Below are 461,373 nucleotides of genomic sequence, written 5' to 3'. Positions count from 1 at the left end.
AATGAATTGGATGACATCATGCTTAGAATTGAAGCAGATAAAGAATACTCTGAAAACTTTGGGCTCATCCTCCTCGAAATAATTGACAAAACTAACGGAGATAAAAAACCAAAACTGCTATCAATCTTATTTTCGGCATTTGGAAATAAAATGATAAGTCTAGATGAATTTTTCAAATTCTCAAACATCATCAACTTAGCCCATATTTCAGATCTAAAGAAACTCACGACAAAAAAAATAATTAGCTCTGAACAAGCATCTGCTGTTCTTGGATTAGGAATTATTCAATTAATATCAATGAGCGGAAAAGTCCAATTTGGAGGTATGACTGGTGGTCTTCATTACTCTTTAAATGAAACTGGAAAAAAATTTATCAGTATTATCGAAAATCATATTTGAATAACATATTCAAGCTCAATCGAGTAAAATATAGTTTTTTAAAAAAGTTTTGCCACCAAATTTGCCACCCTAAAAAGACAAAACCCCTGACAATCAATGGATTATCAGGGGTCTGTGTACCCAGGGCCGGAATCGAACCGGCACGGCCGTGAAGCCACTAGAGTTTGAGTCTAGCGCGTCTACCAGTTCCGCCACCTGGGCATTTGAGCCAACTTTTTATTGCTAAAAAGTTGCGATCTGGTATCCTCTCTTTCAAAAGGGATGCAAACATATCTAAAGATTTTCAAGAAATCAATACGTGAAGGACAATCAATCCAATTTTATTTTTTGAATATACGAATGTGCGACAGGAGGTGCTTCGAATAATCGCTTAGTTTCTGGCCAAACCTGACCAAATAGCGCTGAATTTCGGTATTGATTTAGATCTTCTTCCCGTTCCCAAATGCTATAGGTGGAAAACACATTCATAGAATGAGCATCAGCAAGTAACTGTAAGTGTTGACAACCAGGAAACGACCTGATTTTCTCTTTGCTGCTATCAAATATTTTTAAAAACTGCGCTACAGCTTCCTCCTTAAAAGTCATTCTTACTATCCTTATGATCATGTGTCTAAAGTAAAGTCGATAAATACTTGATCTCCTATCATCAGACCAAGGAGTTCAGAGCCCCTGCCCTGATTGATACCAATTTGCAGTCGACCCATTGAGTTGAATAGTACAAAACACTCACCAGAAGTCACGTCGGAATAATGGTTATGCAATTGCAAAACCTTCTCCCTTCTAAAATTGATTACGTAAGGGAAATTATCATTGATCTTCCAGATGGCATCAAAGTCTGTCTTCATGATATTGGTAATCAAATTGCCATAGTGATCAATTCGAATCACATTACCCGCAATTTGCTTCTTGGTGGCTTTTGCTCTTGAAGGCATCAACCTTTCTATATCTTCTAATCGCTTACCAAAATCCTGAATATTCTTTCCACTAGCCACTTTTCCCGCCAATGGCCCAAACAAAGTCTTAGCTATGAAAGGCGATCTCACAGGCTTAACCCCATTGATATCTACCACAGCTGCCGGTCGTTCTTCACTCAACAAAGAAATCAAACCAGAATCCTCGCCAATGAATATATGATTTTCCAACTTCACCGCAACATTTTTGACTATCCTCTTGGTCGTATTTGAAACCGCAAAAAGATGCACTGTCCCTTCCGGAAAGTCTCTAAAAACAGCATCCAGCACATAGGCTGCATGCCCTACGTCTCCGACAGAAATTTGATGAGAAATGTCTACAATGTTGATGTTAGGGTTTTCTTTCAAGATGCTTGCCTTCACTGCAGCCACGTAATGATCGGATTGCCCGAAATCAGAAAGAAATGTAACGATGGCCATACAAGCTATTGAAAAATCTGTTTATTTTGTCTAGCAAAAATATAATTTGACCGCAAATTAGATACTTCATTTGGTAGAAAAAATTATTACCCTAGAGAACATTCCACTCACTGAATTTTTGGGTGTTGAAAACCAAAACATCAATGATATAGCTTCGGCCTTTCCTAAGTCGAAAATAGTATCACGCGGCAACGAAATTAGGATTCAGGGTACTTCACCTGAGATCATACAGATCAATGCCATTTTAAATTCTCTGGTCGAACATTATCACAAATTCGGCACAATCACTAACGACCAAATCAAAACTTACCTCAATCAAGAGGAAGACAAATTTGTGGATTCCGATGCCGATGTATTAGTCTATGGGACCAAAGGCTTTAAAATTGCTCCCAAATCAAAAAACCAAAAGAAACTCGTAGAGGCGGTTCGTAAAAAGGACCTCGTATTTGCTATAGGACCTGCAGGAACAGGCAAGACCTATATATCTGTGGCTTTGGCAGTAAAGGCCCTCAAAGACAGAGATGTCAAAAAAATCATAATTACCCGTCCGGCGGTAGAAGCAGGAGAAAATTTAGGTTTCCTTCCCGGTGACCTTAAAGAGAAAATTGACCCCTATTTGCGTCCAATCTATGACGCACTGCACGATATGGTACCTGGTGAAAAGCTTCGGTATTATATGGAAAATGGAGTGATTGAAATAGCCCCTCTTGCCTATATGCGAGGTCGAACATTGAATGACGCATTCATTTTATTGGATGAAGCTCAAAACACTACGCCTATGCAAATCAAAATGTTTTTGACACGTATGGGACCCAACTCCAAAGTGATTGTAACTGGAGATATGTCACAAATAGATCTCCCTACCAAACAAAAGTCAGGGTTGGCTGAATCACTAAAAATCCTGAAAAATATCAAGGACATTGGTTTTATCGAACTGGATGGCAAAGATGTCATCCGTCATAAGCTGGTCCGTTCGATTATAGAAGCCTACGACAAAGAAGAAAATGCAGGGTAGCAACCTTCATTTTCTAATAATTAAGTAGATTTAGGCAGCAGCATTTCAAGTAATGATTTGAAATGTCTTTTTGGACCAACCATCCCTTCTTTCGAATTACTTTTGCACTCATACTAGGAGTCATAGCCGCACGCTTTGGTTTCTCTCCTTCTGAAAATATTTGTCTTTGGCTAGTATTAATCCTTTTTATAGCCGCATTTTTAGGAAAAATTCTTTTCAAAAAGTCATCCAATCTCATTTGGGGCAACCTACTATTGATCTCAATCTTTCTGCTAGGAACCTTACGATATGAACAGGTAGATTTGTTCGATTCAAAAGCCACAAGCTATACCCAATGGCCCCAATGTCAAGCTTATATAGGGACCGTTACTTCCTACCCTAAGAACAAAGAGAAATATCATATTTACCAAGTGGATCTAGATCTGGGGTTGACTGATACTATTTATTTAAAGTCGCCAGCTAGGCTTTTACTCTATGAGAAAAAAGACAGTATCCCCTCTCAGAACTTGAATTACGGAGATAAAATACTCATTACCGGGTCTCCTTCATTGATGTTAAATGCGAAGAATCCCTATGAATTTGATTTCAGTAAATATATGGCTGATCAGCACATTCATTTTCAGCATTTTGTCTCATCGAGCCAAATTAAGTTATTAAAAAAGGACCAGGGTAATCAGTTGATGTACGCAGTCTATAGGGTGAGATCTCATTTTGAAAAAACTATTAAATCACAAATTAGGGGAACAAATGAACAAGCCATAGTATTAGCTCTACTTCTGGGAATCAAAGACCAGTTAGACCCTGAAACCAAAGAAGCCTATGCTGCCGCAGGAGCTATGCATGTACTGGCCGTGTCTGGTCTTCATGTTTCGATCATCTATTTCTTGCTCACCTGGCTTTTTAGAGGATTGCCCCCGGGTGACCTCAAACGCTTTCTTATACCCACAATCAGTATAGCTACACTCTGGCTATACGCTCTATTGACTGGCTTTTCTCCATCCATCTTGCGGGCGGTCTCTATGTTTAGCATTATCATATTCGCTCAAATTTTAAACCGAAGAGGCCAAATATTTAATTCCTTAGCATTTGCTGCCTTTGTTTTACTCTGGCTGGATCCTTATTACTTATTCAATATTGGCTTTCAGCTTTCCTTTCTGGCAGTAGCGGGGATTGTATACATATACCCAAAAATCTATTCTCTTTGGGATATTGATAATTGGGTGGGAGACTACTTCTGGAAATTAATCTGTGTATCGATTGCTGCACAAGTATCCACATTTCCGCTTAGTTTATTTTATTTCAACCAATTTCCAACATACTTTTTATTAGCCAACCTGGTAGTCATCCCTGCTGCCTTTGCCGTTATGATTCTCGGTATTTCGACCTTAGTGTTAAGTCCTATCATTACTTGGATAGCTTGGCTACTTGAAAAAGTAGTTTTATTCATGAGTTGGACCGTTCGTCAAGTAGAGCTACTTGATGGAAGTGTTATAGATTGGATATATATTTCAGAATTCCAGACCATTTTGATTTATATCTTCATCATGGCATTTTTTGCTATGATGAAGTATAGAAAAGCAACCTACGCATGGGTTATTTGTATAGTTGTAGTAGCCTTTAGTCTTGATAGAGTTTCATCCATACTACACCAATTCAAAGCGAAGCAACTGATCTTCTATTCGACGACCAGCCACGTACCATTAATTGATCGAATTCAAAGCTTTGAAGCTGGTTTGATGTCACCTGATTCTTTATCTGATTTTCGCAAGCAAGTAAATCACGTTGCACCCTTCCGAATACATCGTCTTCTACCAAAACCGCAGTCTCCCCAAATCATAAACATGCAGTTAAGTGACTTTGCCAAAATGGAAGTATTTGAAGGAAAAAAGCTTTTGTTTTTTTCGCAACCATTTAATGAAGAAGAGATAAAGTTTCGTCTCCGAGCAGACATAGTCATTATCTCAAATCAGTCCATTCAATCCCTAGCGAATCTAGATGAAAATGTAGACTTTCAAGAAGTAATTCTAGACAACACTAACGGTTACAATTACTCCAATAAATTTGAAGCCGAAGCAAAAGAAATGGGAGTTAATCTTTACAATCTACGAAATCAAGCGCACCTGATATCACTTTCAAGGAATGAGAAACTTCTGAATTTGTTTTTTTAATGATTCTTTATCTGCACAAAGATCAGGGTCTGCATAGATCTTCAGCATGAGTTCAAATAAAACATCTTCTTCGTAGCCAAGCTTGGCAGACATTTTCGCACAAAACTTAATCTCTTCGTTGTACAGCTTCCCATCGATTTTCATCAATTGGACAATCGAGTAAATCAAATCATATTTTTCATCATCTGTCAGGGTCGACAAATCTCCGATGGGCAGTTCTTCCTCAAAAGAAGATGCAATCTCCTCCTCAGTCATGCCATTAGCCTTCCCCACCTCATTGATGAGATCGACTTCCTCCTGCACGACGATGCCATCTACCTTAGCAAGTTGAACAAGAATATTGAGATGTGATTTTGACATGACCAGCTGGTTTTGATTTTAACAAATATAAGAAATCAGAGGAAAAGGCCTATATTATCTTCGAATGAACTATCTATCCCATTTATATCTTTCTTTTGACAACGAACCAATCACTATTGGAAATTTTATTGCAGACTTCGTTAAGGGTAAAAAATATTTGGAGTACCCTGAAGACGTGCAACAGGGTATTCTTATTCATCGTGAAATTGATAGTTATGCCGATAATCACCCGATCTTCTTAGAAGGGAAAAGAAGGTTGGCTGTTGAATACCGTCATTATGCAGGGGTAATAATGGATGTCTATTATGATCACTTCTTATCAAAAAACTGGTCAGATTATTCGCAAGAAGACTTGAAAACATTCTGTCAAAGACATTACAAACTACTTCGAAACAACCAATCACTCCTTCCAGAAAGGTGCAGCTATCTACTCGGCTATATGGAAACTGGAGACTGGCTGTATAATTATCAATTCTTAGAAGGCATTCAATTCGCTTTGAGCGGAATGGCCCGACGAACTTCATTTAAATCAGGCATGGAAAAAGCTGTCAAAAATCTCACCGATGATTACGACAGATTTGAAAAGGAATTTCAGGCTTTTTTTGAAGAAATATTGGCCCATATCCATAATTTTACCGATCAAATAAAAAATAAATGATCGTTTCAAAACCAAAAATAGGCACACTATTTTCTGTCGGATTATTCATATTCATTGCCTTTGGCCTTTTCATTTATGGCATCGTACAGATTCAGTCTGCTACTGATCGACTCTGGTGGTTTATTTTAATTTACACCTCTGGCCCCATAGGTTTGCTGGTGCTGTTGAAAATTCTTTTTTCCCTTAAAACAATCAAGGTGTCAAAAGAAAAATTTGAAGCAAGGTTCCCTTTCAAATTTAAAAAAATCTCATTCACTGGAAAAGACATAGATCACTGGTTTCACACCTCCATTAAAACTTATGGAGGACTATACGAGGAGCTTACTATCAAATTATTATCAGGCAAACAATTAGTGATGAGTAAGCAAGAAAACACTGAGTACGATAAAACACTCAATTATCTCAAGAAGAAATTTAAGAAATTAGAAAAATGATCAGATTAGCCCTATTTGTCGGAGTTGGTGGAATGCTGGGAAGCATACTAAGGTTTCTAATATCGCAATGGGCGCTCAAATACACCCCTACCATTGCTCCTTCAGGAACACTGCTGGTCAATGTAATTGGGCCTTTTCTATTGGGTCTTTTGTTACACTATTCTGGCAAAATGGACAGATCCTATTTTGTCTTATTAACTTCCGGTTTCTGTGGTGGGTTCACCACTTTTTCCACTTTTAGTGTGGAAAATGTTGATTTGCTTGTTACCAACAACATCAGCTCTGCTTTTATCTATATGGGACTTAGTCTTATTCTAGGCCTTGGAGCCGCAGGATTGGGCTGGTATCTTGGAAAGCTCTATTTAGCCTAAAAATTATGATGAATACCATAAATAAATACTTAGCCGTTTCATTCGCCTTTCTACTTCTAATCACTAGTTGTAGTTCAGAACGAGAACCCTATATTCCATTTACTCCAGCTGAAGATTCTGCTTTTGTGTATAAAAATTACACGAAAAAAGAAGTGTACATACCGATGCGAGATGGCACTAAACTATTTACAGCCATATACACACCAAAAGACTCTTCCGAACAATATCCGATCATCATGTATCGCACGCCCTATGCGATTCAACCATATGGTGAAAACAATTACAAAATCGACCTCGGGCCTAATATGCGCATGACTAGGGACAAATACATTTTTGTATATCAAGACGTTCGGGGAAAACATATGTCAGAGGGTCAATTCGTGGATATGACACCTCACAAAAGAAGAACTGATGAAAGCCTGGATACTTTCGATACGATTGAGTGGCTTCTAGAGAATGTGGACAACCACAACGGTAAAGTAGGACAGTGGGGCATATCCTACCCGGGATTTTACACAGCCGCAGGCATGATCAATTCCCATCCTGCGTTAGTAGCAGTTTCACCACAGGCGCCCATTGCCGACTGGTTTTTTGATGATTTTCATCATCATGGAGCATTCTTTTACCCTCATGCATTCAACTTCTTCTCAAGTTTCGGCAGGCCTCGCTCAGGACCAACGATGGTAAAAAACCCAAAGTTCAAACATGGAACAAATGACGGCTATGCATTCTTTAAAGCCATAACACCCATTTCATTGGCCAAAGAAAACTATTTAGGAGATAGCATTTCTTTTTGGAATGATCTGGTAGCACACCCCAACTATGATGATTTCTGGCAAGACCGAAACATTCTTCCACACCTTAAGAATGTAAACTGCGCGGTACTTACAGTTGGCGGATGGTTTGATGCTGAGGATTTGTATGGGCCTTTAAAAATTTATGAAACTGTGGAAAAAAACAATCCTGGCATCAACAACACGCTTGTAATGGGGCCCTGGGGTCACGGAGGCTGGAGAAGAACAGATGGAGATGTGCTGGGCAATGTTCACTTTGGTTCGAAGACATCCAATTTTTACAATGACAACATCATAGAACCATTCTTTGCTTATCATCTCAAAGGCAGAGGAGAAAATAAAATTCCAGAAGCCTACATGTTCCAAACAGGTACAAACGAGTGGAAAACCTTTGATACTTGGCCTCCGAAAAACCTTAAAAAAGTAAAATTCTATTTCAAAGAAAAAAAGAGACTATCACAAACCCCTCCTGGAGACAACCAATTTGGCGTTGATATATTTGAGAGTGATCCTTCAAATCCAGTTCCTTTTATAGCCGATGATCATATAGGAATGCCTAAGTCTTACATGACTGATGATCAAAGTTTTGTCAACGATCGACCTGATGTTCTTTATTACCTCTCATCACCGCTTGAAGAAGACTTGACCATAGCAGGTTCATTATTGGCCAACTTAGTTGTAAAAACAGATCAGACTGCGGCAGATTGGGTAGTCAAACTCATCGATGTATACCCAAGTAGCCATGCTCCATTCCCACATCAGCCAGATGTATCCATGAAAAGATATCATCAAATGGTAAGAAGCGAGGTGATCAGAGGCAGGTTTCGAAACAGCTATGAACGCCCTGAAGCTTTTGTCCCGAAAAAAGAGGAAGTTATTAAGTTGCCGCTACAGGATGTGCTCCATACCTTCAAAAAAGGGCATCAAATTATGGTTCAGGTACAAAGTTCCTGGTTTCCAATGGTTGACATCAACCCACAAACTTATGTTGAAAACATTTTTGAGGCTAAGCCCGAAGACTTTGTAAAAGCCAAGCATTTTGTAGGTCGATCAGGAGTAAAGCCGTCTTATATCGAAGTGGGGGTTTTAGAAAATCGGGAGGAAAAATAAAACCATCCTGGGTGGGATGGTTTCATAAACTGAATTAGGTCAGTCTGATTTTTGGAATTTTGTAATTCTAAAGTATAGAAAATTTTGGAGGAATCAAACTTTTTTATCGATGAATTGGGTCATTTCTTCGACAAATGAAAAATGCTCTAAGAAAATCACAGTAAATGATGCCTATCTGACAATATCTCTTTTGATATTTTTTCCTTCAAAATACCTTCGAAGCAAAGGATACATAATCACCGATAGTACAATAATTGAGGTTCCCCAGTAAAAATTGTTGTCCATTTTTTCATCACCTCCAAATAAAAAAACAGCTACCGTAATTCCATAAACAGGCTCTAAGTTAATAGTCAAGTTGATAGCAAACGCCGTTAGACGTTGCATCAATTTGACAGCTATAGAATACGCATAGACGGTACAAACCATACTCAATATAAGCAGGTATAAAAAATCATGAGTAGTCAGAGTCAAAGCCAGACCATCGTCAGCAAACCAATATCCATAGATAGGAAAGAAAAGGACTACAGTGGCACAAGCGCCTACCATTTCATAATAAGTGATAGTAAAATGATTTTGTTTGGCCACCAGTTTACCATTAATAACCGTAAATACAGCAGCTAAGAAAGCAGACATAATCGCTACGATAAAACCCATCGCAGCATCAATGGTAGATTGAAATACTACTACAATACCTATAACTGATATGATAGCCACAATTGGCTCATAGAATTTGACTTTCCTTTTATTTACGATAGGATCTATAAAACTAGTCCAAAGAGATGCTGTGGCCATACCAGCCAGACAAACTGAAACGTTCGATATCCTTGCGGCCAAGAAGAAAAGTATCCAGTGAACAGCAATGAGTAAACCAGTACCAAGTATGATCCATAGCTCCTTTCTCGGTACTTGAATGGGCAATTTCCTCCACTTCAAAAGAATAAACAATCCCACACTCGCCATCAATGTTCGATAAAAAACGACCTCCACGGGTGGTATTTCTATCAACTTGCCCAGAATAGCAGTAAAGCCCCAAATGAACACAATAAAGTGTAATTGGAGATAGGCACTCAACATAGATGGCATTTTATTCGCCGACATAATCAATCATTTGGGCACGAATCGATACATCACAAGTGCGGCCACTAAGCCCACGATATTAGGTATCCAGATAGCCAATATCGGATGCATAGATCCCGCTTCGGCAATGGCTTTTACTAGTACAAAGAGTAAGATAAATACAAAGGCAATAACGAAACCCAGCGCAATTTTGAAGCCTGCTCCACCTCTGGTAGATTTTTCAGCGGATACCGACACGCCCATCAAGGTTAATATGATAGCCGTAAATGGCAGCATATATCTAATGTATTTTTCGATCTCATAGAGGCCTACCTCACTAGAGCCTCTGGACTTCAACAAAGCAATATACTCCTCTAGTTCGTTCATGTTCATGGTAGCATTTAGCTGATACTTACTATCGAAATCCGCTGGCGATAGGTTGAACGCAGAATCTAAATCCTCGCCCTTGGTCATTACTTCTCCGAAAGTTTTCAGTTCTCTTTTTTCCCAATTTCTAAACCTCCAAGTCTGAAGTGAATCATTCCAAGTCATTTTTTTTGCAAAAAGCTTAGCCTCTAACCTATTATCCACAATTCGTTCCATGGTCACTCGATAAGCCGATTCTGTTCGATTATTATAACGCTGAATATAGATGTAGTCGTTTTCTGCTACCTTGAGATGAATATCCCTTTCATTAAAATAGAAAGGCTTTTTCAAATACTCGATTTCAAATCCAATTCTATACTTCTCCGAATTCGGGATCAACCATCCGTTGGCATAAAAACTAACACAAGCAACAAGACTTGCACCAATCAAGTAAGGCACCAACATTCGACGAAAACTTACGCCACCGGATAAAATCGCTACAATCTCGGTTTTCACAGCCATACCAGAGGTTACCAATACGGTTGTGATGAAGACAGTAATGGGTGATATCAGATTGGCAATCCACGGCGCAAAAGCCATATAGTATTGAATAATAGCTTCCGCTGGTACGTCATTCTTGATGTACTTTTCATTCTTTTCAGTGAAGTCAATAACCATGATGACCACCACCAAAAGCCCTACCACAAAAACGTAGGTCTTAAGAAATTTAGATAGTATGTACTTATCGAGCAGTTTCACTAATCAATGATTATAGTCTATTGGAAAGCTTCGGCAATATAGTGTTTTTCCAAGTGGAGAAATCACCCTGCAAAATATGTGCCCTAGCCTCTTTCACCAACCACAAAAAGAAAGAAAGATTGTGAATACTAGCGATTTGAGCACCCAACATTTCTCCTGTACGAATGAGGTGTCTCAGATATGCCTTCGAATAATTTATATCAACATGCCCAGCAAGATTGGGATCAATGGGGGAAAAGTCTTTCTCCCATTTTTCATTTTTGATATTAATTATGCCCTCTGAAGTGTAAAGCACACCATGTCTGGCATTTCTTGTCGGCAAAACACAATCGAACATGTCTACACCCAATGCGATACATTCGATAAGGTTGCTTGGTGTTCCCACACCCATTAAATATCTGGGTTTATCTTCTGGTAAGATGCTACACACCAAGTCGGCAGACTCATACATCATTTCAGCCGGCTCCCCTACAGAAAGGCCTCCTATAGCATTTCCTTCTCTTCCAAAAGAAGCAATAGTCTCAGCTGATTCAGTTCTTAGGTCATGATAGGTACTTCCCTGCACAATAGGAAATAAGGTCTGATTGTATCCATATTTTGGTTCAGTTTCGTCAAAACGATCACAACATCTTTTCAGCCAGCGATGAGTCATGTCCATAGAATTCTTAGCATACTTTCTATCGCATGGGTAAGGTGTACATTCGTCAAATGCCATGATGATATCCGCACCAATTATGCGTTGTATATCCATTACATTTTCAGGTGTGAAATTGTGACGCGATCCGTCAATATGCGACTGAAACTTAACCCCTTCTTCGGTGATTTTTCTGCGGTCTTTTAGCGAATAAACCTGATATCCTCCGCTATCTGTCAACATCGGGCGGTCCCAACCATTGAATTTATGCAAACCACCTGCTGACTCTATGACATCAAGCCCAGGACGTAGATACAAATGATAGGTATTACCCAATATGATCTCAGCCTTCACATCTTCTTTCAGCTCTCGCTGATGCAATGCCTTGACTGTACCAGCAGTACCCACTGGCATAAAAATAGGTGTTTCTATCTCACCATGGTCGGTCGTGATTTTGCCTGCCCTGGCTTTAGACTTGGGATCCTTCTGAAGTAATTCGAAATTCATGTTGCGGGCAAAAATAGGTTGATTTATAAAATAATCTTTTCACTCAGACGCATATCTTTGCCACCAATTTCAAATAGGAGAATGCATGAGTGATATTGTATTGGCTGTGGTAGTGGGGTCATTGGTGATTTTGACAATTTATTGGCTGGTCATTTTGGTTAAAGTTCTGAGTTTCAAACCCAAAGCCAAAAGAGAACAACCCGTTTCTGTGATCGTATGTGCGCACAACGAACTCAAAAATCTAAAAGCATTAATTCCCGAATTGCTCAATCAAGAACACAATGATTTTGAGGTCATCATTGTTGACGACCGATCGGACGATGGCACGTACGACTATCTACTTGAAAACCAATCAGACAAACTCAAATTTGCCAGAGTAGATCAGGTTCATGATCACATCAATGCAAAGAAGTTCGCCCTTACTATGGGCATCAAGGCTGCTTCAAATGATATTTTATTATTGACTGACGCTGACTGCAAGCCATCATCCAAACAGTGGATTAAAGAAATGACGGGGCCTTTTACCAAGGATACCGATTTCGTAATAGGTTTGTCTCCCTATGAAAAAGGAAATGGCCTACTAGGTCATTTCATCCAGTTTGAGACACAATGGACCGCTATGAACTATGTCGGATTTGCATTGGCTGGAAATCCCTATATGGGAGTAGGTAGAAATCTTGCCTATCGAAAATCTGCTTTTCTAAACAATAAAGGCTTTAGCAAAATTCAACACATTACAGGAGGGGATGACGATCTACTCATCAACGAATTAGCTAACAAAAAAAATACAAGATTGGTACTTGGGTCCGAATCACTTACTTATTCCATTCCAAAAACATCTTGGGGCGATTATTTGAAACAAAAAACACGTCACTGGTCTGTAGGCAAATATTACCGATTGAAAGATAAGATTCTACTAGGCTTACAAAATGTCTCTAATCTAGTTTTTTGGTTGGCTTTGATTATTTTAGCCATACAAACCAATAACTATTTCATCCCTGCTGGATTGTTGATTTTCAGAATGTCATTTATAACCATTTTGATCAATTCGACATCCAAAAAGTTCGGCTACCGTATGAACATTTGGCTTGTACCCGTGATGGACATTTTGTACGCAGGATATGCATCTATTTTTGGCACGATTGCGTTATTCACTAAGAAGGTTAGATGGAAGAAATAAAAAAACAATTTTCAGATAAGGCGCTAAAAGATTTTAAACTCATTGATCATGCGGTAAATGAAGGTGACGAACAAGCTTTTGCAGAGCTCATGGAGCGATACAAAAGGCCTGTTTATCATATGATCTTGAAAATGATCCGGAATACGGATGACGCTGAAGATCTAACTATTGAAGCATTTGCAAAGGCCTTCAAAAATCTTCATAAGTTCAAAAAGGATTATACCTTCAGTACCTGGCTTTTCAGAATTGCCACTAATAACACCATCGACTTTATCAGAAAGAAAAAACTGAATACATTCAGTTTGAATACCTCTTTCACTGATGACGGTGGGGAAGCTGTTACTATTGATGTAGAAGACAAAAACAGAAATCCTCAGGACGAAGCTATTAATACCCAGAAAAAGGAATTGGTGCAGATGTTCGTGTCTAAACTTCCTCCAAAATACCAGCGACTAGTAAGATTGAGATATTTTGATGAATTATCTTACGACGAAATCGCTAAAACTTTGGATGCACCTCTTGGGACAGTAAAAGCTCAACTACACAGAGCCAGAGAATTGATGTACGACTTAGTTAAAGACAAAAAGAGACACATCTAATCTTTTTCAAGTGGCTATCTGAGTAGCTTTGCGTCATGAATGACAAAGAGGGAATCTTCAATTACTTTCCAGAGTTATCCAACCAACAAAAGGAGCAATTTGAAAAGCTCATGCCGCTCTATACGGAATGGAATGCGAAAATCAACGTTGTTTCAAGAAAGGATATTGAAGAACTATACATTCGTCATGTGCTGCACTCTTTGGGCATTGCCAAAGTACAATCCTTTAAGCCAAATGCTCAAATATTAGATATCGGAACCGGTGGTGGATTTCCAGGTATCCCGTTAGCCATTCTCTTTCCTGAGTCAGAATTTTTGTTGGTCGATAGTATCGGCAAGAAGATCAAAGTAGTGAATGAAATCGCGAAAGATCTTGGTCTTACCAATGTAAGAGGTGTTCATTCCAGAGCAGAAGATATTAGCGGTCAGTTTGATTTTATTGTAAGTCGAGCAGTCACACGCATGAAAGGCTTCTACGCTTGGACCAAAGGTAAAATAAAAAAGGAGTCCAATCATGAACTCCAAAATGGCATTTTATACTTAAAGGGTGGTGATCTAACCGAAGAATTGAGAGAATCAAAACTGAGATATAAAATCTATGAACTGCCCGATTATTTCAGCGAAGAGTTTTTCGACACTAAGAAAGTAGTGCATGTACCTCGTCAATGACTATATGTAGCCCCATTCATATTCAATAGTAAAAACTACATTTCCACCCATACTGTCGCCCTCTTCAATTATATAGTCAACAGATTCATCTTCCTGATATACTTCAAATTCCACTCTCCATCCGTTACCCGCTTCGCAAGTATGACAATTTGCATTAGTCAATCTGATTTCCACAATAGGGTCGATTTTGCCCTGAATAAAAGGATTTAAATCAAACTCAACTTCACCATCCAAATCACCTTCAGCAGCTGCCTGTCTAAACACTTTCTTTCCGTCAACAAAAACTTCGACCCAGTCGTCAACTTCGAAAAAAATAATCGAATTTCTTTTTGGCGCTTCCGCTCTTAACTGTAAGACTCCAAGGGTAAAAAAGGAAATAACTAGTGCGGTTTTATAGATAGCAGTTTTCATGGCTCAACATTCAGTTATGTTACAATTGCAATAGCTCTTCAAACACCATACCAAATAAATTCATGTAAGTCTAACAGTTGTCATAAATTCTTATGATCTCACCGTTGTTTTTGCCTTCCAGGCTTTTGATGTAACCATTTACCACTTTGCGCATAGGTATGGCATTATGACCAGGGAAATGATCCTGATATTTATCAATGGCATCCTCCACCAATCCAGAGGAAACCGCATTGATTCTAATCCCTTTTTCCATTTCCAATGCTGCCGCTCGGACAAAACTGTGAATTCCACCATTAACCATGGCTGCACTTGTAGTCAAATCCACTGGATGATCAGCTAGAATACCCGTAGTGAGCGTAAATGAACCATTAGGTTTGATGTATTCCATGCCTACACGGACTAAATTGACCTGCCCCATCAATTTGCTCCGTATCCCAACATAATAATCACCCTCTTTCATTTCTTTCATAGGAGCCCATTTGGCCTCACCCGCAATACTTATGACGGCGTCAAAATCGCCAACAGTTTCATATAACTCACGTATAGATTCAATATCAACTAAATCTACATTCACATTTCCTTTTGATCGGCTGGCTGTAATGATGTCATGTTTTTTGGCTAGGACGTCTACTACTCTACGCCCAATCGAACCGTGACCACCTACAATAATTATCTTCATACCATTTCTAAGTTAAAAACGAAAAAGTCAGATCATTCAATTAACCTGACTCGTAATTTATGAATTATCGTTAATTATTTCATTTCAGGCAACATTTCTTTGGGAGTCACCGGGCTGCTCAGCAAAACTCCTAACGGCTTCCAACGGTCCTCGAGCGTATTTGATTGAGATTCAATATACTCCTTCACCATATCCTTCCCATAGTTGTAGTTTACAATGTAGGTACGGTTTTGTTTGATAAATGGTCTCGAAGTAGTCGTTAAGGCAAAATCTTCTAGCCAATGGTCAATCTCAGCTTCACTCATGGTGCCGTTTATCATTCCTCTTGCTGCTTCATTTCTTGCATAGTTCAGTTGTTCTCTAATCTCTATGTACTCGAAATAAACAGAAGCGCCAGCAGTATCTAACCCAGCTAAAGGCATCAGCACCTCAGTGGCAAATCGGTCATATTCTTCCTCCGGAAACGCCATTTCAATACCATAATTGGCGCTACCCTCTGCAATCAAAGACTGGGGACTAAACAGTGGGTACATGGATATTTCCACCCAGCCTTTCTCGTTGTACAGGTTCTTTTCAAGCATCATGTTGTACACGTGATGACCAGGATATCCTTCATGACAAGCCAAATCAATCGCTCGATCAATACCCAAAGGGTTATCTGTATTGATTTGAATCAAACTGTTGTAATTACCCTGATACCAATTGTAACCGCCCCAAACTTTATCTTGGACGTATTCTAATGTAAAGGTTTCCTCCTTGGGTAAGTGAAACTTTTCGGATGTAATTCTCCTCGCCTCATTTATTGCCACCTGAAAAACAGTGTCCAACCGATCTTCAGGAATAACAAACTGATCGGTCAACATTTTCACCCGATCGCCGATCTCACCTTCTCCAGGCAATATGCGATCAAGCTTTTCTATCAAATTAATAAAGTGTGTAGAATCATAAGAAGGGATTTTCACTCCAAACAATTCTTCAGCTTCTTCATCGAAAGTGCCATACTCTTCAGAAAAAATTCTGATACGACGATCAAAAGCAGTCAACTGAGAAGCAATCCAATTGGCTCTCATCACTTCCTCATCTGTAGAAGTGGGCTCATTCGTCAATGTGTTCAAATCTGCCTTTAAAGCAGCTACTCTATTCCGAAACGTCTCTTTTGGAAATGAATCCAATACCTCTCCAGTATAAGCCAAGGAATCTGGTCCGTAGTAGGCATCTACAAATACAGGATCGTATTTCCCAATTTCTAGCGCGAGTCGTACATAATCAATCGCCAGATCATTTAAGTTTTTCTTCTTTTTAGTTGGCTCGCAAGAAGCCCAAAGTGCGCATACGGCAATAAGATAAATAGATATTCTTCTCATAGTTTGATACGGTTAATGAACGAATCCACAATAAGGCCATATCAACAGAGAAATGCAAGTTTATTTTGAGAATGGCAAGTATGATATAACGAACGGAGAATATTGGCTAGACTGTCACCTTGTCTTTGAGTATAGCCATATTCCAATCATACTTTTTCTTCAATACAAAAAAGAAAACAATACTCAATACAATCAGTGTAATGGTGTCTCGCATGGGGTTTATTTCCAATTGTTCCAAAATGGCAGGTGTCTGCAGAACTGAATCCTTATTGGTTAGGAAAAGTGCAAGAAATACATTGTTAGCTGCATGCGCACCCATGGCCAATTCAATCCCGTCGTCCAGTATCGCAATAAGACCAAACAAAAATCCGAAAGTGATGTATTGTGGCATCACTACCCAAAATCCATGCGCCTCCACTTCAGGGTTGAAAGCATGCAACAAGGCAAACACCAATCCTGGGACTAAAACAGCCACCCAACGGCTCTTCGTTAAGCCAACTATACCTTGGGCAAAGTATCCTCTTAGGATATACTCTTCAAAAGTCGTTTGAATAGGAATGAGCAGAATAGCAACTACCACCAATGGCAAAAACGAGGTCCAATTCAACTGAAAAATAAAATTTTCCGAATTGATCGAGTACTCGAACAACAAATAGATGACCATTAAAACCGACCAAACGCCCGCGGCATACCAAACCTTGGTCCATCTAAAATTATCCGATCCGTTAACCACCTGTTGAAACCCTCTGCGGTGCAACCACTTAATGAAAATATAGCAGAGTAAAAAGGATACCATAAAAGGCAGGATCATCAACACCAATCCAAAGTTCGGGTCCAAGCCCATCGCTACAAAATCTAAAGTCTGTGTACCTGACTGTCCAGCATAATATAAAAATGGAATAGCTCCCAGCAATTGACCCAAAACAAAACCCACGACAATAACTAGAATATATTTCCATGCTTGATTGTTGCCATCAAGCCCTTGTTCTAAAAATCTCATATTATTAAGATTGGTTTAACGCACAAGATACTCAAGTGCTTCCTTTTCTGAGTCAAAAGGCTTGAGCCCTTTTTTTCCAGCAAAAAGTCGGTTGAATACATTCAGCAGCACACGCTTACCTCCATTCACACCTACAATAGCCCCTTTGACCGTTAAATGACCTGTTTTTTCGCCCATGATTCCAGCTTGCCTCAGAAATCCTTTGGTAGCAAAAGCCTCTGAAATATTGGTTAAAGTAAGATACGGTTTGTTGTCTTCCAATATGGTTTTTTCTGCTTCCTTCAGGTAACCTATCATTTGTTGTTCTGATTGGCCTCGATAGTCCAAGTAGATAATTTCCTTTCCTTGAAAATTGATTTTTTGCAATCCTGGCATGTGTAATTCTGCTTCAATTAATTAAGATTTTCTAAAATAGAAAAATTCATTTTTCTACGCAATATCATTCGCTGTTTGGGTTGGAAACCAATGACGATTAGTCCTATTTTTGCCGCCTTTATTTTTTAAATCTAAAAAGCATAAAACATGAAAATCTGGTATCAGTGCAAAGCCAAATACGGCAAGGAAAACGAAGAAGGAATTATCAAACAAACTTCCGAACTGCATTTAGTGGATGCTGTTTCGTATACCGATGCTGAGTCCAGAATCTATGGCGCCATGGAAAGAACAGTCAGTGGAGAATTCCAGATCATGACTATTTCCAAAACCAACATTGGCGAAGTGATCAACTTTGAAGATGCTGACTACTGGTATAAGTGCAAAGTGCAATATTCGACAGTGGATGGCGACTCTGAGAAAGAGGTCAAAATCACTACCTACATCCTCACCAGTGCTGAAAGTGTGAAAGACGCTTATGAGAAGGTGGAGAAAAGTCTTGATAATATGCTTGTGCCATTCGAGATTTCGAGTATCACGAAAACTAATCTTGTAGAAGTGTTCCCAGAAATGGATGAAGAAGAGATTCCTGCCAACCTTACTCCTTTATCAGAGGTTCAGGATGAAGAATCGGAAGAGGAAGAGGAGTTGATAGATTGATTTAAGATTTCCTCTATTTCTTGGGCATCTACGAGGGTATCCTTTTTCAATCTTTGATTGATATCAAAAAGTACGGCATCTACATTTTCTACCTGCTCTTTGATTTTTTGAATATAATCTTCTTTTTCTTCAGGAGTCAAATTAAGATTCATGAGCTGAATCAGACCCTTGATATTGGCCACAGGAGCTCTCAGGTTATGCGCATTTAGAAAGGCGTAATCTGAGAGCTTCTTGTTTTTTACCACAAGCTCATTCGTACGCTCGATGACTGTCTTTTCCAAGTTTGCATTGAGCGCATTCAATGAATCATTAAAGGCATTGAGCTCTTCAGCCTGCATGGTTATGCGTTCGTTTTTCTCTTCCAACTCCTTGGTTCTTTTACTAACCAAACGCCGAAGTCTTACTTTTTGAGCCAACAAATAAGAGGTTCGTAGCCGCACAATAACCAAAACCATCAAAATGGCAAAGGCCGAAAATACAGCGTAAGCGGTTTTGGTATGCCACCATGGAGGATTAACCACAATATCCAACGTCCTAATCTGATCGCTCCAAACACCAGAGTTGTTGGTTGCCTTCACCATGAACTTGTAATTTCCAGCAGGCAGGTTTGTATAGGTAGCTGTTCTGGCTGTACCCACTACGTTCCAATCCGGATCGAAGCCTTCTAGTTTATACTGATAATTATTCTTTTTCGGAAACTGAAATTCATCAGCAGCGAATTCTATAGAAAAGATAAATTGATCGTAATCTAACTCGAGGTAATCGATCTGATTGATTTCTTTAGTTAAAGGTCCATCCCTATTAATCCGTATCGGCCGGTTGAAAAGTAGAAATTTAGTAAAAAGAATATCGGGTTGGTAGTGATTGGGTTGCACCCTATTAGGGTCGAACTGATTCAATCCATTTATCCCTCCCATATATATCAAGCCCTCTTGGCTCATGATGGACGAATTGTAGTTAAATTCCTTACCTTGTAGTCCATCGGATTGATTAAAGTTTGTAGTGGCACCTGATTTTGGGTCAAATCTACATACCCCATTATTGGTGCTGATCCAAAAGTAACCGTTTTCATCTTCTACTATTCCCTTGATGACATTATTTGGCAGACCATCCGATTCAAAATATTTGGTAAATGTCTCACTTTCTTTATTGAATTTATTCAAACCATAGGCAGTTCCAATCCAAATTTCACCCATACTACTTTCGAAAAAATATCTGATTTCATCGTGGCTCAACTGATGGGGTCCGGGCATGGCATTGGAATAGCCCCAGGATTGATTGGTCTTTGTATCCAACACGTTTACACCATAACCCATGGTACCAATCCATAAGACCCCTTCGGAATCCATGAGGAGCGCAGAAATATTGATACTTGACAAGGTTGAATCCCTATCCAATTCGATCTCAACTTTTTCAATTTGACCAGAAGCAGCTTGATACTTATTCAGTCCACCACCTAGCGTTCCTATCCAAATCTCCCCTAAATCCCCTTCTTCCAAAGCCCAAACATTATTATTGTTGAGCCCCGAATTGTCTATGGTAAAGTGTTCAAACTTGGTGCTACCCCTCCTGAGTAAATCCAGCCCATGATTGTAAGTTCCTGCCCAAAGGTTGCCATCAGAATCAAAGAGTAAAGACTTGATCACATCGGTACCAATAGATCGATCATCACTACCGTCATTTCTGATGTGTCGAAAACTTTCATTTCGAGGATCAAAAACATTAATACCCCCTCCATCTGTTCCTAGCCAGATAAACCCGTCCTCACCTTCAGATATAGCCAATACGGAATTATTAGATAGAGAATTTTTATCAGTATAATTTCGAGTATAATGTTTGAAGTTGCTGTTGTTGCTATTGAGTAAAAACACACCATGCCCATATGAACCGAACCAAAGATTTTGGTGGTCATCTTCATATATTTCATACACCTTTTCGATTTGATCCGGTTCAAAATTTGAATTTTGCAATGCCTTTACGAATACCTCAGCTTCAGGGTCAAATATTTGAAAACCAAAACCGTCCATGCCTATCCAAAAATTTCCATTCTGATCGATCAATAGACTGCGGATATAATTATTAGCCAAGGAATTTGGATCGTTTGGGTCGGCCTCATACAGCTGCATGCGGGTGTCGGAGGCATGATATCGCAACAAACCTTTCCCGTCTACTGAAATCCAAATTGTCCCCTTTTCATCCAGAATCATATTAGTTACTTTCCCTTTTGGCAAACCCAACTGACCCGGAGAAATGGATCGCAACAAATGACCATCTAAATCATAAATGGAAATACCATCACTGGTTCCTACCCATATCTCACGATCCATACTCTCCAATAGCGAATAAACCTTATAAGAGATTACCTCCTCCTCAATTTTTTGATTGGCAAACATTCTTTTGAAAGTTTGTGTTTCAGGATGAAAAATATTCACCCCCCAACTTGTACCTATCCATAATTTTCCATTGGAATCTTCCAGAATGGCGTTCACTGTATTGTCACTGATCGTGCTAGTATCATTAGCCTCGTGCTGATAAGACACAAATTGATCTAGTTCCTTTTTGTATAAGCAAAGACCACCCTGGTTTGTCCCTACCCAAAGTCTTCCTTTGGAGTCTTCTTTTACACACCAAACACTATTATCCGAAATACTGGTAGAGTCTTCCTTGCGATGACTAAAAACGTTAAATGTATACCCATCAAAACGATTCAGTCCATCTTCACTGACGATCCATAGGAATCCATCGGTGTCTTTCATGATTTGATAGATATTCCCTTGAGATAAGCCCGTCTCAGTAGAAAATTGATTGAGAATATATTGCTCTTTGGAGGAGTGTTTTTGAGCATGCAGATTTTGAATAAGACAAAGGCCTATTGTTTGAAATAAAACAAACTTCAATAGCTTCTTAAACATGCTGCAAGGGTTAGACTATAAATATAATCATTCTCGGCTCAAAGTATAAAAACTTAGAAAAGTCTGCTATCAAGACACAAATGAAGCATAATCACCCAGACATTGCTCCAGATATTTATCCTACATCACATAAAACTCTCCATTTTTAGGAGCTTCAGGAAGATCTGTATTGCCCACCAGCTGCCGAATATTTGTGTGAATGGTTGTAGCAATAAGTGTAACTGGAATATCAGTGGGTCTATTTTCAAAAGGATCCTGAAGAAAATAGGCCGTTTTTTCTAGGAGAAAAAATGGAGCAGTGATTAACATCAAGAGTGGTATGTCCCCATAACCTTCTGTTTCGGCCAGAGTAATAGAAAGCAAAATCACGAATATGTAAATAAACCAGCGTAAGAATAGGCGATAGGTAGTCGGAAAAACGGTGTTTTTTATTCGCTCTGCTTTTCCCATAGATTCACACAATCGAACGATGGTCTCATCTAATTGCATTTGCTGGTAGTCATTAATAACTCCAGCCTGATGTAAGGAGGCAATATCTAGGGAGTGAAAATCCAACAAACCCAATGGCACATTTTTATGTTTCGTAACCTGTTCGAGTTCTTCGGAGGTCAAAAAAGACTCCAATCCCACAATCGGAGATAGCTTGCGCAGCGACTGACCCAAAGAATAACACCAAGCGATCTGCCGCTCGGCCATTCTATTTACAATAGAGACCTCATTGCCTTTGGTGAAGCTGCGCAGCTGCAACACTAGTGTTCTCGAATCATTGACAATAGCCCCCCAAATTTTTCGGGCTTCCCACCAACGATCGTAAGACTGACTCAATTTGAAAGCAATAACCAAAGAAATGGATGTACCCACCAAACCCGTAATATTTGGGGGAATATCCGCAATATCATAGTAGCGATAGCACACAACCGTGACCAAGGCCACGCAGAACACAAAGAATATATCTTTTTTGGTGCTCTTAAAAATATACTTGAGTGGGATTTTGGTGGTAAGTAGCATACGGTAGCAACTTACAAAATAAATTGACTCAAATCCTTATTTTCTACCATTCCATCAAGCTTCTCCTGAACTTTTGCTTTGTCAATGACAATTTTCGCATTGGGTCCAATTTTATCAGGAATGTCGAAAAGAATATCGTTGAGCAAACGACTCATTACGGTATGTAACCTTCTTGCGCCAATATTTTCAATTTCCGCGTTGATATTGAACGCAATGGAAGCGATCTCTTCTATGGCCTCTTCGTTAAAGGTGATATCTACATCCTCAGAGCCTATTAAAGCCGTGTATTGCTTCGTTAGTGCATTCTTTGGTTCACTCAATATTCTCACAAAATCTCCCTTCGTGAGGTTCTCAAGTTCTACTCTAATGGGGAACCGCCCTTGAAGTTCTGGAATAAGATCCGAAGGTTTAGCAAAGTGGAACGCTCCAGCTGCTATAAATAGTATATGGTCTGTGTTGATCACCCCATATTTGGTATTTACGGCGCTACCCTCCACTATGGGTAGCAGATCTCGCTGCACACCCTCTCTGCTCACATCTGGGCCACCTTTCTTGGAAGCTCCTACAGCTATTTTGTCGACTTCATCGATGAAGATAATTCCAGTATTTTCTGCCTTTTCAATCGCTTCTTCTTTCACCTCATCCATGTCGATCAGTCGTGAAGACTCCTCTTCCATGAGCAACTTTCTAGCGTCGGCAATAGTTACCTTTCTTTTCTTGGATTTCTTAGGCATCATTTGCCCAATCATTTCTTGAATATTCATCATAGAGGTCTCATCCATACCTCCACCTCCTATCATGCCAATACCACCAGAAGAATTCTGGCTGACACTGATATCAATCTTACGGTCTTCGAGTTCTCCGTTTCTGATTTTCTCTCTGAAGCGTTCACGTGTTTTTTCATTAAGTTCAGCATCATCTACAGGTATGGTCGGCATCCCATCAGCATTTGTAGTCATCGTAGAAGGTGTCTTTTTTACCGGAGGAATCAGGGCATCCAAAATAATGCTCTCCACAATCTCTTCGGCTTTTTCCTTCACCTTTTCCTTCTGTGCATGCTTTACTAAGCTCACGGACTGCTCTACCAAATCACGAACCATGCTTTCCACATCACGTCCTACATAGCCGACCTCTGTGAATTTAGATGCCTCCACTTTTACAAATGGCGCATCCGCTACTTTGGCCAGTCTCCGAGCAATCTCCGTTTTACCCACACCAGTTGCTCCTATCATCAAAATGTTGTTCGGGACGATTTCACCCTGAATTTCGGTTTTCACATTCATCCTTCTCCAGCGATTTCTAAGTGCAATGGCCACATTTCGCTTAGCATCATTTTGCCCGATAATATATTTATCTAATTCGGCTACTATCTGCTTTGGGGTGAGATATTGATCTTTATTTAACATTTTATATGATTGACTTTTTCTTAAATACTCTATTCAAATTACTCGTAAGGGTGAAATAACTTCTCCCACTATCCACATGATACGTGGTAAACGTATAAGAAAGCTCAAAAGCTTTAATCCTTGCCATCAGGCCCATAGACATCCCAGACAATCCTGATTTTTCAGACAAACTCAACTCCTTTCTTACCTGATGATTATATCCCAGTCGAATATTAAAATTACGGCTGAACAGTATTTCTGTTCCAATATTCAAATGGCGGAATACCCGATCTCCAATTCCAGGCTTTTCTTCGTCCAGATTTTCATCGTAATAATTTTCATTTGGATTGAGCAGGTTGAATCCAGTAAACGAGAATCTAAATGGCATGTGCTCTGGTTTAAACGTTAGACCAATTTGCAAATCAGTGGGCAACGATGAGTCTGCGGTGTCCGAATATTCAGACATGACGAAGCCAAGGTTTTTAAACAAAACAGAAACCATGAATTCTTTCTCTGGATGAATAAATGCTCCACCAATATCCATGGCTAATACCGAACTGTTGTAAGTGTATATGCCAGAATAAACATATTTCAAATTGGCCCCCAATTTAAAAACACTCAGCTGATGACTGTGAGAAACAACCACTGCAGTCTCGCTAGCGTCAAAACTGCCTACCGAATTTCCAGATGCATCATAACTATCGATAGAACCATAGCCCAAGTGTTGGATTCCTACTCCAAATGTACCGGCCTTTTCAAAGGTCTTAGCATAGGCCAATGTATTGTACTTTACGTCAGCATAAAACCCCAAATGACTCCAAGAAACATGATTATCATTGGCAGAGTCTAGCAGTGCAGGATTGGTTAAAAAAAGATTAACATCCTCATCCGTAGATGAACTAATCACTCCCCCTAAACCAGCCACTCGTGCGCCAATAGGCAGGTTCAAAAATTGAAACGAATTGTCCAACTGAGCAAACAAAAAACCTGCTTGAATCCATAATAAAAAGATAAAAGCAGGTTTTTTCATATTCATATTCTTAAGTAGAAGAGAGACTTTGATTAGGCCTTTTGCTCAACAGTAACTAATTCCATGGCATTCGGCACTTTCTGCGTCAATAAGGCCACCTCCAATACTTCTTCTACGGTTTCTGCAAAGTGAAACTTCAGATCCTTAACGTATCTATCATCTATTTCATCAATATCCTTCTTGTTCTTTTGGCAAAGGATAATCTCTTTAATACCGGCTCTTTTTGCAGCGAGAATCTTCTCCTTAATGCCTCCAACAGGAAGTACCTTTCCACGCAGTGTAATTTCACCAGTCATGGCCAACTTCTGCTTTACTTTTCGTTGTGTAAACACGGAAGCCAATGAAGTAAGCATTGTGATACCAGCTGACGGACCATCCTTAGGTACAGCTCCAGCGGGCACGTGTATATGCAAATCATAATTATCGAACACACGATAATCCAACCCTAGCTTCTCAGCATTTGACTTCAGATAAGACAAAGCCGTCATCGCAGATTCTTTCATTACATCACCTAGTTGACCAGAAAGAGTCAATTTTCCTTTTCCTCTGCTCAAACTAGATTCTATGAATAAGATTTCTCCTCCTACCGAAGTCCAAGCCAATCCGGTTACTACACCCGCATGTTTGTTGTCCTGGTAAAGCTCTTTGTCGAATACCTCTGCACCAAGAATCCTTCTGATTTCGTCTGGAGTTACTTTCTTTTGATACTCCTCCTCCATTGCGATGGACTTGGCTGCGTCTCGTACTACTGCGCCCACTTTTCGCTCTAAGTTTCTAACACCTGATTCGCGAGTATAATCATCCACCAGTTTCGAGAAAGCCTTTTTATCCATGGATAATTGGTTTGACTTCAAACCATGCTCTTCCAACTGCTTTGGTAGCAAATGCTTCTTGGCGATTTGAATCTTTTCTTCTAAAGTATATCCTGTAATCTCGATGATTTCCATTCTATCTCGCAAGGCTGGTTGAATGGTATCCAAAGAGTTAGCAGTAGCTATAAAAAGGACTTTTGACAAATCGTATTCTACCTCAAGGAAATTATCCTTGAACGCCTCATTCTGCTCAGGATCCAATACTTCAAGCAAAGCAGAAGATGGGTCTCCTCTAAAGTCAGAAGACACCTTATCAATTTCATCCAATACAAATACCGGGTTGGAATATTTAGCCTTATTAATGTTTTGAATCACCTTACCTGGCATGGCGCCAATGTAGGTTTTTCTGTGCCCTCGAATCTCAGCTTCATCGTGTACACCACCAAGAGACATCCTCACGTACTCTCTATTCAAGGCTTTGGCAATGGATTTACCCAAAGAGGTTTTACCAACACCAGGAGGGCCAAACAAACACAAAATCGGTCCCTTCAGATCGTTCTTCAACTTGCGTACGGCTAAATACTCAATGATACGGTCCTTTACTTTTTCAAGACCGAAGTGGTCTTGATCCAATATTTTTTTGGCGCGTTTGAGATCAAAATTGTCTTCTGAAATATCATTCCATGGCAGTTCTACCAACAGCTCGGCGTAGTTCATAGCGACTGGATACTCAGCAGCCATTGGATTCATTCGCTCAATCTTGCCTAACTCTTTATCGAAATGTTGCGCCACTTCCTCCGGCCAGTTTTTCTTCAGGCCCTTGGATCTCAGTTCCTCTAACTCCTGCTCTGCTCCGCCTTGACCTAGCTCATCTTGCAACACCTTCATTTGCTGTCGCAAATAATAATCTCTTTGCTGCTGGTCGATATCGGTATTCACTTTGTCATGAATTTCATGCTTGAGCTCCAGCACCTGAATATCCTTGAGCATGTATTTCAAAAGCGCCTCCGCTCTTTTGTTGCCGTCGTTGATCTCAAGCAACTTCTGCTTATCCTTAACTTCTGTGTTAATGTTAGAGCATAAGAAGTGAGTCAAAAACTTGAAACTATTGATGTTTTCCAAGGCCGCCTGTGCCTCCTTCGGAATTTCAGGATTCAGTTTTAATATCTTCTTCGCTGCATCTTTCAGAGAATAAATGATGGCAACTGTTTCTTTATTTTCATCTTCAATGAAGTTTTCCGTCAGCAAATCCACTTTGGCCGTGAGGTAAGGATTCTCCTGCACCACCTGTTTGATCTCCATTCGACTTTTGCCTTGAATGATAATGGTGGTGTTTCCATCAGGCAAAACCAACATCTTCAATATTTTGGCAACAGTACCAACTTTATATATCTCTTTTTCCCCTGGGTCTTCTGCGCTGGCGTTCATCTGAGCGGCCACACCTATGATCTTATTCGTTCGATAGGCTTTCTTTACCAACCGGATGGATTTTGATCTCCCTACCGTAATTGGAATAACTACTCCTGGAAATAAAACCGCATTTTTTAAAGGTAAAATAGGTAGCTCTTCGGGTAGATCCGCCGGATCCAATTCATCATCTTCTCCAGTTAAATCCAGCGGTATGAGTTCTTCCGCATCTTCACTTGCCAACTCCGAAAAAAGATAAGAATTATAAAAATTATTCAACTCCATAAACTATTCGCTCCAATGCTGTCATATTGGCACAATTGCACTTCAACAGCTGGTCTATTTTTTAGACGTACTATAATTACAATCGGTATGCCAAACTAACTATATTTAATTGTGGCTTTCATTCGTTATCAATGTTGCCTGTACTAAATTTGAAAAACCTGACGCGATCCTAATCAAACTTAAGATAGCTGATGTGCATGTAACGAAAAAAGGAATTTTAATTGATTAAATTTTTATCCCAAAATATCTTCTTGCTACTGAGTGTTCTGGTCCTGACCTATACATCGTCAAATGCTCAGCTATTGGGTAAAAAAAAGGAAAGCAGCGCCCTTTTGCAGATCGACACCTTAGGTACGGAAGGTGAGTTCAGTATTTACAACTTCAAAAACATCAATGTTGTCAACGAATACTATGACAAATCGAAATTGAACCACATCAAAAAATTGGAGTCGGAAAAAAATTGGGCCGAACTCTATCCAGCACTTCAACATTATGTCATGCAATTTGGCATCAGAAATTTTTATGTGGACACCTACTGGATTTGGCGACTGGCCAAATTGACAGAAGTATATGGCACAGAAGAAGAAGCTCGCGCACTTTACAAATTAGTACTCAGACACCATCATCAAAGTATCGACATCCGGGAAATCGAATTATACTATGATTCACTCAATACCCAAGAGACTGACAATTTTGTTCCGCTAGATTACTACTACAAGCTGGTGGAACATAGAAAAGCTATTGATACCATTCGTCCCCCACGAGGCGTATTGCTAAACATGGGAAGGAAGATAAACTCAAGACATGCAGACTATGCCCCTACTTTGGGCATGGGCAATCAAGTAATGATTTTTACCTCCAAGAGGAATGAACGCTTTCAGGGATTGACTTATAGAAAAAATGAAGATCTCTTCATCTCAGTGAAGAACGATGGCTATTGGGAGCTGAGTACAGACTTAAAAGAAATCAATACACAGTACAATGAAGGGTCGGCATGTATCTCCAAGGACGGTAAGACACTTTTCTTCTCAAGGTGCGACTCTCCCGGATCCATGGGCAATTGTGACATCTTTATTGCTAAACTGAATGCAGACAGTGTTTGGACTGATATTGAAAATATTGGCTTTACTGTGAATAGTGTCAGTTGGGATTCCCACCCGAGCTTATCTCACACGGAAGACACCCTTTATTTCGCCTCCGACAGGATCGGCGGTTTTGGCTTGTCAGACATCTATTTCACCTACAAAAATGACAAGAATGAATGGATGCCGGCTCAGAACCTTGGGCCAGTAGTGAACACAAGGAAAAATGAAGTAAGCCCATTCTACCACCCTAATCATGAAGTTTTATTTTTCAGCTCTAACGGACAGCTATTCAAGTTTGGGGAGTTTGACATTTACAAAACCTATCACGAAAACAATCAATGGAGTGAACCAATCAATATTGGTCCTTTGGTGAATGGGAGGGGTAGTGAATTCTACTTTTCTATTGATTCGGAATCCAAAGATTTGTTCTATTCCAGATCTGCTACGCATGATCTGAATATGTTGGATCTGTATTCTTTTCCACTTCCGATGGAAGCACAGCCAGATGCATTAACCAAAATATCTGGTTCATTGACAGACTCCTTGACGGGAAAGCCATTTACGGGTATTGTGTCTGTGATAGATTTGGATGAAGGCACAGCGGTGGCACCTAAGTACTTACGGCCTGACGGTAGTTTTGAATTTGATTTGATCAATCATAGGAACTACTTGCTTATCATTCAGGGGGATGAATTCTTTAGAATAGAAGAGATGTTCTATCTGGATGGACCCGTTCAATTCCATGAAGTCACCGAACCGATTGCGAGTAAGGTTAAATTCGAATCCATTGAATTTGATGCCGGTCAAGCCAATTTGAAAGTGGAAATGTATGGCGACTTGAATAAGATCATCAACTTCATGTATGACAATCCCGATTTCTATCTGCGGATTTCAGGCCACACGGACAAATACGGATCGGACGATCTGAATCTGCAACTATCCAAAGATCGTGCGCAAACCATTAGAGATTATGTGGTCATTTTTGGTGGCGTAGGGTCTAATCGAGTCGAATTCAACGGCTACGGAAGTTCACAACCTATTGTGGAAGAAGTGACCGAGGAAGATCGCAAGCTTAACCGAAGGGTTGAATTTGAAATCTATCGACCTGCTATCAAAGTAGAACAAGATATTGACAGTCAGTTCGACGATCAATAGGTTTATCCAATCTGGATTCAACTCCAGAACAAACTGCTACTGTTCATTTTGGATGAGTTGGTAAACAAAATCCAGCTCAGGCTCTCTCCCTGACAATACATCTTCATTGCTTCTATCCACAACAAAATCCGGAATCACTCCACGCCTTGGGTTTTGATTTTCTGAATCTATTTCAAGTCGCCAAACTGGATAAGAAACAAATACGTTTGAAAAAGGCAAGTTGAACTTAACTCTCCATCTTCCATCCAAATCTTGGGAAGCACCTCCAGACTCTTGTCCTATGATGATCCCCAGATCATGGGATTTTGCCAGTGACAATAAGATATTGGTGGCTGACCTAGACCTGCCGCTGGCAATGAAGTAAACATTTCCAGTAAATCGATGTTCTTGCTTGGGTTCAAAAGTCTTTAGAATATCTCCTTTCTTCAAAACATAGATAGAGTCGCAGTCGATGAAATCATTATTTGAAAACTTGGGCCTGGACGAATTCGGGAGGCGGTTGATACAACTATAGTCGAGCGTTTTCGCACTTACCTGTCTATAAAGCCGAAAAGGCTGATCTATGAAGTACGTCAAAAATTCTGCGCCGATCATTTCCTCCCCTCCCCGATTATTCGAAACATCAATAATGAGGTGCTTAATATTCTTTTCTTCTAATTCAGTAAAGCAGTTTTCAAAAAACTCCTGATAATCCTCTTGTTTTTTACCCACTACCCAATAAGCAAAAGTCGAAATAGTCAGTTGAGCCATACTTTTACTTTCGTCTATTTTCAGAGAAAATGGCGGCTTGGGCTCATCAGGAAACTGAGGGTATTCACCTTTCAAACCCTTCTTGCTGCCGGCTAGCGTTTCGCTCTGCAATTTTTCATCTGATCCATAAACTAATTCAAAGGATTCGGCTTTACTCACAAAAAAATAATAGGCAAAAGCGAAGTTGTTGAAGCCAGAGAGCTCTTTGTAGATCGCTGAATTGTTGTAGCCAGTATTCAACAGAGAAAAAGTCTCCAATGTTTGAACCAACGATTTCACAGATTGCCCATTGATACTTACTATTTCCTGGCCCACCAAATGCGCATAAGATTCCTCTCTTGACCCAGTGATTAGCATTTTGCTTTCTGTTATCCAAACCTGCAGAGGAAACAACTTAGCAGAAGTGGCTTTTCTCATTAGCTGATTAGGAACGCCAAGAAAAGAATGACTTTCGCGAATCATGGTATGAACAAGATGTAAAGCTCGGAAAAACTCCCACTCGGTAGTTTCACTGTCTATGGTACTTTCTACCGAATCTAATACGGCATCAAATTGTTTTTGAGGTGTAAATCGATACAGCGAGGGGTGTGTTTCTAAGAGGGCTTTTTTATAAATCTGAAAATCTTCTTGATAACTGCTAGACTTCTGAGCAGAAACCCGAATTGACAGGACTACACCAATAAAAATCACAAACAATCTCACCATTGACAAACGGAATTACAGTCCCAAGCTCTTCATATAAGCTTCATTGTTTGATGGGCGCCCAAGAAACTCCTCAACAGCTTCAACAATGTCTCTTTGAGAGCCGTTGGCCAAAATCAACTTTCGGTATTTCACCCCAGTGGCTTGATCTTGTAGTCCATTCTTTTCGAATACGCTAAACATGTCCTGCGCATATACATCGGACCACAAATATCCATAATAATACACCGGGTGCGTATTGATATGAATCCAGCTGGCCTGCTTGTGCGTACCTTCCACATAAAAATCCTTTATACCCAGCTCATTATCGATCTTCTTCCAAAGATCATCCGTAGGTATTTTGTTGTTCGGATCATACAGATTGTAGAGGTTGAGATCATACATACAATTCCTTAGTGAGCCGATAGCAGAATATCCTGAAGCGACATTTTTGGCTTTCAACATATTGTCAAAAGTTTCTTTCGGTAGTACCTCTCCAGTTTCATAGTGCTTCGCAAAAGAACTCACTGTTTCATAATCCCAAATCCAGTTTTCGAAAATTTGAGACATCGCCTCAGTAAAATCAGATTTCGAATCGTGCTGAAGTGAATACTCTCCAGTATAGGCCATCTGGTCCATGATGTGACCAAACTCGTGAAACAATGTACTCAATTCGTTGTGACTCAATAGCGATGGAAGGGTCTCTGTAGGCCTGGTGAAATTGCCTAATAACATGGCTTCAGGCACTTCATAACCTTTAGGCTTTTGCTTTCCGCTCACAAGCGGCACACAGTAAAACCAAGTCTCTTTGTTTGGCCGTGGATAAAGATCCAGATAAAAACGTCCTTTTAGATTGCCCGCCTCAAAGACCTCATACATCTCTACTTCTTCGTGCCATACGCTGCCATTTTCTACCTTTTTGAATTCATAATTCAGTAAGTTCTGGTATACAGCAAACATACCTTTGAGACATTCGTCCATAGGCAAATAGTTTCTGATTTCTTCGGGGTCTACATTGTATTCGTTTTTCAGTATTTCATTTTTGTAATAAGACATATCCCAACTGTCCAAAGCCTCATCGGCTCCATTGCTATACGTGGCTCTTGCTTGATCCAGTTCTTTGAGATCCGAAATCGCTTTGCCCTTACTTGCCTCCACTAAACCATTCACGAAGTCCCATACATTGGTTGGATTCTTGGCCATTTTGGGCACGAGATTGTAATCGGCGTAAGTATCATAACCCATCAATTGTGCGAGCTCATATCTTTTCTGTACCAGTTCATCAAGAATAGCCAGGTTGCTGTCGGCCGCTCGGTTGTTAAACTTGACGTAGTAATTCTTCCTTGTCATTTCTCTGGAAGCATTTTTCATCACAGGCCCGTTGGTGGCATTGATTACTGGTATTTCATACCTGCCTTCACCTATGGCATAGGTTTTTTTGAAATTTTCAGGAAGCCCTTCTGCGCCCACCTCATTCAATACTAATATTTCGTTTGCGGTATTCATATTGGTAGCATATTCCGAGGTCAAGTCATTGATCTCTTCGTTCAATTTTTTATAAGTAGCCAAATCTTCCGCATTCAACCCCACGCCGGACAATTCAAAACCATCAATCAAATCATCTACCAATAGCTTTTTCTTAGGGGACAAACTTGCGTAGTCATCCGTCTCTTTGAAACTGACCATCTTATTGTAAAGGTCCTTATCCGAATACACACTTCTAAACAAGGAATCGATTCTTTTGTAGGTTTCTAAGCCAGTCGCTCTTATCAATGAATCAGGCGAAGTCCAGTACATCAGAAAAGTCTTGTTGGAGGCAGTGGCTGCGCTGTTGCTGATATCATCGAAGGCTTCGAATATATTGGCAAATGTAGGGGTACTTGCCGCCTTGATCTGCTCTACTGCTTGTGCAGACTGATTGATAGTATAGGTGCCATAAGCTTCCACATCAGTGGCAGTAACGTTGGCAAAATCAACGAGTTCGTTGAGCTCGACAACAAAAGGATTGTCGATTGTTTCGGTAGTTTCTGAAGGTTGACAGGCGAATACAACACTAAGAATAGAAAGACAGTATAAAAATTTCATTTTTGGAAATGGTTTGAAGTACATATTTGTTGATCATGCCAAAGGCATCCCATCTGGACAAGACCAACAAGGGCTAAAAAAACAATGTTCGTCAGGCCTCAGGCCTAACTATTCAACAATTTAATACCAAAATAAAAAACTACCTTTCCTCTGGTCGAATATTCTGGTTTTTCTCCATGAGCGGTTGGAAGGCCGCTTGATCTACGGGCTTAAATACCACGTCTTGGCTAGCAGGATGCTTCTGAAGTCCTGCACTTGGTCTGATGGGTCTATTTTCAAAACCTCCGCCACAGTTGGGGCAGACATTGTGCAGTACCTCTTTCACACATTCTGAGCAGAATGTACATTCATAACTACAGATCATGGCTTCTGTGCTATTAGGTGGTAGTGGCTTGTTGCAGTTTTCGCAGGTGGGTCGTAGGGAGAGCATCTATTTTAATTTCGGTTTTTCAATTCTTTTTCTAAAGCTAGAATAGTCTTAATATTCTCCATTTCAACACAAGTCAAGTTTTTATCAACATTATTGCTTGTTCCCTTATACCATCTTTTCATTTTAAAATATTCTGCCATTTCTCCACCTTCTCGAAATATGTATCCGTATCGAGCGAATATCTCATTTCTCATTATTTTCAATTCATAGGCGGAAAAGGCCGCAAGTTCTGAACGGTCAAATACTCTAGTTGATAGCATTCCGTAATTACCCAATTTATTGACATATTCGTGATACGTTCCAAATTCCACTTTATTATGCCTAACATGAATCGCTCCATAAAGCAAATCTTCTTCATCAGTTAAATTGTAAATTTTACTCGAGTTATCGTATACATTAAATGAAACAATACTGTTTCCCATTTCATCGATAAGTTCATTGCCTTTTAAGGTCAGTTCATTGTATGTTTTGAAGTCAGTTAAAATTCCAATGGCTTCTCCAAGCTCATTAACATCCCAGCTACTAGCCTCGGTCTGAATGCACCAATTTTCTCCGGCTTTTAAAACAATTAAACCCCATTCCCATTCTGACCAACCAAACCCATAGCTTCCAACAATATCAGTTGGCCCATTAAATTCCCATGGTGAGAATTTATTTTTTTCAAGATCATCTATCCCGTACAGAATTGTCTCTTGAGCATTTATGGTAGTGGTTACTATCAAGAAAAGGAATAGGACTACATATTTTCTCATTATTAGGTGGTTGTGATTCGTTGCAACGGATAATAACTAACGAATATAAAAATAAAAACCCTTCCAAAGTTTAGAACTTTGGAAGGGTTTAAATGAGATTGAATTGAGAACTTTCCCAACACAGAAAACTTGGGTTTTAAAACCCAACCTTTAGCGAGGCATAAAAATTTCTACCAGGTCGCAATACCCCACCCCAGTCCAGATGCTCTCTGTAGCTTTCGTCCAACACATTCTCTACCCCTAATGAAAGGCCGAGTTTTACCTTTTCCATATCCCAATCCTTGCTGGCTCTCAGGTGGATAAGCTGATAGGCCGGCGTGGCTATCTCTCCGGTATTTTCACTAATCTGATTTTGCGCCATAGACCACTCTCCATCTGCCTGAAGTTTGAACCCTTTGATTTGTCCCACTACCGTCAAATTGTTTTTGAGCGGTGGTATCAGTGGCAAAGGCGTGCCTTCACCATCAGTCGCATAGGTAGCTTTCACCGCATACAACAATTGCAGATGTTTGGAAGCCTGATACAACACTTGAGCATCAAAGCCAGAGAAAGTCACCCCATCTACATTTTCATACACCTTCACCCCCTTGGCTCCTATAGTCATGGCATCCAAAGATTCATCTACATACCCAATGATGTAGTCATTGAACCAATAATGAAAGCCACTTACATTGATTTCGAGTTTTTCTACCGGCTGGTAGTTGATTGAGCCCGTCAGTTGATAAGAACTTTCTTTTTTAATCTCCGGATTGCCTATATAGTCATAGCCATCAAAATTGTTGTACAAGTAGAACCCATACATCTCAGAGACCGATGGCAATCGCTCACCATAGCTACCACCTATTTTCGTAGAAAATGCTGAGGACCAACTATAATTCAAAGAAACACCCGTATTGAGCACAAAATGATTGACTTGAAAATCCTCTTCACCATAGCCAAACACTGCAAATTGGCCTTTGCCCATTTCGCTGTTCATTTGAGTAAAAGCTTGCTCTCCTCTCATACTTATCTCGGTAGTCAATTTTTCAGTGGTCTGCCATTGGTCGGAGACAAATAACCCCACATCCTTTCGATCTACATCTGGCCAAGTCAACATAAACATATCTCGTTCGTTCGGGATGAACATGGTCATTTCGGCATAGGCATTCGTGGCATAGCCATCGAGCTTCGCTTGTATGATGTGATTCCCGCGAACCGCACTGGCCTGTGCATACCCTCCATAAGTTTTAGTTTCGCCAGGCATGTCCATACGGACAGGTATATCCATTCGTTTGGAATCGTCCATCAGGTGATCGACTGTATTAGCGTAGGCCTTAAACTCCACTTCTGTCAACCAGTTCAATGGTTCGAACATCGTATAACTCACCGCTCCAATTTTCGCTTTAGCGAATGCTACATCCATGGGTAAACCGGGGTATCCAATGTCTCGAGCGTCATCGATTAGAAAATCAAAATTGATCAGGTTATTTCCCTTCAATCGATAGGCGCCGCTCAGGGAATAATTCAGCTTCTTATATCCAGAATGATACACTTCGTCACCCTCTCCATCGGTATAGTCTTGATAGTTTCGGTAACTGCCATTCATTCTGATCGCCAGCTTTTCAGTACCATAACTCAGACTAGCCGATTGACTCATTCCATTAGACACGGTTTCATATCTGGAATTTAGACTGCCACTCCATGCTTGGTTGAATCTCGGTCTTTTGAGCTTGAAATCTACAGCACCACCAACAGTGCTACCATGTGCACTTCCCGCTCCGCCTTTTTCAATTACAATACTTTCCAGATTGTTAGGCTCCACATAAGAAGACACCGGGTCCATCTTGTCCGTACAAGCGCCAAACATCCGCATGCCGTCTATAGCCACATTCACTTGTCCGCTACTCAATCCATTAATGGTAGGTTCCCAAGCGTAATTGCCCCGGCGGATCATGCTCATCCCTGGTAGACGAGACAGCACTTCTTCCGTACTATTGAGCGGATTGTTTTTGTAAAAACCATAGGCTGCTGATTCGTCGATATGTCTGGCCTCAGACAGTTCCAGATCATCCAGCCATACTTCCATTCCTATATAGGAATCGCTTTGGATGGAGTCGAGCCAAGCCTGGTGAGAGATTTGAGCATTTGACTGTAAAGCCAATGCACATATCACAACAAGGAACTGAATCGGTTTACTGTTCATTTTTTATTTTTTTCCTAATTGTCATTTCGACCGGTAGGGAGAAATCCAATTCATCTGCTACAGGTGATGAGATTTCTCCTTCGTCGAAATGACAATCAAAAGTTGTTTAGCTAAAGTCTTGAATGGAACTTTAAACTGTTCACAATACGACATCAAATGCGTCCTCAAGAATGATAGTATCCCCATCCTTTACAATCACATTGATTACCCAATCACCCATCATAGTAAAATTGACAGTGCCTTTATAGTGTCCATTGCCTTGATGAGTAGGATTCACATTGTTTGGTGATCCATGACCCATGGCTGGCATTTCTGGTTCTATTTCTATAGTCAAATTCTCCACTGCAGGCCAGCTCATCATCGACTCGCGTTTGTGAATCGTAAACTCAATATCATTACTGTTTACAGCAAAATCAGGATTGTCAATCATAGTAATGAAATAGCTAGTTTCTTCACTGGTTACAGACTTGAGTCTGGTTAGTTCAGGGGCAGTTACAGTCAATGGCAAAGAAACCTCACCCTGAAACTCAGAGTCCATTTCCATGACGGTTACGTCAAGCGTCCAATTTCCTGCGGTAGACGGCATGACAAATACTGTAGCGAATGTTTGCAGCATGTCCATGCTTGCATCATGTTCGTCCGCTTCGAATGGTGCACTATGCATCATGTTCATTTCCGTCATGTCCATCATCGGGGTGATACTCAAATGAGCATTGCTCAGCCACTCTCCAGCATTGGTATAAAGGCCTAAAGAGAAATCGTTATAGCCTACTTCTGGGCTCATTCCTTCTTCCATATACATAACCACTTTGAAATCTGAATCTGGAACTGCAACCGAAGCGATTTCGATCATATTGCTTACGGGATTCATAACTTCATCGTTATCAGAACAGGCTTGAGCAAGTACCAAAACGGCTAATAAAAATATATTGTGTAATGTTTTCATCGTTTGAAATATTGGGCAGTGTGGATACAATTCATCCCACTACACTTATTGAATAATAAATAGTTAATGATATTCTCTATTACAAAGAGAACTTCTTGATTATCCCTATGAACAGGGAATATTAAAAGGGGTATTCGGCTATCTAATCAGACAACCTCAAACGATGGGTGGGTGAAAAATAGAAGCCAAGTATCCTTCGATGACCGCTGGGCTTTCAGGTGTTTTTAGCGTGACAAAATCAGTATTGAAGAAACCGAAAGTGGTTGCCTCATGTACATTCATCAGTTCGATTTTACTCAGTTGCGTCAGCTGTTTGGCCTTGTGCTCCTGACTATCATTCATCTGATTTTTTAGTTTAGTCATCAAAAAACACTTGCCCTGACATTCTAATTCAGGTCGGTTTTGATTTTCACAAAGGTAGGCAGCGATATAATCTCTGTTCATAGCAAAATCCACGACTGTCCAAGTGCACAAGATGGGCTTGTACATCATGACTGAAATGAGCAATATGGAGATTAACCGCAATGGCATGATGCAAATGTAGAGAAGTATCTCTATTGAATTATGATCTGCGTCATAGTTTTAAATGAAATTGGTCGTCAATGACTAAATGATTAGATTCACGAGGCATTAAACAATATCAAATGACATTATCTCCCCTTCAAGCCCGATATAGAAAACGCATGCTCAATGCATGGATATTTCGCACCTTCTTACTTTTCAAAATCCCATTAGGATGGGCTTCTGGTATGAAAGTGATTGAATTGGAACAAGAGCATGCCACTACAACAGTAGCGCACCGCTGGCTCAATCAAAATCCATTTCGATCGATGTACTTTGCCGTGATGGCCATGGCAGCTGAACTTTCTACTGGCGCTATAGCATTAATGGCCATTGAGGGAATCAAACCTGGCATTGCATCCATTATTGTGGGGATGGAAGGAGAATTCGTCAAACGAGCGACTACCAGAGTGAAATTCACTTGTAGCGAAGGAAACCATGTTTTTGAAGCGGTCGAACGTTGTATACAGTCGGGCGAATCAGAGACTGTTAAACTTAGAACTGAAGGTAAAACAGCGGACGGTACTTTGGTCGCTGTTTTTCATTTTACCTGGTCTTTCAAACAAAGAAAAAAAGCTTGAGCCCAATAAATTATCGAACTCAAGCTTCACTATCATTATACTTCCTCTTCAAACAAATCTCCGGTGTAATATTCGATTTGACCCAGCACATCATCAAAAAAGCTTTCGAAGTAATTGAATGCATCTTCTTGAGAGTCATCTTTGAAGATTAAATACAGTATATCCTCTGTGCCATTATATTCAACATCCGCCACTTTGAAGTTATTGATCAATAAATCCAGATCGACTAACTCATTGATTTGAGCATCAGTAGGATCCTGAAGCCCAAACAATGGAGCCAAATCCGAGGCGGTGACAACAGAGAGATGTTCTAAATGAATTCCAGCTGTTAGGGATATAATATCCGTGTCAAAATCAATATCATCATATTGATTATGCGCCAATTCTACATCTACTTCTATTCCATACCCACATCCTTCTTCATTGGACACTTCTAAGTCTAAGGCAAATTTGGTATCCACCGGGCTCTCAATTACAATATGGAAGTTGGATGGTTTTAGGAATATTTCTAAGTCCACTTTTGTCGGTAATGGCACATTCCCTGAACCATATACCACTTCGTTTATGGTTATACCGATTACTTCCGTACCATCAACCGATAAGCTCAAAGCAGCTGAAGTAGGTAAATAATAGGTACTATCGTCAGTAGTAAATGCCTTATCTGTGTAGTTGTCCAATTTTAGGATAGCATTATTGCTTCCTCCTTCTACGGTAGGAAATTTTAATTCGATTTTAGAATTAGAAGCGCTGGTCTCCGTCCAACTACTATCCGATTTATTGAATTCAAACACACCACCAATATCAGCCATGACCAAACGGAAAGATTCATCTTCTTCTCCTGTATCTATAATAGACCCTAGGTTTTCCAATACAGCATCCATCCAGACCTCATCCGGTGTTATTCCATTGCTGAGACCAACCATATCATCTAATACTACACCCATGGCATCGCCATTCTTCAAATTTCTAATACAATTGAATGTGCCATCCAAGGCTGATTGTATGTGTGTTTTGTCCTCAGCTACCGTAGTATCATCACAGGAATCGCCGATACCATCTCCATCAAAGTCAGACTGCTCAGGGTTGGCAATCTCGGGACAATTGTCTAAATAATCCTGAATTCCATCCTCATCACCATCTCCTTCACAAACATCACCGATTCCGTCATTGTTTGCATCCGCCTGATCAGCATTGGCCATAGTAGGACAATTGTCCAAGTCATCTATGACACCATCTTCATCTGTATCAGTTTCGCAGGCATCTCCGATACCGTCACCATCTTCATCTGCCTGATCTGCATTGGCCACATCAGGGCATATATCCACAGCGTTTTCGATACCGTCACCATCATCATCTGGTGGGTCATCTGTATTATCTAATATACATGATTGAAATATAAGCGTTGAGCATAAGACATAGATGCTCCAACGCAGAGTAAATTTTGGAGGTTGCTTCATTGTTCCTTTCTTTAAATACACTGCCGCTGGCTATGTAAATATAACTATTTCAACAATGAATTATACTATAAGAGAGTTTTTAAATGTCCTTGAGTAGTTTATTGCCTTTGGACTTACTTAAATCGGTGTTCAAGAGATTGAGGACTTGTTCGATGGAACCAATGGCTTTAACTTTTGACTTGTGTAGACTTTTATCTCCATCTTCACTGAGCCTCTTAAAAACGAGGTGGATATCAATCTGATTGATATCTAAAGCAGGAAGGTATACGTAATTTGCTCCCTTATCGCTAAGGCTTCTAACCAAGATATCAGCATTGACCAAGCGATTCACTGCATTACTCACGAATCGATGCGGAATTTGTAATTTGATCGACAGTGCTCGTTTTGTCCAAGGCTCTTCGTCCTTTTTGAAGGCCTTTACCACAGTATGAACAATTAATAGAGCAATCTTATTTTTCTCAGCCATACTGAATTTAATGTCAGTTTCGTCTGGAATATACTCGTCCACTTTTTGAATTGCATATGACAATTCACCACCAATGCAGACAATGACCCAGCTCAGTTGGCAAAAGATAAAGAACAAAGGAAGTACGGCTAAACCACCATATACAGCGCCATAGTTACCCATCAGAACAGAGAACGTAATGAACCCTTTTTGTATCAACTGAAACATGGTGCCTGCAATCACTCCTGCAATCAAGCCATTCACCAGTTTGACTTTCGTATTTGGCATAATCACATAGATCATGGTAAACAATAGCCAGATCAATACATAAGGCGATAGCTGCACAAAGAATGCCGCTACCGGTGTCACTAGTGCTTCCATTTCTCCATTTTGGCCGATCACCTGAAGCTGATTCTGAATGAATATGGTTACGCCACTCGAGAGGATTATCAAAATGGGAGATATTACTATTAATGCTAAATAGTCTGTAAACTTACGGATCAGTACCCGAGCTTTTTGTTTACCCCAAATGCTATTGAACACCACTTCAATATTATTCAATAGCTTCATCACGGTGAAGAAGAGTACAACAATCGAAACGCCAATAATCACCCCCCCTTTGGCATTGGCCAACAAATTCTGAGCAAAATCAAAAATGGTTTCTTTCACCACTTCCTGACCAATGAAGATTTTATCTAGCTCTTTCCGAATAAGATTTTCGATACCGAATCCTTTGGCAATCCCAAAAATCATGGCCACAACTGGAACGATCGAGAGGATAGTCAGATAGGTAAGTGCCGAAGCTTGTAGTACAATGTTGTCCTTTTTGAATTCCTTAGCCGTGATGACCAGAATTTTCAAAAGTTTGAGTCTAAAACCTTTCCAACCTTCCGTTTCGGTGGTTTTCCAAATTTCACTTTTGACGAATTCGGCTGCTTCTTTGGTTTTTGATATGATCTTCTTCAAGTCTTTAAGATACTATATCTGTTTATTTAAGACATTCTTATCATAAAGATAACTGATTATACCATCCTTTAACCCCACATCGGGAACCATGATTTTTTTGGCCCCTGCCTTTTTCATAATGGTAATATAGATTTCTGAGGCTGGAATTATCACATCAGCACGGTCTTCATTCAACTGAAGGTTGACTACGCGTTCTTCGTAAGGCATACCTTTGAGAATCTCGAGCTCCTCTTCCAGCTTTTTGAGCCCTATGTATTTGCCTTTTTCCTTATTGGTCAATTCGTAGAGCTTTCGGATGTTTCCTCCGGTTCCAATCGCTATCAAATGTCCTACCTTTCCTTTATGATCCAATATCCATTGGAGCATTTCATCCCAAGTTTCTGCTCTTTCAGAGTGTTTCAATAATCTTACGGTACCCAAGGGGAATGATCTGGAAACCACTTTTTGATCCCCATGATACAGGGTAAGTTCTGTACTACCCCCACCTACATCAATATGCAAATACTGCTCATCGGGCTGGAAGTTTAGGGCGATCACCCGATTGATCAACTCGGCTTCCAAATCACCACTAATGATATTGATATCCAAATCACAAGCTGCCTTGACTGCCTGAACCAGCGCATTGCCGTTCTCTGCTTCTCTCATCGCAGAGGTCGCACACGCATAATATTCGTCCACCTTATACAGGTCGATCATATTCTTGAAAGCCTGCATCAGTTTGACAAACTCGCGAAATTTCTCATCCCCAATTTCATTGTTTTCAAACACATCAGATCCCAACCTAAGTGGGAATCTAATGTATTGAAGTTTTTTGAAGATGGTCACCCCATCGTAGGTGATCGGGCGGTTGATCTGAAGCCTTACGGCATTCGAACCAATGTCGATTGCTGCTAATATCATTTAGTCGGTTTCTTGCCCCTGACCCATTAAAAAAGCTTTGATGTAATCATCCAAATCACCATCCAACACATTCTGCACATCAGTTCGCTCTACACCAGTTCGAGCATCCTTAATCAATTTATAGGGGTGTAATACGTAATTCCTTATTTGACTTCCGAAGTCAATTTTCATTTTGCTACTCTCTATCTCATCGCGCTTCTCGTTGCGTTTATCTACTTCGATTTGATAAAGTCGAGATTTAAGCATTTTCATCGCATGCTCTTTATTGGCCAACTGCGACCGTTCGATCGAACAAACTATCACTATACCTGAAGGCTTATGAGTCAGCTGTACTTTGGTTTCCACCTTGTTTACATTCTGACCACCTGCTCCACCAGATCTGGAAGTTTGCCATTCGATATCTCCCTGGTTGATTTCAATTTCAATGGAATCATCCACTATAGGGTAAACATAGACGGATACAAAAGAAGTATGTCTTCTTCCTCCCGAATCGAAAGGAGAAATTCTTACTAATCTATGAACACCAATTTCTGATTTCAGATATCCGTAGCCAAACTGTCCATCAAATTCAAGAGTGACCGACTTTACACCTGCAGTTTCACCTGCCTGGTAATTCAATTGTTTTACTGAATAGCCGTTTTTTTCTCCCCACATGATATACATCCGCATGAGCATGGAAGCCCAGTCCATACTCTCTGTACCTCCGGCCCCAGGGTTGATTTCCATCACCGCACCCAACTGATCTTCTTCACCACTCAGCATGCGCTTAAATTCAAGTTCTTCAAGAACTCCCATGAATTTTTTATACTCTGCGTCTATCTCAGTCATTTCGACTTCGTCCGCTTCATAAAACTCATACAAAGTCTCTAGATCCTCGCACATTGCATTCACCTTAGCAAAACCATCTGTCCAGATTTTCTTGGCTTTGATTTGCTTGAGCATGGCCTCAGCTTGTTTAGGATCATCCCAAAAATCGGCCTGTGTAGTAATAGATTCTTCCTCTTCTACTTCTTTTACTTTGATATCGTAGTCAAAGATAGCCCCGGAGATCACTCACTCGGGCCTTTGCTTCTTTCAATTGATCTGATGTCATTGAATATGATTTTTTTAAATGGTTGGCAAATTTATCAAACCATTACATTTCCTTTCATCTATTATTGACTTTTTCATTCAGATCATACTAGTTTATCTTTTCCATTTGAACTAATTTTGCGCTCCGCCTTTCTCAGATTTTACAACCAGAAATAATATTTCTTATGAAAACTCTTTTTGAAGCAGAAGACGCCATATTCCAATTTGACGAAGACAACACAACTTTTCAATTTGGATGGAAAGGAACAGTAGGATTGGATTCAATGCAGAAAATTATGCGTATGGCTTCTGAAATTGCTAAAGACCATAAAACTGTACATTGGCTAGTTGATAGAAGGGCTCTTGAAGGATATGACGGTGAATGCCGAATATGGATCAAAAGCGAATTCGTAAATAAAGAAGGCACTGAATTATTGAAGAAAATAGACAAAATAGCTGTACTGGAGTCTGAATCTCCTATCGCTACTATTTCTTCTAATGTCCTCGCCGAAGCTATCAAAAAAGTAAACCCATCTATTGAGTCGAAAGTATTTGATTATACTCAACCAGCTTCAAACTGGCTAGCCGGAATAGTGGTAGAAGAACCTGTAGTGGAAAAGAAATCAAAACTTCGAAAGTTATTTGGAAAGAAGTAAGGCTGCTCAATATGAAAAAAATAGGTGAGGGTTAAAAACCTTACCTATTTTTTATGCCAACAAAAAAGCCATTCCGATTTTCATCAGAATGGCTTTTTATTTTAAATCGAATGTCTACTTATCCGATCGTAATTCTTTTGAATTCTGCAACTGTCATTCCTTTGCTTACACTGTCAAGATATTGAGAGATATTTACTCCGCTATCTTTAACAAATGCCTGGCTCAACAATGTGTTCTCTTTGTAGAATTTGTTCAGTTTACCCATCGCAATTTTCTCTAGCATTGCTTCAGGCTTACCTTCCTGTCTCGCTTGATCTTTTCCGATCTCAATCTCCTTCTCTACTACTGTAGAATCAACACCGTCTTTATCAACAGCGATTGGGTTCATTGCAGCGATCTGCATTCCTACGTCTTTACCAGCTTCTAGTACGTCAGCTCCATTAGTGTTCTTCAACGAAACCAATACGCCTAGTTTGCTTCCCGCATGAATGTAAGGAACAACTGCTTCGCCTTCCATTACTTCATAAGCAACGATATCAAGCTTCTCACCAATTTTACCGATCAATTCAGTGATTTTGTCATCAAAAGTCAAATCGCCTTCAGCTTTCAAAGCTTTCAAAGCTGCTGCATCAGCAGGTTTGTTAGTGAAAGCAGCCGTAGCCAATTTTTCACCTAGAGCAACGAATTCTTCGTTCTTAGCTACGAAGTCAGTCTCACATGAGAATGCCACCAAAACGCCTACTGTGTTGTCTTCGTTAGTTTTTACGATTACAATACCTTCATTAGTTTCTCTATCAGCTCTAGAAGCAGATACTTTCTGACCCTTCTTTCTAAGAATTTCGATCGCTTTGTCGAAATCACCTTCAGCTTCTACCAAAGCCTTTTTACAATCCATCATACCAGCTCCAGTCATCTGACGCAGCTTGTTTACATCTTGTGCAGTAATTGCCATTATTAATGTATTTATGTCTTTTAAAATCGATTTAAACAAAAATTGAACACCGATGAGATCAATGTTCAATTTTCTTATATTGTGACGAATATTTACTTAGTAATTATTCTGCTGTCTCTACTTTTTCGTCAGCTGCTGCTTTTGCTGCTGCCTCTTCCTGATCCTTCTTCTCGTCTCTATCTTTCTTTCTTTCAGCAAGTGCTTCTTCCATCTCTTTGCCAATGTGATTGATAATCAACTGAATTGATTTGAATGCATCATCATTTGCAGGAATTGGGAAATCCACTTGATTTGGATCAGAGTTAGTATCTACCATCGCGAATACAGGAATATTCAATTTCTGTGCTTCTTTGATAGCGATATGCTCTCTTTTGATATCTACTACGAAAAGTGCTGCAGGTAATCTTGTCAAATCAGCGATTCCACCAAGGACTCTTTCTAATTTGATTTTCTCTCTGCTAATCATCAACTTTTCTCTTTTTGCAAGATTTTTGAAAGCATCATCTTTCAACATCTTGTCCATAGAAGACATCTTCTTGAGAGATTTTCTAATTGTTGCAAAGTTAGTAAGCATACCACCCAACCATCTATCGGTTACGTAAGGCATTCTTAATCTCTTTGCTTCCTCAGTTACGATTTCACGCGCTTGCTTTTTTGTAGCAACGAACATTACTTTTCGTCCTGATTTCACGATCTGCTTGAGTGCATTTGATGCTTCTTCGAGGCATTCAAGCGATTTATGTAGATCGATAATATGGATACCATTCTTCTCCATGAAGATGAACGGTGCCATACGTGGATCCCACTTTCTCGTCAAGTGTCCGAAGTGAACACCAGCATCAAGTAAGTCTTTATGCTCTAATTTGGCCATTAAGTTTACTTATATATAAAAATAAAATATGATTAACGCTTACTGAACTGGAACGCTCTTCTCGCCTTTCTTCTACCTGGCTTCTTACGTTCTACCATTCTAGGGTCTCTAGTCATGAAACCTTCTTTCTTCAATGCTGGTCTGTGCTCAGGGTTAACTTCTACCAATGCTCTTGATATAGCTAATCTGATCGCTTCAGCCTGACCTTTATAGCCACCGCCTCCAACATTTACTTTAAAATCAAAATTTCCATCTTCTTCAACCAATACTAATGGCTGCTTTACAATAGTTTGATAGATTTCAAATGGGAAATATTCTTTCAATTCCCTGTTATTAATTCTTACCTCACCTTTTCCAGGTGTCATAAACAATCTGGCTACAGATGTTTTTCTTCTTCCAATGGTGTTAGTTACTTCCATCTAGATTATAATTTTATCTCTTTAGGACTTTGAGCTTCGTGCTTGTGCTCAGCGCCTTCATATACAAACAAGTTACCAAACAAGGCTCTACCTAGTCTGTTTTTAGGAAGCATACCTCTCACGGCTCTTTCAACAAGAATAGTGGATGACTTAGCCAACACTTCGTTTGGGGTTTGCTCTCTTTGTCCTCCTGGATATCCGGTGTGAGAGATATATTTCTTATCTGTCCACTTTTTCCCAGTCATTTTCACCTTGTCAGAGTTGATAACGATCACATTATCACCACAGTCGGTATTAGGTGTGTAGCCCGGCTTGTGCTTTCCTCTTATCATCTTGGCCACTTCACTAGCCAATCTTCCCAATACTTTTCCATCAGCATCTACAACCACCCAGTTTTTACTGGCAGTCGCTTTGTTGGTCATCGCTGTTTTATAACTTATTGAATCCACTTTTTTATCGATTTTTTCTAGTCAAAATCCTACTCCCCTCAAAAAGGGACACAAAAATAGAAGTTTAATTTTTGAAATGCAAAGCCTTATGTAGAAAAAGACTGAATCTCACCAACTTATAGGATGAGATTGATATAAAACAAAAAAACCGAAAGACGAATCTTTCGGTTTTTCAATTTAATTAGGCATTAAGCCTTTTATAATTTTAGTTAGTAACTGTAAGTACTCCAGTATTTGAGTAAGTCAAACGTGTACTATCAATATCACTTTCATATCCGAATTCATCAACTGCAATCCAGAATAAATCATAGGCAGCTGAATCAGTAGACATTCCTTTAGCTAGCATACCAGAAGCAATCATATCGCTACTGAAGTCAGCTAAAGAAGCAGGACCAGGATTGTGAACACCAGCAGCAGTGGTATCACTCTCATAAGCCTCCTTAAGTAGGTAATGATAACCTGCTACACTAGAACTAGCATCTACAGATGTTGCGGTAATATCTAACCATCTCACATTTCCAACACCTGTTGGAGTGGTCTCTGGTTCATTAACCACAACAGTTGGCTCACTTGGTCCAGTAATATCAATTGTGAAACTAGCAGGATTCGTTAAGTCATTATATGGTTCATTTCCAGCTAAATCCAACAAATCAGCACCCACAACATTTACAAAATTCACATTCATTCCATCAGAGATACTATCAGGAATAGTCCAAGAAGCCGTCCAAGTAAGCATATCTTCAGTAACCAAACGAGCTGAATCAGTTTTCGCAGTTGCTCCAGCCACCATATCACGTGTATATGTATAAGTAACCCAAAGTGCAGTATCTCCTGCATCTTTCATTGAAACTCTCATAGCTTCGTTGAAAGTAACAGAAGCTGAAACATCGGTTCCCCAAGTAGCAGTTCCAGACAGATTAACACCTTCCTGAGTGAAGTCCTCCATAGAAGGCTGAATGTTATCAATAGTAAATAAAGCCACTTCAATAGTATCAGCTTTATCTCCACCGAAGGCGTCAGTAACTATAACATCTCTCAAATAAGCCATTGGCGTACCATTACCTACACCACCAGTTACACCTACAGTGTACTTGTCAGCGCTTCCAGCAATAGTTCCAAGCGTTTTAATCAAATCAGCATCTGACTTAGGATTCAAACCAAACAATGGATCTGAAGCCAAAGGAGCATCGAACGTAAAAGTTACAGTACCAGTACTGTCTTCTCTCAACATTCCATCCATATCATAAGATACAGTCACACCTGCACCAACAGAAGAAACACGTACATCTACATATCCAGACTCAGATCCAACAGTAGCAGTAATTCTTACGTCACCAGGGCTTAAGAATTCTACACTGGCAGTTGCACCATTTCCTGTAACCTCTGCCACTGCGGCATCACTTACAGTCCAAGTTGCAGACCCGGCGTCTCCTACGCTATACTCCTCAACATCAGTTGGAAGCGCCGTAGTAGCACCAGTCACATATATTTGAGGAATACCTTCCCCCGCAGGTAAATCGTCCTTACAAGCCACTATCGCAAGCGCAAGAAAGGCAACTATCGCTATATTAAGTATTTTTTTCATTTAATCTTTATTTATAAGTTAGTGATGGTTTATTCAATTTCTGGTTAAGTCTTAACCAGAAATTGAATAAACATAATTGGGATATCTATCTAATTAGTTGGCATCCCAAAACACCCTTGTATCCAATGCATTTGGTGATCCGCCATTCGCAGCAGCTAGATTTTCTCCATTGGTACCATCTTCAGTACTTGGGTACAACATTCTAGTAGGAATACCAGTCACTCCAGGAGCCATGTTTGCACTTGGTTCCAATACTGGATAATCCAACCTTCTCCATTCAGCATACGCTTCAACACCATTGGTGTAAAGAGCGATCCATTTTTGAAGAGCAATAGCTTGCAATTTTTCAGTATCACTAGATCCGTAAGCAATAGAAGCTCCGAAACCTGGGCTTGTAACACCCCACTGAGCCAATGAGTGATCAATGGCAGCTGCAAAAGCAACAGCATCATCACCTGTAGAGATATAATCTCTTATTAAGGCTTCAGCTCTGAAGAACTCTAGCTCTGCCATAGTAAATAAATAAGCAGGAGCAGTCGCTACATCTTCAATATCTGTATGAATATCAGAGGTAGAATTTTTCAAAGTAAATGCAGGTCCATCAGCCAAACCATATGGCATACCTACAATCTCGTCAGTTCCAGGAGCAGGCATTGCATATTTCGCCAATCTAGGGTCAGCCTGAAGATTCATTGCAGCAACCAATTCAGCAGAAATTCTAAAGTCATCTCTAACAGAAATAACTTTATCCTGATAAAAAGGATTTGCTACGTCTTGATTCGCTCCAAATACTAACATCACGTCAGAAGTAGGAAGTGGGCCAGAAAATCCAGCAGCAACTGCAGTTCCATTTCCAACTCTCATTCCTAATCTAATCAACATAGCATTACCAAACGCTTGCCAAGAAGCCATGTCGCCTTCAAATAAAATATCACCTGATTCGAATCCTTCTTCAGAGGCATCAATAGTACCAACTGCATTCGTAACAGAAGCAATCAAACTAGAGTAAATATCCGCCTGAGAATCATAAGCTGGGAAAGCATACTCTCCAGCTTGGAAAGCCTGAGAGTAAGGAATATCTCCCCATAAATCAGTAATAAACTGGAAAGCAAACGCCATATAGATGTCAATTACAGCCAACTGATTCGCTTTTACAGCATCAGACAAAGATTCATTCTCCTCTACTATAAGTCTCGCTGCTGCCAAATCATATAGACCACCTCTTGGTGCCGCAACATTTTGTCCAGAGAATAAATTTCCCCATCTGAAGTTAAAGTCAGATTGAGCAAAAGAATAACGCTGTTCTTCAGTATACTCATTTTGAGCCATATGTTGAACCATCAACTCGCCAAACTCTGAATTTAAATCTCTATCCCAATAGGTATAAGTAACATTAAAAATACCATTGGTAACAAGTGTACTTGCAGGTACTGAAATTGGAGAGTTTGGATCAGTATTGATCTCATCAAATCCATCTTCACACGCACTCACAAACAATGTAAGCATGGCAAGTCCTATATATTTTAATCTATTTATTATTTTCATAATCTTCTATTCTAAACATTAAAGGTTAAATGAAAGGTTGAACCCTACAGATCGAGTAGAAGGAACTTGAGCATTTTCAAGACCCTGTCGGTTACCCGTACCAGTCGATGCCTGTGGATCCAAGTATGGAAGATCACTGCTCAATACAGCCAAGTTTCTACCAAACGCACCTACAGTCAAATTCTTAATTGGGAATCCACCAAGAACATTGTTAGGAATAGTATAGCTCAAAGAAACTTCTCTCAACTTAACAAAACTTGCATCATAAACATTTGGTGCTGCTACATTCCAGTATGATTGGAAATATCCCTGTGCGCTTATTGGCGTAGTGTTTGCACTACCGTCAGCATTTACACCTGGGAAAATGTATCCATTTTCTCTGATATCAACACCGTCTTGCCATACACTTTCAGGAGTCATACCTGAGTAGTTAGCCCATTGCAATGAAGTAGAGTGAACAATTCCACCTTTTTGAAAGTCGATCAAAGCAGAAGCTGTAATACCTTTCCAAGTGAATGTATTTCTAAATCCACCAGTGAAATCAGCAATCGCTGTACCTAGGTAAGAATAGTCATCTTGAGCAATTGGAGCACCATCTGCGTCAACTAAAGGAGATCCATTTTCATGTCTTTCCCAATCTTGTCCATAGAGTCCCATGTAAGATTCACCCTTAACAATTCTTAAATCAGCTGCCCAAGTACTTCCTTGACTAATTTCATTAACACCTTCAGCCAAAGAAACAACTTCGTTGTTATAAGTAGCCATGTTAAAGTTTACATCCCACTGGAAGTCACCAATTTTCAAAGGAACAGCATTGATCATCAACTCAATACCTCTGTTTCTCATTGACCCAGCATTTACCCACTTAGCTGTGTAGCCAGTAGTGGCAGAAGAAGCTACTTGCATGATTTGATCATCAGTAGTTCTGTCATAATAAGCTAAATCAAATCCAACTCTATTATCCAAAAAGCTCATCTCCAAACCTACTTCAAATTCAGTAGTCAACTCATTAACCAAGTCAGGGTTATTTCTTGTATCAGGAACAGAGTATCTTGAGTAATCTCCAAAATTTGGAACTATTGGATCATATACATCGCTCAATTGATAAGGATCTGCATCATTACCAGCCTGACCAACAGCAACTCTCACTTTACCCATTGACAACCAAGAAGGCTGAACAACTTCTGAGAATACGAAACTTGTGGTTGCAGAAGGATAGAAATAAGATCTGTCCGTCTTACTCAAAGCTGATGACCAGTCATTTCTGGCTGTCAAATCCAAGAAAACAATATTTTTGAATCCAAGAGACGCAGTAGCGAACACTGAGTTAATTTTCTTTGCTTCCTCGTAGGTGTCAATTTTTGCAGCTTGAACTGAGTTGCCCAAGTTCCAAAAACCAGCTAGTGCCAAACCTCCAACAGTCTCATTAATTGTTCTGTTATAATTTTGCTTCATGATGTTTCCACCAAGACTAGCGCTAATAGAAAGATCATCCAACGTCTTGTTGTACATGATCATACCCATGTAATTCATTTCAGCAAAATGACGTGTAGTTTCTCTGTACTCAGACTGATCTACTCCACCTGGAGCGATTCCTTCATAAGCTTGTGAAGAATAACCATCTCTCATTACTTTACCGCTAACTTTCAAATCATCAGTGATATCATAAACTAGCTCCATATTTCCAAAGAACCTGTTACGATTATCCTTCTGAAGGTTTTTGTAACGTACCCAGTATGGGTTATCGAAGTAGTTTGGATGAGGATCATAGCTATCCAAATTACCGTCACCATCTTTAGTAATACCTCTGGCATTCCAAGTCTGTTGGGTGACACCGTCATCTAAGGTATAATCCTTCAATCTATCCATATCCAACTGTACTTGGTACCATTGGGTAAATGCTTGCATTGGGTTTTTGTTATCATACCCAGTTACGTTTCTACCTTTTACATCAGTATAAACATAAGATCCAGAAAAGTTAGCAGTCAACTTTTCGCTCAAGTTTTGAGTAGCACCAAAAGTAACCGTATTTCTACTCAAATTTGAATTTGGAAGTATACCATCTTGGTTAACGTTAGTGTAGCTCAATCTAAATGAACCATTGTCATGACCAGAAGTCACAGAAACAGAGTTATTCATAGTTACACCTGTTTCGAAGAAGTCTTTGTAACTTCCCTCAGGAGCTACCCATGGTCTAGTTTCACCATATGCATCATTGTTTTCATCCCATGAATCCCAATGTCTAACATATCTAGTGCCGTCATATTTAGGTCCCCATGAACCATCCTTACCGTATGCAGGCGCATAGTTCAATTGTCCATTTTCATAGAATTCGTTGAATCCAGATGCAGTGGCATATGAAGCACCTCCACCATATTCTCTTTGGTGATCAATCAATCTGAAGGCATTGTCGAAAGTAACTGAAGAATTAACGCTAACGCCTATTCCACTGCCTTTAGATCCTTTTTTAGTAGTAATAACAATTACACCATTACTACCTCTTGATCCATAAAGTGAAGTTGCAGCCGCACCTTTCAATACAGACATTGACTCAATATCTGCTGGGTTAATATCAGAAGCAGAGTTACCATAATCGTAAGTTCCTCCTCCGAAACCATTTTGCTGCGAAGAAGTAGCAAAGTTTCTGTTGTCCATTGGGACACCATCAACAACAAACAAAGGCTGGTTATTACCAGTCAATGAATTTGCTCCTCTGATTGTGATTCTTGACGAACCTCCCAACGCACCAGTAGTACCGTTAATTTGTACACCAGCTACTTGTCCTTGAAGTGCATTTACAATGTTTACTTCTTTAGCTTTGTCGATATCCTCTCCCTGTACTTCCTGAACAGAATATCCTAATGAAGCTTTTTCTCTAGAAATACCCAATGCCGTAACAACAACTTCCGTCAATTGCTGAGCATCTGGCTGCATAACAAGATCAATCACGCTTCTAGAGCCGATTTCAACTTCTTGTGTAGCAAGACCCACAAAAGAATAAACTAGAGTTCCACCTTCTGAAGGAACAGATAACTTGTAGTTACCATCCAAATCGGTAGTGGTACCGGTTGTTGTACCCTTAAGTACAACCGTCACGCCTGGAAGAGTAGAATCGTCTTCAGCCGACGAAACCTTACCAGAAACTGTCCTGTCCTGTGCTGAAGCTTGAACCATCAAGCCAGATACGAACAAGAAAATCAGTAATAGTTTTCTCATAATAAAATATGGTTTAGTTAAAAAATAAAATAAAAAATCTTCTCCCATCTTATGATGCTTGAAGTTGGTTTAATTCTTTATTTCAAAAAGCGAATTAACTGCTCTGAAATTGCTAATATCTCAATACAGCCAATTCTAGTAATGGCAATATTACTATTTTGGCAACATTTATGAAACTTTATTGATAATATTTAAACTGATGTTGCATTTGGCGACATTTCCAAAACAACCAGGAAAAACATAATATTTTTTCATTTTTCAAAAACTAATTGAACTTATTAAGTTTTTTCATAATTATCTTCATATCCTTTGGATAATCACACATTTTCGAAATAATATTTTTATTAACATTTGTTAGTTCAATTGAATTGGAATGCAGTCCCACACGATTGAACAATGGTCTTTCTTCTTCATGATCCTTTTTCTTGAAGTCTTTTTTTAGAGAAGAAAGAAAAATCGGTTCTCCACCATACATATTGTCCCCACAAATTGGAAAGTCAAGATAAGCCAAATGAGCTCTAATTTGATGTGTTCGACCTGTTATTGGTTTCGCCTCTACTAAGGTGTAGTTTCTAAAAAACTGCTTAGGTCGAATCAAAGTAATAGCTTCTTTACCTTTACGTTTATCAAAAATTACCTTTCCAGAACCTGAGGTTCTAAGTGGGACATCCACCTGTAACGATTCGTTCAGAAAACGACCTTTTACAATTGCATGATATATTTTCTCTACTTCTCTTTCTTGAAATTGTAGAGCGGCATGCCGGTAGGCTTCATCATTCTTGGAGAGAAGTAAAGCTCCGCTTGTTTCTTTATCCAATCTGTGACAAACCTGATAGTTGCTATCTATTGCTCTAAAAAGATTTAAGACGTTAGATTGATCATTTCGATCTTCAAGTGTAGACAGATGTGGTGGTTTATTAATAATGGTATAGTTTTCATCATCGAAAACTATCATATCTTCAGCATTCCAAACATTCTTCTTCATGCCGGCAATGTAGTTAGTGAATTCTAGGAATTAGAAAAGATATTCAAAAAAATCTACCTCGCTTGATAAAGCTCGAGTTCAAAACTAAAAGAAGAGCCCTGCCCAACATTGCTTACTACTTTAATTTCACTTGAATGAGCCTCAACAATGTGTTTTACTATAGAGAGCCCGAGGCCAGTACCTCCCTGCGCCTTTGATCTACTTTTATCTACACGATAAAACCGTTCAAAGATACGGTTGAGGTGCTCTGGTGGGATTCCAATTCCATTGTCCCGAACTGAAATATCAAGTTTTTCATTGTTTGGAGTTAATGTAACTGTTACCTCACCCTTTTCATCTGAATATTTAATGGCATTGGAGATGAGATTAACAAATACTTGATGAATTCTCTGATTGTCCGCCAAAACCAAAATTTTGTTTTCTCCTTCATTATTCAATTTCAAGGAGATACTTTTTTTTGCCGCACGATCTTCTAGCTGATCAAATATCTCCTCTACTACCTCACAAATATTTGTAGGCTCGAATTGCATGGTGATATCTCCAGCCTCCATATGCGATACCGTAAGCAGATCCTGAACCAAGGCATCTAGTCCATCCAGATTTTTTGCTGCTTTCCTTAAGAATTTCATTCGGATAGACTTATCGTCGATCGCTCCATCCAACAATGTATGCACAAATCCTTGTGCAGCAAAAATAGGAGTTTTCAATTCATGTGATACATCAGCCAGAAATTGTCGTCTGAATTTAGCCATCTGCTTAAGCTCATCTATTTCCGATTGCTTGACGTGTGCATAGGAGTAAATTTCCTGTTGTATTTGGTTAAGGGAGCTATGACCGTATGAACGTTCTGGCTTTAAAGTAGTCAGGTCATTGTTTCGAATTTTCTCGAACATCTCATAAATATTTCTCAGTTCTTTAAAGAACAAGAATTCGAGAACTACATTAATAAGAATGTAGCTCGTACCAAAACAAATAATTGGTACTAGCCAGAAAACGAAATCGGGAAGCTCTGGAATCAGAAGAAGACTAGCCCCTATGATAATCGCAATACTAGCAGCCAGTATCAGAGCAAGCCCTTTGGAATTCAATAACATTGAGAATAATTAGTCTAACTCAAATTTATACCCTACACCTTTTATAGTAGATATATAACCGTCACCAATTTTCTCGCGAACCTTTCTAATGTGCACATCAACGGTACGCGCCAATACAAATACATCTGTCCCCCAAATATTGATCAACAAATCGTCCCGACTAAAAACTTTACCCGGATGCTGTGCCAAAAAGAATAGGAGTTCAAACTCTTTCTTTGGCAAAGTGAATTCTTTACCGTTTTGAGATACTACATAACTCTGCCTATCAATCACCAAATCTCCGGCTGTGATTTTTTCATCCACATCCTCTTCCTTTTTGGATCTTCTGAAAATTGCATTGATTCGACTCATCAAAGCTCGAGGCTTGATAGGTTTAGTGAGATAGTCATCTGCTCCACTGTCGAAAGCAGCAATCTCAGAGTACTCTTCAACCCTGGCAGTAAGGAATAGTATAAAAGTATTAGCCAATGATTTAACCTCTCTCAACTGCCGACAGGTCTCGACCCCATCTTGACCTGGCATCATAATGTCTAAAAGAATTAAGTCTGGAACAAAAGATTGAGCAACCTCAACACCTTTGATTCCATTATCCGCTACCTCCACCTGATATCCTTCTTTCTCGAGATTATATTTCAAAAGATCCAGAATATCCACTTCATCATCTACTACTAGGATTTTTTTATTCCCTGACATAATTAAAATGTAATTAGCTTATGTTTATGAAATTCAGATTAATAATTTCTTCCTGCAAATTCCCAAATAATAATTACTAAATCAGCCATTCCTTAAAGACATAACAATTATTTAATACAAAGGAAATATAACTAAAGCCCATCACTATTCTTGACATAATACTTTATGAAAGCTTTCAGATCACCCTCAAACTCACCTTGAAGTTGCAAATCGAAAGATTCTTTCTTTGAATCATATCGCTCAAAAGCCATAAAAAAAGCATTATTGGGTAGTTTCTCTTCAAATCTGCCAATATAGATCTTAGGATTGTTGAACGGCATAGAATCAAGTGTCTCCACCCACTTTTTCATATACATTTCTTTTGATTTTACTTTTTCTGAAAAAGACATGTTTTCATTAAAGCTAGTATAGAGAATTTTCAAATCCGATACCCCATTTAAACAATGTTTAACAAAACTTTGCGTATCATTTTCTGACGCTTTGTAATCATCCAACAAAGTACTTTCTTGTCCATATTTATTAGTTAAAAACTGAAGAGCTCCCTGCTCACCAATAAATGATGCCAAATTTTCATTGAACGTTAATGAATCTTTAAGAAAAATGTTGGCATGAGTGATTTCATGTATAAATAATTCAGCCAATCTCCCTTCGCTTCGTTCTAAATTATTTGATAAAATCGGGTCTTGAAACCAGCCCAAAGTTGACCAAGCATTGACGGGCCTGATACGTGTATCATATCCCTTTTCTTTTAGCTTCTGTTCTTCATACTTTGCCTTTTCTAAATCAAAAAATCCTTTGTACGAAACATTTCCTACAATTGGAAATGACCACTCAATCGACTGTAATGCAAAAGGATCGCAAGCAGTAAGATTCCATAAAATATCTTCTCCATTTTGATCATAAACGGTAGTATATAGTCCCTCAGAGTCCAAGCCCAAATCCTCTTTGGCAAAAGCTTTAACCTCCTCAACAAGCAATAATTTTTCCCTTAACTTTTGGTCAATAGAATCCTTAAGCACTTCATCCACTGGCCTTGCATTCCAAAGCACCTCTAACTGCCCCTGCCCCTGCATCAATAAATAACTAATAAACTGTGCCTCTGAAACCACAAATAACACTCCAACTACCAGAATCAGCCACTTCAAATTTTTCTTCATTCTATTTGTCAAATCATGTTAAGTTGAACCGTTCAATCAGTACAATTATAGACTGCAACATTCAAAAGTGAAAGAAAAATATTTTACTAATTTTTTTAGCATTTTCTTTAATTTCTCAATTAAATGAATATATATTTGCTAATATTTTTATAATCAATGTCTTGTGCGGAATATTCGAATAGTCATTATTTTCAAATAACTTGCACTTCCATTTAGAACCTGAAAACAATCTCATCATGAGTGAAAATAACGAAAAATTAAAAGCACTTCAGTTAACTATAGATAAGCTGGAAAAATCATACGGGAAAGGTGCCGTTATGAAGTTATCTGACGAAAGCGTGATCGACATCCCTTCTATCCCTACTGGATCGGTAAGCTTGGATATAGCGCTCGGTGTTGGTGGTGTGCCAAGAGGTAGAATCGTAGAAATTTATGGCCCAGAGTCTTCAGGAAAAACAACACTTACCCTTCACTGCATTGCCGAAGCACAGAAGCAAGGAGGCATGGCAGCGTTTATCGATGCAGAGCACGCTTTTGATAAGGTATATGCAGAAAAATTAGGCATAGATACTGAAAACTTGCTCATCTCTCAACCTGATAATGGAGAGCAAGCTTTGGAGATTGCGGAACATTTGATTCGTTCTGGAGCTATCGATATTATTGTTATTGACTCTGTGGCTGCGTTGGTTCCAAAAGCTGAACTGGAAGGTGAAATGGGCGATAGCAAAATGGGACTGCAAGCCCGATTGATGAGTCAGGCTCTAAGAAAACTAACAGGTGCCATTAACAAAACAGGCTGTACTTGTATTTTCATTAACCAATTGCGTGAAAAAATTGGTGTAATGTTCGGAAATCCAGAAACAACTACAGGTGGTAATGCGCTCAAATTCTACTCCTCGGTTAGACTCGATATTCGCAGAATTGGTCAAATCAAAGAAAGTGCTGATAACGTTCTAGGTAACAGAACGAGGGTGAAGGTGGTAAAAAACAAAGTAGCTCCTCCTTTCAAAGTAGTAGAATTCGACATTATGTACGGAGAAGGCATATCCAAAGTCGGTGAAATCATTGACTTAGGCGTAGAGCTCGGAATTATCAATAAAGCAGGGTCATGGTTCTCCTACAAAGGCAACAAACTTGGTCAAGGTAGGGATTCCGTTAAAAATTTACTTCTTGATAACCCTGAACTGATGGAAGAAATGGAAATGGGTATCCGAAATAAAATCAATGGTGTTGAAGAAGAAGTACCAGCAGAAACAGAAGCATAAACTGATCAATTAAAGGATTTGAAAAGGAACGCCTCACAGCGTTCCTTTTTTTATTACCACGTGCGACAAAATAGGTTGGACATTACCTGCTAAAAAAAATGGCTATGCGCCGAAATTTTATAATTTTGCCGTTCAATTTTTTTAATGACGAGCAATGTCTATTTCTACAAAATACAATCCAGCAGAAGTTGAAGGAAAAATCTACCAAGAATGGCTAGATAAAGGCTTTTTTCATTCAGAACCAAATCCTGATAAAGAGCCCTATACTATCCTTATCCCTCCTCCAAATGTAACGGGCGTGTTACACATGGGACACATGCTGAATAATACTATCCAGGATGTCTTGATCCGGAAGGCAAGAATGGAAGGAAAAGAAGCTTGCTGGATACCAGGGACAGACCATGCATCTATTGCAACGGAAGCCAAAGTAGTGGGTATGTTGCGTGAAAAAGGTATCAAAAAATCGGATCTGACGAGAGAGGAATTCCTATCACACGCCTGGGAATGGAAAGAAAAATACGGCGGCATTATTCTGAATCAGCTACAAAGGCTTGGTGCTTCTTGCGATTGGGACAGAACGTTTTTCACCATGGATGAAAAAAACTCTGATGCTGTTCAAGAAGTTTTTATTAGCTATTTCAAAAAGGGATTCATTTATCGTGATTATAAGATGGTAAACTGGGATCCAACTGCCCAAACCACCATATCGAACGAAGAGGTAATTTATCGAGATGTAAACGCTGCACTTTATCATGTCCAATATGCCATTGAAGGCTCAAACGAATTTGTAACGATTGCAACTACTCGTCCTGAAACCATCTTGGGTGATTCAGCTATTTGCATCAACCCCAACGACGAAAGATATACACATCTCAAAGGCAAAAAGGCAATTGTCCCATTAGTGAATCGTGTCATCCCTATCATCGAAGACGAATACGTAGACATCGAATTTGGTACTGGATGTTTGAAAGTAACGCCAGCACATGACACCAATGACTATGATTTAGGGCAAAAACACAATCTGGAGACCATTGACATTCTTAATGACGATGGCACATTGAATGAAAAAGCTCAATTTTATGTAGGTGAAACCAGAGAAAGCGCTAGAAAGCTAATTTCCAAGGAACTAAAGAGCTTAGGTAGCCTTGTCAAAACCGAAAACCTAAGACACAAAGTAGGTTTTTCTGAAAGAAACCCAGATACAGCCATTGAGCCTAAGCTTTCTCTCCAATGGTTCGTAGACATGCAAAAACTGGTGACACCGGCGCTGGAAAATGTAATGAACGACAACATTGAATTTTTCCCTGAAAAGTTCAAAAACACCTACAAACACTGGTTAGAAAATATTAAAGATTGGCCTATATCACGCCAACTATGGTGGGGACAGCAAATTCCAGCTTACTACTATGGAGAAGACGGTGTGGCTGTGGGAAAAACACCAGAAGAGGCCTTAGAGATGGCCAGAAAGGACACTGGAGATGAGTCTCTTACTCTTGCTGACTTAAAGAGAGATGAAGATGTAGTAGACACCTGGTTTAGCAGTGCCTTGCTACCCATTTCAGTATTTGATGGATTCAGAAATCCAGACAATGAGGAATATAAGTATTACTACCCCACTCAGGTTCTAGTTACAGGATGGGACATTATCTTCTTCTGGGTGGCTAGAATGATTATTTCGGGTTATGAATTCGGTAAAGACAAGCCATTTGAAAAGGTATATTTCACAGGAATGGTTCGTGATTTGCAACGAAGGAAAATGTCCAAATCATTGGGTAATTCTCCTGATGCACTTGGCCTTATCGATCAGTACGGAGCGGATGGAGTGAGAGTAGGAATGCTATTGAGTTCTGCAGCCGGTAATGACCTTTTATTTGACGAGAAGCTTTGCGAGCAGGGCAGAAACTTCTCCAACAAAATCTGGAATGCCTTCAGGCTCATTAAATCTTGGGAAGTCCAGGATATTCCTCAGGATCCAGCGGCGGCCGTGGCGGCTTCTTGGTTTGAAAATAGATTTAATGAAGCGCTCCAAGAAATCAACGATCTATTTTCCAAATTTAGATTGTCAGAAGCGCTGATGGCGACCTACAAGTTGGTATGGGATGATTTCTGCTCTTGGTACTTGGAGATGATCAAACCAGCCTATCAGCAACCAACGGATCAAAAGACAGTAGATCAAGCCATTGGCTTCATTGAGCAATTGATGCGTGTTTTGCATCCGTTTATGCCATTTATTTCAGAAGAAATTTGGAAAAACATCAAGCAAAGAAATGAAGATGACTGTTTGATAGTCGCTGAATGGCCATCACTTGCTAAATTCGACCAGAATGAACTGAAGCAAACGTCAGAAATATTTGAAATCATTTCCAACGTAAGAAATGCAAGAAACAGCGTTGGAATTTCACCAAAGGAGATACTTGACTTGTTCATCAAAAAACAAGACACCTCTGGGTTCAACGCTTACGAAGTCGTGATAAAAAAACTAGCCAACGTAGGCTCGATTGCAGCCACAGACAAGAAGGTGGACAATGCAGCAAGTTTTATAGTAAATAGAACTGAATTCTTTGTGCCGCTGGGAGAGCATGCGAAAGCAGAAGATCAGAAAGAAGAGGCAGAGAAAGAAATAAAAAGACTGAAAGGTTTTATTATCGGCATTGACAAAAAACTCAGCAATGAAAAGTTTGTAAATAATGCGCCAGAGCAAGTAGTGGCCATGGAAAAAAAGAAAAAAGCAGATGCTGAAGCAAAAATTGCAATATTAGAAGCTCAATTATAATTTAAAGCCAAAAGCAGGTGTTTTCATTGGAAGTATTCTAATTTATAACTACTTTAAAGAAATATAAAAATCAATCCTTCTCAGAATGAATATTAAACGCACCATCCTGGCACTAGCCTTAGTCACTGCTTTTTCCTTGTCTTCTTGCACTGGTGAACTTGAAGCCGAGAATGCACAGCTGAAAAAGGAACTAGAAGAAACCAAACTGCAACTTAAGGAACAGACTAAACTATCTGAATTTGCTAAAGAGCAAGCTACTACAGCCAAACGCAGAGCCGATGAGGCAGAAAAAGCATTGGCTGATTGTAATGGAGAAAATTAATTCTTAGAATCTAGCAGCCATAAGTAAGTTAAGGTCTTTAAACCTTAACTTGAATTTTTCCGATAGATGATAATTGGTCATATATCCCTTATAAGTATAGACCCCCTTCATAAACCATTTATTTTCGAAGATCATTTGATCCACGCCACCATTATGTGCAATGCTGTTCAATATGGGTGTGAAAATATTGCTTAATACTTTCGTAGATGTTCTAGGCACTTTAGATGCTATATTGGGCACACAATAGTGCTTCACACCGAATTTTTCAAAGACAGGACTCTTAAGGTTAGTAGGACGAGAAGTTTCAAAACACCCTCCCTCATCAATACTCACATCGACTACTACAGCACTGCTTTTCATAGCCTTAACCATGTCTTCACTTACGATTTTCTTAAGTACGCCCTTATCCGCTCGCACTGCCCCAATCACTACATCAGCTTCCATTAATGCCTTCTTAAGCGCTACCTGATCTATCGTGGAAGTAAATATTGGAGACGAAAGAATATGCTTAAGTCGGTGAAGCTTGTATAAATGTTTGTCAAAAACTTTCACTGAGGCGCCTAGTCCTAGTGCCGTCCGAGCGGCATATTCAGCCACTGTACCTGCCCCGAGGATTACGACGTTGGTTGGAGGCACTCCTGTGATACCTCCAAGAATGATTCCAATTCCGCCTTGATTGGTAGTAAGATATTCTGCAGCGGTAGGTATGACCACAGCCCCTACTATTTCACTCATAGCTCTGACGATTGGCAGACCGCCTATTTGATCCTCTATGAACTCATAGCCAATGGACGTAGCTTTCTTTTGATTCAAAAGGGATAACCGTTGTCCGAGATCTTTGTCTGCATGAATAGTAGAGATAATGGTTTTACCCATACTCATCATTTCAATTTCTTTCTTGGTCGGAAACTCTACTTTGATGATGATATCAGATTTAAAAACCTCACTTGCACTCTTAGTGATGTTCGCTCCAGCTTCGGTATATTCTTTATCAAAAAAATTGGCAGCATTGCCGGTACCAGACTCTATGAGGACTTTATGCCCTTGATTGGTCAGCGCACCTACAGCCTTGGGAGTAAGCGGAACCCTGTTTTCATACGTTGAATTTTCCTTCGGAATACCAATATTCAAGGACTTGTTGGACGTTCGGATTGCCGCCAATTTTTCCTGAGGATACAGTTTTGATTCTTCTACCAGCGCGGATACGCTACTTCCCATTAAATGCTTATTCATGCTTACTAAGGCTGATCATACGATTCCTTTCAGCATCTAAGTTAATACTAATTTTTAGGTTTTTTTGCGGGGTCAGTGTGGGTATCTTCTCTGACCACTCTATAAAACATGGACGCCCAGAATAAAAATACTCATCCGCTCCAATGTCAATGGCCTCTACTTCGTCGTTGATCCTGTAAAAATCAAAATGATAAAACTCTTCCGCCTTTTCATTTTCATACACGTTGACTAGAGCAAAAGTAGGTGAACTGGTTTCATCTACAATTCCTAATTGTTTGCAGATGGCCTTAATTAAAGTCGTTTTACCAGCTCCCATTTCACCGTCAAAAAGCCAAATTGACTCATTGCCAGCGTACGCTATGATCTTCTGAGCGACTTGATCTATTTCTCCCAGGTCAGATAATTTTAGTTGCACTGTTTTTTTAACTCTTAGGTGTTAAATGAATCAAAGGAACAATCATTTCTTCCATCGAAATTCCTCCATGTTGAAAAGTATCCTTATAGTAATTCACAAAGTGATTATAGTTATTTGGATATACAAAGAAATCATCTTTCATTCCAAAAATATAAGAGCTTGAGACATTTTCCTTAGGTAAATGAAGTTCCTCAGGGTTTCTGCAGATAAATACACCTTCTGTATCATCCACATTTAGATTCTTTCCTACTTTATATCTCAGGTTCGTGTTCGTCTTTTTGTCTCCTACTATCTTGTATGGCTTCTTTACTCTTATGGTTCCGTGATCTGTGGTGATAATCACCTTCACGTCTTTTTGGGCCAATATCTGCAGTAGCTCCAATAAGGTAGAATGCTTGAACCACGATATAGTTAGAGACCGGTATGCCGGCTCATCTGGCGCTAATTCTCGGATCATTTTCATATCCGTTCGCGCATGTGATAATACGTCAATGAAATTATAAACAATTGCGTTCAAATCATTATTAAGCAGATTATTTACATTGGTTACAAGTTGCCTGCCTTGTTGCTTTTGCAAAATTTTGTGATAAGAGAAGCTAATGTCATGATTGTTTCTTTTCAAATTCCTTCTAAGAAATTCTTCTTCTTGCATGTTTTTTCCTTCCTCTCCATCTTCGGAAATCCAAATGTCGCTATGCTTTTTAGCCATTTCATCCGGCAGCATACCGCTAAAAATTGAATTTCTAGAATAAGCTGTAGTGGTAGGGAGCGTGGCATAAAAGGGCACTTCCTTTTCTACATTGTAGTATTCAGAAATGATGGGTTCAAGAATTTCCCACTGATCGTATCTCAAGTTGTCAATCAAAAAGAAAAAAACAGGCTTCTTTTCTTCGAGTAGTGGAAATACCTGCTCGCGCATGACACGATGCGAAAGCAATGGCTTCTCTGCATTAGGATCATTGAGCCAGGTCGGATAGTTAGAAGTAATAAAATCACAAAACTCAGAATTAGCTTCATCCTTTTGCATATTGAGTACCTCGGCCATAGCCCGCTCTTCGGTATCGTCTATTTCGAGCTCCCAATAAACCATTTTCTTATAGACGTCAATCCACTCTTGAAAATCGAGATTTTCATTTACCGCAGTGCTTATATTTCTGAAGTCCTGCTGGTAACTCATGTTCGTCTTTTCAGTCACCAAACGCTTGTTATCCAATATTTTCTTTACCGAAAGTAATATCTGATTTGGGTTGAGTGGTTTGATCAGGTAGTCAGCAATCTTCGCACCGATGGCCTCTTCCATGATATGCTCCTCTTCACTCTTGGTGATCATTACTACCGGCACATTAGGATGATGTGTCTTAATCTCAGCAAGCGTTTCCAAACCGGTCAGTCCCGGCATGTTTTCGTCAAGAAAAACCACATCGAAGACATTTTTATTCATTTCATCCAAGGCATCCGAGCCGCTATTGACTGGCGTCACGTTGTATCCCTTGTTATTCAAAAAAAGTATATGAGGCTTTAAGAGATCAATCTCATCATCAGCCCATAATATTTCATAATTTCGCATATTGTATATTTCTTTGAATAAATCGAATGTCTAACTTGACAAAGGTTCAAAATAAGGGAAACCGGACACAACTACCTACTAATCACATCTCAATTTGATGACGAACAAAAACAAAATCATAAATGATCCGGTCTATGGCTTTATCACCATCCCCAACGACCTGATTTTTGAAATCATAGAACATCCCTTCTTCCAACGCCTCCGTCAGATCAAGCAACTGGGTCTTACAAGTCTTATCTACCCAGGGGCATTGCATACTCGTTTTCACCATGCTATAGGTTCAATGTATTTGATGCAGCAAGCGTTGTATAGCTTGCGATCAAAAAGAATAGAAATTTCGGATGAAGAGTTCGAAGCATGCCTTATTGCCATTTTGCTGCATGACATTGGACACGGCCCCTTTTCTCACACATTAGAATTCAATCTGCTTAACAATGTGACTCACGAGAAGATATCCGTTCTTTTTTTCGAAAGACTCAACAAAGAGTTTAACGGGGCACTGACTACTGCACTACAAATATTCACTAACCAATACCCTAGAAAATTCTTTTATCAACTCGTTTCTAGTCAGCTGGATATCGATCGATTGGATTATTTAAAAAGAGACTCGTACTTCACAGGAGTGTCAGAAGGTCACATTGGATCAGAAAGGATCATCAACATGCTCAATGTGCATGATGATGAAATCGTAGTGGAAGAAAAAGGCATTTATAGTATAGAAAATTTTCTAAGTGCGAGAAGACTCATGTATTGGCAAGTTTATCTGCACAAAACAGCGGTAAGTGGAGAGGAAATGCTCATTAAACTCATTACCCGAGCAAAATATTTAACACAAAATGGGATTGAAGTAGAAGCCACCCCTGCACTAAAAATGCTGCTCGAACGAAATATCGAATTGAATCACTTTGAGGAAGATCCTGAGATTTTGGATTTGTTTGCACTTCTCGACGATAGTGATATTTGGGGCTCAATGAAATTTTGGAGAGAACACAAGGATACCGTACTATCGGGCTTAAGCACCAAACTCCTCGAACGAAAGATTTTCAAAATCATACTGGCCAGTGAAAAACCGTTAGACGAATGGACTGAAACCTTGAAGAGCAAGGTGAAAAACAAATACAAACTCAACGATGAAGAGTTGGAGTTTTATACTGGATCAGGTCAGATTAGCAATTCGGCTTATATTTCAAGTGGCCAGAAAATCAAGATTTTAACCAAAAAAGGACTTGTTCTGGACATTGTAAAAGCCACTGACCTACCCAACATTAAAGCCATGAGCAAGATTGTAACCAAGCACTTCTTTTGCTGGCCGGAGGTATGAGGGCACAAAGGTTTGACGTTCATCAACCCAACCATCACAGAATGGCCTCCTCACCCTATTGTGCAATCCAACTATTGAAAGCCAAGTCTCCCTTCTAACGCGAAGATTTCTCCATTCCGCTTGAGCTTCATTACGAAATGGCTTAGGTAGCAACCTTGACAAACAGAAGAACGAGCCATCCCGTAGCGAAGCGGAGGGATCTTCGTATTTATTACTTTTACTAAATTTGTAACCGTTCCATGCCGACCTACTTTACCTACATCACAACCAATTCTAATAAAACAGTCCTTTACACTGGCATGACCAATAACTTGGAGAGAAGGATTGTAGAGCACTTTAGAAACAAGGGCAGCAAAAAGTCGTTTGCAGGCAAGTTTTACTGCTACAACCTCATTTATTTTGAAGAATTTCCTCGAGCCATGCATGCTATCAAAAGAGAAAAGGAAATTAAGGATTGGAATAGAGCTAAAAAAGAAGCATTAATCAATCAAACCAATCCAGGTTGGAAGTCGCTAAACCCCATCATCATGGAATGGCCTCCCCACCCTGATGTGCAATCGAACTATTGAAAGCCAAGTCTTCCTTCTATCGCGAAGATTTCTTCGCTGCGCTACGAAATGACTTTGAGGGAAGACTTGACAATCATAATAAAAGCATACCATAGCACTGACGACAAACCAATATAATGATTCCCTTGATAGAGGATTAAAGTTTCAATAGATGTTTCACCAAGATTTCTCTGGTCATGTCTCACTGCGAAATGACTTGAATAGTAGCCTTGACAAGCAGAAGACCGAGCTATCCCGTAACGTAGTGAAGGGATCTTCGAAGTAAGATGCCCACTCAGCATCAAGAAGGTACGCTTTCGCAAAAAACTCTCACTGAATACCGCTGCCGTCTCTTTTTCCATACAGTGGGTTTCAGATTTAATCGTTTCTGTAGAGCGAAGATTTCTCCGCTGCGCTACGAAATGACTTGGGTAGCAGCCTTGACAAACAAAAGAACAAGTCATCCCGGAGCGCAAGTGGAGGGATCTTCGTAACATTTATGCAAAATCAAATTTCAAACAGTGCCTACGCATCTTGAAGAAATTTCCACTAAATTGCCACCTTCAAATCAAATCAAACAATTGTTAATAATATTAGAATGGAAAAAACCGAATCAGTAGTTCCGGCATATGACCCAACAATGCCAGCGGCTTTTGACATCAATCAAATCACAAAAATTTTACCTCACCGTTATCCTTTTCTCTTAATAGACAAGATCTTTTATAAGGACGATACCACTGTGGCGGGTATAAAAAATGTGACATTCAACGAACCATTTTTTCAAGGTCACTTTCCCGACAATCCTGTGATGCCTGGCGTACTTCAAATAGAAGCTATGGCACAAATCGGTGGCATTTTGGTATTGACTTCGGTACCCGACCCCGAAAATTACTGGGCTTACTTTATGGGTGTCGAAAAGTTCAAATTCAGAAAAATGGTATTGCCTGGTGATACTTTGGAGATAACTTGTGAATTGCTTGCCCCTATCAGAAGAGGCATTGCAAAAATGAAAGGTACGGCTAAAGTGGGAGGCAAACTCGTCTGCGAAGGAGAAATGACCGCCACTATCGTAAGAAAAGACGCTTAGTCTTATCAACTAATATCTTAATCCCTACTATTTCATTCAAACACGATCAACTATTGATCGAAATGTATGAAAGTGATTAGGTATAATATCCAAAATGATATATTTTTGATCAATTAGGATTTTAATTATTTTAAAACACACAACAACAATGAAACATTTTTTAAACATTTTAAAGTACTCGCTAGTTCTATCACTCGTAGTAACTATGGCGAGCTGTGGAGGAGGAGACGATGACGATGGTGCAGGCGATGTAGATGCTACAATCGCTATCGCAGAAGCACTTACTAAAGGTCAAGCATCTTTTAGTGATGTTACACCTCCAGATGGTGCTTCCACTTTAGAGTGGTCTACAATGACCTTGACATTTACAGGTGGAGTAGATGGCGGTAAATACACAACGACCAACTCTCCAAACACTGACGTTTGGCCTGCAAATGGTGACTGGGCATTTAAAGAAGGTACAGATGGCAAAGTAATTGTAAGAGATGGCACGACAGATGTCGCTGTTGCAGTTGGAACAACTCAGCTTGAAACCACTTTTACCGTTGTACAGCCTTCAACAGGAGGAAGAATAAAGCAAATAGGCGGAGAATGGGATTTTACATTCGCATTCCCTCAATAAAAAACATAATTATTCAAAAAAACCTCTTGAGCTAGCTCAAGAGGTTTTTTTGTGCCCATACATTTTCAAGCTGAATATAAAACTTGTAGCTTTAATAAAAGCCTATGATTATGAAAACATACCCACTCAGCAACGGAGATCAAATGCCAGCTCTCGGCCTTGGCACCTGGAAGTCAGAACCTGGCGAAGTTTACAAAGCCATTCGTACCGCCATATCTGTTGGGTATAAGCATTTTGACTGTGCCTATATCTATCAAAATGAAACTGAAATAGGAGCAGCGCTGAGTGACGCCATCATGACCGGCGAGGTGAATCGAGAAGAGCTATGGATCACCTCCAAACTATGGAACACCCATCACCGAAAAAACGATGTAAAAGAGTGTCTGGATATGACACTCAAAGCTTTACAACTTGACTACCTCGACTTGTATTTGATTCACTGGCCAGTGGCTCATCAAAAGGATGTCATCTTCCCTCATGAAGGAAATGGATTGATCAGTTTAGATAAAATCCCTCTAGAAGAAACCTGGGCGGGTATGGAAGAGATTAAAGAAGCTGGCCTGGCCAAACATATTGGTGTATCTAACTTCAGCGCTAAAAAAATTGCACAAGTCAACCAATCTGCCTCTCAGAAAATTGAGGTCAACCAAGTAGAACTTCATCCTTTGCTTCAGCAAAAAGACTTACTTGATTTCTGCAAAAAAGAAGAGGTTATTTTAACTGCTTATTCGCCCTTAGGGTCTAGAGACCGTATTCCTCAGATGAAGGCAGAGGACGAACCGGATATGTTCGAAATACCAGCAATACAAGCCATAGCAGAAAACCATAACTGTTCACCGGCTCAAGTGCTAATCGCCTGGGCTGTAAATAGGGACACCGTAGTTATCCCAAAATCTACGAATGAAGCACGTCTCAAGCAGAATCTGGAAGCTGCTAACATTAAATTGTCTGTAGAAGAAATGAATCAAATCAATCAATTGGACAGGCATTTTCGATATGTGACTGGGACATTTTTTGCCTTACCTGGATCTGATTACACACTGGCCAATCTCTGGGATGAATAGGCCTTAAGGTAGATAGGCCATTCAACATCCACCGATTGGTGAAAATTATTTTACATTCAGAGTCTCATTCCTGCCATTGAGCGAATAGCTTTTTTTCTAAAACTCGTATGATTTACCTTCATTATTGAAGGCATGGTTATTCCATTTTTCATTCTAAAAAATCATACATGAATTATTCAAAACATTTATTTTTCATCGGTATTGCCATATTTTGGGCTGCCTGTAGCCCGAAAGAATCAGCAGTACAAGATATGCCAGAAGACACTAAGCCATCTCTGGACATCATCGCTTATTACAGCGGACCCGGTTCAGAAATCGGCGACTATCCGATCGACAAGCTGGATCAGATCATATTCAGTTTCATGCACCTCAAAGGCAATCAACTTACTATCGACAATGCTGAAGACAGTATTTCATTGCTACAGATTACTTCACTAAAAGAGCAATACCCAGACCTGAAAGTATTGGTATCTCTAGGCGGATGGGGTGGTTGTGAAACCTGCTCTCCCGTTTTCTCGACTGATGAGAATAGAAAAGTATTCGCAGCGTCGGTTGTCAACGTACTAAAACAGTACAACGCGGATGGTATAGATCTAGACTGGGAGTATCCGGCCATTGAAGGTTTTCCGGGGCATGAATACAAACCGGAAGACAAACAAAACTTCACGGCATTGGTTCAGGAACTTCGTGCAGCTATGGGCGAAGGCTACGAGCTCAGTTTTGCTGCCGGTGGTTTTGATAAATTTCTTATTGAATCTGTGGAATGGGATAAAGTAATGCCTTTATTCAATAGAGTCAATCTAATGTCCTATGACCTGATCAATGGCTTCAGTACAGAGACTGGACATCATACGGCTTTGTATTCCAACCCATTGCAAGAAGTATCCACAGACTATGCCGTTCAGTTTTTAGACTCCATCGGTGTTCCATTGAACAAAATTGTCATTGGCGCGGCTTTTTATGCCCGTGTTTGGGAAAATGTACCAAAAGAAAATAATGGCCTCTATCAATCTGGAAAGTTTCTAAAGGGAATTGGCTATCCAAATTTGGACAGCACACTTTCTGCTGACAATGGTTTTCAAACCTATTGGGATAGTGTAAGCATGGCGCCGTATGCCTATAGTGAAACTCTGCACCAATTTGCCACCTATGACAATCCTCAATCTGTGGAAACCAAGGTAAAATATGTGAAAGACAAAAAATTAGGGGGCATTATGTTTTGGGAACTGAGAAACGATAAAAAACAAAATGGTTTGTTGGATGCCATGTACAAAGCAGCAAATAACTAAACTCAACGCCGAAAATATCCGACATATATTGTCACACTTTGCAAAGCCAAATCAAATTATTGATTTGGCTTTACTTTTCTAGCCCAATTCTTTTAAATTGCCCCTTTAGTAAAGAGACGATAATTAAATCTAAATCATGAAAAATATTCTAAGCATTCTATCTATTGCTATTTTGGCAGCTTCAGTAGTAGCCTGTAGTTCTGGTAAGAAATCTGAAGAGGCTGATGTGGCCACTTTAGAAAATGTAAAAGAAAAGGTGGAAAAGGAATTCAAATATCCAATCCCAACTTCTTTTGAGGTAACGGAACTACTACAAGACGCTGGTGCTGCATTCGTTTGGAACATTACAAATCCAATCGAAAACGTAGACAAATACGAGACCCAGAGAGATAAAGCACTGAACCTCGGAATCTACGGTGCTGATTTAAGCTATGCCTGCACCTACAACAGTCAGGAAGAAACGATGCAAATGTTAAAGGCATCTAAAGCTTTGATCGATGGTTTAGAAATACCAGGTGTTTTTGACGATGAGATGGTAGCCAGAGTAGAAAAAAATCTTGACAACAAGGATTCTTTGATACTTATTGTAACTAAATCATTCTACAACACTTACTCAGAGCTCAACAAGTCAGGACAAGATAAAATGTCTTTCTTGGTAGTAGCTGGCAGCTGGATTGAAGGCATCTACATCACTTGCCAACTAGCTATCTCTAGTGACTATGATCCAAGAATGCTAAACATAGTAGCTGAGCAGAAAAAATCAGCGAACAAATTAGCTGAGTTTGCTACTCAATACGCTGACGACCCAGACATTGAAGCTGTAAGGCCATTGCTGCAATTCATGCAAATCATCTATGAGGGCATTGACCCGGCTACAGGAATTACGAAAGGTCAGCTTGATGACATTTTTAGCAACGTAGAGAGTACAAGAAACGAGATTATTGGCTAAAACCAATTATCATCCAATTAATAAAAAGGCATCCTGATGAATCGGGGTGCCTTTTTTTCTATATTTAAATTCCTAAACCCATAACAAAGTTGTTACCTGCATGAGTGAATCGATTATCAACGCCTTGATGCGCTTGTTTGCCATTATTGAAAGTGTGAAAGACGAAGTGGTCGATTCAGGCCATATCATTGTGAAACCCTATCTGGAAGCCCAACTTAATCATGATCTTGCAGAACAATACCTAAACCTTTACCAAGACTATGTTGAGTTCTACAGACGAGAAGCTTCTTCGTCAGAGGAAGAGTTGGAGAACGAAACTAAAAACATCATTCAGGTCACCAAAATCTGCCAACAGCTAAACAAAGAACTACTTCAGCACGAACGGGTGATTGTTTTCATTCAGCTGGTGGAATTAATCAATACAGATAATAAAGTCTCTGACAAGGAAAATGACTTTATGCAGCTGGTTGCGTTGAATTTCAATCTACCCAAACAAGAAATTAATGACATCACCTCCTTCATCCTAGATCCTGAAATAAAGGAATTATCCAAGGCCAACGGCATGATCATCGATAATAAGGTGACCGAATGGCCGGAGGAGATTGCTTGGATGATGAAAAAGAAAAAGGAACCAGGCATTAATGAGTTCAGGCATATCCATGTTGAAAATCTGTTTGGACAGATCAAAGTCCTATTTATTCAGAGCATAGGCACCTTCGTCATCCAATACGATGGCCCACTAAATTTGTATTTAGAAGGGAACAAAATTTCCAAAAACAAAACCTACATTCTTAAATCCGGCGCCATTATAAAAGGCAGCAGTATTGAGCCGATTTACGAATCAGAAATCAGTAAGAGATTCTTACTAGACCTTAAGAAGGTAAATCTTGTTTTGCATGGGGATGATATGCAGTTCAAGTTTAAGAACAGTAACAACGGCATCCAGCCTTTCAGTTTTTACGAAGAATCTGGTCAGCTCATCGGTATCATGGGAGGTAGTGGCACGGGCAAGTCCACGCTCATTAATTTGCTCAATGGCAAATTAGAACCTTCTGGTGGAAAAATTAAAATAAATGGACACAGCATCCCTAGATGTGTGCAATCCGGGGTTATTGGATATGTCCCTCAGGATGACCTTTTGTTTGAAGAACTAACAGTCTATCAAAACTTATTTTTCAATGCGCGCCTTTCTTTCAGTGATTTCTCCAAGAAAAGACTTGATCAGGCGATTAACAAAGTTCTTGAAGACTTGGATATCGACGAAATTCGAGACCTTCAGGTGGGCAGCCCACTCAATAAGTTTATCAGTGGCGGTCAGCGTAAACGTCTCAATATAGCGTTGGAACTACTCCGTGAGCCCTCTGTTCTTTTCGTAGATGAGCCCACCTCTGGGCTTTCTTCTATGGACTCAGAAGTGGTGATGAATCTATTGAAAGAACAAAGCAGAAAGGGCAAACTGGTCATTGCCATTATTCATCAGCCGTCGTCGGACATTTTCAAATTGTTTGACAAACTCTGGCTGCTTGACAAAGGAGGATACCCCATTTACAATGGAAACCCTGTAGACGCCGTGGTGTATTTCAAAACCATGAATACACAAGTGAATGCGGCAGAAAGTGAATGTAGAGTCTGCGGAAACGTGATCCCCGAACAGATTCTTCACATCATAGAAGCCAAGGAAATAAACGAAGTGGGTGAAGCCACCAAACAAAGGAAAATTTCACCTGCTCAATGGTATGACAAGTACTTGGAGAATTTGGCGCCAAAGCTCAAGAAAATTAAGTTTCAAACCGCGCTTCCTCCTTCCAACTTCTTGATTCCAAATTTGGCACAGCAGTCCAATATATTCCTGCAAAGAATCTTGCTTTCGAAAAAAACTAACCTACAGTATATTCTGCTCAATCTCCTTGAACCACCCCTATTAGCATTGATTTTGGGTGTACTGGCCAAGTACTCGGTTGGTAATGAATATATCTTTAGTGAAAATAAAAACATTCCAGTTTATCTATTTATGACTGTGGTTGTGGCCCTTTTTCTAGGGCTATCGGTGAGTGCAGAAGAAATTTTCAAAGACAAGAAAGTACTCGAACGTGAGTCGTTTTTGAATCTTAGTCGATTCAGCTATATCAATTCTAAAATCATCTTTCTATTTTGTCTATCTGCCTTGCAGATGTTCATTTTTGTGTGGTTTGGAAATTACTTGTTAGAAATCAAGGACCTGAACTTTAGTTTTTGGCTCGTCTTATTTTCGGCAGCCTGTTTTGCTAATATGGTCGGGCTGAACATTTCTTCTGGGCTAAATTCTATCGTGACCATTTATATCCTTATCCCACTCATTTTGGTGCCACAACTTTTATTGGGAGGAGCTATGATTAAGTTTGATGAGCTACACTACAAGATCGGAGACAAAAAACACGTACCACTAGTGGGTGATGCCATGGTCTCTCGGTGGGCTTATGAAGCTTTAGCTGTAGAGCTATTCAGCAACAACAACTATGAAAAGCATTTCTTTGATTATGATAAACGAATGAGCGATGCCAGTTTCAACTTTGCCTACCTCATTCCAAAAATTCAAACTAAACTCAAACTAGTTTATCAAAATATTCAGGCTGGAAATCAATCCAGTGCTTTGCAACGTGAAATCGATATTTGTAGAAAAGAATTAGAGAAAATGCAGGCCAAAGACGGGAATACACAGTTTTACCGACTGCGATTTCTCGATATGGAAAAATACGACTCCACCTCACACCACCAAATTCTAGCTCAACTCAATTTGCTTAGAAAAAAATACAAAAACTTCAAAGATGAAGCGGTAAAGGAGAGAGAATCTCACTACTATGAAATGGTAGAACAATTGGGAAAAGAGGGTCTATTGGAACTCAAGAATGCAAGCCACAATAAGACTCTTGAAAATCTGGTAACCAATCGAGATGAAATAGAAAAAATCTTCGAGGCAGACGATGAGTTGATTCAAAAGAAAGATCCCATATTCAAAACACCAGACTCAAATATTGGCAATGCCCACTTTTATGCTCCGGTTAAAGTTTTTGGGAATGCACAAATTGATACTTTTTATTTCAATATCATCATTATATGGCTCATGACCGCATTTTTTTACATGACCCTCTATTATGATGTACTTCGAAAATGTCTAACTTTTATTACCAACAAATTCACTAAATACTAACCACAACATACTCAAATGAAGCTCAACTATTTACTCGCACTGCTTGCCGTGGCGACATTAAACGCCAACGCTCAAAAAAAGAAAAAGGATAAATCAGCTACATCAAATCTTGCGGCTTCTGAAGCAATTATCAAAGGGTTTATCGATTATTCTATCGATGAAACAACTGATCGAATTTACCTTCATATTTCGAGGCTAGATGAGGAGTTTCTATACCTGCCCTCCTTATCCTCAGGCGTTGGGTCCAATGATATCGGGTTGGATCGTGGTCAACTGAGTGGCGAGAAAGTAGTGAAGTTTCAAAAAGCTGGTAACAAGCTCCTGCTCATCCAGCCCAACTATGATTATCGAGCCATCAGCAACAATCCAGATGAAGCCCGTGCAGTTGAAGAAGCTTTTGCCCAATCCGTGATTTGGGGATTTGAAATATTACAAAACAACAATGGGGTTTTCAAAATAGACATCACCGATTTTATCATCAGAGATGCCGTTGGTATAGCCAAAACCTTAGCACAAACTCAGCAAGGTAACTACTCACTAGACCCAAGCAGATCAGCATTAAACACAGCAAGAATTAAAAACTTCCCCAAAAACACAGAATTTGATGCTATACTCACTTTTGCAGGCAGCCCACAAGGCGACTGGATTTATTCAGTAACTCCTTCTGCAGAAGCAGTGACCGTAACCGTTCATCACTCCTTCGTCCAGCTTCCGGATAACAACTATCAAACCAGGAAATTTGACCCAAGAGCAGGATTTTATGGTATCTCTTATTATGACTACGCCACTCCTATCAGCGAGCCACTATTAAAAAAATATACTTGTAGACATAGACTCATTAAGCAAGACCCTACGGCAAAAATATCTGAAGCCGTCGAACCAATCGTCTACTATTTGGATCGAGGAGCACCTGAGCCTATAAGAAGTGCGCTACTAGAAGGGGCCTCCTGGTGGAATCAGGCCTTTGAGGCAGCCGGTTTCAAGGATGCCTTTCAGGTCAAATTATTGCCTGAAGGTGTAGATCCTATGGATGCCAGATATAATATTATTCAATGGGTACACCGATCTACCCGAGGATGGTCTTATGGTGCCAGCGTGGTCGACCCAAGGACAGGTGAAATAATCAAAGGACATGTCACTTTGGGTTCCCTACGTGTCAGACAAGATTACCTGATTGCCGAAGGCTTGCTCTCACCATATGCAAAGGAATCGATAGACCCAACGATGGAAAAACTAGCTCTTGCCAGACTGCGCCAATTGTCAGCACATGAAGTGGGACATACCATAGGGCTAGCTCATAGTTATGCCTCTAGTGCTGAAGGTCGCGCTTCGGTCATGGACTACCCTCACCCAAAAATTGACCTGATAGATGGAAAGATTAGTTTGGACAATGCCTATGATGACAAAATTGGAGCTTGGGACAAAGTCGCTATTACTTATGGTTATTCCCAATTCGATGCATCTGTCGATGAAGAAGACTCATTAAATCAAATCATTGCTCAGTCCCTGAACGATGGACTCACCTTCTTATCAGATCAGGATGCGCGACCTCAGGGCGGTTCTCACCCCTTCGCTCATTTATGGGATAATGGTAAAAACCCAAGCGAAGAACTAAATCACTTGATGGATGTCCGTAAGGTTGCATTAAATAATCTTGGTGAAAATTCCATCCGAACAGGAACACCGTATGCTCAACTAGAGGAAGTCTTAGTTCCCATGTACTTTTTGCACCGATATCAAGTTGAAGCCGCTGTAAAACTAGTTGGTGGGAGAAATTATCGATATGCGTTGAAAGGTGATGGTCAATTGATCACGGAAGTTGTCACAGGAACGACTCAGGTAGAGGCCATCAACTCCTTGCTTAATACCGTGCAACCGGAAGCTTTAGCGATCCCTGAGGACTTGTTAAATATCTTACCTCCTCGCGTGCTACATCAAGATCGAACCAAAGAAATAGTAAATCTTAGAACCAGTCCAAATTTCGACGCGCTCGGAGCTGCCGAAACAGCAGCAGATTTTACCTTTTCGCTCATGCTAAATCCAGCTAGGGCTTCGCGTATGATAGAATATCATAGTCGGGACAACTCACAACCTAGTCTTGATTTTTTACTAGACAAGATGCTTGACGCTACTTGGTATCAAAAACCGAAAGAAGGTTATTTGGGTGAAATTCAACACGTAGTGAATTTGAATTTGCTCGGTCATATCATGAATCTGGCCACCAATGATACGACAAACCCTCAGGCCAATGCACTAGCTTATCAGGCACTCAATAGATTGAAAACCAGACTAGAGTATAAATCGAATAGTAGCAAAGGCACCATAGCCAACCGCCAATATGCGCACAGGCTAATCGAAGAATTTTACCAAAACCCTTCAAAGTTCATGACAAAACCAGCTCAAACAATCCCAGCCGGATCACCGATTGGATCAGGCTTTGGCTGTAGCCAATAACTGGATTACTTCGACTTTTTGAAGGCCTTAATACTCGCATTCAACTGATAGTTATTGCAAGGGCCATAGCAATTGGTGGCTAATTCGTAGTACGGCACTGTCTCGCTTTCAACTACAAGAAAGTTGAGGTACGCCATTTGTTCAATAACATGCTGAGGGATTTCTCCTTTCACCACTATGGGTTCAGCATAATTTGGTTCAGAATAATATTCCAGAAGCGTTGTTTGTGCCGTATGGATTAGGTCATCGCCAGCATTGAAGAACTCTATATCAAGTGTGAGCCTTACCCCCATCTCCTCTTTCTTGATATCCATGTCTCCAGTGAGCAAATAACTTCCTGTGTTCTTAACAGCAATCTCCGCGTGCAGCATTTCCCAATCGGTCAACTTTCCTTGAGGGAATCCGATATTATTATTGAATTTGAAATACTTGCAATCAGGAAGATTACAATAGCTCTCTAGATTATAACCATTATTAATTTTTTCGCTCTGACTAAAGGCCATTTCAAGCATGGCAAAAGCACACAAGCCAAGTGCTATAACTTTTTTCATTTCAATCTCCTTTTTGGTTGAGATTGAAAATTAAATCTTAGTAAAAGTATAAAGTATGTAATTCGGCAGGATTGAGAGTGTTTTTTAATCTTTTGTAAGACCCATTTGCCTAAAAGCTATACTTAAATCTTCCGAAAAACATGGAACCCCCGTCACCGTAAAGCGTCATAGGATCCCCTCTAAAAAGCTGCGCGGCGACAAGAAAATCAAAATTTTCAACCACGGACCATGTCACATTGGGTCCAATAAAGAGCGAGCCATCTTTAGGATTAAGCATGGTCGCTAGTGCCGTGTTTAATATGGGAGAAAGTGCCCCGGAAATCTGAAAAAACAAATTATGCATAGCCGGACTCAAAGTCTGCGCACTTAAACTACGGTCCAGGTAAAATGCCGCATAATCCCCTGATTTTGCATTCAAGCCTCTGGAATTAAACAAATAGGCCGTTTGAAAATACAATCCATTGGTAAAAGTATAATCAAGCTCCATAGAACCTACAAACTGGGTCTCTCCAGCCGCTTCATTCATAGGAATGAAATAAGTACCCTCACCTCTAAAGCCTGCTCCCTTGATGTCTCCAGCCCAACCGCCACCTGCCACAAAGAATTCCTTTTGGTAACCAGCCATAAATTGAATATCGTAGGTATGTGTGTTGAACTTATATTTGGCCGCCAGCGTACTTCCTTTTAAGCTGTCTGCCAATGCATAAACTACACTTAGCGACGACGCAGCGCTTGTGTAATAGTTCACCTGAACCGCATCCGTGCCTGGCCGCTCTTCATAATCGAAATCAAAAAAGGAATAGGAATTAAAAATATCATTGGGGTTCCAAATTAATGTCGTTCCCCAATTCACCCGTTGTCTTCCCGCGATCACTTCCAGGTCATTTTTTTGATACATAAGATTCATTCGATCGAAAATGGTATGAAGAACTGTACTAGAACTGCTGCTCCATACAAAACTCATATCAAAAAAACCCGGATCATCTCCCAGGTTGCTATACGCAAACGGTATATCACGAACCAGCTCTCCCCAGAAAAATCGATTCCTCATAGAGGCCTTAAAAGTGAAATTATCATTCCAATACCAGGTATAATTCAAGCGATTGTGGAGAAAATTGTCTGTGATCATACTACTATCACCAGGTGGCAGAATCACCGTATGCATGTATTTCATATAGCCATTCAGGACCATGCTTTCATCCTGCGCCCATGTAGACGTGCAGAACAAACAGGTAAAAGCCAGAATTAAAAATTTACTTCGTTTCATCGGCTATCTTCCCATCCTCCAATTTGATCAATCGTTTGGCTCGTTTCATTACCCGATCATCATGAGTTGAAAAAATAAAGGTCGTTTCTTCCCTTTCATTCATTTTAAACATCAAGTCCAAAAGGTTCGCGGTTGCCTTACTATCCAGATTGGCTGTCGGTTCATCCGCTAATATGAACTTTGGCCTAGACGCCAAAGCTCTGGCCACAGCCACTCGTTGCTGCTGTCCACCTGACAACTGATTCGGTCTCTGATGAGCCTTGTCTGCGATCTCCATGGCTTCCAAAAGCTCCATCACTCGCTCCTCAATGCTTTTCTGAGGAAACTGTTGCAATTCCATAATGAAGGCCACATTCTCATAGGCACTCATTACAGGTATCAGGTTATAAGCTTGAAATACAAAGCCAATATTGTGCAGTCTAAAATCCGTCAATTCTGTACTACTGAGCTGAGAAATGTCCTGACCATCCACATGTACCGAACCCCTAGTTGGTATTTCCAGTCCGCCTAATAGATTCAAAAATGTCGTTTTTCCACAACCAGAGGGTCCAACAATGGCAGAGAACTCTCCCTTCTCAAAAGCAAGTGAAATACCATTCACCGCATGAACTGGCACTGTATCGGGGTTATAAACTTTCGTTACGTCTGTGGTCTGAATAACACTCATGATTAATCTCTTATGGCTAATGCGGGATTTAACTTAAAAGCCCTAATAATTGGAAAAATGGATGAAAAAACAGCGGTGCAAACTACCATGCCTGTAATGATTGCATAGAAACTATAGTCTAGTGTAGGATAGACAATGGCCGACATACCGAATTGTTCCATGCCTTCTTTGAAACTTTCAAAATGCATCCCTACGCGACCAAAGTACTCAATGGAAACGAGCGCCAAAAGATTACCCATTATTCCCCCTACCAAACATAGAAAGATAGTTTCTAACGTAATCATTTGAGCAATTTTCTTCTTTCGCATGCCTAGAGATCTGAGCATACCAATTTCCTTGGTCCGTTCTAAAATTACCATCAGCATAGTATTGATAATTCCGAAGATCAAAGCAATAAGCACGATTCCTACAAGGATATAATTAAACATCTGCATTAAAGATCCGCTCATACTTAGCGTAGGATTGATTTCCTTCCAATCCTCCGTTTTGTAATCAGGGAACGTGTGCTGCAATACAGCCACGGTGCTCGATAAGTTTTCCTGATTGGTAACGCGAATGGCCATTTCATGCACCTGACCCTCGTTAAGTTTCAGAATCTTTCGCAGATCACTTTTTCTAACAAATACATTGCGGTCATCAAACATGGTACTGTTTGTATCAAAAATTCCATTTACTTTAAAATTTTCATACACCATATTTCCTGTCTTGTCCGCCAGTGTAAATATGATTTTCGATTTCAACCTAACTTTTAGTTTTTCTGCTAATCGCTCAGATATGATGATGGGTTTAAATCGAGATTCGGTTTCTAAATATTGCCCCTCAATCAATAGATTATACACTTCAGTTACTTGTTTTTCCTGATTAGGATCTATGCCATATAGTGTAATTTGAGCGCTATTATTGGCGGTCATCGCCATCGCTTCTGTTTTTATCCTAGAGGTAAATGACTTCACTTGATCATTGTTCCGAAGAACACCCTTCAGTTCGTTCTCATCCATGGTTAATTCCAGCTCCTCCATAATGAGATATTCGGCATGATGAATTTGAATATCCGATATCTCATTCTCAATCGTGCTCTTGATCCATTTATCCACCATACCGTTGGACATGCTTGCGATAAACAAAGCGCCAAACAAACCTACGGTAAGTGCCAAAATCACCGCAGCACTGCGCGTTTTATTTCTCCATACATTGCGCCAAGCGAGTGATATAATCATTGCCTTCCTCGGATTATGTCCACAATATTAAATTTCAAAATGTTGTTGAGCGGAATGACAGATGCGACAATACTGACTCCTAGCACAATGGCAAACTGCAACAACATATAGCCCGGCTTGATTGAGATCTGAAGAATGGGTTCCATGTTCATTTGCCTATACATTTCTGCACTTTCTTCCGGCACTGGAATTGGATTAAGGTAGTAGAAATAAACCACAGGGAAGCTAATAATCAATCCAGCCAAGGCACCCAATCCGGCAATCATTATCGATTCTAAGATCACCTGTGTCAAGAGCTTAGTTCTTCTCATTCCTATGGCAATCATAATCGAGAATTCTTTCTTTCTTTCCATGGTCATCATCAAAATGGTACCGAACAATCCAAACCCAATCACCATGTAAAGTATGCCTATCATGATTTTTCCAAAGAAATTGTCTGATTCGATTCCCGAAAGAATCTCTCTGTTCATCAATCTCCATCCTCGAGCTTCTAAGAGGGTGGTATCCATTATTGACTCATAGTAAGCCTGAGTCTCTTCAACCTCATCGTTGTCTTTAAGTACCAAGTTCACATTGGTCAATCGACCTTCCATAAAAAACAAATACTGGGCAGCATTTAATGGCAAGAAAATCATACGCTTGTTAAACTCTGCCATCGGATGGTCAAAAACACCTTTAATGGGGTACTTGCCAGCAGCAGTCACACCCATGTAACCCTGCCCTAATAAGACCAGCGTATCTCCAACTCCAATTCTCAAAAACTGAGAGAGTTCTTTACCAATCAACACCGCTTCATCGTTATCGTCAAGATAATCTCCTTCAATAATCTTATCCGCCAGTCCAATCTGTCGATCCTGGACAGCAGGATCAACACCTTGTATCAATACCCCTCGTGTATGAGGTCCGGATGAAGCCAGCACACCGCTCATCAACTGCGGCACCCAAAAATCAATGCGTTCATCACTATCCAGCGTAGATTCCAAATCTTCGGAAAACTCTATACTATTGAGCAGGGTTTTGTCCTCCCAATACAGCTTATCCATGAGCGCAACGTGGCCGGTAGAAGCGGTAATGGCGTCGTCCAACATTTTATCATAGGTACCAAGCTGCAAACCTCGCATCATAGTGGCAATGACTACAGCAAAAGTCACAGAACCTAATGTAATATAGGTTCGCTTTTTATTTCGCCACAAGTTGCGCCAAGCCAATGTGATTTTTCTCCTCATCGAACGCGTTTCATGTTTTGCTGAGAAAAGAAGCTTTCTTCCAAATCCGTATCGAACTTCAGATTTTTATTCACCATGATGGTTTGATTACCTGGTTTATTTATAGGCGTCATGACCATCTTAGCTGGCAACTTACGATCATCAAATTGAGTGATTTCAGAAGCTTCCATTGTACTCACCAGTTCGAAGTCTTCATCATAATACTCGGCCTTCATTTGATAGTATGCTGTTTTTCCTATCCAGATATTTATTTTACCCCATACCACTGAAGAGTTTGGTTTAGGAATCATCTCAATTTGATAGCATTCAATCCCATCCACTTTTTCTGATCCTATCATCTTATGGGTGTAGTCATCAACCAAACTATTCATCTTCACCAAATCATCATTGGTGAAATCCGACCCCATCCAGTTTTGTCCCATCATAGAAGGAGGCAACTTGATCATGCGACTAATATTCGGGATCCAATTCCACATGTCCGTTTGACGTTTCAAAAAAACTTGTCCTTTGTCTCTGGCCGGCCCTGTGATGTAGATCAAGAAATAATCTCTGCCTAAACTCCAGGATTTCATCGTCATGGTACGCGTATACCTTGGTCGAACGATAGTCATTTCCATTTCTCCCTGGCTACTCTTACCGTTAACTTTATCAAGGGATTTTTGGATGATATTTTTTGGATCTTGCGCGTGAGTCGAAAGGATTATTCCGCAGATTAGGCTTAGGGTTTGGATTGCTTTAATCATGAAATGAATTTAAATCATTTTGTCCTATAGTATAGTCGTACGCTTTACGAAAAGGTTCTAATAATCTTCATTAAATTTAACGTTCCTCACATTAATACTCAAAACACTATGAAATCATTGCTAAGTCTTCTTTTCTCGCTCGCTTTTCTAAGTTGCTCTCAACCCACCAAAAAGGAGCCTCCGACTGAGGCCGCACCCGCTCCCAAAATACAAAGACCCATAGCCGCAGACAATGGGAAGTTCTTTGATTTACAAAACTCAAGGTATTTATATGGAGGAGAAGATAGTTCTCAACACTTTGATGTGTCTAACCTTACCCTAAAGGAAAATCAATTTCACTATGGGATTGGTAGAGAAGCTTTTCCGGCACTATTAGCTCCCGAGTTTATAACCATGGAAGCTGCTGATACCATCTGGGCAGACAGCACACGCTTTTTAGTGGGCTCGATCAATGGAGAAACCAAAGCTTATTCAGTACCAGACCTCACGCGACATGAAATAGTGAATGATAGCTTAGGTGGCAAGCCAGTGATGGCGGCCTACTGTATTTTGGCAGACTTAGGAGCCATATATGAAAGAGACTACAATGGACGTTTATTGACGTTTGGACTCAGCGGCTACACTTATTTTGATGCTAGCGTGTGGGATGGATTGGATGGATTTGTATTCTGGGATAGAGAAACTGAAAGTCTATGGTGGCCTTTGATTGGCCAAGCAGTATCTGGTCCGTTGGAAGGAGTGAAGCTTTTAGAGATGGAGCAACAATATTGGGAAGACATCTCTTGGAAAGAGGTCAAGGAGAAATACGCTGATGTCAAAGTTTTAGCCTCCGGCCAGGATTTCCAACGACCAACTAGTTGGACAAAGTACAATGACGTTGAATCCATTACAGAACAGTTTCGAAAATAGGTGATCAAGTTATTTCTGCAATCACTATCTTAGACCAAACTTTTAAAACCAAACCATGAAAAACTTCACTTTCTTAGTTCTCATCGCTGCTATGTTCATGAGCTGCGAACCCGTCAAAACCAAAGATATGATCAGTGGGAAGTTTGCTCATTCTGTACTTATTTGGCTCAACAACCCCGATAATGCTTCTGATCGGCAAAAAATTGAAAAGGGTCTGAAAGAGTTAATAGAGAATTCTGACTACATCCGATCTGCCCATTTGGGTGTACCTGCCCTCACGGCCAGAGATGTAGTGGACAATTCTTACACGTATCATCTTATGGTCACCTTTGGGTCTAAAGAAGAACAAGACAAATACCAAGTGGAACCCGCTCACAAGAAGTTTTTAGCTGACTGCAAGAACCTTTGGAGCAAAGTACTGATCTACGATTCTATTAATGTCCTGAAAGAAGGTGAGAATTTGAAGTAGAAAGTACTCAAAACTTTGGAAGACTAAAGCATTTATCTTCGAATGAATTAATATGACTTTCTCTCCTTTCCAAAAGAACCTTTCCATTGTCCTTTTTTTAAGAGGTTACCCCCAGTTCGGATAGCCGAAATAAATCTTCAGTGGATTATAACCAATTGCAAAAACCAACCTTCACTTATAAAAATATTAGTTTTAAACAACCTGTCATGCCGCCTCTAAATCGATACTTTTTTGTCTTTTTTTTAATGATATGGGGCCGTTCTTTATTAGCTATTCAATCTTTCGATAGTTTACAAGCAGAAATTCTTTATAATAAGACTCGATCCTTTTTTAACAAAGCACAATACGATAGCTCAGCACATTATGCAAAAAAAGCAAGCGAGACCTATGCCTTATTAGGAGATTGGAAAAAGTACCTTTTTTGCCGAAATACGCTGGGATATTGTAGGGCTTATTCCAAGGATTTAGTAGGAGCTGCGAGAATATTCAAAGACAACATCCTGATAGGGTCTGAAAAGTTGGACGGAACCAACTCAGAATATATCATGACCTATGCCCATCTTTCTCATCCATTAAAAAAAATGGGACTTCTTGACAGCGCACTTTATTATTCAGAGCTCGCCATAGCACTGGCCGAAAAGAACCCTGTCATGGACAGCACGATTTTCGCCAGAATTTATTTAGCCGCCGCCAATGTTCAGTCAGCCAAATTCCAGCTCGACAAGGCCATGTCCAGCGTCAAGAAGGGATTGTGGATAAAAAAGAATCAACAGGATAGTATAGACAGTTATACCCAAGAACTTCACAATTCGTTGGCTATTGTTTATTATTATAAGAACAACTTCAACAGAGCAATTATCCACTACAGAAAGGCACTTCAAATTGCTTCAGAACTAACTCCGGACAATCTCTCTTATCCTGCGATGTATCTAAGCAACATTGGATTATGCTATATGATAGACCGCAATCTAGATTCAGCCAGCTACTTATTCGAAAAATCCCTACAAATCCGAATTGAACTTTTTGGTGCCGAAAGCTTACAGGCCTCACGGATATACGAAAATCTGGGATTCGTTCATAAGGAGAGAGGAGCTTTTGAAAAAGCACTAACCTATTATCAAAAAGCGCTCTCCGTTTATCAGGACAACTATCAGCCACTTCATCCCAGAATCGCCTCTACTCTTAGCAAAATGGCCTTTGTGTACAGTGAAAGCAAAGAATACGAAAAAGCCGCCACATATCTTAGACAAGCGATTGAACTGAATCAAAAGATCTACGGAATAGTTAATCGCCTAGCAGCCAACTACAAAGACCTCGGCTCTGTTTTGATAAAAGCCAATAGGTTTTATGAAGCTAGATCCGAACTAAATCATGCCCTTGAGATTATAAAGTCCCAGAATCAAATAGATGGTATTGCGCTGGCAGACACGCAAACCAAGATGGCGGAACTAGAGATACTGATGGGCAACTATGATGAGGCCAATGGATTGCTGATAAACAATTTAAAGATCTATACAGATAAGTATGGTCCAAAAAACTTCAACGTGGCGGATATGTATATTGAATTGGCCAGTTTAAGAATGAGGTCTAAAAAATATGATGAAGCATTGTCTCTGATACAAAAGGGATTATGTGCCGTTGTTGTCAATTTTGAAGAGGATAATATTCATCAAAATCCGAAGTTAGAGGATAACATTCTAAGAGAAAACACCTTACTGAAAGTGCTAAAACTTAAAGCCATCGCACTCCATAGAAAATACGAGCAAGAAGAAGGTCATCAATTACTAAACTCCGGTTTGGCAACAAGTGAGTTGGGGATATCTCTAGCAGAAAAGATCCGAAATGGATTTTTAGATGAAGAATCGAAACTAAGTACACTTAAAACCTCTGAAGATCTACTTGAATTAGGCATTCTAAATACCTATCAATTGGGTAATTCGTTAAAAGACGACGCATACTTGAAGCAAACTTTTTTATTGTCCGAAAAAAGCAAATCATCGGTCCTTCGCCAGACCATGCTCGAGTCCAAGGCTCGGTCTTTTGCCAATATTCCTGATAGCTTACTTCAAAAAGAAAATGATCTTAGGGCTGAGATTTCTTTTTTGGATTCCAAGTTAAATGAAGAAGAAAACAATGACATAAATAGGTCAAATGAGGAAGATTTAAGGTCTCAACGCTTTGACCTTAAAAGGCAGCATGAACAATTGGTTGAACGGTTCGAGCAAGATTTTCCAAAGTACTTTGACCTAAAATACAAAAACAAGTCGGCCTCGGTCGAGCAAGTTCAATCCTTGTTGGCTGGTAACCAAAACCTGATCGAATACTATCTGGGTGACAGCACGATGTTTATTTGGGTATTAAACCAAAAAGGGCTGACGGTAAAACAAATTCCTATACAGAGGCACAAAATTTCCGAATCAGTAAAAGCGTTTAAACAATCGATTAGACTACAAGACCAGCAGAGTTACGCACATCAGGCGAAACAACTGTATGATATATTGATCCAGCCTGTCAGGAACAAGCTGGTGGGTCAAAGACTAATCATTGTAGCTGATGCCGAATTATGGGAACTTAATTTCGAGACGTTGCTTAGCTCTGCGCCAGTATCTATTGATTACCAATCCTTTGATTTCCTTCTTAAGGAGTTTGCTATTAGCTATGCGTATTCCGCCAACCTCTTGTATTCACAACTCAGCAACAAGCCGGACACAGATACTCGACAAGAAGTACTAGCCTTTTCATTCAACAACGAGGATCAGACTGGTGACAATCTGACTCTACGAACACTCAGAAGTGACAAATTGGAAGATCTTCCGGGTTCGAGAAAAGAGATCCGGATGATATCAGAGTTTTTTGATGGTAACTATTTCTTTGGTCATCAAGCCAGTGAAGCCACTTTCAAAGCTCTGGCAGAAGAATACTTCATTTTACATCTGGCCCTGCACGGGCAGGCCGATAGTGATCACCCCTACAGTTCGAGTCTCAACTTCACCACAAAATCTGACTCCACAGAAGATGGTCGCCTGTATGGCCACGAACTCTATAATCTCTCTCTTCCAGCAGAACTGGCAGTTCTTAGCGCCTGCAACACGGGAGTTGGTAAGCTTATCAGTGGAGAGGGTTTGATGACCCTCGGCCGCGCCTTTACCTATGCAGGATGTAAAAGCCTGATCTATACGCAATGGGAAATTCCAGACACATCTGCTCCTCAATTGATGCAAGGTTTTTATAAAGGTTTAGAACAGGGTAAGACCAAAGATGTAGCTCTCCAGGAAGCCAAGCTGGCCTTTTTGGCACAAACCAATCCTGCCCAAGCCAGTCCATTCTTTTGGGGTGGATTTGTACTACAAGGCGTAACCGAACCTTTGGGTCAATCAAATAGCGAATACACAATCATGCTTGCTTTAGCAGCTGCTCTGGGGCTAGGTGTACTTTCTTATCGATGGCTTATTGGTTAGGAAACCTGATGTTTCTGGCAATCAAGATGTAATAGGCCTCCAATTGTAGCGTCCTCTTGACCAAGATCACAATGAAAAATCTTACTTTTAAAATATAAAACGGGTTGGGCACCCTTTCTCAATTTAGGCCGTAAAATCGCTACCGTTTATCCTACGGCCTGTGGGAGGAAGAACTTGAAGTGATTTTTACTTTTTCATAAGGAATTGTGACCATTTCGCTTCTTAACATAAAGAAAACCCGTTACAAAAACCAACAAGAAAAAGGCTGTAAAAAGTACCTTCCTATCAATAATATCTTCCAGCGGGTCATCATCTCCTATCAAAACAAATGCTCCCCAATAAAAAGGATTGGCGCTAAAAGCTCCTGATTGATCAATCATCTTTAATTTAGCCACTCGGAGTGCTTTACTTTTTGTCATTCCTTGATCCAGCCCTTCATAAAAATAGCTCATTAGTTCGCTAGTCGATTTATCATCTACTGGCCATAAACTTGAAACAATACTCGTGCAGCCTGAATATGCAAAACCATAGGCTAAACTCATTATTCCTTCTCCATCTTTCAATTCACCAACTCCCGTGTTGCAAGCACTGAGAACAACGAGTTCTGGATTTAATTTTAAATCAAACAACTCGTAAGTATGCAAATACCCATCATTTAAAGAGTCGTTTTCCTGACTGAACACAAACTTTGATTTCATTGGATCTAAATCATCAATCAGTGCATGAGTAGCTAAATGTATAATATTCGATTGATTAACAAATTCTTTAAAACTTGTTTCAGTTGCATCTTCTGAAAGATAGTATTTACCATTCATTTGTTCTCCTATTTGTTTGACTTCAAATTGATTCCAGTTCAAATTCTGCAATGAATTTCTAAATTCAGTCTGCTCCGAAATTTGAGCAACTTGATTACCGCTTTTCTTATAGGAAGGTGCGTAGCCTAGATAGCTCATAACAACTTTATTTCCTTTACGCAAGTCAGACATCAAAACCTGATCCAAAGAATACTTGTAGCTTATATCGTAATGTCGAATCAAATAGTCCAAAGACTTGTATGAATCAGATGAAGCAGGAGTCTTCAATAATGCCTCAAAAGGTAAGTAAGACAAAATACCATCAGGAATAATTTGTAATCGCTCCACCTTTCCCAAGCTATCCAATGGAGTTTTCAGCAGTTGCTCATACCAATAATGAGCTTCTTTCGTAAAAATGGTGTCTGCCACTGAAATTTCGGATATCCTTTCTTCCGATTTGAATGCAAAAATGAACTCCGACAAACGCCTGTCGAACGTGGAATCAATAGGATGGCTAAATACTTTAATCTCATCGTGGGTCAATGCAAAAGAAAACAGTACGGAATCCGTTTTGAAAAACTCAAGCAATCCGGTTCTCGAATCCAACCCTTTTTGAATTTCATCAATACTTATTGAGGTATGTCGGTGTTTCGCTTTGTAATAGTCTGGGAAGCTTTTCTTTAAAATTAATTCGAAAGAATCTTTTTTGCCATTTAGCTTAAAAAGACTTTCCTCATAACTTGAAATTTTCAAAGGATTCTTTTTTTCTTTCACTTTCTCTCTTTTCACTAGCGATTCAAAATATTCAATATTTACATCAATAGTACGTTCGAATGCAACCATCTCATCGGGTAGAATACCAAGCTTATTATCATCCATCTTGGCCAAGGCCTTTTTCAAAATGGAAACCCTACTATTTTCATAAAAATTTAATGCTAGATTTAAGTAGTCTCTTTGATTTGTCTCTTTGTAGAGTCTTATACACAAGGATACAGCTTGATCATAAGTGTCTTTTACCCTCTCAGATAGAGAAAACTGATCTTCCCAGGAAATATTATTCCAACGAAGTTGATGAATCAAAGTATCGCATTGCTGAAAGCCTCCAAGTGCTTCTTGCAAATGGTCCATGGCCAAATGGGTAGAGGCTTTACCCATAAATGCCAACAGTTGATAATGATCATTAAGATACTGACTCGTTAGGAGAGAGCCCTTAGCATCTCTTACGTAGGTATTGGTCTCAATCGCCCGATTAAAATGAACTAATGCAAGTTCAAAATTTTCACCCTGTTTCAAATAAGATTGTGCAACACCAATATATGAATAAGCAATCTCAGAATTTTTACTTCTCGCCAACGACTTCAGTATTTTCAATGCTTTGTTATAATTCGTAATCGCATTTTCAAAATCTAATTTTATATAGTTATAATCTCCAAGGTCGTTGTACGACTCAGCTACAAAACGATTCTGCTCCCCAAAAACATCTTTTCTTATCTCCAAACTCTTCTTTAAATGTTTATACTCCAAAGAATCGTTATTTAGCTTCCCATATATTGATGCCAATACTTCGTGAAAATTAGCAGCGTCAGAATGTTCCATACCAAAATCATCAACTACCAAATTGAGACCTTTGTTAGCATAATTTAATGCCTGGTTCGAATTGCCCAAGTGCACATATATCGTAGCCAACGCATGATATACATCTGAAACTCTTCCTGATTCTTCACCATAAAAATCCTTATATATTTTTTCCGCTGAGGACGCATAGTTTAACGCTCGATGGAGCTCCCCTTTTGTTACATGTAAATAACTCAAATGGCGATATTCAATAGCTAGATTAATATGTGTTTCGTCAAACACTTCCTTGGTAATTTCTACAGTCTTTTGCAAAAAGTACTCGGCAGAGTCCAGATGAAACATAGACAAGTAGGCTTTCCCAACATTCGAATAGGCAATAATCAAATTCAATGAGTCTATTGTTTGGTTGCCTAATGTTTTGTCCAATTCGTATTGATATATTCTAAGACTCTTAACCACATCACCCTGATACAAATATATGGCGGCCAAAACCCGATTAATTTTAAACATCATTTCATAATCTACGGTATCTGCTTTTTCCAAAATTTCCTTGGCCTGAGTTAAATAGTCTTCGGATTCGTCGTAATTATCCTTGTAAAAGGAAACTATCCCCAGATGTCTTAGAGATTGTACAGTTTGTTTATTGCCCTTTGGCAAAAAAGATTGACAAACCTGCAAAGATGCTCTTGCATATTCTTCAGCTTTTTCCAGATCATAGATTCTCCAACGACATTCCGCAAGGCCATTAAGACAAGAGGCATATTGCTCCCATTGCTTTTGTTCTTCAAAACTATCGCTAAGACTTAGCAAATAGTACTCGGCACTATCTAGTTTCATCTCACCAATAAATGAACGCGCCTTTTCAAGTGTTTCTAATTGATCGGTCGCATCAGATGAAAGTGCGTTCGATTGAGTTACACATACGATACAAAAAAGCAGAACCTTTAATAACAATTTTGCCATGGGTTGGTTTATGATTTGATATGATCAGGATTAACGATAAAAAGACTATTGGAAGTAAAAAAGGGCATGTAACTATATCCTCGAGAATGGAAAGAGCTGGTCGAATTTTTAATAGATTAAACAACAAATATATAGTCATTTGGCCTAATGAAAAACCCTTTTCACCGCCAGCGTTTTCCAGAGCATATTGTCATGTACCATTTACTCCACTAGGCTCAGTTTGTCCCGACGGGATGACTATGGTGCATAGTGGCAGAGCACACCAAAGCCAAACCATTAGGTCAGGGTTTAAATACTTTCATTCTTACTTTATTACACGCTTTACAAACTTGCCAGTGGCCAGTCCATACTTTTTTTTTGGGGGGGTGTACTGCAAGGTGTAACCGAACCTTTAAGTGAACCCAATGGGAAGTACACAATCATGCTTACTTTAGCAGCTGCGCTTGGACTAGGTGTACTTTCTTATCGGTGGCTTAAAAGTTAGCGTATCTGATATTTCCAATAATGCTGCTGATTAACAAGCACTTGAGGTAAATTCAACACGTTTTAGGGATTGGAAGAATTACTTAGGGTCATGCTAATTTCCGACCAACTTCTGCCTCCCTATCTCACTCAATCTAAACCCAAACTTTAATACCACCGGCTGGCCCAAAAACTTCTGTTCAGACTGTTTGGATACATCATACAATAACATAATTCGCGCGTCGCCGGTCTGATGGTCACATTACTAAATCAGACTCATAAATCACAATCCATCATTGAAATTAACTAGTAGCAGATTTAATGTTCGAGCATCGACGCAAGCAGATATCAAAGTTTCAACAGTTTCTGCGCTCCCTTCTCCCACTAATAGGCAAGTCAATCTCACATAAAAAACAGGCATCCTGTCTGCCAGAAAATGTTTTTAGCAAAATTCTTTTCAAAAACTGTTGACCTTTTTTCTTGTTGTTCATTAACACATACCAGCTGTTAAAACTTAACTAAAATCTTTAGCAGCCCTTATTCAATCATTTTAAATAAAACCAAAATACCTATGATGTCTATTTTCAGAACAAAACTCTGTTTATACCTATTAACTCTTCCTTTCTTTTTTTCATGTGAAGAAGAAGAGGCAAACGGCCAAACATCCATTGGACAGATTTCAGTCGAGGCCGACACCGTTTGGATGAACAGTTCTTCAAAACCTGATATAATCGTTCAAGATGGCATATTGCATTTCGCTACTCCTGAAATTTACGATCAAACACTGGAGAGCATGAAAGCCATGACAGTCGAGGAAATGCTCAAATGGTCCAAGCAACTAGAATTTATGTCTATGCAACGTTCCTTTCAATCTTTAGTTGATGAACAAACGAAGCTATATGAGGAGATGCAGGCTCTGGAAAACCAGACAGCTAATCTTAGCCAACAAGAATTAGAGACGTTTATTGCAAACTCCTCCAATCAAATACAAGAATTGAAAGACAGAAAATCTCTTCTTATGTCTCAAGCTTACGGTTTTGTAATTGATGAGAATCTGATTGTTGGAATGAAAATTCATGACTACTATGCTTCTGCACTGGTCAATTCGGAAGGCTTGGTGGTAGTGGCCAACAACTTGCTTCAGTATACCGATGATCAAATCAAAATTGGCCCTTACGCCAAAGGGGCTAATACAGAATCTATTGTGAATGCTACGGTCTCTGATCAGTCGAAGGGAATCTTCGTGGAAGATATCAACCCAAAGTCTGCAGATAGTAGAACACAAGGTTCTGTAGAGCGAGAGGAGTATTGTCACTTTACTTATGATCCAGACCACGATGGAGACAACTATGGTAATGCCGTTTTGGAATTGGTTAAGATACGCAAAGCGGTATATAAGACTATCTATCAAAACAATTGCGAATGTGTTCAATTGCTTCCTCCAAGAGATAGAGATAAGGAAAACGAGGAGATTTGCGCAGTATATGAGTGCACAAGAGTGCCCATAAAGGTATTTTCTCACTGGAAATATACTGAACTACGGGTAAGCGGAGAAATGAGAACTTATGGTAGAAGTTGTAAAACCTGGTCGATCTTTACCGGATGCGATAACTCACCAAGCAATGCCGACTTGCATATCCAGGTTTCTTCATCCAGTAATTTCGTATTACCAAATGGCAGCCGCCTGCTGACCCGAAACAATGTATCTATCATTGGCTTTACCAAGTCCTACAATTTGAACTATCAGTCGATTCCATCTGAGGTGACCTTAATCTACGGTGCCATCAATACTTATTCTGGCGGACTAGGAAGCTGTACCATCAGCATTCCGACGAATTTTAAATGATTCAAAGCTAAATGAAGCTAAGAGGTATCGTGCCCTTATAAATAAGGTGCTCATGATACCTCTTTTTTGTTAAGAAGGATTAAAGCTTGGGCTGCTTAATATTTCATACCCCCTATGTTCGAAGCGTCGGATGGCTCAAGATTATAATGAAAAACCTTCCTTTAAAATATCAACTGTGCGACGCTCTTTTCCAAGATAGCTTCTAGGATTGCTTATCATAAACTACGACCAGAGGTGATTGGAGCAGCGAAGCCATGGGGGGATTAAGTACTAGCTATTTAATTTTCACTGATTTCAACCGTTTGTAATAGGTTTGATGTCCCTTGACTTGATTCTGCTCATACTTATCAGGGTGATTCAGCTTCTTTTTAAACTTATCCGTAGGACTCAAGACATTATTTCTTACTCTCGCTCCTGTGATTTCGAGACTTCCCTTCACATATTTAGTTTTTCTATTGCTGATCCTAAAATCATGGGCTTTGATGATTTCTAGGATTGTTTGAGTCTCTTCCTTAAATGAGTTTGGTGATGAAAAAGTAAGATCGTCAACGTAACGAGTATATTTTATATCCTTACCCTCACATAGACTTATGAGCTTCTTATCAATACCAGTAAATACCATATTGGCAATATGCGCACTGGTAGGTGTGCCCTGAGGGACTTTGTGTTTATAGGTGGTTAACTTCGTTAATATTCTTGCAATATCAGAAGAAAAACCATGATCTATAAAGCTGCAATAAACCATTGTTGATGTAATGGAAGGGAAGAAGTTTTTTAAGTCTGTACAAAATTTATATTTCCTGCCTTGATGGGCTTTTGCATTCAAAACACTGTCCTTGCCTTTCACTCCTCCATACACACAGTCATTCAATGGGATCTTCCGTAATACTGCCCCCTTGATTATGGCTTGCATCTTTTTGAGCATCCCGATACTAGGATACATTTCTCTAAAAAACTCTTTCCCTCGATTGTTGACTCTCTTTAGTTCCTTTTTTTCATAGTAAAAACCTTCACTTTGCCCTGCTAGTTTTTCTAGCTCAGCAAAAGAGCATTTCAGTACTCGTTCTAGATGTTTTTTAGATCGGATCAATAGAGGTATTTAAGGATTTATCAATGAAAAATTCTTCAATAAATGATTTGATTGAAGGGGACAACATTTTAAAAGCTGCTTGCTTTTGGGTTGGTATATCTTGGTCATCTATTGACAAAAAGAACAATACTGGAAGTGGTATGCCTAGCACTTCGCATATTTTTTTGAGTGCTGACATATTTGGCTCTTTTTTGTTCTTCTCAATTTGAGACACATAGGCTTGAGTTAATCCAGATTGATTAGCTAGGTCTCCTTGCTTAAGGCCCTTGTGCTTTCTCAGCGAGTTAATCGTGTTTCCTAAGTCCATGATATAAACGTTTAAAGTAAATAGGGAGGCTAGTTTCCAGAATCAAGGTTAGAACTCAACATCAGTAAAAAACTTTAGTAGGTGAAGGATCACCTTAAGAGCTGTTCCAAAAACTTCCTCCGACTTTTCATCGGACTCTTGTTCCTGTAGCTCCTTTAAAGCACTGATACAATCATTCAAAACCTGTTCATCTTCAACCGACAACAGATCGCGGTTCTTCAAATGGAGTTTCTCAAGCTTCTCGAGAAGATCTCCTGCTATTAAGATATTTGTCATCTAAAATATAGATTTAAGAAAACGGCAATATTACCGTCTGCCTTCTCGGTAATTGGCAGAGCCGTCACGCGCGATCTACTGTATCTCACCCCCTATTATTCTGCCTGTTTTTTATGCTTTTAAATAATAAAACATAATCATGTCTCTCTAAAAAAACAGACTGAAAAGAGTTGTTTCAGAGGTCTTGATGGTTCTAGTTCTAGACTAGTGGTTTCAAGAGTTCATGTCCAGGCGTGTGATGGATTACTTCCATTGCGCAACTAAATGCACTTCAAATATTGGTTTCCCAACTTTCGGGTGCCTTTTACCTATCTTAATAATTCAAAGAACTAATGCAAACATATACAATATAACTGACAGTTAAAAATATATGGCTTATTTATTTCTGTGATAAATATATTATTCCCGCTCGATCGCAATTGTATTGCGATTGTACCTTCCGGGCATTTGCAATGCCTGTTGAAGCTATAACAAATCAATAGCCATCACCGCTTCTTTTCCTGCATAGTTTCTGGCACTACTGTATAAATACTCTTCCGGCACATTTACAAAACCAGCCTCCACGGGATTGTTGTGAATATAGTCCAGTTTTTCATCCAAAAAATCATTAGTCTCTATCTGTTTTGCATGATACCCTTCTTTCCAAAGTATGTAATCTGAACCTCGTTGAGTTCGATTAGCCTCATAGCTAAACTTGTTTAACATCCATTCCCTACGACTCTCTGGAATTGCTTTGATTAGCCTAATAAGCGACTTAGAAGTAAACTTTTTAAAGTCTCTGATGGTAGAAACCAGATCGTGACCTTGTGCCGAACTTACAATCATATGCAGGTGACTAGTCATTAGCACATAGGCATGCACTCTTAACACTTTCTCTTTGACACAATAATTGAGTGAATCTATCAGGCAATCTTTGTAATCCCTTCTTACAAACAAATCAACCCAGCCCACTATAGTAAAGGTTACAAAATACAGTCCCGCGTTATCTCTAATCTTATATCGGTTGGCCATAGAAGATAAAGATAGAACACTCGCATTGTAAATGCTATATAAGATTACAGTCGCAATACGCCATAGGCATCCCTTTGGGACAATTGCGACCGAGCGGGAGTGAATCTATCAGGCAATCTTTGTAATCCCTTCTTACAAACAAATCAACCCAGCCCACTATAGTAAAGGTTACAAAATACAGTCCCGCATTATCTCTAATCTTATATCGGTTGGCCATAGAAGATAAAGATAGAACACTCGCATTGTAAATGCTATATAAGATTACAGTCGCAATACAATTGCGACCGAGCGGGAATATATCTCTAATAAAGAGATCTATCCAATTTACAACTGTAAATGTCACACTGTGAATCGAAAGTTGATCTCGTATAGCATATTTTCTACCCGTTAGTTAGGTTAGGATTATGGTTTAATGTGTAGTGCTAATATAGTCAATCGGGCGGACGCCCTTGCTCAATCTAGGTCCTAGGATCGCTAACGCTTAACCTACGACCAGTTGGGGAGTAGATTGCATCTACACTTCAATATCAACACCGCGTGATTAATAAAAAGGTGTAGTTGCGCCGAAGGCATCCCTTTGGGACAAACTACACCTAGTACCTTCTCTTTATTTCATTCTACGCCTAGCAGGGTTGATACTTTGGTTTTTAAAACTATCAATATGTCTTATATACCCAACTTATTTTCGTTATATGATAATTGGTAGCTTGACCTCTTATTCCTTCAATGAAACAGTTAACCACTGTTTTTTAATACGTTAATTATTTCATCCTTGTATTTCGAATTATTGACCTCTATCATAAATTCATCACTATTTCTTTGTCCCCAAAAGGGTCTCAATAAAGTTTTACTTCGCTTGGTTGAATCCTCGATTGATTCTATATATCCAACAAATTTGGCAGGGCTATTATTCGCTAAATCGCTTAATTTTTTTGCTAAATACTGACTTAACTCGGCATTATTCTGGTAAACAACATAGACTTGATCAATGAACTTATAACCATTAAAAGCTAATTCTGATTTGTTTAAATCCTCAATTATTGAGAAAAAAGAATATGTTCCATTCTCAACAAACCAATCTTCAATTGTTAATAGCGCACATTCGTTTTCAAAGACAAGAATATCCTTGTTTACAATCTGTGACACAGTATCCAAAATTTGTAACTTTGCTTCAGCCCTTTTTTCAATATGCAAATCAATAATTAACCTTTCTAGCTCTTTAGAAACAGAACAATCATCTTCCTCTTTTATTGGTTCTTGCACTTCTAACTTTTCAGCCTTAGCGATCTCAGGAGGATTATTTTCCTGCTCAGTATTATTCTCGTTTTTTTGACCTGTACAGCAGAGTTGCACTACCAACCCACCAATAATCAATATGGATTTCGAAATTTTTTTCATCAATATATTCCTTTAAGTTGATTTTTATATTCTACATATTTTTGTTGCTGGAATTCTGCAGTTTTCTTCATTGATGTATTTGTCCTTGAAATAGTTATAGTTCCATGAGAATTACCAGTATTTCCTCCACTCCAATCAAAATTACTGTTAAACCTTTCAACATCAGTAGGACAAACAGTTATACAGCCCAATGAACCACGGCTATTATAGTTTCCATTATCGCTTGTTCCTGAATGTGCGTTTGCATTAATTACAGTAGTTTTTTCTCCATTTTTATCAATACCAGGAACAGTTCTTTGAGAATGTTTAGAAACTTCTCCTTGTCCAAGATTTAATCCTTTTTGATTTCCTCCATCATGCCCAAATTTATTCGAGAAATTATGAGTTCCTTCCGCCACGGTCTTAGCACCTGCTGAGTTATCTGTTTCAGACGTTGAATTCGGATGAGAACTTCCTTTATAAGTATCGTTTCGTCCATCTGAGTGTTCAACCGTAATAGTTGCAGTATAAGTTGTTCCTGCAGTACCATTATCTTTAGGTCTTTCAGCCTGATCGTCAACCTTAATACTTATCGGCTGATCCTTATGATGTTGATCTATTTTCTGTTCATGAATACTCAGAGAACTATTAGGATTAGTCGAAGTTAATTTATCATCGGTCAACATTGGAATCATACCATCAGGATCAATAAACATAATCGGATTATCAAAAGCATAATTATAGGGAGAATGTCTTCTCATCAAATCCGCTGCTGGGTCAATGCTGTGCCATCTACCCAGTGCAGGATCATACCATCTTGCTTGATAATCAATTAATCCAAATCCTAAGTCAGAGACTAATTCCTTCCCATTATACTTAAACCTCTGATCCACACTAGCAGGTCTGTTATAACTAGCAAACGTCAACCCAAAGGGATAATAATCATCTTTGCTGACAATTGGGGTATGGTTTTGCGTCACAGTAAAATCGTCAAAGAACACATCGATGGGCGTATCTTCCTCATTCGATAGGTAAATATAGACATATCCCGATTGGCTGATAGTGATGCTGTGTTCCAGTTTTTCATGTTCTACTCCGCTACCATTTTCTTTGGCTGATTCACTGATCTGTTTGAAACCTGTCTTTTCGTCTATAAGATTAAAATACTCATCAAAAACCATATAATTCATATAGGCCTTGGGAGCAGCTGTGGGGCTAGCCTTCTCCGTCCAATCTACGAATGGATGGGTATCCAACCCTAGTCCTCCTCCATCTACTACAATACCCCCAACATTGCCGGCAATGTTTGTTGCAATGGTATTCAAAGTACCCGTCCATCCCGATGACTCAGATTGCAAGAAATACTTGGCATATACTTTCATGTCTATTACATCTCCTGGCTTTACTTTCAAAGATTTGGCTAAACCAATACTTTCATTGACTGTAGAATCAGGACTTACAAAACCATTTAATCGGATGGAGCTATGGCTACCTTCAGGATTTTTGGTATGATCAAACAGCTCAGCATCTATCTTCACCATGTTATCATAGCCAATGAAATAGTCTGATTCTTCTGATTGCTTAGCTTGCTCGAAAGATGCAAATGATCCTTCTATATCTCCTTCTTCTTTGAATGTCGTTCGCACATTACCCAAATGATCTTTGAGATGATACTGATATTCATATTCTACAAATTCTCCATTCACATCTGTTTCATAGACGATTCTACCCTCTTCATGCTGAATGAATTGTAGCACGCTGTCTTCGTAGATAAAGGCTCCCTGATAATCTGTTCGTTTGGTTTGGGTTCCATCCTCGTAGACGATCTGGGCGAGTTTGGTACCTGCCGCATCGTAGATGTATTCTATTCGTCCATTGTTGCCGGACCCTTCGACGTTGCTCAGGGTGACAACAGTTGGGAGGTTCAGATGGTTGTACTCGATGCTTTCTATACCTTTGTTGGCATCGCTGATCATGTTGCCGTTGGCATCATACTCATATTCTGTACTTGCACTGGCGCCGTCTTTGAAACCTAAATCTGCTGATCCACTATCATCCACTTTGGTCAATTGATTGCCTACATACTTGTAGTCCAGATCATCCCAATCTGTGGTGCTTCCGGTGTCATCGAGTCCCTTTCTTTCCAGGGCCAAGATGTTTCCATTAGCGTCGTAGTCGATGTTGGGTACGGAGAAAGCGCCACTGTTGTAGGCAGCTGACTTCAGTCGGTTTACTGGATCGTAGGTGTAATCATATTCGTTTGCGGTAGTTTCAAAAGGATTCTTCCAGGCGGTCGCACCTATGTTCCCATTGTACTGACCTGCTTCATCATACTTGAGCTGCATGGCAAAGTAGTCTTCAGGGTCTGGTGTGACCGGATCATTGATTTTAGTCAACCAGCCTCGGATGTTGTACTGATAGTCTACTTCCTGACTGAAGTTTCCTCCACCTTCATCGTTGAGTTTCTTTTTGATCAACTCCCCTAGTTCGTTGTATTCATTTGCTAATATCACTACTGCAGGGTCGCTATTGATTTGATGGCTCACGCTCATCAATCGATCGGCATGATCGTAGTCAAATACTTTAGTAATGGTGTCGGCAGCATTGGTCAACGCACTTTCGTGATAGTGTGTGGTTTTGACCACTAGTGGGTGCACCAAACTATAATATTCATTGACTAAGGAGTCGTAGTTGTCCTGATAGTCCTTGGATACACTACTGGCTACTCGATATCTACTGTCATAGAGGGTCACTAATTCGTTCCAGTCATAGCTACCATCCGGAAGGTCTACTCGTACCTTGGCTCCTGTCACATAGGTCTTGGCTTGATTTTCACTGGTAAAGTCACCCAAGCCCCAGTGGCCATCGGTGGAGAAATCGTAGTTGTCGTAGTAGGTGACGGTGAGGTACTCGTCTTTTGAAGAAACTGAAGGGAATGATTTATTGGTATAGCCATGGACAGCTGATCCTCTCTCTTCATACCATTCGTCTACTCGTTCTCCCAGTGTAGTATTGGCTGCCGCGTCGGCGTAAAATTGATCTACTACTCCTTGCATAGCGGCTTGATCGATTTCACTACCATGTGTATAAATACCTGTAAGTACTGGGCGGTTCAGTTGATCATATTTGGTAAAGACCCATTCTTTATCCGGTCTTTGATTACCATCCTGAGTCATCACCAAACGATCTCTGTCATCATATACCATATAAACCCAACCTGCGCCAGGCACCTGTTTTTCAATCATCCTATCATACTTATCATATTTGTACTGAAAGATATAGTTGCTCATGAAAGTATCGGTCATTTCATTAAAGTCAACTTGTACGATCATTTTATCCTCTGATTCACCACCTATAACACTAGAATACGAATAGGTAAGTTCATGTTTTCCCACACCAGCCACTTGCGGATAGAACATGCCATCTGACACACCATATCCAGACCAACTACCACCTACCGGTGTTCCTATCAAGGCAAAAGGATCGTCATTATTCAGAGCCTGCTGGTCTTCACCTGCATCAGCGAAACATTGAATCGCCTCAATCCTCTTTGGAACGGAATAGGCAATACACCCGTCATGGGTAACAGCTCTTCTATAACTTTGGGTTTGAGCGGGAGGATTATAATTCGTATTTGTCTCTCCTACTATATCATTCCATTCAACCTCATCTACTGACGATTGCCATTGATAGGTTGTACTCGGAATGGCTGAAAAATCCGTTCCAATAATTGTAGCCGGAGCAAGTTCCAAACAAGTCTGTTGGTCTGCTTCAATAATTCCGGCATCTGGGAGAGGCTTGAAACTCACCAAAACTGTATTGGAAACATCACTGCCACAGGAATTAGAAACGACTCTTCTATAGTAGGTTGACTGACCAAAAGAAGTAAAACTCAGATCAGCGTGCGTTTCTCCTTCTAATACACTCCAACTCTCATTATCTGCTGATGATTCCCATTGGGTCATATAGGTTCCCATGCCTCCGGTAGGCACGCTACCCGTCAAATCATTCGGCAATATGCCCTCACAAACGGATTGATCATTTGCAATAGTTCCAGCCTCAACGACTTGAGCTATATTGATTTCCACTGGCTCAGTAGTGGCAATTCCGCATCCATAGCCAGCCGTCGCCTTTCTTCGATACCATGTAGTTTGAGTCAATACTGGCGGATCAAAGAATTCGTCAATTGCTCCAGGTATATCAGTAAAGCCACTAGACTCACTTACAGTAGAATGTTCCCACTGGTAGGTATTGGAAATCCCTCCTGATGCAGAAGCTGTATTGGTCAAAACAGTTGGGTCGCTAAGATTACAAAGAGTTTGACTATTTCCAACAGTGCCAGGAAGTAAATCTTCATAAACCGAAACCTCTACAGAATTTGAATATAATACTCCACATCCAGCACCTGAGGACACCTTCCTTCTAAACCATGTGGTATCAGAAAGATTCAATGGGTCATAGTCACTATTTGTTGCCCCCGCAATATCTGAAAAACCTTCGGTAGCACCTGTGATAGATGCTTGCCACTGATAAACCAACCCGGTTCCTCCACTAGCATCAATGGCACTTTGGATAGCCTCAGGGTCACCGTTGTAACAAATTACCTGGGCATTATCTATAGTTCCGGCTTGTAGATCTTCATAAATAGTAATTTGGAGCGTATTTGAATATTTGGTTCCACACCCGTCCGCAGAAGTCACCTTTCTTTTATACCAAGTAGTCTGATTCAAATTGGCCGGATCATATGTACTATTGGCTGCTCCAGTGATATCCGAAAATCCTTCCGAGGAAGAAGTCGTAGATTGTTGCCATTGATAGGTAGTAGATCCTCCTCCTGATGAGGCTAAATCACTTCCAAGAACGCCAGGGTCCCCACCATTACACAGTGCCTGAGGATTAGTAATTATACCAGGACTTAATTCATCAAAAACACTTATTTGAATCACATTAGTATACTTGGTTCCACAACCGGAACCTGAGGTTACTTTCCTTCTATACCAAGTGGTTTGAGTAAGTGAAGGTGGGTCATAGGTATTGCTACTTTCTCCTCCAATATCTATGAAACCATTGGTTGAGCTTGTTGTAGATTTTTGCCATTGATAAACACGTGAAGTTCCACCAGAGGCAGAAGCTGTACTTGTTAAGCTACTTGGATTTTCATTATAACACATGGTTTGTGCATTTCCGATACTACCTGCTGAGAGCGTTTCATAAATTGAAACTTGAACCACATTAGTGTATTGGGTTCCACAGCCTGAAGTAGAAGTCACTCTTCTTCGATACCAAGTCGTTTCGCTTAGAGCCGGTGGATCATAAGTTGAGCTGGAAGCACCACTTATATCTGAGAATCCCGAAGATGAACTAGTCGTGGATTTTTGCCATTGATAAGTTCTGGTGGCTCCACCCGATGCGGATGTTGTATTAGACAAGGTGCTCGGGTCGCCGTTATAACACAGCGTTTGTGCATTGCCAATACTACCAGCGTTCAGATTACTTCTTACTCCTATGCCAATAACATTCGTATATTTAGTACCACATCCTGAGCTTGATGTGACCCTCCTCCTATACCAAGTGGTTTGTGTCAAAGCTGGAGGATCATAAGTACTTCCGGTCGCTCCACTTATATTAGAAAAACCACTCGAAGAACTGGTAGTTGATTTTTGCCATTGATAAGTTCGAGTAGCTCCACCCGAGGCGGATGATGTATTAGTCAAAGTGCTTGGATTGCCATTGTAACAGACGGTCTGTGCATTTCCGATACTCCCTGCAGAGAGATTCGCTCTAACCGTTACCTTTTCACTAGCTGCGTATTTGGTATACCCACACGACGTTACCCTTCTTCTATAATATCTGGTAGAAGTTAAATTCCCAGGTGAATAAGTCGTACCTGTAGCGCCAGAAATATTGGACCAGCTAGAATTGTTAGAGGAAACCTGCCATTGATAGCTGTAAGAGGATAAACCACCACTCGCACTAGACGAATTTCCTAACGTACCAGCGGATGCCCCATAGCATATGGTTTTAGCTCCACTTGTGTTGCCAGCATTCAAGTTATTAGGATTTACTCGCATGTAACCCACGTATTTATACCCTCCCCATTTCAATGTACGAGTATCATAAGAACGCAAATAAACATGTCTGGTCGAACTAAAAGTATATGTACTGCCATAACCATAACTCCAACTTGTACCATATGAAACCGTTTGCCAATACCATCTTACATAGCTTGGAGGAGTTGCGTTTCTCTTTACCCTAGTTGACCCACAGTAGTATGAGGTAGAAATAGTTGTAGAGGGCGTTGGTGGAGGGCTGGTAGACCCTCCACCACCTCCACCGGTTCCTCCACCACCAGTTCCTCCTCCACCACCGTCATCAGGTGGAGGAAGATACATTGGGGCCGCCAATTGGGATTCTTTTAAGTTTATAGATTTCACATCTGTTTCCTTCTGCTGACTAATGGCCACCTGGGACGTAAACAGAAATATTAAGAAGGTTGTAATTCTTCGAATAGTCATATTTTGATCTTTTTTAGGTAGTGGATTATTTGGCGAGTCTTGTTGCTTCAGGAGGCAAAACATATCGGAGATTCCCATAATCATCATAGATGTAATAAGTTTGAAGCCAGTCTTCAGAGTTTATAGGCTGAGCTTCAGATAACTGAACCTTTTTCAGAATTACATGTCCTTTTAGGTTTTTAAATTCTTGAACTTGCTTCCCGTTTTCATCCTTAGAAATTGTCTTATGCAACTTCCCAGGCAAATAGACGGAGTTAGGTTTGGGCTGATTGTTTTCAACTGTCCAATTAATGACTTCTCCAGAAATATTGAAACCATATTCGATAGCTATTGGCCTATTGCCCAACTCTTTGGCCCATGATGTGCCCTGTGCATAATTCTTAAGTGGCCCACCTATTGGTGAGCTTTCGTATTGAGTCTCCGAGTAAGCAAACTTTCCGTCATTTACTCCATACTCAGCCGTATAATGAGCCGACTGATCCTCAAAAAAATGAGACTTATACTCTCCAGAATTCCCGACAGGTAACGGCAGATACTGCTTAACTACTTGACCATATTCATCAAGTTCAGATACAGTGACCAGGTCTTGTGAACTCGTTGAAATGTTTTGCTGAACCACCTGATTTACCTGTCCTAAGCCATCAATGTATTGAACACTCCGATTCCTTTCATTTGGATTCACAGAAAGACTCGATTCAACTAATTGAGGTATTCTATAAGCGTTAAAAGTAATATGATTAAAATCTACTGATTGCTTGGGAGCAGATAAATAAACACTATTACTGTATGAAGAGTAACCGCTACTTGTGACCGCTTTCAACACATATAAGCCTGGTTGATCAGCTGTTACTGCACTTGCATTTCTGATAGCGATACCTTTATGCCATGAATAATCATAATCAGAAGAATAATTTTCAATGGTCATACCCACCGTACTCCCAGGGCTAATTGTAGCAAATCCATCTAGTCTCAATGTAGGGATTGGATTTACGTTTACCGTCATATGATCGTCCAAAACACAACCTGCATGGTCATAATATACTCCTATCTGATGATTACCTAACCCAGCTCGAGCAGCTACCATATATCTTCCGTCTACCCCTGGGCCCGACCAAGTCCCTTTGTCAGAACCAGAAACGACATTAAGGTCTAATGTAGTACCTTCAAAAACCTGTACTGTTGAATTGCTGATAGTTGGCATTTCAGTGGGGTTAAAATGTATGATTGCATTCAGATTCCTTCCACAAACACCTCTCTCACCAAACACAGTATACCGCCCTTGGGGTACATCAACCCATCTTACTTTTCCTGCTCCTAAATTCTCTCCGATGCGATTTTCTTCAATAGAATAGGTTACATCGTTTTCCAAACCTGTCATTTCAAACTCTCCTGTATTACTGTCTACCGCACAAAAGGTGAAATCATCAATCCTATCCAAAACAGTCGGCATATGGGTGACAACGACGGGAATATTAAGCACTGAGCTCAAACAACCTGTAACTTCATTAAGAGATTGAAGTTGAAAGGTCCGTGAAGTAGGAAGGTTGATATCCTCAATAAACTCGTTATACTGGTAATAGTCGTCCACATGGGCTTCAAGGTTATCTTTATCCGGTGGACCGTCTTCAACATGGATCAAAACAAACCTTGAGGTTGACCAGGTGATTCCAGCTGGTGGCTCTCCATTTTTGTAAAAAGTTTTATCACCACAATCATTGGTTGAAATTGAATAGTTTGGAGGATCAGGCAGTCCATCAATCAATCTAGTTTCGTTCATTGGTTTTTCACAGCCATTATCGTGTACGGCAATCGCTGAGTAGTTTCCCGATGAAGTCACATCTGTAAAGGTAATTATGCTTCCTGTACCTCTTTTGCTGGTTACAGTAGATCCGTTATTTTGTAAAAGATAAGTTGCATCCGACTGACTGTCCGATAGTTTAAATTTTATAGGCTGGCCACCACATGTAACATCGGGCTCATTCAGAGTAAAAACTTCTGGAAATGGCTTGACGATTATGTTCTCTGTAACTAATGAACTCATACAGCCAGTCATTGTATTCATAGAACGGAAATTCATTGTTCTTGTGACTGCCAGATCTTCCACGTCGTCGAAAGGAGTATAAGTATAATAGCCACCGGTAGGTGCTTCCAAGTTATCCTTATCTGGTGCCTGATCGGGAACTGAAACATAGGTGAAATTTGATTGCGCCCAAACGACGGCAGCAGGAGGTGTTCCCGGGCTGACCGTCCGATCTCCACAGCTATTCGAAGAAATAGTATAGTTGGGTGCTGGTGGCTTGTTGTACAATGTCCACGCCCCATCCATACCCAGAGTGCATTTGGAAATATTATGAACTGCTGTTACAGAATAGGTTCCGGCTTCCGCCGAAACAGCAGCAAACTGAAAGGAGCCTCCGGTACCCACCTTAGAAGCCACCGTAGTGCTACCCTTTTTAAGATTGTATGTCACGCCAGTTTGACTACCATCCATCTTAAATACTATGGAGCCTCCAGTACATTTGGTACCTGGATCTTCCAGTTCATATGAATTTGGTTGACTTGAATAGATGTTTAGCTCCCCCAGATAAACAGGCTCGGCACTCCAAGCATTGGGTCCTGTGCTGGCCGATACATAAAACAAACTACCAGAATTGGTGTTCACATCGGCATACCAGGATCCACCGTGATTGTTAATTTTAAAACCATCAATTTCTCCACCATTTACATGCACATACCAATCTCCATTAGTTCCTCCGGGATAGCCGGGTCCCTGAGCTGTAACTCTTACCTTACCACAAAGGTTCTGAGTTGAAAAACTGGAATTCGGCTTGGGTGGTGGTGTTCCTCCTCCTCCTTGGGCAAAGGCCATGCGAGTGAAAATAAGAAAAGCCAACAAAAACAATAAACCTGATGTTATCACTTTGCCGTTGAAGTGTGTTTTAGTATTCTTCATTCTTGTGAATTTTAGCGTGAATTGATTAGGGGTTGGAACCTTCGCCCTGGTATTTGTATTCTTGTTTTTTCAGGATATTACCTTCATGATCTTTCACCAGAATCAATCTTCCAAACTCATCATAGTGAAAGTAAGTGGTCGTTCCATTAGGATCTGTCCGCGACGAAATCCCTACATCCTCCTTATAGGTATAGGAGGAGATCATTGCATTACCCAATTGGGGATCAGTCCTGAGTACATTTAATGCAGATTGTAGATCGATGCCATCCTTGTCCTGAAGTACACTAATACCTGCATCTCCACCCAAACTATTCTTTACCAGATCATAGTCTGCATTTTCTATTTTGGCAACCAGATATTTTTGATGATAGCCCCACACATAGGAAGTAGTAATGTCATCTTCTTTTTTTCCGGATAAAATATTGCCTCTGTCATCACGTTGAAGAATCGTATAGTTCAAATCATAACCAGAAAAATTAGTCCCATTAGTAGACGGCGTAAATGCTGCCCCCTCCACAGGGTTATATTCATAAAATTTCTTAGCACGTAGTTTTGTACCGTCCACTACGTGTTGAGTGCCTCGCGCAGAAGTTACCACTCCGTCAATCTCATTTATCACTTCTATGGGAATGGCAACCATATTTTTGGTTTTCATAGCCGATAATGCAGAACCACCTGACAAATAGTCCTCTGCATATAGATATTTTGTTTCTACTGCTCTCCCTTTACTATCAGTTGTGGATTGCTTGGTAAGTTGCATATGGTCAGGATTTTCATAGAGAAAAGTAGTGGTGTTTGCGTTTGTTGGAACTCCACTTTCATACTCGGTTTCAGTTCTCTCACTCAAATAATGCCATTGTGCACTAGTTCTATATTCTGAAATATCATAGTAGCGGTAATCGTCCAATTGGAAAGTCACATTTTCCCCTCCTTCCCCTACTCCAACTTGTGTCGTGAAATCCATGGTAACATTCCGGTATTTTCTAGCTACATAACCACTAATCTGTGCATCATGCACTGTATTACGCGCATAGGTATTGTCGACACTACTGGCCAGTTCCAGTTTGTGGTTCTCATATTTTTCAATAGTGATATTTTTCTCAGTACCATTAGAGAAGCTCCAAAGATTGGAATTGGGAGTACCTGCCAGCCGATCACCATTCATTATCAAAGCTTGCTCATTGGTCTCGATATTGTAATGGTGGGTTGTAAGCCCATTTAAAATATTGTTACCTTGAATTTCTGTAACTGTTTTGTATCCAACAGCTCCAAAAGATGACAACACTGAAGTACTACTATTCGATGAAAGTGTTGCATAAATACACTTGTCTCCCTCAAGAATATCTTCCCTACTAGATATCCATACGTCTGGTCTGGGTTTGTTGTAAATAGCTTCTGAACATTTGATGCAATTGGTTGGACCATAATAGTAATGGGTGGTTCTGGGTATGTTGTAGCCATCAAACGCTGTTACCTGTTTTACTCTCATTCCACCACCAACAGGAATGTTTCTGGTAATACTTTGTCCACCAATATCCTGCATAGGCATGTCATAATACGAAAAAGATACAGCGCCGTCCAGGCATTCGAAGTATACCTTTAAACTGGCTTCATATTCAAAACCTGACTCAAAACGAGCCAATATTTCACTATAGGCCATGTTTGGAGTAAAATCGATCTGCTTTCCTATATGGTGATCGTATGCCAGTGGATTGTCACCCTTTACATAGAAGTCTACATATTCATTAGTGGTTGTATTACGGATTTTGAAAATAGCTTTAAACTTATGAGCTGGGATGGCACTGATATCACACAAATTATCGCTATCGTTGAATTTCAAGCTTCCATTGATAATTACATCATGGCTAATAGATATAAGGCCCAAATCTTCTTTTCGCTCATTATACAATGAACCCTCACCTTCTGAAGCATTCCCTGTTACTGCATTCATATGAACTGTTCTGCTGGAAGGTGGCACCTTTGAACCTTCTGAATTATATGTAGCGTAGGTGCTATGTGCTTCATAAAAGATTTCCTTATATCCTCCGGTGGGATAAGTGATCCTTGACAACAAACCTCTTCGAGCGAATGACTCTTTGAAATTGCGATCTCCACCTATTTTATTGAATACCCCTGCTGCAGCCGCTAAAATACTAGTGCCTTCATCGAAATCTTTAGATGAAAATACAGAATTGACTTCATTCGGTACCAGGAAATCATTACTCGCACCATTATAATACCCCCACCAATCCTTAGCATAGCTTGTTCTTGTAGGCAGTTTGTCTGGGTCTATGTAGCTGAACTGATAGGGAGGCTTGTTTTTACTTTCTGGTGACCACTCGGTCAGAGACGATAAAAAGAGCCGGTTTTCATCTATAGCTGAAGAATGAACTACTCGATTGTTTGGATGGTTTTTGCTCTCATATATCTGATAGCCTAAATTAAGATGCTTCAGGAGGTTGTCGTCACTATCCAGTATTTTTATATCATCAAGTCTTACAAAGTCTGCCGTTCCACTTCCCATCCATTTGGAGTACTCAAATACAATCTCTTGATGATTTATTGTTGAATGTATCCTCTTGATATTTGATGTTTTTGTATGAACGAGTGTTTGAGAAGGTATTTTTGGTTCGTTGGAATCCCCCATGGCACAACCAGATGGAGAAGCAACTACAACCTCGTAAATTAGTTTTTTGAATGATTCTGCATTCGTTGAAAAGTATCGATAAAACCCAGGCTCATATTCAAAAAAGACCTTATCACCTTCTGGATGCTCTATTTCGCTTAAATACCAAGCATTTTCGATTGCATATGGCGGAGACATGGCTCCGCTCTTATACAAACTGCTTTCGCTTGCGTCATTGGCTCCAAATTGATATAGAATTCCCTGCGCATCAGTAATTTGAAATACAGGGTTTGAATTAACAGCATCAGTAAAGAAGTCTGGCAAAACCTCAATTTTGATGGCTGAGGGTTTGATCAAAACGACCTCATTGGAGTTGTCCAAATAAAACTGTCCGCTGTGCCCATTAAAATTGTATGAAAACAAGTCTGGCTCGACATCAGCTTCACCGGAGACTACAGCGCGGATAAAAGTTTTCATCTCATCAGAATTTAAAGGTGCGTTTGGTTTAACCAATCGGTTGCCATCATCGGGAAGCCCTCTGGATTGTCTGGTGATCACCCCACCTGCCTTGAGCGACCAACCTAATCCTACATTTGAGGCCAACTCATCAACACGAATTCCATCAGACCTATATTCCAATGAAACAGGAACTGTTAAAGGGCCTGTTTTGAAAGCATGTAATGGTATACTTGATGCGATGCTTCCAGTGAACAAACCAACATCGACATTACTATATTCTGCAAGCGCGGCAGCGTTTGGTGATAGTGGAACTTTTGGCCCATGGTCCGGATCCTGTGCCATTGCCAGTGTACATGTGGCCAACATTAGTATTATCAGCTGAGGAATGTATTTCATGTGTTTAACATTTAATTGAGTTCTATAAGCAGATTACCCTCTCGAAATGACTCTTAGGTTTATCTTCAATTCATAATATCTTTGATTCAAAAAGGTCAACAGAGAAATGAAAATAATTTGAAAAGCTGGTTCCGAAGTCTTCTTGCATACAATTACAAATTGTCGTGGTATTTTTGGGAGCTTGAAAAGTTTACATACCAGCAAAATGAAACTTGACCTAAATGAAATAGTACAATCCCTGAGAAAAGGTGATAACTCTTGTCTTAAGATTTTCTTCCAGGAATACGGGGACTATTGCACTAAAAACTTGATAAAAAAAACCAGTTGTACTGCTGAAGATGCAGATGATATTTTCGTAGATGCAATCATTAATTTGAGAGAAAGATTACTTGCTGGAAAAGTCTCATATCTCACAAATACCAAAGGTTATTTATATTCCACCTGCTATAACATGTGGTTGGTTAAGTATAGAAAACACAAGATTCACGAATCACACGCAGAGGATATCAAGAACTATTATGATGAGCCAGCTCTTGCCAATACAGATAAGGAAGAACTAATAACTTTAGTAACTTTTGCGATTAACACATTAGGAGAAAAGTGCCAAAGTATTATTAAATTATTCTACCTAAGTAAGTTGACCATGGAGGAAATTGCCTCGGAAATGGGTTTTGCAAGTGCTGGGGTAGCCAAGACTATTAAAGGCAGGTGCTACAAGAAATTGATAGAAGAAGTTAGAAAACAAACAGAAATAAATAACGTATTCAGCGATTGATGAATAATTTATCAAATAGCGACCTAAAGCTGATTGAGGGCAAAGTTGATAAGACTCTTGATGAGAATGACTCTGCTCAGTTTACTCAAAGACTGAACGAATCAGATTCTTTTAAAGAGGAATTTCAGTTGCAAAAAGCCTTGATAGATACTTTAATTAAATCTAATCAGAGGGATTTAAAGGATGAATTGAGTTCCTATCTGGTAGAATCTAGACAAGCTAAAAAAATAAAAACCAGCCAATTACTAGCAGCTGCAGTCTCTATTTTAATCATTTCAGTCTTTGCTTATACGCTAACATCAAGCTTTTCCAAGAACCATTTGGAATTGTTTCAAGCACATTTTCAAGTTTACCCTGCTCCCCCTATAACAAGGGGAGCCGAGGACTTGGATTCAAATGCTGAAATTTTTGAGGCATACCGAAATGAAAATTTTACTGAAGCCATCAAGCTATTTGATTCTAAAGATTTATTAGGAAAAGGCCCACTTTATAAAGCCTCTTGCCATTTGAAATTGAATGAAACATTGAAGGCAATTTCCATTCTGGAGGCGGCCTCTTCGTCTGAAAACAAACATCTTTCACAAACTGCTGAATGGTACTTAGGTCTGGCTTATTTGAAAAATAATGAGCTAGAACAATGTGAAGAAATTTTAGAAAAAATAGTCGCGAATAAACAACTATTTCATAGTGAAGCAGGGTTAATCCTGCAGGAGGTGAAAAAATGATTGGTTTGTTATTAACCGGTACACCTTTATTTTTTGCGAACTAGAAACTCTGGTGGATCAAATCGCTTCCCAATGAAAATTTTAGCATTGCTCACCCCTCGTTCCAAATAGTCCTCCGTTTCATCGCGCTCTCCAGCATATACACCTGCAGCAGAGATGCCACAATAAAACTTAGGTGCATTATATCCTATTGCAATTCTGGTGGCTGCACGGCCGGTGAACTTTGATTCGGTATTAGCAGCCATTCCATTTATCTCGGGGGTTTTCTTGATTTCTGGACCAAGTCCAATCACCAGGCTAAGTGAGATAAATACTCGATGACCAAGTACCAAGTTGTAACCATACCCTCCAGCCAACCCGTATCGGATATATTCACTCCCTCGAAAGTCTTGTGAGAGGTCAAATTCAGACTCTGCTTCTGGAATTATTAAAGTGGAATCTGCATCCATTCGGAAATAACTAAAAAATGGACCAGCCAAAAAAGAACCGGTACTTTTTATCTGACGCTCATTGTAAATAAAGGCCGACCTAAAGGAAAATTTGTCGTGGTTAAAAACATAAAGCAGACTAGCTCCATATCTTCGGGTACTAATATCAGGACGTATAGGGTATGGTCCGTCAGGATCGAAATTTGAAATATACTCTTCAGGGTTCGACAAATAGTATCCCTTATACCGCTGAATAGTAATGTCGCCTGCAAATTTTCTTGTGTATATGCTTGATTGAAAATCAAATCTCTTCGTTTTACCAAATTGACCATTATCATGATTAACCCCCCGAAAATTAAATGCGACATCAAGCCCAAACCACCTATATCCAACTCCAAAGCCAAGATTCAAGCTCTCATTGGGTTTGTATTCTATTTCCTTTTCAGTTTCGTGATTGACGTGTGCAATGACATTAGATTTGAGGCTTCCATAAAGTTTGACAGAAAGCATATCTGAATAGTCCACAATGAATTTTTCATTAAGTGGTCTGGTCTGCATAAAAGTATACTCCGTTTCCTGTGCCCAGGAAGGTAAGGCCGACATCAATAACAAACACAACAAAATATCCTTCCACATGGTGTTTAATTCTGTACAAATGTGAGAATAAATGTACAGCACTCAGCTAAAAATTCCTAGATGGTCAGTATTGACCTGTACCCAACATAACTAATGTACAACCAAATACCGTTTCGATCCCCATGGCCTCGGCAGCCTTGGCCAACTGCATATTTTCTGTCCCTGGATTAAAGATGATGCGTTTAGGTTGTAAACTCAGAATATAATCTATCCATTCCGTTAACCTGGCAGTTCCTATATACAACGTGACTGTATCTACCCCCTCAATACTTGGCTTAGTTTTCAAATCCAAAAACTCCTGTCCAAAAAGCTCGCCTTTCTTAATACTCACCAATTTGAATGGTTGATGGTGACTTTCTAATCTTTCTGCAGCCAAATAAGCATATCGTGAGGGGTCTGTTGTTGCACCAAGTACAACCGTCAACTTTTTATTTTCAGACATTTATATATTGCTCTATCAATTTTTCAGCACATTTTTCTCCGTCGATCGCTGCTGACATAATGCCTCCAGCATAGCCTGCGCCTTCTCCACAAGGAAACAACCTTTTGAGTTGAATATGTTCCCAGGTGTCCTTTTTTCTTGGGATATGAACTGGTGAAGAAGTTCTGCTTTCCACTCCTACCACCACCGCATCATTGGTCACATAGCCCTTAGATTTTTTGCCAAAATCCTTGAAACCCATCTGAAGACGTTTGAATATAGCACTCGGCAGTACTTCTGAAAGTTGAGTAGAAACTAGTCCAGGTTGATAAGAACAATCTGGTAGATTGGCCGATAGTCTACCGCCAATAAAATCATTTAATCGCTGGGCAGGTGCCTTTTGTTGTCCACCGGTAGCTTCACAAGCCTTCTTTTCAATCTCCGACTGAAAAGCCAAGGCCGCAAAGTTTCCGTGTTTTTGATATTCTTTTAAGTCCGAATTTTCGATGGCTACTACTATTCCAGAATTGGCAAACTTTGAATCTCTTCTGGAAGGGCTCATCCCATTTACAACTACTTCACCAGGTGCAGTAGCAGATGGCACGATAAATCCTCCTGGGCACATGCAAAATGAAAATACACCTCGCTGTACATTGTCGAGTCTTGTCTGGGTAGTCAGTGCATAAGGTGCTGCTGGTAAATATTTACCTCTATTGTCACAATGATATTGAATACTATCAATGAGCGTTTGAGGATGCTCTACACGAACGCCTAAGGCAAAAGGTTTAGACTCGATAGTAATAGCTTTCTTCTCAAGCAACTCGAAAATATCTCTGGCAGAATGACCAGTAGCCAAAATCACACCTTCACCTCTGTGCTGATCTCCATTGGCCAATACCACTCCTTTCAATTCCTCTTTATCAATAATAAAGTCTACCACTCGACTATTAAAATGGATTTCGCCTCCGTGTGATACTATGGTCTCACGGATGTCCGCGATTACCTTAGGGAGTTTGTTGGTTCCAATGTGAGGGTGCGTGTCTTTCAAAATATCATCACTTGCACCATGCACCACTAGCATCTCTAGAATTCTTCGTACATCACCTCGCTTCTTTGATCGAGTGTATAGCTTGCCATCTGAATAAGTTCCAGCACCTCCTTCGCCAAAGCAATAATTTGAATCAGGATTGACAATATGTTCCTTGTTGATTTTAGCTAAATCTCTGCGACGACCCTGGACATCTTTCCCTCTTTCAAAAAGTATCGGTTTTGCACCCATTTCCAGGCACCGGAGGGCTGCAAATAACCCAGCAGGCCCAGTACCAATAATCAAAACTACTGGTCGGCTGGATACATTGGTTTCGGGCTTTTGATAAGCCAAAGACCACGGGTCATTCTCTCCTTCGTACAAGCCAATTTCTACGTCTACAGAGACTTTTCGCCCTCTGGCATCTATAGATCGCTTCAACAGTTTCCAATTCGCTCCTCCTTTTATCTTAGGTGATATAAAAGCATCCAAATTGGATTCATCTAGAGCAATTTCCGGCTTTAGCCTGTATTTCAGAATTTTATTCATACTAGGGATTTATCGAGACGAAGGTATTGGATTCTTGGTCTTTTTGAATCCGAGATAACCAATATTTACTCCAAAAAAGATTGGGATATATGTTCCGGACTGATTGACGTCTTTGAAGATTGGATCATAAGTATTTCCACTGTATTGCGCTGTATAATTACGCCTCCCTATTCCAACACCAAAGTATACATCAATGGTCAGTCCTGCATTCGCCGGGTCTTTCAGCCATCTGTCTCCGATGAACACTCCATAGTAATACCTGTTTTCTTTGGACTGAACTTGGGAAGTACTAAGCGTTCCTCCGTCGCTTACATTTGCGGCATGCTTGATGAAGTCTGCCCCGATCAAATGACCAAAATAGAACATACCAAGTGTCTGATCTTCGCTGTAAAATTTCTGTCGTACTTTCAGGCTTGACCCTGTAGAAAACAAATCGCCAGTTGGCATATTTCCATGATTCTCAAAGAATGGCTTCCGATGATAAGCATATATCAGTTCGTACCCTTGCCTTTCCTGGAGGTAGTATTCTACCGCAAGTGGCATATAGCCAACAAGTGAATAAAGCGGATTCGATCCAAAAATTACTCCTTTATATTCATTTACACGTGGAGTGAAATACCTAGATTTTTTATTCTTGAATTTATATTCCGGCTTCTCATACTCTTCGTCGTTAGCCTGCTGTACAAAAGTTTCGCTCTTCAAAAACACAGGGTTGTTTTCGCCATACACTGGCAGATAAGTACCTGCCACTTCACCATTGCGCTTATATAGGGTCCATTCCCCTTCTCTTCTTCCCTGAGATAGTTGACCTTTCATTTTAAGATTACCATTCAGATAATAGCCCTCATACTCGCCTTTGCCTTTCTCGTCGAATATGGCAGAACCTTCTATGTTGCCCTCCTCATCATAATAAGTCCACTTTCCAAAATTGTAATCCCCTTTAAACTGCCCGCTGACCTTGAGATTCCCACTGATATAATACTCTTTGTAAGCACCAGTACCTTCGTCAAATTCACCTACTCCTTTGGTTTCACCTGACTCATAAAACATCTTCCAGTATCCATCCTTGATTCCATTTTTTTGCAACCCTTCTGCACTTTTAGCTCCATCTGGATAGTAATAGATCCAATTGCCCAGGGTCTGGCCTTTTTCATATCCTCCTTCCGCAGATAGTTTACCATTTTTGTAGAAGTACTTCCATGGCCCTGTTTTTAATCCTTGCTTGAAGTATCCTTCAGCCATTTTTTCTCCCGTTTCAAAATAATAGACCCAAAGGCTATCACTTTTTCCTGCTCTATTTAGTCCTTTCATTTTCAATTGGCCAGACACATAAAATTCCTTATATATGCCACTGCCATTCTTGAAATCAGCTTGGGCTTTCAATCCACCTTCCTCATAGTAATAGCTCCAAATACCCGTACGAATTCCATTGTCGTATTGACCTTTACTCTTTAGGCTACCAGCTTCGTAATAGTAAGACCATTCCCCACCCTTTTTGTTGTTGGATAAAATGCCCTCTGACCGTAGGTTTCCATTTTCAAAGTAATCGGACCAAATACCGACCGTACGTCCATGTAAAAAAGAACCCGTTTGTCGAACCTTCCCATTTTCAAAATAGTAGGTCCAATCCCCAGAGGCTTTATTGTTGGTATAGCTACCTTCAGATTTTTTTGTTCCAGAGAGATAAAAAGATACGTACGGCCCATTGAGCTGATTCGAAATGGTGTCGTCCACCGACAAAATTTCTTTAATTACTTTTTTGTCTTGATCGTAGTATGTTTTGAGTACTACGCCCTGTGCGCAAAGCATAGTACTCATCATAGAAAGCGATATATAAAGAAATAATCTCAATCCTACTTTTTAAAAACTGTCTCGTCTACCCAACTCTTACCCCAGTTATCCTTTTCTTCTTGACTCCATAATTCTGGAAAGAATATGACTCGTTGAAACCTTGGTGGAAGATATTTTTGCCAATTCGTGCCACCTGTAGCCGCAATGACTTCCGGATCCCTTTGCAAATAACGCACAGCAGATTTGTAATGCGCCAATCTCCATTGCACGTTGGACAATTGATCGAGCTTTTTCAAAGCTTCGACAATTGTCTCCTTCTGATCACCTGACTTGTAATTAGCCTCATACTTTTTCCAAATATTGGCTGATTTATACTTTTTGGCCAACTTCAAAAACTCCTCGGAATACTTATTCTCAAATTGCTTAAGCGTCAGCGTCTTTTTACCAGTAGCCAATTCGGTTGCACCTCTTTTCCAATATAGGTGATTGTACATTTCCCCCAAATCTTCCGATTTCATTTCAGGTCGTTTAGACTCTTCGACTAAATTCAACAAGTCTGTACATGAAATTTCGAACATTCTGATTTGAGCGGATTGAAACCCGCTCGCAGGTAATAAAGACATTCTGAAGTCCAGAAATTGCTTCTGATCCATTCCATCAATCATCACATCAAAAGAATCCACTAAATGCAGTAGGTAACGGTTGATTCGGTTGATTCTAAGAAGAAACTGATTAGCATCTATTTCATCATCAAAGGCTAATTGTTCAATTTCATTTAAAATTAATTTGAAGTAGAGCTCTGTAATCTGATGGTAAATGATAAAGATTTTTTCATCAGGAAATTGAGTTTTTGGGTTTTGTAAACTGAGTAATGTATCCAAATGGATGTAGTCCCAATAGGTGAGATAATCTGCGTGCAAAAGACCATCGAGATAGGAAGACAAGTCCTGTCCCATGGCTTCATACTTTTCCTCTAATTTCTGGAGTTGATCCAATATTTTACTATCAAATTTCGAATTTGTCATTTGGGTATTGTGTCGTTTAATGTTGTAAATTTGGGTCTAATTTTGAACAACCTACAAAGATCAAAAGTAATTATTCGACAAACTACATGGAATCCATGTGATAATTACTCAAAATATTGCCTAAGCTGACATAGATCATTTTTAAAAACGAGATAATCTTTTGATTGATACGATTTTAACTTGTTGGAAAGATTATGACAGATAGCAAGCAGCAAATTTCATAATTACCTAAAACGGTAATATTTTGAGCCCTGAATGAATTAGTAAACAATTTTAAACAACAGCCCTTCTTATGAAATCAAATTTCACTGACGAATTCGAATCACCAGATTTTTATCAAATCGATGATTTATTGACCGAAGAACACAAAATGATCCGAGGTTCTATTCGGGATTTTGTAAAAAAAGAAATCACTCCAAACATCGAAGATTGGGCTGAAAGAAACCACTTCGAATATTCGATGGTTAAAAAATTTGGAGACATCGGTGCCTTTGGACCTACTGTTCCGACTCAATATGGCGGTGGTGGCATGGACTATATCTCTTATGGCCTGATCATGCAAGAAATTGAAAGAGGCGACTCCGGTATGCGATCTACCGCCTCTGTTCAGGGTTCTTTAGTAATGTACCCTATCTACAAGTTTGGAAATGAAGAGCAACGCATGAAGTACTTACCTAAGTTAGCTTCGGGTGAGTGGCTAGGCTGCTTTGGTTTGACGGAACCTGATCATGGCTCTAATCCCAGCGGCATGGTGACCAACTTCAAGGATATGGGAGATCACTACCTGCTCAATGGAGCAAAAATGTGGATTTCTAATGCGCCTAAGGCCGATGTGGCCGTGGTTTGGGCTAAAAATGAAGAAGGTAGAATCCATGGTCTGGTGGTAGAAAGAGGCATGGAAGGGTTTTCTACTCCTGAAACACATGGTAAATGGTCTTTGCGCGCCAGCTGCACTGGAGAATTGGTCTTTGACAACGTGAAAGTGCCAAAAGAAAACTTGTTACCTGGCAAAAGCGGGCTAGGTGCTCCTATGATGTGTTTGGACTCTGCGAGGTTCGGAATCGCATGGGGAGCTATTGGAGCAGCCATGGATTGCTATGATTCGGCCAGAAGATACTCACTCGAAAGAATCCAATTCGACAAGCCTATAGGATCGTTCCAATTGATTCAAAAGAAATTGTCTGAGATGTTGACAGAAATCACCAAGGCTCAGCTGCTCAATTGGAAACTGGGTAAAATGTTTGAAGAAGGAAAAGCCACAACTCCAATGATCTCCATGGCAAAAAGAAACGCGGTAGCTACTGCACTAGACATAGCACGAGAAGCAAGACAAATTCATGGTGGCATGGGAATAACCGGAGAGTATCCAATGATGCGTCACATGATGAACTTAGAGTCTGTAGTAACCTACGAAGGCACTCACGACATTCATTTGCTGATCTTGGGACAAGAGATTACAGGAATTCCTGCTTTTAAGTAACTAGACTACCCTTTCAAAGTTTAGAACTTTGAAAGGGCTCTAAAACCCGTAAGCTTCATTTTCAGATAGAAAATCCTGATTACTAAAGACAGGGTTAATCACCACATCTGAATATTCGTATTGTTCGAAGAGTCCTTTATCATCAATTACTTCCATTTTTAACGGAATGAACTTTTCAGCATCAATGACTAGGTTCAATTTTGGTGAGTAATCATTGGGTATTTTAATGATCTGACCAGCTTCTACATCTTCGTACGTTTTAATTTTTGGATTACACTCAAGAATCATATAGGCACTGAGCTTATATTTTGCTGCCACATCTTCTAAGGTCTCTTGACCTTCTATAGTGTAATCTATAATTTCAAAATATGGGTTGCTAAAGGATATTTCAAATCCTCGCCGCCCCTGCTGTTCAACCATTCCCTTGTATACTACCATATCATCAATTTCATTCTGGTATTTATCACATAAATATTCTAAAATGGAAACGACATGATCGAATCCTGATTGGAAGATCGTGTGATGCTGATCACTGCGCATGATTCCATCCATCGGGTTTAATTTTATATTTAACCAAGGAAATCCATTCGGGTTGATGAGTGCTTTGTTATTGTTTTCATTTTCCACATAGAGCACTTCCATGCCATCGTTTGGAAAAGACTGGCGTAGATAAACCTTGTATGGGTTTTTCTGCATTTTCGTAAATGACACTTGCTTAGTCAATTTGCCATCTATTCGTTCCTGTTTTGTAATGGTATAAGTAAGTGCCTGAATTTGGCTTGAAGTTTCAAACATTTGTTTGGCGATGCCATATCCGGTCAATGAGTCAGATAATGGACCCGAAGCAAAAGCAGAAGCAGAAACAAAAAATAAAAGAAGGGTGCACAAACCAGTCCTTGTCATAAATAGTATTGAATAAGAAATCTGGCCCGTCCAAATTTGAATTGAGCACAAGCTAAGAAAATTTAGTGGCACATCTATAATGGCCATAAAAAAACAGGTACCACTTGAGTAGCACCTGTTTTTCATTTTTAACTGTTTTTGACCATTGGGGTTCAGAAGCGTCTCTTCTGACCTCATTTTATTATGAGTACATCTATAAGATGTCACTCCCAGTCAAAAAGTTGCAGCTAAACTTATATTTTTTAGATTTTTATTGGAACAACCACTTTGGTCAAGTCCCAAATCATGGCTAATTCGACTCCATTTTTATTTTCAGTAAGCTTTATTAAAAACTGTTCTGCACATGAATCTGATTGCTGTACGGGCACGGTCACTTTGGCTACGTCCAAGTTATAATCAGGCTCCCACAATCCCCACTTTTCAGTTTCTCCGTTGAGTATGACGTCCCACTCCTTCTCTCTGGGAATAGTATATAAACGATAACTTCCTGCCTGAACAATATTTGCACCGAATGTAAAATCCTCAGAAAAAGTAATGATGGTAGGTTCGTTGGCGCCTGTTCGCCAATAGGTGTCGTATGGTAAGAGCTCCCCGAAAATTTCCCTTCCTTTCTTATAGGGTCTACAATAATTTACTTTGATTTCGAATGCTTTGGTTATCAGCTCCGCTGTGGCAGGTGGACTATGCTTTCTAGTGGTTGCGATCTGATAGATTATTACAGTGGCAAACAGTATTACTGCGGCACCAACCACCCAAAGTATCTTTTTAATCATATTTTAGTTTTCGAGATATAGATAGGGTTAGTACTCCAAATTGGATCACCGAGTTACAACAGTCATTAAATATCTCTTTCTATTGCCTAAATCATCCGTTTTTTGGTTTAAAAATATATTCAGTACTATGTTATATTAATTAAAGGGTTAATTTTGAACCTTGCATAAAGCGCAAATCACATCTCATGATAGAATACAATACAATTAGAGAGGATGTCACTCTAAAAGAATACGGGCGAAACGTACAAGACTTAGTCGCTCATCTCAATACGATAGAAGACAAAGAAGAAAGATCTAAAAAGGCTGCTACGTTGGTGGAATTGATGAAACAAATCAACCCAGCCATGCAAAACACTCCTGAAGTAGAACAAAAACTATGGGACGACCTTCATATCATTTCTAACTTTACGGTAGATATTGATGGTCCATTTCCTACTCCAAATAAAGAAATTCTAGAAAAGAAGCCTGAAAAAATGGCTTATTCTGGCAAAGACATCACCTTCCGTCATTTCGGTAAGAATATTGAGTTATTGGTTGACAAAGCTATAACCTTGGAAGATGCTGAAGAACAAGAAGCTGCCATTATTCATATTGGCAAGTTGATGAAAACCTTTATCTATTCATACAATAGAGACACCATTGAAGACGACGTGGTTTACAAAAACATCCGTAAACTATCGAAGGATAAATTGGATATTGATATGGAAAAAGTGAAGGAAGGTAACTTGTTCGAACCAATCCGAAAAGAAAGACGTACCGATCGCGACAATAATGACCGCAACGATCGAAACAGAAATCACAGAAACAAAAGAAATTCCAATCACAAAAGAAGAAGATAAATGGCTTCATTCCGGGTCGTTGGAGGTCATGCTCTAAATGGCGAAATAATCCCTCAGGGCGCCAAAAACGAATCGCTTCAAATTTTATCCGCTGTACTTCTTACTAAAGAAGTAGTCACTATTCATAAAATCCCGAACATCAGGGATGTCAATAAGCTGATAGAACTGCTCCAGGAGATGGGAGTAAAAGTGAAAAAATTAGGAGAAGAATCTTATTCTTTTCAAGCCGATGATGTAGATATCCATTTCCTGGAAACAGAAGAGTATCGTAAGATGGCTAGCTCGCTGCGAGGATCAATCATGATTCTTGGCCCTATGCTGGCTCGATTCAAAAAAGGAAAAATACCTCAGCCGGGAGGAGATAAAATTGGTAGAAGAAGGCTGGACACTCACTTTGATGGGTTCCAGAAACTTGGAGCAAAATTCAAATACGAAAAGAAAACGAGCTACTATAATATAGATGCCTCTCACCTGGAAGGTACTTACATGTTGCTAGATGAAGCATCTGTAACTGGTACGGCAAACATTGTTATGGCTGCCTCTTTAGCCAAGGGCAAAACTACCATCTACAATGCGGCTTGTGAACCTTACCTGCAGCAACTTTGTAAAATGATCAACCGCATGGGCGGGAAAATCACGGGAGTTGGCTCCAATCTTTTGACCATTGAAGGAGTTGAAGAACTTGGAGGCACCGAGCATACCATGCTTCCAGATATGATTGAGATTGGAAGTTTTATTGGCTTAGCGGCCATGACACAGTCTGATCTTACCATAAAAAATGCTGGTATTGAGCATCTGGGAATTATCCCTGATATTTTCAAAAGGTTGGGTATCAAAATGGATTTCAAAGGTGACGACATTCATATCCCAGCGCAGGAACACTATGAAATTGAGACATTCATAGATGGCTCCATCATGACCATAGCCGACGCTATTTGGCCAGGCTTTACTCCGGATTTGTTGAGTATTGCGTTGGTGACAGCGACTCAAGCGAAAGGAACTGTTTTAATTCATCAAAAAATGTTTGAAAGCAGATTGTTCTTTGTTGATAAGTTGATCGACATGGGAGCACAAATCATTCTTTGTGATCCACATAGAGCAACCGTCATAGGACTAAACAAATCACAACCATTACGTGGAATTCAGATGACTTCTCCCGATATTAGAGCTGGTGTTTCCCTGCTTATTGCTGCGATGTCAGCCGAAGGCGAAAGTGTGATCCACAATGTGGAGCAAATTGACAGGGGATATCAAAATATTGATCAGCGCCTAAATGCTATTGGAGCTATGATAGAAAGGGTTTAATCTAGTTAAATCTTCAGTAGCGTAAAATGAGAATATTAACCTTCAGCCTGGTATTACTACTAAGCTGCCATTGGATTAACACACCAAAGGTAAAAAACGGGCACCCTAAACTCGAACTGCTTTCAGTTCATCAACTGGAAAAAAATGACACACTAAATTTTGATTTTAGTGGCATTACCCAAGTAGGCAATTCCATTTACGCAGTAGCCGACAAACCATGGAATACTTACCTCTATTCTATCATGTTTACTGAGAACAGCTGGTCTGTAGATAGCGCAAGAAAAATACTCAGTTCCGAGCGTTTAGACCTTGAAGCCATAGATCATTGTGATGGCAATTTTTATTTAGCCAACGAGTTTACGGGTTCCATCAATCTTCTACAGTCAAAAAGCGATAACTTAGTTCAGTTATCCATCAATTTTGAAGATTACCAGTTGAAACCAGAGACTTGGAAAAATGCTGGGTGGGAAGGACTAGCTGTTGACTGCGAAAATCAGGTCATGTATCTGGTCAAAGAGCGACAGCCGAGAAATATCATCAGTGTTGATATGAAAAACAGGCAGATTCTGGAACAGTTTGATATTCCCCAGCATGATAGCAATGACTTTTCAGATGTGAAATTCCAAAATGGATTTTTGTATCTGCTTGAACGAAATGGAAACTTCGTAACCAAAGTGGACATCGAGCAAAAAAAAGTACTCCAAAAATATCACTATAAACACATTGCCAGTCACCCTGATGGAAAACTCTATGCTCGCGAAAAATATGGCATGGCAGAAGCTCTATTGCTTTTGGAAGATGAGATATGGATAGGTTTGGATAACAATGGTCATGAAGTAAGCGATCATGCAATAAAAACCTATCAGATGAAAGGCAATTCTCCAGTAATTTTAAAATTTAAAAGACCCAAAGATTTTTAGAGGTAAACTCTAACATGTCTAAAAAACAATAGAGGGTTTGCCATGGCCTTGAATATCCATATAAAAAAGTTCAACTTCATTTCGGATAGACTTACATAGGCCATTTTAAGAAAACACAGATTCCTTATTATTTTATTACCCTTCGTTTTGGCCAGTAGAAATTTATAAAAAAGCATTTTGGAGTGATAATCAGCCATCTGAGAAAGGCCATCTTCCTGGATTTTATAACTACTTCCTGCAAAATCTAATTTCTCACAGCAAATATTCTTGTCAACAAGGGCTAACCAAAACATAATATCCTCCCCATAGTTCAAATCTGTTGAGAATCGAGTCCCTCCTATAGTCGATCGCCTGACCAAAAAAGTATGAATCTGAGGGGCATACAAGAAAATATGCTCAGAAGGATGGCTATTCATAGCATAGACATTTAGTTTTTCTGCTTGTTGTCGATTGTATCTTTCCAGCTTGTCTCGAGCGATACCACTACCTTCCACTTTGGATCTAGAAGAAACCAAATCCATATTACCTTCTTGAATGGTCTCCAGTGATCGACTTAACATGTCAGGCAATAAAACATCGTCATCATCAAGGAATAAAACAAACTCACCAGTGGCCATATCCAGCCCTTTGTTCCTCGAAGCCGAAACACCAAGGTTTTGATCATTTTGGATAACAGTTATTTGATCATTTGCTTGAGCCAATTGCTCAATACTTGCATAATGCTTCTCGCCTGAATGATCATCGATAACGATAATTTCTAATCCATCTACCCCCTGTTTTAACACCGACTCAACCGCTGCGATTAGCTGGGTCGATCGATTATGAGTAGGGATGATGACAGATACTTTGTTCATAACTGAGGAATGTGACTCAAAAAAAGTCAAAAAAACGAGAACCTGTTACTTTTGCGCTATGAATAGCATCCAGGAGTTTATAGAAAAGGTTAGTGAAGCCATTAGTTTAGATCAGTTTAGTAAACTTACGCTAAGTAAACCAAGATATAAGTCCAATGGACTGCAAAACATATTCATTCGAATAATTGACCTGAAAGGGAATAAAAAGCTCTCCTTTAACTACCGCCATCTCACAAAAGACCTTACCAAAAATTTTGAACTGGAGGAAGGACTTGCTGAACTTGACTCTCAATTGACAGAAAAATTCAAACACGTCACGCTGCTTACCTCGCAAGCTACCTGGCAAATGATGATCAATAAGAAGGGCAACGTAACAATCATTGAATCCCAAGCTACAGGTTCCACAAAGCCAAGTACACATAACAAAGAAAAGGAGAAACGAGCACCATTAGACGCTCCATATCTCTACGAACTGGGCATTACAAATTCCAAAGGAGAACTCATTCCAAAAATGGCCGACAAATACCGCCAGATTAATAAGTATTTGGAAATCATGGATCATCAAATGGAGGCTCATGTCAAAAAAAAGGTTCTAAAACTAGTAGACATGGGATCAGGCAAGGGCTACCTCACTTTTGCATTGTATGATTTTATTCAGAATGGGAAAGGATTGGACGTCACTATCACAGGTATTGAGCTCCGACAAGAGCTAGTCGATTTCTGTAATGAAAAAGCAAATAAATGCGGCTTCGAAAAACTTCATTTCATCAATCAACGAATTGAAGAATTTCAGGAAGACGACATTGACATCCTAATCGCGCTGCATGCTTGTGATACAGCGACAGATGATGCCTTAGCAAAAGCCATTGTAGCCAAATCAGACCTTATTGTATGCGCTCCCTGCTGTCATAAGCAGGTACGTCAACAAGTAAAGGGCAAGTCACAAAAAAGTCCATTGTTGAAATACGGTATCTTTCAGGAGCGACATTTTGAGATGGTCACAGATACTATTAGAGCACTGATTCTTGAGCAACATGGTTACCAATCCAAAGTTTTTGAATTTGTGTCCAATGAACATACTAGAAAAAATATCATGCTCATAGGTTCAAAATCAAACCAAACTAACCCTAATGAAGCTTCACAAAAGATAGCAGCACTAAAAAAAGAATACCACATCGACTTTCAATACTTAGAGCAATTGATTTAATTTAACGAGTAGTACAGTTCATTCAACCAGCGAATTCCAGCTTTTATCAACTTGAAAGGGAAAGTTATGTTCGCAGTATTCTTATCCAAAGCCTTTGGACTTACCAATCCAAAGACCTACATCTTTAGTATACTTTTATTTTTCGGCACATCTATATCCAGTTTCGGAGCAACAGATTCTTTGTTTCAGAAAGCACGCAAATTGGAAGGCCAGGTCTTTGTGAATTTTGTCATAGATAATTATTACGAAATTTATAGCCTAAACTTTGACAGTGCCATCCTAATGACCGAAGAAGCCAAGTTGCTCGCCGAAGCCAATGGCTGGACAAAAGAAGCAGCCTATGCCAGTCTATATCATGGAGTAGCCACCTACTTGAGAGGCGACTATAAAAAATCTTTACCTAATTATCTAAATGCTTTACGCCTGTTCGATTCGCTAGAAAACCATAGAGGCATAGCAAAAACCAACATAGAACTAGCTGGATTCTATCATAAAAACAAACAATTCGAAAAGGCTTTAGAAACTGCCGAACAAGCTAAAGAAGCGGCCATTCTATCAGGCGACACTGCTACTTTAGGAACTTATTACGGTTTTAAAATGAATTTTCTAATGCGCCAAAACAAATATGATGAGGCGTATCCTTTTATGCTGAAGGCACTTGCTATACGACGTACAATGAACGACAGTATTGGATTAGGCTATGCATACTTGGATCTTTCTGAATATGAACTACGAAAAGGTAATCTAAATGGGTCATTGGCCTACATCGACACCTCTACCTATATTCGGAAAAAAATTGGTGATGATCAAGGTGTTGCTGTCAATCAGGTAGTAATTGGAGAAGCTTATTTTGGAGTAGGACAATTCAACAAGGCCATACCATATTTTAAAAAATCAATTGAACTAGCCTCCCCAATTGGCTACACAGATTTAATTCGATTTGGCTATGATATGCTGCAAAAGTCCTACGTAGAACTAGGTGACTTTGAAAAGGCATATAAGCACCTTCAACAAGCTCAGGTTTTTAATGACAGTATTTTCAATGTAGAAAAAAGCAAAGCCCTTCTTAGTCTTCAAACTCAATACGAAACAGAAAAGAAAGAAAAAGAAATAGAACTACTTTCCATCGAAAATGAACTCAAGGCAGCTGACCTGGAGAATGCGAACAATAGGTTTTACGCCTCTTTGGGAGGACTTATTCTCCTGGGCTTCATTACGTACTTAGGATTCAATAGATATAAACAAAAACAGCGAGCCCTATTGGCTGAAGAAAAGGCGCTCAATCAAAAACTGGGATTCAAGTCTCTCATAGAAGGTGAAGAAAAGGAACGAAAACGAATAGCTCAGGAATTACACGACGGTCTTGGTCAGTTACTATCTACCGCCCGACTGAATGTATCCGCTATGGAAGACAAAGTAGAAAAGCTCGTGACCAAACAATGGGAAAACTCTATCAAATTGATTGATGAGGCTGTAACTGAAGTCAGACACATTTCTCACAACATGATGCCCAATGCGCTTATCTCTATAGGTTTCGAAGCAGCCATCAAAGAACAAGTACACATTATCAATGATGCCCAAAAAGTAAAAGTACACGTAGAACTTCCTTCCGAAAAAATCAATTTGCCGGAAAGTGAATCCATCGCCCTGTATCGTGTCATTCAAGAAGTCCTCAACAACGCCATCAAATACGCCGAAGCTCAAAACATTTGGTTGACGATAACTAATAATGAAATGCTCAACATTATTATCAAGGATGATGGCAAAGGTTTTGACACTAAACTAATCTCCAAATCGAACGGGATCGGATGGCAAAACATATACTCTCGTGTTGAAATTTTGAACGGTATGGTGCAAATTAATTCTACACCAGGACAAGGATCAGAAGTCTCTTTAAAACTAGCAGTCTGATGGAAAAAGAGAACTACGATATATTGATTGTGGATGATCATCAGATGTTCATCGATGGTATCGAATCATTACTTATCGGCCAGGATAAATTCCGAATAAAACACCATGCCAATGACGGCCAAACAGCATTGGATTTGCTAGAAGAGCATCAGGTCGACATCTTAATTTCGGATTTGAGTATGCCGGGCATGTCTGGCGCCGAACTGGTTAAAATAGTAAAGGAAAAATATCATGACATTAAGGTGCTGGTTCTCTCTATGCATAACAATCGAGAAACTGTAGGGGAAATTTTGATGTCCGAAGCCGAAGGATATATATTAAAAAATACAGGTAAAAAAGAGCTACTCAATGCACTAGACCGCATCACTGAAGGCAGCACGTTTTATAGCAAAGCGGTGATGTCTTTGATGCTCGAAAAAATTCAAAAACAAAAGCAAATAACACAAGAAACTCAATGTCTTACAGAACGAGAGCTAGAAATCTTGCAACTAATCGTTCAAGAATTTTCTAGCGAAGAAATCGCTGATCATTTGTTCATTAGTAAGCGTACCGTCGACACTCACCGCAAACACATTCTTAAGAAAACCGAGTCAAAGACTATTGTGGGGCTGATCAAATTCGCCTTTAGGAATGAGCTTGTTTCTCCTACCTAAGAGACCATTTCCATTTGCTGTAGTACCTGCTGTGCTTGAATGATATGTCGCTGATTGTGACCGATTAGAAATCGGAAAGCGTCACCCAGTTTAAAAGTCACAATTGATCCTATCGCTGATGTTATCTTGATTTTGTTCAGATCGAGCGATTTGCTCTTCTCAAGTGTATCAATAAGATAATCCTGATCTTCAATGAATTTTGAAAGCGTATCGTGCTGTACATTAATTTCGGGAATAAACTTCCTCAACGTTTTCATTGGCGAAGGGATCGTTCCATCCTCCTTAGGCTTGATCATCTTCACAAAATAGTTTCCCATCCACCCAGGCTTAAAATCATTGTGCCCGGAATGCGGAGCGTTAATCAATTTTTTATCAAACTGAGCAATGTAATGGGCGTCAGCAATATTCAAATGTTCGATACATTCCAAGACACACCACTTTTCAGGACTAGGTTTGGACAGTAATTCCGCTTTACTTAATGATGAAAATCGAATGGCTTCATTTTTTACCGCTTGGGTATCGGCAATGAGTGAGTTGATTAGTTCCAATTTGTTCATATCGCTTTTTTTGGTAAAAGTAGCCAGTCCTTTGAATGGAAAAATTGATCTATATCAAGAAAGTCAGATCAATCCTTTTTATCCAATTTTTGCTTTCTCATTCGACTAAACGTCTCCGGAGTCATACCCACATAAGAAGCTAGATGCTTTTGAGAAACTAATTGAAATATATGAGGGCTCTGTTCGAACAAACGGTCAAAACGCTGCTCTGCTGAGAAACTTCTTACTTCTACCTGCCTTCTGCCAATGCCTATAAGCATTTGAGCATTAAAAATTCTCCCCCATCGCTCTACAGATTTATACAAATCAAACATATTCATCAGATCTGAATAGCCAATTCTTAGCAACTCTGCATCTGTCGTAGCTTGCATACTCCAGTCCGCTGGACGCTGTTCAAGAAAGGAATCATAGGCACCAGAAAAATCACCATCATAGGTGAAGCCTACGCTCACATCTATGCCATTATTAATCATAAACGCCCTGAGCACACCGGTATGAACAAAGTAGAAATACTTTTCTGTTTGACCGGCCTGAATAATAAAGTCTCCCTTTTTTATGGTCAGTGACTTCCATCTTGATGAAAAATCAAGCCACTCCTCTTCAGAAAGAACAGAGAATTGATTGACCTTTTGTTTTAAATGTGACTTCGCATCCATATGTTCAAGTAAATCTAAAACGAAAAGATGTTTTACCAAGACAATAAAACCTCGGACTTAAATATCCCTATCAATACGGATTGAATCAAACTCTTAATCTGTCAATATTTGATTGTCTATAAGCTTTCCTGTTAATGAAATTATCTGAACGAGAACAAGAAATTCTAGCGCTGATTGTCAAGGAACTATCATCACAAGAAATAGCTACAAAACTGAAAATAAGTGTGAGAACAGTAGACACTCATAGAAAACACATTGGCAAAAAACTTCAAACCACGTCTTTGATCGGGCTAACAAAATATGCCATTCAAGAGGGAATGATTGAAGGTTTCCGGTATTCAGGTAAAAAATGAGCTGAATATACCTACTACTAGGTATTCCATAGACCTAACCCAATGATTAATATTACTTAAGCAAAATAATATGAAGCATGAAAGTCTTAAAGCTGGTATTTTCAATCCTTCTTTATCTGCTCACCATCACAATACTTGTATGACGTTCAAAGAGGTGAGTAGAAATTGATTTAGTGGCTCTTAAAGTTACAGGTGGAGCTAGTGAGAACCTCCTAACTATACAGTTAGGAGGTATTTTTTTGCTTTTATCTTTCAGATTGTTCGTCAGATTGACCCACGGGAGCAAAGAACATAATCAGTCCCAAGCAAATGGATGCGACCAATATTAAATACAAATAATCTTGAAAAGACATGGTATGAGTTCTTTTGATAGAATAAAGCCCTCAACTGTGAAAACCATTACCGCATCTACAGTTACTACATCTAATTGACTGATAAAGACATTTGGACCAAATAAACTCAGCTTGCACATAAGGGCAGAATTGCTCATAGTCACCATTGGTATAATAAATCCCTACTCCGTTTTATTCCTTATCAGTTTTTATATTTTTGTCGGTCACAACTAAACAAAAAATAATTAACCCCGGCTTATGCAGCAACTCAACGATTTCTTACTTCTCATTGATAGTTTTATTGGAAGTGCCTTTTGGTTCCCATATGCTCTACTTGGCACCGGGCTTTTCTTTACCATTTATTTGAAATTCCCACAAGTCAGGTATTTTGGTTTTGCTCTGAAAGTAGTAAAAGGCAAATTTGATAAGTCGGATGATGAAGGGGATACCTCCCATTTTCAAGCACTCGCTACAGCGTTGTCTGGTACAGTAGGTACCGGAAACATCGCTGGTGTGGCGTTAGCCATTCACATTGGTGGTCCTGCTGCCCTCTTTTGGATGTTGATGACTGCTGCAGTAGGTATGTGTACCAAATTTGTAGAGGTGACTCTTTCGCATAAGTACAGAGAAAAAACCGAAGATGGAACCATGGCCGGAGGCCCCATGTATTTCATGAAAAACAAAATGAATATGAAATGGCTAGCGGCAGCTTTTGCAGTAGCCACCGTTCTTTCCTCTTTTGGCACAGGTAGTTTACCTCAGGTAAACAGTATTTCAAATTCACTCAATGCTACGTTTGGAATAGATCACATGGTCACTGGAGGCGTTCTGGCCTTCCTCTTAGCTATCGTTATAATCGGTGGTATCAAAAGAATTGCGGCTGTAACAGAAAAATTGGTCCCAGGTATGGCACTAATCTATTTCATTGGTGCTTTTGCAGTAATCTTTTATAATATAGGAAACGTAGGGTCATCCTTCGTTTCAATCTTTGCTGACCTGTTTACAGGATCTGCAGCATCAGGCGGATTTCTAGGAGCATCTATTGCATTTGCCTTCAATAGAGGAGTAAACCGCGGACTGTTCTCAAACGAAGCTGGTCAAGGTAGTGCGCCTATCGCTCACGCCTCTGCGAAAGGACATGAGCCAGTGTCTGAAGGTATGGTGGCTATTTTAGAACCTTTCATTGACACTATTGTTATTTGTACGGTAACTGGTCTCGTTCTGCTTTCTTCAGGCGTTTGGAATGAGAAGCATGTGAATGACTTTCAAGTTTCCGACATGAGCATTATTGTAGGCTCGGACTATACCGATCAAACAGATTCAGGCAAAACACAGCTTTTCGGTCACATTTCAGGTGAAGCACCTCTACCAGAGTTCTCAGGGAATTTAGAAGTGAACAATGGAAGCATTCAAAATGATATTGCTATAATTCATGCGAGATCATTAGCTGAAGAAGTAAACATTTTTAAAGACGGCGAGCCATTTTCAGGTACAGTTAATATTCAAAATGGAAAACCCAGTGATCTAAATGTAACCTTTTCGGGAAAATCTCTTGTGCATAGTGCTCCGCTTACCACCATTGCTTTCACCAGAGGATTTTTTGGGGATTGGGGTCAGTACATTGTATCTATTGGTCTACTATTATTTGCTTTTAGTACGGCCATCTCATGGTCTTACTATGGTGATAGAGCGATGACTTTCCTATGGGGAAGCGGATCTGTAAAGTACTATAGAATGGTATATGTGGTTGCCTTCTTTTTTGCCGCATTTACTGATACCACTATCATTTGGACACTCTCAGCTATTACCATAGCAGTAATGACTCTACCTAATTTGTTTGGGTTGATTTACTTAAGAAAAGATATGAAATCAACACTTGATGAGTTCTGGGTCAATTTCAAAAAAGAATATCCAGACGAAAAAACGCCAGAATAAAATATCAAGCCCTATGATAGATCATAGGGCTTTTTTTATACCTAACTATAAGTCATGACTAAGGAACATCATTATAATAGCCAACTGATTTGGACTGGAAACTTAGGTAACGGAACAAAAAACTATAAAGCCTATGACAGATCCTACACCGTACAAGTTGAAGGCAAGCCACTAATAGAAGGCTCGTCTGATCCAGCATTTATGGGTGACCCCTCCAAGTACAATCCAGAAGAGTTGTTTTTGTTTTCCTTAAGTAGCTGTCATATGCTATGGTATTTGCATCTCTGTTCAACAGAAGGTATTGTAGTCACAGACTATCAAGATTTTGCCCAGGGGACGATGGTCGAATATTCTGATGGAAGCGGAGCGTTCACTGAAGTCATTCTTCGTCCGGCAGTCACGATTACTGATCTCTCTAAAAAAGAATTGGCCTTGCAGCTACACCACAAGGCCAATCAAATGTGCTTCATTGCAAATTCTTGCAAGTGTGCCGTCAAACACGAAGCATTAATCCACTAAATTCCAAAATCAGCTATCTCTTTGCAGTGATTCGATCCCAATTGAAAGTATGCACTTCCACAGGCTCACTGTCATATATATTGTCAAATATTTCTTCTACTACTAAAAAACTGGCGTGCTTGTCTTGATTTTCGTATCCGAGCATAAAAAACTCCCAAACCTCTCCATCTAATTCAATATCTAATTCGTAGACAGATAAAATATCCAGATCTCCGCCAAATTTCTTGATGAACTCTTCTGCCACCTCGCCCTCTACTGGCTCTGCTGTACTTCTCCACAGCTCTCCGGATTTTACAAATGCCCTCACATCTAATGTGCCACCATATTTATGATGATGTGGATGTTGATGAACCACAAAATGATCGAAGTCTTCAAGGGCAGGTTCACTTTTGAACTTGCCTGAATAAAACTGCCCCTGGACGTTTAAAACGCAGATCAAGCAGATTACAACAAATGTGGTTAAGGTTTTCATCTTTTATTTGTTTGATAGTTCAGTATCGTGTTCTCAAAACGCTTAACTAGCTAACAATACAAATCAGACCATTTTTTGTCACATGATCAGAATGCAATCGATGAATGAGGAAAATTATTCGACAGGAAATCGACTTATATCAAAATAATACAATTTTTTATTGCTTTATTTAATTTCAAGAGCACCTATTGATAAAATAGTACTGTATCTAATCCGATTCTAGATGACTAACTTTCCCAGAATAAGAGATCATGTTTCTCTGGGTACTTCTCACAGATAGTGTAGCTGATTTATTAGCCTGAATAGTAAAAACGCAACTGAGCATCTCGCCTCTTGTAGAATTGACTTTGAAACTATAAACTAATCTAAATTTCTTCTCATTATATTTTATGCTTTCTCCTTCCAAAAGCATGTTTTCAACATTAATCCCAACATCTCCACTCATAGTCGCCACCTGAGCCACTCCGAAGTATGGTAAATTGGCGTTTATTGTATCACCTTTTTGAATATATGAATTAGGGTTGCTCATCAGGTTAATGCGTCTGCCCTTTTGGGTGTCTGCCCAGTCAGCAACAAAGCGAAAATTTCTTCCCTCAAAAAATTCTTTTAATTCCTGGAAAGACTCGGCTCTGAGTTCCTTTTTTTTCTGTTTCTTTTCAGCTCTGGATTGCGCCGCAGTCACTTGAACACTGCCAAGGATTACAACTAAGATCATTAAGTACTTCATATAAGTATGAATTAATGTTTCTAAATCAGACAAAATAAATATCACTCCATCCAGATAAACAAGAAATGTGCCCAAACATTCAGAAATGATTATTACTAGTGCTCAATTTGTAAAGGATGCATTTGAAGTTTAATAAAATCAGTACCTACTTCACATTCGTTTGATAAACCAACTTAGGTTTATCAACCTGATCTGATAATGCATCTTCAATACAATCATGAATATTCTCTCTTCCTACCTTATCAATCAATCCCGTTTTGAACAGTTTATCCCTCACCGGGCCAATGATACTTACCATATGAAATTCAATACCACGTTCATCAAGCAGATTCACTATATCTTCGACACCGTCTATGCCACTTGAATCGATATCAATAATACTTTGACTATCCAAAATGAATTTTTTCATTGTTGGTTTCTCCTTGACTAATCTTTCTACTTTCGATTTCAACGAACCCACGTTGGCAAAAAACAATCTTGCATCAAACCTCAAAATACTTACACTTGGCTCATCAATAGCTTCATCAAAACGATCCAGGTTTCTGAAAAAATTAGTACCTGACACACGACCCAGCACGGCCATATGAGGGGCAGAGGTTTTGTAGATAAGTACCAATAGAGAAATTAAGATGCCAAAACCAATACCCCACTCGATACCCAAAATAAGTGTTCCTAAAAATGAAGAAAGAAGCATCACAAAATCATATCGATCGGTATTCCATAAACTTTTGGCAAGTTTGATATCAATCAGACCAAGAACTGCTATAAAAATGATTGCGCCTAACACCGCATGGGGTAAGTATTGAAAAACGGGCATTAAAAACAATAGGGCCAGGATCACAATTAAAGCAGCAATCATCGAAGCTATGGTAGTTTTAGCACCAGATGATTCGTTGACTGCTGATCGACTAAAACTAGCTGTCGCTGGAAAAGTTCTGAAAAATGATCCAATCACATTAGCCATCCCTAAACCAACGAGTTCTTGATTGGCATTAATCTCATATTCTGCCTTATGCTTAGACTGAAGCCGTTGGCCTATAGAATATAATTCAACAAAGCCCATCAAAGCCAATGTAACTGCCAAAGGCAAAAATTCACTCCAAGGCAAACTCTCAATTTCTGGAATAGAAAATTCTGGTAGCCCACTCGGCATATATCCCACCAAACTAACTCCGACATTATCCAGCTGAAAAAGATAGGAGATTCCCATGCCAACAAGTACAACAAGCAAACTCGCAGGAAATTTCGAAATCAATTTCTTACCCACAACCAATAAAAAAAGGCTCCCCAGGGCAATCCATAGAGTTGGTAAATGCACCTGATCCAGGTTCAATATATAAAACAAGAATTCATCAAAAATCCCATCAACATTTACCAGCTGGATGCCCAATAGATACTTCAACTGTTTGATAGAAATAATCACTGCTGCCGCAAAAGTGAATCCTAGGATAACCGGCTTCGATAGAAAGTTGGCTATAAAGCCAAGTTTTAAAACTCCCATACCCATTTGTATAGCACCGATAAGCAGTGTCAGCGCAGCAACAACTATTATGTAATCCATCGTACCTTCAGTTGCAAAAGCACTGGCACCTGCTACCAAAATCAATGAGTCCATAGCTACAGGCCCTACAGACACATGTCTCGATGAGCCAATGAGTGCGTAAACAATAGTAGGAATAATGGCCGTGTATAATCCATAGATAGGAGGCAATCCCGCAATCATAGCATAAGCCATTCCTTGCGGAATCAGCATGACCCCTACTACCAATCCTGCGAATAAGTCATTTTTCAGCCATTCGCTCGAATAAGAATTTAGTGAATCAATGATGGGGAAAATACTCTTCATTTCATAGTTGGGTTAACAGAGGCAAATGTAATAGATCAAAGGATTTCTAAATGTAACCATTGTTACCCTTACAGAATTTCGATCCTATTGCGATGCAATTCAATCCTTTCTTCCTCAACCAACTTCTTCAACAACCGACTAACCACCACACGGGAAGTATTCAAGTCCTGGGCTATTTGTTGGTGTGTTTTATGAATAGAAAAGTCTCCACTACTCTGTTTGCAGTCCAATAAATAATTCATTAATCGCTCATCCAATTTCATAAAAGCCAGAGAGTCCACGGCATTGAGCATTTCCTCAAATCGCTGATTGTAAGAACTAAATACAAATTGTCTCCAAGAGGAATACTTCATCCAACCATCCATATAGTGCAGAGGAATCATCATTACTTCCGCATCTTCTTCTACCACAGCTTTTATTTCACTTTTCTTCTGATTGATGCAGCAAGTCAGACTCATGGCACAGGTGTCACCGCCTCCCAAGAAATATAAAAATAGTTCTCGCCCCTCAGCATCTTCTCTCACTACCTTGATAGCCCCTGATAAAACCAAAGGGATATTTTTGACATAGCTAGCAAAGTCAATGAGCACCTTACCCGTTTTATACTTTTTCAATTGCCCCAATTGATTGATTTCGTCAATCAACTCAGGTTCAAATTTTTGGGTAAATTGATCAAGAGCCTTGTGCATGGTATCTGGTATTTCTTAGTCCTTATGAATTCCTTTCAAATTTCCGGATAAGATTTTAATTATTAACAATATATATCTAAATTTGCGCACTCATTTCCTATATAAGGAAAAATGAAAGCAGACAGACAATATAAAATCGACATATACGGACTCAAAATAGGGGTTCATGAGTTTGATTTTGAGTTTGATAAGAAGCTCTTTGAAAATGTTGAAGACAGTGTAATTGAGTCCGGCCACGGAAAATGTACCGTGATACTGGATAAAAAAGAACGACTGATTTCAATGGATTTTAAAATTGAAGGGATGATTGAACTGATTTGCGACAGAAGTCTTGAGTCATTTGATTACCCCATCAATATCGAAGAAAACTTGATCGTGAAATACGGTGAGGAATACGATGACAGCGAGGATGATCTATTAGTGATTCCTGATACGCAAGAAAGTCTCAATGTAGCATCTAGTATCTACGAATACTTGACGCTAGCTGTTCCGATGAAAAAAATTCACCCGGATTTCCAAGATGAAGAAGACGATGAAGAGCTTGAAATAGCGTTGGTGTATTCATCAGAAGATGAAGAGACTGACGAAAAAGAAGATAATGAAGCAATTGACCCTAGATGGGCAGCGCTCAAAAATATTAAGGATTTAAAGAAATAAAATAAAAGAAAGATGGCACATCCAAAGCGTAAAACCTCGAAGCAGAGAAGAGACAAGAGAAGAACGCATTACAAAGCAGAAGCTAAGAACTATGTAGTTTGCGCTACCACTGGTGAAGCTCATTTGCCTCATAGAGCCTACTGGCACGAAGGCAAATTGTACTACAAAGGCAAAGTAGTGATCGAAAAAGAAGTATTAGCTTAATATTTCTTTTGAACTTTTATAAAATATATGGAGTCTGCTTTTTAAGCAGACTTTCTGTGTTTTATATGATGTATGCACGCATACTATTTTGATAGTCAAATCTGACTACCAAAAGCCAATTAATTCATTAAATTGCCAACGCTTTTTGACCATTCGTCAAAAGGCTTGACCAGTTCAAAAGAATAAAAATTTCAAATGACTAAAATAAGAGCAGCAATTACAGGTGTTCAAGGTTATGTCCCAGACTATGTACTGACTAATCAGGAACTTGAAACCTTTGTAGATACCAGCGACGAGTGGATCACCTCTCGAACAGGTATCAAAGAAAGAAGAATCCTAAAAGGAGAAGGCAAAGGCACCTCTGTGATTGGAATCGAGTCATCTAAGGCACTACTCAAAAAAACGGGTACTGATCCTAAAGACATAGATCTTATCATTTGTGCAACAGTCACGCCAGACATGCCGTTTCCGGCCACGGCTAACATAATTGCTGACGAAATTGGAGCCATCAATTCATTTAGTTATGATATTTCTGCTGCTTGCTCTGGATTCCTATATGCGCTAACCACAGGTTCTCAATTTATTGAGACAGGCAAATACAAAAAAGTGTTGGTCATTGGAGCTGATAAGATGTCATCGATTATCAACTATAAAGACCGTACTACATGTATCATCTTTGGTGATGGTGGTGGAGCTGTATTGCTAGAGCCAACTACCGAAGAGGTAGGTGTAATGGATTCTATATTGAAGGCAGATGGATCAGGCGCTCAGTATTTAAATATGCCAGGAGGAGGAAGTAGAATGCCTGCTACTGTAGAGTCCGTTCAAGCAGACAAGCACTATGCATTTCAAGAAGGTTCTGCAGTATTCAAATTTGCTGTAACCAATATGGCCGATGTTGCCGCTGAGATCATGGAGAAAAATAATTTGACTGGTGATGATATCTCTTGGTTGGTGCCGCATCAGGCTAATAAAAGAATTATTGATGCTACCGCTCGACGAATGGAAGTCGACGAAAATAAAGTAATGCTCAATATTGAAAAATACGGCAATACGACAAGTGGCACACTACCTTTATGTCTTTGGGACTACGAGAAACAGTTAAAGAAAGGTGACAATGTAATTCTTGCTGCTTTCGGTGGCGGATTCACTTGGGGGTCTATCTATTTGAAATGGGCCTACGATTCTAAATAAATCAACATTAAAGAACAATAAAATGGCTTCAACCGCTGACTTTAAAAATGGCATGTGCATCGAATACAACCACGGTTTGTATTTCATCGTCGAATTTCAGCATGTAAAACCAGGCAAGGGCCCAGCTTTTGTCAGAACAAAATTGAAAAATGTCAAAACCGGAAAGGTGATTGACAATACTTTTACTTCTGGTCATAAAGTAAATACAGCTCGCATAGAAAGAAGGAACTACCAGTTTCTATATAAGGATGATCTAGGCTACAACTTCATGGATAATGATACTTATGAACAGATCAATATCGAAGAAGAGCTGATTGACGCTCCACAGTTTCTTAAGGATGGAGAAAACGTAGACGTGATCTTTCATGCTGAAGAAGAAATGATTTTAGGGTGTGAACTCCCTAACCATGTGATCATGGAAATCACATACACTGAACCAGGTCTGAAAGGCGATACCGCGACCAATGCATCAAAACCTGCAACTACTGAAACAGGTGCTTCGATTCAGGTCCCTCTATTTATCGACCAGGGAGACGTAGTGAAAGTAGAAAGCAAAACAGGAAATTATGTAGAAAGAGTAAAGAAGTAATTCTTACTCTTTTTTATGAGCATCATCCAAATTTTTATATCAGGTGAATCTCATTAATTTTAATTAGATAAAACAATTGGGAGCTTATTGGCTCACTTAAACATCACTAACTAATTGATTTAGTTTGAACATTCAAACTGAAGTAAAACGAATAAACACTTAGCAGATGAAGGTAAAAGAAATCAAAGAATTGATAGACTTCTTGTCTAATTCAGGGCTCGAAGAAGTAAAAATAGAAACTGAAGAGTTTAAAGTTAATATCAAAAGAAGCAACGAAACTCAGGTTATAGAAAGAGCCGTAGCTGCCCCTGCTCCTGCAGCACCTGTCGCAGCAGCACCGGCACCAGCTGCTCCCACAGCAGCAGCACCTGCTGCACCAGCCGCAGAGAGTGCGCCTGCTGGCAACTACGTTGAAATTAAGTCACCAATGATCGGGACATTCTACAGATCATCTAATCCAGAATCTCCTGCCTTTGTGAATGTTGGAGATAAAGTATCTGCTGGATCGACCGTATGTATTGTAGAAGCAATGAAGCTTTTCAACGAAATTGAATCTGAAGTATCAGGTACTATTGTAAAAGTACTAGTAGATGATTCTCAGCCAGTAGAATACGATCAGCCACTATTCTTGGTTGACCCGTCATAATTGATTTTTGAAATTAAAGACTGACACGTGTTTAAGAAAATATTAATTGCCAACAGAGGCGAAATTGCTTTAAGAATTATTCGAACTTGTCGTGAGATGGGTATTAGCACAGTAGCTATTTACTCTACCGCCGACAAAGAAAGTCTACATGTAAAATTTGCCGACGAAGCAGTTTGCATAGGACCTGCACCAAGTAAGGATTCTTACTTGAATATGAAAACGATCATATCTGCTGCGGAAATCACTAATGCAGATGCTATTCACCCAGGATTTGGATTTCTATCAGAAAATGCTGAGTTCTCTCAGCTTTGTGAAGAGTACAACATCAAATTTATCGGTGCTAGCGCAGAAATGATCAGCAAAATGGGAGACAAGGCTACGGCCAAGGATACCATGAAAAAAGCTGGTGTTCCTACGATCCCAGGGTCTGACGGCTTATTAAGTTCTGTAGAAGAAGGTAAGAAAATCGCAAAACAGATCAAATACCCAGTTATCCTAAAGGCAACAGCCGGAGGTGGTGGCCGAGGTATGAGAATTGTTAAGGATGAAAGTGGTTTCCAAAAAGCATGGGATGACGCTCGTCAAGAGTCCAAAGCTGCTTTCGGAAATGACGGCATGTATCTTGAAAAATTTGTCGAGGAGCCACGTCACGTTGAAATCCAGATTGTTGGAGATAGTAATGGTAGAGCTTGTCACCTTTCGGAAAGAGATTGTTCGATCCAAAGAAGACATCAAAAATTAACGGAAGAAACACCTTGTCCTGCTGAAAAAATGACTCAGGAACTTCGAGAGAAGATGGGTCAAGCAGCCATTTTGGGAGCAGAAGCGATCAAATATGAAGGAGCAGGAACAGTCGAGTTTTTGCTAGACAAACATGGTGACTTCTTCTTCATGGAGATGAATACACGTATTCAGGTGGAGCACCCTATTACGGAAGAGGTAACTGATTTTGACTTGATCAAAGAGCAGATCAAAGTAGCTGCAGGGATTAAAATTTCTGGCAAGAACTACTTTCCTCAGCTGCATGCGATTGAATGTAGAATTAATGCTGAAGATCCTGCAAAAGACTTCCGCCCTTCTCCAGGTAAAATCACACATTTGCATATGCCGGGCGGGCATGGCGTACGAGTAGATAGCCATGTGTATGCGGGTTATACCATTCCACCAAACTACGATTCGATGATTGCGAAGCTGATTGTTTCAGCTCAAACAAGAGAAGAAGCAATAGTAAGGATGAAAAGAGCATTGGGCGAATTTGTAATCGAAGGAATTAAAACTACGATTCCTTTTCATCTCAAGTTGATGGACGATGAAATCTATAAATCAGGCCAATTCACTACTGCATTTATGGATACTTTCGACTTGACTGATTTGTAATTATTTAATTCGATATACAATATTTATTTTAGTAACCACGCTATCTCTATGGCGTGGTTATTTTTTTGCTATGAACTTAAAATTCTTTTCTTTTTTGGCCTTTAGCTTCTTATTCGCATTGGACGGTTGGTCTCAGGATTCGCTCACTCAAAAAACAAGAGAAATTCACTTTGGTGTTGGTCCCGCCTCCTACAGCGGAGACCTAGGTAAAGCTTATTCCAGTAGCTCGCTTTTGTTCAATATTGGTTTCAAACTCAACAAAGACAAAAAGCTCAATGGGAATTTTCGGCTGTCGATTGGTTCTGTCACCGGTCAGGAGCTCGATTACAGTACGACTGACAACTCTGGAGTCCCTGCTACACCAAACACTTTCTTCAAAAGCGCATTTCTTGGCCTGAATTACGAAGCTCACTACAATTTTGTTGACAAAAAAAAATACAAGGTCTACCTCTCGCAAGGCATAGGGCTATTTAGATTTAATCCCAAAGATGAATCAGACAACAGTCTTATTGATATGCCTGACACCAGATCTCTGGGAGAAAATTATCGCAATCTGATCATCCAACTTCCTACCCAGCTTGGCGCTAAATATTATTTACCCAATGACTTTGCTGTGGGTGTTCAATTCGGCTTTATGAATCCAATCACCGACTATTTGGATAATCTAGGCGTATGGGGCAACAAAAACGGCAATGACAATATTCTGGCGATTCAGTTTGAAATTCATGCGCCGATTTCATTCTGATCTTTATATTTGAATCAATGAAAGCAAAACGCTTCTTGTACTTATTGCTCATTCTTTTTCTATGCTCTAACGCAATTCGAGCACAGCAAGCGCTCGGGATATATGCTGGATCTGTAACCAATCGATTTGAAGGCGATCGAGTAAGCAAACTATTTGATGTGGGATTTCGCATGCATAGCTCCATGTCAGCAGGGCTTGTTCTTGACCTTCCTATCAAGGAAGATGTGTACATCACTTTTATACCAGGATACAAGGACATTTCGGGTACTATTTTCGAAAACAATGAAGAGTATATCGAACAAATTGAACAAGGAATAGAAGAACCCACAGTACCAAAAACAATCGATATATCCTTCTTGGAACTTGATTTTGTCGCCTTACCTGTGCTGTTGAAAATAATTTCTAACAATACCAAATGGCAATTTATGGCGGGAATAGAAACTCAAGTGAGAGTTAAATCTAACTTAGATTTATTCAAAATCGGCGAAACTATCAATATTGACTCTTATGTTAAACCCATTAATTTCTCAGCAATTTTCGGTTTGGGCTATAGATTCAATATAAAAAAGGTACGTTTTTCAATTGACTTGATGTACACCCAAGGCTTAAATAATCTATCAAGTGGTCAAGAATTACCGAATGGAAGTGTTCCGAGAGTAAAATCTACTACAGGAGAAACAAAACTAACGTGGTACTTTCTAAACAAAAAAGAAAAAAGCAAATGAGAAGAATCACAGGGTTATTTTTCCTTTGCTTGGAAATTAGCTTTCTTTCCTATTCACAATCAACAGATACCTTGAGCAAAATTCCAACGCTCAACGATCATCGCTTTGTCAGTTTTGAAGCCATGAAATCGCCTTATACCAATACTTCATTCTTTTTGGAATTAGGATTGGGAGAATCCGGAATTTTCACTACCGATGGGGTTCCAGTTGGTGATTCCACCATACTCAATCTCAATGGAGAGTTATTGTTTGTGAATTTGAGATTTGGCTACACCCAAAAAATCAAAGATTGGATCTGCTTTTTTGTGAATTTGGATTATGCCGGACGAATAGGAAATAATGCCGAAAGTATATTTATAAGTGGAGTAAACACAATAATCACGGTTGAGCCAGGCATTCTTTTTAAAATAAAACAAACCAAAAAATTAGCCCTATCTGGGTATTTCAAGTTGACCAATACAGAATCCAGTATCGTTGATGTCCAACAATATTTAGTAGATCTGATCAATGGCAAACCCTATGCGGATCTCACCCGAGATGTGCCTGCACTAAATGGTGGTGGTGGAATGGTTGCCTCGTATGCCTTTGGACCTAGTGTTGCTCTTAACATGGATGGACAAGTAGTATATGGAGAGACGTTAGAACGAACTGATCCTTCATTTCAATATTATTTCGGTTCTAATGTGTCTATCAATTTTAAGAAATGGATCAATCTACCTGTATCACTTATCGTTGGTGGATATGCTAATACGCTTACAAATATTTTTTCCACAGAAGGTGACTTGACTTCTTCCTTTACGACAAAGTTAGCCTATACTGGCTCAGACAGTTTTGTACTGGCCATAGAAAGCCAATCAGGAAGAACTCCCATAGAAGACACCAATACTCGTGTACAGCTGAGAGGCATGAGCTTTGCGGCTAAATTCTATTTCTAACAAAAAGGCAATCTTATGGAGATTGCCTTTATATCCCGATTCAAGAAATTTCATCTTCCCATGCTCTGCATGTTGATTTGTTGTTGCTTGTAACCAGCAGGAACTTTAAATTGATCGGCGGAGATATCCTTTTTTGTTAAAGACTCGACAATATTTTCGTTTGCTGCCTTACCATCTTTGTAGGCAATGGTTTTCACCGGAATCCCGTCTTTCAATATTGGACTCTTTTCATCAAAGTTTAATTGAGAGAAAGAACCTCCAGTGGGCAACAGCGCCACCACTTCCTGTAGATTCTCCTTAAAATAGTTCATCATCTGCTTCATGACACCAAATTGGCTTTCAGTCACACCTAACGTGCGGTAAGAAGCAATATTCATTTGCAGCATTTTGTCCCCATCATTCAATCCATCATACCCTACCGTTTTCCATGCACCGATTTTATCATTCTTACCATTTTCTTGATAGGTCATCATATCTCCTGTCTTCGGATTTAATATTTGATCGAATTTAGCCTTTTGTTCAGCAGGCATATTAGCTGCAAACTGCTGCATCATCTTAGCCATCATCTTAATTTGCTCTTTCAGCTGAAGCAAGGTCGGTTTATCGAATTGATAGTATTCCTTTTTCTTATTGTCAATGAAAGTGAATATTTCAGTTTTTCCATCGAAGATGATTGAGCTGTTATCCGACCCTGAATTTTTCACCAACATTTTATTGGCTGTCAAATAAATTTCAGAAGTGGCTACACCACCATTGTCGAGTGTTTTTGTTTTAGATAAAATAAAAATCCCATCTTCTGCCAAAGCAGACAGACTCAAACATACCATTAGCCCAAATACGAATAGTTTTTTTAATGCAATCATTCTGTATAAATTTTTAGTCATTATAGTTCACTGGTTCAAACGATGTAAATGCCTCTTTTGGCACCTCATTCAATACTTTTATATCTGTCAACTGTCCCTTTCCTCGTCCACCGGATAGCATGATGTTTCCATACTTTTTATAACCTTCCCACGGCGTAATGAAAGAAGGATGTGGCTGTTCGGAAGCTTCAAAAAACGCCCACTGCGTAATCAAATTACTTTCCTCGTCCACCCAAACATTGTAAATGTTGTTCGGGGTATCGCCCACATTTTCAAATGCCAATTGAAGCACAAAAGACTCCTTTCCAATTTCAGTAGTATCATTTCCTAAGTAGAATAATGATACACCGGAGTCCTTCAATTTAAATGGCATAACCAACCAATACGAGTCATTGATCCAAATACTTTTTGCTTTATTCAAATAGCCTGCCAAAGAATCCGGCTCACTTATTTCTTTTCCGTTGATAGCTGCTCTGCCGTTCAAACTATTGATATTAACTAAGAGCTTTTCATCACGATCCAGATAGTCAATTCTGACATCTCCGGTATACTTATCCCAAAGCAATTGACGTTTCCCAAAAAAGGTCCAGGCGATAAACCTTGTCTCCTCCCAAGCTTTCCTGCCTCCCATGGCCATCATTACTTTGTCAGCAATCACTATCGCTTCTGGATCTGAAGCTTCATAATTAAAGCCCTCTTCCGGAAGGTTGACGTCCTCGCTTTCTTCCAGGTTACTTTCTGGCTCATTTTTTTTGGTGCCACAGGCAGCCAAAAAGACCACCATTAATACAAGAAGTAAATTTTTCATAGAGTTAAAAATTATACATTTCAGTTTTCTTAAAGACCATCCAAAGGCTGAGTTTGACGATCTCGCCCATATTACGACAAGTCATAAATTTAGGTTCGTGATAAAATTCTGCTAAATCTTTTTTGAGAGACATCACATTTTTGGGAAACGAAATCGTATCATCGATCATCGCTCTCATCAAATCAACCACCCGATACCTAGCCACCCGTAATCGATTGGCAATCAAGGATCTTTCTTCTTTTTGATACTGGCGAACAGTCTCTGGGGTCATATGCTTGAGTCCCATATTGATCAATGCGTTGTTCTGTTTGAAATACTGTGGTAAGTAAATGTTCTTCCTTCCCTCATAAGACTGCTGATCAAAATCAATGGCCTTTAATCGATACGAGATCTGTTCAAAATCAGGAATGATGTTCACTACAAAATTGCTCGAATGCATGTCACCCAACAAACGAACAAAACAGCGCTCATTAAATTTCACAAACTCTTTGGCTAGACGTATCTCATTCAAATTCTTGTCTTTGAGATACTCTTTAATGAATTGATCTCCTGGAATACCAGCAATATGCTCTTCTATCAAGGTATTCTTATGCACCACATAATTGATCCTATTGGGAGATAATAAGTGCTCTAATTCCAGCCCATAGATTCTAGAAGCATCAGCATTTTTGATATAGAAATAATCAAAATTGTCATTGATACGGTTTACAATTCTCACTCTGAAGGGTTTTGTATTACCGTATTGACAAATATCGACTCGCTCTACCATCAAGTGATCCATGACGCTCACATCTCCATCGGCCTTGATCTCCGAATATATCTGTTTCAAATCATGATGTATCATGGCCATATCAGACTGTGGGTAGAATACCGTCTCCCATAAGGTATCTACACCCTGGTTGTCATATAACGGAATTGAATTATCATAGCGGAGCAATGATTCGTATTCTATGGGCACAGCGATAGTCCGCTTGTATTTATGCAAGTAGGTCCTCAGTTTTTGACTGATCGTAAAAGGAATCTTTTTCTTACTAATTATCGCCATGACAAAGTAATCTAACCACTAATATAAATAGGGTAACTACTTACGATACGATTAAGTTTGAAATTTATTCTATCGAGGAAAACTAAGTGTAAACTCAGTTCCTTCATTGACGACAGACTGAACTGAGATATTCCCATTGTGTTTTCTCATGATCTGCTTAGACAAGCTAAGACCAATACCAGAGCCAGATTTTTTAGTCGTAAAGAATGGAATAAACACCTTTTTAAGCGCCTCTTCATCTATGCCGGTTCCATTGTCCTTAATTTTCACTGTGATTCGATCATCGCTCTCTACAGCAGCACGGATGGAAATCTCATTGGCCTTGTCAAACTCCTCGTTTTCTCCCATGGCCTGAATCGCATTTTTGATCAGGTTGATCAGCACTTGCTCTACCTGTTCCTTATCCACTCGGACCATTAATTGTTCTGGTTCGACACTTAAATCGATTTTTATGTTGTTCTGCTCAATATCAAATCGAAGTAAATTTAATATCGGCTTGATGAGATCACAGATCAAAATATCTTCCAATTGTGGTATTGGAATACGCGTGAGATTTCTAAAGTCACTTACGAATTTAATGAGCCCTTCGCTACGTTTATGAATAGTCTGGAGCGCCATATGAAAGTCAGAAAGATCATCCTTTGAAATGTTTTCCACTTTAAAATCCTCTGCAAAAATCTGCGATTCGAGCTCCGATTCAACAGTTGCTGCCAGCGAAGAGATCGGCGTTACAGAATTCATTATCTCATGAGTCAAAACACGGATCAAGTTCTGCCAGGCATCCATCTCTTTCTCTTCCAATTCACTTTTGATATTTTGGATGGAAATCAGCTTGAACTCTTCATCTCTACGCATCAACTCTATGGCATAAATGGCCAACTGCACCTCTTCTCCCTTCTTCTCAATTTTCAATAAATCACGTCCTCCTGTTTTTAGCTCCAAAAGGCTATTCACCAATTCTTCACTAACACTTTTTAGCTGCTTTACATTTTTCAGGAGTTCTACTCCCAACAAAGACTTAGCTGTGGAGTTGATAATTTGTATTTCCCCAGATTTATCAAATGTGATAATCCCTATCCCTACATGCTGCACGATGGTTCTTAGATAATTGTGTTGAGCTTCCTTTTCTGCTCTGATCTCACGGAACTTTTTGATTACATTATTAAACTGGACGTACAGATCATCCATAGAAGTGCCTGTCTTCTTTGTTGTATAAGTATGCGTGAAGTCATCATATTTGATCGAATTTAAGAAGCCCGCCAACTCTTGGTTGGTCTTATCCAAATACTTGATAAGCACGTAAATCTCATAAACCAACAAGGACCCAACAAGCACTTTTGTCAAAGTATATGAGTCCGTATAGAACAGATCTATAAGCAGAATGCAAGTACAAAAAATTAGAAGTACTCGAACTATGAGATTGACCTTGAAATTATTGCTATAGGCCATGCTTTTCTAATCGGCGATAAAGTGATGCTCTGGTTAGTCCCAGCTCTTTGGCTGCTTTTGATATGTTGCCATCATGTCGATCAATAGCCTTTTTGATCACATTCTTCTCCACCTCGTCCAAGTTAAAGATATCTGCATCTCCATCAGATTGACCTTCTGGCTTATGATTCAAGAAGAAAAAATCGTCCGGTGTCAATGAAGATTCATCACTCATGATCACCGCTCGTTCAATCGCATGCTGCAATTCTCTGATGTTACCCGGCCAATGATACTTTTGTAATTTTTTTAGTGCGGCCGCTCCAATTTTCTTACCGCTCTTTCTATATTTGGAACTATAGGTTTTAACAAAATGATCTGCCAATAATGGGATATCTTCGAGCCTCTCCCTCAACGAAGGTAAATGGATTTCAACCGTATTGATTCTATACAATAAATCTTGACGGAATGTCGAATCCTCGACCATGTCATAGATAGGCATATTAGTTGCACAAATCAAACGGATATCAATATTCGCAGGCTTATTGGCTCCAATCTTTGTGACTTGTCTATTCTGAATTACTGTAAGCAGCTTCGACTGCAGTGGCATGCTCAAATTTCCGATTTCATCCAAGAAGAGCGTGCCCTTATTGGCTACTTCAAAGCGACCTGTTCGGTCTTCCTTGGCATCCGTAAAGCTTCCTTTCTTATGACCAAAGAGCTCACTTTCAAAGAGCGTTTCTGTGATGGCTCCCATATCAACACCTACAAATACATTGTCCTTCCTTAGAGACTGCATATGAATAGCTCGTGAGATCAACTCCTTTCCTGTTCCATTCTCTCCTAAAATCAACACGTTGGCGTCCGTTTGAGCCACTTTTTCAATTACCTTGAAGACATCTTTAATCGCCTGACTCTCTCCAATGATTTCTTTAAAAGGCTGGTTTATTTCTTCTTCAAGCTGCTTCTTGGCTGACTTTAATTGATCTACTTCTTTGTAGGATTTTTTAAGTTTTACGGCCGTGTTGAGCGTAGCTAACAGTTTCTCGTTCTGCCATGGTTTCAATACAAAATCTGTAGCGCCTTCTTTCAAAGCACGAACAGCCATCTCCACATCACCAAAGGCCGTTATCAGAATCACTACAGCTTTCGGGTCACGCTCCAAAATTTGCTCCAACCAATAAAAACCCTCTTTACCACTTGTGATATCCTTACTGAAATTCATATCCAGTAAAATCACGTCGTAAGTATCATTGTTCATCAAAAAGGGAATCTTCTTTGGATTCTTTTCAATGATTACATTTTTAGCGTGCTTTTTTAATAACATTTTGGCTGCAAATAGCACATCCTCATCGTCATCAATTATTAATATGTTTCCTAATTCTTTTTCCACGGTTTTTTCTTTAGTGATCTCTTACTACTCAGAATATGTGCCAAACATAGAAATATATGCCAGCATCCATCAAAGGACATTTTCATTCTTGCTTTAACAAAAAAGCGATCCATATTGAACAAAAAACTGTATCAATATCGGACACAATATAATCAAAAAAATGAAGGGAGAAGAAGGTATTTTAGGAAGTGGCTAAGATCGAAGGAGGTTCGACTTAAAGGTTAATCTTTTTGGTAAGATTTTCTTTTCCAGATTTTACTTTTATCACAAAAATTTTCGACTTGATTTCATCGAATTGATATTCCAACTCAGAATCCTTGGCTTGTTTGACACTTTCTTTTAAAATCAGATTACCAATAACATCATAGATTTTGATGTCCAGGTAGTCTGATGGCTGATTAATAAATTTAACCTTGAATGATTTATCATCAACAGCTGAAAGCTCATAATCGAGAGGTTTCACAGCCAGCTTGCTATTATAATTGAGCGTGCTTTCCTCGGGTCTCGCAAAATTCAACGCAGTCTTCTCCTCATCAGCCACTACTGCCTCCTGTCCTGTAAGGACAGAACTGCAGAGCAAGACTAGAGTGATAAAGAAAAGTAAAGGTTTTTTCATTGATTGAATTTAAAAAGATCAAGCCAAAACCTTGCCAAGCTAGGCTTTAACTTGATCTTATAATGATATATTTTGAGAAGCGGTTGCCCGTCGAAATTTAGGCCTCCACTACTTCTTCAAATTCCTCAACAGGAATACAGCTACAGAACAAATGCCTGTCGCCATAAGCGTTATCAACTCGACCTACTGAAGGCCAGAATTTATTTGTTTTAAGGTACTCTAAAGGATAAGCTGCCTCTGCTCTGGTATAACCATGATTCCAATCCTCAGCCAATACTGAATCTGCTGTATGAGGAGCGTTTTTCAGCACATTATCATTAGCATCCATACTGCCATTCTCAACGGCTTCAATCTCTTCTCTGATTTGCAATAAGGCATCACAGAATCTATCTAACTCTTCCTTGGTTTCACTTTCTGTTGGTTCGATCATGAGCGTTCCTGCCACAGGGAATGATACCGTTGGTGCATGAAAACCATAATCCATCAGTCGCTTCGCAATATCCTCTACTTCGATACCAAATGATTTAAATGCTCTGCAGTCAACGATCATTTCGTGAGCGCATCTTCCATTTACACCAGTATATAGAATTGGGAATTTAGCTTCTAATCGTGTCTTGATATAGTTTGCATTAAGAATCGCCATTTTTGTAGCATTCAACAAACCATCAGGTCCCATCATAGCCACATAGCCATAAGAAATTGGCAACACGCCAGCACTTCCAAATGGCGCAGCAGAAATTGAACTGATGGCTTTGCCATTGTCAATATCAACCAAAGGACTACCAGGAAGGTATGGAGCTAAGTGTTCAGCCACTCCAATAGGACCAATCCCCGGACCTCCACCACCATGTGGGATAGCAAATGTCTTATGTAAGTTTAAGTGACAAACATCAGCACCAATATGGCCAGGACTTGTCAAGCCAACTTGTGCATTCATGTTTGCGCCATCCATATAGACTTGTCCACCATTCTGATGAATGATTTCACAGATTTCAATCACGCTTTCCTCAAACACTCCATGTGTAGATGGATAAGTGATCATCAATGAAGATAACGTTTCCTTATATTGTTCTGCTTTCGCTTTTAGATCTGCTACATCAATATTACCCTTCTCATCACATTTCACGATCACCACGCTATTTCCTGCCATCACTGCGCTAGCTGGGTTTGTACCGTGCGCTGATGAAGGAATCAACGTTACATTTCTATGTTCTTCTCCTTTATCTGCTTGATACGCTTTGATTACTAATAAGCCCGCATACTCTCCTTGTGCACCAGAGTTAGGTTGTAGTGAGGTGGTATAAAACCCTGTAATCTCTGACAGCCACTCTGTCAAGTTGGTAATGAGTTCTCTGTATCCTTGTGTCTGATCAACTGGCGCAAATGGGTGCATTTGAGCAAACTCAGGCCAAGTAATAGGAACCATCTCAGAAGTTGCGTTCAACTTCATCGTACATGAGCCAAGCGAGATCATCGAATGGGCCAAAGACAAATCTTTATTCTCCAACCTCTTCAAGTATCTCAGCATCTCATGCTCAGATTGATATTTTTGGTAAACAGGATGTTCCATAAAGCTTGAAGTCCGATCGAAGTCACCGTTGAATTTAATTTCAACGTGATTCGCAGCCTCAATCACTGTTGCCTCATCAATTATCTTTGAGCCGAATTTTCCAAAAATAGAAACAATTTCTACCAATTCAACCACCGTATGCGTCTCATCAAATGCTACACCGATTGACCCATTATTATAATAGTTGAGATTGATGCCTCGTGATTCAGCTTCCTTTCTTACTTTTTCCTTTAACGAGTCATCTGCTTTGATTTTCAAGGTATCAAAATAGACTTGATTCTCCTGTTCAAATCCCATTTCACCTAGATACAGACTAGCCAGCTGTGCCAATCCATGGATTCTCGATGCTATTCTTTTTAAACCATTGGGACCATGGTATACCGCATATGCTCCAGCGATCACGCCAAGCAAAACTTGAGCCGTGCATATATTAGAAGTAGCTTTCTCTCTTCTGATGTGTTGCTCTCTGGTTTGCAAAGCCATTCGGTAAGCTTTGTTTCCATGGCTATCCTGAGATACTCCGATTATTCTACCTGGTATCTGTCTTTTGTACTCTTCTCTTGTTGCAAAGAAACCTGCATGAGGACCGCCAAATCCCATAGGTACGCCAAACCTTTGTGTAGTTCCAACGACTACATCAGCACCCATTTCGCCAGGAGGAGTTAATAACACCAAGCTCATCAAATCAGTGGCTGCTGTAATGAAAACTTGATTTTCCTTCGCTTTTGAAAAGAGTGTTCTATAATCTTCTACACTTCCTTCTGAATTCGGGTATTGTACAATCAATCCAAAATATTCAGGAGAAGAAATGTCAATATTTTCGTATTTATCAATAACCAATTCTATACCGATTGGCAATGCCCTAGTCTTAAGTACATCTAAGGTTTGAGGGAATATTCTTTCATCCACAAAATACTTATGGGCAGATTTCTTGTCCTTTTTTCTCAATGAGAATTGCATAGACATGGCTTCCGCCGCTGCTGTAGCTTCATCCAATAGAGAGGCATTTGCGATCTCCATTCCTGTGAGATCCGAAACCATAGTCTGAAAATTAACCAAAGCCTCTAGTCTCCCTTGCGCTATTTCAGCTTGATATGGTGTGTATGCAGTATACCATCCTGGATTCTCAAGAATGTTTCTTTGGATAACTGCTGGAGTGACGCAATTGTAATATCCTAGTCCTATAAACGATTTGAAAACCTTATTCTTAGATGCAATCTCCTTTACGTATCTCACATAGCTAAACTCATCGAGCGCTTCAGGTATGTTTAGGTCAGCTCTTTTGCGGATGTTTTCTGGCACCGTTTGATCAATCAATTCATCGACTGAATCAACACCGATGGTGTCCAACATCTGAGAAATATCTTCATTAGAAGGCCCGTTATGACGGTGCTGAAAATAGGTGCGCTCGTTAAGATTTGCTATCATTTTGGATTCGTGGTTTACGCTTTTCAAACAAATATATTTTCCTTACGAAAATTTGCGCAAATCTAATCTGAATTAGTCAAAAAAATACGAACTAATTCTCTTAAAATGATACTTTCTTGGCTTGTGAAATTTGTGTGATTTAGAGCTGGAAAATTGGAGGCGAGGAATCGATACTTGTGGGATTAGGTACCGATGTACCTATTCCCCACAAGATCTTTTCAACCAGCTATGGAAAGAAAGACTATTTAATCCATCTTTCTGTAGCAATAATAACCTCTTTCTTTATTCTGGTAAATTAAATTCTATGAATCAAAATATTTTTTCGACGAATCTGTCAATTTCTTAGACGAATGAATCGATTTTACTAACGTCTTTTTTTAGCTTTTTTTGACTTCTTTTCCTTTTTATCATGAAAAGCGCCTTGATAGGTCGGATCCAATTTCTTTTTTCGATAGTCTATTTCGCGTAATTGTTCTTGCTGTTCGACAAATGGAGTCTTTTCTATTTCCACTTCTGATGGAATAGGTTCATGCTCAATTTTCTTGTCTATTAACTTCTCAATTTGTTTAACATGATATTCTTCCGCTCGATTAGCAAATGTGATAGCTATTCCCGTGTTTTCAGCTCTTCCTGTTCGTCCAATTCGATGTACATAGTCTTCATAAATTAAAGGCACATCAAAGTTGATTACATGAGAGACCATACTCACATCCAATCCTCGTGCTGCTACATCGGTGGCTACCAGGATTTTTATTTCTCCATTCTTAAAAGCATCTATTGAATTGAGTCGGGTGTTTTGTGCCTTATTTCCATGGATCACCCTAACCGACTTCGTAATCTTTCTATCTATAAACTTGAAGATATTATCTGCATTGGCCTTTGTTTTTACAAAAATGATCACCCGGGTCATTTCCTCTTTGGCCAACAAATAATCCAGCATATTGATCTTGCTTTTAAAGTTGGGAATCAGGTACAGAGACTGAGTAATAGTATCTACTGTTGATGATTGTGGCGTGACTTCTACTTTTTCTGGAAACTCCAAAAATTCAGCAGACAGGTTTTCGACAATGGAAGACATAGTAGCAGAAAAAAGCAGATTTTGCCTTTTCACAGGGATGATTTCTAAAATCTGTCGAATCTGAGGCATGAATCCCATATCCATCATTTTGTCCGCCTCATCAATCACTAACGTTTTGATTTGTTTCGTAGTGAAAATCCTTTTTCTATAAAGGTCCATAAAGCGACCTGGAGTAGCCACCAATATATCTATCCCATCGGCTAGCTTTTCCTCTTGAGCCTTCATTCCTGTTCCCCCATAGACCGCCGCGTATCTCAGGTCAACATATGTCGCATACTTTTTAATGTTCTCATTAATCTGCAAGGCCAACTCTCTGGTCGGGGCTAAAATCAAAGCTCTTGGGTCTTGACCTTGTGCATACTTGAGTTTCATCAGCAGCGGAAGAACAAATGCAGCCGTCTTACCTGTTCCCGTCTGAGCAATGCCCATCACATCATGCCCAGACAGCACCAACGGTATAGCTTTCTTTTGAATAGGGGTAGGCGATGTATAACCCGCCTCGTCAATGGCATTAAGCACTTGCTTGTTGAACTTAAAATCTGAGAAATTTTCGATGTTATTCGACATGGATAGCAATTAGAAGCCGAAGCCAATTAATTTTGTGATGCAATTTATCAAGTTTCACTCGATTCTTGGTGTTAATTGCGGCAAACAGACTTTCACCGAATAAAATCAGAAGAATGGCCAAGTACACATTAATCAAAAACGCAAAAATGGTTAATGAGGGAGAAATACTCGCTCACGATGTATTAATCAAAGATCAACGCATAGAAAAAATAGGTTTTGGCCTTTCTCATGAAACCGCAGAAGTTATAGATGCCGATGGAAAATTTTTGCTTCCAGGGCTTATCGATGATCAGGTACATTTTAGAGAGCCGGGACTAACACACAAGGCAAATATCTACACCGAAAGCAGAGCGGCTGTGGCAGGAGGTATAACCTCATTTATGGAAATGCCGAATACCGTACCTAATGCACTGACTCAAGAACTACTCCAAGACAAATACGATATTGCCTCTCAGTCCTCTTTGGCGAACTATTCATTTTTTATGGGCGCTTCTAATGACAATATAGAAGAAGTAATGAAGACCAGTCGTCAAGAAGTTTGCGGGATCAAAGTATTTATGGGGTCTTCTACCGGCAACATGCTGGTGGACAATGAAAAAACGCTAACAGAATTATTTTCCAGAGCTGAACTCATTGTAGCTGCGCACTGCGAAGATGAAAGCACCATCCGAAGAAATACAGAACTCTTCCGAGAGAAGTACGATGATAAAATTCCATTTACCGCTCACCCTTTGATCCGAAGCGAAGAAGCCTGCTACCTTTCTTCGTCTAAAGCAGTGGCATTGGCAAAAGCCAACAATACCAAATTCCATGTCCTACATATTTCGACTGGAAAAGAAACTGAGCTATTTGATAATTCTATTCCCTTGAAAGACAAACTGATCACTTCTGAAGCCTGCATCCACCACATGTGGTTTTCAGACGAAGATTACCTCACCAAGGGTGGACTAATCAAATGGAACCCAGCCGTTAAAACAGCTTTTGATCGAGACACCATTTTCCAGGCCATGTTGGATGATAAAATAGATGTGATTGCAACTGATCACGCACCACACACCATGGAAGAAAAGGACAATGGGTATCTGAACTGCCCATCAGGAGGACCATTGGTTCAACATGCCTTGCCTGCCATGCTCGAACATCACTTGAATGGAAAGATTTCTATAGAAAGAGTAGTAGAAAAAATGTGTCATAACCCTGCTATTCTCTTCGAGGTAAAAGAGAGAGGTTATATCAGAGAAGGATACTATGCAGATTTAGTACTGGTAGATACTAATGACAAATGGATGGTTCAAAAAGAAAATGTACTCTCAAAATGTGGCTGGAGTCCGTTTGAAGGGCAAACTTTTAGAAGCAAAATCACCCATACTTTCGTCTCAGGACACTTGGCCTATGACCATGGACAGATGAACGAAGGGGTAAATGGTATGCGCTTATCATTCGATAGAAAATAAATGCAAGATTAGTTTTGGAAATTAAGAATACAAATTTCTAAATTTGCACTCCTTTTTAAGGGATCGACCAACGGGTTGATCAAATATGGTGATTGTAGTTCAGTTGGTTAGAACGCCTGATTGTGGTTCAGGAGGTCGCCGGTTCGAGTCCGGTCTTTCACCCAGAAAGCAGCATTTGAGATTCAAACGCTGCTTTTTTTATGCCTTACTACTACAAATAGCAAGTCGCCTTTAAACGCAAAATATTCTCCTGACTTTCAAATGATTCTCCAATTTGATTTCGTGAGCGCTGTCGATAATAGGTCATGGCTATTTTCCATTGATCGCTTAGTCTATAACTTAATCCACACACTAGGCGCACCCGATTTGAAAATCGTTCTTTTTCTTTATCCTCTTTGACAAAAAAGGCCTCAGTCCAAATCAATAAATTCAATGACTTGTTCATGGATGGATTTTTTTGTGTCAATGCCATTGTCATGCCCAATTGCTCACGAACTCGCAAAGATCCCGAGTTTAACTCAGCTGTGCTTAAATATATCTGCCGCCACTCGAATTTTAGGTGGTTATAAAATATAAATCTGCCCTTGTTTATAAAATCGAATTTTATCCCCAACACAGGCCTCAGTTCCCTTTTGCTCAGCGTATCATTTTCATTAGTAGAGAAGCCTTGCAGAACACCATTCAATTCTAGATTGGGAATCAACAAATAGTCTGCCCCAAATCCAATGATCCAACTGTTCCATTGGTCATCGCTGTCATATTCAGTTTGATATTCGAGTTTACCTCTAATTACGAAATTTGATTTCGTATTATACTTCACTTCACCGGCCAGCCAAAGTTGACCCGAGCCCCGAGAATCCTGCGCTTCGACCTTAGTAGGTACAAAGAAGCATGTCAAAAAATAGAACCCAAACCATATGACAGAAGATCGAAACATTATTTTTCCTTCATCCGCCACAGGTAGGAAACAGAAAGCACTTACTGAATAATTCCATCACTAATAAGAGCATTTACAAGCATTTTGGAATAAGTTTTAGTAATGCTCTTCGATGGATCTGTAATTTCACTCTGAGAGGCCCAAACTAATGCATCTTCCTTATTTCCATCTTCAGTTATTTCATAGAAGTGGTTTTCAAGCAAGTAGGTAGTCGATTCTGAATAGTATCCTGGATCATAAAACCCTGGTCCGTATCTGTATCCATAATAACCTCCAAAACCATATCCTCCATACATATACATGTTGGTGCCCTGGACATACTCCATAGATTTATCTTTATCAACCAGTGTAACTGATATTACAGCATCTACACCTTCCTTTAGTAAGGTGCTTTTGATCTGCTCAGGCTTCAGCGATTCTGACTGCATTGGATTAAGGATGGACATGCCAGAAACAGCCGTTATTCCCTTATCAGCTAAATATTCCACCATAGTATCCTGAAACTCCATAGCGACCTGTAAGTTTCTTCCGCTTGAAAAAATGGCTACTTTCTTATACTTAGTAGTTTCATAGTTTGGCTTTGTCCAGGTAAAAGACAACTTCGGCGCACAAGACCCAACAAACAAAAGAGTTGCAATTACTGCTATTTTATATTTCATGGTTTTTAAAATTTCAAAAATTAATCGTTTTCAGTACGATGGAAAATTATCTTTCAAAAGTAATGCAGAAAGTGAAGTTGCCACACATTATCCATTTAAACTCTTAGAGTCAAAACCAAAAGGCAATAAGTCTCCCACTGTAGTTTTCAGTATTTCATTGTTGGGACGTACAAAGAGCAGTTGAATCGGTTCAGACTGGTTACTTTCATACTCCATCATGGCTTGCCTGCAGTTGCCACAAGACGATGCCATAACAAAATCTTTGGCTCCTTGAGGTTTGGCGACAATAGCAATCATTTTTATTTTTTGCTGTGGATAATTGGCACCAGCACTAAAAATAGCTACGCGTTCGGCGCACAATCCAGAAGGGTAGGCCGCATTTTCCTGATTACTACCTTTGATTACCGCTCCTCCTTCTAATAAAACAGCTGCCCCAACGTGAAATTTGGAATAGGGCGCATAAGCTTGATCCAACATTCCTTTCGCTTCATCAACCAGTGTCTTTTGTTCCGAGTCTAATTCGGAATAATCCAATAATTCTGCCTCTATCTGATGAGTTATCTTTTTGGCCATGGTCGGAAATATGGGTTTAAATGCACTAAAGCAATATGGACAATTTAATACTTATTTTTTTAAGTAAATGTTTTGTTAGTGGCCATGAAATTCAAATAATTTGCTTCTTTTTTAGACCAATCAACGACCCAAAAACAGCACAATACCCAAAAACATAATACAACTAAAAATGAAAAAAGTACTTGTACTTGGTGCAGGAAGATCTTCTTCTACCCTCATAGAATTTCTACTTAAGCACGCCGAACCCAACGACTGGCAAGTAGTGGTTGGAGATTTGGATGAAAAATTAGCCAAGGAAAAAATAAAAGACAATTCGCGAGGAGAAGCTATATCATTTGACATATTCAATGAGGCCCATCAACAAAAATTGACTTCAGGATTTGATTTGGTGATTTCCATGATGCCGGCTTCCTTTCACATCCATGTAGCCAAAATTTGCGCCGCGCATGGTATCAACATGCTAACAGCTTCCTACGTAACTGACGAGATCAAAGCCCTCAGCAGCGAGTTTGAAAAAAATGGAGCCGGATTGATCATGGAAATGGGACTTGACCCTGGGATTGATCACATGTCTGCCATGAAAGTATTGGACAGAATTCGAAATGCAGGACATGAGCTCCAAGCATTTGAAACCTTTACTGGAGGGCTATTGGCACCAAGTGATGATGATAATCCATGGGAATACAAGTTCACATGGAACCCAAGAAATGTCGTGTTGGCGGGCCAAGGTTTTGTAAAATTTATTCAGGAAGGCCGCTACAAATACATCCCGTATCAAAAATTATTTAGAAGAACAGAAGTGATACACATTCCTGAATATGGATACTTCGAAGGATACGCTAATAGAGATTCTCTAAAATATCTTGATGCCTACAAACTAAGAGGAATAAAAACACTCTACCGAGGAACTTTAAGAAGAGTAGGATTTTGTAAAGCTTGGGATGTCTTTATCCAGTTAGGCGCAACCGATGATACCTACGAGCTACATGATGTATCAAATATGACTCATCGTCAATTTATCAATTCATTTCTATCCTTCAACCCAGATGACTCTGTAGAACTAAAATTGGCACATTATCTAAACCTTGATTTAGAATCTGATGAGATGTTTAAACTCAAATGGCTAGGCATGTTCGAAGACGAGCTTGTTGGATTAGATAAGGGCACTCCTGCACAGATATTAGAACACATTCTGAAGAAAAAGTGGACCATCGAGCCTGATGAAAAAGACATGATTGTGATGTGGCACAAATTTGTGTATCTACAGGGAAATGAAACAAAGCAAATCCAATCTTATATGGCTATAGAAGGCGAAGATTCTATCAATACGGCCATGTCTAAGACTGTTGGGCTTCCGCTAGCTGTGTCAGCACAGCTGATTCTACAAGAAAAAATGAGTCCGAAAGGCGTTCATATTCCTACAGAGAAAGATATCTACGAGCCAGTACTCAATGAGCTTGAATCTCATGGTATTACCTTTAAGGAGTGTGAGATCAAATAGTCAAATAGCTGACAATCACTCATGATGTACTAAACATTTTTCAGGGAAGACCAAAGGCCAATTGTCTTTCCTGAAAAATGATATGATTCGACTCCCGTTTATCCTCCTTTATTTGTTGCTATTTTCTTGTCAAGAAAACGACTCTGAGCCTACTATTTATACCATAAAGGGATTTGTGTCCGCAGATGATGAACGAGGTCGCTCATTTGAAATTGATGATCACAGTGGTTTTGAGGTCACATTGATTGTAGAGGAAGAGTCAGTCCAAAACGTTTTATCAGAGAAAAATGGTTCCTTTTCATTTGAGGTAGAGGACTCTTTAACTTTTGACTTAAAAGTTGAAAAGGAAGGATACGCCGAAGTAACCTACACGGACCTTACTCTCGAAAATGAAAGCATTCATATCCGAGTGCCTTCCATTCCAATTTATACCATTAGCAACATCAATTTGGACAGCGAGTCTGTAGTTCAACAAATTCTGTTCGAAATGGACGTTAAAAATTTTCTATCCAGTAGATATAACAAAAAATACTTTAGATTTTTTATTCATACCGAATCTAACCCCTCCAAAACAAATTATTTGGTCACGGGCAAGCTCGGTATACCAGTTTCTTCCGAAAGGGTAACTCCTCTTAATAATGAGGATGCAAGAATTCAATCCTCTATTTCCACATTCCCTTATTTAAACAATTTTCATAGCGGTCAAACAGTATATTTTGCCTTCTATTCCACGTCAGAGTATGATCCATATATCTATGACGAATCACTAGATTTAAATATTTACACCGGTCTTTCAACAGACTACCTAGTCATTTCTACAGTCGTTCCTTAAACTTTCTCTTCAACATTGATTACGCCGAGATTACTTTCCATTTAACCCTTTTTATATATTTGCCTTCAGTAAAAAAATAGACCGAAATGGGAAGAGCATTTGAATTTAGAAAAGCACGAAAACTGAAGCGATGGGGAGCCATGTCACGGACATTCACGCGAATTGGAAAAGACATTGTAATAGCTGTAAAAGCTGGTGGTCCTGACCCAAATACCAACTCACGTCTTCGTGCGGTCATGCAAAATGCCAAAGCCGCCAATATGCCCAAGGATAATATTGAGCGCGCCATCAAACGAGCTTCTGACAAGGCTCAAGGTGATTTCAAAGAAACACTCTTTGAAGGCTACGCACCTCACGGTATTGCCGTATTGGTAGAAACCGCGACCGACAACAATAATAGAACAGTGGCTAATGTGAGAAGCTATTTCACCAAATGTGATGGTAATTTAGGTACATCTGGTTCTGTTGAGTTCATGTTTGAGCATCAGTGCAACTTCCGGTTGAATAAAGAAACTTTGGACTTGGATGCCGAAGAATTGGAACTTGAACTGATCGACTTTGGCGCCGAGGAAGTTTTTGACGACGAGGATGGCATGATGGTATATGGAGGTTTCGCAGACTTCGGTTCATTGCAGAAGTACTTTGAAGAAAACAACATTGAAATTTTATCTTCTGGCTTTGAAAGAATCCCTACCACAACCAAAGAACTGAGCGAAGAGCAGCAAGAAGATGTAAACAAGCTATTGGAAAAATTAGAGGAGGATGATGACGTGCAAAATGTCTTTCACACCATGGCTTAAATCATGAGCCTTTGGGGAGGGTAAATTCAAAAATGGAGCCTTTACCCTCTTCACTTTTGATATTAAATTTTCCCTTGTTGAGTTTTATAAATTCTTTGGATAGGACTAAGCCTAATCCTGTGCCCTTTTCATGTTTGGTTCCTAAAGTAGATTTCAACGAGTTTTTTTGAAGAATCAACTCAATCTGCTCTTGCGACATTCCAATTCCCGTGTCCTTAATTTGAACCACCACGGCCTCTCCGTTAGGCATGGCCTCAAGACTAATCGTCCCCCCTTCGCTAGTGTATTTAATTGCATTATTAAACAGATTGGCCACTACACTACTAAAAATGGACTTGTCGGCATACACTTTTATATCCTCATTAATTCCTACTTTAACCTTTAATTTCTTCAGGTTAGCATTAATTTGATACGCCTCGATTGCTGAATGTACTAAGTCCCGCAAAGTGTAATTTTCAGGATTCAATTCAATGACTCCTTGTTGTGATAAAGCCCAATTCAGCAGATTATCCAATAATCGATAAACACTTGATGAAGAGTTAGCCAGTAAATTGAGGGCATTTTGATGAACTTCAATATCTCCCTTTTGCATCTTGAGCAATTTGGTAAGCTGAAGAATGTTTGCAATGGGCCCCCGAAGATCATGAGCAATTACTGAAAATAGCTTATCTCTTGATTGTAATGCGTTTTTCAGTTCGACCTCGGAAGTTTTCAATGCAGTGATGTCTCGCGTAAAACAAGCCACCCCAACTATTTTTTCTTCGACAAGCACTGGATTGTAAGCAATTGAAATATGAACTGCGGGCTCTTCAAATTCATGAGTTTCCACTATCTCAAACTTCTCACCTCCTAAGGCCCGATCATATCGTTCCTTCCAAATGGTGCGATGAGGCTCAGGTAGATAATCGATAATTATATCTCCCAATTTGAGGTCACATCTAAAGACCCTATCAAATTCTCGCTTAAAAACGGAATTCATAGTCACAATCGCATATTGATCGCTGACTGACCATATACTATCTGTGGTATTTTCTATCTGCGCAAATAAATTGGCCTCGCTTTCTTGAACTCGCATTTCTGCGCGTTTACCAACCGATATATCCTTAGACGAACAGGCCACACAGAGTATTTCTCCGTTTTCAAAAACAGGATTGAAGGAAACCTCAACGTACTCTGGTACTCCCTCTATTTCAAATCGATCCACTACTGTGAATTTCTCACCTTTCAGTGCCTTTTTATAGCGATCAAACCAGATAGAATAGATAGGCTCCGGAACATTGTGTAAGACATTCATTCCAGCTTCAAGCTTATACCCAAAGGCGCGCTCATAGTCATCAGCCATGTTCTGGTTGACGTATGTACAGACCAGATTAGAGTCATAAGACCACAACCGATCATTAGTATTTTCCAGTTGGGCGATTAAATATTTTTGCTGCATTACCCGAGAATCTTACTAAAAGATAAGCATTTTCAGGCAAGAATCAGAACAAGTCGAAAACGACTAATCGATTTTACTTCTTAAAAATCCAACCAACACACCTAAACCATTCTTTAGCGAGTCGTTATTATTTGGAATAATTATATCGGCATCTTGCTTAAATGGCTTGATAAATTTCTTATAGGTGGGCATAACATGCTTATCAAAGCGATACAGCACATCATCCAAATCATAGCCTCTTTCTTTTGCATCCCTCAGGATTCTGCGCTTTAGCATCAAGAAATCTTTGGCATCCACGAATACTTTCAAGTCCAAAGAAGCCACAACTTCTTTGAGATAGAATACAAAAATACCTTCTACCACTATGATAGAGGAAGGATTAAAGGTGAGCATTTTGGGCTCTACCTTAGGGTTGTTAAAAGTGTATTCCTGACGTGTAACGGTTTCTCCTCGCTTCAATTTAGCCACATCTTCAGCAAAGGCTTGTTGGTCAATGGATTCTGGTTTATCAAAGTTTTGAACACCATTTTTATCCACCGGTTGCTCATGTCTCGGACGATAATAGTTGTCTTGAGAGACAATGCAGAGTTCCTCTTCACTAAAAGACTTTTTCAATTCATTGAGCAACAATGTTTTTCCGGAAGCGCTTCCGCCTGTGATCCCAACGATATAGGGTGTGGCCATGAGTTTAGTTATTGATCTTGATTCAAAAATATATGCAATTTTAGACAAAAATTAAGTTGGTGAGATGGAAAACGCAAGATTCGATTTTCAGTATATTTAGCTACTTTTAGTTAAAACAATTACCACCATGAGTACAGATCATCAAGGACAAGTAGAAAAAATATTAAAAGAACTAGGTAAAAGAATAGATGAATTGATTCTAGAAGCCAAAGGTGCTAAAGATGATATTCGTGATGAGGTAGAAGACAAAATCAAGGATCTCAAAAAGAAAAAGAGCAAACTTGACGAAGAATATCAATCCTTCAAAGACAAAAATGAAGGCAAATGGGAAGAGATAAAGACGCATCTAGTTGCTGCCGCAGAAGAGATTAAAAGAGCAGCAGAAGCAGCTTTCAAAAAGAAATAATGATTACTTAAATAAAAACAAAAAAGGGTCAGCAATTAGTTGCTGACCCTTTTTTAATATCTAATCGAAATGATTTAGTTCTTTCCTCCAAAAAGGAAGAAGCCAATTCTGATGCCTAAATAGCTATTCTTCACATCAGCTCCATTTTCGTCATATTTTGGAATCAGGTTATAATCCAAGTTCATATTGAAATGACCAAAATCAAATCCAATCCTCGGATAGAATCCAAATTTTGTTCCAAAATCTGCCTCAACATCACCTCCATCTATATCAGCTTCCACTGTTCCCAAGGAGTATAATCCGAAACCGGCACCAACGTATGGCCTGAAATTACTATCGCCAAAATAATATCGGCCATTTAGTGTATATGAACCGACCGCTGATATCTCTGAATCAACCCCGACAGTTACTTCCTTTGCCATTGCCGCTGATTCGAGTCTAAAACCAACTGCTATTTGATCATTTATTCTATATGATGGCTCAAAATCCACCAATACCCCAACTCCTCCTGCTCCAGGAGATGCAAAGCCTAGTCCAAAGTACAACTGAAATGGCTTATAGTCTTGAGCCATACTTACAGTAGACACGCCAAGAGCTAATAAAATAATCGCTAATGTTTTTTTCATGATTCTTTTGTTTTGATTAAGTATAAATCTGATTATTGTTTTGAGAAATGATTGAATTTTTCACCTCTCAATTATTTTTTCAAGATAGTGAATTATTCAAATAATTGAGATCCATTTGTCAGTTCTATTTTATTTCCGACTTTCTAAGCTTTATAGCTTCTATATTTGTATCCGCATTTTTTAAAACATACTTCATGCCTCCAATTGCACTTTCTGTCGAAAAATTAACCAAGAGTTTTAACGACAAGCAACTTTTTGAAAACATTACATTTGGGATAGAACAAGGTCAAAAGGTAGCCTTGGTTGGTGTAAACGGATGCGGTAAATCCACGCTGCTGAATATAGTGGCTAAACAGATTAGCCCTGATGAAGGAGTAGTCTCCTTTGCCAGGGATTTGAAAGTTTCCATCTTAGATCAAGCCCCAGATTTGAGTGGCTACAACACCGTTCTGGATTCTATTACTGAGGGCGACCATCCTGAAGCAAAAGTGCTCAGTGAATATTGGAAACTCATAGAAAAACCCGACCCATCGGACAAAGATCAGGAGCGCATGCAGGAGTTGATTGAAAAGATTGACAGTCTGAATGCCTGGGATTATGAACATCGACTCAAAGAAGTCCTAGGGAAATTGGGCATCAATGACCTTAATCAATCAATCAAGGACATGTCAGGAGGGCAGCAAAAGCGAATTGCACTCGCTAAAGCACTTCTCGACGAGCCTGATTTTCTCATACTCGATGAGCCAACCAACCACCTGGATCTGGATATTATAGAATGGATGGAGGAGTATCTTTCTTCTCAAAATCTAGCCATTCTAATGGTGACTCACGATAGATACTTCTTGGATAAAGTATGTAATATGATCCTCGAAATGGATCAGGGTCAAATCTTCAAATACAACGGCAACTATAGTAATTTCTTAGAAAAAAAATCCGAAAGAGAAGAAGTACAACAACAAGCCAAAGACAAAGCCAGAAACCTCCTATCCAAAGAGCTAGAATGGATGCGTCGCCAGCCGAAGGCACGGGGTACTAAAGCCAAATATAGGATTGACGCTTTCTACGAAACGAAAGAAAAAGCCAATGTAGATCTCCGGAAGTCCGAAATGGAGATCAAAATTAGTGGCAAACGACAAGGGAAGAAAATATTGGAACTTGACAAGGTTTCGAAGTCATTTGGTGACAAAGACATTTTTGCAAACTTCTCTCACATTTTTACTCGAGGTGAAAAAGTAGGTGTCGTTGGGAAAAATGGCACTGGAAAATCTACCTTTCTCAACGTACTTACCGGTGTATTAGCACCTGATGCCGGTACCATCGACAAAGGGCTTAATACTTCTTTTGGCTATTATACTCAGGACACCATTCAAGAGGATGGTGGAAAAACCGTCATCGAGGCGATCCAGGAAATTGCTGAAGTGATAACATTGGAAGACGGCAGTACAGTGACAGCTTCTCAGTTGCTTAATCAATTTTTATTTCCACCTAAATCTCAATATTCACATATTTCGAAATTAAGCGGTGGGGAGAAAAGAAGACTACAACTATTGAAGGTCTTGATGGCCAATCCCAATTTTCTGATTCTGGATGAACCTACCAATGACCTGGATATTGTCACGCTTAATATACTAGAAGACTATTTAGATAATTTTGGTGGTTGCCTACTGATCGTGTCTCACGACAGATACTTTATGGACAAGCTGGTGGATCACCTATTTGTATTGGATGAAACACCTTCCATCCGAGATTTCCATGGCAACTATACTGACTATCGTTTAGAGCCTCCTAAATCTAAAACAAGCGCTAAGGCCCCGGTTTCACCGACTAAAGAGGAGCCGAAACAAAAAAGCGAAAACCAAAGGAAACTTACTTACAAAGAGAAACAGGAGTTTGAATCCATTGAAAAAGAAATGCCCAAACTGGAGGCAAGAAAAGAAGAATTAGCTGGGCTATTGAACTCGGGAGAAACTGATCATGTTCAGCTCACCGAATGGTCTACCGAAGTAGAGCGGATCGTGGAGAAACTCGATGAATTAGAGATGCGCTGGTTGGAATTATCAGAAATCAGTTGAACCGGTCATTTGGTTGAATGACCACTGAACAAGAATTTTTTCTTTCTTCTTGATAATTGCCTAATTTCCAGCTCATTTAAATAACAAACGATGAGAAAATTACTATTTACAATCACCCTCACCTCCATCTTCCTATACAGTTGTAACAAGCCAAAAGAAACCACAACTCCAAAGGCTACGCCCGATATCAGAACACAAGCTGAAACGTTAGCCAAAAAGTTTATTATTACTGATGGCCATATCGACTTGCCATACAAACTTGCAGAAGAAGGTTATATGGCAAAAGGCACAATTCCAGATTTGTCAGGAGAAATCGATGGTAATTTTGACTATATCAAGTCGAAAAAAGGTGGATTAGATGTGCCTTTTATGTCGATCTATTTACCTGCATCATTACAAAAAACTTCTGGTGCTTCTAAAGTCTTGGCTGACTCACTCATTAGCATGGTAGAGCAAATTGTTGATACTTACCCCGCTCATTTCGCTCTAGCTGGGAGTCCAGCAGAAGCTATTCAAAACTTTGAAAAGGGCCTAATTTCCCTTCCTATGGGTATGGAAAATGGATCAGGCATAGAAGACAACATTGAAAATGTGAAATACTTCTATGACCGTGGTATCAGATATGTGACATTGACGCATTCGAAGAATAATCTAATCTGCGATTCTTCTTACGACCCTACAAGAAAGTGGAATGGTCTAAGTCCTTTTGGAAGAGAAGTAGTAAAAGAAATGAATGCCCAAGGCATCATGGTTGATATTGCCCATGTCTCAGATAGCACCTTCTATCAGGTAATGGAAATGACCGATGTGCCTTGTATTGCCTCACACTCTTCGGTCAGACAATTCACTCCTGGATTCGAAAGAAACATGAGCGATGATATGATCAAGTTGCTGGCTAAAAAGAATGGGGTAATCCAAATCAACTTTGGTTCTACTTTCTTATTACAAAAATCACGTCAATTGTATGATACGGCTAAAATGGCACTCAAGGAGTACAAAGCACAAAATCCAAATGCCAGCGATTCCGCCATTACAGCTTTCAGCAACCAGTGGCTGATAGATAACGATTTCTTTGCGGATGTAAAAGATGCTGCAGATCACATCGATTACGTTGTAAAGCTAGTAGGAGTAGATTATGTTGGACTGGGGTCAGATTTCGATGGTGTAGGCAATTCACTACCTAACCGATTGAAAACTGCAGCAGACTATCCTAAACTGATCGAAGAATTACTCAACAGAGGGTACTCAGAAGAAGATATTGAAAAGATCTGTTACAAGAATGTATTCCGCGTTTGGGATGCTGTACTAAAAGCGGCAGGAAAGAGCTAAGACCAAACCGGTCACAAATACACCAAAGAGTGTCCGTATTCGAGACACTCTTTTTTTATTTCTTATTTGAATTATTTACAACACACTGCATTACAGATAGTTACAGAGTTTGGCACAGCGATTGCCAAAAGATAAGTAAGGTCAAAAACTCAAACTTTACTCAAGAATTTAAACCTACTGTAATGAAGAAATTGAATGGCAGATATTCCAAAATACTCCTGATCTTATTGGGTGTATTGGTGGCTATCGTGATTGGGTTTCAATCCAATGCAGTAGGTTTCGATTCTGAGGCTGATTTGGATAATCAAGAATCGATTGAGCAGACCCCAGCATTTGACCCCTCAGGAAAACTTCATATCAAATTGTTGAGTTTGCTGAAGTAGCAGTTCAAAATAATATTGAAGTATCTTTTAAGATTTTAAAAGCATTTTTAACTTACTAATCAAACACCAAGATTATGACTAGACGACTTACACGATCTTCTGACAAAATGCTAGCCGGCGTATGTGGCGGTATTGCTAACTATTTTGATTTGGACCCTACATTAGTGAGAATAGGATATGTAGTTCTTTCGATTTGTTCTGTTGGATTTCCAGGTATGCTCGTTTACTTGATTCTGTGGTTAATCATGCCTGACTATTAAGTCATTTTCGAATAGGTATTAATCCAGCGCTCGGGCACTTCTCCTTTAGTAGCTAATTCATAGTCCGAATAATCACATGGCACAATATAGTGTCGATCATAGATCCCAATGTGCGTAGCATTGGGGACTTCCATCCACCATTTGTCTGACAGCCTACTTTTATAAAACACAATAGATTCTGGCTCAGCATCCATGGTTACGACATACTTCATATAGTCGTTGGTCTGAAACCCTTTTTCGTCTTTCCTGTTTTTGAATCCTTCTATAAAATACCAAAGCATGGTGGCAATCACCATCGCCGTTGGGTTCTCAGCCGTTTCCTTTTCAGGATTGTACTCATAGATGCCCACTGAGCTCAACTTATCATTCATACCGGCATACCACATGATCTGGCAAGCTTCTTCACCTGTCAATCCAAATATTTCACTCCTATTGCCTCCAGGGCAATAAATGGATTGGATAGCCGATAGATCAAAAGTGAGCATATCCGCTTCCCTCACCAATGGCTCCATTTTTTTGATGTCATCTCTCAAGGCTCCTAAACGAATGGGATTAAAACTCAATTGCTGTAGCACTTTGGTTGCAGAGGCATTCACCAAATAAGACTGATGGGCTAACTGACTATAGTTGAATAAGTAGTTCGGCTCGTGGGTAAAAATACGATGGATGTGATTTTCATTCGGATCCGACTCGGTTTTGTCATTCAGATCGAAGCGAGAATCTACATTAAGAATACTCACCATCTTTTCCTCTTCCTGATAGGCCAGATACTGACCCAAGTCCAAATCATGTGATCCACCAATCAATATTGGCAATATATCTTTGGACATGAGGTAATGGCAAACAGACTGAATTCGCTTATAAGTTTCATCCAAATCAGGACCATTTCTCAGATTGCCCAAATCCACCACATTGCATGTGCCTTCTCCTTTCTTCAAGCCATATAGTCGCTCTCGGATTAGTTTTACGCCTGTATCATTCAAAGCACCGCTTCCTCGAGTTTCTAGCAAGCCTATAATAGCTACATCCATCAGTTTGATGTCAGGCAATTTGTCCTCGTTGAGATAAACAGATTGAATAAAAGAATCGGTCGAAAATCTACGATTGGATAGGCTTTGATCTACAGGATCGAAATAGAGCTTCAAGTCCATACTACAGGCATTGTTAAGGTGATGTCTTTGTCAAAACTACATAAAAAAACCCTGACGATACCGTCAGGGTTTTTGGTTTATTTTCTTCTGATTTTGGTTTGGAATTATCCACCGAAATCATCAAATGATACATTCTCATCTGGTACGCCCCAATCGTCGCACATCTTCAATACGGCCTGATTCATCATCGGAGGTCCACAGAAGTAGAATTCGATATCTTCAGGTGACTCATGTGCTTTCAACTGGTGATTGATCACCGCATCGTGTACAAATCCTAGAAAACCGTCACCTTCTTTGTCATCGATTGATTTTTTCTCTACCCAATTATCTTCTGGTAATGGTTCAGACAATACAATTTCAAATTGGAAGTTCGGAAATTCTCTTTCGATCTGTCTGAAATCCTCTTCGTAGAATAATTCTCTCTTAGATCTACCACCGTACCAGTAAGTTACTTTTCTACCAGTCTTCAACGTGTGGAATAGGTGGAATAAGTGAGACCTCATCGGCGCCATACCAGCACCACCACCTACGTAGATCATTTCTGCTTCAGTCTCTTTGATGAAGAATTCACCGTAAGGTCCAGAAATAGTTACTTTATCTCCTGGCTTTCTAGAGAATACATAAGAAGAACAGATTCCTGGGTTTACATCCATCCATGCATTTTTCGCTCTGTCCCAAGGTGGAGTGGCAATACGAATGGTCAACATCACGATGTTGCCTTCTGCAGGGTGGTTGGCCATCGAGTAAGCTCTGAACACTTCCTCGTCATTTTTCATTTTCAAATCCCAAAGACCGAATTTATCCCAATCTTCTTTGAATTTGTCTGGACCAGCAGGATCGTTAGGATCTGGTGCTATGTCAATATCTTTGAAATCAACTTCTACCTTTGGTACATCGATTTGGATGTATCCACCGGCTTCGAAATCAAGGTTCTCACCTTCAGGCAACCTTACGATAAATGCTTTAATGAAAGTGGCCACATTATAGTTGGAGATCACTTCACACTCCCACTTCTTGATACCGAAAATCTCTTCAGGAATCTCGATATCCATGTCTTGCTTCACTTTTACCTGACAAGCCAGACGAACATTTTCCTTTTGCTCCGTTCTGCTCAAGTGACCTACTTCTGTTGGCAATACATCACCACCTCCGTCTGTCACTGTACATTTACACATGGCACATGTACCACCACCACCGCATGCAGATGGTAAGAATATTTTTTGTGCACTCAATGTAGTCAATAAGGTAGAGCCCGCTGAAGCAACTACTGGATTAGCCGAATCCCCGTTGATTACCAGGTTTACATCACCTGATTGTACCAATTTTGATTGTGCAAAAAGCAAGATAAAAACCAATAGAAGGATTACGAGCGTAAAAGCAACTATTGACGTAAATATGATAAAGGACATCTTTCTTAAATTAAATTTTCTGTCTCCAATTTTCAGCCACAAATATAAAAGAATAAATAGTAAAAAATCCTCCTGCCTTCTTCAATTAAATAGCACTAAAGCCTAATTATTTCTATTGTTATCGACTTTAATTTTAAATCATTGGAAATCATACTTTTGGGTGAGCCCGAAATTAGCCTGACTAGGTATATTTGATCAAATCAAATTCTATTATTATGAAAAGAGTAACTGGTATTGGCGGCATCTTTTATAAAAGTAAAGACCCACAAAAAGCAAGAGAATGGTACGGCAAACATTTAGGCTTGGTGACTAATCAGTATGGTTCGTTATTCGAATTCCGACAAGGGAATGACCCAAAAAAAATTGGTTACCTCCAATGGAGTCCGATGGGTGCGGATACAAATTATTATGACCCTTCTGAAAATGAGTTTATGATCAACTATCGGGTAGAAAACCTAGTGGAACTGTTAAAGGTTTTGAAAGAAGAAGGTGTGGAAATCGTGGGCCAAATGGAAGAATATGAATATGGCAAGTTTGCCTGGATCATGGACCCAGAAGGCCATAAAATAGAACTCTGGGAGCCTATTGACTCAGTCTTCACTAAAGAATATAATGGTCAGACCACCATGTAATAATTCAGTATCTTGTACTATTAAATAAAAAACTCATGAATCCCATACTTAAAAATATATTAGCCCTCGTTGCGGGAATCGTCATCGGCAGCATTGTAAATATCGGCCTAATCATGCTTGGCCATACAATTGTTCCTCCACCAGAGGGTATGAATCCCATGGATATGGAAAGCCTCAAAGAATTTATGCCCATGTTCACACCAGCTCATTTCGTAGGCCCATTTTTGGCTCACGCCATAGGAACTTTGGTTGGCGCATTCGCTACGGCGAAGATCGCTGCCAATCATCAACTCAAATTTGCCCTCGGTATTGGCATTTGGTTTTTATATGGCGGTATTTCGATGGTGATCGACTTCCCTAGCCCGATGTGGTTTAATATTCTGGATTTAGCTGTTGCTTATTTGCCAATGTCTTGGTTAGGGTGGAAATTTGCGAACGTCAATTGATGGAATCGTTTAAATGACCAAGGCTTCCTTTTTTTTCTTATTGCTGGCTATTATCTCCTGTTCATCTAAACAGGAATCAAAAGTAACCCTTGCGGTAGCGGCTAATATGCAACACGCTATGGAAAGTCTGATTAATGAATTTGAGTCAACCTATAATATCAAAGTAGAAGCATCTAGTAGTTCTTCAGGTATTTTGACCACTCAAATAAGACAAGGAGCTCCTTTCGACATTTTCTTATCAGCGGATCTTAATCATCCGAATTTGCTCTATGCTGAAGGCCTTGCTTCATCACCTGAAGTGTATGCAAAAGGAAAGTTGATCCTCTGGACAGTCAAAAACGATATTACGCTTGATTTAGGAATCAATTCTTTACTTGATTCAGGTATAAAGAAAATTGCTCTTGCAAATGCAGAAACTGCTCCATATGGTTTTGCAGCAGCACAATCTTTAGAGGTTTCTGGACTAAAAGAAAGATTAAATACTAAGCTAATCATAGGTGAAAGCATCAGTCAGGTCAATCAATACATCCAATCCGAAAACGTGGATATTGGGTTTACCAGCCAGTCTGTTCTCTATTCCACCTATTTATCTTATCCCGGAACTTGGATACCTGTTCCTGACACACTTTATTCTCCCATTCGTCAGGGAATTGTACTGTTGAATCATGGCAAAAAAGAAAACCTTTCGAATTCAAAACAGTTTTATAAATTCATGTTTTCGGAAAGGGCAAAGGAAATCTTATCAAATTACGGATACAACGTCTCTCAATGATTGAGTGGAATACTATATATATCACTTTCAAGTTGGCAATCATTACTACGTCGGTATTGCTCCTAGTGGGTATTCCCTTGGCCTATTGGTTAGCCTATGGCTCATCAAAATTGAAATTTATTTTTGAAGCATTGATTGCTCTGCCCCTTGTTTTGCCACCAACTGTATTGGGGTTTTATTTGTTAATTGCTTTTAGTAGTCAGAGTTCATTGGGTAAATTTTTAGATTCCCATTTTAATCTCAGCATTGCCTTCACCTTTTCAGGTTTGGTTATTGGCTCAGTGATTTATAGCTTACCCTTTATGATTCAGCCTATCCAGGCCGGGTTTCAGCAGCTATCACCGTCTCTCAAGGAGGCTTCTTATACTTTAGGCAAATCCAGATGGCAGACGTTAACCATGGTACTGTTGCCCAATATTAAAAGCGCTCTTCTTACCGGTATTGTTCTCAGCTTTGCTCATACCATTGGAGAATTTGGGGTGGTATTGATGATAGGGGGAAACTTGGATGAAACCAGAGTGGCGTCAATAGCCATCTTTGACAGCGTGAATAGACTGGACTATGCTACAGCGCATTCGTATTCACTTCTTTTACTACTATTCAGCTTTGTTATATTGGCCTTAGTTTATTTCTTCAATAAGAAAGCTATGACTTCTTTCAGATGATTGCTTTCAATCTAAATAAGAAATTTTATTCCTCCCATAAGGAAGTCGACATCCGGGTCAACGCCCAACTGGAAGAGGGGAAAATAACGGCTATCTATGGAAAATCGGGTGCTGGAAAAACAAGTGTTTTGAGAATGTTAGCAGGATTGTTAAAACCTGACAAGGGAATGATCACCGTAGGAAATGACTCCTGGTATGATCATAAAAAAAACCACCAGACAAAGCCAAATAAAAGAAATATCGGAATGGTTTTTCAAGACTATGCACTCTTCCCTAATATGAGTGTATTGAAAAACATTCAGTATGGTTTAAATAGTGACCGAAATGAGGAATTAGTCAATCGTATTATCGAAATTTCTGATTTAGGCAATTTACTAAATCGTATGCCTTCGCAATTATCCGGAGGACAACAACAGCGGGTAGCACTTGCCAGGGCTATAGTTAGGAAACCAAGATTATTGCTGCTGGACGAACCACTTTCTGCACTTGATACCAGCATGCGCACAAAACTTCAAGAAGAAATTCTTGCTATGCAAAATCTGATACAAACCACAATAGTCTTAGTCAGTCATCATTTACCTGAAGTTTTTAAACTAGCAGACCATGTGTTGGTCATGGATGAAGGTCAGTTGATCCAACAAGGAACTCCTTCAGAAGTATTTATGAATGATGGCGAAACCCAACTTACCGGAGAGTTGATTTCCAGTAAAAAAGAAGGCGATCAAACCATATTAAAACTCATGGTTGAAGGAAAAGTAGTCAGTGTCCAACTTCCTAAATAGCTACCTGATGTTAAGACTATTTCCAATGTATTTCTATTTTGGTTTTGCCTTCGTTAGACGATTGCATTTTTTCAACCCAAACACTTTCCAGAACAGCCCATTTTTTGATTCCTTCCATAGTTAAGAAACCATTAAAATCGTAATCTTGTGAGGCGAACCCAATAGAGTTTTCTCCAATGTTTCCTTTTTTGAAACCGCTTAATTCACGCGCGTAGAAGCTCACTATATCATCAAAGTCACCATTACTGTGATAAATCACTGAATTTAGAAAAGGACCCTTTATATCTGGAAACATTCCTGTTAGCAACTGTTCTGATTGTTCTTCATTCATATAGGTGACCAGTGTACTATTTTCATAAACCGGCAACCCCACATCCGACGCACTGATGGTCCCTCCCATAGACTGTAGATATTGATCCAGTTCCTCCATTCCATCATTTTCAAAATCATCATTCTCATATATTTGCTGAACCAGCTTTTCCTGACATGCATAAAAATCATCCTCGTTTATGCTAAGTTTTTCAATCAAATTGTACTGAGCGAAATCAGATGCCTCTGCAGCCAATGACGCTATGGCCTCCGCTCCCTGATATTCTAATTCTTCTTTGATGTATTCATTAATTCCTTCTTCTTTAAAAAAGGACTCCAATGAGGATTTAAATTGCGCTTCGTAATCGGACCGGCTGAGGTTTAAGCAGGAAGAAATATCCATTTCATCAAGGTCTTGATTAATCAACTTGATGGCTTCTTTTATTATTTGATTTTTGGTGTCTTGAGCTTTTAAATTCTGTGTGAAAAAAATCACAAAAAGGAGGTAGGTAAGTTTTACTTTCATTGTTGTACTTGAGTTATATTATGTTGAAAAATGTCCTAATGACAATTCCAAACCATCATTAAATTGAGCTAATAACGGATCAACTTATTAGAAGTTTCATCAAGAAAAACTTAGCACTTTAAACCAGGTCTTTTTTATCCTATTGTACTTGATAGTACTTGGCAAAGACTTCCAAAAGTACTTGCTGGTTTCGACAGAGAATGACGGCTGCATATAGCAGTTGATCGTGCAGCCTTCGCAGGCGGGGAGCTTGCCTTCAGTAGCAATTTGGCGCTGCACTTCCGTGGAATGATAGAGAGATTCTAAATTTCCCTGAATGGGAAATGATCTTTCACCCAAATGATAACAAGGCAAAATCAATTCATTCTCCGGGCTAATCACTAGTGTGGTACTAGCTGCTTTACAGACCGAATCAGCTACATGGTTGCCACCATCCCTTCTCAGCTCCACAAAAGCCTGATTGAGGAATACATTTTTCTTTTTGCCCCAATGCTCTAATTCATCAAGCGTTTCAGATGAAAGGCTGTCGCCAACTTGATTGTACTCAAAGGCCGGGTTGAGAATAAGCACCAAATCGTTGGGTAGACAGATCTGCTCATAGACGGCCTGGATGTCCGACTTATTTTCCTCGAATACAGTAAACAAAATATCCGGTCGCTCACCTAATGATTTTGCAAGCGTAATCGACTCCATCACAAAGTCAAAACAAGCTACCCCACGCATGGTGTCATGTTTTTCTTTGTCGGCCGTGTCCAAACTAAAATGTAGCATATCCACTTTGCCTTTGAGCCGTTCGGCAAATTTTGGGTAAAGCAAGGCATTAGTGGTAAGGGTGGTAATAAAGCCCATCTCTTTGGCCAGCACGAAAAACTGATCGATCTGCTGATGCAAGAGCGGTTCACCACCTGTAAAGTCGATGACTTTCACCCCGAGTTTTTTAAGTGCCGATAGGTTTTCACGTACGTTATCCAGCGTTACATATGGGGATGGTTTTTCCCATATATCACAAAACCCACATTTGGCATTGCAGCGATACGTTACATAATAATTGCAAAGGACGGGATGTTTGATAAGTCTCATCCCCATCGACTATTTCTTAGCCTTGTTTTCGAAAATACCGGTAATGGTCAAAGACGAGTTTCGTATTTTATAGAAAAGGGTACAATTCCCACAGGTAGTCTCCCGCATGCCAGTATAACTTGATTCTATACCTGCAAAGTTGTAATTGGATAAAAACTTGACGTTGGAACGGATTAGAAAAGCTAATTTTTTGCACTCGTTTTTATGACCATCTCTTTTGAAATACTTCTCCAAAATTTTCTGTCTTTCTTCGCGAGCAGTATTTGTCCAAATTACTTGTTTAGCCATTCGTCCTCCTCTACTTGAATTGACTTTTCCGGAACTACCGTTTTGCCAGCCATCTCCGCTTCGCTCAGCTCTAGCAATTTTCTCTGGCCGTCCGTCAGCTTGACGGCTTTAGTTTCTTCTCTCACAATACCCGACGCATCTACGTTCTTGAGCAATTGAGCCAATTCAAAATCATCGCGATCCTTTTCACTGATTTTCTTTGCCTCAATATCCAAAGAATGCAATAGCTCAAGCACATACTTAAGCTCCTTTTCTGTTTTGGGACTGATAAGAATAGAATCCATTAAGTCAAAATTATGGATTTTTATTTGAAACAAAATAGCCTATCTGTATCCATTAAGAAATTCCTCATAATAAATCAAATCTCCCTGCCCTTCAAAAGGTAATTTCTATCCTTTCGGCTATTTTTGCGGCATGACAAAAGAGGCGCTATTCGAACAAATCCAACAGAAGCAATCCTTTCTCTGTGTGGGTTTGGACACTGATATCAAAAAAATCCCCACTCACCTGCTAAACACAGAAGATCCCATCTTCGAATTCAATAAGGAAATTATCGATGCCACCAAAGAATTTGCCGTGGCCTACAAGCCCAACATTGCTTTTTACGAAGCCATGGGCGCAGGAGGGTGGGCATCACTGGAGAAAACGATCAATTATATTCCTAAAGATATTTTCACGATTGCAGATGCCAAGCGTGGTGATATCGGGAATACATCTTCACTATACGCCAGAGCGTTTTTCGACAATTTGAATTTCGACTCTGTGACGGTGGCACCCTATATGGGGTCCGATTCGGTAAAGCCTTTTCTAGAATTCAAAGACAAATGGGTCATCCTATTAGGTGTAACCTCTAACGAAGGAGGTAAAGATTTTCAATTTCTGGAATCAGAGGGCAAACCACTCTATCAGCATGTGATGGAAACTTCATCTCAATGGGGTACCGATCAAAACATGATGTATGTAGTAGGTGCCACACGACCAGAATATCTGCAAGACATACGAAAAATCATCCCTGATCATTTTCTATTGGTTCCTGGAGTTGGTGCACAAGGTGGAGATCTTCAAGCTGTTTGTGAAAATGGTATGAATGATCAATGTGGTCTACTGATTAACTCAACACGAGGAATTATATATGCCTCTTCGGGTAAAGATTTTGCTGAAGCAGCACATAATGAAGCGAAAAAACTGCAAGCCGAGATGGCGCCTTTTGTTGAAACTTTAAAGTAAAAAGCCAAAAGTATTAGGATGACGATAGAAATATTTGAAGATATCCTTTCTTGGCAAAAAGCAAAAACTCTCACGATCGAAGTCTATATACCCAAGCCAATTAGTGGGCTCATCAAAACCTTATAACTTTACACTCTCAACTTTATACTATACAACTCCCGAATATGAAAGCAATAAACTATATATCAGACAACAAACAAAGGTTCCTAGATGAGCTGTTCGACCTGCTCAGAATACCATCCGTAAGTGCTGACTCCAAATTTGATGGCGATGTACGCAAAGCGGCTGAGTTTATCAAAGAAAAATTTGAATCTGCTGGTGTGGACAAAGCCGAAATCTGTGAGACTGCGGGACATCCTGTGGTTTACGCTGAAAAAATGGTGGATGCCAGCTTACCTACAGTCTTGGTATATGGGCACTACGATGTGCAGCCTGCCGATCCTTACGAACTGTGGGATTCTCCTCCATTCGAACCGGTGATCAAAAACGACAAGATCTATGCCCGTGGTGCCTGCGACGACAAAGGTCAGATGTATATGCATGTGAAGGCCTTCGAAGCCATGATGGCCAATGATGAATTGCCTTGCAACGTTAAATTCATGATCGAAGGTGAAGAGGAAGTAGGCTCTGAAAACTTAGGCGTATTTGTAAAAGCCAATAAAGAAAAGCTCAAAGCTGATGTAATTGTGATATCTGATACAGGCATTATCAGCAACGACTGCCCGTCGATGACAGTAGGATTGAGAGGATTGAGTTACCTTGAAGTAGAGGTAGTAGGACCAAATAGAGATCTACACTCGGGCATGTACGGTGGTGCTGTCGGTAACCCGATCAACACGTTATGTGATATGATTTCATCTTTGATCGATGAGAAGGGACATATCACCATTCCTGGTTTTTACGACAAGGTGCTAGAGCTGACTCAGGCAGAAAGAGAGGCCATGGCCAAAGCGCCATTCGATTTAGAAGAATATAAAAAGGAACTTGACATCGCCGATGTAAAAGGCGAAGAGGGATTTACCACTTTAGAGAGAATCGGCATTCGACCAACGCTAGATGTGAACGGCATCTGGGGCGGCTATACAGGTGAAGGAGCTAAGACGGTTTTGCCATCGAAGGCTTACGCCAAGATCTCCACTCGACTGGTACCCAACCAAAACAGCGACGAAATCACTGAATTGGTAAAAAACCATATCGAAAGCATTGCACCTGCTCACGTGAAGGTAAAAGTAACGCCTCATCACGGCGGAGAAGCAGCAGTGATCCCTACAGATTCTGATGGCTTCAAAGCAGCCAGCAAAGCGTTCGTTCAAGCCTGGGGCAAAGAGCCGATTCCGATGCGCGACGGCGGTAGTATTCCAATTGTGGCACTATTTCAGGATGTGCTCGGCTTAGATTCTGTGATGCTCGGCTTTGGTCTCGACGAAGATGCCATCCACTCGCCTAACGAAAGTTATGGCGTATTCAACTATATGAAAGGTATTGAGACCATCACGTGGTTTTATAAATATTTTGCAGAAACTAAATAATTAAAATGTAGTCGTTTCAAAAGGCATAAAAACCGTCATCCCGAGTGAAACGAAGTGATCTCAAGCTCGATCACCGAATCAATATCAAGATTGCCACGCTTCGCTCGCAATGACGTACGACTGTTGAAACTCTTTACTACTTTTCAAATTAAATCAAAGCATAGTGCGTAGATCCAAACTAGTCATCAACTGTCAGCCTTCACTTTCTCCATTTCTCAAAAAAGAAGTGCAGGATCTTGGCTATCGAATCTTGAAAGCCGAAAAGAATGGCGTGACCGTAGAAGGCGGTTGGCAAGAAGTGATGCATCTCAATTTGAATCTGCGTACCGCCTCACGGGTGCTTTGGTTGATCAAATCCTTCGAAGCTAATCATCCGGACAAGATGTACGAAGAGGCGAAGAAAATTCCCTGGCAAAAACTCTTGCCAAAAGGCACAAAAATCTCTGTGCAGTCCTATGTGAAAAATGACTTTATCCGAGACGGCCGATTTGCTAACCTTAAACTCAAAGATGCGATCGTCGACCGTATGCAAGAAGAAACTGGCGTTCGCCCGGACTCTGGCAATCAGAAAGACCAGACCGTGGTTTACCTGTTTTGGCATTTGAACAAAGTGCATGTCTATTTTGATACTTCAGGGGAAACTATCACCAAGCACGGGTATAGAAAATTGCCTTTCAAAGCACCGATGCTAGAATCTCTGGCTTCAGCTTGCCTGATCTCTGCCGGCTGGAATGACAAAAAAGGGGCCTTCATCAATCCCATGTGTGGTAGTGGCACTCTTGCTATTGAGGCTGCGCTGATGGCAGCTGGCATTCCTCCGGGTCTCCATAGAAACAACTTTGGTTTCATGCACATCGAAGGTTACGATCCTTCCCTATGGAAAGAAACATTGGCGAAAGCCGAATACAAGGACCGAATCAAATCCAGTATCATAGCTACTGACTGGAACGGTGACGCTATCGAAGCCGCCCGTGCCAATGCCCGCACTGCCGGCGTGGAAAAAATGATTGATTTTGATAAAGTGCCTTTTCAGGAAACCTTTGTACCGTCTGGTCCGGGCATCGTGATGCTCAATCCGGAATACGGCGAAAGACTTGGAGAAGAATCGATGCTAAAGTCCGTTTACAAGGACATTGGCGATTTTTTCAAACAGTCTTGCGGTGGAAAAATGGGTTACATCTTCACTGGTAATTCTAGCTTGGCCAAGTCTATTGGACTGCGTACTAAAACCCGTACAGAATTCATGAATGCTCGTATCGAATGTCGATTGTTAGAGTATGAACTGTATTCGGGGAGTAGAAGGTAATCCCTTTCGTCATCACGAAGGAGGCACAACTGAAGTGATCTTAAGCTTGTTTCGTAAGATTAAGATTACTTCTTCGATCGTCCCTCTCTCATCGCAATGACGGAAATTTTTATGATCATTAAATCAACATTTTCTGATATCCCATATATACGAAGTAGAACACTTGCGCTGCCGCCGTGGGATAACGTTAGTGATTGAGGAATAATCAAGAATTGACTCCTCCTCTTCTTGCATTCTCCCTCTCCTCTCCATAATTTGCATCAAAAGCGCTAGATTGAAAAAAGTACTAATTGTTATCGTTATTGGAGTCCTTCTGGCCGGTGCCGGATGGGGAGGTTTTTACCTCTGGAAACAAAGTAGAATCTCTATTTGGTCATTTGTTCCCGACAATTCAATTCTCGTCTTTGAACCCAACGATTTCACTTATCTCTGGCGTCCTGATGACAACAGGAAAATAATTAAAAACCTAAAGTCACTACCAGAGTTAGATTCCGTCCAGCGAGTCATTAGTCAACTTGACTCTGCCACAAACCATCAATTTTCCAAAGTAGTTGATCAAGGGCATCTACTCATTTCCTTTCATCAAAATACCAATGAGTCTTTAGCTGCATTATACATTCTCGAGGTACAAGAACTACAGCAACATAGCCTGCTTAGCGACCTACAGGAATATATGAAGGACAGTCTAAACTTTGAGAAAAGCGAAAGGGTATATCAGGATTATGTCATTACGGAATTCAAAAAAGATAGAACTACGCTCACCTATATTTTTCACAAGAACTACTTAATAGCAAGTCTTTCTCCATTTCTGGTAGAAGATGCTATTCGCATGATTACAGACAGCAAAGTCAATACCTATCAAGAGACTGAACTGCATGTGGCAGAAGTGGCTCAGGGGACTACCGGTGCAGGTCGGTGTTATATCAATACCAATTACCTCAATAAGTTGGCTGGTATTTTTGCTAATCCTGTCGAAATCGATACTACACCTCTAAAATGGTTAACTCATCTCATGTACCTGGATTTGACCATCGATAACGACAAAATAGATCTGTCTGGATTTGCGGTAAATGACACTTCCAAAATCAACTACCTATCTGCCTTTGATGGCATTCGTGGCGTCGGATTTGATATGAAAAACATTGTGCCGGCCAGTACCTCGTATGTACTTCACACATCGGTAGAAGATGTAAGCCAATGGCACATCGGTCTAAAAAATTATTGGCGAAAACATGAACCTGCACAACTGACCCAAATCGGAGAACTTGAAAATAGATTCGATTTCAACATTCGAGATTTTTATGAATTCATGGGTAACGAGGTGGGATACTTTGTGTTAGAGTCCAGCCGATCGTTCAACTCAGATTTGATCTTTTGTATCGAACACAAAAGCCAGGAACTAGCCATTCAATTTTTTGAATCATTAGCCCAAAAGGCCAATAAGGACTCCTCCTTATATCTAGAAAATTATGCCGAAAGACAAATCAAGCACATCAACATCGACGAAATTCCGGCCCGTCTTTTTGGATCTATGTATAATGGATTCCCTTCGGTCTATTACTTTGTGGATGGCAGTTATGTGTATTTTGGCAACAGCCAGCAGGTACTAGAAATATTGATCGACGACATAGATCAGGAAAACACCTGGCGACGCTCAGTACGGACGAACGCCTTTTTGGAATCCACGCACGAAGACGCCAATTTCAGTATGTTTATCAAATCCAGAGGAGCCATCAATAAAGTAGGCAAAGTGCTCAATGATAACTGGGCCAAATATCTGGAAGAAAACAAAACGATCCTATCACAAATTGAATATGGTGCTGTGCAATTCACCCATGTGGATGGAGAATATTATACCAGTTTGTTACTACAACATCCTGGTGATTTGATCAAACAAATCAAACCACAATCCTTTGAGGTCCAGAAACAACAAGGATTTGCCAACAATCTCATCTCTAAACCCTTTGCCGTTCGCAATCACAATGACCGCACGCTAGAAATGATGGTACAAGACGAAGCATTTACTCTTCATCTTTTAGATGCCAATCTCAAACCTGCTCTTCAGATCCCTTTGAAAGGGAAGCTGAAAAGCAAAATTTACCAACTCGACTACTATAAAAATGGCAAGCTCCAATATCTATTTGCTTTGGACAAAACCGTGCACCTGATCGATCGAAATGGCACTTACATTCCTGGCTATCCGATTAAACTGAAATCTGAAAACCTAATTAGTGAGTTGTCTTTGATCGACTATGATAAGTCGAGGAATTATCGCATCATGGTAGCAGATAGCAAAGGCAACTACTATCTCTACAACAAGGCAGGTAAACTGCTCGACGGTTGGAATCCTAAAAAGATGGGAAGCAGTCCGGCGACGCTCGGTAGACATGTACGCGTACAGAAAAATGACTATATGCTACTGGTACAGCAAAATGGGATCTTCCAAAACCTGAATCGAAGAGGTGAAACTAGAGATGGTTTCCCGATTGATTTGAAAGGAAATATTTCTCAAGACTATTTCATCAGTAAGGGCAGCAAACCCGCCAATACTGAAATTTCTGCTTTGACTGACTTAGGAGAATTGGTCTCTTTCAATTTGGCGGGAGTGGTCACTAACCGTGGGCAATTAGTCAGAGAAGAAGAACAGGTGACCTTTCATCTAGTGAATTCCGGCACAGAAAAAGAATTTATTGTAATTAAGAAAAATGGCAATGAGCTCACCGTATTTAATGAAGCACTTGTAGAGCAATTCAAAGTAGAATCTAAAGCTGAAAAACTGATCTTTCAGTATTATTACTTTGGTATAGACAATCAGTTAATCATCCTCATCGATCAGGAAAGAAAACAAGGATATATCTATAACCAAGACGGAAGATTGTTGCACGAAGACCCACTGGATGTCGGGCATGAACTGGCTGTACTTTTTCAGGAAAGCAAAGCTCAATATGACTTATATTGCAGTACAGGCAATCAAATCAACATCGTGTCTCTGAAAAATAAACTATGAGCAACCTCCTCTCCAAAAAGGCCAACTTCGGTACTTTACCAGTTTTCCTGACGGCTATCTCTACCATTCTCGGTGCAGTCATGTTCTTGCGTTTCGGGTTTGCTGTGGGCAGCGTTGGATTTTTAGGTACTGTGGCTATAGTCATTATTGGACATATGGTGACGATACCTACGGCCATGTCCATTGCTGAGATTGCCACTAATCAAAAGGTAGAAGGTGGCGGAGAGTACTACATCATATCCCGTTCGTTTGGTATCAATATAGGTGCCTCGATTGGTATTGCCCTTTACCTTTCTCAAGCCATTAGCGTAGCTTTTTATGTGATTGCCTTTGGCGAAGCCTTTGATCCGGTGATTGCCTGGGCTAATGACGTTTACAATTTGGGCATTGCAGATAAACGGTGGATCACGATTCCTGCTGTACTCTTACTTAGTATTCTGATGCTTACCAAAGGCGCAGACTTGGGTATGAAAGCCTTGTACATCGTAGTAGCCACTTTGTTCGTTTCCTTGACATTCTTCTTTCTGGGCAGCACGGATTACCATGCGAGTTTGCAGAAGTTTGATATCATGGCCAGGGTCACCGAAAGTCAAGATTTCTTCATTGTGTTTGCAATTATATTTCCAGCCTTTACAGGAATGACCGCTGGTGTTGGGTTGTCTGGTGACTTGAAAGATCCTAAAAAATCTATTCCATGGGGTACGCTTTCGGCTACTTTGATCGGTATGGTCATTTATATATTTATCGGCTACAAACTAGCAGTGAATGCCAGCCCAGAAGAGTTGGTAAACAACCAGTTGATCATGTCTGAAATAGCGCTATGGGGGCCGATCATTCCTATAGGCTTGGCTGCGGCAACTATCTCGTCTGCCTTAGGTTCTATCATGGTTGCACCAAGGACCTTACAAGCCCTGGCTGCGGATGACATCTTTCCGACCCAAGGTATCAATGGCTTTCTATCCAAAGGCAAGGTAAACACCAACGAACCGGTAAACGCCACGATTGTCACAGTAGGCCTTGCACTATTTTTTGTCAGTCTGGGTAGTATCGACACGGTGGCGAAAGTAATTTCCATGTTTTTTATGGTGACTTATGGTGCGATCTGTACGATATCCTTTTTTCAGCATTTTGCCGCAGACCCTTCCTACCGACCTGCTTTTAGATCAAAGTGGTACATTTCCTTGCTGGGGGCTATCATGTGTCTGTTTTTGATTTTTAAGATGGATGCGGCCTATGCCATTGCTTCAATTACCATCATGGTATTGATCTATTTTGGTCTATCCAAATTCAATGAAGACAAGGCAGGTATGGCCAATATTTTTCAGGGAGTAATTTTTCAGCTGATCCGCCAGATTCAAGTCTTTATCCAAAAAGCCGACAAGGATGACGACAACTGGAGACCATCGGTCATTTGTATTTCGGGTTCTTCATTTGAGCGGCCAGCCGCCTTCGAGATGATGGGCTGGATTTCGCATCGCTATGGCTTTGGCACTTATTTGCACTATATCAAAGGCTATTACTCCAACGAAACCAATTTGGAATCTAAAGAAGAACTGGCTCGCCTGATCAGAGTGGCTGACATTTCGGAAAGCAATGTATATGTGGATACCATGGTATCGCCCTCTTACACCACTGCCGTAGCTCAGGCACTTCAACTTCCTAGTGTGTCTGGCAAAGACATCAATATGATGCTTTTCGAGTTTTCCAAGCATCACCCTGAAGGCTTGCAGGAAATCATGGCCAATTACGCTATGGTTCGGGCTTCTGGATTTGACACTTGTATCTTAGCCAGCAGCGAAAGAGGATTAGACACGAAAGCCGAAATCCATATATGGATCAAACCATCCGACTTCAACAACGCCAACCTGATGATTCTTCTTGGATTCGTGATCTTAGGCCATCCGCAATGGAAAAAAGCCGAAATCAAAATCTCAGCCATCGTCTATGATGAAGAATTAGAAGAACAAAAAGAAGAGCTACTAGAACTCATAAAGACTGGTCGACTGCCCATTTCCGCCAATAATGTGCGAATCATTGAAAGATCCGAAGGAATGGACAACCGCCAAGTCATCAACAAGCACTCCAAAGATGCTGATTTGACAATCCTTGGATTTCGATCAGAAGCAGCCAAACAATTAGGCGAAGAAATCTTCCAAGGTTACGATGAAATCGGAGATGTACTTTTTGTGAACAGTACAAAGTCAAAGGAAATCAAATAGACCTTTGCTGAGCTTAAGCCAAGGCAAACACCAACAAGGTCACTAATCCGATCAACGCCAAGCTAGTCAGGCCAATATAAAAACGGTCGTCACTTTTTTGAATCTCGGAATTTTTAGTGTCTACTGATTCAGTAATGTAAGATTCTACTGAAGGGTTAGTTTTACTGGTAGTCATAGTATTAGAATTTAATTGATTTTAACTTTTCTCTGATGGTAGAAAGACCAAAATCAACAATACCCTACTCAGTAGTACTGCAGTGCTTAAAAGTAGATCGGCAAGAAATAAAGTAAAGGCAGCCATATAGCCAAAATGGCCACTGCGCTATGCCTGAAATGTTTGCCCATTCTTGGATCGTCGGGATGAATCACACGAGCCAGCGCAAAATTCACCAGTCCAATCACTGGTATTCCAATCCAAAGAAAAAGTGAAGATTGTTGGTGATCTGACAGGTATTTAATTGCCATGTTATAGATCAACCACGCATTGGTCAGATAGATAATGGATTGAATGACTGTTGTTTGAAATAGCTGGAACATAGTGCAATGATAATGCGAAACGCCGGATTTTCATCTGGTCTTTCTATCTATTCCTCATTGGAGACAAAATTGGCTTTTATTAAAAATAAAAATAGCGCAACAGAAATACCCGCAGAGCCGAAAGCCATGCACATCACCATAATTTGATAGCGTACGGCGATCAAAGGTGAAATACCAGACAATATCTGCCCGGTCATCATACCAGGAAGCGATACCAAGCCGACAGCAAATAGAGAATTGGTAATGGGAATTAATGCCGCTCTTAAAGCTGTATTTCGGGCTTGCTGGTAGTCTGATCCTCTTTCCAGCTCGGAAGTCAGTCGCTCACCAGCCAGGCTTACACTATTCATCGCATTGGCAAAAATCATTCCAGCTAGCGGTATCAAATATTGTGGCAAATACCAAGGATCAAGCATCAACACGCCTTGAGTAATCAATACCAAAACCGCTAATCCACCAACTATGATGGCAAGCAAAGCCTTGAGCAAAAGTTCGTTTCTCCGTGTACTAAGCGTGCGCAAAGCAATCCAACTCGAAGAGAAAAGCATCACCGCCAATACACCGATCACCATCCAGGCACTGTCCGACTCAAAAATATAGGTAAGCACATAACCCACCAAGACCAGCTGGATGACCATTCGCACTAGCGCCCACACGGATGTTTTCACTCCCTCCTTCCATTTCCAAAGCACAAATAAAACGGCTACGACTGGCACGAAGGCTACCAGTAAATTTGGGATGGATATGATTTGTATGGATTTGTCCACAATTAAGTTAGCTAAGAGGCTTCATAGTAGTTATATTTTTTTGTTTGAACAAGCTATGACTTAATCTTATATTGTACAAGAGAAAGATAGTTAAGACAATAAAAGCGTCTTCTAAATAAGCCTCAACAATTCATTTATTGAGTTGACTTTTGGTCACTTCTACCACGAAAAAGGCATTTCATATAATCCCTGATTTATGGTATAAATCCATTCTTGTGAAGATCTAATTTTTAGTAAAAACTATCAACTTGAAGTTGCTTCCTAACCAAAATATTTAATGATGAGTGATTTACATACCTGCCTAAAAGAGCATTAAAAAGAGTTACTTGTTTTGCCCGGATATACCGGCGTCACATAGGGCTATAAGCAAGTGAAAGGAGAAGTAATTGATCATATGGCCATTGTGGTATTTGTAGAAAAAATTGGGAACTGTGTCTCCTCAATATTTAATGGCTAAGACAAATGGAGACATTCCAAGTATAAAAAACATAATAATTAGAGCTGTTTTCTTATAGATCATGGTTTCTTTCCTAAGGAAACACAACTTTTGAATAGACCTGGTATGGAATCTCCAACTCGTCAAGTCGCTACATTTAGAGTCAATGTATATAAGATTGAATTACTCTGTTCTCCTACATTCCGTGTATTTTTTGTTGGGTGCAGAATCTATTTGTATTCTCGAAGTAGTTTGAAGCCCAACTTTGTAATCTTTTTAGCTCTTCCGTTATTTGATAGAATAAAGATTCCTATTTTTTTGTCGGGAATGAATCCGATAAATGCCGAGCTTCCAGCGATCTGGCCATTATGCCAAATAATGGTATGGTCAGAATCACCTGGAGGATTATATTTTATCCATCCAATCCCCATCTCCAATCCGGTTTGCTTAGGGTTTTCAGAGACAAAATAGCTTTTTTGCAGAGTTTTAAATATTAAAGAATCACTGGAATCCACACCTTCCAGTTGTAGTCTCAAATATTTTAGCATGTCATTACCAGTTGATCTGATACCACCAGCCCCTTCTATTCCACCCTGTTTAAACTTGGTTCTCAGAGTTCTAATTCCAAGTATATTATGTGGTGTTGCAAAATTTCTTTTTTGCTTCTTTGCCAAAGATATTCCGGTATTATTTAGCCCAAATTTTTCAGTTAAATCAGATTTTAACAATTCCTCATAAGTCAAACCCTTTCTTTCTGCCAAAATCTGTCCTAAAAGGCCCATTCCTAAATTGGAATAATGAAATTCACTTTGCTTTTTCTGATTGGGATTGTAGAGGTTTAAATCAAAATTAACAGATTTCTTTCCATACATTGAGAAGAAAGGTATTGGAGGAGGTATAAACGCAATTTTCCATGGCACATCTATTATCCATTGTGAGACTTCCAATGGAGTTAAAACAAATTGATTAAAAGCGATAATTGTTCCTACATAACTTATAAATGTTGGTGTTAAAAGTGTGATTGTATTATTAGGTAAACCACTCGTGTGAGTAGAAAGTGAAAGCAAACTAGTATTTCCGTACTTTTCTTTTCCTTTTATTTGAAGAAAGTCAGACACAGGACTATGGACGTCGATACCATCATCTACAATAGCTTTAGCCAATAGATACCCTGTAAAAGTTTTGCTTACAGAACCTATTTGGAAAACATCTTCACCATCAGGCTTGCGACCGAGTAAATTAATTCTACCAAACGTCAACAAGGAATCTTGTCCATTTTCAAATATTCCAACAACTAATGCACGGCTATTGATTTTCCGTGTAAAACTTCGTGAATCAGTTTCAACTTGATCTATCCAACGTGTATCAAACCCTTGGCATTTTGAATTTTTACAAAATGAAAAAAGAACAAGGGTAGAAATAATTAATTGCTTCATGTCTTATACTCAACGCCCAGCTAGAACTAGTGCCTCTGGACTTTTAAACAACGCTAAAATTTTGGTTTTGCACTTTTACGTCAACTAACTCAGTGGAGAAATGTGCAATATCATTTAATACAGGGCTTTTATTTTTCTTAGTCAAACCGTTTCCACTCTTGTGTTCGGTAGAAAGGCCCCCAATAGCCCCGAATAATCAAAGTATCTTTGTCTTCAAGCCAGAACTTTGCAGAATAAGTTGCACCATTGGCCGGATCAATAATGTGTCCGTTGTTCCAATCTTCGTGCGCTTCCTTAAATCCATACATAAATCTCATTCCTATAATAGGTTTATCCTTAAGATCGCCCTCACACTCTACACAAATTGGGTAGTTGCCCTCATATGGGAGTTGAAATATTTGTTGAATTGTACCGACCAGCTCGTTCCCTCTGGTTTGTAATCTCACATGGGCCTTTACCTGGTTGTACCGGTCATCGATGGTTTCCCAAAGTCCGTTAATTCCAAAACCCTCCACCCTTCGCCATAATTGAGTTCGATAAAAGAGATCAAAAAATCCGTCATATCCTCTTACTTTTATTTCATCACTACTTTCAAACCAAATCTTGCTTTTGTAGATATTTCCACTTTCCGGGTCAAGGACTTTCCCTCCTGTCCATTCATCTCCAGATTTTCGAAAATTCCAAAGGAATTGTAAACCAATCACAGGTTGATTGTTAAAATCTCCCGGACAGTTAATACAAATCGGGTGTTCACCCTGGTTGGGCTGTAGAATAATACTGTCGATTTTTCCTTCCCATGAGTTCGTTTGAATGTTTGGATAGATGTGTATTATAGACAATGGTGCTCCTGTTTCCTCATTAAAAGTCATCCATTTTCCTTGTGGTGATTGGGCATTTGCTGATAATGAGAAAAGAATAAGCAGCCCCAACACTTTGAGTTTTGCAAGGCAAGATTTCTTTCGAGAAGTAATTTCCTCAAATTCTTTTTCATATTTATCGTGGTTCGTTTTCATCAACTTGTCCCACCAAATAAAATAAAGTCCAAAGTTGCTTTTGAAATACCGATGATGCATGTTGTGGTGAGTGGTTGTCGTATGCCAATTGATCCACTTGCTGCGAATGAAACGATTTGGAAAGAGCTCAAATCCCAAGTGACCATGTACATTTCTGACAATCATATATGTAAGGAAAATGAATAAAGCTATTCCATGAACCGGAATGAAGGCCAAGATAATGGGCAATACCATCGCCTGAATAATCGCTTCTAATGGATGAAAGGAATATGCAGCCCAGGGTGATGGATTAGTGCTCATGTGGTGCACCTTGTGGACATATTTATAAACTTTAGGATGATGCATCCATCGGTGTGTCCAGTAGTAATAAGTGTCGTGAAAAACAAGCATAATGACCAGACTCAGGAAGAAGTAAAACCCTCCATAAACCTCAATGTTATGGTAAACTTGGATATAGCCCTTTTGATTAGCCAGATGAACACCAGTCCCAATGGTTGCAAAAATCAGAACGGTACTAAGTGAGTATCGAAACTCATACCATAGTTTGGAAGATTTGGGCCAACTGGGTTGGATAAACCGATGATTCAGAACCTTTCTTAATAGTATCCAGAAGAGCAAAAATGCCACACTTGCCGTAATGAAATACCGAAGGAAATCAATGATGATAATATTGCCATAGGCGGATAAGAACTCGTTGAAAAATACCTCCATAATAATTGAATTTTTCGGCCAAGCTATGAATGGACGTGATGTAATTCTCTCTTATGATGGAATTTGATTGCCGATTTTGAAATCGGCAAGGATTAGCTGTTCATGTGTTTCTTTCTATAATCTGTAGGAGTAAATCCTGTAGCCTGTTTGAATGTCCTGTTGAAAGGGCCAATAGAGTTGAACCCGATTTTATAAGCAATTTCCAAAATGGTGAGTTTGGATTTAGTTCGATCCTTCAAAAGATCGGTAGCTTCCCTGATCCGGTAGGAGTTGATGAAATCAGTAAAATTACGGTAACCCATTTCCTGATTGATCACACGTCTGGTTTTGTATTCCTGTTCCTCCAATGCTTCAGCCAATTGACCGATGGTTAGTTTCTCTTTTCTGTAAAATTCCTGTTCAATCATAAACCGTTGGATTTTGTCAATCAGATCTGGGTTGTTCACCTCAGCGTTCTTCTTTCGCGAATCAAAGAGAAAACTTTTTATGGAAAAATTAATCCCGATAAATAGTGTATTTAAAAGTAGAATTGCACTTCGCTGTACCAGTTTGGGTAATTCCTGTTCATCTTTTGACAATCCCAATTCTGAAAGGGTGGTAATGAAAACCACCAAACCTATAAAGTAGGTAAAGTATTTCCTTAACCGAATCCTTTGATCATCAAGGTCAGTAGGCTTTCCAGATTGCGTCTCAATCATTGCCAATATGATGAAAAAGATTGACAATGCCCTACCTGCAATTGCGGAGGCCTTTGTCCAATACGAAAAGTTACCTAAGAGGTAAAGGATATAGTAGACGAAACTAGTGGTAAGTACATAAATTAAAGCCCGTTTGTTAGCATAGGGTTCGTCATTGAAAAATGTTCGTGCCATCATCCAAAAGGAAAACGGTAGCAAAAATGGCCCTAGTACGAAAATCCATTTGAGGACTGGATAAGTGACGAAATCTATTACCAGATAAAGAAAAACGCATGACATAAATCCGATGATCGCATATGCACCTCTGATCCGCTTTCTGTCTTTTATGACCAGAATAGCAGAAATAATCAAGCTATAAGCTGCAAGGTTATTAATCTGGAAATAGAGCGTTTCGATCACTTTATTTTTCTAAAACTGCAAAATACAAAATTCTGCTTGTTGTTGAGTTGAAGCTCGCCCGGTAAGTGAAGTTTGTATTCGCGCTTGTTGAACTCGCTCTTCTGGCAAAAGTCTGCATTTATTGTTAGCAACAAAGTCCCTTTTATTTGAATCCATTTCTTTTTGATAAAAATTCAGATAAATCTTGTCGTAATCATAATAGTCTGGTGTTTGGGTTGTAGCAAATGAAGATTTACATAATCTGTTGCAACCTGCAACTACAGTTAGATTGGGTTTATCCATTAAACTGAGGAGTGTTCATTTTTAGGCTATATCGTTTATGAATGAAGCTTAGTTTGGCCAAATGTAATTATCAATTAATATATGCTGCTATCATATGCTTTACTCTCCCGCATTTGCTTTTGCATATTTCGATTTATTCTGGTTTTGAATATTCTATTAACTCCTCTACATATAAAAAGTCACCTTGAGTTTGAGTGAGTTTAATAAAATTTTTCACTTCTGGCGCATACAGCCAAACCTCCTCTTCATTTGCGTTATATCCTCTGGAATTTGTGGTTTTGCCCGTGTATTTAATAGTGTAGGCCATAAATGTTCCAGCTTCTACCGTTTCTTCCTGGTATGATAATATTTCAGACTCTTGACTTTGCTTTCCAGTTGTGCCATCTTGACTTGTCCAATTGTTCTCATATTTCCACTTTTTACCCACTTTCAGTGGCCAGTCATATTTAGGTGTTTCGCTTTCATCGGGCTTCACGATGTCAGTTACGGGAATAGTATCATTTCCAATTGTGATACCTAATACTCCATCAATACTGACTATTTCTCTTACATCCCTTCCATCTGAGCGCACTTCTCCTTCCGTCGTTACGCCTTTATATTTCCAAACCCACTTTTCACCAACTTGGTAATCACCTAAAGTTGGTTGTTTGGTGATACCAGATTCCTTTGTACTGTTGCAGGCACTAAGCATCACTAACGCAAAAAATATTACCATTTGAATTTTCATAATAAAATATATTTTCAATGTACTTACTTCTCTTTATTGCCTTTTTTCAGCTTTTTCGGAACGTTTTTTTAAACATTAATGTTAACGATCAGCTATGAGGAATGGAAATTAATTATCGTAATCCAGTTCGGCAAGTATCTGATCCATCAACTGCCACTTGCTGATCTCATTTTCACGATTTGCCATGATGATGATTGTCATTTTTCTGTCAAGGTCCCTGAACAAAATCGATTCGTTTCCGACCCAATCACCAGCATGAAAGATCAAGTGTTCATTTCCATTCCACTTCCTCCAACCATATCCGTAGTTTATCGTCGATCCGTCGTTTAATGTCCCACTGGTATAGGATTTTGAAATCGTTTCTTGTGAGACCAGTTGTTCTCCATAGAGTGCCTGATCCCATTTCAATAAGTCGTTTGCTGATGCGTAGATACCCTTTGCACCTGGGTAAGAATCTAAGTGCCATGCTGTTAAATTCCCATTTTTGTCGTAGGAATTGGCTTTTGGAATTTTCGCGTTCTCATCTGTGAGTAAAAAGGTGTTGTTCATGCTCAGTGGCTTAAATATTTCTTCTGATAGGAATCTGTCAAATGGCTTTCCCGAAACCTTTTCCACTATCGCTGCAAGCAATGAATAGCCCAAATTGCTGTATTGGAATTTATCACCTGGCTCGAACGAAAGTTTAGGTTTCTTGTTTATCACATAATTCAGTATTTCGTCCGTAGTGGACAGATCGTCTTTATATGATCTTTTAAATCTACTGGTATGATTAAGCAGGTGTTGAATCGTAATATTTTGATATGGAAAGTTCTCTATATGCTTGCTTACTTGATCCTTATAATCCATCAGTTGTCTTTCTACCAAAAGCATTATTGCCATAGCAGTAAAAGGTTTGGTGATCGAGGAGATTGGCATTGGCATTGACCGATCATTCTTGATCTGGTCTTCAAAATTCGCAAAGCCAATGCCACGATGAAAAAATACTTTCCCTTCCATAGCAATAGCTATCACTCCATTAAACTCGTCATTTTCTTCATACTGCTTGATCTGGTTGCTAAAGGTATTTAACGAGTCTTGCGCCGAACTCCAAAGAAATAAAAAGAACAAACATCCACAGAGAAATAGTGCTTTTTTCATGTTCTTGATTGGGTTTGAAGTTTATGCCCCAGAACGGTCTCGTGTATGGGTAGTAGTGGACTCCTACTCACAAACCTTTCTGTCTTGCACTAACCTTTGTTTTATATTTTTGTTTCGTATTATCACTTAAACCACTATTATTTATACACATCGTTGCCCACAGTTTTTATTCCGTTTCTAATCTTATTGTCAATTCAACATCTTTGTCCACTAAAGTCTTATCTGCAAAATTACCTTCGTATGTTATATTCCATTGAAACCTATCAAACGTAAATTTTGTAGTGAATATCTTGTCTTGATATTTTGCTCCAAATTCTATATTTTTTGTAACATCTTTTAAGGTCAAATTTCCTGATATCAGTAAGCTGTCAGAACTTACTTGTTTGACTTTGGTAATCTCAAATGCTGATGTTGGAAACTTTTCTACATCAAAAAAGTCCGAACTTTTGAGATGATTATTCAAATTGTCTCTTGGAACTGGTTCGTGTTCTGGAATATCTGTTACTCCTATTGTTGTCATATCTGCCACAAAACTTCCATTTACTAATTGATTGTTGTTTTTAATTAAAAAACTGCTTTGTAATTCTATTTCACCTTCGTGTTTTCCTGCTCCCCTCATTTTAGTTCCTTTCCAATGAATATTGGATTTTGAAAGGTCAATTCTAATTGTATCACCAATTGTTTCACTTTCAACCTCAGTGCTTTTTTCTGATATTGTTGCTTTTTGAGCATCCGAATTGTGTTTGCCAATGCAAGAACTCAACAATATGAAAAGTGTAATTATTAAAAAATGTCTATTCATAGTTTGGAATATTTAAGCCCAAAATGATATCACGACTAACAGTCAGAATACCATCTTTTAGTATTGGTTGCACAATTCCTGAACCACCACGATTTTCTAATTCTCCCTTTTCCTTTTGAGTTAACATAGGGTCGTCATCAAAGACAAATTCGTCAATATAGTATTCGTTTTTATTGAGTTCTTTTACGGTAATGTGTATGTGCTCCGGTTCTATTCCGCTTGGATAGGATGCAGGTCGAAAAGTGTAAAATGTATACTTCCCCAATTTGTCTGTTTTTATCCATCCACGAATATATCCATGTCGTTTTGCCCAACCTTTTTCGTCCCCTTTAGTAGCATAAATTCCTTTTCTGTCGGTTTGATAGATGTAAAGAATAACATTTTCGGCAGGCGTTTTTCCGTCTTTCTTAAATACTGTCCCTGTGAGTTTTAGTTTAGGTTTTGTCTTTTCAAAATCTGGAAGCGTATCTATTGCCGATAGCTTTTTGTCCCCATATTCGAAAACTGCCTCACAACCCTCACAAGGTCCACCAATGATTCTATCCTTATCAGTTTTCTTGGTCTGTGACTGGCAAGAAGTAACTGCTAAAAGAATAATTAAAATGAAATTTAGTGTTTTCATCGTTTTTTCAAATTGTGGGCAACGTCTAACTAGCGAGAGTATGCCCACTAGTTGTAAAGAGCACTAAACTAGCGAAACTGCCCAACCTCCGCAACGGTATCCACGAAGAACTTCGTTCCTCAAATCTTAATCCAGAAAGACGAAAAAGAGGGTGGAGAAATAAAAGTAGCAGAATGGGCAGTGAAGCGGTCTGGTTGCACTGAAACTGGCAGAAAGCACACAGGCATATTCTCGCTAGTGCCTGTTATATACCGTATTTATCGACTAGCTTCTTCGTTTTGAATGAGTTGAATGTTGGATTTTTCAAGTTCAGTAAGCAGTTCGATTACCTCCGTTCGTTCAGGTTTGTACCAATATTGGTTGTTGAAATACCTTGCCATTTCGCCTCCTTCCTTGAAGGTATATCCATATCTAGCGAATATTTCGTTCCGCATGATCTGAAGTTCTTTCGGAGTTAAACCAGTTAGGTCGCTAACAGTAAGTTCAATGGTAGAAGCTTGAATAAATTTTCCTTTGTATGATGATTCAAGGTTTTTCCGTTTTCCAAGTTCATCTAATGGTGAGAAGTCAGTAATTGCTGGTTTGAACTTGATGGTGTATATAGTATCGCCAAAAAAGTCACAGTACTTGACAAACTTACCTTCATGTCCACCAAAGTTCACATTTCCTTGCTCGTCAATTGTTGGGTTAGAATATGTATTAAATCGTATATCTCTAGGTCCACCAACTTTATATTGAAAATTAGTTTTTAGTTGAAAAACCTTGTAGTTAGGAGTGGATATGACTCTGAGAAATGCCTGTCTCTCTTGTTGACCAAGTTCATATACTCCGGAGTAGTCACTTTGGTTAGGAGGAATCCAGTCCTGGAGTTTATCTTCAAAAGCTTGTTGACCAGAAGCAATGGAAGTCCAAAGAATTGTTGAGACAGCTAAAATTTGTTTGAAACACTTCATGGTATATAACGACTCTGTATGGGTTTGTGCCCCTAGAGTCTCTTAAAAGCACTAAAGTAACCGATACGATCTATACAGCCAAAATCGGCCTTATGGAATTCTGTTGATCCGAGAATGCTGCGGATACAGTCTGTCCATTCCTCGGTATTCTACTGCTTCTGATCGGATCGGTGGTGCTGATTCTAGCATTGATTCGGTAAGTGAGCATGGGCATAACCTATACAGCTTGTTATCTGTATTTTTAGAATAGCGTTGAAATGTAGATGATTCCAAACAACCAACTAACAAAGAATACTGTGTAGCCAAAAGCATAAGTTATACTTCTTGGTAGATCATTCATGCATTCTTCTGATTTATTGAAGACCAGTTTAAGTGCTCGAATCATGAGCCAGTAGATTGCAAGAGTTAATAGAACTGCAGTTGCCCAGACCACTGTTGAGAGGACAAACATTAGAATCACAAATGCAATTGATAGCACTATCCATAAGATAATACCAAGAATTACCCCCTCGCATCCATCACCCATATCTGGTGCGTCGATAGCGGGTGTGTCAATAAAAGTGTTGCTGGTTCCGTCTTTTGATTTTTTCCATGTTAGTTGCAGTTTATGACTGAGATTATCGTAGACATTAAGTCCATTGTATAGGCCGATAGTGAGGAAGCTAAAGAAGCAAATGGAAAGAATCAACAATGAAATTATTGAGTTGTCAATGATAGTTCGATGGCTTGAAAGTCCAGTTAGGAAAACTAGAAGTACAATAACTAGTATTGTTCCAGCAAAAGCTAGTAAAAGAGTTTTTCCGAAAAGAAGTTTCCGAGGTTTCTTCATTTAGGTTTTAGTTACAGATAACGCTCAGCTATGATGAGTGGGGATTAGAAAGCACTAACCTCTCTTCTCGCACATAGCCACGCTTTGATTTAAAAATAAAACTTGTGGCGGGCTTTCCAATACCCACGAAAATATCCTGACCAATAAAACCCCATTCATTCATAGCATTTGTTACCCAGCGTTTTAATTCAATGATTTTTTGAAGTTATTGTAAAGAGTCTCGAAGACATCCTCAGACTTATAGTTTATTGATGAACTGAATAGATCTGCACCAATTTTGGTATTAAGAATTACTTGTGTCAATATTAATTCATCAGTCTTCTGGTTGAATAGCTTTGTTTTGATATTATAGAATTTTCTCTGACCAATGTTTTCGGTCGAAAGTTCTTGTTCAAATTTGACTCCTTCTAGCTCGTTGTATGTCTTTTTTAGAAGATCAGATACGAATTTCTGGTGTTCTTCCATTGACATCTTGGTTGATCCGAATGGTTCAAGCGAAGATGAAAAGGAGTTGAATTCATCAATTTCAAAACCAATTAGGTGTGGTCTATTTTCACGCACTTCATATCCCTCTGGAACTTCGGTTTTCATAGCATCATATCCTAGTTCCTCAAGATCTTCTTTTTCTTGTAAGCTGGTGATAGTGTAACCTTCTGGAATATCTATTTCCCAATCAAACTTATCGCAATAGAACGTTCCGTCTTTGATTTTGCCGTTTTCAGTTAATATCTCTGACTTAGAAGTACAAGAGACCAAGATAATTATTTGGATTGCTATGATTAAGTTCTTCATATATGCTGGGTAAACGATCAGATATGGCGAGTGGCCATATCCGTCTGTAAAAAGCAGTAAAATAGTGAAACTGCCCAACACCTACAACGGCAACTACGAAGCACTGCGTTCTGCAAGTCTAAATCCAGAAAGTAAAAAGTAGCTAGAAGCACAAAAGTCAGCAGAATGGGCAGGGTCACGGTCAAGTTGCACCGAAGTATCAAATAGGTAATTTGGCCATTCGCTATATCGCTTGTTGGCGGTAGTTTTATTCGTTCAGTAGTTTCAGATCGTTCGAAACATTTAGTCTACTCCTCAGATTTCTATATTCAAGTTTGTTGAAAGGTCCATGGACGTTAGAGTAAGTCGCAAATTGGGTTGTTGAATCGTAACTATACTTGTTCGGTTGGTTCTTAACGATAATCCAGTATGTTCTGTAAATAGTGTTGTCCATTGCTATTTCTTCACGATCGCTATCTGTATAAAGTAAGAAATTCATCGGTGGCAAACTGTCACTTGGTGATTGGGAGATTAGAATGAAATCAGAGTCAGTTGCATAATCCAAAATGTATCCTGAGATCATGACAGTATTTTCAGGGTTCACAACTGCTGTTTCATAGCCTCCTTCACCGACAATTTTGTATCCGTTACCCAGTTCAGGGTAACCGCCGGAGCACCCACAAAGCAAAATACTTAGAAATATTAGAGTGATATGGTTTTTCATTACCGCAATTACCGCCAACGTCCAGATATGACACTGTGCCTCTGGGCTTAATTAATTTCTTCTAAAATAGCGGATTTGCAGTTCAGTTTCAAACTGGCAGCTAGAGGCATGTGTCATATCATTTGTTAGCACCTTTTATTCCAAAGTGTTCAAGTAAATCGTCAAATTCGTTTAGCTGTTTATTCAGCTCCATGCAGTAAATAAGTACCAAAGTTCCCAATCGTTGAAAGTAAAATAAATCATGAAGATTGATTGGAAGTTCAATTTTATTATGCAGGTATTTGTCTCTTATCCGATAAAAGGTATTGACGTATTTTCTGTAATCCTCGATATCATCTTGGATATAAGGGATTTTAGGAAGCAAATTATCCTTCAATCGTTTCTGTCCGTAAGCTTTTGAATTATCCTTCGGCACGATAAACCTTTCAAAAAACGAAATTAATTCAACTACTCTGTGATGTAAATTTCGTGTTGACGTAACTCTTCCGAGGTGGTTAATGCCGTGAATTATTTCCTCGTAAAGAGATCCATTCTTTGGTTTGTTGATAAAATTCGAAAACCTGCTCAATCCGCCCTTTTTTATTTCTACGAGTTTATCTTTTTTGATGATTATCGGATGTCCACCTTGTGTTCGATTGAATGAGCTTTGAAAGCTGAACTTCTTTTCTGTTGTTTCATAAATGAATGACGAAAAATCATTGGTATTGAAATTGAAATCGACATCAAAGATTTGAAAGGACTGAGTTAGTGACTCATTAGTAAAGAAGCATTTGAGGCCGTTTATTGATAATTCAGCTTGCAGCATAGCTGTTTTCTTAGCCTTTGTTTCTACTCCATAACTTAGAGTTCTAGCTAAGACCGGTTCCTTAAATTCATTGAAAAAGGAGTCAAGTTCTTCGGTATCATCTTTGATTTCTTTTAATGATTCCAGTTCATTTTGAATCTTATCTTCACTTAGGTGAGATATTTCTACATCACCAATGTCAAAAGCTTCTTCTATGGCAAGTGCTAGAACCTTAAAATAGAAAATATATTCTTTACAATTCTCGTCAATTCTGTCTTCGAGGTAAGTGACTAAATCTCGCTTTATTCGTTTCTCTTGGTAACACAGTATTAACCAATTAAATATTTCCGTTTCAATGAATTCATAATCGGCCTTTTGATTAATCTGCTTGTTTTCTAAAGCCTGTATGACCAGCTCTTGCAATCTCACATAATTAGTTGGAGTTAAGCCGATATATCCTTCTTTGAGACTTGCAAAGGCACTTACTTTATTTCCGTATCCATCTGTATTGAAAGTTTTGAAATCCTGAACTTCGCCTAAGTCCATGATCAATGAAGTGCCTTTCAAGTTTTCATCTATTGCTGAACTCTTCTTGTTCCTTCTTTCTTTGCTCTTTTCAAGCAATGAAATTAGTTCTGCAGCTTTTGAATTGAGTTCATCTGTCATTTGAGGGAATTGGTGCTAACGGTTTGTGTATAGTGTCGTAGCTATCCCGTAGGGTAGCTATGCACTATACACCTTGTTAGCCAACGTTATTTTTTATTTCTGAATCATACAATACTTCAAGTTCTTTTACATCTCTGTAAAGTATTATGACTTGTAAATTAACAGAGGTATCATTCAAGAGTTTTATGATATTCTTTTTATTCGTTTGTACTACTAATTGCTGAGCTGTTTCTTCAGTTTGTCCCTCAAGAATCAAGATATATTTCTTGAACTTAAAATCATTTTTTAAAGACCTATAATTCTCACGGGCTTCTCTCAGTGCCAAGAGTAGATTTGAGTATTTCCCTTTTTTGCTAATCTTATGCTGAAAAAAGGAAGTATTGTTATCTTTTGTTGTTAGAACATAATCTAATCCTTTATCATTTATTTCTTGTTCAAATTGAAGCATTGCTGGGTCTTTGAAATAGGTAAATACCCAATCCACTACTATTTCTTGTTCCTCCAATGGCCAAGGTTTAATTGCTTTCTTGACCTCTTCTATTACAGTTTCTTCCAAATTAGTGTCAAGATAAAGCTTTGACTTATGGAGGAACTCGTTTATTCCATACATCCAAAATCTTTTACCACCTCGGTCATAGTATTCTTTAATTAATTCGTGTCTTGGTCCCTTTGGGTTGCCTTCTTTGTCAAGTGCCCACCAATCTTCTTTAAAGTCATTAATGATAAGAATAGTATCATTTTCTCTGTTTTTAGCTTCTTGCAAAAGTTCTTTCCAGACGATTAGATCACCATATTTTTGGGTCCCTATTTTTTCTGATTCGTCTAAATAACCTGGAGGAATTTCGTTCTTATATCTAAGTTCACCTTCTTTGATTAATTCAATAGTTTCATTAAAGTTAAGTCCATCTGTAGTTGTAATGAATTTTTGTAATTGCTTCAATATTTTATCATTCTTCAAACCTTTCTCAAGTGCAGACTTCTTCTTGTCAACCTCTAATTGAACTTCGTCTTTAAATGCAAGAAAGTTGATTTCAAAACCTTCTAAATATTTGGATAGCAAATCGAGCTTTTTCTCGAAACTCTTATAAACATCATTGCTTATAAATGGATGTTTATCCTCTTTCGTTGTTTTCTCCTTAAGTGTATTTAATTGGCCTTTTAGATTTTTATTGATTTGGCTTTTAGTATCCTTAATTATTTCACCAATACGATCTATGTGGCCACTATCCTTTTGTGTTTTGTGAATGTTTAGGAGGCTGTCATAAGAGTTTATTGGTTTTTGTAATACGGTTTTTCTATTCTTAAAAAATTCAAATTCAGTCTGGGCAGAGATAAAAATCCGATTCTTGAGAGCAGTAAAGGTCGTGTTGAATATATCTAGAGAATTACTCTCCGAAAAGTAGTAAAAGTCCAAAAGAGAAGAAGTGTCGAAGAATACCAATGCATTTTTAAAAAGCCGCTTTTCTTCCTTCTCATTAATTTCAAAAATATTGTAGTTATCGCTTTTCATAAATGTTGGCTAACGTTTAGTATATGGACAGTAGGGCTTTAGATACAGATGAAGTATCAGTTTACCACTGAGCCGAGCTAAACATTTTTATATTTCAATTTACTGATTTAATATCAAAATTTTAGCTTGGCGGTGTTTCAAGTAATCTCTATACCTCTTTTACCCACTAAATGCCCTATTGTCTCATATACCGTGTTGGGGTGCGTTTTTTCTTTTTTCCATTGTTTTAAACAGAAACTGTCCGTAGATTTGTCCGTGTCCGTAAAACAGTCCGTAAATATTTAAAGCATGGCAACAGTTAATTTCTATTTAGATAAAGTTGATAAACAAGGATTGGCTCCAATTCATTTGAGAATCAATTGTGATGGTACTCAAGTCAAGATATCAACAGGGAAAAAGGTTGTTAAATCGGATTTTGATAAAGCTAATCAGTCTGTAAAAAGTGATAATCAAGAAGCTCAATCCATTAATAATTACTTGACTTATTTAAAGGATAGAGCAGAAGAACTACTTAACGGTAGTTATAAAAAGAGGTATACTACTAATGAGTTAAAAGAATTGTTACTAGAACAAGTAAATGCCTATAAGCAAGATTCTAACGTTAGTGTTGTTAAGGAGCAAATGGCTTTATACGGAAAGCCAATTACTTTCATTGACTTATTTGCAGGGGCAGGAGGCTTTAGTGAGGGGTTTTTGCAAGCAGAAGAGAATAATAAGTTTTTCGATTTTCTAGTAGCAAATGATATCAACGAAAATTCAGAGTTAACACATGTTGTACGATATAATGAACAGTTAGGACTTGATGCGGAGTTTTTATGTCAAGACATCACGGAACCTGATTTTATCGACAACCTTTTAACTAAGGTGAATGGAAAGACTGTTGATGTCGTCTGCGGAGGTCCTCCTTGTCAAAGTTTTAGTTTGGCAGGCAAACGTAAAAAGTTCGACAAAAAGGATGACTTGTTTTCTCATTATTTAGAGGTTATTAAAATACTTCGTCCAAAGTATTTTGTGATGGAGAACGTGAAAGGTATTCTGACCAAAGAACAAGGGAAGATTAAGGATGTGATTCTTCAAGAGATTAATTCGATTGTTGATATTCAGGAAATACCTAAACTAACCTCATTCCTTAAAAAGCTTAAAAAATCAGCCTCAATCAATCAATTCTTGCTTGACTGTTTTGTAAAGAGAATTGAATTTGAATCGGTAACTGATTTTCAAATAGAGTCTCTAAAAGAATCCTATATTAAGTCTGTAGATGCCAAGTTTCGTCAAATCATACCTAAAATGGTTGATTACAGAACTAGTAAAACAGATGAAAGAGTAAGTACTATTCGACATGGGTTTAATATGTTGATTAGAAACAAACAATGGGAGAAGCTCAAGAGAGATATTATCAAAGAGAAAGACTTCTGTAATATTGATAATGATTTTTTTGTTGGTGCTTTTACAGATTTCTTGACGGAGTTAGATAACCAAAGTATTATCAATAAAATAGAATCCGCGTTTTCATCTTTAGGTATTCCTCAAGAATATAAAGAGATACGCACTGAGATTTTAACAGCATTGAAAGTTTATGATTATAGTTTTGAGGAGTGTATCAATGCAATAGCTGAATTATGTAGCGATTCTCAAAAAGAAGCTCTTTCTGAGATTATTGATTCAATCAAGTTATACAGAATAGAAGCTCCGTTTGTCGCAAACGCTTCAAATTATGGTGTTCCTCAGAATCGTGAAAGAGTTCTTTTTATTGGTTGTAGAAAGGATCAACCTTTTATTTCACAGATACCACATACAGTTTCAGAAGAAGAAAAAGTGTCTGTTTTTGAAGCATTATATGATTTGGATTTTATCGGGAATAATGAGGAAGCAAGATATTACCAAGAGGTCGATTTAAAGTCAAAATATAATGGTTCAACATCCAAAATGACCTCCTTAATTAAACAACGAGGAATTGATGGAAAATTGAAATCAGGTAAAAAAATGACTTTTGCAGAATGGAGTAAAACAGGACGTTTAATTGACAGGTATAAAAATGCAAGTGCTCCTTTTTATGTGAGGAATTTTGAGTCTTTAGAAAGAGGCGAAAAATCATTTGATCCTTTACATAATCACAAGACAAGTAATCAAAATGAAGATGTTGTTAATCGTCTTGAGATTATTTTAAATGAAGGTGATTATAAACAAGCACAGGAAAAACTTGAAAAGAAAGGTTTATCGTCCAATAAAAGGAATTATAATGTCTTGAAACCAGATAAGCAGAGTCCAACTGTTATGACGATTCCAGACGATTATGTTCACTATAACTCTCCAAGAGCATTAACAGTTCGTGAAATGGCTCGTCTCCAATCTTTTGATGATTCTTTTGTTTTTCAAGGTAAAAGATCAACTGGGGGGAACAATAGAAAAACTGAATTGCCTCAATTTACACTTGTAGGGAATGCGGTCCCTCCATTATTAGCTAGGGCTGTAGCTTCTGAAATCCTTAAGAATATTAAGTAAGTTGAAAATAGCTAAGGTCTGAGCCTAAGTTTGGTAAACAGTTTCTAATATCAGTTCGGATATTACTATTGTATCCAGAATTATAATTATTTGTAAAGATTTCCTTGAGAGATCTTGCAATGTGTTGTTCTGTCGGGTTGCCCCAATAGTTTCCTCCTGATAAATTAGTTACTCTTTTAACAGAAACAGATGTGTCTTTGTAGATAGCATTTTGATTCGATGGAACAGTAACAAAAGAGTATGTGAAATTTTTGGTTTGATGAATGTTAAAACCATTTTTACCAATAGTAATATTTCTTCCTCTAAACCCATTAGCAGAATAAATCATGTCCCAGAGCATAGGGATTTGAGCATTATCATTCCAGTTTGTTTTACATTGGATAACTCCAATTTCAAAATCATCGAAGTCCAATTGAGTTATCTTATTTAGGTAGTCATAGTTGAGTTTTCCTCTTTTAAGTGCAGCAATTGATTCATTGCCATCAGAATATAATGTGTTACTATCTAAATTATTTGTGTATTGAGGTTTGTCAGGGAAAATTATGACGGTTATGTCTGATTCTGTATTACAAGCGAAGTTTCCATAGTTTACTGTGATTGCGTCTTGAATAGGAGATGGAACTAAACTCATTTTCTTTACGGCTACAATCCTACTTCCTACACAACATAAGTTTATGTACCAACAAACTAGAGATTCCCAAGCTGCACCACCACCAGAAAGAGAGCTTTGAGCTCTTCCTGATCCTCCTGTTGATTTAAATATTTCGCTTAAATGATCTCCTAAATTTATTAGGTCAAGTTCAGTATAATTTGTTCCAATAATATTCTGAATCTCATTTTTCCAATGTTGCCATGCAGTGTTAAAAGTGTTAGCATTGAAAAGAGAATCAATAGAATCTTTTCTAAGTATTTCTGGGATTGAATTAAAATTGGTCATAATTAAAATTAAAGGACCAAGTTAGTGAAATATATATTCTAATGCTTTTTCGTCATGCACCCCAACGGTTAGTATAAGAGCAGTAGCGGATTTATAGCTTTAACTTTTCGAAAAGCAAGATACTTATTTAAAAGCAAAAGCGGTTCAGGTTAGCACCTAAACCGCTTTTGCTTTTATACCGTGTTGTGCACAGGCTATTTCACTACGGGCACATCACTTACAAGTTTCCATTCATTATTTCCGTCTTTAACAAGGATTAAGATTGAAACAAATGTCATTTTAGAACCTACAAATGACACCTTTGCACTTGCTGTCGAACCATTAAGTACGATGGATTCTATTTCGACTTTTCTATTATCCCCGCCATACTCTTTGGTTTTGATTTTTTCGAGGTAAATATCCTTAGTCATTACAGAAACTTCACTACTACCAAATAGTCGGTTCATTACGATGCGATAATTATCGTCTAAATAGGTTGCTAATTTGTCGGCATCATTTTTATCTCCTGCTTTTGAAAAGCCAATTATGGTTTCTTTTATAGCTTTTTCGTCAGAAGATTGTGCGTTGCAACCTGCTGTCACGAAAAGGGCAAAAATGCCCATTAGAATTATTTTGTTCATTTTTTTATGATTAAAGTTTTAAAATAAAGATTATTAAATTAGTGATTACGAATCGGTGTTTTATGGCGGTCTGATTAGATTGATATTCATGAATTAAAGTATTATTTCCATTGAGGTTCTCATAATTGAATGATGCTGAAAATCATCATCTACACTGTAAGCCAACAGCAAAGTCCATTTAGTTTCTGTTGAAAGCTGCTTATGGTATTTACTGGATTTGCTTATTGGTATTGAGAATTTCAATTTGGTCAGATTACCCTTTTCATGCCCTGAGATAGAAATTACCTGGTTAGGCACTCCTAAATCAGCGATAGGTTTGTAATTGCCTGGCTTTTCGGTGTAATGTTCTACAACTTCTGCCTTTCCCTTTCGAATACGCCCCATAAGCAAGTAAGTGCCTGTTAAAGATGTTGTTTTGTTGAATCCAATGGCGACCCAACCATTTGTGGGTGCTTCCATTTCAACTTGGATGTATTCTTTTTCCATTTTCCAACTTACTGTCATGTTATTCTTGCGTACTTCTTTCATGCTGTCCTGTGGCTGAATTTGAGTGATGGTCAATATTGCCATACAAATGATTACTATTTTCATTGTTTTTTAATTTTAGCGGTGAATTCAATTTCGATTAGAAGGTTTTCTCTGGCTAAAGCCGATATACCAAGCAGGGTTGTAGCAGGTGCATAACCATTAGGGAAGGTTTGTTTTAAAAAAGCACCTATGCTTTCTCTTTTTACAGCATTCAGGTCTACAACATAAAATCTAAGATGTAACACGTCTTGCCAACTGCATTTTTCACTTTCTAACAGGCGCTCTATATTTATTAGTGTTTGCTCAAACTGTTGTTTAAAATCTGAGTCTGGTGGAAGTGCGTAATCTTTATTCCATCCAACTTGTCCCGAACCGTATATTACATTATTAAAAATTACTGCTTGTGAAAACCCAAAATTGTGGGTTGCATATACATCTGGATTTTTAATAGTAGATCTTTTCATGCCACATGAAGCTAAGGTTGAAGTCAGCACAAGGATGAATAATTTATTTATGTTAATATCAATCATTGATATATCAATTTAAATGTCAAAAAATTTTACAACATATTCTTTTGAATTTTCCCTAAAAGCTGCGTCAAAATTTCTAACTCTTGTTCCGTAATACCTTCAATACTTTTTGCACGGTGTCTACTTATAACGGGCATATATTTCTCAATAAAGGACTTTCCTTCCTTTTTAAGGCAAACACTGTATTGGCGCCTATTATCTTCAACTGGTCTTCTTTCAACAAAACCTTTTTTGTTCAATAAGTCCAAAGTACGCGTGATAGAAGCAGGGTCTCTAAGTGACTTGTCAGCCAATTCCTTTTGAGTAAGTCCATCATTTTCTTCAATAATCTTCAATAGTATCCATTGTTCAACAGTGATGCCCATACCCAATCTATCAAACTCTCTTTGTGAATATAACTTAGATACCTTGCTGGTTTTGTCAATTTGGAAAAGGATGATACTTTCTATATTCATTTGATGAATCAATTATTGATATTGCAATATCAGAAATAATAAATAGAAATTTCAAAATTTTCTAGCTTTATTTTTTATTGGATGGATTTATTGGCTTGTGCACAACGCACAGCTATGATGAGTGGGGATTAGAATGCACTAACCTTTCGTCTCGCACATAGCCACGCCTTGATTTAAATATAAAACTTGTGGCGGACTTTCCAATCCCCACGGGAATATCCTGACCGATTAAACCCCATTCATTCATAGCAATTGTTATAGGGCTTTACTTTTCGTTTTCAATGCGTTTGATAATGTTGATGTTGTATTTGTCATACGCAGTTAGCTTGCTAGTTACATCCTCAAATTCAGGTTCGTACCAGCTAGTGTTCTCAAAGTGAGTTCGCAAATCTTCGCTTTTGAATATGTAACCGAGTCGGGCAAAAAATTCATTTCTTTTTAATCTAAGTTCTGCCTTACTAAGTGTTCTGAGTTCGGTTTCATCCAGAATGGTTTGTTGAGGCATTACCTCTTTTATTTCTCCAGAGTTTTGGATCACGAAGTGAGTGTATTTTGTTGTTTCTATTACTTCAGTTGAATCGAGATCAAACAAGTCAAGAGAATCTGGCATCATATAATCATAGTTCTTTGCTTTAGTAGTTTGATCTAGAACACGTACTAAGGAGTCGGAAAAGATCTTAAAACTCTGAGATGAATATGATGTTGACGAGAGGTCCATATCTGATGATTGAGCTACGCCAATGTGATCAATTCTCTTGCCATCAGAAGTAAATGTTGCCAAAACGGTTTCATTCGCTACACCGTGAATTGAAACGCTAAACGTTAGAACGTAATTATCATGCAGTTTATAATGATCAGTATCTTCACTGTATATTTTTCGGTAAGGATCGTCCTCATCGTCCCAATCTGTTCCGATAAATTTTTCAATATGGTACCGCGGAATCTCTTTGATAATGTTATCCGATAGTTGAAGTAAATACTCGAAACTTTGCGGGTCAGGCTGTTTAGGTTGTTCAATAGGCTTTTTGGCTTGAATTACAGGAGTTGTCTTTGCATTTTGTTCAGCACCTTCAGTAGTAGTTTTGTTCTCCTTCGAAGTGCAAGAACAGAGTGAAGCAAGAAAAAGTAAAATTATGAGGTGTTTCATGAGTTCTGCAAATGCCCTATAATGTCTGGCTATCATCCGTGGGGATTAAACTGATTTTCAGCTTCCTTCAACATCAAGCCATGACTGATTTCAAAATTATTCATACATGGCGGACTATCCAAGAGCACCTCAGTATCGTTCACAAATACAACCCCATGGATGATAGGTAATGTTAGGCACATCTTTAGTAACCCGATCCGTATGCCACTATCATTATTACGTCATCTATAAGTTGTCGTTGAATCTTTTCTACTGCTAGTTCATCGGTCTTTGCTTTCTCTTGTTCTCCTTTTGAAGTCAGTAGTTCAGACCTTAGTTGATAATACTCTTTTTTGTATGGATTATGTCCAATAGCCTCATTTATCGATAAAAGTGCATCGTCAATCTTCTCCTTTTTCTGATGTTTTAAGGCCTTTTTGTAGATTTTTTCTGATTTATCGACTGGAGGTGAGTCAGGATTTGACGTGGTTCGATATTCAACCACGAATGTGTATTTGTAATCGACTGGCTGCTCATTGATTTTAGTTGCTGACCACATATCTTTAGTTGATAAGAGGATTTGTACAATGTCATTGGCAAATTGCATATGGGGCGTTCTTATAACATCAATGGAGTCGATTTTACCCTGCTTGTTGATCCTGAATTCCACCTCTGCATATCCAGATACGCCTTGAAGAGCTAGTTGTCTTGGAAATTTAAGATATGGTATGCAATACCTGACAAAATCGCCATCAAAATGAGTTTTTACAAACGATTGATCTTGGCCTACTGCCACGTTTAGGGTTAGCAATAATGTTATAGTTAATGTCGGTATATTTCTTTTCATGTTCAAAGAGGTTCTGTTGTGCCTAACGCCTGTGTAGGACGATGTGCCCTCACAGATTGATTAAGGCAGAAAGATAGCCGATCCGCGCACAACCACAAAAGTCTGTTTAGCCATTAGCCCAAGTTTGGACTGCTGCGGAGACTGCGAATGCGTTATCGGTATTCTGGTGATTCCGTGTGGAACGGCGGAGCTGATTCTGGCATTGATTCGAAAAGCTCGCATGGGCATTCGTGCCTACACCTTGTTAGCTTTATTTTTGAATTTGGTGGGCATAACGATTTTAAGAAATAAGCCAGAGGTTAAGCCACCGATAAGACAATATGTCAAAAGCGTTAATATATGCTTCCATGATATCAATTCTGGGTTCATCAAGGAATAAAACAAGGCGAAGTTGGTAAACATAAACGTCCCAAATAACAATCCGACCTTCCACCATACAAAGGTGTTATTCTTAGGTGTTTCTTGCTTCTCACGTTCAGCCGCTTGGTTTTTTTTCCTCCTATTAATTTTAAATATAACCCATAGAGGATAAACCACTAAGGCAATTAATGTCGACGTTCGAAACCTCGAAAGTATTAATTCTTGGTTGATGTCAGAAAATGATAGTGTTGTTGATAGTGGAATACTTAGGACTAATAGCAATAAGCTTATTGCAGCAAACATTACTACTAAGATTGCAAAGTGAAAAAGAAGGAATTTAACAGATTTAATCATAAAGGTATTAAAGCTAACGATCAGCTATGATGAGTGGGAATTAGAAAGCACTAATCTCTCGTCTCGCACATAGCCACGCCTTAATTTAAATTTAAACTTGTGGCGGACTTTCCAAGCCTCACGAAAATGTCCTGACCGATAAAACCCCATTCATTCATCAGCGTTTGTTAGCAAACGTTTTCATTTATTAGTTGATATGTAGCGGCTAATTTGCTCATGAATATTAGTCCTTATCCATTCATCATACAGCTTTTCTTCTTTAACTCGGTCATATTTCGCACTCTTGTACCCACTTTTATCTCTCCATTCATTCCATGGAGATCCGATATTAAATGTATCTTTTTCAAGTTCTAAATCATACAAACCATAGTAATAACCGCCCCGAGAAAATACAATGTGACGTTTATTGATCAGTTCAATTTTAGGATTACGAGTGTGAAACCCTGCCTCCGCATAATTTTCTAATATTTTTCTTTTCTAAACCAATCTATTTGTTCATGATTCACATCATAATTTATTCCTTCGCTAGGTGTCCATTTGATATATAAATCTTCAGGATCAAGATTTTTCTCCAGTTTGACCACAGTGTATCCCGGATCTCCAATACCAACTCCATCAAGAAATAGTGCATAGTTGAAATTTCCTGCTTCAACTTCCAATTTGCTATGGTAATCTACAAAGTTCGCTTCACATCCTAACAGAATAAGGACAGTCAGAAAGAGTACGATTTGCCGTCTAATCTTCATTGTGTTTGCTAACGCCAGCCTATCTCCTGTGGTGGCTGACATCTACTTTTATTTCGGCCACCAAAATAGATAAATCTCCGATATTCATCACTACTTTTTTATTCCAGTGAGGAAAATCGGAGATTTTTCGGGGCTAGAAGAATGCAATAAAGCTTCCTCTAGCAGAGAATCACCATGGGAGATCAGGCAATGTTACCCACTTTTACTCTTCTATTATTTCTTGCAACTCAAACTTCAGAAGTTGATTTTTATAATTTTTTATAATCGTTTTAACAAATCCAAATTTCTCGTTGTACCAGAAATCATTTTGTGAATTTCCAAAATCTGCATACGCAATTCCTCTCACATGCCAAGCTTGTAAAACACCAATTGGTAGTTCGATGGAATCTCTACCAATAACTTCATAGGATTCTTTTAGAGTGCTTTCTGCCCAGTCTCCCCAGCCAGAAATATTCATATTTGAGTCCCATGTTTTACCAATTTCTAGAGGAAAATTGACTGACGGAAAAGGAGCAACTTCTGTGAATGCATACTGGTTTTGCCGAAAAGGATGCATAAAAGTTTGATTTTTATTTTCAATTATTCCAGTTATGACTTTACGTTCCCATGGATAATCTAAAGTTTTATTGATGCCGAATTTTTTAATCTCATCTATTTTATCTTCACTATAGTTATATTGTATGATGATCTCATCCTGAAGTTCTGGTTGAGCATCCCAATCCTTTCCAGTTGCCATCATCCAGATAAGTTCATCCGAAATCAAATTGTAATCTTCATCCCAATACTTTGCTTGATAGATGTATTGGCGACAAGGCTTAAAAACCTGGCCAATATTATCGTTTTCTGAAGTTGTTGAAGGAGAACATTGAATTTCTTCAAAACTCGTAGATCGTTCCTTGCAACTTACAAGTGTTAAGAAAATGATTAGGGTAGTGGTTAGTTTCATGTGATTAAAGTTGTGGGTAACGGATGGCAATATGCGTAGGCCGGGTTTTCGAAGCTCCAACTTATCAAACCGTTACAATTTTGAATAAATGTACAAAAGTTTGAATAACCTACAAGCCCCGGCTTACGTATATTGCGTGTTACCATGCGTTTTTACCAATATTCTTTCATCAACTCTTTTGTCCAATCAGGTTGTTTAATCTCACCTTTAGGCATATATTCCTGAAATACAGGTTTAATATCCAAAATCGGTGTTCCATTAATTGCATCTAAGTTGGAAACAATCAGACTTTTTTCCTCTGTCCTTATCAAGTTCACAATAGTCGCACCGATATGATTTGGTCTGTCTTTTTTACGTTGTGCAAAAATACCAACTTTAGGATATCTTTTATCTCCTCTCGGATGTTCAGAACCTACAAATACCTTTTCTGATTTATGAAAACTGTAAAGTATCTCTAAATGTGAAAAAGACTCAATGCCGTCTAATGAATCAACAGAAAATTCCTCAGTCAATTCAATTATTGATTCAACTGTCCCCCAGAACTTATCCGATTTTTCAGCTCTCTTATTTTTTACGTATCCTATTGGTTTAAATGTCAGGTCTTTCATTTTTTGACTCTCAATATTTACAAGATGGTTTAAAGGTCTTCTGATAATTGGAATTCAATTGGTTTTGATAATGTCCTCCTTACAGGGCAATTTTCAATCATCACTAAAATCTCTCTTTTAGTATTTTCAGGCAACGGATTTTTAAAGTCAATTTGATATTTAAAAATGGTCTTGGAATCTTGTCGTACGAGTTCAACTTTTGAAGTCACAGAATCAATAGGTATTTGTTTTTTATCGCATGCCATACGAACTGACATATTTAAACATGAAGCATATGCAGTAGCCAAAATATCATGAGGTCTAACCCCATTTTCTTGTCCTCCTTTATCTTTTGTCGCATCAGATTGAATTAAAAATCCGTTAATCTCAGTCTTGCAACAGTGTCTTGTTTTATCACTTACACACTCTATCATAATCGCTTATTTTTGTCATATTTTGATTAGTTGTAGGGTCTGTTTTTAAATGCATGGTAACGATCAGATATGGCGAGTGGCCATATCCGTCTGTAAAAAGCAGTAAAATAGTGAAACTGCCCAACACCTACAACGGCAACTACGAAGCACTGCGTTCTGCAAGTCTAAATCCAGAAAGTAAAAAGTAGCTAGAAGCACAAAAGTCAGCAGAATGGGCAGGGTCACGGTCAAGTTGCACCGAAGTATCAAATAGGTAATTTGGCCATTCGCTATATCGCTTGTTGGCGGTAGTTTTATTCGTTCAGTAGTTTCAGATCGTTCGAAACATTTAGTCTACTCCTCAGATTTCTATATTCAAGTTTGTTGAAAGGTCCATGGACGTTAGAGTAAGTCGCAAATTGGGTTGTTGAATCGTAACTATACTTGTTCGGTTGGTTCTTAACGATAATCCAGTATGTTCTGTAAATAGTGTTGTCCATTGCTATTTCTTCACGATCGCTATCTGTATAAAGTAAGAAATTCATCGGTGGCAAACTGTCACTTGGTGATTGGGAGATTAGAATGAAATCAGAGTCAGTTGCATAATCCAAAATGTATCCTGAGATCATGACAGTATTTTCAGGGTTCACAACTGCTGTTTCATAGCCTCCTTCACCGACAATTTTGTATCCGTTACCCAGTTCAGGGTAACCGCCGGAGCACCCACAAAGCAAAATACTTAGAAATATTAGAGTGATATGGTTTTTCATTACCGCAATTACCGCCAACGACCAGATATGGCACGTGCCTCTGGTAATTCAAATATCGGTAAAATTTCGGTTTCGCACTCCACTATCAAATAGCACGGAAGAGGCATGTGCTATATCGTCTGTTATGCGCTTATTTCGACCCTTATTATTGCTCAAACACATTATTTCGGGTGTTCTCACTTCGCTCAAATATTCTCAACCATTTTTGCTCGTTCGTCCAATACATGGTTCCAGGCTGAACATAGAAAAGATTAAGTATGTCAATCCAATCGTTCTTATGAAATTTCATTGTTCCACTTAGTTCTAAATCTTTGAAATAGATATCCCAAGTAGTAATTAGCATTTGAATTTTATTCCATGGAAACTCTGACCAATCTAAATTGATATCTAATTCATTTTGTTTGATCACTTGCTCGCTCATGTTGGCAATCAATTCCATTACTAAAATTTCGGTTTTGAGTTGTCGATGCGCATTTTTCCCTTTGCCGTTCTTTATGTTTTGTCGGATCATTGGTAGCATGTTATTCACAGATTGAGCTGAGGTTTCTATTCCTTTGTCCCACTGCTTCACCATTTCTACAAAAGTTGGATCATCAGTCTTTGAATTTAAAAAATCATCTTCTAATGAAATGAATTTGACTACTTCGTTCAATATAAATTCTGACTGTTCAATATTTGGTGAATGTTCGCTATTTATGAGCCCTAAAATATGGTCAAACGGGTTTTGAAGTAGAATTTGATTTGGTGCAGTCAGGGCAAGAGATAATGCTTTCTTAACGTATGAAGGCTTACTGATAAGGTTTTCCGAGGTTGCAATTTCTTCAATGGCCTTTATTGGAGTACATAAATTATGCTTCTCGATAATGGAGAGATCGAACGTACCATCCACAAAACCATACCAAATGTTTGAGTCACAAATTACTCTCATTGCTCAACTTCTATAATGTAAACGAATTTCTTAAGGACTTTTACTTGGTCAGAAAGTGAAAGGTTAAGTAGAGAGTTCGAAGTATTGAAAGTCAAAGGGCTAGGAAGTAAATCCGTTAGGTTTTTTAGGTAGTTGGACTTAACTGCATAAGATGCATTATCCGCACCAATATGTTTAGCGCTTATAACTCCAATCAAATTTCCTTTTTGATCAAAAACTGGTCCTCCACTATTCCCGGGTTGCACCGGAGCGGAAATTTGATAAGATGAAATATCTCCTTGAAATCCTGTTCTGGCACTAATAATTCCAGTTGTCAATTTAATTTCATCACCCATTGAAGCTCGCAAAGGATAGCCAAGAACGGAAACAGATTCCCCAACATCAGATAAGCTAGTATTAACATTGTATGGGATATCTACTATCGAACTAAAATCAGAATCCTGAATTCTAATAATTGCCAAATCATTGATTTTATCTGATGTCATAACAGTTGCACTATACTTCCTTGTGAAGTTTTCATTTACCCCGAATACAGTAATTTTTGTTGCTCCTTCTATTACATGGTAATTAGTCACTATATATCCATCTGGAGAAATCGCGAACCCTGTTCCTGAGGATACAGAGTTTTCTGTATTAATGTTGGGTGGAGTTATATTGTCATAGGCAGTTGGGTAAACTTTCAAATAAGTACAGGTGAAGTTGTTCTGCCTTTTGGATCTTACCAACTTCCCATCAAAGAACTCAAAAATGAAATCGTCATGAGTGGTGTATTTGTTGTCAGTTTCTTTGATTTGCGATGTAAACCTATACCGATTCCCTGTTGGAAGTAGCTCTCCCCAAATGTCACCCTCTTTCCAGTTGTTTTCTTTGTAGTAGAAATCTCCATTTATGTAGACTGCATAAAATTGGTTTTCAAATCTCAGAATAGCAATTTTGTCTTCATAGCATCCATTTGATTTATAAATTCCTTCAATATCCATAGCTCCATTTTCAGACCAATGTTTCTTCAAGGCTATTTCAGTCCACTTACTCGTTTGTTTGGCTGAAGTGTTGGTCTCATAAAGGCTACTATTGATTTTGATATTCTCCCAAACAAAACCATCAGGTTCGATGATGTCAATAGAGTTTACTCCTTTTGAAAGAGTTGGAAAGATTAGGGTCAAATTGTATTTAGTTCCCTTCTTACCAGTTGTAGAATACTGAGTGTTTAGATAAAGACCATCGTCCATTCCTACAACTTGATATTTGTTTCCAGTTGATCTATCTCGAATGTATGTTGATGCCCCGATTGCTACCCATGCTTGATATAGGTCAGATTTAGTCTTCTCATAAACGAGATAAACTTTAGTTGCTTCTTTTGTTATCTCAATTTTTGAAATTGTACAATTTGATATGTTTGTTCGACTGACTGTAGGTGAATAGGTGGTTTGCCCAAAAAGTTGAGACCAAAGGAACGATGTGAGTATTAAGATTAAAGTTTGCCTTTTCATTTTGGAACTAAGTCTTATTGAGTTAGGTTATTGCGCATAACGTACAGATATGGCGAGTGGCCACATCTGTCTGTAAAAAGCAGTAAAATAGTGAAACTGCCCAACACCTACAACGGCATCTACGAAGCACTGCGTTCTGAAAGATAAAATCCAGAAAGTAAAAAGTAGCTAGAAGCACAAAAGTTGGCAGAATGGGCAGGTTCACGGGCAAGTTGCACAAAAGTATCAGATAGGCAGTTTGACCATTCGCTATATCGCTTGTTGGAGAGCGTTTATTTTCGGGTTACAATGTTCCAAGCAGCTTTTAAAGTTGAGCTGAGTCTCGAAGTTTGCCGTTCAGTTAGTTGACCTAAATGTTCGTTAATCACCTGTTCGGCTGCCTCATGAAAGTCATGCCAACCGTCAGTTAGACCGTTCAGAAAAAGTCGTGAACCCTGTAGTTGTTCTGCTAACCTCTGATTATTCGTAGCTCGTAGTTCAGCAATTACTTCATCCCAATTATTCCAAAATTCAGTATTCATGATTGCTAGAATTAAAATTCGGAATTTTGATCAATTGGTTCATGTACTTCTGGGTTGCCGCATACATATCGAATATATATAGGTATTCCCCTTGTAATTTCCTTGTAATAACCACTGCTGACCTTCTTGCTCCCTTTGTATTTTACTCCAGCAAGTTCAAACTCATAATTGAACCAGTTACCACGGCTTTTAATTCTGTAAACCTTAGTAATTACACCGGTTACTTTCCTTGAGCAGTTATCCAGTTCAACTTGCTCTTGGTTGTAGTTGTTCCGACTATAAATGAATAAAGAAATTAGAAAGACAGGCCAAAGAATAAACCACCAATGCTTACGAAATACGAACTTGTTGTCTTCTTTCTTTCGAGTTCTTCGTTTGCTCTGTTTCTTTTTTGGCTTATCCACTTCCTAAATTGTGCAGTTCATGCTCTCCAACGGTCTAGTATAAGAATAGTAGCGGATTTTACACACTAACTTTTCGGTTTAGAACTGACCTTTATTTTATGTTTATACTTTCGTTTTATCACTTAAACCGCTATTATTTTTATACATTGTTGTACACTGGCTTTTTTTCATTCAGTTTGTCAATCAGCGTTGGCGTGAAAGCTCTTTTAAATTTGTGAGGCACGAACAAACTTTAAATGTGCTTGAACTTGCGTTGGCTTTATTCCAAATATTTTTTCAATATGGCTTCTTTCTGTTTTGGAATTTCAGCTATTTGTTTTTCAAATTCCGTAATTTCATTCTCTAAATTTTCTATTTCAACATCCACTTTTTCCTGTTCTGCCATTGTGGGAAGTGGGATTTTAATTCCTTCGATTCTATCTATTGAAGCTCTTTTTGTTCTTGAAAACCCAATTTGCTTTCCTTCTTTGTCTAAACAATATGCAATATATCTAGCTTTTGCTATTGGTTGTTTAATTCTCAAATAACCACAATGATCGGTTGGATAAAATGGTATGTTTGCAGGAATTACATTTACCATCCAATCACCGTCTATTCCCCAAACTACCGAAGAAGTTGAAAAATCGGTTAAAAGTTCTTTATTTATAAACCCAAAAGGTTCAAAAACATTGGCACTGTACACAGGATATTTCCCTTGATTGCTTATTTCACTTTTTAAAACTCTTTTTCCAATTTTAGTTTCAAAAATATCTGTGTCGCTTAATCGTACAGATTTAGTTGCTTTATTAAACAAGGTTTCTAAAGAAGTATTAATGTGTTCTTTATGCGTTAGTATTATATTTTGTAAATCTTGCTCTTGCTTTTCTAAAACCTCAATTTCATCAACTATCTTTTGTTGAATATCTAACGTTGGAAGAGGTATTTTAAAATTTAATAAATCTGTTTTAGATAAATTAAATTGAACACTCCCAAAACCTAAGTTTCTAAGTTGAGTTCTACTAATTTCAGATTTTAAAATACTATTTAGATAACTAGGGATAATTTTATCAAGTTTAAAGTTTATAAACTTTCCAACCCTTTGGTTCAAAAGAAAAGTAGTTCTACTTGTATTTTTAAAAATGGTGGGAATTGCAAGTAGATTTAAATCACTATTCATATCAGTCATTGCAATAACAATATCTCCGTCTTTTAAAACAAAATCTTTATACTTTTCTGAAAAGTTATCAGGTAGAAAAGTTTTTTTATAATCTAAATCTAATACTCCTTTCAGTCTAATATTTGCTTGTCTAAAATTCAAAACGTTTGAACTTTCAACATAATCAGCACTTTTGAAAGCAAAACCATTTTGAAGATTAACAAATTCTTTGAGTGGGAATACATTCCACTTAGTCTGAATTTTTACTTTTTTTTTAACTGAAAGCGATATGTTTTGCTCAAAATCTGCTCGGTCAAATGTTAGCATATCAATTAAATTTTGATAGCTTACGTTTTTTTGAAGCGTTTCAGGAATGTCTAAATCGAACTTGTTTTCAGTAAACGCTCTGTATATATAAGTGCTAGCTTTATTTTCGTTAGTGAAACTTTTCATATCATAAAGCTGTGTGCATTCGTCAATGGTTTTGCTACGTTTTATAGGGTGCATTCCTTCATTCCCTCTACGATTACTAAAATCGTAACCTAAAAACTGTTTTTCTTTTGCCTTTTGACCTGTTTTTACTAAAACAACTTTTTGATTATATGTTAGAATAAAATAAAGTAATTTGTCTTTTTCTATTTCTAGTATTTTACTCCATTTTTCATCTTCCTTTTTAGCTTTTATCTTTTTGTCGTATTCATTAAATATTTCGTGTTGCTTTATAGCTTCGTTCGGTTTTTTCTGCAATAAGGTTTTATAATCTTGAAAAGAAATGTTTTCCCAAACGTGAGATATATATTTCTCTATTGGTTTTTCAATACCGTTTATAGTAATGTCTTTAAGATTTGTAAAGAATGTAGCTAGAGATTTTTCTACTTGTTCGGCAATAGTATCTTCTCTACGTTTTAAAAATAAAGTAACCGTATTTGTTCCTGTAGCCATAAAAGTGCCAGAGCCTAGTTCTGTAATTGCTATTATGTCAAAAGCTTTTAAAATAATCTCTCTTGCTTGTGAATATAAACCCGAATTACTTAAAATAGAACTTGGTAATATTATGGCTGCAATACCGTCTGTTTTTAGTAATTGTTTAGTACGTTCAATAAACAAACATTCTATTTCAGAACTTCTATCGCTTAGACTGTCAAACAATTTAAAATCCTCATTAGCGGAAGCATTTTTCAAATCACCTTTAAAAGAACTTACAGAATATGGCGGATTAGAAACAATAAACGAAAATTGAGGTTTTTCAGCATTTTTCTTTAATAGTCCTCTGTAACTTTTGGAATGTTTGAAACTATCTAATCCATCTCCGTGAATAACTTGTGCTAAACCATCTCCATAAAAATAACAGCCAACTTTTGCGACTTTTACTAAACGATAATCTTTTTCTATACCATAAACATATTTACTTGCCCAATCGTATTTCTTTTTTCTCCAAACTTCCACAAAATCTTCAGCTTCTTGTGTTTCTAATTTAGAGGTATCAATATCATTCTCAATAGTACGTTGGTACTCTTCCATTACTTCGGTTAAGAAGTGACCACTACCAACACTATAGTCAATCACAGCAGGAAGTTCTGGAATTGATTGGTTTAATTGTTTCTTTATGTATTGTGAAATAGGTAATGAGCGAACTATGAAACGTGTAATTGGTGGTGGTGTGAAAAACTGACCAGCTTCTTGTTTCAACCCAGTTGTTAAAAGACGTTCAAAGAAATCGCTTAAATGTTGTTGTTTTCTAGGATAACGAATTCTAAATTTTTGAAGTAATTGAACTACTTCTTTTAATACTTTTTGATTGTCCTCAAAAGTTTCTTCATCAAATACATCCTTTATATCGTAAACCTTATTGAATAGTAAAATATGTTTCTTTTTTTCTTCTAATTCTTTTTGAGTTTTATAGCTAAACATATCATCTGAAATTCCTCTAACTTCTTTTTTTAAGAAGTCATACATTCCAGATTTGTATAGGTTTATAAGTCTGATTTGAAAATCAACTGCATTGTCTTTGTGTTCTTTCCATTGAAAATCAAGTTCCTTATCATCTCTCTTTTTTTCATCAAATATTTTAGCGAGAAAAAGATTAAAAATCTTATTAAATGCGTTGGGTTTGTCTGAGACAGAATGCTTTCTAAGTATAGATAAAAATTCGTGAAATATTTTTTTACTATCTTCTTCGTTCAGTGTTTTTAAATCATCTTTGGTTAGTTTCTTGCTTTCAAACAAATAAGGTTTTACCCAATCGTCAAATATTCCGTTGGTATTGGTTACTTTATTCCATCTATCATAAACATCTTCTACATTTCCAGCTTGTCTGTAATGCTCCTCAATTTTTATTATTTCATTTTTAAACTGGATTTTGTTTTTGTCTAATTTAGAAGCATATAACATCAAAATATCAGCAGACTTGTCTTGTTGAAAATAGGTCATTAACTGACCGCCATTTGTTTCGGTTTTTTTAAACTCTTTTTCAAATTCTTTTCCCCAAGTCTTACATTCTATCATTAAATAAGCAGAGCCATCTTTACGAGTAACTAGAATATCGAGCCAACCACCACTTGCTCCGTGTCCGACTGTGTATTTTTTTTCTAAAACTATATGTTCTGGTTTGTACCCTTTTTCTAGTAATCTGTCTATACACTCTAAAACAACCCAATTTTCAGCTTGTGAGAAATTTTGAGTAGTTGTTCTTCCTCCAATTATTTTGCTTCCGAAATCAAATTGTTGTTTTTCAAAATCAATTTCAATTGAATATCCATTATAGTTTTTATGAAAAATTCCAGAAGTGTTTTCTTTAGGTATAAATCCTAATACTTGTATGAGTTTCTTTGTATCCATCTCGATTAGAATTTTAATTTTCCTTGTTTTGCGTTTATTGCTTTGATATATGTTGATTGGTCTTCTGCAACTTTAAAAATTTTATCAGAACATTTATATTCAAAAGCTTCTTTTGCAAATTTGTCTGCAAAATACAAGTCTTTAACTTGGTTGTAATCTAGTTCAAATAATTGGGCAAGTAATTTCAATTTGCCAACTGGAAATTTTTTATGGTCATTCTCAATTTTACTAACAGCAGGTGTATTAATTTTGACTTTCGCTCCGAATTCAGTCTGACTCCAGCCTTTTTCTTCTCGGTGAGTTTTTATGTAGTTTCCGAAACTTGCCATTAGTTTATTATACTTTTTATTGTTTTACCCAATTTTGGCAAAGTTATATATTTCTCAGTCCATAAACAATTTTTTTGACATATAAAAATCATCTTCATAAAACTTATTTTCAGCGTTGGGAAAAGGCAAGCTCTTTTTATTTTTTGAGGCACGAAAAAAATGAAATGTGCTTGACTGTGCGGCTGGATTCAGCTTGTGTACAACGCTTTGTATAAGAATAGTAGCCGATTTCGAAAGCTATATTTCTCAATTTACTACTAATGTTTTTGCGGACTACAATGTTTATATTTACTACAATTTCGGCTATTATTTTTATACGTTGTTGTGTGGCGTTTTGGCTTGGTTAACTTATTATACATCTTTCTTTTTGTTAAATGAATACGTAAAATGAGTAGCTTGTAACTCTTCACTTATAGGCGTTGTTCTGTAAAAGTTTACTGCTTGAAAGTCATCCGTTTCGGCTTGAACAAACACTTCATTAAATCCATTCTTCTCACAATATTCATTTAAGGTGGACATTAATTTTTTACCTATTCCCTTTCGCTGATAGTTGGTTAGTATAGCAAGGTCATACACATAAACCGATGGGTTTTCATTATCATATCTGTCTAAAACGTGAGCCGTAAGTCCTCCAATCAGTTCATCTCCATCTTTAGCAACAAAAACAAAGAAATTGGAATTATTAAGTAGCTTTCTTAAATGTGCCTGGGTAGGGAAATTAAAATTTCCCCATTCAAAGACGTTTTCAAATACTTGGATAAGTTTTGAAAAATCGTTTACGTCTTGACTGAAGAGTTTCTTTATATCCATTATTTATATTTTCCTTCCTTTCACTAAAACGGTTGATTGAATTGATTCATCTTTCAAGTGAATGAAACTTAACCTACTCTTATCATTCATAAAAGCATTCAAATCTGTATCTGAGTGAAACGATATGAAATGAATTTCATAGGGCTGTTCTTCCATAGAAGAAACAAAGGAGTCTTTATCTGGTCTTAGTCTATATATCATTTTTCCGCCATAATGCTCCATTAATGGGATAGCAAATTCTTCAAACTCAATAAATGTCTTTTCTTTTCCTTCTTGTAAAAAAATCAATTGAGTAATGTATATCATAATTCAGTTCTTTTATGAAAAATGTAATCGCTAATTATTGGTTCAATATTGTTTTGTCTTAATTCAGAAATTAGCTGACCTCTGTGGTGTGAATAATGATTTGAAATGTGAAATAAAATTTCTTGGACAGTATTTTTATATTCTACACCTTTAGAAGTTTTGTATGAAATACCTGTTTGTAAATCTTCATTAAGCAGAATTGATTTACTTACTTCTAAATTAGATTTATCCAAATCAAGGCACTTTTTAAGTGCGTGAATATCAAAAACACCTAGCGGTGTTTCATTGATAATTCTTGAATTCCATATTTGATGCGCATTAACAGAATGGCATAATAATAAATGGGATTTCTTAGAAACTCTATCGGTATTTTCAATCATTTGGGTGATTAAAATCTGGTTGATCTTATTGTGAAATTCAAAAATATCTGTAAACAAGCTTTTCATACTACTGCTTATTATTGTTCATATATTCTGCAATACAATTCTCGTTAGGGCTGCTACTTTTTGCAAAATCAGAGATAATTCGTTTTCGTTCTTTTTCCGTTTTATTTTGGCTTAATTTTTCTTTAAACTGAATTTCACTAACTATAATTTGAAAGGCAACAATTCCCTTAACCATTTTCGATTTGTAGTCATAGGTCAAATCATTCCACTGCTCTATATATGAAGAATCAAAATTTGAAATCATATGCTCTAAAACAAAGAATACATCTTTTTCATTATCAATTATTTCAATCTTTCCATAGGCGTGAACAGCTAAGTAATTCCAAGTAGGTACATTTTGTTTTTTGTCATAAAACTTAGGGGAAATATAAGCGTGAGGTTCAGAGAATATTGTTAGTATTTCCTTTTCTTCAATGTTAATGGTTTGTTCATTGGTTTTAGCAAAATGAGAAGTGAGAATAATTTTATCATTCACTTTTGAAATTACAAAAGGCAGATGTGTTGCAATCGGTTTATCTGAGTCGGAACTAACCATAACTCCAAAATTAAATCGCTCCATAAATTGGATTGCCTCATCAATATTTTCGTTTTTATAGTGTTTAGGTGTATACATATTCTATTCTTTTTCAAAAAGGACTAATTCCACAAACCTCCCTTTAGCAATTGAAGCCTTGTGTTTACTATTATCTCCACTTTCTATCCAAAGACCATCACCTTTTTTATAGCTTATTATTTCACCATTAAAATCAATGGTCATTTCACCATCGGTGACATATCCAATATGTCCTTTTGTGCACCAATCTTCTTCATTAAAGTCATCGTAAAACCGTAAAAGTCTTACCCTTTGGTTTCCTTTCAGAAAAATTTTCTGTTTAACTCCCGTGCTTGGCGTTTCCCATTCAAAATTGTTAAAATCGACCTTATTTTTGTTCATTTTGAGTTTATCTTATGACACACAACTAGTGCATAACGATCACTATGATCGTTATTTACCTTTCAAATTTACCCTTATTTGTCAGGATATCAAGTGGACTAACTACGTCTGTTAAATTCTTAGCACATACATGCGTATAAATCTCGGTGGTTTTGCTGCTCCCATGCCCCAACAGCTGCTGAATATATCTCAAATTGGTGCCATTTTCCAGCAAATGTGTAGCAAAAGAATGACGAAGGGTGTGTACCACTGCTGGAGTTTTTATGCCACATTTCGCCTTGGCCCTGTGAAATACTTTGCGCAAGCTGGTCACAGAATACCTTCCTCCAGTCTGCCCTTCAAATAGGTAATCTTTTGGCCGATACTCCAAAAAATATGTTCTAAGCATCAATAATGCAGTTTTTGAGAGCACTGTAATTCTGTCTTTACTTCCCTTGCCATCTCTTACCCAAATCCTCATGTTTTCCGAATCCACATCTTTGATCTTCAAATTGATCAATTCGGAAATTCTCAATCCAGCTGAATAAATCAGCGTCAACATGGTGCGATGTTTCAGGTTGCTAGGTGCTTGTATTAATTGAGCTACTTCGGTTTGTGTGAGTACCACTGGCAGCCGTTTTTGTTTCAATGGTCTTTTCAAATCAAAAACCTGCCTTTCTCCATCCAATACCTGTTCTAAATAAAACTTGATGGCATTGATGCTTTGATTGATATAAGACGCGGATACTTTTTTGTTTAAACTAAGCCAGACATGATAATCTTCTATTTCCTTTCTTCCAATTTGATACAACGGTTTGGGGTACTGTGAGCGCAAAAAATTGCGAAACATCGCATAGTAAGTCCGGCATGTAGAGCTACTATATCGCATAACTACAAGTTTTTTGGCGAGTGAATCGAGTGCAGTCTGATACGACCTACTTGTCGCTTCTGATGCGGCCTGGATATATGGATTAGAATAGTGTTGTACGTTAGGCATAATTCAAAGGAAAGGCTTATTACAAGCATAAGTGAATTTATAAGTGCTTATATTCGAATATAAGCACTTATAAAAATGGATAATTTACAACCTAATACCTGCCAAGAATGCAATAAACCACTTAATGGTCGAGTAGATAAAAAGTTTTGTGATGCCTATTGCCGAAACAGCTACAATAACAAAAGTAAACGCGAAAACGAGCGGCTCATCATCGGTGTCAATCAAAGTATTCGAAGAAACAGAAGAATCCTAAAAGAGCTTTCCCCACAGGGAAAAACACTGGTTCGACGTGATGTGGTGGAGTCCATGGGATTCAACTTCAACCACTTTTCCAGCCTCTACCGTTCTCAGTCGTCATACTATTATATGTCCTACGACTACGGTTTCAGGGCATTGATAGACAACGGCAAACAAAAAATTCAAATTATTCAAATTCAGAATTATATGGGATCATTTGATCCCTGGCAACATATCAAAAAGTAGAGACTCACTAATTCATACTACCACAAACTCGGCCTTTTGTGCCTCACAGGTCGGGCATAGGTAGCTGTCCGGTAAGCTGTCGAATGAGGTGCCTGGAGCGATGTCGGAGGATTCGTCACCATATTGCGCATCGTAGACCGTCAGGCAATGTTTGCACTGATAGCGCTCTGAAGCGGTGATTGTTTTCGGAGCCACTTCCTTCTTTGGGGTAGCCTTTGGCTGATCATCGATCTGATCGAAGTACATCACACTGAGCTCCATCAGCAAAGCCGGTAGTACATTTTTAGTCACGTTTTTCACGTAAGTGATGTATTCGGCGGAATTGGGATTGAAGCTCTTGGCATACAAAATATTGTACGTATTGCTTCCATCGCCTTCAGCCGCGTTGATCTCTATCGCCACAGAGGTGAATAGATATATGTCGTCATTAGGTTTGATCGTAAACGTCAACCCCGAAGTACTAATGTCTTGCTGATCGAGTGCGCGAACCAAATAGTTTTTAAGCTCAAGCGCTTCTTCGCTCAGCACCGGTAAGTGCCAGTTGAGCTCCAAAGAGGAGTGACGTAGGTTGATACCAAACCGGCCCATCAGCTTTTCCCAACCCAAGAGATAACTCTCTTCTATTCCTTTGATAATTAAAGATTTCCAAGGAGTCAAACTGATCTTACCTACGTTGGTCTCCATGCATCTTTTGCACAATGCTATGAGGAAATTGATTGTGAATTTGTTGTTTCGCCAATAGAGACCCAACCAATAATTGCCTCCCGGTTCACGATTCAGCCCTTCGTAATAGGGGAAGGCCGGCTCCGGATATTTTAGTTCCTCCACTGGATTCAGGGTATTGATTTCCAAGGCATCTACCGTAGAAAATATATCGTCTGCAGATAGTGATTCATCAGCCAAATCCAATTCATTTAAAGCTTTGGCAGCTTTCGCCAAATCATAACCATGAATGATTTTCCCGTAAGGAATGGGCAAATTATCGAATTGCTTCAAGCGCAAATACATGTACCAATAATTGTCGGTAGTAGAAGCGATAAAATTGATATTGCCAGTAAACAACGGCACCATACTCTGCGAAGGGTCGACCAGATTGATCCGATATTTCGCTCTGAAGTCGAAGCTATCCAAGATGTAATGATAGACATGCGGCACCAACCATTTTTTGTTGGGCATCACGTCCAGTGCCACATAAGAACTCACGATGTTTTGATGCGAGAATTCGTTTACCTCATATTCCGTATTGATCGATTTGAATATGTTTTCGAGTAACGATTGGCTCCGGTCTTTGGCCGGAAAAAGGATGTCCTGACGAGAACCCAAGTGAATGAACTCTGTGCCCAACTCCTTGGCGGTTGTCAAAATTCGTAAGAAGTCTCCGGGAGAAAGTATACCACCCTTCACAAATACCCTGACCAAATTCTTTTTCTCCATTACTAATACTTTGTGTCAAATATAAATGAATCAGGAAACGAGCTCAACTTCTTTTTGCTCCAAATGTTTCTTTAGCATCTGCTGTACCTCTCCTTTGCAACTGCCACAACCCAAACCAGCGCCTGTGGTTTGACATGCATCTGCGAGTGTAGTACAACCGCCTTCAAAGGCTTTTTCCAAATTGCCAGTACCTACATTGCTACACGAGCAAACCAAATTGCCTAGCATAGGCTCGGCTGCTTGACCTGAGCGAAGCAACTCTTTTCTTTTTTCAGACAGCTCCACTTCATTCTCGATCAGTTCTTTGAATTCGGCAAACTCTGCTTTGTCGCCCATGAGCACTGCCCCAATCAATCGATCCTGATGAATGATGCATTTTTTATAATACTTCATCGACTTATCGATAAAGATGATTTCGTCATAGTCCTTCATATTAAGTGGCGCATCTGGCATGCCGATAGAGCAAAGGTCCAATTCTGGAAACTTCAAGATGTTCATCGGCACAGTGCCGGTGTATAAGGCACTGAGATCGCCCGCAATATGTCTGGCAGCTATATCTGCCTGATCTTCTGCTGCCGCAGTGGTACCATTCAGTTTTTGATTGTGCTCGGCTATTTCCCCAATGGCATAGATCGTTTTGTCACTAGTCTGCATGTAGTCGTTGACAATGATGCCGCGCCCACATTTCAAACTGGCTATTCGTGCCAGCTGATCATTGGGTCTGGTGCCTATCGCAAATACCGCGGCCTGACAATCGATTTTTTTACCACTTTTCAGATCGATCTTAATGTCTTTTTCTCCACGTACGTTGATGTTGTGCACCTCGTCGTTGGTGTACACATGCACACCCATTTCTTCAATCATTTGGCGAAGCAAAGTGCTGGCCATCGTATCGAGCTGGCGCTCCATCAGACGGGTGGACAACTGCACAATAGACACTTCCACGCCTATCTCTCTCAGTGCAGAAGCCAGTTCCAGTCCCAGTAGGCCACCCCCCACTATCAACACGTGGCCTTTGTTGTCAATATATTTTTTCAGTCCATCTGCGCTGTACCTATCACGCATCGTGAATAAGCCTGGCAATTCCATCGGAATATTATTGGGCACGAAGGCGCGTGATCCCGTAGCCAAAATCAGTTTGTCGTAGCTATGTACTTTACCATTAGAATCGGTTACCGTTTGTCTCAGCTTGTCTACATCGTCGATGCTCGTGGCATTGTGCAACACCACGTTGAGCTCTTCGAATTCTCCATATTTGAACTTGAGCAGGTCTTCCCATTCTTTGTGCTCATTCACATATTCTGGTAAGAGCACACGATTATAGAATGGAAATTCCTCTTTCGAGAAAACATGAATTTCATCAGCCGTATTCAACGTTCGGTAAGAATTGATAAAGCGATAAGCGGCAGCTCCAGCCCCCACAATCACAATTTTCTCCTTAGGCTTGCTGTATTTTTCTACACTCACAGCCGAGTATTTAAACCCCGGCTGCTTCGATGTAGGATCAAAAACCTTACTGGTCATATTATTAGCTCTGCCGAAGGTGTTTTGAAGTATCTTTCCCCAATGCATAGGAAGGAATACCACTCCTTTTTTAATTTTTTCTGTGATCTGTGCATTCACTCGCACTTCGCCCCTGTCGTTTTTCACTACCACAGGCATACCCTCTTCTATGCCCTTGGCTTTGGCATCGTCCGGGTGTATTTCCAAAAATGGTTTTGGAATGTGCTTGTTCAGTTTATTCACTTTGCCCGTACGCGTCATGGTGTGCCACTGATCACGGATACGTCCGGTCGTAAGAATAAGTGGATATTCTTCTGACAGCAAATCGCCTTCGTTGCGATCGCCGCCTGGTAAAATCTGTGCTTTGCCGGATGGTGTATAAAATTTCTTATCCTCAAATAATCGAGGTGTACCTGGGTGATCCTCAGATGGTACTGGCCATTGTACCGTACCTTGTGCTTTGAGCCTCTCATAAGTCAATCCGGAGATATCGATGTTTGTCCCTTTGGTCAGTCGACAGTGCTCAGCATATATTTCTTCTATGGAATGAAAGTTGAATCCTTCGTACCCCATGCGTCGGGCAAATCGGATCAAGATTTCGTTGTCTGGTAAAGCTTCACCCGGCGCGTCTACGACCTTAGGCAAATAGCTGATTCGTCGCTCCGAATTGGTCATCGTGCCTTCTTTCTCCAGCCACCCTGCAGCTGGCAGCACCAAATCCGCATACTTCGCCGTATCAGATCTCGAAGAGATGTCTTGCACTACTACAAACTTGGCTTTCTTCAATGCGCGATCTACCAAATCGGCATTAGGCATACTTACAGATGGGTTTGTACAGATAATCCAAACGGCCTTCATTTCTCCAGAATCCAAGGCATCGAACATTTGCGTAGCAGTCAGCCCCGGTTTATCCGGCATAGATTCTACACCCCAAAAATCTGCTACTTCTTTTCTGTGATCGGCGTTGGCTTGTACGCGGTGAGCGGCTAGTAAGGAAGCCATGCCCCCCACTTCTCTTCCACCCATGGCATTGGGCTGACCTGTCAATGAGAAAGGTCCTGAGCCTGGTTTGCCGATGTGGCCTGTGATCAGGTTCAAATTGATCAGCGCCAAATTATTGTTTACCCCTTGCGTACTTTGGTTCAAGCCCATCGTCCAAAGCGACAAAAAGCCTTTGGCATCCCCAATGTATTGAGCAGCCAGCTGGATTTGATCTACGGGCACATCACAAATCACAGCTGCTTCCTCCAATGTGGTCTTAAATACTTTTTCTTTATAATCTTCGAAACCATCGGTATAGCTCTGGATGAATTTCAAATCGAAATTGCCATTTTCAATCAAAACCCGACCTATCGCATGGAGCAAGGTTTCGTCAGTACCAGGCGTCAATTGCAAATGCAAATCTGCCAGTACACATGAATCCGTCACACGTGGGTCAATAACCACTATCTTGGTATCTGGATTTTGCTCCTTGTGTTGCTCTATTCGTCTGAAAAGAATCGGATGACACCAGGCTGGGTTAGCCCCAGCGATCAAAAAGGTATCCGCCAACTCAATATCTTCATAGGCAATCGGCACAGCATCTTCACCCAAAGTCTTGGTATATCCCACCACAGCCGAACTCATGCAAAGTCTGGAGTTGGTGTCAATGTTGTTGGTGCCGATATAGCCTTTGGTCAATTTGTTGACCAAATAATACTCTTCTGTCAGACACTGACCTGAGATGTAAAATCCTACAGAGTTGGGCCCGTGCTTCTCAATGAATGTCTTGAAAACAGCGGCGGCGCGGTCTATGGCTGCATCCCAACTCACTCTTTCTAGTGGATGATGTTTTGATCCCCGCATCTTAGGATACAGCAAGCGGTCCCCCTGGTCCTGAACTACGTAGTTTAGCGCGCGGCCTTTGGAACAAAGCATCCCTCGATTCACTGGATGATCAAGCGTACCTTCGAGTTCAATGATTCCTTTTTTATTGATTCCTACATCAATACCACAGCCTACGCCACAATAGGAGCAGGTTGTCTTAGCTTTTACCGGAAGGTTCTTTTGTGACGCACTCATATCCATAGGTTTTGAACCAAACGCTGATTGTTTTCAACGTCATGAACAAAAGTACGTATTTTTTAAGAATTAATTACGTATAAATACGTAATTAATTCAATTGATGATACACAATTATGACCACTCTATAATTTCTCTAGGTCTGCTGTCTTTTTTGTCATTTCGCAATGAAGTCGAAACGGAATCGAGAATTCTTCTCGCTTTAGTACAGTAAGCTTACCTATCCGGATTCTGTCGGATAACATTCAGAGTCCTCTGACGAGTGACTCTGTGAGTGCTAGATCTATACAGAAGTACGATTGTCGTGAGGACACGACAAAAGGCTAAAGTGGGTATGATTTTGAAAGAAAAATCCCCAGACCTGTTCTGGGGTCTGTTGTTTTTGCAGCCAAGCTAAAGACACAGCTACCGATGTGATTGGTTAGATTAATCAAAAATGAACGACGAGAATGGAATCCAAGCGGAATGAAGAAATCTTCTCACCTAAGTGCGGTAAGCTTATCAATTAGAAAATTGTAAAGAATCATTGACGACAGCACCAACTCAGGTATCTCGTCATAGTCCGATGTTAATTCGGGCTATCTGTCCGTGTCAGAAAATCATCCAAATTTCTCAGATAATTATACTGCATCTGTCAGAATATGAGATTACCCAGACTGACACCGGGTAATGACGTCTAATTAGGTAAAAGCTTACCCAATAATATAAGGCTCGCTGTCGATTTTTCGGATGAGCTCGGTGATGTTGCTGACTTCGAGTTTCTTCATGATATTGAAACGGTGGGTCTCGACTGTACGAATGCTCTTGCCTAGTTCGTCGGCTATTTCTTTGTTGCTATGGCCTTCGTACACCAACTGCAGGATTTGCTTTTCTCTTTTGGTAATGTGATAGTCGGCTTTCACCATCGTACCAGCATCACCGGATGGTGCACTGCCACCCGTGCTTTTATTCAAATAGCCATTGACCAAAACGTCAGAAATATCCCCACTGAAATACTTATGTCCATCTAGAATACTTCTCAGTGCCTTTACAAACTCTTCTTTTGTGGTGTCTTTGAGCAAATAGCCTGACGCTCCGCATTCTACACTTTTGATGATGTACTCTTCATCGTCGTGCATGGATAAAATCAAAGTTTTAGTATCTGGCGACACTTTTTTCAACTCAGCCGTAGCCTCTAGCCCGTTCATCACCGGCATACGAATGTCAGAGATGAGGATGTCTGGTTTCAGCTGCGTCACTTTTTCAATGGCCTCTTGACCATTCGAAGCTTCGGCGATTACTTCTACTTCGCCTTCACTTTCCAGCAAAATTTTGATTCCGTTTCTTACTATGACATGATCGTCGGCTAAGATTACTTTTATCGTATCCATAAGTCTAGCTTAAAGGTAGTTTGATAATAATTTTCGTTCCTACCCCGAGTTTTGTTTGAATATCGAAAGAGCCATTAATAAAGGCCGCTCTTTCTTTCATATTGAATATACCATGTCCGGACGCACCGAAATGCCCGGTTTTCTCTAGCTTCTCAAACTCAAAGCCTTTTCCATTGTCTTCTACAACAACTATTAAATGCGATGGGTTGTGTTCAAAGCTAATCACAATTTTGTCCGCTTGGGCATATTTAATGCCGTTGTTTACTGCTTCTTGTACGATTCGGTACAAGTTAGTTTCCACATTTTTATCCAGTCGATTGATGAAGTTGGTTTTGTTGTCGAACTCAACCACAGTGTTGGACAATGCCGTCACCTCTTGACTGATTTTTTTCATGGCTGGCGTGATACCAAAATCCACCAAACTGCTCGGGGTTAAGTTGAATGACACGCGGCGCACTTCCTTGATCACGCTCTTCATCAAGTCTTTTGTATCTCGGATTCTTTTCTTCATATGTGGAGAATCCGAAGGTGTAATTCCTTCTAAGTTGAGTTTCAATCCCGTAAGCATTTGGCCAATGCCATCGTGTATTTCTTGCGAAATCCGCTTTCTTTCTTCTTCTTGTCCTTCCAGAATCAAAACCGAACGATACTGCTGTTCTTTCACGCGCTTTTCTATCGCTTCGCGATTGATTTCTCGAGAGCGCTGCTTGGCTTCTTTTACTTCCGTGACATCGCGCCCAATGGCTAAGATTTTCGTTTCTCCAGTCACTCCATTTGTCACGGGTTGCATAGACATGTCCAACCAGATGAGATCACCATCCAAGTCGGTCACATTGATTTCTCCGTTCCAGGCTTCTCCTCTAGATAGGATATTTCTTAAGCTGGTGATAAAGTCGTCATTCAGATTTTCTTCTTTGAACCAATCAAATAGATTTTTGGCAAAGCCTTCACCATTCACAGACATGATTTGCTTGAAGCGATCCGAAAGGTATTCGATTTCTCCGTCTGCTTTTAGTTTCAGAAGAGTACTTGGATCTTCCTGCACCAGGTTGACTGCTTCCAGGTCTTGATAAGACTTACCCAGCTCATTGTACAGCTTGTTCAATTCGGCAGTCATACGCTTGGCCGATTCTTCCGATTCGATCAGCGCTGCATAAATCGATTTGAAATCTAAGTAGGCCGGCCGCATGATGGTACCAAAGGCGACCAAAAGCAAAAAAACTACTAAGGCGATGAAAATGAGCTGTGGCTGACTGACATGCTGTACTTCTAGATATTCCAGCAGTAAAAACTGGCCAATAACGGCTAAAAAGGCAACTCCAAAGGAAGCTGCCATAAATATTCTAACCAGTTTGCTTAGTGCCTGCGTCTTTTTCAAGTGATATTACTTTGATGCAAAAATTGTGATTTCTACTGAATTAGTTCTTAAATCCTACGTAAACATACCCATTTTCTACCTTAACTGGATACGTAGCCAAGGCACAATGATCTCCATTTAAGTTTTTTCCATCTTTCAATGAAAAGGTCTGCTTATGAAAAGGACAAGCCACTTTGGGTTCTTCGCCTTCTGATCCCAGCATGCCTCTGCTCAAAATCATTTGCTGCTTGTGCGGGCAGAGGTTTTGTGTAGCGTACCATTCCTTTCTTCTTGAGAAATTGAATACCGCTACTTGTAATCCATTATGTTCTGCACAAACTCCTCCATTAGTCGGAAAATCTTTTTCAGCGGCTACTTCTACCCAAGCACCTACTTCTTCGGCAGTTACCGTTTTATATTCTATTGTTTCAGTCATTGCCTTATTATTTGCTTTCTACCAATTCTTTGTCCCAGTCTACTGGTTTCTTTTGTCCTCTGAAATCTTCGAATTTCATTGTCGGATCAGGAATATCCGCATTCACGAAATGGGTAAACTTCTTTCTCAATTCAGGATTGTTCACTACTTCTTTCCACTCACACTTGTAAGTGTCAACCATGAAATCCATTTCTCTTTCGAGATCAGCCCCAATGCCCAATGAATCTTCTACTACTACTTGCTTCAAATATTCTATTCCGCCTTCCAACTTGTTCAGCCAGGTGGCTGTTCTGTTAAGTGGCTCGGCTGTTTTGATGTAGAACATCAAGAATCTATCGATGTATTTCAGACAAGTCTCAGAGTCGATATCACCGGCTAGCAGCAGCGCATGCTGAGGATTCGAACCGCCGTTTCCACAGACGTAAAGGTTCCAACCCACTTCTGTCGCAATAATTCCAAAATCCTTGCTCAATGCTTCAGCACATTCTCTTCTACATCCTGACACTGCACTCTTCAGTTTGTGTGGCGAACGCAAGCCTCTGTATCTTTCTTCTACTTCGATAGCAAATGACACTGAATCGTGCAACCCATATCTACACCATGATGACCCTACACAGCTTTTCACCGTTCTCAATGACTTACCATAAGCATGTCCACTCTCAAATCCAGCGTCAATCAATTCTTCCCAAATGTCTGGCAATTGGTTGACTGAAGCACCGAATAAATCGATACGCTGACCACCTGTGATTTTGGTATACAGGTTATATTTTTTAGCTACCTGGCCAATAACAATTAGCTTGTCTGGAGTAATTTCTCCACCAGGGATTCTAGGCACCACAGAGTACGATCCTCCTTTTTGAATATTGGCTAAGAATCTGTCATTGGTGTCTTGAATCGTGTCTTGATTCAATATCAACTCATTCCAGATACTCGCCATCAACGAAGCCACTGCTGGCTTACAAACTTCACAACCATCGCCCGATCCATGTGCATCTAGGAGGTCATCGTAACTCTTGATTCCTTTTACTTTGATCAAATCGAACAACTCCTGACGAGAATATTCGAAATGCTCACACAATACTTTTTTGACTGTTTTGCCCATGGATTTCAACTGATCGTTGAAAATGTCAGTCACCATTGGCGTACAAGCCCCACAACCCGTGCCCGCTTTGGTACAAGCTTTTACATCCGCGATATTTTCCAGGTTTTGGTCTACTACTGCTTTGCAGATATCTCCTTTGGTCACGTTTTCGCAAGAGCAAATCTGTGCTGTGTCTGGAAGTTCCATTTCGGCAGACTCACCACCTCGACTACCCAAGATCAAGTCTTCAGGATTTGGAGGTAAAGCCATGCCATTGAGTGTCACCTGTAGGAGCATCCCATACGCTTCCGCATCCCCTACCAATATACCTCCGAGAAGTTTTTTACCATCTTCTGAGATATTGATTCTTTTATAAATGCCTTCAAGATTGTCTTCGAATACTATAGGCTTGTGAGGCACATTTTCACACAAGGCATCTCCGAAACTGGCCACATCCACACCAATCAACTTCAACTTAGTCGACATGTCATAGCTATCGAAAGCTTTCTCTTCGCCTTGGAGTAATTGATCAACTACAACATCGGCCATCTCGTAACCTGGAGCCACCAGACCGTAAATGAAGTTTTTGTGCAAAGCGCATTCGCCAATGGCATAAATATCTTTATCTGTCGTTTCGAGTAGGTCATTGACTACTATTCCTCCTCGTTGCCCCACTTCCAACCCGCACTGTGTAGCCAACTCGTCTCTTGGCTTGATACCGCATGAGATCACTAGCATATCCGCTGCCAATAATTGACCGTCCGTGAATTCCAAACCAGTCATTTTATCTTCACCCAAGATGCTGGCCGTGTTTCGATTCATATGAATATTCACACCCAGATCCTCCATTTTGGCTTTCAAAGCATCAGATCCACCTTGATCCAATTGTCTTGGCATCAAACGAGAGGCAAATTCGATCACATGTGTTTCTTGATTCAAATCGAGCATCGCTTTAGCTGCTTCTAGTCCTAAAAGACCTCCACCTAACACAGCTGCTTTTTTTGAACTCTTGCCATACTCGATGATGGCTTCTAAATCTTCGATCGTACGATATACGAACACGCCCTGCATTTCCGAACCTTTGATCGGCGGTACAAAAGCACTTGACCCTGTGGCCAAAACCAACTTATCGTAAGATTCCTCTAAGCCGGTATGACTAGTTACTTTTTTATTTTCTCGATCTATATTGATAATCAACTCGCCGGTGATCAGCTCGATGTCATTTTCTACGTACCAATTTCGAGGAGCCATCTCCAAATCAGAGACAGATTGATTTGAAAAGTACTCACTGAGGTGTACTCTATCGTAAGCCACATTGGGCTCTTCACCGAATACTTTTATTGAAAATTGTTCCTTGGAAGCCTTAGCACGCAGTTTTTCGCAAAACTTGTACCCTACCATTCCGTTGCCAATAACTATGATCTTTTCCATATCTTAGATTTATTACGTAAAAATACGTAGTTCTTCTAAGTAATGAAAAATATTTACGTAGTTAATTTCAATATTGAGTGATTACTACGTAATGTCGATTTCTTGTAATGCTAAGAGATAAGCAGTTTTTTTAGTAAATCCACAAACCTCCAGACGTCTTCGAACCTATTGTACATAGGAACAGCTGCCACTCGGATGACATTGGGCTCTCGCCAGTCTGCGATGATGCCGTTTTCTCCTAGTTTGTTGAATAAATCTTTACCGCCGTGAGCCAAACAGAGTGAAAGCTGCGCGCCGCGCTGTTTAGGATCAGCAGGTGTAATAATTTGAATTTTTTCCTCCTCACCGTTGAGCTCATTCAGCAAGAACTCCATATAACCAGTCAGTTCAATACTTTTTTTTCTCAAATTCTCAATTCCTGCTTCTGAAAATATTTCCAAAGAGGCCAAATGAGCGGCACTCGGCAATACATTCACATTGCTCAGCTGCCACGCATCCGCACCCTCCATAGGCACAAAACCTTTCTTCATTTGAAACCTTTGTGACTCATCGTGCCCCCACCAGCCAGCAAATCGTGGCAAGTCAGGTTTTTTGCTGTGACGCTCATGCACGAAGATGCCCGACACACTACCTGGTCCAGAGTTCAGATACTTATATGAACACCAAACAGCAAAATCAACTTGGTCATCATGGAGATTGAGTGGAACGTTTCCAAAAGCATGGGCCAGATCAAAACCCACCAATGCCCCACATTCATGCCCTTTTTTAGTAATAGTAGAAATATCAAACAGCTGCCCGGTATAGTATTGCACACCCGCCATCATGACTAAGGCCAATTCATCTTTGTGCTCTTCAATAGCAGCAAGAATATCTTCTGTCCTCAATGTTTCTTCGCCTTCACTGGGTTTTAATTCCACCAAAGCCTCGGCTGGGTCAAATAATTTTGCGCCGCCTTTGTTGGCATGAAAATGCAATTGAGTTTCTAAGGCATACTGATCAGAAGGAAAGGCCCCTGCTTCGGTGATGATTTTGAATCGCTTGGCTGTGGGTCTGTAGAAGGACACCATCATCAAGTGCAAATTGGTTGTGAGGCTGTTCATAGACACCACTTCCATTTCTTTAGCTCCGGCTAATTTGGCCAAATGGCTCTTGAGAAATTTGTGGTAGTGAAACCATGGGCGGGTAGCTCCCTCGTCGAAGTGACCTTCTACGCCCAAGTCTTGCCAGTCTTGTAGCTCTTGCTCTATATAACTTCGAGTAGACTTTGGTTGTAGACCAAGCGAGTTTCCAACGAGGTATATACAGTCTTGTCCATTATGCTGGGGGATGTAAAATTGATCACGGTACAAACGAAGGGGATCGTTGTTGTCGCAGGTTTGAGCGAAGGATAATGTGTTTTGGTATTGGATCACTGGCATATAGAAATTGATAACAAAGGTGCATATCCAAAACTACAGCTTAGACGCTGATGAGATTTCTCCTTCGTCGAAATGACAATAAAATTATAATAGCTATACAAACCGAGGGTCAGTTTCCATCATGTGTCCGCAGTTTTTGCAGGTACGTAATTCCTCAGAGGCATAAAAGTCTTTGAATCTAGGCTGGAAATCTTTCTCTACATTAGTCAGGTAGAAATAAGTTTCGTGCAATTTGGTGTTGCACTTGTCGCAAAACCAAATGAGCCCATCGTCCATTTCTCTATTTCTTTTTCGCTCGATCACAAGCCCCACAGTGTTTTCTCCGCGAATAGGTGAATGAGGAACTTTCGCTGGATGTAGGTACATTTCCCCTTCTTTGATATCGATATCTACAGCTTTACCATCTTCTTGAATTCGAACGGTAATATCTCCTTGCAATTGATAAAAGAGCTCTTCGGTTTCATTGTAATGATAATCCTTTCGAGCGTTCGGTCCGCCTACGATCATAACGATATAGTCTTCGGCTTCTACGTAAAGATTCTTATTACTTACAGGGGGTTTGAGCAAATCTCGATTGTCATCGATCCATTTTTTCAAATTGAATGGTCTGCGAATGGGCATAGTGTCGTTGTTTAATTAGAAAAAAGTGGCAACTTCGAGTTTTGATTTCTGGAGGGTTGGACCAGCTCAACAGGAAATTGTTCACCATCAAAACTAATAAAATTTGCGCATAGGACTGATCTCTGATACTCACGGATTTTTGGATCCAAAAGTATTTGATTATTTCAAAGAAGTGGATCAAATATGGCATGCGGGTGATGTGGGTACAGCTGCTCTTATTGAGGAATTGGGTGCATTCAAACCTACACTCGGCGTATATGGCAATATCGACGGGCAAGACGTTCGTCAATTATTTCCAGAGGATCAAATGTTTATGTGCGAGGGTGTGAAAGTATATATGACACACATCGGAGGAAAACCACCAAGATATAATCCGAGGGTGAGAGGATTGATCAATAAACATTTACCTCAGTTATTTATATGCGGTCATTCTCATATTCTGACCGTCATGCACGACCCTAAAAGACCCGGCACCTTATTTATGAACCCAGGTGCTGCTGGACGTCACGGATTTCACAAGGAAAGAACTTTGCTACGATTCACTCTTGAAGCGGGGAAACCTAAGGACTTGGAAGTGGTTAAGCTGGGTAGTAGAGCGCAGAAGGCCTAGTTTCCAACCTTCGTTGTTAAAACCTCTTGTAATCCGGAGTTGTTAGTGTTTGTGGGTGATCACGCGCACAAAGGCGGAAGCTGCTGTGTCGAATACAATTTATTTACAAACCTCCAATGCACGTTGCAATTCTTCTACCTTTCGCCGGGCTATCAGTGCTTCTGCCGCCGCCTTTGTAGCTGCTTGTTCCTGAACTTTTGCCTTATTCTCATTTTCCATGGCAACTACCAGGTTTTCCAAAGCCGATACTCTCTGGAGTTCAGCCTCGCTGGCTTTGCCATTGGCTATGACAATTGAATAACAGACCAAGGCTGCAAGTACACCAATGAGGATATTTTTCTTCATCGTTTTTTATTTATTACAGTCGTCTAATTGCTGCTGAAGTTCAACAGCCTTTTGTTGTTCGATGATCGCTCTGGCCGCTGCCTCAACTGCCTTTCGTTCTTGTTCTCTGGCTTTGGTTTCATTTTCCTCGGCCAATTTCAAATTAAGTTCGGCTAGTAATGTTTGTTTGACGGCCTCATTGGCTTTGATATTCGCGAACAAAACAAAAAATACAATAAGAAAAGAGAGGACTCCGATGGTGATATTTTTGATCATAATGATTGGTTTTTTAGAGTTATAAATATAAAATATTATCAACCCTAATGCAAATCTAGGAATTCCTTCCCGCTACTTATAATCTTCCCTTACTGGATTGAAAACATCTACCGCTTTGCAGTCGGTAAGTGCTCGAGCCGAATGAACTACATTCGAAGGGATAGTGGCTACATGACCAGCTTTCATGATTTTGGTTTCACCATCTACCGTCATTTCCAGTTCACCTTCCAAAAGGCTGGTTATTTGTTCATGCACATGACTGTGCGCTGGTAATACAGCTCCCTTGGCAATATCAAAATAGCCAATGGATAACGTATCCGTATGAATGAGTTGACCACTAATACCTTGTACTAACTCTTTCGTTTCTAGTTGATCTCTTTCATGAAAAATCATAGGCGAGCATATTTTTCCCCAGCTTCAATTTTTATTGGCAGCACATTTTGGGTGGGGGGCAAAGGACAAGTAGTAAATTCAGAGTACACACAAGGCGGATTGTATAATCGATTAAAGTCGATTTTCACTTTTCCAGACTCCTCTGGCAAATCTACATACACATACCTTCCCCCGCCATAGGTAGTTTCGTCATTGGTCTGATCCCCCACAATCAAAAATCCTCCCAATCCTACAGATAGCTTGTATGATTTTCCATCCAACTCAAAGGACAATTCGCCTAAAAAATCCATTTCTTGATTGGTTCCTAACTGGGTATTGACTTCTTCAGTTTTAGTATCCGTATAAGGTGTGTAATCGGCTTCCACCACATACTTACTCTGCAATGGATAGGCCTCAAAACCTTTAAATACTTTCGCTGTTTCGGCCTCTTGATCTTTTACACGCAAAAAAAATTCATCCAATCTTTTTATTACCTGCCACTCTATCTGGTTGTGTTTGAGCATGGTCCCATTCTCAGAAGACTCGGTAAACGCGTCGGTCCAAATCGAGACCACAGAATCATTGGCTGTAAGCTGAATACTTAAACTATCCGATGCTGTAAATACCGCCGTAGTTCCTTGAAGCTCCACCGCACCGATAGTGGCCGGTAACCCTTTGCTGCTCATTTGAATGTTATTTGCTTCGGAAGATCCAAATAAATTAGTCCCCTGAACCAGCGGATGCAGCCCCACCAACTTCAGGTAATGGTCTCTTCCTTTTGATAAGCGTTCTCTAAACTCGGCATCAGCCTTTAAATACTCCTCCGAAAGCGGCACTTCTTGCGGCTGGCATGAATAGATGGAAATGAAAAATAATAGTGATAGGCTAAGCTTCAAAAATTTGAATAGTGTATGATGCATAATGGATACTTCCTGGTCCGAGTTTAATGATTCCTGGTTTTTTGGTTAGCTCCTGATCTGAGTCTTCAAAGTCAGGCAGTCCATCCCAAGGTTCTATACAGAGAAAATCAGCGTTGGGTTTCGACCATACGCCAAGAAAAGGGAAATCATCAAAATTAACACTGATTTTGTCCTTTGAGCTTTTCGATTTGATGCTGACCTCCGAAGAATTTAATTCTGTAAAGATCAAAGCATCATTGTCGAATAATCCTTTTTTCAATGGAAGCTTATTTGTCTCCTCCATCATTGGCAATTCGTCCTTGGTAAGAAGACCGTTTTCAGAAATCACAAATATTGAGTTATTCTCTTTTCTTTCGAATTCTAAATAGTAATCATCCTTGTTTTCTCCCTCCTTCCATGGGTAGTTAAAAGCTGGGTGGCCGCCAAGGGAAAAGTACATGTGATCATCTCCCGTATTGGCCACTTCATGGAATATTTGAAGTCTACTTTCAAACAGAAAAAAACTCACTTTCAAATCAAACTTAAACGGGTACATGTCTAAGGTTTCCTCATCACTGGACAGAATAAAAGACAACCTCGACCTGGTTCGATTGATCAAACGAACTTTGTTACTATTTCTAACAAATCCATGTTTTGGTAATTCGTAAGATTTTTCGTTGAATATATAACTTCCTGACTTCAATGCTCCAATCACAGGAAACAGAACAGGTGCTGAGCCTTTCCAAACCTTTTCGTCGGCTTGCCAAATGTATTCGTGTCCGGATTTTTTGGACAAAATACTACAAAGCTCTGCACCACATTCATCAACTTCTACTTTGAATAGGTCGTTTTCGATCGAGTATTTCACTTTGGTTTTGTTTAAGATGGTTATGCAAAATAATCAATATCCCAGACTGTCGTATAACAATCAGAAGTTGGTTATCGAATTGGATAAAAAAATTATGACTTGCTCCAGAAGAAGCTCAAGATTTGAGTTGTTTTTTTGCTCTCGGTTTTACGAAAATTTAAACTTCTTATACTTTTGCGGCTTAAAGAAAAGCACATGGAATTGACAGCAGACAACAAATTAAAAAAGTTAATAGTGGTGGGTGATCGCGTGCTGATCAAACCCAAAAAAGAAGCTGAAAAAACAGATAGTGGATTGTTTCTGCCTCCTGGTGTGAAGGAAAAAGAGAAAATACAATCAGGCTATATTGTGAAAACCGGCCCTGGACTCCCTATTCCTATGCCCATGGAGGATGAAGATGATTGGAAACCTGAAGAGAACAAAGTAAAATACCTTCCCTTGCAGGCGAAAGAGGGTGATTTGGCAATTTTCCTTCAAAACGGTGCCTTTGAAGTGATCTACCAAAAAGAGAAATACTTTATTGTTCCTCAAGCTTCAATCCTGATGCTCGAAAGAGAGGAAGATCTTTAATTACCTCTACTATTTTGTAATCCTAACCAGTGAAGTGGCGAGTACATTCACTCCCGGTGTGCAATAAACCAAGGTATGTCGTATCCATTCCATAAATTTTTCCGTGAAAGAGTTTTGACTAGTGGACACAAATAGTTTGGCGGGGCGTTTTTTCTCTATTTCTCTCATTCTTAGCTGTTATTTCTGGGTGCATGAATATTCACATGCGAGGACAAAGGTAAGCCACAAACTTTATCAGCCTAAATAAACTCGGTGAATGATTCTCAAATATCGACCAATGAAAAAGCGCTCAAATTAAAACTAAAAAGGGCAGCCAACGCTGCCCTTAACCTATCCTAAACCTTTATGCCTAGCTTATTAGTGGATAAGGATCTTTGTTGTTGTGGTAATATTTTGGTGATCAAGTGTGAGCAGGTAGAGTCCAGTCTTTAAACTAGACACATCCATTTTTTCCTTAGGAGAAATGTCTTGAGATAGTACGGTACGTCCATCTATATCAATCAATGACACTTTCATTACCCCTGAGTGAATTCCAGAAATCACCATCCAATCTGAAGTTGGGTTTGGATATACTGAAATCGATCTCGCTGTAGGTTGTACTCCTGTTATGGTATTTTCATTGATAGTTAGTGTAGCTGTAACTGAACCAGAATAATTGATTTCATCTATTGTTGCCACCACTTCGTAAGTGCCTGCTTCACTTGGCGCTTCACTTGCACCATCGTAGGTAAGTACCACCGTCAGCTCCGCTGGATCGGTAACAACTGTTGGAGATTTAGCGGTACCATCTTCATCGAAAGTAAGGTCAGACAACGTCACCGTAGCCGTGGCTTTTTCAATGGTCAAGGTTCCATTCACCAAAGTCAGTGCATAGTTGTCGGCGGTACCGCCACCCAAAGTAATAGCATACTCTCCGGCATCACTGACATCAGTCGCTGCTGTGCTGACTTCTGGAATCTCACTTAGCGCACTTTCATCATCGCCGTTCACAAATCCATCATACTCAAAAGTAAGTTCGGGATTAGACTCACTATACGTTTTTGATTTGTCATTAGCAGTGACGGTCAAGGTGGCTTTACTCACATCAAAGGTGACCTCCACGGGCTCAGCCGGATTGTAAGTATCATCTCCATCTGCGGTTGCTCTTACTACTACCGAACCTACCCCTGTCAATGATAGCTGGTTGTCAGATCTTGTGGCGGGTCCGCTCAGTAGTTCGTAGGTAATTGGCAATCCACTATCTGTACTTCCATTTAACGCAACCACCCCACCATAGACTTGGTCTGCTATAGCAAAAGTGATGGTTTGATCATCTTTTGATGGATCTGTAATTCGGAAACTCACGGTCTCGGTAGCCGGATAATAATAATCATTACCTGCCTGGCTCACTTCGATCACCACATTTCCGGATTCTCCCGTTGGGGTAATCGTCTTACCACTGTTGGTTGCTGGACCGCTGATTACATTGTAGCTCAGTGCCAAATTGCTGGTAGTTGTCGCCTGCACGTCGAATGCGCCATCGGTTGTCAAGCGATCGGCAATCGGTGTAATAGCTATGGTTTGAACTTCTTTTTCGATGGTAAATTTCCAGGTGGTGGCATCGTCCGAAATACCCGCGAAATAATTACCTGCATGGTCCTGAATGGCTGAATTGTCGATTTGCACATAATAGCTAACGCCATGAGCCAAAGCCCCCAAATTGGCATTCGCCAGATGGATGGTCAGTTTGTTTCCACTCAAAGTGAACTGATCTGGGTTGGAGTCAATTCTACCACTTACTTTCACTGGCGAACCGCCCACTTCTTTCACTCGAATGTAACCTCCTCCATTTTGTACTTCTTCACTAAAAGTAAGCACCAAGTCAGCATCGATAGCCACGCCGGTGGCTTCGTGCATGGGGGAGAGAGAAGCAATGGTAGGTGCCGTGAAGTCGCCTGTAGTAAATGACCAGTCATAAGCCTCCGCCAAGTTGTCAGCAGCATCTTTTACGACACCTTCGGTTATATGAACCTCAATCAAAATCTGCTCAGAAAGATCATTTTCGGGATTAATGCGTAGCAGGTTTCCATTTTGCACATCGATTCTCGCGTTACTGGTAATCGTTTCTAATACCTGATCATTCGTTGCATCCACGATGGTAATAGGTGCTCCCGCGCTCACACTAGCGATGATGGTCTCTGACCATTCCACTTCAATAATATTTGACAAACTAACATCAGTATCATCTTGTCCAGGAGTTGTGGTCAAGACGGTAGGTTTGGTGATGTCCTCTGTATAAAAATGCCAGGTATCTCTATCATCCGCACTAAACGTCTGATTAAACTCATCCCTGAATGAGCTGTTAGGAATTTGCACCCAGTAGTGGGTACCTTCCTCTAATTCACCAAAGTCAAATGTCACCTTATTGCCATCAGCCACGGCATCGGCTGAAGGCATGTTGATAGTAGCCACCGTGCCATTAGTTGCATAATATTTCAGGTACACCGGCCCGCTCATTACGTCTATGTCATTATTTAGCTCGAAGCTAATTTCAGTATCTACTGGCACGGTAGTACCAGCAGCAGGTGTAAAGGAAGTAATCTGAGCGGTCTCATGCGTGGTGAAACGCCAAGCCTGATCATCGGTAATACCCGGCACACCATTGCCATCTGCATCAAATATGATCGGCTTACCTAAATTGGTAGTAGCATTCATCAGAATATAGTACTCCTTGTCATAGTGCATGGTGTAATGCGAAGGAATATGAAAAGAGACCGTTCTACCATCCTCACTCAATGTAGCTCCAGAGCCAACATTATAATATAAAAAATCTGAAGCTCCCTCTTCCCTGTAGAGGGTTACATTTTGGCTGGTTGCTCCAAGAAATACCGGCTCATTATAGGTAATATCGAAAGAAACCTCACTTCCCAACCTTGACACCTTAGTGGCTCCATTGGCGGGTGAATATGTCTGGGGCATTGGTCCGTTTCCGTCATTAATACGAGTCGTAAAGTTCCAATTGGCATCTGCTGTTATTTGCGTATTTTCAACCGTTGGATCAGCTGCTTCAAGAAAAAGGCCTTCATCCATAGTCACGTAATATTCTTGGTCAGAATCTAACCAAACTGAACTTACAGCTGTGGCTGTAGTCCCATCAATTTCAAAGTCACTATTAGACAAAGCACCCACGGCAGAATGACTACCAACTGGATATATATACAGTCTTTCGGCTCCACTTGTTAAGCTTATCTCTCTATCAAATGTTATGCTGAACTCTGTGGCCCTGGGCTGTTCGGTAGTGCCCGTTGGAGAAAAAGAAAGCACCTGCATATATTCTTTCGATGTGGTAAAGCGCCAAAGGCTATTGCTTGTTTCTGGTAAATACTTACCTGTGTCATCGCTGAGCACATAACCTGGAACAAACACCCAATATTCGGTTTCATAATCTAAATCATTGAGTGCGCCTGTTATCGTTAGCGTTGCTCCATTCACCTCTATAGAAGCGTCATCAGTTGGAATTGATTTTACCGGTGTTGAGCCTTGCAAAATGAGAATATTAGCTGAACCCGTCATAAAAATATCCTCTGATGCGGTCAATACCAGATCAGAATCCAGATTAACACCTGTCGACAAATGCGCTGGACTTAGAGACTGTACACTAGGCGCAGGGTTTTCTGCACCTGTAGTAAATCGCCAAGTCGTATTATCGTTAATGCCTACCCAAGTATTATTAGCATCAGCATCAGCTCTCAAATACCCATCACTTACTTGCACATACATTTCTGTATTGGCAGGTAAATCAGAAGGCTGATGGAAAGTCACTGTAGTTCCATCAATTGTCATTGTCGAACCATTGAAGTTAGACCAGCTTCTTATAAAATCATTGTCGGATGCACGATAAATAGCCAGCGTACCACTACCTATATCAGCGTTTTCCGGGAAAGTAAGTACCAAGTCATCACCAACAGGCACATTGTCGGCTCCATTTACCGGACTCAAATTAGTAGGTGCTAATGGTTCTGCTTCTGTAGTAAAGTACCATTCCGTATTGCCAGTCAAGCCCGCGTACGAAGTGCCCTCTAAATCCCTAATTACACCAGACGGTATTTCAATATAATAGTCCTGATCATACAATAACTCATTGGGAGGTGTGATCGTGATCTCACTGCCGTTGAAGACAGCATGATCAATAAGTGAAATCGCCATGGAAGCGGCACCATACCTTAGCCAAATTCCAGGATTGATATTTTCTGGTCCTGGTTGTACGGATTCGTCAAATTGCAACACAAAACTGGCATCTACAGCAACGGTGCTTACATTATGTGGCGATTTGCTTTGCAATACAGGAGGTGATACCGCCTCAGTGGTAAACGGAAATGCATTTGTGCTGATGTATTGCTGCATAGCATTACCTGCTTCATCTGTTATTGCTGGGGTCGGAGCATAATATCTCACCCAATGTGCTGTATTATGGTCTAGTTGAGGAATATTTTTTAGTGTTATTGTACTCCCATCTATTTCTACATCGTTAGAATTCTGTACATCGAATCGCTTTATCAGCTGATGTGTACTACCCAGCGGGCCACGAGCTAACTCTAAAAAGTAGTTAGTACCGGCAATACCAGGGGCATCCGCTACTTTCACGGGCTCGGACATATGCAATACATAAGTTCCAAAGTTGACATCCACGTTAGTTGCATCATCCGCAGGTGTCGTTGACAAAACCGTAGGTCCTTCGTTATCCGGGTTGGGATCGTTTACATAAAGTGTGAAGTCTTTTTCGAAGGTATTGTTGTAATCATCTACTGCTTGTATTCGAATGGCATAGCTGCTTTTAGTCGCATAGTCGTAATCACCATAACCCACATATAGCTTGCCATTGGACAAATAAAAATCATCATAGGCTGTGCCTGAAGCAGTCATATCCAGCAGTTCGAAATAATTCAGATTCCCATCAGGGTCTGATCCGGTAACATCAGCCAAAAAAGTACTACTCGGTGTATCTTCGTCGAAACTGTTCGCTGAAATTTGAATATCCGTTGGTGCCTGGCCTATGCTTACAGTTTTGAAATTCCAGCTGGTTTCACTGGAAAAACCTGCATAGGCGTTCCCAGCAATATCCAGGATCGCATCGTCTTCAATAGTGATATAGTAATCCAGGTTATATTCAAAATTCTCCTGAGGGTCTATCGTGACTACGTTGTTTGAAATCGTTACCCTGCTGGTATTTTGGCTATTGGAATAATCGGTAATCGCACCTTTCGAATCATATAATCTGATTTTTCCTGCGCCCCATTTCACATCTTCACTAAATGTGAGAACAATATTATCATTGATAGCCACACTTTGATTATCATCTGTAGGCGATTTGCTGGAAAGCGTAGGCCATACATTATCATTTTCATCAAACCTCACCATGATAGACCCTTCACCTACGGTAGAAGCTGTACCTGTTGTCGGATCCAAATCTCCAGTGGTCTTCTGGAATGCAAATAGGTCTACAATACCACTGCTTTCTATAATTCGAGCGCCATAATTCAAAGTGTTGGTGGATCCGATAGTATATGAATACTCCTGAACACCAGCTGAAGATCTTTTTTCAAATACGATACCATTATCTTTTCCAGTGAGATATAAATTATCATCAGCAGAAACAAATACATCATTTAAAGCATAAGACACATCCACAATTGAAGATATACTACCATTTGTTGCATTGCATTCCACCAGCCCGTGTCCGTCGTTTGCATCATATCTTCTCAAGACTAAATTTCCATCTGATAAAGGTTCAATTTCATAACCTAATTCCAATCCAGTATTGTTATTTACATGGCTTTTCCAAGTTAGAGTCCCACTGCTGCTATATTTGGCAATATATGTGTCGCCACTGGACTCTCCTGTAAAAGTAGATGTACCTGTTGATGGGTCAAAATCCGTAGTCCCCTCGAAAACACCTGTCACGTAAACATTTCCTGATCCATCTACATAAATATCTTTGGAGTCGTTAGGTGTACCACTGTTGTAAGCTACATTGAGCGTATTGATTGCTTGCTGCAATACTCCACTACTATTGTATTTGGCATAATAAGACATAACCGGGTCAAAATGGCCATCTAAGCCAAAGACATCATCCATAAATTCTCCAGTGATGTAAATATTATCTGAAGCATCGATATGCATGGCCTCACCTGATGCTCCTGCAGAAATTTGAGAGCCACCCGTGTCGATTTGTAAAATGTCAGTTCCGGTAGAAGAATAACCCTGAATAAATGCTCTTTCATGCGTGCTAGAAACGGTAGTCGCACCAGCCACCTGAAATCCAGATGTGAAACGGGCTCCTCCTTTTATTCCACCCAATACCAAGACATCCCCATTAGAGTTCACTTCTACATCTGTAAATCTCAATCCAGAATCTCCTCCTCCGAGCCCGGCTGTTGTGGTATATGCAGCTCGGGACCATAAATAGTTTCCGTCGTTGTCATACTTGGCCAATAATGCATCTGCAAAAAAGTCATCTGAAGCATGATCAAATGGATCAGGCGGATTCACTACAGAAGCAGATGGATCCAAATCTGGCAAGTTGGAACCATAAAAGGAGCAAATGATGTAATAGTTGCCTGAGTCATCTCGTGCGACATCAATAATTTTGACGTTTTGTGCTTTCGCTAGATGTAATGCGAAATCGTAGGTTTGTGCTTGAATGGTTATTGTTAGCCCCAAACATAAAGCAAGAAATGTCTTGATTTTTTTCATGATAGCATAAAGTTTAGATTGAATTCAAAATTCGAAACTTTGGCTACCAGTATCAATCGGGAATATTCCCACATTGTGTACGGAAAATCCCGTACCTCATAAAATTTTAAGGATCAATCAGGCCGTCTCGGATGGCTCTGCGTACCATCTCGACAATAGATTTTACTCCCATCTTCTCCATCAAACGCGTTTTGTGCGTTTCTACGGTTCGAGGGCTCATTTCTAACTTGGCCCCAATTTCCTTGTATGAAAGTCCATCTGAAAAACCCTTTAGTACTTCTAACTCTCTAGGTGTATAATGGAGTCCTTCATCCATCAACAATTCAGCGAAAGCGGCCGAAGCATATTTCTTTCCTTCCAGCATTTTATCCAATGCCAGCATGTATTCACTGCTTTGCATGTCTTTGGTGAGCAGGGCCAATGCCCCGCCTTGTTGAGCTTGTTTCAAGGCTACGGTGTTTGGATCAGCGGTAAGCAGGGCGCAGCGTGAATCCGGATGCAGTGTTTTGATTTTTGCAATGAGCTCGGCTCCACTGGCATCGGGTAGTTTCAAATCCACAAACACCAAATCCGGTGTAAGCTGTGAAAGCTCCTGCAAAGCTTGAGCAGCCGATCCTGCCTCCCCAATCACCTGCACATCTACCCTTCCTAGCATCATGGCCTTAAGACCATCTCTCACAATCTTATGATCGTCGATAATAAAGAGCTTTTTCTTTTCTATCATGCTGCCTTGGCGAATTTGAGTTTAAATGTGGTTCCTTTTTGTTTAGCACTTTCTACCGATAGATCCGCGCCCATCTTTTGCATCAGCGCCTGACAGAGCGAAATACCTAAACCAGTCCCTTTTTCCGAAGAGTTTTGAATATCGTGTGCAATGATGGTACCCGAAAGCAACTGATTTACCTGCTGCTGATCCATACCTACACCATAATCCTTAATGCTAATTGTTTGATGGTGCTGAGATTCTTCCACTAGTACCTCTATTTCAGATTCCAAAGCAGAGAACTTTAATGCATTGCTCAACAAATTTCTAATGATAATCTCTAGAAACTGCTGATCAGCCAGGATTTCAGCGTTACTTTGAATCTCTTCTGAAATCTTGATTCTTTTGATTTGGGCCGTGCTGTTCAACTGATTCTTAACGTTGCTAATGACAATTGCTGAGGACACCCGTTTCGGCGTAAATTGAAGTTCATTGGTCTGTGCCAAAGCCCATTTTAGTAGATTATCCATCATATCACGGACATTGGCAGAGCTGTCACGCAAGGACTCAATAAACTCTTTCAACTGCTCCTTTTCCAAATGCTCCCAATTGTCCGTAAGACTCTGTGTGATCTGGTGAAAAGAAGACAAAGGACTTTTCAGGTCATGAGAGATGATCGAAAACAGTCGGTCTTTAGTCGCATTTAATTGAGCCAACTCATTGTTTTTGGCGTCCAGCAATTGGTTTGATTTGGCTTTGATCTGAGCCCGTATATAAAACAAGCCAGCGATGACCAATAGCGCCACTACGACAACGATGAGTATTATCCTCGCTTGCTTGTCGCTCTCGGCCTGCAATGCCTTGATTTGATTCTCCTGCTCCAGATTTGCTATCTGGCGTTCTTTCTGCTCCGTATCAAAACGTTTTTCCAACTCACTAATTGCAGCAGCCTTTTCAGTATCATAAATGCTATCTTTAAGATTTGCCCAAAGTCTGGTATATTTCAATGCGGCTTGATAATCATGGTTCATTTGCTCCAACTCGGCCAAGGTCAGATAATACTCCTTCATTTCATAAATGGCTTCAATTTCCAGAGCAAGTTTCAATCCTTCATACAAATATTTTCTAGCCAGGGTCTTATTATTTTGTCGCAGGTGCATCAACCCAATATTCCCATAATGCATAGCTCGGGCAGAGCTATTGACATGATCGGCTTCCAGGAGCTCCCACTTTCTATACATTTGATGGGCTGCCTCCCATTTTTCTTGTAGGACATAAATGTAGGCGCTATTCCCTAGTGCATTGAGAACTGTCGAAGTTCTCACCTTATCACCCAAATCAATTACTTGAGCAAAATAAAACTGGGCACTGTCCAGATAAGAGATGTCATTTTCCTTTTCAGCTGCATCCATATAAGCCACTCCACTATTATTCAATACGCTTCCTAAATATTGTACTTCGCCTATTTCCTTATAAATTTCAAAGGCCTTTTGATAATAATGAATGGTCTCCTTTTTATTGTATAGGAATAAATTGATAGTTCCCAAATTTTGATATCCTCTGGCCAGCTCATATTTATATTTTCCACTATTTTCAGCCAATGAAGTAGCTTCAAGGCTAGATACAATTCCTTCTGTGTATTTGCCCTTGCGCCAGCAATATTCTGCGGTGGAAACAATCGTATTGAGTAGTAAGGTGGTATCTCCAACTGATTTGCTATGAAATCTTAGAAGTGAAATCACCTGAAATGCCTCATCAATATCTGTTTGAATGTATGAATTAAAAAAGTCATTGTAGGTACGACCTAACTGTAGTGGATCAATGGATTTCCAGGCAGCCACCAAGCTATCAGCTTTGGATTTATGATTAATATTTGTCTGCTGCGTTGCCCAACTATTCAGACTTAGCAAAACATTTAAAACTAAAAAAATGACTCTCCTGGTAGATGAAATTAACTTCAACGGATTTGAATGTAATTATTAAAAATACAAGTTAATCACGTGTACTAAATATCCAAAGAATTAATACAGTCATTGATTTAACAAAACAAAAAAGGGCAGCCAAAGCTGCCCATTAAACTTATCCTAAACCTTTATGCCTAGCTATTGGATTAGGACCTTTGCTGTTGTGGTAATATTTTTATCCTGAATAGTTAGAAAATACATACCAGGATGTAATCCTATCAGGTTTAGGATTTGATTATTTGATATGGGTCTCTTTCTCCATTCCTTTCCTCCCAGGTCTACTAATCTTATATTGGCTTCTTGTGAGAAATTCCCTTCAATAAACAACCATTCACTGGCAGGATTCGGATGTACAGATACTTTATACTTCAAAGTATTTACAGCTGTTACCTGACTCTGTTCAGCAGTTACTGAGACCTCCCATGTCTGAGCGGTAGAGCCGTCCTGAGCCGTCACCGTGTAGGTGACAGGGCTAGAAAAGTCTTGTGCCCCTGTAGGCGAAATTGTCGCTCCCTCTGAAAGAGTAATTGAAGGGTTCAAATTACTTACATCCGTATCGAGTAGTAACTCAATGCTGACCGTATGACTATCGGCATCAATATTTGCTTCAGACTTTTGCTCTTCCATTTCGAAGGATAAAATATCTGTCTCGGTGCTCGCTTCTCCTGCTACCACAGTCACTTGCCAATCTTGCATGTTGCCATACTCGGCAGTGATGGTATAGCTAACTGCTCCATCGCTGAAGTCCTGACTAACACCACTGGACGGAGTAACTTCTGCATAGTCCGATACTGTGAGTATTGGGCTTAAACTTGACAGGTTAGTACCAAATGGCATCTCGACAGTCACGGTATGATTCGTGGTATTGATGGTAGATTCACCTGACTGATCAGCGATACTAAACGTCAGCAAATCAGTTTCTTCGCTAGTCTTACGGATGCGCCAAAGTTCTTCGCCTCCATAGGCAATAGAAGCTCCATTAAAATAAAAGTGATCTCCAAAAACTAAAGGTGGACCATATTCCTCATCGTCATAAAGATAAATATCATCGACAAACTCAACCTCAGTTCCATTTGAACGATAGAGTTCGTAATTAGAATTGACATAGCAAGTAAGGTACATCATGCCACCAAAAGAGTGAATCGAAGAAATTCCTAATCCGTCCTCCCCTTCAATCTTATTTTCGACAATTGAGACGTTAGTTCCATCATATTTCCAAAGTTCATAACCATTTATTCCATCAGTTGCTCCAAAATATAAATCCCCTCTATGTTCAGTAAAGTATCTGGCATTTGAATTTTCAGCTCCCGAGTTAATATCAATTAAAACTGGATCTGAATCACCCACGGTATAGGTGTACATTTCAGTTCCATTGGAACCATTATTTGCTCTAAAAACCAATTTTCCATCAAAAACTGTAAGATTTGTAGCATGAGAGCTTTCTGTGCCAGTGTATATATCTATTGGTGAAACAGATTCACCATTGTATACAAACAATTCTCGACCATAATCATCACTGTAGGAAGTGAAATACAAATCACCGTCATAGCTGGTAAAATCACTTGGAGAACCATGACCTCCGTTGACATCTGTGGCCAAATTATCTACCATAGTCGCAGTTGTTCCATTGTACATCCATAGTTCGACTCCATTAATGCCATCCCAGGCTTTAAAGAATAGCATTCCATCATGAATGAAAAACTCTTCTGGAGACGAATTTCCTGATTCATTGATATCTTGAACCATGGCAATTGATGAACCATCATATTTCCATAATTCAATTCCATTAGATCCATCAGAACCGCTGAAGTATACAGCTCCATTATACTCTATCATCGGTACATTGTTTCCATCCACTTCATAAGTCATAAATGAAGTACCATCATAGACATAGAAGTAATTACCTATTTCATTTTCAGCGAAAAAAAGCAATTCATCTCCAAAAACAGTGAGCGCTTCCGGATAGCTTCCATCACCTCCTTCATAGATGTCATCAACCATTTCTAATGAAACACCATCATATGCATAAAGCTCTCCACCAAATTCTTCGTTTTCCGCAGAAAAGTAAAGTTTATCCTGGAATTCGGTGAGGTAGTAAGGATAGGCATCTGAAGTCTGTCCCGAAAAGTCGACATAATTCAAATCAGTACCGTCGTGTTTCCAAAGTGTGCTCACAGAGGATCCATCTATTTGACCTTGAGCTTTAAGATAAATATCACCTCCATTTGCTGTTAAATAACGAGGAGTAGAACCTGAAGCTCCCTCATAAATGTCTATTACAGTGGCATTCGTGCCATCATGCATCCAAAGCTCCTCACCATGATCTGGAGTGGTAGCCGTGAAATAGAGTCGATCATTGACTGGTGTTAGATACCAAGGAAATGACTCTCCTTCTCCTTCATTTAAATCAAACTCAACAATGTCAGTACCATCAAAAACAAACAATTCCTTACCATTTCCATTTTGACCCCTAAAAAATAAGTGCGTAGTAGTGGCTGCAATAGTACTGATAGTGCTCGCCGGTACACTAGCATCCGCCAAACCAACAGAAGCACCATCAAAATAGCATAACTCATCTGTAACAGATTCACCTATATATCCTTCAAAAAAGAGTTTTCCGTCGAAAAGGGTAAGGTATCTTGGTTCATAAAGCTCATCTTCAAGTACCAAATCATCGTTTACATTGTAAACCTCTGTTCCGTCATATGCCCAAAGCTCACGCCCCGATCCATCATTACCAACGAAATATAAAACTCCGTTATATTCGGTCAATTCATCTTCGAAACTATTGACAATTCCATCTCCCGAACCATTAATGTTAAATGAAGCCAAGTTTTCCCCATCGTATGTCCAAATTTCCCGTCCATTGGTTGCATCATTAGCTACAAATACGAGCTCATTATTATATACCATTAACCCTTCTGGGTCACTAGAACCTGCTCCATCATTAATATCAAACGATGTCAGGTTTTCACCATCGTATTTCCAGAGTTCTCGACCATCATTTTCGTCTACAGCCGAGAAATAAAGATTCCCATTGTATTCGGTGAGCCACTGAGGTCCCGAACTATCGAATCCTGGGTAAATATCGATATCAGTAACGGTTTCTCCATCATATTTTCTTAATTCAAGACCCCCTTCGTCTCCTGATCTGAAATAGATGTTTTCTCCAACTTTAATAAATTCATTCGCAGCCCAGTTCTGATCACCATATCCATCTCGGAAGAAAATTCCTGTGGAAGTTGTTCCATCGTAAGTGAACATTTGATAACCGCGATTATTTGTAAAACCTGAGAAGTATAAGGTACCATCTACATTAACCAAGTTTCGCGGGTTTGTATTAATCAGGGTTTGATTAATGTCTGCAACTAACTCAGGCTGCTGACCTTTCACATTTTTGGATACAAAAACACTTAAAATTGTGAGTAAAGCGTACCAAAATAAATTTTTAAATTCAGCTGATTTCATAGCTATTTAATTATAAGTTTTAATAGTTGTTCAGAAATAATATTTAGTAATCAGAATTGGCCAGTGCATTATTCAAAAGTTTATAAGGGCAGCCGAAGCCGCCCTTAACCTATCCTAAACCTTTATGCCTAGCTTATTAGTGGATAAGGATTTTTGTTGTTGTAGTAAAATCTTTTCGATCCAGTTGAAGCAGATATAGTCCTGCTTTTAAACTCCTCACATTTACTTTCTCCTTTGGAGTCACTTGTTGACTAAGTACAACTCGTCCATCTATATCAATCAATGACAGTTGCGCGAGCTTATCTGTGAAGCCAGAAACAGCTAGCCACTCAGTGGTTGGATTAGGATACACCGCAATTTCTACTGCCGTCGGTTGTACTCCTGTCACCGTCACTTCATTGATGGTGAGTGTAGCGGTGGCTGAACCGGAATAGTTAGTTTCACCTATTGTGGCTACCACTTCGTAAGTGCCTGCTTCACTTGGCGCTTCGCTTGCACCATCGTAGGTAAGCACAACAGTCAAGTCAGCGGGATCGGTAACTACGGTTGGAGATTTTGCCGAACCATCTTCATCAAAAGTAAGATCCGACAAAGTCACGGTGGCTTCAGCCTTTTCGATAGTAAGCGTTCCCTTCACTAAGATCAGTTCATAGTTGTCGGCAGTTCCTCCTGATAGGCTAATATCATAGGTACCGGCATCGCTTGACTCAGAAGCCAATGTACTAGCTACAGGAATTTCATTCAATGCCGTTGCATCCTCCTCATTCACAAAACCATCATAAGAAAACGAGAGCGTTGGCACCTCATCTCCAAAGGTTATAGATTGATCGTCAGCAGTCACAGTCAAAGCTGCTTTAGCAATGGTGAATTCGGCAATCACTGGCTCCGCCTCATTGTACGTTTCATCACCTGACTGTAAGGCACGTACACTTGCAGCTCCCACTCCTGTGAAGGACAGAACTCCGTTGTTCAATGCCAATGGTCCTGAAACAATTTCGTAACTCACTGGCAAACTGCTATCTGAAGTGCCGGACAATCCTACTTCTCCACCGTAAGTTTGATCTTCGACGTTGAAAGTAATCTGTTGAGTTTGTTTATCATTTACCTGGAAAATGATCTGCTCAGTACCCTCAAGGTAGTTGAGACTGGCTGGGGCGGTCACTGTCACTATCACTGTACCTACTGTACCTGTAAGCGTGATGGTTTTGCCTGAATTTGTGGCGTGACCACTCACCGCATATTGCAGCTCGGTATCACTATTTACAGATGCCACTATATCGAATGGTGTTGCATTTATAACTTTATCAGTAATATCCTGTATTTCAACAATCTGTTCAGCCTTGGTAATGGTAAGTGTACCGTCTATAGTATTAATTTCGTAATTGGTATCCTCTTGATCTTGCAAATCAAGTACATACTCGCCCACATTACTATTTTCATCAGCCGTGGTTGTCACGACCATAGGCAAGTCCAAGCTTGCATCGTCTTCGCCACTCACAAAACCTACATATTCGATCACAAATTCTGGATTGGCTTGCCCATAGACTTTTTCCACATCTTGTACAGTGGCAGTTAAGGCTACTTTACCAATCGCTAAAGTTCCATTGATATAATTGAAACTATAATTATCATCTTCACCGCCTGTAACCGTAATGACATGATTTCCCGCATCGCTGTATTTAGAAGCTTGCGTAGCAACTACAGGCAATGCATTTATAACTGCCAATGTCTCTTCATTCTTGAAGCCAACCAGTTCTAACTCCAACTCAGGATTATCGTCACCATAGTTTTTGATTAGACTGACAGCGTAAGTGTCTAATTCCGCTTTGGTGATTGTAAGTGTACCATTTTCGTTCTGAAATTCATAATTGACGTCACTTCCGCCTGCAACGGTGATGGTATATTCTCCAACAGAGCTATTCTCATCCGCCTCCGTGGTTCTGGATGGCAATGTCCCAGACAAATCACTTGCATTTTCGCCTTCGATAAAACCATCGAAAGAAAGCGTCAGATCTGGATTAGACTCTCCGTATTCTCGGGATTGATTATCCGCTCGAGCAGTGAGCACCTTCTTCTGAATGTCTAATTCGTAATCCACTGGCGTAGCTGCCAGATAATTATCACTTTCTGGACTGGTGGCGGTAAAGGTCACTGAACCTGCGCCAAGAATGGTCACCTCGTTAGTTTCCGAATCGAGCGAAGCATCGTCCCCTTCCGTTAGCTGAAAAGTGATTTCATCATCTGTAGGTGTCAATACTGCACTTAGAGTGAAAATTTCATCTCCATAGGTTTTATCGGGTATTGTGAAGGTAATTGCTTTAGTGGCTTTATCAACAGTAAGTGTCTGTTCTGAATCGGCGTCATGATAGAAAGTATTTCCTGCTTGCGTGGCGGTAATAGTGGTGACACCAGCACCGTGAATGGTGATCTGATTTCCACTCACCGTGGCTACTTCTTCATCATCGCTGCTGTATTCGATGGCCAAACCAGAGGAGGCCGTTGCGGCCACGAAAGTGTAGGTGCCGTCTCCGAAGGTTTTGGTGTCCAGCGCAGCAAAATCAACCGTCTGAGATTGTTTCACTGTAGTGAAGTTCCATGTGCCATTGCCACGGATATCAATTGGATTTTCATCCAAATCCTCAATTCCACCCAAGATGTCGATATACACATCTACTCCGGGTTCGATGTCGAGTGGCGAATTAAAGGTCAGCGTATTCCCTTCTACAGTAGCACTATTAAAACTCCAGGTATTGCCCAATTGTTGATTATCGGCCGTACGGAATACTCTAAATGCACCGCCTGTTTTCACCTGAACAGGTGCGTCAAATGTGATTACCAAATCAGCGAAAGGACTGACATCAGTAGCATCGTCTGCCGGGCTCAAAGTAGAAATAATACCTACACTATTGAACACCCAATCTTCAGAAGTGAGTTCAATTGATGGTCTGTCAGACATATCTTTAACCACACCAGCAAAAGCTTCCACTCTATAGTTAGTATGATAGATCAGATTGTTATCCGGATTGAGGGTCACGGTGCTTTCATTGATTGTCACTTTAGGACCATCAATGGCGAACGTCTCAATCAACTGACCGCTGCCATCGCGTAGATAGTACGATCCTGTGCCTTCTTGCACCGGTTTGTTGTATGTCACGGACAAGTTAGCATCCAAGGCCACTGGCGCTTCTGTACTGAAATCGCTCACTATTAGTGCTTCTTCAGTAGTGAATGACCAGGTCGCATTTGTAGTCCAGCTACCCAACTCGTTGTTGGCCACATCCATGATGGCATTGGCTCCGGTGTTATTGTTTCTCACCCAGTAGGTTGTCAAGTTCGATAGCAAAGGCACATTGTTCAGGGTGACGGTGCTACCACTTACATTCACATCAGCAGTACCCATATAGAAAGTTTTTACCACGTTATCAGCACCAGTCACTAGCTCAAAACTACCAGCACCGGCAACCACATTTTCTGAAAGTGTTAAACTCAACTGCCCAACATTGACTGCGACCTCTGTAGCGGTATTTTCAGGAGAACTTGTATCCATACTTGGCGGCAAATTGTCTACTGTAAATTTGAAATCAGAATTGAATAACTCATTCAAATCATTACCCACCAAATCTTCGAATGGTGTAGTGCTCCACCCGACATAAACCTCGATTTCAGCCGCACCTGACAACATGCCACCCATTGGTTGGATGGTTACTACATTATCCTCAATGATCACTTGCCCTGAAGCCGGATCTATCGTTCTGTAAATGGTTCCTGGATTGCTTAGATTTCGAATTCTAATGTCAGCGTTTGGATTCCCACTCAATTGAACTGGCTCGCTCATTGTCAATACAATAGGTGCATTATTGGGCACTTTGATATCATCAATGTTCGGACTGAAAGCAGTAATCGTAGGGTTGATGTTATCTACTGTGGTGAAAGTCCACGTGGTTTCGTCATCCAATCCATTGAATTCAATGCTATTGTCCACCCCTTCGATTCCAGTGCCAGTGATTTGCACATAGTACGACGTACTTCCTTCTAAAACTGCGTCAGGATTAACCGTCAAGGTATTGTCGAGAAAGCTGACTTTACTTGAGTTATTCAGATAGATGGTTTCTACAGGAGCGTCATCACTTTTGTAAATGCTCACACTACCCGAGTTTCCAGAATACTGTACATTCTCATTAAAGGTGATCACCAGATTTTCTTCTACGCCTACCTGAATGGCATCATCAGCGGGTGAAAGTCCAGTAATTCTTGGTCCGGCAGTGGTAAAGCTCCAGTCCCCAGGACTATTTCCACCATAAGGATTACCCAATATATCAGTAATGCAACCATCGCACACCAGCACATAAACTTCAGTCGAGGTGGGCAGGAGGCCTACTCCATAAAGATCAATACCTTCATCGGTAACCTCGTTATTTTCATCAGTCACATTTATGGTTTTGATCAATTGATCATTGGCAGCATTAAAAATCTGAATATTTCCCGTGCCCTTTCTGATGGGTTCATTGAATTCGAAATAGATTCCGTCTTCCACTAGATCAGCAGCTGAAATGTCTACCATTCCGTCTTCGGGATATTCGTAGTTCCAAACTGGTGCATCCGACTCATTGTCCATGGTGGTGAAAGACCACACATCATGGGATAAAATACCTTCAAAGTCTTGATCCATATCGTCTTTCACCACACCGGCATCAACCAAAATAGAGTAGTTGGTTTCTGCTTCAAATTCATTAGTAAACTCAATATTTAATACACTATTGTATGTCACTGACGTATGATTCACCTTCGGAGAGGTAACATCTACTGACTCCTCCAGCTGTCCTTCTTTGTAGAGGTGTATGGATCCAGTGCCCAGCGTAGTCGGTTCATCGAACCCTAGTGATACGCTTGCATTAATCAGCACTTGCGTTTCGCCTTGTCCAGGTGAGAAGGCATCTGCCTGAGGAGGAAGATCACCTTCTGTTACTGTCACTGTCCAGGTCTGCTGTGCAAACTCCTGTTCATCAGTGATCTGATATGTCAACGGATTGGTAAAGTTTCTGGCTAATCCACTACCTACAGGAGAGATACTAGCTCCTGGTGAGATGGTGAAAGTTGGCGCCAGGTTGGTAACGTCTGTTTCTGGCCAAACAGAAATATCTACCGTGTGAGCTTCATTATTGATAACCGCTTCTTCATACTGTTCTGCAAAACTGAAGGTAAGGAAATCAGAAGCTCGATTTGGTACTTCATAGGCACCTCTGGAAGGCCAGGATGCGCTTCTGGAATTACCTAAGATATCTGTGTTCACTCCATCAACTGGAGAAGTTCTAAGTTCGTTATTGGAAAGTGAGCTTCCCGACAAAGACAAATCTGCAACCGCTGAGTTTGTAAATGCCACGTCGATGTAAGTAGTAGTTGGAGCAATGGCTGACATTGCGGACTGACTTGCAGCATTCTGTGCGTAGACTGTCGTACTTACCCCATCATCAGCTATGTATACGTTGTTACCAGCGTCTTCTACCTGAATAGTAGAGAGTTGTACGAATGCTTTGGAGCTGCCTGAACCGGATATTCTGGTTATGCTCACATTGTTGTTTTGAATGTTCCCTCCAGTCCCAATAGCATTATGGGATTCATTGCTTTCTACACTACTACCGTAAAGATGGATGCTGTTGTGTAAGATATTAGTTCCTTTACTGATACCGACGGTTCTGTTACCTCGTATGGAAATCGAATTGTTTATCACATCGGTCAGCTCATCTCCCGCCACAATGGCGTAGTAGATATATGGATCCGGTGCCCCAGCTTGGTTATAAAACTTATTACCAATAACATTAATATTGGAGATATTTGAAACATTCAGATCCACTCCCATAATTTGAGCAGTAGTTTCAGTATTTGCCGCAACAAATTCACAACCTATGATATTAATCCCACTCAACGAGGCAAATTGACTGTTCATCCGAATTCCAACGCTATTCAAAATGTTGATGCGTAGATTTTTAAGCGTAAAGTCATAGTCACCTGACCCAAAGAAATTCACTCCTTCTATACCATCAAGGTTGGCATGTAAATTCATGACTACATTCCCGGTGGACGGATCTGCTCCATCAATAATCATATTAGAAATAGCATTATTGATTCGCAACACTGACCCATAATTAGACTCTGGATACAGGTCGATTTGAGTGGCACCCGCTTGGGGTTTGATGGTCACGTTATACGTGGGATCAGGATTAGACAGAAATACCGTTTTGGTCACATTATATCCATCTTCAACTTCAAAGATTACATCCCCTGACATGCCTGCCAATCCCAATTGACCTACAGCATCTGTGATGGTTGCAAAGGTACCATTATCGCCCACGGTGTAGGTGCCGGCAAGCTCTTCCCAGTTCAGCGTAATTGTCCAGGACTCAAAACTATTATTTTCAGCTCTGAGCGTCATCGGAAAGCCAACGCCATTTTGATAATATTGTGGATTTGATGAAAAGCTGTAGGTAGCTCCGGGAGATACATCCAGTAAAATCTCCAATCTGGAGGGGTTGGTAGCCTGAACAGTTGCTGTGATGGTGTTGTTGATGTTGTCGATTACGGGTTCGCCGACAATACCAGGTATGGTAGCAGCCAACACTTCTTTTTCTGACGAAATAGCACGGGTGGTAAATGTGTTGTAATTAAAGGGATTAGCCGTATTGCCAGCCAAATCTGAAATTGGCTGTCCATCAAAATAATACTCAGTGCTGTAATTCAAAGCATTTGGCACTTCAAACATAATTTGATCTCCTGAAATGGTCATATATTCAGGTAAGACACCGTCCACCGTTTGCCAGGACATCACCGAGCCATTATTCGATGACCTTCTCAAATAATATATGGCATTGCCGGATTGTACCGCTTGCACGTCTTCATTGAAGGTAAAGGTGATGACCGGAGTCAGATCTACATTCGTAGCTTCATCTTCAGGATCAATAGCTGTGATAGAAGGAGGCGTATCATCTACATTACCTACATTGATAGTCACCGCTGAGTTTAAAAATTCGCCTGCATTGTCTGTTGCTCTCAATGTGATACTTCGTGTGGCACCTGCTTCATAATCCAGTTCTTCGGTAGTGCGGAGTTGGTTTCCCACGATTTGAAATGAGCTGGCATGTGTACCACCAACCAGAGTAACAGTGGCGTCGTCCCTGTAATCTGGCTCAGTGGCCGAGACTGTACCTACTACTGTGCCTGCGGGCATATTTTCTTGTACTGAATTGCTACTAAGTGAAATCTTGGTAGGTTTTCTATTCGCTAAAAAGCCCCAATTAGTATCATCAGTACCTTCAAAATAATTTCTTTGACTATCATAAAACAGGTCATTAGGGATGGAAACAAAGTACTCCCCTCCTTCTGTCAATTCTTCCAATCCGCTAAATGTGATATGATAATACCCTTCACTATTACTGATACCTCTATAGTCAGTTGCTGCAATCGGAGTATTTCCGGATTTTCCTTTTATATAAAGAATCACATTACTTCCCTTAGTATCAAGGGATACACTTTCATCAAACTGAATGCTGAATGTTGACAAACTTCGATCCACTCCTTCCTCTTCATAGGACGGGTTAATGTTTTTGATACCCGGAGGAGTTACTTCCGACTTGGTGGTAAAATTCCATGTCGTATGATCACCCCATGCTATGCCTTCAAAATTTCTATTGTTTCCATCTTTAAAGGCGGTTGAAGGAATATAAACATGCATGTTCTCACCAAAAGGTAAATCTATATCTCTACGCTTGAGTGTGATTGTATTGCCCGATACTTCCATATATTGAGAAGATCCTGTAGAAAATCCTAAATGGTCTGTATCTGCATCATCCCTGACTTGCACCCACCAGGTATAGTTGAGATATACATTTTGATTGAAGGTAATGGTAAAATCTTCATCTGCAGTAGGGTCGATAAAAGAGGCATTATCATCAGGATATATGGAAACAATATAAAGGTCAGATGACCGGGTTGTAAATGCCCAAGTAGTAGAATTATTGAAATCCGGTAGTTTGTTGCCATCAATATCCACTACTATTCCAAGATTTCCCGTATAGTTTTGAATATAATAAGCCTGCCCATAGTTTAAGGTTATCACATTAGACAATATTATCTTGTTTCCAACGATTTCTACATTTGGCCCATCGATATCAAATTCCTGAACGGTAGAACCACCAACATATCTTAAGTTTAGTTCATCAAATCCATCAGGGAGGTTTGCTCCGTTTGAATAAATAGGCTCGCTGAGAGTTAATTCTAGCGTGCCCACATTAGGGTCAACACCTGTTTCGAGATGTGAAGGTGACATAGACACTATATATGGTGCCTGTGCCATCGCCGAAAAGGCAGATAGCATTAAAAGAAAAATTAATAGAATAGTAAGGAGCACCTTGTCTGTGTGTATCCAAATTCGTTTCAGATGTCCAAGTGCTTGAGTCTCGATTGCTTCATTGAGTTTCATGGCATAAAAGTTTAAAAGTTTGTAACCCGAATTTCGACTATACTTAGAGGTACGAGCCTATACCCTTGGGATAGTTCTGCTCCTACCCAGGTGGGTAGTTTTACAAAATCATTGATTGTAGTCAGTATGGACTGGTTTTTCTGCAAACAAGCTAGAAACAAAAAGCTGAGAATTGTCGCGAATGGACAGTCTTATTGTAGTAAAATATCCCCAGACAAAATACAGGTGGCAGGTAATTAAAGTAAAGCGGCAGACAGAGAAACAGTACTAAAAGGAATTCCCAAGTCTGGGCAGTAAAAGAGTCAGCCCAAGTATTATGTAGTCTTTACTACATACTCCAAGGCCTGCTTGCGATTCGATACGCCGAGCTTATCATAAATATTTTTCAGGTGGTACTTGACGGTGTTCACCGAAAGGAAAACCTTGTCTGCTATTTGAGAGTTGTTGAGGTCACCTATAGCATGTGTTAAAATTTCAAATTCCCTGTCTGTCAATGGTGTATTAAGGCAATGGTTGAGTTTGCTCAAGTCCACCTCAAGATCTGAAGTATCACCTTCGAGCAGGGTTTTGATTTGCCTGCGCAGCACGCCCAGTTCTTCCTCCAGTGCCTGATTTTTCTTTTCAAGTCTGTTCCTTACCAAAAAGAAAATGAAGAGAAGTATCAAAAAGGCTATAAAACCAGCTATAGTCAAAAAGCTAAGTTTCTTAGTTGTATCCGATAGGTCTGATTGAACCAGCTCATGCTGTTCGGTCAATATCTGATTTTCCTGCTCCAGTTTATCGAATTTTACCTGTAGAGCCAATCGATTTAATTGCTCCAGATTGGCCAATGATAGCAAGGAATCATCCAGCGCCTTATGCTTTTCTTTCATACTTTCAGCCTTTGCTGAACTGCCATTTAGAGCTAACACTTTAGCCTGTAGCTGATAATTTTCACGAATATTTTTCAATTGCCCCAGTTGCTCACACTGTTTCTGGTTTTCCTCCAAAATTTCTAGTGCCTTTTCATTGAGTAGCATTTCGCTATAAGCTTCGGCAATCAGGTTATTGGATAGGATGAAAAACTCACTACTGCTTTGGGCTGAATAAAAATCTTGAGCCCGCTGACTCCATTCGATGGCCTGTGCAAACTGTTTCTTTTTCAGATTGAGTCTGGCTCGATCCAGCCAGCAGCTGGCTAATCTCCATTGATCATCTAGCCGCATAAATTCGATGGCAGCCTGATCCAAATAATGTGATGCACTGTCCAACCTGTCCGCTGTCATAAACATATTGCCAACCAAATGTAGACGAGTGCCCAACGAATTGGCATTACCGGTACCGGGCTCATACATGGCCAGTGACTCTTTAGCATAATAAAGCGCCTCTTCATAATCACCGGTTTGCGCTCGAAGCTCACTAAGTAAACTTAGGTCGAAGCCAATGGCTTCAGAATCACCTCTTGCCACATCGATCTGGTAGGCACTGTCCAAAAATTTGATGGATCTATCGTAGTCACCCATGTGCTGATAGAGTGTGCCTAGATTGTAATATTGCTCGGCAGTTTCACGATCAGCGTTTATTTTCTTTGCGATTTGGAGCGAGCGTTGGTAATGGGGGAGAGCATTTTGGTAAAGGCCCATTTCGCGATAGCAAAACCCGGCATGACTATAGCATTCGGTAAGAAGCATGTTGTCTCTCACCTCTGCATTCTCTCCGGCATGAATAGCCTGGAAGTAACTTTCCAGAGATTTTTCTAAGTCTCCTAAATAATAATAAGAATCTGCACGTAGCTGATGTAATCTGGGTTGTTGCAAGACTGGCCCGTTACTCAAAATGGAGTCCGCCTGTTGTATCACCAGCTCATATTTTTCAGCTGCAAACTCGGCTTCAATGGCCGCCATATTTTGCGCCATCGAAATATTGAGTATCGATATGAGAAATAATGTGAGGCTAAGAGCTTTTGACCACATATTCTAGTGCTTCCTTTTTATTACTAACCCCTAATTTATGATACACATTACCCAAATGGAACTTAATGGTACTAAGGGATACAAAAATTTTGTCGGCTATTTGCTGATTGGTCATTCCCTGCAAGCTATGCTGCAAAATTTCGTATTCACGCTCGGTGAGTGGCGTAACCAATCGCTTGTTGAAGGTTTCGAGATCTATACTCAAATCCAGTTTTGTAGGCCCATCAAGCAATTCGATGTATCGCTTTTGAAGCGCTTCCATCTGACTTCGTTGAGCCAATTGATCGGATTTCTGTTTCTTTTTGATAAGAACAATTGATACCACTGCAATGATGCACACAAAGACCAACGATCCCACCATCATCCAGATTTGTAATCTGGCCTCAGTTATCTCCTGTTCCTGGCGCTGGTGTATCAACTCTAACTTGGAGATTTCTGCTTCCTTTTTGGCTGTCTCATATTTGAGATGAAGCCGCTCCGAAAGTTCCGCTTTTTCTTCATTATAAATCAACTCATAGGTCTCTTGATATTTGGTTTGATACAAATAGGCAGCCCTATAATTGCCCTGTTGTCGATGAATATCCTGCAACAATTCATAGCAATAGACTTGATCTTGCTTATTGTCATTTTCTATAAAAATCTGCAATGCTTCGCCCAAAACAGCCAATGCCTTTTTATGATTACCAGACAAGTTGTAATTTTCGGCCATGCTTTCCAGCGTGTGACCGTAGGCCGACTTATAATTGATCTTTTCAAAAATGACCAATGCCTGATCATACAGCTGATCCGCTTTGTCGTATTGCTCTTGGTAAGTATAACACGTTCCAATATTTAACAGCGCATTGCCTATTCCTTCCTTGTCGTCTATTTTTTCAAATAATTTCAGCGCCTGATTATAATATTGTAACTCCAAATCCAAACTGTCCTGATATCCAGCGATAAGTCCAAGATTGTTAAGCACATGTGCCAATCTATAATCAGATGCTATTCGTACAGCTACTTCCCTGGCTTTATCAAAATACTCTCTGGATCTAGCATAATCCTCTTGATATAGAAAATCAATACCGAGGTTCGTATAAGCGTCGTAAATATCAATCTGGTTTCCAAATTCTTCCCCATACTCCAGAGCCTTGAAAGCCATTGGTATAGACACATCGTAATCAGCTTTGTAGCTATGTGCCGTGGAGTAAATGACATACAAAGCACCTTGAAGAGAATCCATTCCTAAGGAGTCAATCATTAGCTTAGAATGGTCCAAATAGTACAAAGCACTATCGGGGTCGGATTCGGCGGTCTCTTTTGCAATTAGATATAATACTTTGGCTTGTTCGGCACCAGGTGTGAGGCCAGAAAGTTTCATTTTCAAGCTATCCAGTGTATTCTGCTGAGCGAACACATTCGGAAAAAGAAAGGTCACTATGACGGTAAGAATACCACTCTTAACCATAGTTTGTTAGCGTCGTTTTGGTTGAGCTATAAAAATAAACCATTGTGCGAATATCAGTACAATAGCTTGCTAAATTTAAATAAGGGAGGAAGCGGTGGCTGTTCCTCGGGTATACGTGTGCACCACCGTCAACAGCTCCATCGGATTAAATGGCTTAGAAAGGAAATCATTCATGCCTACTTCTGCTATTTTGATTTTAACATTGTCATAGGTATCAGCAGAAACAGCAACAATCGGAATATTCTTTAAATCAATATTGTCAAGTCCTCTGATGGTGGCAGTTACCTCATATCCGTCCATTTCGGGCATCTGGAGGTCCATCAGTATCAAATCATAGTCTGTATCAAACACCTTGACCAATGCATCTTGTCCTGAGGTCACCACTTCACAGATCAGTCCCCACTTATCTAAAAATTTCTTAGCCATCATGAGATTGATCTCGTTGTCGTCTACTACCAACACCCGTTTTCCTTTCACCTCCTCTTTCATGATCACATCATCCAATTCGATAGCTGCATTGGCATGAGCAGCCTCCTCCATGTACAAAGAGAAGTAGAATTTCGAGCCTTTGTTCACCTTACTCTTCACAAAAATCTGACTGTCGAATAGTTTGATCAATTTTTTGGTTATGGCCAGCCCCAAGCCGGTACCTCCATATTTTCTGGTTGTATTAGCATGTGCCTGAGTGAAACTCTCGAATATCAATTTCAATTTGTCTTTAGAAATACCAATACCAGTATCCTCAACGGCGAATTCCAGTTTTACCCGGCCATTGCTTCTAGCTAGCAAATGAATAAGCAACTTGATCTCCCCCCCAGGGGTAAACTTCAGCGCATTGCTGATTAGGTTATTCAATATTTGCGTAAGCCTCGCCGGATCGCCCTTAAGCATGGATGGAATGTTGTGATCGATGAGGATATTGAATTTGACTCCATTTTCAGCTGCTTTCTTTTCATAAGTATTTCCCAATCCTTTGGTCAGCTCCCTTAAATGAAAATCAATATGCTCCAATTGGACATTCCCAGACTCCACCTTGCTATAATCCAAAATATCATTGATCAGGATCAGCAGATTTTCTGACGAGAACTTCAATGTCTTTAGATGCTCTAGTTGTGTTTTTTTAGGGCTTTCATCTAGCAGCAAATGAATGGTCCCTATCACAGCATTCATCGGCGTACGGATCTCATGACTCATTACCGAAAGAAAGTCTGATTTTACTCGAGCAGCAGTCTCAGCTTTCTTGATCGCTCGCTTAAGTTTTTTATTCTTTTTCTTAATTTTTTGGGTTCGATGGTCAATAATTTTTTCCAGTTCTTCCTTCTGCCATTGGGCTAAACTTTCGTTGACCCTCAACTGATCTATTTGTTTATTGAGTGCTTTTCTTCTCTCCTTTTCTCTTATTTTTTTTCTCTGAGCCAAGCCCATAGAGAAAACAGCAATCTCTGCTAACAAACCATACTTCATCAAATTGGCTTGTGATGTCGATGGATCCCAAAGTAGCGTATCTATCACACCCATGGCCACCATAGCTCCGGTACCATACATGTAATATTTGACCATCTCATATTTGGAATTATAAATTCTAAATATCAAACCAAAGACCAACAGTGCATTAAGTAATGCCACCACACGAAGTACATGTGTCAGCACATAAATTTCTTTCGTAAAATGGATGACAATGATGCTCAAGAAGAAAATCCCTATATCAACTAAGGAGACTATTCTCATCCATTTATAATACAGCAAGAAGTGCTTTTTCGCACTAATGAAATCATTGACAAAAATCCAATAAGCACCAACTGCAAGGATGGTTGTCGGAATAAAATAAATAGTGAGCCAAGGCGTCTCATTCAAAATATACTCTCGGAGTATATCAGTAAGAAAGAGATAATTGACCGCGATACATCCCAGATAAAACGCATAGTACAGATAAGCCTTAGTTCTGGTTGTGCCAAACAAGAACAAATTGTAAATCATCACAATCCAAAACAAACCCTGGAAAATGAAGTCAACAATATGTTTATCGAGGATTTCATAGACCCAGTTGGTGCCACTAGTTAATCGAAGATCAAACTCTGGGTCATTATGAATTTTTTCTTCTATCCTGATATATAAATCCTGACTCGCACTCGCATTTAATAAGATAGGTATATAATAACTACCCTTGGGTACTGATTTTAGATGTTGTGGATACATATATCCACTTTGCTCGTGCTGTACGATAGAGTCATTCTCAACGAAATAACAATCGATGAAGTCATTTTTACCAACATAGAGCAGATAGAGTTTTGTGACTTTCAGATTGTTCACCAATCTCAACCTCCCCCAATGAACTTGTTCACTGGACAGCTCTCCATCCAATGGTTCGAAGGCAGGTTGAGCATTTAGAATATCCTTTACCGTAAGGTTTCTTGAGGAATCGGAGTAAACCCACAACTGTTCAGTGAGAGACGAGGACTTAATCAAATAATCTTCGGGCTGAACGACTGGTTGATTAGAACCAAAGGCTTGTATTGTACAAACCAGTATCAACAAGGTCAAATAAGATATTAGGCTCCTCACAATATGAAAAAATTTCCTAAAAGTTAATCAAATTCTGTATGATGTCAACGGCTCACTCGCTTGTCTATTGATTGTGATAGTATTTATATTTATCACTTCATGTTAAAACCAACTTTAATTGAATACCCTTCTATGATACTTCAACCTTTCAATCTTAACTCAAGAGACTAAATGAAACAACTTTGGAGATACCTTACCAAATACCTACAGGAGCATTTTCACTGGGGACTGTATCTCAGCGTGGGCATTTTTCTTACCATTTGTACTTATTTCAATTTTACTCTTGATTTTGAAGACAGTATTATTGACGCTCATCGCAAAACCCTTTGGCATTGGTTCTATATGTCGCTCTATATGGGATTTCCATTTTTGGTCACTTGTATTTTTCTAGCCTTTTTTAATATCAACCGTACTTGGTATCGATCCAAAGAGTTTTGGCTATTGTTCCTTTTTGGCTTCATCATCCTTGGATTCAGTCGCACACTTTATTTTCATTATTCTTTGATAGAACATTTGGATGTTATCGACTACCGGTTTGTTCGCAAAGTAATGTGGAGAGGAAAGTCCTTTTTCACCCTCTTCTTACCGCTTATGATTTTTTATTTCTGGTATGAAAAGAAAAGGGACGAAACCAACAGCTGGTATGGACTTACCCTTCAACACACCGACTTCAGGCCTTATGGCCTCTTGCTTCTTGCAGTTGTGATAGGTATTGGATTGGCATCCTTTCTTTCGGATCTGACCAACTACTACCCACGATATATTCCTAGCGGTGGAGATCGATTTGCCGAAAAGCATGAGCTCTCTGGTTGGATCCCCATGCTGATTTATGAAGGTGTATATGGCGCTAACTTCCTGAATGTCGAGCTGTTTTTCAGAGGGTTTCTAGTGATAGGATTTACGAGAGTTTTGGGTGGACAAGCGGTGCTGGCTATGGTTGGGTCTTATATGTTTCTCCACTATGGCAAGCCTATCACCGAAGCCATCAGCTCTGTTTTTGGCGGATATTTAATTGGAATTCTGGCTTTCTATTCGAAAAGAATTTGGGGAGGTGTCATCCTACATGTAGCATTAGCTTGGAGCATGGAATTCTTTGCTTGGTTACAAAGGATGTATGGAGATTATTAGAAATTCAATCCCAAGTAACAAAGGAAAATCTGTCTACACTTCATAGATTTGTTTTATGGAAGTTTATCATTTCGTTTACCTTTTTACCGGCCTGGTTTTAGGAGCAGGTGCGGCTTGGCTTATTGCCAAATCAAAATTTCAAAATCCACAGAATGCAGAGGAACAGCTCAAAACCAAAGAGCTTGAAATTAGGCTGCAGGCCGAATCTGAAAAAGTGCAGTCGCTTAGTGAGCGTGGTAAAGAGATAGAGCAAAAACTTCAAGGCGAGCGTGAAATGAACGTACAACTCAACAACCAGCATACGCGCTTAGAATCCGACTATCGCAACCTTCAGGAAACGCTGAAAACCCAAAAAGAAGAACTCAACCAAATCCGTGAAAAGTTCTCAGCCGAATTCAAAAACATGGCCAACGAGATTCTCGAAGAGAACAGCAAGAAATTCACCACCCACAACAAAGAACAAGTGGATCAACTGCTCAAGCCACTGGGAGAGAAAATATCTGAATTCGAAAAGAAAGTGGTGCTCACCAACAATGAAAGCATGAAGTGGAATGCTGCGCTCAAGCAGCAGGTCGAAGACTTGAAAGGAGCTAATATCAAGATGACCAAAGAGGCCGAAAATCTCGTGAGGGCATTAAAAGGAGATTCAAAAACACAAGGTAACTGGGGCGAACGCCAACTTGAAGGCATCTTAGAAAAAGTAGGTTTGCTTAAAGATGTTCATTACACCAGAGAGCAAAATTTCAAAAACGAAGAAGGAAATAATCAAAGACTTGATTTCATTGTCAATCTTCCGGATGAAAAGAGCCTCGTCATAGATTCGAAAGTATCCTTAACTGCTTACGCCAGATATTTTGAAGAAGACAATGAAAACAAAAAAGCAGAATATCTAAAAGCACATTTGGAAAGTGTAAATACACACATCAAGCTGTTGGGCGACAAAAACTACCAAAAGCTATACGACATCAATCAACCGGATTATATCATGCTATTTGTGGCCAATGAGCCAGCTCTAACCATTGCCTTACAGCATGATGAAGGTCTGTATGAAAAAGCACTTGATAAAAATATTGTACTCGTGTCGACAAGTACGCTTATGGCAACACTGAGAACAGTGTCCTATATCTGGAAGCAGGATGCACAAAGCAAAAACGCCATAGAAATTGCCAAAGAAGGCGGCAATTTGTACGACAAATTTGTAGCCTTTACTGAAGACGTAAAAGGTATCGGCCGACAACTGGATCTCACGCAAAAAGTGTACGTAGAAGCCGCCAAAAAACTTTACGAAGGCAAAGGCAACCTGATCAATCGCGCGGAGAAAATGAAAAAGCTCGGCGCCAAAGCCACCAAAAACATGGATCAGAAGCTACTAGAAAGATCAGGAGAGGATTGAGTTTAACCCTTACTCAATCTTTACCATATAATTCTTTTGTTCTCAAAAAGGCAGGACAGGCTTCTACAATGTCTAAATTCAAAATTGTATCAAGGAAACTTAGGAAACTTAGAGAAGTCGCGTTTTCTTTTTTCTAAGAATGCGTTTCTGCCTTCTACGGCTTCATCCGTGCCATAAGCCAGTCGAGTAGCCTCTCCGGCATATACCTGCTGTCCCACCAAACCATCGTCGATCAGATTGAATCCGAATTTCAGCATTTTTATCGCTGTCGGGCTCTTGGTCATGATTTCTTGCGCCCAGTCGTAGGCGGTTTGCTCTAGCTCATCGTGCGGCACAACTTTATTGACCATTCCCATCTCGTAGGCTTCTTGCGCCGAGTAGTCAGCTCCTAAAAAGAAGATTTCTCTTGCTCTCTTTTGGCCTACTTGTCTGGCCAGATAGGCAGATCCAAAACCACCGTCGAAGCTGGCCACATCGGCATCTGTTTGTTTGAAGATCGCGTGCTCCTTGCTGGCGATGGTCATGTCGCAAACCACGTGCAAACTGTGCCCTCCTCCTACTGCCCAGCCGGGTACAACAGCAATTACTACTTTGTTCATAAAGCGGATCTGACGCTGTACGTCTAAGATATTGAAGCGATTCACGCCATTGGCGCCTTTGTAACCCGTATTGGATCGTACGCGCTGATCACCACCAGAGCAAAACGCCCAGCCTCCATCCTTCGGAGACGGCCCCTCACCTGTGATCAATACCACGCCAATTTCCTGGCTTTCATGACAAATGATTAAGGCCTCCCACAGCTCATCCACTGTTTTGGGCGTGAAGGCATTGCGGCACTCGGGCCTGTTGAAGGCGATGCGGGCCACGCCATCCAAAGTCTTGAAGGTGATTTCTTCGTATTCTTTCTCAGTTTTCCACTCTAAGTTTGCCATGGTTCAGGGTTTGAATTTGTAGTGCTGCAAATGTAAGGATTGACTGGTAAGTTAAAGATTGGTTTTTGGGGAAATTCAAATGAGTTAACTATTGGTCGCATGTTTGCCCAACCAATCTTTTATCTGTTCAAAATCCAGTTCACTTCGTGAGACTGAAATTACGAATTGATACTTTTCTTCCTGGTTGGCCATAATATCAAATCCAGCATTCATAAGAAGAAGTCGAGCTAATACATAACCAGTTCTTTTGTTACCGTCTGTGAATGGATGATTCTTAACAATACTCTCCAAAATAGCGGACGCTTTATCTATTGGTGTTGGGTAGAGTTCTTTACTATCAAATGTTTGAAATGGCCGATTTAATGCCGAATCCAATAGCTTTGGATCCCGTATTCCATTTGCACCTCCAAACCGCTCAATGAGAATAGCATGTATTTCAAGTGCTCCTTTCAGTGAAATCATTTAGCTAATCGTTCAAGCAATTCTTTGTCTTCAGATAAGATAGTTCTGAGGTTCTGGGAAAGAGATACAGAAGATTCAGATTTGCCTTGAACAGATTTCAAATAGTCGTATACTTCTTGAAGTACTTGCTCTGGTGTATTGTCCAGTAGTTCCTTGATGGCTGTTTTTACTTCGTCTCTGCTCATAACTCAAAGATAGGCATTTGGGGTGAGAAATGTTTATTATGGCAACTCAAGGTGAGTTGATACCAGTAGCTAAAATTAGGATGGTAAGATGAAGATTTTCGGCATTAAACTACACACAATGACTAGCTTCATGATTGAGAACACCACTGTTAAAAATTAATCTATTATTGACAGCAACAAATTAGAATATAGTGGTGCAAATACGCTAATCGTAAAAGCAATCACAGGAAATATGAATTCCCAAAAGATTCTTAGGTCAACATTAAATACATCTAACCTACCTTGCCAATTACTATGGCCATTATTGCGTGATTTATGGAATAATCCTTATAAGCTTCGTAAATATCTTTTCTGTTTTCTACTAACAACAAATCAAATATCTGATTTCTTTCAAGAAGATTATCAACTTTTTCAACACCTGCTTTGGTTTGAGCTAATAGCTCTTCATGAATTTTATTTGCGTCTTGATTTAACTTATACTTATCCCTCCAAACATGCTTAACATCCCTTCCTTGGGTCTTCCCCATCGCCCTTCTTATTTCCAAGAGGAAGTTCTCCTTAATTGAATTTGCATGCCTTAATGGTCCTTTTGGTTCAATACTTCTCCAATCATCGTAGCCATAGATGAGAAAGGAAATAAATAGAAAACACATCAAGCCCAATGTTAGCATCGATAAAATTCCATCAGGAGAACCCTCCGGAATTTTGAACAAACCATTAGCTTCAACATCTATCTGAAAAGTTTGAACCACGATATAGGCTGCGCAAGAATTTAGAAGCCTAATTCTTGTTTTTCGTGTTGTCGATGAAAGAGCATCATAAGCCATCCTTTTGTGGAAGTTAATCTAAATGCCTGTTTGCTGATAAATATCGTAATAAGTTATACGTGTTACTCACGTTGCAACCACCCTAAATTAAAAGGATTAATCTAAATCACCAACCAATCCTTCGCATCCTCCACCGTATCGAAGGCGCGGGTGTTGTTCCCAGTAAAACGGTTATAGGCATTGAAGAGGACTTTTTTGGCTCCGGTGATACCTACGGCGGCTCTTTTGATGGTGAGGTGATGCGTAACTTTACCGCTTGATTTGGCTTTTTCTACTACTTCTGGTACGGCAAAGACACCTGTCATATCGGATAAACGAAGCATAGGCCTATCAAGCTTCAAAGCGTAGTCCGTAGCCTCGTCCATCACTTGAAGTATTTCCTCCTTGCTCATGCCGGTGTAATCGACGTATAAAATTTCTTTCCCCTTGTGTGTGATGAGACTGTATCCTGCCATTCAGTAAAAATTTTAATTGAGCAATATGATGAATTTTGGTGGAGTAGCAAAAGGATTTTTGAAATCGTCTTCCATATTATCAAAAAGTCGTTTAGACAGCCTCATGACGTACTCAAGATCCAACACTTTTTGTTCACTTTCTTCTAACAATTCAGGTGCTTTCAAAACTAATTGCTAAATATTTTAGTAATTTAGTAGGCTCTTATTTTGGGTAGGCAAACGCATCAGTTAAATGGATTACATCAAAGGCAGGGGAGCGCAAATCAACCCTGACAATCGTTTCTTAGAACACAGCTACGAAAAGGATTTATCCTTTTTGCAACACCTCCATCAGGCTGGAGAAAAGGAGCGCAAGCCTAAGACAGAATACATCACCGTCCATCCTAAAACGATCGTAAATAAGGTCGAAAGTCCTGATATTCCGTTTTCCTATTCGCTCAATCCCTACCAGGGTTGCGAACATGGCTGTATCTATTGCTACGCACGAAATTCACACGAATATTGGGGCTATAGCGCTGGCACCGACTTCGAAACCAAAATATTAATTAAAGAAAACGCAGCGGAGCTCCTACGCGAAAAGTTCAAATCCAAAAGTTGGAAACCTGTACCCATCATGCTGTCTGGCAATACGGACTGCTACCAGCCCATTGAGCGAAAGCTAAAAATCACTAGGTCCATTCTTGAAGTTTGTCTCAAGTACCGCCACCCGATAGGCATCATCACCAAAAACGCCATGGTGACAAGAGACATCGATATACTGAGCGAATTGGCGAAACTGAAACTGGCCAAAGTGGTGATCTCGCTCACTTCACTCAAAGACAAAACCAGAAGCCTGCTAGAACCCAGAACCAGCGCCGTAGGCGTCCGACTCAATGCGATCAGAAGTTTGTCCGAAGCTGGCATTCCTACGATGGTCATGATGGCTCCCATCATTCCTTCAATCAATAGTATGGAAATCATGAAACTGGCAGAAAAAGTATCCGAAAATGGCGCTACCGACTTGGCCTATACCATCATCCGGCTCAATGGTATCATTCCTGAGATTTTCACCGACTGGGTGGAGAAGAATTTCCCTGATCGCGCAGAAAAAGTTCTGAATCAAATCAAGGAGTTGCACGGAGGGTCTCTGAATGATAGCCGTTACAAAACCCGGATGAGAGGCGAAGGGGAATTGTCTAACCAGATTCATCAGATGTTTGCCCTGGCTAAGCGCAAATACAAATTGGGACTTGAAAAACATCCCTTTGATTTGTCCCTATTCAGAAAAATCAAAGATGACAACCAGATGGAATTGTTTTAGGCTTTCAACAACGAATTGAAAATGCCAATCTGACCGGAGTGATACAGATCGTGTTCCACAATACCCTGCAATAAAAACTCATTCTGATAAGTCTTATTGGGTGTTTGCTCTTTTAGCCAACTACCCTCTTTGCTTTTTAGCAAAGCAAGCAACTCCTCTTGCGACTCTTCCAACTTGGATAAGTAATGAGCTTTAGGTTCTCCAACAGGTTTAGGCTCCGGCCAATCTATTTTACTGTTTAAAGAGATAGTGTATTCCTTATTTCCTTTCAATACTTCAATCGCCAATTGGCGCCAAGCCAACATATGTTCTAACAAATGTGCGATCGACTTTTGGTTTGCCCCAACGCCTTTTGTATAATGCTCTGCCAGAATATTTGAAAGTTGCGTCGATAAGGAAGCACCATGCCAAGGGCTCCCTTTATAGATTTCTTGCAATTTTTGTGTCAGTTGTTTGATAGTCATAGTAGGTGTCCTTAGAAAAAATATTAAATTGAAAACATACCGTAATTCAATCTTATATGCGAACGATCATCTGCCTCTTCAGTTTCATTTTATGCCATCAGTTGGCCATCAGCCAATCCTCAGCGCCAGAAATCATCCCCACCATGAATGGTGAAATTAAAATCTACCCGGTTTTGCATGCGACTATGGCGATAAAATACGAAGATCAAACAATCTATGTGGACCCTTATGGAGGCAAAAAAGGATTTGAAGGAATAGGTGAGCCTAGTTTGATACTGATTACAGACATTCATGGTGATCACATGAATCTGGAAACACTAAATGAATTAAGCGCCCAGGCTACACCAATCCTTGCCCCGCAAGCAGTTGTCGAAAAACTAACACCGACTTTCACCAACCTAACAGCCTTGGCCAATGGAGAAAAAACTACGATTCAAAATGTTACTATTGAAGCCATTCCGATGTACAACCTTCCCGAAGATTCTACCTCCAGACATCCAAAGGGTCGAGGTAATGGGTATGTTTTGACTATAGACAATAAACGTATTTATATCTCTGGCGATACCGAAGACATCAGCGAAATGAGGAATTTGGAGAATATTGATATCGCGTTTGTCTGTATGAACCTGCCCTACACGATGACAGTAGAAGCTGCTGCCGATGCCGTGATGGAATTCAAACCTAAAGTGGTCTACCCTTTCCACTATCGTGGAAAAGGTGGCTTTAGTGATGTAGAAACTTTCAAACGATTGATCAATGTAGGCTCAGATGAAATTGAAGTCAGACTGGTCAATTGGTACCCAGAACAGGAGTAGAACCTAAAGTTTTCGTCTATCTCCCACCATATTTCCAATGGAGGGCTCTCCACTTTCTACAAAAAGAATCTCACCAGATTCACCGAGTTTGATACTGGAATCTACCACAATCACTTTATCGTTGAAAACGGACAGTACTCGATCCTGTGATGTATGACCTACCACAATTCGCTCAACGCCGAAATAGTCGAGAACAGTATCCAATTGTGACTCATTAAAATTGTCATCTCTGAAATATCCTCTGTACCAAATGGGACCTTGTGATTTGTTTAAAAATTTGATTCTTGGATCGTTGTAAATCGAATCTTGCGGTGTAGCATCAATGATTTTATCCGAAAAAGTACTATTGATTTCAGCTGCAGTAAACTTGCTGACCGTCAGTGCTGGTGAAAGCCCCCCATGCACAAACTGAATATCATTGATTCGGATAGTCACTGGCTTGGTTCGCAGCCATTTACCAAGCTCAGACTCGGGTCCAAATATTTGCCAATAGGGCATCTGAAACAATTGCTCTGTCTGATGGTATTTATCATGAATATATCTGAGATCACCAGTTAGCACCATCACTTCATGATTGCCTAGCAAGTAATGCACTTTGCCTCCGGCTTCGGCCGCCTGCTGCTCCAATTGATACACAAACCAAAGGCATTCTTGCACTTTGTCCCCCCTGTCAAAAATATCCCCGACGACTACAAAATGACCATTCCCATAAGCCCATTGATTTTGATCATCTATGATTCCATTGTTTCTAAGGATTTTGATAAACAAATCATACTGACCATGGATGTCACTAAGTGCAGCTATTTTTTCTACTCCATCGAATTCAAATGTGCCTATATCTTCGTTGGTATACCCTGAAAAAAGGTACTTCGGATTGAAGTACTTTTCATCCTTGCTTTTGAATTTGGAATAGTTTTTTGGTGACAACATCTTCTTTTTGGCCATACTGTCTTCGACCCATTGTACTAGTCTTTTCTTCCCTTTGTCGAAAACATAGGGACCATCACTAAAAGGGGTTTCCGATACAAATGAGCCATACATGATAAATAGACTGCCTATAGCGAGCAGGGAAAGGATTTTTTTCATAGACTAAATATATCTATTCCTTCTCCAACTCAAAACCTACCCCATTAATTTTCAGACTTATCACTCATACCTTAGACTCTCTGTAGGGTTGGCATTGGCCGAGCGAATGGAGCGAATAAAGATAGTCACCAAGGCTAATAGCAAAGCAGCTATTGCCCCGACCAGAAATATCTCCCAAGATTCTGCCAATACGATTCGATAAGCGAAGTTTTCTAGCCATAGTTGGATGGCGTACCAAGCCAAAGGAATGGCAATGAGGCCGGCCACTCCGATCATTAGCACAAACTCCCGAGCAATGATCTGTAATAGTGTAACTACACTAGCACCTAACGCCTTTCGTATGCCAAATTCTTTGCGTCTACGCTCGACTACAAACGATACCAATCCAAAGATTCCTAAACAGGCCAAGAAAATAGACACCCCAGAAAACATCTGAAAAATCTGGCTCTGTTGCTTTTCCTCTGCATACAACTGTGCCAATGAATCATCCATAAACTCGTAGGTGATGGGATAGTTAGGAGCCAGCTCAGCGTAGATTTCTTCTACCTCTCTCAAGCCTTCAAAAATATGATTGGGATCCAGTTTGATCCCCATTCTTCGATGGTATAGCCCAGGCACAATAATTAAAGGTTCCATTTCATGTCGAAGTGAATTGAAGTGGTAATCTTTGGTAACGCCTACTACCACATGCTCTAACGTATCCCACATGGGTATTTTAAATTTAGTCCCTATGGCTTCGTCAAGTGACAGCCCCAAATCCTGAACGGTTTTCTCATTGATCAATGCCGCATGAGCATCATTGAGTCTGTACTCGTTGGAGAAATCCCTGCCAGCGGCCAATTCGATATTAAAAACACTCAGATAGTCTTCATCCACAAAAGCTGTTCGGGTTCGGATATCCAACACATCTCCCAGGAAATCAACGGTAGTGCCATCGTGGAAACCGCCTGGTTCGCCAGACATAGAAGTCACTCGTTTTATTTTTGAACTTTGCTTCAATCTTTCTTTAAACGTATCACGGTGCTCTCGAATTTCCTCGTTGTCGAAATCCACCATCACAATGGCTTCCCGATCAAAGCCAAGGCTTTTACTGTTGACAAAATCCAGCTGTTCTTTGATGATCAAAGTAGAAATGATCATAAATATAGAAATGGAAAACTGGGCCACCACCAAGCCCTTTCTCAACCACAAATTGTTCTTCCGAAGGTGGGTCTGTCCTTTAAAAACTTCTAGTGGTTTTAAACTAGAGAGTAAAAGCGCTGGATATAACCCAGAGAGCAAAACCGTAACCAGCATGAGCACAGCAAAAAATATAAGCACTAGTGGGTCAAGCCACGAGGTTACAATAGACAAGTCGAACATGCGATTGAATGTTGGCAAGACTACTTCGGTCAATGCCACGGCTAGCACTATAGCCACCAGGCACACCATTAATGACTCACCTAAAAACTGTATCACCAATCTTAGTTTATTCCCTCCTAATACCTTTCGCATGCCAATTTCCTTGGCGCGTCTAAACGAAAGAGCGATGGCCAAATTCAAATAATTGAAGCAGGCAATAAATAAGATGGCGATGGCTACTCCCGCCAATAAAATGACTGCATCCTTGTTGCCGTGCCTGGCCCAGTCATATCGTACTTTGTCAAAATAGATGTCACTAAGAGCTTCTAGTTCTATGTCTATTCGTTTTCCCGAACGCTCAAAGTCCTTACCAAAATATTTGTCCATGAACTGTGGGAATTTGGTATTAAGACCATTGGCAATGAAAGCAGATTCTACTCTCACATAGGTGAATAGGCCATTATTCCACCAGCCTTTCATAAAGCTGAAATCTTCGATGTATTTCATAGACCCCATAAACTCAAAATCCAAATGAGAATCAGCCGGCCAGTCATCCATTACGCCAGTCACTATGAATGGTTCTTCCTTGTCCAGGATCAAAGTTTTGCCCAATGGATTCTCATCACCGAAATATTTTCTGGCGGCTTTTTTGGAGAGTACGAGGGCGTTGGGCTGTTCCAACACAGACGCTGGGTCTCCTATGGATAATGGAAAAGTGAAGAACTCGAAAAAATTAGGATCAGCAAACAGTAATTTGTCTTCTTTGAATACTTTGTCCTCGTATTCAAACAATGCCTCTGTTGAATAAATCCGCAAGGTACTTTGAATGTCCGCCGGAAAATCAAGTGCCAAATGCGGGGCATACGGACCGGAAGTTACCCCGATCTTGTACTTCTCACCATTCATTTCGCTCAAGCGAATGACGCGATAGATCTCTTCTTTGTTATGATGAAACTGGTCATAAGCCAATTCACCTTTGATATAGAAAAACAATACGGAAACACATAGCATCCCCAAGGCATAGCCGCTGATATTTAGCACAGTGGTGGAGCGATGCATCCAGAGTCCACGGATAGTTTGTAAAATGTTGAAGTTGAACATGATGTAGAATCTTGAGTTTTGACTTATTGATTTTAGGGTAGATGGTCTGATGTAGGTCAGGACTTGATATAAAAATTGCCACTTAGATTTTCGAGACTTGGGATTGAGTCCTTCCCTGTACTCGATCAAATTGCCTTCAATTTCTTCGTGCAATTCTTCTCTGCAGCAAGTGTGAATGAATCTCTTGGTCCAATTGGGTATATCGTAGTGACCTGTCGACATCAAGCAAATTTGAGTGCAAACCGTGGCACCTGATCCCAAAGAGATTTACGCATTTCTTTGATAGCACTCAATTCCGTCTTACCTGCAGCAGTCACTTGATAAATTCGTTTTCTTCTGCCTCCTCTTTCTTTAGTGGGTTCACCCATTTCTGAGGTCAACAATCCTTTTTTTTCCAATCTTGAAAGTGTGGTATGCAGTGCCCCCATGGTAATCGATCGACTGGCCTGATCAAGCAATTCTTTTTGCAAACTGATCATATAAGCTTCGTCTTGAAGGATCAGTACCATGAGCAATACCATTTCTTCAAATTCGCCTATTGTGCTTCTTTTCATATATACTTTTATTTTGCAGAGGTAATATACGAAAGTGATTCCAATTAGTTCTGCAAAATGAAAGGAAATGACTTTCAACCTCTGCCTAGCATTTTGCGTAAGCTATTCACGATGCGCTCAAAACTCTACCAAATCAACACACGACTGCTGAGATACATGATATTGCCTATTCTGGCTCTGGTCCTCACGCATCTAGTCGCCTATAAGAAACTACCATTTGAAGCTGGTTATCAATTTCCATTTTTGACTTTTTCTTTCATCCTGCTGATTTGCGCGATCTGCTGCGAGGCCAACTTCATTTGTTACAATACGCTTAGAAAGCGTTTTAAATCTGAACCATTCAACAGACACTCTATCTTTAGGCAACTAATAATCTCTGGAGTTCTGACCGCCTTAGTATTTGGTCTTTTGATTTATAACATCAACTATTTTGTGTTTGGCGTGATCACGCCCGTCACTCGGTTTCTTTCTTCATTATTTATTGCCGAGTTGATTATTTTATTAGAAACCCTCTATTTCATTACGAGGGATTTATACCTCTCACAATCTGCAGACATTCCTTCCAGGGCTAACGATATATGGCATATCACTAACGGCCGAAAGACACATCTCATTGAGTCATCGGACATTGCTTATCTCTATTCTCAATCTGGCATTGTCTACATAATCACCAACGAAGGTCGAAAATGGATTACCCAATTCAATTCGTTGAATGAAGTAAAGGAAGCCTATAATCTAGATGACTTTTTTCAAGTTAACCGCCAATATTTGGTGAAGCTGCAGGCCATTGACACGGTATTGAAAGAAGTGAATCAAAAGCTACAAATCAGGCTCTCACCGACTGCCCCTGAAATCCCTGCTGCAGCCATGATCAGCCGCTATCGCAGCGGAGAGTTTAAAAAATGGATGGCTCAGTAAGACCATTCATCGCTAAAAGCCCTACCATTCATTAGAGTATTCGAAGTTTTAGCAGTCACCCCGTGGCATGCGTCGTAACTAAGGTCATAAACCAAAATTTAATTACTATGAAAACAATTTCACTTATGATGCTGGCATTGGTTCTAACCAGTGCAGCATCCAATCGATCATTATCAAAAAAAGAAATTAAGTACACGACCAACTACCTGAATTCTTCCATGTCATTGGCGTTTAGTGCTGTAGAAAATTTATCACACGAGCAATGGACCTATCAGCCCGATGCCGAAAGCTGGTCTATCGCTGGCATTTGCGAACACATGCTGATCGCAGAAAAAAACATTCTGGTGTTGATTCAAAACAAGATCATTACGGATGAGGCCAATAGGCAGGTAGATGAAGCAGACTTGATCTCTAATGAAGAAATTATCGTGGGACTAAAGGATAGAGGAGACGGCAAAAGGAGAAAAACCAATGAACGTTTTGAACCAACAGGTGCCTTAAAAACCCCAGCTCAGTTTATGACAGAATACAAGGCGGCAAGAAAAGCCACCATGGACTTTGTGAAAAATACCGATGTGGATTTAAACGCCTATTACTGGTCCAGCCCATTGGGAGACAAATTGTCCGCGTATCAATGGACAATTCTTCTTAGCGCGCATGCAGAACGACACACGGCTCAAATTGTAGAAGTGCAATCGAGCAGCAGTTATCCCTTGTAGTTCAAACTTGAAAAATGGTTATTTGAGTTCACTGGTCGCGCCGAGCGTGGCCAGTTTCAGTTCACCTTGGTATAATGCTGCACTTCAGGAAACGGCTCGTAAAAATGATGCAATAAGGCTTTCCATTCCTGATATTCCTTAGATTGACGAAAGCCAATTTCATGATCCTCTAAAGTATTCCATTTTACTAGCAGTATATACTGATTTTCCTTTTCTACACATTTCATCAAATCATGTTCAATATCCCTTCATCGATGAGATAATTAATTCAGCTTTAACAAAGGCTTGCTCAAACCGGTCGGATTCGTTTGGTTTAACATTCAAAATCGCAACTTCAAGGACCATTACTGAGAGATTAGATAAATAATTATTTCCATAAATATTAAAAATATATAAATCACTGACAGCGAAAGTTGGGCATCTAAAGTCGTACGTATCAATTTATACAAGCTCCAAACACCTACTAGAAGGAATGGAATAAAACTAAAAAAACCAAATACACCAGCAAATTGCCTAATTGCATACGTCTTCCATGCAATCTCAAATTCAGCCTTAATCGGCTGATTAAATATAGCTGTCGTATATAACCGCACTCGATCTATATTGGCATCAACAAAAAGGAAATTCAGCTCATTTTTTTTGACTTTAAACTCGTATTCATCAATCCACAATGATTCATAGTATCCATAGTGATTTTCCCAAAACACGGTAGAGTCCACTTGCCTACCCAGTTGAGTTTTATTGGGAAGTATCAAATCCACCACAAGGATGAGATTAATCAATGTCAAGACAAGGCTTACTGATTCAAACACTTTCAAAAATGTTTTAGTCAAGTACTCTTGTCTTCTAAGTTCATCCTCGGCCTTTTTTCTAGCGTAAGCCTTAGCCTTCCTCCTCCAATCATCATAGGCATGATCTTGGACATCGTAATCATAAGAAGGAGCCGCTTGATTGATGGTAACTGGCCTAGGGCCTACACCTGTGAGGAACTTGTAGGCCTCGTTGACTTCTATGAATTTTTCATTGGCATTATCATCTTTGTTAACGTCGGGATGATACCGCTTGGACAATCGCCTGTAGGCTGATTTAACTTCAGATTTAGTTGCGCCAGGTGACAGCTCCAGAACCTCCAAGTACAGATTTTGCATGCATCAAATATAATCGGTTGACTAAACTTTGGGTATAAAAAAACCCGATTCAATGAATCGGGTTTTAAGATTATACTTATCAGACTCAATGAGCCATCATCTTCTCTTTTTTCTTTTTTAGTTGCCTTCTGAGGGCTTCTACTGCCTCATCAGCACCAGCTTCGAATGACTTTGCTTGCTCTTTTGAAAACACCTGTCCACCTGGTATATTCAATTTAATCTCTATTATCTTGTTTTCTCTCGAGTCGTCTTTTTCGACCTTCAAGATCACCTCTCCGTCAATGATCCTATCATAAAACGTCTCTAATTTGTCAACTTTCTTTTGAATGAAATCAACCAATTTTTGATCTACGTCAAAATGAAGGGAATGAAACTGTAACTTCATAAGATTAATATTTAATGTTAGAAAATAATTTAAGCCTTTGGATGCGCTTGGTCGAAGACCGACTTCAATTTATCCAAAGAATTGTGCGTGTATACCTGAGTGGCTGCCAAACTGGAATGTCCCAGTAAATCTTTGACTGCATTCAGATCTGCACCGTTGTTTAACAAGTGTGTCGCATAGGTATGTCGCAACACATGAGGGCTCTTCTTATACACTTTTGAAATGTATCCCAAATACTTCTGTACGATTCTATACACCATCATTGGGTAGCACTTTTTTCCTTTGTCGGTTGTGAGCAGCCAATCATTGGTTACTCCAACTTGGCCCTTTACTTTTCCATACGCCTCTATGAGCCGAATGTTGTCCAATGTCAAAGGAATAATTCTTTCTTTATTTCTTTTTCCTAAAACCTTTATGCTTTGATTAAAATGATCGACGTCTTGATCTTTTAGATGTATCAATTCTGATAATCGAATACCTGTACCATAAAGTAGTTCAATGACGAGCTTGTCACGAGTTCCCTCGAAGTCATTTGAAAACTCCACCCTATCCAAAAGGTTATCCATTTCATCCTTAAGGACAAACTCAGGTAAGGCTTTGGCAGTTTTAAGTGGACGGAGTTTGGTTGCAGGATTTTCTGATATTACCTCCCGTTTCAGAAGGAATTTATAGTACGATCTCAGGGATGCAATCTTACGATTGACAGAACGAGGATTTATATCCGCTTCAATTAGCGAAACCACCCATGCACGCAGCATTTTGTGACCTGCTTCTTCAAGGGTCAATTCTAAATCAATACATTCCAAGTAATCTTGAAACTGAAGGAGATCAGTCTCATAGGCTTGTACAGTGTGAGAACTGTATCTTTTTTCTTGTAGGAGGTATTTGAGGAATGGTTTTATCATTAGTATAACCTTGATGTAAGGCTATACTAACTTATAAAAAACCAAGCACAAAAACTACTGATCTTAGTAGTTTTCTTTGGCGTACATTTTTTGCTTGTAAGCCGCTTTAATCAGCTCTTCTCTTCTTGCAACAGAAGGTTTCTTGAAGGCTGTTCTAGCTCTCAATTGCTTCAAAACACCAGTTTTCTCAAACTTCTTTTTGAATCTCTTAAGCGCTCTATCGACTGATTCGTTTTCCTTTACGTTAATAATCAACATTATCTTCTATTTTTAAACGGGCTGCAAATTTATGACACTTGTCATTAATTCACAACCCGTTTCTATAATTATCTTAAATTATTTATTCTACTTATCAAATAGTGTTCTGGCAATCACTAATTTTTGTATCTCTGAAGTGCCTTCTCCAATTGTACAAAGTTTTGAATCTCTATAGAATTTCTCCACAGGAAAGTCCTTTACGTAACCATAACCTCCAAATATCTGCACCGCATCATTTGATACACTTACTGCTGTTTCTGAAGAATGTAGTTTAGCCATTGCAGATTCCCTATTCACACTCTTACCTTGGTTCTTGAGCTCTGCTGCTTCCTTAATTAATAATCGGGATGCCATCACCTGTGTAGCCATGTCCGCTATTTTGAATGAGATGCCTTGAAACTTAGAAATCGACTGATTGAATTGTTGTCTCTCTTGAGAATAAGCTACTGCAGCATCTAAAGCTCCTTGAGCAATCCCTAACCCTAAAGCAGCAATAGAAATTCTACCACCGTCCAATATTTTTAATGCTTGGACAAAACCTTCTCCTACTTCTCCAAGCAAATTTTCTGCAGGTACACGACAATCATCAAATATCATTTCTGCAGTTTCTGATGCGCGCATTCCTAATTTATCTTCCTTTTTTCCTCCTGAGAAACCCGGAGTTCCTCTTTCCACTACAAAGGCAGTCATCCCATGAGAATCACCTGGCTCACCCGTTCTGGTCATTACAACAGCTACATCTCCTGAAATTCCATGTGTGATAAAATTCTTAGTCCCATTGATTACCCAATGATCACCATCCTTCACGGCAGTAGTTTTCATGTTCCCTGCATCAGATCCTGTATTGGGTTCTGTGAGCCCCCAAGCACCTATCCATTCTGCACTTGCCAACTTAGGCAACCAACGTTTCTTTTGCTCTTCATTGCCAAATTGCATAATGTGCCCTGTACACAAGGAATTATGAGCTGCAACAGATAGGCCTATTGATCCGCAAACCTTTGCTATTTCAGAAACTACTGTCACATACTCATGATAACCAAATCCAGACCCTCCGTACTCTTGTGGAACAAGAACTCCCATCAGACCTAGCTCACCAAGCTTCTTAAAAAGAGGAATTGGAAATTCTTGGGTTTCATCCCATTTCATGATATTCGGTTTTATTTCCTTTTCACAGAAATCATTTACCATATCTTTTATCATTTGGCAGTTCTCCGCAACCAATTCCGGCGTATTTTCGCTAATATTATTCATCTTATCTTGTTGGTTATCAATTGTTAACAGCAATATTAAAAAATATTTTCGCCATATATGCTCTTCGGTTTGAATATTGTTTCTTTACCTCGGGAAAAGATTCATAAAATTAGGTCAGACGACACTAGAATAGTTATCTATAAAAATTACTTATTAATGCACGATTGATTCCAAATATTAAACCTTTCGCTTTATTTTTGCGCCTTTAAAAATTGACTTAGAATATGAAAATTGCTGTAGTAGGAACTGGATACGTAGGATTGGTTACAGGAACTTGTTTTGCAGAAACAGGGAATCATGTTACCTGTATAGATATTGATGAGAAAAAAGTTGAAAAACTAAAAAATAAAATCATGCCTATCTATGAACCAGGCCTTGATTTACTATTTGAAAGAAACATCAAACAAGGGAGACTAGAGTTCACTACAAACTTAGCCGAAGGAATAAAGGATGCTAAAATAATATTCTTAGCTCTACCAACACCTCCAGGAGAGGATGGCTCGGCAGATCTTAAATATATCTTAGGAGTAGCCGATGAACTAGGCCCATTGTTGGAAAATTACACAGTAATTGTCGATAAAAGCACTGTACCTGTTGGCACGGCAGAAAAAGTTACTGCTAATATCAAAAAAGGAGCGAAAGTAGATTTTGACGTTGTTTCAAATCCTGAATTCCTAAGAGAGGGCGTTGCTCTCGATGATTTCATGAAGCCTGACAGAGTAGTGATCGGCACTTCTTCTGATCGAGCTAAAAAGATCATGGATGATCTTTATGCTCCTTTGGTTAGACAAGGCAATCCAATCATCGTAATGGATGAGAAATCTGCAGAATTGACCAAATATGCGGCGAACTCATTCTTAGCCACTAAAATTACTTTCATGAACGAAATCGCCAATATGTGTGAATTGGTGGGTGCGGATGTAGATGCAGTTAGAAAGGGCGTGGGCACCGATTCAAGAATTGGAAAAAGATTCCTTTTTGCAGGTATAGGATATGGAGGTAGCTGCTTTCCTAAAGACGTTCAAGCACTAGCCAAATCTGCTAAAGAAGTGGATTACAACTTCGAAATACTGACAGCTGTCATGAATAAAAATGAATCTCAGAAAATGAAATTGATCGAAAGAATCAAAGCTCATTACAATGGAGATTTATCAGGTAAAACTTTTGCAGTTTGGGGGCTTGCTTTCAAGCCTTATACTGATGATATCAGAGAAGCACCGGCTTTGTTGAATATAAAAGAGTTACTCGCGGCTGGAGCAAAAGTCAAAACTTATGATCCAGAAGCTATGGAAAACGTTAAAGAGGTATTTGGAGACCAAATTGAGTTTTGCAACGACGAGTATGATGCTGCCAAGGATGCCGATGCACTTCTTATCATGACCGAATGGCCAGTATTCCGAACCCCAGACTTTTCTAAGTTAGATGGAACATTAAAGAATAAACTAATCTTTGATGGTAGAAATCTTTATAACACAGAAACCATGGCAGAGCTTGGTTATACCTACCACAGTATAGGGCGAGCAACTGTTAATAAATAAAAATGAAAAACATCCTAGTAACAGGAGGGCTTGGATTTATTGGTTCGCACACCTGCGTTGAACTAATAAATTCAGGTTTTACCCCAATTATTTTAGACAACCTTAGTAATTCAGAACCTTGGATAAAGGATAGAATTGAGAAAATTGTAAACCAATCTGTGGTTTTCTACGAGGGAGATTGTAGGGATAAAGAATTGCTAAACCAAATATTCACCGAGCAAAAAATAAATGGAATTATTCATTTTGCTGCCTATAAAGCCGTCGGTGAGTCTGTCAACGAACCTCTGAAGTATTACGAAAATAACATCGGAGGTCTGACTGCCATTTTGGAAGTGTCTCAAAAGCAAAATTGTTCTAATCTGGTATTCTCCTCTTCATGTACTGTATATGGCACGCCAGATCGATTGCCAGTAGATGAATCTGCTCAAATTAAGAGTGCAGAATCGCCTTATGGCACAACCAAAATCATCTGCGAAAAGATTATTCAGGATCTATCCAAAGCAGATAAAAATTACAAATCAATCTTACTGAGATATTTCAACCCCATTGGGGCACATGAAACTTCCTTGATTGGTGAATTACCTTTAGGAGTTCCCAGCAACTTAGTTCCGTTTATTACACAAACTGCAGCGGGGATAAGGGAGAGCTTAACCGTTTTTGGCAACGACTACAACACCAAAGATGGCAGCTGTGTTAGAGACTTCATCCATGTGACTGACTTGGCCAAAGCACATATCAAAGCTCTAGAATTTTTGATCAATAAGAACGAAGGCACTTGTGAAGCCGTAAACATTGGAACTGGCAATGGAAACACAGTACTGGAGTTAATTAATTCATTTGAAAAATCAACTGGGCAAAAGCTAAATTACACCCTCGGAGACAGAAGAGGTGGTGATGTAGAAGCTGTCTATGCAGATGCAAAGAAGTCAAAAGAACTCCTTGGATGGGAAGCGGAAATTAGCCTAGAACAATCCTTATTGGATGCCTGGAATTGGCAAAAGACACTATAGATCGCTTATGACGAAAAAAATATTAATTACGGGTGGGGCTGGATTTATAGGATCGCATGCCGTTAAATATTTTGTTAGTCAATATCCTAGCTATGAGATTTTCAATCTGGATAAACTCACCTATGCAGGTAATCCCAATAATTTAATAGAGGTCGAAAATTCCGCTAACTATCATTTTATTCAAGGAGACATTTGTGATAGTAGTCTGATAGACCGGCTTTTTAATGACCACGAGTTTGATAGTGTCATTCACTTCGCAGCCGAGTCACATGTGGATCGTTCCATTGAAGATCCTTTGGCTTTTGTCAACACCAATATCATCGGAACGGTAAATCTTCTAAATAGCTGTAGAAACTTCTGGAAAGACAACTTCACCAACAAACTGTTTTACCATATTTCTACTGATGAAGTGTATGGGTCTTTGGATGACGGAGAGTTTTTTTACGAGACCACAGCCTACGATCCACAATCGCCGTATTCTGCATCTAAAGCTAGTTCAGATCACTTTGTTAGAGCCTATAGCAATACGTACAAATTACCCATTGTAATTTCCAATTGCTCCAATAACTATGGCCCAAATCAGTTTCCTGAAAAACTAATCCCACTTTGTATACAAAACATAATTGATAAAAAACCATTACCTGTTTATGGTAAAGGTGAAAATATCAGAGACTGGTTATTTGTTCATGATCATGTCACGGCCATTGATGCTGTTTTCCACAGAGGGAAGATTGGTGAAACTTATAACATTGGTGGATTCAATGAATGGAAAAACATTGATTTAGTCAAACTTCTTTGTCAAATCATGGACAAGAAATTGAACAGAACTCCTGGTACTTGCGAAACCCTCATCACGTTTGTAACCGATCGCGCAGGGCATGACCACAGATATGCCATCGATTCCTCTAAAATTTCAAAGGAACTCAATTGGCAACCATCCTTGCAGTTTAAGGAAGGGCTTGAAAAAACTGTAGATTGGTATTTAGCAAATCAACAATGGTTAGCCGATATCAAATCTGGTGCTTACCTCAATAAGTAATTTTCTTTTTGGATTTGGAGTCAATTACTCCCTAATTTGAATTCTTTAAAATCAATTGATTTCCCATGGACATTTCTTCAGAAGTCGTACTCAAGTCACTTGCCATCCACAAAATCACCGAAGACGATGGACTAATTAGCTCTTCTCAAGCACTAAACATTGCTGACCGTGACTTGAATCAACTCTTGGTTAAGTATTTTTTTAAGTCATTCAAAGTGGAAGAACGATTTAGATTCACACATGAGACTTCATTGGAGTACAATGAAGTTTATAGCTACGTGAAAGCCATATTTGACTCTCCAAACCACCTACATGAGAAATCAATTGAGATAGCTAAACACCTCTACACACATTCTAGAAATCAGAATATAAAAGACGGTGATGTGATGGTCACTTATTTCGAAGATTGTGTGTTGGGAGATGAGATCACAGATGCTATTGGTATTTTCAAAGTAGAAAACAAAGACACCTATATCAAAATTATGGGTCATGGTGGCGTTTTTGATATTAGCAGCGAAGAGGGAATTAGCATCAATAAGTTGGATAAAGGGCTTATCATTTTTAACACCGATCAAGAAAATGGCTATCAAACCATGATGGTGGATAAAACCAACAAATCAAGTAACGCTCAATATTGGCAAAAAGATTTTCTTGGAGTAGAACCTTTTAACGATGAGTATTTTCACACCCAGAGTATTATCAACAATATGCAGGAGTTTGCCCAAGAAGCTTTTGCTGGTCAGACCAAAACTGAAAAAATCGCTTTTGTCAATGAATCTATAGATTATATAAAAGCAAATGATCAGTTCGACCAGTCTGACTATCAGGAAAAGATACTCCAGGCACCAGAACTCATTGAACATTTCGAAAATTTTCAAGAAAAGAAACAAGTTGAACACCCAGAATTGAATCTTGAGCACTTCGACATTTCTAAACCTGCGATAAAAAATACCAAGCGTTTCATTCGGTCCGTGATTAAGCTTGACAAAAATTTTCATGTATATGTCCATGGCAACCGCCACAACATTGAACGAGGATTCGACGAAAATAGAAAGCAGAATTTTTACACCCTCTACTTCGAAAGAGAAGAATAAACAACTAAGAGGGCTTAAGAAAGTCTATGAGAAAATCTCTTCTAATTTCTCATTGGTTAGCGGCTTGCTTACAAAACCTACAATATCTTCATTGCTTCCAGCTCTATCAATATCGGATTGAATGACAGAAGACGTCACCATGTAAAGACTGATTTTACTTTTTATATCAGTAGAAATATGTGCATAATCCTCAAGGAAACCCCATCCATCTTTTACCGGCATGTTCACATCCAACATGACTAAGTCAGGCGCGTTTCCATTGGCCCCTTCGGTTTCCAATTTTTTGAAAAAATCGATCGCCTCCTGACCATTAAAAAAGTTCAGGATATCGCATTCGATATTCTTCATCTCGATTTGCTTCTTGATGATCAGTTGAAAAACTTCATCATCATCGATTACTGCAATTTTCTTTTTTTCGCTCATTTACTGCTATTCCTAAAATAAAGCGCTACGTTTTAGCTGGTTGTAAGTGCTTTAATTTCACTCTGTTCCAAAATTAATAATAAAATTCGATCCTTCACCTATTTTACTCTCAACTCTAATCACTCCACCCATAGACTCGACCTGGGCTTTGGTGATGAATAACCCTACCCCGCGAGCTTCGGGATGATTGTGAAATGTCTTCCTAAGTCCAAAAATCTTATCTCTATACTTGCTCAGATCTATACCAAGCCCATTATCCTTCACCTCTAAGCATTTAATCCCATTTTTGATGAAGCTTCTAACCTTGACTATTGGAGGACGCTCTGGATGAGCATATTTCAATCCATTGGTTATCAAGTTAATTAAAATACTTTCAATGTAAACCTTTGGGTATGTGATTGAATCAAAAGCAGTAAAATCTCCTTCTACCCTTCCTCCAGTTTCTAACATTTCATTCTTAATGCTCGATAGAATCTTGTTGAGCACTCTTGATAACTTAACCTTTCTCTTTCTCTTATCCAGTTCCCATGAAGTTTTCACCACCTCATTGAGTTCCACTATCGTTTCATCCAAATTAGCCACCCCTTTTTTCAGGTTTTCCCAAACAAATTGCTCAGTAGCTTCGTCTTGATCACTTTCTTTTATTTGAATCAAAGACATCATGTTGGTAATAGGTGCTCTCAAATTATGCGATGCTATATGTGCAAACTCTTCCAGTTGATTATTTTGTCTGGTTAGGTGCTCATTCAGACTTTGCAGGTTCTTTTCATTTTCCAGAACCTTCTCCTGAGCCAATTTCCTATCTGTAATATCATAAATAGCGATTTGTACTGCAGGCTCTCCTTCAAAAGAAATCAGTGTCCCCATGGCTTCTACCCAAATCACACTTCCATCCATACATACAAACTTCTGCTCATTCTTATGAGCTGTTTTTTTAGTATAAATGTTATGAATTCGTTGGCTTGCCACGTCATGAGAGTCCGGATGGATAAAATCCATCGGGCTTTTACCTAGAATCTCCTTAGCAGATTTGGCCTTTGTAAGTCTTACAGCCTCCGCATTTATTTTTTTTATTACGCCTTTGGAATGTATGATTATTCCAACTGGTGAATGATCAAAAAGAGACTGCAATCTTTGAGCATCTTCGGAAACTTTAGATTCACTTCTAATAATTTCTCTCCGGCGATTATTGACATCCGTAACATCCTGCAAACTGGTCAACGACTTCAGGAAATTACCAGCCTTATCTTTGACAACAACAGACGAAAATAGTACATCCATAATTCCCCCATTTTTTTTCACAAACTGAAATGGGATATCCTTACAATAGCCAGTTTTAACATACTCGGGGAAAACCTTTGTTAAACCATAAGTTTTAGATTCTGGCGTCAGGAAATCAAAAGCCATTTTACCAGTTACCTCCTCACGAGTATAGCCTGTAGCTTCAAGGAAATAATCACCAACTTCAGCAATTCTTCCTTCCGCATCTACAGAGTTGAATAAGGCTGGTGTATTGAGGTACATCGCCTTAAATTTTTCTTCACTATCCTCCAACTGCTTTGTTCGACGTAGTCGATCAAGTTCTGTAGCAGCTCTGGTCGAAAATATTTTGAGGATTTTCTCATAGTGCTGGAATGTGTGATAATACTTTTGAAACATCACACACATCACTCCCGCTGCCTTTTTATTGTTCTCAGGGTAAAACAAAGGAACCGCAATTAAACCTTGAATATCTCTTTTTTGAAAGAGTTCAAAATTTGGAAAAACCAACTGACAATCAGCTGGAACACTAATAATATCCTCATGATGAAGGTTTGCAAAAGGTGACGCTTCTATACCACACGATTCCTGCTCTAATATTTTGTTATGAGTTGAAAAAGACACCATTTTCAACTCCTTTTTCTCAAACAAAGCAATGAATGAAAAATCTCCGTTGAAAGCTTTGCAAAGCTGCTGAGTTAAATGATCTAAAAAAGTTCGACCTGTAGAAGCTGCTGTTCCTTGATAAATATTCTGAATAAGATTATAATACTGAATCAGCTCGGCTTCCTGTTTTTTCCTATGGGTAATCTCTTTTACAATTGCGATTACCTCAGATCGTGAGGCCGGCTCTATCTCTACTTCAAAATACTTTTCAGCTCCATCGCTGTCAGGGACTGAAAAAAATGTAATTTCTGATTTTTGATTTTCCAGGCAAAACCTTACAACATCTACACCATTGGGCAAATAATCGAATTGATTAATATTTCTACCTACGAGTCTCTCAGAAATTGGCAGTGAATCAAAATCCTTATGGACATGACACTCCAATATCAGCCCCGATTTATCAATTCTGAAAATCGGGTTCTTAACTATGCTCAGTAAGCTTTGTTGGATATCTATCTCACTCATTGGCTAATGCTCATTGACTTGCGTTAGGTTTCACAATTAAGAACAGCGCTAGTTATTCAATTTTGCAAGTAAGACCTTTTCTAATAGTTCGAAAATATAAGGAATATATCGCAATTCGAAGGGGATAAAACATAAGATTCATACGATATTTCCATTTTTCAATTCAAATTTTTCCAATCTTATAATTTTCTTCTTCACCCCATCGTATTTCTTTGTTTACATCCTGCCATCTCGTATTTTTGCGCCTCATAGAAATTCATAAATCATGCAGAGAGATCAACAAGTATTTGACTTAATCGAAAAAGAAAGACAACGCCAGGAAAATGGCCTTGAGCTAATTGCTTCGGAAAATTTTGTTTCCGCTCAGGTGATGGAAGCCGCCGGAAGTGTATTGACAAACAAATATGCAGAAGGGCTGCCAGCCAAGAGATATTATGGTGGATGTGAAATTGTTGATCAAACTGAAAATATAGCTATTGATAGAGCCAAAGAATTGTTTGGTGCTACATGGGCTAATGTACAGCCTCATTCCGGCGCTCAAGCTAATGCGGCGGTGATGCTTGCTTGTTTGAAGCCAGGTGATAAAATCCTAGGATTTGACCTTTCGCATGGAGGTCACTTGACTCACGGTTCCCCTGTCAACTTTTCAGGAAAACTTTACGAACCACATTTCTATGGTGTGGATCAAGAAACTGGTCGAATCGACTATGCACAGCTTGAAGAGGTAGCAAAAAAAGAAAAGCCAAAAATGATCGTCTGTGGTGCTTCGGCATACAGTAGAGATTGGGATTATGCCAAATTCAGAGAAGTAGCTGATGAAGTAGGAGCCATCCTTTTAGCAGATGTTTCTCACCCTGCTGGATTAATCGCAAGAGGCTTATTGAACGACCCATTGGAATACTGTCATATCATTACCACAACAACTCACAAAACTTTGAGAGGCCCTAGAGGCGGTATGATCTTGATGAGAGAAGATTTTGAGAATCCATTTGGACTTAAAAACCCAAAAGGTGAATTGAGAAAAATGACCGCATTACTGGATTCTGGAGTTTTCCCAGGTACTCAAGGCGGACCTTTAGAGCACATCATTGCTGCTAAAGCTATTGCCTTTGGTGAAGCCTTGTCTGACGACTATATGAACTACGTGGTTCAAGTACAGAAAAATGGGAGCGCCTTGGCAGAAGCTTTCATGAGTAAGGGCTACCATGTGATCTCAGGTGGAACAGACAACCATTGTGCATTGATCGATTTGAGATCTAAAGACTTAACTGGAAAGCTAGCCGAGAATGCGCTAGTGAAAGCCGATATTACTGTCAACAAAAATATGGTTCCTTACGATGACAAATCACCATTTGTCACTTCTGGAATTAGAGTAGGTTCTGCAGCTGTGACTACCAGAGGTATGAAGGAGGCGGACATGACTAAAATTGTTGAGCTGATCGATACGGTTTTGATGAACCCTGAAAATGAAGAAAATCTTGCTTCGGTAAGAGGACAAGTCAACAACTGGATGGCTGACTTTCCGTTATACAAGCATTTAGATTCTCTAGTATAAGTACATGCAGCAACTGCCCGCGGATCAGCAACACCTAGCAGAAGAAACAGAGATGTCCTTTTTGGATCATCTCGAAGAATTGAGATGGCACATCATACGTGCATTCATAGCTATTAGTGTATTCACCATTGCAGCTTTCGTCTCAAAAGAATTTGTATTTGGTACTCTGATCCTTGGGCCTTCAAGAGTTGATTTCTGGACCTATCAGCAGCTTTGCTATATCGGTGACCTCATTCAAATAGAGGCGCTTTGTATTGATAAACTACCGTTTATCATCCAAAGCAGACAGATGACAGGACAGTTCACGATGCACATTACCTCCTCGTTTGCTGTAGGTATCATAGCAGCTTTTCCATATGCCTTTTGGGAAATTTGGAGATTCATAAGTCCCGGCCTCTACATCAAAGAAAGGAAACTCGCTAGAGGAGCTGTTTTTTATGTAAGCCTATTATTTACCATTGGTGTGCTTTTCGGTTATTTGATCCTCACTCCCCTTTCGGTAAATTTTCTAGCCAACTATCAACTAGACCCATCAATTCTGAATGAGTTTGATATTGTATCATACGTTTCTACAGTAACCACATTGGTACTAGCATGTGGACTATTATTTCAACTACCTATGGTGGTTTACTTTTTGACCAAGGCCGGTTTATTAACTCCGGACATCATGAAAACCTATAGAAAGCATGGTATTGTTGTGATCTTTTTATTAGGTGCCATGCTTACACCACCTGACCCATTTAGCCAGATTCTAATTGCGATACCGTTGATTGGTTTATATCAGTTTAGTATCATGATATCGAATAAAACGTTCAAAAACATTTCAAGAGATTTAGATTAATTTTATAATCAAAACCCAACACCATGAAAATTGCCATAGGAGGAGACCACGCTGGATACGAATACAAGAAGGAAATTATTGAGATGCTGGAAGCGGCTGGACATACCACTCAAAATTTTGGCACAGATACAGGCGACTCTGTGGATTATCCTGACCATGTGCATCCATTAGCCAGTTCTGTTGAGGAATCTAAAAACGACTTAGGTATTTTAATCTGTGGAAGTGGAAATGGTGTGGCCATGACGGCCAACAAGCACCAAGGTATCCGTGCCGCACTTTGCTGGGATAAGTCTTTAGCAGAACTTGCGCGACAACACAATAACGCTAATGTAATTGCCATTCCTGCTAGGTTTGTTTCATTAGACTCAGCAAAAGAAATGGTTTCAGCCTTTATCTCTACAGACTTCGAAGGAGGCAGACATCAAAACAGAGTGGATAAGATTTCTTGTTAATTATCTCCTACTCTTTCAGTAAATAAATTTCAGGATAACCCTCGTGATGAATGTATTGCGAGGAGATAGTAGGCATTTTTCCCAATAACTCAGGCATGGTTTGTTCTTGATCGATAATTACCTCAGGTAAGTCTTCATTAAAGTTCACAAAAGCTTCCGCACTATTATCATAGTATTTCAGCTCTTTCAATTGTAGCTGACTCAATCGCCAATTGAGATAAGGAGTGGCTAATGAAGCATTTTTATAATGATGCATTTCATCACCCAAAACCAATATTTTCTTATCCGTCAAAAGCTTTTCATATGAACTTTCTCTAATCAGCAAAGGCTCGTAGCTGACAAAACGGTCTACATGAAACCATTTATTGACAAAAGCGAGGTGATTGTACAATACTAAAATTATAATGACCCCAACACTTATTTCTGCCACCAGCCAATTTTTAATCAGCAATAAATAATGTGTTACAAAAAAGGCCACCGTCGGTATGAAAAATATGAGTTGATAAGTAGATATCTCTCTGGCCATCATCAAGCCCAAAAAACCTGAAAGGAAAAACATAAACATTACCTGCTGTATCTTTTCCTGAAAGTTGATGTATTTACCAAGTTTTCGCACTTTATAAACGGAAGCAATAAAAATCAACAATGGTACCGCTGCAACAATTGTTAACTCAGTCCAATTAAGATACTTAATGGTTTCAATTATCCACAAAGAGTTCAGTACATGATATTGAAAAATCAGATAATCATCGAACCAATAAAAATATAAGCTCGCAAAACCAACTACCATTGCAAAACCATATACCAACAGCATCATTCGCCTAAGAATAGAACCAGTATAAAGGACAAGAGAAAGTATAGTAACGACAAAATACCAAAAGGTCGGCAGATAGAAAAGTGTTGCTATACCAAGGAAAACCCCAGTAAAAATGAATAGCTCATCTTTGGTCTGATTATCCATCCGCTTAAAGAGATTATTCATTGCAAGCAAAACGAAAGTCATACTGAGCAAAACAGGCGACAGGGTCAAAAAGTCGAAAAAGGCATTCATAAAAACCATGTATAGCAAAGCCGGCACGTAAGTACTCCCATTGTACGCTTTGTTTCTAAGCATAACATTGTTGAAAATACCGGCTTGTATTACAACTAACAACACGGAAATGATGAAATAGGGTACACGGGTCTTTCCAAAGAGTATGAAGAGCCACTTATAAACAAAGACAGCCAAAGGTGCCGTATAATCCCATACGTCCTGATACATTGTATAATCGTCAGAACCCAAACGCTCACCTATCAATAACCATTTTAACTCAGGTAAAATCATCGGTACACCTGATATAAACATAGGCACCCGAATCACCAACAAGAGCAAAAAAACACCTATTAAACGATAGGGATCATTGGTTTTAAAAAATGTGAGCAAGACTTATTTCTTTTGATTTGATAATATTATCAAGCCACAAAAATAGATTTTCTCCATGTCTGCTTAGTGCATTACGGGCAACTTATTATTTTTTGTGAAACTCAACGCCGACGAAAATACGGTTTTAATAAAATATAATATAAATTAACTCGGACGATTTGAATATTAAATTTCTTAACCATATAAGAAATGATAATACCAAATGTCTGAGTTAATCCCGACAAAAAACTGAATATCAGTATTTTCGTCAATTATTCTTTTCGTAAAACGGATAATCACGGATTAATCGGGATATTTGCAGAGAGATATGAGTAGCACAAGACAACTGAAGTACGCAGGGTTGATTAAAAAAGACCTGAGCGAATTGTTCCAAAGAGATACTAGGCATTGGTTTGGAAATGCTTTTATTACGATTACAGACGTAGAAATAAGTCCAGACTTGAGCTTTGCCAGAGTTTTTTTGAGCCTCATGATGGTTGAAGACGAACCTGCTTTTCTTGAATTGGTAAAATCAAAAAAGAGTGAAATCAGAAAAGCGCTTGGGTTAAAAATCGGTAAACAAGTACGGGTTGTACCTGATCTCAATTTTTACCTGGATGACACGCAAGAAAACGCTCAAAAAATCGAAGACCTATTATCAGGGCTCAATATCCCGCCGGCTCCTGAAAAAGACGAAAGCGAAGATTAACATTTGAACCTCCCATTTTTTATATCGAAGCGTTATTTCTTCTCTAAGAAGAAGAAAAATTTCATCAACATCATAGCTATCATATCTATGCTGGTGGTGTCGATTGGTACGGCTGCTTTGATTATTGTTCTTTCGGTGTTCAATGGTATGGAAGGGCTTCTCCGCTCCATATATGGCACCTTCGATGCGCCTTTACAAGTATTGCCTAGCGAAGGCAAATCCTTCAAATTTACTGAGGACCTTAAAGCCAAAATAGAAAGCGTAGATGGTATTCTAGACATTACAGAAGTCATAGAGGACAACGCCCTGATTCGCTACAATGATGCTCAAATGATCGTTAAGATTAAGGGCATGAGCGATAATTTCGTTGAACAAGGACGAATGAAAGAAGCCATTCGGCAAGGGGAATTAAAGTTTGAAGACAATAACACATCATACGCAATTATTGGCCGGGGCATACAATTTAATCTGGGCGTTTCCTTACGCAATGACTTTTTGGCTTTACAGTTTTTTTATCCAAAAAATGTAAAACCAGGAACCATCGATCCTTACAAATATTACAATCGCGCGAACATCATGCCTGGCGCTGTGTTCGCCTTGGAACAACAGTACGATGACAACTATGTCTTCGTTCCTATAAGTTTTACCGAAAGACTGTTTGACTATAAAGACAAACGAACCTCACTAGAGTTAATGGTAGACCCAGAAATGGACTTATTGCGAATTCAATCTAAACTATCAAATATACTTGGCGATTCATTCACCGTTCTCAATAGTGATCAACAACATGCTGATTTATACAAGGTCCTTAAGATTGAAAAGCTCTTCGTTTTTATCATTTTTTCCATGATTGTAGGCATTGCTTCTATCAACATCTTCTTTTCTCTTTCCATGCTGGTTATCGAGAAAAAGCCAGATATCAGCAGTTTATTCGCTATGGGAGCATCAAAGAAACTGATCCGTAAGATTTTCTTGACTGAAGGAGCAATTATTGCTTTCATTGGGGCTGGAAGTGGATTGATTCTAGGCTTTACCATTTCTTGGTTGCAGCAAACCTATGGCCTTATATCCATGGGTGTAGCTTCGTCGGTCACCCAGGCTTACCCAATCGAAATCATTGCTACCGATTTTGTTTTCACGGCCTTCACCATCATTTTCATCACATTTGTAGCGTCAGTTCAACCTGCGATTATGGCTTCTCGCCAGGGGATCCAACACAAATAGTCTATTGCCATCTGAGAGATCAAAAAATCTCTCTATTTTGCGAGCTAAATATTCATGAATCGATTTGCCTCATATATCAATCAGTTCACCGAAAGAACCGGCCAGCTAGTTTCTTGGATTAGCATAATTCTGGTTGTATTAATTGGACTAGATGTTGTTTTGAGATATGCCTTCAATTGGAGCAGCTCAGCCAACCAAGAGCTAGAATGGCATCTATTTGCTACCTTGTTTTTATTAGGGTCTGCCTATGCTCTCAAGCATGACAAACACGTCCGGGTAGATGTATTTTATTCTAGATTCAGTGAAAAGAAAAAGGCTTGGGTCAATTTGATTGGTACCCTTATCTTTCTCATTCCATTCTGCTTGGTTGTGATCCAAACTTCCATACCTTTTGTTATTGATGCTTGGAAAATCGCAGAATCGAGTCCTGAACCTGGAGGATTGCCTCATCGATTCCTTATTAAATCTACTATACCACTTGGTGCTACTTTATTATTGATCCAAGCGGTAGCCGAAGGACTTACTTCCTTGTCTCATCTAATTAACCAACCCAATAGATGATCACAGAATATTTACCACTGCTACTTTTTGTATTAGTTTTCATTCTTATTCTTTTTGGATACCCTGTAGCTTTTACACTGGGAGGATTGTCAATTTTGGCTGGGGTACTAATTTATGATGTCGACTTTTTCTATCTGCTTTCTCTACGGATTTATGGCACCATGCACAACTTTGTGCTCATTGCTGTCCCACTATTTGTATTTATGGGCATTATGCTCGAAAAATCAGGTTTAGCGGAAAGTCTATTAAACACCATGGCCAACTTGTTTGGCAGAATGAAAGGCGGTCTTGCTGTATCTGTAGTGATTGTGGGAGGGATGCTAGCCGCTTCCACAGGCATAGTAGGCGCAACAGTCATCACCATGGGAATGATTAGTTTACCGACCATGCTTAAGAAGGGCTACTCTCCAACTCTAGCCACTGGTACAATAGCTTCTTCAGGGACATTGGGTCAAATTATTCCACCCTCTGTCGTCTTGGTACTTTTAGGGACTGTGTTAAATGTTTCTGTAGGCGATCTATTCACTGCCGCTATTGTACCCGGAGTTGTTCTAGTCGGTCTATACATCATTTACATCATCACAGTCTCGTACCTCAAACCAGAATCGGCGCCTAGCATCAGCAAAGAAGAGCGTGAAGATTTTTGGTCTGAAGGAGCTTGGAAAAGGATCATAGTTGCCTTCGTGCTTCCTTTTATGCTAATTCTCCTCGTATTGGGCTCCATTTTCGCGGGCATCGCCTCTCCCACTGAAGCGGCAGCCGTTGGTGCCATTGGCGCCATTGCTTTAACCGGTATTCAAAAAAAACTGAGTCTCTCCATTCTCAAAGAAGTGATGCGCGATACCACCTTTTTGACCTGTATGGTATTTATGATCTTGGTTGGCGCCACTTCATTTTCATTGGTATTTCGAGCGATGGGTGGAGATCGTCTTTTGTCCGACCTTATCACTCAAGGAGGGCTTTCTCCTCATCTGTTTCTTGCAGTGGTGCTTCTAGTAGTTTTTATAGCAGGTTTCTTTATCGATTTTATTGAAATCATTTTCATCATTGTACCCGTAGCGGCACCTATCTTTTCTGCTATGGGAGTTGATTTAATATGGATAGGCATATTAATCGCTCTCAATTTACAAACGAGTTTTCTAACTCCTCCTTTCGGATTTTCTCTATTCTATCTCAAGGGAGTCGCCCCTCCTGAGATTAAAACAAGCCATCTTTACAAAGGGATTGTTCCTTTTGTAGCGATCCAAATATTACTGTTGATTGCGGTGATCCTTTTTCCGGAAATGGTAAGTTGGTTGCCTGATTTATTGAAGGATTAATTAAGCATTGACAACTCCAGCCGGAGCTTGATTCACGTCAGCCTTCGCCGCTTTGTACATCACATAAAAACATCCAATCATTACCACATGGCTAATGTCGTTGAAGTTGAACCACTGGTTGATAGATATTTTCAGTAAATGAATGATCGCCGGCACAAGATTGGTAAGCACGCCAACAATTACTAATGCTGATCTCTTGTCTTTATATCTGGCATAGTGTGCAAGTGACACCGGAATTACTACTCCAATCAATCCAACTATAGAATCAATCAATACACTTGAGAAATGCTGAAAGACCAGCACTGAAGCCGACATAGCCATTAGCTGAACATAGCAAAATATTCGTACAAAAGATCTCACTTTGGGTTTCTCAATCAATGGCAACACAGCTAATTGCGCACAAAAAATCGATATTCCACTTAACAACCATGCGGCATGGTGAAATTTATGACCCACATAATGAATAAATCCATGAGCTGTTCCTCCAGTAATCGAAGCCGCGCCTATGAATAAGAAGAATAATGCCCAAAATTTTTGAGAGAGGTCAGCTTGTTCATAATAAAACAACTTGTGACCAAACACAAAACAGGCAGTAGCTACCATCCAGTTGGTAATCCATGTCATAGGCTCAGTCACCTGCAGGCCGAGCAATTCTATTGTGGGTATTTCTTGCATCGCGCAATGATAATAAAGCTCAAAAGACTTCGCACTTCAATCGCATGAACTTTCTCAAAGTTTATTACATTAGGAAAGTATCTACCTATTTTTACGACTATGTGGCAAGAAGAAAACGACACCCTCACAAGAACTTTCAAGTTCAAAGATTTTACGGCAGCCTTTGGTTTTATGACCAAAGTGGCTATTGAAGCAGAGAAAATGAATCACCACCCGAGTTGGTCAAATGTCTACAATCAAGTTACAATCATTCTATCAACACATGATGCTGGGAATATTGTAACTGAAAAAGATCGAAAATTGGCTCAAACTATAGACTCCTTGCTGGACTAATGGAATTTAAAGCATCCTTATATCTGGTACCAACTCCTATCGGCAATTTGGCTGACATCACATTGCGTGCCTTGGAGGTATTAAAAACCGTCGACATTATACTAGCCGAAGACACTCGTACCACGGGTACATTGCTCAAGCACTATGATATCAAAAGTCAACTCAAAAGCTACCACATTTTCAATGAACACAAGCAAATAGAAAAACTCATTGAAGAATTTCAAGCAGGAAAAACCATGGCACTGGTCTCAGATGCGGGAACACCAGCCATCAGTGACCCTGGATTTTTGTTAGTACGTGAGTGTTTGAAAGCCGACATAAAATTGGAGTGTCTACCTGGCGCTACCGCTTTTGTTCCAGCGCTGGTAGCTTCTGGACTGCCTAGCGACCGCTTTGTGTTTGAAGGATTTTTACCTCAGAAAAAAGGAAGGCAAACACGATTACAAGCTTTGGTTGAAGAAACTCGCACCATGATATTTTATGAGTCTCCACACCGATTGGTAAAAGCACTCAAACAATTCGGAGAAACCTTAGGCTTTGACCGTCGGGCCTCAGTGTCTCGAGAATTGACTAAATTATATGAAGAAACCGTGAATGGTAGCATTCAGGAAATCATCGACCACTTTGGAGAACAGAAAATAAAAGGAGAAATCGTAGTGATAATAGCTGGAAAATGAATCTTAAAAACATCACCCAACAAGTCGTAGACCTTTCATTAGAATGCGGAGCATTCATCAAAAGAGAAGCTGAAAATTTTAATTATGAGGATGTAGAGCTCAAAGGAAAAAATGACTTGGTCTCTTATGTGGATAAAGAAGCCGAAAAAAAGATGGTGGCACAGCTCAAAAAAATTTTACCAGAAGCTGGCTTTATCACAGAAGAAGGAACAGAAAAGGAATCTGACACTGAATTTAAATGGATTATAGATCCTTTGGACGGCACAACCAACTTCATCCACGGCCTGCCTATATACTCCACCAGCATTGCGTTAGCCAAAGGAAAGGAAATTGTGTCAGGTGTAGTTTTTGATATCGGAAGAGACGACTGCTTCCATGCTTACAAAAATGGGGGCGCTTTTTGCAACGAAAAAACCATTCAAGTTTCTAAACTACCCACTTTAGGAGATAGTCTACTGGCTACGGGATTCCCCTATTACGACTTTGATAGGATGCCAGAGTATCAATCGATATTAAACGAATTGATGCAAAATGCACATGGGCTAAGGAGATTGGGCAGCGCGGCAATTGATTTGGTTTATGTAGGATTAGGAAGATATGAAGGCTATTTTGAATACAATCTTAACCCTTGGGATATAGCCGCAGGCGCATTAATTGTAGAAGAAGCTGGAGGCAAAGTCACTGACTTTTCTGGTGGTGACAACTACCTCTTTGGTCGTGAAATTCTGGCGGCCAATACGATACATGCCGAAATGCTAGCGATTATCAAAAAGCACTGGTAATTTTGCCCACAAATGATGCAAGAATTATTGATTTGGGTGTTTTTTGGTTTGGCCACTTTTTTTGTAGCCAGAAAAATATACTTGGACTTTACCGCGAAAAATGGTTGTCCAAAAGGATGTGGAACCTGTGATTTACCCAAGTCAGAAACAATTCATATCAGCTCATCAATTAAGTCTATCAAATGATTTTGGCGACAGCCATTTAGCACTTAATTTTACCTCTCCAAGAATACGATTACAAACACAGGGCAGAAACCCTTAAAGAAGATATAAAATGGCTTTTGGTTTTTTTAAGAAGAAAAAGAAGAAGGAGAATACTGATTCTAGATATATTAACTTGACAGTAAAGGAAGTAGTAAAAGAAACTAATGACGCTGTTACCTTAGTGTTCGAACAGCCAGAAAGTGGCGATTTGAACTATCGACCGGGTCAATTCATTACTTTGATCCTGACTATCAATGGTAAAAAGGTGAGAAGAGCCTATTCCTTGTGCAGCGCACCATCGCTTGGGGAATTACCTGCTGTAACGGTAAAGGCGGTTGATGGTGGCATCATGTCCAACTATATCAATAATGAAGTAAAAGCTGGTGACACCATCCAAATTATGGAACCTATGGGTTCGTTTGTTTTGGACATCGCTCCTTCAAACAAAAAGCAAGTATTCCTTTTTGGAGGAGGTAGCGGAGTTACACCCTTGATGTCTATCGCTAAGTCCTTGTTGAAAAACGAGCCAGAAAGCCGAGTGTCTCTTGTATATGCCAATCGTGATATTGATTCGATCATTTTCAAGAGCGTCATTGAATCTCTACAAAAAGAATATCAGGAAAGACTAGATGTTGTTCATTTTCTGGAAACACCTCCTACCGAATGGGCAGGTCAAGTGGGATATATGACCAAGGAGAAGGTTTCCGAGATTATTACCGAATTGAAAGGTGAGGGTTATTCTGACTTTTCTTTCATGACCTGTGGACCTGAACCGTTGATGAACATTGTATGGGAAGCGCTGGAAGAACTCAAAATCCCAGAAGACAAGAAATTTAAAGAAAGCTTTGTGGCTGGCAATACCTCTCCAAGCGCCATTATTGCTGATGCCAATGGAGCTAAGGAAGTTACCATCCTTTTGGAAGGTGAAGAGTACACTTACGAAGTTCCTGCCAATAAAACCATCCTTGAAGCTGGCTTGGATCGAAATATAGATATGCCTTACTCTTGTCAGAGTGGACTATGCACCGCCTGTAGAGGAAAGTGTCTGCAAGGCACTATCAAAATGGATGAAGATGACGGACTATCCGATGAAGAAAAAGCAGAAGGTTATGTACTACTTTGTGTAGGTCACCCAGAAAGTGATGATGTAAAAGTGGAGATTGGTTAAGAACCAGTATTCAAATTGGCTAACTCGACTTCAGCAGCAATGTAGCCAAATGCCATCCAGTAAGGACTATCCATGAGTTGATCAAAAATATCTACCGCTCGTTCTGCGTTTCCGTTGTAGTAATACCAGTTACCTACTCCATACGCTAGTGTTACCTCATCGATGGAGATTTCCTGGTCATCTCCTAGTTTAAACAATTGTTCGGGCTTCTTTAATCCCTTGTACATCAACAGTCTATTGTGATAGGCATAGTTTTCAATCACATTCATTTTAGGTTTTATTGGCTCTAGTAAAGCCTCTGCAGCCTGTATATTTCCCAATTTCCTATAGGTCATATACAACCAGTCTGTAGCCGAAACAAGCATATCATGATTATCCGCTATTGAAATACATTTCTTATAAGCGGATACAGATTTATCGTAATTGCCCTTCATATAATAAGCCAGTCCCAGGTGATACCAAATATTAAATTGCACTGAATTTCTAGGAATGTTTCTTCTGTTTGGAAGTCCATCAGCTTCCATTTCAATCGGTAAGTTTCTAGAATAAAAAACAGCTTTTTCCAAATCTTGAATCGCCTTGTCAAACTGTCGTATAGTCAAATAACGATGTCCTCTGTGTCTGTATAGCTTATATGACTCTGGAAACTTGTTTAAACCTAACGTGTAAATTTGAATGGCATATTTATATTGATACAGATAAGATAATCTTCTTCCATACCAGATAATATTATCAAGACTATCTGGATTGTTACTAAAATTTTCCTCAGCTATGGTTAGCAGATCTTGTCTCTTTTTTTGAACAACTTCAGGAAGATCTGGTGGGTAAAGCTTGGTACCTAATAGTGAGACTGCTTCATGCTCTGTTTCCTCTACTACTTCCGCACCCAAATTTGACACATCAGATACTATAGATTTTTTTATCTGTGTATCATTTGTATTTTCTATTTGAATACAACTACTCAAACAGCATAGTAGTAATACAATACTTCTGATTTTTTGCTTCACCGTTATATTTACTTTGTACTCTTGAAATAATCCAAACTATACCTATAAGAATTCTAAACTTATAGTGTTCTATATTTCACAATCAAATCTAACCTAACATTCTTATAATGCTAAAAATAACAACACCGATTTCTGGAATAGAAAATAATTAAGTTTGATTTTCTTTCCTTAAGCCTCTTCTTTTAAGAAACAACTTAAAACAATTATTCCATCATTAAACCAAATAATTTATTGAACATATAAAGGTTCACACCTTCTATGATGTTAAAATCAAGTGAACAGAATCAAGACGGAATATAATTTTTTCTATCTTTAGGCAGATAGGATCAGCTATTTAAATCCTGCATAAAACAAAGGCTTAACTATTACTATAAATCAACTAATACTAAATCAATAATGAGTGAATCAATTGTAAATTTTTTATCCACATGGGGCACGGCCATGTACATTCTTTCGCCAGTTTTCTTCGGTATAGGAATCATCATATTTACCTTTTATAAAATAAAGCTCTCAAGTACCAAAGCATACAAGGATAAGTACGACTTGGTGAGCAAACGTGAATATGGATTTTTATTAAGCGCTCACTTTTCTATAGCCGCAGCAATATTTTTCATCTGTAATACTTATCAGGCAGAAGGCTTGAATCACTCTTTCTTGTGGTTTTGGATTCGATTATTTATCTCTTTATGCATCGGGGTACTCTATGGGTATGTGGCACTGCTTATGTTAAAGTTTTACTATCCAACACAACAGGCTAAACGATTAAAAATATACAGATATGAGCCTAGAGTAAACCCCAAAACAGGCAACAAGATGAAGCTTCTGAGTGAAGAGGAAGAGGATGCATATTTGGATGAAGGCATGCAGGCTGAAGAAGATGTTTTTTCTGTAGACTATGATGTATGGATCGATGTAGAAACGGGCGATACTCATATTGAGAAATATGAAGGACGTCTACATGCTATGGAATGTGACCGCTGCGGGTTCCAAACTTTGCGCCTTGAAAAAGAAGAAATTACTCAAGAGATTACTGAAGATCAGGAAGGTGAATTAATTAAGCATTATAAATGTTCTTATTGTAAGCGTATTAAGAGAAGAACCGTCAAGCTGTCTAAGCAAAAATCAGCCAGTGACTTTAAAATTACAGAAGCCACTCAGTTTGTAGAAGACCCCTTGAATGACGGTCCGCGCGTAGCGCTTGTCAAATTAGATATCCACACTACAGACGGACAGATCAAAAATTTTGAATTCCAAAATACAAATGAAGCTCAAAAATTTTTAAAGGAATTCGACTTGAGAAAGCTAGAAGAGGATGCCGTCTAGTACCAAATACTAGAAACAAGAAAAGCCATCCCGTTTACCGAGATGGCTCTTTTATATTTTTAACAGACTAATTAAGCCTTCGCTTCAGGAGTAACTACTGATACGAAAGATCTGTTTTGTCTTCCTTTTTTGAACTCAACTACACCGTCTGTCAATGCAAACAAAGTGTGGTCTTTCCCCATTCCAACATTTTCTCCTGGATGGTGTTGCGTTCCTCTTTGTCTTACGATGATATTACCAGCAACAATGTCTTGTCCACCAAATATCTTCACTCCCAATCGTTTACTATGGGATTCTCTTCCGTTTTTCGAACTACCTGCTCCTTTCTTATGTGCCATGGTATTATATTATTTAATATTTTCGATTAAAACTTTAGTCAATGACTGTCTGTGGCCATTTTTCACCTTGTATCCTTTTCTTCTCTTTTTCTTGAAGACAAGTACTTTGTCATCTTTCTCCTGAGCAAGGATTTTTCCTGAAACCTTGGCACCCTTCACTGTTGGGGCACCTACTTTGACCTTTCCATCGTTGTCAATCAACAATACACGGTCAAACTCTACGGAAGCGCCAGCTTCACCCTCCAAACGAGGAGTGTAAACATACTGATCTTGCGTTACTTTGAACTGCTTACCGGCTATATCAACTATTGCGTACATAATTTGTAATAAATCCAGTTTTAAAAATTGGTTTGCAAAAGTAAAATTTATCTGAGAGAAATCAAACCCTTTCAATAGCATTTTAGTCGATATAAAAAAATAAAAAAAAATCATCTTTTTTACATCCCTGATTCAAGCGCAAATGAATAGAAGTTATGGTTTAAAATCAATGCTTTCAACACACTATCCTTCAAGCATTTAAATGTTTTTTTTATTCCCTCTCAAATCACCTTTTACACCCCATTTCGGCCTTGTCTTTTTACCTTCTTTTTTTCATATTTGTACTGCTTGTTCAAAGGACTCGACACACTAACGAACAAGTAATCCAATAGAGAAATGAACACCACCGTCCTACCTTGCGTAGGGCACGAAAAAGGCGAATAATGACTGGCTTCAGTTTCATTAGTCACGACTATTATTTGTCCTTTTCAAAAAGAAATGAAGTAAAGAAAAATGGCAAAAGACATCTCACAGGACGAACCTATACTTAAAGAAAATAAGGACAGGTTTGTACTCTTTCCCATCGAAAAAGATGACATCTGGCAATTCTATAAAAAAGCTGAAGCTAGCTTCTGGACTGCCGAAGAAATAGACCTCAGTCAGGACCTTAAAGACTGGGAGGGACTTAATGACGGCGAGCGTCATTTTATCACCCATGTATTAGCCTTCTTTGCGGCCAGTGACGGTATCGTAAATGAAAACTTAGCAGAGAACTTTGTGTCAGAAGTTCAGTATACAGAAGCTAAGTTTTTCTACGGTTTCCAAATTGCAATCGAAAATATCCACTCCGAAACATACTCTTTATTAATAGATACATACGTTAAGGATAATAAGGAAAAAGATAAATTATTTCATGCGGTAGAAACGATCCCATGCGTGAAGAAAAAGGCCGACTGGGCATTGAGATGGATCGACAATGGTTCTTTTGCTGAAAGACTGATTGCATTCGCTGCTGTAGAAGGGATCTTCTTCTCTGGTAGCTTCTGTTCTATTTTCTGGTTGAAGAAGAGAGGCTTGATGCCAGGCTTGACTTTCTCAAATGAATTGATCTCTAGAGATGAAGGACTGCATTGTGATTTTGCCTGTTTATTATATAATGATCACTTGATCAATAAGTTGCCAACAGATACTGTTGAAAAAATCATCATCGATGCGGTAGAAATAGAAAAAGAATTTGTGACTGACGCGATTCCAGTGAAGCTTATTGGAATGAATGCAGAATTGATGTGTCAGTATATCGAGTTTGTAGCAGATAGATTATTGCTAGAGCTAGGATGCTCTAAACAATACAATGCAACGAACCCATTTGATTTCATGGAAATGATTTCCCTACAGGGAAAAACAAATTTCTTTGAAAAGAGAGTGGCAGAATATCAGAAAGCAGGAGTCATGAAAGATGCCAGTGACGACTCGCAGAAATTTAGTTTGGACGAAGATTTTTAAAAATATTATATACGTATATATCCCTAATACTTATAACCTGTTTGCCTTATGTTAGTACTAAAAAGAGACGGAAGGAGAGAATCCGTCAAATTCGACAAAGTCACCGCCAGAATAGAAAAGCTCTGCTACGGACTTAACACCAACTTCATTGAGCCAGTTGATATCGCTAAGAAAGTGATCTCTGGAATTTATGATGGAGTAACCACCGTAGAGCTGGATAACTTGGCCGCTGAAACAGCTGCTTCGCTGACAACTGTTCACCCAGACTTTGCCAAACTTGCAGCTAGAATTGCCATTTCTAACCTGCACAAGACCACAAGTAAGTCTTTTTCAAATACTATGAAGAGACTATACACGTACATCGATCCTAAGACTGGAGAAAATGCTTCGCTTTTAGCTACCGATGTATATGGTATCATTAAGAAAAATGCAGCGCTACTAGATTCTTCTATCATTTATGATAGAGACTTTAGCTACGACTACTTTGGTTTCAAAACCTTGGAGCGTTCGTACTTGATGAAACTAGATGGGCAAATCGTAGAAAGACCACAGCACATGCTGATGCGTGTAGCCATTGGTATTCACAAAGAAGATATTGAGGCAGCGATAGAAACGTACAACCTACTCTCTGAAAAATGGTTTACGCATGCTACTCCAACATTATTTAATGCAGGTACACCAAAACCACAATTATCATCTTGTTTCCTTTTAACAATGAAGGACGACAGTATCGACGGGATATACGATACTTTGAAGCAGACAGCAAAAATCTCTCAATCTGCTGGTGGAATTGGACTTAGCATTCACAACGTAAGAGCAACAGGATCTTACATCAAAGGAACTAACGGCGTATCTAACGGTATCGTGCCGATGTTGAGAAACTTCGACATGACAGCCAGGTATGTTGATCAAGGTGGTGGGAAGAGAAAAGGTAGCTTCGCTATTTATCTTGAGCCTTGGCACGCTGACATCTTCGATTTCCTTGATTTGAAAAAGAATCATGGTAAAGAAGAGATGAGAGCCAGAGACTTGTTCTACGCCCTATGGGTACCAGACTTGTTTATGAAACGAGTGAAAGAAAATGGCGATTGGACCCTTATGTGTCCTAACGAATGTCCTGGATTGGCTGATGCCTACGGGGACGAATTCGAGAAGCTATATGAAAGATACGAAGCAGAAGGAAAAGGCAGAAAGACCATCAAGGCGCAAGACTTGTGGTTTGAAGTGCTAGAATCTCAAATTGAGACTGGTACACCTTATATGCTTTTCAAAGATGCGGCCAACAAGAAGTCGAATCAGAAAAACTTGGGTACAATCAAGTCATCTAACTTGTGTACTGAGATTATGGAGTATACTTCTCCTGATGAGGTAGCCGTTTGTAACTTGGCTTCAATCGCATTGCCAATGTACGTGACTGAAGATGGCCTATTCGATCATCAGAGGTTGTACGATATCACTTATGTGATTACTAAAAACTTGAACAAAGTAATTGATGTCAATTACTATCCAGTGCCAGAGGCGAAAAACTCTAACATGAGACACCGTCCAATCGGAATTGGTGTACAAGGATTGGCTGATACATTCATTCAAATGAGAATGCCATTTGATTCTCCAGAAGCCAGACAATTGAACAGTGAAATATTCGAAACGATCTATTTCGCCTCTATGACTGCTTCGAAGGATATCGCTAAAGTTGAAGGCGCTTACGAAACGTTCAAAGGCTCTCCTGTTTCAAAAGGAATTTTCCAATATGATATGTGGAATGTAACTCCTTCTGAAAGGTGGGATTGGACCAGCTTGAAAAAAGAAGTGAAAAAACATGGCGTGAGAAACTCCTTGCTATTGGCTCCGATGCCAACCGCTTCTACTTCGCAGATTTTAGGTAACAACGAATGTTTTGAACCATACACTTCTAATATTTATACCAGAAGAGTATTGTCTGGTGAATTCATCGTGGTAAACAAGCACTTGATGAAAGACTTGATTGCTCTGAATCTTTGGGATGATAGCATGAAAAACCGAATCATGCAGGCGAATGGTTCAATCCAAAACATTCCAGAAATTCCACAAGACATCAAGGATCTTTACAGAACGGTTTGGGAGATATCTCAAAAGTCGATCATCGACATGTCTGCTGATAGAGGCGCATACATCTGCCAAAGCCAAAGCTTAAACATTCACTTGCAAGAGCCTAACTTCGGTAAAATGACATCGATGCACTTCTACGCATGGGAGAAAGGTCTGAAGACTGGAATGTACTACTTGAGAACTAAAGCAGCAGCAGATGCGATCAAGTTTACAGTTTCTAAAGAAGAGAACAAAAACTTCATTCCTGCTAACGACAAAGAAGGTGAGGCTAATTCACAATTCGAATGTGTAGGATGCGGTAGTTGATCTACTTTGAAAAACACAAATTGAAAGCCTTTCTGATGAAGATCAGAAAGGCTTTTTTTAATATTGGTTTTGAAGCTAGTGCTTTTATAAAAACATAACGCATCAATTTTTACGTATATTTACATGATAATTGATGCAACAATGAGAACAACGTTAGACCTTCCAGTGGAATTAATTAAAGCGGTAATGGAAATTACAGGGGCTAAAACAAAAAGTCAGGCTGTTAAATCTGCTTTAGAGAAAATCATTCAAGAAGAGCGACGCCTTAAGCTCCTAACATATAAGGGGAAAGTTGATTTGGATATTGACCTTAATACCCTTAGAGGTAGAAATTAAACTCAATGATGATACTTGTTGATAGTTCAGTTTGGATTGAATTTTTCAAAAAAGGAAACGACAAATTAGAACAACTCATTCAAGAAAACCTGGCATGTACCAATGAATTAATCTTAACGGAGCTTTTACCAATATTTCAAAAACAAAATAATCAAGATATCATTGAAGGGATGTTGGCTCTCCCTACTATTCCTCTCAATATTGATTGGGAGATTATTAGAAAATATCAATTACTGAATTTGCAAAATGGCATTAATAAAGTAGGTATCCCAGACATTATCATTTTGCAGCAAGTATTAGAGAATAAACTAGAACTATTCACTTTAGACAAACATTTTTTACTTATGCAGGGCATTTATGACATTCAGTTATTTAGATAATCTGGTATACTACTGACAGAAATAAATGTCCAACTGATCATTTTCAATTTCAAAACAATCGGTTTTCTCGCACTTTATAATCGGTGCAGGAATGCCACTTTCAAATTTGGTTTTACTGGTAAACACCCTCGCCTCATCCCACAACCCCTGATCAATAATGGATTGAATTAAGAATGATCCTCCTTCTACAAAGACAGATTGGATGCCTCGCTGTCGCATATCGATAAAAATATCATCCAACAGTTTATCTTCTCTCACCCTCAACCACTCCAAATTCTCTTCCTTGCCCTCATTCTTTAGGTTATAACATATCGTTGGAATTTCTTGATCGAATAGATGTAGATCAGAACTCAAGGTTAAATGTTTGTCTATCACTAATCGGATAGGGTTTTCTCCATCCCAATCTCTGACATTTAGTTTTGGGTTATCGTGTTTGGCGGTGTTAGTTCCTACCCAAATGGCATCTTCTTCAGATCGCCATTTATGCACCAATTTTCTTGATTGCTCTCCGCTGATCCATTTAGAGTCATAGTTTTCTCTAGCTATAAATCCGTCAGCAGTCTGTGCCCACTTGAGGATAACATAGGGTCTTTGTTTTTCCACTCTGGTGAAAAATCTTTTATTGAGTTTTCTGCCTTCCTCAGAAAGTACTCCAACCTCCACCTCTATTCCCGCTTCTTTTAACTTGGCAATTCCCCCTCCATTCACCAAAGGAAAACTGTCCTGATTGCAAATGACTACACGCTTCAACTTATGCTTGACAAGCAAATCAGCACAAGGAGGCGTCTTTCCGAAATGGGCACATGGCTCTAAGGTCACATAAGCGGTCGACTCTTTTAAAAGCTTTTTATCCTTCACTTTGCGGATTGCATTGACCTCTGCGTGAGCCTCTCCATACTTTTCATGCCACCCCTCACCTATCAGCTTATCATCATGCACAATCACACATCCGACCATTGGATTAGGGCTTACAACTCCTAAGCCCTTTTCAGCCAATTCCAAGGCACGTTGCATGTATATTTCGTCTTTTGATTTACTCATTCTGTCAAGTATTACTCATTCGAATTCACTTTCTAAACTGAAGTTCTTCTTTCCATTATTTAGAGCAATCAAATTTACACTCTTTAAGTATTTTTGTTTCATGCAGGAATACATTCCTAAACACACCTTTCAAAAAACAGTAACGCCACTGATCCCGGTTTTTGGACTCCAGGAAAGTCAAGCATTGTCTTACATCGTATTAGAAAAAATATTCAAACTTTCGAAGACAGACATCATAGTGAACCATCCATTTTTACCAGATGCTCTTCAACTAAAAAATTATGCCCTGATTGTTCAGAGACTACTCAATAATGAACCAATCCAGTATATCTTCAAAGAAGCTGATTTTTACGGAAACACTTTTTACGTTGATAAAAATGTATTGATTCCACGTCAGGAAACGGAACTCCTAATTCAAATCATTAGCAATTACAGGAAATGGGACCTCCCTAAGATGGCTGACATCGGCACAGGCTCAGGGTGCATTGCTTGTTCGTTGGCTTTATCCATTGAAGGCTCTCAGATTGTCGGATATGATGTTAGTCATGAAGCACTACAAATTGCACAGCACAATGCTTCAAAACTAAAAGCCCATGCTGTTTTTTCTCCGTTAGACATTCTTGAAGATGAAATTCCACATAAAGATTTGGACCTCATCGTGAGCAATCCACCCTATGTGATGGACCAAGAGAAGCAACAAATGAAGAAGAATGTGTTAGAATTTGAGCCAGCTTTAGCCTTATTTGTTCCAGATGAAAACCCGTTGATATTTTACAAGACCATTATGGAAAAGGCCAAAAAAGCTTTAAAAAAAGGAGGGGTACTATTTTTCGAAATCAATGAGCAATTTGGCAAGGAGACCCTATTGCTCTTTCAGCATCATGGTTATAGCGAACCAAAGATTTATAAAGATCTACACGACAAGCAAAGATTTGCTTCAGCTGTTCTAGAATAACTCTTTTCTGACCCCGTCCACTCGGTCAACGAAAGCACTATACATCGCTTTGACTTTTTCATCTGAAGATAGTAATCGGGTCAATTGGTACCTTTTCCATTTCCTGACGAAGCCATTCAGAGAAACTAAGCATATAAAGCAAAGGCCAACACTTATTGCTGCAACGGTCCATTGTGATGAATAATCATAAGCCCAATTTCCAAGATACCACCACCAAATGCAGAATCCTAGTAGTGAAAATCCAAATTTCAACGAAGCCACAAATTCAGCTTCTTTTACTCTAGTTTTTATAAATAAGTAAACTGGTAATAACACAGGCAAGTTGACTATCAAACCAATCAATGCCAAAGGCGATATCAAAAACACAATTGCCTTCTCACTCGAAGAAATTGGTCTAAAAGGAAAAGACAGCCCTTTTTCCTCCAGCTTCTTTTTTTGCTCCGCAATTTCGTTTACTTCTTCAGTCCGATCAGATAGTTTTCCCGCAGCCGAATTGATTATATCCGGGTTAATTAATTCATGCGATTTTTGGTCATGGAAGAAAATAGCATCTAGTCCAGCATATTCCTTTCTATCCAAAGAGACATGCACCTGACTCAAGGCTTCTGTGAATTGAGCTGTTAGCTTGTTGTAGTTTTCTGCATTTTCTTCTTGCTTCTTCACAACAATGGGTTCTCCAAAAACAATATGGACTGTAGATCTAAATCCCATGTGGTCGGAATAGTTAACGCCAACAGGAACAACCGAAACCTCTTGCGCTCCACCTTCAAAGTTGACCGCTCCTAATGCGATACGACTAATGCCTTTTTTTAACACCCTTTTATGTCTCCTCATATTATGCTCTCCTTCCGGGAAAAGCATGACCGCATATTTTTTAGCCAGTGCCTCGAAGCAGGCTCGAAAGATTTGTTTGTTGGCTTCCAGGGGATTTACTCCATCTTGTGCTCGATATACTGGCATTAAATTGAGCGAATTGAAAAATGCCTTTGCAATCGGGTTATTGAACACACCAGCCCTTACCAAATAATGGTCAAATCGTGTATTACTTGTAGTAATTAGAAGCGCATCGATGAAAGCGTTTTCATGATTAGACCCAAAAATGATAGGTGTGTTTTTCGGAATGTTTTCTAAGCCCGTCACTTTGACTTTGCTGTAGTACAATCGCAAGCCAATTCTTACAATTAACCAAAAGGAATAATACCAGAGATACTTAATTACAATCATTTAATCTATGTGATTGACATAGTGCTCCCATTTTGCAATCACTTCTTGGAGATCCTGGGGCAACTCAGAGTCGAATTGAACAAATTTATTAGTGGTTGGATGAATAAAACCTAGAGACTTTGCGTGTAGTGCTTGTCTAGGAATTATTTTAAAACAGTTTTCAACAAACTGCCTGTATTTGGTGAAAGTGGTACCTTTTAATATTTTATCTCCACCGTAGGTTACGTCATTAAAAAGTGGATGACCAATGTGTTTCATATGGGCTCGAATTTGATGAGTCCGACCCGTTTCCAAATTGCATTGGATTAGCGATACATATCGCAACCTTTTGATGACTTTGTAATGTGTGATGGCTTTTCTTCCATGGTCGTTTTCTGGAAATGCTGCTGTTACTCTTCGGTCTTTCAAGCTCCTTCCCAGATTTACATCGATCGTGCCTTTGTCTTCTTCTGGCTCACCCCATATCAAGGCATAATACGTTCTTTCGATACTATGATCAAAAAATTGTTTGGCCAGGCTTGTCATAGCCTTTTCACTTTTTGCAATGACAAGTAAGCCAGAAGTGTCTTTATCAATACGATGGACGAGCCCGGGGCGACCATCATTATTGGGCATGGTAGGTAAGTTGTTAAAATGATAAGCCAATGCATTTACCAAAGTGCCTGACCAGTTTTGATAAGCTGGATGCACTACCATCCCGGGTTCTTTGTTGACCACGAGCAAATCATCGTCTTCAAAAATGATATTAATATCAATATCTTCTGGAACAATATCCGTATCCTTTGGTGGCTCAGGTAGTGCTACAATTACCACATCTCCAGGATGCACTTTGTAGTTTGGTTTGATCTCCTTGTCATTGACTTTGATGAAACCATCCTTTATACCAGCTTGCAGTTTATTACGTGTTACATTTGGCAAACGATCCATAAGAAATTTATCTAATCGCAAAATTTCTTGTCCCGGATCGGCTACTATTCTGTGATGTTCGTATAAATCTTCTTCTAATGGTTCCTCTTGCATAGTCGGCAAAGGTAAGTATTAGTTTTAGATATTTTGATTATCTTAAAGCAGCAAAGGCAGCAATAATAAAATGTAACTCAAATGACAAATCAATCAGATTTCGCCAAACTACTCGTTAAGACAGTTTTCTCCTTTATGACCTGTGACGGTCATATTTCACCAAAAGAGATAGATTTTCTCAAGCAAATGGCCAAAGAAAAAGTTGATCTTACGGGTATAGATATTGACAAGGAACTCAATCAAATGATTGAGCTCATAAACCTCAAGGGTTTGGACTTTTTTGATGACTATTTTAAAAAATTGAATAACTCTACATTAACCGAGGAGCAAGAATTGCTGCTTCTTGAATCTGCTATTCAAACAATCACTGCAGATGACAAAGTGAAAAGAGAGGAAATCAATTTCCTTAAAATTCTCAGGACAGCTTTAAAATCTCCAGATCAAAAAATTCTCGACAAGTTCCCTAAAATCGGGAAAAACTTTATCCACAAAGATGCTTTCACGGATATCTATATCAAGGAGTTATACAGCAACTACTTTAAAGAAAGCACACTGCCTATGTTCGATTTGTCGCAAGTCAATGATATATCTGATTCTGTTGATTTCGGAGACAAGAATGCTTAGCAAATAGCCTGCCTGGTGCATTTATCATTGGAGCTATGAAAAAGAAAGCCCTTTCTGTGCATGCGAAATACACGATAGGAGGAGTCTTATTTGGACTCTCCTTTCCGGTATTTTCTCAGTTCATAGATGCTTGGCTAAATAACATCGACTATTCATTAGCTAACATTATGCTTCTACATCAACAGAATGTTATTCACTATGTAGTGGACACAGCTCCGCTGGTATTGGGAGTGGCAGGCTATCTATTAGGAGCCACGCATCAAAAAAAGAATAATATTAATAATCGTCTTAGAAAGATCAATGAATCACTAGATACCCTTACTTATAAGATAACCCACGATTTAAGAGGCCCAGCACTTAATATTAAAAACCTATCCGAAATCTTAAGAACCAATCCGGGTCAATTGCCCGAAGATAAAAAGACAGAAGTCATAAATAGAATTAATGAATCCATAGATACCTGGCTCCTTACATTCGAAGATTTTATGACCCTTTTGAAGCACGAAAAATCCGGTGAGCTTGAAAAGAAAGAATGCAGCCTGGAACGCATTGCAGAAAATGTTAAACAAGAATTGGCCAACGACATAGAAAAATCACACGCCACAATCAACTTGAAATTTGACCAGGCACCTACGGCATATGCTTCTGAGGCCTACCTCAATAGTATAATTAAAAACCTGTTGTCCAATGCTATCAAATATGCGCACCCGGAGCGCAAACCGGAGATTAATATTTCTTCAGAACAAAAGTTTAATCAGGTCCAAATTACGTTCGAAGACAATGGTTCTGGCATTGACCTAAAAACTCACGGGGACAAAATGTTCACCCTTTTCGAACGATTTAGCGATAAACCCAACATTCAAGGGTCAGGAATAGGACTTTATTTAGTAAAAGAACAAATAGAAAAAAATAATGGTAACATAGAAGTTAAAAGTATTCCTAACGAAGGCACTATATTTACTATCCACTTACCTATTACCACTTAATAAATAATGATTGACATTAACGTAATATCGAATATCTTATTAGTAGACGACGATCCTACTTCCCTCTTTCTTCAACAGCATTTGTTGACCGATGTATGCAATTTCAAAGGTCAGGTACATGAATGCCATAATGGGAAAATGGCCTTAGATTATATAGAAAACAAGGGAGAGTTTGCTTCCAACGGCACCACTTACCCCAAACCTGAATTGATTCTTTTAGATATTAATATGCCCGTAATGAACGGGTTTGAATTTTTAGATGCCTACAAAGTTCTACCAAAGGATTTGAGAGGAGGAATTGTTATCTCTATGCTGACAAGCTCGCTCAATAAGCTAGATAAAGATAAGGCCGAAAAGTATCACGATGTTTCTGACTTTATTACAAAGCCAATCACCAAAGAGCACCTTCTAGATATCGTAGAAAAGCACTTCGGAAAACAAATGAAGTCTTAATTATCCCTTATATTTTTCTGGGTCCACGTAGTCAGTTCTTTTTTGCTCTGACAGTTTTTCAAAAGTAGGAATCTCAGCCTTTTCAAAATAGTCATCAAACAACTGACCCAGGTAAGAGTGACTGAATATGTCACTTTCAATAAACTCTTCGGGCAAATGCGGATTTAAATCCGTGATTTGCTTATCTGTAACACTGAGCAACGATCGGAAGATTCTAAAAAACTTAACTTCATTATAATCCACCTTGCCATCTGCATAGAGCGTATTGATCGCCATTTCCACCAACTTCAGTTCCTGCTCTTGTTTTAGCTGAGCATTTTTCAACACCTTGAAATAATCCTTAAGAAAACCCATCCCCATGGTGTTGATGACCTCTATTAGAAAATCCAATTCGGTATCTATATCAATTTCACCAAAGGCATGATCTTCTTCAGCCATTTTCCTGATCAATGCAACTTCATTGGGAGCAATATGACCGTCACAGGTCATAAAAGAGAAGGCTGTTTTCAATAAGATTTTATTGAAGTCATAGATATTATTTTGGCTATCTCTAAGCGCCTGATTGCTTACCCAGTCACCTATTCCTTCTATATTATCTTGAATCCGTTTTTGTATCTGTGCATCCGTAGAAATCTCTTTAGCACTATTCAAAATTTCCAATGAGCTGGCCTCAGAAAAATCTGAGTTATCCTTCATGGCCTTGAAATAATCAATACCACACTGCAGTACCTCGGCAGCCAATAGATTAGCAATAGACTGATATCGAACATCCTCTGCTCCAATCATCCCTTTAAGCTCATCCAAGTCCTTCTTAGATTTAAAAAGAAGTTCAGTACCTAGTTCATAGGCATTTAATCTATTTTTTCTTCGCTCACTTTTGGTGTGCTCTATTTGAGATTCAATCGATCTGGTCAATGTTTCAGCCATATTTGAATTAAAATGCGTTTAAAACTCGGTTAGATTGCTGGTTTTCCAATCTCTCAGCGGTTCGTTTGAATTGGTTCTACAAATTAATAAAAAATATCATCCGTTGTTCATTCAAATCCTGCCTTTCCTCAATGCATATTACATTTGAGCCATGTTTGAATTAGACAACCCTACGTCACTACAGCAAATCTCACTTCCTATTTTTTCTGAGAACAAAGTAGAAGTATTGATGAAGCGTGAGGATCTAATCGATTCGGAGATTTCAGGTAACAAATGGCGTAAGCTAAAATACAACCTATTAGAAGCTCAAGACCAAGGCTACTCAACCATACTAACATTTGGCGGCGCCTATTCTAATCACATAGCTGCTACTGCAGCTGCATGCAAAAGGTATGGTTTTAAGTCTATCGGTATTATTAGAGGTGATGAGTTAAATGCTCAGTCCAATACTACCTTGGAGCAAGCAGCAGCCAATGGAATGGACTTACAATTTATATCCAGAGCAGCATATCAAAACAGAAGCGATGTAACCTGGCTCCAAACATTAACGAAAAAACATGAGGCCTTTATAGTTCCCGAAGGAGGTACCAATGCTTTGGCACTTAGAGGAGTACAAGAACTGGTCGATGAAATTACAGTTGATTTTGACACAATACTATGTCCTGTGGGTACTGGAGGCACTTTTTCCGGTATCGTCAATGGCATCAAAGATCATCAAAGAGCCATTGGAATCAGCAGCTTAAAAGGTGCCAAATATCTTGAGGATCTAATTGGTGAATTGACAACTGCTTCTTCATCTTGGGAGCTCATTCATGATTATCACTTTGGGGGTTATGCCAAATTCGATAGTCATCTTATTAAATTTATAAACCAGTTTTACCTTGAAACTCAAATTCCTCTGGATCCTATCTATACCGGAAAAATGATGTACGGGCTGATTGATATGTTGAAAAAAGGAAAAATACCCAGTAGCAGTAGACTCATTTGCGTACACACGGGAGGTTTACAAGGTATTATTGGGTTCAACCAACTGCACAACGATTTGCTCAAAATATGAAGTGGAAGAAAAACTTTCGAGATTGGCTGTTCGTGGTCTCCGCATGGATTACCGCTTCTTTATGCATTACAGCCATTGGCATGTTTTTTCAAGACCTGCAGTTTAGGTTTTTAGAAATATTCCCAACTAAGGAAAATCAGAAATTCATTGAATATTTTTCCTCCGGTTTTCAATACATAGAAGGCGCCTTGTTTGGCTTTCTTTTTGGCACTGTATTCTATTTCGTTTACTGGTTGACGGAAAATACAAGTCTTAGAAATAAATCCTTTGGTCGGTTAATGTTCATTAAAACGTCCCTATATCTTGTTGGATTTGTATTGACATTTTTTATTGTATTTGCCTTTTTATTGACACTAGATTTTACCCCCGTACGTGGAGTAAAGGATATGATTCAAACCTTTTCAAGCTGGACCTTTTATGCTGCATTTGGCACTTTTCTTACTTTGTTTACCATCATTATCAACTTCATACTGGAAGTGAGTAAAAAATATGGCCCCGGCAACCTCTGGAACATGTTCATGGGAAAGTATCATCATCCCGTCATTGAGCACAGAATTTTTATGTTTTTGGATCTAAAAGATTCTACGACGTACGCAGAAAAGTTAGGGCACATCAAATATTCCAACTTAATACAGAAATGTTTCCTTTATCTCAATGAGATTGTTTTCGACCACAACGCTCAGATTTATCAATACGTGGGAGATGAAGCGGTTTTGACTTGGGATTCTTCAGACCTTGAGGCAAGGAAACTTAGTATTGAGCTATTTTTTGCTTTTCAAAAAAAGTTAGCCTCCAAAGCCGACAAATTCGAAAAAGAGTTTGGTTTCGTTCCCGAGTTTAAGGCTGGAATCAACGAAGGGGCGGTAACCGCTGCCGAAGTTGGATATATCAAACGCGATATCGCTTATCATGGCGACGTGCTCAATACAGGAGCCAGAATTCAGGATAAATGTAATGAGCTAGGCAAGAATTTACTAGTATCCGAGGTCTTTGCAGAACAAATCAAAAGTTTAAACCTCTTTAAACAGGAGTTACTTGGAGAAGTGGCACTAAAAGGGAAAGAACGCGCAATTAACATTTACGCTGTAGACAAAGCATAAAAAGACCCGCCGTCCGCGGGTCTTTTTTTACGTAGATTGTGTGCTTTATCTTATTATCTTGAAATTGTACCTGAAGGGTACGTACTACTCGCAATGTTGTCCATCGTCTGGAAGGCATGATCTGCAAGTGCAGCCGGCACCTCTCCTGCCAATGGTTTTAAAGTGAATGGAGCTGAACTATTATCTGGTACCGGCTCAATACTAATTACTATTGTGGCGCCTTTTAAATCTGTAGGAAAGGTCATTCCACTTGGCGCATTTTGAATAAAATCTTCTCCCGGAAAAGCTGGACCATCACCGTCATCACCTTTAAATGCAGTGGTAGTAGCATTGTCGTCAAAGCCAGCGGCCATGTCAAATGTGCCCGTAGAAACTGGCGTCCCATCTATGACAGCCCACCCTTCGTATGTCCACCCCGTTTGGTCAGTCAGATCCGGAAGGTTATTCAATCCTATAGCTGGAGATCCTGAGGAATTATCTAAAAACCAAACACCGCTGGCCTCGTCTGTATCTATTGTGGTAGTCGGTGTGGCGAGAATGTATCCGCCGGTCACGCTACCGAAACCAGTGCCAAAAGCTGCCGCATGCATGATGGTTGCTGAGGCAGTATTTCCACTGAAATCTCCGCCTAATATTTTGGTGGCGCTAGGTGCAGGGTCTGAATCCGGGCTAGGCTCAATACTTAGTACAAAAGTGGTAGCTGCGTCGAGCATCGCGCCATCGATGGCAAAACTAGTAGCGGACAACTCACCGTCGTCATCTACAGAGAATGTACCCGTAGAAACAGGCGAACCGTCTACCACAATCCACCCTTCGTATAAATAATTATCCCCGAGATTTTCTAACCCAGACAGGTTAAGTATCAGGTTTCCTTGGTTATCATCTTCGTCATCATCACATGAATAGAATGTGATGGAAATAGCTAATAATGCGAATAATATTTTTTTCATGTCTTTAATCCTTTGGTTAAAATTTATAACTCAAAGGTTGACATAGAGTATCACGAGAATGTCACAGCCAGATAAAAGAAGTGTATCAGTTCATTTTATCAAACGGAGTGCTGAGGTAGACTAAAAGAGAAAGTAGTGCCTTTGCCAATGTTGCTCTGTAGATTGATGGACGTATCGTGGATTTCAAGTATTCTTTTGACAATCGCTAAACCTAGCCCAGTACTATTGGTATCCAAAGAGATTCGTTTATCGCCTATGTGATATCGATCGAATACAAAAGGCACTTGGTCCTGCGGAATGCCGTTGCCCGTATCGGTGACTTGGATTTCGACCTCTTGTGCTTTTTCATTGATTTGAAGTTTAATTTGACCATTCTCTGGTGTGAACTTAATGGCGTTGTCTATGAGGTTTTGCAGCACTCTTTCGATCAAACTGATATCAGCATAAACCATGAAGGGCTTATCATGTCCTTCTGCTGATATTTTAATTTTCTTTTCCTCCACCAGGAGGGCGTATTTCTGAGCAATGTCATCCATCAGCTCATTGATGAAAAATGCTTCTTTACTCGGCTTGATTTGTTTGGCTTCCAGCTTAGACAACTCAAAGAGTTCTTCTACCAATTTCTTCAGCCTTTCGGTACCAGTTAGTGCCCGTGACAAATATTTTGTTTTCTCCTCCTCGGTCAGTTGATCCTGTTTGATAATAAGCGTTTCAATAAACCCATGAATCACAGCCAAAGGTGTGCGAAGATCGTGAGAAACATTGCCTACTAGTTCCCTACGAAGATTTTCCATCGATTTGAGGTTTTCGATGTTGCCCACAATGGTATCGGCCATTTCATTGAAAGCCTCAGCTAACCTGCTAATTTCTCCTCCGCTATTAATTTTAATTCGGGCACTCATTTCCCCTTGTTGGAATCTCTTCACCGTATGAATTGTAGAACTCAAATTTTTGGTGATAAACCAAATAGCCAAAATACCAATAAGTAAGGCTGCCAGGATGGTGATCAAACCATAGACAGAACCTAGTTTCAATATGTAGCTACCAAACAGCTGCTCGTTGGCAGAATCGTACTCTTCACTGGCTAGAATCACATAGATATACCCGAGCGTTTTTCCTTCCTCTTCTACTTTCTTTGCAGAAAATACCTTCTTTCGCCCAGCCTTTCGAGGGTCGTCACCTAATATGGCTTCATCCTTGTAATTGGCTATAAAATCCTCGATTGGGCCGAGGCTCACACTATCCAGCACCACTTTTTTATAAGGAGCCACATAGTTCAATATTTTTCCATTGGCGTCTAGTAGATATACTTCAATGGAAGGGTTCACGGCCATCATACTATGCATGATTTCATCTGCGGCTTGTTCTTTCAAGGTTCCATTCAAAAAGGGTTTGAGTTCGGATGCAATATGACCTGCTATATCGGCATTAAGTTTTTGATTTTTTTCTTCGAAATGCTTTTCGGCAATTTGAAAGGAAGCATAGAAATAGATTCCCGAGACTGACAGCAATAGAAGCAAAAAGATCAGCGCGAGCTTTAGAAATAAATTGCTAGAATTTAGAATTGATTCTTTCATGTTTTAGTTGATTTCGTCATTGAATCTATAGCCTACTCCCCAAGTAGTGAGGATATAAGTGGGTTGGTTCAAGTCATCTTCAATCTTCGCTCTTAGTCTGTTGATGTGAGAATTGACCGTATGTTCGTATCCTCTGAATTCATACCCCCAAATGAGGGAAAGCAACCTTTCTCTTGTATAGCTCCGACCGGGGTTTTTCGCCAGCAAATTAAGCAGGTCGTATTCCTTTGGTGTGAGATCTACCCGTTCGCCAGCTTTCAGCACTTTGCGTTTTTTCTGATCTATTTTGATGTTTCCTGTACTGATTAACTCCTCGGCATTTTCATGCCGGGATTTCAGCATTTCTACCCTACGGAATATAGCTTTCACCCTTGCTGTAAATTCTCTTACGCTAAACGGTTTGGTTAGATAATCGTCCGCACCAGTCTCTAATCCCAGTATTTTGTCTATTTCTTCCGATCTGGCCGTAAGCATCAAAATAGGTGTGTTGATTTTGTGGGCTCTGAGGTCTCTACAGATATCCAAGCCATCTTTGTTCGGTAGGTTGATATCCAAAATGATCACGTCAAAACCTCCTTTGGAAGCACTATCATAGCCAGCTTGTCCGTCTTTCTGACTTTCAATCTGACAGTCCATGTCTTTCAGGTGTATGGTCAAAAGCTCGGAAATACTTTCGTCATCTTCTATTATGAGTACGTTTTTGCTCATGCGTTTGCTTATCGTTTGCACCACAACACAAATCAACGATAAAAAGATCACAAAAGGATCACAAAAAAGGGCCGCACTCCTCAGTGCGACCCAAACCAACCTAACCTAATCTTAATTTCTTTTATTCCCCGTCGTTCATAAAGTTGTCAAAACGGGAGTTGTTTTCCACCCTTGGAAATACGTTGTTTTCTGTAGCCACGTCAGCCGTTTCTTGATTGGGGTCTACGACTATATTAGTCACCTTTTTATTTTTGGCAAACACCTTGGTCACCACATTTTCGTTTTTCTTCCAGATTTCAGCCGGTAGATATTCTCTTTCTTTCGAGCCATCTTCGTAAGTCCATTCGATAATTATGGGCATCACAAGTCCTCCCTTATTCTCAAAAGTCAGTTCATAAAAATTTCTGTCCGCATTAGTTTCCTTTATGCTTGCATCATCTGTTATGTTCATAAACTCATGAAAATTCTTACTAACTCCAGCAGGGTCAGTTTCGGCAAAGAAAAAGGTCTCCGCATCATTGGCAAAATCCATTAGGTTCTGGCTGTTGGTACCACTTGATATTTTCGCTTTCTTCGACTTCTTCCCTTTGTTCTCGATGTCATTTTCAGGAACATCCATCTTATACCATTTTACTTTTGACAAGGATAAGTCTACGTGATCGGTTGTATAGAACCAGCCTTTCCAAAACCAATCCAAATCCACGGCTGAGGCATCTTCCATGGTACGGAAGAAGTCTGCCGGACTTGGTCGCTTAAATGCCCATCGCTCAGAGTAAGTTTTGAAAGCGTAATCAAAAAGTTCAGGGCCCATCACGGTTTCTCTCAAGATACTCAGAGCTGCTGCTGGCTTCCCGTAGGCATTGTCGCCGAATTGTAATATTTGCTCTGAGTTGGTCATGATTGGTCTGATATTTTCCTTATCGCCTTTCATGTAGTCTACTATCAATCGGGCTTCCCCTCTTTTTAGTGGCTTTTCTGGATAATGTTCCTTCTCGGTTAGCGACTGCACAAAAGTGTCTAGCCCTTCGTCCATCCAGCTCCACTGACGTTCATCGGAGTTGATAATCATAGGGAAGAAGTTGTGCCCCACTTCGTGAATAATAACGCCGATCATACCCCATTTTTTTGTGTCGGTGTAGGAACCATCTTCGTTGGGTCTGCCATAGTTGAAGCAGATCATTGGATATTCCATACCGATTGATGCAGAATGTACAGATATAGCAACTGGATACGGATACTCAATCGTATGCTTAGAGTAAGTCAACAAAGTGTTGGCTACCGCTTTGGTCGATTCTTTTTCCCATAGAGGATTACCCTCCTTAGGGTAATAAGACATGGCCAAAGGCGTCTTAGTATCTAGCTTCACAGCCTGTGCATCCCAGATGAATTTTCTGGAAGCCGCAAAAGCGAAGTCACGTACATCATCCGCTTGATATTCCCAGGTTTTTGTACCCTTGGCTTTGGATGCTTCTGCCTTTCGTGCTTCTGCTTCGGTGACTATAATGACTGGTTTGTCATACGTCTTCTTTGCCAATGCAAATCTTTCTCTTTGAGTTTTAGTCAGTACATCGTTTTCGTTTTGGAGAGTACCGGTAGAGGCCACGATAAAATCTGACGGAACGGTGAGCTTCACATTATAATTGCCAAACTCCAAGGCGAACTCACCTCGCCCAAGAAACTGCTTATGTTGCCAGCCCTCTACATCGTCATAAACAGCCATTCTTGGAAACCACTGCGCGATGGTGTACAAATAGTTTCCATCCTTAGGAAAATATTCATATCCTGAGCGACCACCCAATTCCATTCTGTCCTGGATGTTGTACGACCAGGCAACATTGAAAGTCACTTGTTCGCCAGAGGCTAAAGGTTTTGGTAGATCTACGCGCATCATGGTTTTGTTGATGATATGCTTGAGTGGCTGCCCTGCGGCATCCGACACCTCAGAGATTTTGAATCCACCGTCAAAGTCGTAATCTTGAGTTACCTTTTGAATGTCTCTACCTGTCATGGTGCTGGTCATTTCATTGGGCGTAATCAAAGGAGTGTCCGAAGATTTGCTCCTCATATTTTGATCCAACTGCAACCACAGGTAGCTCAACTGATCCGGAGAATTATTGAAGTAGGTAATGGTCTCACGACCAGTCAGTGACTGATCATCGTCGTTGAGTTCCGCTACAATCTTGTAGTCTGCCTGCTGCTGCCAATAGTCTCTGCCAGGAGCACCGGAGGCTGTTCTGAATGTATTGGCGGTGGGAAGTGTTGTTCCCAACTGTTCAAACTTTTGATTCCATTCGCCTTGAGCGAATGCAAATAAAGGACTCAAAAGAAGTGCCCAAATTATATTTCTTTTCATTTTCATAGCTAATTAATTACCAAAATTTAGTGTCGATCATAAGAGTGATGGCTACTCCAGCAACTGCTGAGGAAATCGCCAATATCCAATCCTTGCGCGATACATTGATATATTTATTCATCAAATAGCCTATGCCCATAAAGGCAATCACTATAATGATTTGTCCTACTTCTAATCCTAAGTTGAAAGCAAAAAGTTGTGTAATGATGGATGTCTCCCCTCCCAATAAACCCTTCAGATAATTGGAAAAACCCATGCCGTGAATCAATCCAAAAAATAGGGCGAAATAATAGTTGAGTCGACTCATGTCTGACAAGATATATTGCTCTCTTCGCAAGATATTTGAGACGGCAGTAATAAAAATTGTAACAGGAATTAGAAATTCCACCACACTAGAATTGATACTGAAGACATCAAGTGCGACAAGTGCCAAAGTGATGGAATGTCCAATGGTAAAGGCCGTTACCAAGATCAACACACGCTTCCAATCTGTAGATAGATAAACAGCAGCAAGGGCGATCACAAATAAGATGTGATCATAGCCATTTACATCTAATATATGTTCTCTTCCCAAAGAGAAAAACAATTGAAACTCGGACATGCTAGTTGAAAATTACCATTCAAATAAAAGTACCAACGCCACAAAGAAGAATTCTTAATTTTGTTTCTTCTTGCTACCTAACTACCGTAAACATATAATGGAATACAATTAACTCATGACTTATTTATTTTTTCTGCTGATAAATTATGTAAGCGGTATGCCGCTTCATGCCTTCCATGTTTCAGTGTGTGAGATTGAATATGACGAGAAGCAGCGACGGTTAGAAATTACGCATCGAATCTTTCTCGATGATTTGGAAATTGCCCTGACTGACTGGTCCGGAGAGCAAGTGGATGTTTTGAATCCACCAGACTTCAAGCAGCTGGACCAGATGATTGGGAAGTATCTAACAGAAAGAGCTTCTTATTCTCTCAATGGCAAATCTGTAGACGTCTCCTACGTTGGATCAGAAAAAGAGGAAAGTGTGATGTATGCCTATCAAGTAATCTCCAATGTGAAAAAGGTAAAATCACTAAAGGTGACTAACACGGTACTGATGGAGACCTACGACGATCAAACCAATATTGTCCATATGGAAAGTGGAGACCAAATGAAGAGCCTGAAGTTATCTGGCTCAGAAACTTGGGGTGAAGTAAGGTTTGACTGAATGAAGTGAATACGATGATAGGATTCGTGAGGACACGAATCTCAGCGGGTAGTAGACTACCGACTCTTTTACTCTTTGCCCAATCTCGTGTCCTCACGAGATTACCTAGTTGTAGTAAGATTCATGGAAACACGAATCATGAAGGGAGCGGGTACGGGAAAGTCCTTCTAAAACCACCTAAACTCTTCCCATCGCTCTCCATTGTGCTTGAGCAAACAGTAGCCTGATACTTCAAATTGTCTTTGATAAGATTGGTTATGATAATGCGATTTCACTTCAGGAAAGACGGCCTTTTTCAAATCCCGAAAACCAATGGTCATGTGTGGGTGGAACCCTCGGTCTTTGTAATCAGCATTGAAAAGTTTGAGCTCGCGCCTTACAAAATCTGAAAGTTCTTTTTGCAGTTTGGTGAGGATTGCTGACTTGTCTACATCCACAAATACTACCCGTGGTTCGAAAAAATCAAAACCATTCAAAGTCACCTGAAATGGATACTGGTCAAACTGGAACAATGATAACTTCTCTATCAGCTGATCTTCTCTATCAGCTCGCCATTTGAACGGCATGTGCAAGGTGATGTGCGGTGGCGAACGAAGGGCGCCTTTGGAGTTGAATTTTTCTTTTACCTCTTCTTTGAAGGCCATCACCTCAGAGCGCACAGGCTCATCGGGTATCAGTGCAAGGAAGTACAGATTTTGTTCGGGTTTAGCCATCCGTCAAAGTTACATTGAGCCCCTCGGAGCAGTTTTTACAAATGTCTATGGAAGCGCGAGAATTTAGAATGCTTCTTCTGAATCGTTCGTAGGATTGACTGTACCATATGTCTTCAAACGATTGATTATTCCAATCGCCCATCACATGAGAGGCATCTTTGTCGAAGCAGCAGGGCACTACTTTGCCATCCCAAGTCACCACGCAGCTTTGCCACATTTTCCAGCACTGGTTGTGCAATGGGTTTTTGAGTTTGAATTTACCATCAGCACTTTGCGTGTATCGCGAGTACTTTTGGTTTTCTGGTATCAGATCAGATCCGTTTTCGAAGTCATAGATCTGAGCTGTTTTGAATTGTATTTCGTCTACACCAATTTCTTTGGCCAGTTGTTCGGCGTCTGCGATCTGATGCTCATTGGGACTAACCACCAAAAATTGAAAAATCAAATGTGGCGTTTTGGCTTTGAGTTTCTTTTTCCATTTCACCATGTTTCGGGTGCCTTCGAGCACCTTTTCGAGTTGGCCGCCTACGCGGTACTGCTCGTAGGTATCTTGGCTGGTGCCGTCGATAGAAATGATCAATCGATCCAAACCAGACTTGACAGTAGCCTCAGCTTTTTCTTCGTCCAAATAATGGGCATTGGTGCTGGTGGCCGTATAGATTTTGTTTTTGGCCGCATGACTCACCATATCCAAAAAACCAGGATGCAAATACGGCTCTCCTTGAAAATAGAAGGTGAGGTAGGCCAGGTGAGATTTTACTTCAACGATCTTTTCTTTGAAAAAATCAACATCCAGCATACCCGTAGGCCGGGTGAAAGACCGTAAGCCACTGGGGCACTCCCGGCATCTCAGGTTGCACGACGTGGTAGGCTCGAACGCCATGCTGAGGGGTAGCGAAGGATTCACAAATCGACCCAAATGCTTCGACTGATAGTAGCTCGAAAATACCTTGGCAGCATTCATCGCCTTGGCAGGAGTGAGTTTGGTCAGTAAGTTGTAGCTATCGCGAAAATGCACGGTGGAATAATGTCTTGATGTAAACGTATTTTAGTAGATACAAATTTTGAAACCAAACTTGCTCAGGCTTTCTTTACTCAAAATTAAACATACCTACTGATGTCATTCACTTATCGGCTAGTCTTCTTTGTTGCTTCATGCTTTATTCTGAATCCATGGCAGACTAATGCTTCGGATATTCAGCTTTCAGACGAGGCGGAAGTCATTGTGCTTATTTTGGACCCCACTCAGGTGGAACTTTATTCTGCATTTGGGCACAGCGCTTTCAGAGTGAGCGATCCTGCCAATCGAATCGACCTAGTTTTCAACTATGGTATTTTTGATTTTGATCAGCCCAATTTCTATTTAAATTTCACGAAAGGGAAACTCTATTACAAGCTTGGAACGGGCAATTATGAAAACTACAAGCGATATTATTTCAGAGAAGATCGCTCCTGGAGAGAGCATGTGCTCAATATCAATCAGGCAGACAAGCAGGCGATTTTTGATTTTCTGATCAACAATGCCAAGCCCGAAAATGCCAACTACTACTACAACTACTGCTACGACAACTGCGCCACACGTATGCGGGATGTCATTGATCTGGCGCTGAACAATCGAATCCAATACGATTACAGCTATGCCAGTGATTCGATGAGTTTTCGTGATTTGATGGACAAATATCTGACCTATCAACCATGGGGAGATCTGGGGATTGACATCTGTTTGGGCGCTGAGATCGACGAGACTGCCGACGGATTTCATTACCAATACATGCCGCTGTATCTAGAGGAAGCGCTGAAAACTGCGACACTAAAAACGGATACTGCTGCTGTGCCCGTCATCGCTTCTTCGGAGGTGATGAATGTAAGCTCGGAACTACCAGCCGAGCGCGGATTCAGGCCGATCCATTTGTTTGTTATAGTGTTTTTTGTGGTTGGGTTGATTACACATCGCGGCCTAAAGTATAGTGCCAATTATAGATTTATTGACGTAATCCTTTTTGGTGTCACAGGTTTGCTGGGATGCTTTCTTTTATTCCTTTGGTTTGGCACCGATCATTTATCAAAGTATAATTTCAATTTGCTTTGGGCGATGCCGCTGAATTTGGTTGCTGTTTTTTTATTGTTCAAAAAATCAAAGCCTGATGGGTTGAGGATTTACTTTATGGTTTTCGGCGGGCTCCAGATTTTGCTCATTATTTTCAGAGAGCTCTTGCCACAAGTCATTCACTTTGCCTTGATTCCGTTCTTACTCGCTTTAGCGCTCAGATCATTCTATCTGGCTTATTTGTTAAAAGAAAATAAATCCATTGATTAGTTTTCCATTAATAATAATTTCGACTCTTTACTTATAACTTTTAAATATGATTATCTGGTCTGGTCGCGGTATTTTGACGCCGCTTATTTTAGTAGCTTCTATCATTTTATTTATCTCCATTTCGTCAGAAGAAATTGGCGTTTATACCTTCCCGTTGAGCATTCTATTAGCTGGAGTCTCCAATTGGTTTTTAGGTAAAAAGTGGAATAATGAACCTGGAAGAATTGTGGTTGACGAAGCCACTGGTGAGCGAATTGAACTAAAATCGAATCACACCCTGTTTTGGATCAAGATGGAATATTGGGGAGTCCTTTTCGGTATTATAGGACTTGGCCAGTTGCTCCGATTAATTTTTTAAATCTTCAATTTTCTTAGCAATTGATCCCCGTTCGCCCAATCGAATCCATCTAAAAATGATTGTGATCAAAAACCCAGGGCGAGTAACCAAACTAGCTTTTTGGGATACTTTTTGATCACGAGTAGCAATCATTTCTGGCTTCAATGATAGCGGCGTATCTGCTAGTTGTTTGGCAAACTTCCAAGCCCCATCTCTGGCGAGCTTCATACTAAAATCAACCAGATAATCGTCCACTTTCCTCAATGCTTTAACGATGATTCTAAAAGTAGGCCAGATCTCGGCTAAGTCTTGATCGACTTCATGAACCAGCGAGGAGAGAATTTCATTGATTTTGTCGAAGTCATCCTGTAGGTTATCAATATTTTCACCTTCTGAAATTTCAGCTGCGGCGATACCCAAGTCCAGATTGATATGCGCATTCATACCAATCAATAAATGCTGTAGTACAATGGGCCAATACTGTGAGGTAAGATCAAAAGCCACTTGCCAGGATTGGGTGAGGGGTTGATCATTCCAGTAAGCTTCATACGCTCGTATATATCGAGTAGCAAAAACCACATCGAGATGTTCCATTCTCGGACCATCATCAAAGTAGTTCTGGTCTATGCCTTCTTTTACTTTGATCGTGACTTTTCTGTAGAGCGCAGCAAAGTAGCCGGCACAATTTTCTTTGTCAATAGAATCTTGAATGATTTGATCCAAGGCCGTTATGACCTGATCTATGGTTTTTATTTCTGTGGTATGCATGAGGTTGGTTCTTAATTGTGAAATTAAGATAATAGAAAATTATTTATAGGTGAAGGCTTAAGTTCTCACCTATAATACCATTGATATTTTTCATTCATACCTCAAAGTCTCGCTTGGGTTTTTCACAGCTACTCTGATCGTTTGATAACCGACGGTGAACAAAGCGGAAGCGATCACTAAAAGAATCGCTACGCCCACAAACATCCAAGGAAAGTCCACGCGATAGGCGTAATTATCCAGCCAATTATCCATGGTGTAGTAAACCAATGGAATGCCCACTGCAGCAGATAATCCAATCAGCACTATAAACTCTTGATAGAATATCATAAGTATCTGGGGGATAGTAGCACCAAGCACTTTTCTAATGCCCACCTCCTTGGCCCGATTGATAGCCATAAATGCAGACAAGCCAAATAAACCCAATGAGGCCACAATCACAGCCAGAATAGAAAATGTAGCTATTACATTACCAAACTGCTGATCCTCTCGAAATAAAGTGTTAAACCGTTCATCCAAAAATGAATAAGACAACGGCGTTTGAGGGAAATAATTTTGATAAGTCGCCTCTAAATGAGCTAACCCTTCTTTATAACTTGATTCATTTAAACGTACTACCATGCCATTAGAATCATCCCAATAGAAACTAGCCGTAGGCTCCACTTCCCTCTTCAATGAGGTACGATTATAATCCTTTACAATTCCAATAAGCCTATATTTATGATCCTCATTTTCATCTGTTCCATATAGAATATATTCATTGAGTACAGTATTGTAATCTTTGATTCCCAATCGTTTTAAAAACGATTCATTTACAATTATGGTAGATGTATCTGTGGCAATTGTTGCGTCAAAATTTCGTCCAGCTAAAAGATGAATACCAACTGCATCAAAATACTTATCGTCACAGTATTGAACATAGGTAGTGCCTTTTACGGCATTTGTCTTTCCTAAAATTTGAACTTCTGATGTTGTAGAACTAATATCTGATAAATCTCCTCCAGGAATAGAATTGGAAGAACCTACATTTATTATTGCATGATGACTCAGGAGACTGGATACGAATTGTTTCATTTTCTCCATCATTTTATTCTCATTTTCTGATGTGAATCTTGGTTTATTAAACCCCACAACATAATCGATATCGACACCTTTATCTGCAGATCTCATATACTCAACTTGTTGATATATGATAAAAGTACCTGTCAATAACACAAGAGAAACAGTAAACTGGACAATAACCAACCCTTTTCTTAGCAACGTACCTTTGGTAGAATTTCTGAATTTACCCTTAAGCACTGTAACAGCACGAAAATTAGATAAAACAAATGCCGGGTACAATCCAGAAACAAGAGCCCCAACTATTGCAAATGAAAATAATTTAGTAAGAAACAATTTATTCAACCATACATCACCTATCACATCTTTACCTACCAGTTGATTAAAAGTTGGATATACCATTTGTGCAATCAGTATGGCAAACCCAGCTGCCAATAGATTTAATATCATAGACTCGAATAAGAACTGCGTAATTAACTGCAACTTGTGCGCACCAATTGCTTTTCTAACCCCCACTTCTCGAGCGCGGTCTATAGCTTTAGCAGTAGATAAATTAATGTAATTAACCCAAGCAATAATGATGATTAAAATAGAAATGATGTTAAGGAAAACCACTGTCTCAATACTTCCATGTACTTCTGGCTCATAAGTGAAATCCGAATGCAAATGAATGTCTTCCAGTGGTTGTACATTGAAAGCCAAAGTAGATTCCGATTCTTCATTTCCAGATAGTTCATACATTTTGGGCATTTTTTGAATCACCTCTGAAATATTTGCTTCACGCGCTAATTGCAAATAAGTATAGTAGTTAAATCCTCGCCAACCGTCTCTTTGTACTCTATCCTCCAAAGTGTTTAATGAAATCAATAGGTCAAATTTATAATGCGTGTTCTCAGGAGTGTCTTGGATCACACCAGTCACTTTAAAACCTTTGTCAAACCCACTCAAAATATGAAGCATTTGACCTACTGGATTCTCTTCGCCGAAGTAAGCTTTCGCTCGAGATTCTGTTAATACCACAGTATTTGGTTCCTTTAGGATCGTACTAGGATCTCCCCCAGCAATCACTTGATAATTAAAAATCTCCAGATAATTAGAGTCGACAGCAATCACCTTATGCTCAGTAACAGATCTGTCATTCTTTCTAATTATCAATTCGTTGAATTGAAAAGTAGCAGTTGAATTAATAAATTCTGGTACAGCCTGAACTAAGGCATTACCAGAAGGGGCAAATGACATGGCATCTCTTGTCCCAATAACTCCATCTAAAACCTGGTCGGTTGTCAGGCGATATACCCGATCAGAATCTGTAAAAAATTTGTCGTAGCTCTTCTCGAATTGGACGTATTGGTTGATCAATAAGAAAGCAGCCAAACCAATGGCCAATCCAGCGATGTTGATGACAGAAAATACTTTTTGCTTCACCAGATTCCGGAAGCTGATTTTGAAATAGTTTTTGAACATGCCTGTTGAGTTAAATAATGAGTTTTTGAAAAGGGGTCTGATCAAAGCAGGTCGGCACAACCGAAGCACTTCGATCAGATAAAAATATGGTGCAGATCGAGGTGACTCTTCCTTTTTGTCATGATAGAGTTCTTCCAAGTCTCCTTGTATATCAGGATAATAATCCGGGTGACAATACCACCGAAAAAGCCGATCTGCTATTTTTTTGATCATGAAAATTTGGCTTCGAGCACCATGTCTGGCAAGGCCTTCCATAGCTCTGCACGGACATCGCGATTGTACTCCAGGGCTCTTCGACCAAAGCTCGTCATTTTGAAGAATCGTTTGGGCTTACCTCCACGTTTTGCGTTGGTTTCGCCGGTTTCTGATTCCAGAAAGCCTTTCGATTCCATTCGGCGGAGTGCTGACTGCAAGGCACCTAGGCTCACCTTCCTCTCTAGCCGCTTTTCAATCTCATCTTTGATCGCTACACCATAAGCATTGTCAAACAATACTCCTACAGTCAGCAATACAATCTCTTCAAATTCACCTAATTGATACTTTTTCATAATCAATACCTAAATGTAGTATTGCAATTATAGGGAATTTTTATGAATACCTAAATGCAGTATTGACATATAAATTTTGGGACAACTATCCTTAAATATTATTTTCTTAATTTTGGGATGGTAATCCTTAAAATTGAAATTATGGGTTTTGACAAGAATATATTGGCGGGGAGAATAAAAGATGACAACACTTGGTGGAGTGATGGTAAAATTCCTTTTTACGATGAATTTAGTAAGCGAAGGTATTACAAAGGGTTTTATGAATTGGTTACTCAGACATTTCCTCATAGGGCAGTAGTCTTAATGGGCCCTCGTAGAATTGGTAAGACGGTGATCATGTATCAGGCTATACAAGACTTAATTGACTCGGGTATCAACCCGAAAAACATCTTTTATTTTAGTTTGGATACACCAATTTACACCAATGTTCCTCTTGAAGAATTAATCCATGATGGCCTTTTAGTCAATAAAGTCAGACTTGAAGAGTCCTATTTTTTCTTTGACGAAATTCAATATTTAAAGGATTGGGAGGTTCATCTAAAATCATTAGTTGATAAGAATAGGAAGACAAAGTTTGTTGCTAGTGGTAGCGCAGCTGCAGCGTTAAGAATGAAGTCAATAGAAAGTGGAGCTGGAAGGTTTACCGATTATTTTTTGCCGCCGCTTACTTTTTCAGAGTATGTTGATCTAAATGGATATAATGGACTTTTAGAAGAAAATGAAGTAGATTTTGGAGGACCAAGGAGGTTCTATAAATGTAGAGATATTGATAAGTTTAATGACCATTTTGTTGATTATATAAACTTTGGAGGCTTTCCTGAAATAGCTCTTAATTCTGAAAAAGTCAAAAATCCGGAAAGAGTGATTCAGAAGGACATTACTGATAAGGTAATAATGAAAGATTTGCCTGGGTTATTTGGAATTGAAAACACATTGGAACTACAACAGTTTTTCAATGTGCTCTCCTATAGAACCGGAGAAATTTTAGATTATAAAAAAGTATCGCAGGAAACAAAGACTGACAACAAGACTATAAAAAAGTATATCAAATATCTAGAAGCTGCCTTCTTAATCAAAGTATTGCACAGGGTGGATATTTCGGCTAAAAGGTTTAAAAATATTACACAGTTTAAAGTTTACCTGACAAACCCTAGTTTGTACACTGGACTGTTTGGGCGAATTCGAGATACTGATGATCGATTTCCTCATTTGGTAGAAACAGCAGTCTATGCTCAATATCTACATAGAGAGCATGAATTTTTAAGGTATGCCAATTGGAAAAGTGGGAAAGATGCAGGTGAAGTAGATCTGATACAAGTGAGCAACAACTTTCAAGATGTTCATTGGGCCGTAGAGATCAAATGGTCGGATAGCCCTCAGGCTGGAAAGTTGAAGCAGTTTATGTCGAAAAATAATCTAGATAAAGGTGTGATAACAAGTAAAACAAAATTTGAAGATTTTGAAGATTTGCTCATAGTTCCGAACAGTATTTACGCCTATGTTGTCAGTAAAAATGCCCTAAATAAATTAGACGAAGACCTATTGTTTTAGGTCGACTTCAGTTTGAAAAACTCCAAATTCCCATCCCAATGAATATGAGGCCCGGAACGCGATAGATCAGAAAGACATTACCCTGGATGACATTGAACTTGGTGCCCAAATTGATCACTGTAGCCAACAAACAAAATGTACCTACTGAAATGCCGGCCACATAAACCCAAAAGTTCCGCCCGTTAATCTCTACCCAACCCATACTTTGTAAGTAACCCGTCACCATCAACCAAAAGGGGATGGCCAGTGGATTAGTCAGGCTCAGTAACACCCCTTTTTTGAATGCGTTTCGTTTTTCACTTTTAGTTTCTACTTTCGACTCTATTGGCTTCTTAAAGAGATTGAACAATCCAAGGAGGATCAATACCGATCCTGTGATAATTTGAAAATACTGTGCGATACTAGAGTTTTCGGTTAGGTAAATCTGAAACCGAACGGCAATGGCCGCATAGATATATTCTGTGAGTGCAGCAGCCGTCGCGAAGGAGAAAGCAGCTTTGATTCGGTTCTCTACTGCGTATTGCAGAGTAGTGATATTGATACTACCAGGTGGAATGGAACCAACAAAGCTGAAAAAAAAACCAGCAACAAAAAGTATGAAAGTGCTCATCAATTCTTTTGCTGATTGTATTTTTTGATTTTCTTGATTTCCTTCAAGCCTTGGCGAAAGCTGTAATAAGGAATTCCTTTTTTCTTGTTGAGCATGGAAATATCTGCCAAAACTTTTAAATGATGGATGATATCCTTGTAGGCTTGAATCAATGAAAATCCAGGCTGATAGATATGTGCAGGCTCGGCACCAGCACCATTCAGTTCCAGAATTTTGAAGTGGTTGCCTTGATATAGGTCTTCGACAGATCTGCATCTCAAGTCATATCTCCCAAAATAGAAGCCATCAATCTGACTACTTACTTTTTCAATGACTTTGATCAATCGTTCGTTGATCAGGTGATTGCCATTCAGGAAGGTGGTGCCGCGGCTGTGATTGCCGATTGAGTTGATTTCAACTTTTTCACCAAAAGCTGGTATTCGCTCTAACAACTCTGGTTTTTTAATTCTAAAATCTTCAATATGCATTTTAGCACGAGCATCATCATACATCAGAGACTCTATATTTCTTTCACCATCCCCGGTTACACTTAGCATATCTTTCATTACGATAGAGCTCACCGTGCCATGATCGCAATTGGGATAGCGGTAATAAAAAATCCCCAATTCTACCTCATACGGTACATATTCCTGCACGAGAAAATCAACCTGCACACGATTAAGATAGGCTGCCAATTCTTTTTCTGTTTTGATTATTTCTACCATCCAGCCTCGTTCACCGATATCCGGCTTCACAATAAAAGGATAATCCAGCCCTTCCAGTTTCAGTCTTTCCAGGAAACTTTCCTGATCTACCGATGGATTCAATTTGTAAGTTTTGGGAATGAATTGACCAGGAATCAGGTTGAAAATTTTGTGTTTGGATTCACCCAACATCCCTCCAAACTCAATCGTTGGATTAGCCGCTGTAAAAAAGAAAAACGATCGGGTTTTCAGCGAAAGCCAAGCCCAATAAAACATGATCGGAAAGTAAAAGACAGAGAACGGCCAAAACTCCCAACGAAATATCTTTGCCCAGACCACACTGGTGCTCAGCTTTTCATAGAGCGTTTTTTCCTGTACCGGCTCCTGAATCTGATTTTCTGTTTCTACCGCGATGTTCATGTTAGATACTTAGGCGTTGGCTTGCTGGGACTGACGAAATTTGATGGTCGAACTAGCCACACCGAAATCTTTAGGTAATTCAAGCTCAGGCTTGACTTCCCTTAGCCCAATTTTCATCAGCGCCATGTGATGGACTGCATGTTCAATATTATAGATCAGCTCACGGTAGAGATTGCTTTCTACCTCATATATTTTGTCTGAACCAACGTCATAGCCTTGTTGCAATAGCTTTAGCGGTTGATTTTTTTTGATCTCATCCAAAGTTTCTTTTAGCTTGGCTATGATGGTCAACGCTTCTAGTGTATTGCTTTCCAAAAATACATCTCTTTCCCTCTCGTCATAATTCACAACACCTGAGGTCAGCCCTGTGGTAAGGCAGATGAAAAACTCCAAGGTGTGACGCATGTGCTGTCCGATGGAGTTGTCGTGAAGAACAGCTAGAGTCTTGCTGTATTCATCATTGGTCAGGTTTTCCAGCAGGTGGGTTAGCTGGTCTAAAATCCTTTGCGATGCTGGTATGATATCCATTGAGCTATGACTTGAGTTTTAGGTTTGTCAATATAATAAATAGTCCACATTTGTGGCGTTCAGTTCTTGACTTAACTTCTTTTTAAATTCAAAAGTTCAAACCACCAATCGTTTGACGACTTCCCAAACCAAATCAGACTCAAAGCCACGATACATGGCATAAGTGGCCACTTTATTTCTCTTCTTGAATAGGTCGGCTTCACTCACAGCATTCACCTTTTTCTCAACTAACTCTTCCAGGGCTTGAATGTAATCCTCTTCGTCTATTTCCTCTAACCCTTTTTTGATACAGTAAGGAGATAATTTATGCGGAGCTAAGCCTATAAGGATTTTCTTTCGTCCCCACTTTTTCACTCTAAACTTCCCGCCAATGTACGCTTTAGCGAAACGCTCTTCATTGATAAAATTATCCATGATGAGATCTGTCAATACATCCTCGACTTCATCTGGGTAAAGCCCCAAATCGTACAATTTATTGCGAACTTCCTTCTGCGAACGTTCTTGGTATGCACAGAAGTTAGCAGCCTTGAGTTTGGCTTCTTTTGGGGTGTGGCGTTTTGGTTTTTTGGGTTCTTGCACGAGTTTGTGAAATTAGAGATTTCTCCTTTCACCAGAAATGACAAACAACAAAAAAAGCCATCCCGATAAATCAAGATGGCTTAAAATTCTCCTCATCAGCTACTACTCCTTGATGTATCCTTTTCTTTTCAGAATAGTCTCTACGAATTTGATCTCGTTGTTAGAGTTGAAAATTCTGTGGGGTAAATGCACATGCTGCGCTTTGTTGATCGTTAATAGGAAGTGATCTTTTCCAGCTACGGCTCTCTTGATATTGTCCCACTTCATAGGCATACCTTGCTTGCTATTTAGTTTGATCAAAATCTGCTGACTATTGATTTCATAACTCAACTTCTCAAACATAAACTTGCCTTGCTCTAACTGTGAGATTCCAGCAAACTGGATCAACCAAAACAAAAGGTATAACGACAGAGCGATACTGGCTCCCGTAATCCACCAATGATTAGGAATCCAAAAATATCCAGCACAAATCGCCAAATAAATTAAAATCACCCACCATTGATCTTTAATCAAATTGCCAAATGCCAACTTCACATACGTCCCTGTGGTCATTTGATATTTCTTAGTCTTTACGTTCATTATTATTTTATTGCTTTCAAACTAATATCTAAACTGGCATAAGAGTGCGTCAGTGCGCCTATAGAAATATAGTCCACACCGGTCTCTGCCATTTCTTTTATGTTTTTCTCTGTGATCCCTCCTGATGCCTCAGTCTTACACTTTCCACCAATTAGTTGGATCGCTTCTCTCATGGTGGAAGGCAACATATTATCTAGCATGATCACATCGATACCACCTACTTCTATAGCGTCGCGTACTTCATCTAGATTTCTCGTCTCTACTTCTATTTTCAAATCCTTGTCGTTGTCAACTAGGTATTTTTTTGTTCGCTGAACTGCCGCTTTGATACCTCCTGCATAATCCACATGATTATCTTTGAGCATAATCATGTCGTACAGACCGAATCGGTGGTTTTCTCCTCCTCCTATCTTGACTGCCCACTTTTCACATATACGAAAATTAGGTCCCGTTTTCCTGGTGTCTAATAGTTGTGCATGTGTATGCTTGATCATGTCAGCCAATTCGCGAGTATAGGTGGCAATTCCACTCATTCGCTGCAGACAATTGAGCACCAATCTTTCAGTAGACAAAATGGATCGGGCTTTACCCTTTACAGTCAATCCAACTTCGCCTTCTGAAACTACATCTCCATCCTGTTTGAGCTTGGTAACCTCCAACTCCGGATCAAATCTCTTGAAGATCCATTCGGCCAACTGCAAGCCTGCAATTACACCATCGCTTTTGATGAGCAATCTGGCTTCTTGCTGTAAGTCCTCAGGAATCGCTGCCAGCGTACTATGATCCCCATCCCCTATATCCTCTTTGAGGGCGGAGTCAATAAACTTAAATATGGCCTTTTTGGTCAGATACTTAATCTTCATTATTGAAATTAGAGTTTTCGGCTGCTGCGAGGCGCAAAAATATACAACTGAGGTTTATTGATTCAATGGTTTAAGGATTTATTGCTCCAATGAATCAATTCTGATTAACTTCATTCATAAAATAATAGAAAGCAATATGAGCCAAGTATCAGGTCAACTGATTGATATTCCTAACCGCCAGATTTATCCTGCCACTGTACACTTCGAAAAAGGCATTATTCAAAAAATTGAAAAAAAAGAAGAAGCACCAGATCAATACCTCCTGCCTGGTTTTGTAGATGCACATGTACATGTGGAAAGTTCTATGTTGGTGCCGTCTGAGTTTGGCCGATTGGCAGTCGTGCATGGCACAGTGGGTACCATATCAGATCCACACGAAATTGGCAATGTGCTCGGGGTTGAAGGTGTGGAATATATGATTGAGAATGGAAAGCAGATCAACTTCAAATTCCACTTTGGTGCGCCATCCTGTGTACCAGCTACAACTTTTGAAACGGCGGGAGCTGAAATCAATATAGAAGATGTAGAATACCTCCTAAAAAAACCCGAAATCAATTACTTGGCCGAAATGATGAATTGGCCGGGCGTCTTATTTAATGATGAAACCGTATTGGCTAAAATCGAAAAGGCCAAAAGCTTGGGAAAACCGGTAGACGGACATGCCCCTGGACTAAAAGGCGAACAAGCCAAAAACTATGCGACTGCTGGTATCAGTACCGATCATGAATGCTTTACCATCGAAGAAGCACAAGACAAATTGGATTGTGGAATGAAAATTCTAATTCGTGAAGGCAGCGCAGCCAAAAACTTCGAGGCACTCATTCCGCTATTGGATAAAAACTATGAACGAATTATGTTTTGCTCGGATGACAAACATCCTGACAACTTAGTGGAAGGGCACATTAACCTGTTGGTTAAAAGAGCTTTGGCCAAAGGCAATGATTTATACAAAGTATTGCAAGCGGCCTGCATCAACCCGGTGGAGCATTACAACATGAATATTGGATTGCTGAAAGAAAACGACCCAGCCGATTTCATCGTTATTGACAACACTGATGATTTCAATATTTTACAGACTTGGATCAACGGAGAATTAGTAGCTGAAAACGGTGACTCTCATATCCCCAAAGTCGAGAATAAAATCATCAACAACTTTGATTGTCAACCAAAAACTGCCGAGCAATTCAAAATAGATATTAAAGGGAACAAAGTGCAAGTCATGGAGGCCCTGGATGGTCAGCTCATCACAAATTTGCTTTTTTTCGACAGTTCCTTGATCAACAACCCAAACCAAACAAATACGGAAGAGGACATTTTGAAAGTCACAGTCGTCAACCGCTACAAGGAAGCATCTCCGGCCGTTGGCTATATCAAAAATATTGGACTGAAGAAAGGAGCCATTGCCTCCTCTGTCGGCCACGATTCACATAACATCATTGCTGTCGGTGTGGATGATGAATCGATCGCCCAAGCAGTCAACCTTATCATCAAAGCCAAGGGAGGCGTATCGGCAGTAGGTAATGGACAAGAGCAGTTACTCGAATTGCCTGTAGCCGGCATCATGTCTGAAAAAGATGGCTATGAAGTGGCTGAGGCTTATAGCAAAATCGATGCTTTTTCCAAAACCCTAGATTCACCACTGAACTCACCTTTTATGACCCTGTCCTTTATGGCACTCTTAGTCATCCCAAAAGCTAAGATGAGTGACCTTGGCTTTTTTGATGGAGAGACCTTCAAGTTTATCGATGTTTTTGTGGACTAAGTATAACTTCGCCATATGGATCTGATATACACACTCAATATTATTGGTACTTTCGTATTTGCGATATCTGGCGCTATTACGGCCTCTGAGAAAAAAATGGATGCCTTTGGGTCGGCAGTTATTGCGCTTATTACGGCTTTGGGTGGAGGAACCTTGCGCGATATTTTGATCGGTAGCCAACCCGTAGGATGGCTCCTAGATCCTAACTATTTATACACCGTGTTGGCCGCCTTGTTCTTCAGCTACTTTTTCAAGAAATGGATTGTGAAACTTACTCGCACCATGTTTTTGTTTGATACCATAGGCATTGGACTCTTTGCTGTGCTGGGCATGCAAAAAACGCTGTCTTATGGACTTTCTCCAGCGATTGCCATCATGATGGGCGCGGTATCTGCGGTTTTTGGAGGTGTGCTCAGAGATGTTCTTTCCAATAGAGTGCCTCTGATTTTCAGAAAAGAAATCTATGCCACAGCCTGTCTAGCAGGCGCTGCACTTTATTATGGTCTGACTTTTACAACGCTTCCGGACAGCTGGTCTTTATGGATTGCGATTGTAGTAGTCATGGCTATTAGAATTCTTGCAGTAAAAAGAGGTTGGGGACTACCAGGTATTAAGTAAGAAAGAAAGCCATATAGATTATTCTTATTCCCAAAAGGATATATACCATCCATATCCACCTAGTAAAAGCAGCAATCAGCAAAACAGCTATGGTGATTAGTCGTGCATAAAAATTCAAATCAAAAGTAAAATCATAGACAAAGTGAGAAGTCACAAAAATGGCCAACAAAATCATGAGCAACTTAAACTTCTTATGAAAATAGTCTCTGGTATCTAAATTTTTCTTGTTTTCCGGCGTATACACATGGGTAGCCAATAAAAAGATGAGCGGTGAAAATAGATGCGCCAAGAAGATGTAGTAGGAATGAAAGGTATTGTCTAAGAAAGAAAAAAACCGGTAAAAATTATTGAAGGCCACTTCTAGCATCATTATACCTGTAATGATGAAGGCAATTGAAGGCTTTTTTTCTTCAAAAAAGCTTCTCCATGGGGAAACCAACTCGGCAATGGCTATACCATAAATCAACAGTGGCAAAATGGCAAAATATTCCTGTGGTTCCATAAATTGTTTTTGAAATTCCGATCTTTTTGGAAAATTAACGTAAAAGATGCTAATATCTTAGCGCTCATGCTTCTCAAAGAATTTCCAGATATCCATTGGCTTAAAAGAGCCATCCAACAAAACTTCTCTGAGAGGCGATCTTGGGACAACAAACCTCTTCCCAACTTCGGCTGGCCGACAGCCATTTTGAATGTAAAAACCAACCAGACAGAACGGACGGATATCAAAGGCCCTTTTTCGTTGTTTCTAAATATATCCGGAACCAGTGAGGTGACTTGCGACCATAAAACTGTCCAGCTCAATACTGACTCCTATTTATTTAGCAATCAAGGTCAGCACTATGATCTGGTAATTGATAACAAAAGATCAACTGAAACCTTCAATATTCATTTTGGTGAAAAGCTTTATCAAAACACCATACATGCGCTGACGAAATCTAATGATCAGCTCTTGGATGATATTTCCTCCCCCTCACCGGAATGGAATAAAACCATCAGGTCCAATTTCAGAGATTGTAATTTCAATGTGCTCATCAAGCAAGTACAAAACACCTACGGAAATGAAGAGAAGGAAAGTAGTCTTTTTGATCTGCTAAGCTATGTTTTGGTAGGAAACGAAAAGCATCTACGGCAAATTAATAACCTATCAAGCGTAAGGTCCTCCACCAAAGCAGAATTGATAAAGCGAATCTATTTATCTGTGGATTTTATTCATGCCTATTACTATAGATCGATCACTTTGGACCAACTGGCTGATGTGGCCATGCTTTCTAAATTTCACTTTTTGCGAGTTTTCAAATCCCTTTTCAAGGTTTCTCCGCATCAGTACATCAAACACATTCGACTACAAAAGGCTATCGAATTAATAAAACAAAATCAATTACCTCTTAATCTAGTTGCTCTTCGAGTTGGTATTGAAAACGTAAGCTCACTCAGTAGAATGATGTTGCAACTCACCGGCAGGCGGCCCTCGTCATTCATGAGTAATTAGCAATTTTGGTCATCTTGGATATCAGACTTAGTTTCTAGTTTTGATTATCACAAAACAAGAAGTCATGAATTATTATCTCCTTGCTCAAATATTCTTTGTTGTTCTCTCTGCGGTCTGCCTACTAGTGATTTACAGAGGATTGAAGATTGGCCTTAGAAATTTTGACGAAGCCGAGCGTAAACGAATACTCAAGAAATACTGGTTAATACTTACCATTTGGATAGTACTAATTTCAATCGCTTCTCTGTCAGGCTTCACCTCAGATTTTGATAGCCTACCTCCCAGGCCAGCTTTATTCATCGTTGTTCCGGCAATTGCACTGATTTTTATATTGAGCGCCAAGCAAACCAAGCAAATCCTACAATCTATCCCTCCTCAATATTTGATTAACATCCAAATGTTTAGGGTACCTGTAGAAATTCTTTTGTGGCTGTTGTTACTTTCTGGCGTCACTCCCGTTCAGATGACTTTTGAAGGCCAAAATTTTGATATTCTGGTTGGACTTACTGCGCCACTTGCTGCCTACTTCGCCATTTCTAAAGGTAGATTCAATAGAAAATTCGCTATTGCCTGGAATGTATTTGGACTTTTGCTGCTCGCCAATATTTTGATCATTGCCATATTGTCCATGCCCACACCGTTACGAATGTTTATGAATGAACCAGCTAATACTGAAGTGGGGAAATTTCCGGTCATCTTCTTGCCCGCGATATTAGTTCCAATTGCCTACTATTTCCACGCATTTTCTCTGAAACAATTGCTTATGAGTCCAAAGTAAACTTGCAATATATTGTTAGATAGTATTCGATCCTTTCATGGATGGAATACTATTTTAACGCAGGGTTGGGTCATCTTTGGAAAAACATAAACCAAATAATCATGACCGAAACATTAGCAAATCAACTTACTCAAATCATAGAGAATTCATTACAAGAATTCGAATCCATAGCTGACGAACTTTGGAACAAAAAACCCGCTCCTGAAAAATGGAGTAAAAAAGAGGTATTGGGACATCTAGCCGATTCTGCTATGAACAATATCCACCGATTTGTCCGAATCAAACAAGGGGATCAAACAAACATTTGGTACGATCAGAATTTTTGGGTGAAAGCCAGCGATTACGAGCATCAAGATTTGGAATCAGTCAAAATGCTTTGGAAATCACTAAACCTTCAAATCGCCCGCGTTTGGAAAAATCTAGGTGATACTGATTTGCAAAAAACCATTCCTGTGAAGAATGAAACGCCTACATTACAATTTTTAATGGAGGATTATATTGATCATTTGAATCATCATTTGAATCAGATAATCTAAGACTGGCTCAGAATCTCTTTCACGCTTTGTTTGTAAGTCCGACTGATCGGTAATTTTTCATCAGCAATCTGAACATGCTCGGCGCTAAAAGTTGTGATCTCATTTCTATTGACCAGAAATGACCTATGAATTCTAACAAAATCTTCGGGTAGCTCCTTTTCAATCTGACTGATTTTTGCCTTGGTGATGATAGGAGAATCCTTTTCTTTAGTATGAATCTTGACATAGTCGGAAAGACTCTCAACATATAAAATTTGAGAATGAGAGACTTTTCGGTTTTGTCGATCGACCCGAACCAATAGAGCACCTTGCTCTGTTTTCTTTTGTTCGCCTTCCAGTTCTTCGATCTTCGATCTAGAGCTTTGAAATTTCTTATATAACAAAAAGAACCCCTGCGCAAAAACGATAGCATACAAAGTCACACTCAGGTTGGACACATCCAAAATGGACGGATGCATGGCTTGCACCTGATAATTAGCCAAATAGATAAAAGCCAGAAAAATCATGATGATCTCCATATGCACGGAGATAATAAAAAGGTATATAAAATAGAGAATGAACTTCCCTTTCCTCCCTTTCATCAGATAGTTGGGGACCAGAAAGAAATTGAAAAAGTAGGCAGACCCTATGACTACTGGAAAAAGGATAGTGACAAAGTAAATGGAGTACAAATAGCTCTCAAACGAATTACCGTACAAGAGAATGAGTACCACATATACAAACAACCAAAATACGCTTTGACTCTTTATTGTCATTGGTTTTTTCTTTCAATATTCGCTAAATAACTTCACAGTTGCTGCATTTGTCGACGACTGACCGATTTAGCGAGGGATTCTACCTAGGTGAGAAACAAGCCTCCTCCTAGCTTTGGAACAAATAATTTTAAACTTAAAAAGAAATAACATGATTGATTTATTATTTGAAGGAGGCATACTGTTTATGAGCATTCTTACCATCACATTGGCAGCTAGTATCGGGATTTTCGCTTTTCATTTGATCAAAAAAACGCAAGACGAAAATCAATTCGCATTAATTAAATCCGTTGGACTATTTGCCCTCGTATTTGGTATCTTGGGACAATTCATTGGATTGTACAGTGCGCTTCAGCACATCAGCCAGGTGGAATCTGTTTCATCCGCTATGTTAGCCGGAGGTATTCGGGTTTCTTCTATCACAAGTATTTATGGCATGATCATCTTTTTGGTGAGTTATTTGATGTGGTTTACCATAAAACTAATCCATAGATAAGACCAGTGACACAGATCATGCGAATTTGAGGTGATTGTCCAGAGTTCATATATAACTTTGGGCAATCATGAATGACATACAAGGCAGAGCAGACATCGACCTACTCATAGAGACTTTTTATAAAAAAATTATGGTCGATGAAGAGATCGGATATTTTTTTACAGAAGTGGTGAAATTGGACTTGGAACATCACCTACCCAAGATTGCAGACTTTTGGGAAACCACCTTATTTCATCAGGCCAAATACAAAGGAAACCCCATCACCCCACATGTGGCCATGCATGAGAAGTCACCCATGGCGCAAGCTCATTTTGACCGCTGGGTCAAGGTGTTTTGTAATACTATTGATGATTTGTTTGCTGGAACAAAAGCCGAGATGGCCAAGCAGCGAGCGCACTCTATTGCCACCGTAATGCTGATAAAAATTAAAACCGTCTAGTGCTCTTGAGTTTACCCTTGCGGGTATAATACTTCCAGGTGCCGGTGGGTTCGCCTTGATTATATTTTTCCTCAGAAGCAATTTTTCCATTGTCGTGGTAACCAAGCCAGGTGCCATGTGGCAATCCATTTAAATAGTTTTCTTTTACCTGTAGCTCACCATCCAAATAGTACACATTGCGTGTACCGCTCCCATTGGACAATGTTCCCTTGGGAAATACTTCTCCTTGTTCAGAAAAATATTCACTCACATCAAATAATTGTCCGTGTTTCCAATTTTCATCCTGAATCAGTTGCTCATTTTCATAGAAATGCCCCCACAAGCCATTCTTTAAATTTGCTTGATAGGAACCAATAGATTTCAATTTTCCAGACTCATAGTACTCAATCCATTGCCCATCCTTCAAGTTATTCTTGTATTTGCCCTCCGATTGGAGGACACCAGATTCATGGAAATATTTCCAAAGGCCCTGTTTGTGACCAGCCTGATACTCTCCTATAGAAAATATCATACCCAGAGGTGTCATACTGACCCATGTCCCAGACTTAAGGTCAGCTTTATAGGTTCCTTCTGCACTTAGGGAACCATCCTTAAAGTATTCGCTGTACTTTCCATCTAGCACCCCATTGACATAATGAGCTTTCAGGGTTTTATTTCTATTGTAATGATACTCCTCTACTTTGCCGTTGAGCAATCCTGACTGATAGGTCTCGGTTCTTTTAACTCTTCCGTTTGGATAATAATAAGTCCACGTACCAACAGGCAAACCATCTTTATAGTACTTTTCATAATTTTTATTTCCCAAAGAAGAACGCTCGATCCATACACTATCCTTTTGGCCTTCTTTGTAATGACCAGAAAGGGCGACTAAAGCATTATCATAGTATTCAAAATATGGGCCGTGTAGTACGTCGTCCTCAAAATTTGCCGAAGATATCAGCTTTCCATAATTATCGAAGGTATTGTAAGGGCCATTCTTTGTTCCATTCCTGAGGAGAATCGCCTCCGATACTGTTTGATTGTAGTATTTTAACCACACACTATCTGGTTCTCCTTGCGAATAGTAACCTGTCACTATCATACCGTCCCATCTTCTCTCAAACTTCCATTGGCCTTCACGTTTTCCTAAATAGGTTTCTCCACTCGCGCGGAAGGTGGTATCGGTAGACACTTCTTTATAAAAATTCTGTGCCCTAGACAAAAAAGGAGTAAGAACAATTACCAAAAAGAAAAGCGTACATTTTTTCAAATGCATAGAGAGATTAGTCGTTTGCCACAAAGCAAACAATTAACGTGCTAGGTTCGACAAATTTTCAAACAATTTTTACCAACGGATCAATGCCGACGCCCAGGTAAACCCACTACCAAAGGCTGCCAAACAAACCAAATCGCCTTCTTTCACTTTGCCTTCTTCTAAAGCTTCACTCAAAGCCAATGGAATGGATGCGGCAGTTGTGTTACCGTACTTCTGGATATTGTTAAAAACTCGGTCATCGGTCAACTTCATTTGCTTTTGGATAAATTGACTGATACGTAAATTGGCCTGATGAGGAATGAGCATATCAATGTCATCGGCCTGATAGCCGTTTTGTGTTAGCGCCTCCTGAATCACCTGCTGAAACCGAACGACCGCATGTTTGAATACAAAGTTGCCATTCATATATGGATAGTATCGAATATCCTCTGGGTCGTTTCGTTCGATATAGTTAGGTACCCAATCGGTAGTTGCCGGCCCTATGAGTGCCAACTCTTCGGCGTGCTGGCCTTCAGAGTGCAGATGCGTAGATAGAATTCCTTTGCCTTTTTCTTCTGTCGCCTGCAAAATGGCCGCACCAGCTCCATCACCAAAAATGACAGAGACCCCTCGACCTCGAGTGGTAAAATCCAAACCACCACTATGTACTTCGCTACCTACTACCAGGACAGTTTTGTACATCCCAGTTTTAATAAACTGGTCAGCAACCGAAATCCCATAGACAAAGCCAGAGCATTGATTTCTAATGTCTAAGGCGCCAATTTCTTTTTTAAATCCAAGCTGTTTTTGGAGCATCACGCCAGGACCAGGGAAGTAGTAATCAGGACTAAGAGTGGCAAAGACAATAAAATCAATTTCATCAACTGCTATTCCTGCCTTTTCAATGGCCATTCTTGAGGCTTTAGTAGCCATAGAAGAAGTGGTATCCTCACCACCTGGCACAACATGTCTCCTCTCTTTGATACCAGTTCTTTCCTGAATCCAAGCATCATTGGTATCCATGAGTGGTTCTAGCTGTTGGTTGGTTACTACATTGTCCGGGACATAGTGCCCCATTCCAATAATCTTCGCACTTTTCATATTTATCTTTTTTGGATTCGGAAAATTAAGTCTTATTCCAAAACTAGCACCTCAATTCTCCTATTAAACTCTCGGCCTTCTCTTTCCTGATCATTAGATGCCATCGGAATTGCATATCCGTATCCCTTAGCCACCACACGTGTTTTAGGTATTCCATGATCAGTCAAATACTTGGCCACAGCCCTGGCTCGCAGAACCGATATTCTTAGGTTGGCTTTTCCATCTCCAATATTATCAGTATGCCCGGCAATTTCAACTTTTAGGTCTGGATTTTCTTTCATAACCAGCAACAACGGTTCGAGTTTTGGTAATTCTGAAGTTGCCAATTCAACTTTCCCAAATCCAAAATATAAATTCGATAGTAGTGCCTTGTTACTTGGTCTAAACTTGCTTCCTATGTTATCCAAATCAGTATAGGTCGGATCATGATAATCATTATGCTCAACAAGCAACTTTTTCTCCTGATCAATAGCAAAGTTCTTTCGCATAGTTTTCACCTCTGACTCTGGAGTTTGTATTCTTTCACCATGTACTAATTCGTCGTGAAAAAAAATCTCAACCTTCAGGTTATCCTCACTTCCAACATGCACTTCATATTTACCCTCCTGATCGGTCATGGTTTTTATTTCAAGACCTGTAGTCCTAGAGGGATATAAGTGAATTTCAGCATCTTCAGCTGGCAAACCATCACCATCAACAATAGTACCTGTCAGGAAGATCTTATTGGACTCATGAAAAAAATAAATATCAAAACTTCCTAAAGCACTTAGCCTATCAGATACAAAATAGCCTGAATTTGAATTGGTATTAATTTTAAATTGGATATCGTGACCTATCGAGTTGGTCGGATAGCCTAGCGATATTGGTACTGACCAGGAATTAGTGGATGCATCATATTCTGATTTGAATACGTCATAACCTCCAATAGAACCAAATCCCTTTGAACTAAAGTAAATCGTATTTCCATTGTCTGTCAAATAGGGGTAATCCTCGTCTAATTCCGTTGTAATAGCTTCAGAAAATAGCTCGGGCTTACTCCAGTTATTACTGGAGCCATCTAATCGCGAAACAAAAATATCTAAATCCGCAGACTTCCCTTTCTTTCGATTGGCGAACAAAATGGTGTTTTCTTGCTCATTGATAAAAAAATGAGATTCCAACCTGGAGTCTGACACCTCTCTACTCAACGTTTCTGGCTTGCTCCATTTTCCATCGTTATTATGACTGGAATAGAGACTACCCTTTTTATCCCCCCTATACAAATAGATTTTACTTGATTCATTCACTACTTCAATGTTGGCATTTTTTTCTTCAAACCTTCCAAAATGCTTCAACGCAGTTGGTTCAGACCAACTTCCTCCAGAGCGTATAGTATGATAAACCTGAAATGGTTCTTCTTGATCCTCATTGCCCTTATCCGAGAGGAAGAGCAGTTCATTTGATTCACTAAAAAAAACAGGACTGTATTCTGTAGATATTGAATTGACAGGTTCAGGCAATTGGTCTATTTCATAGTTTTCAGAAAGACTGTGATGAACCTCAGCTCTTTCCGCCCAATCAATAAAAAATTGGGTCTCAGAAATAATTACGGAGCTTTTGTACTTGTCCAAGGCTAAAAACTTTTTCCAACTCTCAGATGCTTTCTTAAATTGATTTTGGTGAAAGTAGGCTCTACCTAGCCAGTAATAATAGAACTTATCCCGCTTGCCTTGTGTGGATTTATATTGCAACAAATCGTCCATAGTTGAGTTTCTCGGATCCAACAATGCGTTACAAATAACCATCCGGTAAGAAGCCGTTCGATTTTCTGAGTCGAGAGCTAATATTTGCTCATAAACCGCTGCAGCCTCAAGAAGCTCTTCAGCATAAAAGTACTTTTGTGCTTTTTTCTCCAGTTTTTCAACATCCTGACTATAACATAAAGAAGTGCTGAACAATAGCCCAATCAGTAAAGTACATTTCTTGAAATACATACCTCATATTGTCTATTTCTCAATATGCCTTTAATAAGATACGAATTTTTGAAAAGAATAGAAACCGTAGGGTAGATCTTAATCAAATAGCGTGTAGTTCCCGAGCTGATCCACCGATGACTCAGGCTTAATCAAATGGTCACCGTTATTGGATACGTTGGTGATCAATGGAGATACAGAATGGTAACTTATTTGACCCAGACTCTCTGTATTATTAAGTATTTCCATCAGCTCTTCTAACGTAGAATAACTGTCGAGCCATTTTTTCTCGAAATCCTTTGGAATAACTCCAGGCATGCTCATCCCAAATTCTGGAATATTAATATAGTTGGGTATCTCAATGATCTTGAATGTGTAATGCACATTACCATCCATGTCCTCATTCTCTTCCCAAATGGCTGGAAGGCTAAACATAGTTTCGGAAGGGTTGTAAAAATAATGAGGTGTCTTTCTCTTTTTGCTGTACTGCTTCCAAAGATAAAAACCGTTGACTGGCACCAAACATCGATGTTTCTCTAGTGCATTACGCAAAGTAGTTTTGGACATCAGTTGGTCTCTTTCGCAGGTCAATAATTTCGGAGAAATGCTCTTATTGTTAGACCACTCTTTGTTAGTGCCCCAGAAAACAAAAGATATTTCGCCTTTGGCAGCATTCGTCACTACAGGAAGCTGCTGCGCCGGAGCTGCATTGTAATTAGGTACGGTAAACTCCTCACCTTTCAAACCGTATCTGGCATTAATCGCTTCAAAATCTGAGTAAATCGCGTACCTATCTAACATAAATTAATTTTCTAAAGCTGATTAATGAATCTAAATGCCCTGTCTTCAGACCAAAATGTTCCATTATTCTGGTTGGATGAAAAACCCACATGACCTCCAAATTTAGGCATCTCAAAATAAACATTTTTCGAAGATTCAAATTTTGTTTGGTCAAAACAAGATTCAGATAAAAAAGGATCATTCAAAGCATTCACCAAAAGTGTCGGAATTTCAATCCCTTCAATAAAGTTTCTGGCGCTACACTTCGCATAATAATCATCTGCCGAATCAAATCCATGTAGCGGGGCAGTCACTACATTGTCAAACTGATACATATTCTCCACTTTCATTAACTGGCCTACATCCACAGATCCTGGTAATTTTTCATTCTTAGCCTTTCCTTTCACTTTTAATGATTTCAAAAATCGTTTACAGTACAGGAAGTTATGGGGTTTATCTATTTCATGGCAACAGCCTTTTAGATCGATAGGCACAGAGAAAGCAAAGGCCGATTTGACCCTCGAATCGCGTTTTTCTTCTCCTAAATACTTCAAAGTTAAATTCCCTCCTAAACTAAACCCTCCCAAGGTTACATTCGGTATATTCAGAGTAAGGGCATATTCCACTATCGTTTTGAGGTCTTGAGTGGCCCCACTATGGTAGAATCTGGGGGTGTTGTTCATTTCCCCGCTACAGCCTCGATAATTCCAGGCGATTACATTCCACCCTTCTCCATGAAATTTTTTAACCATTCCTTCTATGTAAGGTCTATGGCTGTCTCCCTCCAACCCATGAGATAAAATAAGTAACTTATCAGAATGAGATTTGTACCAGTCCAAATCTAAAAAATCTTGATCCGGCGTATCAATTCTAATCCGCTCATAGGCAGGTAAATTTTTCACTTTACGAGTAATTCCCGGGATTATCGTTTCGAGGTGTCTATTAAAAAGAAGTTTGGGACGTTGATAGTCAGAAGAATGGATTATTGGCATTGAAAATAACTACGTGTTTTTTTTACTCAAATTTAAAATTTTAAAATATTCTAACCGATTCTTTTCGAAAACTATATTTTTTTCACCGTTAACGTAAACGAATCGAAATTTTCAATTTAGATAAATTTGATTAAACCCTATTTCGAGCTAATTTAGCCGTTCGATTTTTAATTAATCATAAATAATGGCGGAAGTAATTAAGATGCCGAAGATGAGCGACACCATGGAAGAAGGTGTAATCGCGTCTTGGCTAAAAAAAGTAGGGGATGAAGTAAAATCTGGAGACATCTTGGCTGAGGTTGAAACCGACAAAGCCACTATGGAATTAGAATCTTACGATGATGGCGTATTACTTCACATCGGAGTAGAAGAAAAGTCCGCCGTTCCTGTAGATGGCGTGATTGCCATCATTGGTGAAAAAGGTGAAAAAATTGATGACCTTTTGGCCAGTCTCTCTGGCTCATCAGCGCCAGCAGCCAAAGAAGAAACTCCAGCCGCAGCACCGGCTCCAGCTGCTGCAGCAGAAAAAATTGACACTTCTGGTATCAACGCTCAGGTAATTAAAATGCCAAAAATGAGCGATACCATGACAGAAGGCGTTATCGCTTCATGGATTAAGAATGTTGGAGATGATGTGAAATCTGGCGACATCTTAGCTGAAGTAGAAACAGATAAGGCTACTATGGAACTGGAATCATACGACGACGGTGTCCTATTATATAGAGCGGTAGAAGCCGGCAACGGCGTTCCTGTGGATGGCGTAATTGCTATCATTGGCGAAAAAGGAGCTGACTTTGAAACATTGCTAAAAGCAGAAGCTGCAAATGCTGAAGCTCCAGCTCAAGAAGAAAAGAAAGAAACTGCCCCAGCACCGGCTGCTGCACCAAAAGCCGCCGCACCTGCACCAGCAGTTCAAGCCGCTCCGGTAGCTAATTCTAATGGAAGAGTAATTGCTAGTCCATTGGCAAAAAGCCTGGCTAAAGAAAAAGGATATGATATTTCGCTTATCCCAGGCACTGGCGATGGAGGAAGAATTATCAAAAGAGACGTTGAAGCCTTTGTTCCTTCAGCAGTTCCGGCCGCAGGTGGCGTAGCTGCAACAGGCGCATTTGGAGTAGAAAGCTACGAAGATGTACCAGCTTCTCAAATGAGAAAGGCTATCGCCAAAGGAGTGACAGCTAGTCAGTTTGGTGCACCTCACTTCTACTTGACCATGGAAATTGACATGGACAAAACGATAGAAGCTAGAGCCAGCATCAACGAATTGGCACCTGTCAAGATTTCATTCAATGATATTATCATTAAGGCCGTAGCAGCTGCATTGAGAAAACACCCTGATGTAAACACTTATTGGATTAGTGAAACCAATAGTATCAGAAAAAACAATCACATCAGTGTTGGGGTAGCTATGGCAACTGAAGAGGGTCTTGTTGTGCCTGTTGTAAAATTTGCTGACACTAAAACATTGGCTCAGATTTCAGCTGAAGTAAAAGATTTTGGAGCAAAAGCAAAAGCTAAGAAAATTCAACTGGATGAGATGCAAGGCAATACTTTCACTGTATCTAATTTAGGCATGTTTGGCATTGAGCAGTTCACTTCTATTATCAATGCGCCTGAGTCTTGTATTCTGGCTGTAGGTGGAATCAAACAAACTCCTGTCGTGAAAAATGGGGAGATTGTACCTGGCAATGTGATGAAGATCACTTTGACTTGTGATCACAGAACAGTAGATGGCGCTGTTGGATCTGCTTTCCTTCAAACACTGAAAGGATTTATCGAAGACCCAGTAAGAATCTTGATATAAAAACAATTTAAAAGGAGAGGTTAACCTCTCCTTTTTTTATTCGTTTGAATTCCCTTTAAACAAATAGACATGTCGAAATTCCCAAAAATAAAATCAACCACCGTCTGTGCGATCAAACACAATGGACAAGTAGCCATTGGCGCCGATGGACAAGCCACACTTGGTAATACAGTTGCGAAAAGCAACGTCAAAAAAATCAGGAAGCTACAAGATGGCAAAATAGTAACCGGTTTTGCTGGTTCTACCGCAGACGCTTTTACGCTGTTAGAGCGTATGGATGAAAAGCTCAACTCCTACGGTGGCAATATGAAAAGAGCTGCCATCGAATTAGCAAAAGACTGGCGCATGGATCGGTATCTACGTAGATTGGAAGCCATGTTGATTGTAGCTGACAAAGACGAAATATTGGTCGTATCGGGTACTGGCGATGTATTAGAACCGGATAATGACATAGCTGTTATCGGCTCGGGAAGCATGTATGCTCAATCTGCCGCATTGGCATTAAAAAAGCATGCCAGTCAACTGTCTGCTGAAGAAATGGTTCGAGAAAGTCTGAATATCGCAGCTGATATCTGTATCTATACCAATCACAATTTGGTGGTAGAAAAGGTAGATTAATAATAATCTTACCCAAATCAATATCAATTTGACATCTCCTTATTTCTGATAAAATTCTAACCGAATTGATTTGGAGATATTTTTGAGCTCTAGGCCTATTGGTTAAATTTGCGGCACTAAATTGAACAACCATGGATATCAAAAAAATAGCCCTAAATGACCTCCACGAATCTCTTGGTGGAAAAATGGTCCCATTTGCTGGATACAATATGCCAGTACGATATAGCTCAGACAAAGAAGAGCATATTCAAGTACGTGAAAGCGTAGGTGTATTTGATGTTTCTCACATGGGAGAATTTCTCCTTGAGGGGCCAAAAGCCTTAGATCTTATACAAAGAGTAAGCAGTAATGATGCTTCAAAATTAGAAGATGGTCAGGCACAATATTCTTGTTTGCCTAACGAAGATGGTGGAATTGTAGATGACTTGATTATCTACCGAATGGCGGAGGGAAAATACTTCCTTGTTGTCAACGCCTCTAATATCGAAAAAGACTGGAACTGGATTTCAAAATACAATACAGAGGGAGTAAAAATGACTAACCTCTCTGACGAGTATTCTCTATTCGCTGTACAAGGACCTAAGGCAGTAGAAACCTTACAAAAGTTAACAGATGTAGATTTGAGTGAGATCAAATTCTATACGTTTGTTGAAGGTAAGATCGCTGGAGTTGATGATGTGATCATCTCTGCCACTGGCTATACGGGCGCCGGAGGTTTCGAATTATACATCAAAAACAAAGATGCCGAAGCGGTATGGAAGAAGGTATTTGAAGCGGGCGAAGAATTTGGCATTCTACCTATCGGTCTTGGAGCCAGAGATACCTTGAGACTAGAAATGGGCTATTGCCTATATGGAAATGACATTACAGATACTACATCACCTCTTGAAGCAGGCTTAGGCTGGGTGACCAAGTTCACTAAAGAGTTTACAAACTCAGCAAATCTTGCTAAGCAAAAAGAAGAAGGCGTTACTCGAAGATTGGTTGGTTTCATTATGGAAGACAAAGGAATTCCAAGAGGGCATTATGAAATAGCTGATGCAGATGGAAACATCATTGGTGAAGTTACCTCAGGAACGATGTCTCCTTTAATGGGTGTAGGCATTGGCTTGGGTTACGTGAAAGTAGGGCATCACAAGGCTGATTCTGAAATTTACATCCAGGTTAGAAATAAGTCACTCAAAGCCATAGTCACTAAATTACCACTTTATAAAAAATAGATTGAAAAGAAATATAGACGTTTGCCTCTCTCCAGAACTCATAGGGTTATATGATCTGGAAGGAAAAATAGTAGTTGTAGTTGATATTCTAAGAGCCACTTCGGTTATGGTCACAGCCATGGCGCATGGAGCAAAAGAAATCATACCGGTAGCTACACTTGATGAGGCAAAGTCATATTTAGAAAAAGGCCTTTTGTGCGCCGCAGAACGAGGCGGCGCACAAGTAGATGGCTTTCCTTTGGATAATTCACCGTTCAGTTATATGAACGAAGAAATCAAAGGTCAACCTATCGTAATCACCACAACTAATGGCACATTGGCCATTACTAAATCTACTTCGGCTGATGAAGTGCTAGTAGGGGCATTCTTGAACATCAAAGCAATTGCTGATTATATCACCAAGCAAGACAAAGATGTGATCGTACACTGTGCTGGATGGAAAGGTAAAACCAACATGGAAGACACGCTGTTTGCAGGTGCTCTCGTTGAGTTGCTAGAGCAATCTCACGACTTAGCGTGCGATACGGCTCATCTTTCTTTGAAATATTACCAGTCCGTCAAAGACAACCTCTTTGAAACTGTTAAAAATTCGGCGCATGCCAAAAGACTAAACAAACTGCATGTAATCAAAGACATTGAGTTTTGCGTCCAGCAAAGCATTTATGATCTTGTACCTGTCCTTAGAGGAGATAAATTAGTTCCGGCTAATTAACCTGAGTCATTATATATTCTTCCACCCTCTTGTCTGATTTGTACACTTTCTCCTTCCGGTAGCTCTCAAAGTGCTTTTCATGCACTTCTAGCAAATCATCGTAAGGACCCCTGGGTGAAATCAATTTGGCCATAATTGGTGCAATTTCTAACATGATAAATAATAAAATGATAAAGACATTCGCGTAATAAATGGTATCATATTTACCCCCCAACCTATTCAATGCGGTTAGCTGAAAGGAAATCCCATTGATGTTATTCACTTCAATTTGATTAAGGTCATTTTTCATTGATAGATCCAATTGCTTAAGTTCTGCGTCAATTTGTTGTTCAACGGATTCATTTTTCGCAATCAATTCATCTAACTCAGCTTGGGCTTGATCTGCATTTCTTTTTTTGATTTGATAGATGGGACCGGGGTTCACCTTTCCACTTCCACCAGTACCATCTGCTTCTTGCCTGGCTATGTCCAGCAATTCGTTTCTTATTATCTCCTTTTTCTCAATAGCTCCATTTAGCATTTCTCTTTCAGATTTAAGAGAATCTGTCTTCGCGCTATACCGGCTTTCAATCGCTTTTTCATTACTTGCCAGCAATTCCTGTTTTATCAGTCCCAATTCGGTTGCTATTTCCTTTTCAAAAACCTTTAATTCAAGTGGTTTGGATATTACCAAGGCGATTAGAATAGCCAGTATCATTCGTGGAATAGCTTGGATATACTCCTTTGACTCATGAGATTTCCTCATGCTTAGCACAATGAATCTATCCAAATTGAAAATCATTAATCCCCATACCAAACCAAAGACAATGGGCCATACTATTTGATCGAAGACGAAATACATCGCATAAGCGGAGGAAATAGCCGCGAGCAATCCTGTAAAAAACACAGTTGCTCCCATTCCTACATACTTACTTTTTTCGGATGGGCATCTATTGAGAAGCGTCAACGAAGCTCCTGAGCAATAGCAAAAAAATCGTTCGAGTTTATTCATTACAATGAGTTTTGACCTTAAATATTAATAGGTAATAACCAGTTCCTGTTATTACCTATTAGAGATATAAAAAAATAGACTACGAAAGCACTCTAGCTGGCAGCATAAATAATGCTCTGATAAATGCAAATACACCTTCAACCGCAAATCCAACTAATCTAAAAGGCAGCAAAATCAACCAAATGAGAGGATATAGAAACAAAAGTGCAATTGCTAAGGGCCAGCAGATTACTAATAAAATAAGCCAAAGAAGTAGTTTCATAATTTTGAGTTTTACATTTCCTAACGCAACAACACTCATTTTGTTGGATCAAACGAATACCCACATTTAACGATTTAAACGCACAATATTTGAATGCCTCGAGAAAAGGCCTAATTTTAGTGCACTTGGCATAATATTCGCTTCATTCAGACAAAACAAATACTATGAAAAAGTCTCTTCTTTTGGCCATTGCCCTAATCATCGGGATAGCCAGTTATGGGCAGTCAACCACGGAAAATGTGAAACTTGCCTTAAACGCCGGTAGCGCAAAGGAGCTCATCAAATATTTTAATGAGGTAACTGAATTGAAAATTGACGATTCGGGGGCAAACTATAGTCGAATACAGGCAGAATCGGTACTAAGGGACTTTTTTCAGCAAAACCAAGTTGAAAATTTCGATTACATACATAAAGGCGCTTCTCCTGAAGGGCTGAAATACAATATTGGCATGTATAACGCCAAGTCTGGGACCTTTCGTGTTGTCATTTTACTCAAGGAGATCAAAGGACAATATGTGGTGGACACGATGAATTTTAATAAAGAGTAAACACCCAATTCTCTCCTTTCAGTAGCTGAGGCCCGAATGACAGACTTGTAAAGTATCCTGACAGTTATTTAAAGCTTTGGGTCGAAAATTAAACATCCTGACGCCTGTTGGCAGTCAATTTTGTCAGCTTAGTTAACTCATTTGGCAGGCAACGAAATTCCAACCTCCTTTACTTTGGGGTATTACTAAACTAAAAAGCATATGCATTTTATATGGTATAACCCTGACCTAAACGAGTACAAGTACGGTAATGTGGCTGCTTTTAATTTAGAAATTGAATCAGCCAATAATCCCAGAGCATATACGGTGCTCATGGAATTTGACAAGGATTCTAAAGAGTTAGCCTACAAGATCATTGAGCAATTAAACATTGCTAATACACAATCCGTCGTAAGATTAGCCTCTTAGGTCGAAAAATGTAGGCGTCTCGTAGTGTTTTCAACTAGTATTGAGGACGGTTCGTTTTTAATACTTAGTTAGAATTTGACAGTTGAGTAAAGTAAACTGGCAGATACGAACACTTAGAATTAGGTTTATTTGTAACGTTAACACATTGGCTATGCATCTTATTTGGTATAATTCTGTAACCAAAAAGTATGAGTATGGAAGTTCAGTTGACTTCAAATCTTTGAAGAAGACGAGTGATTTGGGAGACGCCCTAACTATACTCATGGAATTTACTGGAGATGACAAAGTGTTAGCCCACAAGATTATTGGGGAGTTGAACATAGCCAAATCAGAACCTCTCATGGTGGTTTGAAACTATGACTGAAATAGCAACCTTTTTCTCATAGCTTATCCTGTAGACGGCAGGAAATAGTGTTAATAAACGAACCCCGGCTTCTGTCGGGGTTTATTTTTTGTCAAAAAAAAAGGATGGAAAAACTTGACGTTCGGCTTGGCCAAGTAAATTCAATTTGATTTGAGATTTTAGATAACCGAACCCATAGCCTAACAATTGGATAAAAGCTGCAGGAATAGCCAGCACGGCAACTATGAAAGAATTGGACCTCCAGGCATCTAGCCCAATCAACCCGATAAACAAACTCAAAGGCAATAAACTATATCCTCCAGTTGAGGGTATCAACAACAGCAATCCCAACGTTCCCAACAGAAATAGAGACGGTAGCATATAGACCACCTTACCAGTACCGGGATACCAACGATTCAAAATCACTCTAACTACACCAAACTTGTACACTTGCTTGATGAATTTTTCAAAATCAATTCTTCGCTTATGAAAAACTACTGCTTCGCGAATCAGGGAAACTTTGTATCCCGCATCCATTATTCGAAAACTTAAATCTGGATCTTCTCCCGGATGAATGTCAGAAAAACCACCCACTTTTTCATAAACTTCTTTTTTAAGTCCCATGTTGAAACTTCGGGGTTGATATTTGTCTAATTGCTTCTTGCCACCACGTATTCCTCCTGTGGTAAAAAAGGAAGTCATCGCATAATTAATCGCCTTTTGCACATTTGAGAAACTGGGATGTGCAGCATCTGGCCCTCCAAAGGCATCTGGCTGTATCTCGACAATCGCATGGTCCAAATTCTCGAAGTAATCTTCAGGAAGCACACAATCTGAATCAAAAAAGAGGAAGTATTCTCCTTTTGCCTTTTTCATTCCAAAATTTCTACTATCTCCAGGCCCTGTGTTTTTTTTGAAGAAGTAATTAATTGGCAAGTCATATCTGTCTATCAAAAAATCAGACTTCTGATCCGAACCATCTTCTACCAAGATAATCTCAAATGGCTTGATTGTTTGATTTTTCAAACTATCAAGCATCTCCTTCATTTCATCAGGACGATTATAAACCGGAATAATTATGGAATACTTTAGATGGGTCATCTGTTTTTCTGCTAAATCTCTAACCTGCAAATTTATTGGCTAGCGCTTTTACAAATTCATGTTTTATCAAATGAAATGCTGACCTCGCTGCTGAATAGTTTTTATTGATTGTTTTACCTCGCCCTAAACGGTCCAATTGCAAATTATAGAAACCCGCCTCTGCCATATCTTCAAATGCCTTTATTCCGGTTCTTATAGAAAAGGGGCCAGGAGTTACCTCTCCAGCTAAAAACCTACCGGCAAAATTATCATAGAGCAAGTAAGGTCTTGCCATACCCACAACATCCAGCAAATTTTCATTCAAGGCTTCATTGCAGAATTCAAGCGAACGAATACCACCAGTAACCATAAGGGGAATACTGCTTTCTTTCCTTACCTTTTCTGCGAAATCCAGAAAATATGCCTCTCTTTTTTTTGTTGATTGCCTTACATTCTCCGCCAGTAAAAATTCTGCATTCTCATAAGTGCCTCCAGAGATCTCCAACAAATCAATACCCAATTCCTCAAGTTGTTTAATCACCCAAAGCGAATCCTCCTCACTAAACCCACCTTTCTGAAAATCGGAAGAGTTCAACTTCACACCTATTGGAAAATCAGGACCTACGCAACTCCTTGTAGCTTTGACAATTTCAAATAGAAACCTCGTTCTATTTTCCAGATTTCCACCCCACTCGTCAGTTCTTTTATTGGTAATAGGTGACAAAAATTGACTAATAAGATAGCCATGTGCCGCGTGTATCTGAATGCCTGTAAATCCCGCTTGCTTCGACAATTCTGCTGCAGTGGCATATTTCTCAACTAACCCTTCGATTTCACTGGTCTCTAAAGCTCTAGGCTTCGCAAAAAATCCTAGCTTTTTTAATTTGACATTAGAAGCGGAAACTGGTCTCAAATTATTGAAAATTGAAGTCTGCCGACCACTATGAGAGATCTGAGTCCAACAATGATTACCTCCTGAAGTTGCCGCTTTTGCCCACTTCTTCAGTTCTGGTAAAAACTCTTTATGCATCACCACATTTCCAGCGGATTCCAAATGAGCTTTTTCAAGCATTACATTTCCTGTAATCAATAGTCCCGAGCCTTCTTTAGCCCAGTTTTCATACAGGGTATAGTGTCTTTGGTTTGGTTTTAAATCTCCAACCGAGAAGCGTTCGGTCATTGCGGCCTTAGCGAGCCTATTCTTGAGCACTGCACCACATGGCAATTGTAAAGAATCGTGTATATCCATCACAAAACCTCTTTTAGAAATTTTAAAGAAGTTTGATAGAATTTCATGACTAATCTGCGCTGATCTTGAATCAGATTATAGGGTGCCAATTGGCTGACGGGTAAAACTGCTCCCACCCATTCATTTTCATGCCAATGCCCTTTTACATCGCTCAAATCAATCAAATTTTTTGTAGGGTAAGGCCAGGGTGAACAATAAAAATAAGGTTCATCATAGTACTTATCGCCTGGTGACATCCCCATGTTAATACTCCTCGAAGTTTCAGGATCACCAGTATCCAACAAAGTGATCCTTGCCGCGAGGTCAAAATGGTGAGGCCAACATTTGATTTCAGAAGCATTTTCTTCCTTCTGAACCAGATTTTTCAACAAGGCAGCAGTATTATGATAAAGCTTGCTCAATTCTTGAGCCGCGGCCATATTTTCAACATGAAAAGCTTCTCCTTTTGCTGTAGCATATTCTGGGATCTTATAAGGGTAATTCAAATTAATTTTTGAAAAATCAGCCCCCAACTTACTCAATTCATGCTCCAGCCAAACCATCACGTCCGTTTGCCTAATATTCTCCATTGCGATCGAAGAAATAGTCTGCAAATGCTCATCAACGAGATATACTTCAAACTTTCTTAAACTAATTGATGATCTGAATTTTGTATCTGCTTCGACCCAGCGACCGACTATTCTTTGTAATCCAAAGTCCCATTCCAAATTGGCATTTTCATCCTGCTCATTGGCAGGTAAAAATGATCGCCCTACAGCTGCTACATTTTGAATGGCCTGATGAAATTGTTCGCGCGCTTGCGAAAGATCGGAAACATCCGGAAACGTAAGTAATTGCCAATCTTTATTCATGGTACTCATTCTATTCGAAAGATAAACATTGTCTTGGCCTTAAGCCAAGCTTATTCCTTTCATAATTCTAAATTGTTTGACAGCCGAACTATCGGTCATGCCAGATATATAATCTGTGATTTCCAAAAAAGACTCGTATGGACTTTTTGCCCAATCTAATTTGAATTGAATCTCAGATGGCAACAAACGATAAACACTTTTATGTCTCCCCGAATAATTTTTTTCATCATAAAACTTACAAAAAACAGCTTCTATAAACGACTCCAATAGACCGTCTATCACCTCAAATCCCGCTGCTTCCTTTTCCAAGACTTGTCTGCTTTGATATATTCTCTTGACCGAAAAAGAACTTAGTCTTTCCAGTGTATCCGCAGCAGGTATTAGGTCAGTAAGTGCCTTGTCAAATGATCCATTAAGAATCTGTTCTTCGTGTGCCATAAACACTTCAGAGGTTTGATGAATGAGCGTGTTGATGGCCACTGCTCTGAGTACACCAATTTTCTCCTTGTCACTAACAATGTTTTCTAGTTTCTCAGGATAATAATGATCTCCCAATATCTCCGCCAGGAAATCTCTAGCTTCTTCATAAGTCACCAGACCTAAACCAAAACCATCCTCCAAATCGATAATGCTATAGCAGATATCATCTGCGGCCTCCACTAAAAAAGCTAGCGGGTGTCTGGCATAGATATTCTCATTTTCATCAAACTGAATCAATCCCAAATGATTAGCCACTTGGCAAAACACGCTTTCTTCAGCTTTGAAGTAGCCGTATTTTTTTTGGCTTTTTCTTGACTTGTCCCGGTTCGGAAGAGTAGAAGAACAGGGGTATTTTGTAAAAGCAGCCAAGGTTGCAAATGTCAACCTTAGTCCTTGCTTTTGATTTTTTGTCAATAGTCTAAAGCCCTGTGCATTGCCTTCAAATCGAATCAAATCATTCCATTGTTCTGGCGACACGAGCGCTTTGAACTTCTGAGCTTTGCTGTTGTGAAGAAAGTAATCTGAGATAGCCTGCTCTCCAGAGTGACCAAATGGTGGATTGCCCACGTCATGCGCTAAGGCAGCAGCGCCAACCACGGCTCCAAAATCATAAGGAGTCAGGTAAGACAAGTCAGCGTTTTTTTCAATCACTGACGCTCCTACATTCTTACCCAACGATTTCCCAACGCTGGAAACTTCCAAACTATGGGTCAATCGGGTATGTACAAAATCCTGATCTGGCAGAGGAAAAACCTGGGTTTTATCCTGCAGATTCCTAAATGGGCCACTAAAAATGATTCGATCATAATCGATTTCAAAATCACTTCGAAGAGGATTTGTGTTTTTGTTCTCTTTATTATCACCAATTCTTGCTGATGACATCAAACGCTTCCAGTCCATCATATTGCCTAGGATTGACGATTAACAATGGTACTGCTGGCCTGAGCCGTTGGGAAAATCGTAATATCAGCAATGGTGACATGAGGCGGCCGCCCTACTACAAATTTTACAGTCTCCGCAATGTCCTCCGCGTATAGAGGCGTAATGCCTTTATAGACACTTTCACTTTTATTCTCATCACCCTTAAAGCGAACCATCGAGAATTCTGTTTCGACTAATCCTGGATGGATACCTATAACTCTAATACCATAGGGGTTCAAATCCATTCGCATACCATTGGTAGCTGCATCCACTCCAAATTTGGATGCACAATACACATTTCCATCAGGGTACACCTCTTTACCTGCAATGGAACCAATATTGATAATATCACCAGATTTTCTTTCGACCATACCTGGAGATATGGCCCGAGTTACATACAAGAGTCCTTTTAGATTGCCATCTATCATGGCATCCCAATCTTCCAAATCTCCCTCATGAATAGGCGCCCTGCCATGCGCATTACCAGCATTGTTTACCAAAACCTGGATATTTTGCCACTCGGTTGGAAGTGAGTTCACTGCTTCATTTACAGCTTGAGCATCAGATACGTCAAAGGATAAAGTTCGAACATCTGTAATTTTACTTAGCTCATCTGCTAGACTTTTGAGTCGTTTCACTCTACGACCACAAATAATTAGGGTGTATTCAGGTGCTAGTGCTCTGGCGATAGCTTCACCAATTCCAGAAGTTGCTCCGGTAACAAAGGCAATTTTTTTCATTTTTCGAATGAGGTAATTGAATCCCGAAATTACATGGAATCTATGAGATAATTAAATGGCTTCCTTTGTTATTCAAAGATCAAAACTGATACTCAATTGAGGAAAGACCATGTGGGTTCTACTAATTTCCTGATGTTCATAATAGAAGTCTCCAAAATCATCCTGTCTTAAATTTTTAGGTGAAATATATTCCATAGGACCACTCGCCAGATATAAAACCCTTAAATCAGCTCCAAAGGCTTGTTTGCGAAATGAAAAACCTAATCCAGCGCCATAGCTCCAAACACCTTTAGTCTGATCTGCAAAAACAGACTCATCCTCAATATCAAAAAGCGTATCGAAAAGATCGTTGTTGTATTTAGTAGTAGTTGAGAAAAATTTTCCGCCACCCAAAAGATCAACATAAGGTTTGATATGTGAATCGGTTTGCACTCTCAATCGTGTCATCAGATGAGTCGTAATTAATGTGGCTGTAGTCTTGAGAGGAAGCCCGCTAATTTCAGTCTTATCCTTCCCCATATAGTTGATTCCCAAATCCAGACCCACTTGGAAAAAATTATTGACTTTTGATGGATTCCAAACCCCACCCAAATTACCTCCGTAACCAAGGTTTCTGTCTATTTCATCGGCGAAAGTGCCAACAGGCACAGCAAACTGCAATCCTATCCAAAATTCTCCAACAGGAACATTAGACGGACTTTGGGCAGAGAGTTGTTCTGAAAATGAAATGATAATGATAGATAGTATCAGTTTCTTCATTCGAATTAAAATGTTATAATCTAACGTCAAGCAAAATACCAAAACCCCTAAAAGTATCCTTACGTGCAAGTAAAAGCTTTAGCTTCAATTCAATAAATTGCGAACTCAATTAAACAATACAAAAATGAATAAAGTCAAAAACTCTCTATTTTTCCTTCTAGCCTTGATCATGGCGTGCAACCCAGATCAAGAAAAAAAGACGTACTCAGCAGAAGAAATAGCTTCTGAATCTCAAAAAGCCAATGACTTTTTTGAGAAATCTTTTACTGATGGATTGAGCAGAAGCCCTGAGTATCAAACCTATCTTGGAATAAAAGACAATCAAGACAAATGGGACGACTACTCAGACGAAAATGAAAAAGCAGAACTCGAAATAACCAAGCAAGAGCTGCAATGGCTCAAAGACTCCATCAACTACGATGCGTTGGACAAAATGAGCAAAGTCAGTTACGATTTATTCGTAGCGAATTCAGAGCAGCAAATTGATGGATTCAAATATAGGCTGTACAACTACCCCGTGAATCAAATGTTTGGGATGCACTCAGGCAAACCAGCCTTTTTGATCAACATGCACCAAATCACAAATAAAGAAGACGCTGAAGCTTACATCTCTAGATTAAATAAGTTAAAAACGGTTTTTGATCAATTGATCGTCAATCTGAAAACCAGAGAAGAAAATGGAATTGTCCCTCCCAAGTTTGTATTTCCTCGAGTCATTTCAGACTCTGAAAACATCCTGAAAGGTGCTCCATTCACAACAGGAGAATCAAGTACACTATTAGCAGACTTTTCAGGAAAAATTGAAAACCTTGATTCCCTATCTCAGGATGAAAGAGAGGAATTATTGGCCAAAGCCAATGAGGCGCTTTTGACTGGTGTAAAGCCAGCATATGAGTCTCTTATCTCTTTTTTGACAGAACAAGAGAAAAGAGCCACTACAGATGACGGTGCATGGAAATTTCCTAATGGAGCAGCTTATTTCAATTTTGCTCTAAAAAGAACCACAACTACAGATCTGACCTCAGATGAGATTCATGAGATTGGCTTAAAGGAAGTAGCCCGAATTCATAATGAAATGAGAGAAATTATGAAAAAGGTACAATTCGAAGGCACTCTACAAGAGTTTTTCAAATTTCTTATTGAAGATGATCAATTCTACTATCCAAACACAGACGAGGGCAAATTGGCATATATGGACAGTGCCACAACCATTATCAACAATATGAAAGCCAGGTTGGACGAATTGTTCATCACAAAACCAAAGGCAGACATGATAGTAAAAAGGGTCGAAGCTTTTAGAGAGCAATCAGCAGGCAAGGCATTTTATCAAAGTCCAGCGCTCGATGGTAGCCGACCAGGCACTTACTATGCTAATCTTGCAGATTCCAAAAATATGCCCAAATTTGAAATGGAGGCACTTGCTTATCATGAAGGCATTCCTGGCCATCACATGCAACGTAGTATTTCACAAGAACTGGAAGGAGTTCCTAAATTCAGAAAATTTGGTGGGTATACGGCATACACGGAAGGATGGGGACTATACTGTGAATTTTTACCAAAAGAAATGGGCATGTATGCAAATCCCTACTCTGACTATGGGCGATTGGCTATGGAACTTTGGAGAGCCTGCAGATTGGTAGTAGACACTGGAATTCACGGCAAGAAATGGACACGTGAAGAAGGTATAGCTTACTACCAAAACAATACTTCAGGTAGCGAACGGGAGTGTGTAAGAATGGTGGAACGCCATATAGTGATGCCATCACAAGCCACCGCTTATAAAATCGGTATGCTGAAAATATTAGAACTAAGAGCTGATGCTCAAGCCAAATTGGGAGAAAAATTCGACATCAGAGAATTTCATGATGTGGTATTGACCAGCGGGGCCGTTCCTCTTGATTTACTAGAGGTTATGGTCAACGATTGGATAGCTTCAAAGAGCTAAGTTTATACCTTTAGTAAAATTGGGGTATGATAGATCATACCCCAATTTTCTTAGAAGCGAAATGACTTCCCTAAGTTGAAATCTGTTCGACTGTATTTGATTCCATTTACTTCATTAGTGAACATTAAACCCGCTTCTAAATACCACCCTTTTTTGAAAAGTACTCTAGGGTAAATACTAGTCACCCACATATCTTTTGCATCACCCTGTTCAGAATTAGTAGCTACGACTTTTGATGTACTCATATTTATGCCAAGTGCAATTAAATTGGTCATTGCTTTTTCAATCAATAGAGCTGGGCCAACGATTACACTCCAATTTTCGGAGGTAGCATTATCACCAAATTCCACACCTACTGCTATAACAAAATCATCCTTCCCAACGATGTTGAACTTTAATTGAAACACACCTAAAATACCACTACTTATTCCATATTGGTTCAATTGGCTTTGATTATTAAGTCCACTTTCGTCATCCGTACCCATAAGCGATGACCAAAGTGCATCAGATCCTAAGGGAATTTGCCAACTAAAATGTGGTTTAGCACTACCTACTTTATCAGTTCCTATCCTCACATAAAAAGGCTTTAGAAAATTATACTTCACTTTGGCATCTCCTTGATCGTATTGAAATTGAGTATAGTTAAAGAAAATATCCCACTTCCTATTTTCATAAATTTCACTCAATTGGGCATGAGCATGCATAAATCCTAGAAGAAGCATGCTTAGAATGAGCATTTTAGCTTTCATAACTGCCTTATCGCTTTTAGAGTTTATTGTCTTTCAAATATTTAGAAATGTCTCCTAGCCCAATTTTTTTCGCATATGCGGAAGGGATATAAGAGCCATCGCTATAGCACTTGGTCGTTTTTTGCGTGTAGCTTCCCATATCAGTATAACTTGTTTTTTTCAACTGATTAACTTTAAGAGGTCTGTACCAATTAAGTCCACTTTCTTCTACCATATACTTAATCATTTCCATGTTTTGATTGTCTATGGCAAAGTAGATAGCCGATTTATTTTTCACTCCCGTGGCACATCCAGTATACATGTTATAGCTAAAACCCTCAGCATCTTCTTTGATGCTCGCTCCCTTAGACACTAAGTATTTGACCATCTCCAGATGATTATGCATGGTGGCTGCAATGATTGGTGTTGCTCCTTTTAAGCTTTGACCAATGGTTAAATCTAAAATTTTAGAAGTTTCTCCCATGTCTGCACCTTTGGCTAGCATAGCCTCTGCCACCTCTACAACACCCGTTTTTGCTGCCAAAGTGAAGCATTTACCGAATTTGGGATCTTCAATTTTGAAATCTGCTCCATTATTCAAAAGTGCCAACATGACTTCTTTCTTGTTTCCTACTCCACCGGCCAAAGCCGTGTGAAGCGCAGTTTGTCCTTGGTCATTTAATTGATCTATAGCTATCCCTGCGCTCAAGATTCTTTTCAGCACTTCCTCTGTTCTGGCATTCACATCATCAGGCAATGCTCCATACCAATCAGGAATTTTAAACCCAAATTTTTTCATATTATCTACGCCTTGAGCAAATAGCTCTTTTCTAGCCTGACGGGAATTGCCATAAGCCGCATATATATGAATTAATGGTTGGCCTGAAGCTAAATCTGTCTTGGCACCATTCGCCATCAACTTATCTATGCACTCCACGCAATTGGTAGCCTGAACGGTAAGGTTTAGTGCATAGACTTTTATTCCACCAGTCAATGCATCTCCGTATTGAGCCTTCAATGCAGCAATTCCGTCTTCATATATTTTTTTACTCTTTCCCTTTGCACTAGCTGCTTGCGTTTCCAGCATTTCAATCTGATCGTATATTGGTTTCATACGTTCGTCACGTATCAATCCAGGCAAATTCGGATCAGCACCATTATTGAGCAAAATTTCCATTACTTCCAAAGAATAATTGTTGCTAGCATTGATAATAGCGGGGTAATTACCACCATTTACATCCGCTCCATTGTTAATAAGCAGCTGCGTGATTTTTGGCCAGAAAAAAGCATTAGAAATGACAGATTTACCATCCTTGTCCAATGCGTTTGCATCAGCCCCTGCGGAAATCGCTTTGCTTGCTGCTTGAAAGTCACCCGCTCTACAAGCGGTGATCAAATCGTCATTAGGTCCTGCAAATAGATAGGTGCTTAAAAGCAATATAAATGCAGTGCTCAGTAAAATTTTGTTGATAGTTTTCATAGGATTTTTTGAAGTAAAGTTCAAAACCTATGGTTGCATAAAACATACCGATTGATGCCCAATTATACTCGGTACAAGTACGTAGTAATTAGCTTAAAGCGCTATCAGGCCATATTGATAGGCATATTTCAAAAGACCTACCACCGTCTCTTTATTAGTTTTTCGCAGCAAATTCGTTCGATGTGTATCTACTGTTCTTCTAGATATGAATAACTCTTCGGCTATTTGATCACTGGACTTTTCTTCCGCAATGAGCTGAAGTATTTCGAGTTCACGGCCTGTAAGTGTGGCTGAAGCCTCAAGTTTTTTCTTTTCCTTCACTATGCGTTCAAGAATAATATTCATGACCTCATTGGAATAGTAAGTGCCTCCATCTGCTATTCTCAATATTGCCGTCAGTAATTCCGTTTTTTGACTCTTTTTTAGAATATAACCCTCAGCTTCTGACATAGCAATGTCGGAAACCGTCTTTCTTTCGTTATTAGTAGTCAATACTAAAATTTTGAGATCGGGATATTTAGATTTCACGGACTTGACTAATTCTATACCGCTCATTTGAGGCATATTCAGATCTGTTACCAAGATGTCTGGCATTTGAGCTTTAATTTTTTGCAATGCCTCCTTGCCACCTGTGACGGCTCCCACGATGTCGAGGCTAGGCTCTCCTTCAAACAAAGCCATGAGTCCTTCCAAGAAAATTTCGTGATCATCTACAAGTAGTAGTTTGATGGGTGGATTATCCATATTCATCTTAGTGCTTACTAGTTCCAAATCTATCCAACTTTTTAAGAAGATTCTTATTAATTTAATTATTCGTTTATCAAACAAAACCGGATGAAAGCCTCCCTATTTTGTGCATTCCTGCTAAATGCCACCCTTCTATTTAGTCAAAATCAAACTATCGATAGTTTACTCATAGTACTCGAGAAGCAGGAGGACGGAATTGAAAAAATTGATATTTTGAATCAATTGGCCTCCGAATATATTCGAGCAGAGCCGGAAAAAACCAAAAACTATGCAAAGCAGGCCCTTGCACTATCTCAAAGTCAAAAATATTCCAATGGGGAAGCACTTGCTTATCGCATGCTTGGCTCGTTTTTCGAAGGGGCAAGCAAATATGATAGTGCAAAACAAATGTTTCAAAAGTCATTATCCCTATATAAAAGACTAGAAAATGATGAAGGGCTTAGTGATCTACTAAACGATATAGGTATACTTCATTATCAACTCAGCGACTATGAGCCTGCACTCACCTACTTAAAAGAAAGTAAAGGGCTTTTCAAAAAAATGGGGAATTCGTATGGCGAAGGGAAAACAAACATCAATATTGGATTGATTTTTATGGACAAGGGGCAAACAGACAGCTCCTTTTTTTATTTAAATCAAGCGTTTCTACTTTTCAAAAGTATTGACAATGAATTTGGGCAGGCGGTAGCCAAAGTCAATATTGGTATATTAATGAAAGACGCTGGCAGATATACTGAGTCGGTTAAAAATTATGAGGAAGCTATTCCCATTTTCCAATCTCTTGGTAACAAATACAATGAGGCAAAAATCTACACCAATATAGGCGTAGTCTACGAAGAGCAAGGTGCATTTGCCTATGCGCTCGAAAAATATCAGCAGGCCTTGAAATTATATACTGAGCTAGATAGCCCTGAAGGGCAGATTGAATGTTATGACAACATAGGTGTTATCCATAAAAATTTGGGAGAATATGAGTTGGCCTCCATGTATTTTCTGAAAGGACTTGAAGGTAATCTAGAACAAAAAGCCCTGTACAACGAAGTAAACAGCTACTTAAATTTAAGTGGTTTGCACATTGAACAAAATCAACCGAATCAAGCAGAAGAATTTACAACTAAAGGGCTATTTCTTGCCGATTCTTTAGGTTTAGAAAAAGACAAGGCATACTTACTCACAGCATTAGGGCAAGTCAAATTCCAACAGGGTAAATATGATAGTGCCAATTGGTTTTGTACCAAAGGTCTAGCAATTGCTCAGCGGCTGCAATATCACAAAATTCAATGTGCTGCCTACATCATTATGGCTCAAGTCACCACACCTCTGCTTACTCAAAGAAAATATGCGTCAAAGGCGTTTGAAATTGCCGATAGGTACAACTTATTGCAAGAGGTAAAAGAATCGACTCATCTTCTTTATCAATATTTTAAACTTCAGGCCCAGCCAGATAGTGCTTTGAAATATCATGAATTGTACACTAAAGCCCAAGATTCACTCTTTAATGAATCTTCCACCAAAAAGATTACGCAACTAGCCTCTCAGTTTGAATTCGATCAGGAAAAAGAAGCCATTGCTAATGAACGCCAAAAAGAGGCCTTTTTATTCAATCAAGAGTTGGAAAGAAAAAATACGATACAATGGATCTCAACCGCAGGTATCATTTCACTCATTGTTGTCGCATTTATTATTGGCCTACTTTATAATAAAAAAAATCAGATCAATAAAGCGCTAGCTGCTGCGAATATTGAATTGGAACGCCTCAACGAAACCAAAGACAAATTTTTCTCAATCATTTCTCATGATTTACGATCTCCGGTAGAAGCATTTACTAATATTTCTTTGATTTTGAATAGGCATTTAAAAGTTGCCAATTATGACCGAGTAATTGAGATTGGAGAAAAAATTGATCAAATGGCATCCAACATTTCGAATCTTCTCGACAATCTACTATGCTGGTCTATGCAAAGACAAGGTCACTTCCCTCATGTGCCTGAAAAGGTTTCCGTGAAAGAAATATTTGATGAAAACATCTCGCTATTCTCCGAACCTGCCAAAATGAAACAGGTGCAATTAGTATCACCTACCGAATCAGACTTAATGCTTTGGGCAGATGCAAATAGTACCAAAACGATCGTAAGAAACCTGGTGGCCAATGCACTTAAATTCACACAAAATGGACAGATCAAGCTCGAAGCTGATTTGGATGAGGATCAAATTAATATTCGAATTTCTGACACGGGAGTTGGAATGAATGACAACCAAATCAAAAGAATACTTTCACAGAATACTGTGAAAAGCTCCTATGGCACGGCAGGAGAAAGCGGTGTAGGTTTAGGACTCCAAATCGTCAAGGAATTTGTAGATAGAAACAACGGAACTCTTACTATTGAGAGCGAAATTGGAAAAGGCACAACCATAAATATCTTTTTACCTAGCTATGAATTGACTATGGCTAATGAAGAACTTAAGCAGACATCGTGAGTTGTCCTTTTTCTTTGTTTAGTTCCCAAACAACAAACCCAAAAGTCAGCAGTAGAGAAATCAAAAGGTACCCTATCACCACGAGGGAACCCCATTCCCAATGGGCATTAATTCCAAACCAATCGCCAGATTGCCAAATCCAATAAAGCCCACCAAAGCATTTGATCGCTTCAAATAGTATGGCCGATTTTTTCAGATCCATCAGCTCACTAGACGCATAGATGTGTATGAACAGAAAGGCTCCGTAGATAAACAAATTCGGAAAACCGATGCTAGCAAAATTGACTAACATCAAAATCAAAAATAGGTGCGTCATGATCAGTTGTACCCAAGACCAAATATGCAAAGCTTTAGACGCTTGAGTATCATATTTTACTTGATCCTTTGGGTCATCGATATAGTCGATTGGGTATTTATCTTTGATGTCGGCTGGCCTCCAACCCAAAGGCATAAACCAAATTCTAAACTTATCTAACCAGTTGCTCGTCCGCCAGGCATCCTTTATTAATAGCCACAAATGCTGGAAATTGATCAAAATAGGATTCCAGGTTTGAGGGGCCTTTTTCACACCATATACACATGGCTCTTCATCCAACTCTTCCTGAAATGTGCCAAAAGCTCTATCCCAAATACAAAAGATAGCCGCAAGATTTTTATCTAGATAAATAGGATTGATCGCATGATGCACCCGATGCTGGGATGGAGTTACTATGATGTACTCTAAAAACCCAAGTTTCGGTATATGCCTCGTATGATACCAGAATTGAAGAAATAGATGAATTGGACTTACAATGGCAATTACCTTCGGTGGCACACCTAAAAGTGCTGCCGGAATGAGTAGCACCGAATATATTCCAAAAAAAGACGATATACTCTGACGAAGAGCACAAGCCATATTGAATTCTTCACTACTATGATGTACTACATGTTCGTTCCAGAAATAATTCACATGATGCCTCAGCCGATGTATCCAATAGCTTGAGAAGTCAATACACATAAAGCATATCACATAAACTAATACGGTGCTTTCAATCTCAATAAGTGCCAGTTTTTCATACAACCAAGAATAGGCGATGACCACCAAAGTAAGCCCTAACAGATCCTTAACTGAATTCGTGATACCAGAGCTAATACCAGTGATGGTATCAAAGCTTCGAAAGGTGTTCTTTTTGACTACAAATCCATAAATAGCTTCCACTGCCATCAGCAGCAAAAAAACAGGAATGATATATAAAACAGCTTTTGCGTATGCTTCCATGGGTCGTTGTTAGTGAATCAAACTACAGTCATTCGTACTATAATTTGAATGGGTGAACTTTCAAAAGTAAAAAATTCAAACACTCAACCCAACCAAAACCGGCACTTTATTATGCGCGCATACTATATCACTTGCTCCTCCGCATAAGCTTTCATAGCCTCATTCATGGTCACAAAACCCTTAATTGTTTTGTCGCGGACTTTTTTCATGATAGGTCCTTGAAGAATACCAGTGAAGTTTTCCCCGTGGATAAATTGTGTTTGAAACTCTGTGACAGGATGCAACTTGAAGTAATGATTACCGGCAAACAATCCTTTAAGTAGAAGTTTACCCGTCCATTCAAATCGACGTCCCTCCTCATAAGCCACCACTTTTGGCTTAAAGAAGTTCTTTCTTCCATCCATGTTTATGATCACATCGAGTTTATTGCCCAATACAGCATCCCCTTCTACAGTAATGAATGGATTCCAATCACGATAGGCATCGAAGTTCATTAGCACACGCCATACTACTTCTATAGGTGCGTCTATCAATATTTCCGTTTCAATATTTTTCATGCGAATTCTATCGGTTTCTACAATATTATTTAAGTTGCAATTAAGTAATTAACAATAGGTTAGCAAAATTTATGACAGAAGAACTTCGAACCGCTTTCTTACTTATGGGAGTTGGAATGATTACAGTTTTCATTGTTCTACTCTGTGTCGTAATTGTCGGTAAGCTTTTGATACGCTTCGTCAACCGTTTTGTTCCTGCTCTTGAAACAGCAAGCCAGCCGCCTGCCCCTACATCAAAAATTGCGCCAGCTAAAGTGGCCGCAATTACATCCGCTGTTGAAATTTTCACCAAGGGCAAAGGAAAAATTACTAACATCACAAAAATGAACTGATATTATGGGAAGAGAGATAGGACTGTGTCTGGTATATCGTGACATGTGGCAGTCATCCGGAAAATATATGCCACGCGTTGATCAATTGGTCAAAGTAGCCCAGCCGATCATTGACATGGGTTGTTTCAAACGAGTTGAGACTAATGGCGGGGGTTTTGAGCAAATCAACCTGCTCTACGGTGAAAATCCCAACATATCCAACCGAGCATGGACTCAGCCATTTAACGATGCAGGCATCCAAACACAGATGCTCGAAAGAGGACTAAATGCTTTACGCATGTATCCGGTACCAGATGACGTCAGAAAACTGATGTTTAAAGTAAAGAAACTGCAAGGCACTGACATTTCGCGATCATTCGATGGACTCAACGATGCTAGAAATTTGGAAAAATCAATAGCATACGCCAAAGAGGGAGGTATGATTTCACAAACCTGTTTATGTATTACCTACTCTAGGATCCACACAATTGACTATTACATCAAAAAAGCCGAAGAGCTGATCAATTTAGGTGCAGAGGAAATATGCATCAAGGATATGGCAGGCATTGGCCGACCAGTATCCTTAGGGAAAATCGTAGCAGGAATCAAAGAAATTAAACCCGATATACTCGTGCAATACCACGGCCATTCAGGCCCTGGGTTTTCAGTTACCTCTTCGCTCGAAGCAGTCAGAGCTGGAGCAGATATAGTCGACGTTGCGGTAGAGCCTTTATCCTGGGGTACAGTTCACGCCGATTTGCTCACCGTGCATGAGGTGCTCAAAGATGCTGGTTATTCTCTACCAGATATCAACATGAAAGCCTACATGCAGGTACGAACGCTTACTCAGGAATTTATTGATGACTTTTTGGGGTATTATATAAATCCAAAAAACAGATTGATGAATTCCTTGCTCATCGCTCCTGGTTTACCTGGCGGGATGATGGGCAGCTTAATGGCTGATTTAGAAAATAATCTAAAGAGTCTGAACAAGTGGATGGAAAAAAACAACAAACCGCAGCTTACACAAGATGACCTGCTGATCAAGTTGTTTGATGAGGTCCAACACGTTTGGCCAATGATGGGCTATCCTCCGCTGGTGACACCTTACAGCCAATATGTAAAAAATGCCGCCTTGGTCAACGTCATGCAAATGGAAAAAGGCAAAGAAAGATGGTCCCTGTTAGATGACAACACCTGGGACATGATGCTCGGTAAATCTGGCCGTCTGCCTGGAGAGGTAAGTGGTGAGTTAAAGCAACTGGCAGAAGAACAAGGAAGAGAGTTTTTTGAAGGGGACCCTTCTGACTTGGTTCCTGATTGCTTGGATGACTTGAGAAAAGAAATGGAAGAAAATGGCTGGGATACTGGGCAAGATGATGAAGAGCTGCTCGAATATGCCCTCCACCCTCAACAATACATCGACTACAAGTCCGGAAAGGCTAAAGCTGATTTTGAAACTGATCTGGCCCAACGTAGAGCAGAAGAAAATGCTCCGGCAAATCAAACCACTATATCTGATGGCACTTGGGATCTTGGCCCTAAGTCCATTCAAGTAGATGTAAATGGTGAAAAATTCAACGTCAATATCTCGTATGAAGGAGGTGATACTCATACGGATAGCGCTCCTTCCTCTTCCACTCAAACCCCTACTTCCAACGGACATCTGAAAGAGATCTTAGCTCCATTGGAGGGCAAAGTATTTCTCACCAAGGATTCCTCCGAAACTGCGAAAAAAGTAGGGGACACCGTCCAGGAAGGAGACGTGATTTGCTACATAGAAGCCATGAAAGTAGTAAACGCCGTGAAGGCAGATCAAAGTGGTACCATTGCTGAAGTCTGCATCAAAGACGGAGAAGATATTTTCGACGACGATGTCCTATTCAAATTGAACTAACGACTATTTGAATGGAACTACTTCGCAAAGTATATGAAATGACCGCTATCGGTGACCTAGCGACTCATCCTGAAAACATCTTGATGATTCTGGTGGCCTTTGGGCTATTGTATTTAGGCATAAGAAAGCAGTATGAGCCGCTTTTGTTGGTGCCAATTGCTTTTGGTGTACTTCTAGCCAATTTTCCGGGCGGAGAAATGGGTGTTGTAAAAATTGAAGAAGGTAAAAACCTATTGGAAATTGCCCGAGATCATGGCATCATGAATTTTCTCTATTATGCTTTGATAAAAACAGGGTTCCTTCCTCCAATCATTTTTATGGGAGTTGGTGCGCTCACCGACTTTGGCCCAATGCTGAGAAACTTGCGATTGGCTTTCTTTGGTGCAGCAGCCCAAATTGGTATATTTTCGGTTTTGATTGCGGCCATTTTGATGGGGTTCTCCCCAAAAGAAGCCGCAGCGCTCGGCATTATAGGAGGAGCCGATGGTCCAACGGCCATTTATACCACCATCAAATTAGCTCCTCACCTCTTAGGCCCAATTGCTATTGCCGCCTATTCATATATGGCTTTGGTTCCTGTGATTATTCCATTTGTAGTCCGGTTAACCATGAGCAAAAGCGAATTGGCTATCAACATGAAAAAACAGGACAAACTATATCCTTCAAGTACAGCCATTAAAAACCTACAAGCGGTAAAGATTTTGTTCCCAATTGCCTTGGGTACGATTGTCGCGATTATGGTGCCTTCTTCGGTTCCATTGGTTGGCATGCTATTGTTTGGCAATCTGGTAAAAGAAATTGGCAACAACACTTCCAGATTATTTGATGCGGCATCCAACTCAATCATGAATGCGGCGACTATTTTTCTTGGACTTACGGTAGGAGCCACCATGACAGCTAAAGCCTTCTTGAACGTAGAAACTATCATGATTGTAGTTGGCGGATTCATTGCTTTTGCCATTTCAATAGCAGGAGGCATTTTCGCCGTGAAGGTTTATAATTTGGTGGCTAAAAAGAAAATCAATCCACTCATAGGTGCCACTGGATTATCTGCAGTACCTATGGCGTCTCGGGTGGCCAATGATATTGCTTTGAAGCACGACTCGTCTAATCATTTGCTTCAATATGCCATGGCCAGCAACATTTCCGGAGTAATTGGCTCTGCTGTGGCTGCAGGTGTTTTAATTTCGTTTTTAGGGTAATGTTTCAACTTTTAAACACCTGAATTCGTATATTTGAACATGCTGAATTACAAAGTTTTGTTTCGAGAAGAACCTGAAGGAGGCTATACAGTTTTCGTACCTAGCCTTGAAGGCTGTATTACTTATGGAACTAACCTAGAAGAAGCTAAGATTAACGCCAAAGAGGCCATTGAATTGTATATTGAGTCGTTACAATCTGACTCTCTTCCTATTCCTACAGATGACAATTTACTTGAGATGAACTTGCAAGTCTCTCATGCCTGATTTCAGCTCAAAAAGTATCATTAAATTATTGATCAAAGCTGGCTTTACTCTGGACAGAATAAAAGGAAGTCACCACATTTATAAACACTCCAACGGAAAAAGAGCAGTTGTACCACATCCAAAAAAAGATTTACCGAAGGGTACGTATCACTCCATATTAAAACAAGCAGGTATTTAATATTACCGTTGTTGGAGATGTCAAACCTTTAGCACCTCCAAATAGCTTCGAAAGCTTGTAGGCCTAATGACCTGCAAGACCATGTTATTAACCATATCTATACCATTTTCTGGCATCCAATATTCTTCCAAATATTTGTTTTGACGGATTATTCCTCTACATTTGCATTCGAAATATAGATTTCTTGAACGAGGGGACTTCAGTCCCCTCTTTTTATAGTAGGAATTGTGACTGAAAGCATCGTAGATCAAGTACAAACTGTTGTTGAAAATATCCTCTCTGAGCAGGAAGACCTGTTTCTAGTAGATATTATCAAAAAAGGCAATGACCGTAGTGGTAAGTTGATTGTGTTGCTAGATGGAGATCAGGGAATTACTATAGAAAAATGTAGTGAGGTGAGTAGAGCAGTTTCTCATTTTATCGATGAGGAAATTGAGCTTAGCGAGCCTTTGACATTAGAAGTCTCTTCAGCGGGATTGGATCATCCGCTCAAACTGAATAGACAGTATGTCAAAAACATTGGCAAAAATGTAAAGGTGACCTTGAATGACAAATCCATTGTGGAGGGTCAGTTGAAGAAAGTGGAAGACACTTCTATCGAACTAGAAATAGTGATTGATAAAAAGAAGAAAACTACTGAAACCAAAGTCATCAATACTGAGGATATAAATAAAACTATTGTTCTAGTTTCATTCAAATAATAAAATGGATAGTTCTGTATTAATTGAGTCGTTTTCGGATTTTGCAAAAAGCAAAAATGTAGACCGTCCTACCATGATTAGAATACTCGAAGATGTATTCAAAACCATGATCCGAAAGAAGTTTGAGTATGATGACAATTTTGACATCATTATCAATGCTGACAAAGGTGACCTTGAAATCTGGAGGTTTAGAGAAATCGTTGATGACAACTCAGAAGACATCTGGGATCATGACAAAATTAGTTTGACAGATGCTAGAAAGATTGAGCCTGATTTCGAAATTGGTGAAGAAGTAGCTGAAGAAGTAAAACTGATTGATTTCGGTAGAAGAATGGTGATGACAGCCCGTCAGACCCTGATTCAGAAAATCAAGGATCTAGAAAAAGACATTCTATTTCAAAAATATAAGGATCTAGTTGGTGAAATCATCAACGGTGAGGTATACCAAACTTTGAGTAGAGAAGTATTGTTGATCGACGGCGAGGGTAATGAATTGACCATTCCTAAGTCAGAGCAAATCAGCAAAGACAGATATAGAAAAGGTGATTCTGTAAGAGCTATTGTAGATCGCGTGGAGATCGTAAATGGCAACCCTAGAATTATCTTGTCAAGAATCTCTCCTACTTTCCTTGAAAGACTTTTCGAAAGCGAAGTACCTGAAGTTTATGACGGTTTGATTACGATCAAAAAAGTAGTTCGTGAACCAGGAGAAAGAGCGAAAGTAGCTGTTGAATCTTACGACGACAGAATTGATCCAGTAGGTGCCTGTGTAGGTATGAAAGGGTCAAGAATTCACAGTATTGTACGTGAATTGCAAAATGAAAACATTGATGTGATTAACTTCACTGACAATATGGACTTGTATATCACCAGAGCATTGAGCCCTGCAAAAATTACAAGTATCAAAATAGAAGAAGAAAACAAAAGAGTTTCTGTTTACTTGAAGCCAGACCAAGTTTCCTTGGCGATCGGTAAAGGTGGACAAAACATCAAATTGGCGAGCAGGCTGGTAGACATGGAGATTGATGTCTTCAGAGAGCTAGACGGACTGGAAGAGGAGGATGTAGCATTAGCAGAATTTACCGACGAAATCGAAGATTGGGTAATCGACGAGTTGAGAAAAATCGGTTTGGATACTGCAAAGAGTGTCTTGTCACTATCTACTGAAGAATTGCTTAGAAGAACCGATTTGGAAGAAGAGACCATCAACAATGTGTTGGGTGTCTTAAAACAAGAATTTGAACAATAAGCTGATTATTATAATCAGAAAGAATACTTTTTAATTGACTATGGCTGAAGGTAAAATGATAAGACTCAATCAGGCAGCAAGAAAGCTCAACGTCGGGATAGACACCGTCGTGGAATTCTTGTCTGAAAAGGGGCATGAAATAGAGCGAAGCCCCAACACCAAGCTTACCCCGGATCAATATGCAATTCTTGCAAAAGAATATGCTGATTCCGCACATGAAAAAGAAGAGGCTAGTAGCCTTTCCATTGGTTCCAAATCTGGAGACAATGTAGTAATCAAGGCGGAATCAACTCCTGAGCCGGTAGAGCCAGTTAAAGAAGAAGAAATTCTAATTACCGACAATACTGCCGCAGACGCTCCTGTTGCAGAAGAGAAGCCGGAAGAGACTGAAAAAGCAGACGAGTCATCTGTAGACAGTCCTAAATTGCAAGGCATCAAGGTAGTAGGCAAAATTGATCTTGGAGACAAGAAGAAAAAAGAAGAGCCTAAGAAGGAAGAGCCTAAAAAAGAGGAAGCTCCTAAAGTAGAAGAAAAGACTCCAGAGCCTGAAGCTAAAAAAGAGGAACCTAAAAAGGAAGAGGCTCCAAAAGAAGAACCGAAAAAAGAGGAGGTTAAAAAAGAAGAAGCTCCAAAAGCAGAGGAAAAAGCTCCAGCGGTTGAAGCTCCAAAAGTAGAAGAAAAACCTGCTGCTGCACCAGAGAATAAAACTATCGAGGCCAAAGCGGATTCACTCCGAGGACTGAAAGTATTAGGTAAAATTGAATTGCCAAAAACGCCTTCTAAAGGAGATAAAGGCAAGCCTGTAGCTTCTTCTGATACTTCAGGAGATAAGAAACGACCAAGAAAACGTATCAGCACGTCGAAAAAAGATGCTGGTGGCGGTGGCCAAAGAGGCGACAAGCGTGGCGGTGGACGTTTCGAAAAAGGCAAAAAGAAAGTCGTCAAGGAAGAATTGACTGACAAGGAAATTCAAGATAAGATCAAAGCAACACTTGCCAAGTTAAGCGGTGGAAAAACCAGCTCAAACGTAAGTAGATCAAAATATAGAAAAGAGAAAAGGTCAGCTGTAGCAGACGCCGAGGAAGAAAGGCTAATGCAGGAGCAGGAAGAATCTAAGACGCTAAAAGTGACTGAATTCGTATCTGCCAATGACCTGGCTAGTTTGATGGACGTATCCGTCAATGATATTATCTCTACATGCATGTCATTAGGCATGTTCGTTTCTATCAACCAACGTCTGGACGCTGAATCTATCACGATCATCGCTGATGAATTTGGTTATAGTGTGGACTTCACTACTCAGGATGATGAAGTAGATGTAGTTGAAGAAACTGATGCTGAAGAAACTCTTGAGGACAGAGCTCCGATCGTAACTATTATGGGTCACGTCGATCACGGTAAGACTTCCTTGCTGGATTACATTAGAGATTCTAAAGTTACAGATGACGAAGCAGGGGGAATCACCCAGCACATCGGTGCTTACGATGTGATGACTGAGTCAGGAAAGAAAATTGCTTTCTTAGATACACCAGGTCACGAAGCCTTTACGGCGATGAGAGCCAGAGGCGCAAAAATCACAGATATTGTAATTATCGTGGTTGCGGCCGACGATGATGTAATGCCACAAACTAAAGAGGCGATCAATCACGCACAAGTAGCCGGTGTACCGATCATCATTGCGATTAACAAAATCGACAAGCCAAGTGCTAACCCTGACAAGATCAAGGAAGCACTATCAGCAAACAATATATTAGTTGAAGACTGGGGTGGTAAATACCAGTGCCAGGAGATTTCAGCGAAGACTGGACAAGGCGTAGAAGACTTACTAGAAAAGGTATTGCTTGAAGCTGAAGTATTAGAGCTAAAAGCTAATCCTAACAAAAAGGCAGTCGGCTCTATCATAGAAGCTACTTTGGACAAAGGACGTGGATATGTGACCACTATGATGGTACAGTCTGGAACTTTAGAAATTGGCGATGTGGTATTAGCAGGATCTTACTTTGGTAAGGTAAAAGCCATGTTCGATCATAAAGGTGCCAAACTGACGAAAGTTGGCCCGTCTACTCCACTACAAATGTTGGGGCTTGATGGTGCAGCTCAGGCTGGTGACAAGTTCAATGTGATGGAATCTGACCGAGAAGCAAGAGAGATTGCTACTAAGCGTGAGCAGATTCAGAGAGAGCAGAGCATTAGAACGAAGAAACATATTACTTTGGATGAAATCGGTCGTCGTTTGGCCATCGGATCATTTAAGGAATTAAACGTGATTGTAAAAGGTGATGTGGATGGTTCTGTAGAAGCACTGTCTGATTCATTGCTGAAACTTTCTACCAAGGAAGTTCAGGTGAATATCATTCACAAAGGGGTAGGTCAGATTTCTGAATCGGATGTGCTATTAGCATCTGCATCAGATGCGATTATCATCGGTTTCCAGGTAAGACCTTCTGGAGGTGCTAAGAAGATTGCTGAGACAGAAGAAGTTGAAATCAGACTGTACTCAATTATCTACGATGCAATCAACGAGGTGAAAGACGCTATGGAAGGCCTATTGGCTCCTACTGTTGAAGAAGTCATCACGGGTAACATCGAAGTACGTGAAGTATTTAAGATTTCTAAAGTCGGTACGGTTGCCGGTTGTTATGTAACTGACGGTTATGTAAAACGTGCCAACAGCATCCGTTTGATTAGAGATGGTATTGTGACTTACGAAGGTGAGATCGGACAATTGAAGCGATTCAAAGACGATGTAGCCGAGGTGAAACACAGCTACGAATGTGGTATCTCTATCAAAGGCTTCAACGACATCAAAGTAGGTGATGTGATCGAAGGATTCGAGCAGAGAGAAATCAAACGTTCGCTATAATCCAGCGCTTTGGAAGCGATTAGATATATCACTTCCTTTTTATGCTACAGTTCATTTGTGCTACTCCTCATAGGCTTGTTCTACAAACCCTGGGTAGTACTTTGGTGGCATGATATTCAAAATCGCTGGTTGGTGATCAAATATTACGGGACGGCATCGGCCATCTTTTTTTTAATGAAAATACTCTTAAATGGTTGAGACAAAATAATAGACTCAGCTATATTTGCAGAAATATTTGGCCTTGTAGCTCAACTGAATAGAGCACCTGATTACGGCTCAGGAGGTTTCAGGTTTGAATCCTGACAAGGTCACAAAACGAAGGTCGATTTCACCCGAAATCGGCCTTTTTTATTATCTAGTGCTATAAAATCATCGATTCTGACGTTTTAAGATAATGCAGCTCTACGCACATTAAAGCATATAGCAGCAAATATGTTGTACCAATGTTGTACCCTGTGTTGTACCCGTTTTACCGCAATAATATTGTAGTTGTGAAGTCGAATAGCAAATATTGACTCGAACTTAAATATTAGGATCATGCTACAATACGGTTTAATACACAATCGAAAAGGTATTATAGGAAAAGATGGAAAAGCTCTAATTCAAATTCGAGCCTACGATAGAAAAAGGTATAAATACTTAAGTACCGAAATTCGGATTGAACCCAAACAATGGGACAAGGAGAAGATGAAGGTCACTCCCAATCATGCTCAATATATCAAACTGAATAGGATTCTAGAATCCAAAATCACTCGGCTCGAGGATTATGAAATCTCTCTAGCATCACAAGGAAAAGAATGTTCACTAACCATGATTGAACAATTCCATCTGAATGGTAAAGTCACCATAACCTTTAATGAATTTGTTGATTATGAGTTGAAGAATAGTACCTTAAGTAGCGGTACAATAAGACAACAAAAGGTCTTCTACAATAAACTAAATGAGTTCAGTCCCAATACAGTTTTTACTCAACTTGATTATGACTTCTGTTGTCGTTTTGAAAAGTTTTTAGTCGACAAGAAACTGCACCAAAACAGTATCGCCAAGGAATTCAAAAACTTCAAGAAATTTGTAAACCTAGCTGTAGCAAAGGACTATATGGAAGTAGGTAAAAATCCCTTCTTGAAATATAAAGTCAAATCTGTTCCGTCAAAAAAGATACATCTAACTTCTGAAGAACTCAATCGAATTGAAGAACTAGAGTTTTCAGATTGGGAACTTGAAAATGCAAGAGACATCTATTTGTTTGGAGCCTATACCGGATTAAGATATGGCGATATAAGCTCACTAAAGAAAAAGGATATTGTTAAACTAGAAGATGGTAGTTGGAACCTTGATATCAGAATGAGAAAAACATCCAACTTATTATTACTACCACTCCATAAGCTTTTTAATGGCAGACCAAAAGAGTTAATTCAAAAGCATAGTGAATTACATATACATTCTGAAAAGTGCTTCAAATGCTTTTCTAACGAGCATCAAAATAGACTTCTAAAACTAATTGCTAAGATGGCAGAAATTGATAAACGATTAGCTTTTCATTCTAGCCGTCATTCTTTTGGAACAAATCTTTTAAATTATGGTCTGTCATTAGAAATTGTAAAAGGCCTGATGGGCCATTCTCGAATTCAACAAACCCAAGAATATGCAAGACTATTAAATACAACAGTTGTTAGAGAATTAGAAAGAATATGGTAAATAAAGAACCAACGATCCAATACTCATTTAGAAGTGGATTTGATACAAGGAAACTCGAAAAGGAATCTCATCCTAATGGAATGCCTTTCTATTTGGTAGTTAAGTACGATCGGAAGATCTATCGTATTACTTCTCTAATTAATAATAGCAGGGCAAAATCAACTAAAGAGCTCGAGCAGATTCAAAAAACTAAAGGCATACAAGAAATTAAGATGCTCAAACACATTATCAAAATTGAAACTGCCAATCATACTAAACCCTTACCAGCTAAAGATTTATCGGATATTATAAGGGACTATCGATATACGATGCAAGAGGCTTTGGCCATCTATGGAATAATTTTAATCCGCCACCCATGGAAGTACTTTAAGAAAACTAAATTGGAAAATGAATCGACCTATCAATATAATCGCATAGAAAGCATGTTTTCCTTTATCGATTATTTCCCTTTAAAAAAGGAACAAGAATGGAATTCCAACATTGATAAATCCCTTGAAAAGAACATAGAGCTAAAATTAAACCATCAACAAAAGGCAAAAAAACGTGAACTAATGTTAAATGATCCGATCACCTTTTTTAATTCAATCTATGGGGCATTCATAAATTTGAAAATAGAAAAAGGTACTGAAATGTTTGAACACCAGCACAGCATTACCATTGCAAAAGAATATATTGACTTAGCGGATTCCTTTGTTGACAAGAATCAAATTAAAAGAATTGATAATACTGTTTATAATTGGTTCTTTGGAGACCTCAAAAACAGATTTAGTCAACAATTCAAGAATGACTTCAAGAAGAATCCTTCTGCTGCTGAAGCAAAATTTCTAATCATACAAGGAGCTTTTTTTCCCACTGATTTTAGACTGAAATCCAACTTTAGTCAATACCTATTTAAAAAACTGGATTCTGATGAAATCACAATTAATAAAAAAGCCATATCACCTCTTGTTTCATTTTTGAAATAAACTATACACATTTAGAAAGTTCTAGTGCCTTGCTTTTTGAATCATCTTTGAATTGAAATTAATATTCAACTAAATACATTCAAAATGAAAAAATTTAACGAAGCACTAGCAAATGATTTAAGAATCGTAGTAAAAGAAGAATTATGTCCTATCATTGAAATCTTAAAGAAACTTAATACCAATGAGAAAACTGACCAAAAACAAGTTGCTAAAGAAGAGTTTGAAATTGTGTACTTACCTGAGGCAACCGCAATTTTAAGGTGTAGTAAATGGACTGTATTACGATTAGAAAAACGTGGTTTCTTCACAAGACTAAACAAGGTTCCTAAGTCACCTATCTACTTTCGCAAAAGTGATATATTAAACTTTCTTTCTAGCAACGACAATTAAGAGCAACTGTCTTTTCTGAAAACAATAGTGGGCGCCCACTGTTTTTCAAGAATCCATATTAGCAGTTAAGTATAGTTGTCTATTAGACTACACACCCAGGTAATTTCTTAAAACCGTCTATTAGATTATGCACATATCCCGTTTTTGAACTGATTTAACACTTTAAGAACCAAGGTTCTTAAAATGATATATTTCCCATTTCTTGGTTTAGTACCCACTGGTTTTGGTTTGATTTATAGAAACAAACCAAATCGCCAATATGCAATACATAAGTTATCTACGAGTATCAACTGAGAACCAGAGTCGGTCTGGTCTAGGATTAGATGCTCAAAAATCTATGATTCGCTCCTTTATTAATAAAGACGATATCATCCTCAAAGAATACATTGAAACCGAAAGTGGCAAGAACAACAATAGACCCATGCTCAATCAAGCGATTGCTGATTCAAAGCATTATAATGCCACCTTATTAATTGCCAAACTAGATCGCTTATCCAGAAACGCTGCATTCATTTTTAAACTCCGTGATTCCGAGGTTAATTTCCGAGCAGTTGATATGCCCGATGCAAATTCTCTTACTGTAGGGATTATGGCTGTCCTTGCTCAACATGAACGTGAGCTGATCGGGGATAGAACCCGTAAAGCCATGCAAATCAAAAAACAAAGAGGAGATCGAATGGGGAATCCGCAAAACCTTTCAGAGTATACTATTCAAAGAGGGTTTGAAGTAAGAAAACATAATGCCTTAAATCACCCTGCCAACAAACAGGCTATGGAGATGATCTATGCTTTAAGAGGGTCAGACCTAACCTATCAACAAATTGCTGATAAACTCAACATCATGGGAATGAAAACTAGAAATGAGAAATCCTTCGTAGCATCCACTGTTCGTAGGTTATACAAAGTCAAACAAAAGTTGGAATCACAGACTATCTAAATATAGCCACCATCAGCAAACGAAGTATATCCTTCATTGGTAATGATCAGATGGTCCAATAGGCCTATATCCATCAATTGACCTGCCTGATAGACTTTCTTGGTTAAATTAATATCCTGTTGACTTGGGTTGAGGTTTCCCGATGGATGATTGTGACACATAATGATATGGGAAGCATGAGCCCTTAAGGCAGCAGAAAAAATCATTTTGACATCTACTACTGTACCTGCTACACCACCTTTCGAAATATCATATATCCCAAGTGCTTGATTTCTACGATTAAGAAGTAGAATCTTGAATTCTTCCTGAAACTCGATTTTATTATGATCCCAATAGGAATTGAATACTTGGTAGGCTGCCGATGAGGAACTAACCTCTACCCTTTCTTTGGCTTTAACCTTTGAGCGGTAGATCAATTCGATTTCTGCAACTTTAAACATGGATCAAATCAAACCACTATCTTAGAATATTACAATCTATTTTGTGTTTTTATTATGCGTAAGCGCTTACACATTAGTTATTTGCAAATAATACAACAGCACAAATCCAATTGAATTCTGATCCGTTTTATCAATTAATGGTTAAATTTGATTGTTAACAAAAGACAATAAATGAGATAGACATTATCTAAAAACATATAAAGAGAAGCGTAGCTTATCATTTCCCTGCTGAAAATCGCCAGTTTAAAGTACGGAGGAAATGGTAGAGTTTTCGCACCCTATGGGGTGTGTCCTCTGCCTATTTCTGTCCGTAAAGGTGTCTGGCGATACCTCAGCAGCAGAATATAAAGCTGAGGTTCATGCCCCTCTTTTTTTAATCAATCTTTTCTTGCTCTTTGTTCCTCGGAGCTCATAATCAACAAAACAATGAGCTTTAATTATCAATCTGTTATTTTGGCAAGCACTTCTTTAATAGTTCTATTAACTACCAATCCTTCTTTAAGTCAAACCCGTGAAGTCGAAACCTATTACGATCTTGGAAGAACTAAAATCCATGAATACTATACTACTATTGATGAACCCCCTTATCAAAAACATGGTATTTATAAAGAATTTGATGCTTCAGGCAATCTCATTCGTTACAAAGAATTCAACAATGGAAAACAGCACGGAATGGTTCGGGTCTATTATTTTATGCCTGATTATTCGCAGAAGGCTTGCTATGGAAAACTCATTGGTGAATCACAATGGAACAATGGACAAAAACATGGATGGGATAAAACCTGGGTGTGTCATCAAGGCACGCTTGTCCTAGACAGTGAGGTCTATTTTGAGGATGGATCGGAATTAAAAGGTAAGTACTATCATAAGAATGGTACATTAAGAGCTGAAAATGTATCTACTGGAATCAATAAAGAATGGGATCAAAACGGCAATTTGATCGCAGAATATGAAGTTGTCAATGGAATTGAAAATGGGTCGAAAAAATTGTGGTACTCAAATGGTCAACTTAAGGCAGAAGGTCAAACTGCTGAAGGATTTGAAATAGGTCGCTGGGTTTCCTATTTTGAAAACGGCAACCTAAAATCTGAAGTTGAACTTTCTTCAGAAAAACCCTTTCCTACGTCACAAATTGAATATTTCTCAAACGGCAATATAAAATATAGTCTTAAAGAAACTTCCAATGGGAATTACATGGTAGAGGATTATTTAGAAAATGGAAACCTTTCAGTTAGGGTCAACAAAACATACGATAGTCATAGCAAAGAACTATTTCTAAATGGTAATCTTGAAATATATAATGCCGAGAATCAAATAGTTGCCGGAGGTAACTATATAAATGGATGTAAGGTTGGTCCTTTTACCATTTTATATGATGAAAACTGGAAGGAAGTATTTAATCATAAGCAAGCAGCTTATAAGCGGGTTTTAAAATTCGATCAAAACTGCAAACCCTCTGGACTTGTTACTGACTATCACATAAATGGAATAAAACAATTTGAAGGTTATATGGTTTCCTTGGAGCCTGAGTCACTTGATGGACTCTGTACCTATTTCTATTCCAATGGAAACAAACAAGAAGAAAAAACCTTTAAATATGGTACTCCTATCAAAATTGTTAAATATTACGAACATGGTCCTCTTCAAATGGAAGCAAACTATTCAAAAGGTAAGCTTGATGGTGATGTCAAATACTATGACGAAAATGGAACTCTTCGACAGAGCGAACAGTATAGCCTTGGATTAAAAACTGGCGAGTGGAAGTACTTCTCTGACAACGGTACTCTTTTAGAAGTAGAACGCTATCGGTTTGATCAATTGATTGATTCGAAAACTATGAACTAGTTTATTGTTGATTTTTAGTTGCTCATCACGTTTTTCACAAAACCATTGACATGGGTTCACTAGTTGGTTACAATTGTCTGGTAATCAAATGTTTTAAACTAAATTTTGAATATCATGAATGACAAAAAAGAAAACAAATCAGTTGAGCAGACAGCGTCTAACGGAATGGTAGATCTATTGTTGAACATCCTTGAAAACTCAAAGTCAAGCAAAGAAGATAAGGCGTTGTCAAGAGCTGAACTGAAAAGGATGATTGCTACTGCTGCCTGAGTCAGCAGCGTTTTGAGAAAGCACATCCTATTTATGAGTCCTCAATTACTTGAGGGCTCTTTTTTTGTGTAAATAATTTGATTGATCTTGGGGATGTTGCCCATTTGATAAAAGAAGCCTTGTTCGGTTATGGGAGCGAATAAGACTGCATCTGATTGCTTGACAAACCATGAGTCATGGATGGTCAATATTTGGGTAATGCCTTGCTCTGCGGCATCTTCTATGATGTAATCTAGCACCATCTTACTTTCCATTCTTTGAAGGATTAATGCTAGATTGCTGTACATCTTTTTATGATTATCCTCTAACCTTACTGTTTTAAATTTATTCACTTCTTTCAATAGCCCAGGAAACAGCTTTTCAAAGTGCTGGGTTTCTTTTTCCATCTTGATATGCTCTGATCCAAAAAACAACTTGAATATGATGGTCTTGGCATCATCCCTAATGATTCCCAGTGATTTTCCATACCTCTCATAAACATCTTGGTCTCTGTCCAAAATGATGTTTTTAAACTGTTGATAGCTATGGCTTTTTTGCAATTCATCAACTAAAGTATAAAGTTTGATAGCATCATATGATGGCAATACCGCATCCAACCATTCATGGCTTAGATTGATAAAAAAATACATTTGACTGGTTTTAATATCAAATTCCACCAGAGGCTCTTTTGACCCTTTGAAATTGACCTCACTTCTAAGGCCTTTTTTAAGGTTTGTAAGGCAGGAATGAAATCGATTGCCATATCTATCCATCGATGGTCCGGAAGTCTTCTGAAACCTCCCTAAACTTGTCAACGCCTGTGTCTCGATGTTTTCTAATGAATTCAACAATACTTTCTTGGCTATTGGTGATAATCGGATCGTTGATTTTTTGTATTTGATAATGGCGGCCATCATTTTTTCTTTGGTAGTGATGGCCTTCCTGGTGGTCAACGTGTAATGGATTTTACTTTTTGTATAACGATGGTCTAACAAGTATTCTGGGATTTGATACTTCTTGGTAAAACCCGGTTTCTTAATAATGCCTTCTTTGTTGCCGGTCGAATAGGATGGATCTACCTTTAATAGGTTTTGTTCTTTTAGTATTTGAATGACCTTGGTATACTTGTCTCTACTGAGCATGAGCTTGATAAACTCCGAGTGTATTTGAAAAGCATAACTCACTCTACTTTCCTTATAGCTTACTTCATTCCTTTTGGCTTTGCTCAAATTCCTTAGCATCAGATAACTGTAAAACAACAATACCTTCTCCACGGGTATCGGTAGTTTTTTGGCCAATGATTTGATTTGGTCTGTTTCAAAATATGGGGGTAATATGATTTGGTTACTCGATTTCATGTTCAACGTTTTTTTATTTATTGTACTTCGAAATCCCAATGCGTTTAATCCTTGATCAAACTATATTTTAAAATCTTACTACATATTGATTGTTATTATATCCCCGCCCCGTCTGTTTGAAAATTTCTAGAAATTCTAGAGAATTGAATTAGACATTTTAAAATATGGATTGAGTAAAGTATAGACTAGATGGATCTGGTCTATAGAATGATTCATTCTTTATCTTTATTCTGATCTTTAGCTTTGGACATCTCCTCTATTACCTCATTTATCTCTTCCTGTGTTGAATATCCTTTTGCTTTCTTTTCTTCTTCACTCATTTCATCGAATAACGGACTGACCACTTTAGGCTTTTCGAAAAAATCTTCGAACCCATCTTTGTTGAACTCTATACCGTAAAGCCGTTTGGTTTTGCCTAGAATGCTTCTTGATCTTTGTTTGAAACCCATGCTTTTTAGAATCCTTCCCACTTGAGCGGCATATTGTGGTGGGATCAGTTCTTTTCCTGTATCCTGTGGACTGCTTTTAGTGGTTGCATTGATCAAGTTGATCAGCTCTACACAGGTCAAAAACTCTGTTTCCGATTCTCTACAGAATTTCATGATGTATTCGGTATATGGATTGGTGGCTTCGAAATTACGATTGTGACTATCCAACATTTTCCTTTCGTGTGGCAGTAAATGTCCTCGTTCTCCTTGTTTGTACAGTTGATACAGTTCGGCAAATACCTTCGAGACATCGACTTGGTGTTGATAGTCTATTTTAATAGCATAAATGGGAAAAAACCTCCTGTTACCTGTTTCATCTTTCAAAAACTCTGATTCGTTTGATGTGCCAATAATGCTGGCTTTCCTCACATGACTGGACACTTCTCTGGCATATGGTTTTCTATGGGTCACTTTGTCCAAACTTAGCATTTCTTTAAAGGCTTCATTGGAAGCTTTTCTCGTTAGAATTGAACTGAGCTCATCCATTAGGATCAATACAAATTCACCTAACATGAGCTCGTCATCCTTGTTGCCTGGCGTTAGGTTCTTAGTAGCAAAATATTGCTGCAGTTCATTGGGCAATAATCTTTTCGCCCATTGTGTTTTCCCTAATCCTTGTTTGCCTACAAACACCAAGACATTTTCATTGGCTTGGTTGACTTCCAGAAGGGAAGCAACTAAACCAATCAACCACCTGCGAAGCAACGTGTGTGTTGTATGCGGCTCTGCTGACTCAATGGTATTTGCCAGTTGACTGATATGTTCTTCTCCGTTTATTGGCTCAAGGCTTTCAAGATAAGCTTTTACTGGATCGATTTGATTTTCCAATGCCAAAACAGTCAACCAATCGTCACAATCAGCTTTATTGTACATTTTGCTTAACAGTCGAATATAAATCACACATAAATCCTTATCTTCTATCCTTCTCCATTTGTCTGATGACCATTTGATTTCCCTACAATTATTAAAAAGGTTCAATCTGACAAATACGCTATTTGCTTCCAGGATATACCTAGCCTTCATGTCTGCCAATCTTGTTTTTTGTTCTCGGGTAAAGCTGGCAAATCGGAAATTGACCTCTTCTGCCATTTGTATGACACATCCCATACCTACTCCTTTAGGGAATCCATCATCAGCCAAATTATAAGACCTGTCTGTCGCTTCAAGATTGTAAATGGATTCATAAGCCAAAAAACGATGTAGGAGTGATCTGCCTAGGTCTCCTCCGAATTCGGATTTTAATGCTTTGGCCAGTAAATCTTGCTGTTCAAAATTGGTAGCGATCGATACATTATTATTACCCATGTAATTCAATATCCTATTGGCCGCTAGAAACTCCAATGAATCTCGCCCGGAAAAGACCTTTTCTTTCTTTGATTGCTTTTGATTGGATGCTTTAGCCTGCTGTGGTAATGACTTTTGCTTTTCTTTCTTTTTCATCACTTGGATTTTTAATTCTTATCCAAATTTGAAAAAGATCTTTTGATACTCCATTACTTCTGTACGACCCACTACTTAGTTGCTTTCAAATGCTGCCATTTGCTTTAACACGTGATTTTATACTGACTATTGAATTTCGTGCTATGCCCACACTGTATTGCAACAAATGATTGCGGCACTGTAACTGTTCGTCTTGCCCCTGCTGTTGAATTGAACAGTTCTGCAACAGCATTACAGCAGTTCAACGATTCCATGAAAAATAAAAAAATTGAATAAGAGAAAAGCACAGAAATGAAAACCTCCCCATTCCAATGAAATATTGTAATTAAAAAACCAACGCCTAAATCTGTCCATATATGAGTAAATGATAAAGCTGCCATCCAGCAAATGCGTGCAAATATGCGCATCTGGTAAGTGCATGGTTCAATGCTGACAACCCTTCCAAAACCATTTTATAGCGTTGCGAAAATGCCGGTCAAGTGGCTGGTGATATCACTCTTAAAAAGTAGGTTATGAAAAATGATTTGCAAAAGGTTGAATTGAAAAAGCTTTCCTTTCACCCTTCAAATGAAAGCATCTATGGCAAGGAAAATGTCCATATGCTCATTAGCAGTATTCGAGAATTTGGGTTATTGGAACCACTTGTGGTAAACAAGAAAATGCAAGTAGTTTCTGGAAACAAACGATTAAAAGCACTTCTGCAGTTGGAATGGGGAAAGGTTGATGTTGCAATCCGTGAATTTGAATCTGATGAAGAAGAGTTGGCCTACTTACTAGAAGCAAATGCCTCTCGAGACAAATCTTTCTTACAAAGGGTCAACGAGGGGTTACTTATTGAACGATTGGTTCAAACAGAGTCAAAAGCACGAATGCTAGCCACCTTAAACCATGGGGGTAAAAATGAAACTCCTCTCGTTAGGGAAAATTTTATCAAGCTTGAAGAAGCGAGTGAGGCGGTGAAAGGAAGAACTCATGAAATTGTAGCCAAAAAGGTTGGTTTGTCCAATTACAAGGCCTATGCTAAAGGACGTTTTGTCGCCCTGCAAATTCTCAAGTTCCATAAAGAAGAAGCAACCTCAAAGGCCGTTCTTTTAACTGATCTCTTACAGTCTAGTTTGGACGCTGCAGTCATAGTGGTTCGAAACGAAATCCTCGACAAGGAGGATTTTAAGGAGGTGAAAGCTTTAAAAAAGCGTGCTGTTGAAATCCGAAAAGCCGAAGAAGCAAAAAGGGCTTCCAATGAATTTACAGAAGCTGTGGATAAAGATGAGTTGAAAAAAGAATTGTATTCAAAAGTTGATCAATTCGAAAAACTCGCAAGCGAGATTGTATCTCTGGATAGGCAAATTGACTGGGATAAAATGATACCTCCACTCACTGATCAGCATAGAAAACTTCTATATGTATTCACTACTTCTCAAAAAGTAGTCAAAGGAACAGCTAAACAAAAAAGTCATGTCTAAGTCTTCTATCGAATGGACCACGATGACGTGGAACCCAACCACCGGATGTGACAAAGTTTCTGCTGGTTGTAAGTTTTGTTATGCCGAAGTATTGGCCAAAAGGCTGAAAGCGATGGGTCAAAAGAAATATGTCAACGAATTCCAATTGACATTACATCCAGAGTCTTTGGCGGATCCCTTTAAATGGAGAAAACCGCAAATCGTATTTGTCAATTCCATGAGTGACCTGTTTCATGAGGACATTCCCTTGAGTTTTATCCAAAGGATTTTCAATATCATGAACAGGCTTCCACAGCATAAGTTTCAAATTCTTACCAAACGGGCGGACATACTTGAAAAGCATGCGCCAATGCTGAATTGGACAAGTAACATTTGGATGGGTGTTTCTGTAGAAGATAATCTAGTTTTACACCGAATCGATCACCTCAGACAAATCCCTGCTCATGTCAAATTTCTATCGGTTGAACCTTTAATTGGCCCTGTTAATGATTTAAATCTCGAAGGTATTGACTGGGTTATTGTTGGAGGTGAATCTGGCAAAACACCAAGGCCTATGGAAAAATCCTGGGTGCTGGATATCCGGGATCAATGTGCAGCAGCTAACGTTCCCTTTTTCTTCAAACAGTGGGGCGGTACTAACAAAAAGAAAACGGGTAGACTACTTGATGGCAGAACCTATGACGAAATGCCTGACAAAGTCCGACTTAATGTTTACTTCAGTTCACTGGAGAACTATCGGAGCGCTTTCTATTTGGAAGATGTCTTTTGATGCCTCATGGCTTATCAAACATTTTTTACAACTCAATTTTTAACGCCATTCAGCAATGATTGGTAAAATCTTAAATACAAAAATTATGAATTATCATATAAGAGAAATCGGCGAGTACGCCGCTCATGAATTCGATACATGGACTCCATTATTTTCTTTTGGATCAAAGAGTCTTCAAACAAGAGAACAGTTGCTCCAAATGCACCTTAACAGCAGCATCATTAATTTGAATCGAAACTATAAGTTAACCAACAATCAACAGCTAAGTGGTGCTCCAGATAATGTTTTGACACATAATCTGGAAGCAATGATTATTAAAAAGGACGCCCATGGCATTGTTGATACTTTACAAGTGGAGCTTCCTAGAGGACTTTATGCTTCGGATTTAATGACAAAAATAATCATGCAGAAAATTGGCTACTTCATTAAGGACAATTCATCTGACTATCAAATCACATTAAACAAAATAAAGCCTGAATTAATAGATAGTGATATCATTTGTGATGAGGGTCTAAGGTTGATCTGTAGTGGTGACAATCACGTAGAACTAACAGCATCAATAATTGAAAAGTTAGATCGCCATACAAGTCAAATTATTCAGCTCGTTTCTTCGGGAGTGACTTCATTCAGGTTGTACTCTTTAAAGCAAAATCACTGTTGGGATGAATGCATTGATCAACTCTTGCTCTATCAGCAAAATCCAATTGATAATTATGGCATTCATGACATAGCTCGTCAATATCCCAAATTACTCAATGACCAAAAAATAGTGGAGCTGATCATCTCTCCTGCAAATACATCTGATTCTATCGATATTAAACTATATGAAAAGGATTTACCTTTCTCCAAGTTTAGTGCATTGCAATTTCGAGTCAAGCAAGAGAACTTGAGAGATTTGGTAAACGGATTTCAATTGATGGTTTCAGGTCAATTGTATGAGTTCGTTCATAAACATCCATTTACGGAATTTCCCGTCTTTGTGTTTGAAGTTGATGCTGAAAATAAATTTAAACGGAATTGGTGTTTTATGGTGAACAAACTTTGCTTTGATGAATTTCAAATCAAATTCCATAAAGAAGCCATCAAGCACCTTGTGAATTCTGAATGTGATCTGCTCTTCTTTTCTCCTACAGATTCAAAAGAACTAGGCTATATGATGGAGTTAGTCCAGATCAAACAGCTCGCACAGGATGGATTCTTTGACTGCTACCCAAGAATAATCTACTCTTCCATTGATGCTAAAAAAAAATGAGCAAGGTTTAACAATCTAGATTGAACTATTCGATTATTTCAGCCATGGTGATTTAGTCATGGCTGTTTTTATTCAATACCAAATTCAACAATCAAGCAAATCAATGCACATACATGCATGTAGAAAGTGTTCAATACTAATCTTATGCTGCCTTCCTGGCTACTAATTAACATCGCATCGACAACCAAGGTGGTTGTCATTTTTTCAAAAATCTTAAATATTATAAAGTCATGAAAAATTTATACAAGCGCGATGTAGCTGAGTATGGCATACTCGAAATTCAATCAGTTACTCCATTCTTTACACTTGGCAAGAATAATACAGATGCACGCTTCCAAATGGCAGAAAACTTCATCAATGCGCAAATCAACTCAATAAATAGAGAGTTGCAATTAAAACGTCATGGACATGTCGGCCCATATGAAACTATTCTTCAATATCCTCTAATGATAACTTTATTCAAAAAGGATTCCATCCAGGTAGTTGAAACAGCGAATATTACGCTTCCTAGAGGACGTTACAGTCGATTCTCCTTATACAAAATTCTAACAGATCACATTTCTTTTTATTTTGAAGATCTTGAATTTGACATTCAAATTGCAATCGGATCCGCCTCAGCTTATCAAGTCAATAGTGATATCGTTACTAATGAAGTGGTTCGTTTGATTAGTCAATCTAATAAAATGGAATCTACTAAAGACCTCTTGCTAAAAAAGGCTCTAAAGCTTGTAGGTGACATTGAGAAGCTTTTTGGGGATCACGATGTAATAGCAATTAGAATTTACTCTTTAAAAGATAATCTTTCATGGTCTGGTTTATTATCCTTAAGCTTAATTCACCGTACTGAAATCAATGTCTTGAAAGACTCGCTTAATTCAATATTTCGTGATTTCTATAGGAGACTGTGTGAAGATGGTTACACAGATAACAAATTTGAACTTGTCATATCTGTAGCTTCAATACCAGAATCAATTGATAGAAGATTGAAGGAGCGCCTTATTCCATTGTCAAAGTATACTTCTTTGGTACATCTATTGGACAAAGAAGAAGTAAGGAAAATAGGCGATGCAAAATTCACATCATTGCCTAAGCAGGTTTTAAGTCTTCTTGATAAGCAACCTGCTTTCAGCTTTCCTTTATTTGTATTTGAAACAATAAATAAGGTCCAGTTCCTAAGAAGTTGGTGCATTCAAATTGAAAAATCATTTGAACTTTCTGCTTATAATCATTTGTTCGCCAAAATATTTGAAAGTTGTAAGGACAGTAATACTCAATTATTATTTGCAGTTCCAAAAGAGATAGAGGAGCTCGGGTATTTACTCGAATTAGCTCAGCATAAAGAACTAGGCAACGAAAAAGGTATACAGTCTTTGTCTAATATACTCTTACCTTTTGATCTTCAAGATGGGGTTAATTTGGCCAAATTAGCAAACAACAAGAAGTCAATTTAGCATAGGTAAGTTCGAATTTTAAGACGTGAGAGAATAATTCTAATTTGGAAACGCTTTCGTAATCAGTAATTCTATTCAAGTAGCCATTTGAGATTAAACTTTCAAATAAGGCCAACCCTTTTTTGAGTTGGTCTTTTTTCTTTTTTCCAGTTCGATAAATAAATAAAATATCAAAGCATTAATGCATTACCATGTCAACAACTTTAGAGAAGACCACTATATCATCACAACTGAAAAAAACCAATACTTCTTACCTTCTCCGATTATTGAAGGGTTTTTACATTTCGCCAATAAACACGGATTTAGCACAACTAACTATGATAAGCTATTCGACACATTTTATTTTGGACAAGATCAACTAACTGGAAGAACTGATTTTGCCATAGGCACAAGATGGTGGTTTAGTGAAGAGGCGCTAAACAAATGGAAATCAATTTTACTTGACCAAAAAGAAACCATCAATTTTGTTGACTCCAAAGAGGTAAAACTCAAATCTAGATTTCAGTCCTTCACAAATAAAGGATATTCGCTTCCAACCAACCTCTGTTTTTCTGATTTGACAAAACTTGAATCGTGTGGTTTAAAGGACTTACAGCAATTGCAAATAGATATTTGCAGACTGGCTTCTTCGATGGCTTCAAATGATGATTGCGCTATCAAACAAAAGGATTCTGTTATTATTGACAATGCTGTCGTTGACAGCCAAAATAGAATTCAATTTTCAAAAGGTCGTAGAAGAAAATGTGGTAATGAAAAGAACCTGAATATATCCTCTGAATTATTTGATGCCTTCATTCAAATCATTTCTGAAGGTGAGTGCAAGATCGATCAGATTAGATTTCATATCAAATTGAAAAGTCGTACGGTTACCAAAAAGATTGTAGAAAACAGCCAATCAGAATTGGAGATTATTGATTATCCTGGAGGACAGGCTTTTGTTTTTCCGATTCTATAAATTTTCTCATTATAATTTACATTTCTAAATTCGAATAATTTTGGTAATGATTCAAAATTGCCTCTTTTCATGTTCAAATGTCAATGGACTTGCTGTATTTTGTATCTTAGCAAATTGAATTTGAAACGCATATTATTATAAATTGATTAAAATTGCATACAAGACTGATTTAGGAGTCTGTTACAACGGAAAGATAGAAGACGCCTTACAGTCTAAGAAGTTCGACAAATATCGGGGCCAAATTAATTTGATTGTCACTTCCCCTCCATTCCCATTAAACAGGAAGAAGAAATACGGAAATTTTCAAGGAGATGAATATATTAATTGGATAAAATCACTGTCCAAAGACTTTGGAAACCTGTTGACGCCAGATGGATCGATAGTAATTGAAGTAGGAAATTCATGGGAGCCTGGAATACCAGTAATGTCAACATTAGCTTTAAAGTCTCTTTTGGCCTTTCTTGAAGAAGGAGGTTATTATTTGTGTCAACAATTTATTTGGAATAATACAGCCAAACTTCCAACTCCAGCACAATGGGTAAACATTGAAAGAACTCGAGTCAAGGATTCTTTCACCTATATATGGTGGATGAGTAAAACTCCTAATCCAAAGGCAAATAATAAAAATGTTCTAGTCGAGTACAGCTCTTCTATGAAAAAACTTTTGAAAAACGGCTCCTATAATTCTGGTTTTAGACCTTCTGAACATTCAATCGGTGAAAAGTCATTTCTTTCAGATAACAAAGGAGCTATTCCTTCGAATGTAATTTCTTCCGCAAATACACAATCAGGAACTCCTTATCAATTATATTGCAAGAACCACAACCTACAACCACATCCCGCAAGAATGCCAGAAAGTTTAGTCGAATTTTTCATAAAGTTTTTGACAAATGAAAATGATTTAATTCTTGACCCTTTTGGAGGAAGTAACACAACAGGATCAGTTGCAGAGAAACTAAATCGAAACTGGGCTTCGATAGAACCCACACTGGAATATATTCATGGGTCATTAGGACGATTCAATAAGATTCAGAAAGTAGCAGATTTTTTGAAAATGTCTGATAACATGGAATTATGATTTTCAATGGCAATAATATTTCATAGCAGACCTGATTTCAATTTAAACGAATCACCCGAATCATTGAGTAAGGCTCATAGGATTCTCAATTCTAGAGAGTTTATTAAACTATCCGGCGGTGCACATTATTCTGAAACCGAATATGAAAAATCAGTCATTTCTGGACTTAGGCAAATCATTGGTGATAAATCTTATATAATTCCGTATAAAAAGGATATACAGAACCTTAATGGAATCCATAAGAATGCCCCCGACATAATGATCATCAATAAATCACTACAAACATGGTTTATTGTAGAACTGGAGCTTATCAAACCTGGTATTGGCCATGCAATTGAGCAACTTTGCACTTTTCAAAATTATGTCCTTAAATCAATAATAGATGAAATTGATTACATTAAAACTCAAATAAATAATATTGATCCATTTTTTAAAGATTATGAAAATTTAGAAAAATTGCTTCAGACAAAAACCGCTCACGTAGTTTTAATGGCCGAACATGTTCCTCCAACATGGCGAATCAGATTTAAAGAAGAAAAAATTCGATGTTTATATTGTACATATCAAATTTACAATGATGAGAACAATCAAGAGCTTTTCAGAATCAATGATGGAGATGCATTTTCCGAAATAATTAAAGAAAGATATTTAGATATCGATCTTCTAAACAATTGTCTAATCCTAAAAAATGGATCTAAAATATTCTATGACAGGAATTCAGGTGATGAGCTACAAATCATAGTTGATCAAGAGCCTACCAGATGGAGAATTGAAAAAAAAACTAAACATGTCAAACTATTCTATATAGGTGTCGGGTTTCCACTTCCAACATTGACCAAAAAAGTGTCATTAGTGTTTAGAGAGAATAGATTAGAACTGAGGTATTTATAATTATGGAACACATAGCAAATCTGAATGTCGGCACAAACATAATATCAACCTACAAAAGGTTATCTTATAAACCATGGTATGCCTTTGCAGAGTTTATAGATAATAGTACTCAATCATATTTGAATAACAAAAGTGCGTTGGACAGTGCATTTTCAGAATCGAAATGTCTAGAAGTCATAATAGATTACTCTAGAAAGAACTCACACTTGTCAATTGAAGACAATGCGATGGGAATGGATCTTGACAGATTAACTCATGCATTACATATTGGAGATACAAAATATTCTCAAGGAAGGTCAAAGTATGGCCTGGGGCTAAAAACGGCAGCATGTTGGTTTGGTGATCGTTGGTCAATTCGTACTAGTATGCTTGGAATAGATAAAGAGTTTAGTTGCACAGTTGATGTCAATGAAATTATCGAAAATGGAGACGATTCTATAAGTATCCTTGAAACATCGGCGAATGCTAATGACCACTATACAATTATAGAAATCCATGATTTACACAGGGTAATTCATGGTAATACAATTAGAAAAATTAAAAACTATCTTGAAAGAATTTATTATTTAGACATCAACAATAATGAAGTAATTATTAAATTTCAAGGATCTGAATTAGAACAGTTTGATGCTGAAGAAGGCTTGTACATTACTAAAACTGGTGAAAAGTACAAAAAATCATTCTCATTTTCCATAGGAGAAGCTAATACCCAACCAAAGCAAATAGAAGGATGGGTCTCTGCCATATTACCTGGAAGTCGAGAAAAAGCAGGTTTTACAATACAAATGAATGATAGAGTTGTTGTTTGTCCTCCAGCCGCTTACAAACCCGAAACGATTTTTGGACACCAACTTGGAGGTTCCAATACTTTGGTCAATCAACGTGTAATAGGAATTTTAAATTTAACAGGGTTTGATGTCAGCCATCAAAAAGATGCAATAATATGGGAAGGAGACGACGAAAATGAACTGGCAGACAAACTATTAGATTATGCACAGGAAGCTATTGAAATAGCAGAGAATGAAAGCTCTCCCACAAAAACAGGCCTTAATCTAGAGGCAAGCATAGTTCAAGCTGTTGGGCCAGTAAAGCAAATAGTAGAATCAAAAGATTTTTATAACGCTGTTGAAGAATACTTAGCTCATAAAGGCAGGGAAGAAGAACTCGAAGAAATATTTCTTAATGAAGTAAATTCAATTAAAAGTGCAAAGACTCCTTTTTTTACCGCTGAAGTAGACCTTGCTCCAAGGAAGTTAAGCGTGAAGTTCTTTAGCGCAAAAAATAGTGATCTAGAACCTTACCTTTATCTCGATTTTTCTGGTAATGAAAATGAGATAATTGGAGTTGTAAATCTAATTCATCCGTACTTTGACACTTTTAAGAATTATGACCAAGTTCAAAAATTTTTAGAACAATGTGCTTTTGATGCAATTGCTGAATGGAAGTGCAGAAAATTATACAACTCTTTAAGACCTAACATCTTCAGAGAAATCAAGGATAAATTCTTTAGGATCCCGATTCAATTTAATTAATCATTGAGCTCAAATAAAAGCTCAATTATTTACATTTTAATTTTTCACTGACATTCTGACGGCCATCTAAGAATAATCCAATCACGTTCTCATGAAACACCAAAAAGTGCTTTGATTGACCATAATCGAGGTTCCCTTTGTTATATAATTTTGGCTTATGTTAAGTAATATCACTTGTTTAAAGTAGAAAAGTATATATGAATCAAACTTATATCATTAGACAATCAAGCGACTATTTACGCTCCAAATACTCCCTTACTTCAGGCAATGTCACTCCATACTTGAGTAAAAAACCATCTTCATCAAATAGGATACCACAAGGAACGAAATTAGGGTTACCAAAATCTTTAATCAATTTTTCATCAGCCAACATATGATCCCAATCCATTTCAAACTTCAAAATAAATGACTTGACTCTATCCATGTCCTTGTCTTTGTAGTTGATACTCACTAGATTGAACTTATTTTCAAAGTCATTCTTTAACCTCTTCAATTCTGGTGTTATTTTAATACATGGCTTGCACCAAGTACCCCAAAACTCCACTAGAGTCGGTTTATTATTATCCTTATAGATTTTTGCCCCAACCGTCAAATTGATATAATTTTTTTTAGGTAAAATATATGGAAATGACAAATCACAAGTTGAGTTATTAGCGTTTATTCTTAACAATTCTAATTCATTTCCATCCATTTTAATTTTCAATTCATATTTTTCATCCCCAATTTTCAGTTTAATTGGTTTCCTACTGATCGTAAGATTTATTCGATCTACCATAAAATTCTCGGTACTTCCGGTAAGTCCAATAAAATCAATAGAATCGTACTCAAATCTTCCATTTTTATTCGCATCTATTATTACGATATGACCTTCATAATTATCTGAGGGAATTTTTGCTGAACGAATGTCTATTTTATCAATGTCTTCCTGTGTATTAAGTTTTGTTACATCTAGAAGACCTAAATATGCAAGTTGTGTTTCCAAAAGAAATGAATACTCCAATTTAATTTTTGAAGTTCTTAATACCATGGCATCATCATTATTATTTTCATTGCTATTGCCAAATCCACAGGAAAAAACGGCAAGTAATAGACTAATAATGATGTATAAATTTAAGTCTTTCATCTAAATTAGATTAAATAATGTGAGTTATAATCTCTCTTCTTCTTGAAATTTATCCAAGTACCTTCTAATTTCCAACAATCCAAATTCTGCTGGAATAATATGATTATTTAAGATAAGAGCCGGTGTGTAATGAATTCCATTTTCTTTACACCATTCTATTTCCAATGTACTTTCAAATGCATCCACTTTATTCAATGATCCAATAGACATCCATTTTTGAATAGACTCTGAATTTTTATTTTTAATCGAAAAATAATCTCCAATAAATTTTCTTCTTTTGACTAAATCTGGTTCTACTCTTAAATAATCATTTATATAATTTACAACTTTTGTACCTAATGGATTATTCCGATTTTGTTCGATAAACACAAATCTTACGTTTATTCTCTCATCAAAATAAGCAATGAACTTTTCTAATTCAGCATAAAATACAGAACAAGGCTGACATAAAGGTGATAAAACTACTATGAGTTCATTTCCTTCTTCGACAAAAGAAAGATAATTTTTTATTTCGCTGTTTAATTCTGAAGTTTTCTGTCCAGAGGAAAAAACGAATTTTAAAAATTCAAAATTTCTTTTGTTGTAGAACTCCTTCTTTTCAAGAAGTTCTTCATTTATCTCTTTAGTTATTAGTTTTTTGTATATGACGATAAATATATTCGATAATAGTAAGTATACAGAAATCCGCAGAATCATATCCACATTTACCGGATCCATGTCGCCATAAATTATTCCAAGGATAAATTCTATTATAATAAGTACTTGTAACGCAATACATAATGGGCACAATTTTTTTACTACAAAAAACTGATACAGAATTGCATATAAAATTATGGGTAATGCAAGATAATTCAAGTATAAAACAGAATACACTAATGAAGTGTTATTGTCTAGTATAGAAAATAGTGAAAAAAGAAAAGTAGATAAAAAATAAATAGCCCCTAGGTCTGATAAATTGAATACTCCTAGAATTGAGCCCCCTTTGGAGTTTAAAACAGCCTGACAATCAATACGCTTTGAAGGTGTGCAAAATTTACCGGTAAATTCACTAGATAGACCCAAATTCTCCTCTATTAATTTCAAACCAATAAACAACCCAATTACTTTTAAACTTATTAACAATGAAAAAATGATTCCTCCTGAATAATTTAGCACAATTAATAAAGTCAAAATCAGCAATCCACTTATAGAAAATTTCTTTGAAATTTCATTTGTACTCTTGCTAAAAAACAACTTTTTATTTGCATCGAAATTGTGCTCAAAGAACGATGAGAAATCATTCAACATTGCAATTCCAGACCAACATTTTGTGAAATCCCCGTGAGCTAATTTGAGGCTACTTGCATCTGATTTTTTTAAATAGACATTTTCATCATCAATTGAATCAATGACAACTATTTCAGTTTTAGAATCTGAAGTGCTTATTTCAGCAATAATAGGTAAGTCAACATTTTGCAATTCCTCGAAAGGAAGTTTAGCAATCATAGTTTCGACATTGTAATCATTAAGCACATCTTCTAAAGCCTTCATATTCATCGTACTACGATAAAATTTGACTGATTTAGCCAAGAAACTGTCAGAGTATTCAACTTTAGCTGATTTAAACAAAATACGAAGAAGTGTATGAGCTGAGTTAGGGGTCATAGGAGTAAAAAGTGCTATCTAAAATATTCTAAAAAAGGAGTCTAGTGTTATGATGTGATCAAAAGTTAAGAATACCCTGCTGCAAGTAAATAAATTTATTCCGATTAATTGTCCGCAAATATGAGTTTTTATTATTTGAATAAAATATCAATTTTAGAACTATTTCTACCCCAGAATAATATGACAAATTAAAATTTATTCAGTTAATCTTGCACATTTATCAGAAACATTCATATGTCAAATCTCAAAATCGTTTCTAAAGAAGAAATTATTGGTGCTCCGCCTTCATGGTTAACACGATCAGGTTCACATATTATTCTTATATTAATAATTTTTGCCTTAGGCATGTCAAAATTGGTAAAATACCCTGAAGTCATTTCTTCCTCTATCACAATATCGGCGACAAACAAACCAATTTCAATTTTAGCTAATTCATCTGGATATATTGCAAATATTTCAGTCGAAGAAGGTCAGCTTGTTAATCAAGGTGAAATACTTTGTGAAGTAGAAAATGAAATTAACTATGAAAGTATAAATGATCTGAAAAATTATTTGGACAAATACGAAAAATGGAAAACTAGTTTGCATTTTAATCAATTTGAAACGATTGAGTTGAAACATCTCGGTAATATTCAAAACGCATTCGATGAATTTAATTTAAATATTAAAAAGTACAACATCTATTTAATTAACAACACGGAAGTTTTAGCAGATAATAAAATTAAAGATGAGATAGAATATCTTAAAAGTATAATCGAACAAAAAAAAATACTAATTAAAGTAAATCGAGAGAAGTTAGATTTGACTAAAAAGTGGCATAAAAAAGACTCTTCACTGTTCAGTATAAAAGCACTTTCAGAAAAGGAGTATGAAAAATCTAAGATGAATTTGATTACGGAATCAAATTATTTAGCAACTACAAAGATAGACTTGATTTCCTTAGAATCGACTTTAAAAACTAAGTTGAATGAGCGACAATCAGTAGCCTTTACCATACTACATAATAACCTTGACTATCAAATGAAAATACAGGGAAACCTGAATATCCTAAAATCTCTAATTTCATCATGGGAGTATAACTATATTCTAAGAGCCTCGATATATGGGAAGTTAACTTACCAAAAGTTATGGGAAAAGAATCAATTTATAAATAAGGGAGATGAATTTGCAACCCTCATCCCTCTAGACAACAAAGTATTCGGCTATTCATATATCAGCGAACTTGGTTATGGGAAAATTAGCTTAAAGGATAAAGTTATTATAAAATTGAATGATTATCCGAGCCTAGAATATGGATCTCTAATAGGCATTGTAAGTCATATTTCCATTATTAGAAAAGAAGAAGGATACTTGCTTAAAGTGGAATTTCCTGAAGGAATGAAGACAAATTATGACAAGAGTATAAATTTCTTTCAAGATATGACAGGGACAATGGAAATAGTTACTGAAGATATCAGTCTTTTTGATAGATTTTTTAACCGCCTAAGAACCATACTTAACTACTAATATGGCCAATTTTACTTTTCTGCCACAAACAGACACAACCGATTGTGGAGCTGCATGCTTGCGAATGATAGCCAAATATTTTGGCAAAAATTTATCAAATGAATATTTACAAAAAAAAGCTGGAGTCAATAAACTCGGAGCTTCATTAAAAGATATAAGCACGGCGGCTGAAGACATCGGTTTCAAGTCGATGATTGTGCAAATACCCTTTGAAACCTTAAAGGAAGAAAAGCCTTTCCCATGTATTCTTCATTGGCAGCAGAATCATTTTGTTGTTCTTTATCGCGTGAGTAGAAGAAAAGTTTTTATTGCAGACCCAGCTATTGGCTTAGTTTCATATAAGATAGAAGAATTTATGCAGTTATGGAACAATTCTAGAGTAGAAGGTATAGCCATATTATTAGACCCTACTCCTGAATTTTATGAAATTGACAGCATAAAAAGCTCATCAAAAGCAACTTTAACATACTTTTCAAACTATTTAAAGCCTCACATTCGGCTTATATTTCAGTTAATTTTAGGTATGACAGCGGGTAGTCTGCTAAGTTTGGTATTACCCTTATTAACCCAGTCCCTTGTAGATGTAGGCATTCAATATAACAACATCAGTTTTATTTACTTGGTACTTATAGCACAATTAATGTTCTTCACAGGATCAACGGCTATAGCTCTAATAAGAAGTTGGATTCTACTTCATATTACGACGAGACTGAATATTGCTGTAATCTCAGATTTTTTAATAAAATTAATGAATCTGCCTATATCTTTTTTTGATAGAAAAAACACGGGTGATATAATGCAAAGAATTCGTGACCATGATAGAATCAAACAATTTCTTACATCCTCTTCATTAAACTCTTTGTTTGCTATTTTTAATATCATAATATTTGGTTTAATACTCTTCTTATACAATACTCAAATATTTTTTACTTTCATAATTGGGTCTGCAATATATTTTGCTTGGATTTTAATTTTCTTGAAGAAACGTCGAGTAATTGACTACAATAGATTTGCCGAGTCTGCAGCTAGCCAAAACGCAGAGATTCAATTAGTCCAAGGAATGCAAGAAATTAAATTGAATAATGCAAGCAAAATCAAAAGATGGGAATGGGAAAGAATCCAAACAAAACTTTTCAATGTAAGCAGAGCAAGTCTATCATTAGATCAAATTCAAAATTCTGGAGGCTCTTTTATTAATGAGTTAAAGAATATTCTTATTCTTTTTTTCTCTGCTAAAGAAGTATTAGATGGAGAAATGACATTAGGAATGATGTTAGCTACCACTCAAATTTTAGGACAGCTCAATAGTCCTCTTCAACAATTAATTACCTTTATTCAAGAAGCTCAAAATGCACAAATTAGCCTTGAGCGTCTAGGAGAAATTCATAATAAGAAAGATGAGGATCACACTAAAAATCAATTGAGTACGCAGTATCAATATGATTCTATAATAATTAAAAATTTGTGGTTTAAATATGAAGGACAATTTAGCGAATGGATTCTAAAAGACCTCACTTTAGAAATTCCAAAAGATAAGACCACAGCTATAGTAGGAATAAGTGGGAGCGGTAAAACAACGCTTATCAAACTATTATTAAAATTTTATGAACCAAACAACGGAAGTATTCATGTTGGTTCTCAAAATTTACAAACCTTAAATAGTGAAAAATGGAGAGAAAATTGTGGGGTGGTTATGCAAGACGGTTTTTTGTTCAATGATACAATTTTGGATAATATTTCAATTTCTAGTGACACACCAAATTATGATAAATTCATCAATGCAATAGAAATTGCTAACATCAAAGAATATATTGACTCATTGGCATTAGGTCATAAGACTAAAATAGGTGCAGAGGGGCAAGGATTAAGCCAAGGGCAAAAACAAAGAATCATGATAGCTCGTGCGGTATATAAGAATCCCGATTTTCTAATTTTTGACGAAGCTACTAGTGCACTAGACTCAAGAAATGAGAAAAATGTCACGGAACAAATTGAAACCTTCAGTAAAGGGAGGACCACTATTATTGTTGCTCACAGACTTAGTACAGTGAAAAATGCCGATCAAATAGTTGTACTAGATAAAGGCTCTATTGTTGAACTCGGTAATCATGAGGAATTAACTAATAAGAAGGGAATATATTTTGACTTAATAAAAAATCAACTAGAATTAGGCAAATAGTTTAATAGAAAAAACTAATACAACTAGAGCAATTTGGATATTTAAACAATAAGTTATTATATTAGTTGCTTTGTTATTTTAAAATAAAAATATAAGACTTAACTTAACTTGTACTATGAAGTCACTCCAAAAATTTGAGAAATTTCAATTATCTAATAACGACGCAAACAAGTTTGTAGGCAGTTATGCCTACCCACCATCTTGGGATGATGAGAATCCATCAGGAGAAGAGGGTGTTTATTGTCAGCCATGCGGTTCCTCAACACAGTTTCCTGGATGTAGACATTGTTGTATAGCAGGCCAAAATGTCTATTGGTATATTTGTGATTGTGGTTAATCAAATGATGCATTTTGCCAATGTAAATTCAATACATAGAAAAAAAAAGTAATTAAGATGTTAGGTAATTAAATACTAATTCTCATTTCACAATATCTAACTACTACTAAAAAGAAGAAATTTTAATCTAATCTAAATTATTAAGTATTATGAGCTCATTTCGGAAATTTGAGAAGTTTAAGTTGTCTGATAAAGACGTCAATAATCTTGTAGGTAGCTATGCCTACCCACCATCTTGGGATGATGAAAACCCTGGAAATCCTAATCATATCGGTTGTCTAAGTTGTAGTGCTTCGCAAATGTTTCCAGGGTGTAGACTATGCTCAGAAGCAGGAACGGGAGCATATTGGTATCTTTGTGATTGTTGATCCTTCAGAGGATGCTTATCAAAAAAAGTGGTTAGAGATATAAAAAATTTTGACTACTTAATAATTCATTATAACTATTCTAATAAAAATAAGTTAATCTAAACTTAAATTAATAAATACAATGAGCTTACTTCGAAAGTTTGAGAAATTTAAATTGTCTGACAGTGACGTTAACAAGTTTGTAGGTAGCTATGCCTACCCACCATCTTGGGATGATGAAAACCCTGGAAGTGGAGGATTTTGCAACGATTGTAGCAGTCCATCACCATTTCCAGGATGTAGAATGTGTTCTGATGGAACTCATTATTGGTATATATGCGATTGTTAATAGTGTATTATAATCTTTTGGGATTTTAATATACCCATATGATACCGTGTCTATTTTTATATTTAGTAAAGTATTAATTGTCAGTGCATTAAATGTAAATATTTGAATCCTGACAAGGTCACGAGGAAAGACAAACCCCGGCAAATTGCCGGGGTTTTGTTGTTTATAGACTAAGCAAAACTTGTTTTAGTGAAGGCACATAAACAATAAAACCAGATTCTTCAAAAGAATCGTGGTTTGGCTTTCGGAATTTGGAACGCGAAGGATCATGAAATAACCCTGACAAGGTCACTTAAGAATGGAAAGTCAACGCAATGCGCTGACTTTTTTATTTCTATTCAATTCTCACGTGTATATTCTTTAGTTTTGAAGTCATTAATAGAAAAATATGCGGCTTAGCACTCTCCACAAAAAATACGTCTATTGGTTTGTCTCCTTTATAGCCTTATTCGTTATCCTTTTGAGCATTTATTTCAATCTTGGTGGATTTGAAGAAATTCAAACGGCTGTGTCTCGAAACAACAAATACAGCCTGGCAGGAAAAGAGGTATATGGCAAGCTCACTTCCAAGGAGGAGCATTTCTTGTTTGAAGAAATGAAAGGATATATCGCTGATGGTTCGCTCACGGGCACTCTTTCTATTGTCAACTACCAAGACGATACCCTTGGCGAGTATGAAAGTCGAAGATTTGTTGGTGTTTTATTAGAAAATGAAATGTCTATGATTCCATCCGGACTACAAGTACTGGAGATAGAAGGTCAAACTACCTTTCAAGCCGCATTGACTATGCACCCTCTTGTTATGCCCAATTCGGAAAAAGTGGAAAACCAATTGAAATTGCTAGCAGATGAAAGAGGTTTGACACTTCGCAACTACACTTTGGAGAAGTTATATAATGACAACTCAGTCATTGTGGAGATGTTTGCCAAATAATTAATTGACTGACTTATAGACCACCCCACCTTTCATAACAAAAGGAATTTGCTGTAAAAGCTTAATGTCTTTGATTGGATCTCCTTTTACTGCTACTAAGTCCGCATATACTCCTTTTTTTATGCCTCCTAGATTTTCTGACTCCTGAAGGATGGAGGCATTTATAGAAGTAGCACATTTGATCGCTTGCATGGCTGACATGCCACCGGCCACCATCAGTTCAAATTCCTTTCCATTGTCTCCATGTAGAAATACACCAGCATCTGTACCGAATCCGATGGGTACCCCGTACTTTACCGCCTTTTTGTAAGTATCAAAAATTTGCGGCCCTACTGCAGCCGCTTTTGGGACAATAATTTCTGGATAATAGCCTTCTTCTGCTGCCTTTTCAGCTACAAAGTCCCCAGCCAAAAGTGTAGGTATAAAATAGGTATTTCGATCCTTCATCATTTGCATCGTTTCTTCGCTCATGTAGGTACCATGTTCGATAGTTGTGACGCCAGCCCTTACCGCTCGCTGCATACCTTCATCACCATGGGCATGGGCAGCGACATGAAATCCATAATCCCTTGCCGTTTCAACTATGGCTCTAATTTCATCTTCTTGAAAATGTGGCCCTGTTCCGTTTTTTGCTAAACTCAATACACCACCAGTGGCTGTTATTTTAATCAAGTCAGCCCCATTCTTATATCGCTGGCGCACAGCTTGCTTGGCATCTTCCACCCCATTCACAACCCCTTCTCTTGGCCCAGGGTTACCCATGAGTTTTTGACTATAGCCGTTAGTAGGATCGGCATGCCCACCAGTCACTCCCAGTGCCTTGCCGGCAGTATAAATTCTCGGGCCATCTATTAGTCCTTTATTAATAGCATTACGCAATGAAATATTAACACCAGAACCTCCCAAATCTCTAACGGTAGTAAATCCTGCCAAGAGTGTCCTCTCCGCATAAACTACCGACTCAAAAGCCTTATCCTCTGGATTTTGAGTAAACTTATTCATGTATTTATTCTTACCCGTTTCGTGCTCCAAATGCACATGCATATCAATAAAGCCTGGTAATACGGTGTACTCCCTTAAATCAATCAGTGCGTCTTCTTTAGCGGGAGAGGCAAATCCATTTTTAACTTCTACAATTCTACCCGCATCGATCACAATGGTCCGCTCCTTTGTTGGCTTATCAGAATAGCCATCGATCAAGGCACCACAATGGATATATGTCTTTTGAGCCTGTAAGTGTGTAAACGCAAAAACGGCTAGAATCAATAAGCACTTTTTCATATCTAGATTTTGGATGAAATGTAAGAATAGAGGATTGAATTCAAAAAGAAAAACCCCAATGCTTGAATAAGCCTTCTAAAGCGAACTCAAATCACGGAACTTAACTATTCTGACACTTGGGTTTAATTATCTGACAGTCTCATTTTCTATAGGTGTACAACAGGTGTACAAGGCCCTATTCAGCTCAAAAACAATGATCAAGGGCGATTGGCCACCGTACATTAGCCGAATCAAAACAATTGGTATCCCGATCAACATGGCGTTAATCGGAATTTGAAAACCAAATTATATGAAAATGAAAACTGATAACACATCTAAACTATTACTCGTCTTGACGGCAATATTTCTTGTTTCACTCATGATGGGTTGCATGGAAGAACCTCTTACAGAGGAACCAGAAATTGATGACGCGATGATGGATAGCATCATCGAAACTGAAACCATTGAGGGAAACGACAATTGCCCAAACGGTGGCTTTTTATTGAAAGCAGGAAATGACAATAACGAAAATGGGCTTCTTGATGAAAATGAAGTTTCCACGATCAACTATTTATGTCATGGGGAACATGGCCTCTACTGATCGCGAGTGGTTTGACCCAGGCACAGCTGCTATTGAGTCTAGTGCATATGACTACTCGGATATGCTAATACTACCTGATCCTACTCAGATGAAGTTCAAAGGCATGGTGCCATTGTTACTTGATCGGTCTCAAATCAATGGTTGGGTAGAGAGCAAGGATAATAATAACGGTCTGGTACTTACGCTTATTGACCAATCCAAAGAATATCAATTGTCTATTGCAAGCTCAGAACACGATGAGATGTCTTACCGCCCCATGCTGTACATAAAAGTGAAGAAAATAGCCAATGGTGCGAGGTATCACTATTTATCTAAAGATGAGTACAAACAAAACTGGTTGTTGAAATCTACGGCCGACAAAATGAAAGTATATCACAATATCTTTTAACCCGCTATAAAATCAGGGTGAGGAATGGTTAGTTCGCAGCCAATTCCTCGCCTTGTATTTGCTTTTGATAGAGCGATTGGTAAGTACCCTCTTTCGATATGAGCTCATCGTGAGAGCCTTGTTCCACAATCTTCCCATCATCCAAAACAATAATTTTATCAGCCAATTGCGCAGATGAAACGCGATGTGAGATAATCACAGTTGTCCTGTCAACCATTATCTTTTTCATACTATTCAGAATGCTATTTTCCGTTTTGGTATCTACGGCTGACAAACAATCATCCATGATTAAAATTTTCGGCTCACGAGCTATTGCTCTGGCAATAGACACTCGTTGTTTCTGACCACCGGACAGCGTAATGCCCCTTTCCCCTAACATCGTCTGAAATCCTTTCGCAAATCGGTCAATATTTTCGGTTAGATCTGCATGATCGGCCGCTTGTCTAATCTGAGCTTCGCTCAATTTTTGATTGCCAAAAGCAATGTTGTCCGCTATGGTCTCAGAAAACAAAAACACATCCTGAGGTACATATCCAATATTTCCCCGGATAGTCGACAACGAATAATCCTTTATAGATAAACCATCGACTTTCACTGAGCCCGAAGTAGTGTCATACATTCTACATAGCAAATTGGCAATCGTACTTTTACCAGACCCAGTAGTACCAATTATCGCAATCGACTCTCCAGCCTCTACGTTAAAAGACACGCCTTTGAGTGCTTCGATTCCTGAATCGGGATAGGTGAATTTCACATTCTCAAATATCAAGTCACCTGATATTTCTTTTTCTACATTTTTCTCAGATACGATGTCATTTTTCGTATGAAGAAACTCATTGACTCTCTTCTGAGAGGCTGCTGCCCGCTGAATAATACTAGTGATCCATCCAAGCGCCGTCACTGGCCACGTGAGCATATTTACATAGATGATAAATTCTGCGATGTTACCCGTGCTCAATTCTCCCTGCAAGATTCCAATAGAGCCCACATACACAGTCAAGATTACACTCAAACCAATCAAGCTCATGATCAATGGAAAGAAAAGCGCTTGTACAAATGCTAATCGAAGCGACTTCTTTTTATAGTCGTTGCTCGCAACAGAAAATTTGTCATTATAATCCTGTTCCCTAACAAATGCTTTGATAACTCTTATCCCTGAGAAAGCCTCCTGAACAAAGGTTGACAGTCCGGAAAGACTCTCTTGTATTTCTTCCGAGCGCTTGTTGATAATATTGTTTACATAGTAAATACTAAATGAAAGAAAAGGCAATGGAAGCAGTGAATACAATGTCAATTCCACATTGATCGACAGCATAAATGGAATAACAATCAAAAACATGGTAAAGAGATTGATCCCATACATGATCGCTGGCCCAACATACATACGCACCCTACTCACATCCTCTGAGATTCTATTCATCAGATCGCCCGTATTGTTCTTTCTATAAAAACTTAGTGACAGGGTTTGGTAATGCTCATATATTTCGTTCTTCAAATCATATTCAATCAATCGCGACATGACTATGATAGTCTGACGCATAAAAAACATGAATATCCCTTTAAGAATGGCAGATACCAAAATTACCATTCCAAAAATTAGAATGCTTGACGCAAATAGGTCATAAGTATCCGATTGCAAATCAAAACCTTCGAACCCTCTATACACCTGGAAGCTACCTTGGATCAAATCAAAAGAATGTCTGACAACCACGGCAGGAATCACTCCAAACAAATTTGAAATGATAATAAACACGGTACCCAAGATCAAGTGATACTTGTATTTAAAAAAATACTTATTGAGATGTGCGAGGTCTTTCATTCAGAATGGCCAAAAAATGCTTTTGAAAATGCAATAATACAAAGTTCAAACGGTATAGTTTTTTGAAAGTTCGTATTAAAAGATATAAAAATTGAGCCAACCATTAGATTAGAAAATATCAATTAATCAATAACTAATTTTCTTGATCTGATTAAAAATCAGCTAACTTTGCGCTTATTTTTAGTACCCAACAACGTTAACAATCATAAACCCAAAAATATGATAGAGGTGAACGAACCACTCAAAAAAGAAGAAGTGTCTTTATTCTCTGGAATAGAAGAAATGAATCACGAGCAGGTAGTTTTTTGTCACGACAAGGCTACCGGATTGAAAGCCATCATTGCCATTCACAATACGGTCTTGGGACCCGCTATGGGAGGCACTCGAATGTGGCACTATGCTTCTGATCAAGAGGCGCTTACTGATGTTTTGAGGTTATCGAGAGGCATGACATTGAAAAATGCAATTGCCGGACTGAATATTGGAGGTGGAAAAGCCGTCTTAATTGGTGATGCTCGTAAGTTGAAAAACGAGGCGCTAATGAGACGATTTGGTAAGTTCGTCAACAGCTTGGGAGGAAAGTACTGGACTGCCGAGGATGTGAATATGAGCACTAAAGATATGGAGTACGTAAGAATGGAAACACCTTACGTCACCGGTTTGCCTGACTTCATGGGAGGTTCAGGAGATCCTTCTCCAGTAACTGCTTATGGCGTTTACATGGGCATGAAAGCTTCAGCTAAAAAAGCTTATGGCTCAGAAAAACTGGAAGGAAAAAAAGTATTAGTACAAGGTACAGGAAACGTAGGCACCTATCTGATAGAAAACCTGATCAAAGAAAATGCAAAGGTTTTGATTTCAGATATTTTCGAAGACAAGATCAAGAAAATAACTGATCGTTTCCCTGTGGAAGTGGTGGTCGCCGATCAGGTGTTCGACACCGATTTCGACATCTATGCACCTTGTGCATTGGGTGGTACTTTGAATGATGAAAATATTGATAAACTCAACTGTGACATTGTAGCAGGAGGGGCAAACAATCAATTGCTGGACGAAAAAATTCATGGCAAAGCACTAGTGAATAAAGGCATCTTATATGCACCAGACTTCTTAATTAATGGAGGAGGAATTACTAATGTCTATTATGAATATGAAGGCAACTATAATAGAGACAGAGTGATGAATCAGACTGAGCGAATTTATGATACTACCCTTGAGGTATTTGATCTATGCGCAAAATCTGGAGCAACACCGCAGGCAGCTGCTATCCAAATTGCTGAAAACAGAATTTCAGCTATTGGAAACAACAAGTTGCCACTATAAATTACCAGAGCTATCTTAGGGTCGCTCAAAACTTTGATTTAATGCTAAACAGACGTTCTTTACGTATCAAAGGTATGCAGGCCATATTCGCCTACCATACTGCCCGAAAGGCTGAATTCAATATCTGCAAAAAAGAGGCTGAAGACAACTTCTTGCCTGATCTCAACTCCATGGAGGTGCAGGACAAAGAAGAATTGGCCAAAGATCGCGAGCAAACAGGCAAAGCCTTCAGTGCCTTAATTCGCAAAGGTGGCGATGCCATTCCTGAAGACACAAAGCCTGAAATTGTAAAAGTGGTTAAAGAACAGCAGCAAGCTTATCTAAATAAGCTTACTGCCAACAAAGAGCATTTCAAAAAAAGATTGCTATCGGGAATCACTTCTATCTATGACGACTATATCAAATTTTTATACATCGTAGTAGAAATTCAGGAGCTGATTGGGCTAGAAAAACGAAAGAAAAACAATACGCATGACAACTTCGCCAAGAATATTGTTATCAATAATCTGAAGGGCTTCGAAAGCTTAGAAGAAGAGCGAATTAGAAAAAATGTAGCTTGGGATACTGATTTGATTAGAGCTTGGTACAAGGAATACATCAAGCCTCAAGAGTTTTTTGTTGAATATGATAATCTCGCTAAAACGACTTTAGAAGATGATCAGGAGTTTGTACAAACGCTATATAAATCCATTATATTCAAAAATGACAATGTCAACGACTATTTCGAGGCCTTGGATTTAGGATGGAGCGAAAACAAACCCATACTAAGAAGTATGGTGCTAAAAACATTAAAATCCATCGAAACAGAAGAAAGTGAACCAATATTGATGGAACTTTCTAAAAACTGGGAAGAGGATTTATTATTTTTGAAAGAGCTTTACGACTTGGCTATTGACAAAGAAGAAGAGTATGAAACTCTGATTGAAGAAAAGTCAAAAAACTGGGAAATAGATCGTGTAGCTTTGACTGACAGGATTATTCTTGAAATGGCCATCGGAGAGATGATTCATTTCACTTCGATCCCTGTGAAAGTAACCATTAATGAATATATTGAGTTATCGAAACTTTATAGTACGCCTAAGAGTAAACAATTTGTAAATGGCCTTTTGGATGTACTTTCAGTAGAATTACAGAAAGACGGCCAAATCAAGAAAAGTGGACGAGGACTGCTAGACAATAAATAATATGAGTAAAAATTCGAATTCTTTCTTAGCATTTTTAACTGGAGCAGCTGCAGGAGCTATCCTGGGCATTTTGTATGCGCCAGACAAAGGAGAAAATACAAGAGACCGACTGTCTTACCAACTAGATAAGTATAGCAAAAAGCTAGACGAATTAGTAAAAGAGTTTATTGAAGGCAAGCAACTCAGCGACAATGAAGCCCGAACTGAGGGGGACAAAATAGTAAGTGACGCTAAGGAAAAAGCAGAGCGCTTACTCGATGATGTAAATGGCCTAATCACTAAAATCAAAGGAGAGGAAGTCTAATACGCTATTTTATTTGTTAAATAGTTGTTAAGGAAACTTGTGTGATCTCTCGATTGACACACCTTAACTAATTTTACTTCCATTTATTTCTAATAATAATTTCAATTAAACATACTAGTTATGAAAAATATAAAAATGATTCCTGCATTCATTGCTGTAATGGCCATGATCGCTACCGGATGCTCTAATGGAGATGTTGAAAATAGAATTGCAAGACTGGAAGGTCGTGTAGCTGAATTAGAAGGTTCTGGAACTGCAGCTGCCAGATCAGTGACTTCTGCTAAACCTGCTGCCAGCACACAACCGGAAGTAAAGCCTGAAGGACCGCTACCTGAGTTTGCTTTCAACGAAGAGTCTCACGACTTTGGAACTATCAACGAAGGAGATGTTGTAGAACACGTATTTGCTTTTACTAACACAGGAGATGCTCCTTTGATTATTTCTAGTGCTACCGGATCTTGTGGATGTACTGTTCCTGAGTGGCCAAAAGAGCCAATCGGCGTAGGTGAAAAAGGTGAGATCAAAGTGAAATTCAACAGTAGAAAGAAGCCAGGTATCCAAAACAAAACGGTTACTATCACTTCAAACACTTACCCAAAGCAGCAAAGAATCAAAATCAAGGCGAACGTGACCCCAGCACCAAAAGATGCTGACACACCGTCTTAAGTCAATCTTTATAACAATTAACGAAGCATGTTAAACTTCATATTATTACAAGCAGCAGGTGGCGGAAATGCACAAAGCTTAATCATGATCGGTGTCATGGTAGTCATCTTTTATTTCTTCTTCATCAGACCACAGCAAAAAAAGCAAAAGGATCAAAAGACTTTTTCTGAAGGTGTGGCCAAAGGAGATCAAGTGGTAACCATCGGCGGAATCCATGGTAAAGTTTTGTCAGTAGACGAGTCTACAGTAACTTTAGAAATAGACAAAGGCGCTAAAATGAAGATTGAAAAATCATCCATCTCTATGGAAAATTCTAAAAAACTAGCGAGCTAATTGTTTTGAGGAACAAATAACTGAATGGGAATATTTAGGTTTTTATTACCTGGATTAAAAGATAACTGGAAGGTAGTTGTACTCTCAATTTTAGGGGCAACTACCTTTTGGTTTTTTAATGCCATGAACAAATCGTACGACACGAGGGTGGACTACCCCTTGTCATACACCTTTGCCCAAGATAGTGTAGTAGTAATGGAACCACTGGCAAAGCAGATCAAAATTGATGTAACAAGTGGCGGCTGGAACCTGATCCGAAAGACACTTCGCATCAACGCTACGCCCATCAATATTCCACTAGACAACCCAACCGAAATCAAGTTTTTAACAAGATCGAGTCTAATTCCAATGATCTCTGATCAGTTAGATGGACTTCGCCTGATTTACGTAGTAACGGACACATTATTTTTCAATATCGAAGACAAAGTAACTCGAAAGCTACCCGTACTCGTAGATAGCATTTCTATTCCATTATCTCAGTCCTATCGTATGACAAGTCCAATCAGCTGTAATGTGGATAGCGCGGTTGTCTCTGGCCCTAAATCTACCATGCTCGATATGCCAGACTATGTTCAATTAGATTTCAGTAATATGAATATAGATGGAAACTTCGATGACGAGCTCAGTTTTTTCGTAGGAGATCACGTGATAGTAGATCCACCTGAAGCAACGGTAAAATTTCAAGTAGCCAAATTTCTAGCCAGAGAGATAAGTATTCCTATAGAACGCTTAGACTTCCCACAAGACTCATCCTCTTATCTAGCAGATAGTACCATATTACTGTACTATACCATAATGGAAGAAGATGAGGATGATGTAGATGAATCAGATTTTAGCGTTACTGTAGATTACAGTATGAGAAATATGAATGATTCTACTGTAACACCCATACTCATGTATGCTCATGAAAAGGCCCTGGACATTGTGCTTGCTTCAGATCGAATTAAACTCATGTTTGCAGAAGCGCAATGAAAATTGTTGGCATTACCGGAGGGATAGGATCAGGGAAATCTACTGTCTGTAGAATTTTTGAAACGTTGGGTATTCCGGTGTACAATGCAGATGACCGTGCCAAATACCTCATGCAAAATGATGCTGATTTAGTTCAAAATATAAAAACTACTTTTGGAGAAGAGGCTTATACAAATGGTCAGCTCAATCGAGCTTTCCTGGCTAAAACTATTTTTCATGATTCCAATAAGACAGCGCAAATCAATGCTTTAGTACATCCGGTTGTCGGCAACGATTTCAATCATTGGCAAGGCGAACAACAGGCTCCATATGTGCTAAAAGAAGCGGCACTCATGATAGAATCGGGCTCCTACAAACAATTAGATTTTCTGATCAATGTATTTGCATCCATTGAGACTCGAATTCAAAGAGTACAAAAAAGAGACCCCCAGCGATCTTTGGAAGAAATCAATGGCATCATAGACAAGCAAGTCAGCGAAGAACAAAGGACAGAGCGCTCTGATTTTGTAATCGACAATGATGGTAGTTGCCTAATTATACCACAAGTATTAGCTATCCATCAACAGCTGTTAAGTTAATTTTCTGGCTTGTTGAAAATGCTATTAGGAGCACCCTGACCAAACACAATATCATCTATTACGATTGAAGTGACTCTGCGTTCCATTCTTCTTTCAAAACCAAATGGAATGGAGACACCACCCAGGTTTTTATAATTTTTGTAGATGACTTCGTAAGCCACTTTGTCAACATCCTCTTCTTCATAGACTCTGGCCAAGTGAATCAAATAATCCTTTTTATTTACGAGGTAATCAACATAGAATCCCGAAGTCATAGATGCACGAATCACATAGTGATTCGCGTCATCTGCTCTTTCCGAGCCTAACAATTCAAAGGTATTGCCCAATCCATAATCATACAACGGTGAACCAATGCCAACATCGATTAAAAAAATATTTCGCTCGCGATCTGTCATGAGTTGAGAGGTATGCACGCCAGTCCATGGAGCAATGGTCCATGCTCTTGTCCCATCAAACGCTTTCACATAAGTTTGATCTTGCCATTTTCCCTCAATACGAATTTTATTCGGGTACTTCTTAGTGATAGTGTATTTCTTACCACTGGAAAAACCTTCCATTTCGCGTGCTTCCATGAGTATCGAACGCATGGCCATCAGGTTTTCCTGACCTATTGCTTCAAAATGTCTTTCCAATACGGTCTCAAGATTTTGACCTTGAGAAAATGTTGGACTCATCAATAAAAACATCAAAAGATATTTACTCCACCCATTCATTATATTCATACTATTACTAGGCTATTTGAGACAAGTTAATTGGTAATCCGTATTTTTTCGTTGAAATTACGTAGGCTAGAGAAACAAAGCAAAGGTTTATGAAAAGGGTATTAACACTTCTAATAGTTATTTGTACACATTGGCAGATTAGTGCTCAAAATGCTTCGATCGAAGAAGCTCACGAACTTTTATCCGAAGGATATTTAGAAGAAGCACTGGATATGTTCAATGATCTTCATGCTGATAACACAAACAATGCCGAATTCTTTTTTCTTAGAGGTTCCTGTCTATCCGAGTTAGGAGAAAATGAAAAAGCCATTACGGATTTCAATGTTTCTATTTCACTCGACAACCAAAATGCAGATGCTTACTACCAACGCGGCTTTGCTCGATTCACCTTGGGCAATAGCCAGGAGGCGCTGAAAGATTTCGATCAAGCCATTACACTAAGTCCAACATTTGGTGAGGCCTACTTAAACAGAGGTACCGTACAATATGACTTGGGCAATTCTGAAGCTGCTTGCCAAGATTGGCAATATGCGCTAGATGTTGGGCTTACGCTGGCGCAAGCCCTCATCGACCAACTTTGTACAGATTAGTCCATCGCATCGTCTAGAAGCTCGGCAATATCTTTAACCTGCACTTCTGCTTCCTTCTCTTTGCTCTTCACACCATCGGACAACATGGTCATACAAAACGGACAGCCTGAGGCTATCACCTTAGCACCCGTGTCTAATGCTTCTTCTGTACGTTCAATATTAATCTCCTTATCGCCAGCTTCTGCATCTTTAAACATTTGTCCTCCTCCTGCTCCACAGCACAAGCCTTTGGTTTTACATCGCTTCATTTCCACCAAATCAGCATCCAGAGATTTTAAAACATTTCTTGGTGCTTCATAGATGTCATTGGCTCTTCCCAAATAACAAGAGTCATGATAAGTAATCTTTTGACCTTTGAATGCCCCACCGCTCACCTTTAATTTTCCTTCATCCAATAATCCCTGAAGAAAAGTAGTATGATGAATGACTTCATAATTACCTCCCAGGTCTGGGTATTCATTTTTGAGGGTATTAAAACAGTGAGGACAAGCGGTTACAATTTTTTTCACTTGATACATATCCAACAGTTGGATATTCGCCATGGCCTGCATCTGAAACAAAAACTCATTACCCGCACGTCGAGCTGGATCACCCGTGCACGACTCTTCCGGTCCTAAGACAGCAAAGTTGACATTCAGCTTGTTCAAAATTTTCGTAAAGGCCACCGTGACTCTTTTGTATCTATCGTCAAACGAGCCTGCACAGCCTACCCAAAACAGAATTTCTGGTGTTTCTCCTTTAGCCTGTAGTTCTGCTACAGTTGGTGCTTTTATCGTATCGCTCATGTGCTTAATTTTTGTCGTTTAAATCTTGTGCCCAGTTGAATCTATCCGTTGGGGAGAATTTCCAAGGGGCAAAATTGGTTTCAATATTTGAGAACATAGAATTCCAGGAAGCCGGAGAGCCAGACTCTTCCATGGCTACATATCTCTTCATTTCCAAAATGATAGATAGTGGATCAATGTTGATAGGACAAGCCTCGGTACAGGCATTACAGCTCGTACAAGCATTGATTTCCTCCTTGGTAATAAAATCTCCTAATAAGGTCTTTCCTTCTCCTTTCCCTGCACCAATATCTTCTATTCGATCTCGAGTATCCATCATCACCTTTCTTGGCGATAAGGTCTTACCGGTTTGATTGGCTGGACATTCCGAAGTACATCGTCCACACTCCGTACATGAATACGCCTCCATCAAACTTTTCCAACTCAAATCTGTGGCATCTTTGGCTCCAAATGTCCCCACCTCTGCTGGAGGTTCGCCAGCACCTTTCACAGGTATACCCAACATAGACTTCACTTCTGTGGTCACTGCATCCATATTCTGGATTTTACCTTTCGGTTCCAAATTGGAATAATAAGTATTCGGGAAAGCTAAAAAGATATGTAGATGCTTTGAATAAGTCACGTATACCGCAAATGCAAAAATGCCGATGATATGAAACCACCAGGCCCCTCTCTCAATCACAATCAAAAAGGTGTCGGAGTAATTTTGAAATAATGGAATGAATAGGCTGGAGATCATGAGATCCCCTGTGTCTACATATCCGGCAACTCCTCTACTTTGTAGTACCTGATCTGCTGCATTCATTTTCAGAATAGCAAACATGAGTATGCACTCAATAATCAGAATCAAATTACCATCCATGGCTGGCCAGCCCTTCATCTCTGGTTTAGTGAATCTAGGAACCTTAATCACATTTCTTCTTATCAGAAAGGCTATACATGAAATAAGTACACCCAATGCGAGAAATTCAAAGAAATTCATGGCAATATTATAAAATGAGCCTAGGTACGGGGCAAATATTCTGTGAGTGCCTAGTAAGCCATCAATGAGAAACTCTAATACCTCAAGGTTGATTACCAAAAAACCGACATAAATTAAAAGATGTAAGAAAGCAGGAATAGGCTTTTTGAACATCTTCTTTTGACCAAAGGCAATTAATAGCATCGCCTTCCATCTGTCACCTGATCTATCGCTGCGATCCAAGTCTTTACCTAGCAAGATATTGCTTCGAATCTGTTTAATTCTACCTATCAAAAAGTAGATCGGAACGGCTACAACGACCACAAAAACTACTTGTAAAATCCAAGTCATATTCTCTTCATTTTTTTATTTCAAATATCTTTCAAAATGTTTGTTGCATTAACAAATCTTTATACTTTTGTGCCTCGTTAACGCGGTGATGTAGCTCAGTTGGTAGAGCATCGGACTGAAAATCCGTGAGTCGGTGGTTCGAGCCCACTCATCACCACAATATAACGGAAGGGTTTCTGATTCAGAGACCCTTTTTTTATGCCCAAAAATAACGACTGGGGCTGCATCAATGAACTTGAATCCAAGTTCTTCATTTTCATTATGATCAACAATTTTTTTCATTCAGTATTTTGATTCGGGGTTATGTGCCTTCATTAAAAATGTAGAATAATAAATGTAAAATAGAAAAGTCCTAAGCCATTAGGTGCTTAGTACTACAATGTAGATACACAGCAAAAGATACTTTGGGCTAGCTTCCATTCCTCTAAAATACAGAAGATTTTTCAAAATTTAGTATGCATGCATAATATATTCCATACCAGATATTCCTCCCTACTTTATAATTCAATTTATTAACTCCTTAGAATTTATCACCACCAATAAGGCAAATCGCCATAGTATTCTTTGATAGAAAATCCAAATTCGTTCAACTGACAAATGATTTCCATAAAAAAACCCTGATAGATAACTATCAGGGTTTTTTAAAGTCACTTGTTGGAAAATCTTATTGCTGGAACGGAGAGGCATTATATTGCATCACATCCAACAAAGGAATTGTAGCTCCAAAGCCACCTTCTGCGACGGGCTTATTCAACACTTTAATAATTTCATTAGCTATTATCGCACATCCTCTGGCATTCGGATGAACACCATCATTGGAATAAATGCCATTTGGAGAAAAGTCAGGTGCTAGTGTATAGCTACCTGTATCATAGCCACCACTCACCGCGATCTCCGTAATTAAACCAAATGTTTCTAAAACTGCGATTCTACCGGCATTGGCTACCGCTGTTGCACCCATACTCGTATTAACTGTTTGGATGTTAGTCAATATGGCAGCAATTTCCGTAAAATCAAGTACATATTGATTAGTTAAAGGAGCGAGAGGCGAAATGCCCAGTTCTCCAGCCGAAACTTTAGGAGAAGCGGTCAAAGTAATCAACTCGGATACGCCAAAAACTGAATGGGCATCAGGATCTATGTTTCTCACCTTTGGAATTACGAATGTTCCTCCTGAACCATCAGGCACAGAAGCGTCTGACAGTGATGCATCTTCGATCACCAAAGGATATTCATTCATATCGGTACTTAGCAATGGTCTTTCCATTCCGCTACCCGCAACTGCATCATTCCAACCAGCTATTGCAGCATTAATCTGTTGAATACCGGCAAGCAATTCTGTTCTGCTATCTTCCGGAACTGATATCACTCTAGGTACCGCTTGAAAGTAAGGCAGCACTAATACGTTTGGAACCGTCAAAATAAGTCCATGTCCTGCTTTAGACAATAAACTATCGACAATCATATTTACTTGCGCACTGACAGTTGCTGGATCGGTAAGTGGACGACTTGGATCTGCGCCTCCACTAGCCGCATACCCCAACACATCATTACCTCCAGCCCAAAGCGTGAAGAAAGTAGGATCTTTATCCCAAGCATCTTTGATAATTGATGAAGTCCCTGGTGCTGATGCAAATCGAGCATACAATCCATTATAAGCAGGATTTGCCTCGACATCCGGACCACCTGTTGCAGGTGTTAAAATTTGTGCAGTGATAATACCTGGAACACCAAAATTATTCAGCATTGTTTTATCTCCTTCGTATGCACTTGGTAATTCCCCTTCAGAAATAACCACTCCAGCATCTCCTAGCTCACCATCATTATTCAAATCAAGATCCAAGATGTACTTACCTTGAATAGTAGTTCCATCCACACCAGAATATCCATTTGCCGAATTAATGTCTGGCTGATTGAATGCTCCGCCACCTACGCCGTCAGCAGCGAACTGACCAGCTAATAGCGCAGGATAAGAGGTTGCTTGCCCGTGACTATAAAGTGCATTGTCCTTTGTACCTGCGGTAATAGAAGCCCCTAATGAAACGTAAACACTCAAGTCTAAACCTCCGGGTTCACCCGTTGGGTCCTGCACCACCGGTATTGGATTTTCCACCAAAATATCATTGATCAACTTATCCTCCTCATCACATGAGAATGCGATGCATGCAGAGACAAGTAGTAAAGTATATATTTTAAAATTTTTCATCTTGTTCTCTTTATTAGTTTAAGAATTCATCGAAAGTGATCGACACGTAGTAAATAGCACCCATTCTTGGGTTACCGAATGAAGTGGTATATCTCTCATTAAACACATTGCTACCACCCACTTTTACTATTGACTTAATGCTAGGCAGTTTGTAACTGATTTGAGCATCCACTGTTCCGAAGGCAGGAACAACTCCCTGACCAAATGAAGAATCCCAGAAGAAAGCTTGCTGCCATCTGTAGGCCAAGCTGAAGCCAAGATTTTCAACCACATTTCTATTCGCTAAAGAAACATTATACCTATACTTTGGCGTATTGTATGCCGATCTAAAACCTTGTGCTACTAGCTCATCGTCGTCCAACAACTCGTTGTAGGCCACATTAGCACTAGCTGTATATCCACCGCCTAAACTATAATCAGCCTGAATACCCCATCCATGAGATTTAATATCTCCATCGGCGTTTGTATCGAATCCATAGTTTTGAATTCTTCCACCAGGCACGGCATTACCGATAATGGCATCCTTACCTGCGTCTGAATCTGGATCGAAGCCTGGAGCCGGGTCAAAACCATCTCCGTTAGTTCCATCGGTAGCATCAACTGCTTGGCCAAAAGTAATTTCCGCAATGAAATCTTGATAAGTACTGTGGTAGTAATAAGCATCTACCATCAATCGATCTTCTAAAAACAATCCTCTATAACCAATTTCAAAAGTTTTGATTTTCTCAGTTTTGAAATCTTCGTTTACTTTATCAGGACTCACCAACAAATCTCTAGCATTGGCATCACCTCCAGCTGCTGCTGTTCTAGCTGCTGCAATACTAGCTTCGGTATAAACCGTGTTTGTTCTGAAATTGTATCGGTCTACCAACAATTGGTTACTACCGATCAACCTTCTGGTTTGTACATCCAAGTCAATGAATTGATCTTGTGTAGTTGGGATTCTAAATCCTTTCTGGAAAGAGCCTCTGAAATTATGACTCCCAGCTACAGTTCCTACTACAGACAATCTTGGCGAAAACTGCCCATCAAAGTTCTCATTCTTATCATATCTACCAGAGGCTTGTACTTTCAATTTATCCTCCATGAAGGCCTTTGAAATTTGAGCGTAGCCCCCATATTCTGAGAATGACTGCTCACTTCCATCATCATTCAAAGCGAATAATGTACCTTCTGATTCCAGGTTATATTGTCTAAAGTTTCCTCCCACAACAATTTCTGCGAAATCAATTTGATTGGAGAAGTTATAGCTGCCTTCAAAGTGATTCATGCTTGAAGCATCCTTAAATTTCGCACCACCTTCAAATATTGAAGTTTCCCTAAGTACAGCAGTTTCAGTGTCCCAAGTAGCAGTACCTGGTGCATAATTGGTTTGAAGGCCATCTGCATATCCTCTCGCGGCAGCATGGGCTTGTTCTATTGAAGCCCCTTGCCCTCTTGCACCTAAGAATCCCAAGGCATAATCAGGAATATAATATTTTTGATTCATCAAGGAAGCCAAAGTGTTGGCCGCATAAGTATCTCCAGAGTCCTCGTGAGTAGTATATCCTCTCAAGTAGAAATTTGACCCTCTCAATTCTAACTTCGCAGTCCAGATGGAGAAGTTATCTAAAACAAATCTATCATTGGCGGTATACACCGTGCTACCAGAACCCCAGTTGAATTGGCCAAACACTTCCATGTTATCAGTCAATCTATAGTGCAAAGCACCACCAAGTTTGATACTTTCAGTAGTGTTGTCCACATAAGAAGACTCTGTAAAACCTGTAGGAGTAAATGCGCCATCAGATCCACTTGGCAATTGACCAGACACAGCACCGAAAGCAGGGTCCAACAATGGTATCAACCCTAAGTTGAAACCGAAGTCTCCGTAGGTATTTACTCCATCATAAGTTCTATTGTTTTCTCTTGTTCTGCCAGTAGTCTCAACAGAGCCGCCGTGTTCTACACCATTGGTTGTTGAACTTTGATCTCGGTAGTCTACTCCTCTAAAATCCTGCGCTCCTATATAGGAAGCTGTTACCTTGAATGCGAACTTGTTATTAAATGCTTTGGCGTAACGAATACCATAATCATTGTACATCGCTGGATCATCGTCCTCGCCATCCACATGATTAACGCCTACTTTGGCGTATGCGCTTAAACCTTGGTAATCAAATGGGCTTTTACTATTCAAAAGCAAAATACCGTTCAAAGCATTAGGCCCGTACAATGCTGAAGCAGCACCAGGAATCATCTCTGCGCTCTCCAAATCCAAATCGTTAATACCCACGATGTTACCCACCGCGAAGTTCAACCCTGGAGCCTGATTGTCAATTCCATCAATCAGCTGAACAAATCTAGTGTTACCATTAGCACCAAACCCTCTCGCATTAACAGACTTAAAAGTTAAACTCTGGGCACTCATGTCCACTCCTTTAAAGCCTTGAAGGGCATCATAAAAGTTGACCGATGGCGTGTTTTTAATGGCCAGAACATCCATTTTTTCAATAGAGACCGGAGACTGCATCACAGACTCTTCTACTCTAGAAGCAGATACTACCACCTCTTGTCCCATAATGGATGATTCTTCCAGACTTACCTCGAGTCCCTGAACATTCGCATCACTGATCTCAATCTCCGTTGAACTATATCCAACCATAGAGAATATCAAAGTAAGTGGTGGTGCCGAAGACACGTTTAGTGAGAAATTACCGTCGGTATCCGAAATCGTACCAACTACTTTACCCTTGACTAGAATACTTACGCCTAGTAGGGGGTCCTTCGTGTTGCTATCTACAACACTTCCTGATATGCTGGTCTGCGCCTGAGCACCGAATGAAATCAGTGCTCCGAGTACCAAACTCAGATAAAATCGCTTAGTAAAAAGTTTACTCATATTAATCATTATTAAGTGTTTTGCTGATCATTAAGCCACGAAAAAACAATTTCGTGTCTCTAATATTAAAGAAAAAAATATAAAATCAGCCTTGATTGAGCACCTAATAATGATTTTCAATAAAAATTATGCATGCATACTACTTTTCACTCAGATATTGCACCAATTTTTCACACAGATTGGAAATTTCGGATGACATAAACTCGTCACCTGTAGCTGACAAAAGTGTACTTGCAGAACTGCCCAACAGATTGATATGAAACTGTTTCATTTCATCTATATTCATGTCTTTGGTCCAGAGGTCTAGCATCAGTGTATCTCTCTTTTTTTCGTCCCAAATCCCGATAGAAATCGACTTCGTTTTTTGCTGTTCGGCACCAGCATCTTCTGCCGACCACTGGATATCTTCTGGAATATTTTGTTCGTCGAGCGTAACCTCAATATTGATTTTTGATCTCTTCATCTAATTTATTTTTGATTTTATCTGCGCAATGGAGGCACAAAGAAACAAAAAAGCAGGAGGACTAGAAAGCCTTCCTGCTATAAGCATTATTCTTTTCCAAAGTTTTAACCCTTTGAAAACTACAATTTCATTTCCGGAATTTCTCCTTCTACAATTAATGTCCCTTCGGTAGCCTTTTGAATATCCTCCACAGAAACACCAGGGGCTCTCTCAATTAACTTAAACCCTTTAGAGGTCACATCAAGCACTGCCATATTGGTTACAATTTTCTTCACGCACCCTACGCCAGTCAAAGGCAAGGTACATTCTTTTAGAATCTTAGATTCTCCAGCTTTGTTAGTGTGCATCATAGCCACGATGATATTTTCAGCGGATGCTACTAAGTCCATAGCACCTCCCATGCCTTTCACCATACGCCCTGGGATTTTCCAGTTGGCGATATCACCATTTTCAGATACCTCCATAGCACCCAATACAGTCAACTGAACATGTTGACCTCTGATCATGGCAAAGCTGGTCGATGAATCGAAAATAGATGCACCTTTTAGCAATGTAACCGTCTGCTTTCCTGCATTGATCATGTCAGCATCTTCTTCACCTTCATATGGAAATGGACCCATGCCTAGTATCCCATTTTCTGATTGAAACTCTACCTCAATTCCTTCAGGGATATAGTTGGCTACTAAAGTTGGGATACCAATACCCAAGTTCACATACCAGCCATTTTGTAATTCCTGAGCTATTCGTTTTGCTATTCCTGTCTTATCTAACATCTTTCTTAATTTGAAGATTGGGTAATTCACTAATTCCGAGCGCGAACAGTTCGTTGCTCAATTCGCTTTTCGTAATCCTTTCCTTGAAAAATTCGCTGAACAAAAATTCCGGGAGTGTGAACGAAATTTGGATCTAACTCTCCTGGTTCTACCAGTTCATCTACTTCAGCGATTGTGATCTTACCTGCCATCGCCATTGGTGGATTAAAATTTCTAGCTGTACCCTTATATACTAAATTTCCAAATTTGTCTCCTTTCCATGCTTTTACGATAGCAAAGTCCGCTGTAAGCGCTGATTCCAAAATGTGAGGTTTGCCATTAAATTCTCGAATTTCTTTGCCTTCAGCTACTTCGGTACCAAATCCAGCTGGAGTGAAAAATGCAGGTATACCCGCTCCGCCTGCTCGACACCTTTCTGCCAAAGAACCCTGAGGAATCAAATCCACTTCCAGTTCACCACTCAGCATTTGTCTTTCAAACTCATCGTTCTCTCCAACATAAGAAGAAATCATTTTTTTGATTTGCTTTTTCTGGAGTAGAAGTCCCAAGCCGAAATCATCAACCCCAGCATTATTGGAAATGCAAGTAAGATTGGAAATGCCTTTTTCATTAAGGGCAGAAATACAGTTTTCTGGAATGCCGCAAAGGCCAAAGCCCCCCAACATGAGTGTCATGCCATTTTCAATTCCTTGAATAGCGGCTTGGGCATCAGCTACAATTTTGTTCATAGCAGTAAATGTTGTTTATGTTGTATACGAAAGTTACAAACTTAAGGCTTATCCATACGAATCGGATAGCAATAATCTAAAGACAAGATTAATATTCTTTGAGAAGCTGCAAGGAGGTGATTTTGTCCTTTTGCAGTTGTATTTTTAGTTCTTCAAGAGAATCAAATTTTTTCTCATCCCGTAAATTCTTCACAAATTCAATTTGAATTGGCTCATTATAAATCTGCTCATCAAAATCAAATAGGTGTGTTTCTATAACTCTATGCAATCCGCCAACGGTAGGACGAATGCCTACATTAAGCATCCCTTTGTGCCATTGATTATTAACTCTTGCTCGTACAGCATATGCCCCGTCTTTGGGAATCAATTTGAAATCTTCAGCTACCTGAATATTTGCAGTTGGGAATCCTAATTTTGATCCTATTTGCTTTCCTTCTACCACAGTTCCCTGAATGCTATAAAGTCTGCCTAAAAATTCGGCTGCCAAATCCACTTCTCCGTGAAATAGTGCTTGACGGATTTTGGTACTACTCACTCCCACATCGTCTATGTCTTGACGTGGAATTTCTTCTACTTCAAACCCAAAGCGATCGCTGTTTTCTTTCAGGTATTCAAAACTCCCCGATCGATTTTTTCCAAAGCGGTGATCGTAACCGATGATTAGCTTTTTGGTCTTCAATTTCTCCACCAGCATATTTTGAATGAAAGATTCTGAAGACAATTGAGAAAAGGCCTTGGTAAACTCCACTTTGACCAAATAATCAATGCCCACCTCTTCTAGTAATTGTGCCTTTTCTTCGAATGTGGAAAGCAATTTGAGTGTCTTCTCCTCAGGGAAAAGAACAAATCGCGGATGCGGCCAAAAGGTAAGGACAACACTCTTGCCATTGAGTTCTTTAGCAGTCTTTACAATCTTTTTCAGGATTTTTTGATGACCGAAATGCACTCCATCAAATGTGCCACTAGTAACAATAGCATTTTGAATCTCGGGAATAGCTTGGTGTCCTTCTACAATGACCATGGAGTGAAATTAAGAATGCAAATCTAATCTCTTTGCAATCTGGAAATAAAATCTTCTAATACAAATGCATCGTCTACATTGAAATCGCCAATGGCTGTTCTACGCAACTCAGACATATAGGCACCGCAACCCAGCACTTCTCCAACATCTCTAACCAGACTACGAATATAGGTTCCCTTTGAGCACTGGATTTTGAAACTCACTTCTGGCAAGTTGCTGGCATCTACCTCGAATACTGGCACCTGTACTGGTCTCGGTTTCAGTTTAATCTCCTCTTTTCGTCTAGCCGCTTTGTAAGCCCTCTCTCCATCCACTTTGATAGCGCTATAGATAGGAGGAATTTGAATGATATCTCCTGTCCATTTCGCTGTAGCTTCTTTTACTTGATTTTCTGTAATATGATCCCAAGGCTTTTCGCTGTCAAACTCAGTTTCCAAATCCACTGATGGAGTAGTTTTACCTAAAACCATTTTTCCGGTATAGGTTTTTCCTAAATCCTGATATTCGTTGATTTTTTTTGTGGCCTTACCTGCACAGATGATTAGTAAGCCTGTAGCCAAAGGATCCAATGTACCTGCGTGGCCTACTTTTTTGATTTTAAGTCTACCCCGAATTTTTTTGACTACATCAAATGAAGTCCATTCCAATGGTTTATCGACTAAGAATACTTCTCCCTTGTCAAAATCCATTTCGGAGATGAGAATAGGTTCTACCATAACAAGCCTCCTGCAACAGCCAACAAACCGACTACGCCACAGTAGATAGCGAAATAGACCAGTTTACCTTTTTTGACAATTGAAATCATCCATTGACAGGCCAATAAACCTGAAAGAAAGGCTGCTATAAATCCTACTGTCAAATTCATACCAGATACATTAGCCGCGATTTCAGGATTTTCTAAAAAGTCTTTCGTTTTCAGCAACATAGCTCCTAGGATTGGAGGTAGCACCATGAGAAACGAAAAACGCGCTGCTTTTTCTTTGTTTACCCCAAGAAGCAATGCTGTTGAGATCGTAGAGCCAGAACGTGAAATACCCGGCATGATAGCGATGGCTTGAGCCAGGCCAATGAGAAATGAATTTTTAAAATTGATTGCTCCTTCGTTCTTTTTACTGAAATAAGTAAATGCCAATAAGGCCGCCGTGACCAAAAGCATGGTACCTACTAAAAGTATGTTCCCTCCAAAAAAAGATTCAATTTGATCTTCGAAGAATACGCCTACAATCCCCACTGGGATCATAGACAAAACAATCATAGCAGCAAATTGAGTAGACTCATTCCACTCAAATTTGAAAATTCCTTTAATTATTTCTAGAATGTCCTTTCTGAATATAACGACAGTACTACAGGCGGTAGCACCATGTAGAATAATGGAAAAGAGAAGATTGTCTTCTGACTGCACACCCAGAAAATAGGTACCCAGCTCCAAGTGCCCGCTACTGCTCACCGGGAGAAATTCTGTCAATCCTTGGATAATTCCAAGGATTAATGCTTCGATAAAAGTCATTTACTTTTCTTTTGGCTTGTACAGAATTGCTACAAACTCGATAGCGAAACCCAAAAGCACAACTAGTGGGCCTAATGTAAGTCCCAAAAATCCAAATCCATAAGGTTCTGTATCCAGGCTCATGATGATAAATCCAAGGATCAATACTAATACTCCGGCTAGCATGATCTTGTAATTGATATTCTGAAAGGCTAATTTATTCTTATCGCTCATAATCTAATAAAGTTCGTCCAGAGACATTTTCATGTACTTCCTGATGGCCGCAAATGTACTCATAAAACCTACAAATATTCCGACCAAAACGATTCCCGTGCCAAGTATGATCAGCTGTTCGAGCTGAAGCAAATCCAACAACCCGTCAACTTCAGTATTCAAATACTTCATCAGAGATACAAGTAGACCAATCGCCAATATCGCTGAAACTAATCCGAACAATGAGGCACGCATTAAGAACGGCTTGCGTATAAAGTTAGTTGTGGCACCTACAAGCTGCATACTACGAATCAAAAATCGCTGGGAAAAAAGTGCCAGTTTGATGGTGTTATTAATCAGAATAACGACCACTGTCAGCAAAATCACAGAAAAACCTATCAAGACAAAACTTACCTTTTTCACATTTTCACGAATGCTACTGACCAAGCTTTCGATATAAGTGACTTCATGCACACCTCTTATAAACCCTATTTCTTTCTTAATTTCAACTAAATTTTGTGACTCATGAAAATCAGGGCTGATTTTGATCACCACCACATCTTGCAATGGATTGTCTCCTAAAAATTCTACAAAGTCTTCACCTGTTTCTTCATAAAACTCCTTAGCCGCTTCTTCTTTTGTGATATGTGACACTTGAGAAATGCCTTCCTTTTTAATCACATAGTCCTTGGAAGAAAGGGTTTTGATGATTTTTGTAATCTCGTTTTGACTAAGGTTCTTATTTAGAAAAACCTGCATCTCCACATTCTCTTGAATGATTGTGGTGAGGTTCTTGGTCATCATCAACAGCAGACCAAACAGTCCCATAACAAAAAGAGCAAGTGTGACGCTGAACACCACACTAACAAAGGGATAGCTCCCTAACTTTTTCTTTTTTCTAAACTTTTTTTCTTTTGCCATAAGTCTATGGCCAAAAATAGCGCAATTGCTGAAAATAGTAGGGTGGAGAAAATAAAATAATCAAGGGAGAATTATCCTCTGCTCTTCAATTCATCCAGTTCATGGATTAGTTCTCTATTCTCAATTTTTGAAAGAGGCGTGATAGAGGATGCGTTCTTTCTCAATTGATAGAAATCCCCATGGTAATAGAAAAACAGTTTCTTGCCCCCTGCAGTACTAATTTCGATAATCTCATATGGAGACTCACTGAATTTTCCATAAAGGAATAATCGGTTGTCTTCCAATCGATAATGGAAATTGTATTTTCTAGAACTGATGGTTTGGATGTTGACTTTATCTACATCAGAAATTCCAGATACTTGATCAATACGATCCATGGCAGTGAAATCTACTACCATACCATCAAAAGCATCTTCATGGGTTGGAGTTACCTCTGGAACTTCAAAGGCAATACTTTGTTTAGGTGTTTCCTCAACAGTTTGTCTTTTCTTCATTACTGGAGCCGCCTCGACATAATCAAGCATCTGAAGATTTCCTTCAAATCTATAATCCAGTTGGTTATGCACAGATGGATTCAATGTTGATATTTGTGCGTAATCAGTTTTAGCATCCAAGGACTCTATATGATATTGAATGGAAGCTTCTTTATTATAAAAGAAATAGCTGCCAGTAGCGACCATAACAGCCGTTAGGCCATAAGTTAATGACTTCATTGCAGATCCCTGCATCAAAGTTCCGATCAAGGTTGGTTCTACAGAAATATTGTTGAGTCTAGTCTTAAGTTCAGCTCTTCTATGAGCCCTCAAACCCTCCACGATATCATTTTGCCTATCGAATTCGGATTTAAGTTCAGGGTTACTTTCTACTCGTCCTTCAAACAGGATACGGTCAGTTTCCGACATGGTGCCGCTGAAGTAAGCTTCTAATTGACTGCTGTATTTGTTAATTCCCATTTTTCTTAATCTAGTACATCTTGTGAAGAATAAGTCCGCTTAACCATCAGGTCAAGCTTCTTTTTACACTTATACTTCTTGGTTTTTGCCGTGTCAGTATTTGCAAAATTTAGTTTGTCTGCGATATCTGACATAGACAATCCATCGAAGTAGTGGTAGGTTAGTATTCTTCTACAGGTGTCCCCCAATTGATTGATACAATCGGTAATTATTTTAATTCTTTCATTCTTGTCATGTTCCTGATAAGTAGTCCGTTCGACTTCTTCGGATGAGAGCCTTCCCTTTCGATCCAACTCTTTTCTCCAAAGATTCAAGCAAATACTATAAATGTATGTGCTAATCTTAGACGTCAATACCAACTTACCAGCTACGGCCTTCTGCCAAAACACTAAGAGCGCGTCCTGAAAGATATCCTTTGCTTCATCTTCAGTCCCATTATTGTTTAGCACAATACGGGTCATCATTTTATAATGTTTCTTATACAGGTAGTCCAATGCTGCCTCATCCCCTCTACTCACCCGTTCCAACACTTCATGATCTTTCATGACTCCTTCAAGCTCTCGCTCTAGTTTAAATACGACAATGTAACTAATTGTAACCCTTGCAGGTAGAAATTTGTCAACAGTCTATCAATATAGCTGATTTACGACAAATAGTCCAATTAGCTAACGTGAATAATCTCGTTTTCTGCTACCACAAAGATATTATCTTTTTTCGAAGGTTTAATTTTTGCCATTCCAGTGAAATGTCCAAAAGCAGGTAGGAAGGCATGATCCTCTCTAAAAAGAAAACATGGAAGCTTCAAAGACTGCTTCCCCGAGCCAATCATTGACACCGCAGGATGTACATGGCCTGAGATGTTGTAGCCATCAGACTTTTCATTTCGTTCATGTGTGAATTCTAAATTGTCAATAAGAAGTTTTTCCACGACCTTCAATCTAGAATTTCGATATAGGCTTTCCGGCAATATATCATGATTACCTTTTATCAAGATCAATTCAACATGCTCATAATTGTGTGCCCAGTTGTAGAATAAATCCCATTCCTGATTGTGATCGCTATGAAAAAGATCTCCCACAAAAAGAATTTTTCCGGGGTTAAATTCTTCGATAATAGCATCAAGTACAAAAAACTCATTCACATGGATATGTGATGAAATAGGTACTCCTGCTTTTCTAAAATGACTGGCTTTACCAATATGTAAATCGGACAAAATCAATGCCTTTTGCTCCTCCCAAAAGATTACTTTTTCTGGCAATAAATAAAAAGTCTGATTTTGAATTTGTGCAACGAAATGCTTCATCAAAAATTCTGAGTTATCTGAGTTCAAAAGTAGCCAGTTTCTTTACGATCTCGGTACGCTGATACCAATCATTAAATACCAATTGCAATTGGTTAATCCTCATTTTACCAAAAGAAAAATTCCGAAACTCCTCTAGCAGCCGCACTAGTTTTTTTGAATCTCCAATTGGCTTCCTGAATCGCATAATTGTGAGGTGAGCCGTATTGATTTTATAACGACTGTCAATCGAATGCTGCAATTGGGATAAGTTAAATCTATTTCTAAGCTCATTTCTTAAGCTTTTAAGCCCATCACCTTTTGGAAATCCTTGCACCAAAATTCCAGATGGACTTGCGGTTATTCCATCGAACCTAATCTCTATCGGCTCGCTAATGCATTCGTCTATAAGATTCCTATAATTTTCTATTCTAATTTGAGCAAGTTCAAATCCTACATAGCATGAAATGATTGAAAGTATGGTCAGGTGTAAATCATCACATGGCTGGTAATATTGCTTCGGTTCCATTTTCTTAAGCTCCAGCTGAAAAGAGGAAATTTCATTTTTGACCTCCTTATTTGGTTTTGCCAAGAGCGTTATTCCACGTCTCAGGTCTTCGGCATCATCAATTGAGTCATCTATAGAACAGGTACCACTAATAAATTGAGATCGGGCGTTTTTCCACATTTCATTGTAACGCCTTTCCATCTCTTTATTCATTCTTTATCCAGGTTTGGGTTCGGTAAAAGAAGGCGACATATCCGCGAAGTTTCAAATCTCCATCTTCCAACCACAATTTGCATTTATACACTGTGCCGTTCTCGGGATCCAGGATTTTTCCATCTACATATTCGTCTCCATCTTTTTTCGCACCTTTTAAGATTTCCATGCCTAGCGTCTTTTGCATGTATCTGGGATCATCTTCATCACAGTCATCACAAACCGGATCTGGGTCCTCATGTGGCTCAAGGAACATATCGACGACTTTTCCATAATACAGGTCTCCTTTTTTGTAAATCTCTACCACCGACCTAGCTTTGTTAGTATCATCATCAATCGTTTTCCATTTTCCAATGATAGGGTCTTGAGCCAAAGTCATTTCAACAATGGACACTAAGAGTAAAATCAATATTAGTATGTTCTTCATATTGGTTTAATTTATTAATAAGTCATTTCTAGACCCCCAGCAACTTGTAAAAAGACTGCTTGCTGCAATCCACTTAGAAGATCCCTCCGAAAGCTACGGGATGACAAACAAGCCATATCTAGTTTCATTCCATGTTAACTTGCATTTTGGCTATACGATCAGTCAGGCTTTCAGAGCTAATCCGTTCTCGCATGCCATCTACTAATATAGGAAATGAAAACGGAGTAGGTTGAGTGGTCCGTACCAATTTTATTTTTTGCTGATTAATGCGCTCCATAGATTCTAAGAAGCGCTCTTGCTCCAATTGGAGTGAAAGCACTTCTTCTTCGGCTTGTTTGAGCAATAAATTATCAGGATCGTAGTCTGCCAGTGCTTTATAGATAATACCCGAATTCATTTGCAAATGTTTGCCTCGGATAGGCTGTCCAGGGTGCCCCTGAAAAACCAACCCTGAAATAGTAGCTATATCTCTAAATCTTCTTCTTGCCATTTCAGATTGATTAATAGATGAGGTAATGTCGAAGAAAATATCTTTGGAAGTAAAAAGATCCTGCTCCAAAGCATCCTCAATTGGGATTTCTTGATCGGACAACAATTCAAAACCATAATCATTCATGGAAATAGAAAAGGTAATCGGCTGAGACTGCGCCATGCGAAAAGCTACCACACCTGCCAACACTTCATGTACCGCTCGGCCTTCAAATGGGAATACAAAAACGTGAAAGCCTTCTTTTGTTTGTGTCTTCTCAATGAGCAAAGTCTGACTATCTGGTATGATGGAAAGCTTTGATTGAAGGTCCAATAGTGGTTTCAACCGCTTCATTTCTACCGATTCGTAGGTGCCCTGCGCAGCCAGTTCAATTTTTTGTCGTAGTAACCTGGAAAGCTGTGAGGACAACGGTATTCGACCGCCTCCCCATCGGGGCACAATCCCTTTTTTCTTTCTTCCTTTTTTAACAATGACCGTCAGGTCTTTGATCCTCACAAATTCTAGCGCCTGTCCGGCAAACCAAAAAACATCTCCCGCATTCAACCGTGACACAAAACTTTCCTCCACTGTCCCAATATAGCCTCCAGTAATAAATCGAACTTTGAGCGCTGGATCGCCGACAATCGTACCCATTCCTAATCGATGTCGCATGGCCGTACGCTGACGGTTCACCTTATAAACACCATTTAGGATTTCTACTTTGGAGAATTCCTCGTATTGCGACAAGCTCTCTCCTCCTGTCGTAATAAAAGTGAGACACCACTGCCATTGCGCTGTTGTCAGGTCTTTGAAACAATGAGTGGATTTCACTTCTTGATAAACCTCATTTGGGAAAAAACCATCTCCTACGGCCAAGGTTACCAAGTATTGAACCAGTACATCAATACAATTGGTCAATGGCTTTCTAGGCTCGTACAAATCATCGTCAATGGCTGATCGCAATGCGGTGGCTTCCATGAGTTCTAGGGCGTGGGTAGGTACAAATCGCATCTGGCTCGTCTCTCCCGGGCCGTGTCCACTTCGCCCTGCGCGCTGAAAAAATCGCGACACACCTTTAGGGCTACCTACTTGTATGACCATATCTACCGGACGAAAGTCTACACCCAAGTCGAGACTAGAAGTGCAAATCACCAATTTCAATTTACCAGCATTGAGCGCGTCTTCGACCCATCGCCTAATGTCATTGTCGATAGATCCATGATGCATGGCCATCTGACCAATCATCTCTGGGTATTTGTCTATGATGCCTTGGTACCAGATTTCGGTTTGCGAACGGGTATTGGTGAAAAGCAGCGTGGTGTTGTTCTGATTCACAATTTCCATCACTTCTTTCATTAGACGTATGCCCAAATGCCCTGCCCATGGGTAGTTTTCGATCTTCTTAGGGATGACAGATTTGATCAGAATTTTCTTTTTGATATTGGCTCGAATAATATGACCTGACTGGCTAGGACCGATGAGTGTGAACAAAGCCTCATCCATATTGCCCACGGTTGCCGAAATCCCCCAGGTCTTAAGTCCTTTATCTGACCAAGCCTTGAGTTTGGACAAAGCCAGTTCTACCTGCACACCGCGTTTAGTTCCTAATAACTCGTGCCATTCGTCCACTATTACACATTGCAAATCGCTGAAATAGTTAGGTGCATTTTTCTGACTCATCATCAGGTGCAGACTTTCGGGTGTAATGATCAGTGCATCTGGTGCCGAATCCGTTATTTTTTTTCGATCAGAAGTAGACGTATCTCCGGTACGAATAGAGATATCCAACCCTAATTCATTAGCATGACTAAACTCCTCGAGTGCCAGTTTGATATCATTGGCCAAAGCCTTGAGTGGTGTGAGCCAAATGACTTTTATTTTCTTCTTTTTCGACTTGGCAGCAAAAGCATTAATAGCAGCCGGAATCCAGAGCGCAAAGGTTTTTCCACTACCTGTCGGGGCATTTAGCAGGCCATTGGGCAAATCAAAAAAGGCCTGCCACATTTCTTTTTGAAATTTATAAACCTTCCAATTTTTCGAATGGAACCAGTTTACGCCGGTTTCTATGGCATTTTTTGCGATCAATTCAACGAAAGTCTATAAATATTATGATATCTTGATATTTTCTGTTGATAAATTAACAAACATCCAAATAACAGTTGGTTTCTTTACGAACCAAATATTTGAATTAGTCGTTCAACCTATTAGTTTTGCCAAAATTTTTAACACACACTAAATTATTAATCAATGATTAAAGTTGCTATCAACGGATTTGGACGAATCGGAAGACTTGCGTTCAGAGCATTATTGAAAAAGGAAAATGTGGAAGTCGTTGCGATCAACGACCTGACTGATACTAAGACGTTAGCACACTTATTAAAGTATGATTCTACTCAAGGTAAATTCGACGGGACTGTTGAGGCTGCTGAAGATGGGATCATTGTAAACGGAACTAAGATCGGCATCACGGCTGAGAGAGTACCTGCAGATTTGCCATGGGGCAAATTAGGGGTAGACGTAGTTTTGGAATCTACGGGTAGATTCGTAGACGAAGCTGGCGCTAGCCAACACTTGACTGCTGGAGCGAAGAAAGTAGTTATTTCTGCTCCTGCTAAAGGAAACATCCCAACTGTAGTATTGGGTGTAAACGAAGAAATCTTGACTGGCGAAGAGACAATCATGTCTAACGCTTCTTGTACTACCAACTGTCTTGCACCTATCGCTAAGGTATTGCACGACAACTTTGGCCTTGAGCAAGGATACATTACTACTATCCACGCTTACACTGCTGATCAAAACTTGCAAGATGGCCCTCACGGTGACTTGAGAAGATCTAGAGCTGCTGCTATCAATATGGTACCTACTTCTACTGGAGCTGCTAAAGCTGTTGGATTGGTATTGCCTGCATTGAATGGTAAATTGGATGGTAACTCAATGAGAGTACCTACTCCTACTGGCTCAATCACTGACTTGGTCGCTACTTTGTCTAAAGAAGTAACTGTAGAGGAAGTAAATGCTGCGATGAAAGCTGCTGCGGAAGGACCAATGAAAGGTATCTTGAAGTACACTGAAGACCCTATCGTTTCTTCTGATATCGTAGGTGATCCTCACTCTTCGATCTTCGATGCTGGTATCACTTCTACCAATGGTAAGATGGTGAAAGTAGCGTCTTGGTACGACAACGAAGCTGGATACTCTAATAGAGCCGCTGACTTGATCGCTAAGATTGGATAAGTTGGTTTGTTGGTCACAAGACCAACAAAGGCGTTAGTTCTATTTAGAACTTAATGAAATTGAAACCTCGGCTTTTAGTCGGGGTTTTTTTGTGCCTCTATTGAAATAGGATCTAAATGATCTTATAATTTTAGTTGGTTTACTCTATTTTGGTTGTAGTTCCAGCAATGTAATAACATACCTTGAATAGCATTTCGAACAAAAAACAAACTTTAGAATGGGTGGTTCTCGCGTTAATGCTGGGAATTACTACTGTAATATTTCTTTTAGGGAATCAATGTGGTCTCGGCTACACCTTCGATTCCTTTCTATATTTAGAGATTTCTGAGCAAATTGGTTCTAAAGGTTTTTGGAATAATGATGGATTCAATTTTAGGCCGCCCGCCTATCCTCTACTGATAAAAATACTGGATGAAGAGAACATTATTTTGGCCAACTTGTTTTGTCTTTGGGCTTCTCTGATCCTGATCTTTCGGTTTAGTAAAGAAATATCAACCTGGAAACTGAGAATTTTTTATTGCATTCTGATCACTTTAGCGACTCCTGTATACCTTACTCATTCTTTCCTTTGGACAGAACCGCTTTTCACTACTGTTTTACTTACAGCATTCTTTGCCCTTCATAAGTTCATAAAAAACAATCAGTCTATTTGGCTGACTGTTTCTTTGATTGCTTTTCTGCTGCTTCCTACTATTCGTCTTGCCGGGACATTCATTTCCATACCCGTTTTTCTTTGGTTGTTTTTATTCCTCAGAGCTAAAGAAAAGTGGAAAGCAGCAGCTTCTCTTATACTTTTAATTGGTATATTTTTTCTTTGGGTGTTTCATTTTAACGCTATTCTCAGCCAAGGAAGTTCGTTGCTTTCCTTCAGTGATTTTTTAAATCAAATAGGGCATAACCTAGCTAACTTCCTTGATGGAATCAGCATTTGGTTTATTCCTCACCTTGCACCTCCATTCCTTCGCATAGTAATTGGAATATTGATAGTAGTCATATTGGGGTTTGGCGCCATTTGGTCATTACGAAAAGACTCCCTCAGTATTTATGGCATCATTGCCGGCTGCCTGGTTCTATACTATTTCGCCTTACATCCGTATTTTCATGTTACTTTCTACACTGTCGAAAGATACTTGGCCCCCATGTACGCTTTACTATTCTTGACATTTTTTAAATGGATTAATCACTTCTATGAGAAAAGTAACAAATCAACAAAAAAGATGCTTCTTATAGCACTAACCCTACAATGCATATATAGTGGCTTGAGAGTCTCCAACAATATTTTACTTTGGAGCAAAACACGCTGTTCGGAAAATTACACAGAAGTCTCAAAATCAGCTAAGACTGATTTTGAGAAGAGATATAGTGAGATTAAAGAAGAGACCCTAAACTATTAATTCAACAACTCTTCTTGGCCTTCACCGACTTCCAGATTATGCCAAACCTGCTGAACATCATCATTATCCTCTAGGGTATCAATAAGCTTCATTACTTTTTGAAACTCTTCATCGTTTACCGTTTTGGTATTGTTTGGAATACGCTGGAGTTCGGCATTTTCGGTTTCAAGATTGAGCTCTTCGAATTTTTTATTGAGGTTACCGAAGTTTTCCAAAGCGCACAAGACCGTCAAGTAATCTTCTTCTATAGTAAGTTCATCAGCACCACCGTCAATGAGCTCTAACTCCAATTCTTCAATATCCATTTCCTCCCTTACAGGCAATGTGAATACTCCTTTTCTATCAAATATAAATTCGAGTGAACCATTCGTACCCAAGCTACCATCATTCTTTGTAAAAGCAGCTCGTACTTCTTGCACCGTTCTGTTTTGATTATCAGTCAAACACTCTACAAAAACAGCAACACCAAATGGCCCATAGCCTTCAAAGGTTTGTTCAATATAGGAATTGGCCTCTCCACCGATCCCCTTTTTGATAGCTCGTTCGATATTGTCCTTGGGCATGTTTACCCCTTTGGCATTTTGAATAGCCATACGCAAGCGAGGATTGCCCTCAGGGTCACTTCCTCCGCCTTCCTTGACTGCAACAGTGATTTCTTTACTCATTCGAGAAAATATTTTTCCTCGCTTTGCGTCGGCTGCGCCCTTTTTACGCTTAATCGTTGACCATTTACTATGTCCAGACATGGAGAATTAGTTCAAAGTTGAAAGCTAAAAGTATTTAGTTCCAGATTGGAAATTCAAAATTAAGAATTCGTAGAAAAGTATCAAGTACGTTTGTATCTGAGATTCAGAATTATTCCAACTATTACTAAAGCCATTCCCATATAACTCAACCATTCGTAGGTCTCTCCAAAGATGATAAAGCCAAAAGCCAGCGAATAAATGATGCCCATGTAATTAATTATCGAAACCTTGGAGAGTTCCTCCGCTTGATAAGATCTGGTCATGAAGTATTGTGCAATCTGAGTAAATAACCCGACTAACAATAGATATATCCAGTCCCAGCCCACTGGGTTGACCCAATTGAATAGAGATATTATCCCTGCCAAAGGAAGTGATACTAACGGGAAGTAAAAAATGATGACCAACGGGTGTTCAGAAGTTTTGAGAATACGTATGCAGTTGTACGCCAAGCCAGTAAAAACCGCCCCACCAATACCAATTACCAGATGTATCAGAGAAATTCTGGCGTCAAATCCCTGAATTACTAAAATTCCTAAAAAGGAAAGAAAGAAGAACAGATACTGTTTTGCACTCACCTTTTCTTTCACAATAAACACACCAAGAATCGCTGTAAAAATGGGCGCCGTGTATTGCATACTAGCCGCCGCTGCCAATGGAATCTGCTGAAGGATATAGAAATAGGAAGCCAATGAAATAGAGCCCACTACTCCCCTCAAGATTAAAATTTTCTGATTATTTCCCCAAGGGTTGATTTTGTCTTTCATGAAGAAAAAGACACACAAAACAATAGATATCAAAGATCGGAATAAGATGATTTCTATCGGGGGTATATGCGAGATCATTTTCACACATACTTTCATCAAAGAAAAAGTGAAGGTAGAGATGATCATAAACTGCACCCCCTTCGATAAATTCATAGCCGCGTTATTTTAACCTAAGATTCGCCCGTCTTGAATAACAATCTTTCGATCGGTCATTTCCGCCAAATCTTGATTGTGTGTAACGATGATAAAGGTTTGATTGAGTTCCTTCTGTAATTGGAAGAATAAGTGATGTAATTCCTCTGCATTTACTGAATCAAGATTTCCACTTGGTTCGTCAGCAAATATTAAAGATGGTTTGTTGATCAAGGTACGAGCTACGGCTCCTCTTTGCAGCTCACCGCCAGACAACTCAGAAGGTTTATGATCACGCCGATGTTCTATATGCAGCAACTCCATCAACTGGCTAGCATAATCAGCCAATGCCTTTCCATTCTTTCCATTGATGTAAGCCGGGATGCAAATGTTTTCGAACAGTGTGAATTCGGGAAGTAGATTATGGAATTGAAACACAAAACCTATTTCCTGATTCCGGAAAGAGGCCAACGACTTGGAGTTTAGCTTGAAAACATTTTGACCATTGATCTCTACCGATCCACCATCCGGTTGGTCTAACGTCCCTAGAATTTGTAACAGTGTACTTTTGCCAGCTCCTGAAGCTCCTACCACCGAAACTACTTCGCCAGTCTCTACTCTCAGATCAATGCCTTTGAGCACTTGTAACTCCCCATAAGATTTAACAATGTTTTTCGCCTGCAGCATGAGTCATCCGTTGTGCAGCAAATATAAGAATCTAGTCATGAGAAGCAAGACTCAAATTTCAAGATTAAATGGGATAAGTGATGGAACAGTAAAGTTTGAGCATAAAAAAAGGCTGCCACTAGAGCAACCCTTTTAATCCACCTGTATTATCCCATTATCTTTAAGTCATTAAGCTGACTGTTTTTCTTCTCCAAGTACTTTGATCTCTGGAATCTCCATGAAGTTAAACTCCATGTCGAAGAAACTGCACAGATCCTCACCTGCCTCTTTCATATCTTCGTCTCCATCTTCGAAGTACCAGTTTATTATTACTTTTTTACCCATTTCATCAATCTTGGACAATTTCTTCATGAAAATGTAAAGACACTTAGAAGAACTCGTATTGAAATATTCAAATGCCAAGTTGGCTGTCATGGAAGCCGTGCCACTTTCGGCATAGCTGTCTAAGCTTTCCAGCACATAATTATAAAATGCCAGTGGGTTTTCCGGACTTGACTTGCCTCTCATATCAAAAATCCCTTTAGTGGGGTTGAAGTATATAGAGGGTGTCACACGTGACGATCTTATAAAATATCCTTTCATAGCTTTATCGTTTAGATTGAAAACTGGTCAAATAAACGGTAGCTAAAAGCCTTAACGATTAACTACAATTCAAAAGTAGATCAGATACCTCTCAGAAAAAATAGAGGTTTTGCTTAATTAGATTTTTAGGAGTATTAAACATCAAAAAAGGCCATACAGGCGTGTTTTGAATTTTATAATTGTATTATTATAAGATAGGGTTGAAAAATAACTCACCAAAATATTTACACCTAATTGCCCCAAAAGCAAAAATCCCCTAGCGGGGATTTAAGCATTTTTTTTATTACTAGGAATATTACCTAGTTCATTTAAGAATTGTTCTGAGATTTAGTCTAGTTCTATGATTTTTTCTCGAATTGCATACTTCACTAATTGTGCCGTACTCTTCAATCCAAGCTTCTGCATAATGTGATTTCGGTGCGCATCTACCGTACGAATACTGATGAATAATTTATCTGCAATCTCACGATTAGAAAGGCCAGAAGCTATTTGCCTTAATACTTCAACTTCACGTTTACTTAGGTCTTTGTTTTCATTGGCTACGCGCTCACCTTTACTCTGATTGTAAAAGCCTTTAAAAATGACCTGAGAAATCTTCTGACCAAAGTATTGCTCTCCTTGCATCACTTTTCGAATGGCTTCTGCCAAAATATCCTTTTTTGTGTCTTTGGCCAGATATCCCGCTACACCCGCTTTGATCGCTTCTGAAATATGATCTTGAGTCACTTCCATAGACAGGATAATTATCTTTACCCCTTCATGATCGGCTCCAATTTTTTTTGCCGTCTCAATCCCATTCATCCCTGGCATATTGATATCCAGCAATACGACATCTGGTGCCTGTTCGGATATTTTTTGGAGTGCTTCGTCTCCACTCTCGGCTTCTCCAATGATAGTGAAGTCATCGTAAATGGAAAGCATGGTAATTACGCCTTCTCTTACTAAGGAGTGATCATCGACTACGAGTATCGATATTTTTGACATGGCGGTTTAATTATTTATTGGGAACCAAGATTTTACTACCGTTCCTTTTTTCGGAACAGAAGTTATCTCAAAATGCCCGTTTTGCAAAGATGTTCTTTCTTTCATATTTTTTATACCATTCCATTTAATTTCTGTATCGAAGCCTATTCCATCGTCTTTTATTTCAAGTACTATGTTTTTGTCTACCGCTTCGATTCGAACAGAAACTTGTTCGGCCTTGGCATATTTCACTATATTATTTATTGCCTCTTGAGCAATTCTATAAATGGTATTAGACAATTCCATATCGTAATCATCTGGAATGTCAATCACATAATCTACTTCAAACTCACCCATGTTTTCAATCTCTTCCATCAGATAATGCATGGTTTTGCTCAATCCAAATTCCTCAAGGTGTCGATTGGATAAATTTCTTGATACCCTACGAACCTCTTCAATGGTAGTTGCTAGTAAATCCTCTACATCATCTTTTTTTCGAGTGAGCTCCTCCTCAGAGTCTGCTTCTAGTGAAGATAACTTAAATTTTGCAGCTACAAGCATCTGACCTATACCATCATGAATATCACGAGCCATTCTACTACGCTCGAATTGTTGAGCATTAAAAATGGATTTGCTGATTTCACGCTGCTCGGTAATATCCTGAACCACGCCCAGCACAGATGAAATCTTGCCATCGCTGTCAACGGTGATATTTCCCGTATTCCTTACAATCTTTGTCAAATCCTCACCCAGGACAATGCGGTGCTCAATATCGAAGAAATTTTTTCTACCTGCCAGCATTTCTTTAAAATAGGGCTTATCCTGCTCATGCATTGTTTCCCGGATCAGCCTAAAAACAGATAATTCTTCTTCATCTGTGAGTTCAAAAATACGTCGAAACTCTGCCGAAACCACAAATGAATTACCTTTAGCATTCCACTCATAGCTACCCACGTGGGCTACAGACTCCGCATTTTCTAGAATAGATTGATTCTTCCGAAGCTGTTCTTCATATACCTTTTTCTCGGTAATATCCAGTAAAGTCCCTGATGCTCGAAGGGGTTCTCCTTTCAGAGACCTACGGATAATTTTTCCTCTTGCCAGCACCCATTTTACTGCTCCTGTTTTATTTCTGACATAAAATTCTTGATCAAAAAATGGAGCGTTTCCAGCAATGTGTTCATTCATGGCATCGATTACATACTGCTGCTCGTCTGTATCATACTTTTGAAAATACTTGAAATCCTGAATGGCATCCTCGGCATCGAATCCTAATATCTCGAGACTTTTATTATTATAAACAATGGCATTAGACATAAAATCCAGATCCCAAATTCCCAGGTCCGTTCCTTCAAGTGCTAACTCTAGTCGCTCCTTATTCAAGATCAGTTCGTGCTCTGCAGATTTTTTCTCACGAGTTACTTTCTGCTCGTTGAGCGCTCGCTCTACTACGATAGGCAATCGTGACAAACTATCTTTAGAAACCAAATCTGTAACACCAAGCTTCAGGGCTTCCACGGCATTCTCTTCTCCAATAATTCCTGAAACTATTATAAATGGCAAATTGATTTCTTTCACCAGCTCAAAGGCATCAATAGCGCTGCATGATGGTAGGTTGTAATCAGAAAGAACTACATGTGGTAAAAAATCAAACAGCTTGAATTTGAAGTCTTTGAGATTGTCCACTCGATGGTATTCAAATTGAAAACCTGCACGTTTGAGCTCATGAAGTGCTAATTCGGCATCTTCAACTACATCCTCGAGTATGAGTATATTTAGTTTGGTATCTTTCAATTTGTCGATTAGCTAGAAGGTGTAGTATTTGTAATAAGCCAATAAAAACCAACCTCAGCTATAGCCTTAGCAAAGTTTTCAAACTCTACAGGTTTTACAATATAGCTATTCACTCCCAGGTCATACGTTTTCATAACGTCCTGTTCTTCTTTCGACGAGGTCAATACCACAACAGGAATTTTTTTAGTGACTTCATTCTTTCTGATTTCTGCCAGCACCTCTGTTCCATCTACCTTTGGCAGTTTTAAGTCTAAAAAAATCACTCGAGGGAGGTCATGAATATTCCTATCAGCATATTTATTTCTTGCTAACAAATAGTCCAATGCTTCAACTCCATCTTTTAACCAGACCAATTTATTGGCCAGATGATGTTTTTTTAGTGAACGTATCGTAATCTCTGCATCGTTCGGGTTGTCCTCTACTAAAACAATATCCGCTTCAGTTTGTTCAGGCATTCAGTTTCTTTTTATAAGATCATGAATATAATCAACCCACTTTTAAACTACAATTTTTGGTTTCTATTTGGGCAGGCCGAAATAAAATGTAGTTCCTTTTCCCTCTTCGCTTTCTGCCCAAACTTTGCCATTGTGTTTCATCATCACCTTTTGAACGATGGCCAAACCAACACCAGTCCCTTTAAACTCCTCTTCGGTATGCAAGCGTTGAAATACACCAAACACCTTGTCATAATAGGCCATGTTGAAACCAACCCCATTGTCTTTCACAAAGAACTCATAAAACTCGTCACGCTCAACTACTCCAATTTCAATTTTGGGTTGGGGTTCGTTGCCACTAAACTTCACCGCGTTTCCTATCAAATTAGAAAACACTTGCTTCATCAATGTAGGCTCTCCCTTGGCTTGCGGCAATGGACTAATCGTGAAAATTGAATTATCCAATGCCTGCTCTTCTATGATTCCACTCACTAGTTCATCAAAGTTGATGGGTTTAAATTCTGTTACTTTCCTTGAAATCCTGGAGAACGCAAGAAGGTCATCGATCAGCATAGCCATTTTGCCGCTATTCTTTATGATCACATTCAGGAGCCTTTTGCTTTCATCACTAAATTCATCTTCATGATCTTCTAGAATTATCTTAGAAAATCCATCAATCGCCCGCAATGGAGCTCGCAAATCATGTGAAACTGAATAACTAAAAGCCTCCAATTCCTTGTTGGCTACTTCCATTTTTTCCACCTGAACTTCAAGTTGTTGATTTAGATTTTGAATCTTTTGTTGATTTAGTTTTCTGTTTGTGACATCATCTACAATCATCACTGTGAATCTGACCTTGTCCTCTTCGTCTCGAACCGTAGACACTGTCTTATGCACGAATATCTCACGACCATTTTTAGTAGTATTTTTCTTTTCTATTGAATAATGATCAATTTCACCTAAAACAATTTGCTCATATTGTTTGATGTCTCTATCCATTTCATCCAAATCGTCCGTTCCTGAAATGGAATAAAAAGTTTCCCCAAGTAACTCTGCCTCAGAATATTCAAGCAAATCTTGCAGTGCTTTATTAGCCATGAGTACCATTCCCTTTTTATCGCAGACACAAATACCCACATTGGCATAGTCATAAATGGTTTTGAATCTCTTTTCGCTGAGATGCAGCTCCAAGTCGGTCTTTTTCTGATGCTCACTCCAGACTTTCATGTCCAACAAATGGCTAATATTAATAGCCATGAGTTCCATGATTTCAATGTCGTATTCTTCAAACCCGCTCCTTTTTGATTCATCTGCAGAAAACAGTAACACACCATACATTGCGTTGTTTACTGTCAATGGAGAGGCAATGAAATATTTCGGGACAAGTCCGCTTATACCTTTTCGATTCAGGTTGGTCATGTTTGCGGCTCTGTATAGCGTACGTCTTTCCAAATCTGTCTCCATGATTACACTTTTATTAAGTGAGATCAACTCTTGTGTATAATCTTCAGACTTTTCCGAATCGTTAGAATTTGTGATAATTGGTACCCCATTCTGAATTTCCACGATGAATCCCGTTTTAATTCCCAATAATTCCGCCCCTGAATTGAGATAATCAGAGAGCACCTCATCTAGGTTGGAGTCGTGTCTCAAATTGAGTCGATGCAATTCTCTTAGACCACGACTAAACTGCTCAATTTTCTTCTCCTTTTCATCATAACTGTTTTTAAGCAATACAACCAAAACCAAGGTAATAGAAGTGAGGAGTACAAAGTCCAGTTGAGGCTTTCCGTTAATCCCCCAAATGGGTAAATGCTTTAGATAAATATCAGCTAATACCAATAACGATTGAATGACAATAAAAATAGGGATAAGCCTGATGCGCCATTTTTTAGATGCTATAATGACTAAAATCAGAGTCACACAAAAAAATGCTAACCCGCTTCCATTGAACCCTCCTGTTTTAAACCAAAGAAAAATGGCAAATAGAAATATACAAACTGCCCACGGCACTACAACAAGCTCAATTCGTTGAGATTGGCTACTAATCCGCCAGATTGCATAAGTAAATAACCAACCGATGGTAAACCCTATTGCTGTCTTAAACTCATGAAGATAAAGCCGATAACTCACAGCATAGATCAACATGATCATGATAAACACGAGTGCTGATCTGAATATTTTATGTTCGAGGGAGCCTTCTTTCAATGAATTAGTCTTTAGATTTTATCTTGGTGATTTTCAATCCACAATGGACGAGAATCTGTTTTTCACAAAACACAATGCTAATATTAAAAGAAAGATAGTAAATCAACGCCTCAAAAGAATTCTCTTACTTGAAAATGCCATGGTATTGCTGTAGCTTCGCGCCAAAGGCATCCCTAAGGGACACAAAAACATTAAGGATATGAACATTCACGAATATCAAGCGAAGGAAATACTTAAAGGATATGGGGTCACAATACAAGAAGGTATTGTAGCTGAAACTCCAGAAGAAGCGAAAGCTGCAGCAAAGAAATTGAATGCAGAAACGGGTACCGAATGGTATGTGGTAAAAGCTCAGATTCATGCTGGAGGAAGAGGAAAAGGAACCGTAAATGAAACAGGTTCTCATGGTGTTGTTTTGGCGAAAAGCCTAGACGAAGTCCCAGAAAAAGCTGCCGGTATTTTGAAAGGAACTTTGGTGACACACCAGACTGGACCTGAAGGCAAAGTAGTAAACAAAGTTTTGATCGCTCAGGATGTTTATTATCCAGGAGAATCTGAACCAAGTGAATATTATCTAGGCATTTTGCTTGACAGAGCCAAAGGATGTAATGTAATCATGGCATCTACAGAAGGTGGAATGGACATTGAAACTGTAGCTGAAGAGACTCCAGAAAAAATCATCAAGGAATGGATTGACCCAACTGTTGGCTTGCAAGCATTCCAAGCTAGAAAAGTAGCTTTCGCTCTTGGGCTTGAAGGTGATGCCTTTAAAGGCATGGTGAAATTTATCTTCTCACTATACAAAGCTTACGAAGCTACTGATTCGTCTATGTTTGAAATCAACCCAGTGTTGAAAACATCTGACAATAAAATATTAGCTGTAGATGCTAAAGTTGATATAGACGACAATGCATTGTACAGACACAAAGACATCGCAGCACTTAGAGACTACACAGAAGAAGATCCTGCAGAAGTAGAAGCTGCCAAATCTGGTTTGAACTATGTGAAGTTGGAAGGTAATGTAGGCTGTATGGTAAACGGAGCTGGATTGGCTATGGCGACTATGGACATTATCAAATTGTCTGGAGGTGAGCCTGCTAACTTCCTAGATGTAGGGGGTTCTGCCAATGCACAAACCGTAGAAGCTGGTTTCAGAATCATCATGCAAGACCCTAACGTGAAAGCTATCTTGATTAACATCTTCGGTGGTATCGTAAGATGTGACAGAGTAGCGAGTGGTGTTGTTGAAGCTTATAAGAATATTGGAGAAATCAATATTCCAATCATAGTAAGACTTCAAGGGACTAACGCTGAAGAAGGCGCTAAAATCATTGAAGAATCAGGATTGAAAGTTTACTCTGCAATCGTATTGAAAGATGCGGCGGCTAAAGTGAAGGAATTGATATAAAGGTGAAAGGGCAAAAGTTGAAAGTATAAAGTTCACAAGCCACTTTATACTTTTGGCTTTTGACTTCCAAATTGCACACGTAGTTCAACTGGACGGATCGCCGCCCGATAGATTATCGGATTTCGGCGCGGCCGGCAAGGCTCCGAGGGTTGAGGGTCGACCGGGCCAACGTTTGGTCCTTCCGTGTGTGCGAAAGAACTGCACACGTAGTTCAACTGGATAGAATATCGGATTTCGGCTCCGAGGGTTGAGGGTTCGAATCCTTCCGTGTGCACATTAAGACTGCTAGAAATGGCGGTCTTTTTTTGTTTAACCACTTGCCTTAACCCTCACGCCGTACAACAGACCGATCCTTCCATGGGCACTCTAAGTGCTCTACTAGAAATTGTAATCTGTTTTTATACAAATCAAACTGGCAGGATTTTAAATATAATTGACAAGATTCAAAATCCAACCTCTCCTATACTTGTGAAGTATATTAATCTTTAGCTATGGTTATTTCAATTCTAATTCTTTCATTTCTCATGAGCCTTTATTTAGGTGTGATGAAATATCAATTTGAACACGGTTCAGAAAAAGACCTGTACGACAACTCCCAATTCAGGTAATTCTAGATCATTAGCACCTATTATGACGTTCTATTGAACAACCTTTAGGGCACCTCCATTTTTCAATTCCCTTTTTTGATAATTATTTTTTATCTTCCATATCCAGTTTAACCTTGAATCACTCAATTAGCTAGAAATTTCTGATTTCAAGTCGTTGACGGCAACGACCCTGGGAAGAGTAATTTTCAATATGAGCAAAATTCTAAAGGTTGGCTTGTTGTTCCTAATCCAAATTGGGTGTTTAGACCAGTGCTATTCACAACAAATCCACATTGACAGCCTTAAGAAAACAATACAAACTACCACTTCTTTAGAAAGTAAAGCCAATGCATATAACCTTTTAGGTCTCAAATATTATCGGTCTGACCCAGATAGTGCTACCTATTTTATAGAACAAGCATTTGTGATTAGTCAGGAGATTAAACATGTTTCTGGTCAGGCAGAATACTTTCGGGTCGACGGCCTCATCAAGCACAATACCGGCCTGTATACCGAGTCACTCAGACAATTTGAGGTCTCATTGGAAATGTTTCGAGCCATTTCAGATTCCAGCAAGGTGGGCATGGTATATAAAAATATCGGATGGGTCTATTTGGAATTAGGTGATTTTCCAGAAGCCTTGACTTATTTCGCTAAAGCCAATACTATAGCTGATGTTCAACAGGACTTGTTGCTCAAAGGTCAGGTATTAAATAACCTAGGTGTTTTTATGGCTCTTATAGGAGAGTATGATAGTGCGATGGTTCATCTGCTAAAGTCTGTAGAAATAACAAAACAAAATGGAGACCCTCTCATAGGGCTCACGCATACCAATATAGGCTTGGTCAAATCCAGCTTGGGCGATTACGAATCTGCTGAATCCTATTTTTTAAAAGGATTAGAGTTAGATCTACTCAACGAACAACCATGGGGAGTCGCTAATGCGTTTGAAAATATCGGAGAATTGAAGCTAACACTAGGCCTGATGAATGAAGCTCAAGAGCATTTTCAAAAGGCACGTGATCAATTCGTCAAACTCAAGGACATCAAGGGTGTTGCTGTGAATGACAATTTTCTCGGTGTTATACTCTACAAAAAAGCTCAATATAAACTCGCACTTGAAAAGCTCGAAAATGCTTACAAACTCTATAAAGAGATTGACTATCAACGAGGCATGGCCAAAGTGCTGCGAGATATGTCCAACTGTAATATCCTCATGGGTAATTCTGAAACTGCCATTACACTCGCGAACAAATCACTCGACATCGCTATAGAAATTGGCCAAATCCCTGAAGCCGTACAAACAGCTGAAACCCTACATAAAATATATGCAGATCGAGGAGACACAAAAAACGCCTACAAACAAGCAGTAACCTACATGGCCTTCAAAGACAGCTTGTACAACCGCCAGAAACTGGAATATGTAACACAACTGGAGGCCAAACACAGACTGTCTCAAATAGAGCAAGAAAATCAACTCCTACATAAAGAAAACCAACTAAAAGCAAACGAGTTACAAGCGTCTAATCTGAAGATAGCCCGTCAAAATACCATTCAATTTGCCCTTGTTATCTGTTTAGCATTTGCCCTGCTTACTGCATTTTTCTGGTACAGATTCAACCTGAAAAAGCAAAAGACAATTAAACTACTCAGAAAACTAAATGACGAGATCACTAGCCAAAAGGAACAAATAGCAAGGCAAGCAAATGAACTAGAATTGGTGAACAGAGAAATGAAAAACATGAATGAGTCTCTGGAGGTACTAGTCAAGGAACGAACAAAAAAGATCGAATCTCAGAACAAAAAACTCAGAGATTATGCTTTTTCCAATTCACATGAAGTCAGAGCACCATTGTCCAATCTATTGGGGCTCATCAATGTATCTAAAATCCAGGGAATGTCGACCGAAGAACAAGAAGAAATCATAGAAAAAATCTACATCTCAGCACTTGATCTGGATAGTGTGATCACCAAGGTTAATAAGATCTTGGAGGAAGAGGGGTTATGATTCACCAGCAAACAAGTTGCATCACCATTGCCATTTTTTTTATGTCGTGTTCGCTAGGTTTCATTTCTTGTTTCGGGCTTGAATTATGCTTCCCTTTTGATTTCGGTTTTATTGTGAGTTTTTGTTTTTGATCCATCTTTATTGTTTTTACAACACTAAGAGAATCAACTCTTTCATGTCTACAAACTCATGGTAGACGAACCCGGAAATTATGGGAGTGAAACCGGATATGAAGTGATGAATTTTATTTGTTTAGCCAAGTCTTAAAAGTCGAAGCTCGCTCGATACTTACAATCGCCTCCTTCTTGGCTGCAGGATTTAGGTCAATTTTTATTCGTCCCTTTGTATAGGCTGTCATTTCCTCAATAGCCTGAATGTGTATGATGAACTGACGGTTGATTCTAAAAAAGTACTGAGGATCTAAGCATTCCTTCAACTTATCCAAAGTATAATCGAGCAAGTATTGCTGCCCTCCTTTATCAACTAGATAGACATGCTTTCCTTCCGCGAAAAAATAAGCCACGGTTTCGACTTCAATACTTTTCACCTTGTCTCCTTTGTATACCAAAAATCGACTTTGATAAGACTCAGATGAACCGGATTGCAGACTATTTATTAGTGACTGATAATTTATCGGTGCTTGCTGACCTGGCCTTTGCTCATAAAACTTTTCCAACGCCTGTTTGAGGTCCGTCTTATTTACAGGCTTTAGCAAATAATCAATACTGTTTACCTTAAATGCCTTAATCGCATATTGATCGTACGCAGTTGTAAATATGACTGGCACCTTTACCTGTAGCTTTTCAAAAATGCTGAAGCTCAAATCATCTCCAAGATGGATATCAAGAAAAATAAGGTCGACTGTACGTGAGGACAAAAAGTCTACGGCCTTAGCCACAGAATCTAGTGTAGCTAAAATTTCAATGTCAGGGTCAATATTTTTCAGCTGCCTACTAAGCTTTTGAGCTGCCAGCGGCTCATCTTCAACTATTACTACCTGAGTCATGCTATTCCTCTTTTATCAATGGAAGTTTTGCCACATACTCACCTTGTGTCTGTAGAAAAACGGGCTTTAGACTTGCGAGCATTTTGTAACGCGCATTTAGATTATTCAAGCCAATTCCAGTGGATTTTAAGCTTTCGGATCTAAGCTGCAAAGAATTTTTTACAACGATCATATGCTCTTCATCTGTTATGGTAATATGCAAAGGTTGTTCTTGAGTGACTCGATTATGCTTGATTGCGTTTTCAACAAGCAATTGTAAGGAAAGCGTAGGAATCAAATATTTTAGTTTATGCTCCTCCACTTCTATTGAAGATTGTAGGCTTTTACCAAACCTGATCTTTTGAAGTGACAAAAAAGAACGGACAAATGTCAATTCATCCTCTAGCAAATGCAGGTTTTTATCTTGATGTTCCAACAGAAAGCGATAAATTTTCGCAAACTCATCTATAAACTCTTCCGCTCTATTCGGGTCTTCATGAATCAATGCAGAAACGGTATTTAAACTGTTGAATAGGAAATGAGGATTGATCTGATTTTTTAATGCTTCGTAGTGAGCCGTCATATTTTCCTTCTCCAACTGTTCATTTCTTATCAAAGAGCTTTTCCACAGATTGAAAAAATAGTACCCTTCATATATCCCCACCATGATCATATCCATCACAATTGCCATGACCAAATTAGTAATGTTATGTTCTCTCAATGTAGCATGATCATAGTCCATACCTACATAAAAAGTAAAAATCGAAAGCGGTATCATCACCACCACTGCCACCACTGGGGTAATTAACAAATCGGCAGCAAATCGCACATAAGCATTTTTATTCCAGGGAAAAACTTTGTTGATCCATGACAAAACTAAGAGCACGACGCTCGCAACGATAACGACCAAAACATAACCTTGGATGGCGTTAAGAAAGAAATTTCCACAAATGTTGATTATGTCTCCTTCAAAATCATTTTGCACGAATCGCAGCGTGGACATGAATGCAGAGGCCAGTATGCCTGCAAATCCAAAGTATAGTATGATTCTAAAATTGAATTTCATCAACTGTAAAGATGTTTGATTTTAGAATATATCAGTAATAAAAGGGAGTGAACCTGAATATAATAGGAATGAATCTGCGCTATAGCAGACCAGAAGAATACAATTCTCAGGCTTTTAGTTTTCGTCTAAAAAGAGGCTCTCATTTCAACTGAATCGCAATAAAATTCACCTGATAAATATTGAAGCTCACCAGTTTTCGCTTTCCCCACCTGAGAAAGCCCGTTATTCTTGCCATGTAATTAATTGTTCACAACTAAACGATACTTCTATGAAAGCTAGTTTAAAATTATTAGTGGTCGTGGCATTCACGACAGTTGCAAATGTAGCTTTGGCCAATGTGGACAAAGCCGAAAAAGAAAAGAGTGCTCAAATCAAAGCACAGATTTTTTCATCCAAAAATGATATGATCTATGTACAGCTGGAAAAAGCTGGTAAAGGAAAAGCTTATATAGAAATCTCTGACCTACAGGGCAATGTACTGCACTTCGAGTCTGTAAAAGACGAGACTAAGATTTTAAAGAGGTTCGATATTTCTAAGCTTCCTGCTGGAGCCTACTACTATAAAGTTTCCAGTGATTATTATACACTAAAAAAGAAAAT

416 protein-coding genes, 5 tRNA genes and 3 pseudogenes (2 of these 424 cut by a window edge) are annotated in these 461,373 nt (G+C 39.2%); 173 read left to right on the top strand and 251 right to left on the bottom strand.

Going from position 1 to position 461,373, the window contains the following annotated elements; genetic code table 11:
- Positions 1 to 399, top strand: partial view of a hypothetical protein gene (locus tag R8N23_RS05400; protein WP_318170544.1) — the 3' portion only. The gene continues 123 nt to the left of window position 1, outside the view; the window shows 399 of its 522 coding nt (coding positions 124-522); the start codon falls outside the window, past its left edge; its stop codon occupies positions 397 to 399.
- 117 nt (positions 400 to 516) lie between these two features.
- Here R8N23_RS05400 and R8N23_RS05395 read toward each other — a convergent pair.
- The 3 genes from R8N23_RS05395 to R8N23_RS05385 form a co-directional block, all read right to left on the bottom strand.
- Positions 517 to 600: transfer RNA gene (locus tag R8N23_RS05395), tRNA-Leu, on the bottom strand.
- Between the two features lie 108 nt (positions 601 to 708).
- A complete protein-coding gene (locus R8N23_RS05390) occupies positions 709 to 1,005 on the bottom strand; it encodes an antibiotic biosynthesis monooxygenase family protein (protein WP_318170543.1) in 297 nt (98 codons plus the stop codon).
- Entirely contained in the window at positions 1,002 to 1,790 is a 789-nt protein-coding gene (locus tag R8N23_RS05385; RefSeq protein ID WP_318170542.1) for an SAM-dependent chlorinase/fluorinase, read from the bottom strand. Before R8N23_RS05385 ends, R8N23_RS05390 begins: the two co-directional genes overlap by 4 nt.
- Positions 1,791 to 1,860: 70 nt before the next feature.
- Here R8N23_RS05385 and R8N23_RS05380 point away from each other — a divergent pair, with 70 nt between their 5' ends.
- Both R8N23_RS05380 and R8N23_RS05375 read left to right on the top strand, forming a co-directional pair.
- Positions 1,861 to 2,805 (top strand): PhoH family protein, encoded by a 945-nt coding sequence (locus R8N23_RS05380; protein ID WP_318170541.1) that lies wholly within the window; start codon positions 1,861 to 1,863, stop codon positions 2,803 to 2,805.
- A gap of 62 nt (positions 2,806 to 2,867) precedes the next feature.
- Positions 2,868 to 4,973, top strand: coding sequence for a ComEC/Rec2 family competence protein (locus R8N23_RS05375; protein WP_318170540.1), 2,106 nt, complete (start codon positions 2,868 to 2,870; stop codon positions 4,971 to 4,973).
- On the opposite strand, the gene R8N23_RS05370 is transcribed toward R8N23_RS05375, so the two are convergent.
- Entirely contained in the window at positions 4,938 to 5,333 is a 396-nt protein-coding gene (locus R8N23_RS05370) for a TerB family tellurite resistance protein (RefSeq protein WP_318170539.1), read from the bottom strand. The two genes, R8N23_RS05375 and R8N23_RS05370, sit on opposite strands and share 36 nt — an antisense overlap.
- Before the next feature lie 64 nt (positions 5,334 to 5,397).
- Between R8N23_RS05370 and R8N23_RS05365 the strand changes: the two genes are divergently transcribed.
- Genes R8N23_RS05365 through R8N23_RS05350 form a run of 4 tightly spaced genes read left to right on the top strand, consistent with a single transcriptional unit; the run spans position 5,398 to position 8,700 of the window.
- Entirely contained in the window at positions 5,398 to 5,991 is a 594-nt protein-coding gene (locus R8N23_RS05365) for an ACP phosphodiesterase (RefSeq protein WP_318170538.1), read from the top strand.
- A complete protein-coding gene (locus R8N23_RS05360) occupies positions 5,988 to 6,425 on the top strand; it encodes a hypothetical protein (protein WP_318170537.1) in 438 nt (145 codons plus the stop codon). The genes R8N23_RS05365 and R8N23_RS05360 overlap by 4 nt, the downstream gene beginning before the upstream one ends.
- Positions 6,422 to 6,796, top strand: coding sequence for a fluoride efflux transporter CrcB (gene crcB, locus R8N23_RS05355; protein WP_318170536.1), 375 nt, complete (start codon positions 6,422 to 6,424; stop codon positions 6,794 to 6,796). Before R8N23_RS05360 ends, crcB begins: the two co-directional genes overlap by 4 nt.
- A 5-nt stretch (positions 6,797 to 6,801) precedes the next feature.
- On the top strand, positions 6,802 to 8,700 hold the full coding sequence (locus tag R8N23_RS05350) for a CocE/NonD family hydrolase (protein WP_318170535.1): 1,899 nt from the start codon (positions 6,802 to 6,804) through the stop codon (positions 8,698 to 8,700).
- A gap of 171 nt (positions 8,701 to 8,871) precedes the next feature.
- On the opposite strand, the gene R8N23_RS05345 is transcribed toward R8N23_RS05350, so the two are convergent.
- From R8N23_RS05345 to tgt, 3 genes are read right to left on the bottom strand one after another with little or no spacing between them, the layout of a single operon-like run.
- Entirely contained in the window at positions 8,872 to 9,798 is a 927-nt protein-coding gene (locus tag R8N23_RS05345) for a DMT family transporter (RefSeq protein WP_318170534.1), read from the bottom strand.
- Between the two features lie 6 nt (positions 9,799 to 9,804).
- Positions 9,805 to 10,881: an LptF/LptG family permease gene (locus tag R8N23_RS05340; protein ID WP_318170533.1), complete on the bottom strand. Its 1,077-nt coding sequence runs from the start codon at positions 10,879 to 10,881 to the stop codon at positions 9,805 to 9,807.
- A gap of 10 nt (positions 10,882 to 10,891) precedes the next feature.
- Complete coding sequence (gene tgt, locus R8N23_RS05335; protein ID WP_318170532.1) at positions 10,892 to 12,022, bottom strand: tRNA guanosine(34) transglycosylase Tgt; 1,131 nt, start codon at positions 12,020 to 12,022, stop codon at positions 10,892 to 10,894.
- A gap of 85 nt (positions 12,023 to 12,107) precedes the next feature.
- On the opposite strand from tgt, the gene R8N23_RS05330 reads away from it, so the two are divergent.
- The 3 genes from R8N23_RS05330 to rsmG are packed head-to-tail and all read left to right on the top strand — an operon-like array spanning position 12,108 to position 14,469.
- On the top strand, positions 12,108 to 13,202 hold the full coding sequence (locus tag R8N23_RS05330) for a glycosyltransferase (protein ID WP_318170531.1): 1,095 nt from the start codon (positions 12,108 to 12,110) through the stop codon (positions 13,200 to 13,202).
- Positions 13,190 to 13,801 (top strand): RNA polymerase sigma factor, encoded by a 612-nt coding sequence (locus R8N23_RS05325; protein WP_318170530.1) that lies wholly within the window; start codon positions 13,190 to 13,192, stop codon positions 13,799 to 13,801. Before R8N23_RS05330 ends, R8N23_RS05325 begins: the two co-directional genes overlap by 13 nt.
- Positions 13,802 to 13,836: 35 nt before the next feature.
- Positions 13,837 to 14,469, top strand: coding sequence for a 16S rRNA (guanine(527)-N(7))-methyltransferase RsmG (gene rsmG, locus R8N23_RS05320; RefSeq protein ID WP_318170529.1), 633 nt, complete (start codon positions 13,837 to 13,839; stop codon positions 14,467 to 14,469).
- Here the strand turns inward: rsmG and R8N23_RS05315 are convergent, their stop codons facing one another.
- The 5 genes from R8N23_RS05315 to R8N23_RS05295 all read right to left on the bottom strand — a co-directional run bounded on the left by R8N23_RS05315 (position 14,470) and on the right by R8N23_RS05295 (position 18,298).
- Positions 14,470 to 14,880, bottom strand: coding sequence for a hypothetical protein (locus R8N23_RS05315; RefSeq protein ID WP_318170528.1), 411 nt, complete (start codon positions 14,878 to 14,880; stop codon positions 14,470 to 14,472).
- A gap of 70 nt (positions 14,881 to 14,950) precedes the next feature.
- Positions 14,951 to 15,559, bottom strand: coding sequence for a short chain dehydrogenase (locus R8N23_RS05310; protein WP_318170527.1), 609 nt, complete (start codon positions 15,557 to 15,559; stop codon positions 14,951 to 14,953).
- 74 nt (positions 15,560 to 15,633) lie between these two features.
- On the bottom strand, positions 15,634 to 16,923 hold the full coding sequence (locus R8N23_RS05305) for a hypothetical protein (protein WP_318170526.1): 1,290 nt from the start codon (positions 16,921 to 16,923) through the stop codon (positions 15,634 to 15,636).
- 106 nt (positions 16,924 to 17,029) lie between these two features.
- On the bottom strand, positions 17,030 to 17,923 hold the full coding sequence (locus tag R8N23_RS05300; protein ID WP_318170525.1) for a CPBP family intramembrane glutamic endopeptidase: 894 nt from the start codon (positions 17,921 to 17,923) through the stop codon (positions 17,030 to 17,032).
- Between the two features lie 15 nt (positions 17,924 to 17,938).
- Positions 17,939 to 18,298 carry a hypothetical protein gene (locus R8N23_RS05295; protein ID WP_318170524.1) on the bottom strand — a complete coding sequence of 120 codons (360 nt, stop codon included), beginning with the start codon at positions 18,296 to 18,298 and terminating at the stop codon, positions 17,939 to 17,941.
- Positions 18,299 to 18,445: 147 nt separating this feature from the next.
- Here R8N23_RS05295 and R8N23_RS05290 point away from each other — a divergent pair, with 147 nt between their 5' ends.
- On the top strand, positions 18,446 to 18,955 hold the full coding sequence (locus tag R8N23_RS05290) for a DUF4494 domain-containing protein (RefSeq protein WP_318170523.1): 510 nt from the start codon (positions 18,446 to 18,448) through the stop codon (positions 18,953 to 18,955).
- Here the strand turns inward: R8N23_RS05290 and R8N23_RS05285 are convergent.
- The 5 genes from R8N23_RS05285 to lon all read right to left on the bottom strand — a co-directional run bounded on the left by R8N23_RS05285 (position 18,913) and on the right by lon (position 27,794).
- Positions 18,913 to 21,867: a two-component regulator propeller domain-containing protein gene (locus tag R8N23_RS05285; RefSeq protein WP_318170522.1), complete on the bottom strand. Its 2,955-nt coding sequence runs from the start codon at positions 21,865 to 21,867 to the stop codon at positions 18,913 to 18,915. The two genes, R8N23_RS05290 and R8N23_RS05285, sit on opposite strands and share 43 nt — an antisense overlap.
- Before the next feature lie 120 nt (positions 21,868 to 21,987).
- On the bottom strand, positions 21,988 to 22,875 hold the full coding sequence (locus tag R8N23_RS05280; protein WP_318170521.1) for a bestrophin family protein: 888 nt from the start codon (positions 22,873 to 22,875) through the stop codon (positions 21,988 to 21,990).
- A gap of 11 nt (positions 22,876 to 22,886) precedes the next feature.
- Positions 22,887 to 24,281 carry an ATP-dependent protease ATPase subunit HslU gene (hslU, locus tag R8N23_RS05275; RefSeq protein WP_318170520.1) on the bottom strand — a complete coding sequence of 465 codons (1,395 nt, stop codon included), beginning with the start codon at positions 24,279 to 24,281 and terminating at the stop codon, positions 22,887 to 22,889.
- A gap of 1 nt (position 24,282) precedes the next feature.
- Positions 24,283 to 25,290, bottom strand: a complete 1,008-nt coding sequence (gene porQ, locus R8N23_RS05270) for a type IX secretion system protein PorQ (protein WP_318170519.1) — start codon at positions 25,288 to 25,290, stop codon at positions 24,283 to 24,285.
- Between the two features lie 32 nt (positions 25,291 to 25,322).
- Positions 25,323 to 27,794 (bottom strand): endopeptidase La, encoded by a 2,472-nt coding sequence (gene lon, locus R8N23_RS05265; RefSeq protein WP_318170518.1) that lies wholly within the window; start codon positions 27,792 to 27,794, stop codon positions 25,323 to 25,325.
- A gap of 302 nt (positions 27,795 to 28,096) precedes the next feature.
- Here lon and R8N23_RS05260 point away from each other — a divergent pair, with 302 nt between their 5' ends.
- A complete protein-coding gene (locus R8N23_RS05260; protein ID WP_318170517.1) occupies positions 28,097 to 30,034 on the top strand; it encodes an OmpA family protein in 1,938 nt (645 codons plus the stop codon).
- A gap of 36 nt (positions 30,035 to 30,070) precedes the next feature.
- Here the strand turns inward: R8N23_RS05260 and R8N23_RS05255 are convergent, their stop codons facing one another.
- The 7 genes from R8N23_RS05255 to R8N23_RS05225 all read right to left on the bottom strand — a co-directional run bounded on the left by R8N23_RS05255 (position 30,071) and on the right by R8N23_RS05225 (position 38,391).
- Positions 30,071 to 31,489 carry a S41 family peptidase gene (locus tag R8N23_RS05255; RefSeq protein ID WP_318170516.1) on the bottom strand — a complete coding sequence of 473 codons (1,419 nt, stop codon included), beginning with the start codon at positions 31,487 to 31,489 and terminating at the stop codon, positions 30,071 to 30,073.
- Between the two features lie 12 nt (positions 31,490 to 31,501).
- Entirely contained in the window at positions 31,502 to 33,550 is a 2,049-nt protein-coding gene (locus R8N23_RS05250; RefSeq protein ID WP_318170515.1) for a M3 family metallopeptidase, read from the bottom strand.
- A gap of 139 nt (positions 33,551 to 33,689) precedes the next feature.
- Positions 33,690 to 33,980, bottom strand: coding sequence for a DUF1272 domain-containing protein (locus tag R8N23_RS05245; protein ID WP_318170514.1), 291 nt, complete (start codon positions 33,978 to 33,980; stop codon positions 33,690 to 33,692).
- A 5-nt stretch (positions 33,981 to 33,985) separates the two neighbouring features.
- The gene (locus R8N23_RS05240) at positions 33,986 to 34,732 is read right to left on the bottom strand and encodes a YARHG domain-containing protein (RefSeq protein ID WP_318170513.1); all 747 of its coding nucleotides are present in this window, start codon (positions 34,730 to 34,732) and stop codon (positions 33,986 to 33,988) included.
- Positions 34,733 to 34,868: 136 nt separating this feature from the next.
- A complete protein-coding gene (locus tag R8N23_RS05235; protein WP_318170512.1) occupies positions 34,869 to 36,914 on the bottom strand; it encodes a TonB-dependent receptor in 2,046 nt (681 codons plus the stop codon).
- Between the two features lie 139 nt (positions 36,915 to 37,053).
- Positions 37,054 to 37,860 carry a FixH family protein gene (locus R8N23_RS05230; protein ID WP_318170511.1) on the bottom strand — a complete coding sequence of 269 codons (807 nt, stop codon included), beginning with the start codon at positions 37,858 to 37,860 and terminating at the stop codon, positions 37,054 to 37,056.
- Between the two features lie 156 nt (positions 37,861 to 38,016).
- The gene (locus R8N23_RS05225; protein ID WP_318170510.1) at positions 38,017 to 38,391 is read right to left on the bottom strand and encodes a hypothetical protein; all 375 of its coding nucleotides are present in this window, start codon (positions 38,389 to 38,391) and stop codon (positions 38,017 to 38,019) included.
- A 113-nt stretch (positions 38,392 to 38,504) separates the two neighbouring features.
- Between R8N23_RS05225 and R8N23_RS05220 the strand changes: the two genes are divergently transcribed.
- Positions 38,505 to 39,002 (top strand): DUF4442 domain-containing protein, encoded by a 498-nt coding sequence (locus R8N23_RS05220; RefSeq protein ID WP_318170509.1) that lies wholly within the window; start codon positions 38,505 to 38,507, stop codon positions 39,000 to 39,002.
- 35 nt (positions 39,003 to 39,037) lie between these two features.
- On the opposite strand, the gene R8N23_RS05215 is transcribed toward R8N23_RS05220, so the two are convergent.
- The 4 genes from R8N23_RS05215 to prfB all read right to left on the bottom strand — a co-directional run bounded on the left by R8N23_RS05215 (position 39,038) and on the right by prfB (position 43,863).
- Positions 39,038 to 40,459: a thrombospondin type 3 repeat-containing protein gene (locus tag R8N23_RS05215; RefSeq protein WP_318170508.1), complete on the bottom strand. Its 1,422-nt coding sequence runs from the start codon at positions 40,457 to 40,459 to the stop codon at positions 39,038 to 39,040.
- Between the two features lie 79 nt (positions 40,460 to 40,538).
- Positions 40,539 to 41,870 carry a YihY/virulence factor BrkB family protein gene (locus R8N23_RS05210; protein WP_318170507.1) on the bottom strand — a complete coding sequence of 444 codons (1,332 nt, stop codon included), beginning with the start codon at positions 41,868 to 41,870 and terminating at the stop codon, positions 40,539 to 40,541.
- A gap of 12 nt (positions 41,871 to 41,882) precedes the next feature.
- Positions 41,883 to 42,770, bottom strand: a complete 888-nt coding sequence (locus R8N23_RS05205; RefSeq protein WP_318170506.1) for a phosphatase — start codon at positions 42,768 to 42,770, stop codon at positions 41,883 to 41,885.
- Positions 42,771 to 43,863, bottom strand: a protein-coding gene (gene prfB / locus R8N23_RS05200) for a peptide chain release factor 2 (protein WP_318170505.1) whose coding sequence is annotated in 2 segments (ribosomal slippage) — positions 42,771 to 43,802 and positions 43,804 to 43,863 — 1,092 coding nt in all. Because the reading frame shifts where the segments join, the coding sequence is not laid out codon by codon here.
- A 163-nt stretch (positions 43,864 to 44,026) separates the two neighbouring features.
- Here prfB and R8N23_RS05195 point away from each other — a divergent pair.
- Positions 44,027 to 44,497 carry an STAS/SEC14 domain-containing protein gene (locus R8N23_RS05195; protein ID WP_318170504.1) on the top strand — a complete coding sequence of 157 codons (471 nt, stop codon included), beginning with the start codon at positions 44,027 to 44,029 and terminating at the stop codon, positions 44,495 to 44,497.
- A gap of 118 nt (positions 44,498 to 44,615) precedes the next feature.
- On the opposite strand, the gene tsf is transcribed toward R8N23_RS05195, so the two are convergent.
- The 11 genes from tsf to R8N23_RS05140 all read right to left on the bottom strand — a co-directional run bounded on the left by tsf (position 44,616) and on the right by R8N23_RS05140 (position 57,463).
- Entirely contained in the window at positions 44,616 to 45,449 is an 834-nt protein-coding gene (tsf, locus tag R8N23_RS05190; RefSeq protein WP_318170503.1) for a translation elongation factor Ts, read from the bottom strand.
- A gap of 103 nt (positions 45,450 to 45,552) precedes the next feature.
- Positions 45,553 to 46,320 (bottom strand): 30S ribosomal protein S2, encoded by a 768-nt coding sequence (gene rpsB, locus R8N23_RS05185; protein WP_084371631.1) that lies wholly within the window; start codon positions 46,318 to 46,320, stop codon positions 45,553 to 45,555.
- A gap of 32 nt (positions 46,321 to 46,352) precedes the next feature.
- Entirely contained in the window at positions 46,353 to 46,739 is a 387-nt protein-coding gene (gene rpsI / locus R8N23_RS05180; protein ID WP_318170502.1) for a 30S ribosomal protein S9, read from the bottom strand.
- A 5-nt stretch (positions 46,740 to 46,744) separates the two neighbouring features.
- On the bottom strand, positions 46,745 to 47,188 hold the full coding sequence (rplM, locus tag R8N23_RS05175) for a 50S ribosomal protein L13 (protein WP_318170501.1): 444 nt from the start codon (positions 47,186 to 47,188) through the stop codon (positions 46,745 to 46,747).
- 205 nt (positions 47,189 to 47,393) lie between these two features.
- Positions 47,394 to 48,773 (bottom strand): Ig-like domain-containing protein, encoded by a 1,380-nt coding sequence (locus R8N23_RS05170; RefSeq protein WP_318170500.1) that lies wholly within the window; start codon positions 48,771 to 48,773, stop codon positions 47,394 to 47,396.
- 93 nt (positions 48,774 to 48,866) lie between these two features.
- Positions 48,867 to 50,318, bottom strand: a complete 1,452-nt coding sequence (locus tag R8N23_RS05165) for a SusD/RagB family nutrient-binding outer membrane lipoprotein (RefSeq protein WP_318170499.1) — start codon at positions 50,316 to 50,318, stop codon at positions 48,867 to 48,869.
- 18 nt (positions 50,319 to 50,336) lie between these two features.
- Positions 50,337 to 53,534, bottom strand: coding sequence for a SusC/RagA family TonB-linked outer membrane protein (locus R8N23_RS05160; RefSeq protein WP_318170498.1), 3,198 nt, complete (start codon positions 53,532 to 53,534; stop codon positions 50,337 to 50,339).
- A 265-nt stretch (positions 53,535 to 53,799) separates the two neighbouring features.
- Entirely contained in the window at positions 53,800 to 54,519 is a 720-nt protein-coding gene (locus R8N23_RS05155; protein WP_318170497.1) for an RNA pseudouridine synthase, read from the bottom strand.
- Positions 54,520 to 54,572: 53 nt separating this feature from the next.
- Positions 54,573 to 55,613, bottom strand: a complete 1,041-nt coding sequence (locus R8N23_RS05150) for a sensor histidine kinase (protein WP_318170496.1) — start codon at positions 55,611 to 55,613, stop codon at positions 54,573 to 54,575.
- Between the two features lie 9 nt (positions 55,614 to 55,622).
- Positions 55,623 to 56,306: a response regulator transcription factor gene (locus R8N23_RS05145; protein WP_318170495.1), complete on the bottom strand. Its 684-nt coding sequence runs from the start codon at positions 56,304 to 56,306 to the stop codon at positions 55,623 to 55,625.
- Between the two features lie 131 nt (positions 56,307 to 56,437).
- The gene (locus tag R8N23_RS05140) at positions 56,438 to 57,463 is read right to left on the bottom strand and encodes an aminopeptidase (RefSeq protein ID WP_318170494.1); all 1,026 of its coding nucleotides are present in this window, start codon (positions 57,461 to 57,463) and stop codon (positions 56,438 to 56,440) included.
- Between the two features lie 236 nt (positions 57,464 to 57,699).
- On the opposite strand from R8N23_RS05140, the gene recA reads away from it, so the two are divergent.
- From recA to R8N23_RS05125, 3 genes are all read left to right on the top strand, one after another.
- Entirely contained in the window at positions 57,700 to 58,728 is a 1,029-nt protein-coding gene (gene recA / locus R8N23_RS05135; RefSeq protein WP_318170493.1) for a recombinase RecA, read from the top strand.
- A gap of 154 nt (positions 58,729 to 58,882) precedes the next feature.
- Positions 58,883 to 61,501, top strand: a complete 2,619-nt coding sequence (locus R8N23_RS05130) for a valine--tRNA ligase (protein WP_318170492.1) — start codon at positions 58,883 to 58,885, stop codon at positions 61,499 to 61,501.
- An 85-nt stretch (positions 61,502 to 61,586) separates the two neighbouring features.
- A complete protein-coding gene (locus R8N23_RS05125; RefSeq protein WP_318170491.1) occupies positions 61,587 to 61,823 on the top strand; it encodes a hypothetical protein in 237 nt (78 codons plus the stop codon).
- A gap of 3 nt (positions 61,824 to 61,826) precedes the next feature.
- Here R8N23_RS05125 and R8N23_RS05120 read toward each other — a convergent pair whose 3' ends face one another.
- From R8N23_RS05120 to R8N23_RS05110, 3 genes are read right to left on the bottom strand one after another with little or no spacing between them, the layout of a single operon-like run.
- The gene (locus R8N23_RS05120; protein WP_318170490.1) at positions 61,827 to 63,056 is read right to left on the bottom strand and encodes an alanine dehydrogenase; all 1,230 of its coding nucleotides are present in this window, start codon (positions 63,054 to 63,056) and stop codon (positions 61,827 to 61,829) included.
- Positions 63,049 to 63,471 carry a tRNA (adenosine(37)-N6)-threonylcarbamoyltransferase complex ATPase subunit type 1 TsaE gene (gene tsaE / locus R8N23_RS05115; RefSeq protein WP_318170489.1) on the bottom strand — a complete coding sequence of 141 codons (423 nt, stop codon included), beginning with the start codon at positions 63,469 to 63,471 and terminating at the stop codon, positions 63,049 to 63,051. Before tsaE ends, R8N23_RS05120 begins: the two co-directional genes overlap by 8 nt.
- A gap of 7 nt (positions 63,472 to 63,478) precedes the next feature.
- Complete coding sequence (locus R8N23_RS05110) at positions 63,479 to 65,038, bottom strand: PglZ domain-containing protein (protein WP_318170488.1); 1,560 nt, start codon at positions 65,036 to 65,038, stop codon at positions 63,479 to 63,481.
- 97 nt (positions 65,039 to 65,135) lie between these two features.
- Here R8N23_RS05110 and R8N23_RS05105 point away from each other — a divergent pair, with 97 nt between their 5' ends.
- The 9 genes and pseudogenes from R8N23_RS05105 (at position 65,136) to R8N23_RS05065 (ending at position 77,559) form a co-directional block, all read left to right on the top strand.
- Entirely contained in the window at positions 65,136 to 66,359 is a 1,224-nt protein-coding gene (locus R8N23_RS05105; RefSeq protein ID WP_318170487.1) for an HD domain-containing protein, read from the top strand.
- A gap of 239 nt (positions 66,360 to 66,598) precedes the next feature.
- The gene (locus tag R8N23_RS05100) at positions 66,599 to 66,928 is read left to right on the top strand and encodes a GIY-YIG nuclease family protein (protein ID WP_318170486.1); all 330 of its coding nucleotides are present in this window, start codon (positions 66,599 to 66,601) and stop codon (positions 66,926 to 66,928) included.
- Between the two features lie 598 nt (positions 66,929 to 67,526).
- Positions 67,527 to 67,994: pseudogene (fabZ, locus tag R8N23_RS05095) on the top strand (3-hydroxyacyl-ACP dehydratase FabZ); the annotation flags it as partial.
- 148 nt (positions 67,995 to 68,142) lie between these two features.
- Positions 68,143 to 68,616 (top strand): hypothetical protein, encoded by a 474-nt coding sequence (locus R8N23_RS05090; protein ID WP_318170485.1) that lies wholly within the window; start codon positions 68,143 to 68,145, stop codon positions 68,614 to 68,616.
- Between the two features lie 110 nt (positions 68,617 to 68,726).
- Complete coding sequence (locus R8N23_RS05085) at positions 68,727 to 69,680, top strand: aldo/keto reductase (protein ID WP_318170484.1); 954 nt, start codon at positions 68,727 to 68,729, stop codon at positions 69,678 to 69,680.
- Positions 69,681 to 69,847: 167 nt separating this feature from the next.
- Positions 69,848 to 70,969, top strand: a complete 1,122-nt coding sequence (locus R8N23_RS05080) for a glycoside hydrolase family 18 protein (RefSeq protein ID WP_318170483.1) — start codon at positions 69,848 to 69,850, stop codon at positions 70,967 to 70,969.
- A gap of 136 nt (positions 70,970 to 71,105) precedes the next feature.
- A complete protein-coding gene (locus tag R8N23_RS05075) occupies positions 71,106 to 71,918 on the top strand; it encodes a hypothetical protein (protein ID WP_318170482.1) in 813 nt (270 codons plus the stop codon).
- A 100-nt stretch (positions 71,919 to 72,018) separates the two neighbouring features.
- A complete protein-coding gene (locus R8N23_RS05070; protein ID WP_318170481.1) occupies positions 72,019 to 75,105 on the top strand; it encodes an ATP-binding cassette domain-containing protein in 3,087 nt (1,028 codons plus the stop codon).
- Between the two features lie 15 nt (positions 75,106 to 75,120).
- A complete protein-coding gene (locus tag R8N23_RS05065) occupies positions 75,121 to 77,559 on the top strand; it encodes a zinc-dependent metalloprotease (RefSeq protein ID WP_318170480.1) in 2,439 nt (812 codons plus the stop codon).
- Between the two features lie 5 nt (positions 77,560 to 77,564).
- On the opposite strand, the gene R8N23_RS05060 is transcribed toward R8N23_RS05065, so the two are convergent.
- From R8N23_RS05060 to R8N23_RS05035, 6 genes are all read right to left on the bottom strand, one after another.
- On the bottom strand, positions 77,565 to 78,110 hold the full coding sequence (locus tag R8N23_RS05060; RefSeq protein ID WP_318170479.1) for a hypothetical protein: 546 nt from the start codon (positions 78,108 to 78,110) through the stop codon (positions 77,565 to 77,567).
- A gap of 109 nt (positions 78,111 to 78,219) precedes the next feature.
- On the bottom strand, positions 78,220 to 79,377 hold the full coding sequence (locus R8N23_RS05055; RefSeq protein WP_318170478.1) for a hypothetical protein: 1,158 nt from the start codon (positions 79,375 to 79,377) through the stop codon (positions 78,220 to 78,222).
- The gene (locus R8N23_RS05050) at positions 79,364 to 80,044 is read right to left on the bottom strand and encodes an ABC transporter ATP-binding protein (protein WP_318170477.1); all 681 of its coding nucleotides are present in this window, start codon (positions 80,042 to 80,044) and stop codon (positions 79,364 to 79,366) included. Before R8N23_RS05050 ends, R8N23_RS05055 begins: the two co-directional genes overlap by 14 nt.
- A gap of 2 nt (positions 80,045 to 80,046) precedes the next feature.
- Entirely contained in the window at positions 80,047 to 81,261 is a 1,215-nt protein-coding gene (locus tag R8N23_RS05045; RefSeq protein ID WP_318170476.1) for an ABC transporter permease, read from the bottom strand.
- The gene (locus R8N23_RS05040; protein WP_318170475.1) at positions 81,258 to 82,487 is read right to left on the bottom strand and encodes an ABC transporter permease; all 1,230 of its coding nucleotides are present in this window, start codon (positions 82,485 to 82,487) and stop codon (positions 81,258 to 81,260) included. The genes R8N23_RS05045 and R8N23_RS05040 overlap by 4 nt, the downstream gene beginning before the upstream one ends.
- Positions 82,484 to 83,230, bottom strand: a complete 747-nt coding sequence (locus tag R8N23_RS05035) for an outer membrane lipoprotein-sorting protein (protein WP_318170474.1) — start codon at positions 83,228 to 83,230, stop codon at positions 82,484 to 82,486. Before R8N23_RS05035 ends, R8N23_RS05040 begins: the two co-directional genes overlap by 4 nt.
- 108 nt (positions 83,231 to 83,338) lie before the next feature.
- Between R8N23_RS05035 and R8N23_RS05030 the strand changes: the two genes are divergently transcribed.
- The 3 genes from R8N23_RS05030 (at position 83,339) to R8N23_RS05020 (ending at position 88,066) form a co-directional block, all read left to right on the top strand.
- On the top strand, positions 83,339 to 84,139 hold the full coding sequence (locus R8N23_RS05030) for a DUF3179 domain-containing (seleno)protein (RefSeq protein ID WP_318170473.1): 801 nt from the start codon (positions 83,339 to 83,341) through the stop codon (positions 84,137 to 84,139).
- 55 nt (positions 84,140 to 84,194) lie between these two features.
- Positions 84,195 to 84,608, top strand: coding sequence for a Dabb family protein (locus R8N23_RS05025; RefSeq protein ID WP_318170472.1), 414 nt, complete (start codon positions 84,195 to 84,197; stop codon positions 84,606 to 84,608).
- A 206-nt stretch (positions 84,609 to 84,814) separates the two neighbouring features.
- Entirely contained in the window at positions 84,815 to 88,066 is a 3,252-nt protein-coding gene (locus R8N23_RS05020) for a CHAT domain-containing tetratricopeptide repeat protein (RefSeq protein WP_318170471.1), read from the top strand.
- A gap of 194 nt (positions 88,067 to 88,260) precedes the next feature.
- Here the strand turns inward: R8N23_RS05020 and R8N23_RS05015 are convergent, their stop codons facing one another.
- Positions 88,261 to 91,398: a CHAT domain-containing protein gene (locus R8N23_RS05015; RefSeq protein ID WP_318170470.1), complete on the bottom strand. Its 3,138-nt coding sequence runs from the start codon at positions 91,396 to 91,398 to the stop codon at positions 88,261 to 88,263.
- A gap of 1,033 nt (positions 91,399 to 92,431) precedes the next feature.
- Here R8N23_RS05015 and R8N23_RS05010 point away from each other — a divergent pair.
- Entirely contained in the window at positions 92,432 to 93,706 is a 1,275-nt protein-coding gene (locus R8N23_RS05010) for a hypothetical protein (protein ID WP_318170469.1), read from the top strand.
- 274 nt (positions 93,707 to 93,980) lie between these two features.
- Here the strand turns inward: R8N23_RS05010 and R8N23_RS05005 are convergent, their stop codons facing one another.
- The 8 genes from R8N23_RS05005 to R8N23_RS04970 form a co-directional block, all read right to left on the bottom strand.
- The gene (locus tag R8N23_RS05005; RefSeq protein ID WP_318170468.1) at positions 93,981 to 94,796 is read right to left on the bottom strand and encodes a reverse transcriptase family protein; all 816 of its coding nucleotides are present in this window, start codon (positions 94,794 to 94,796) and stop codon (positions 93,981 to 93,983) included.
- A complete protein-coding gene (locus tag R8N23_RS05000) occupies positions 94,783 to 95,103 on the bottom strand; it encodes a helix-turn-helix transcriptional regulator (protein WP_318170467.1) in 321 nt (106 codons plus the stop codon). Before R8N23_RS05000 ends, R8N23_RS05005 begins: the two co-directional genes overlap by 14 nt.
- Before the next feature lie 48 nt (positions 95,104 to 95,151).
- A complete protein-coding gene (locus tag R8N23_RS04995; protein ID WP_318170466.1) occupies positions 95,152 to 95,379 on the bottom strand; it encodes a hypothetical protein in 228 nt (75 codons plus the stop codon).
- Between the two features lie 465 nt (positions 95,380 to 95,844).
- Entirely contained in the window at positions 95,845 to 96,390 is a 546-nt protein-coding gene (locus tag R8N23_RS04990; protein WP_318170465.1) for an REP-associated tyrosine transposase, read from the bottom strand.
- 735 nt (positions 96,391 to 97,125) lie between these two features.
- Positions 97,126 to 97,788 carry a hypothetical protein gene (locus R8N23_RS04985; RefSeq protein WP_318170464.1) on the bottom strand — a complete coding sequence of 221 codons (663 nt, stop codon included), beginning with the start codon at positions 97,786 to 97,788 and terminating at the stop codon, positions 97,126 to 97,128.
- The gene (locus R8N23_RS04980) at positions 97,788 to 104,282 is read right to left on the bottom strand and encodes an RHS repeat-associated core domain-containing protein (RefSeq protein ID WP_318170463.1); all 6,495 of its coding nucleotides are present in this window, start codon (positions 104,280 to 104,282) and stop codon (positions 97,788 to 97,790) included. The genes R8N23_RS04985 and R8N23_RS04980 overlap by 1 nt, the downstream gene beginning before the upstream one ends.
- Before the next feature lie 25 nt (positions 104,283 to 104,307).
- Positions 104,308 to 107,235 (bottom strand): DUF6443 domain-containing protein, encoded by a 2,928-nt coding sequence (locus R8N23_RS04975; protein ID WP_318170462.1) that lies wholly within the window; start codon positions 107,233 to 107,235, stop codon positions 104,308 to 104,310.
- 25 nt (positions 107,236 to 107,260) lie between these two features.
- Entirely contained in the window at positions 107,261 to 110,716 is a 3,456-nt protein-coding gene (locus R8N23_RS04970) for an RHS repeat domain-containing protein (protein ID WP_318170461.1), read from the bottom strand.
- 205 nt (positions 110,717 to 110,921) lie between these two features.
- On the opposite strand from R8N23_RS04970, the gene R8N23_RS04965 reads away from it, so the two are divergent.
- Both R8N23_RS04965 and R8N23_RS04960 read left to right on the top strand, forming a co-directional pair.
- Entirely contained in the window at positions 110,922 to 111,491 is a 570-nt protein-coding gene (locus R8N23_RS04965; RefSeq protein ID WP_318170460.1) for a sigma-70 family RNA polymerase sigma factor, read from the top strand.
- Positions 111,488 to 112,216, top strand: coding sequence for a hypothetical protein (locus tag R8N23_RS04960; RefSeq protein ID WP_318170459.1), 729 nt, complete (start codon positions 111,488 to 111,490; stop codon positions 112,214 to 112,216). The genes R8N23_RS04965 and R8N23_RS04960 overlap by 4 nt, the downstream gene beginning before the upstream one ends.
- Positions 112,217 to 112,242: 26 nt before the next feature.
- Here R8N23_RS04960 and R8N23_RS04955 read toward each other — a convergent pair whose 3' ends face one another.
- From R8N23_RS04955 to R8N23_RS04935, 5 genes are all read right to left on the bottom strand, one after another.
- Entirely contained in the window at positions 112,243 to 113,280 is a 1,038-nt protein-coding gene (locus R8N23_RS04955) for a DUF4421 domain-containing protein (RefSeq protein WP_318170458.1), read from the bottom strand.
- 64 nt (positions 113,281 to 113,344) lie between these two features.
- A complete protein-coding gene (locus tag R8N23_RS04950; protein ID WP_318170457.1) occupies positions 113,345 to 113,722 on the bottom strand; it encodes a CoA-binding protein in 378 nt (125 codons plus the stop codon).
- Complete coding sequence (locus R8N23_RS04945; protein WP_318170456.1) at positions 113,715 to 115,277, bottom strand: NAD(P)/FAD-dependent oxidoreductase; 1,563 nt, start codon at positions 115,275 to 115,277, stop codon at positions 113,715 to 113,717. The genes R8N23_RS04950 and R8N23_RS04945 overlap by 8 nt, the downstream gene beginning before the upstream one ends.
- Before the next feature lie 9 nt (positions 115,278 to 115,286).
- Positions 115,287 to 117,098 (bottom strand): hypothetical protein, encoded by a 1,812-nt coding sequence (locus R8N23_RS04940; protein WP_318170455.1) that lies wholly within the window; start codon positions 117,096 to 117,098, stop codon positions 115,287 to 115,289.
- 32 nt (positions 117,099 to 117,130) lie between these two features.
- Positions 117,131 to 118,093, bottom strand: a complete 963-nt coding sequence (locus tag R8N23_RS04935; RefSeq protein ID WP_318170454.1) for a tryptophan 2,3-dioxygenase family protein — start codon at positions 118,091 to 118,093, stop codon at positions 117,131 to 117,133.
- A 292-nt stretch (positions 118,094 to 118,385) separates the two neighbouring features.
- Between R8N23_RS04935 and R8N23_RS04930 the strand changes: the two genes are divergently transcribed.
- Entirely contained in the window at positions 118,386 to 119,573 is a 1,188-nt protein-coding gene (locus tag R8N23_RS04930) for an acyl-CoA dehydrogenase family protein (protein WP_318170453.1), read from the top strand.
- Positions 119,574 to 119,612: 39 nt separating this feature from the next.
- Here the strand turns inward: R8N23_RS04930 and R8N23_RS04925 are convergent, their stop codons facing one another.
- Positions 119,613 to 120,476, bottom strand: coding sequence for a DUF1571 domain-containing protein (locus R8N23_RS04925; protein ID WP_318170452.1), 864 nt, complete (start codon positions 120,474 to 120,476; stop codon positions 119,613 to 119,615).
- Positions 120,477 to 120,718: 242 nt separating this feature from the next.
- Positions 120,719 to 121,249: a DUF2911 domain-containing protein gene (locus R8N23_RS04920; RefSeq protein WP_318170451.1), complete on the bottom strand. Its 531-nt coding sequence runs from the start codon at positions 121,247 to 121,249 to the stop codon at positions 120,719 to 120,721.
- A gap of 185 nt (positions 121,250 to 121,434) precedes the next feature.
- Between R8N23_RS04920 and R8N23_RS04915 the strand changes: the two genes are divergently transcribed.
- The 3 genes from R8N23_RS04915 to R8N23_RS04905 are packed head-to-tail and all read left to right on the top strand — an operon-like array spanning position 121,435 to position 124,313.
- A complete protein-coding gene (locus R8N23_RS04915) occupies positions 121,435 to 122,088 on the top strand; it encodes a DUF4290 domain-containing protein (protein ID WP_318170450.1) in 654 nt (217 codons plus the stop codon).
- Positions 122,089 to 123,393 carry a UDP-N-acetylglucosamine 1-carboxyvinyltransferase gene (gene murA, locus R8N23_RS04910; RefSeq protein WP_318170449.1) on the top strand — a complete coding sequence of 435 codons (1,305 nt, stop codon included), beginning with the start codon at positions 122,089 to 122,091 and terminating at the stop codon, positions 123,391 to 123,393.
- 26 nt (positions 123,394 to 123,419) lie between these two features.
- Entirely contained in the window at positions 123,420 to 124,313 is an 894-nt protein-coding gene (locus R8N23_RS04905) for an SdiA-regulated domain-containing protein (protein ID WP_318170448.1), read from the top strand.
- Here R8N23_RS04905 and R8N23_RS04900 read toward each other — a convergent pair.
- A complete protein-coding gene (locus tag R8N23_RS04900) occupies positions 124,310 to 125,167 on the bottom strand; it encodes a glycosyltransferase family 2 protein (protein WP_318170447.1) in 858 nt (285 codons plus the stop codon). The genes R8N23_RS04905 and R8N23_RS04900 overlap by 4 nt on opposite strands.
- Positions 125,168 to 125,225: 58 nt before the next feature.
- On the opposite strand from R8N23_RS04900, the gene R8N23_RS04895 reads away from it, so the two are divergent.
- The 3 genes from R8N23_RS04895 to R8N23_RS04885 all read left to right on the top strand — a co-directional run bounded on the left by R8N23_RS04895 (position 125,226) and on the right by R8N23_RS04885 (position 128,938).
- Positions 125,226 to 126,374: an SAM-dependent methyltransferase gene (locus tag R8N23_RS04895; RefSeq protein ID WP_318170446.1), complete on the top strand. Its 1,149-nt coding sequence runs from the start codon at positions 125,226 to 125,228 to the stop codon at positions 126,372 to 126,374.
- A 66-nt stretch (positions 126,375 to 126,440) separates the two neighbouring features.
- The gene (locus tag R8N23_RS04890; RefSeq protein ID WP_318170445.1) at positions 126,441 to 128,285 is read left to right on the top strand and encodes an ATP-binding protein; all 1,845 of its coding nucleotides are present in this window, start codon (positions 126,441 to 126,443) and stop codon (positions 128,283 to 128,285) included.
- Positions 128,285 to 128,938: a response regulator transcription factor gene (locus R8N23_RS04885; RefSeq protein ID WP_318170444.1), complete on the top strand. Its 654-nt coding sequence runs from the start codon at positions 128,285 to 128,287 to the stop codon at positions 128,936 to 128,938. The genes R8N23_RS04890 and R8N23_RS04885 overlap by 1 nt, the downstream gene beginning before the upstream one ends.
- Here R8N23_RS04885 and R8N23_RS04880 read toward each other — a convergent pair.
- Positions 128,935 to 129,495, bottom strand: a complete 561-nt coding sequence (locus R8N23_RS04880; protein ID WP_318170443.1) for a DinB family protein — start codon at positions 129,493 to 129,495, stop codon at positions 128,935 to 128,937. The genes R8N23_RS04885 and R8N23_RS04880 overlap by 4 nt on opposite strands.
- A gap of 68 nt (positions 129,496 to 129,563) precedes the next feature.
- Positions 129,564 to 130,151, bottom strand: coding sequence for a Crp/Fnr family transcriptional regulator (locus R8N23_RS04875; RefSeq protein ID WP_318170442.1), 588 nt, complete (start codon positions 130,149 to 130,151; stop codon positions 129,564 to 129,566).
- A gap of 134 nt (positions 130,152 to 130,285) precedes the next feature.
- Here R8N23_RS04875 and R8N23_RS04870 point away from each other — a divergent pair, with 134 nt between their 5' ends.
- From R8N23_RS04870 to R8N23_RS04860, 3 genes are all read left to right on the top strand, one after another.
- Positions 130,286 to 130,504 (top strand): response regulator transcription factor, encoded by a 219-nt coding sequence (locus R8N23_RS04870; RefSeq protein WP_318170441.1) that lies wholly within the window; start codon positions 130,286 to 130,288, stop codon positions 130,502 to 130,504.
- Positions 130,505 to 131,094: 590 nt separating this feature from the next.
- The gene (locus tag R8N23_RS04865) at positions 131,095 to 132,771 is read left to right on the top strand and encodes an amino acid carrier protein (RefSeq protein WP_318170440.1); all 1,677 of its coding nucleotides are present in this window, start codon (positions 131,095 to 131,097) and stop codon (positions 132,769 to 132,771) included.
- 54 nt (positions 132,772 to 132,825) lie between these two features.
- Entirely contained in the window at positions 132,826 to 133,290 is a 465-nt protein-coding gene (locus R8N23_RS04860; protein WP_318170439.1) for an OsmC family protein, read from the top strand.
- Between the two features lie 13 nt (positions 133,291 to 133,303).
- On the opposite strand, the gene R8N23_RS04855 is transcribed toward R8N23_RS04860, so the two are convergent.
- The 4 genes from R8N23_RS04855 to R8N23_RS04840 all read right to left on the bottom strand — a co-directional run bounded on the left by R8N23_RS04855 (position 133,304) and on the right by R8N23_RS04840 (position 137,024).
- Entirely contained in the window at positions 133,304 to 133,762 is a 459-nt protein-coding gene (locus R8N23_RS04855) for a hypothetical protein (protein ID WP_318170438.1), read from the bottom strand.
- 208 nt (positions 133,763 to 133,970) lie between these two features.
- Positions 133,971 to 134,489 (bottom strand): DUF4251 domain-containing protein, encoded by a 519-nt coding sequence (locus R8N23_RS04850; RefSeq protein ID WP_318170437.1) that lies wholly within the window; start codon positions 134,487 to 134,489, stop codon positions 133,971 to 133,973.
- Between the two features lie 145 nt (positions 134,490 to 134,634).
- The gene (locus R8N23_RS04845; RefSeq protein WP_318170436.1) at positions 134,635 to 136,335 is read right to left on the bottom strand and encodes a sulfate permease; all 1,701 of its coding nucleotides are present in this window, start codon (positions 136,333 to 136,335) and stop codon (positions 134,635 to 134,637) included.
- Between the two features lie 68 nt (positions 136,336 to 136,403).
- Positions 136,404 to 137,024, bottom strand: coding sequence for a Crp/Fnr family transcriptional regulator (locus R8N23_RS04840; protein WP_318170435.1), 621 nt, complete (start codon positions 137,022 to 137,024; stop codon positions 136,404 to 136,406).
- Between the two features lie 111 nt (positions 137,025 to 137,135).
- Between R8N23_RS04840 and R8N23_RS04835 the strand changes: the two genes are divergently transcribed.
- The 9 genes from R8N23_RS04835 (at position 137,136) to R8N23_RS04795 (ending at position 144,096) form a co-directional block, all read left to right on the top strand.
- Positions 137,136 to 137,681: a DUF177 domain-containing protein gene (locus R8N23_RS04835; protein WP_318170434.1), complete on the top strand. Its 546-nt coding sequence runs from the start codon at positions 137,136 to 137,138 to the stop codon at positions 137,679 to 137,681.
- Positions 137,682 to 137,693: 12 nt separating this feature from the next.
- Positions 137,694 to 137,885, top strand: a complete 192-nt coding sequence (rpmF, locus tag R8N23_RS04830) for a 50S ribosomal protein L32 (protein WP_084371710.1) — start codon at positions 137,694 to 137,696, stop codon at positions 137,883 to 137,885.
- A gap of 195 nt (positions 137,886 to 138,080) precedes the next feature.
- Complete coding sequence (locus R8N23_RS04825) at positions 138,081 to 139,079, top strand: beta-ketoacyl-ACP synthase III (protein ID WP_318170433.1); 999 nt, start codon at positions 138,081 to 138,083, stop codon at positions 139,077 to 139,079.
- Between the two features lie 22 nt (positions 139,080 to 139,101).
- Complete coding sequence (efp, locus tag R8N23_RS04820) at positions 139,102 to 139,668, top strand: elongation factor P (protein WP_318170432.1); 567 nt, start codon at positions 139,102 to 139,104, stop codon at positions 139,666 to 139,668.
- Positions 139,669 to 139,834: 166 nt separating this feature from the next.
- Positions 139,835 to 140,314, top strand: coding sequence for an acetyl-CoA carboxylase biotin carboxyl carrier protein (gene accB / locus R8N23_RS04815; RefSeq protein ID WP_318170431.1), 480 nt, complete (start codon positions 139,835 to 139,837; stop codon positions 140,312 to 140,314).
- 27 nt (positions 140,315 to 140,341) lie between these two features.
- Positions 140,342 to 141,691 carry an acetyl-CoA carboxylase biotin carboxylase subunit gene (gene accC, locus R8N23_RS04810; protein ID WP_318170430.1) on the top strand — a complete coding sequence of 450 codons (1,350 nt, stop codon included), beginning with the start codon at positions 140,342 to 140,344 and terminating at the stop codon, positions 141,689 to 141,691.
- 70 nt (positions 141,692 to 141,761) lie between these two features.
- Positions 141,762 to 142,436 carry a hypothetical protein gene (locus R8N23_RS04805; RefSeq protein WP_318170429.1) on the top strand — a complete coding sequence of 225 codons (675 nt, stop codon included), beginning with the start codon at positions 141,762 to 141,764 and terminating at the stop codon, positions 142,434 to 142,436.
- 17 nt (positions 142,437 to 142,453) lie between these two features.
- A complete protein-coding gene (locus R8N23_RS04800) occupies positions 142,454 to 143,161 on the top strand; it encodes an outer membrane beta-barrel protein (RefSeq protein ID WP_318170428.1) in 708 nt (235 codons plus the stop codon).
- The gene (locus R8N23_RS04795; RefSeq protein ID WP_318170427.1) at positions 143,158 to 144,096 is read left to right on the top strand and encodes a hypothetical protein; all 939 of its coding nucleotides are present in this window, start codon (positions 143,158 to 143,160) and stop codon (positions 144,094 to 144,096) included. Before R8N23_RS04800 ends, R8N23_RS04795 begins: the two co-directional genes overlap by 4 nt.
- Before the next feature lie 50 nt (positions 144,097 to 144,146).
- Here the strand turns inward: R8N23_RS04795 and R8N23_RS04790 are convergent, their stop codons facing one another.
- The 8 genes from R8N23_RS04790 to R8N23_RS04755 form a co-directional block, all read right to left on the bottom strand.
- Entirely contained in the window at positions 144,147 to 144,959 is an 813-nt protein-coding gene (locus R8N23_RS04790) for a hypothetical protein (protein WP_318170426.1), read from the bottom strand.
- Between the two features lie 13 nt (positions 144,960 to 144,972).
- Complete coding sequence (locus R8N23_RS04785; RefSeq protein ID WP_318170425.1) at positions 144,973 to 145,767, bottom strand: hypothetical protein; 795 nt, start codon at positions 145,765 to 145,767, stop codon at positions 144,973 to 144,975.
- Positions 145,768 to 145,771: 4 nt separating this feature from the next.
- Entirely contained in the window at positions 145,772 to 146,812 is a 1,041-nt protein-coding gene (locus R8N23_RS04780; protein ID WP_318170424.1) for a hypothetical protein, read from the bottom strand.
- A 69-nt stretch (positions 146,813 to 146,881) separates the two neighbouring features.
- Complete coding sequence (locus tag R8N23_RS04775) at positions 146,882 to 148,147, bottom strand: sensor histidine kinase (protein WP_318173565.1); 1,266 nt, start codon at positions 148,145 to 148,147, stop codon at positions 146,882 to 146,884.
- A 103-nt stretch (positions 148,148 to 148,250) separates the two neighbouring features.
- Entirely contained in the window at positions 148,251 to 149,630 is a 1,380-nt protein-coding gene (locus tag R8N23_RS04770; protein WP_318170423.1) for a sigma-54 dependent transcriptional regulator, read from the bottom strand.
- A 214-nt stretch (positions 149,631 to 149,844) separates the two neighbouring features.
- Positions 149,845 to 150,246 (bottom strand): hypothetical protein, encoded by a 402-nt coding sequence (locus tag R8N23_RS04765; protein ID WP_318170422.1) that lies wholly within the window; start codon positions 150,244 to 150,246, stop codon positions 149,845 to 149,847.
- 97 nt (positions 150,247 to 150,343) lie between these two features.
- Complete coding sequence (gene gcvP / locus R8N23_RS04760) at positions 150,344 to 153,244, bottom strand: aminomethyl-transferring glycine dehydrogenase (protein ID WP_318170421.1); 2,901 nt, start codon at positions 153,242 to 153,244, stop codon at positions 150,344 to 150,346.
- 364 nt (positions 153,245 to 153,608) lie between these two features.
- Positions 153,609 to 154,889 carry a DEAD/DEAH box helicase gene (locus R8N23_RS04755; protein WP_318170420.1) on the bottom strand — a complete coding sequence of 427 codons (1,281 nt, stop codon included), beginning with the start codon at positions 154,887 to 154,889 and terminating at the stop codon, positions 153,609 to 153,611.
- A 113-nt stretch (positions 154,890 to 155,002) separates the two neighbouring features.
- Here R8N23_RS04755 and R8N23_RS04750 point away from each other — a divergent pair, with 113 nt between their 5' ends.
- On the top strand, positions 155,003 to 156,343 hold the full coding sequence (locus R8N23_RS04750) for a dihydroorotase (protein WP_318170419.1): 1,341 nt from the start codon (positions 155,003 to 155,005) through the stop codon (positions 156,341 to 156,343).
- Positions 156,344 to 156,430: 87 nt separating this feature from the next.
- Positions 156,431 to 156,506: transfer RNA gene (locus R8N23_RS04745), tRNA-His, on the top strand.
- 48 nt (positions 156,507 to 156,554) lie between these two features.
- On the opposite strand, the gene R8N23_RS04740 is transcribed toward R8N23_RS04745, so the two are convergent.
- The 3 genes from R8N23_RS04740 to cdd form a co-directional block, all read right to left on the bottom strand.
- Positions 156,555 to 157,280 carry a DUF2490 domain-containing protein gene (locus R8N23_RS04740; RefSeq protein ID WP_318170418.1) on the bottom strand — a complete coding sequence of 242 codons (726 nt, stop codon included), beginning with the start codon at positions 157,278 to 157,280 and terminating at the stop codon, positions 156,555 to 156,557.
- A gap of 41 nt (positions 157,281 to 157,321) precedes the next feature.
- Positions 157,322 to 157,939, bottom strand: a complete 618-nt coding sequence (locus R8N23_RS04735; RefSeq protein WP_318170417.1) for a hypothetical protein — start codon at positions 157,937 to 157,939, stop codon at positions 157,322 to 157,324.
- Between the two features lie 87 nt (positions 157,940 to 158,026).
- Positions 158,027 to 158,512 (bottom strand): cytidine deaminase, encoded by a 486-nt coding sequence (gene cdd / locus R8N23_RS04730; RefSeq protein ID WP_318170416.1) that lies wholly within the window; start codon positions 158,510 to 158,512, stop codon positions 158,027 to 158,029.
- A 169-nt stretch (positions 158,513 to 158,681) separates the two neighbouring features.
- On the opposite strand from cdd, the gene R8N23_RS04725 reads away from it, so the two are divergent.
- The 3 genes from R8N23_RS04725 to R8N23_RS04715 all read left to right on the top strand — a co-directional run bounded on the left by R8N23_RS04725 (position 158,682) and on the right by R8N23_RS04715 (position 161,645).
- Positions 158,682 to 160,013: a saccharopine dehydrogenase family protein gene (locus R8N23_RS04725; protein WP_318170415.1), complete on the top strand. Its 1,332-nt coding sequence runs from the start codon at positions 158,682 to 158,684 to the stop codon at positions 160,011 to 160,013.
- A gap of 82 nt (positions 160,014 to 160,095) precedes the next feature.
- A complete protein-coding gene (locus tag R8N23_RS04720; RefSeq protein ID WP_318170414.1) occupies positions 160,096 to 160,845 on the top strand; it encodes a hypothetical protein in 750 nt (249 codons plus the stop codon).
- Positions 160,846 to 160,931: 86 nt separating this feature from the next.
- Positions 160,932 to 161,645 carry a YebC/PmpR family DNA-binding transcriptional regulator gene (locus R8N23_RS04715; protein WP_318170413.1) on the top strand — a complete coding sequence of 238 codons (714 nt, stop codon included), beginning with the start codon at positions 160,932 to 160,934 and terminating at the stop codon, positions 161,643 to 161,645.
- A 1-nt stretch (position 161,646) separates the two neighbouring features.
- Here the strand turns inward: R8N23_RS04715 and R8N23_RS04710 are convergent, their stop codons facing one another.
- Positions 161,647 to 163,083, bottom strand: coding sequence for a PAS domain-containing sensor histidine kinase (locus R8N23_RS04710; protein WP_318170412.1), 1,437 nt, complete (start codon positions 163,081 to 163,083; stop codon positions 161,647 to 161,649).
- Between the two features lie 63 nt (positions 163,084 to 163,146).
- Positions 163,147 to 163,767, bottom strand: a complete 621-nt coding sequence (locus tag R8N23_RS04705; RefSeq protein ID WP_318170411.1) for a uridine kinase — start codon at positions 163,765 to 163,767, stop codon at positions 163,147 to 163,149.
- A 127-nt stretch (positions 163,768 to 163,894) separates the two neighbouring features.
- Between R8N23_RS04705 and R8N23_RS04700 the strand changes: the two genes are divergently transcribed.
- Positions 163,895 to 164,173 carry a hypothetical protein gene (locus tag R8N23_RS04700; RefSeq protein WP_318170410.1) on the top strand — a complete coding sequence of 93 codons (279 nt, stop codon included), beginning with the start codon at positions 163,895 to 163,897 and terminating at the stop codon, positions 164,171 to 164,173.
- 74 nt (positions 164,174 to 164,247) lie between these two features.
- Here R8N23_RS04700 and R8N23_RS04695 read toward each other — a convergent pair whose 3' ends face one another.
- Positions 164,248 to 164,799, bottom strand: coding sequence for an outer membrane beta-barrel protein (locus tag R8N23_RS04695; protein WP_318170409.1), 552 nt, complete (start codon positions 164,797 to 164,799; stop codon positions 164,248 to 164,250).
- A gap of 194 nt (positions 164,800 to 164,993) precedes the next feature.
- Here R8N23_RS04695 and R8N23_RS04690 point away from each other — a divergent pair, with 194 nt between their 5' ends.
- The 4 genes from R8N23_RS04690 (at position 164,994) to R8N23_RS04675 (ending at position 168,843) form a co-directional block, all read left to right on the top strand.
- Complete coding sequence (locus R8N23_RS04690) at positions 164,994 to 166,871, top strand: ABC-F family ATP-binding cassette domain-containing protein (RefSeq protein WP_318170408.1); 1,878 nt, start codon at positions 164,994 to 164,996, stop codon at positions 166,869 to 166,871.
- A 90-nt stretch (positions 166,872 to 166,961) separates the two neighbouring features.
- Positions 166,962 to 168,200, top strand: coding sequence for a dipeptidase (locus tag R8N23_RS04685; RefSeq protein WP_318170407.1), 1,239 nt, complete (start codon positions 166,962 to 166,964; stop codon positions 168,198 to 168,200).
- A 182-nt stretch (positions 168,201 to 168,382) separates the two neighbouring features.
- The gene (locus R8N23_RS04680; RefSeq protein ID WP_318170406.1) at positions 168,383 to 168,583 is read left to right on the top strand and encodes a hypothetical protein; all 201 of its coding nucleotides are present in this window, start codon (positions 168,383 to 168,385) and stop codon (positions 168,581 to 168,583) included.
- 74 nt (positions 168,584 to 168,657) lie between these two features.
- Positions 168,658 to 168,843, top strand: a complete 186-nt coding sequence (locus R8N23_RS04675) for a PspC domain-containing protein (RefSeq protein ID WP_318170405.1) — start codon at positions 168,658 to 168,660, stop codon at positions 168,841 to 168,843.
- Here R8N23_RS04675 and R8N23_RS04670 read toward each other — a convergent pair.
- Entirely contained in the window at positions 168,840 to 169,994 is a 1,155-nt protein-coding gene (locus R8N23_RS04670) for a formimidoylglutamase (RefSeq protein ID WP_318170404.1), read from the bottom strand. The genes R8N23_RS04675 and R8N23_RS04670 overlap by 4 nt on opposite strands.
- Positions 169,995 to 170,098: 104 nt before the next feature.
- Positions 170,099 to 171,403, bottom strand: coding sequence for an NADH:ubiquinone reductase (Na(+)-transporting) subunit F (gene nqrF, locus R8N23_RS04665; protein ID WP_318170403.1), 1,305 nt, complete (start codon positions 171,401 to 171,403; stop codon positions 170,099 to 170,101).
- A 215-nt stretch (positions 171,404 to 171,618) separates the two neighbouring features.
- Here nqrF and R8N23_RS04660 point away from each other — a divergent pair, with 215 nt between their 5' ends.
- From R8N23_RS04660 to R8N23_RS04640, 5 genes are read left to right on the top strand one after another with little or no spacing between them, the layout of a single operon-like run.
- Entirely contained in the window at positions 171,619 to 172,035 is a 417-nt protein-coding gene (locus R8N23_RS04660; RefSeq protein ID WP_318170402.1) for a VOC family protein, read from the top strand.
- A gap of 35 nt (positions 172,036 to 172,070) precedes the next feature.
- Positions 172,071 to 172,481 (top strand): hypothetical protein, encoded by a 411-nt coding sequence (locus tag R8N23_RS04655; RefSeq protein WP_318170401.1) that lies wholly within the window; start codon positions 172,071 to 172,073, stop codon positions 172,479 to 172,481.
- A gap of 13 nt (positions 172,482 to 172,494) precedes the next feature.
- Complete coding sequence (gene modA, locus R8N23_RS04650) at positions 172,495 to 173,253, top strand: molybdate ABC transporter substrate-binding protein (RefSeq protein ID WP_318170400.1); 759 nt, start codon at positions 172,495 to 172,497, stop codon at positions 173,251 to 173,253.
- A complete protein-coding gene (gene modB, locus R8N23_RS04645; protein ID WP_318170399.1) occupies positions 173,250 to 173,918 on the top strand; it encodes a molybdate ABC transporter permease subunit in 669 nt (222 codons plus the stop codon). Before modA ends, modB begins: the two co-directional genes overlap by 4 nt.
- A complete protein-coding gene (locus R8N23_RS04640; protein WP_318170398.1) occupies positions 173,915 to 174,700 on the top strand; it encodes an ABC transporter ATP-binding protein in 786 nt (261 codons plus the stop codon). The genes modB and R8N23_RS04640 overlap by 4 nt, the downstream gene beginning before the upstream one ends.
- A 16-nt stretch (positions 174,701 to 174,716) precedes the next feature.
- Here the strand turns inward: R8N23_RS04640 and R8N23_RS04635 are convergent, their stop codons facing one another.
- The 4 genes from R8N23_RS04635 to R8N23_RS04620 all read right to left on the bottom strand — a co-directional run bounded on the left by R8N23_RS04635 (position 174,717) and on the right by R8N23_RS04620 (position 177,187).
- Complete coding sequence (locus R8N23_RS04635) at positions 174,717 to 175,535, bottom strand: hypothetical protein (protein ID WP_318170397.1); 819 nt, start codon at positions 175,533 to 175,535, stop codon at positions 174,717 to 174,719.
- Positions 175,536 to 175,634: 99 nt separating this feature from the next.
- A complete protein-coding gene (locus R8N23_RS04630) occupies positions 175,635 to 176,615 on the bottom strand; it encodes a radical SAM protein (RefSeq protein WP_318170396.1) in 981 nt (326 codons plus the stop codon).
- 9 nt (positions 176,616 to 176,624) lie between these two features.
- Positions 176,625 to 176,903, bottom strand: coding sequence for a hypothetical protein (locus tag R8N23_RS04625; protein ID WP_318170395.1), 279 nt, complete (start codon positions 176,901 to 176,903; stop codon positions 176,625 to 176,627).
- Positions 176,888 to 177,187: a hypothetical protein gene (locus R8N23_RS04620; protein ID WP_318170394.1), complete on the bottom strand. Its 300-nt coding sequence runs from the start codon at positions 177,185 to 177,187 to the stop codon at positions 176,888 to 176,890. The genes R8N23_RS04625 and R8N23_RS04620 overlap by 16 nt, the downstream gene beginning before the upstream one ends.
- Before the next feature lie 130 nt (positions 177,188 to 177,317).
- On the opposite strand from R8N23_RS04620, the gene pyrF reads away from it, so the two are divergent.
- The 5 genes from pyrF to R8N23_RS04595 all read left to right on the top strand — a co-directional run bounded on the left by pyrF (position 177,318) and on the right by R8N23_RS04595 (position 186,191).
- The gene (gene pyrF, locus R8N23_RS04615; RefSeq protein WP_318170393.1) at positions 177,318 to 178,130 is read left to right on the top strand and encodes an orotidine-5'-phosphate decarboxylase; all 813 of its coding nucleotides are present in this window, start codon (positions 177,318 to 177,320) and stop codon (positions 178,128 to 178,130) included.
- Positions 178,131 to 178,294: 164 nt separating this feature from the next.
- Positions 178,295 to 179,659, top strand: coding sequence for a dipeptidase (locus tag R8N23_RS04610; protein ID WP_318170392.1), 1,365 nt, complete (start codon positions 178,295 to 178,297; stop codon positions 179,657 to 179,659).
- Between the two features lie 163 nt (positions 179,660 to 179,822).
- Positions 179,823 to 180,965 carry a THUMP domain-containing class I SAM-dependent RNA methyltransferase gene (locus tag R8N23_RS04605; protein ID WP_318170391.1) on the top strand — a complete coding sequence of 381 codons (1,143 nt, stop codon included), beginning with the start codon at positions 179,823 to 179,825 and terminating at the stop codon, positions 180,963 to 180,965.
- 274 nt (positions 180,966 to 181,239) lie between these two features.
- Positions 181,240 to 183,972: a hypothetical protein gene (locus R8N23_RS04600; RefSeq protein WP_318170390.1), complete on the top strand. Its 2,733-nt coding sequence runs from the start codon at positions 181,240 to 181,242 to the stop codon at positions 183,970 to 183,972.
- On the top strand, positions 183,969 to 186,191 hold the full coding sequence (locus R8N23_RS04595; RefSeq protein WP_318170389.1) for an amino acid permease: 2,223 nt from the start codon (positions 183,969 to 183,971) through the stop codon (positions 186,189 to 186,191). The genes R8N23_RS04600 and R8N23_RS04595 overlap by 4 nt, the downstream gene beginning before the upstream one ends.
- A gap of 13 nt (positions 186,192 to 186,204) precedes the next feature.
- Here R8N23_RS04595 and R8N23_RS04590 read toward each other — a convergent pair whose 3' ends face one another.
- The 17 genes from R8N23_RS04590 to R8N23_RS04510 all read right to left on the bottom strand — a co-directional run bounded on the left by R8N23_RS04590 (position 186,205) and on the right by R8N23_RS04510 (position 201,995).
- Positions 186,205 to 186,366: a hypothetical protein gene (locus tag R8N23_RS04590; protein ID WP_318170388.1), complete on the bottom strand. Its 162-nt coding sequence runs from the start codon at positions 186,364 to 186,366 to the stop codon at positions 186,205 to 186,207.
- A gap of 86 nt (positions 186,367 to 186,452) precedes the next feature.
- Complete coding sequence (locus R8N23_RS04585) at positions 186,453 to 186,728, bottom strand: hypothetical protein (protein WP_318170387.1); 276 nt, start codon at positions 186,726 to 186,728, stop codon at positions 186,453 to 186,455.
- A gap of 47 nt (positions 186,729 to 186,775) precedes the next feature.
- Positions 186,776 to 187,495, bottom strand: coding sequence for an ABC transporter permease (locus R8N23_RS04580; protein ID WP_318170386.1), 720 nt, complete (start codon positions 187,493 to 187,495; stop codon positions 186,776 to 186,778).
- Between the two features lie 666 nt (positions 187,496 to 188,161).
- Complete coding sequence (locus tag R8N23_RS04575; protein WP_318170385.1) at positions 188,162 to 189,367, bottom strand: serine hydrolase domain-containing protein; 1,206 nt, start codon at positions 189,365 to 189,367, stop codon at positions 188,162 to 188,164.
- Positions 189,368 to 189,504: 137 nt separating this feature from the next.
- Positions 189,505 to 191,091, bottom strand: coding sequence for a DUF2147 domain-containing protein (locus R8N23_RS04570; protein ID WP_318170384.1), 1,587 nt, complete (start codon positions 191,089 to 191,091; stop codon positions 189,505 to 189,507).
- Between the two features lie 92 nt (positions 191,092 to 191,183).
- A complete protein-coding gene (locus tag R8N23_RS04565; protein ID WP_318170383.1) occupies positions 191,184 to 192,188 on the bottom strand; it encodes a helix-turn-helix transcriptional regulator in 1,005 nt (334 codons plus the stop codon).
- A gap of 9 nt (positions 192,189 to 192,197) precedes the next feature.
- A complete protein-coding gene (locus tag R8N23_RS04560) occupies positions 192,198 to 192,470 on the bottom strand; it encodes a hypothetical protein (RefSeq protein ID WP_318170382.1) in 273 nt (90 codons plus the stop codon).
- Positions 192,471 to 192,603: 133 nt separating this feature from the next.
- Positions 192,604 to 193,197 (bottom strand): hypothetical protein, encoded by a 594-nt coding sequence (locus tag R8N23_RS04555; protein WP_318170381.1) that lies wholly within the window; start codon positions 193,195 to 193,197, stop codon positions 192,604 to 192,606.
- A gap of 108 nt (positions 193,198 to 193,305) precedes the next feature.
- The gene (locus tag R8N23_RS04550) at positions 193,306 to 194,334 is read right to left on the bottom strand and encodes a serine hydrolase domain-containing protein (RefSeq protein ID WP_318170380.1); all 1,029 of its coding nucleotides are present in this window, start codon (positions 194,332 to 194,334) and stop codon (positions 193,306 to 193,308) included.
- A 166-nt stretch (positions 194,335 to 194,500) separates the two neighbouring features.
- Positions 194,501 to 195,136 (bottom strand): YceI family protein, encoded by a 636-nt coding sequence (locus R8N23_RS04545; protein ID WP_318170379.1) that lies wholly within the window; start codon positions 195,134 to 195,136, stop codon positions 194,501 to 194,503.
- Complete coding sequence (locus R8N23_RS04540) at positions 195,129 to 195,758, bottom strand: intradiol ring-cleavage dioxygenase (protein ID WP_318170378.1); 630 nt, start codon at positions 195,756 to 195,758, stop codon at positions 195,129 to 195,131. Before R8N23_RS04540 ends, R8N23_RS04545 begins: the two co-directional genes overlap by 8 nt.
- Positions 195,759 to 196,015: 257 nt before the next feature.
- Positions 196,016 to 196,711 carry a YARHG domain-containing protein gene (locus R8N23_RS04535; RefSeq protein ID WP_318170377.1) on the bottom strand — a complete coding sequence of 232 codons (696 nt, stop codon included), beginning with the start codon at positions 196,709 to 196,711 and terminating at the stop codon, positions 196,016 to 196,018.
- Positions 196,712 to 196,952: 241 nt separating this feature from the next.
- Complete coding sequence (locus R8N23_RS04530) at positions 196,953 to 197,540, bottom strand: hypothetical protein (RefSeq protein WP_318170376.1); 588 nt, start codon at positions 197,538 to 197,540, stop codon at positions 196,953 to 196,955.
- A 183-nt stretch (positions 197,541 to 197,723) separates the two neighbouring features.
- Entirely contained in the window at positions 197,724 to 198,332 is a 609-nt protein-coding gene (locus R8N23_RS04525; protein WP_318170375.1) for a hypothetical protein, read from the bottom strand.
- Positions 198,333 to 198,579: 247 nt separating this feature from the next.
- Positions 198,580 to 199,035 (bottom strand): hypothetical protein, encoded by a 456-nt coding sequence (locus R8N23_RS04520; RefSeq protein ID WP_318170359.1) that lies wholly within the window; start codon positions 199,033 to 199,035, stop codon positions 198,580 to 198,582.
- A gap of 118 nt (positions 199,036 to 199,153) precedes the next feature.
- Positions 199,154 to 200,485 carry a hypothetical protein gene (locus R8N23_RS04515; protein ID WP_318170374.1) on the bottom strand — a complete coding sequence of 444 codons (1,332 nt, stop codon included), beginning with the start codon at positions 200,483 to 200,485 and terminating at the stop codon, positions 199,154 to 199,156.
- 76 nt (positions 200,486 to 200,561) lie between these two features.
- Entirely contained in the window at positions 200,562 to 201,995 is a 1,434-nt protein-coding gene (locus R8N23_RS04510) for a PIN-like domain-containing protein (protein WP_318170373.1), read from the bottom strand.
- Between the two features lie 288 nt (positions 201,996 to 202,283).
- Between R8N23_RS04510 and R8N23_RS04505 the strand changes: the two genes are divergently transcribed.
- Positions 202,284 to 204,497, top strand: a complete 2,214-nt coding sequence (locus R8N23_RS04505; RefSeq protein WP_318170372.1) for a DNA cytosine methyltransferase — start codon at positions 202,284 to 202,286, stop codon at positions 204,495 to 204,497.
- Here the strand turns inward: R8N23_RS04505 and R8N23_RS04500 are convergent.
- The 11 genes from R8N23_RS04500 to R8N23_RS04450 form a co-directional block, all read right to left on the bottom strand.
- A complete protein-coding gene (locus R8N23_RS04500) occupies positions 204,490 to 205,434 on the bottom strand; it encodes a hypothetical protein (RefSeq protein WP_318170371.1) in 945 nt (314 codons plus the stop codon). The two genes, R8N23_RS04505 and R8N23_RS04500, sit on opposite strands and share 8 nt — an antisense overlap.
- A 194-nt stretch (positions 205,435 to 205,628) precedes the next feature.
- The gene (locus tag R8N23_RS04495; protein ID WP_318170370.1) at positions 205,629 to 206,054 is read right to left on the bottom strand and encodes a nuclear transport factor 2 family protein; all 426 of its coding nucleotides are present in this window, start codon (positions 206,052 to 206,054) and stop codon (positions 205,629 to 205,631) included.
- A gap of 93 nt (positions 206,055 to 206,147) precedes the next feature.
- Positions 206,148 to 206,645: a DOMON domain-containing protein gene (locus R8N23_RS04490; RefSeq protein WP_318170369.1), complete on the bottom strand. Its 498-nt coding sequence runs from the start codon at positions 206,643 to 206,645 to the stop codon at positions 206,148 to 206,150.
- Positions 206,642 to 207,112 (bottom strand): RidA family protein, encoded by a 471-nt coding sequence (locus R8N23_RS04485; RefSeq protein ID WP_318170368.1) that lies wholly within the window; start codon positions 207,110 to 207,112, stop codon positions 206,642 to 206,644. Before R8N23_RS04485 ends, R8N23_RS04490 begins: the two co-directional genes overlap by 4 nt.
- A 29-nt stretch (positions 207,113 to 207,141) precedes the next feature.
- Positions 207,142 to 207,567 (bottom strand): MarR family transcriptional regulator, encoded by a 426-nt coding sequence (locus R8N23_RS04480; protein ID WP_318170367.1) that lies wholly within the window; start codon positions 207,565 to 207,567, stop codon positions 207,142 to 207,144.
- Between the two features lie 265 nt (positions 207,568 to 207,832).
- Complete coding sequence (locus tag R8N23_RS04475) at positions 207,833 to 208,714, bottom strand: YARHG domain-containing protein (protein ID WP_318170366.1); 882 nt, start codon at positions 208,712 to 208,714, stop codon at positions 207,833 to 207,835.
- 184 nt (positions 208,715 to 208,898) lie between these two features.
- The gene (locus tag R8N23_RS04470) at positions 208,899 to 209,540 is read right to left on the bottom strand and encodes an energy transducer TonB (protein ID WP_318170365.1); all 642 of its coding nucleotides are present in this window, start codon (positions 209,538 to 209,540) and stop codon (positions 208,899 to 208,901) included.
- 1,175 nt (positions 209,541 to 210,715) lie between these two features.
- Positions 210,716 to 211,042, bottom strand: a complete 327-nt coding sequence (locus R8N23_RS04465; protein ID WP_318170364.1) for a hypothetical protein — start codon at positions 211,040 to 211,042, stop codon at positions 210,716 to 210,718.
- Between the two features lie 160 nt (positions 211,043 to 211,202).
- A complete protein-coding gene (locus R8N23_RS04460; RefSeq protein WP_318170363.1) occupies positions 211,203 to 211,946 on the bottom strand; it encodes a hypothetical protein in 744 nt (247 codons plus the stop codon).
- A gap of 152 nt (positions 211,947 to 212,098) precedes the next feature.
- Entirely contained in the window at positions 212,099 to 212,554 is a 456-nt protein-coding gene (gene tsaA, locus R8N23_RS04455) for a tRNA (N6-threonylcarbamoyladenosine(37)-N6)-methyltransferase TrmO (protein ID WP_318170362.1), read from the bottom strand.
- Positions 212,555 to 212,583: 29 nt separating this feature from the next.
- Positions 212,584 to 212,967, bottom strand: coding sequence for an OsmC family protein (locus tag R8N23_RS04450; RefSeq protein ID WP_318170361.1), 384 nt, complete (start codon positions 212,965 to 212,967; stop codon positions 212,584 to 212,586).
- A gap of 53 nt (positions 212,968 to 213,020) precedes the next feature.
- Here R8N23_RS04450 and R8N23_RS04445 point away from each other — a divergent pair, with 53 nt between their 5' ends.
- Entirely contained in the window at positions 213,021 to 213,155 is a 135-nt protein-coding gene (locus R8N23_RS04445) for a hypothetical protein (protein WP_318170360.1), read from the top strand.
- A gap of 105 nt (positions 213,156 to 213,260) precedes the next feature.
- Here the strand turns inward: R8N23_RS04445 and R8N23_RS04440 are convergent, their stop codons facing one another.
- From R8N23_RS04440 to R8N23_RS04380, 13 genes are all read right to left on the bottom strand, one after another.
- A complete protein-coding gene (locus R8N23_RS04440) occupies positions 213,261 to 213,716 on the bottom strand; it encodes a hypothetical protein (protein ID WP_318170359.1) in 456 nt (151 codons plus the stop codon).
- A gap of 145 nt (positions 213,717 to 213,861) precedes the next feature.
- Entirely contained in the window at positions 213,862 to 214,644 is a 783-nt protein-coding gene (locus R8N23_RS04435; RefSeq protein ID WP_318170358.1) for a hypothetical protein, read from the bottom strand.
- A complete protein-coding gene (locus tag R8N23_RS04430) occupies positions 214,641 to 216,134 on the bottom strand; it encodes a serine protease (protein WP_318170357.1) in 1,494 nt (497 codons plus the stop codon). Before R8N23_RS04430 ends, R8N23_RS04435 begins: the two co-directional genes overlap by 4 nt.
- A 272-nt stretch (positions 216,135 to 216,406) precedes the next feature.
- Positions 216,407 to 216,655 carry a hypothetical protein gene (locus R8N23_RS04425; protein WP_318170356.1) on the bottom strand — a complete coding sequence of 83 codons (249 nt, stop codon included), beginning with the start codon at positions 216,653 to 216,655 and terminating at the stop codon, positions 216,407 to 216,409.
- A gap of 11 nt (positions 216,656 to 216,666) precedes the next feature.
- A complete protein-coding gene (locus R8N23_RS04420; RefSeq protein WP_318170355.1) occupies positions 216,667 to 217,059 on the bottom strand; it encodes a hypothetical protein in 393 nt (130 codons plus the stop codon).
- Between the two features lie 259 nt (positions 217,060 to 217,318).
- Entirely contained in the window at positions 217,319 to 221,032 is a 3,714-nt protein-coding gene (locus tag R8N23_RS04415) for an N-6 DNA methylase (RefSeq protein WP_318170354.1), read from the bottom strand.
- 5 nt (positions 221,033 to 221,037) lie between these two features.
- Positions 221,038 to 221,361 carry a helix-turn-helix domain-containing protein gene (locus R8N23_RS04410; protein ID WP_085766299.1) on the bottom strand — a complete coding sequence of 108 codons (324 nt, stop codon included), beginning with the start codon at positions 221,359 to 221,361 and terminating at the stop codon, positions 221,038 to 221,040.
- 351 nt (positions 221,362 to 221,712) lie between these two features.
- Positions 221,713 to 222,171 (bottom strand): GNAT family N-acetyltransferase, encoded by a 459-nt coding sequence (locus tag R8N23_RS04405; protein ID WP_318170353.1) that lies wholly within the window; start codon positions 222,169 to 222,171, stop codon positions 221,713 to 221,715.
- A 3-nt stretch (positions 222,172 to 222,174) separates the two neighbouring features.
- A complete protein-coding gene (locus R8N23_RS04400; RefSeq protein WP_318170352.1) occupies positions 222,175 to 222,477 on the bottom strand; it encodes a DUF1330 domain-containing protein in 303 nt (100 codons plus the stop codon).
- Positions 222,474 to 222,923: a DinB family protein gene (locus tag R8N23_RS04395; protein ID WP_318170351.1), complete on the bottom strand. Its 450-nt coding sequence runs from the start codon at positions 222,921 to 222,923 to the stop codon at positions 222,474 to 222,476. The genes R8N23_RS04400 and R8N23_RS04395 overlap by 4 nt, the downstream gene beginning before the upstream one ends.
- 1 nt (position 222,924) lies before the next feature.
- A complete protein-coding gene (locus R8N23_RS04390) occupies positions 222,925 to 223,536 on the bottom strand; it encodes an FMN-binding negative transcriptional regulator (protein WP_318170350.1) in 612 nt (203 codons plus the stop codon).
- Between the two features lie 3 nt (positions 223,537 to 223,539).
- Positions 223,540 to 223,857, bottom strand: a complete 318-nt coding sequence (locus tag R8N23_RS04385) for a hypothetical protein (protein ID WP_318170349.1) — start codon at positions 223,855 to 223,857, stop codon at positions 223,540 to 223,542.
- A gap of 55 nt (positions 223,858 to 223,912) precedes the next feature.
- Positions 223,913 to 224,833, bottom strand: a complete 921-nt coding sequence (locus R8N23_RS04380) for a tyrosine-type recombinase/integrase (RefSeq protein ID WP_318170348.1) — start codon at positions 224,831 to 224,833, stop codon at positions 223,913 to 223,915.
- A gap of 75 nt (positions 224,834 to 224,908) precedes the next feature.
- Here R8N23_RS04380 and R8N23_RS04375 point away from each other — a divergent pair, with 75 nt between their 5' ends.
- A complete protein-coding gene (locus R8N23_RS04375) occupies positions 224,909 to 225,316 on the top strand; it encodes a hypothetical protein (RefSeq protein ID WP_318170347.1) in 408 nt (135 codons plus the stop codon).
- A 12-nt stretch (positions 225,317 to 225,328) separates the two neighbouring features.
- Here R8N23_RS04375 and R8N23_RS04370 read toward each other — a convergent pair whose 3' ends face one another.
- From R8N23_RS04370 to R8N23_RS04335, 8 genes are all read right to left on the bottom strand, one after another.
- Positions 225,329 to 226,750 carry a rubredoxin gene (locus tag R8N23_RS04370; protein ID WP_318170346.1) on the bottom strand — a complete coding sequence of 474 codons (1,422 nt, stop codon included), beginning with the start codon at positions 226,748 to 226,750 and terminating at the stop codon, positions 225,329 to 225,331.
- Positions 226,751 to 226,780: 30 nt separating this feature from the next.
- Positions 226,781 to 230,314: a molybdopterin-dependent oxidoreductase gene (locus R8N23_RS04365; protein WP_318170345.1), complete on the bottom strand. Its 3,534-nt coding sequence runs from the start codon at positions 230,312 to 230,314 to the stop codon at positions 226,781 to 226,783.
- Between the two features lie 692 nt (positions 230,315 to 231,006).
- On the bottom strand, positions 231,007 to 231,684 hold the full coding sequence (locus R8N23_RS04360) for a response regulator transcription factor (protein WP_318170344.1): 678 nt from the start codon (positions 231,682 to 231,684) through the stop codon (positions 231,007 to 231,009).
- 4 nt (positions 231,685 to 231,688) lie between these two features.
- A complete protein-coding gene (locus R8N23_RS04355; RefSeq protein WP_318170343.1) occupies positions 231,689 to 233,062 on the bottom strand; it encodes an ATP-binding protein in 1,374 nt (457 codons plus the stop codon).
- Between the two features lie 40 nt (positions 233,063 to 233,102).
- Positions 233,103 to 233,477, bottom strand: coding sequence for a nitrite reductase small subunit NirD (nirD, locus tag R8N23_RS04350; RefSeq protein WP_318170342.1), 375 nt, complete (start codon positions 233,475 to 233,477; stop codon positions 233,103 to 233,105).
- A 7-nt stretch (positions 233,478 to 233,484) separates the two neighbouring features.
- Entirely contained in the window at positions 233,485 to 235,989 is a 2,505-nt protein-coding gene (gene nirB, locus R8N23_RS04345; RefSeq protein ID WP_318170341.1) for a nitrite reductase large subunit NirB, read from the bottom strand.
- Positions 235,990 to 236,099: 110 nt separating this feature from the next.
- Positions 236,100 to 237,407, bottom strand: a complete 1,308-nt coding sequence (kynU, locus tag R8N23_RS04340) for a kynureninase (protein WP_318170340.1) — start codon at positions 237,405 to 237,407, stop codon at positions 236,100 to 236,102.
- Between the two features lie 93 nt (positions 237,408 to 237,500).
- Positions 237,501 to 238,028 carry a 3-hydroxyanthranilate 3,4-dioxygenase gene (locus R8N23_RS04335; RefSeq protein ID WP_318170339.1) on the bottom strand — a complete coding sequence of 176 codons (528 nt, stop codon included), beginning with the start codon at positions 238,026 to 238,028 and terminating at the stop codon, positions 237,501 to 237,503.
- Between the two features lie 103 nt (positions 238,029 to 238,131).
- Here R8N23_RS04335 and R8N23_RS04330 point away from each other — a divergent pair, with 103 nt between their 5' ends.
- Complete coding sequence (locus R8N23_RS04330; RefSeq protein ID WP_318170338.1) at positions 238,132 to 238,638, top strand: metallophosphoesterase family protein; 507 nt, start codon at positions 238,132 to 238,134, stop codon at positions 238,636 to 238,638.
- A 99-nt stretch (positions 238,639 to 238,737) separates the two neighbouring features.
- Here the strand turns inward: R8N23_RS04330 and R8N23_RS04325 are convergent, their stop codons facing one another.
- The 5 genes from R8N23_RS04325 to R8N23_RS04305 form a co-directional block, all read right to left on the bottom strand.
- The gene (locus R8N23_RS04325) at positions 238,738 to 238,983 is read right to left on the bottom strand and encodes a hypothetical protein (RefSeq protein ID WP_318170337.1); all 246 of its coding nucleotides are present in this window, start codon (positions 238,981 to 238,983) and stop codon (positions 238,738 to 238,740) included.
- Between the two features lie 6 nt (positions 238,984 to 238,989).
- Entirely contained in the window at positions 238,990 to 239,238 is a 249-nt protein-coding gene (locus R8N23_RS04320; protein ID WP_318170336.1) for a hypothetical protein, read from the bottom strand.
- Positions 239,239 to 239,310: 72 nt separating this feature from the next.
- Entirely contained in the window at positions 239,311 to 239,631 is a 321-nt protein-coding gene (locus R8N23_RS04315; protein ID WP_318170335.1) for a cupin domain-containing protein, read from the bottom strand.
- Complete coding sequence (locus R8N23_RS04310; RefSeq protein WP_318170334.1) at positions 239,628 to 240,530, bottom strand: DUF1684 domain-containing protein; 903 nt, start codon at positions 240,528 to 240,530, stop codon at positions 239,628 to 239,630. Before R8N23_RS04310 ends, R8N23_RS04315 begins: the two co-directional genes overlap by 4 nt.
- A complete protein-coding gene (locus R8N23_RS04305) occupies positions 240,496 to 241,377 on the bottom strand; it encodes an aldose 1-epimerase family protein (protein ID WP_318170333.1) in 882 nt (293 codons plus the stop codon). Before R8N23_RS04305 ends, R8N23_RS04310 begins: the two co-directional genes overlap by 35 nt.
- 195 nt (positions 241,378 to 241,572) lie before the next feature.
- Here R8N23_RS04305 and R8N23_RS04300 point away from each other — a divergent pair, with 195 nt between their 5' ends.
- A complete protein-coding gene (locus R8N23_RS04300) occupies positions 241,573 to 241,947 on the top strand; it encodes a co-chaperone GroES family protein (RefSeq protein ID WP_318170332.1) in 375 nt (124 codons plus the stop codon).
- Positions 241,948 to 242,304: 357 nt separating this feature from the next.
- On the opposite strand, the gene R8N23_RS04295 is transcribed toward R8N23_RS04300, so the two are convergent.
- From R8N23_RS04295 to R8N23_RS04260, 8 genes are all read right to left on the bottom strand, one after another.
- Positions 242,305 to 248,679, bottom strand: coding sequence for an Ig-like domain-containing protein (locus tag R8N23_RS04295; RefSeq protein ID WP_318170331.1), 6,375 nt, complete (start codon positions 248,677 to 248,679; stop codon positions 242,305 to 242,307).
- 106 nt (positions 248,680 to 248,785) lie between these two features.
- Positions 248,786 to 249,403, bottom strand: coding sequence for a response regulator transcription factor (locus R8N23_RS04290; RefSeq protein ID WP_318170330.1), 618 nt, complete (start codon positions 249,401 to 249,403; stop codon positions 248,786 to 248,788).
- Positions 249,400 to 251,292: an ATP-binding protein gene (locus R8N23_RS04285; protein ID WP_318170329.1), complete on the bottom strand. Its 1,893-nt coding sequence runs from the start codon at positions 251,290 to 251,292 to the stop codon at positions 249,400 to 249,402. The genes R8N23_RS04290 and R8N23_RS04285 overlap by 4 nt, the downstream gene beginning before the upstream one ends.
- Before the next feature lie 192 nt (positions 251,293 to 251,484).
- Positions 251,485 to 254,814 (bottom strand): DUF5018 domain-containing protein, encoded by a 3,330-nt coding sequence (locus tag R8N23_RS04280; RefSeq protein ID WP_318170328.1) that lies wholly within the window; start codon positions 254,812 to 254,814, stop codon positions 251,485 to 251,487.
- Positions 254,815 to 254,950: 136 nt separating this feature from the next.
- Positions 254,951 to 263,287, bottom strand: coding sequence for an Ig-like domain-containing protein (locus tag R8N23_RS04275; protein ID WP_318170327.1), 8,337 nt, complete (start codon positions 263,285 to 263,287; stop codon positions 254,951 to 254,953).
- A 314-nt stretch (positions 263,288 to 263,601) separates the two neighbouring features.
- Complete coding sequence (locus tag R8N23_RS04270; RefSeq protein WP_318170326.1) at positions 263,602 to 265,182, bottom strand: tetratricopeptide repeat protein; 1,581 nt, start codon at positions 265,180 to 265,182, stop codon at positions 263,602 to 263,604.
- A gap of 37 nt (positions 265,183 to 265,219) precedes the next feature.
- The gene (locus tag R8N23_RS04265; RefSeq protein WP_318170325.1) at positions 265,220 to 266,686 is read right to left on the bottom strand and encodes a tetratricopeptide repeat protein; all 1,467 of its coding nucleotides are present in this window, start codon (positions 266,684 to 266,686) and stop codon (positions 265,220 to 265,222) included.
- 75 nt (positions 266,687 to 266,761) lie between these two features.
- Complete coding sequence (locus tag R8N23_RS04260) at positions 266,762 to 269,248, bottom strand: hybrid sensor histidine kinase/response regulator (protein ID WP_318170324.1); 2,487 nt, start codon at positions 269,246 to 269,248, stop codon at positions 266,762 to 266,764.
- Between the two features lie 171 nt (positions 269,249 to 269,419).
- Between R8N23_RS04260 and R8N23_RS04255 the strand changes: the two genes are divergently transcribed.
- Together R8N23_RS04255 and rmuC are read left to right on the top strand one after the other, a co-directional pair.
- Entirely contained in the window at positions 269,420 to 270,376 is a 957-nt protein-coding gene (locus R8N23_RS04255) for a type II CAAX prenyl endopeptidase Rce1 family protein (protein WP_318170323.1), read from the top strand.
- 55 nt (positions 270,377 to 270,431) lie between these two features.
- The gene (rmuC, locus tag R8N23_RS04250) at positions 270,432 to 271,769 is read left to right on the top strand and encodes a DNA recombination protein RmuC (protein ID WP_318170322.1); all 1,338 of its coding nucleotides are present in this window, start codon (positions 270,432 to 270,434) and stop codon (positions 271,767 to 271,769) included.
- Positions 271,770 to 271,858: 89 nt separating this feature from the next.
- On the opposite strand, the gene R8N23_RS04245 is transcribed toward rmuC, so the two are convergent.
- From R8N23_RS04245 to R8N23_RS04220, 6 genes are all read right to left on the bottom strand, one after another.
- Positions 271,859 to 272,701, bottom strand: a complete 843-nt coding sequence (locus R8N23_RS04245; RefSeq protein ID WP_318170321.1) for a 1,4-dihydroxy-2-naphthoyl-CoA synthase — start codon at positions 272,699 to 272,701, stop codon at positions 271,859 to 271,861.
- Positions 272,702 to 272,785: 84 nt separating this feature from the next.
- Positions 272,786 to 273,163 carry a type II toxin-antitoxin system death-on-curing family toxin gene (locus R8N23_RS04240; protein ID WP_318170320.1) on the bottom strand — a complete coding sequence of 126 codons (378 nt, stop codon included), beginning with the start codon at positions 273,161 to 273,163 and terminating at the stop codon, positions 272,786 to 272,788.
- Positions 273,160 to 273,348 carry a hypothetical protein gene (locus R8N23_RS04235; protein ID WP_318170319.1) on the bottom strand — a complete coding sequence of 63 codons (189 nt, stop codon included), beginning with the start codon at positions 273,346 to 273,348 and terminating at the stop codon, positions 273,160 to 273,162. Before R8N23_RS04235 ends, R8N23_RS04240 begins: the two co-directional genes overlap by 4 nt.
- A gap of 272 nt (positions 273,349 to 273,620) precedes the next feature.
- Positions 273,621 to 274,175 carry a hypothetical protein gene (locus R8N23_RS04230; RefSeq protein WP_318170318.1) on the bottom strand — a complete coding sequence of 185 codons (555 nt, stop codon included), beginning with the start codon at positions 274,173 to 274,175 and terminating at the stop codon, positions 273,621 to 273,623.
- 101 nt (positions 274,176 to 274,276) lie between these two features.
- Complete coding sequence (locus tag R8N23_RS04225) at positions 274,277 to 274,630, bottom strand: hypothetical protein (protein ID WP_318170317.1); 354 nt, start codon at positions 274,628 to 274,630, stop codon at positions 274,277 to 274,279.
- Positions 274,631 to 274,642: 12 nt separating this feature from the next.
- Positions 274,643 to 274,795, bottom strand: coding sequence for a hypothetical protein (locus R8N23_RS04220; protein WP_318170316.1), 153 nt, complete (start codon positions 274,793 to 274,795; stop codon positions 274,643 to 274,645).
- A gap of 67 nt (positions 274,796 to 274,862) precedes the next feature.
- Here R8N23_RS04220 and R8N23_RS04215 point away from each other — a divergent pair, with 67 nt between their 5' ends.
- Positions 274,863 to 275,930: a PA0069 family radical SAM protein gene (locus tag R8N23_RS04215; RefSeq protein WP_318170315.1), complete on the top strand. Its 1,068-nt coding sequence runs from the start codon at positions 274,863 to 274,865 to the stop codon at positions 275,928 to 275,930.
- Here the strand turns inward: R8N23_RS04215 and R8N23_RS04210 are convergent.
- Positions 275,927 to 276,394 carry a DinB family protein gene (locus R8N23_RS04210; protein ID WP_318170314.1) on the bottom strand — a complete coding sequence of 156 codons (468 nt, stop codon included), beginning with the start codon at positions 276,392 to 276,394 and terminating at the stop codon, positions 275,927 to 275,929. The two genes, R8N23_RS04215 and R8N23_RS04210, sit on opposite strands and share 4 nt — an antisense overlap.
- A 56-nt stretch (positions 276,395 to 276,450) precedes the next feature.
- Here R8N23_RS04210 and R8N23_RS04205 point away from each other — a divergent pair, with 56 nt between their 5' ends.
- The gene (locus R8N23_RS04205) at positions 276,451 to 277,209 is read left to right on the top strand and encodes an MBL fold metallo-hydrolase (RefSeq protein WP_318170313.1); all 759 of its coding nucleotides are present in this window, start codon (positions 276,451 to 276,453) and stop codon (positions 277,207 to 277,209) included.
- A 3-nt stretch (positions 277,210 to 277,212) separates the two neighbouring features.
- Here R8N23_RS04205 and R8N23_RS04200 read toward each other — a convergent pair whose 3' ends face one another.
- From R8N23_RS04200 to R8N23_RS04190, 3 genes are read right to left on the bottom strand one after another with little or no spacing between them, the layout of a single operon-like run.
- Positions 277,213 to 278,295, bottom strand: coding sequence for a metallophosphoesterase (locus R8N23_RS04200; RefSeq protein ID WP_318170312.1), 1,083 nt, complete (start codon positions 278,293 to 278,295; stop codon positions 277,213 to 277,215).
- Between the two features lie 60 nt (positions 278,296 to 278,355).
- Complete coding sequence (locus R8N23_RS04195) at positions 278,356 to 280,959, bottom strand: ABC transporter permease (RefSeq protein WP_318170311.1); 2,604 nt, start codon at positions 280,957 to 280,959, stop codon at positions 278,356 to 278,358.
- Positions 280,959 to 281,291 (bottom strand): PadR family transcriptional regulator, encoded by a 333-nt coding sequence (locus R8N23_RS04190; RefSeq protein ID WP_318170310.1) that lies wholly within the window; start codon positions 281,289 to 281,291, stop codon positions 280,959 to 280,961. The genes R8N23_RS04195 and R8N23_RS04190 overlap by 1 nt, the downstream gene beginning before the upstream one ends.
- A 57-nt stretch (positions 281,292 to 281,348) precedes the next feature.
- Here R8N23_RS04190 and R8N23_RS04185 point away from each other — a divergent pair, with 57 nt between their 5' ends.
- Positions 281,349 to 282,209, top strand: coding sequence for a LytTR family DNA-binding domain-containing protein (locus R8N23_RS04185; protein WP_318170309.1), 861 nt, complete (start codon positions 281,349 to 281,351; stop codon positions 282,207 to 282,209).
- Between the two features lie 107 nt (positions 282,210 to 282,316).
- On the top strand, positions 282,317 to 282,928 hold the full coding sequence (locus R8N23_RS04180; RefSeq protein ID WP_318170308.1) for a DinB family protein: 612 nt from the start codon (positions 282,317 to 282,319) through the stop codon (positions 282,926 to 282,928).
- A 56-nt stretch (positions 282,929 to 282,984) separates the two neighbouring features.
- Here the strand turns inward: R8N23_RS04180 and R8N23_RS04175 are convergent, their stop codons facing one another.
- From R8N23_RS04175 to R8N23_RS04150, 6 genes and pseudogenes are all read right to left on the bottom strand, one after another.
- On the bottom strand, positions 282,985 to 283,155 hold the full coding sequence (locus tag R8N23_RS04175) for a hypothetical protein (protein ID WP_318170307.1): 171 nt from the start codon (positions 283,153 to 283,155) through the stop codon (positions 282,985 to 282,987).
- Between the two features lie 753 nt (positions 283,156 to 283,908).
- Positions 283,909 to 284,076: pseudogene (locus R8N23_RS20940) on the bottom strand (DnaJ domain-containing protein); the annotation flags it as partial.
- An 85-nt stretch (positions 284,077 to 284,161) separates the two neighbouring features.
- Positions 284,162 to 284,461 (bottom strand): ribosome hibernation-promoting factor, HPF/YfiA family, encoded by a 300-nt coding sequence (hpf, locus tag R8N23_RS04165; protein WP_318170305.1) that lies wholly within the window; start codon positions 284,459 to 284,461, stop codon positions 284,162 to 284,164.
- Positions 284,462 to 284,490: 29 nt separating this feature from the next.
- Positions 284,491 to 285,366, bottom strand: a complete 876-nt coding sequence (locus R8N23_RS04160; protein WP_318170304.1) for a tyrosine-type recombinase/integrase — start codon at positions 285,364 to 285,366, stop codon at positions 284,491 to 284,493.
- Positions 285,367 to 285,429: 63 nt separating this feature from the next.
- On the bottom strand, positions 285,430 to 285,624 hold the full coding sequence (gene rpsU, locus R8N23_RS04155) for a 30S ribosomal protein S21 (RefSeq protein ID WP_318170303.1): 195 nt from the start codon (positions 285,622 to 285,624) through the stop codon (positions 285,430 to 285,432).
- Between the two features lie 87 nt (positions 285,625 to 285,711).
- Positions 285,712 to 286,875, bottom strand: coding sequence for an acyl-CoA dehydrogenase (locus tag R8N23_RS04150; protein ID WP_318170302.1), 1,164 nt, complete (start codon positions 286,873 to 286,875; stop codon positions 285,712 to 285,714).
- A 224-nt stretch (positions 286,876 to 287,099) separates the two neighbouring features.
- Between R8N23_RS04150 and R8N23_RS04145 the strand changes: the two genes are divergently transcribed.
- The 4 genes from R8N23_RS04145 to R8N23_RS04130 all read left to right on the top strand — a co-directional run bounded on the left by R8N23_RS04145 (position 287,100) and on the right by R8N23_RS04130 (position 291,556).
- Positions 287,100 to 288,413, top strand: coding sequence for a UDP-glucose/GDP-mannose dehydrogenase family protein (locus R8N23_RS04145; protein WP_318170301.1), 1,314 nt, complete (start codon positions 287,100 to 287,102; stop codon positions 288,411 to 288,413).
- 2 nt (positions 288,414 to 288,415) lie between these two features.
- A complete protein-coding gene (gene galE, locus R8N23_RS04140; protein ID WP_318170300.1) occupies positions 288,416 to 289,423 on the top strand; it encodes a UDP-glucose 4-epimerase GalE in 1,008 nt (335 codons plus the stop codon).
- Between the two features lie 7 nt (positions 289,424 to 289,430).
- Entirely contained in the window at positions 289,431 to 290,462 is a 1,032-nt protein-coding gene (gene rfbB, locus R8N23_RS04135; protein WP_318170299.1) for a dTDP-glucose 4,6-dehydratase, read from the top strand.
- 65 nt (positions 290,463 to 290,527) lie between these two features.
- On the top strand, positions 290,528 to 291,556 hold the full coding sequence (locus R8N23_RS04130; RefSeq protein ID WP_318170298.1) for a nucleoid-associated protein: 1,029 nt from the start codon (positions 290,528 to 290,530) through the stop codon (positions 291,554 to 291,556).
- A 24-nt stretch (positions 291,557 to 291,580) separates the two neighbouring features.
- Here R8N23_RS04130 and R8N23_RS04125 read toward each other — a convergent pair whose 3' ends face one another.
- On the bottom strand, positions 291,581 to 291,979 hold the full coding sequence (locus R8N23_RS04125; RefSeq protein ID WP_318170297.1) for a response regulator: 399 nt from the start codon (positions 291,977 to 291,979) through the stop codon (positions 291,581 to 291,583).
- Between the two features lie 57 nt (positions 291,980 to 292,036).
- A complete protein-coding gene (locus tag R8N23_RS04120) occupies positions 292,037 to 294,370 on the bottom strand; it encodes a PAS domain S-box protein (protein WP_318170296.1) in 2,334 nt (777 codons plus the stop codon).
- 265 nt (positions 294,371 to 294,635) lie between these two features.
- Between R8N23_RS04120 and glyA the strand changes: the two genes are divergently transcribed.
- From glyA to rpiB, 3 genes are read left to right on the top strand one after another with little or no spacing between them, the layout of a single operon-like run.
- On the top strand, positions 294,636 to 295,925 hold the full coding sequence (glyA, locus tag R8N23_RS04115) for a serine hydroxymethyltransferase (RefSeq protein ID WP_318170295.1): 1,290 nt from the start codon (positions 294,636 to 294,638) through the stop codon (positions 295,923 to 295,925).
- A 13-nt stretch (positions 295,926 to 295,938) separates the two neighbouring features.
- Positions 295,939 to 296,766 carry a twin-arginine translocase subunit TatC gene (tatC, locus tag R8N23_RS04110; protein ID WP_412071664.1) on the top strand — a complete coding sequence of 276 codons (828 nt, stop codon included), beginning with the start codon at positions 295,939 to 295,941 and terminating at the stop codon, positions 296,764 to 296,766.
- Positions 296,767 to 296,789: 23 nt separating this feature from the next.
- Positions 296,790 to 297,218, top strand: a complete 429-nt coding sequence (gene rpiB / locus R8N23_RS04105) for a ribose 5-phosphate isomerase B (RefSeq protein WP_318170293.1) — start codon at positions 296,790 to 296,792, stop codon at positions 297,216 to 297,218.
- Positions 297,219 to 297,225: 7 nt separating this feature from the next.
- Here the strand turns inward: rpiB and R8N23_RS04100 are convergent, their stop codons facing one another.
- On the bottom strand, positions 297,226 to 298,641 hold the full coding sequence (locus tag R8N23_RS04100; RefSeq protein ID WP_318170292.1) for a hypothetical protein: 1,416 nt from the start codon (positions 298,639 to 298,641) through the stop codon (positions 297,226 to 297,228).
- 307 nt (positions 298,642 to 298,948) lie between these two features.
- Here R8N23_RS04100 and R8N23_RS04095 point away from each other — a divergent pair, with 307 nt between their 5' ends.
- From R8N23_RS04095 to R8N23_RS04080, 4 genes are read left to right on the top strand one after another with little or no spacing between them, the layout of a single operon-like run.
- Positions 298,949 to 299,329 carry a ribosome-binding factor A gene (locus R8N23_RS04095; RefSeq protein WP_318170291.1) on the top strand — a complete coding sequence of 127 codons (381 nt, stop codon included), beginning with the start codon at positions 298,949 to 298,951 and terminating at the stop codon, positions 299,327 to 299,329.
- Between the two features lie 3 nt (positions 299,330 to 299,332).
- Positions 299,333 to 300,553 (top strand): FtsX-like permease family protein, encoded by a 1,221-nt coding sequence (locus tag R8N23_RS04090; protein ID WP_318170290.1) that lies wholly within the window; start codon positions 299,333 to 299,335, stop codon positions 300,551 to 300,553.
- A 54-nt stretch (positions 300,554 to 300,607) separates the two neighbouring features.
- The gene (locus R8N23_RS04085; RefSeq protein WP_318170289.1) at positions 300,608 to 301,114 is read left to right on the top strand and encodes a TRAP transporter small permease subunit; all 507 of its coding nucleotides are present in this window, start codon (positions 300,608 to 300,610) and stop codon (positions 301,112 to 301,114) included.
- Positions 301,111 to 302,433 (top strand): TRAP transporter large permease subunit, encoded by a 1,323-nt coding sequence (locus tag R8N23_RS04080; protein ID WP_318170288.1) that lies wholly within the window; start codon positions 301,111 to 301,113, stop codon positions 302,431 to 302,433. The genes R8N23_RS04085 and R8N23_RS04080 overlap by 4 nt, the downstream gene beginning before the upstream one ends.
- Here the strand turns inward: R8N23_RS04080 and R8N23_RS04075 are convergent, their stop codons facing one another.
- Positions 302,434 to 303,108, bottom strand: coding sequence for a DUF6962 family protein (locus tag R8N23_RS04075; RefSeq protein WP_318170287.1), 675 nt, complete (start codon positions 303,106 to 303,108; stop codon positions 302,434 to 302,436). It abuts the gene before it with no gap.
- Between the two features lie 99 nt (positions 303,109 to 303,207).
- Between R8N23_RS04075 and R8N23_RS04070 the strand changes: the two genes are divergently transcribed.
- The 4 genes from R8N23_RS04070 to R8N23_RS04055 all read left to right on the top strand — a co-directional run bounded on the left by R8N23_RS04070 (position 303,208) and on the right by R8N23_RS04055 (position 306,272).
- Positions 303,208 to 303,441, top strand: coding sequence for a 4a-hydroxytetrahydrobiopterin dehydratase (locus R8N23_RS04070; RefSeq protein WP_318170286.1), 234 nt, complete (start codon positions 303,208 to 303,210; stop codon positions 303,439 to 303,441).
- Positions 303,441 to 304,118 (top strand): 16S rRNA (cytidine(1402)-2'-O)-methyltransferase, encoded by a 678-nt coding sequence (rsmI, locus tag R8N23_RS04065; RefSeq protein WP_318170285.1) that lies wholly within the window; start codon positions 303,441 to 303,443, stop codon positions 304,116 to 304,118. The genes R8N23_RS04070 and rsmI overlap by 1 nt, the downstream gene beginning before the upstream one ends.
- Complete coding sequence (locus R8N23_RS04060; protein ID WP_318170284.1) at positions 304,115 to 304,900, top strand: inositol monophosphatase family protein; 786 nt, start codon at positions 304,115 to 304,117, stop codon at positions 304,898 to 304,900. Before rsmI ends, R8N23_RS04060 begins: the two co-directional genes overlap by 4 nt.
- 274 nt (positions 304,901 to 305,174) lie before the next feature.
- Positions 305,175 to 306,272 (top strand): ferredoxin--NADP reductase, encoded by a 1,098-nt coding sequence (locus tag R8N23_RS04055; RefSeq protein WP_318170283.1) that lies wholly within the window; start codon positions 305,175 to 305,177, stop codon positions 306,270 to 306,272.
- Here the strand turns inward: R8N23_RS04055 and R8N23_RS04050 are convergent.
- The gene (locus tag R8N23_RS04050) at positions 306,269 to 307,279 is read right to left on the bottom strand and encodes a tetratricopeptide repeat protein (protein WP_318170282.1); all 1,011 of its coding nucleotides are present in this window, start codon (positions 307,277 to 307,279) and stop codon (positions 306,269 to 306,271) included. The genes R8N23_RS04055 and R8N23_RS04050 overlap by 4 nt on opposite strands.
- A 396-nt stretch (positions 307,280 to 307,675) precedes the next feature.
- On the opposite strand from R8N23_RS04050, the gene R8N23_RS04045 reads away from it, so the two are divergent.
- Positions 307,676 to 308,602 carry a hypothetical protein gene (locus R8N23_RS04045; RefSeq protein WP_318170281.1) on the top strand — a complete coding sequence of 309 codons (927 nt, stop codon included), beginning with the start codon at positions 307,676 to 307,678 and terminating at the stop codon, positions 308,600 to 308,602.
- Between the two features lie 71 nt (positions 308,603 to 308,673).
- Here the strand turns inward: R8N23_RS04045 and rpmA are convergent, their stop codons facing one another.
- Positions 308,674 to 308,940, bottom strand: coding sequence for a 50S ribosomal protein L27 (rpmA, locus tag R8N23_RS04040; RefSeq protein WP_318170280.1), 267 nt, complete (start codon positions 308,938 to 308,940; stop codon positions 308,674 to 308,676).
- A 9-nt stretch (positions 308,941 to 308,949) separates the two neighbouring features.
- Positions 308,950 to 309,258, bottom strand: a complete 309-nt coding sequence (gene rplU, locus R8N23_RS04035; protein WP_084374000.1) for a 50S ribosomal protein L21 — start codon at positions 309,256 to 309,258, stop codon at positions 308,950 to 308,952.
- A 465-nt stretch (positions 309,259 to 309,723) separates the two neighbouring features.
- Here rplU and R8N23_RS04030 point away from each other — a divergent pair, with 465 nt between their 5' ends.
- From R8N23_RS04030 to R8N23_RS04015, 4 genes are all read left to right on the top strand, one after another.
- A complete protein-coding gene (locus R8N23_RS04030; protein WP_318173564.1) occupies positions 309,724 to 310,701 on the top strand; it encodes a ribonucleoside-diphosphate reductase small subunit in 978 nt (325 codons plus the stop codon).
- Positions 310,702 to 310,749: 48 nt separating this feature from the next.
- Positions 310,750 to 313,095 (top strand): ribonucleoside-diphosphate reductase subunit alpha, encoded by a 2,346-nt coding sequence (locus R8N23_RS04025; protein WP_318170279.1) that lies wholly within the window; start codon positions 310,750 to 310,752, stop codon positions 313,093 to 313,095.
- Positions 313,096 to 313,236: 141 nt separating this feature from the next.
- Positions 313,237 to 313,431, top strand: coding sequence for a type II toxin-antitoxin system VapB family antitoxin (locus R8N23_RS04020; protein ID WP_318170278.1), 195 nt, complete (start codon positions 313,237 to 313,239; stop codon positions 313,429 to 313,431).
- 5 nt (positions 313,432 to 313,436) lie between these two features.
- Positions 313,437 to 313,811: a PIN domain-containing protein gene (locus R8N23_RS04015; protein WP_318170277.1), complete on the top strand. Its 375-nt coding sequence runs from the start codon at positions 313,437 to 313,439 to the stop codon at positions 313,809 to 313,811.
- A 9-nt stretch (positions 313,812 to 313,820) separates the two neighbouring features.
- Here the strand turns inward: R8N23_RS04015 and ribD are convergent, their stop codons facing one another.
- Complete coding sequence (ribD, locus tag R8N23_RS04010; RefSeq protein ID WP_318170276.1) at positions 313,821 to 314,852, bottom strand: bifunctional diaminohydroxyphosphoribosylaminopyrimidine deaminase/5-amino-6-(5-phosphoribosylamino)uracil reductase RibD; 1,032 nt, start codon at positions 314,850 to 314,852, stop codon at positions 313,821 to 313,823.
- Between the two features lie 100 nt (positions 314,853 to 314,952).
- Between ribD and prmC the strand changes: the two genes are divergently transcribed.
- Entirely contained in the window at positions 314,953 to 315,807 is an 855-nt protein-coding gene (gene prmC, locus R8N23_RS04005; protein ID WP_318170275.1) for a peptide chain release factor N(5)-glutamine methyltransferase, read from the top strand.
- Here the strand turns inward: prmC and R8N23_RS04000 are convergent.
- On the bottom strand, positions 315,799 to 317,031 hold the full coding sequence (locus tag R8N23_RS04000; RefSeq protein ID WP_318170274.1) for a lysophospholipid acyltransferase family protein: 1,233 nt from the start codon (positions 317,029 to 317,031) through the stop codon (positions 315,799 to 315,801). The genes prmC and R8N23_RS04000 overlap by 9 nt on opposite strands.
- Positions 317,032 to 318,051, bottom strand: a complete 1,020-nt coding sequence (locus R8N23_RS03995; protein WP_318170273.1) for an RluA family pseudouridine synthase — start codon at positions 318,049 to 318,051, stop codon at positions 317,032 to 317,034.
- Positions 318,052 to 318,132: 81 nt separating this feature from the next.
- Between R8N23_RS03995 and R8N23_RS03990 the strand changes: the two genes are divergently transcribed.
- From R8N23_RS03990 to R8N23_RS03980, 3 genes are read left to right on the top strand one after another with little or no spacing between them, the layout of a single operon-like run.
- Entirely contained in the window at positions 318,133 to 318,675 is a 543-nt protein-coding gene (locus R8N23_RS03990; RefSeq protein WP_318170272.1) for a TerB family tellurite resistance protein, read from the top strand.
- 35 nt (positions 318,676 to 318,710) lie between these two features.
- Positions 318,711 to 319,661, top strand: coding sequence for a HAMP domain-containing sensor histidine kinase (locus tag R8N23_RS03985; RefSeq protein WP_318170271.1), 951 nt, complete (start codon positions 318,711 to 318,713; stop codon positions 319,659 to 319,661).
- 6 nt (positions 319,662 to 319,667) lie between these two features.
- Positions 319,668 to 320,114, top strand: coding sequence for a response regulator (locus tag R8N23_RS03980; RefSeq protein ID WP_318170270.1), 447 nt, complete (start codon positions 319,668 to 319,670; stop codon positions 320,112 to 320,114).
- On the opposite strand, the gene R8N23_RS03975 is transcribed toward R8N23_RS03980, so the two are convergent.
- Positions 320,115 to 321,041 carry a TerB family tellurite resistance protein gene (locus R8N23_RS03975; protein WP_318170269.1) on the bottom strand — a complete coding sequence of 309 codons (927 nt, stop codon included), beginning with the start codon at positions 321,039 to 321,041 and terminating at the stop codon, positions 320,115 to 320,117.
- 151 nt (positions 321,042 to 321,192) lie between these two features.
- On the opposite strand from R8N23_RS03975, the gene R8N23_RS03970 reads away from it, so the two are divergent.
- Complete coding sequence (locus R8N23_RS03970) at positions 321,193 to 322,098, top strand: 1-aminocyclopropane-1-carboxylate deaminase/D-cysteine desulfhydrase (protein ID WP_318170268.1); 906 nt, start codon at positions 321,193 to 321,195, stop codon at positions 322,096 to 322,098.
- A complete protein-coding gene (locus tag R8N23_RS03965; protein WP_318170267.1) occupies positions 322,095 to 323,198 on the top strand; it encodes an adenylate/guanylate cyclase domain-containing protein in 1,104 nt (367 codons plus the stop codon). Before R8N23_RS03970 ends, R8N23_RS03965 begins: the two co-directional genes overlap by 4 nt.
- Positions 323,199 to 323,251: 53 nt before the next feature.
- On the opposite strand, the gene R8N23_RS03960 is transcribed toward R8N23_RS03965, so the two are convergent.
- The 5 genes from R8N23_RS03960 to R8N23_RS03940 form a co-directional block, all read right to left on the bottom strand.
- Positions 323,252 to 324,148: an anti-sigma factor gene (locus R8N23_RS03960; RefSeq protein WP_318170266.1), complete on the bottom strand. Its 897-nt coding sequence runs from the start codon at positions 324,146 to 324,148 to the stop codon at positions 323,252 to 323,254.
- Between the two features lie 98 nt (positions 324,149 to 324,246).
- Entirely contained in the window at positions 324,247 to 325,725 is a 1,479-nt protein-coding gene (locus tag R8N23_RS03955) for an ATP-binding protein (RefSeq protein WP_318170265.1), read from the bottom strand.
- A gap of 3 nt (positions 325,726 to 325,728) precedes the next feature.
- Complete coding sequence (locus tag R8N23_RS03950) at positions 325,729 to 326,433, bottom strand: response regulator transcription factor (protein ID WP_318170264.1); 705 nt, start codon at positions 326,431 to 326,433, stop codon at positions 325,729 to 325,731.
- Between the two features lie 121 nt (positions 326,434 to 326,554).
- The gene (locus R8N23_RS03945; RefSeq protein ID WP_318170263.1) at positions 326,555 to 328,786 is read right to left on the bottom strand and encodes a M1 family metallopeptidase; all 2,232 of its coding nucleotides are present in this window, start codon (positions 328,784 to 328,786) and stop codon (positions 326,555 to 326,557) included.
- A gap of 16 nt (positions 328,787 to 328,802) precedes the next feature.
- Positions 328,803 to 329,387: a HupE/UreJ family protein gene (locus R8N23_RS03940; protein ID WP_318170262.1), complete on the bottom strand. Its 585-nt coding sequence runs from the start codon at positions 329,385 to 329,387 to the stop codon at positions 328,803 to 328,805.
- A 115-nt stretch (positions 329,388 to 329,502) separates the two neighbouring features.
- Here R8N23_RS03940 and R8N23_RS03935 point away from each other — a divergent pair, with 115 nt between their 5' ends.
- Positions 329,503 to 329,994 (top strand): DUF6702 family protein, encoded by a 492-nt coding sequence (locus R8N23_RS03935; RefSeq protein ID WP_318170261.1) that lies wholly within the window; start codon positions 329,503 to 329,505, stop codon positions 329,992 to 329,994.
- Between the two features lie 167 nt (positions 329,995 to 330,161).
- Here the strand turns inward: R8N23_RS03935 and R8N23_RS03930 are convergent, their stop codons facing one another.
- Complete coding sequence (locus tag R8N23_RS03930) at positions 330,162 to 330,707, bottom strand: 2'-5' RNA ligase family protein (RefSeq protein ID WP_318170260.1); 546 nt, start codon at positions 330,705 to 330,707, stop codon at positions 330,162 to 330,164.
- The gene (locus R8N23_RS03925; protein WP_318173563.1) at positions 330,700 to 331,671 is read right to left on the bottom strand and encodes a radical SAM/SPASM domain-containing protein; all 972 of its coding nucleotides are present in this window, start codon (positions 331,669 to 331,671) and stop codon (positions 330,700 to 330,702) included. The genes R8N23_RS03930 and R8N23_RS03925 overlap by 8 nt, the downstream gene beginning before the upstream one ends.
- A 153-nt stretch (positions 331,672 to 331,824) precedes the next feature.
- Here R8N23_RS03925 and R8N23_RS03920 point away from each other — a divergent pair, with 153 nt between their 5' ends.
- Entirely contained in the window at positions 331,825 to 333,024 is a 1,200-nt protein-coding gene (locus tag R8N23_RS03920; protein WP_318170259.1) for a DUF4105 domain-containing protein, read from the top strand.
- Between the two features lie 46 nt (positions 333,025 to 333,070).
- On the top strand, positions 333,071 to 333,382 hold the full coding sequence (locus R8N23_RS03915; protein WP_318170258.1) for a hypothetical protein: 312 nt from the start codon (positions 333,071 to 333,073) through the stop codon (positions 333,380 to 333,382).
- On the opposite strand, the gene R8N23_RS03910 is transcribed toward R8N23_RS03915, so the two are convergent.
- The 3 genes from R8N23_RS03910 to R8N23_RS03900 all read right to left on the bottom strand — a co-directional run bounded on the left by R8N23_RS03910 (position 333,371) and on the right by R8N23_RS03900 (position 337,197).
- Positions 333,371 to 334,129 carry a DUF5995 family protein gene (locus R8N23_RS03910; protein WP_318170257.1) on the bottom strand — a complete coding sequence of 253 codons (759 nt, stop codon included), beginning with the start codon at positions 334,127 to 334,129 and terminating at the stop codon, positions 333,371 to 333,373. The two genes, R8N23_RS03915 and R8N23_RS03910, sit on opposite strands and share 12 nt — an antisense overlap.
- A gap of 90 nt (positions 334,130 to 334,219) precedes the next feature.
- Positions 334,220 to 336,862, bottom strand: a complete 2,643-nt coding sequence (locus R8N23_RS03905) for an ABC transporter permease (protein WP_318170256.1) — start codon at positions 336,860 to 336,862, stop codon at positions 334,220 to 334,222.
- Positions 336,859 to 337,197 carry a PadR family transcriptional regulator gene (locus R8N23_RS03900; protein WP_318170255.1) on the bottom strand — a complete coding sequence of 113 codons (339 nt, stop codon included), beginning with the start codon at positions 337,195 to 337,197 and terminating at the stop codon, positions 336,859 to 336,861. The genes R8N23_RS03905 and R8N23_RS03900 overlap by 4 nt, the downstream gene beginning before the upstream one ends.
- Before the next feature lie 141 nt (positions 337,198 to 337,338).
- Here R8N23_RS03900 and R8N23_RS03895 point away from each other — a divergent pair, with 141 nt between their 5' ends.
- Positions 337,339 to 338,748, top strand: a complete 1,410-nt coding sequence (locus R8N23_RS03895) for an ATP-binding protein (protein WP_318170254.1) — start codon at positions 337,339 to 337,341, stop codon at positions 338,746 to 338,748.
- A 7-nt stretch (positions 338,749 to 338,755) separates the two neighbouring features.
- Here the strand turns inward: R8N23_RS03895 and R8N23_RS03890 are convergent, their stop codons facing one another.
- The 6 genes from R8N23_RS03890 to nadC form a co-directional block, all read right to left on the bottom strand.
- On the bottom strand, positions 338,756 to 339,358 hold the full coding sequence (locus tag R8N23_RS03890) for a LysE family translocator (protein WP_318170253.1): 603 nt from the start codon (positions 339,356 to 339,358) through the stop codon (positions 338,756 to 338,758).
- On the bottom strand, positions 339,358 to 340,461 hold the full coding sequence (locus R8N23_RS03885; RefSeq protein ID WP_318170252.1) for a hypothetical protein: 1,104 nt from the start codon (positions 340,459 to 340,461) through the stop codon (positions 339,358 to 339,360). Before R8N23_RS03885 ends, R8N23_RS03890 begins: the two co-directional genes overlap by 1 nt.
- A 9-nt stretch (positions 340,462 to 340,470) precedes the next feature.
- Entirely contained in the window at positions 340,471 to 340,989 is a 519-nt protein-coding gene (locus tag R8N23_RS03880; protein WP_318170251.1) for a DinB family protein, read from the bottom strand.
- 96 nt (positions 340,990 to 341,085) lie between these two features.
- On the bottom strand, positions 341,086 to 341,568 hold the full coding sequence (locus R8N23_RS03875; RefSeq protein WP_318170250.1) for a regulatory protein RecX: 483 nt from the start codon (positions 341,566 to 341,568) through the stop codon (positions 341,086 to 341,088).
- Between the two features lie 102 nt (positions 341,569 to 341,670).
- Positions 341,671 to 342,147 carry a YcxB family protein gene (locus R8N23_RS03870; protein ID WP_318170249.1) on the bottom strand — a complete coding sequence of 159 codons (477 nt, stop codon included), beginning with the start codon at positions 342,145 to 342,147 and terminating at the stop codon, positions 341,671 to 341,673.
- 2 nt (positions 342,148 to 342,149) lie between these two features.
- A complete protein-coding gene (nadC, locus tag R8N23_RS03865; RefSeq protein ID WP_318170248.1) occupies positions 342,150 to 343,010 on the bottom strand; it encodes a carboxylating nicotinate-nucleotide diphosphorylase in 861 nt (286 codons plus the stop codon).
- A 136-nt stretch (positions 343,011 to 343,146) separates the two neighbouring features.
- Between nadC and ade the strand changes: the two genes are divergently transcribed.
- Both ade and R8N23_RS03855 read left to right on the top strand, forming a co-directional pair.
- Entirely contained in the window at positions 343,147 to 344,772 is a 1,626-nt protein-coding gene (gene ade / locus R8N23_RS03860) for an adenine deaminase (RefSeq protein ID WP_318170247.1), read from the top strand.
- A gap of 15 nt (positions 344,773 to 344,787) precedes the next feature.
- Entirely contained in the window at positions 344,788 to 345,390 is a 603-nt protein-coding gene (locus R8N23_RS03855) for a trimeric intracellular cation channel family protein (protein WP_318170246.1), read from the top strand.
- On the opposite strand, the gene R8N23_RS03850 is transcribed toward R8N23_RS03855, so the two are convergent.
- Positions 345,383 to 345,892 carry a hypothetical protein gene (locus R8N23_RS03850; RefSeq protein WP_318170245.1) on the bottom strand — a complete coding sequence of 170 codons (510 nt, stop codon included), beginning with the start codon at positions 345,890 to 345,892 and terminating at the stop codon, positions 345,383 to 345,385. The genes R8N23_RS03855 and R8N23_RS03850 overlap by 8 nt on opposite strands.
- Before the next feature lie 66 nt (positions 345,893 to 345,958).
- Here R8N23_RS03850 and R8N23_RS03845 point away from each other — a divergent pair, with 66 nt between their 5' ends.
- The 3 genes from R8N23_RS03845 (at position 345,959) to R8N23_RS03835 (ending at position 348,196) form a co-directional block, all read left to right on the top strand.
- Positions 345,959 to 346,882, top strand: a complete 924-nt coding sequence (locus R8N23_RS03845) for an AraC family transcriptional regulator (RefSeq protein ID WP_318170244.1) — start codon at positions 345,959 to 345,961, stop codon at positions 346,880 to 346,882.
- Between the two features lie 64 nt (positions 346,883 to 346,946).
- Positions 346,947 to 347,660, top strand: coding sequence for a hypothetical protein (locus tag R8N23_RS03840; protein WP_318170243.1), 714 nt, complete (start codon positions 346,947 to 346,949; stop codon positions 347,658 to 347,660).
- A gap of 101 nt (positions 347,661 to 347,761) precedes the next feature.
- Positions 347,762 to 348,196 (top strand): DinB family protein, encoded by a 435-nt coding sequence (locus R8N23_RS03835; protein WP_318170242.1) that lies wholly within the window; start codon positions 347,762 to 347,764, stop codon positions 348,194 to 348,196.
- Here the strand turns inward: R8N23_RS03835 and R8N23_RS03830 are convergent.
- On the bottom strand, positions 348,193 to 348,951 hold the full coding sequence (locus tag R8N23_RS03830; RefSeq protein ID WP_318170241.1) for a LytTR family DNA-binding domain-containing protein: 759 nt from the start codon (positions 348,949 to 348,951) through the stop codon (positions 348,193 to 348,195). The two genes, R8N23_RS03835 and R8N23_RS03830, sit on opposite strands and share 4 nt — an antisense overlap.
- A gap of 148 nt (positions 348,952 to 349,099) precedes the next feature.
- Here R8N23_RS03830 and R8N23_RS03825 point away from each other — a divergent pair, with 148 nt between their 5' ends.
- Complete coding sequence (locus R8N23_RS03825; protein WP_318170240.1) at positions 349,100 to 349,444, top strand: MotA/TolQ/ExbB proton channel family protein; 345 nt, start codon at positions 349,100 to 349,102, stop codon at positions 349,442 to 349,444.
- 67 nt (positions 349,445 to 349,511) lie between these two features.
- The gene (locus tag R8N23_RS03820) at positions 349,512 to 349,883 is read left to right on the top strand and encodes a group III truncated hemoglobin (RefSeq protein WP_318170239.1); all 372 of its coding nucleotides are present in this window, start codon (positions 349,512 to 349,514) and stop codon (positions 349,881 to 349,883) included.
- Here the strand turns inward: R8N23_RS03820 and R8N23_RS03815 are convergent.
- The 5 genes from R8N23_RS03815 to R8N23_RS03795 all read right to left on the bottom strand — a co-directional run bounded on the left by R8N23_RS03815 (position 349,870) and on the right by R8N23_RS03795 (position 355,852).
- Entirely contained in the window at positions 349,870 to 351,138 is a 1,269-nt protein-coding gene (locus R8N23_RS03815) for a toxin-antitoxin system YwqK family antitoxin (RefSeq protein WP_318170238.1), read from the bottom strand. The two genes, R8N23_RS03820 and R8N23_RS03815, sit on opposite strands and share 14 nt — an antisense overlap.
- Before the next feature lie 69 nt (positions 351,139 to 351,207).
- Positions 351,208 to 352,218 (bottom strand): beta-ketoacyl-ACP synthase III, encoded by a 1,011-nt coding sequence (locus R8N23_RS03810; RefSeq protein WP_318170237.1) that lies wholly within the window; start codon positions 352,216 to 352,218, stop codon positions 351,208 to 351,210.
- Between the two features lie 32 nt (positions 352,219 to 352,250).
- Complete coding sequence (locus R8N23_RS03805; protein ID WP_318170236.1) at positions 352,251 to 354,191, bottom strand: OmpA family protein; 1,941 nt, start codon at positions 354,189 to 354,191, stop codon at positions 352,251 to 352,253.
- Between the two features lie 78 nt (positions 354,192 to 354,269).
- Positions 354,270 to 354,971 (bottom strand): SOS response-associated peptidase, encoded by a 702-nt coding sequence (locus R8N23_RS03800; RefSeq protein WP_318170235.1) that lies wholly within the window; start codon positions 354,969 to 354,971, stop codon positions 354,270 to 354,272.
- Between the two features lie 11 nt (positions 354,972 to 354,982).
- Positions 354,983 to 355,852: a YheT family hydrolase gene (locus R8N23_RS03795; protein ID WP_318170234.1), complete on the bottom strand. Its 870-nt coding sequence runs from the start codon at positions 355,850 to 355,852 to the stop codon at positions 354,983 to 354,985.
- A 274-nt stretch (positions 355,853 to 356,126) separates the two neighbouring features.
- Between R8N23_RS03795 and R8N23_RS03790 the strand changes: the two genes are divergently transcribed.
- The 4 genes from R8N23_RS03790 (at position 356,127) to R8N23_RS03775 (ending at position 360,296) form a co-directional block, all read left to right on the top strand.
- A complete protein-coding gene (locus R8N23_RS03790; protein ID WP_318170233.1) occupies positions 356,127 to 357,746 on the top strand; it encodes a 2-oxo acid dehydrogenase subunit E2 in 1,620 nt (539 codons plus the stop codon).
- Between the two features lie 69 nt (positions 357,747 to 357,815).
- Positions 357,816 to 358,364 carry an ATP-dependent protease subunit HslV gene (gene hslV / locus R8N23_RS03785; protein WP_318170232.1) on the top strand — a complete coding sequence of 183 codons (549 nt, stop codon included), beginning with the start codon at positions 357,816 to 357,818 and terminating at the stop codon, positions 358,362 to 358,364.
- A 131-nt stretch (positions 358,365 to 358,495) separates the two neighbouring features.
- Positions 358,496 to 359,584 (top strand): glycine cleavage system aminomethyltransferase GcvT, encoded by a 1,089-nt coding sequence (gene gcvT, locus R8N23_RS03780; RefSeq protein WP_318170231.1) that lies wholly within the window; start codon positions 358,496 to 358,498, stop codon positions 359,582 to 359,584.
- 1 nt (position 359,585) lies between these two features.
- Entirely contained in the window at positions 359,586 to 360,296 is a 711-nt protein-coding gene (locus R8N23_RS03775; RefSeq protein ID WP_318170230.1) for a 2-phosphosulfolactate phosphatase, read from the top strand.
- On the opposite strand, the gene R8N23_RS03770 is transcribed toward R8N23_RS03775, so the two are convergent.
- Positions 360,289 to 361,287, bottom strand: coding sequence for a DUF4407 domain-containing protein (locus R8N23_RS03770; RefSeq protein ID WP_318170229.1), 999 nt, complete (start codon positions 361,285 to 361,287; stop codon positions 360,289 to 360,291). The genes R8N23_RS03775 and R8N23_RS03770 overlap by 8 nt on opposite strands.
- 426 nt (positions 361,288 to 361,713) lie before the next feature.
- Between R8N23_RS03770 and R8N23_RS03765 the strand changes: the two genes are divergently transcribed.
- The 3 genes from R8N23_RS03765 to R8N23_RS03755 all read left to right on the top strand — a co-directional run bounded on the left by R8N23_RS03765 (position 361,714) and on the right by R8N23_RS03755 (position 362,857).
- The gene (locus tag R8N23_RS03765) at positions 361,714 to 362,097 is read left to right on the top strand and encodes a DUF4783 domain-containing protein (RefSeq protein WP_318170228.1); all 384 of its coding nucleotides are present in this window, start codon (positions 361,714 to 361,716) and stop codon (positions 362,095 to 362,097) included.
- 201 nt (positions 362,098 to 362,298) lie between these two features.
- Positions 362,299 to 362,505, top strand: a complete 207-nt coding sequence (locus R8N23_RS03760) for a hypothetical protein (protein ID WP_318170227.1) — start codon at positions 362,299 to 362,301, stop codon at positions 362,503 to 362,505.
- A gap of 151 nt (positions 362,506 to 362,656) precedes the next feature.
- Entirely contained in the window at positions 362,657 to 362,857 is a 201-nt protein-coding gene (locus tag R8N23_RS03755; protein ID WP_318170226.1) for a hypothetical protein, read from the top strand.
- Positions 362,858 to 362,950: 93 nt separating this feature from the next.
- On the opposite strand, the gene R8N23_RS03750 is transcribed toward R8N23_RS03755, so the two are convergent.
- The 6 genes from R8N23_RS03750 to R8N23_RS03725 all read right to left on the bottom strand — a co-directional run bounded on the left by R8N23_RS03750 (position 362,951) and on the right by R8N23_RS03725 (position 368,928).
- Positions 362,951 to 363,949, bottom strand: a complete 999-nt coding sequence (locus R8N23_RS03750) for a glycosyltransferase (RefSeq protein WP_318170225.1) — start codon at positions 363,947 to 363,949, stop codon at positions 362,951 to 362,953.
- A gap of 19 nt (positions 363,950 to 363,968) precedes the next feature.
- Positions 363,969 to 365,177, bottom strand: coding sequence for an NADH:flavin oxidoreductase/NADH oxidase family protein (locus R8N23_RS03745; RefSeq protein ID WP_318170224.1), 1,209 nt, complete (start codon positions 365,175 to 365,177; stop codon positions 363,969 to 363,971).
- Positions 365,177 to 366,028 (bottom strand): hypothetical protein, encoded by an 852-nt coding sequence (locus R8N23_RS03740; RefSeq protein WP_318170223.1) that lies wholly within the window; start codon positions 366,026 to 366,028, stop codon positions 365,177 to 365,179. Before R8N23_RS03740 ends, R8N23_RS03745 begins: the two co-directional genes overlap by 1 nt.
- Positions 366,029 to 366,067: 39 nt before the next feature.
- Positions 366,068 to 367,411 carry a deoxyguanosinetriphosphate triphosphohydrolase gene (locus R8N23_RS03735; protein WP_318170222.1) on the bottom strand — a complete coding sequence of 448 codons (1,344 nt, stop codon included), beginning with the start codon at positions 367,409 to 367,411 and terminating at the stop codon, positions 366,068 to 366,070.
- Positions 367,412 to 367,416: 5 nt separating this feature from the next.
- On the bottom strand, positions 367,417 to 368,169 hold the full coding sequence (locus R8N23_RS03730) for an SDR family NAD(P)-dependent oxidoreductase (RefSeq protein ID WP_318170221.1): 753 nt from the start codon (positions 368,167 to 368,169) through the stop codon (positions 367,417 to 367,419).
- A 72-nt stretch (positions 368,170 to 368,241) separates the two neighbouring features.
- Entirely contained in the window at positions 368,242 to 368,928 is a 687-nt protein-coding gene (locus R8N23_RS03725; protein ID WP_318170220.1) for an outer membrane beta-barrel protein, read from the bottom strand.
- A gap of 124 nt (positions 368,929 to 369,052) precedes the next feature.
- On the opposite strand from R8N23_RS03725, the gene R8N23_RS03720 reads away from it, so the two are divergent.
- Entirely contained in the window at positions 369,053 to 370,873 is a 1,821-nt protein-coding gene (locus R8N23_RS03720; protein ID WP_318170219.1) for a DUF885 domain-containing protein, read from the top strand.
- Positions 370,874 to 370,923: 50 nt separating this feature from the next.
- Here R8N23_RS03720 and R8N23_RS03715 read toward each other — a convergent pair whose 3' ends face one another.
- From R8N23_RS03715 to R8N23_RS03705, 3 genes are all read right to left on the bottom strand, one after another.
- Positions 370,924 to 371,622: a hypothetical protein gene (locus tag R8N23_RS03715; RefSeq protein WP_318170218.1), complete on the bottom strand. Its 699-nt coding sequence runs from the start codon at positions 371,620 to 371,622 to the stop codon at positions 370,924 to 370,926.
- 16 nt (positions 371,623 to 371,638) lie between these two features.
- Positions 371,639 to 373,081 carry an ankyrin repeat domain-containing protein gene (locus R8N23_RS03710; protein WP_318170217.1) on the bottom strand — a complete coding sequence of 481 codons (1,443 nt, stop codon included), beginning with the start codon at positions 373,079 to 373,081 and terminating at the stop codon, positions 371,639 to 371,641.
- A 93-nt stretch (positions 373,082 to 373,174) separates the two neighbouring features.
- Entirely contained in the window at positions 373,175 to 373,852 is a 678-nt protein-coding gene (locus R8N23_RS03705; protein WP_318170216.1) for a response regulator transcription factor, read from the bottom strand.
- A 63-nt stretch (positions 373,853 to 373,915) separates the two neighbouring features.
- On the opposite strand from R8N23_RS03705, the gene R8N23_RS03700 reads away from it, so the two are divergent.
- On the top strand, positions 373,916 to 376,306 hold the full coding sequence (locus R8N23_RS03700) for a tetratricopeptide repeat-containing sensor histidine kinase (RefSeq protein ID WP_318170215.1): 2,391 nt from the start codon (positions 373,916 to 373,918) through the stop codon (positions 376,304 to 376,306).
- On the opposite strand, the gene R8N23_RS03695 is transcribed toward R8N23_RS03700, so the two are convergent.
- Together R8N23_RS03695 and R8N23_RS03690 are read right to left on the bottom strand one after the other, a co-directional pair.
- The gene (locus tag R8N23_RS03695; protein WP_318170214.1) at positions 376,290 to 377,564 is read right to left on the bottom strand and encodes a sterol desaturase family protein; all 1,275 of its coding nucleotides are present in this window, start codon (positions 377,562 to 377,564) and stop codon (positions 376,290 to 376,292) included. The genes R8N23_RS03700 and R8N23_RS03695 overlap by 17 nt on opposite strands.
- A 122-nt stretch (positions 377,565 to 377,686) precedes the next feature.
- Positions 377,687 to 378,121: an SRPBCC domain-containing protein gene (locus R8N23_RS03690; RefSeq protein WP_318170213.1), complete on the bottom strand. Its 435-nt coding sequence runs from the start codon at positions 378,119 to 378,121 to the stop codon at positions 377,687 to 377,689.
- 71 nt (positions 378,122 to 378,192) lie between these two features.
- Here R8N23_RS03690 and R8N23_RS03685 point away from each other — a divergent pair, with 71 nt between their 5' ends.
- The 14 genes and pseudogenes from R8N23_RS03685 to R8N23_RS03625 all read left to right on the top strand — a co-directional run bounded on the left by R8N23_RS03685 (position 378,193) and on the right by R8N23_RS03625 (position 390,776).
- Positions 378,193 to 378,453 carry an OadG family protein gene (locus R8N23_RS03685; RefSeq protein WP_318170212.1) on the top strand — a complete coding sequence of 87 codons (261 nt, stop codon included), beginning with the start codon at positions 378,193 to 378,195 and terminating at the stop codon, positions 378,451 to 378,453.
- Positions 378,454 to 378,457: 4 nt separating this feature from the next.
- Positions 378,458 to 380,329, top strand: coding sequence for a biotin/lipoyl-containing protein (locus tag R8N23_RS03680; protein WP_318170211.1), 1,872 nt, complete (start codon positions 378,458 to 378,460; stop codon positions 380,327 to 380,329).
- Between the two features lie 11 nt (positions 380,330 to 380,340).
- Positions 380,341 to 381,531, top strand: coding sequence for a sodium ion-translocating decarboxylase subunit beta (locus R8N23_RS03675; RefSeq protein WP_318170210.1), 1,191 nt, complete (start codon positions 380,341 to 380,343; stop codon positions 381,529 to 381,531).
- A 39-nt stretch (positions 381,532 to 381,570) separates the two neighbouring features.
- Positions 381,571 to 381,795, top strand: coding sequence for a type II toxin-antitoxin system HicB family antitoxin (locus tag R8N23_RS03670; protein WP_318170209.1), 225 nt, complete (start codon positions 381,571 to 381,573; stop codon positions 381,793 to 381,795).
- Positions 381,788 to 381,973, top strand: coding sequence for a type II toxin-antitoxin system HicA family toxin (locus R8N23_RS03665; protein ID WP_318170208.1), 186 nt, complete (start codon positions 381,788 to 381,790; stop codon positions 381,971 to 381,973). Before R8N23_RS03670 ends, R8N23_RS03665 begins: the two co-directional genes overlap by 8 nt.
- A 227-nt stretch (positions 381,974 to 382,200) precedes the next feature.
- Positions 382,201 to 382,674 (top strand): ribosome maturation factor RimP, encoded by a 474-nt coding sequence (rimP, locus tag R8N23_RS03660; RefSeq protein ID WP_318170207.1) that lies wholly within the window; start codon positions 382,201 to 382,203, stop codon positions 382,672 to 382,674.
- Between the two features lie 4 nt (positions 382,675 to 382,678).
- Positions 382,679 to 383,923, top strand: a complete 1,245-nt coding sequence (gene nusA / locus R8N23_RS03655) for a transcription termination factor NusA (protein WP_318170206.1) — start codon at positions 382,679 to 382,681, stop codon at positions 383,921 to 383,923.
- Positions 383,924 to 383,963: 40 nt separating this feature from the next.
- Complete coding sequence (infB, locus tag R8N23_RS03650; RefSeq protein ID WP_318170205.1) at positions 383,964 to 386,786, top strand: translation initiation factor IF-2; 2,823 nt, start codon at positions 383,964 to 383,966, stop codon at positions 386,784 to 386,786.
- A 237-nt stretch (positions 386,787 to 387,023) separates the two neighbouring features.
- A tRNA-Arg gene (locus tag R8N23_RS03645) sits at positions 387,024 to 387,097 on the top strand.
- Positions 387,098 to 387,323: 226 nt separating this feature from the next.
- A pseudogene (locus R8N23_RS20935) lies at positions 387,324 to 387,590 on the top strand (Arm DNA-binding domain-containing protein); the annotation flags it as partial.
- Positions 387,591 to 387,596: 6 nt separating this feature from the next.
- Positions 387,597 to 388,484, top strand: coding sequence for a site-specific integrase (locus tag R8N23_RS03640; RefSeq protein ID WP_318170204.1), 888 nt, complete (start codon positions 387,597 to 387,599; stop codon positions 388,482 to 388,484).
- Complete coding sequence (locus R8N23_RS03635; RefSeq protein WP_318170203.1) at positions 388,478 to 389,449, top strand: hypothetical protein; 972 nt, start codon at positions 388,478 to 388,480, stop codon at positions 389,447 to 389,449. The genes R8N23_RS03640 and R8N23_RS03635 overlap by 7 nt, the downstream gene beginning before the upstream one ends.
- 84 nt (positions 389,450 to 389,533) lie before the next feature.
- Positions 389,534 to 389,839 carry a hypothetical protein gene (locus R8N23_RS03630; protein ID WP_318170202.1) on the top strand — a complete coding sequence of 102 codons (306 nt, stop codon included), beginning with the start codon at positions 389,534 to 389,536 and terminating at the stop codon, positions 389,837 to 389,839.
- 259 nt (positions 389,840 to 390,098) lie between these two features.
- Positions 390,099 to 390,776: a recombinase family protein gene (locus tag R8N23_RS03625; RefSeq protein WP_318170201.1), complete on the top strand. Its 678-nt coding sequence runs from the start codon at positions 390,099 to 390,101 to the stop codon at positions 390,774 to 390,776.
- Here R8N23_RS03625 and R8N23_RS03620 read toward each other — a convergent pair.
- A complete protein-coding gene (locus tag R8N23_RS03620) occupies positions 390,773 to 391,216 on the bottom strand; it encodes a JAB domain-containing protein (protein WP_318170200.1) in 444 nt (147 codons plus the stop codon). The genes R8N23_RS03625 and R8N23_RS03620 overlap by 4 nt on opposite strands.
- Positions 391,217 to 391,642: 426 nt before the next feature.
- On the opposite strand from R8N23_RS03620, the gene R8N23_RS03615 reads away from it, so the two are divergent.
- A complete protein-coding gene (locus R8N23_RS03615) occupies positions 391,643 to 393,061 on the top strand; it encodes a hypothetical protein (protein WP_318170199.1) in 1,419 nt (472 codons plus the stop codon).
- 114 nt (positions 393,062 to 393,175) lie between these two features.
- Complete coding sequence (locus R8N23_RS03610) at positions 393,176 to 393,331, top strand: hypothetical protein (protein ID WP_176214781.1); 156 nt, start codon at positions 393,176 to 393,178, stop codon at positions 393,329 to 393,331.
- Between the two features lie 41 nt (positions 393,332 to 393,372).
- On the opposite strand, the gene R8N23_RS03605 is transcribed toward R8N23_RS03610, so the two are convergent.
- Both R8N23_RS03605 and R8N23_RS03600 read right to left on the bottom strand, forming a co-directional pair.
- Positions 393,373 to 394,668 (bottom strand): hypothetical protein, encoded by a 1,296-nt coding sequence (locus R8N23_RS03605; RefSeq protein WP_318170198.1) that lies wholly within the window; start codon positions 394,666 to 394,668, stop codon positions 393,373 to 393,375.
- Between the two features lie 212 nt (positions 394,669 to 394,880).
- On the bottom strand, positions 394,881 to 396,596 hold the full coding sequence (locus R8N23_RS03600) for a VapE domain-containing protein (RefSeq protein WP_318170197.1): 1,716 nt from the start codon (positions 396,594 to 396,596) through the stop codon (positions 394,881 to 394,883).
- Positions 396,597 to 397,108: 512 nt separating this feature from the next.
- Here R8N23_RS03600 and R8N23_RS03595 point away from each other — a divergent pair.
- The 8 genes from R8N23_RS03595 to R8N23_RS03560 all read left to right on the top strand — a co-directional run bounded on the left by R8N23_RS03595 (position 397,109) and on the right by R8N23_RS03560 (position 405,987).
- On the top strand, positions 397,109 to 398,059 hold the full coding sequence (locus R8N23_RS03595; RefSeq protein WP_318170196.1) for a ParB N-terminal domain-containing protein: 951 nt from the start codon (positions 397,109 to 397,111) through the stop codon (positions 398,057 to 398,059).
- Positions 398,052 to 398,828, top strand: a complete 777-nt coding sequence (locus R8N23_RS03590; protein WP_318170195.1) for a phage Gp37/Gp68 family protein — start codon at positions 398,052 to 398,054, stop codon at positions 398,826 to 398,828. Before R8N23_RS03595 ends, R8N23_RS03590 begins: the two co-directional genes overlap by 8 nt.
- Before the next feature lie 85 nt (positions 398,829 to 398,913).
- Positions 398,914 to 400,080: a hypothetical protein gene (locus R8N23_RS03585; protein ID WP_318170194.1), complete on the top strand. Its 1,167-nt coding sequence runs from the start codon at positions 398,914 to 398,916 to the stop codon at positions 400,078 to 400,080.
- A 230-nt stretch (positions 400,081 to 400,310) separates the two neighbouring features.
- A complete protein-coding gene (locus R8N23_RS03580; RefSeq protein ID WP_318170193.1) occupies positions 400,311 to 401,531 on the top strand; it encodes a hypothetical protein in 1,221 nt (406 codons plus the stop codon).
- A 181-nt stretch (positions 401,532 to 401,712) separates the two neighbouring features.
- Positions 401,713 to 402,486 (top strand): hypothetical protein, encoded by a 774-nt coding sequence (locus R8N23_RS03575; protein WP_318170192.1) that lies wholly within the window; start codon positions 401,713 to 401,715, stop codon positions 402,484 to 402,486.
- 142 nt (positions 402,487 to 402,628) lie between these two features.
- On the top strand, positions 402,629 to 403,564 hold the full coding sequence (locus R8N23_RS03570) for a site-specific DNA-methyltransferase (RefSeq protein ID WP_318170191.1): 936 nt from the start codon (positions 402,629 to 402,631) through the stop codon (positions 403,562 to 403,564).
- A 6-nt stretch (positions 403,565 to 403,570) separates the two neighbouring features.
- Positions 403,571 to 404,455, top strand: a complete 885-nt coding sequence (locus tag R8N23_RS03565) for a hypothetical protein (RefSeq protein WP_318170190.1) — start codon at positions 403,571 to 403,573, stop codon at positions 404,453 to 404,455.
- A 2-nt stretch (positions 404,456 to 404,457) separates the two neighbouring features.
- A complete protein-coding gene (locus tag R8N23_RS03560; RefSeq protein WP_318170189.1) occupies positions 404,458 to 405,987 on the top strand; it encodes an ATP-binding protein in 1,530 nt (509 codons plus the stop codon).
- Between the two features lie 232 nt (positions 405,988 to 406,219).
- On the opposite strand, the gene R8N23_RS03555 is transcribed toward R8N23_RS03560, so the two are convergent.
- A complete protein-coding gene (locus tag R8N23_RS03555) occupies positions 406,220 to 407,110 on the bottom strand; it encodes a TlpA disulfide reductase family protein (RefSeq protein ID WP_318170188.1) in 891 nt (296 codons plus the stop codon).
- Positions 407,111 to 407,134: 24 nt separating this feature from the next.
- On the bottom strand, positions 407,135 to 408,754 hold the full coding sequence (locus R8N23_RS03550; protein ID WP_318170187.1) for a vitamin K epoxide reductase family protein: 1,620 nt from the start codon (positions 408,752 to 408,754) through the stop codon (positions 407,135 to 407,137).
- Positions 408,755 to 408,988: 234 nt separating this feature from the next.
- Between R8N23_RS03550 and R8N23_RS03545 the strand changes: the two genes are divergently transcribed.
- The 4 genes from R8N23_RS03545 (at position 408,989) to R8N23_RS03530 (ending at position 414,406) form a co-directional block, all read left to right on the top strand.
- Positions 408,989 to 410,260: an HlyD family efflux transporter periplasmic adaptor subunit gene (locus R8N23_RS03545; protein ID WP_318170186.1), complete on the top strand. Its 1,272-nt coding sequence runs from the start codon at positions 408,989 to 408,991 to the stop codon at positions 410,258 to 410,260.
- 1 nt (position 410,261) lies between these two features.
- On the top strand, positions 410,262 to 412,439 hold the full coding sequence (locus R8N23_RS03540; protein WP_318170185.1) for a peptidase domain-containing ABC transporter: 2,178 nt from the start codon (positions 410,262 to 410,264) through the stop codon (positions 412,437 to 412,439).
- A 917-nt stretch (positions 412,440 to 413,356) separates the two neighbouring features.
- Positions 413,357 to 413,485, top strand: a complete 129-nt coding sequence (locus R8N23_RS03535) for a hypothetical protein (protein ID WP_318170184.1) — start codon at positions 413,357 to 413,359, stop codon at positions 413,483 to 413,485.
- A 375-nt stretch (positions 413,486 to 413,860) separates the two neighbouring features.
- The gene (locus R8N23_RS03530) at positions 413,861 to 414,406 is read left to right on the top strand and encodes a hypothetical protein (protein ID WP_318170183.1); all 546 of its coding nucleotides are present in this window, start codon (positions 413,861 to 413,863) and stop codon (positions 414,404 to 414,406) included.
- Here the strand turns inward: R8N23_RS03530 and R8N23_RS03525 are convergent, their stop codons facing one another.
- Positions 414,407 to 415,687, bottom strand: coding sequence for an amidohydrolase family protein (locus R8N23_RS03525; protein ID WP_318170182.1), 1,281 nt, complete (start codon positions 415,685 to 415,687; stop codon positions 414,407 to 414,409). It lies immediately after the preceding gene.
- A 295-nt stretch (positions 415,688 to 415,982) separates the two neighbouring features.
- On the opposite strand from R8N23_RS03525, the gene R8N23_RS03520 reads away from it, so the two are divergent.
- Together R8N23_RS03520 and R8N23_RS03515 are read left to right on the top strand one after the other, a co-directional pair.
- On the top strand, positions 415,983 to 416,267 hold the full coding sequence (locus R8N23_RS03520) for a hypothetical protein (RefSeq protein WP_318170181.1): 285 nt from the start codon (positions 415,983 to 415,985) through the stop codon (positions 416,265 to 416,267).
- Entirely contained in the window at positions 416,245 to 416,655 is a 411-nt protein-coding gene (locus R8N23_RS03515; RefSeq protein ID WP_318170180.1) for a hypothetical protein, read from the top strand. Before R8N23_RS03520 ends, R8N23_RS03515 begins: the two co-directional genes overlap by 23 nt.
- A gap of 28 nt (positions 416,656 to 416,683) precedes the next feature.
- On the opposite strand, the gene R8N23_RS03510 is transcribed toward R8N23_RS03515, so the two are convergent.
- Entirely contained in the window at positions 416,684 to 418,474 is a 1,791-nt protein-coding gene (locus tag R8N23_RS03510) for an ABC transporter ATP-binding protein (RefSeq protein WP_318170179.1), read from the bottom strand.
- A 219-nt stretch (positions 418,475 to 418,693) separates the two neighbouring features.
- Between R8N23_RS03510 and R8N23_RS03505 the strand changes: the two genes are divergently transcribed.
- From R8N23_RS03505 to coaE, 7 genes are all read left to right on the top strand, one after another.
- Positions 418,694 to 419,797 carry a Glu/Leu/Phe/Val dehydrogenase dimerization domain-containing protein gene (locus R8N23_RS03505; RefSeq protein WP_318170178.1) on the top strand — a complete coding sequence of 368 codons (1,104 nt, stop codon included), beginning with the start codon at positions 418,694 to 418,696 and terminating at the stop codon, positions 419,795 to 419,797.
- Positions 419,798 to 419,838: 41 nt separating this feature from the next.
- Complete coding sequence (nusB, locus tag R8N23_RS03500) at positions 419,839 to 420,981, top strand: transcription antitermination factor NusB (RefSeq protein WP_318170177.1); 1,143 nt, start codon at positions 419,839 to 419,841, stop codon at positions 420,979 to 420,981.
- A gap of 1 nt (position 420,982) precedes the next feature.
- Complete coding sequence (locus tag R8N23_RS03495) at positions 420,983 to 421,285, top strand: YtxH domain-containing protein (protein WP_318170176.1); 303 nt, start codon at positions 420,983 to 420,985, stop codon at positions 421,283 to 421,285.
- A gap of 120 nt (positions 421,286 to 421,405) precedes the next feature.
- Positions 421,406 to 421,951 carry a DUF1573 domain-containing protein gene (locus R8N23_RS03490; protein ID WP_318170175.1) on the top strand — a complete coding sequence of 182 codons (546 nt, stop codon included), beginning with the start codon at positions 421,406 to 421,408 and terminating at the stop codon, positions 421,949 to 421,951.
- Between the two features lie 27 nt (positions 421,952 to 421,978).
- The gene (yajC, locus tag R8N23_RS03485; RefSeq protein WP_318170174.1) at positions 421,979 to 422,284 is read left to right on the top strand and encodes a preprotein translocase subunit YajC; all 306 of its coding nucleotides are present in this window, start codon (positions 421,979 to 421,981) and stop codon (positions 422,282 to 422,284) included.
- Positions 422,285 to 422,407: 123 nt separating this feature from the next.
- Complete coding sequence (locus R8N23_RS03480; protein ID WP_318170173.1) at positions 422,408 to 423,256, top strand: hypothetical protein; 849 nt, start codon at positions 422,408 to 422,410, stop codon at positions 423,254 to 423,256.
- A complete protein-coding gene (gene coaE, locus R8N23_RS03475) occupies positions 423,253 to 423,834 on the top strand; it encodes a dephospho-CoA kinase (RefSeq protein ID WP_318170172.1) in 582 nt (193 codons plus the stop codon). The genes R8N23_RS03480 and coaE overlap by 4 nt, the downstream gene beginning before the upstream one ends.
- Here the strand turns inward: coaE and R8N23_RS03470 are convergent.
- Positions 423,831 to 424,508 (bottom strand): hypothetical protein, encoded by a 678-nt coding sequence (locus R8N23_RS03470; RefSeq protein ID WP_318170171.1) that lies wholly within the window; start codon positions 424,506 to 424,508, stop codon positions 423,831 to 423,833. The genes coaE and R8N23_RS03470 overlap by 4 nt on opposite strands.
- 137 nt (positions 424,509 to 424,645) lie before the next feature.
- Here R8N23_RS03470 and R8N23_RS03465 point away from each other — a divergent pair, with 137 nt between their 5' ends.
- Complete coding sequence (locus R8N23_RS03465; RefSeq protein ID WP_318170170.1) at positions 424,646 to 425,146, top strand: tetratricopeptide repeat protein; 501 nt, start codon at positions 424,646 to 424,648, stop codon at positions 425,144 to 425,146.
- On the opposite strand, the gene R8N23_RS03460 is transcribed toward R8N23_RS03465, so the two are convergent.
- Both R8N23_RS03460 and R8N23_RS03455 read right to left on the bottom strand, forming a co-directional pair.
- Entirely contained in the window at positions 425,143 to 425,931 is a 789-nt protein-coding gene (locus tag R8N23_RS03460) for a (Fe-S)-binding protein (protein WP_318170169.1), read from the bottom strand. The genes R8N23_RS03465 and R8N23_RS03460 overlap by 4 nt on opposite strands.
- Before the next feature lie 4 nt (positions 425,932 to 425,935).
- The gene (locus R8N23_RS03455) at positions 425,936 to 427,243 is read right to left on the bottom strand and encodes a (Fe-S)-binding protein (RefSeq protein ID WP_318170168.1); all 1,308 of its coding nucleotides are present in this window, start codon (positions 427,241 to 427,243) and stop codon (positions 425,936 to 425,938) included.
- 84 nt (positions 427,244 to 427,327) lie between these two features.
- Between R8N23_RS03455 and R8N23_RS03450 the strand changes: the two genes are divergently transcribed.
- Positions 427,328 to 427,400, top strand: a tRNA-Phe gene (locus R8N23_RS03450).
- Between the two features lie 507 nt (positions 427,401 to 427,907).
- Here R8N23_RS03450 and R8N23_RS03445 read toward each other — a convergent pair.
- The 16 genes from R8N23_RS03445 to R8N23_RS03370 all read right to left on the bottom strand — a co-directional run bounded on the left by R8N23_RS03445 (position 427,908) and on the right by R8N23_RS03370 (position 443,866).
- Positions 427,908 to 429,449 carry a hypothetical protein gene (locus R8N23_RS03445; protein ID WP_318170167.1) on the bottom strand — a complete coding sequence of 514 codons (1,542 nt, stop codon included), beginning with the start codon at positions 429,447 to 429,449 and terminating at the stop codon, positions 427,908 to 427,910.
- Between the two features lie 13 nt (positions 429,450 to 429,462).
- Complete coding sequence (locus R8N23_RS03440) at positions 429,463 to 432,327, bottom strand: TonB-dependent receptor (RefSeq protein WP_318170166.1); 2,865 nt, start codon at positions 432,325 to 432,327, stop codon at positions 429,463 to 429,465.
- A gap of 139 nt (positions 432,328 to 432,466) precedes the next feature.
- Positions 432,467 to 432,790, bottom strand: a complete 324-nt coding sequence (gene gldC / locus R8N23_RS03435) for a gliding motility protein GldC (protein ID WP_318170165.1) — start codon at positions 432,788 to 432,790, stop codon at positions 432,467 to 432,469.
- A 119-nt stretch (positions 432,791 to 432,909) separates the two neighbouring features.
- Complete coding sequence (locus tag R8N23_RS03430) at positions 432,910 to 433,563, bottom strand: CoA transferase subunit B (RefSeq protein ID WP_318170164.1); 654 nt, start codon at positions 433,561 to 433,563, stop codon at positions 432,910 to 432,912.
- Between the two features lie 29 nt (positions 433,564 to 433,592).
- Positions 433,593 to 434,291 (bottom strand): CoA transferase subunit A, encoded by a 699-nt coding sequence (locus tag R8N23_RS03425; protein WP_318170163.1) that lies wholly within the window; start codon positions 434,289 to 434,291, stop codon positions 433,593 to 433,595.
- 88 nt (positions 434,292 to 434,379) lie between these two features.
- On the bottom strand, positions 434,380 to 435,312 hold the full coding sequence (locus R8N23_RS03420) for a bifunctional riboflavin kinase/FAD synthetase (RefSeq protein WP_318170162.1): 933 nt from the start codon (positions 435,310 to 435,312) through the stop codon (positions 434,380 to 434,382).
- A 23-nt stretch (positions 435,313 to 435,335) separates the two neighbouring features.
- The gene (gene truB / locus R8N23_RS03415; RefSeq protein WP_318170161.1) at positions 435,336 to 436,028 is read right to left on the bottom strand and encodes a tRNA pseudouridine(55) synthase TruB; all 693 of its coding nucleotides are present in this window, start codon (positions 436,026 to 436,028) and stop codon (positions 435,336 to 435,338) included.
- Positions 436,022 to 436,819, bottom strand: a complete 798-nt coding sequence (locus tag R8N23_RS03410; RefSeq protein WP_318170160.1) for an undecaprenyl-diphosphate phosphatase — start codon at positions 436,817 to 436,819, stop codon at positions 436,022 to 436,024. The genes truB and R8N23_RS03410 overlap by 7 nt, the downstream gene beginning before the upstream one ends.
- Positions 436,820 to 437,032, bottom strand: coding sequence for a DUF3098 domain-containing protein (locus R8N23_RS03405; RefSeq protein ID WP_318170159.1), 213 nt, complete (start codon positions 437,030 to 437,032; stop codon positions 436,820 to 436,822).
- A gap of 3 nt (positions 437,033 to 437,035) precedes the next feature.
- Positions 437,036 to 437,932 carry a cell division protein FtsX gene (locus R8N23_RS03400; protein ID WP_318170158.1) on the bottom strand — a complete coding sequence of 299 codons (897 nt, stop codon included), beginning with the start codon at positions 437,930 to 437,932 and terminating at the stop codon, positions 437,036 to 437,038.
- Between the two features lie 71 nt (positions 437,933 to 438,003).
- The gene (locus R8N23_RS03395; protein WP_318170157.1) at positions 438,004 to 438,885 is read right to left on the bottom strand and encodes a hypothetical protein; all 882 of its coding nucleotides are present in this window, start codon (positions 438,883 to 438,885) and stop codon (positions 438,004 to 438,006) included.
- A 5-nt stretch (positions 438,886 to 438,890) separates the two neighbouring features.
- Positions 438,891 to 439,430, bottom strand: coding sequence for a sigma-70 family RNA polymerase sigma factor (locus R8N23_RS03390; RefSeq protein ID WP_318170156.1), 540 nt, complete (start codon positions 439,428 to 439,430; stop codon positions 438,891 to 438,893).
- A gap of 116 nt (positions 439,431 to 439,546) precedes the next feature.
- Complete coding sequence (pdeM, locus tag R8N23_RS03385) at positions 439,547 to 440,188, bottom strand: ligase-associated DNA damage response endonuclease PdeM (protein WP_318170155.1); 642 nt, start codon at positions 440,186 to 440,188, stop codon at positions 439,547 to 439,549.
- 13 nt (positions 440,189 to 440,201) lie between these two features.
- Complete coding sequence (locus R8N23_RS03380; RefSeq protein ID WP_318170154.1) at positions 440,202 to 440,885, bottom strand: mutarotase; 684 nt, start codon at positions 440,883 to 440,885, stop codon at positions 440,202 to 440,204.
- A complete protein-coding gene (locus tag R8N23_RS03375) occupies positions 440,878 to 441,312 on the bottom strand; it encodes a DUF2147 domain-containing protein (protein ID WP_318170153.1) in 435 nt (144 codons plus the stop codon). Before R8N23_RS03375 ends, R8N23_RS03380 begins: the two co-directional genes overlap by 8 nt.
- Positions 441,313 to 441,436: 124 nt before the next feature.
- A complete protein-coding gene (locus tag R8N23_RS03370) occupies positions 441,437 to 443,866 on the bottom strand; it encodes a ligase-associated DNA damage response DEXH box helicase (protein WP_318170152.1) in 2,430 nt (809 codons plus the stop codon).
- Positions 443,867 to 444,028: 162 nt separating this feature from the next.
- Between R8N23_RS03370 and gap the strand changes: the two genes are divergently transcribed.
- Together gap and R8N23_RS03360 are read left to right on the top strand one after the other, a co-directional pair.
- Positions 444,029 to 445,015 carry a type I glyceraldehyde-3-phosphate dehydrogenase gene (gap, locus tag R8N23_RS03365; protein WP_318170151.1) on the top strand — a complete coding sequence of 329 codons (987 nt, stop codon included), beginning with the start codon at positions 444,029 to 444,031 and terminating at the stop codon, positions 445,013 to 445,015.
- 182 nt (positions 445,016 to 445,197) lie between these two features.
- Positions 445,198 to 446,409, top strand: coding sequence for a hypothetical protein (locus tag R8N23_RS03360; protein ID WP_318170150.1), 1,212 nt, complete (start codon positions 445,198 to 445,200; stop codon positions 446,407 to 446,409).
- On the opposite strand, the gene R8N23_RS03355 is transcribed toward R8N23_RS03360, so the two are convergent.
- From R8N23_RS03355 to R8N23_RS03320, 8 genes are all read right to left on the bottom strand, one after another.
- Positions 446,406 to 447,155, bottom strand: coding sequence for a YebC/PmpR family DNA-binding transcriptional regulator (locus R8N23_RS03355; protein ID WP_318170149.1), 750 nt, complete (start codon positions 447,153 to 447,155; stop codon positions 446,406 to 446,408). The genes R8N23_RS03360 and R8N23_RS03355 overlap by 4 nt on opposite strands.
- An 80-nt stretch (positions 447,156 to 447,235) precedes the next feature.
- Positions 447,236 to 448,072 (bottom strand): DMT family transporter, encoded by an 837-nt coding sequence (locus R8N23_RS03350; RefSeq protein WP_318170148.1) that lies wholly within the window; start codon positions 448,070 to 448,072, stop codon positions 447,236 to 447,238.
- A 12-nt stretch (positions 448,073 to 448,084) separates the two neighbouring features.
- On the bottom strand, positions 448,085 to 448,738 hold the full coding sequence (locus tag R8N23_RS03345; protein WP_318170147.1) for an ABC transporter ATP-binding protein: 654 nt from the start codon (positions 448,736 to 448,738) through the stop codon (positions 448,085 to 448,087).
- 168 nt (positions 448,739 to 448,906) lie between these two features.
- Positions 448,907 to 449,320 (bottom strand): DUF1987 domain-containing protein, encoded by a 414-nt coding sequence (locus R8N23_RS03340; RefSeq protein WP_318170146.1) that lies wholly within the window; start codon positions 449,318 to 449,320, stop codon positions 448,907 to 448,909.
- Positions 449,321 to 449,647: 327 nt separating this feature from the next.
- Positions 449,648 to 450,304: a response regulator transcription factor gene (locus R8N23_RS03335; RefSeq protein WP_318170145.1), complete on the bottom strand. Its 657-nt coding sequence runs from the start codon at positions 450,302 to 450,304 to the stop codon at positions 449,648 to 449,650.
- A 6-nt stretch (positions 450,305 to 450,310) separates the two neighbouring features.
- On the bottom strand, positions 450,311 to 452,077 hold the full coding sequence (locus R8N23_RS03330; RefSeq protein ID WP_318170144.1) for a PAS domain-containing protein: 1,767 nt from the start codon (positions 452,075 to 452,077) through the stop codon (positions 450,311 to 450,313).
- Between the two features lie 8 nt (positions 452,078 to 452,085).
- A complete protein-coding gene (locus tag R8N23_RS03325; protein ID WP_318170143.1) occupies positions 452,086 to 452,532 on the bottom strand; it encodes a response regulator in 447 nt (148 codons plus the stop codon).
- 63 nt (positions 452,533 to 452,595) lie between these two features.
- Entirely contained in the window at positions 452,596 to 454,719 is a 2,124-nt protein-coding gene (locus R8N23_RS03320; protein WP_318170142.1) for an ATP-binding protein, read from the bottom strand.
- A 199-nt stretch (positions 454,720 to 454,918) separates the two neighbouring features.
- Between R8N23_RS03320 and sucC the strand changes: the two genes are divergently transcribed.
- The 3 genes from sucC (at position 454,919) to R8N23_RS03305 (ending at position 458,722) form a co-directional block, all read left to right on the top strand.
- The gene (gene sucC / locus R8N23_RS03315; protein WP_318170141.1) at positions 454,919 to 456,127 is read left to right on the top strand and encodes an ADP-forming succinate--CoA ligase subunit beta; all 1,209 of its coding nucleotides are present in this window, start codon (positions 454,919 to 454,921) and stop codon (positions 456,125 to 456,127) included.
- A 200-nt stretch (positions 456,128 to 456,327) separates the two neighbouring features.
- Positions 456,328 to 456,401 (top strand) — tRNA-Arg (locus R8N23_RS03310).
- A 524-nt stretch (positions 456,402 to 456,925) separates the two neighbouring features.
- A complete protein-coding gene (locus R8N23_RS03305; RefSeq protein WP_318170140.1) occupies positions 456,926 to 458,722 on the top strand; it encodes a tetratricopeptide repeat protein in 1,797 nt (598 codons plus the stop codon).
- Positions 458,723 to 458,966: 244 nt separating this feature from the next.
- Here the strand turns inward: R8N23_RS03305 and R8N23_RS03300 are convergent, their stop codons facing one another.
- Together R8N23_RS03300 and R8N23_RS03295 are read right to left on the bottom strand one after the other, a co-directional pair.
- Entirely contained in the window at positions 458,967 to 459,728 is a 762-nt protein-coding gene (locus R8N23_RS03300; RefSeq protein ID WP_318170139.1) for a LytTR family DNA-binding domain-containing protein, read from the bottom strand.
- 1 nt (position 459,729) lies between these two features.
- Positions 459,730 to 460,773: a sensor histidine kinase gene (locus R8N23_RS03295; protein WP_318170138.1), complete on the bottom strand. Its 1,044-nt coding sequence runs from the start codon at positions 460,771 to 460,773 to the stop codon at positions 459,730 to 459,732.
- A gap of 268 nt (positions 460,774 to 461,041) precedes the next feature.
- Between R8N23_RS03295 and R8N23_RS03290 the strand changes: the two genes are divergently transcribed.
- Positions 461,042 to 461,373, top strand: the 5' portion of a protein-coding gene (locus tag R8N23_RS03290; RefSeq protein WP_318170137.1) for a T9SS type A sorting domain-containing protein. It continues 13 nt past the right edge of the window; the window shows 332 of its 345 coding nt (coding positions 1-332); its start codon is at positions 461,042 to 461,044; its stop codon lies beyond the right edge, outside the window.

Origin of the sequence: Reichenbachiella sp. (genome assembly GCF_033344935.1) — a bacterium.
Lineage (GTDB): Bacteria > Bacteroidota > Bacteroidia > Cytophagales > Cyclobacteriaceae > Reichenbachiella.
Note: the sequence above shows the minus strand (reverse complement) of the source record. Positions and strands in the feature narration are given on the sequence as shown.

Coding starts and splice junctions, on each gene's coding strand:
- R8N23_RS05390 (WP_318170543.1), bottom strand. CDS start 1,005: ATGATCATAAGGATAGTAAGAATGACTTTTAAGGAGGAAGCTGTAGCG.
- R8N23_RS05385 (WP_318170542.1), bottom strand. CDS start 1,790: ATGGCCATCGTTACATTTCTTTCTGATTTCGGGCAATCCGATCATTAC.
- R8N23_RS05375 (WP_318170540.1), top strand. CDS start 2,868: ATGTCTTTTTGGACCAACCATCCCTTCTTTCGAATTACTTTTGCACTC.
- R8N23_RS05370 (WP_318170539.1), bottom strand. CDS start 5,333: ATGTCAAAATCACATCTCAATATTCTTGTTCAACTTGCTAAGGTAGAT.
- R8N23_RS05365 (WP_318170538.1), top strand. CDS start 5,398: ATGAACTATCTATCCCATTTATATCTTTCTTTTGACAACGAACCAATC.
- R8N23_RS05360 (WP_318170537.1), top strand. CDS start 5,988: ATGATCGTTTCAAAACCAAAAATAGGCACACTATTTTCTGTCGGATTA.
- crcB (WP_318170536.1), top strand. CDS start 6,422: ATGATCAGATTAGCCCTATTTGTCGGAGTTGGTGGAATGCTGGGAAGC.
- R8N23_RS05350 (WP_318170535.1), top strand. CDS start 6,802: ATGATGAATACCATAAATAAATACTTAGCCGTTTCATTCGCCTTTCTA.
- R8N23_RS05345 (WP_318170534.1), bottom strand. CDS start 9,798: ATGTCGGCGAATAAAATGCCATCTATGTTGAGTGCCTATCTCCAATTA.
- tgt (WP_318170532.1), bottom strand. CDS start 12,022: ATGAATTTCGAATTACTTCAGAAGGATCCCAAGTCTAAAGCCAGGGCA.
- R8N23_RS05330 (WP_318170531.1), top strand. CDS start 12,108: ATGAGTGATATTGTATTGGCTGTGGTAGTGGGGTCATTGGTGATTTTG.
- R8N23_RS05325 (WP_318170530.1), top strand. CDS start 13,190: ATGGAAGAAATAAAAAAACAATTTTCAGATAAGGCGCTAAAAGATTTT.
- rsmG (WP_318170529.1), top strand. CDS start 13,837: ATGAATGACAAAGAGGGAATCTTCAATTACTTTCCAGAGTTATCCAAC.
- R8N23_RS05315 (WP_318170528.1), bottom strand. CDS start 14,880: ATGAAAACTGCTATCTATAAAACCGCACTAGTTATTTCCTTTTTTACC.
- R8N23_RS05310 (WP_318170527.1), bottom strand. CDS start 15,559: ATGAAGATAATTATTGTAGGTGGTCACGGTTCGATTGGGCGTAGAGTA.
- R8N23_RS05305 (WP_318170526.1), bottom strand. CDS start 16,923: ATGAGAAGAATATCTATTTATCTTATTGCCGTATGCGCACTTTGGGCT.
- R8N23_RS05300 (WP_318170525.1), bottom strand. CDS start 17,923: ATGAGATTTTTAGAACAAGGGCTTGATGGCAACAATCAAGCATGGAAA.
- R8N23_RS05295 (WP_318170524.1), bottom strand. CDS start 18,298: ATGCCAGGATTGCAAAAAATCAATTTTCAAGGAAAGGAAATTATCTAC.
- R8N23_RS05290 (WP_318170523.1), top strand. CDS start 18,446: ATGAAAATCTGGTATCAGTGCAAAGCCAAATACGGCAAGGAAAACGAA.
- R8N23_RS05285 (WP_318170522.1), bottom strand. CDS start 21,867: ATGTTTAAGAAGCTATTGAAGTTTGTTTTATTTCAAACAATAGGCCTT.
- R8N23_RS05280 (WP_318170521.1), bottom strand. CDS start 22,875: ATGCTACTTACCACCAAAATCCCACTCAAGTATATTTTTAAGAGCACC.
- hslU (WP_318170520.1), bottom strand. CDS start 24,281: ATGTTAAATAAAGATCAATATCTCACCCCAAAGCAGATAGTAGCCGAA.
- porQ (WP_318170519.1), bottom strand. CDS start 25,290: ATGAAAAAACCTGCTTTTATCTTTTTATTATGGATTCAAGCAGGTTTT.
- lon (WP_318170518.1), bottom strand. CDS start 27,794: ATGGAGTTGAATAATTTTTATAATTCTTATCTTTTTTCGGAGTTGGCA.
- R8N23_RS05255 (WP_318170516.1), bottom strand. CDS start 31,489: ATGGTGAGATTGTTTGTGATTTTTATTGGTGTAGTCCTGTCAATTCGG.
- R8N23_RS05250 (WP_318170515.1), bottom strand. CDS start 33,550: ATGAAATTTTTATACTGTCTTTCTATTCTTAGTGTTGTATTCGCCTGT.
- R8N23_RS05245 (WP_318170514.1), bottom strand. CDS start 33,980: ATGCTCTCCCTACGACCCACCTGCGAAAACTGCAACAAGCCACTACCA.
- R8N23_RS05240 (WP_318170513.1), bottom strand. CDS start 34,732: ATGAGAAAATATGTAGTCCTATTCCTTTTCTTGATAGTAACCACTACC.
- R8N23_RS05235 (WP_318170512.1), bottom strand. CDS start 36,914: ATGAACAGTAAACCGATTCAGTTCCTTGTTGTGATATGTGCATTGGCT.
- R8N23_RS05230 (WP_318170511.1), bottom strand. CDS start 37,860: ATGAAAACATTACACAATATATTTTTATTAGCCGTTTTGGTACTTGCT.
- R8N23_RS05225 (WP_318170510.1), bottom strand. CDS start 38,391: ATGCCATTGCGGTTAATCTCCATATTGCTCATTTCAGTCATGATGTAC.
- R8N23_RS05220 (WP_318170509.1), top strand. CDS start 38,505: ATGACATTATCTCCCCTTCAAGCCCGATATAGAAAACGCATGCTCAAT.
- R8N23_RS05215 (WP_318170508.1), bottom strand. CDS start 40,459: ATGAAGCAACCTCCAAAATTTACTCTGCGTTGGAGCATCTATGTCTTA.
- R8N23_RS05205 (WP_318170506.1), bottom strand. CDS start 42,770: ATGATATTAGCAGCAATCGACATTGGTTCGAATGCCGTAAGGCTTCAG.
- R8N23_RS05195 (WP_318170504.1), top strand. CDS start 44,027: ATGAAAACTCTTTTTGAAGCAGAAGACGCCATATTCCAATTTGACGAA.
- tsf (WP_318170503.1), bottom strand. CDS start 45,449: ATGGCAATTACTGCACAAGATGTAAACAAGCTGCGTCAGATGACTGGA.
- rpsB (WP_084371631.1), bottom strand. CDS start 46,320: ATGGCCAAATTAGAGCATAAAGACTTACTTGATGCTGGTGTTCACTTC.
- rpsI (WP_318170502.1), bottom strand. CDS start 46,739: ATGGAAGTAACTAACACCATTGGAAGAAGAAAAACATCTGTAGCCAGA.
- R8N23_RS05170 (WP_318170500.1), bottom strand. CDS start 48,773: ATGAAAAAAATACTTAATATAGCGATAGTTGCCTTTCTTGCGCTTGCG.
- R8N23_RS05165 (WP_318170499.1), bottom strand. CDS start 50,318: ATGAAAATAATAAATAGATTAAAATATATAGGACTTGCCATGCTTACA.
- R8N23_RS05160 (WP_318170498.1), bottom strand. CDS start 53,534: ATGAGAAAACTATTACTGATTTTCTTGTTCGTATCTGGCTTGATGGTT.
- R8N23_RS05155 (WP_318170497.1), bottom strand. CDS start 54,519: ATGAAGAAGAATGTTTGGAATGCTGAAGATATGATAGTTTTCGATGAT.
- R8N23_RS05150 (WP_318170496.1), bottom strand. CDS start 55,613: ATGTTATTGAATTCCAAAGGGCTTGCTCTGATACTGGCTGCTAGTATT.
- R8N23_RS05145 (WP_318170495.1), bottom strand. CDS start 56,306: ATGTCAGGGAATAAAAAAATCCTAGTAGTAGATGATGAAGTGGATATT.
- R8N23_RS05140 (WP_318170494.1), bottom strand. CDS start 57,463: ATGAAGAAAAATTTGAAGTGGCTGATTCTGGTAGTTGGAGTGTTATTT.
- recA (WP_318170493.1), top strand. CDS start 57,700: ATGAGTGAAAATAACGAAAAATTAAAAGCACTTCAGTTAACTATAGAT.
- R8N23_RS05130 (WP_318170492.1), top strand. CDS start 58,883: ATGTCTATTTCTACAAAATACAATCCAGCAGAAGTTGAAGGAAAAATC.
- R8N23_RS05125 (WP_318170491.1), top strand. CDS start 61,587: ATGAATATTAAACGCACCATCCTGGCACTAGCCTTAGTCACTGCTTTT.
- R8N23_RS05120 (WP_318170490.1), bottom strand. CDS start 63,056: ATGAATAAGCATTTAATGGGAAGTAGCGTATCCGCGCTGGTAGAAGAA.
- R8N23_RS05110 (WP_318170488.1), bottom strand. CDS start 65,038: ATGCGAAATTATGAAATATTATGGGCTGATGATGAGATTGATCTCTTA.
- R8N23_RS05105 (WP_318170487.1), top strand. CDS start 65,136: ATGACGAACAAAAACAAAATCATAAATGATCCGGTCTATGGCTTTATC.
- R8N23_RS05100 (WP_318170486.1), top strand. CDS start 66,599: ATGCCGACCTACTTTACCTACATCACAACCAATTCTAATAAAACAGTC.
- R8N23_RS05090 (WP_318170485.1), top strand. CDS start 68,143: ATGAAACATTTTTTAAACATTTTAAAGTACTCGCTAGTTCTATCACTC.
- R8N23_RS05085 (WP_318170484.1), top strand. CDS start 68,727: ATGAAAACATACCCACTCAGCAACGGAGATCAAATGCCAGCTCTCGGC.
- R8N23_RS05080 (WP_318170483.1), top strand. CDS start 69,848: ATGAATTATTCAAAACATTTATTTTTCATCGGTATTGCCATATTTTGG.
- R8N23_RS05075 (WP_318170482.1), top strand. CDS start 71,106: ATGAAAAATATTCTAAGCATTCTATCTATTGCTATTTTGGCAGCTTCA.
- R8N23_RS05070 (WP_318170481.1), top strand. CDS start 72,019: ATGAGTGAATCGATTATCAACGCCTTGATGCGCTTGTTTGCCATTATT.
- R8N23_RS05065 (WP_318170480.1), top strand. CDS start 75,121: ATGAAGCTCAACTATTTACTCGCACTGCTTGCCGTGGCGACATTAAAC.
- R8N23_RS05060 (WP_318170479.1), bottom strand. CDS start 78,110: ATGAAAAAAGTTATAGCACTTGGCTTGTGTGCTTTTGCCATGCTTGAA.
- R8N23_RS05055 (WP_318170478.1), bottom strand. CDS start 79,377: ATGAAACGAAGTAAATTTTTAATTCTGGCTTTTACCTGTTTGTTCTGC.
- R8N23_RS05050 (WP_318170477.1), bottom strand. CDS start 80,044: ATGAGTGTTATTCAGACCACAGACGTAACGAAAGTTTATAACCCCGAT.
- R8N23_RS05045 (WP_318170476.1), bottom strand. CDS start 81,261: ATGATTATATCACTCGCTTGGCGCAATGTATGGAGAAATAAAACGCGC.
- R8N23_RS05040 (WP_318170475.1), bottom strand. CDS start 82,487: ATGAGGAGAAAAATCACATTGGCTTGGCGCAACTTGTGGCGAAATAAA.
- R8N23_RS05035 (WP_318170474.1), bottom strand. CDS start 83,230: ATGATTAAAGCAATCCAAACCCTAAGCCTAATCTGCGGAATAATCCTT.
- R8N23_RS05030 (WP_318170473.1), top strand. CDS start 83,339: ATGAAATCATTGCTAAGTCTTCTTTTCTCGCTCGCTTTTCTAAGTTGC.
- R8N23_RS05025 (WP_318170472.1), top strand. CDS start 84,195: ATGAAAAACTTCACTTTCTTAGTTCTCATCGCTGCTATGTTCATGAGC.
- R8N23_RS05020 (WP_318170471.1), top strand. CDS start 84,815: ATGCCGCCTCTAAATCGATACTTTTTTGTCTTTTTTTTAATGATATGG.
- R8N23_RS05015 (WP_318170470.1), bottom strand. CDS start 91,398: ATGGCAAAATTGTTATTAAAGGTTCTGCTTTTTTGTATCGTATGTGTA.
- R8N23_RS05010 (WP_318170469.1), top strand. CDS start 92,432: ATGATGTCTATTTTCAGAACAAAACTCTGTTTATACCTATTAACTCTT.
- R8N23_RS05000 (WP_318170467.1), bottom strand. CDS start 95,103: ATGGACTTAGGAAACACGATTAACTCGCTGAGAAAGCACAAGGGCCTT.
- R8N23_RS04995 (WP_318170466.1), bottom strand. CDS start 95,379: ATGACAAATATCTTAATAGCAGGAGATCTTCTCGAGAAGCTTGAGAAA.
- R8N23_RS04990 (WP_318170465.1), bottom strand. CDS start 96,390: ATGGCCAACCGATATAAGATTAGAGATAACGCGGGACTGTATTTTGTA.
- R8N23_RS04985 (WP_318170464.1), bottom strand. CDS start 97,788: ATGAAAAAAATTTCGAAATCCATATTGATTATTGGTGGGTTGGTAGTG.
- R8N23_RS04980 (WP_318170463.1), bottom strand. CDS start 104,282: ATGACTATTCGAAGAATTACAACCTTCTTAATATTTCTGTTTACGTCC.
- R8N23_RS04975 (WP_318170462.1), bottom strand. CDS start 107,235: ATGAAGAATACTAAAACACACTTCAACGGCAAAGTGATAACATCAGGT.
- R8N23_RS04970 (WP_318170461.1), bottom strand. CDS start 110,716: ATGAAATACATTCCTCAGCTGATAATACTAATGTTGGCCACATGTACA.
- R8N23_RS04965 (WP_318170460.1), top strand. CDS start 110,922: ATGAAACTTGACCTAAATGAAATAGTACAATCCCTGAGAAAAGGTGAT.
- R8N23_RS04955 (WP_318170458.1), bottom strand. CDS start 113,280: ATGTGGAAGGATATTTTGTTGTGTTTGTTATTGATGTCGGCCTTACCT.
- R8N23_RS04950 (WP_318170457.1), bottom strand. CDS start 113,722: ATGTCTGAAAATAAAAAGTTGACGGTTGTACTTGGTGCAACAACAGAC.
- R8N23_RS04945 (WP_318170456.1), bottom strand. CDS start 115,277: ATGAATAAAATTCTGAAATACAGGCTAAAGCCGGAAATTGCTCTAGAT.
- R8N23_RS04940 (WP_318170455.1), bottom strand. CDS start 117,098: ATGATGAGTACTATGCTTTGCGCACAGGGCGTAGTACTCAAAACATAC.
- R8N23_RS04935 (WP_318170454.1), bottom strand. CDS start 118,093: ATGACAAATTCGAAATTTGATAGTAAAATATTGGATCAACTCCAGAAA.
- R8N23_RS04930 (WP_318170453.1), top strand. CDS start 118,386: ATGAAATCAAATTTCACTGACGAATTCGAATCACCAGATTTTTATCAA.
- R8N23_RS04925 (WP_318170452.1), bottom strand. CDS start 120,476: ATGACAAGGACTGGTTTGTGCACCCTTCTTTTATTTTTTGTTTCTGCT.
- R8N23_RS04920 (WP_318170451.1), bottom strand. CDS start 121,249: ATGATTAAAAAGATACTTTGGGTGGTTGGTGCCGCAGTAATACTGTTT.
- R8N23_RS04915 (WP_318170450.1), top strand. CDS start 121,435: ATGATAGAATACAATACAATTAGAGAGGATGTCACTCTAAAAGAATAC.
- murA (WP_318170449.1), top strand. CDS start 122,089: ATGGCTTCATTCCGGGTCGTTGGAGGTCATGCTCTAAATGGCGAAATA.
- R8N23_RS04905 (WP_318170448.1), top strand. CDS start 123,420: ATGAGAATATTAACCTTCAGCCTGGTATTACTACTAAGCTGCCATTGG.
- R8N23_RS04900 (WP_318170447.1), bottom strand. CDS start 125,167: ATGAACAAAGTATCTGTCATCATCCCTACTCATAATCGATCGACCCAG.
- R8N23_RS04895 (WP_318170446.1), top strand. CDS start 125,226: ATGAATAGCATCCAGGAGTTTATAGAAAAGGTTAGTGAAGCCATTAGT.
- R8N23_RS04890 (WP_318170445.1), top strand. CDS start 126,441: ATGTTCGCAGTATTCTTATCCAAAGCCTTTGGACTTACCAATCCAAAG.
- R8N23_RS04885 (WP_318170444.1), top strand. CDS start 128,285: ATGGAAAAAGAGAACTACGATATATTGATTGTGGATGATCATCAGATG.
- R8N23_RS04880 (WP_318170443.1), bottom strand. CDS start 129,495: ATGAACAAATTGGAACTAATCAACTCACTCATTGCCGATACCCAAGCG.
- R8N23_RS04875 (WP_318170442.1), bottom strand. CDS start 130,151: ATGGATGCGAAGTCACATTTAAAACAAAAGGTCAATCAATTCTCTGTT.
- R8N23_RS04870 (WP_318170441.1), top strand. CDS start 130,286: ATGAAATTATCTGAACGAGAACAAGAAATTCTAGCGCTGATTGTCAAG.
- R8N23_RS04865 (WP_318170440.1), top strand. CDS start 131,095: ATGCAGCAACTCAACGATTTCTTACTTCTCATTGATAGTTTTATTGGA.
- R8N23_RS04860 (WP_318170439.1), top strand. CDS start 132,826: ATGACTAAGGAACATCATTATAATAGCCAACTGATTTGGACTGGAAAC.
- R8N23_RS04855 (WP_318170438.1), bottom strand. CDS start 133,762: ATGAAAACCTTAACCACATTTGTTGTAATCTGCTTGATCTGCGTTTTA.
- R8N23_RS04850 (WP_318170437.1), bottom strand. CDS start 134,489: ATGAAGTACTTAATGATCTTAGTTGTAATCCTTGGCAGTGTTCAAGTG.
- R8N23_RS04845 (WP_318170436.1), bottom strand. CDS start 136,335: ATGAAGAGTATTTTCCCCATCATTGATTCACTAAATTCTTATTCGAGC.
- R8N23_RS04840 (WP_318170435.1), bottom strand. CDS start 137,024: ATGCACAAGGCTCTTGATCAATTTACCCAAAAATTTGAACCTGAGTTG.
- R8N23_RS04835 (WP_318170434.1), top strand. CDS start 137,136: ATGAAAGCAGACAGACAATATAAAATCGACATATACGGACTCAAAATA.
- rpmF (WP_084371710.1), top strand. CDS start 137,694: ATGGCACATCCAAAGCGTAAAACCTCGAAGCAGAGAAGAGACAAGAGA.
- R8N23_RS04825 (WP_318170433.1), top strand. CDS start 138,081: ATGACTAAAATAAGAGCAGCAATTACAGGTGTTCAAGGTTATGTCCCA.
- efp (WP_318170432.1), top strand. CDS start 139,102: ATGGCTTCAACCGCTGACTTTAAAAATGGCATGTGCATCGAATACAAC.
- accB (WP_318170431.1), top strand. CDS start 139,835: ATGAAGGTAAAAGAAATCAAAGAATTGATAGACTTCTTGTCTAATTCA.
- R8N23_RS04805 (WP_318170429.1), top strand. CDS start 141,762: ATGAACTTAAAATTCTTTTCTTTTTTGGCCTTTAGCTTCTTATTCGCA.
- R8N23_RS04800 (WP_318170428.1), top strand. CDS start 142,454: ATGAAAGCAAAACGCTTCTTGTACTTATTGCTCATTCTTTTTCTATGC.
- R8N23_RS04795 (WP_318170427.1), top strand. CDS start 143,158: ATGAGAAGAATCACAGGGTTATTTTTCCTTTGCTTGGAAATTAGCTTT.
- R8N23_RS04790 (WP_318170426.1), bottom strand. CDS start 144,959: ATGATTGCATTAAAAAAACTATTCGTATTTGGGCTAATGGTATGTTTG.
- R8N23_RS04785 (WP_318170425.1), bottom strand. CDS start 145,767: ATGAAAAATTTACTTCTTGTATTAATGGTGGTCTTTTTGGCTGCCTGT.
- R8N23_RS04780 (WP_318170424.1), bottom strand. CDS start 146,812: ATGGCGATAATTAGTAAGAAAAAGATTCCTTTTACGATCAGTCAAAAA.
- R8N23_RS04765 (WP_318170422.1), bottom strand. CDS start 150,246: ATGAAAAAACCTTTACTTTTCTTTATCACTCTAGTCTTGCTCTGCAGT.
- gcvP (WP_318170421.1), bottom strand. CDS start 153,244: ATGATAGCAAATCTTAACGAGCGCACCTATTTTCAGCACCGTCATAAC.
- R8N23_RS04755 (WP_318170420.1), bottom strand. CDS start 154,889: ATGTCGAATAACATCGAAAATTTCTCAGATTTTAAGTTCAACAAGCAA.
- R8N23_RS04750 (WP_318170419.1), top strand. CDS start 155,003: ATGGCCAAGTACACATTAATCAAAAACGCAAAAATGGTTAATGAGGGA.
- R8N23_RS04740 (WP_318170418.1), bottom strand. CDS start 157,280: ATGTTTCGATCTTCTGTCATATGGTTTGGGTTCTATTTTTTGACATGC.
- R8N23_RS04735 (WP_318170417.1), bottom strand. CDS start 157,939: ATGAAATATAAAATAGCAGTAATTGCAACTCTTTTGTTTGTTGGGTCT.
- cdd (WP_318170416.1), bottom strand. CDS start 158,512: ATGGCCAAAAAGATAACTCATCAGATAGAGGCAGAATTATTGGATTAT.
- R8N23_RS04725 (WP_318170415.1), top strand. CDS start 158,682: ATGAAAAAAGTACTTGTACTTGGTGCAGGAAGATCTTCTTCTACCCTC.
- R8N23_RS04720 (WP_318170414.1), top strand. CDS start 160,096: ATGATTCGACTCCCGTTTATCCTCCTTTATTTGTTGCTATTTTCTTGT.
- R8N23_RS04715 (WP_318170413.1), top strand. CDS start 160,932: ATGGGAAGAGCATTTGAATTTAGAAAAGCACGAAAACTGAAGCGATGG.
- R8N23_RS04710 (WP_318170412.1), bottom strand. CDS start 163,083: ATGCAGCAAAAATATTTAATCGCCCAACTGGAAAATACTAATGATCGG.
- R8N23_RS04705 (WP_318170411.1), bottom strand. CDS start 163,767: ATGGCCACACCCTATATCGTTGGGATCACAGGCGGAAGCGCTTCCGGA.
- R8N23_RS04700 (WP_318170410.1), top strand. CDS start 163,895: ATGAGTACAGATCATCAAGGACAAGTAGAAAAAATATTAAAAGAACTA.
- R8N23_RS04695 (WP_318170409.1), bottom strand. CDS start 164,799: ATGAAAAAAACATTAGCGATTATTTTATTAGCTCTTGGCGTGTCTACT.
- R8N23_RS04690 (WP_318170408.1), top strand. CDS start 164,994: ATGCCTCCAATTGCACTTTCTGTCGAAAAATTAACCAAGAGTTTTAAC.
- R8N23_RS04685 (WP_318170407.1), top strand. CDS start 166,962: ATGAGAAAATTACTATTTACAATCACCCTCACCTCCATCTTCCTATAC.
- R8N23_RS04680 (WP_318170406.1), top strand. CDS start 168,383: ATGAAGAAATTGAATGGCAGATATTCCAAAATACTCCTGATCTTATTG.
- R8N23_RS04675 (WP_318170405.1), top strand. CDS start 168,658: ATGACTAGACGACTTACACGATCTTCTGACAAAATGCTAGCCGGCGTA.
- R8N23_RS04670 (WP_318170404.1), bottom strand. CDS start 169,994: ATGGACTTGAAGCTCTATTTCGATCCTGTAGATCAAAGCCTATCCAAT.
- nqrF (WP_318170403.1), bottom strand. CDS start 171,403: ATGTCCTTTATCATATTTACGTCAATAGTTGCTTTTACGCTCGTAATC.
- R8N23_RS04660 (WP_318170402.1), top strand. CDS start 171,619: ATGAAAAGAGTAACTGGTATTGGCGGCATCTTTTATAAAAGTAAAGAC.
- R8N23_RS04655 (WP_318170401.1), top strand. CDS start 172,071: ATGAATCCCATACTTAAAAATATATTAGCCCTCGTTGCGGGAATCGTC.
- modA (WP_318170400.1), top strand. CDS start 172,495: ATGACCAAGGCTTCCTTTTTTTTCTTATTGCTGGCTATTATCTCCTGT.
- modB (WP_318170399.1), top strand. CDS start 173,250: ATGATTGAGTGGAATACTATATATATCACTTTCAAGTTGGCAATCATT.
- R8N23_RS04640 (WP_318170398.1), top strand. CDS start 173,915: ATGATTGCTTTCAATCTAAATAAGAAATTTTATTCCTCCCATAAGGAA.
- R8N23_RS04635 (WP_318170397.1), bottom strand. CDS start 175,535: ATGAAAGTAAAACTTACCTACCTCCTTTTTGTGATTTTTTTCACACAG.
- R8N23_RS04630 (WP_318170396.1), bottom strand. CDS start 176,615: ATGAGACTTATCAAACATCCCGTCCTTTGCAATTATTATGTAACGTAT.
- R8N23_RS04625 (WP_318170395.1), bottom strand. CDS start 176,903: ATGGCTAAACAAGTAATTTGGACAAATACTGCTCGCGAAGAAAGACAG.
- R8N23_RS04620 (WP_318170394.1), bottom strand. CDS start 177,187: ATGGATTCTATTCTTATCAGTCCCAAAACAGAAAAGGAGCTTAAGTAT.
- pyrF (WP_318170393.1), top strand. CDS start 177,318: ATGACAAAAGAGGCGCTATTCGAACAAATCCAACAGAAGCAATCCTTT.
- R8N23_RS04610 (WP_318170392.1), top strand. CDS start 178,295: ATGAAAGCAATAAACTATATATCAGACAACAAACAAAGGTTCCTAGAT.
- R8N23_RS04595 (WP_318170389.1), top strand. CDS start 183,969: ATGAGCAACCTCCTCTCCAAAAAGGCCAACTTCGGTACTTTACCAGTT.
- R8N23_RS04590 (WP_318170388.1), bottom strand. CDS start 186,366: ATGACTACCAGTAAAACTAACCCTTCAGTAGAATCTTACATTACTGAA.
- R8N23_RS04585 (WP_318170387.1), bottom strand. CDS start 186,728: ATGTTCCAGCTATTTCAAACAACAGTCATTCAATCCATTATCTATCTG.
- R8N23_RS04575 (WP_318170385.1), bottom strand. CDS start 189,367: ATGAAGCAATTAATTATTTCTACCCTTGTTCTTTTTTCATTTTGTAAA.
- R8N23_RS04570 (WP_318170384.1), bottom strand. CDS start 191,091: ATGGAGGTATTTTTCAACGAGTTCTTATCCGCCTATGGCAATATTATC.
- R8N23_RS04560 (WP_318170382.1), bottom strand. CDS start 192,470: ATGGATAAACCCAATCTAACTGTAGTTGCAGGTTGCAACAGATTATGT.
- R8N23_RS04555 (WP_318170381.1), bottom strand. CDS start 193,197: ATGAAAATTCAAATGGTAATATTTTTTGCGTTAGTGATGCTTAGTGCC.
- R8N23_RS04550 (WP_318170380.1), bottom strand. CDS start 194,334: ATGAAAAAAGCACTATTTCTCTGTGGATGTTTGTTCTTTTTATTTCTT.
- R8N23_RS04545 (WP_318170379.1), bottom strand. CDS start 195,136: ATGAATAGACATTTTTTAATAATTACACTTTTCATATTGTTGAGTTCT.
- R8N23_RS04540 (WP_318170378.1), bottom strand. CDS start 195,758: ATGAAAACACTAAATTTCATTTTAATTATTCTTTTAGCAGTTACTTCT.
- R8N23_RS04535 (WP_318170377.1), bottom strand. CDS start 196,711: ATGAAGTGTTTCAAACAAATTTTAGCTGTCTCAACAATTCTTTGGACT.
- R8N23_RS04530 (WP_318170376.1), bottom strand. CDS start 197,540: ATGAAGAAACCTCGGAAACTTCTTTTCGGAAAAACTCTTTTACTAGCT.
- R8N23_RS04525 (WP_318170375.1), bottom strand. CDS start 198,332: ATGAAGAACTTAATCATAGCAATCCAAATAATTATCTTGGTCTCTTGT.
- R8N23_RS04520 (WP_318170359.1), bottom strand. CDS start 199,035: ATGAAAAACCATATCACTCTAATATTTCTAAGTATTTTGCTTTGTGGG.
- R8N23_RS04515 (WP_318170374.1), bottom strand. CDS start 200,485: ATGACAGATGAACTCAATTCAAAAGCTGCAGAACTAATTTCATTGCTT.
- R8N23_RS04510 (WP_318170373.1), bottom strand. CDS start 201,995: ATGAAAAGCGATAACTACAATATTTTTGAAATTAATGAGAAGGAAGAA.
- R8N23_RS04505 (WP_318170372.1), top strand. CDS start 202,284: ATGGCAACAGTTAATTTCTATTTAGATAAAGTTGATAAACAAGGATTG.
- R8N23_RS04500 (WP_318170371.1), bottom strand. CDS start 205,434: ATGACCAATTTTAATTCAATCCCAGAAATACTTAGAAAAGATTCTATT.
- R8N23_RS04495 (WP_318170370.1), bottom strand. CDS start 206,054: ATGAACAAAATAATTCTAATGGGCATTTTTGCCCTTTTCGTGACAGCA.
- R8N23_RS04490 (WP_318170369.1), bottom strand. CDS start 206,645: ATGAAAATAGTAATCATTTGTATGGCAATATTGACCATCACTCAAATT.
- R8N23_RS04485 (WP_318170368.1), bottom strand. CDS start 207,112: ATGATTGATATTAACATAAATAAATTATTCATCCTTGTGCTGACTTCA.
- R8N23_RS04480 (WP_318170367.1), bottom strand. CDS start 207,567: ATGAATATAGAAAGTATCATCCTTTTCCAAATTGACAAAACCAGCAAG.
- R8N23_RS04475 (WP_318170366.1), bottom strand. CDS start 208,714: ATGAAACACCTCATAATTTTACTTTTTCTTGCTTCACTCTGTTCTTGC.
- R8N23_RS04470 (WP_318170365.1), bottom strand. CDS start 209,540: ATGAAAAGAAATATACCGACATTAACTATAACATTATTGCTAACCCTA.
- R8N23_RS04465 (WP_318170364.1), bottom strand. CDS start 211,042: ATGTCAGCCACCACAGGAGATAGGCTGGCGTTAGCAAACACAATGAAG.
- R8N23_RS04460 (WP_318170363.1), bottom strand. CDS start 211,946: ATGAAACTAACCACTACCCTAATCATTTTCTTAACACTTGTAAGTTGC.
- tsaA (WP_318170362.1), bottom strand. CDS start 212,554: ATGAAAGACCTGACATTTAAACCAATAGGATACGTAAAAAATAAGAGA.
- R8N23_RS04450 (WP_318170361.1), bottom strand. CDS start 212,967: ATGATAGAGTGTGTAAGTGATAAAACAAGACACTGTTGCAAGACTGAG.
- R8N23_RS04445 (WP_318170360.1), top strand. CDS start 213,021: ATGGTAACGATCAGATATGGCGAGTGGCCATATCCGTCTGTAAAAAGC.
- R8N23_RS04440 (WP_318170359.1), bottom strand. CDS start 213,716: ATGAAAAACCATATCACTCTAATATTTCTAAGTATTTTGCTTTGTGGG.
- R8N23_RS04435 (WP_318170358.1), bottom strand. CDS start 214,644: ATGAGAGTAATTTGTGACTCAAACATTTGGTATGGTTTTGTGGATGGT.
- R8N23_RS04430 (WP_318170357.1), bottom strand. CDS start 216,134: ATGAAAAGGCAAACTTTAATCTTAATACTCACATCGTTCCTTTGGTCT.
- R8N23_RS04425 (WP_318170356.1), bottom strand. CDS start 216,655: ATGAATACTGAATTTTGGAATAATTGGGATGAAGTAATTGCTGAACTA.
- R8N23_RS04415 (WP_318170354.1), bottom strand. CDS start 221,032: ATGGATACAAAGAAACTCATACAAGTATTAGGATTTATACCTAAAGAA.
- R8N23_RS04410 (WP_085766299.1), bottom strand. CDS start 221,361: ATGGCAAGTTTCGGAAACTACATAAAAACTCACCGAGAAGAAAAAGGC.
- R8N23_RS04405 (WP_318170353.1), bottom strand. CDS start 222,171: ATGGATATAAAGAAACTCTTCAGTCAAGACGTAAACGATTTTTCAAAA.
- R8N23_RS04400 (WP_318170352.1), bottom strand. CDS start 222,477: ATGATATACATTACTCAATTGATTTTTTTACAAGAAGGAAAAGAAAAG.
- R8N23_RS04395 (WP_318170351.1), bottom strand. CDS start 222,923: ATGAAAAGCTTGTTTACAGATATTTTTGAATTTCACAATAAGATCAAC.
- R8N23_RS04390 (WP_318170350.1), bottom strand. CDS start 223,536: ATGTATACACCTAAACACTATAAAAACGAAAATATTGATGAGGCAATC.
- R8N23_RS04385 (WP_318170349.1), bottom strand. CDS start 223,857: ATGAACAAAAATAAGGTCGATTTTAACAATTTTGAATGGGAAACGCCA.
- R8N23_RS04380 (WP_318170348.1), bottom strand. CDS start 224,833: ATGCCTAACGTACAACACTATTCTAATCCATATATCCAGGCCGCATCA.
- R8N23_RS04375 (WP_318170347.1), top strand. CDS start 224,909: ATGGATAATTTACAACCTAATACCTGCCAAGAATGCAATAAACCACTT.
- R8N23_RS04370 (WP_318170346.1), bottom strand. CDS start 226,750: ATGGAGAAAAAGAATTTGGTCAGGGTATTTGTGAAGGGTGGTATACTT.
- R8N23_RS04365 (WP_318170345.1), bottom strand. CDS start 230,314: ATGAGTGCGTCACAAAAGAACCTTCCGGTAAAAGCTAAGACAACCTGC.
- R8N23_RS04360 (WP_318170344.1), bottom strand. CDS start 231,684: ATGGATACGATAAAAGTAATCTTAGCCGACGATCATGTCATAGTAAGA.
- nirD (WP_318170342.1), bottom strand. CDS start 233,477: ATGACTGAAACAATAGAATATAAAACGGTAACTGCCGAAGAAGTAGGT.
- nirB (WP_318170341.1), bottom strand. CDS start 235,989: ATGGAAAAGATCATAGTTATTGGCAACGGAATGGTAGGGTACAAGTTT.
- kynU (WP_318170340.1), bottom strand. CDS start 237,407: ATGCCAGTGATCCAATACCAAAACACATTATCCTTCGCTCAAACCTGC.
- R8N23_RS04335 (WP_318170339.1), bottom strand. CDS start 238,028: ATGCCCATTCGCAGACCATTCAATTTGAAAAAATGGATCGATGACAAT.
- R8N23_RS04325 (WP_318170337.1), bottom strand. CDS start 238,983: ATGAAGAAAAATATCCTCATTGGTGTACTTGCAGCCTTGGTCTGTTAT.
- R8N23_RS04320 (WP_318170336.1), bottom strand. CDS start 239,238: ATGATCAAAAATATCACCATCGGAGTCCTCTCTTTTCTTATTGTATTT.
- R8N23_RS04315 (WP_318170335.1), bottom strand. CDS start 239,631: ATGATTTTTCATGAAAGAGATCAACTAGAAACGAAAGAGTTAGTACAA.
- R8N23_RS04310 (WP_318170334.1), bottom strand. CDS start 240,530: ATGCATCATACACTATTCAAATTTTTGAAGCTTAGCCTATCACTATTA.
- R8N23_RS04300 (WP_318170332.1), top strand. CDS start 241,573: ATGGAATTGACAGCAGACAACAAATTAAAAAAGTTAATAGTGGTGGGT.
- R8N23_RS04295 (WP_318170331.1), bottom strand. CDS start 248,679: ATGAAAAAAATCAAGACATTTCTTGCTTTATGTTTGGGGCTAACAATA.
- R8N23_RS04290 (WP_318170330.1), bottom strand. CDS start 249,403: ATGATAGAAAAGAAAAAGCTCTTTATTATCGACGATCATAAGATTGTG.
- R8N23_RS04280 (WP_318170328.1), bottom strand. CDS start 254,814: ATGAAATCAGCTGAATTTAAAAATTTATTTTGGTACGCTTTACTCACA.
- R8N23_RS04275 (WP_318170327.1), bottom strand. CDS start 263,287: ATGAAACTCAATGAAGCAATCGAGACTCAAGCACTTGGACATCTGAAA.
- R8N23_RS04270 (WP_318170326.1), bottom strand. CDS start 265,182: ATGGCGCAAAATATGGCGGCCATTGAAGCCGAGTTTGCAGCTGAAAAA.
- R8N23_RS04265 (WP_318170325.1), bottom strand. CDS start 266,686: ATGGTTAAGAGTGGTATTCTTACCGTCATAGTGACCTTTCTTTTTCCG.
- R8N23_RS04255 (WP_318170323.1), top strand. CDS start 269,420: ATGAAACAACTTTGGAGATACCTTACCAAATACCTACAGGAGCATTTT.
- rmuC (WP_318170322.1), top strand. CDS start 270,432: ATGGAAGTTTATCATTTCGTTTACCTTTTTACCGGCCTGGTTTTAGGA.
- R8N23_RS04245 (WP_318170321.1), bottom strand. CDS start 272,701: ATGGCAAACTTAGAGTGGAAAACTGAGAAAGAATACGAAGAAATCACC.
- R8N23_RS04240 (WP_318170320.1), bottom strand. CDS start 273,163: ATGATTTCACTGAAAGGAGCACTTGAAATACATGCTATTCTCATTGAG.
- R8N23_RS04235 (WP_318170319.1), bottom strand. CDS start 273,348: ATGAGCAGAGACGAAGTAAAAACAGCCATCAAGGAACTACTGGACAAT.
- R8N23_RS04230 (WP_318170318.1), bottom strand. CDS start 274,175: ATGGCTTATGATGCTCTTTCATCGACAACACGAAAAACAAGAATTAGG.
- R8N23_RS04225 (WP_318170317.1), bottom strand. CDS start 274,630: ATGGCAGGATACAGTCTCATCACACACAAGGGGAAAGAAATTTTATAC.
- R8N23_RS04215 (WP_318170315.1), top strand. CDS start 274,863: ATGGATTACATCAAAGGCAGGGGAGCGCAAATCAACCCTGACAATCGT.
- R8N23_RS04210 (WP_318170314.1), bottom strand. CDS start 276,394: ATGACTATCAAACAACTGACACAAAAATTGCAAGAAATCTATAAAGGG.
- R8N23_RS04205 (WP_318170313.1), top strand. CDS start 276,451: ATGCGAACGATCATCTGCCTCTTCAGTTTCATTTTATGCCATCAGTTG.
- R8N23_RS04200 (WP_318170312.1), bottom strand. CDS start 278,295: ATGAAAAAAATCCTTTCCCTGCTCGCTATAGGCAGTCTATTTATCATG.
- R8N23_RS04195 (WP_318170311.1), bottom strand. CDS start 280,959: ATGTCGACAGGTCACTACGATATACCCAATTGGACCAAGAGATTCATT.
- R8N23_RS04190 (WP_318170310.1), bottom strand. CDS start 281,291: ATGAAAAGAAGCACAATAGGCGAATTTGAAGAAATGGTATTGCTCATG.
- R8N23_RS04185 (WP_318170309.1), top strand. CDS start 281,349: ATGAAAGGAAATGACTTTCAACCTCTGCCTAGCATTTTGCGTAAGCTA.
- R8N23_RS04180 (WP_318170308.1), top strand. CDS start 282,317: ATGAAAACAATTTCACTTATGATGCTGGCATTGGTTCTAACCAGTGCA.
- R8N23_RS04175 (WP_318170307.1), bottom strand. CDS start 283,155: ATGAAATGTGTAGAAAAGGAAAATCAGTATATACTGCTAGTAAAATGG.
- hpf (WP_318170305.1), bottom strand. CDS start 284,461: ATGAAGTTACAGTTTCATTCCCTTCATTTTGACGTAGATCAAAAATTG.
- R8N23_RS04160 (WP_318170304.1), bottom strand. CDS start 285,366: ATGATAAAACCATTCCTCAAATACCTCCTACAAGAAAAAAGATACAGT.
- rpsU (WP_318170303.1), bottom strand. CDS start 285,624: ATGTTGATTATTAACGTAAAGGAAAACGAATCAGTCGATAGAGCGCTT.
- R8N23_RS04150 (WP_318170302.1), bottom strand. CDS start 286,875: ATGAATAATATTAGCGAAAATACGCCGGAATTGGTTGCGGAGAACTGC.
- R8N23_RS04145 (WP_318170301.1), top strand. CDS start 287,100: ATGAAAATTGCTGTAGTAGGAACTGGATACGTAGGATTGGTTACAGGA.
- galE (WP_318170300.1), top strand. CDS start 288,416: ATGAAAAACATCCTAGTAACAGGAGGGCTTGGATTTATTGGTTCGCAC.
- rfbB (WP_318170299.1), top strand. CDS start 289,431: ATGACGAAAAAAATATTAATTACGGGTGGGGCTGGATTTATAGGATCG.
- R8N23_RS04130 (WP_318170298.1), top strand. CDS start 290,528: ATGGACATTTCTTCAGAAGTCGTACTCAAGTCACTTGCCATCCACAAA.
- R8N23_RS04125 (WP_318170297.1), bottom strand. CDS start 291,979: ATGAGCGAAAAAAAGAAAATTGCAGTAATCGATGATGATGAAGTTTTT.
- R8N23_RS04120 (WP_318170296.1), bottom strand. CDS start 294,370: ATGAGTGAGATAGATATCCAACAAAGCTTACTGAGCATAGTTAAGAAC.
- glyA (WP_318170295.1), top strand. CDS start 294,636: ATGCAGAGAGATCAACAAGTATTTGACTTAATCGAAAAAGAAAGACAA.
- rpiB (WP_318170293.1), top strand. CDS start 296,790: ATGAAAATTGCCATAGGAGGAGACCACGCTGGATACGAATACAAGAAG.
- R8N23_RS04095 (WP_318170291.1), top strand. CDS start 298,949: ATGAGTAGCACAAGACAACTGAAGTACGCAGGGTTGATTAAAAAAGAC.
- R8N23_RS04085 (WP_318170289.1), top strand. CDS start 300,608: ATGAATCGATTTGCCTCATATATCAATCAGTTCACCGAAAGAACCGGC.
- R8N23_RS04080 (WP_318170288.1), top strand. CDS start 301,111: ATGATCACAGAATATTTACCACTGCTACTTTTTGTATTAGTTTTCATT.
- R8N23_RS04075 (WP_318170287.1), bottom strand. CDS start 303,108: ATGCAAGAAATACCCACAATAGAATTGCTCGGCCTGCAGGTGACTGAG.
- R8N23_RS04070 (WP_318170286.1), top strand. CDS start 303,208: ATGTGGCAAGAAGAAAACGACACCCTCACAAGAACTTTCAAGTTCAAA.
- rsmI (WP_318170285.1), top strand. CDS start 303,441: ATGGAATTTAAAGCATCCTTATATCTGGTACCAACTCCTATCGGCAAT.
- R8N23_RS04060 (WP_318170284.1), top strand. CDS start 304,115: ATGAATCTTAAAAACATCACCCAACAAGTCGTAGACCTTTCATTAGAA.
- R8N23_RS04055 (WP_318170283.1), top strand. CDS start 305,175: ATGGCTTTTGGTTTTTTTAAGAAGAAAAAGAAGAAGGAGAATACTGAT.
- R8N23_RS04045 (WP_318170281.1), top strand. CDS start 307,676: ATGAGTGAATCAATTGTAAATTTTTTATCCACATGGGGCACGGCCATG.
- rpmA (WP_318170280.1), bottom strand. CDS start 308,940: ATGGCACATAAGAAAGGAGCAGGTAGTTCGAAAAACGGAAGAGAATCC.
- rplU (WP_084374000.1), bottom strand. CDS start 309,258: ATGTACGCAATAGTTGATATAGCCGGTAAGCAGTTCAAAGTAACGCAA.
- R8N23_RS04025 (WP_318170279.1), top strand. CDS start 310,750: ATGTTAGTACTAAAAAGAGACGGAAGGAGAGAATCCGTCAAATTCGAC.
- R8N23_RS04020 (WP_318170278.1), top strand. CDS start 313,237: ATGAGAACAACGTTAGACCTTCCAGTGGAATTAATTAAAGCGGTAATG.
- R8N23_RS04015 (WP_318170277.1), top strand. CDS start 313,437: ATGATGATACTTGTTGATAGTTCAGTTTGGATTGAATTTTTCAAAAAA.
- ribD (WP_318170276.1), bottom strand. CDS start 314,852: ATGAGTAAATCAAAAGACGAAATATACATGCAACGTGCCTTGGAATTG.
- prmC (WP_318170275.1), top strand. CDS start 314,953: ATGCAGGAATACATTCCTAAACACACCTTTCAAAAAACAGTAACGCCA.
- R8N23_RS04000 (WP_318170274.1), bottom strand. CDS start 317,031: ATGATTGTAATTAAGTATCTCTGGTATTATTCCTTTTGGTTAATTGTA.
- R8N23_RS03995 (WP_318170273.1), bottom strand. CDS start 318,051: ATGCAAGAGGAACCATTAGAAGAAGATTTATACGAACATCACAGAATA.
- R8N23_RS03990 (WP_318170272.1), top strand. CDS start 318,133: ATGACAAATCAATCAGATTTCGCCAAACTACTCGTTAAGACAGTTTTC.
- R8N23_RS03985 (WP_318170271.1), top strand. CDS start 318,711: ATGAAAAAGAAAGCCCTTTCTGTGCATGCGAAATACACGATAGGAGGA.
- R8N23_RS03980 (WP_318170270.1), top strand. CDS start 319,668: ATGATTGACATTAACGTAATATCGAATATCTTATTAGTAGACGACGAT.
- R8N23_RS03975 (WP_318170269.1), bottom strand. CDS start 321,041: ATGGCTGAAACATTGACCAGATCGATTGAATCTCAAATAGAGCACACC.
- R8N23_RS03970 (WP_318170268.1), top strand. CDS start 321,193: ATGTTTGAATTAGACAACCCTACGTCACTACAGCAAATCTCACTTCCT.
- R8N23_RS03965 (WP_318170267.1), top strand. CDS start 322,095: ATGAAGTGGAAGAAAAACTTTCGAGATTGGCTGTTCGTGGTCTCCGCA.
- R8N23_RS03960 (WP_318170266.1), bottom strand. CDS start 324,148: ATGAAAAAAATATTATTCGCATTATTAGCTATTTCCATCACATTCTAT.
- R8N23_RS03955 (WP_318170265.1), bottom strand. CDS start 325,725: ATGAAAGAATCAATTCTAAATTCTAGCAATTTATTTCTAAAGCTCGCG.
- R8N23_RS03950 (WP_318170264.1), bottom strand. CDS start 326,433: ATGAGCAAAAACGTACTCATAATAGAAGATGACGAAAGTATTTCCGAG.
- R8N23_RS03945 (WP_318170263.1), bottom strand. CDS start 328,786: ATGAAAAGAAATATAATTTGGGCACTTCTTTTGAGTCCTTTATTTGCA.
- R8N23_RS03940 (WP_318170262.1), bottom strand. CDS start 329,387: ATGTCCGAGTTTCAATTGTTTTTCTCTTTGGGAAGAGAACATATATTA.
- R8N23_RS03935 (WP_318170261.1), top strand. CDS start 329,503: ATGACTTATTTATTTTTTCTGCTGATAAATTATGTAAGCGGTATGCCG.
- R8N23_RS03930 (WP_318170260.1), bottom strand. CDS start 330,707: ATGGCTAAACCCGAACAAAATCTGTACTTCCTTGCACTGATACCCGAT.
- R8N23_RS03925 (WP_318173563.1), bottom strand. CDS start 331,671: ATGAATGCTGCCAAGGTATTTTCGAGCTACTATCAGTCGAAGCATTTG.
- R8N23_RS03920 (WP_318170259.1), top strand. CDS start 331,825: ATGTCATTCACTTATCGGCTAGTCTTCTTTGTTGCTTCATGCTTTATT.
- R8N23_RS03915 (WP_318170258.1), top strand. CDS start 333,071: ATGATTATCTGGTCTGGTCGCGGTATTTTGACGCCGCTTATTTTAGTA.
- R8N23_RS03910 (WP_318170257.1), bottom strand. CDS start 334,129: ATGCATACCACAGAAATAAAAACCATAGATCAGGTCATAACGGCCTTG.
- R8N23_RS03905 (WP_318170256.1), bottom strand. CDS start 336,862: ATGATCAAAAAAATAGCAGATCGGCTTTTTCGGTGGTATTGTCACCCG.
- R8N23_RS03900 (WP_318170255.1), bottom strand. CDS start 337,197: ATGAAAAAGTATCAATTAGGTGAATTTGAAGAGATTGTATTGCTGACT.
- R8N23_RS03895 (WP_318170254.1), top strand. CDS start 337,339: ATGGGTTTTGACAAGAATATATTGGCGGGGAGAATAAAAGATGACAAC.
- R8N23_RS03890 (WP_318170253.1), bottom strand. CDS start 339,358: ATGAGCACTTTCATACTTTTTGTTGCTGGTTTTTTTTTCAGCTTTGTT.
- R8N23_RS03885 (WP_318170252.1), bottom strand. CDS start 340,461: ATGAACATCGCGGTAGAAACAGAAAATCAGATTCAGGAGCCGGTACAG.
- R8N23_RS03880 (WP_318170251.1), bottom strand. CDS start 340,989: ATGGATATCATACCAGCATCGCAAAGGATTTTAGACCAGCTAACCCAC.
- R8N23_RS03870 (WP_318170249.1), bottom strand. CDS start 342,147: ATGAACGTAAAGACTAAGAAATATCAAATGACCACAGGGACGTATGTG.
- nadC (WP_318170248.1), bottom strand. CDS start 343,010: ATGAAGATTAAGTATCTGACCAAAAAGGCCATATTTAAGTTTATTGAC.
- ade (WP_318170247.1), top strand. CDS start 343,147: ATGAGCCAAGTATCAGGTCAACTGATTGATATTCCTAACCGCCAGATT.
- R8N23_RS03855 (WP_318170246.1), top strand. CDS start 344,788: ATGGATCTGATATACACACTCAATATTATTGGTACTTTCGTATTTGCG.
- R8N23_RS03850 (WP_318170245.1), bottom strand. CDS start 345,892: ATGGAACCACAGGAATATTTTGCCATTTTGCCACTGTTGATTTATGGT.
- R8N23_RS03845 (WP_318170244.1), top strand. CDS start 345,959: ATGCTTCTCAAAGAATTTCCAGATATCCATTGGCTTAAAAGAGCCATC.
- R8N23_RS03840 (WP_318170243.1), top strand. CDS start 346,947: ATGAATTATTATCTCCTTGCTCAAATATTCTTTGTTGTTCTCTCTGCG.
- R8N23_RS03835 (WP_318170242.1), top strand. CDS start 347,762: ATGACCGAAACATTAGCAAATCAACTTACTCAAATCATAGAGAATTCA.
- R8N23_RS03830 (WP_318170241.1), bottom strand. CDS start 348,951: ATGACAATAAAGAGTCAAAGCGTATTTTGGTTGTTTGTATATGTGGTA.
- R8N23_RS03825 (WP_318170240.1), top strand. CDS start 349,100: ATGATTGATTTATTATTTGAAGGAGGCATACTGTTTATGAGCATTCTT.
- R8N23_RS03820 (WP_318170239.1), top strand. CDS start 349,512: ATGAATGACATACAAGGCAGAGCAGACATCGACCTACTCATAGAGACT.
- R8N23_RS03815 (WP_318170238.1), bottom strand. CDS start 351,138: ATGCATTTGAAAAAATGTACGCTTTTCTTTTTGGTAATTGTTCTTACT.
- R8N23_RS03810 (WP_318170237.1), bottom strand. CDS start 352,218: ATGAAAAGTGCGAAGATTATTGGAATGGGGCACTATGTCCCGGACAAT.
- R8N23_RS03805 (WP_318170236.1), bottom strand. CDS start 354,191: ATGTATTTCAAGAAATGTACTTTACTGATTGGGCTATTGTTCAGCACT.
- R8N23_RS03800 (WP_318170235.1), bottom strand. CDS start 354,971: ATGTTAGATAGGTACGCGATTTACTCAGATTTTGAAGCGATTAATGCC.
- R8N23_RS03790 (WP_318170233.1), top strand. CDS start 356,127: ATGGCGGAAGTAATTAAGATGCCGAAGATGAGCGACACCATGGAAGAA.
- hslV (WP_318170232.1), top strand. CDS start 357,816: ATGTCGAAATTCCCAAAAATAAAATCAACCACCGTCTGTGCGATCAAA.
- gcvT (WP_318170231.1), top strand. CDS start 358,496: ATGGATATCAAAAAAATAGCCCTAAATGACCTCCACGAATCTCTTGGT.
- R8N23_RS03770 (WP_318170229.1), bottom strand. CDS start 361,287: ATGAATAAACTCGAACGATTTTTTTGCTATTGCTCAGGAGCTTCGTTG.
- R8N23_RS03765 (WP_318170228.1), top strand. CDS start 361,714: ATGAAAAAGTCTCTTCTTTTGGCCATTGCCCTAATCATCGGGATAGCC.
- R8N23_RS03760 (WP_318170227.1), top strand. CDS start 362,299: ATGCATTTTATATGGTATAACCCTGACCTAAACGAGTACAAGTACGGT.
- R8N23_RS03755 (WP_318170226.1), top strand. CDS start 362,657: ATGCATCTTATTTGGTATAATTCTGTAACCAAAAAGTATGAGTATGGA.
- R8N23_RS03750 (WP_318170225.1), bottom strand. CDS start 363,949: ATGACCCATCTAAAGTATTCCATAATTATTCCGGTTTATAATCGTCCT.
- R8N23_RS03745 (WP_318170224.1), bottom strand. CDS start 365,177: ATGGATATACACGATTCTTTACAATTGCCATGTGGTGCAGTGCTCAAG.
- R8N23_RS03740 (WP_318170223.1), bottom strand. CDS start 366,028: ATGAATAAAGATTGGCAATTACTTACGTTTCCGGATGTTTCCGATCTT.
- R8N23_RS03735 (WP_318170222.1), bottom strand. CDS start 367,411: ATGATGGACTGGAAGCGTTTGATGTCATCAGCAAGAATTGGTGATAAT.
- R8N23_RS03730 (WP_318170221.1), bottom strand. CDS start 368,169: ATGAAAAAAATTGCCTTTGTTACCGGAGCAACTTCTGGAATTGGTGAA.
- R8N23_RS03725 (WP_318170220.1), bottom strand. CDS start 368,928: ATGAAGAAACTGATACTATCTATCATTATCATTTCATTTTCAGAACAA.
- R8N23_RS03720 (WP_318170219.1), top strand. CDS start 369,053: ATGAATAAAGTCAAAAACTCTCTATTTTTCCTTCTAGCCTTGATCATG.
- R8N23_RS03715 (WP_318170218.1), bottom strand. CDS start 371,622: ATGAAAGCTAAAATGCTCATTCTAAGCATGCTTCTTCTAGGATTTATG.
- R8N23_RS03710 (WP_318170217.1), bottom strand. CDS start 373,081: ATGAAAACTATCAACAAAATTTTACTGAGCACTGCATTTATATTGCTT.
- R8N23_RS03700 (WP_318170215.1), top strand. CDS start 373,916: ATGAAAGCCTCCCTATTTTGTGCATTCCTGCTAAATGCCACCCTTCTA.
- R8N23_RS03695 (WP_318170214.1), bottom strand. CDS start 377,564: ATGGAAGCATACGCAAAAGCTGTTTTATATATCATTCCTGTTTTTTTG.
- R8N23_RS03690 (WP_318170213.1), bottom strand. CDS start 378,121: ATGAAAAATATTGAAACGGAAATATTGATAGACGCACCTATAGAAGTA.
- R8N23_RS03685 (WP_318170212.1), top strand. CDS start 378,193: ATGACAGAAGAACTTCGAACCGCTTTCTTACTTATGGGAGTTGGAATG.
- R8N23_RS03680 (WP_318170211.1), top strand. CDS start 378,458: ATGGGAAGAGAGATAGGACTGTGTCTGGTATATCGTGACATGTGGCAG.
- R8N23_RS03675 (WP_318170210.1), top strand. CDS start 380,341: ATGGAACTACTTCGCAAAGTATATGAAATGACCGCTATCGGTGACCTA.
- R8N23_RS03670 (WP_318170209.1), top strand. CDS start 381,571: ATGCTGAATTACAAAGTTTTGTTTCGAGAAGAACCTGAAGGAGGCTAT.
- R8N23_RS03665 (WP_318170208.1), top strand. CDS start 381,788: ATGCCTGATTTCAGCTCAAAAAGTATCATTAAATTATTGATCAAAGCT.
- nusA (WP_318170206.1), top strand. CDS start 382,679: ATGGATAGTTCTGTATTAATTGAGTCGTTTTCGGATTTTGCAAAAAGC.
- infB (WP_318170205.1), top strand. CDS start 383,964: ATGGCTGAAGGTAAAATGATAAGACTCAATCAGGCAGCAAGAAAGCTC.
- R8N23_RS03640 (WP_318170204.1), top strand. CDS start 387,597: ATGATTGAACAATTCCATCTGAATGGTAAAGTCACCATAACCTTTAAT.
- R8N23_RS03635 (WP_318170203.1), top strand. CDS start 388,478: ATGGTAAATAAAGAACCAACGATCCAATACTCATTTAGAAGTGGATTT.
- R8N23_RS03630 (WP_318170202.1), top strand. CDS start 389,534: ATGAAAAAATTTAACGAAGCACTAGCAAATGATTTAAGAATCGTAGTA.
- R8N23_RS03625 (WP_318170201.1), top strand. CDS start 390,099: ATGCAATACATAAGTTATCTACGAGTATCAACTGAGAACCAGAGTCGG.
- R8N23_RS03620 (WP_318170200.1), bottom strand. CDS start 391,216: ATGTTTAAAGTTGCAGAAATCGAATTGATCTACCGCTCAAAGGTTAAA.
- R8N23_RS03615 (WP_318170199.1), top strand. CDS start 391,643: ATGAGCTTTAATTATCAATCTGTTATTTTGGCAAGCACTTCTTTAATA.
- R8N23_RS03610 (WP_176214781.1), top strand. CDS start 393,176: ATGAATGACAAAAAAGAAAACAAATCAGTTGAGCAGACAGCGTCTAAC.
- R8N23_RS03605 (WP_318170198.1), bottom strand. CDS start 394,668: ATGAAATCGAGTAACCAAATCATATTACCCCCATATTTTGAAACAGAC.
- R8N23_RS03600 (WP_318170197.1), bottom strand. CDS start 396,596: ATGAAAAAGAAAGAAAAGCAAAAGTCATTACCACAGCAGGCTAAAGCA.
- R8N23_RS03595 (WP_318170196.1), top strand. CDS start 397,109: ATGAAAAATGATTTGCAAAAGGTTGAATTGAAAAAGCTTTCCTTTCAC.
- R8N23_RS03590 (WP_318170195.1), top strand. CDS start 398,052: ATGTCTAAGTCTTCTATCGAATGGACCACGATGACGTGGAACCCAACC.
- R8N23_RS03585 (WP_318170194.1), top strand. CDS start 398,914: ATGAATTATCATATAAGAGAAATCGGCGAGTACGCCGCTCATGAATTC.
- R8N23_RS03580 (WP_318170193.1), top strand. CDS start 400,311: ATGAAAAATTTATACAAGCGCGATGTAGCTGAGTATGGCATACTCGAA.
- R8N23_RS03575 (WP_318170192.1), top strand. CDS start 401,713: ATGCATTACCATGTCAACAACTTTAGAGAAGACCACTATATCATCACA.
- R8N23_RS03565 (WP_318170190.1), top strand. CDS start 403,571: ATGGCAATAATATTTCATAGCAGACCTGATTTCAATTTAAACGAATCA.
- R8N23_RS03560 (WP_318170189.1), top strand. CDS start 404,458: ATGGAACACATAGCAAATCTGAATGTCGGCACAAACATAATATCAACC.
- R8N23_RS03555 (WP_318170188.1), bottom strand. CDS start 407,110: ATGAAAGACTTAAATTTATACATCATTATTAGTCTATTACTTGCCGTT.
- R8N23_RS03550 (WP_318170187.1), bottom strand. CDS start 408,754: ATGACCCCTAACTCAGCTCATACACTTCTTCGTATTTTGTTTAAATCA.
- R8N23_RS03545 (WP_318170186.1), top strand. CDS start 408,989: ATGTCAAATCTCAAAATCGTTTCTAAAGAAGAAATTATTGGTGCTCCG.
- R8N23_RS03540 (WP_318170185.1), top strand. CDS start 410,262: ATGGCCAATTTTACTTTTCTGCCACAAACAGACACAACCGATTGTGGA.
- R8N23_RS03535 (WP_318170184.1), top strand. CDS start 413,357: ATGATGAAAACCCTGGAAGTGGAGGATTTTGCAACGATTGTAGCAGTC.
- R8N23_RS03530 (WP_318170183.1), top strand. CDS start 413,861: ATGCGGCTTAGCACTCTCCACAAAAAATACGTCTATTGGTTTGTCTCC.
- R8N23_RS03525 (WP_318170182.1), bottom strand. CDS start 415,687: ATGAAAAAGTGCTTATTGATTCTAGCCGTTTTTGCGTTTACACACTTA.
- R8N23_RS03520 (WP_318170181.1), top strand. CDS start 415,983: ATGAAAACTGATAACACATCTAAACTATTACTCGTCTTGACGGCAATA.
- R8N23_RS03515 (WP_318170180.1), top strand. CDS start 416,245: ATGGGGAACATGGCCTCTACTGATCGCGAGTGGTTTGACCCAGGCACA.
- R8N23_RS03510 (WP_318170179.1), bottom strand. CDS start 418,474: ATGAAAGACCTCGCACATCTCAATAAGTATTTTTTTAAATACAAGTAT.
- R8N23_RS03505 (WP_318170178.1), top strand. CDS start 418,694: ATGATAGAGGTGAACGAACCACTCAAAAAAGAAGAAGTGTCTTTATTC.
- nusB (WP_318170177.1), top strand. CDS start 419,839: ATGCTAAACAGACGTTCTTTACGTATCAAAGGTATGCAGGCCATATTC.
- R8N23_RS03495 (WP_318170176.1), top strand. CDS start 420,983: ATGAGTAAAAATTCGAATTCTTTCTTAGCATTTTTAACTGGAGCAGCT.
- R8N23_RS03490 (WP_318170175.1), top strand. CDS start 421,406: ATGAAAAATATAAAAATGATTCCTGCATTCATTGCTGTAATGGCCATG.
- yajC (WP_318170174.1), top strand. CDS start 421,979: ATGTTAAACTTCATATTATTACAAGCAGCAGGTGGCGGAAATGCACAA.
- R8N23_RS03480 (WP_318170173.1), top strand. CDS start 422,408: ATGAACAAATCGTACGACACGAGGGTGGACTACCCCTTGTCATACACC.
- coaE (WP_318170172.1), top strand. CDS start 423,253: ATGAAAATTGTTGGCATTACCGGAGGGATAGGATCAGGGAAATCTACT.
- R8N23_RS03470 (WP_318170171.1), bottom strand. CDS start 424,508: ATGAGTCCAACATTTTCTCAAGGTCAAAATCTTGAGACCGTATTGGAA.
- R8N23_RS03465 (WP_318170170.1), top strand. CDS start 424,646: ATGAAAAGGGTATTAACACTTCTAATAGTTATTTGTACACATTGGCAG.
- R8N23_RS03460 (WP_318170169.1), bottom strand. CDS start 425,931: ATGAGCGATACGATAAAAGCACCAACTGTAGCAGAACTACAGGCTAAA.
- R8N23_RS03455 (WP_318170168.1), bottom strand. CDS start 427,243: ATGACTTGGATTTTACAAGTAGTTTTTGTGGTCGTTGTAGCCGTTCCG.
- R8N23_RS03445 (WP_318170167.1), bottom strand. CDS start 429,449: ATGAAAAATTTTAAAATATATACTTTACTACTTGTCTCTGCATGCATC.
- R8N23_RS03440 (WP_318170166.1), bottom strand. CDS start 432,327: ATGAGTAAACTTTTTACTAAGCGATTTTATCTGAGTTTGGTACTCGGA.
- gldC (WP_318170165.1), bottom strand. CDS start 432,790: ATGAAGAGATCAAAAATCAATATTGAGGTTACGCTCGACGAACAAAAT.
- R8N23_RS03430 (WP_318170164.1), bottom strand. CDS start 433,563: ATGTTAGATAAGACAGGAATAGCAAAACGAATAGCTCAGGAATTACAA.
- R8N23_RS03425 (WP_318170163.1), bottom strand. CDS start 434,291: ATGAACAAAATTGTAGCTGATGCCCAAGCCGCTATTCAAGGAATTGAA.
- R8N23_RS03420 (WP_318170162.1), bottom strand. CDS start 435,312: ATGGTCATTGTAGAAGGACACCAAGCTATTCCCGAGATTCAAAATGCT.
- truB (WP_318170161.1), bottom strand. CDS start 436,028: ATGGTAGAACCTATTCTCATCTCCGAAATGGATTTTGACAAGGGAGAA.
- R8N23_RS03410 (WP_318170160.1), bottom strand. CDS start 436,819: ATGACTTTTATCGAAGCATTAATCCTTGGAATTATCCAAGGATTGACA.
- R8N23_RS03405 (WP_318170159.1), bottom strand. CDS start 437,032: ATGAGCGATAAGAATAAATTAGCCTTTCAGAATATCAATTACAAGATC.
- R8N23_RS03400 (WP_318170158.1), bottom strand. CDS start 437,932: ATGGCAAAAGAAAAAAAGTTTAGAAAAAAGAAAAAGTTAGGGAGCTAT.
- R8N23_RS03395 (WP_318170157.1), bottom strand. CDS start 438,885: ATGGGAATTAACAAATACAGCAGTCAATTAGAAGCTTACTTCAGCGGC.
- R8N23_RS03390 (WP_318170156.1), bottom strand. CDS start 439,430: ATGAAAGATCATGAAGTGTTGGAACGGGTGAGTAGAGGGGATGAGGCA.
- pdeM (WP_318170155.1), bottom strand. CDS start 440,188: ATGAAGCATTTCGTTGCACAAATTCAAAATCAGACTTTTTATTTATTG.
- R8N23_RS03380 (WP_318170154.1), bottom strand. CDS start 440,885: ATGAATAAAGAGATGGAAAGGCGTTACAATGAAATGTGGAAAAACGCC.
- R8N23_RS03375 (WP_318170153.1), bottom strand. CDS start 441,312: ATGAAGAACATACTAATATTGATTTTACTCTTAGTGTCCATTGTTGAA.
- gap (WP_318170151.1), top strand. CDS start 444,029: ATGATTAAAGTTGCTATCAACGGATTTGGACGAATCGGAAGACTTGCG.
- R8N23_RS03355 (WP_318170149.1), bottom strand. CDS start 447,155: ATGTCTGGACATAGTAAATGGTCAACGATTAAGCGTAAAAAGGGCGCA.
- R8N23_RS03350 (WP_318170148.1), bottom strand. CDS start 448,072: ATGAATTTATCGAAGGGGGTGCAGTTTATGATCATCTCTACCTTCACT.
- R8N23_RS03345 (WP_318170147.1), bottom strand. CDS start 448,738: ATGCTGCAGGCGAAAAACATTGTTAAATCTTATGGGGAGTTACAAGTG.
- R8N23_RS03340 (WP_318170146.1), bottom strand. CDS start 449,320: ATGAAAGGATATTTTATAAGATCGTCACGTGTGACACCCTCTATATAC.
- R8N23_RS03335 (WP_318170145.1), bottom strand. CDS start 450,304: ATGTCAAAAATATCGATACTCGTAGTCGATGATCACTCCTTAGTAAGA.
- R8N23_RS03325 (WP_318170143.1), bottom strand. CDS start 452,532: ATGCCTGAACAAACTGAAGCGGATATTGTTTTAGTAGAGGACAACCCG.
- sucC (WP_318170141.1), top strand. CDS start 454,919: ATGAACATTCACGAATATCAAGCGAAGGAAATACTTAAAGGATATGGG.
- R8N23_RS03305 (WP_318170140.1), top strand. CDS start 456,926: ATGAGCAAAATTCTAAAGGTTGGCTTGTTGTTCCTAATCCAAATTGGG.
- R8N23_RS03300 (WP_318170139.1), bottom strand. CDS start 459,728: ATGACTCAGGTAGTAATAGTTGAAGATGAGCCGCTGGCAGCTCAAAAG.
- R8N23_RS03295 (WP_318170138.1), bottom strand. CDS start 460,773: ATGAAATTCAATTTTAGAATCATACTATACTTTGGATTTGCAGGCATA.